Source organism: Flavobacterium sp. OHVDL-2026-0007 (genome assembly GCF_059882335.1).
On record NZ_CM187612.1, the window covers coordinates 2,364,534 to 2,825,906 of the forward strand.

At 35.6% G+C, this 461,373-nt stretch carries 418 protein-coding genes, 14 tRNA genes, 6 rRNA genes and 1 riboswitch (2 of these 439 running past the window's edge); of the genes, 209 read left to right on the forward strand and 229 right to left on the reverse strand.

The genetic code is table 11. From position 1 onward, the window contains the following. A protein-coding gene (locus AC51AA_RS09195) for an O-methyltransferase (protein ID WP_500701821.1) crosses the window boundary here: on the forward strand, window positions 1-448 show its 3' portion. Its footprint begins 284 nt before the window's first position; 448 of the gene's 732 nt are visible here — the last part of the coding sequence; its start codon lies off the left edge, out of view; its stop codon occupies window positions 446-448. Between the two features lie 51 nt (window positions 449-499). Here AC51AA_RS09195 and AC51AA_RS09200 read toward each other — a convergent pair whose 3' ends face one another. Continuing rightward, entirely contained in the window at window positions 500-1,177 is a 678-nt protein-coding gene (locus AC51AA_RS09200) for a DUF6565 domain-containing protein (RefSeq protein WP_500701822.1), read from the reverse strand. 306 nt (window positions 1,178-1,483) lie between these two features. Between AC51AA_RS09200 and AC51AA_RS09205 the strand changes: the two genes are divergently transcribed. The 7 genes from AC51AA_RS09205 to AC51AA_RS09235 all read left to right on the forward strand — a co-directional run bounded on the left by AC51AA_RS09205 (window position 1,484) and on the right by AC51AA_RS09235 (window position 11,216). After that, window positions 1,484-2,182, forward strand: a complete 699-nt coding sequence (locus AC51AA_RS09205; protein ID WP_500701823.1) for an ABC transporter ATP-binding protein — start codon at window positions 1,484-1,486, stop codon at window positions 2,180-2,182. A 57-nt stretch (window positions 2,183-2,239) separates the two neighbouring features. Next, the gene (locus tag AC51AA_RS09210) at window positions 2,240-2,809 is read left to right on the forward strand and encodes a cob(I)yrinic acid a,c-diamide adenosyltransferase (RefSeq protein WP_500701824.1); all 570 of its coding nucleotides are present in this window, start codon (window positions 2,240-2,242) and stop codon (window positions 2,807-2,809) included. Between the two features lie 239 nt (window positions 2,810-3,048). Next, complete coding sequence (locus AC51AA_RS09215; RefSeq protein ID WP_007138072.1) at window positions 3,049-3,270, forward strand: DUF2795 domain-containing protein; 222 nt, start codon at window positions 3,049-3,051, stop codon at window positions 3,268-3,270. 87 nt (window positions 3,271-3,357) lie between these two features. Next, entirely contained in the window at window positions 3,358-6,702 is a 3,345-nt protein-coding gene (secA, locus tag AC51AA_RS09220) for a preprotein translocase subunit SecA (RefSeq protein WP_500701825.1), read from the forward strand. A gap of 387 nt (window positions 6,703-7,089) precedes the next feature. Continuing rightward, window positions 7,090-7,263, forward strand: a complete 174-nt coding sequence (locus tag AC51AA_RS09225) for a hypothetical protein (RefSeq protein ID WP_500701826.1) — start codon at window positions 7,090-7,092, stop codon at window positions 7,261-7,263. A 95-nt stretch (window positions 7,264-7,358) separates the two neighbouring features. Next, entirely contained in the window at window positions 7,359-9,518 is a 2,160-nt protein-coding gene (locus AC51AA_RS09230; protein WP_500701827.1) for a TonB-dependent receptor, read from the forward strand. Window positions 9,519-9,611: 93 nt separating this feature from the next. Further along, a complete protein-coding gene (locus AC51AA_RS09235) occupies window positions 9,612-11,216 on the forward strand; it encodes a PepSY domain-containing protein (protein ID WP_500701828.1) in 1,605 nt (534 codons plus the stop codon). A 77-nt stretch (window positions 11,217-11,293) separates the two neighbouring features. Here the strand turns inward: AC51AA_RS09235 and AC51AA_RS09240 are convergent, their stop codons facing one another. After that, a complete protein-coding gene (locus AC51AA_RS09240; protein ID WP_500701829.1) occupies window positions 11,294-11,956 on the reverse strand; it encodes a TrmH family RNA methyltransferase in 663 nt (220 codons plus the stop codon). A gap of 116 nt (window positions 11,957-12,072) precedes the next feature. On the opposite strand from AC51AA_RS09240, the gene AC51AA_RS09245 reads away from it, so the two are divergent. The 4 genes from AC51AA_RS09245 (at window position 12,073) to AC51AA_RS09260 (ending at window position 17,128) form a co-directional block, all read left to right on the forward strand. Next, window positions 12,073-12,594 (forward strand): GNAT family N-acetyltransferase, encoded by a 522-nt coding sequence (locus AC51AA_RS09245; protein WP_500701830.1) that lies wholly within the window; start codon window positions 12,073-12,075, stop codon window positions 12,592-12,594. Between the two features lie 4 nt (window positions 12,595-12,598). Further along, complete coding sequence (locus AC51AA_RS09250; RefSeq protein WP_500701831.1) at window positions 12,599-13,288, forward strand: SIR2 family NAD-dependent protein deacylase; 690 nt, start codon at window positions 12,599-12,601, stop codon at window positions 13,286-13,288. 78 nt (window positions 13,289-13,366) lie between these two features. Beyond that, window positions 13,367-14,713, forward strand: a complete 1,347-nt coding sequence (gene purB / locus AC51AA_RS09255; protein WP_500701832.1) for an adenylosuccinate lyase — start codon at window positions 13,367-13,369, stop codon at window positions 14,711-14,713. A gap of 177 nt (window positions 14,714-14,890) precedes the next feature. Beyond that, complete coding sequence (locus tag AC51AA_RS09260) at window positions 14,891-17,128, forward strand: cation:proton antiporter domain-containing protein (RefSeq protein ID WP_500701833.1); 2,238 nt, start codon at window positions 14,891-14,893, stop codon at window positions 17,126-17,128. Window positions 17,129-17,183: 55 nt separating this feature from the next. Here AC51AA_RS09260 and AC51AA_RS09265 read toward each other — a convergent pair whose 3' ends face one another. The 3 genes from AC51AA_RS09265 to AC51AA_RS09275 all read right to left on the reverse strand — a co-directional run bounded on the left by AC51AA_RS09265 (window position 17,184) and on the right by AC51AA_RS09275 (window position 20,054). After that, window positions 17,184-17,822 (reverse strand): peroxiredoxin, encoded by a 639-nt coding sequence (locus AC51AA_RS09265; protein ID WP_500701834.1) that lies wholly within the window; start codon window positions 17,820-17,822, stop codon window positions 17,184-17,186. 84 nt (window positions 17,823-17,906) lie between these two features. Continuing rightward, window positions 17,907-19,127 carry an MFS transporter gene (locus AC51AA_RS09270; RefSeq protein WP_500701835.1) on the reverse strand — a complete coding sequence of 407 codons (1,221 nt, stop codon included), beginning with the start codon at window positions 19,125-19,127 and terminating at the stop codon, window positions 17,907-17,909. 15 nt (window positions 19,128-19,142) lie between these two features. Next, on the reverse strand, window positions 19,143-20,054 hold the full coding sequence (locus AC51AA_RS09275; RefSeq protein WP_500701836.1) for an AEC family transporter: 912 nt from the start codon (window positions 20,052-20,054) through the stop codon (window positions 19,143-19,145). A gap of 98 nt (window positions 20,055-20,152) precedes the next feature. Here AC51AA_RS09275 and AC51AA_RS09280 point away from each other — a divergent pair, with 98 nt between their 5' ends. From AC51AA_RS09280 to meaB, 3 genes are all read left to right on the forward strand, one after another. Then, window positions 20,153-20,560, forward strand: coding sequence for an Rrf2 family transcriptional regulator (locus AC51AA_RS09280; RefSeq protein ID WP_500701837.1), 408 nt, complete (start codon window positions 20,153-20,155; stop codon window positions 20,558-20,560). A gap of 58 nt (window positions 20,561-20,618) precedes the next feature. Continuing rightward, window positions 20,619-21,260 carry an NAD(P)-dependent oxidoreductase gene (locus AC51AA_RS09285; protein ID WP_500701838.1) on the forward strand — a complete coding sequence of 214 codons (642 nt, stop codon included), beginning with the start codon at window positions 20,619-20,621 and terminating at the stop codon, window positions 21,258-21,260. Window positions 21,261-21,362: 102 nt separating this feature from the next. Then, window positions 21,363-22,454 (forward strand): methylmalonyl Co-A mutase-associated GTPase MeaB, encoded by a 1,092-nt coding sequence (gene meaB / locus AC51AA_RS09290; protein WP_500701839.1) that lies wholly within the window; start codon window positions 21,363-21,365, stop codon window positions 22,452-22,454. Between the two features lie 67 nt (window positions 22,455-22,521). Here the strand turns inward: meaB and AC51AA_RS09295 are convergent, their stop codons facing one another. From AC51AA_RS09295 to AC51AA_RS09305, 3 genes are all read right to left on the reverse strand, one after another. Next, entirely contained in the window at window positions 22,522-24,459 is a 1,938-nt protein-coding gene (locus AC51AA_RS09295; RefSeq protein WP_500701840.1) for an LTA synthase family protein, read from the reverse strand. 38 nt (window positions 24,460-24,497) lie between these two features. Beyond that, window positions 24,498-24,725 carry a DUF8828 family protein gene (locus AC51AA_RS09300; RefSeq protein WP_035620235.1) on the reverse strand — a complete coding sequence of 76 codons (228 nt, stop codon included), beginning with the start codon at window positions 24,723-24,725 and terminating at the stop codon, window positions 24,498-24,500. A 126-nt stretch (window positions 24,726-24,851) separates the two neighbouring features. Then, entirely contained in the window at window positions 24,852-26,237 is a 1,386-nt protein-coding gene (locus tag AC51AA_RS09305; protein WP_500701841.1) for an MATE family efflux transporter, read from the reverse strand. 189 nt (window positions 26,238-26,426) lie between these two features. Between AC51AA_RS09305 and AC51AA_RS09310 the strand changes: the two genes are divergently transcribed. Next, window positions 26,427-26,963, forward strand: a complete 537-nt coding sequence (locus AC51AA_RS09310; RefSeq protein WP_500701842.1) for a hypothetical protein — start codon at window positions 26,427-26,429, stop codon at window positions 26,961-26,963. Window positions 26,964-27,046: 83 nt separating this feature from the next. Here AC51AA_RS09310 and AC51AA_RS09315 read toward each other — a convergent pair whose 3' ends face one another. The 3 genes from AC51AA_RS09315 to AC51AA_RS09325 form a co-directional block, all read right to left on the reverse strand. After that, the gene (locus AC51AA_RS09315) at window positions 27,047-28,819 is read right to left on the reverse strand and encodes a cytochrome c peroxidase (protein ID WP_500701843.1); all 1,773 of its coding nucleotides are present in this window, start codon (window positions 28,817-28,819) and stop codon (window positions 27,047-27,049) included. Window positions 28,820-28,914: 95 nt separating this feature from the next. Beyond that, on the reverse strand, window positions 28,915-30,366 hold the full coding sequence (locus AC51AA_RS09320; RefSeq protein WP_500701844.1) for a PhoX family protein: 1,452 nt from the start codon (window positions 30,364-30,366) through the stop codon (window positions 28,915-28,917). A 196-nt stretch (window positions 30,367-30,562) separates the two neighbouring features. Next, window positions 30,563-31,444 carry a PPK2 family polyphosphate kinase gene (locus tag AC51AA_RS09325; protein WP_500701845.1) on the reverse strand — a complete coding sequence of 294 codons (882 nt, stop codon included), beginning with the start codon at window positions 31,442-31,444 and terminating at the stop codon, window positions 30,563-30,565. 267 nt (window positions 31,445-31,711) lie between these two features. Between AC51AA_RS09325 and AC51AA_RS09330 the strand changes: the two genes are divergently transcribed. The 4 genes from AC51AA_RS09330 to AC51AA_RS09345 all read left to right on the forward strand — a co-directional run bounded on the left by AC51AA_RS09330 (window position 31,712) and on the right by AC51AA_RS09345 (window position 34,792). Beyond that, window positions 31,712-32,548 (forward strand): DUF6929 family protein, encoded by an 837-nt coding sequence (locus AC51AA_RS09330; RefSeq protein ID WP_500701846.1) that lies wholly within the window; start codon window positions 31,712-31,714, stop codon window positions 32,546-32,548. A gap of 302 nt (window positions 32,549-32,850) precedes the next feature. Continuing rightward, window positions 32,851-33,438: an LURP-one-related family protein gene (locus tag AC51AA_RS09335; protein ID WP_500701847.1), complete on the forward strand. Its 588-nt coding sequence runs from the start codon at window positions 32,851-32,853 to the stop codon at window positions 33,436-33,438. A 114-nt stretch (window positions 33,439-33,552) separates the two neighbouring features. Continuing rightward, entirely contained in the window at window positions 33,553-34,269 is a 717-nt protein-coding gene (locus AC51AA_RS09340; RefSeq protein WP_500701848.1) for a 3-ketoacyl-ACP reductase, read from the forward strand. Between the two features lie 10 nt (window positions 34,270-34,279). Then, on the forward strand, window positions 34,280-34,792 hold the full coding sequence (locus AC51AA_RS09345; protein WP_500701849.1) for a hypothetical protein: 513 nt from the start codon (window positions 34,280-34,282) through the stop codon (window positions 34,790-34,792). An 87-nt stretch (window positions 34,793-34,879) separates the two neighbouring features. On the opposite strand, the gene mtaB is transcribed toward AC51AA_RS09345, so the two are convergent. Beyond that, entirely contained in the window at window positions 34,880-36,214 is a 1,335-nt protein-coding gene (gene mtaB, locus AC51AA_RS09350; RefSeq protein ID WP_500701850.1) for a tRNA (N(6)-L-threonylcarbamoyladenosine(37)-C(2))-methylthiotransferase MtaB, read from the reverse strand. Window positions 36,215-36,713: 499 nt separating this feature from the next. Between mtaB and AC51AA_RS09355 the strand changes: the two genes are divergently transcribed. Then, the gene (locus AC51AA_RS09355) at window positions 36,714-37,232 is read left to right on the forward strand and encodes a hypothetical protein (RefSeq protein ID WP_500701851.1); all 519 of its coding nucleotides are present in this window, start codon (window positions 36,714-36,716) and stop codon (window positions 37,230-37,232) included. Between the two features lie 101 nt (window positions 37,233-37,333). On the opposite strand, the gene AC51AA_RS09360 is transcribed toward AC51AA_RS09355, so the two are convergent. The 10 genes from AC51AA_RS09360 to hisS form a co-directional block, all read right to left on the reverse strand. Then, window positions 37,334-37,861, reverse strand: a complete 528-nt coding sequence (locus AC51AA_RS09360) for a GNAT family N-acetyltransferase (RefSeq protein WP_500701852.1) — start codon at window positions 37,859-37,861, stop codon at window positions 37,334-37,336. A gap of 5 nt (window positions 37,862-37,866) precedes the next feature. Continuing rightward, window positions 37,867-38,670, reverse strand: a complete 804-nt coding sequence (locus AC51AA_RS09365) for a Cof-type HAD-IIB family hydrolase (protein ID WP_500701853.1) — start codon at window positions 38,668-38,670, stop codon at window positions 37,867-37,869. Window positions 38,671-38,756: 86 nt separating this feature from the next. Further along, on the reverse strand, window positions 38,757-38,975 hold the full coding sequence (locus AC51AA_RS09370; RefSeq protein WP_500701854.1) for a putative signal transducing protein: 219 nt from the start codon (window positions 38,973-38,975) through the stop codon (window positions 38,757-38,759). A 41-nt stretch (window positions 38,976-39,016) separates the two neighbouring features. After that, the gene (locus AC51AA_RS09375; protein ID WP_500701855.1) at window positions 39,017-39,676 is read right to left on the reverse strand and encodes a DEAD/DEAH box helicase; all 660 of its coding nucleotides are present in this window, start codon (window positions 39,674-39,676) and stop codon (window positions 39,017-39,019) included. Between the two features lie 45 nt (window positions 39,677-39,721). After that, a complete protein-coding gene (locus AC51AA_RS09380; RefSeq protein WP_500701856.1) occupies window positions 39,722-40,885 on the reverse strand; it encodes a sigma-54-dependent transcriptional regulator in 1,164 nt (387 codons plus the stop codon). A 90-nt stretch (window positions 40,886-40,975) separates the two neighbouring features. Then, window positions 40,976-42,292 (reverse strand): ABC transporter permease, encoded by a 1,317-nt coding sequence (locus tag AC51AA_RS09385; protein WP_500701857.1) that lies wholly within the window; start codon window positions 42,290-42,292, stop codon window positions 40,976-40,978. A 77-nt stretch (window positions 42,293-42,369) separates the two neighbouring features. Then, complete coding sequence (locus AC51AA_RS09390; protein WP_500701858.1) at window positions 42,370-43,293, reverse strand: ABC transporter ATP-binding protein; 924 nt, start codon at window positions 43,291-43,293, stop codon at window positions 42,370-42,372. Between the two features lie 160 nt (window positions 43,294-43,453). Further along, entirely contained in the window at window positions 43,454-44,569 is a 1,116-nt protein-coding gene (gene dnaJ, locus AC51AA_RS09395) for a molecular chaperone DnaJ (RefSeq protein ID WP_500701859.1), read from the reverse strand. A 76-nt stretch (window positions 44,570-44,645) separates the two neighbouring features. Then, window positions 44,646-45,224: a nucleotide exchange factor GrpE gene (locus AC51AA_RS09400; RefSeq protein ID WP_500701860.1), complete on the reverse strand. Its 579-nt coding sequence runs from the start codon at window positions 45,222-45,224 to the stop codon at window positions 44,646-44,648. A gap of 405 nt (window positions 45,225-45,629) precedes the next feature. Beyond that, window positions 45,630-47,003, reverse strand: coding sequence for a histidine--tRNA ligase (gene hisS, locus AC51AA_RS09405; RefSeq protein WP_500701861.1), 1,374 nt, complete (start codon window positions 47,001-47,003; stop codon window positions 45,630-45,632). A 148-nt stretch (window positions 47,004-47,151) separates the two neighbouring features. Here hisS and AC51AA_RS09410 point away from each other — a divergent pair, with 148 nt between their 5' ends. Then, window positions 47,152-48,396 carry an ABC transporter permease gene (locus AC51AA_RS09410; protein WP_500701862.1) on the forward strand — a complete coding sequence of 415 codons (1,245 nt, stop codon included), beginning with the start codon at window positions 47,152-47,154 and terminating at the stop codon, window positions 48,394-48,396. A 26-nt stretch (window positions 48,397-48,422) separates the two neighbouring features. Here AC51AA_RS09410 and prmC read toward each other — a convergent pair whose 3' ends face one another. Beyond that, window positions 48,423-49,271 (reverse strand): peptide chain release factor N(5)-glutamine methyltransferase, encoded by an 849-nt coding sequence (gene prmC, locus AC51AA_RS09415; protein ID WP_500701863.1) that lies wholly within the window; start codon window positions 49,269-49,271, stop codon window positions 48,423-48,425. 257 nt (window positions 49,272-49,528) lie between these two features. After that, on the reverse strand, window positions 49,529-50,014 hold the full coding sequence (locus tag AC51AA_RS09420; protein ID WP_500701864.1) for a GNAT family N-acetyltransferase: 486 nt from the start codon (window positions 50,012-50,014) through the stop codon (window positions 49,529-49,531). A gap of 95 nt (window positions 50,015-50,109) precedes the next feature. Between AC51AA_RS09420 and ribD the strand changes: the two genes are divergently transcribed. From ribD to AC51AA_RS09435, 3 genes are read left to right on the forward strand one after another with little or no spacing between them, the layout of a single operon-like run. Further along, window positions 50,110-51,159 carry a bifunctional diaminohydroxyphosphoribosylaminopyrimidine deaminase/5-amino-6-(5-phosphoribosylamino)uracil reductase RibD gene (gene ribD / locus AC51AA_RS09425; protein ID WP_500701865.1) on the forward strand — a complete coding sequence of 350 codons (1,050 nt, stop codon included), beginning with the start codon at window positions 50,110-50,112 and terminating at the stop codon, window positions 51,157-51,159. Continuing rightward, window positions 51,152-51,754: an HAD family hydrolase gene (locus AC51AA_RS09430; RefSeq protein WP_500701866.1), complete on the forward strand. Its 603-nt coding sequence runs from the start codon at window positions 51,152-51,154 to the stop codon at window positions 51,752-51,754. Before ribD ends, AC51AA_RS09430 begins: the two co-directional genes overlap by 8 nt. An 11-nt stretch (window positions 51,755-51,765) precedes the next feature. Then, the gene (locus AC51AA_RS09435; RefSeq protein WP_500701867.1) at window positions 51,766-52,398 is read left to right on the forward strand and encodes an IMPACT family protein; all 633 of its coding nucleotides are present in this window, start codon (window positions 51,766-51,768) and stop codon (window positions 52,396-52,398) included. A gap of 31 nt (window positions 52,399-52,429) precedes the next feature. Here AC51AA_RS09435 and AC51AA_RS09440 read toward each other — a convergent pair whose 3' ends face one another. After that, window positions 52,430-52,834 carry an acyl-CoA thioesterase gene (locus AC51AA_RS09440; RefSeq protein WP_500701868.1) on the reverse strand — a complete coding sequence of 135 codons (405 nt, stop codon included), beginning with the start codon at window positions 52,832-52,834 and terminating at the stop codon, window positions 52,430-52,432. A 187-nt stretch (window positions 52,835-53,021) separates the two neighbouring features. Between AC51AA_RS09440 and dnaA the strand changes: the two genes are divergently transcribed. From dnaA to scpA, 10 genes are all read left to right on the forward strand, one after another. After that, window positions 53,022-54,449, forward strand: coding sequence for a chromosomal replication initiator protein DnaA (dnaA, locus tag AC51AA_RS09445; RefSeq protein ID WP_394776194.1), 1,428 nt, complete (start codon window positions 53,022-53,024; stop codon window positions 54,447-54,449). Between the two features lie 7 nt (window positions 54,450-54,456). Continuing rightward, window positions 54,457-54,924, forward strand: coding sequence for a low molecular weight protein-tyrosine-phosphatase (locus AC51AA_RS09450; protein ID WP_500701869.1), 468 nt, complete (start codon window positions 54,457-54,459; stop codon window positions 54,922-54,924). Window positions 54,925-54,998: 74 nt separating this feature from the next. Further along, window positions 54,999-55,712: an SAM-dependent methyltransferase gene (locus tag AC51AA_RS09455; RefSeq protein ID WP_500701870.1), complete on the forward strand. Its 714-nt coding sequence runs from the start codon at window positions 54,999-55,001 to the stop codon at window positions 55,710-55,712. Window positions 55,713-56,066: 354 nt separating this feature from the next. Beyond that, window positions 56,067-56,594: a hypothetical protein gene (locus AC51AA_RS09460; protein WP_500701871.1), complete on the forward strand. Its 528-nt coding sequence runs from the start codon at window positions 56,067-56,069 to the stop codon at window positions 56,592-56,594. Window positions 56,595-56,750: 156 nt separating this feature from the next. Then, on the forward strand, window positions 56,751-57,878 hold the full coding sequence (locus AC51AA_RS09465) for a methionine aminotransferase (protein ID WP_500701872.1): 1,128 nt from the start codon (window positions 56,751-56,753) through the stop codon (window positions 57,876-57,878). Window positions 57,879-57,951: 73 nt separating this feature from the next. Continuing rightward, a complete protein-coding gene (locus tag AC51AA_RS09470) occupies window positions 57,952-58,833 on the forward strand; it encodes an SDR family oxidoreductase (protein ID WP_500701873.1) in 882 nt (293 codons plus the stop codon). A gap of 287 nt (window positions 58,834-59,120) precedes the next feature. Further along, the gene (gene udk / locus AC51AA_RS09475) at window positions 59,121-59,729 is read left to right on the forward strand and encodes a uridine kinase (protein WP_500701874.1); all 609 of its coding nucleotides are present in this window, start codon (window positions 59,121-59,123) and stop codon (window positions 59,727-59,729) included. Window positions 59,730-59,847: 118 nt separating this feature from the next. Next, window positions 59,848-60,180 (forward strand): FtsB family cell division protein, encoded by a 333-nt coding sequence (locus tag AC51AA_RS09480; RefSeq protein ID WP_500701875.1) that lies wholly within the window; start codon window positions 59,848-59,850, stop codon window positions 60,178-60,180. 17 nt (window positions 60,181-60,197) lie between these two features. Further along, window positions 60,198-61,562: a methylmalonyl-CoA mutase subunit beta gene (locus AC51AA_RS09485; protein ID WP_500701876.1), complete on the forward strand. Its 1,365-nt coding sequence runs from the start codon at window positions 60,198-60,200 to the stop codon at window positions 61,560-61,562. Between the two features lie 46 nt (window positions 61,563-61,608). Next, complete coding sequence (gene scpA / locus AC51AA_RS09490; RefSeq protein WP_500701877.1) at window positions 61,609-63,750, forward strand: methylmalonyl-CoA mutase; 2,142 nt, start codon at window positions 61,609-61,611, stop codon at window positions 63,748-63,750. A gap of 56 nt (window positions 63,751-63,806) precedes the next feature. On the opposite strand, the gene AC51AA_RS09495 is transcribed toward scpA, so the two are convergent. The 4 genes from AC51AA_RS09495 to dapF all read right to left on the reverse strand — a co-directional run bounded on the left by AC51AA_RS09495 (window position 63,807) and on the right by dapF (window position 67,593). After that, window positions 63,807-64,448, reverse strand: coding sequence for a peptidoglycan-binding protein LysM (locus AC51AA_RS09495; RefSeq protein WP_500701878.1), 642 nt, complete (start codon window positions 64,446-64,448; stop codon window positions 63,807-63,809). Window positions 64,449-65,125: 677 nt separating this feature from the next. Beyond that, window positions 65,126-66,166, reverse strand: a complete 1,041-nt coding sequence (mltG, locus tag AC51AA_RS09500) for an endolytic transglycosylase MltG (RefSeq protein ID WP_500701879.1) — start codon at window positions 66,164-66,166, stop codon at window positions 65,126-65,128. Between the two features lie 60 nt (window positions 66,167-66,226). Beyond that, the gene (locus AC51AA_RS09505; RefSeq protein ID WP_500701880.1) at window positions 66,227-66,751 is read right to left on the reverse strand and encodes a GNAT family N-acetyltransferase; all 525 of its coding nucleotides are present in this window, start codon (window positions 66,749-66,751) and stop codon (window positions 66,227-66,229) included. A 59-nt stretch (window positions 66,752-66,810) separates the two neighbouring features. After that, window positions 66,811-67,593, reverse strand: coding sequence for a diaminopimelate epimerase (dapF, locus tag AC51AA_RS09510; RefSeq protein WP_500705627.1), 783 nt, complete (start codon window positions 67,591-67,593; stop codon window positions 66,811-66,813). Between the two features lie 134 nt (window positions 67,594-67,727). Here dapF and AC51AA_RS09515 point away from each other — a divergent pair, with 134 nt between their 5' ends. Both AC51AA_RS09515 and AC51AA_RS09520 read left to right on the forward strand, forming a co-directional pair. Then, window positions 67,728-69,128, forward strand: a complete 1,401-nt coding sequence (locus AC51AA_RS09515) for a trypsin-like peptidase domain-containing protein (RefSeq protein WP_500701881.1) — start codon at window positions 67,728-67,730, stop codon at window positions 69,126-69,128. Between the two features lie 158 nt (window positions 69,129-69,286). Continuing rightward, window positions 69,287-70,735, forward strand: a complete 1,449-nt coding sequence (locus AC51AA_RS09520; RefSeq protein WP_500701882.1) for a glyceraldehyde-3-phosphate dehydrogenase — start codon at window positions 69,287-69,289, stop codon at window positions 70,733-70,735. A 59-nt stretch (window positions 70,736-70,794) separates the two neighbouring features. Here the strand turns inward: AC51AA_RS09520 and AC51AA_RS09525 are convergent, their stop codons facing one another. Continuing rightward, complete coding sequence (locus AC51AA_RS09525) at window positions 70,795-71,253, reverse strand: Lrp/AsnC family transcriptional regulator (protein ID WP_500701883.1); 459 nt, start codon at window positions 71,251-71,253, stop codon at window positions 70,795-70,797. Between the two features lie 201 nt (window positions 71,254-71,454). On the opposite strand from AC51AA_RS09525, the gene ald reads away from it, so the two are divergent. Further along, entirely contained in the window at window positions 71,455-72,573 is a 1,119-nt protein-coding gene (ald, locus tag AC51AA_RS09530) for an alanine dehydrogenase (RefSeq protein WP_500701884.1), read from the forward strand. Window positions 72,574-72,698: 125 nt separating this feature from the next. Here ald and pafA read toward each other — a convergent pair whose 3' ends face one another. The 6 genes from pafA to AC51AA_RS09560 form a co-directional block, all read right to left on the reverse strand. After that, on the reverse strand, window positions 72,699-74,315 hold the full coding sequence (pafA, locus tag AC51AA_RS09535; protein WP_500701885.1) for an alkaline phosphatase PafA: 1,617 nt from the start codon (window positions 74,313-74,315) through the stop codon (window positions 72,699-72,701). Window positions 74,316-74,609: 294 nt separating this feature from the next. Then, window positions 74,610-74,719 (reverse strand): 5S ribosomal RNA (gene rrf / locus AC51AA_RS09540). A gap of 127 nt (window positions 74,720-74,846) precedes the next feature. Continuing rightward, window positions 74,847-77,731 (reverse strand): 23S ribosomal RNA (locus AC51AA_RS09545). A 134-nt stretch (window positions 77,732-77,865) separates the two neighbouring features. After that, a tRNA-Ala gene (locus AC51AA_RS09550) sits at window positions 77,866-77,939 on the reverse strand. Between the two features lie 105 nt (window positions 77,940-78,044). After that, a tRNA-Ile gene (locus AC51AA_RS09555) sits at window positions 78,045-78,118 on the reverse strand. A gap of 126 nt (window positions 78,119-78,244) precedes the next feature. Next, a 16S ribosomal RNA gene (locus tag AC51AA_RS09560) occupies window positions 78,245-79,758 on the reverse strand. The 16S, 23S and 5S rRNA genes sit together here with 2 tRNA genes alongside, the layout of an rRNA operon. Before the next feature lie 1,045 nt (window positions 79,759-80,803). Between AC51AA_RS09560 and thrS the strand changes: the two genes are divergently transcribed. From thrS to AC51AA_RS09610, 10 genes are all read left to right on the forward strand, one after another. Continuing rightward, the gene (gene thrS, locus AC51AA_RS09565) at window positions 80,804-82,750 is read left to right on the forward strand and encodes a threonine--tRNA ligase (protein ID WP_500701886.1); all 1,947 of its coding nucleotides are present in this window, start codon (window positions 80,804-80,806) and stop codon (window positions 82,748-82,750) included. A 22-nt stretch (window positions 82,751-82,772) separates the two neighbouring features. Beyond that, on the forward strand, window positions 82,773-83,324 hold the full coding sequence (infC, locus tag AC51AA_RS09570; protein WP_500705628.1) for a translation initiation factor IF-3: 552 nt from the start codon (window positions 82,773-82,775) through the stop codon (window positions 83,322-83,324). Between the two features lie 102 nt (window positions 83,325-83,426). Next, window positions 83,427-83,624: a 50S ribosomal protein L35 gene (rpmI, locus tag AC51AA_RS09575; protein ID WP_022827375.1), complete on the forward strand. Its 198-nt coding sequence runs from the start codon at window positions 83,427-83,429 to the stop codon at window positions 83,622-83,624. A 101-nt stretch (window positions 83,625-83,725) separates the two neighbouring features. Then, a complete protein-coding gene (gene rplT, locus AC51AA_RS09580) occupies window positions 83,726-84,070 on the forward strand; it encodes a 50S ribosomal protein L20 (RefSeq protein ID WP_309641487.1) in 345 nt (114 codons plus the stop codon). 153 nt (window positions 84,071-84,223) lie between these two features. Beyond that, window positions 84,224-84,799 (forward strand): Crp/Fnr family transcriptional regulator, encoded by a 576-nt coding sequence (locus AC51AA_RS09585; protein ID WP_500701887.1) that lies wholly within the window; start codon window positions 84,224-84,226, stop codon window positions 84,797-84,799. 76 nt (window positions 84,800-84,875) lie between these two features. After that, the gene (locus AC51AA_RS09590) at window positions 84,876-85,310 is read left to right on the forward strand and encodes a carboxymuconolactone decarboxylase family protein (protein WP_500701888.1); all 435 of its coding nucleotides are present in this window, start codon (window positions 84,876-84,878) and stop codon (window positions 85,308-85,310) included. A gap of 166 nt (window positions 85,311-85,476) precedes the next feature. Further along, window positions 85,477-87,201, forward strand: coding sequence for a tetratricopeptide repeat-containing sensor histidine kinase (locus AC51AA_RS09595; protein WP_500701889.1), 1,725 nt, complete (start codon window positions 85,477-85,479; stop codon window positions 87,199-87,201). Continuing rightward, a complete protein-coding gene (locus AC51AA_RS09600; RefSeq protein ID WP_500701890.1) occupies window positions 87,201-88,970 on the forward strand; it encodes a tetratricopeptide repeat-containing sensor histidine kinase in 1,770 nt (589 codons plus the stop codon). The genes AC51AA_RS09595 and AC51AA_RS09600 overlap by 1 nt, the downstream gene beginning before the upstream one ends. A gap of 10 nt (window positions 88,971-88,980) precedes the next feature. Beyond that, entirely contained in the window at window positions 88,981-89,649 is a 669-nt protein-coding gene (locus AC51AA_RS09605; protein ID WP_500701891.1) for a response regulator, read from the forward strand. Window positions 89,650-90,226: 577 nt separating this feature from the next. After that, entirely contained in the window at window positions 90,227-91,045 is an 819-nt protein-coding gene (locus AC51AA_RS09610; RefSeq protein WP_500701892.1) for an endonuclease/exonuclease/phosphatase family protein, read from the forward strand. 1 nt (window position 91,046) lies between these two features. On the opposite strand, the gene AC51AA_RS09615 is transcribed toward AC51AA_RS09610, so the two are convergent. From AC51AA_RS09615 to tgt, 10 genes are all read right to left on the reverse strand, one after another. Further along, a complete protein-coding gene (locus AC51AA_RS09615) occupies window positions 91,047-92,306 on the reverse strand; it encodes an asparagine synthetase B (protein ID WP_500701893.1) in 1,260 nt (419 codons plus the stop codon). Window positions 92,307-92,652: 346 nt separating this feature from the next. After that, a complete protein-coding gene (locus AC51AA_RS09620) occupies window positions 92,653-93,318 on the reverse strand; it encodes a response regulator transcription factor (RefSeq protein ID WP_500701894.1) in 666 nt (221 codons plus the stop codon). 108 nt (window positions 93,319-93,426) lie between these two features. Continuing rightward, a complete protein-coding gene (locus tag AC51AA_RS09625) occupies window positions 93,427-94,218 on the reverse strand; it encodes a sensor histidine kinase (RefSeq protein WP_500701895.1) in 792 nt (263 codons plus the stop codon). A 258-nt stretch (window positions 94,219-94,476) separates the two neighbouring features. Further along, window positions 94,477-95,112: a hypothetical protein gene (locus tag AC51AA_RS09630; protein WP_500701896.1), complete on the reverse strand. Its 636-nt coding sequence runs from the start codon at window positions 95,110-95,112 to the stop codon at window positions 94,477-94,479. 3 nt (window positions 95,113-95,115) lie between these two features. Further along, window positions 95,116-95,496 (reverse strand): hypothetical protein, encoded by a 381-nt coding sequence (locus AC51AA_RS09635; protein WP_500701897.1) that lies wholly within the window; start codon window positions 95,494-95,496, stop codon window positions 95,116-95,118. Window positions 95,497-95,632: 136 nt separating this feature from the next. Beyond that, window positions 95,633-97,177: a replicative DNA helicase gene (dnaB, locus tag AC51AA_RS09640; protein ID WP_500701898.1), complete on the reverse strand. Its 1,545-nt coding sequence runs from the start codon at window positions 97,175-97,177 to the stop codon at window positions 95,633-95,635. A 140-nt stretch (window positions 97,178-97,317) separates the two neighbouring features. Then, on the reverse strand, window positions 97,318-98,271 hold the full coding sequence (locus tag AC51AA_RS09645; RefSeq protein WP_500701899.1) for an acetyl-CoA carboxylase carboxyltransferase subunit alpha: 954 nt from the start codon (window positions 98,269-98,271) through the stop codon (window positions 97,318-97,320). Window positions 98,272-98,382: 111 nt separating this feature from the next. Further along, window positions 98,383-99,270 carry a DMT family transporter gene (locus tag AC51AA_RS09650; RefSeq protein WP_500701900.1) on the reverse strand — a complete coding sequence of 296 codons (888 nt, stop codon included), beginning with the start codon at window positions 99,268-99,270 and terminating at the stop codon, window positions 98,383-98,385. Further along, entirely contained in the window at window positions 99,257-100,345 is a 1,089-nt protein-coding gene (locus AC51AA_RS09655) for an LptF/LptG family permease (RefSeq protein WP_500701901.1), read from the reverse strand. Before AC51AA_RS09655 ends, AC51AA_RS09650 begins: the two co-directional genes overlap by 14 nt. A 101-nt stretch (window positions 100,346-100,446) precedes the next feature. Then, window positions 100,447-101,577, reverse strand: coding sequence for a tRNA guanosine(34) transglycosylase Tgt (gene tgt / locus AC51AA_RS09660; RefSeq protein ID WP_500701902.1), 1,131 nt, complete (start codon window positions 101,575-101,577; stop codon window positions 100,447-100,449). A gap of 416 nt (window positions 101,578-101,993) precedes the next feature. Between tgt and AC51AA_RS09665 the strand changes: the two genes are divergently transcribed. The 3 genes from AC51AA_RS09665 to AC51AA_RS09675 all read left to right on the forward strand — a co-directional run bounded on the left by AC51AA_RS09665 (window position 101,994) and on the right by AC51AA_RS09675 (window position 104,977). Beyond that, a complete protein-coding gene (locus AC51AA_RS09665) occupies window positions 101,994-102,854 on the forward strand; it encodes a polysaccharide deacetylase family protein (protein ID WP_500701903.1) in 861 nt (286 codons plus the stop codon). Window positions 102,855-103,090: 236 nt separating this feature from the next. After that, complete coding sequence (locus AC51AA_RS09670) at window positions 103,091-103,942, forward strand: transketolase (protein WP_500701904.1); 852 nt, start codon at window positions 103,091-103,093, stop codon at window positions 103,940-103,942. A gap of 81 nt (window positions 103,943-104,023) precedes the next feature. Next, window positions 104,024-104,977, forward strand: coding sequence for a transketolase family protein (locus tag AC51AA_RS09675; RefSeq protein WP_500701905.1), 954 nt, complete (start codon window positions 104,024-104,026; stop codon window positions 104,975-104,977). 373 nt (window positions 104,978-105,350) lie between these two features. Here the strand turns inward: AC51AA_RS09675 and bamM are convergent, their stop codons facing one another. Continuing rightward, complete coding sequence (gene bamM, locus AC51AA_RS09680) at window positions 105,351-106,514, reverse strand: BamM family beta-barrel-assembly machinery protein (RefSeq protein WP_500701906.1); 1,164 nt, start codon at window positions 106,512-106,514, stop codon at window positions 105,351-105,353. Window positions 106,515-106,593: 79 nt separating this feature from the next. Between bamM and AC51AA_RS09685 the strand changes: the two genes are divergently transcribed. Continuing rightward, entirely contained in the window at window positions 106,594-106,995 is a 402-nt protein-coding gene (locus AC51AA_RS09685) for an RNA-binding S4 domain-containing protein (RefSeq protein ID WP_500701907.1), read from the forward strand. Window positions 106,996-107,168: 173 nt separating this feature from the next. Then, window positions 107,169-107,669: a phosphoribosyltransferase domain-containing protein gene (locus tag AC51AA_RS09690; RefSeq protein ID WP_500701908.1), complete on the forward strand. Its 501-nt coding sequence runs from the start codon at window positions 107,169-107,171 to the stop codon at window positions 107,667-107,669. A gap of 399 nt (window positions 107,670-108,068) precedes the next feature. Here AC51AA_RS09690 and AC51AA_RS09695 read toward each other — a convergent pair whose 3' ends face one another. Beyond that, a complete protein-coding gene (locus AC51AA_RS09695) occupies window positions 108,069-108,587 on the reverse strand; it encodes a shikimate kinase (RefSeq protein WP_500701909.1) in 519 nt (172 codons plus the stop codon). A gap of 127 nt (window positions 108,588-108,714) precedes the next feature. On the opposite strand from AC51AA_RS09695, the gene AC51AA_RS09700 reads away from it, so the two are divergent. From AC51AA_RS09700 to AC51AA_RS09720, 5 genes are all read left to right on the forward strand, one after another. Continuing rightward, window positions 108,715-108,787 (forward strand) — tRNA-Lys (locus tag AC51AA_RS09700). A gap of 37 nt (window positions 108,788-108,824) precedes the next feature. Further along, a tRNA-Lys gene (locus AC51AA_RS09705) sits at window positions 108,825-108,897 on the forward strand. 39 nt (window positions 108,898-108,936) lie between these two features. Next, window positions 108,937-109,019: transfer RNA gene (locus tag AC51AA_RS09710), tRNA-Leu, on the forward strand. A gap of 51 nt (window positions 109,020-109,070) precedes the next feature. Next, window positions 109,071-109,143, forward strand: a tRNA-Lys gene (locus AC51AA_RS09715). 171 nt (window positions 109,144-109,314) lie between these two features. After that, a tRNA-Lys gene (locus AC51AA_RS09720) sits at window positions 109,315-109,387 on the forward strand. Window positions 109,388-109,509: 122 nt separating this feature from the next. Here the strand turns inward: AC51AA_RS09720 and AC51AA_RS09725 are convergent. Genes AC51AA_RS09725 through AC51AA_RS09735 form a run of 3 tightly spaced genes read right to left on the reverse strand, consistent with a single transcriptional unit; the run spans window position 109,510 to window position 111,339 of the window. Further along, window positions 109,510-109,821 (reverse strand): hypothetical protein, encoded by a 312-nt coding sequence (locus AC51AA_RS09725; RefSeq protein WP_500701910.1) that lies wholly within the window; start codon window positions 109,819-109,821, stop codon window positions 109,510-109,512. Between the two features lies 1 nt (window position 109,822). Further along, a complete protein-coding gene (locus tag AC51AA_RS09730) occupies window positions 109,823-109,963 on the reverse strand; it encodes a hypothetical protein (protein WP_500701911.1) in 141 nt (46 codons plus the stop codon). A 50-nt stretch (window positions 109,964-110,013) separates the two neighbouring features. Then, window positions 110,014-111,339 (reverse strand): serine hydrolase domain-containing protein, encoded by a 1,326-nt coding sequence (locus AC51AA_RS09735; protein ID WP_500701912.1) that lies wholly within the window; start codon window positions 111,337-111,339, stop codon window positions 110,014-110,016. 268 nt (window positions 111,340-111,607) lie between these two features. Between AC51AA_RS09735 and AC51AA_RS09740 the strand changes: the two genes are divergently transcribed. From AC51AA_RS09740 to AC51AA_RS09770, 7 genes are all read left to right on the forward strand, one after another. Then, on the forward strand, window positions 111,608-112,108 hold the full coding sequence (locus AC51AA_RS09740; RefSeq protein WP_500701913.1) for a tetratricopeptide repeat protein: 501 nt from the start codon (window positions 111,608-111,610) through the stop codon (window positions 112,106-112,108). 127 nt (window positions 112,109-112,235) lie between these two features. Further along, window positions 112,236-113,195: an ion channel gene (locus AC51AA_RS09745; RefSeq protein WP_500701914.1), complete on the forward strand. Its 960-nt coding sequence runs from the start codon at window positions 112,236-112,238 to the stop codon at window positions 113,193-113,195. A gap of 76 nt (window positions 113,196-113,271) precedes the next feature. Continuing rightward, window positions 113,272-114,171 (forward strand): MerR family transcriptional regulator, encoded by a 900-nt coding sequence (locus AC51AA_RS09750; protein WP_500701915.1) that lies wholly within the window; start codon window positions 113,272-113,274, stop codon window positions 114,169-114,171. A 38-nt stretch (window positions 114,172-114,209) separates the two neighbouring features. Beyond that, window positions 114,210-115,676 (forward strand): bifunctional phytoene desaturase/3,4-desaturase, encoded by a 1,467-nt coding sequence (crtID, locus tag AC51AA_RS09755; RefSeq protein ID WP_500701916.1) that lies wholly within the window; start codon window positions 114,210-114,212, stop codon window positions 115,674-115,676. Window positions 115,677-115,680: 4 nt separating this feature from the next. Next, a complete protein-coding gene (locus AC51AA_RS09760; protein ID WP_500701917.1) occupies window positions 115,681-116,520 on the forward strand; it encodes a phytoene/squalene synthase family protein in 840 nt (279 codons plus the stop codon). Between the two features lie 25 nt (window positions 116,521-116,545). Next, complete coding sequence (locus AC51AA_RS09765; RefSeq protein ID WP_500701918.1) at window positions 116,546-116,986, forward strand: sterol desaturase family protein; 441 nt, start codon at window positions 116,546-116,548, stop codon at window positions 116,984-116,986. 127 nt (window positions 116,987-117,113) lie between these two features. Beyond that, entirely contained in the window at window positions 117,114-118,427 is a 1,314-nt protein-coding gene (locus tag AC51AA_RS09770) for a cryptochrome/photolyase family protein (RefSeq protein WP_500701919.1), read from the forward strand. Window positions 118,428-118,440: 13 nt separating this feature from the next. Here AC51AA_RS09770 and AC51AA_RS09775 read toward each other — a convergent pair whose 3' ends face one another. Then, window positions 118,441-119,745, reverse strand: coding sequence for an ABC1 kinase family protein (locus AC51AA_RS09775; protein WP_500701920.1), 1,305 nt, complete (start codon window positions 119,743-119,745; stop codon window positions 118,441-118,443). Further along, on the reverse strand, window positions 119,745-120,404 hold the full coding sequence (locus AC51AA_RS09780; protein ID WP_500701921.1) for a TetR family transcriptional regulator C-terminal domain-containing protein: 660 nt from the start codon (window positions 120,402-120,404) through the stop codon (window positions 119,745-119,747). The genes AC51AA_RS09775 and AC51AA_RS09780 overlap by 1 nt, the downstream gene beginning before the upstream one ends. Before the next feature lie 98 nt (window positions 120,405-120,502). Here AC51AA_RS09780 and AC51AA_RS09785 point away from each other — a divergent pair, with 98 nt between their 5' ends. Further along, a complete protein-coding gene (locus tag AC51AA_RS09785) occupies window positions 120,503-121,414 on the forward strand; it encodes a TIGR01777 family oxidoreductase (RefSeq protein WP_500701922.1) in 912 nt (303 codons plus the stop codon). A 3-nt stretch (window positions 121,415-121,417) separates the two neighbouring features. On the opposite strand, the gene AC51AA_RS09790 is transcribed toward AC51AA_RS09785, so the two are convergent. From AC51AA_RS09790 to AC51AA_RS09805, 4 genes are all read right to left on the reverse strand, one after another. Then, window positions 121,418-121,957, reverse strand: a complete 540-nt coding sequence (locus AC51AA_RS09790; RefSeq protein ID WP_500701923.1) for a YceI family protein — start codon at window positions 121,955-121,957, stop codon at window positions 121,418-121,420. A gap of 278 nt (window positions 121,958-122,235) precedes the next feature. Continuing rightward, complete coding sequence (locus AC51AA_RS09795; protein ID WP_500701924.1) at window positions 122,236-122,631, reverse strand: VOC family protein; 396 nt, start codon at window positions 122,629-122,631, stop codon at window positions 122,236-122,238. A 25-nt stretch (window positions 122,632-122,656) separates the two neighbouring features. After that, window positions 122,657-123,205, reverse strand: coding sequence for an acyl-CoA thioesterase (locus AC51AA_RS09800; protein ID WP_500701925.1), 549 nt, complete (start codon window positions 123,203-123,205; stop codon window positions 122,657-122,659). Window positions 123,206-123,251: 46 nt separating this feature from the next. Continuing rightward, window positions 123,252-124,625, reverse strand: coding sequence for a DNA recombination protein RmuC (locus AC51AA_RS09805; protein ID WP_500701926.1), 1,374 nt, complete (start codon window positions 124,623-124,625; stop codon window positions 123,252-123,254). A 211-nt stretch (window positions 124,626-124,836) separates the two neighbouring features. On the opposite strand from AC51AA_RS09805, the gene AC51AA_RS09810 reads away from it, so the two are divergent. From AC51AA_RS09810 to AC51AA_RS09845, 8 genes are all read left to right on the forward strand, one after another. Then, window positions 124,837-125,712 (forward strand): protease complex subunit PrcB family protein, encoded by an 876-nt coding sequence (locus AC51AA_RS09810; protein WP_500701927.1) that lies wholly within the window; start codon window positions 124,837-124,839, stop codon window positions 125,710-125,712. 7 nt (window positions 125,713-125,719) lie between these two features. Further along, window positions 125,720-126,118, forward strand: a complete 399-nt coding sequence (locus AC51AA_RS09815; protein WP_500701928.1) for a hypothetical protein — start codon at window positions 125,720-125,722, stop codon at window positions 126,116-126,118. 64 nt (window positions 126,119-126,182) lie between these two features. Then, window positions 126,183-126,734 carry an RNA polymerase sigma factor gene (locus tag AC51AA_RS09820; RefSeq protein WP_500701929.1) on the forward strand — a complete coding sequence of 184 codons (552 nt, stop codon included), beginning with the start codon at window positions 126,183-126,185 and terminating at the stop codon, window positions 126,732-126,734. Further along, window positions 126,731-128,245, forward strand: a complete 1,515-nt coding sequence (locus AC51AA_RS09825; RefSeq protein WP_500701930.1) for a hypothetical protein — start codon at window positions 126,731-126,733, stop codon at window positions 128,243-128,245. Before AC51AA_RS09820 ends, AC51AA_RS09825 begins: the two co-directional genes overlap by 4 nt. Continuing rightward, window positions 128,232-128,780, forward strand: a complete 549-nt coding sequence (locus tag AC51AA_RS09830; RefSeq protein WP_500701931.1) for a MepB family protein — start codon at window positions 128,232-128,234, stop codon at window positions 128,778-128,780. Before AC51AA_RS09825 ends, AC51AA_RS09830 begins: the two co-directional genes overlap by 14 nt. A gap of 73 nt (window positions 128,781-128,853) precedes the next feature. Further along, the gene (locus tag AC51AA_RS09835; protein WP_500701932.1) at window positions 128,854-129,063 is read left to right on the forward strand and encodes a hypothetical protein; all 210 of its coding nucleotides are present in this window, start codon (window positions 128,854-128,856) and stop codon (window positions 129,061-129,063) included. A 78-nt stretch (window positions 129,064-129,141) separates the two neighbouring features. Continuing rightward, window positions 129,142-129,723, forward strand: a complete 582-nt coding sequence (locus tag AC51AA_RS09840) for a pseudouridine synthase (protein ID WP_500701933.1) — start codon at window positions 129,142-129,144, stop codon at window positions 129,721-129,723. A 57-nt stretch (window positions 129,724-129,780) separates the two neighbouring features. Further along, window positions 129,781-130,236, forward strand: a complete 456-nt coding sequence (locus AC51AA_RS09845; RefSeq protein ID WP_500701934.1) for a tRNA (cytidine(34)-2'-O)-methyltransferase — start codon at window positions 129,781-129,783, stop codon at window positions 130,234-130,236. A 20-nt stretch (window positions 130,237-130,256) separates the two neighbouring features. Here AC51AA_RS09845 and AC51AA_RS09850 read toward each other — a convergent pair whose 3' ends face one another. Genes AC51AA_RS09850 through AC51AA_RS09860 form a run of 3 tightly spaced genes read right to left on the reverse strand, consistent with a single transcriptional unit; the run spans window position 130,257 to window position 133,228 of the window. After that, window positions 130,257-131,033, reverse strand: a complete 777-nt coding sequence (locus tag AC51AA_RS09850; RefSeq protein WP_500701935.1) for an ABC transporter ATP-binding protein — start codon at window positions 131,031-131,033, stop codon at window positions 130,257-130,259. Window positions 131,034-131,050: 17 nt separating this feature from the next. Further along, window positions 131,051-132,079 carry an iron chelate uptake ABC transporter family permease subunit gene (locus AC51AA_RS09855; protein WP_500701936.1) on the reverse strand — a complete coding sequence of 343 codons (1,029 nt, stop codon included), beginning with the start codon at window positions 132,077-132,079 and terminating at the stop codon, window positions 131,051-131,053. A gap of 6 nt (window positions 132,080-132,085) precedes the next feature. Further along, window positions 132,086-133,228, reverse strand: a complete 1,143-nt coding sequence (locus AC51AA_RS09860; protein WP_500701937.1) for an ABC transporter substrate-binding protein — start codon at window positions 133,226-133,228, stop codon at window positions 132,086-132,088. Window positions 133,229-133,323: 95 nt separating this feature from the next. Between AC51AA_RS09860 and AC51AA_RS09865 the strand changes: the two genes are divergently transcribed. The 7 genes from AC51AA_RS09865 (at window position 133,324) to AC51AA_RS09895 (ending at window position 140,550) form a co-directional block, all read left to right on the forward strand. Beyond that, complete coding sequence (locus AC51AA_RS09865) at window positions 133,324-133,689, forward strand: C1orf53 family protein (protein ID WP_500701938.1); 366 nt, start codon at window positions 133,324-133,326, stop codon at window positions 133,687-133,689. A gap of 64 nt (window positions 133,690-133,753) precedes the next feature. Further along, a complete protein-coding gene (gene cobU, locus AC51AA_RS09870; RefSeq protein WP_500701939.1) occupies window positions 133,754-134,278 on the forward strand; it encodes a bifunctional adenosylcobinamide kinase/adenosylcobinamide-phosphate guanylyltransferase in 525 nt (174 codons plus the stop codon). Window positions 134,279-134,306: 28 nt separating this feature from the next. Next, a complete protein-coding gene (gene cobT / locus AC51AA_RS09875; protein WP_500701940.1) occupies window positions 134,307-135,986 on the forward strand; it encodes a nicotinate-nucleotide--dimethylbenzimidazole phosphoribosyltransferase in 1,680 nt (559 codons plus the stop codon). Window positions 135,987-136,029: 43 nt separating this feature from the next. After that, window positions 136,030-136,827, forward strand: a complete 798-nt coding sequence (locus AC51AA_RS09880; RefSeq protein WP_500701941.1) for an adenosylcobinamide-GDP ribazoletransferase — start codon at window positions 136,030-136,032, stop codon at window positions 136,825-136,827. Beyond that, a complete protein-coding gene (gene cobC, locus AC51AA_RS09885) occupies window positions 136,812-137,348 on the forward strand; it encodes an alpha-ribazole phosphatase (protein ID WP_500701942.1) in 537 nt (178 codons plus the stop codon). The genes AC51AA_RS09880 and cobC overlap by 16 nt, the downstream gene beginning before the upstream one ends. A 68-nt stretch (window positions 137,349-137,416) precedes the next feature. After that, window positions 137,417-137,649: riboswitch (cobalamin riboswitch) on the forward strand. A 27-nt stretch (window positions 137,650-137,676) separates the two neighbouring features. Beyond that, window positions 137,677-139,512, forward strand: a complete 1,836-nt coding sequence (locus AC51AA_RS09890) for a TonB-dependent receptor plug domain-containing protein (RefSeq protein WP_500701943.1) — start codon at window positions 137,677-137,679, stop codon at window positions 139,510-139,512. 3 nt (window positions 139,513-139,515) lie between these two features. Beyond that, window positions 139,516-140,550, forward strand: coding sequence for a YncE family protein (locus AC51AA_RS09895; protein WP_500701944.1), 1,035 nt, complete (start codon window positions 139,516-139,518; stop codon window positions 140,548-140,550). Window positions 140,551-140,609: 59 nt separating this feature from the next. Here AC51AA_RS09895 and AC51AA_RS09900 read toward each other — a convergent pair whose 3' ends face one another. Further along, window positions 140,610-142,082, reverse strand: coding sequence for a GFO_1087 family putative carboxy terminal peptidase (locus AC51AA_RS09900; protein ID WP_500701945.1), 1,473 nt, complete (start codon window positions 142,080-142,082; stop codon window positions 140,610-140,612). Between the two features lie 160 nt (window positions 142,083-142,242). Here AC51AA_RS09900 and AC51AA_RS09905 point away from each other — a divergent pair, with 160 nt between their 5' ends. From AC51AA_RS09905 to AC51AA_RS09930, 6 genes are all read left to right on the forward strand, one after another. After that, window positions 142,243-142,752 carry a GFO_1088 family ECF-type sigma factor gene (locus AC51AA_RS09905; RefSeq protein WP_500701946.1) on the forward strand — a complete coding sequence of 170 codons (510 nt, stop codon included), beginning with the start codon at window positions 142,243-142,245 and terminating at the stop codon, window positions 142,750-142,752. Further along, window positions 142,739-143,197 carry a PG0215 family putative anti-sigma factor gene (locus tag AC51AA_RS09910; RefSeq protein ID WP_500701947.1) on the forward strand — a complete coding sequence of 153 codons (459 nt, stop codon included), beginning with the start codon at window positions 142,739-142,741 and terminating at the stop codon, window positions 143,195-143,197. Before AC51AA_RS09905 ends, AC51AA_RS09910 begins: the two co-directional genes overlap by 14 nt. Before the next feature lie 15 nt (window positions 143,198-143,212). Next, window positions 143,213-143,740: a GFO_1090 family protein gene (locus tag AC51AA_RS09915; RefSeq protein WP_500701948.1), complete on the forward strand. Its 528-nt coding sequence runs from the start codon at window positions 143,213-143,215 to the stop codon at window positions 143,738-143,740. Between the two features lie 10 nt (window positions 143,741-143,750). Further along, window positions 143,751-144,290, forward strand: a complete 540-nt coding sequence (locus tag AC51AA_RS09920; RefSeq protein WP_500701949.1) for a GFO_1091 family lipoprotein — start codon at window positions 143,751-143,753, stop codon at window positions 144,288-144,290. Window positions 144,291-144,416: 126 nt separating this feature from the next. Then, window positions 144,417-145,499: a serine hydrolase domain-containing protein gene (locus tag AC51AA_RS09925; RefSeq protein ID WP_500701950.1), complete on the forward strand. Its 1,083-nt coding sequence runs from the start codon at window positions 144,417-144,419 to the stop codon at window positions 145,497-145,499. Between the two features lie 183 nt (window positions 145,500-145,682). Next, the gene (locus AC51AA_RS09930; protein WP_500701951.1) at window positions 145,683-146,357 is read left to right on the forward strand and encodes a TIGR02117 family protein; all 675 of its coding nucleotides are present in this window, start codon (window positions 145,683-145,685) and stop codon (window positions 146,355-146,357) included. Window positions 146,358-146,482: 125 nt separating this feature from the next. Here the strand turns inward: AC51AA_RS09930 and carB are convergent, their stop codons facing one another. Next, window positions 146,483-149,338 (reverse strand): carbamoyl-phosphate synthase large subunit, encoded by a 2,856-nt coding sequence (gene carB / locus AC51AA_RS09935; protein WP_500701952.1) that lies wholly within the window; start codon window positions 149,336-149,338, stop codon window positions 146,483-146,485. Window positions 149,339-149,488: 150 nt separating this feature from the next. Continuing rightward, window positions 149,489-149,650 (reverse strand): 50S ribosomal protein L34, encoded by a 162-nt coding sequence (rpmH, locus tag AC51AA_RS09940; protein ID WP_008464848.1) that lies wholly within the window; start codon window positions 149,648-149,650, stop codon window positions 149,489-149,491. A gap of 165 nt (window positions 149,651-149,815) precedes the next feature. Here rpmH and AC51AA_RS09945 point away from each other — a divergent pair, with 165 nt between their 5' ends. Then, window positions 149,816-150,331 carry a DUF2892 domain-containing protein gene (locus AC51AA_RS09945; RefSeq protein WP_500701953.1) on the forward strand — a complete coding sequence of 172 codons (516 nt, stop codon included), beginning with the start codon at window positions 149,816-149,818 and terminating at the stop codon, window positions 150,329-150,331. A 106-nt stretch (window positions 150,332-150,437) separates the two neighbouring features. Here the strand turns inward: AC51AA_RS09945 and AC51AA_RS09950 are convergent, their stop codons facing one another. Continuing rightward, window positions 150,438-151,097 (reverse strand): alpha/beta hydrolase family protein, encoded by a 660-nt coding sequence (locus AC51AA_RS09950; RefSeq protein WP_500701954.1) that lies wholly within the window; start codon window positions 151,095-151,097, stop codon window positions 150,438-150,440. Between the two features lie 296 nt (window positions 151,098-151,393). Here AC51AA_RS09950 and AC51AA_RS09955 point away from each other — a divergent pair, with 296 nt between their 5' ends. Next, the gene (locus AC51AA_RS09955) at window positions 151,394-151,696 is read left to right on the forward strand and encodes a GNAT family N-acetyltransferase (protein ID WP_500701955.1); all 303 of its coding nucleotides are present in this window, start codon (window positions 151,394-151,396) and stop codon (window positions 151,694-151,696) included. 70 nt (window positions 151,697-151,766) lie between these two features. On the opposite strand, the gene AC51AA_RS09960 is transcribed toward AC51AA_RS09955, so the two are convergent. Both AC51AA_RS09960 and AC51AA_RS09965 read right to left on the reverse strand, forming a co-directional pair. Then, window positions 151,767-152,927, reverse strand: coding sequence for a porin (locus AC51AA_RS09960; protein WP_500701956.1), 1,161 nt, complete (start codon window positions 152,925-152,927; stop codon window positions 151,767-151,769). Between the two features lie 56 nt (window positions 152,928-152,983). Continuing rightward, window positions 152,984-154,219, reverse strand: a complete 1,236-nt coding sequence (locus tag AC51AA_RS09965; RefSeq protein ID WP_500701957.1) for a hypothetical protein — start codon at window positions 154,217-154,219, stop codon at window positions 152,984-152,986. 267 nt (window positions 154,220-154,486) lie between these two features. Here AC51AA_RS09965 and AC51AA_RS09970 point away from each other — a divergent pair, with 267 nt between their 5' ends. From AC51AA_RS09970 to AC51AA_RS09980, 3 genes are read left to right on the forward strand one after another with little or no spacing between them, the layout of a single operon-like run. Then, window positions 154,487-155,869, forward strand: coding sequence for a TolC family protein (locus tag AC51AA_RS09970; RefSeq protein WP_500701958.1), 1,383 nt, complete (start codon window positions 154,487-154,489; stop codon window positions 155,867-155,869). A gap of 12 nt (window positions 155,870-155,881) precedes the next feature. Next, the gene (locus AC51AA_RS09975; RefSeq protein WP_500701959.1) at window positions 155,882-156,835 is read left to right on the forward strand and encodes an HlyD family secretion protein; all 954 of its coding nucleotides are present in this window, start codon (window positions 155,882-155,884) and stop codon (window positions 156,833-156,835) included. A gap of 2 nt (window positions 156,836-156,837) precedes the next feature. Beyond that, complete coding sequence (locus AC51AA_RS09980) at window positions 156,838-157,995, forward strand: ABC transporter permease (RefSeq protein ID WP_500701960.1); 1,158 nt, start codon at window positions 156,838-156,840, stop codon at window positions 157,993-157,995. A gap of 76 nt (window positions 157,996-158,071) precedes the next feature. On the opposite strand, the gene AC51AA_RS09985 is transcribed toward AC51AA_RS09980, so the two are convergent. Together AC51AA_RS09985 and AC51AA_RS09990 are read right to left on the reverse strand one after the other, a co-directional pair. Beyond that, entirely contained in the window at window positions 158,072-159,706 is a 1,635-nt protein-coding gene (locus AC51AA_RS09985; RefSeq protein ID WP_500701961.1) for an ABC-F family ATP-binding cassette domain-containing protein, read from the reverse strand. 126 nt (window positions 159,707-159,832) lie between these two features. Beyond that, window positions 159,833-161,509 (reverse strand): S41 family peptidase, encoded by a 1,677-nt coding sequence (locus AC51AA_RS09990; RefSeq protein ID WP_500701962.1) that lies wholly within the window; start codon window positions 161,507-161,509, stop codon window positions 159,833-159,835. Between the two features lie 317 nt (window positions 161,510-161,826). On the opposite strand from AC51AA_RS09990, the gene AC51AA_RS09995 reads away from it, so the two are divergent. Further along, window positions 161,827-162,270, forward strand: coding sequence for a PepSY-like domain-containing protein (locus AC51AA_RS09995; RefSeq protein WP_500701963.1), 444 nt, complete (start codon window positions 161,827-161,829; stop codon window positions 162,268-162,270). Between the two features lie 61 nt (window positions 162,271-162,331). Here AC51AA_RS09995 and AC51AA_RS10000 read toward each other — a convergent pair whose 3' ends face one another. Continuing rightward, window positions 162,332-163,507 (reverse strand): GlmU family protein, encoded by a 1,176-nt coding sequence (locus tag AC51AA_RS10000; protein ID WP_500701964.1) that lies wholly within the window; start codon window positions 163,505-163,507, stop codon window positions 162,332-162,334. 175 nt (window positions 163,508-163,682) lie between these two features. Then, on the reverse strand, window positions 163,683-163,934 hold the full coding sequence (locus tag AC51AA_RS10005; protein ID WP_072958980.1) for a type B 50S ribosomal protein L31: 252 nt from the start codon (window positions 163,932-163,934) through the stop codon (window positions 163,683-163,685). A gap of 249 nt (window positions 163,935-164,183) precedes the next feature. On the opposite strand from AC51AA_RS10005, the gene AC51AA_RS10010 reads away from it, so the two are divergent. From AC51AA_RS10010 to AC51AA_RS10035, 6 genes are all read left to right on the forward strand, one after another. After that, window positions 164,184-164,717: a DUF4199 domain-containing protein gene (locus tag AC51AA_RS10010; RefSeq protein ID WP_500701965.1), complete on the forward strand. Its 534-nt coding sequence runs from the start codon at window positions 164,184-164,186 to the stop codon at window positions 164,715-164,717. An 8-nt stretch (window positions 164,718-164,725) separates the two neighbouring features. Further along, window positions 164,726-165,682 carry a glycosyltransferase family 2 protein gene (locus AC51AA_RS10015; protein WP_500701966.1) on the forward strand — a complete coding sequence of 319 codons (957 nt, stop codon included), beginning with the start codon at window positions 164,726-164,728 and terminating at the stop codon, window positions 165,680-165,682. Window positions 165,683-165,805: 123 nt separating this feature from the next. Then, window positions 165,806-167,533, forward strand: coding sequence for a phospho-sugar mutase (locus AC51AA_RS10020; protein WP_500701967.1), 1,728 nt, complete (start codon window positions 165,806-165,808; stop codon window positions 167,531-167,533). A gap of 4 nt (window positions 167,534-167,537) precedes the next feature. Then, on the forward strand, window positions 167,538-167,720 hold the full coding sequence (locus AC51AA_RS10025; protein ID WP_500701968.1) for a hypothetical protein: 183 nt from the start codon (window positions 167,538-167,540) through the stop codon (window positions 167,718-167,720). A gap of 112 nt (window positions 167,721-167,832) precedes the next feature. Further along, window positions 167,833-169,662 (forward strand): ABC transporter ATP-binding protein, encoded by a 1,830-nt coding sequence (locus tag AC51AA_RS10030; protein WP_500701969.1) that lies wholly within the window; start codon window positions 167,833-167,835, stop codon window positions 169,660-169,662. A 133-nt stretch (window positions 169,663-169,795) separates the two neighbouring features. Beyond that, the gene (locus AC51AA_RS10035; RefSeq protein ID WP_500701970.1) at window positions 169,796-170,497 is read left to right on the forward strand and encodes a DUF2971 domain-containing protein; all 702 of its coding nucleotides are present in this window, start codon (window positions 169,796-169,798) and stop codon (window positions 170,495-170,497) included. Window positions 170,498-170,646: 149 nt separating this feature from the next. Here AC51AA_RS10035 and AC51AA_RS10040 read toward each other — a convergent pair whose 3' ends face one another. The 3 genes from AC51AA_RS10040 to AC51AA_RS10050 form a co-directional block, all read right to left on the reverse strand. Next, window positions 170,647-171,369 (reverse strand): hypothetical protein, encoded by a 723-nt coding sequence (locus AC51AA_RS10040; RefSeq protein ID WP_500701971.1) that lies wholly within the window; start codon window positions 171,367-171,369, stop codon window positions 170,647-170,649. A gap of 64 nt (window positions 171,370-171,433) precedes the next feature. Then, window positions 171,434-173,896, reverse strand: a complete 2,463-nt coding sequence (locus AC51AA_RS10045) for a TonB-dependent receptor (protein WP_500701972.1) — start codon at window positions 173,894-173,896, stop codon at window positions 171,434-171,436. Window positions 173,897-173,907: 11 nt separating this feature from the next. Continuing rightward, window positions 173,908-175,602 carry a M23 family metallopeptidase gene (locus tag AC51AA_RS10050; protein ID WP_500701973.1) on the reverse strand — a complete coding sequence of 565 codons (1,695 nt, stop codon included), beginning with the start codon at window positions 175,600-175,602 and terminating at the stop codon, window positions 173,908-173,910. Between the two features lie 181 nt (window positions 175,603-175,783). Between AC51AA_RS10050 and AC51AA_RS10055 the strand changes: the two genes are divergently transcribed. The 3 genes from AC51AA_RS10055 to rny all read left to right on the forward strand — a co-directional run bounded on the left by AC51AA_RS10055 (window position 175,784) and on the right by rny (window position 178,144). Continuing rightward, on the forward strand, window positions 175,784-176,074 hold the full coding sequence (locus tag AC51AA_RS10055) for a coiled-coil domain-containing protein (protein ID WP_500701974.1): 291 nt from the start codon (window positions 175,784-175,786) through the stop codon (window positions 176,072-176,074). Window positions 176,075-176,079: 5 nt separating this feature from the next. Continuing rightward, entirely contained in the window at window positions 176,080-176,373 is a 294-nt protein-coding gene (locus AC51AA_RS10060) for a cell division protein ZapA (protein ID WP_500701975.1), read from the forward strand. A 208-nt stretch (window positions 176,374-176,581) separates the two neighbouring features. Then, window positions 176,582-178,144, forward strand: coding sequence for a ribonuclease Y (rny, locus tag AC51AA_RS10065; RefSeq protein WP_500701976.1), 1,563 nt, complete (start codon window positions 176,582-176,584; stop codon window positions 178,142-178,144). 74 nt (window positions 178,145-178,218) lie between these two features. On the opposite strand, the gene AC51AA_RS10070 is transcribed toward rny, so the two are convergent. The 4 genes from AC51AA_RS10070 to AC51AA_RS10085 form a co-directional block, all read right to left on the reverse strand. Beyond that, complete coding sequence (locus tag AC51AA_RS10070; RefSeq protein ID WP_500701977.1) at window positions 178,219-179,739, reverse strand: PAS domain-containing sensor histidine kinase; 1,521 nt, start codon at window positions 179,737-179,739, stop codon at window positions 178,219-178,221. A gap of 140 nt (window positions 179,740-179,879) precedes the next feature. Continuing rightward, window positions 179,880-180,776 (reverse strand): site-specific tyrosine recombinase XerD, encoded by an 897-nt coding sequence (xerD, locus tag AC51AA_RS10075; protein ID WP_500701978.1) that lies wholly within the window; start codon window positions 180,774-180,776, stop codon window positions 179,880-179,882. Between the two features lie 80 nt (window positions 180,777-180,856). Next, on the reverse strand, window positions 180,857-181,333 hold the full coding sequence (locus AC51AA_RS10080; RefSeq protein WP_500701979.1) for a hypothetical protein: 477 nt from the start codon (window positions 181,331-181,333) through the stop codon (window positions 180,857-180,859). 260 nt (window positions 181,334-181,593) lie between these two features. Then, window positions 181,594-182,064, reverse strand: coding sequence for a hypothetical protein (locus AC51AA_RS10085; protein WP_500701980.1), 471 nt, complete (start codon window positions 182,062-182,064; stop codon window positions 181,594-181,596). A gap of 518 nt (window positions 182,065-182,582) precedes the next feature. On the opposite strand from AC51AA_RS10085, the gene AC51AA_RS10090 reads away from it, so the two are divergent. The 3 genes from AC51AA_RS10090 (at window position 182,583) to AC51AA_RS10100 (ending at window position 186,338) form a co-directional block, all read left to right on the forward strand. Then, window positions 182,583-183,149, forward strand: a complete 567-nt coding sequence (locus tag AC51AA_RS10090) for a porin family protein (protein ID WP_500701981.1) — start codon at window positions 182,583-182,585, stop codon at window positions 183,147-183,149. A 136-nt stretch (window positions 183,150-183,285) separates the two neighbouring features. After that, window positions 183,286-183,699 (forward strand): type II 3-dehydroquinate dehydratase, encoded by a 414-nt coding sequence (gene aroQ / locus AC51AA_RS10095; protein WP_500701982.1) that lies wholly within the window; start codon window positions 183,286-183,288, stop codon window positions 183,697-183,699. A 149-nt stretch (window positions 183,700-183,848) separates the two neighbouring features. Beyond that, on the forward strand, window positions 183,849-186,338 hold the full coding sequence (locus AC51AA_RS10100; protein WP_500701983.1) for a DUF5686 and carboxypeptidase regulatory-like domain-containing protein: 2,490 nt from the start codon (window positions 183,849-183,851) through the stop codon (window positions 186,336-186,338). 160 nt (window positions 186,339-186,498) lie between these two features. Here the strand turns inward: AC51AA_RS10100 and AC51AA_RS10105 are convergent, their stop codons facing one another. The 4 genes from AC51AA_RS10105 to AC51AA_RS10120 form a co-directional block, all read right to left on the reverse strand. Then, window positions 186,499-187,374, reverse strand: a complete 876-nt coding sequence (locus AC51AA_RS10105; RefSeq protein WP_500701984.1) for a cation diffusion facilitator family transporter — start codon at window positions 187,372-187,374, stop codon at window positions 186,499-186,501. 13 nt (window positions 187,375-187,387) lie between these two features. Then, window positions 187,388-188,698 (reverse strand): UDP-N-acetylglucosamine 1-carboxyvinyltransferase, encoded by a 1,311-nt coding sequence (murA, locus tag AC51AA_RS10110; protein WP_500701985.1) that lies wholly within the window; start codon window positions 188,696-188,698, stop codon window positions 187,388-187,390. Between the two features lie 93 nt (window positions 188,699-188,791). Continuing rightward, window positions 188,792-189,520, reverse strand: coding sequence for a DUF4290 domain-containing protein (locus tag AC51AA_RS10115; protein WP_500701986.1), 729 nt, complete (start codon window positions 189,518-189,520; stop codon window positions 188,792-188,794). 3 nt (window positions 189,521-189,523) lie between these two features. After that, window positions 189,524-189,820: a DUF493 family protein gene (locus AC51AA_RS10120; protein ID WP_500701987.1), complete on the reverse strand. Its 297-nt coding sequence runs from the start codon at window positions 189,818-189,820 to the stop codon at window positions 189,524-189,526. Window positions 189,821-190,205: 385 nt separating this feature from the next. On the opposite strand from AC51AA_RS10120, the gene AC51AA_RS10125 reads away from it, so the two are divergent. From AC51AA_RS10125 to AC51AA_RS10145, 5 genes are all read left to right on the forward strand, one after another. Further along, window positions 190,206-190,739, forward strand: a complete 534-nt coding sequence (locus AC51AA_RS10125; protein WP_500701988.1) for an AAA family ATPase — start codon at window positions 190,206-190,208, stop codon at window positions 190,737-190,739. Between the two features lie 64 nt (window positions 190,740-190,803). Then, window positions 190,804-192,699 (forward strand): RecQ family ATP-dependent DNA helicase, encoded by a 1,896-nt coding sequence (locus AC51AA_RS10130; protein WP_500701989.1) that lies wholly within the window; start codon window positions 190,804-190,806, stop codon window positions 192,697-192,699. Next, a complete protein-coding gene (gene fmt, locus AC51AA_RS10135) occupies window positions 192,699-193,646 on the forward strand; it encodes a methionyl-tRNA formyltransferase (RefSeq protein WP_500701990.1) in 948 nt (315 codons plus the stop codon). The genes AC51AA_RS10130 and fmt overlap by 1 nt, the downstream gene beginning before the upstream one ends. A gap of 180 nt (window positions 193,647-193,826) precedes the next feature. Further along, on the forward strand, window positions 193,827-194,099 hold the full coding sequence (locus AC51AA_RS10140; protein WP_017498096.1) for an HU family DNA-binding protein: 273 nt from the start codon (window positions 193,827-193,829) through the stop codon (window positions 194,097-194,099). A gap of 127 nt (window positions 194,100-194,226) precedes the next feature. Further along, a complete protein-coding gene (locus tag AC51AA_RS10145) occupies window positions 194,227-194,787 on the forward strand; it encodes a YqgE/AlgH family protein (protein WP_500701991.1) in 561 nt (186 codons plus the stop codon). Here the strand turns inward: AC51AA_RS10145 and AC51AA_RS10150 are convergent. Both AC51AA_RS10150 and AC51AA_RS10155 read right to left on the reverse strand, forming a co-directional pair. After that, window positions 194,784-195,623: an aminotransferase class IV gene (locus tag AC51AA_RS10150; protein WP_500701992.1), complete on the reverse strand. Its 840-nt coding sequence runs from the start codon at window positions 195,621-195,623 to the stop codon at window positions 194,784-194,786. The two genes, AC51AA_RS10145 and AC51AA_RS10150, sit on opposite strands and share 4 nt — an antisense overlap. A gap of 54 nt (window positions 195,624-195,677) precedes the next feature. Further along, complete coding sequence (locus AC51AA_RS10155) at window positions 195,678-196,070, reverse strand: START-like domain-containing protein (RefSeq protein WP_500701993.1); 393 nt, start codon at window positions 196,068-196,070, stop codon at window positions 195,678-195,680. A 153-nt stretch (window positions 196,071-196,223) separates the two neighbouring features. Here AC51AA_RS10155 and AC51AA_RS10160 point away from each other — a divergent pair. The 4 genes from AC51AA_RS10160 to AC51AA_RS10175 all read left to right on the forward strand — a co-directional run bounded on the left by AC51AA_RS10160 (window position 196,224) and on the right by AC51AA_RS10175 (window position 198,841). Beyond that, window positions 196,224-196,297: transfer RNA gene (locus AC51AA_RS10160), tRNA-Met, on the forward strand. 572 nt (window positions 196,298-196,869) lie between these two features. Further along, window positions 196,870-197,472 carry a DUF6088 family protein gene (locus AC51AA_RS10165; RefSeq protein ID WP_500701994.1) on the forward strand — a complete coding sequence of 201 codons (603 nt, stop codon included), beginning with the start codon at window positions 196,870-196,872 and terminating at the stop codon, window positions 197,470-197,472. A 1-nt stretch (window position 197,473) separates the two neighbouring features. Continuing rightward, the gene (locus tag AC51AA_RS10170) at window positions 197,474-198,478 is read left to right on the forward strand and encodes a nucleotidyl transferase AbiEii/AbiGii toxin family protein (protein WP_500701995.1); all 1,005 of its coding nucleotides are present in this window, start codon (window positions 197,474-197,476) and stop codon (window positions 198,476-198,478) included. 192 nt (window positions 198,479-198,670) lie between these two features. Next, entirely contained in the window at window positions 198,671-198,841 is a 171-nt protein-coding gene (locus tag AC51AA_RS10175; RefSeq protein ID WP_500701996.1) for a DUF1016 N-terminal domain-containing protein, read from the forward strand. An 881-nt stretch (window positions 198,842-199,722) separates the two neighbouring features. Here AC51AA_RS10175 and AC51AA_RS10180 read toward each other — a convergent pair. Then, window positions 199,723-200,151 carry a hypothetical protein gene (locus AC51AA_RS10180; protein ID WP_500701997.1) on the reverse strand — a complete coding sequence of 143 codons (429 nt, stop codon included), beginning with the start codon at window positions 200,149-200,151 and terminating at the stop codon, window positions 199,723-199,725. An 890-nt stretch (window positions 200,152-201,041) separates the two neighbouring features. Here AC51AA_RS10180 and AC51AA_RS10185 point away from each other — a divergent pair. The 5 genes from AC51AA_RS10185 (at window position 201,042) to AC51AA_RS10205 (ending at window position 208,165) form a co-directional block, all read left to right on the forward strand. Beyond that, on the forward strand, window positions 201,042-204,101 hold the full coding sequence (locus tag AC51AA_RS10185) for a SusC/RagA family TonB-linked outer membrane protein (RefSeq protein WP_500701998.1): 3,060 nt from the start codon (window positions 201,042-201,044) through the stop codon (window positions 204,099-204,101). A gap of 21 nt (window positions 204,102-204,122) precedes the next feature. Then, a complete protein-coding gene (locus tag AC51AA_RS10190; protein ID WP_500701999.1) occupies window positions 204,123-205,688 on the forward strand; it encodes a SusD/RagB family nutrient-binding outer membrane lipoprotein in 1,566 nt (521 codons plus the stop codon). Window positions 205,689-205,810: 122 nt separating this feature from the next. Further along, entirely contained in the window at window positions 205,811-207,202 is a 1,392-nt protein-coding gene (locus AC51AA_RS10195) for an alpha-L-fucosidase (RefSeq protein WP_500702000.1), read from the forward strand. Between the two features lie 219 nt (window positions 207,203-207,421). Then, window positions 207,422-207,727: a DUF1016 N-terminal domain-containing protein gene (locus tag AC51AA_RS10200; protein ID WP_500702001.1), complete on the forward strand. Its 306-nt coding sequence runs from the start codon at window positions 207,422-207,424 to the stop codon at window positions 207,725-207,727. A 186-nt stretch (window positions 207,728-207,913) separates the two neighbouring features. Then, the gene (locus AC51AA_RS10205; RefSeq protein ID WP_500702002.1) at window positions 207,914-208,165 is read left to right on the forward strand and encodes a hypothetical protein; all 252 of its coding nucleotides are present in this window, start codon (window positions 207,914-207,916) and stop codon (window positions 208,163-208,165) included. Between the two features lie 64 nt (window positions 208,166-208,229). Here the strand turns inward: AC51AA_RS10205 and AC51AA_RS10210 are convergent, their stop codons facing one another. Then, window positions 208,230-208,793, reverse strand: a complete 564-nt coding sequence (locus AC51AA_RS10210) for a helix-turn-helix domain-containing protein (RefSeq protein WP_500702003.1) — start codon at window positions 208,791-208,793, stop codon at window positions 208,230-208,232. A 34-nt stretch (window positions 208,794-208,827) separates the two neighbouring features. Further along, complete coding sequence (locus AC51AA_RS10215) at window positions 208,828-209,166, reverse strand: type II toxin-antitoxin system HigB family toxin (RefSeq protein ID WP_500702005.1); 339 nt, start codon at window positions 209,164-209,166, stop codon at window positions 208,828-208,830. A 704-nt stretch (window positions 209,167-209,870) separates the two neighbouring features. Here AC51AA_RS10215 and AC51AA_RS10220 point away from each other — a divergent pair. From AC51AA_RS10220 to AC51AA_RS10240, 5 genes are all read left to right on the forward strand, one after another. Next, window positions 209,871-210,869 carry a hypothetical protein gene (locus AC51AA_RS10220; RefSeq protein ID WP_500702006.1) on the forward strand — a complete coding sequence of 333 codons (999 nt, stop codon included), beginning with the start codon at window positions 209,871-209,873 and terminating at the stop codon, window positions 210,867-210,869. A 280-nt stretch (window positions 210,870-211,149) separates the two neighbouring features. Then, window positions 211,150-211,713 (forward strand): DUF6642 family protein, encoded by a 564-nt coding sequence (locus AC51AA_RS10225; RefSeq protein ID WP_500702007.1) that lies wholly within the window; start codon window positions 211,150-211,152, stop codon window positions 211,711-211,713. Window positions 211,714-211,716: 3 nt separating this feature from the next. Next, entirely contained in the window at window positions 211,717-212,628 is a 912-nt protein-coding gene (locus AC51AA_RS10230) for a helix-turn-helix domain-containing protein (RefSeq protein ID WP_500702009.1), read from the forward strand. 71 nt (window positions 212,629-212,699) lie between these two features. Continuing rightward, a complete protein-coding gene (locus tag AC51AA_RS10235; protein WP_500702010.1) occupies window positions 212,700-212,900 on the forward strand; it encodes a hypothetical protein in 201 nt (66 codons plus the stop codon). 42 nt (window positions 212,901-212,942) lie between these two features. Beyond that, window positions 212,943-213,515 carry a pentapeptide repeat-containing protein gene (locus tag AC51AA_RS10240; RefSeq protein ID WP_500702011.1) on the forward strand — a complete coding sequence of 191 codons (573 nt, stop codon included), beginning with the start codon at window positions 212,943-212,945 and terminating at the stop codon, window positions 213,513-213,515. A gap of 77 nt (window positions 213,516-213,592) precedes the next feature. Here AC51AA_RS10240 and AC51AA_RS10245 read toward each other — a convergent pair whose 3' ends face one another. Then, the gene (locus AC51AA_RS10245) at window positions 213,593-214,759 is read right to left on the reverse strand and encodes an MFS transporter (RefSeq protein ID WP_500702012.1); all 1,167 of its coding nucleotides are present in this window, start codon (window positions 214,757-214,759) and stop codon (window positions 213,593-213,595) included. Between the two features lie 103 nt (window positions 214,760-214,862). On the opposite strand from AC51AA_RS10245, the gene AC51AA_RS10250 reads away from it, so the two are divergent. The 8 genes from AC51AA_RS10250 to AC51AA_RS10285 all read left to right on the forward strand — a co-directional run bounded on the left by AC51AA_RS10250 (window position 214,863) and on the right by AC51AA_RS10285 (window position 224,505). Then, complete coding sequence (locus AC51AA_RS10250) at window positions 214,863-215,702, forward strand: AraC family transcriptional regulator (RefSeq protein WP_500702013.1); 840 nt, start codon at window positions 214,863-214,865, stop codon at window positions 215,700-215,702. 609 nt (window positions 215,703-216,311) lie between these two features. Continuing rightward, window positions 216,312-216,842: a DUF3347 domain-containing protein gene (locus AC51AA_RS10255; RefSeq protein WP_500702014.1), complete on the forward strand. Its 531-nt coding sequence runs from the start codon at window positions 216,312-216,314 to the stop codon at window positions 216,840-216,842. 2 nt (window positions 216,843-216,844) lie between these two features. After that, window positions 216,845-217,405 (forward strand): helix-turn-helix domain-containing protein, encoded by a 561-nt coding sequence (locus tag AC51AA_RS10260; RefSeq protein ID WP_500702015.1) that lies wholly within the window; start codon window positions 216,845-216,847, stop codon window positions 217,403-217,405. Window positions 217,406-217,492: 87 nt separating this feature from the next. Further along, on the forward strand, window positions 217,493-220,033 hold the full coding sequence (locus AC51AA_RS10265; protein WP_500702016.1) for a heavy metal translocating P-type ATPase: 2,541 nt from the start codon (window positions 217,493-217,495) through the stop codon (window positions 220,031-220,033). 9 nt (window positions 220,034-220,042) lie between these two features. Then, window positions 220,043-222,277, forward strand: a complete 2,235-nt coding sequence (locus tag AC51AA_RS10270) for a multicopper oxidase family protein (protein WP_500702017.1) — start codon at window positions 220,043-220,045, stop codon at window positions 222,275-222,277. A gap of 249 nt (window positions 222,278-222,526) precedes the next feature. After that, complete coding sequence (locus tag AC51AA_RS10275; RefSeq protein WP_500702018.1) at window positions 222,527-222,817, forward strand: helix-turn-helix domain-containing protein; 291 nt, start codon at window positions 222,527-222,529, stop codon at window positions 222,815-222,817. Window positions 222,818-222,867: 50 nt separating this feature from the next. Continuing rightward, window positions 222,868-224,118: a type II toxin-antitoxin system HipA family toxin gene (locus tag AC51AA_RS10280; protein WP_500702019.1), complete on the forward strand. Its 1,251-nt coding sequence runs from the start codon at window positions 222,868-222,870 to the stop codon at window positions 224,116-224,118. 165 nt (window positions 224,119-224,283) lie between these two features. Then, complete coding sequence (locus AC51AA_RS10285) at window positions 224,284-224,505, forward strand: hypothetical protein (RefSeq protein ID WP_500702020.1); 222 nt, start codon at window positions 224,284-224,286, stop codon at window positions 224,503-224,505. A 126-nt stretch (window positions 224,506-224,631) separates the two neighbouring features. On the opposite strand, the gene AC51AA_RS10290 is transcribed toward AC51AA_RS10285, so the two are convergent. Continuing rightward, window positions 224,632-225,084 (reverse strand): DUF4442 domain-containing protein, encoded by a 453-nt coding sequence (locus AC51AA_RS10290; protein ID WP_500702021.1) that lies wholly within the window; start codon window positions 225,082-225,084, stop codon window positions 224,632-224,634. Between the two features lie 230 nt (window positions 225,085-225,314). Between AC51AA_RS10290 and AC51AA_RS10295 the strand changes: the two genes are divergently transcribed. From AC51AA_RS10295 to AC51AA_RS10315, 5 genes are all read left to right on the forward strand, one after another. After that, window positions 225,315-225,794, forward strand: a complete 480-nt coding sequence (locus tag AC51AA_RS10295; protein WP_500702022.1) for a DUF4870 domain-containing protein — start codon at window positions 225,315-225,317, stop codon at window positions 225,792-225,794. Window positions 225,795-225,957: 163 nt separating this feature from the next. Continuing rightward, window positions 225,958-226,290 (forward strand): PadR family transcriptional regulator, encoded by a 333-nt coding sequence (locus AC51AA_RS10300; RefSeq protein WP_428229633.1) that lies wholly within the window; start codon window positions 225,958-225,960, stop codon window positions 226,288-226,290. Window positions 226,291-226,292: 2 nt separating this feature from the next. Next, the gene (locus tag AC51AA_RS10305) at window positions 226,293-228,023 is read left to right on the forward strand and encodes a PspC domain-containing protein (protein WP_500702023.1); all 1,731 of its coding nucleotides are present in this window, start codon (window positions 226,293-226,295) and stop codon (window positions 228,021-228,023) included. A 3-nt stretch (window positions 228,024-228,026) separates the two neighbouring features. Continuing rightward, on the forward strand, window positions 228,027-228,761 hold the full coding sequence (locus AC51AA_RS10310; RefSeq protein WP_500702024.1) for a head GIN domain-containing protein: 735 nt from the start codon (window positions 228,027-228,029) through the stop codon (window positions 228,759-228,761). An 86-nt stretch (window positions 228,762-228,847) separates the two neighbouring features. Continuing rightward, window positions 228,848-229,681: a GIN domain-containing protein gene (locus AC51AA_RS10315; protein WP_500702025.1), complete on the forward strand. Its 834-nt coding sequence runs from the start codon at window positions 228,848-228,850 to the stop codon at window positions 229,679-229,681. Window positions 229,682-229,814: 133 nt separating this feature from the next. On the opposite strand, the gene trxB is transcribed toward AC51AA_RS10315, so the two are convergent. Beyond that, complete coding sequence (gene trxB, locus AC51AA_RS10320; protein ID WP_500702026.1) at window positions 229,815-230,762, reverse strand: thioredoxin-disulfide reductase; 948 nt, start codon at window positions 230,760-230,762, stop codon at window positions 229,815-229,817. A gap of 152 nt (window positions 230,763-230,914) precedes the next feature. On the opposite strand from trxB, the gene AC51AA_RS10325 reads away from it, so the two are divergent. Next, window positions 230,915-230,989 (forward strand) — tRNA-Pro (locus tag AC51AA_RS10325). 717 nt (window positions 230,990-231,706) lie between these two features. Here AC51AA_RS10325 and AC51AA_RS10330 read toward each other — a convergent pair. Further along, window positions 231,707-233,113, reverse strand: coding sequence for an OmpA family protein (locus tag AC51AA_RS10330; RefSeq protein WP_500702027.1), 1,407 nt, complete (start codon window positions 233,111-233,113; stop codon window positions 231,707-231,709). A gap of 421 nt (window positions 233,114-233,534) precedes the next feature. Here AC51AA_RS10330 and AC51AA_RS10335 point away from each other — a divergent pair, with 421 nt between their 5' ends. The 6 genes from AC51AA_RS10335 to AC51AA_RS10360 all read left to right on the forward strand — a co-directional run bounded on the left by AC51AA_RS10335 (window position 233,535) and on the right by AC51AA_RS10360 (window position 238,863). Continuing rightward, window positions 233,535-234,302, forward strand: coding sequence for a ParA family protein (locus tag AC51AA_RS10335; protein WP_500702028.1), 768 nt, complete (start codon window positions 233,535-233,537; stop codon window positions 234,300-234,302). 5 nt (window positions 234,303-234,307) lie between these two features. Continuing rightward, the gene (locus tag AC51AA_RS10340) at window positions 234,308-235,210 is read left to right on the forward strand and encodes a ParB/RepB/Spo0J family partition protein (RefSeq protein WP_500702029.1); all 903 of its coding nucleotides are present in this window, start codon (window positions 234,308-234,310) and stop codon (window positions 235,208-235,210) included. Next, entirely contained in the window at window positions 235,210-235,770 is a 561-nt protein-coding gene (locus AC51AA_RS10345; RefSeq protein WP_500702030.1) for a DUF5683 domain-containing protein, read from the forward strand. Before AC51AA_RS10340 ends, AC51AA_RS10345 begins: the two co-directional genes overlap by 1 nt. 43 nt (window positions 235,771-235,813) lie before the next feature. Further along, window positions 235,814-236,515: a 4-hydroxy-tetrahydrodipicolinate reductase gene (gene dapB, locus AC51AA_RS10350; RefSeq protein WP_500702031.1), complete on the forward strand. Its 702-nt coding sequence runs from the start codon at window positions 235,814-235,816 to the stop codon at window positions 236,513-236,515. Between the two features lie 71 nt (window positions 236,516-236,586). Beyond that, window positions 236,587-238,143 carry a signal peptidase I gene (lepB, locus tag AC51AA_RS10355; RefSeq protein WP_500702032.1) on the forward strand — a complete coding sequence of 519 codons (1,557 nt, stop codon included), beginning with the start codon at window positions 236,587-236,589 and terminating at the stop codon, window positions 238,141-238,143. Window positions 238,144-238,248: 105 nt separating this feature from the next. Continuing rightward, on the forward strand, window positions 238,249-238,863 hold the full coding sequence (locus AC51AA_RS10360) for a WbqC family protein (protein ID WP_500702033.1): 615 nt from the start codon (window positions 238,249-238,251) through the stop codon (window positions 238,861-238,863). 309 nt (window positions 238,864-239,172) lie between these two features. On the opposite strand, the gene AC51AA_RS10365 is transcribed toward AC51AA_RS10360, so the two are convergent. The 8 genes from AC51AA_RS10365 to AC51AA_RS10400 form a co-directional block, all read right to left on the reverse strand. Continuing rightward, on the reverse strand, window positions 239,173-241,335 hold the full coding sequence (locus AC51AA_RS10365; RefSeq protein ID WP_500702034.1) for a S9 family peptidase: 2,163 nt from the start codon (window positions 241,333-241,335) through the stop codon (window positions 239,173-239,175). Window positions 241,336-241,338: 3 nt separating this feature from the next. Next, the gene (locus AC51AA_RS10370; RefSeq protein WP_500702035.1) at window positions 241,339-242,634 is read right to left on the reverse strand and encodes an aminopeptidase P family protein; all 1,296 of its coding nucleotides are present in this window, start codon (window positions 242,632-242,634) and stop codon (window positions 241,339-241,341) included. Window positions 242,635-242,997: 363 nt separating this feature from the next. Beyond that, on the reverse strand, window positions 242,998-244,044 hold the full coding sequence (locus AC51AA_RS10375; protein ID WP_500702036.1) for an endonuclease/exonuclease/phosphatase family protein: 1,047 nt from the start codon (window positions 244,042-244,044) through the stop codon (window positions 242,998-243,000). Window positions 244,045-244,063: 19 nt separating this feature from the next. Continuing rightward, window positions 244,064-244,927, reverse strand: a complete 864-nt coding sequence (locus AC51AA_RS10380) for a rhomboid family intramembrane serine protease (protein ID WP_500702037.1) — start codon at window positions 244,925-244,927, stop codon at window positions 244,064-244,066. 42 nt (window positions 244,928-244,969) lie between these two features. Beyond that, window positions 244,970-245,719 carry a rhomboid family intramembrane serine protease gene (locus tag AC51AA_RS10385; protein ID WP_500702038.1) on the reverse strand — a complete coding sequence of 250 codons (750 nt, stop codon included), beginning with the start codon at window positions 245,717-245,719 and terminating at the stop codon, window positions 244,970-244,972. After that, complete coding sequence (gene mutL, locus AC51AA_RS10390) at window positions 245,716-247,638, reverse strand: DNA mismatch repair endonuclease MutL (protein WP_500702039.1); 1,923 nt, start codon at window positions 247,636-247,638, stop codon at window positions 245,716-245,718. Before mutL ends, AC51AA_RS10385 begins: the two co-directional genes overlap by 4 nt. Window positions 247,639-247,859: 221 nt before the next feature. Then, window positions 247,860-248,432: a 6,7-dimethyl-8-ribityllumazine synthase gene (gene ribH, locus AC51AA_RS10395; protein WP_500702040.1), complete on the reverse strand. Its 573-nt coding sequence runs from the start codon at window positions 248,430-248,432 to the stop codon at window positions 247,860-247,862. Between the two features lie 80 nt (window positions 248,433-248,512). Further along, the gene (locus tag AC51AA_RS10400; RefSeq protein ID WP_500702041.1) at window positions 248,513-249,292 is read right to left on the reverse strand and encodes a tetratricopeptide repeat protein; all 780 of its coding nucleotides are present in this window, start codon (window positions 249,290-249,292) and stop codon (window positions 248,513-248,515) included. A 405-nt stretch (window positions 249,293-249,697) separates the two neighbouring features. Between AC51AA_RS10400 and recF the strand changes: the two genes are divergently transcribed. From recF to AC51AA_RS10450, 10 genes are all read left to right on the forward strand, one after another. Beyond that, window positions 249,698-250,777 carry a DNA replication/repair protein RecF gene (recF, locus tag AC51AA_RS10405; RefSeq protein WP_500702042.1) on the forward strand — a complete coding sequence of 360 codons (1,080 nt, stop codon included), beginning with the start codon at window positions 249,698-249,700 and terminating at the stop codon, window positions 250,775-250,777. Between the two features lie 63 nt (window positions 250,778-250,840). Continuing rightward, the gene (locus AC51AA_RS10410; RefSeq protein ID WP_500702043.1) at window positions 250,841-251,536 is read left to right on the forward strand and encodes a thioredoxin domain-containing protein; all 696 of its coding nucleotides are present in this window, start codon (window positions 250,841-250,843) and stop codon (window positions 251,534-251,536) included. A 7-nt stretch (window positions 251,537-251,543) separates the two neighbouring features. Then, the gene (locus tag AC51AA_RS10415; RefSeq protein ID WP_500702044.1) at window positions 251,544-252,221 is read left to right on the forward strand and encodes a DUF2461 domain-containing protein; all 678 of its coding nucleotides are present in this window, start codon (window positions 251,544-251,546) and stop codon (window positions 252,219-252,221) included. A gap of 86 nt (window positions 252,222-252,307) precedes the next feature. Continuing rightward, window positions 252,308-253,408 carry a histidinol-phosphate transaminase gene (gene hisC / locus AC51AA_RS10420; RefSeq protein WP_500702045.1) on the forward strand — a complete coding sequence of 367 codons (1,101 nt, stop codon included), beginning with the start codon at window positions 252,308-252,310 and terminating at the stop codon, window positions 253,406-253,408. 137 nt (window positions 253,409-253,545) lie between these two features. Further along, window positions 253,546-254,559, forward strand: a complete 1,014-nt coding sequence (murB, locus tag AC51AA_RS10425) for a UDP-N-acetylmuramate dehydrogenase (protein WP_500705629.1) — start codon at window positions 253,546-253,548, stop codon at window positions 254,557-254,559. Window positions 254,560-254,687: 128 nt separating this feature from the next. Next, a complete protein-coding gene (locus tag AC51AA_RS10430) occupies window positions 254,688-255,302 on the forward strand; it encodes an FMN-binding negative transcriptional regulator (protein ID WP_500702047.1) in 615 nt (204 codons plus the stop codon). Window positions 255,303-255,385: 83 nt separating this feature from the next. Beyond that, window positions 255,386-256,492, forward strand: coding sequence for a glycosyltransferase (locus AC51AA_RS10435; protein ID WP_500702048.1), 1,107 nt, complete (start codon window positions 255,386-255,388; stop codon window positions 256,490-256,492). Continuing rightward, a complete protein-coding gene (locus AC51AA_RS10440; RefSeq protein WP_500702049.1) occupies window positions 256,483-257,034 on the forward strand; it encodes an RNA polymerase sigma factor in 552 nt (183 codons plus the stop codon). Before AC51AA_RS10435 ends, AC51AA_RS10440 begins: the two co-directional genes overlap by 10 nt. A gap of 163 nt (window positions 257,035-257,197) precedes the next feature. Next, window positions 257,198-258,022, forward strand: a complete 825-nt coding sequence (locus AC51AA_RS10445; RefSeq protein WP_500702051.1) for an energy transducer TonB — start codon at window positions 257,198-257,200, stop codon at window positions 258,020-258,022. A gap of 159 nt (window positions 258,023-258,181) precedes the next feature. Continuing rightward, window positions 258,182-258,562, forward strand: coding sequence for a PH domain-containing protein (locus AC51AA_RS10450; protein ID WP_500702052.1), 381 nt, complete (start codon window positions 258,182-258,184; stop codon window positions 258,560-258,562). A 63-nt stretch (window positions 258,563-258,625) separates the two neighbouring features. Here AC51AA_RS10450 and AC51AA_RS10455 read toward each other — a convergent pair whose 3' ends face one another. Continuing rightward, a complete protein-coding gene (locus AC51AA_RS10455; RefSeq protein WP_500702053.1) occupies window positions 258,626-259,489 on the reverse strand; it encodes a M48 family metalloprotease in 864 nt (287 codons plus the stop codon). A gap of 431 nt (window positions 259,490-259,920) precedes the next feature. On the opposite strand from AC51AA_RS10455, the gene lipA reads away from it, so the two are divergent. The 3 genes from lipA to AC51AA_RS10470 all read left to right on the forward strand — a co-directional run bounded on the left by lipA (window position 259,921) and on the right by AC51AA_RS10470 (window position 264,050). Further along, the gene (gene lipA / locus AC51AA_RS10460; RefSeq protein ID WP_500702054.1) at window positions 259,921-260,787 is read left to right on the forward strand and encodes a lipoyl synthase; all 867 of its coding nucleotides are present in this window, start codon (window positions 259,921-259,923) and stop codon (window positions 260,785-260,787) included. Between the two features lie 66 nt (window positions 260,788-260,853). Next, a complete protein-coding gene (gene gap, locus AC51AA_RS10465; RefSeq protein WP_500702055.1) occupies window positions 260,854-261,852 on the forward strand; it encodes a type I glyceraldehyde-3-phosphate dehydrogenase in 999 nt (332 codons plus the stop codon). A 26-nt stretch (window positions 261,853-261,878) separates the two neighbouring features. Continuing rightward, window positions 261,879-264,050 carry a tetratricopeptide repeat-containing hybrid sensor histidine kinase/response regulator gene (locus AC51AA_RS10470; protein ID WP_500702056.1) on the forward strand — a complete coding sequence of 724 codons (2,172 nt, stop codon included), beginning with the start codon at window positions 261,879-261,881 and terminating at the stop codon, window positions 264,048-264,050. 36 nt (window positions 264,051-264,086) lie between these two features. Here the strand turns inward: AC51AA_RS10470 and lpxK are convergent, their stop codons facing one another. Beyond that, complete coding sequence (gene lpxK / locus AC51AA_RS10475) at window positions 264,087-265,109, reverse strand: tetraacyldisaccharide 4'-kinase (RefSeq protein WP_500702059.1); 1,023 nt, start codon at window positions 265,107-265,109, stop codon at window positions 264,087-264,089. Between the two features lie 337 nt (window positions 265,110-265,446). On the opposite strand from lpxK, the gene AC51AA_RS10480 reads away from it, so the two are divergent. From AC51AA_RS10480 to rluF, 4 genes are all read left to right on the forward strand, one after another. Beyond that, on the forward strand, window positions 265,447-266,541 hold the full coding sequence (locus tag AC51AA_RS10480) for a Nif3-like dinuclear metal center hexameric protein (RefSeq protein WP_500702061.1): 1,095 nt from the start codon (window positions 265,447-265,449) through the stop codon (window positions 266,539-266,541). 3 nt (window positions 266,542-266,544) lie between these two features. Next, window positions 266,545-267,324 (forward strand): zinc ribbon domain-containing protein, encoded by a 780-nt coding sequence (locus AC51AA_RS10485; RefSeq protein WP_500702063.1) that lies wholly within the window; start codon window positions 266,545-266,547, stop codon window positions 267,322-267,324. 184 nt (window positions 267,325-267,508) lie between these two features. Continuing rightward, window positions 267,509-268,360 (forward strand): alpha/beta fold hydrolase, encoded by an 852-nt coding sequence (locus AC51AA_RS10490; RefSeq protein WP_500702066.1) that lies wholly within the window; start codon window positions 267,509-267,511, stop codon window positions 268,358-268,360. Window positions 268,361-268,577: 217 nt separating this feature from the next. Next, window positions 268,578-269,390: a 23S rRNA pseudouridine(2604) synthase RluF gene (gene rluF / locus AC51AA_RS10495; RefSeq protein WP_500702067.1), complete on the forward strand. Its 813-nt coding sequence runs from the start codon at window positions 268,578-268,580 to the stop codon at window positions 269,388-269,390. A gap of 74 nt (window positions 269,391-269,464) precedes the next feature. On the opposite strand, the gene AC51AA_RS10500 is transcribed toward rluF, so the two are convergent. From AC51AA_RS10500 to AC51AA_RS10555, 12 genes are all read right to left on the reverse strand, one after another. After that, window positions 269,465-271,378: an outer membrane protein assembly factor BamB family protein gene (locus AC51AA_RS10500; RefSeq protein WP_500702069.1), complete on the reverse strand. Its 1,914-nt coding sequence runs from the start codon at window positions 271,376-271,378 to the stop codon at window positions 269,465-269,467. Between the two features lie 141 nt (window positions 271,379-271,519). Continuing rightward, a complete protein-coding gene (locus AC51AA_RS10505; protein ID WP_500702071.1) occupies window positions 271,520-272,908 on the reverse strand; it encodes a DUF4153 domain-containing protein in 1,389 nt (462 codons plus the stop codon). Window positions 272,909-272,966: 58 nt separating this feature from the next. Then, the gene (locus AC51AA_RS10510; RefSeq protein ID WP_500702073.1) at window positions 272,967-273,257 is read right to left on the reverse strand and encodes a winged helix-turn-helix domain-containing protein; all 291 of its coding nucleotides are present in this window, start codon (window positions 273,255-273,257) and stop codon (window positions 272,967-272,969) included. A gap of 3 nt (window positions 273,258-273,260) precedes the next feature. Beyond that, window positions 273,261-273,875, reverse strand: a complete 615-nt coding sequence (locus AC51AA_RS10515; RefSeq protein WP_500702075.1) for a hypothetical protein — start codon at window positions 273,873-273,875, stop codon at window positions 273,261-273,263. 151 nt (window positions 273,876-274,026) lie between these two features. After that, entirely contained in the window at window positions 274,027-274,953 is a 927-nt protein-coding gene (locus tag AC51AA_RS10520) for a magnesium transporter CorA family protein (RefSeq protein WP_500702077.1), read from the reverse strand. A 224-nt stretch (window positions 274,954-275,177) separates the two neighbouring features. Next, window positions 275,178-276,062 (reverse strand): bifunctional 5,10-methylenetetrahydrofolate dehydrogenase/5,10-methenyltetrahydrofolate cyclohydrolase, encoded by an 885-nt coding sequence (locus AC51AA_RS10525; RefSeq protein WP_500702079.1) that lies wholly within the window; start codon window positions 276,060-276,062, stop codon window positions 275,178-275,180. Window positions 276,063-276,208: 146 nt separating this feature from the next. Further along, window positions 276,209-277,561 carry a signal recognition particle protein gene (gene ffh / locus AC51AA_RS10530; RefSeq protein WP_500702081.1) on the reverse strand — a complete coding sequence of 451 codons (1,353 nt, stop codon included), beginning with the start codon at window positions 277,559-277,561 and terminating at the stop codon, window positions 276,209-276,211. Between the two features lie 191 nt (window positions 277,562-277,752). Further along, a complete protein-coding gene (locus AC51AA_RS10535) occupies window positions 277,753-279,438 on the reverse strand; it encodes an MBOAT family O-acyltransferase (protein ID WP_500702083.1) in 1,686 nt (561 codons plus the stop codon). Between the two features lies 1 nt (window position 279,439). After that, window positions 279,440-280,861: a GDSL-type esterase/lipase family protein gene (locus tag AC51AA_RS10540; protein WP_500702085.1), complete on the reverse strand. Its 1,422-nt coding sequence runs from the start codon at window positions 280,859-280,861 to the stop codon at window positions 279,440-279,442. Beyond that, window positions 280,854-282,338, reverse strand: coding sequence for an SGNH/GDSL hydrolase family protein (locus AC51AA_RS10545; RefSeq protein WP_500702086.1), 1,485 nt, complete (start codon window positions 282,336-282,338; stop codon window positions 280,854-280,856). Before AC51AA_RS10545 ends, AC51AA_RS10540 begins: the two co-directional genes overlap by 8 nt. 381 nt (window positions 282,339-282,719) lie before the next feature. Further along, on the reverse strand, window positions 282,720-283,808 hold the full coding sequence (locus tag AC51AA_RS10550; protein WP_500702088.1) for an HmuY family protein: 1,089 nt from the start codon (window positions 283,806-283,808) through the stop codon (window positions 282,720-282,722). Window positions 283,809-283,826: 18 nt separating this feature from the next. After that, window positions 283,827-285,938 (reverse strand): TonB-dependent receptor plug domain-containing protein, encoded by a 2,112-nt coding sequence (locus tag AC51AA_RS10555; RefSeq protein WP_500702091.1) that lies wholly within the window; start codon window positions 285,936-285,938, stop codon window positions 283,827-283,829. Between the two features lie 106 nt (window positions 285,939-286,044). On the opposite strand from AC51AA_RS10555, the gene AC51AA_RS10560 reads away from it, so the two are divergent. Further along, the gene (locus tag AC51AA_RS10560) at window positions 286,045-286,950 is read left to right on the forward strand and encodes a DUF6607 family protein (RefSeq protein ID WP_500702093.1); all 906 of its coding nucleotides are present in this window, start codon (window positions 286,045-286,047) and stop codon (window positions 286,948-286,950) included. A 518-nt stretch (window positions 286,951-287,468) separates the two neighbouring features. Here AC51AA_RS10560 and argS read toward each other — a convergent pair. Next, a complete protein-coding gene (gene argS, locus AC51AA_RS10565) occupies window positions 287,469-289,247 on the reverse strand; it encodes an arginine--tRNA ligase (protein WP_500702095.1) in 1,779 nt (592 codons plus the stop codon). A 313-nt stretch (window positions 289,248-289,560) separates the two neighbouring features. Here argS and AC51AA_RS10570 point away from each other — a divergent pair, with 313 nt between their 5' ends. Then, a complete protein-coding gene (locus AC51AA_RS10570) occupies window positions 289,561-291,978 on the forward strand; it encodes a TonB-dependent receptor (RefSeq protein ID WP_500702097.1) in 2,418 nt (805 codons plus the stop codon). Window positions 291,979-292,106: 128 nt separating this feature from the next. Here AC51AA_RS10570 and AC51AA_RS10575 read toward each other — a convergent pair whose 3' ends face one another. Both AC51AA_RS10575 and AC51AA_RS10580 read right to left on the reverse strand, forming a co-directional pair. Beyond that, complete coding sequence (locus AC51AA_RS10575) at window positions 292,107-292,778, reverse strand: copper homeostasis protein CutC (RefSeq protein WP_500702099.1); 672 nt, start codon at window positions 292,776-292,778, stop codon at window positions 292,107-292,109. Between the two features lie 1,014 nt (window positions 292,779-293,792). After that, on the reverse strand, window positions 293,793-294,800 hold the full coding sequence (locus AC51AA_RS10580; protein ID WP_500702101.1) for a 3-oxoacyl-ACP synthase III family protein: 1,008 nt from the start codon (window positions 294,798-294,800) through the stop codon (window positions 293,793-293,795). Window positions 294,801-295,054: 254 nt separating this feature from the next. Between AC51AA_RS10580 and AC51AA_RS10585 the strand changes: the two genes are divergently transcribed. Continuing rightward, a complete protein-coding gene (locus tag AC51AA_RS10585) occupies window positions 295,055-297,466 on the forward strand; it encodes a S9 family peptidase (protein ID WP_500702103.1) in 2,412 nt (803 codons plus the stop codon). A 105-nt stretch (window positions 297,467-297,571) separates the two neighbouring features. On the opposite strand, the gene AC51AA_RS10590 is transcribed toward AC51AA_RS10585, so the two are convergent. The 3 genes from AC51AA_RS10590 to AC51AA_RS10600 form a co-directional block, all read right to left on the reverse strand. Further along, entirely contained in the window at window positions 297,572-298,522 is a 951-nt protein-coding gene (locus AC51AA_RS10590) for an ABC transporter ATP-binding protein (RefSeq protein WP_500702105.1), read from the reverse strand. Between the two features lie 104 nt (window positions 298,523-298,626). Continuing rightward, a complete protein-coding gene (locus AC51AA_RS10595; protein WP_500702106.1) occupies window positions 298,627-299,322 on the reverse strand; it encodes a YiaD family glycine zipper/OmpA-like lipoprotein in 696 nt (231 codons plus the stop codon). Between the two features lie 17 nt (window positions 299,323-299,339). Then, the gene (locus AC51AA_RS10600; protein ID WP_500702108.1) at window positions 299,340-299,843 is read right to left on the reverse strand and encodes a hypothetical protein; all 504 of its coding nucleotides are present in this window, start codon (window positions 299,841-299,843) and stop codon (window positions 299,340-299,342) included. 200 nt (window positions 299,844-300,043) lie between these two features. On the opposite strand from AC51AA_RS10600, the gene htpG reads away from it, so the two are divergent. Next, window positions 300,044-301,927 carry a molecular chaperone HtpG gene (gene htpG / locus AC51AA_RS10605; protein ID WP_500702110.1) on the forward strand — a complete coding sequence of 628 codons (1,884 nt, stop codon included), beginning with the start codon at window positions 300,044-300,046 and terminating at the stop codon, window positions 301,925-301,927. Between the two features lie 160 nt (window positions 301,928-302,087). Here htpG and AC51AA_RS10610 read toward each other — a convergent pair whose 3' ends face one another. Continuing rightward, window positions 302,088-304,133, reverse strand: a complete 2,046-nt coding sequence (locus tag AC51AA_RS10610; RefSeq protein WP_500702113.1) for a site-specific recombinase — start codon at window positions 304,131-304,133, stop codon at window positions 302,088-302,090. Window positions 304,134-304,899: 766 nt separating this feature from the next. On the opposite strand from AC51AA_RS10610, the gene AC51AA_RS10615 reads away from it, so the two are divergent. Beyond that, a complete protein-coding gene (locus AC51AA_RS10615; RefSeq protein WP_500702116.1) occupies window positions 304,900-305,277 on the forward strand; it encodes a hypothetical protein in 378 nt (125 codons plus the stop codon). A gap of 74 nt (window positions 305,278-305,351) precedes the next feature. After that, complete coding sequence (locus AC51AA_RS10620; protein WP_500702118.1) at window positions 305,352-306,620, forward strand: beta-helix domain-containing protein; 1,269 nt, start codon at window positions 305,352-305,354, stop codon at window positions 306,618-306,620. 354 nt (window positions 306,621-306,974) lie between these two features. Here AC51AA_RS10620 and AC51AA_RS10625 read toward each other — a convergent pair whose 3' ends face one another. From AC51AA_RS10625 to AC51AA_RS10635, 3 genes are all read right to left on the reverse strand, one after another. Next, window positions 306,975-308,051, reverse strand: a complete 1,077-nt coding sequence (locus tag AC51AA_RS10625; protein WP_500702120.1) for a Ppx/GppA phosphatase family protein — start codon at window positions 308,049-308,051, stop codon at window positions 306,975-306,977. A gap of 96 nt (window positions 308,052-308,147) precedes the next feature. Beyond that, a complete protein-coding gene (locus AC51AA_RS10630; RefSeq protein ID WP_500702122.1) occupies window positions 308,148-309,419 on the reverse strand; it encodes an MFS transporter in 1,272 nt (423 codons plus the stop codon). Window positions 309,420-309,742: 323 nt separating this feature from the next. Next, a complete protein-coding gene (locus AC51AA_RS10635; protein ID WP_500702125.1) occupies window positions 309,743-310,726 on the reverse strand; it encodes a BstXI family restriction endonuclease in 984 nt (327 codons plus the stop codon). Window positions 310,727-311,762: 1,036 nt separating this feature from the next. On the opposite strand from AC51AA_RS10635, the gene AC51AA_RS10640 reads away from it, so the two are divergent. Continuing rightward, on the forward strand, window positions 311,763-312,479 hold the full coding sequence (locus AC51AA_RS10640) for a DUF4369 domain-containing protein (RefSeq protein WP_500702127.1): 717 nt from the start codon (window positions 311,763-311,765) through the stop codon (window positions 312,477-312,479). Between the two features lie 133 nt (window positions 312,480-312,612). Here the strand turns inward: AC51AA_RS10640 and AC51AA_RS10645 are convergent, their stop codons facing one another. From AC51AA_RS10645 to idi, 16 genes are all read right to left on the reverse strand, one after another. Continuing rightward, complete coding sequence (locus tag AC51AA_RS10645; protein WP_500702129.1) at window positions 312,613-313,071, reverse strand: hypothetical protein; 459 nt, start codon at window positions 313,069-313,071, stop codon at window positions 312,613-312,615. A 229-nt stretch (window positions 313,072-313,300) separates the two neighbouring features. Beyond that, window positions 313,301-313,386 (reverse strand) — tRNA-Leu (locus AC51AA_RS10650). A 76-nt stretch (window positions 313,387-313,462) separates the two neighbouring features. Beyond that, window positions 313,463-313,572 (reverse strand): 5S ribosomal RNA (gene rrf, locus AC51AA_RS10655). 126 nt (window positions 313,573-313,698) lie between these two features. Beyond that, window positions 313,699-316,583: ribosomal RNA gene (locus AC51AA_RS10660) — 23S ribosomal RNA — on the reverse strand. 134 nt (window positions 316,584-316,717) lie between these two features. Further along, window positions 316,718-316,791 (reverse strand) — tRNA-Ala (locus AC51AA_RS10665). A gap of 105 nt (window positions 316,792-316,896) precedes the next feature. Then, window positions 316,897-316,970 (reverse strand) — tRNA-Ile (locus AC51AA_RS10670). 126 nt (window positions 316,971-317,096) lie between these two features. Continuing rightward, window positions 317,097-318,610: ribosomal RNA gene (locus tag AC51AA_RS10675) — 16S ribosomal RNA — on the reverse strand. 1,136 nt (window positions 318,611-319,746) lie between these two features. Then, entirely contained in the window at window positions 319,747-320,946 is a 1,200-nt protein-coding gene (gene hmpA / locus AC51AA_RS10680; protein ID WP_500702131.1) for an NO-inducible flavohemoprotein, read from the reverse strand. Between the two features lie 540 nt (window positions 320,947-321,486). Beyond that, a tRNA-Thr gene (locus AC51AA_RS10685) sits at window positions 321,487-321,560 on the reverse strand. 288 nt (window positions 321,561-321,848) lie between these two features. After that, window positions 321,849-322,244, reverse strand: coding sequence for a helix-turn-helix domain-containing protein (locus AC51AA_RS10690; protein ID WP_500702133.1), 396 nt, complete (start codon window positions 322,242-322,244; stop codon window positions 321,849-321,851). Between the two features lie 309 nt (window positions 322,245-322,553). Beyond that, window positions 322,554-322,627: transfer RNA gene (locus AC51AA_RS10695), tRNA-Thr, on the reverse strand. A gap of 67 nt (window positions 322,628-322,694) precedes the next feature. After that, window positions 322,695-322,961 carry a hypothetical protein gene (locus tag AC51AA_RS10700; protein WP_500702135.1) on the reverse strand — a complete coding sequence of 89 codons (267 nt, stop codon included), beginning with the start codon at window positions 322,959-322,961 and terminating at the stop codon, window positions 322,695-322,697. A gap of 57 nt (window positions 322,962-323,018) precedes the next feature. After that, entirely contained in the window at window positions 323,019-323,987 is a 969-nt protein-coding gene (locus AC51AA_RS10705) for a type I phosphomannose isomerase catalytic subunit (protein WP_500702137.1), read from the reverse strand. Window positions 323,988-324,033: 46 nt separating this feature from the next. After that, entirely contained in the window at window positions 324,034-324,492 is a 459-nt protein-coding gene (locus AC51AA_RS10710; RefSeq protein WP_500702139.1) for a peroxiredoxin, read from the reverse strand. Further along, on the reverse strand, window positions 324,493-324,906 hold the full coding sequence (locus AC51AA_RS10715) for a 6-carboxytetrahydropterin synthase (protein ID WP_500702141.1): 414 nt from the start codon (window positions 324,904-324,906) through the stop codon (window positions 324,493-324,495). 23 nt (window positions 324,907-324,929) lie between these two features. Further along, on the reverse strand, window positions 324,930-325,457 hold the full coding sequence (gene idi, locus AC51AA_RS10720; protein ID WP_500702143.1) for an isopentenyl-diphosphate Delta-isomerase: 528 nt from the start codon (window positions 325,455-325,457) through the stop codon (window positions 324,930-324,932). A gap of 290 nt (window positions 325,458-325,747) precedes the next feature. On the opposite strand from idi, the gene msrB reads away from it, so the two are divergent. Genes msrB through AC51AA_RS10735 form a run of 3 tightly spaced genes read left to right on the forward strand, consistent with a single transcriptional unit; the run spans window position 325,748 to window position 328,034 of the window. Beyond that, window positions 325,748-326,311 (forward strand): peptide-methionine (R)-S-oxide reductase MsrB, encoded by a 564-nt coding sequence (gene msrB / locus AC51AA_RS10725; protein ID WP_500702145.1) that lies wholly within the window; start codon window positions 325,748-325,750, stop codon window positions 326,309-326,311. A gap of 7 nt (window positions 326,312-326,318) precedes the next feature. Continuing rightward, window positions 326,319-326,936 carry a peptide-methionine (S)-S-oxide reductase MsrA gene (gene msrA, locus AC51AA_RS10730; protein ID WP_500702147.1) on the forward strand — a complete coding sequence of 206 codons (618 nt, stop codon included), beginning with the start codon at window positions 326,319-326,321 and terminating at the stop codon, window positions 326,934-326,936. 57 nt (window positions 326,937-326,993) lie between these two features. Then, window positions 326,994-328,034: a quinone oxidoreductase family protein gene (locus AC51AA_RS10735; RefSeq protein WP_500702149.1), complete on the forward strand. Its 1,041-nt coding sequence runs from the start codon at window positions 326,994-326,996 to the stop codon at window positions 328,032-328,034. Window positions 328,035-328,076: 42 nt separating this feature from the next. Here the strand turns inward: AC51AA_RS10735 and AC51AA_RS10740 are convergent, their stop codons facing one another. After that, complete coding sequence (locus AC51AA_RS10740) at window positions 328,077-329,162, reverse strand: DUF6630 family protein (protein WP_500702151.1); 1,086 nt, start codon at window positions 329,160-329,162, stop codon at window positions 328,077-328,079. Between the two features lie 9 nt (window positions 329,163-329,171). Beyond that, a complete protein-coding gene (locus AC51AA_RS10745; RefSeq protein ID WP_500702153.1) occupies window positions 329,172-330,731 on the reverse strand; it encodes an NAD(P)/FAD-dependent oxidoreductase in 1,560 nt (519 codons plus the stop codon). 147 nt (window positions 330,732-330,878) lie between these two features. On the opposite strand from AC51AA_RS10745, the gene AC51AA_RS10750 reads away from it, so the two are divergent. Continuing rightward, window positions 330,879-331,118 carry a hypothetical protein gene (locus AC51AA_RS10750; protein WP_500702156.1) on the forward strand — a complete coding sequence of 80 codons (240 nt, stop codon included), beginning with the start codon at window positions 330,879-330,881 and terminating at the stop codon, window positions 331,116-331,118. A gap of 111 nt (window positions 331,119-331,229) precedes the next feature. On the opposite strand, the gene recQ is transcribed toward AC51AA_RS10750, so the two are convergent. Further along, on the reverse strand, window positions 331,230-333,425 hold the full coding sequence (recQ, locus tag AC51AA_RS10755; RefSeq protein WP_500702158.1) for a DNA helicase RecQ: 2,196 nt from the start codon (window positions 333,423-333,425) through the stop codon (window positions 331,230-331,232). 86 nt (window positions 333,426-333,511) lie between these two features. Here recQ and AC51AA_RS10760 point away from each other — a divergent pair, with 86 nt between their 5' ends. The 5 genes from AC51AA_RS10760 to AC51AA_RS10780 all read left to right on the forward strand — a co-directional run bounded on the left by AC51AA_RS10760 (window position 333,512) and on the right by AC51AA_RS10780 (window position 336,852). Next, entirely contained in the window at window positions 333,512-334,477 is a 966-nt protein-coding gene (locus tag AC51AA_RS10760; RefSeq protein WP_500702160.1) for a KpsF/GutQ family sugar-phosphate isomerase, read from the forward strand. Beyond that, on the forward strand, window positions 334,477-335,292 hold the full coding sequence (gene tatC, locus AC51AA_RS10765) for a twin-arginine translocase subunit TatC (RefSeq protein WP_500702162.1): 816 nt from the start codon (window positions 334,477-334,479) through the stop codon (window positions 335,290-335,292). Before AC51AA_RS10760 ends, tatC begins: the two co-directional genes overlap by 1 nt. Next, window positions 335,285-335,635, forward strand: a complete 351-nt coding sequence (locus tag AC51AA_RS10770) for a carboxymuconolactone decarboxylase family protein (RefSeq protein WP_500702164.1) — start codon at window positions 335,285-335,287, stop codon at window positions 335,633-335,635. The genes tatC and AC51AA_RS10770 overlap by 8 nt, the downstream gene beginning before the upstream one ends. A 179-nt stretch (window positions 335,636-335,814) precedes the next feature. Further along, entirely contained in the window at window positions 335,815-336,555 is a 741-nt protein-coding gene (gene lptB / locus AC51AA_RS10775) for an LPS export ABC transporter ATP-binding protein (RefSeq protein ID WP_500702166.1), read from the forward strand. Between the two features lie 75 nt (window positions 336,556-336,630). Next, complete coding sequence (locus AC51AA_RS10780; protein WP_500702169.1) at window positions 336,631-336,852, forward strand: DUF5808 domain-containing protein; 222 nt, start codon at window positions 336,631-336,633, stop codon at window positions 336,850-336,852. A 49-nt stretch (window positions 336,853-336,901) separates the two neighbouring features. On the opposite strand, the gene AC51AA_RS10785 is transcribed toward AC51AA_RS10780, so the two are convergent. From AC51AA_RS10785 to AC51AA_RS10800, 4 genes are all read right to left on the reverse strand, one after another. Further along, on the reverse strand, window positions 336,902-337,762 hold the full coding sequence (locus tag AC51AA_RS10785) for a glycoside hydrolase family 25 protein (RefSeq protein WP_500702171.1): 861 nt from the start codon (window positions 337,760-337,762) through the stop codon (window positions 336,902-336,904). A gap of 10 nt (window positions 337,763-337,772) precedes the next feature. Further along, window positions 337,773-338,489: a CDP-alcohol phosphatidyltransferase family protein gene (locus AC51AA_RS10790; protein ID WP_500702173.1), complete on the reverse strand. Its 717-nt coding sequence runs from the start codon at window positions 338,487-338,489 to the stop codon at window positions 337,773-337,775. A 328-nt stretch (window positions 338,490-338,817) separates the two neighbouring features. Then, complete coding sequence (locus AC51AA_RS10795) at window positions 338,818-340,092, reverse strand: relaxase/mobilization nuclease domain-containing protein (RefSeq protein ID WP_500702175.1); 1,275 nt, start codon at window positions 340,090-340,092, stop codon at window positions 338,818-338,820. After that, window positions 340,077-340,469: a plasmid mobilization protein gene (locus tag AC51AA_RS10800; RefSeq protein ID WP_500702178.1), complete on the reverse strand. Its 393-nt coding sequence runs from the start codon at window positions 340,467-340,469 to the stop codon at window positions 340,077-340,079. Before AC51AA_RS10800 ends, AC51AA_RS10795 begins: the two co-directional genes overlap by 16 nt. A 600-nt stretch (window positions 340,470-341,069) precedes the next feature. On the opposite strand from AC51AA_RS10800, the gene AC51AA_RS10805 reads away from it, so the two are divergent. The 5 genes from AC51AA_RS10805 (at window position 341,070) to AC51AA_RS10825 (ending at window position 345,530) form a co-directional block, all read left to right on the forward strand. Beyond that, entirely contained in the window at window positions 341,070-341,849 is a 780-nt protein-coding gene (locus AC51AA_RS10805; protein ID WP_500702181.1) for a hypothetical protein, read from the forward strand. Beyond that, on the forward strand, window positions 341,850-342,923 hold the full coding sequence (locus tag AC51AA_RS10810) for a glycosyltransferase family 4 protein (protein ID WP_500702184.1): 1,074 nt from the start codon (window positions 341,850-341,852) through the stop codon (window positions 342,921-342,923). Window positions 342,924-342,970: 47 nt separating this feature from the next. Beyond that, on the forward strand, window positions 342,971-343,771 hold the full coding sequence (locus AC51AA_RS10815; protein ID WP_500702188.1) for a lipid II flippase family protein: 801 nt from the start codon (window positions 342,971-342,973) through the stop codon (window positions 343,769-343,771). 124 nt (window positions 343,772-343,895) lie between these two features. Next, window positions 343,896-344,000: an IS66 family insertion sequence element accessory protein TnpA gene (tnpA, locus tag AC51AA_RS10820; protein WP_500705630.1), complete on the forward strand. Its 105-nt coding sequence runs from the start codon at window positions 343,896-343,898 to the stop codon at window positions 343,998-344,000. Between the two features lie 390 nt (window positions 344,001-344,390). Beyond that, a complete protein-coding gene (locus AC51AA_RS10825; protein ID WP_500702191.1) occupies window positions 344,391-345,530 on the forward strand; it encodes a lipoprotein N-acyltransferase Lnb domain-containing protein in 1,140 nt (379 codons plus the stop codon). 244 nt (window positions 345,531-345,774) lie between these two features. Here AC51AA_RS10825 and AC51AA_RS10830 read toward each other — a convergent pair whose 3' ends face one another. The 32 genes from AC51AA_RS10830 to AC51AA_RS10985 form a co-directional block, all read right to left on the reverse strand. Next, window positions 345,775-346,656 (reverse strand): hypothetical protein, encoded by an 882-nt coding sequence (locus AC51AA_RS10830; protein WP_500702194.1) that lies wholly within the window; start codon window positions 346,654-346,656, stop codon window positions 345,775-345,777. After that, entirely contained in the window at window positions 346,656-348,089 is a 1,434-nt protein-coding gene (locus AC51AA_RS10835) for an MBOAT family O-acyltransferase (RefSeq protein ID WP_500702197.1), read from the reverse strand. The genes AC51AA_RS10830 and AC51AA_RS10835 overlap by 1 nt, the downstream gene beginning before the upstream one ends. Window positions 348,090-348,385: 296 nt before the next feature. Then, window positions 348,386-350,353: a polysaccharide biosynthesis protein gene (locus tag AC51AA_RS10840; RefSeq protein WP_500702199.1), complete on the reverse strand. Its 1,968-nt coding sequence runs from the start codon at window positions 350,351-350,353 to the stop codon at window positions 348,386-348,388. Between the two features lie 84 nt (window positions 350,354-350,437). Beyond that, on the reverse strand, window positions 350,438-351,322 hold the full coding sequence (gene rfbA, locus AC51AA_RS10845) for a glucose-1-phosphate thymidylyltransferase RfbA (protein ID WP_500702203.1): 885 nt from the start codon (window positions 351,320-351,322) through the stop codon (window positions 350,438-350,440). Window positions 351,323-351,398: 76 nt separating this feature from the next. Then, window positions 351,399-352,244 carry a dTDP-4-dehydrorhamnose reductase gene (gene rfbD / locus AC51AA_RS10850; RefSeq protein WP_500702205.1) on the reverse strand — a complete coding sequence of 282 codons (846 nt, stop codon included), beginning with the start codon at window positions 352,242-352,244 and terminating at the stop codon, window positions 351,399-351,401. After that, window positions 352,244-352,792, reverse strand: coding sequence for a dTDP-4-dehydrorhamnose 3,5-epimerase (rfbC, locus tag AC51AA_RS10855; protein ID WP_500702207.1), 549 nt, complete (start codon window positions 352,790-352,792; stop codon window positions 352,244-352,246). Before rfbC ends, rfbD begins: the two co-directional genes overlap by 1 nt. Window positions 352,793-352,894: 102 nt before the next feature. Then, window positions 352,895-353,314 carry a cupin domain-containing protein gene (locus tag AC51AA_RS10860; protein WP_500702209.1) on the reverse strand — a complete coding sequence of 140 codons (420 nt, stop codon included), beginning with the start codon at window positions 353,312-353,314 and terminating at the stop codon, window positions 352,895-352,897. Beyond that, the gene (locus AC51AA_RS10865) at window positions 353,311-354,276 is read right to left on the reverse strand and encodes an MraY family glycosyltransferase (protein ID WP_500702211.1); all 966 of its coding nucleotides are present in this window, start codon (window positions 354,274-354,276) and stop codon (window positions 353,311-353,313) included. The genes AC51AA_RS10860 and AC51AA_RS10865 overlap by 4 nt, the downstream gene beginning before the upstream one ends. Window positions 354,277-354,299: 23 nt before the next feature. Then, window positions 354,300-355,190 (reverse strand): NAD-dependent epimerase/dehydratase family protein, encoded by an 891-nt coding sequence (locus AC51AA_RS10870; protein WP_500702214.1) that lies wholly within the window; start codon window positions 355,188-355,190, stop codon window positions 354,300-354,302. Window positions 355,191-355,218: 28 nt separating this feature from the next. Continuing rightward, complete coding sequence (locus tag AC51AA_RS10875; RefSeq protein WP_500702216.1) at window positions 355,219-355,974, reverse strand: glycosyltransferase family 2 protein; 756 nt, start codon at window positions 355,972-355,974, stop codon at window positions 355,219-355,221. Window positions 355,975-356,034: 60 nt separating this feature from the next. After that, the gene (locus AC51AA_RS10880) at window positions 356,035-357,000 is read right to left on the reverse strand and encodes a glycosyltransferase (RefSeq protein WP_500702218.1); all 966 of its coding nucleotides are present in this window, start codon (window positions 356,998-357,000) and stop codon (window positions 356,035-356,037) included. Beyond that, window positions 356,990-358,243, reverse strand: a complete 1,254-nt coding sequence (locus AC51AA_RS10885) for an O-antigen polymerase (RefSeq protein WP_500702220.1) — start codon at window positions 358,241-358,243, stop codon at window positions 356,990-356,992. Before AC51AA_RS10885 ends, AC51AA_RS10880 begins: the two co-directional genes overlap by 11 nt. Beyond that, entirely contained in the window at window positions 358,233-359,363 is a 1,131-nt protein-coding gene (locus AC51AA_RS10890) for a glycosyltransferase family 2 protein (RefSeq protein ID WP_500702222.1), read from the reverse strand. Before AC51AA_RS10890 ends, AC51AA_RS10885 begins: the two co-directional genes overlap by 11 nt. Further along, window positions 359,350-360,837, reverse strand: a complete 1,488-nt coding sequence (locus AC51AA_RS10895; RefSeq protein ID WP_500702224.1) for an oligosaccharide flippase family protein — start codon at window positions 360,835-360,837, stop codon at window positions 359,350-359,352. The genes AC51AA_RS10890 and AC51AA_RS10895 overlap by 14 nt, the downstream gene beginning before the upstream one ends. Window positions 360,838-360,877: 40 nt before the next feature. Then, window positions 360,878-361,606 (reverse strand): SDR family NAD(P)-dependent oxidoreductase, encoded by a 729-nt coding sequence (locus AC51AA_RS10900; protein ID WP_500702226.1) that lies wholly within the window; start codon window positions 361,604-361,606, stop codon window positions 360,878-360,880. A gap of 20 nt (window positions 361,607-361,626) precedes the next feature. After that, window positions 361,627-361,857 (reverse strand): phosphopantetheine-binding protein, encoded by a 231-nt coding sequence (locus tag AC51AA_RS10905; RefSeq protein WP_500702228.1) that lies wholly within the window; start codon window positions 361,855-361,857, stop codon window positions 361,627-361,629. 13 nt (window positions 361,858-361,870) lie between these two features. Then, entirely contained in the window at window positions 361,871-362,878 is a 1,008-nt protein-coding gene (locus AC51AA_RS10910; protein WP_500702230.1) for a ketoacyl-ACP synthase III, read from the reverse strand. 40 nt (window positions 362,879-362,918) lie between these two features. Then, window positions 362,919-363,803: an LbetaH domain-containing protein gene (locus tag AC51AA_RS10915; RefSeq protein WP_500702232.1), complete on the reverse strand. Its 885-nt coding sequence runs from the start codon at window positions 363,801-363,803 to the stop codon at window positions 362,919-362,921. A gap of 14 nt (window positions 363,804-363,817) precedes the next feature. Continuing rightward, entirely contained in the window at window positions 363,818-364,882 is a 1,065-nt protein-coding gene (locus tag AC51AA_RS10920) for a DegT/DnrJ/EryC1/StrS family aminotransferase (protein WP_500702234.1), read from the reverse strand. Continuing rightward, window positions 364,882-365,970 (reverse strand): DegT/DnrJ/EryC1/StrS family aminotransferase, encoded by a 1,089-nt coding sequence (locus AC51AA_RS10925; RefSeq protein ID WP_500702235.1) that lies wholly within the window; start codon window positions 365,968-365,970, stop codon window positions 364,882-364,884. The genes AC51AA_RS10920 and AC51AA_RS10925 overlap by 1 nt, the downstream gene beginning before the upstream one ends. Window positions 365,971-365,978: 8 nt before the next feature. After that, window positions 365,979-367,001, reverse strand: a complete 1,023-nt coding sequence (locus tag AC51AA_RS10930; RefSeq protein WP_500702237.1) for a polysaccharide biosynthesis protein — start codon at window positions 366,999-367,001, stop codon at window positions 365,979-365,981. A 29-nt stretch (window positions 367,002-367,030) separates the two neighbouring features. After that, window positions 367,031-368,098 carry a Wzz/FepE/Etk N-terminal domain-containing protein gene (locus AC51AA_RS10935; protein ID WP_500702239.1) on the reverse strand — a complete coding sequence of 356 codons (1,068 nt, stop codon included), beginning with the start codon at window positions 368,096-368,098 and terminating at the stop codon, window positions 367,031-367,033. 8 nt (window positions 368,099-368,106) lie between these two features. Then, window positions 368,107-370,545 (reverse strand): SLBB domain-containing protein, encoded by a 2,439-nt coding sequence (locus AC51AA_RS10940; protein WP_500702241.1) that lies wholly within the window; start codon window positions 370,543-370,545, stop codon window positions 368,107-368,109. A 41-nt stretch (window positions 370,546-370,586) separates the two neighbouring features. After that, window positions 370,587-371,633 (reverse strand): dTDP-glucose 4,6-dehydratase, encoded by a 1,047-nt coding sequence (gene rfbB / locus AC51AA_RS10945; RefSeq protein WP_500702243.1) that lies wholly within the window; start codon window positions 371,631-371,633, stop codon window positions 370,587-370,589. A gap of 12 nt (window positions 371,634-371,645) precedes the next feature. Next, complete coding sequence (locus tag AC51AA_RS10950) at window positions 371,646-372,647, reverse strand: mannose-1-phosphate guanylyltransferase (protein WP_500702245.1); 1,002 nt, start codon at window positions 372,645-372,647, stop codon at window positions 371,646-371,648. Between the two features lie 3 nt (window positions 372,648-372,650). Further along, the gene (locus tag AC51AA_RS10955; protein ID WP_500705631.1) at window positions 372,651-373,073 is read right to left on the reverse strand and encodes an adenylyltransferase/cytidyltransferase family protein; all 423 of its coding nucleotides are present in this window, start codon (window positions 373,071-373,073) and stop codon (window positions 372,651-372,653) included. Window positions 373,074-373,094: 21 nt separating this feature from the next. Then, a complete protein-coding gene (locus tag AC51AA_RS10960) occupies window positions 373,095-374,378 on the reverse strand; it encodes a nucleotide sugar dehydrogenase (protein ID WP_500702247.1) in 1,284 nt (427 codons plus the stop codon). A gap of 309 nt (window positions 374,379-374,687) precedes the next feature. After that, window positions 374,688-375,155: a UpxY family transcription antiterminator gene (locus tag AC51AA_RS10965; RefSeq protein ID WP_500702249.1), complete on the reverse strand. Its 468-nt coding sequence runs from the start codon at window positions 375,153-375,155 to the stop codon at window positions 374,688-374,690. Between the two features lie 90 nt (window positions 375,156-375,245). Then, entirely contained in the window at window positions 375,246-376,637 is a 1,392-nt protein-coding gene (locus AC51AA_RS10970; RefSeq protein WP_500702251.1) for a UDP-glucose 6-dehydrogenase, read from the reverse strand. A 29-nt stretch (window positions 376,638-376,666) separates the two neighbouring features. Then, entirely contained in the window at window positions 376,667-377,650 is a 984-nt protein-coding gene (locus tag AC51AA_RS10975; RefSeq protein WP_500702253.1) for an SDR family oxidoreductase, read from the reverse strand. A 28-nt stretch (window positions 377,651-377,678) separates the two neighbouring features. Further along, entirely contained in the window at window positions 377,679-378,299 is a 621-nt protein-coding gene (gene recR / locus AC51AA_RS10980) for a recombination mediator RecR (RefSeq protein WP_500702255.1), read from the reverse strand. A gap of 155 nt (window positions 378,300-378,454) precedes the next feature. Then, on the reverse strand, window positions 378,455-378,820 hold the full coding sequence (locus tag AC51AA_RS10985; protein ID WP_500702257.1) for a CoA-binding protein: 366 nt from the start codon (window positions 378,818-378,820) through the stop codon (window positions 378,455-378,457). 153 nt (window positions 378,821-378,973) lie between these two features. Between AC51AA_RS10985 and AC51AA_RS10990 the strand changes: the two genes are divergently transcribed. Further along, window positions 378,974-379,609 carry a MarC family NAAT transporter gene (locus AC51AA_RS10990; protein WP_500702258.1) on the forward strand — a complete coding sequence of 212 codons (636 nt, stop codon included), beginning with the start codon at window positions 378,974-378,976 and terminating at the stop codon, window positions 379,607-379,609. Between the two features lie 103 nt (window positions 379,610-379,712). Here the strand turns inward: AC51AA_RS10990 and ctlX are convergent, their stop codons facing one another. The 37 genes from ctlX to rpsL all read right to left on the reverse strand — a co-directional run bounded on the left by ctlX (window position 379,713) and on the right by rpsL (window position 403,546). Then, window positions 379,713-380,648 (reverse strand): citrulline utilization hydrolase CtlX, encoded by a 936-nt coding sequence (ctlX, locus tag AC51AA_RS10995; protein ID WP_500702260.1) that lies wholly within the window; start codon window positions 380,646-380,648, stop codon window positions 379,713-379,715. 70 nt (window positions 380,649-380,718) lie between these two features. Next, window positions 380,719-381,633, reverse strand: coding sequence for a dimethylarginine dimethylaminohydrolase family protein (locus tag AC51AA_RS11000; RefSeq protein ID WP_500702264.1), 915 nt, complete (start codon window positions 381,631-381,633; stop codon window positions 380,719-380,721). Between the two features lie 66 nt (window positions 381,634-381,699). Then, on the reverse strand, window positions 381,700-382,977 hold the full coding sequence (locus tag AC51AA_RS11005; RefSeq protein ID WP_500702267.1) for a citrate synthase: 1,278 nt from the start codon (window positions 382,975-382,977) through the stop codon (window positions 381,700-381,702). Between the two features lie 156 nt (window positions 382,978-383,133). Continuing rightward, window positions 383,134-384,426, reverse strand: a complete 1,293-nt coding sequence (eno, locus tag AC51AA_RS11010) for a phosphopyruvate hydratase (RefSeq protein ID WP_500702269.1) — start codon at window positions 384,424-384,426, stop codon at window positions 383,134-383,136. Window positions 384,427-384,799: 373 nt separating this feature from the next. Continuing rightward, complete coding sequence (gene carA / locus AC51AA_RS11015; RefSeq protein WP_500702272.1) at window positions 384,800-385,900, reverse strand: glutamine-hydrolyzing carbamoyl-phosphate synthase small subunit; 1,101 nt, start codon at window positions 385,898-385,900, stop codon at window positions 384,800-384,802. Between the two features lie 250 nt (window positions 385,901-386,150). Beyond that, on the reverse strand, window positions 386,151-386,639 hold the full coding sequence (gene rplQ / locus AC51AA_RS11020; protein WP_395423157.1) for a 50S ribosomal protein L17: 489 nt from the start codon (window positions 386,637-386,639) through the stop codon (window positions 386,151-386,153). A gap of 36 nt (window positions 386,640-386,675) precedes the next feature. Then, window positions 386,676-387,668: a DNA-directed RNA polymerase subunit alpha gene (locus AC51AA_RS11025; protein ID WP_026109818.1), complete on the reverse strand. Its 993-nt coding sequence runs from the start codon at window positions 387,666-387,668 to the stop codon at window positions 386,676-386,678. A gap of 21 nt (window positions 387,669-387,689) precedes the next feature. Further along, on the reverse strand, window positions 387,690-388,295 hold the full coding sequence (rpsD, locus tag AC51AA_RS11030; RefSeq protein ID WP_089478373.1) for a 30S ribosomal protein S4: 606 nt from the start codon (window positions 388,293-388,295) through the stop codon (window positions 387,690-387,692). A gap of 95 nt (window positions 388,296-388,390) precedes the next feature. Continuing rightward, complete coding sequence (gene rpsK / locus AC51AA_RS11035; protein WP_007803677.1) at window positions 388,391-388,774, reverse strand: 30S ribosomal protein S11; 384 nt, start codon at window positions 388,772-388,774, stop codon at window positions 388,391-388,393. 8 nt (window positions 388,775-388,782) lie between these two features. Beyond that, window positions 388,783-389,157, reverse strand: coding sequence for a 30S ribosomal protein S13 (gene rpsM, locus AC51AA_RS11040; RefSeq protein WP_100433334.1), 375 nt, complete (start codon window positions 389,155-389,157; stop codon window positions 388,783-388,785). Between the two features lie 2 nt (window positions 389,158-389,159). Continuing rightward, the gene (gene ykgO / locus AC51AA_RS11045; RefSeq protein WP_072945378.1) at window positions 389,160-389,276 is read right to left on the reverse strand and encodes a type B 50S ribosomal protein L36; all 117 of its coding nucleotides are present in this window, start codon (window positions 389,274-389,276) and stop codon (window positions 389,160-389,162) included. A gap of 12 nt (window positions 389,277-389,288) precedes the next feature. After that, window positions 389,289-389,504 (reverse strand): translation initiation factor IF-1, encoded by a 216-nt coding sequence (gene infA / locus AC51AA_RS11050; protein WP_007136545.1) that lies wholly within the window; start codon window positions 389,502-389,504, stop codon window positions 389,289-389,291. A 7-nt stretch (window positions 389,505-389,511) separates the two neighbouring features. Beyond that, window positions 389,512-390,858: a preprotein translocase subunit SecY gene (gene secY, locus AC51AA_RS11055; RefSeq protein WP_500702282.1), complete on the reverse strand. Its 1,347-nt coding sequence runs from the start codon at window positions 390,856-390,858 to the stop codon at window positions 389,512-389,514. A gap of 13 nt (window positions 390,859-390,871) precedes the next feature. Beyond that, window positions 390,872-391,324, reverse strand: coding sequence for a 50S ribosomal protein L15 (rplO, locus tag AC51AA_RS11060; RefSeq protein WP_500702284.1), 453 nt, complete (start codon window positions 391,322-391,324; stop codon window positions 390,872-390,874). 11 nt (window positions 391,325-391,335) lie between these two features. Further along, window positions 391,336-391,518 (reverse strand): 50S ribosomal protein L30, encoded by a 183-nt coding sequence (gene rpmD / locus AC51AA_RS11065; RefSeq protein WP_017495010.1) that lies wholly within the window; start codon window positions 391,516-391,518, stop codon window positions 391,336-391,338. A gap of 12 nt (window positions 391,519-391,530) precedes the next feature. Beyond that, on the reverse strand, window positions 391,531-392,055 hold the full coding sequence (rpsE, locus tag AC51AA_RS11070; protein ID WP_085950271.1) for a 30S ribosomal protein S5: 525 nt from the start codon (window positions 392,053-392,055) through the stop codon (window positions 391,531-391,533). Window positions 392,056-392,058: 3 nt separating this feature from the next. After that, window positions 392,059-392,409, reverse strand: a complete 351-nt coding sequence (gene rplR / locus AC51AA_RS11075) for a 50S ribosomal protein L18 (RefSeq protein ID WP_042565878.1) — start codon at window positions 392,407-392,409, stop codon at window positions 392,059-392,061. 11 nt (window positions 392,410-392,420) lie between these two features. After that, entirely contained in the window at window positions 392,421-392,963 is a 543-nt protein-coding gene (gene rplF, locus AC51AA_RS11080) for a 50S ribosomal protein L6 (protein ID WP_500702292.1), read from the reverse strand. 18 nt (window positions 392,964-392,981) lie between these two features. Then, complete coding sequence (gene rpsH / locus AC51AA_RS11085) at window positions 392,982-393,380, reverse strand: 30S ribosomal protein S8 (protein ID WP_500702293.1); 399 nt, start codon at window positions 393,378-393,380, stop codon at window positions 392,982-392,984. A gap of 104 nt (window positions 393,381-393,484) precedes the next feature. After that, entirely contained in the window at window positions 393,485-393,754 is a 270-nt protein-coding gene (gene rpsN / locus AC51AA_RS11090; RefSeq protein ID WP_500702296.1) for a 30S ribosomal protein S14, read from the reverse strand. A 3-nt stretch (window positions 393,755-393,757) separates the two neighbouring features. After that, a complete protein-coding gene (gene rplE / locus AC51AA_RS11095) occupies window positions 393,758-394,309 on the reverse strand; it encodes a 50S ribosomal protein L5 (protein WP_089049756.1) in 552 nt (183 codons plus the stop codon). A 2-nt stretch (window positions 394,310-394,311) separates the two neighbouring features. Further along, window positions 394,312-394,626 carry a 50S ribosomal protein L24 gene (rplX, locus tag AC51AA_RS11100; RefSeq protein ID WP_500702298.1) on the reverse strand — a complete coding sequence of 105 codons (315 nt, stop codon included), beginning with the start codon at window positions 394,624-394,626 and terminating at the stop codon, window positions 394,312-394,314. An 11-nt stretch (window positions 394,627-394,637) separates the two neighbouring features. Further along, a complete protein-coding gene (gene rplN / locus AC51AA_RS11105; protein ID WP_007803649.1) occupies window positions 394,638-395,006 on the reverse strand; it encodes a 50S ribosomal protein L14 in 369 nt (122 codons plus the stop codon). A 2-nt stretch (window positions 395,007-395,008) separates the two neighbouring features. Further along, window positions 395,009-395,269 (reverse strand): 30S ribosomal protein S17, encoded by a 261-nt coding sequence (gene rpsQ / locus AC51AA_RS11110; RefSeq protein ID WP_129539790.1) that lies wholly within the window; start codon window positions 395,267-395,269, stop codon window positions 395,009-395,011. A gap of 17 nt (window positions 395,270-395,286) precedes the next feature. Beyond that, window positions 395,287-395,478: a 50S ribosomal protein L29 gene (rpmC, locus tag AC51AA_RS11115; RefSeq protein ID WP_007803639.1), complete on the reverse strand. Its 192-nt coding sequence runs from the start codon at window positions 395,476-395,478 to the stop codon at window positions 395,287-395,289. Window positions 395,479-395,491: 13 nt separating this feature from the next. Beyond that, window positions 395,492-395,917 (reverse strand): 50S ribosomal protein L16, encoded by a 426-nt coding sequence (rplP, locus tag AC51AA_RS11120; protein WP_007803637.1) that lies wholly within the window; start codon window positions 395,915-395,917, stop codon window positions 395,492-395,494. Window positions 395,918-395,936: 19 nt separating this feature from the next. Further along, window positions 395,937-396,695: a 30S ribosomal protein S3 gene (rpsC, locus tag AC51AA_RS11125; protein ID WP_500702302.1), complete on the reverse strand. Its 759-nt coding sequence runs from the start codon at window positions 396,693-396,695 to the stop codon at window positions 395,937-395,939. Window positions 396,696-396,700: 5 nt separating this feature from the next. Continuing rightward, window positions 396,701-397,114, reverse strand: a complete 414-nt coding sequence (gene rplV, locus AC51AA_RS11130; RefSeq protein ID WP_007803631.1) for a 50S ribosomal protein L22 — start codon at window positions 397,112-397,114, stop codon at window positions 396,701-396,703. Window positions 397,115-397,120: 6 nt separating this feature from the next. Then, window positions 397,121-397,399 carry a 30S ribosomal protein S19 gene (gene rpsS / locus AC51AA_RS11135; protein ID WP_007803626.1) on the reverse strand — a complete coding sequence of 93 codons (279 nt, stop codon included), beginning with the start codon at window positions 397,397-397,399 and terminating at the stop codon, window positions 397,121-397,123. A gap of 6 nt (window positions 397,400-397,405) precedes the next feature. Then, window positions 397,406-398,230: a 50S ribosomal protein L2 gene (rplB, locus tag AC51AA_RS11140; protein ID WP_500702305.1), complete on the reverse strand. Its 825-nt coding sequence runs from the start codon at window positions 398,228-398,230 to the stop codon at window positions 397,406-397,408. A 9-nt stretch (window positions 398,231-398,239) separates the two neighbouring features. Beyond that, complete coding sequence (gene rplW / locus AC51AA_RS11145; RefSeq protein ID WP_500702308.1) at window positions 398,240-398,530, reverse strand: 50S ribosomal protein L23; 291 nt, start codon at window positions 398,528-398,530, stop codon at window positions 398,240-398,242. A gap of 7 nt (window positions 398,531-398,537) precedes the next feature. After that, a complete protein-coding gene (rplD, locus tag AC51AA_RS11150; RefSeq protein WP_500702310.1) occupies window positions 398,538-399,167 on the reverse strand; it encodes a 50S ribosomal protein L4 in 630 nt (209 codons plus the stop codon). Further along, window positions 399,167-399,784, reverse strand: a complete 618-nt coding sequence (gene rplC / locus AC51AA_RS11155; RefSeq protein ID WP_500702313.1) for a 50S ribosomal protein L3 — start codon at window positions 399,782-399,784, stop codon at window positions 399,167-399,169. Before rplC ends, rplD begins: the two co-directional genes overlap by 1 nt. Before the next feature lie 395 nt (window positions 399,785-400,179). Further along, complete coding sequence (gene rpsJ / locus AC51AA_RS11160) at window positions 400,180-400,485, reverse strand: 30S ribosomal protein S10 (protein WP_007803605.1); 306 nt, start codon at window positions 400,483-400,485, stop codon at window positions 400,180-400,182. Between the two features lie 11 nt (window positions 400,486-400,496). Then, window positions 400,497-402,653, reverse strand: coding sequence for an elongation factor G (gene fusA, locus AC51AA_RS11165; RefSeq protein ID WP_500702315.1), 2,157 nt, complete (start codon window positions 402,651-402,653; stop codon window positions 400,497-400,499). Between the two features lie 10 nt (window positions 402,654-402,663). Continuing rightward, window positions 402,664-403,140 (reverse strand): 30S ribosomal protein S7, encoded by a 477-nt coding sequence (gene rpsG, locus AC51AA_RS11170; RefSeq protein WP_166138146.1) that lies wholly within the window; start codon window positions 403,138-403,140, stop codon window positions 402,664-402,666. A gap of 22 nt (window positions 403,141-403,162) precedes the next feature. Beyond that, entirely contained in the window at window positions 403,163-403,546 is a 384-nt protein-coding gene (gene rpsL / locus AC51AA_RS11175; RefSeq protein WP_007136570.1) for a 30S ribosomal protein S12, read from the reverse strand. Between the two features lie 977 nt (window positions 403,547-404,523). Here rpsL and AC51AA_RS11180 point away from each other — a divergent pair. The 8 genes from AC51AA_RS11180 (at window position 404,524) to AC51AA_RS11215 (ending at window position 421,456) form a co-directional block, all read left to right on the forward strand. Further along, complete coding sequence (locus tag AC51AA_RS11180; protein WP_500702321.1) at window positions 404,524-407,802, forward strand: SusC/RagA family TonB-linked outer membrane protein; 3,279 nt, start codon at window positions 404,524-404,526, stop codon at window positions 407,800-407,802. Between the two features lie 11 nt (window positions 407,803-407,813). Then, window positions 407,814-409,274: a SusD/RagB family nutrient-binding outer membrane lipoprotein gene (locus tag AC51AA_RS11185; RefSeq protein WP_500702322.1), complete on the forward strand. Its 1,461-nt coding sequence runs from the start codon at window positions 407,814-407,816 to the stop codon at window positions 409,272-409,274. Window positions 409,275-409,620: 346 nt separating this feature from the next. Beyond that, entirely contained in the window at window positions 409,621-412,785 is a 3,165-nt protein-coding gene (locus AC51AA_RS11190) for a SusC/RagA family TonB-linked outer membrane protein (protein ID WP_500702323.1), read from the forward strand. Window positions 412,786-412,795: 10 nt separating this feature from the next. Then, entirely contained in the window at window positions 412,796-414,505 is a 1,710-nt protein-coding gene (locus tag AC51AA_RS11195) for a SusD/RagB family nutrient-binding outer membrane lipoprotein (protein WP_500702324.1), read from the forward strand. Between the two features lie 18 nt (window positions 414,506-414,523). Continuing rightward, complete coding sequence (locus AC51AA_RS11200; RefSeq protein ID WP_500702325.1) at window positions 414,524-415,414, forward strand: hypothetical protein; 891 nt, start codon at window positions 414,524-414,526, stop codon at window positions 415,412-415,414. A gap of 89 nt (window positions 415,415-415,503) precedes the next feature. After that, a complete protein-coding gene (rlmB, locus tag AC51AA_RS11205; protein ID WP_500702326.1) occupies window positions 415,504-416,238 on the forward strand; it encodes a 23S rRNA (guanosine(2251)-2'-O)-methyltransferase RlmB in 735 nt (244 codons plus the stop codon). Between the two features lie 579 nt (window positions 416,239-416,817). Further along, on the forward strand, window positions 416,818-420,003 hold the full coding sequence (locus tag AC51AA_RS11210) for a SusC/RagA family TonB-linked outer membrane protein (RefSeq protein ID WP_500702327.1): 3,186 nt from the start codon (window positions 416,818-416,820) through the stop codon (window positions 420,001-420,003). A 16-nt stretch (window positions 420,004-420,019) separates the two neighbouring features. Continuing rightward, the gene (locus AC51AA_RS11215; protein ID WP_500702328.1) at window positions 420,020-421,456 is read left to right on the forward strand and encodes a SusD/RagB family nutrient-binding outer membrane lipoprotein; all 1,437 of its coding nucleotides are present in this window, start codon (window positions 420,020-420,022) and stop codon (window positions 421,454-421,456) included. A gap of 106 nt (window positions 421,457-421,562) precedes the next feature. Here AC51AA_RS11215 and AC51AA_RS11220 read toward each other — a convergent pair whose 3' ends face one another. Next, entirely contained in the window at window positions 421,563-422,351 is a 789-nt protein-coding gene (locus AC51AA_RS11220; protein ID WP_500702329.1) for a rhomboid family intramembrane serine protease, read from the reverse strand. A 242-nt stretch (window positions 422,352-422,593) separates the two neighbouring features. Between AC51AA_RS11220 and AC51AA_RS11225 the strand changes: the two genes are divergently transcribed. After that, window positions 422,594-423,871, forward strand: coding sequence for a replication-associated recombination protein A (locus AC51AA_RS11225; RefSeq protein ID WP_500702330.1), 1,278 nt, complete (start codon window positions 422,594-422,596; stop codon window positions 423,869-423,871). Between the two features lie 15 nt (window positions 423,872-423,886). Here AC51AA_RS11225 and AC51AA_RS11230 read toward each other — a convergent pair whose 3' ends face one another. The 4 genes from AC51AA_RS11230 to AC51AA_RS11245 form a co-directional block, all read right to left on the reverse strand. Then, window positions 423,887-424,651: a hypothetical protein gene (locus AC51AA_RS11230; protein ID WP_500702331.1), complete on the reverse strand. Its 765-nt coding sequence runs from the start codon at window positions 424,649-424,651 to the stop codon at window positions 423,887-423,889. Then, a complete protein-coding gene (locus tag AC51AA_RS11235) occupies window positions 424,651-425,337 on the reverse strand; it encodes a YjjG family noncanonical pyrimidine nucleotidase (RefSeq protein WP_500702332.1) in 687 nt (228 codons plus the stop codon). Before AC51AA_RS11235 ends, AC51AA_RS11230 begins: the two co-directional genes overlap by 1 nt. Before the next feature lie 3 nt (window positions 425,338-425,340). Beyond that, entirely contained in the window at window positions 425,341-426,030 is a 690-nt protein-coding gene (gene radC, locus AC51AA_RS11240) for a RadC family protein (RefSeq protein WP_500702333.1), read from the reverse strand. Window positions 426,031-426,358: 328 nt separating this feature from the next. Further along, window positions 426,359-427,714 carry a UDP-N-acetylmuramate--L-alanine ligase gene (locus AC51AA_RS11245; protein WP_500702334.1) on the reverse strand — a complete coding sequence of 452 codons (1,356 nt, stop codon included), beginning with the start codon at window positions 427,712-427,714 and terminating at the stop codon, window positions 426,359-426,361. Window positions 427,715-427,917: 203 nt separating this feature from the next. On the opposite strand from AC51AA_RS11245, the gene AC51AA_RS11250 reads away from it, so the two are divergent. Continuing rightward, on the forward strand, window positions 427,918-434,145 hold the full coding sequence (locus AC51AA_RS11250; RefSeq protein WP_500702335.1) for an alpha-2-macroglobulin family protein: 6,228 nt from the start codon (window positions 427,918-427,920) through the stop codon (window positions 434,143-434,145). A 123-nt stretch (window positions 434,146-434,268) separates the two neighbouring features. On the opposite strand, the gene AC51AA_RS11255 is transcribed toward AC51AA_RS11250, so the two are convergent. The 5 genes from AC51AA_RS11255 to AC51AA_RS11275 form a co-directional block, all read right to left on the reverse strand. Beyond that, window positions 434,269-436,413, reverse strand: a complete 2,145-nt coding sequence (locus AC51AA_RS11255) for a S46 family peptidase (RefSeq protein ID WP_500702336.1) — start codon at window positions 436,411-436,413, stop codon at window positions 434,269-434,271. A gap of 173 nt (window positions 436,414-436,586) precedes the next feature. Further along, window positions 436,587-437,588: a GTPase ObgE gene (gene obgE / locus AC51AA_RS11260; RefSeq protein ID WP_500702337.1), complete on the reverse strand. Its 1,002-nt coding sequence runs from the start codon at window positions 437,586-437,588 to the stop codon at window positions 436,587-436,589. An 80-nt stretch (window positions 437,589-437,668) separates the two neighbouring features. Further along, the gene (locus tag AC51AA_RS11265; protein ID WP_500702338.1) at window positions 437,669-438,943 is read right to left on the reverse strand and encodes a hemolysin family protein; all 1,275 of its coding nucleotides are present in this window, start codon (window positions 438,941-438,943) and stop codon (window positions 437,669-437,671) included. Between the two features lie 198 nt (window positions 438,944-439,141). After that, window positions 439,142-439,714: an adenylate kinase gene (locus tag AC51AA_RS11270; RefSeq protein WP_500702339.1), complete on the reverse strand. Its 573-nt coding sequence runs from the start codon at window positions 439,712-439,714 to the stop codon at window positions 439,142-439,144. Window positions 439,715-439,789: 75 nt separating this feature from the next. Beyond that, on the reverse strand, window positions 439,790-440,320 hold the full coding sequence (locus AC51AA_RS11275) for a phosphoribosyltransferase (RefSeq protein ID WP_500702340.1): 531 nt from the start codon (window positions 440,318-440,320) through the stop codon (window positions 439,790-439,792). A gap of 184 nt (window positions 440,321-440,504) precedes the next feature. On the opposite strand from AC51AA_RS11275, the gene AC51AA_RS11280 reads away from it, so the two are divergent. The 8 genes from AC51AA_RS11280 to AC51AA_RS11315 all read left to right on the forward strand — a co-directional run bounded on the left by AC51AA_RS11280 (window position 440,505) and on the right by AC51AA_RS11315 (window position 447,794). Further along, window positions 440,505-441,779 carry a PQQ-dependent sugar dehydrogenase gene (locus AC51AA_RS11280; protein WP_500702341.1) on the forward strand — a complete coding sequence of 425 codons (1,275 nt, stop codon included), beginning with the start codon at window positions 440,505-440,507 and terminating at the stop codon, window positions 441,777-441,779. A gap of 112 nt (window positions 441,780-441,891) precedes the next feature. Then, window positions 441,892-442,443 carry a HEAT-like fold family protein gene (locus AC51AA_RS11285; RefSeq protein ID WP_500702342.1) on the forward strand — a complete coding sequence of 184 codons (552 nt, stop codon included), beginning with the start codon at window positions 441,892-441,894 and terminating at the stop codon, window positions 442,441-442,443. Between the two features lie 54 nt (window positions 442,444-442,497). Next, window positions 442,498-443,652, forward strand: coding sequence for a 5-(carboxyamino)imidazole ribonucleotide synthase (locus tag AC51AA_RS11290; RefSeq protein ID WP_500702343.1), 1,155 nt, complete (start codon window positions 442,498-442,500; stop codon window positions 443,650-443,652). Between the two features lie 58 nt (window positions 443,653-443,710). Continuing rightward, window positions 443,711-444,196: a 5-(carboxyamino)imidazole ribonucleotide mutase gene (purE, locus tag AC51AA_RS11295; protein ID WP_500702344.1), complete on the forward strand. Its 486-nt coding sequence runs from the start codon at window positions 443,711-443,713 to the stop codon at window positions 444,194-444,196. 105 nt (window positions 444,197-444,301) lie between these two features. Then, the gene (locus AC51AA_RS11300) at window positions 444,302-446,329 is read left to right on the forward strand and encodes a M3 family metallopeptidase (protein WP_500702345.1); all 2,028 of its coding nucleotides are present in this window, start codon (window positions 444,302-444,304) and stop codon (window positions 446,327-446,329) included. Window positions 446,330-446,367: 38 nt separating this feature from the next. After that, window positions 446,368-446,529 (forward strand): DUF8506 family protein, encoded by a 162-nt coding sequence (locus tag AC51AA_RS11305; RefSeq protein WP_500702346.1) that lies wholly within the window; start codon window positions 446,368-446,370, stop codon window positions 446,527-446,529. Window positions 446,530-446,542: 13 nt separating this feature from the next. Continuing rightward, window positions 446,543-447,202 (forward strand): SanA/YdcF family protein, encoded by a 660-nt coding sequence (locus tag AC51AA_RS11310; protein WP_500702347.1) that lies wholly within the window; start codon window positions 446,543-446,545, stop codon window positions 447,200-447,202. A 76-nt stretch (window positions 447,203-447,278) separates the two neighbouring features. Beyond that, complete coding sequence (locus AC51AA_RS11315; RefSeq protein WP_500702348.1) at window positions 447,279-447,794, forward strand: SRPBCC family protein; 516 nt, start codon at window positions 447,279-447,281, stop codon at window positions 447,792-447,794. Here the strand turns inward: AC51AA_RS11315 and AC51AA_RS11320 are convergent. Continuing rightward, on the reverse strand, window positions 447,731-448,537 hold the full coding sequence (locus tag AC51AA_RS11320) for a UbiA prenyltransferase family protein (RefSeq protein WP_500702349.1): 807 nt from the start codon (window positions 448,535-448,537) through the stop codon (window positions 447,731-447,733). The genes AC51AA_RS11315 and AC51AA_RS11320 overlap by 64 nt on opposite strands. Window positions 448,538-448,759: 222 nt before the next feature. On the opposite strand from AC51AA_RS11320, the gene gcvP reads away from it, so the two are divergent. The 6 genes from gcvP (at window position 448,760) to AC51AA_RS11350 (ending at window position 456,231) form a co-directional block, all read left to right on the forward strand. Beyond that, complete coding sequence (gcvP, locus tag AC51AA_RS11325) at window positions 448,760-451,609, forward strand: aminomethyl-transferring glycine dehydrogenase (protein ID WP_500702350.1); 2,850 nt, start codon at window positions 448,760-448,762, stop codon at window positions 451,607-451,609. A gap of 275 nt (window positions 451,610-451,884) precedes the next feature. Then, the gene (locus tag AC51AA_RS11330) at window positions 451,885-452,943 is read left to right on the forward strand and encodes a 3-oxoacyl-ACP synthase III family protein (protein ID WP_500702351.1); all 1,059 of its coding nucleotides are present in this window, start codon (window positions 451,885-451,887) and stop codon (window positions 452,941-452,943) included. 235 nt (window positions 452,944-453,178) lie between these two features. Continuing rightward, complete coding sequence (locus AC51AA_RS11335) at window positions 453,179-453,700, forward strand: methyltransferase (RefSeq protein WP_500702352.1); 522 nt, start codon at window positions 453,179-453,181, stop codon at window positions 453,698-453,700. A gap of 94 nt (window positions 453,701-453,794) precedes the next feature. After that, window positions 453,795-454,643, forward strand: a complete 849-nt coding sequence (locus tag AC51AA_RS11340) for a glycosyltransferase family 2 protein (RefSeq protein ID WP_500702353.1) — start codon at window positions 453,795-453,797, stop codon at window positions 454,641-454,643. An 80-nt stretch (window positions 454,644-454,723) separates the two neighbouring features. Next, window positions 454,724-455,473: an MlaE family ABC transporter permease gene (locus tag AC51AA_RS11345; RefSeq protein ID WP_500702354.1), complete on the forward strand. Its 750-nt coding sequence runs from the start codon at window positions 454,724-454,726 to the stop codon at window positions 455,471-455,473. Beyond that, window positions 455,470-456,231 carry an ABC transporter ATP-binding protein gene (locus tag AC51AA_RS11350; protein ID WP_500702355.1) on the forward strand — a complete coding sequence of 254 codons (762 nt, stop codon included), beginning with the start codon at window positions 455,470-455,472 and terminating at the stop codon, window positions 456,229-456,231. Before AC51AA_RS11345 ends, AC51AA_RS11350 begins: the two co-directional genes overlap by 4 nt. Window positions 456,232-456,310: 79 nt before the next feature. On the opposite strand, the gene AC51AA_RS11355 is transcribed toward AC51AA_RS11350, so the two are convergent. The 4 genes from AC51AA_RS11355 to AC51AA_RS11370 form a co-directional block, all read right to left on the reverse strand. Continuing rightward, window positions 456,311-456,913: a SprT-like domain-containing protein gene (locus tag AC51AA_RS11355; protein WP_500702356.1), complete on the reverse strand. Its 603-nt coding sequence runs from the start codon at window positions 456,911-456,913 to the stop codon at window positions 456,311-456,313. A gap of 88 nt (window positions 456,914-457,001) precedes the next feature. Continuing rightward, window positions 457,002-457,679, reverse strand: coding sequence for an SDR family NAD(P)-dependent oxidoreductase (locus tag AC51AA_RS11360; protein WP_500702357.1), 678 nt, complete (start codon window positions 457,677-457,679; stop codon window positions 457,002-457,004). Between the two features lie 35 nt (window positions 457,680-457,714). Continuing rightward, window positions 457,715-458,695: a M20/M25/M40 family metallo-hydrolase gene (locus AC51AA_RS11365; RefSeq protein WP_500702358.1), complete on the reverse strand. Its 981-nt coding sequence runs from the start codon at window positions 458,693-458,695 to the stop codon at window positions 457,715-457,717. 141 nt (window positions 458,696-458,836) lie between these two features. Continuing rightward, complete coding sequence (locus AC51AA_RS11370; RefSeq protein ID WP_500702359.1) at window positions 458,837-459,979, reverse strand: acyl-CoA dehydrogenase; 1,143 nt, start codon at window positions 459,977-459,979, stop codon at window positions 458,837-458,839. Window positions 459,980-460,465: 486 nt separating this feature from the next. Between AC51AA_RS11370 and AC51AA_RS11375 the strand changes: the two genes are divergently transcribed. Together AC51AA_RS11375 and AC51AA_RS11380 are read left to right on the forward strand one after the other, a co-directional pair. After that, window positions 460,466-461,041, forward strand: coding sequence for a chalcone isomerase family protein (locus tag AC51AA_RS11375; protein ID WP_500702360.1), 576 nt, complete (start codon window positions 460,466-460,468; stop codon window positions 461,039-461,041). A 143-nt stretch (window positions 461,042-461,184) separates the two neighbouring features. Beyond that, window positions 461,185-461,373, forward strand: partial view of a Glu/Leu/Phe/Val dehydrogenase dimerization domain-containing protein gene (locus AC51AA_RS11380; protein WP_500702361.1) — the 5' portion only. 1,038 nt of this gene lie beyond the right edge of the window; 189 of the gene's 1,227 nt are visible here — the first part of the coding sequence; its start codon is at window positions 461,185-461,187; its stop codon lies off the right edge, out of view.

Here is a 461,373-nt window from a genome sequence, read left to right on the forward strand (position 1 = left end):
AGGACTAGCCACCACTGCACTGGCATTAGGAAATCCACAAGCAGAAGTAACCACCATAGAAACTTGCCTCAAAACAGCAACTATTGCCAAAACTCAATTTAAAGCTTTCCAGTGCGAAAATATCCATTTAGCGCTAAGTGATATTGAAAATCATCTTCAAAACATTACGCTAGATTCAAGCGATGAGATCGAAAAATTTGACCTCATCTATTTTAACGCTAATCATTCCAAAAAAGAGATTCTGACTTACTTTGATCTTCTATTACCTACCATCAACAATGATACTGCTTGGATCTTCAATGACATTCATTCTTCAACAGAAATAGAAGAAGCTTGGGAGTTCATAAAAAAACATCCAAAGGTGAAAGTTACTATTGACACCTTCCAATGGGGCTTTGTCTTTTTTAGATACGAACAAGAAAAAGAGCACTTTGTTATTAGGGTCTAAAAAAAAATGACAACCCTTTCGGATTGCCATCTTCTCACTAATTCACTTATTTTATTTTTTTGCTTTGGCATTCTCTTCCGATTTCGCTCCCATTCTATTTAGACTATACATAGGAGCAAATTTCATTTTTAAACCCGAAATTTTTCTATTATCCTCTTTGGACAACCCTTCTTTTTCAACTGTATTTTTTCGATTATCAAGTGCTTCATACATCAACTTAATCTCATCCCAGTCCTCACGAGAATAACGATCTTTATTGTTCTCTACCGTATGAACAAATTGCTGGTAAACACTGTGAATATTATTCGCATTTACCCACGCAAAACTCATATCATCACCAATTTTTCCTTCACCAAATAAAGCATTTCTTAATTGTTGTTTTGGACTTGCACCTGAACTTGGCTCAGGCGTTGCAGGGGTAAAAAGAGTATTCATCTCATTCTTAAATTCTTCATATCTTATTTTACCCTTATCTAATTTCTCACTCGCAGCAGCATTGTCTTTTATATCCGCTAAAGCCATCTCTGCATTTTGAGCTCTTTTTTCGTATTCCGCTTCAACATTTTTCCAGTTTTCTTTTAAGTCATTAGCTGAAACATTTTTTACAGAATCTACATATGTTACATATGAATCCACTGTTTTTAACGCATTTTCTTCTTTTGCATCTTTACACGAAACAAAAACAAAAGCAACCAATACCATTCCTGACACTATTTTCATACTTTTCATAATCTTCATTATTTAATATTAGAAAACAAATATAAGCTTAAAATCGTTTCAAAAATAAATAATTGTCAATATTTTAATAAAAACAATAAATATAATTTAAATAAAAACACAAAACATGATAATTATATAAAAACAATTTTGAATCATATAACACCTTTTTTTTCAATTCAACTCCAATTGTAGCCAAGCACCTTTTTTTCGCCAATGACTTTGATTCATACTCATTTGTAACAAAAATCAATTTTCGGCTACTGATCGTTTATTGAAAAGTGTTTTGTACTTTTAAATCCAAAATTGTAAATCAAAATGGCACATCCATTAATTAAAATAACCAATATCAAACGAGACTTTGTATTAGGGAACGAAATTGTTTATGTTTTAAAAGGTATCGATTTAGAAATAAACAAAGGCGAATATGTCGCCTTAATGGGGCCATCAGGATCTGGAAAATCCACCTTAATGAATCTATTAGGCTGCTTGGACACGCCCACTTCAGGACATTATGTATTGAATGGAAAAGATGTCAGCCAAATGAGAGATGATGAATTGGCTGGAATCCGAAACAAAGAAATTGGCTTTGTCTTCCAGACTTTTAACCTTTTACCAAGAACAACAGCACTGGACAATGTAGCTTTACCTATGATCTATGCGGGTCATCCCAAATCAGAACGCGTAGTTCGCGCTACTGAAGTACTTCATCAGGTAAATCTAGGGGATAGAATGGATCACCAACCCAATCAACTTTCCGGAGGACAAAGACAACGCGTGGCCATTGCCCGAGCTTTAGTCAACAAGCCTTCCATCATATTAGCAGATGAACCTACGGGAAATTTAGACAGTAAGACCTCTGTAGAAATTATGAAACTTTTTGGAGACATTCACGCCAATGGAAATACCGTCATATTAGTAACCCACGAGGAAGACATAGCGGCCTATGCACATCGTGTCATTCGTCTACGAGATGGCTTAATTGAAAGTGACACATACAAACAACCCACTCATTAAATTCAACACACCCAAACTTAGTTTCTCCTTAACTGAAAAACCTAGTACCACAAAACAATGAAAGTATACACCAAAACAGGAGATAAAGGAACAACAGCACTTTTTGGAGGCACACGAGTTCCTAAAGATCATATCCGAATTGACAGTTATGGTACTGTCGATGAATTAAACTCCTATATCGGACTCATTAGAGACCAAGAAATGGACGCGCATTACAAAACCATATTGATCGAAATTCAGGATCGCCTCTTTACAGTTGGAGCTATTTTAGCTACTCCTGTAGAAAAAGAGGTCATGAAAAATGGTGAACTTCGCTTGAAAAACCTTGGAATAATCGAGACTGATCTAGAATTATTAGAAAACGAAATCGACAAAATGGAAGAAAGTCTGCCACAAATGACTCATTTTGTTTTACCTGGCGGACACCCCACTGTGTCACATTGTCATATTGCACGTTGTATTTGTCGTCGTGCAGAACGATTGGCAGTACATTTAAGCCATAATGAACCCGTTCCGGAAATCACAATTCAGTACCTAAACCGACTTTCTGACTACCTTTTTGTCTTGGCACGGAAGTTGTCCTCTGACTTAAAAGCGGATGAAGTGAAATGGATTCCAAGAAAATAAACCTTCTGTAAAATCTCATTTCATCAAAATCTGAATTGCAAAGAAAATTTAAAAACTCTGCGAATTTAAATAACATAAAACAGACTTCCACTAGCGAAGAATTTACATTCCATTTTTGGAATTTGAAATCCGATCAGGGAATTTAAAAGAGACGTTCTTAAATTTTATTAAAATAATTCAAAATTTACTTGTCTTTTTCAGTAAAAAATTTATTTTTGCACAAACTAAACAGATAACAGATGTATTGGACATTAGAATTAGCATCTTATTTAAGTGATGCACCATGGCCTGCTAACAAAGACGAACTTATTGACTACGCTATTAGAGCTGGTGCTCCATTAGAAGTAGTAGAAAACCTTCAGTCAATTGAAGACGAAGGGGAGATATATGAATCAATGGAAGAAATTTGGCCTGATTATCCAACAGACGAAGATTATCTTTGGAATGAGGATGAATATTAAAAAATAAACCAAAGGAAAAAGTCTCATCACCGAGGCTTTTTTTTTGGTTCAAATACACATTTACATAAAATAGAAATACCATAAATCATGAGTTTCATAAACAGTATTATTAAAGTCTTTGTAGGTGATAAATCACAAAAGGATGTCAAAGCTTTACAGCCCTATTTAACTAAAATTAAAACATTCGAAACCAGCTTAATGGGTTTATCTCACGATGAACTAAGAGCTAGAACCGCATTTTTTAAAGAAAAAATAAAAGAAGCAAGAGCCGATAAAGATGCTAAAATTACCGCGCTTAAAGCTGAGGTAGAAAACATTGAAGACATCGATAAAAGAGAAGATCTTTATGATGCTATAGATACTCTTGAAAAAGAAGCTTATGAAATCTCAGAGAAAACTTTATTGGAAATTCTTCCAGAAGCTTTTTCTGTAGTAAAAGAAACTGCTCGTCGTTTTAAAGATAATTCTTTTATTGAAGTTACTGCAACTCCAAAAGACCGCGAGTTTTCAGCTTCAAAAACATATGTTACCATAGAAGGTGACAAAGCAACTTGGGCTAATAAATGGAATGCTGCTGGTAAAGAAATTACCTGGGACATGATTCATTATGATGTTCAGTTAATTGGAGGTATGGTTTTGCACGAAGGTAAAGTTGCCGAAATGCAAACGGGTGAAGGTAAAACTTTGGTGGCTACACTTCCACTTTACTTAAATGCTTTGACTGGAAATGGGGTACACTTAGTAACGGTGAATGACTACTTGGCAAAACGTGATAGTACATGGAAAGCGCCTTTGTTCGAATTTCATGGTTTAACTGTTGATTGTATTGACAACCACCAGCCAAGTACTGAACAAAGAAAAAAAGCATATGATGCTGATATCACTTACGGAACCAATAACGAATTCGGTTTTGATTACCTAAGAGATAATATGGCGCATTCGCCAGCTGATTTGGTTCAAAGAAAACACAATTATGCTATCGTCGATGAGGTCGATTCTGTATTGATTGATGATGCTAGAACACCACTTATTATTTCAGGACCAGTTCCTCAAGGAGATCGTCATGAATTCAATGAGTTAAAACCAAAAATTGAAAACTTAGTAGCACTTCAACGTCAACTAGCAAATGGTTTCTTAGCTGATGCTAAAAAATTAATCAAAGAAGGAAACACCAAAGAAGGTGGATTCTTATTGTTAAGAGCGTATAGAAGTTTACCTAAAAATAAAGCCTTAATTAAATTTTTGAGTGAAGAAGGAATCAAACAATTGCTTCAAAAAACCGAAAATCAATACATGCAAGACAACAATCGCGAAATGCATAAAGTGGACGAAGCTTTGTATTTTGTAATTGAAGAAAAAAACAATCAAGTAGAGTTGACTGATAATGGTATCCAATACCTATCAGGAGATACAGATGCAGACTTTTTCGTATTACCAGATATCGGAACTGAAATCGCTGCTATCGAAAAAAGAAAGTTAGATAAAGACGCAGAAGCAGAAGCTAAAGAAAGATTATTTCAAGACTTTGGTGTAAAAAGCGAGCGTATCCATACCTTAACACAACTTTTAAAAGCCTATTCTCTTTTTGAAAAAGATGTAGAATACGTTATCATGGACAACAAAATTATGATTGTCGATGAGCAAACTGGTCGTATCATGGATGGTCGTCGTTATTCTGACGGTCTACACCAAGCGATCGAAGCTAAAGAAAATGTAAAAATCGAAGCTGCTACTCAAACTTTTGCAACGGTAACTTTACAGAACTACTTCAGAATGTACAGTAAATTAGGTGGTATGACCGGTACAGCTGTTACAGAAGCTGGCGAGTTATGGCAGATTTACAAATTAGATGTAGTGGAAATTCCAACGAATCGTCCAATCTCAAGAATAGACAAAGAAGATTTCATCTACAAAACAACTAGAGAAAAATTCAATGCTGTAATCGAAGATGTAACAGAATTATCAAAAGCAGGAAGACCTGTTTTGATCGGAACAACATCTGTAGAGATCTCAGAATTATTAAGCCGTATGCTTAAAATGAGAGGTGTAGCACACAATGTATTGAATGCTAAAATGCACAAGCAAGAAGCACAAATTGTTGAAGAAGCAGGTAAAGCCGGAGTAGTAACTATTGCTACCAATATGGCGGGTCGTGGTACCGATATTAAATTAACTCCTGAAGTAAAAGCAGCTGGAGGTTTAGCAATCGTAGGTACAGAACGTCACGATTCACGTCGTGTTGACAGACAGTTACGTGGTCGTGCTGGTCGTCAAGGAGATCCAGGAAGCTCACAATTTTATGTTTCTTTGGAAGACAACTTGATGCGTTTATTTGGCTCTGAAAGAGTAGCTAAAGTAATGGACAGAATGGGACTTCAAGAAGGTGAAGTAATTCAGCATTCTATGATGACTAAATCTATCGAGCGTGCTCAGAAAAAAGTAGAAGAAAATAACTTTGGTGTTCGTAAACGTTTATTAGAATATGATGACGTTATGAACTCGCAACGTGAAGTAGTATACAAACGTCGTCGTCATGCTTTGTTTGGTGAGCGTTTGAAACTTGACATTGCCAATATGTTATATGACACTTGCGAATTAATCGTGAGCGAAACCAAACCAACAAATGATTTCAAAAATTTCGAATTTGATTTAATTCGTTATTTCTCTATCACTTCACCAATCGCTGAAGCTGATTTCATGAAATTAACGGAAGAAGAAATCACAGGAAAAATATACAAAGAAACTTTAGCGTTCTATACGGAGAAAACAGAACGTAGCGCTAGAGAAGCTTTCCCAATCATCAAAGGTGTTTACGAAGAGCCTAACAATCATTTTGAGCGTATTGTAGTTCCGTTTACTGACGGTATCAAAACCCTAAATGTAGTAACAGACTTGAAAAAAGCATACGATAGCTTAGGAGCTCAGTTAATTGCTGATTTTGAGAAAAACATTACTTTATCTATAGTGGATGAAGCTTGGAAAAAACATTTACGCAAAATGGACGAATTGAAACAATCGGTTCAATTAGCCGTTCACGAACAAAAAGATCCATTGCTTATCTATAAATTAGAAGCTTTCAATTTATTTAGAGGAATGTTAGACAACGTAAACAAAGAAGTTATTTCATTCTTATTCAAAGGTGATCTTCCTGCTCAAAACGTTCCTGAAATTCACGAAGCTAAAGAAGTTCGTCAGAAAGAAAACTTCAAATTAAGCAAAGACGAAATTGTAAACAGCGAAGATATCAATCGTGAAGCTGGAGAAACACAACAACGTCAAGTTACAGAAACCATTACCAGAGACATGCCAAAGATCAATCGTAATGATACCGTAACGGTTCAAGAAGTGGCTACAGGTAACACGGAAACAATGAAATTTAAAAAAGCTGAAACGCTAATTGCGTCAGGAGCTTGGGTTATTGTTAAAGAATAATCCCTTCCAAAATACTCCATCTAAACCCGACAACTTTCAAAGCTGTCGGGTTTTTAATTTTAACCTCAACTGTTTTACTCTCGCAATTAACCCTCCTGTATTTTTTTTCTAGAAAAAACACCAAATCATTCTTTACAAAACGAATAAAACGTATTTTTGCCCACGTAAACAACGAAACAACTCTTGAAAAAGTTTATCATCTTATTTCTTTCTTGTATGCTTCTAGTGCCTTCTTTTGGCAGTTTCTTTGTTTATAGCTCATTCAAATTAAACCAGGAAGAAATTTCAAAAACCATCTGTGTACAACGAAAAATGCTTTTTAACAGTTGTAATGGTCGATGTGAGCTTCAAAAAAGTTTAAAAAAATACGCTGACAACGAGAAAAAAATGAATAACAATCTGAAAGATAAAGCAGAAGTTATTTACATTCAAAACACCCCAACTGCTCCCTTTAAGTTAGTAGCTCCAATCGAATTAAAAGCAAATCTTTTTGCTTCTTTAGACCAGAAAACGATTTCCGTTTCCTCTTCTACTTTCCACCCTCCTGCCTATTTCATATAAATTCTAAATCCCCTTTTCAAATTCATTTGAAAGGATTGTTCTTGATCTAAAGTCAAAGAACCACGGTTACTTTTTTACAATTTATATGTTTTACAATGAAAAAAATATACTTTACCCTACTCATCATAGGGCAATGTGTCTTGGCGCAAAACAAAGTGGCGCAAGACACTACTACCACTCAAGAACTAGACAACATCTTCATCACGGCCAATCGAGTAGCTACCTCTCGCCGGGAAACACCGGTGGCCATTAGCAAAATAACTGCTAAAACAATTAACGAGACCAAGGCCACTGCAGTCTACGAACTCATTAATAAAACCCCTGGTGTTGTCATGGTCAACCTAGGCAACGAACAACATATGATGTCTATTCGCCAACCCATGACCACCAATGCGTATTATTTGTATTTAGAAGATGGATTACCTATTCGTCCTATGGGTATTTTTAATCACAATGCGCTCTTAGAAATCAATCAATTCAACCTTCAGAGCATAGAAGTCGTAAAAGGTCCCGTTTCTTCCTTATACGGACCAGAAGCAGTTGGCGGAACCATCAACTTACTTTCCGTAAAACCAACTGTTGATCCTGAATTTAAATTTGGTATTCAAGCAGACCAATTTGGCTACCGAAGATTGCAAGCAGCTGGTGGTGCCACCATTGGAAAAGTAGGCTTCCATATCAGTGGCATTTCTAGTTTACAAGAAAATGGATGGATGACCTATTCGGATTACAACAAAGACAACCTAAATGCGAGAATTGACTATACCCTCTCCCCTTCTACCCGACTGATCAGCAATACCATGTATGGTAAATATTATTCGGATATGAGTGGAACAGTAAATGAAGCTTCTTTCAACAATAGAACCTATAAAAGCACTTCCGATTTTACCTATAGAAAATCAGATGCTTTACGAACGCGACTAACCTTAGAACACGATTGGAATACACAGTCAAGTAGTTATATTACAGGCTATTATCGCGACAATAAATTAGGACAAAATCCTTCTTACGGCATCAAATGGAGTCCCACTGTAAATCCTACCACCGCCAAAGGAGAGGTCAATTCTAATAACTTTAAAAGTTACGGAGCTATCGGCCAACATACTCAAAAATTCGATTTTCTCGATACCAAAATTGTGGCAGGCGCCCTATACGATTACTCCCCTGTTACTTATTGGTCCTATGTACTTGATTTAAAAGCCAATTTAAATCCTGGGGCCGCTGGCAAACAAACCGTTGATTCTTATGAAATTATTGCCGAACATCCCGATTCAAAACTAGCCGATTATACGGCAGACATTTTCAATTCTGCTGCTTATGCTCAATTGAGTTTTAATCCAGTAGACAAATTGATTATCACCTTGGGTGGTCGTTACGACAATATGAAAGTGAATTACAACAATGCCTTAGATAAGGCTACAGGTAGTAAACTCTATGATAAACTAACTTTTAAGGCAGGTGCCAATTACAACCCATTTGAATTTATGGGACTATACGCCAATTACTCCCAAGGTTTTGCTCCTCCGGGAATTACATCCATTTTCAGAACCAAACCTGGAACAGGTGGAACAACAGGAGTTCCTGCCGATTTTTATTACAACTTAGAACCCGCTACTTTCAACAATTACGAACTCGGTGGATGGCTATCATTTATAAAGAATAAACTAAATTTTGATTATGCTTTTTATTATATGGAAGGTAAAAACGAACTTTTAAACATCAAATTGGCAGACAATTCTACTGATTATCGCTCAGCAGGCCAAACGCGTCACAAAGGAATTGAATTTGGAGCTTCATACAGGCCTTCAAAACAATTCAACCTTCGCTTAGGAGGAACCTATGCCCAACATACCTATATTGATTTCAAACTTTCCGACAAAGCATCAGATCCGATTCAAAATCTGGATGGAAAAGAAATGCCTGCTGCACCAAAATGGTCTGGAAATTCTGAGTTAAGTTACTATCCAAATTGGTTCCCCAATCTAAGAACTTCTCTCGAATGGCAACTTGTGGGAAGCTACTACCAAGATCAAATTAATACGGTAAAATATAGCGGTTACAACCTCTTCAATGCCCGAATTGGTTATCACTGGAAAAGCATAGAAGTCTACACTAACGTACTTAATATAACGGATAAGTTATATGCTTATAATGTTTCGAGAGCCAATACTACAAACGCACAACCCACCTATACAGCAGCAGCTCCGAGAACTTTTATATTTGGAATACAGTATCATTTTTCATTAAAAAAATAATTACCCCAAGTCAATCCCATTGACCGCGATATCTTTTGTGGCGCATCCCGCCACAAAAGAGTATCGTTCCTATTAGGGCTAAAAAAACTAACAATGAGCAAAGAAATAAATAGAGAAAAAAAATCTAAAAAGAAAGACTCCAAAGTGGTCAAAAAAATCAAGCAGCAGATGTACAAATGGCACCGTACCATCGGGCTAATCACCCTTATTCCGGTAATACTCTGGACGTTCTCTGGTTTAATGCACCCCTTCATGGCACATTTTTTCAAACCTGAAATTGCCCACGATAAACTGCATCAGCCCATCATTGACAAAAATCAATTGTCCCTTTCCATTGAGCAAGTGTTACAAAAGAACAACATCGCTGAATTTAAAAACTTCCGAATCGTTACCTTTAATAAAGCTACTTTTTATCAAGTTAAAACCATCACTGGCCAATTAGTATACTTTGACACCTCAAACGCCAAAAAACTAGAAAATGGAGATCAAAAATATGCCCTTTGGTTGTCACGTTATTTTTTAGATGATCAAAAAAGCACCATCAAGAATAATGAAGTCATCACCGAATTCACCTCACAATACAAATACATCAATCGCTATTTACCGGTTTACAAAGTAAGCTTTGATCGCCCTGATGCCATGCAGGTTTATGTAGAAACTTCTTCGAGTAAATTAGCCACTTTCAATCCAAGGTCCAGACAAGCTTTTATTTGGTTCTTCGACACTTTTCACAACTGGTCCTTTATCGACGTCATTTCCAATAACAGCATTCGAATTATCACGATGATCTTCTTACTGACTATCATTGGATTTTCTGCATTGAGTGGCATCTTAATTTATGGTTTACTATGGAAACAATTCAAAAAGACCGATAGCCTACAAACAAAAAAAGGACTTAGAAAATACCATCGTCAAATCGGGATTTGGGTTTCACTATTCACTTTGACGTTTGCTTTTAGCGGCGCCTATCACGCTACAACAAAATGGGCTCCCTATACCTTATCGCAAATGGTTTACGAACCCACTTTTAAAACCCAAGAAATTGCTGTGGCTAATAATGCTTTAGCTTTAGACTGGACACGTTTTCAAAATGTTAGTATCATCACTTTAAACGACAGCATTTATTATCGTTGTCAATTATGGGAAAAAGAAAATTCAACATTCAGAAAACCAACAGTGGATTCCGGTTCAAAATGGAATAAAGAAGAAGCTAAAAAATCCAAAGTGGTTTATATAAATGCCACAACCAATACCATCACTCCCAACATTGATCTCCAATACGCTCAATTCTTAGCGTATTATTTCACCGATGGAGCACCAAAAGCCTCTTGTTGTGAAATGGCAGGAAGTTCTCATGAGACTGAAACTTCAATTGAAAATGCAAAATTGCTAGAATCAAGAGTGTTGACTGATTTTGAAAGCAGAGAATATGGCTTCGTTAATAAAAGATTACCCGTGATCAAACTGGCGTATGACACCCCAGAGAAAACCACCTATTTTATTGAAACTTCTACCTCAAGATTAGCTGCTGTACTTAAAAATTCAGACAAAATTGAAGGGTATTCGTTTGCCATTTTACATAAATTTCTATTTATGGACTGGGCCGGAAAAAGCATAAGAGATCTCAGTATGGTCCTAGCTGCCTTAAGCATCCTAGTGGTTAGCATCCTAGGATTTATTTTGTTTTTAAAGAAATAAACAAGATCCAATTGAGCAGAGTCAAAACACTAATACCTTCATAATAACTTTGACCCTGCTCAATTAAACCCTTGGATTTATCTTGGATTTTCTTCAAAATAACGCGCTTCAATTCGTTTGATATCTTTAATGGAATTCTTAGCCCAAGCCAATCGTTTTTCCAGAATTTCTTCCTCTGATAATTGCCAGTTAACATCCGAATCACGCAATCGGTTGGTTAGGTTTTGTATGATGATCGCAGCCGAAACCGAGATATTCAAACTCTCTGTAAAACCGACCATCGGAATCTTAAGGAATCCATCTGCTTTTTCCAAAATTTCTTCTGACAAACCGTCTCTTTCAGTTCCGAAAAACAACGCACTTGGTTTTGTAATATCAAAATCTTCTAACAAACAATCATTTTCATGAGGAGTAGTAGCAATGATCTGATAACCTTGCTCTTTCAAAGTCGAAATACAATTGGTAACGGAATCAAATTGATTGATATCCACCCACTTCTGAGCACCCATCGCAATTTCCTTATCAATGCTTTTCCCGTAACGCTGCTCAATAACATTCAATTCCTGAATCCCGAAAACTTCACAACTTCTCATCACTGCACTAGTATTGTGCATTTGAAAAACATCTTCAACTGCGATAGTAAAATGTTTGGTGCGGTTGGCGAGTACTTTAAGGAATTTTTCTTTTCTATTATCAGTCAGTATATTTTCAAGAAAAGCGAGGTAATCTAAATCAATCATTGCTATTTTATTTGTGGCAAAAATACATTTTTTATCTTTCTTTTTTCTTCCTTTAAAGAAAGTACATTAGTTTAGATTCAGGAAAACTTTAATTAAATTCGTAAAAAAAAAATACGATGGAAACACCAGTGATCAAAAGAATAACACTTTCAGAAATCCACGAATTACAAAAAATAGGCAGAGACACATTTTATGAAACTTTTGCCGCCGACAATTCTCAGGAAGACATGACCGTTTATTTAGATCAAAAATTTGCACTTGATAAACTGACCACCGAACTAAACAATGCTGATTCTGAATTTTACGGGGCCGTTATCGATAATAAAATTCTTGGTTATTTAAAAGTCAACTTTGGCCAAGCTCAAACAGAACTTCAAGATAAAGAGGGTTTAGAGATAGAACGCATCTATGTTTTACAAGAATTTCATGGCCTTAAAGTCGGACAATTATTGTACAACAAAGCGTTACAAATAGCCAAAGACGCCAATTTAAAATACCTATGGTTAGGTGTCTGGGAAGAAAACCTAAGAGCCTTAAACTTCTATAAAAAGAATGGTTTTATACCTTTTGACAAACATATTTTTGTCTTAGGCGATCAAGAACAAACTGATTTATTGATGAAATTAACCTTAAAATAACACCATGAAAAAGAGATTGGTCGTCCTAACTGGAGCCGGAATCAGCGCCGAAAGTGGTATTAAAACATTTCGTGATAGCGATGGCTTATGGGAAGGTCATGATGTGATGGAAGTAGCCACACCTGAAGGTTGGCATAAAAATCAAGAATTAGTACTGGATTTTTACAACAAACGCCGAGCACAACTTAAAGAGGTCCACCCCAATCTAGGTCATCAAATCTTAGCCGAATTAGAACAAGATTATGATGTACATATCATTACTCAAAATGTCGACGATTTACACGAACGTGCAGGAAGCACTAAGGTTTTACACCTACATGGTGAATTATTAAAAGTAAGAAGTACTCAAAATAGCAGTGTGATTCTAGACTGGAAAGAAGATTTGTTTACGGGTGATCTCGATACAAACGGGCATCAATTGCGCCCACATATTGTATGGTTTGGCGAAGATGTTCCTGCTCTTGAACAGGCCATCGCCATTACCGAAGCCGCAGATTTTTTTGCCGTGATCGGCACCTCGCTGCAAGTATATCCCGCTGCGGGATTAATTTCCTACACTTATAGCATTACGCCGGTTTTCTATATTGATCCAAAGCCCATTGCGATTCCTAACATTCAAAACAAAGTGGAAGTTATTGCAAAAATGGCATCAGAAGGTGTAGCCGATTTAAGAGAACGATTAAAATCAATTTAAAAACACGAATTGACTATTTCATGACTCCTAATCGCCAAATTCTGTTTATATTTGTGCCTTTCGAAAAACAACATAACAATGACTACTTTAAACGAATTGAATGCTATATCACCTATTGACGGAAGATATAGAAGTAAAACCCTTTCATTAGCACCTTTTTTCTCTGAAGAAGCTTTAATCAAATACCGTGTATTGGTTGAAGTTGAATACTTTATTGCTTTATGCGAAGTACCATTACCTCAACTTGCCTCTGTAAATTCTGACCTATTTGATAGTTTACGTAACATCTATAAAAATTTCTCTACCCAAGATGCTCTTTGGATAAAAGAAACTGAAAAAGTAACCAACCACGATGTAAAAGCGGTTGAGTATTTTATTAAAGATGCTTTCGAAAAACTTGGATTATCGCAATACAAAGAGTTCATCCATTTTGGTTTGACTTCTCAAGACATTAACAACACTGCTATTCCACTTTCTACAAAAGAAGCTTTTGAGCAAGTGTATATGCCTTCTTTAATCACACTTACCTCTAAACTAAAAGAATTAAGTGTAGAATGGGCAGCTATTCCAATGTTGGCTCGTACGCATGGACAACCAGCCTCTCCTACTCGTTTAGGTAAAGAAATTGGTGTTTTTGTAGAACGTCTTGAAGAGCAAATGCGTTTGTTATTCAATATCCCTTTTGCTGCCAAATTTGGTGGAGCAACAGGAAACTACAATGCACACCATGTGGCTTATCCACAAATTGACTGGAAAAAATTTGGAGGTAGTTTTGTAGAAAACACTTTAGGATTACACCATTCGTTCCCAACGACACAAATTGAACATTATGATCATTTTGCAGCATTCTTTGATGCTTTAAAAAGAATCAACAACATCATCATTGATTTAGACAGAGACATTTGGACGTATGTCTCAATGGAATATTTCAAACAAAAAATCAAAGCAGGAGAAATTGGTTCGTCGGCTATGCCACATAAAGTGAACCCTATCGACTTTGAAAACTCTGAAGGAAATTTAGGAATAGCCAATGCGATCTTTGAACACCTTTCAGCTAAATTACCAATCTCAAGATTGCAACGTGATTTAACAGACAGTACCGTTTTAAGAAATATTGGAGTGCCTATTGGTCATACAATTATTGCTTTTGAAGCTACTTTAAAAGGATTGAATAAATTACTTTTAAATGAAAGCAAATTCCACGAAGATTTAGAGAAAAACTGGGCAGTTGTTGCTGAGGCTATCCAAACGATTTTACGTCGTGAAGCTTATCCAAATCCGTACGAAGCATTAAAAGGGTTAACCAGAACTAATGAAGCAATTGATAAAAATGCGATCCATAGTTTTATTGCAACCCTAGAAGTTTCTGAAGAAATCAGAGCTGAGCTAATGAAAATTACACCTAGCAACTTTTTAGGCATCTAAAGACTTGATTTTCAAATAAAAATCCCGTTATTTATCAGTATATTTACTATAAATAACGGGATTTTACTATTATAAAGTTATCTTAAATTTTACATTTGGAAATTCTATTACTTTCATTTTTTTTTATTTTTTTATATCTTACAACAATTCAAAAAATAAATACAAAAGTATACGCCTATGAGTCCAACTGAAACAGTAACGCATGCCACACAACATTTAGAACCCTTAATTAGCGATTTAGGTCTTATCCTAATGACAGCTGGTATAGCTGTGCTAATCTTTAAAAAACTGAAACAGCCTTTGGTTTTAGGCTATTTAATCGCTGGATTTTTAGCAGGTAATCATATTGAATTTTTTCCTTCCGTTACCGATAATAAAAGCGTAGAAGTTTGGGCCGAGATTGGTGTGATTATCTTACTATTTAGTCTAGGCCTCGAATTTAGTTTTAAAAAATTAATGAAGGTCGGCGGAACCGCCTCCATAACGGCCATTACCCAAATCATCACCATGGTGGCCGTAGGTTATTTAGCAGGTCGATGGATGGACTGGTCCCAAATGGACAGTATCTTCTTAGGGGTAATTTTATCAATCTCCTCCACCACTATTATCCTCAAGACATTTGATGAACTGGGGGTCAAGGCGCAAAAGTTTGCCGGTATTGTCATCGGCTCCTTGATTGTACAAGATATTGTGGCCATCTTAATGATGGTATTACTATCCACCATTGCGGTCAGCCAGCAATTCTCCGGAAGCGCCCTATTGTTGTCCGTATTAAAACTAGTATTTTTCCTTACTGCCTGGTTTGTTGGAGGTATTTTCTTTATTCCGACCCTATTAAAAAAAGCCAAGCACCTGTTGACCGATGAGATGTTGCTTATTATTTCATTAGCCTTGTGTTTAATGATGGTTATCTTAGCGTCAAATGTAGGTTTCTCTCCTGCTTTGGGTGCCTTTATCATGGGATCTATTATTGCTGAAACTACACAGGCCGAACATATTGAACATTTAGTAAAACCCGTTAAAGACTTATTTGGGGCTATTTTCTTTGTATCTGTGGGAATGTTGATCAATCCTGAGATGCTAGTCACACATGCCGTTCCGGTAGCTATTTTAACTCTTATTACTATTTTTGGTCAGTCGATAAGTTCAACCATTGGCGCCTTGCTCTCTGGACAGCCCCTAAAACAATCGGTACAAACCGGAATGAGTTTGTCTCAAATCGGGGAATTCTCTTTTATTATTGCCACTCTAGGGATGTCTCTTAATGTAACGAGTGCTTTCCTATATCCGATCGTTGTTGCCGTATCGGCGGTAACCACATTTACAACACCTTTTATGGTGAAATACGCCGTTCCGTTCTCAGACTACCTAGAACGAAAATTACCTCGTAAATGGATCAAAAACATCAATCGTTACAGTGTCAACGCACAGGCCATAAAATCGGTTAGCACTTGGCAAATTGTATTGCGATCTTATCTAACCCAAATCGTACTGCACACCATTATAATCACGGCAGTTATATTATTGTCTTCTAAATTTGTTGCTCCACTAGTGGAAGATACCCGATTTGGAAATACCATCGCCGCCCTGATTACCCTTATTATTATTGCTCCATTTTTATGGGCACTTTCTCTTAGACGTGTTGCGATCAAAGAGGTAGAAATGTTATGGGAAGAAAGAAAATACCGTGGTCCGATCATGATGATGATCCTGATCCGAATTGGTCTAGGCTTATTTTATGTGGGATTCCTGTTAAACATCTTCTTCTCCCCTTTAGTAGCCTTTATTGCCTTGGTGATCGCTGTGGCCGTCTACCAATTTTTCCCAAAAAGACTTAATGAACAATACCATAAAATAGAGAGTCATTTCCTTAAGAATCTTAACGATCGTGAATCGACTAAAATAGACAGAAAATATGCCAACTTGACCCCTTGGGATGGTCACATGACCCTTTTTGAAATTGCCAGAGAATCGAATCTTGCAGGTAAAACATTAGAAGAATTAAAAATCAGGGAAGAAATGGGGATCAACATCGCCTTTATAAAACGTGGTGATATTACCATACAAATCCCAACCAAAACCGAACGTTTGTTCCCTGGAGATGAAATATGCGTGATTGGTACTGATGCACAGGTAAATGATTTTAAGACCTATCTACATAAAAATGAAATCGAAGTACCTAAATCGGTTGAAGAATCAGAGATTGTTTTGAATCAATTAGAAATAAACGATGAGCAATTCATTAAAAAAAGCATTAGCGAATTCAGACGAAAAACAAATGCAATGGTCGTGGGAATTGAAAGAAACGGAAAACGAATCTTGAACCCAGAATCTCAATTAGTTTTAGAAAAAGACGACATCATTTGGGTCGCTGGTGACAAAAAACGAATGAAACAATTCATCAAAAAAGTATAAAACAAAAAAATGGCATAATTCAAATTATGCCATTTTTTTTATAAAGTATTCATACCTATTTATTAGGCTGAGGCGTCATTCTTAAATACGGTTTTATAGGCGTATGTCCCTTCGGGAATTTTGCAGGGATATCACTATCTGCAATAGCAGGCGCAATCACCACATCTTCTCCATCTTTCCAGTTGGCCGGCGTTGCAACGCTATAATTAGCCGTAAGCTGCAAACTGTCTATAACACGAAGCAACTCATCAAAATTTCTTCCTGTCGAAGCTGGATAGGTTAAGGTTAATTTTATTTTCTTATCGCTTCCAATAATAAAAACCGAACGCACCGTAAACTTATCACTTGCATTAGGATGTATCATATCGTACAAAGTAGCTACCTTTTTATCCTCATCAGCTATGATAGGAAAATTAACGGTTGTATTTTGTGTCTCGTTTATATCTTTGATCCACTCCAAATGCGAGGCTAAACCGTCTACACTTAAAGCAATTACTTTTGCATCTCTTTTCTTAAACTCTGGGTAATAATTCGCTACAGTTCCTAATTCAGTGGTACAAACTGGAGTAAAATCAGCCGGATGTGAAAACAAAACACCCCAAGAATCTCCTAACCACTCATGAAATTTAATGGGTCCTTCTGTGGTTTCTGCTTGAAAATCTGGAGCTATATCGCCTAATCTCAATGTTGACATAATTATGTGTTTTTAGTTTATCTAAAAATAGTCAAAAAAAGGAGAAAGAAAAAGTTCGTTATCACAAAAAAAGTTAAAATTACCCTAGGCTTTTTTCTTCTGAATATTAGGCAAAAAATAAGCAAATACACCAATTAAAGGCAGATACGAACTCAGTGTATAAACATACTCAATACTGGTTTGATCCGCCACATACCCTAAAATAGCAGATCCTAAACCTCCCATTCCAAAAGCAAACCCGAAAAACAAACCTGAAATCATCCCTACTTTACCAGGCTTTAATTCTTGTGCAAAAACCAAGATAGCCGAAAAGGCAGAGGCAATTATAATTCCAATGACCACCGCTAAAATTCCAGTCCAAAACAAGTTGGCGTAAGGTAAAAGCAGTGTAAAGGGTGCCGCTCCTAATATAGAGAACCAAATAATATATTTTCTTCCAAAATGATCTCCTAAAGGTCCTCCAATTAAAGTTCCTGCTGCCACTGAAGCTAGAAAAATGAATAAATAAAACTGAGAATCTTGCACGGACATCGAAAATTTACTGATCAAATAAAAAGTAAAATAGCTCGACATACTGGCCATATAAAAAAACTTCGAAAAGATTAACAACAATAACACCAGTATGGAAATGGTCACCTTTTTATTAGATAGCGGAATCACTTCTTCATCCAATTGTGTTTTTTTAGAGGCCTTCAAACTCATATGATTTTCATACCAAATCGCAATCCTAGACAAAATCAAAATCCCTAAAATTCCAGCAATTACAAACCAAATCACATAGGATTGTCCATTTGGTGCTACCACTAAAGCCACTAATAAGGGACCAATGGCACTTCCTGCGTTTCCTCCCAACTGAAAAATAGATTGTGCTAAACCACGCTTTCCACCTGAACCTAAAAAAGCCACTCTAGAGGCTTCCGGATGAAAGATAGAAGAACCAATACCTACGAACGCCACTGAAACTAAAAGCATCCAGAAAGAACTCGAGATAGACAACAATCCCAGTCCAAAAATGGTAAAAAGCATCGATACCACTAACGAATAAGGTTTTGGCTTTTTATCGGTATAAAACCCAACAAAGGGTTGTAATAAAGAAGCCGTCAGTTGAAAAACAAAAGTGATTAATCCAATTTGAGTAAAACTTAAATTAAAATTTTCTTTTAAAACGGGATAGGTAGAGGGAATTACTGCCTGCATTAAATCATTTAATAAATGTGCAAATGCTATAGAAAATAAGACCGAATAAACCGTTTTTTGAGCTAGGGCACCGCCGTCGATTGTAGCGGTTTGTGTAGATGAATTCATATTGTAATAACAAAATTATACTACAAAACTAACGATAAAATACCAGATGGCTAGGGTTACAAATGAAATTGGGATTCCAAATCCAATCATCATACTACTTAACTTTGGTTTTAAACCATAAGTTGAGGCCAGAATTGCCCCCGTAATCATCGGTGCCATAGCCATTTCGATCACCGTGATCTTGATTGCCTCGCTATGTTGGTTGAAGATAAAAACATACACTATCAAAATAATCAGTGGTGTCACGATAAGCCGGAAGAAAAGCCCAAGTCTCAAAAAGCTCCAGTGTCTACTTTTTCTATCAAAACTGAGTTGCAAACCAACTGAAAACAATGCCAGTGGTGTTACCAAACTCCCTATTTTCAATAAAACCTCTTGCACGTTCAGATCTAAATCATAGCCACAGATATTCAAAGCACAGGCCACCACAAAGGTTAAAAAAGGAGGAAACAACATCACCTTTTTCAAAATACCAAAAGTATTGGCACTTCCCCTAGAATAAAAAGCCGCCACAAAAACACCCAACGTAGAAACCACGACAAAAGTACCTGGTTGATCCACGAGCACTGCTGTTTCTAATCCTTTTTTACCAAATAAAGCTTCCACTATGGGATAACCCAAAAAAGAAGAGTTACTTAATCCCGCCGTTAAAATCAAACAGCCAATCAATTTATTAGACCAACCCCGCTTTTTTCCTAAAAAATGAAAAAACAAAACCGCCAATGCAAAACTGATCCAACCAGCTGCTATGGGAAACAACAGTTCGTTACTCCATTTAATTTTTGGAATGTGGTACAAGGTAATGGCTGGCAAACAAAAATAAATAACAATTTTGTTAATGCTCTTGTATATGTGAGTGGGGAAACGCTTTACGTTTTGCAAAGTCAAACCCAATGCTAAAAAGAAAAAAATCAGTATAAAATTCATGGTATCAGGACTGCAGACAAAAATAAGGTTTAATTTTTAGTTAAAATTATTTTTTATTAGATAAAACCAACTACATTTGTAACATATTTTATTACAGTATGATTTCAGGTAAATTTGCCATAACGACTCACATTCTTACTTTGCTTACTAAATTCCCAAATGATTATTTGTCATCGGAGTTTATCGCAGGAAGTATTAATCTAAATCCTGTTTTGGTTCGAAAAGAAATTGCCAATTTAAAAACACATCATATTGTAGAGAGCAAAGAAGGTAAAAACGGCGGAACAAAACTAGCTATTGATCCTTCAAAAATCAGCTTAAAAGCGATCTTTGAAATGACTTTTGAAAACATCAATTTGGGTTATGCAAAAAATCAGCCCAATCCGGATTGTCCTGTTGGAAAAAAGATCAACCAAAATTTAAGTGCTTTATATGCTGAAATGAATGAAAAATTGAGCTTACAATTGGAAGACATCTCCCTAGAGGATTTTGCCAACCAATTCTAATAGTCTTTTTTTACCCTAAACTGTAACAATTTTTATTACTAATTAAATTTATATTATCATGAAAATCGCCATTATTGGAGCTACAGGATTTGTAGGCTCAGCCATTTTAAACGAATTGACCAACAGAAAACATGAGCTTACAGCTATTGCCAGAAATGTAAAAGACAGCTCTACTATCAACTGGATCGCCACGGACATATTCAATGTTACTGCTTTAGCAGCTGCACTAAAAGGAAATGACATAGTGATCAACGCTTACAATCCTGGATGGACCAATCCTAATATCTACGATGATTTTATCGCGGGATCCAAGGCGATTCAAGAAGCAGTGACACAATCTGGCGTGAGCCGTTTTATTACTATCGGCGGCGGTGGAAGTTTGTTTGTAGCTCCTAATTTACAAGCAGTAGATACCCCAGACTTTCCCAAAGAATATCATGCAGGCGCCACAGCCGCAAGAGATTATCTCAATATTTTAAAAGAAGATAAAAAATTGGATTGGGCCTTTTTTAGCCCCGCTTTTGAAATGCATCCTGGCATCACAACAGGAAGAACCGCTCAATACCGCTTAGGTTTAGAAAATCCTGTTTTTGACGACAACCAAAGAAGTATTTTATCGGTAGAAGATTTGGCCGTAGTTATTGCTGATGAAGCGGAAACACCAAAACACCATCAACTGCGTTTTACCGCAGCCTATTAATGCCACTGCAGACAAACAAAATGATCCAAACAGTTTCTAAGGCCTCCTTGCTTTTGAAACTGTTTTTGTTTTGCTTACTTTTACTTAAAAAAAACAAAGCGTTTGTCTACACCTAAAAAACAACTCAGCAGTTTAAATGAAAAGCCTGGCATTTCACCTCCTGAAATTACCAGTGAAACAGCTATTGAACAAATTCAACGTTTTCGACGAATTCAACCCTCTGTCCAAGAATTGGTATCGGGTATTTTAGCTGGAAACATAACCGCTTTGAGCCGGGCGATCACCCTTATCGAAAGCACCAACCCTACTCATTTTGCAAAAGCAAATGAAGTAATCAACAGCTGCTTAGCCCACGCCAATAAATCCGTAAGAATCGGCATTACAGGAGTTCCTGGTGTTGGAAAAAGTACTTTTATTGAAGCTTTTGGTAAACAACTTACTGCACTAGGAAAAAAACTAGCTGTACTCGCTGTAGACCCAAGCAGCACCTTTTCCCACGGAAGTATACTAGGTGACAAAACAAGAATGGAAGAATTGGTCAAGGATGAAAATGCCTTTATCAGACCAAGTGCTTCAGGGGAGACTCTTGGTGGAGTAGCTCGTAAAACTAGAGAAACCATCATCCTTTGTGAGGCTGCAGGATTTGATACCATCTTAATTGAAACTGTTGGTGTCGGACAAAGTGAAACCGCTGTTCATAGTATGGTTGACTTTTTTCTACTCTTAAAAATAGCAGGCGCGGGTGATGAATTACAAGGTATTAAAAGAGGCATTATGGAAATGGCCGATGCCATTGTCATCAACAAAGCCGATGGAGATAATACAAAAAAAGCAGCACTTGCTAAAACCGAATTTACCAGAGCCCTACATTTATTCCCTGCTAAAAAATCGGGCTGGCAACCTAAGGTAACCACCTGTAGCGCCATTACCCATGAGGGACTTCCTGAAGTCTGGCAAATCCTACTGGATTATTTTCAAATGACACAAGCTAGCCATTATTTTCAAGAAAAAAGACAGGAACAAAACCAGTTTTGGATGATGGAAGCCATCAACGAACACTTAACAACCAATTTCTATAATCATCCCGATATTATTACCGAATTGGAACAAAACAAAAAAGCAGTGCAAAATGATGAAATATCACCTTTTGCAGCTGCTCAATATTTGTTGAATCTCTATTTTAAAAGAAAATAGCTTTATTTTTTAACTAACAAGTTCTGCTCTATATTTATCTCGATAGCAGAACTTATCAAAGTAAAGATTACTTCGTACTTCTTAACTTATACTTATTCTCTTTGTATAAATTACCCGCTGTAATCACATGTGCCAATGCATCTTTGGCTAAATCTTCATTTAGTTTTACCGGAATTAAAGTAGTGTCATTTTTGATTTCAAACTGCAACGGTTTTAAATTCGGTTGCATGATCACCACTTGATTCTCCACTCTAAAAGCATTGATGTCGTTAAACTGCATGATCGATCTACCTTGTACTTTGGCATCCAATTTATTCAAATTTCTACCGACCATTGGCGTTTCAAAAGACAAGCCTAAATAACTTAATAAAGTAGGTGGAATATCAATTTGACTAGCCAATTTATTGTACACAGCTCCTTTTTGAACACCAGGTCCCATAATCAAAGCTGGAATATGAAACTTATTGATCGGTACTAAATTCTTTCCGTATGTTCTAGTATTGTGATCGGCAATAACAATGAAAATAGTATTTTTGAAATAAGCTTCCTTTTTGGCCATTTCAAAAAACTTACCAATCGAGAAATCGGCATATTTCATAGCATTGTTTACCGTAGCTGCTTTCTTATCATAGGGTTTGATTCTTCCCGCAGGATACTCAAACGGCTCGTGATTAGACGTAGAAAACATCAAAGAAAAGAAAGGTTTATCTCCTTTAGCCTTAAAATAACTATTGGCTTTGGTTACCAAATCTTCATCTGAATACCCCCAAGTTCCTTTAAAGGCATATTTTTGCCCATCCGTATCAAAATCTTCTTGATCTACGATGTCTTGAAACCCATTTCCGTTAAAAAAGGACGCCATATTATCAAAATTGGCCATTCCTCCATAAATGAAACTCGTCTCATATCCTTTTCTTTTCAAGGCATCTGCCAAAGTGAAAAATCCTTGTTGGGAGTTCCCTAATTTCACCACACTTTCCGAAGGAGACGGTAAAAAACCAGTCACTACAGCCTCAATCCCTCTAACACTCCTAGTTCCTGTACAATACAAATTGGTGAACAACAAACCTTCTTTTGACAATTTATCAAATTCAGGCGTTAAAGGTTTTCCACCTAAAATGCCAACATATTCTGCTCCCAAACTTTCCTGTAGAAAGATCACCAAATTATATGGCTTCTCTAAAACAGTATCGGCTTTTTGCACATGTAGAAATGGAATTTCAGCATCCGTAAAATCAGTAGGCCCCGCAATCATGTATTTTTTAACACGAGCGATTGCTTCAGCCTCATCCATCTTTCCATACATTTTGGTGTTTCCTTCATTTTTGATTGAATAAGCAGCGAATGCTACCGTATAAAATGAATTCAAGCCCAAACAATTCGTTAATTGATCCGTTGAAAAAACGGCATTACTCGCATTAATTGGTCTTTTTGAAACCAAACTAGAACGTGCTCCGAAAAACAATAGAAAAGCAACTAAAGGAAAAATAATTACTTTAAATTTATAGTCCCCACTGGTGGTATGAAAATATTTTTTTCCTTTTTTGAAAGCAAAATAAACCACTAGTCCAAGAATTAAAAAGGTAACTATAATAGAAGTCAAATAACTCTTTAACAACATACCCACCACTTCCTTGGGATAAATCAGATAATCTAAAAATATCTTATTAGGTCGTGTATCATATTGCTTGACAAAATCTGGAGTAGCCAATTCTACAAAAAGAATAAGAAACAGAAATAAAAAACTATACACCACCAAAAAAGAATTGGTGAACTTAAGCCATTTGCTTGGCAAAAAAGTAATTAAAACGGCTGGCAAAAAGGACAAATAACACAGTAATATTAAATCCATTCGCAATCCGATTGGAAAAATATACCAGAAATTTGGCGTTTCAACAACTCTATCTTTAAACAGGAAAAATAAAAATATTCGACTTAAAGTGGTAATTAGCAATCCAATTGCTATAAAGTTAAAAACAGGTTTTAAAAAACTTAATTTTTTCATTAGAAAGGTTTAGGGCGTCAAAAAAACTTCAAAATAAATTACTCCTCGTAACGTTTTATTTCTCGGTCATAAAATTCATTCGCTAGCACAATTAACCCTTCCATTTCAGCATTTAATTCTGCCTCATCAAGATCTTCCGCTTCTTCCATAAACTCCACCTCATCATCTTTCAAATTGATAATAAACCTTGGGTAATCCAGGTGAATAATGAAGATATCTTCTGGGAAATCAGTATTGTCGCCGAGTAAAAATTTAGGTAATTCCATGTTTGTTTTTGTTTTATTTTGCTAGTAGCTGTCAAGCAGCTTATTTATATTTCCGCATCCCTTACTGATTTCTTAGCAACCTAACGAATCAATAAAATCAACAGCTTATTTTTTAATGTTCCAAATTTAAGAATTTGAAACTGAATTATCGATTAATTTTTTGGTGAGGTAGTGAAAACGAATATATAAAAATATAGCCGCTGCTGTTAATCCGGCTAACAGACCAATCCAAACCCCTGCTGCTTTTAACTCCGTATATTCCGCTAAATAATACGAAATCGGAAAGCCTATAATCCAATACGCTACAAAAGTAATATACATCGGAACTTTCACGTCTTGCAATCCTCGTAAAGCCCCTAAAACAACCACTTGTATCCCATCAGAAATTTGAAAAACGGCTGCTATTAAAAGCAATCTTGAAGCAATCGCAATCACTTCTGTATTGTCCACTAACTGTCCATCATTTTCCATATTCAAGAAGATATGAGGTAAGAAATTATGAAAGGCAACAAATAAAATAGCAAACACAGTTTCTATGATAATGGCCAGCAAAAAGATCGAACGGGCCACCACTATTAAGTTTTTAAAATCATTTAATCCTCTTTGATTACTAACTCTAATCATTGAAGTCACACTTAATCCCATGGCAAACATAAAGGTCATCGAAGCTAAACTCAATGCAATTTGATTGGCAGCCTGACTAGTTTTCCCAATATTACCACAAAGCCAAATCGATGCAGTAAACAACACCACTTCAAAAAGCATTTGCATCGCTGATGGAAATCCGATGCTCATAATTTTTTTAAGGGTTTCTTTTTTTATTTCTTCAAAGCTAAAATTCTGGAAATAGCGCTTCAAATCATTTCTTCTTGAAAGCATAATATGCATGAACATTACTAAAAATATTCTCGAAATTACAGTTCCTAGAGCGGCCCCAATAATACCCATCTTTGGAAAAATCCAGATACCGTAAATCAACACATAGTTGATTCCAACATGGAGCACGTTGGCCATAATCATAGCGTACATCGAATATTTAGTCAATGAAAGTCCATCTGCAAATTGTTTGTACCCCTGATACATGATCAGTGGAATCAACGAAAAAGCAACCCAATCCAAATAAGGTTTGGCCAGTGCAATTACATCCGCTGGTTGTTCAAGCATTTCCATTATGGGTTTAGCCAAAACAATGACCCCAAAAAGCATCAATCCTAAAATAATACACAGAAACAAACCATGATGAAATGCTGAACGGATTTTACCATCATTTTTCTCTGCATCACCCTCGGCAACTATAGGCGTAATAGCAGTGGAAAATCCAATCCCCAATGACATGGCAATAAAGATCATGCTGTTCCCTAATGAAACGGCTGCCAATTCCGTACTTCCTAACTTCCCCACCATTATATTGTCGACTATACCGATTAAGGTATGTCCCACCATACCTAATATTATAGGATACGCTAATCTTAAATTATACGAAAACTCTTTGGTGTACTGCGCTAAATTCACTCTCAATCTTTTTTAGTCGGCAAAGATAATCAGAAGCTTTGGATTCTTTCTTATTATTAAAAATATAAGTAAACATTAGCCCCTAATGTACTAACCCTTATATTATATAACACTTTTGAAGAATTATATAACAAAGCCCTAAAGCCTTGCCTTTATTTTTACACCATTATTAATTCAAAAAAAATTGTTATGAAAAATTCAAGAAACTTAAAAATGTTGTTTATAGCTGCTTTTGCGTTCTTATGTAATACGAACACTTTTGCACAAGACGTTGCTCCATCGGATAAAACTCAAAACGAGATCAAAAATTACGATCAAGGTTTCAGACTAGGATTTGGTTTGAATGGAGGTTTACCAACTGGCAACAAATACGATTGGGCTTTGGGTGGAGATGTACGTCTACAGTATGATCTATCTAAAAGAACTTCACTAACCTTAACCACTGGTTTCACAAATTTATTCGTTGGTAAAGATGCCAAAGATCTTGGATTTATTCCAGCAAAAGCAGGTTTAAAAGCCTTTGTTTGGGACGATCAATTTTATGTATTAGGTGAAGTGGGTGCCGGTTTTGCAGTGACAAATGGTTATAATCAAACTACATTTTTATGGGCTCCAGGAATTGGTTATGCTAACAAATATATCGACATAAGTGTTCGATACGAAGATTACAACAAATTCGATACCAATCAAGTGGCTTTACGTCTGGCTTATGGTTTCAAATTATAAAATAAATTAGGTTAATTTTATTTTTTGTTTTTGGGTATAAACCCGATAGCGCTAGCGCTGTCGGGTTTATTTATTTTATTTTCCTACTGTTGATACCGATCATCCGTTAAGGTCTTCATAAAAGCAATGAGTTGTTTCTTTTCTTTGGCGTTTAAGCCCAATTTATCCGCTGGTAATGTTTGATTAGCAAGATCAAATCCTAAACCAATACCACCACCTTCATTATAAAAGTCTACCACCTCTTCTAAGCTTTTGTAAACACCGTTATGCATATAAGGAGCCGTAAGTTCAATATTGCGTATGGTAGGGGTTTTAAACGAGTACTTATGAAGGTCTGCCTGTGTAGTGACAAACTTACCTAAATCCCCATCCAGTGTTTTGTGTTTATTAGGCACCCCCAATACCTCACTTTCTGATCTGTCAAAATTGGGAGGAACTGTTCCATTGGTAAGCGGGATAAAATGACAGCTTGCACATTTGGCTTTACCCGCAAATAAATTGAATCCAGCCTTTTCCTCTGCTGTAAAGTCGGTCTTATTTTGCATATAGCGATCAAATTTAGCCTCATAATGACTCAAAGACCGAATGTAAGAGGCCAAGGCATTTTTTATCGCAAAGGCATTTATTTCTCCTGTAGGAAAGGCTTCTTTAAACGCTTTCACATATTGCTTGTTTTTTTGAATCGCTAGGGCCGATTTATCCAGAGATCCATGCATTTCATTTTCATTCTTAATCACCGCAATGGCCTGATCTTCGAGATAACTCACTCTCGAATCCGAGAAAAACACGCGCTGAAAAGCAATATTAGTAAGCGTTGGCGTATTGCGTTGAATCAGCGTTTTCCCGTCTAAAGAAACAGCACGTTCCGCTCCATCGGTAAAGGCTTTATCTGCATGATGACAAGAGGCACAAGAGCGCGTATTGTTACCCGATAAAATGGGGTCGTTAAACAGTTTTTTTCCTAAAGCTATTTTTTCAGGAGTCGTTTCATAATCCGGAAAACCCGAAAATGCCTCTGCATCAAAGACATCTTTATCAAAGAGCGTTTGTGCTGTTGGTTTTAATCCTCTGACTTCCTTCATAAAAGGAATCCCTAGTTCACTTTGTGTTTGGTAAAGCCCTTTGCTTAATGGATTGGCAATTTCCCTAATAAAAAAAGCGCGATCAAATGTATTGAAATCAGTATTAGCTTTTAGATACTGCTCCCCTTTCTCTAGAATTCCGAGAACTTCTTTGGCATTGGATACTTTCTCCTTTTGGGTAAAAATTTGATAATATCGCCCTATCGTTTCCATGGACACCAGCGCCTCAGGGAGTGAATTTTGGACAATAGGGGAATCAAAGCCAGTAATTCCTAAAGTAATGATGCGATAAACCTGTAATCGCATAGCGTCAAAAACATGAGCATCAGTCAATTCATTGGTACTAGACACCTTTTCCAAACGGGTTAAATTGGCCGCAAGAACACCTAGATCTTGAACCAATTCTTTTTTACTAGCCCGGTCATATTTAGGAAATAAGGATTCTTCGATAACTTGAAAGCCCTCCGGAGGAACGGTTATTTTATCATTTTCTTCAAACTCGCTTATAGCAGGACCGTTAATCGCCTTAGAAACCGTTGGGGAGTAGTATTCGCTTATCATCTCCACTTTTTTATAGCTTTGATGCGCCTCTAGAAACTGTCGTTGAATTTGCGCCTGCGTCGAATCCGATTGCACCGAATATTTAAGCTTGGCTACTTTTTGAATCAATAAAGTAATATCTTTTTTAAACAATTCATTTACTTCCTGATGTTTGCTTTTTTTCTGACAGCCCACTAAGGCCACCAAAAACAACAAACAATATATTTTTTTCATGATCTAATACCTATTAAGAGTCGAATATTCCATAAAACAGAAGCCACTATCTCAAATAGAAATAGTGGACCACTGTTGTGTAATAATGTATAAATTTATCTCGCTAAACCTTTAATGACAACGATTTGACTTGCTTGTTTTTCATTCGGACGGTTAGTTCCGCCATCAACACCTTTGTATTTATCTCCAGTCCAAGTATGAGGTTGTACACTTAGCATAAAAGTATCTTCGATACCTACTTGATCAGACACATCGATTAAAGCACCGTATTCCCAATCTCCAAATTTAGACAGTCCACCTACATTATACTTAGCGGCATCTGTAGCGGTACGACGGTGATCTAATTCCACTACAACTTTTAAGTCTTTTGTAGCAATATTGTATTGATAGATATAGGCATCGTGAGTTTCATCTCCGTATCCGTTAGCATCTTCTTGAACATAAACATAATTTTTAGTCACACAAATGTTATCTGGATTTTGAAATTTCCCAGCTATACCACTGCGATTATCTCCGTCTAGAACCACTTCTAAAGTACCTTTTAATGGATCTACAGCATCCAGATTTAAGCGGTAAACTCTACCGTATTTTGTTCTTGAAGCATCAGCATTAGTTCCCGTTACATCTTGTCCAGTTGCATTAAAATACAATTCACGATCTGCAGCTCCTCCCCCTTTTCTATAGTCCAAATCCTCTACTCTACCAAATTTAATTGCCTTTAGCGTATTTACTGAAGCATTGATTTGAGCACCAGTAAGGGTTGTATGTTTGTCAATTTTAACAAAAGAAACAGGATAAGATTTACTCACTTCCATGTCTTTCTCTCTTTGGTTATCATCATTTCTTTTCAACATATACAAAGAACCACCTGTTAAATCACCAACGGTATTGGATACATACATAAAAACTTGACCTCCGTAAGTTCCAGAGTCATCATCTCCAATTACCACTACTGTTTTTCCTTTGTAGGCAGAAGAGCGTAAAGGCAAAGCGTTCTCTGCACTTAAACGACCAAATCCTGCAATTTCCTTAGATACAGATGCAGAACCAGCACTTCCGAATGGATCCAATGCATGTGTACGAGATTCTTCTCCTGATTCACCACAAGTCAAATAAACAGGTCCAAAACCATGCTCCTCTTGTGTCGCCATTGTTGCTCCACATAATCTCCAAGTTCCTCCACTAGAGTTTAACAAATACTCTCCTTTAGTAGGTTTAAAAGTTTTGTCTAACGTAATTCTAGAAACGGCAAAATTATCTTCGTTGTTTACTAAAAAAGTAAACGTTCCATCGCTATTTTTTAACAAACCTGAACCATCCGCAGAACCACCAAAAACATAATTTGGACTCTCAGGAAAAACATCATCCGAACCAAAAAGAGAATAAATCTTCAAGTTTTCAAAACCTGTTTTCGCTTTTAATAAACTTGGCGTTACTGATTGGTCTTTTAATACAACTGCCGTTGTTTCTTCTTGATCTTTAACGTCGTTATTACACGATGTCATCAATGAGCCTAGAACAATTAGGGGCAAAATAATTCTTTTCATTTTAATTTAAGTTGGTTTATATTTTTTGACAAAGTAACCCCTTACACTTTAACTAAAAATGATTGCAGTATTATTAAAAAATCAATAGAACATCCCCAACAGCTTTTTAAACCCTTAAAAAATTAACATTAAATTAGTAATACAAGACATTCATAAACTTACAATAACATGCAGCCAAAAAAAAAGAGTCTTATGGTTAAGACTCTTTTTCTAATTGCTGTTTGTATACTTTAATATTATCCTTGATATTCTGTTCCAATTCGGGCTCTTTAATGTCGCTATGCTTCTGCATTACTTCCCAGATGATTCTAGCCACTATAAAACGTGCTAGTTCTTTATCATCAGCAGGAACGACATACCATGGAGCTGCTGTAGTAGAGGTTTTATTGATCGCTTCTTCATAATATTGTTGATATTCATCCCAATGTTCACGCTCCTTTAAATCACCCTCCGAGAATTTCCAATTGTGTTTTTCTTCATCTAAGCGGCGCAATAACCGTTTGCGCTGCTCCTCTTTACTCAAATGCAAATAAAATTTCAACACTATAGTCCCATTTTGGGTAATGTGCTTCTCAAAATTATTAATTTGCTCAATTCTCTTGTCCCAAAAATCTTCTGGAATGTCCTCCACTTTTTCAATTCCTGGTAAATTCTCATTGAGTATAAATTCCGGATGTACACGAGTAACCAAAACATTCTCATAATGGGTTCTATTAAAAATAGCATATTTCCCCTTTTCTGGTAGGGCGAGATAATGTCTCCACAAATAATCGTGTTCCAGCTCTGTCGAATTTGGTGTTTTAAAACTGTGAACCACCATTCCTCGTGGATTAAACTCCTTAAAAACCTCTCGAATCAAACTGTCTTTGCCCGAAGTATCCATTCCTTGTAAACAAATCAAAACACCATACCGATTATGGGCATACATCACATCTTGTAGTTTGCTTAATTTGGCCTGAACCTTATCGAGTTTTACCTCTTTTTCCTTCTCTGTAGCCTCTATATCCAATAGGGTTGGGATTTTTGATAACTTTATATTATCGACAACTTTAAATTTTTTTGGATCAATTGAATTCATATCAACAAAGTTTTTTAATTAGTCCTCCTATTTATACTTCCTTTTACGAATCGATTGTATTTCCACAAACCTCTAGTTTTGGCTAATTTGATGAAGATCCATTTTTTCGTAATAGTAAATATACTATTTTTACCAAGCACATGCTGACTATTGATTACAATACTTTTTTTGCTTTTTCTCACCAAGAAACAAGTTCTTCGAACTTTATATCAAGAGAAATTTGTAAGATATAATCAGCGCTAGACTATGGGCTTCAAAACACTACTTATGGAAAAATTTACATTAGAAATATTATTTCAAATCATTGGCATCGGTTCGGCATCTGGATTATTTCTCAATAATGACTCGCTATACATCATTGGAGACAATAGTGGATTTTTATACGAATACAGTATGCAAAACCAGCAATTAAATCAGCATGCTTTAATAGATAATCCAGCGCAAAACATCGCCAAAAATCTAAAACCTGATTTTGAATCCCTAACGCATCACAACGATACTTTATATGTCTTCGGCTCTGGCTCTACCCAAAACCGAAACAGGATGATTGCCTTCGATCTCAAAAGTAAAACCATTCTACAAAAAAACAATTTAGTGGATTTATACGCTGTCATGCAAAATTTCGGCTCCATAAAACCCGAAGATTTTAATCTAGAAGGTGCTATTTTCGATGGAGACAATTGGTATTTATTTAATCGCGGCAACGGGATGTCAAACAAAAACACCATTTTCACTCTTCATGCCAAAAACTTGGGTGAGGAATTTGCACTAGTAGCCACCAATTACAAACTACCTAAAATAAAAGGGATTCGTTCCAGTTTTACCGATGCCATTCTAGTAGAGGATAAAATCTATTTTCTTTCTACTACCGAAGACACCAAATCAACTTACGATGATGGGGACATATTAGGGAGCTTTATTGGCAGAATCGATCTTAAAACAATGAAGATCGATTATACGCAAAAAATTACTTCCACCAATAAATTTGAAGGTTTGACATTCTATAAAAAATCACAGGAAAACATAGAGTTCTTGCTATGTGAGGATAACGATACCGAACTTTTAGAAACCAAGATTTTCAAATTAAGCTTACCTCTTAAATAGAAATAGACTGCCCACAGTATTCCTAACAGGAACTAGCCTTGGTTGTACAGTGGGCTCAGTGCCTCATCCCCCTTTGTCAAAATACAAAGTAACTTGCTGTTTAATGATCCTAGAACCTCTATAACCGTATAGGCATTAGAATTAAAAAAGAGATTCATCATAATCCTGACAATTGTTCTTTTATTTTGATTTAACGTCAGAATCTCACACTATTATTAACACCTATTTTATTACATTTGGTTTCCTTTTGAAAATCCTTCGAAAGAAAACCAAATCAATAATTACACTCAAAATAAAATTACATGAACCCTATTTTAAATCAGAATCTATTTCTTGTAAAAGAACACGTTGGCATGTTTAAAGCCGCTAATAACTATGACATTTATAACCCTGAAAGCAATCAGTTAACCATGAATTGTCGCGAGAACAATCTGGGCTTTTTCACTAAAGTTATGCGTTTCACGGACTATAAAAGAATGACTCCTTTTAATGTTGAAATTGCAACAGCAACAGGTGAGAAAATTATATCCGTAAAACGTGGTGTTGCCATATTTCGCTCCACGGTTGAAGTTTTCGATGATAAAGAACGTCTAGTAGGGACCTTTAAACAAAAATTCTGGTCTTTTGGAGGGAAATTTGAAATTCTGGACAAAAATGAAAAACCAGTTTGTACCCTGCAGGGAAAATGGACCGGCTGGGATTTTAAATTCTCACATGAAAACAAGCAATTGGCACAAGTAAGTAAAAAATGGGCTGGAGCCGGAAAAGAATTCTTTACCAGCGCTGACAATTATATACTAAAAATCGAGGAAACAGTGGCGCCAGACAGTCCGCAAAGACAACTAATTCTTGCAGCCGTTATGTGTATCGATATGGTTTTAAAAGAATAACTAAGTTGTTAAAGTTAAATTAAGAAACCTTTAAAAGCATCATTTTGGTTAACAAAAGCAGTATTTTTGTAAGACTTATAATGATGCTTTTTTTTGCATTCTCATATCTAAACCATGACAGACTTAAAAAATAAAAATACCTTAATTACAGGTGCTGGGAAAGGAATTGGAAAAGCAATTGCCCTTGCTTTAGCCAAAGAAGGTGTAAACGTAATTTTAGTTTCAAGAACGCAATCAGATGTAGACCAATTAGCTATAGAAACAGCTAAGTTAGGCGTACAGTCACTAGCTTTAGCTGCTGACGTATCTGATATCAACGCCATCAATAATGCGGTTGAAAAAGCACTAACTGAATTTAAAAGTATTGACATCTTAATCAACAGTGCTGGAATTGCTTCTTTTGGGAAATTTCTAGAATTAGAACCAACAGTTTGGGAAAAAATTATTCAGGTAAATTTAATGGGAACGTATTATGCTACTCGTGCCGTTATACCCAATATGATCGAAAGACAAAGTGGAGATATCATCAACATTTCATCAACAGCTGGATTAAACGGAAATGCCTTGACAAGTGCCTATAGTGCTTCAAAATTTGCTGTATTGGGATTAACCGATTCCTTAATGCAGGAAATGAGAAAACACAACATTCGCGTTACAGCCCTAACACCTAGTACCGTAGCCACAGAAATGGCAAAAGACTTGAACTTAACCGATGGTAACCCTGAAAAAGTAATGCAATCTGAAGATATCGCAGAACTGGTTATTGCCCAACTAAAATTAAATCGCAGAGTTTTTATCAAAAACAGCAGTATCTGGTCGACAAATCCTTAATCAAATCATAATGGAACAATACTTAAGACAATTAATTGCCATAGAATTTAGCGACAAGAAAGAAATTTTTACTGGATTTCTTATTGATTATTCTGACGACTGGATTTTACTAAAAAACAATCCCGCTGACTATCTAATTGATGGCTTTGTGATTCTGAAAAACAAAAACATAGAAGCAGTACATAGGGACCAAGATCTTGCATTCACAGAAAAAGTCATCCGTTTAAAAGGCTTAAAAACAAATGCAGACGACATTATCCCTATTAGAGATTTGGCTTCTATTGTTAATTATATCACTTCAAAATATGGTATTTTTCAAATTGCAAAAAAATCAGCTAAGTCTGCCTATTTAGGAAAATTGCTAACCTTAACAGCAGATGAACTTACCATTGACTTTTTAGACATCAAAGGTCAGTTTGGAGGCGAATTGAGTTTCAATCCTGAAAAAATAAGAGTGATTGAATTTGATACCGATTACATCAATTCGTTGAAATTGGTAGTGGAGGAAAATCAAAAAAAATAAGCATACTTTATAAAATCAAGAACGCCCTTCAACTGAAGGGCGTTCTTGATTTTCAACATCATTCTTTAGCAAAATAAACTGCTATCCTTATGCTTGCGCTAAGTTATTTATGAACTCTAAACGAACACTTCCGTCTTCGTCAATTTTAGTTAAATTAATTTCTTGTAATGTATTGACTAATTCAGGATTCCAAGGTGTTTTAACCTTAACGTAATTTTCCGTAAAACCGTGAATGTAGCCTTCTTTATTTTCACTTTCAAATAACACTGTTCTATTTGTTCCTAATTGGCCTTCGTAAAAAGCACGACGTTTCTTAACCGATAATCCGCGTAGCATTTTACTGCGTTTTGCTCTTACATTTGCCGCTACAATTCCGGGCATGTTGGCCGCTTCGGTATTGTCTCTTTCAGAATAAGTGAAAACGTGCAAATACGAAATATCCATTTCATTTAGAAAATGATAGGTTTCTAAAAAATGCTCATCCGTTTCACCAGGAAAACCTACAATAACATCAACACCTATACAAGCATGTGGCATCACTTCACGTATCTTATTGACACGTTCTGTATATACTTCACGTAAGTAACGACGCTTCATTAACTTCAAAATATCATTGCTTCCTGATTGCAAAGGAATATGAAAATGAGGCACAAAAGTGCGACTTTTAGACACAAACTCTATGGTCTCATTTTTTAATAAATTAGGTTCAATAGAAGAGATACGCAAACGTTCAATTCCTTCTACTTGATCTAAAGCCTGAACTAAATCTAAAAAAGTATGTTCGTGTTTTTTGTTTCCAAATTCTCCTTTACCATAATCCCCAATATTCACTCCCGTCAAAACAATTTCTTTGATATTTTGAGCTGAAATTTCTTTCGCATTTTGCAATACATTTTCCAATGCATCACTTCTAGAAATCCCCCTTGCCAACGGAATGGTACAGTAGGTGCATTTATAATCGCAACCGTCTTGAACTTTCAAAAAAGCACGAGTTCGATCACCAATGGAATAACTCCCTACGTAAAAATCTGCTTCAGCAATTTCGCATGAGTGTACCTCACCCATGTCATTTTTGCTTAAATCATTAATATAGTCGGTAATTTTAAATTTTTCTGTAGCACCCAAAACCAGATCAACTCCATCCACTGCAGCCAATTCTTCAGGTTTCAATTGCGCATAACAACCTACTGCAGCAACAAAGGCCTTATTGTTCAGTTTCATTGCTTTCTTAACCACCTGCTTAAATTGTTTATCAGCATTCTCCGTAACAGAACAGGTATTGATAACATAAATATCAGCTACTTCTTCAAAATCAACACGATCAAAACCTTCATCGGTAAAATTTCGTGCGATTGTAGAAGTTTCCGAAAAATTCAATTTGCAACCAAGCGTATAAAAAGCAACTTTTTTTCTATTTTCCATGAGAATAAACTACGTTTTAGAGTAGTCAGATATTATATTTACATCCCTTTTAAAGAGTTTGCAAATTTACGTACAATATTCTTTAAAATAAAATCAATAATAATCTATATATCAACATTTTGCAACAAATCCCTATTTAAGCCCCATCATAAAAATCAATAAAGCCCCCTTTAAAGCCCGTTACTTTATTTTCACTCTAGTGATTAGTAGTCTTATTCGATAAGAATAAAATGACAAAGCATCGACAAAAAGCAAATAAAATCGATAAAATACGTTTTATCGCTACTTAAAATCAATTTTTCTTACATTTATATTGGTTTGAATCTTTTAAAGAAGTAAATTCACACTCCAAAAAAAATCACTAAGACAAATTCCTATAAAGACGAAATAAACCGAGCAATTTTCAATTCTTATTGTGCTGTTTTTTTGTTCTTATAAAACCAAATGGGTAAGCCGAAAACCATAAAGAGTAGGCAACAATTTAAAATTACTAACTTATATGAAAGCATTTTTACCCACAATCTGCTTGATGTTCTTCACTCTTTTCAATTCACAAGCACAAACAAGTGCTTCTACTACTAATGCATTTCCCTCTATTAGTACTTTAACGAGTTGGGCGAGTTTGAACTCTCAAACAAAATTTGACATTGCTGTTCGCGCCGTTGGTTTCAAGTTTGAAGTTAAAGAGCCAAGTGAAGGTTCTACAGCCTATACGTACATCCGTAAAGTAATGGTAAACGAAATAAACTACACCGATAGAATTGTATACAGAATAGCCAATAATAACTCCGCTAGTATCATTTCATTAGTAACGGCCTCTACTGATTTAATGAGTCTTTACACACCGCAATTATCTACATTTAAAAACAACAACTGCAAAACGGAAATGTCTAAAGACAAAAACACGACTTGTACTTGTTATGAAAGTGAAAATTTTGCTATCGATCTTTGTGACGAACGCGTAAAACTTACTATGGGTGATGGGAATAAATATTTTGTTTCTGTAGCTAAAAAATAATTAAAATCTTCAACGATTTTAAATCACGAGCTGTTTTCCAAATCTTTGCAAACTCACCAATACCAGTTTACGAAGATTTGGGGCACATTTCTTACGATTCCCTATAGGTTAGGGTTTTTCAACTCGTACCAGACTTCTGATTCTCCTTCATATTCAAAAGAATTCACATAGCTCAGTCCAAGCTTTTCAAGAATTTTTCGTGAGTTTTTATTCCCTTGATCTGCATAAGCATAAAGAGCATCCACTTTCATTACACTAAAAGCATACTCTACAAAAGCTTTTCCTGCTTCTGTCGCATAACCTTTACCCCAATGTTTTTCAATCAAACGATAACCAATTTCATAAAAATTTTTATGATTATTGATCTCATGGGTGATCATTTTTATACCAGACCAACCAATAAACTCATTGGTTTCTTTTAGAATCACAGCCCAGCGACCTGTTCCGAAATCTTGGTATTGTTGCTGCACAAATTCGATATAGGCTCGACTTTGGTCAATATGCGTAATGGGTTTGTTCCCTACATAGATATGCACACTGGGATTAGATTCCAATTCAAACATCCCATCTACATCGGAAAGAAGAAATTTTCTTAATAATAAACGATCTGTTTCAATTGCCTCTTGCATGAAATTTAATTTAAAATATAGCGCTGTACTACCTCAGCCACTCCATTATCATTATTTGAAGCTACGATAACATCAGCGCGATCACGTAATTCAGGAGTAACATTATCAACCCAAACTCCCAAACCTGCATATTCAATCATGGTCAAATCATTCCCTGCATTTCCTACAGCAATAATTTCACTTTGAAGAATATTGAGTTTTTGAGCTAAACGTTTTAAACTTGCTGCTTTATCGATTCCTTCTTGAGCCGCTTCTAAGAAAAATGGCTTAGACATCGCTACACTCAAATGTGGCATTGCCTCTTTTAAGTCATCCTCTACTTCTCTTAAATAAGAAGGTTCAGCCAATAGAATACATTTCACAGCAGGCTTGCAAACAGCCTCTTTAAAACTAGCTACTTTGCGATGCGGCAAACCGGTAATTTCTTTTTCAATTTCTATATATTCTGAGTCCGTTTCACTCACAATTTCACCATCAAGATAGGTGATAATATGTGTTTTCATTTTGACACTATAGTCATACAATTCATGTATTTGATTTTGAGTCAAAGTTTGCTCAAACAAAACAACATCGTCTTTAACACTACTAATTATTGCACCATTAAAAGAAATAATAAAAGAATTATTCAAATCTAACTCCAACTCTTTAGCATAAGGGGTCATCGCAGAAGTTGGCCTACCAGAAGCCAAAACCACATAAACTCCCTTTGCCTGAGCTTCCAGTAGTACTTTTTTATTTAGGGCAGAAATTTTATGATCATCTGTCAACAAGGTATCATCCATGTCGAGCACTAGCATCTTGTATTGCATATTCTATTTAAGTTTTCATTCGCAGTCTCAATTTTCAGTTATTACTCTCCTTGAGACTGTAAATGGAGACTATTTATTGGTTATCATTAAATACTCATTCTGAAATCCTCAATCACCGGATTGGCTTTGGCAAAATCAGTTTCCTGAATAAATATCTCAACAGCTAAATCTGTTCTAGGGAAACCTCCTAAACGAGAAGATTGAATATTGTCTTTTTTTACAGTTTCTACACCTGCAGCTTCTAACTTAGCTTGCAAAGCAATCGCTAAAATTTCACTTCCTGAATACACTTTCATTAATCCCATAACCTATTCTTTTAAATTATTATTCTTTATGCTACAACCAACTATTCTTCTTCCTGAATTGAATCTTCTTCTTCATCTAACTCCTCTTCTTCCTCCATATCGAAAACATAAGGCTCCAACATCATTTTGTCTGTCAAAATCTCGATACGCTCTGTCAAGGTTTCAGCAAAAATAATACGCTGTGTTTTTGGGATACTATTAGAGATACGCATGATTTTAGTTTCATGACGTAATTTCAAAATAGGATCAGCATCATCGATAATAAACATCTTCAATCGGTTCACATTGTAACCCGCAGTGGTAAACATTTCACTCAATTTATTAGGCGTACCGATTAAAACATCAATTCCTGTCGAAATATAATTTTTATCATATTCCATATCCCCTTTGTCATGAACACCATATACTTCTAGATTGGAATGTTTTCCGTATTTCTCGAATAGCTCTTCCATCTCCAACACCTTAGCTTTGTCTTCAACAAAAATTAAAGCTCGTGGTGATTCTTCTGTATGACCTGATAATTGCTGAATCACATTCAAAACAATCGTTGTCGACTTTCCACTTCCTGCTGGAGAAAGGATAATACAATCTGCACCACTTTTAATAGTCGAAAAAGTTTCCTGCTGCAAAGCATTTGCCGCTGTCAAACCGTTTTCAATTAATGCTTCTTGTAATTTTTCGTTTATTTTTTTTAGTTTCATATTCTACTATTAGATTTATGCTTTTAGAACTTACATTCTAAATCATTATTTACTTGCAAACATTTTTACATCTGTTTCCGAAATCTCGCTTCCTCCCAGGATAATCAGCCTCTCGACCACATTCCTAAGTTCTCGAATATTTCCTGTCCAATCGTATTCTTGCAATAAGTTTATGGCTTCCGCCGAAAATATTTTAATTGCGTTCCCTTGCTCTGAAGCAATCTTCTCTGTAAAGTGAGCAACCAAAGCGGGTATATCATCACGTCTTTCATTCAAAGGCGGCACTTTAATCAAAATGACAGCCAATCGATGGTATAAATCTTCACGGAAACGACCTTCAGCAATCTCCGTTTTTAAGTCTTTATTGGTAGCTGCCACCACTCGAACATCCACTTTTATATCCTTCTCTGCTCCCACTCTAGTAATCATACTTTCTTGTAAAGCACGCAAAACTTTGGCTTGAGCTGAAAGACTCATGTCCCCAATCTCATCTAAGAAAATTGTTCCTTTATCAGCTGCTTCAAACTTTCCAGCACGATCTTTCACCGCAGAGGTAAAAGCGCCTTTAACGTGACCAAACAATTCACTTTCTATTAACTCACTCGGAATCGCAGCACAATTCACTTCAATCAAAGGAAAATTAGCGCGTTCGCTTTTTTCATGTAATTGATGTGCCACTAATTCTTTTCCAGTTCCATTGGGTCCTGTAATCAAAACCCTAGCTTCCGTTTGGGCTACTTTATCAATCATGAGTTTAATATGATTAATGGCGTCACTTTCGCCCACCATCTCATAATTCTTACTCACTTTCTTTTTTAGAATTTTATTCTCTACTACCAGTTGTTTTTTATCCAACGCATTGCGAACCGTATTCAATAAACGGTTTAAATCTGGTGGTTTAGAAATATAATCAAACGCTCCTAAACGCATCGTATGAATGGCGGTTTCCATGTCACCATGCCCAGAAATCATCACCATCGGGATCTCCGGTTTGATTTTCTTTGCCGCCTCTAAAACCTCAACACCGTCCATTTTTGGCATTTTGATATCACATAACACCAAGTCATACTCATTGTTTTTAATTTTTTCAAGACCTACTACACCGTCTTCAGCTTCATCTACCTGATAAGTATCATTTTCTTCAGATAAAATTTTAACCAAAACTCTTCTGATCGCTGCTTCGTCCTCTATAATTAATATTTTACTCATTCTTTTTTAGGTTCTGAGGTTCATAGTTGCTAAGGTGTTCCGTAAAACGACTGTTTAGTATAAACGCCTTAGAATTTTGTCCACTTCAAATTAATATTTAAGCCATCTATACAATTCTTTCCAAGTAGGTTTCTTACCATACATTAAAATACCAACGCGATAAATTTTTGCTGCAAACCAAACTACCAAGAAAAAACTAGCAAACAATAATGATACCGAAATCGCAATTTGCCACCACGGCACTCCGAAAGGAAGTCGCATTAACATCACAATTGGCGATGTTAAGGGAATCATAGAAAACACCACAGCAATGGTACCATGAGGATCGTTTACTACCGTAAAGAAACCGATATACACACTCAAAATTAGAGGCATAATGATAGGCAATAGAAATTGCTGTGAATCGGTTTGATTGTCCACTGCTGCTCCAATTGCAGCATAAAATGAACTATATAAAAAGTAGCCTCCAATAAAATAAACAATAAAACCAATTAAGATACTGGCAATAGGCAAATTCCATAATTCACTAATATACATTTGTGCTGTTCCCGAAAATTCCTGCTGTGCAGCACTCATCATCTCAGGCGAAATTCTGGCCGTTGGCCCCACATTGACGCCAAAAAATGCAGAAGCAGCAAACATCAACCCAATACCAATAATGGCCCAAATGATGAACTGTAGCAAACCTGCAAGTGAAGTCCCTACTATTTTACCAATCATTAACTGAAAAGGTTTTACCGATGAAATGATAATTTCTACAATTCGATTTGTCTTTTCTTCGATCACACTGCGCATCACCATATTGCCATAAATAACAATAAACATCATGATCAGATAACCAAATGCACCACCGATTCCTATTTTTATTTCATTTAATCCCTTTAGACTTTCTTCTCCAGAAGCTTTAATCAAATGAAGATTAACCTCTGATTGCGCTTTCTGAATGGCCAAAGTATCTAATTTGGCTTTTTCTAAATTGATCTTCGTAATTTTTGAACCAATAACATCCTGTGTTTTTTCAATAAAAACAATACTTGGACTGTTGTTGGATATAAAGGCTATATTACTTTCTAAATCTTTTAGATCAGCAGTTTTAGGAATTACAATTAAACCATCCAACTTTTCTAACGTGATACTATCCTTGAGTGCTTTTACATCAATGTCAGATAAATTCAAATATTTAAATTCCGTATCTTTTTTATTCTGTTTGACGAAATCACTGGCAAACAATCCTGTTTCATCGTGAATCGCTATTCTTTTAGTTTCGGCTTTCATTGAACTCAAATAGCCAATAAACCCAGCAATGGCAACAAACAATAACGGACTCAAAAAAGTCATGACCACAAAAGACTTATTGCGAACTTTTGCAATAAACTCTCTTTTTATAATTAAGGATACAATGCCCATAAATAGTTGATTTTCGAATTTGAAAACCCATTTTAAACTGCTGTTAAAATTTGATCTTCAAATTATTTTTTTGAGATTTAAGAATTACTTACCGTTTGAATAAAAATATCGTGTACACTTGGAATTTTCTCTACAAAATGAGTCACCTGTCCTCGTTGGGTCAGCAGATGTAATAATTCATTTGGTGTAGCAGTACCAATTTGAATCTCTAATTTTAAATCATCATTTAAAGATTTAAAATTGGCTGGTGAAACCGTAAACTTCTGCGTAATGTCATACATCAGACCTTCCACATTATCGGTCAAAATCCCCACTTCAAAACTATTGGTTTTAAACTGACGTTTTACCTCACTTAATTTCCCTTCTATTAATTTATTCGACTTATGAATCAACGCAATATCGTCACAAAGTTCTTCCACACTTTCCATACGATGCGTCGAGAAAATAATAGTAGCCCCCTGTTCTTTTAGCGCTAAAATCTCATCTTTGATCACATTGGCATTAACGGGGTCAAAACCGGAAAAAGGCTCATCAAAAATCAATAATTTCGGTTTGTGCAACACACAAACTACGAACTGAATTTTTTGTGCCATTCCTTTGGACAACTCCTGTACTTTTTTGTTCCACCAACCCTGAATACCCAATCTATCAAACCAAAAATCCAATTGCTGCTTGGCCTCTGATTTTGACAATCCTTTCATTTGAGCCAAATACAAACATTGCTCACCCACTTTCATAGAAGTATACAAACCTCTTTCTTCTGGAAGATAGCCTATCGTCTGCACATGCTTAGGTTGTAATTTTTCTCCATCTAACATTATCGTACCACTATCGGGCAAGGTAATTTGATTGATGATGCGTATCAGAGAAGTTTTCCCAGCTCCATTCGGCCCCAATAAGCCGTAAATACTACCTTTTGGCACATTTAATGAAACTTCGTTAAGCGCGACATAATCACCGTATTTTTTTACGACTTTATGTACTTCGAGTAAGTTGCTCATGCTATTTTTAAGATTTTCTGCGTCAGTTTGACCTTATTGGTCAGCGCCTGTAAAAGTAAATAATTCGCAGCGAAACTTTACTATTTAATACAAAAAACCCATCCTAAAATTACTTTAAGATGGGTTTTACTAATTTTTTACATTTCTGAAAAAGTTTCGTTTATGAAAACATATCTTTTACTTTTTCAAAAAATGATTTTTCTGATTTTTCAGGACTCGGAACAAAATGTTCGTCATTAAGCGAATTTTCAAAAAATTGCTTTTGTTCTTTGCTTAAGGTCTTAGGCGTCCAAACATTGACATGCACTAATAAATCTCCGTTTCCGTAACCGTTTATACTTGGAATACCTTTTCCTTTTAATCTTAAGATTTTCCCAGATTGAATACCTTCTTCTAATTTAATACGCACTTTTCCGTTGATCGCTTCAATATCTTTAGAAACTCCTAAGACAGCTTCCGGAAAACTGATGTACAAGTCGTAATGAATGTTTTCACCTTCACGTTTCAAAAATTCGTGCTCTAATTCTTCAATAGCCACTATTAAATCACCTGGAATGCTGTTTCCTGGAGCATCATTTCCTTTATTGGAAACTTTAAGCTGCATACCATCCACAACTCCGGCTGGAATTTTAATAGAAACCGTTTCGTCTTCTAAAACCATTCCTTGAGAATCAGCCTCAGAAGGTCTCTTATCTAAAATTTGACCAGAACCACCACAACTTGGACAAGTTGATGCAGATTGCATTCTTCCCAAAATAGTGTTGGTAACACGCATTACCTGACCTTGACCATTACAAGTAGAACACGTTTTATAAGTAACACCTTTAGCCTGAACTTTACGTTTTACTTTTACTTTTTTCTCTACTCCATTGGCAATTTCTTCTAAAGTCAGTTTTACTTTAATTCGAAGATTACTTCCTTTAGCACGACGAGGGCCTCCGCCTCCGCCTCCGCCAAATCCACCAAATCCACCACCAAAAATATCACCAAATTGGCTGAAAATGTCATCCATATTCATACCTCCGTGACCACCACCACCAAAACCACCAGAACCATCAAATGCTTGATGACCGTACTGATCGTATTTCGCTTTTTTAGTAGGATCACTTAAAATTTCATAAGCTTCTGCAGCTAATTTGAAATTTTCTTCTGCCTCTTTGTCCCCTGGATTTTTATCCGGGTGATACTTCAGCGCACTTTTTCGGTAGGCTTTTTTAATTTCGGCAGCATCAGCATTTTTTGAAATGCCTAGTATTTCGTAAAAATCTTTTTTCATAATTAGAATAAATTCCAAATCTTAAAATTTCAAAAACCTTTTTCAATTACAGCCTTTAAAACTTCCGTTTGCATTTTTAGTTTCCGATAACCACTTTAGGAAAACGAATAATTTTGTCTCCTAATTTGTATCCTTTTTCTATAACATCAACAATTTTACCTTTTAACTTATCAGACGGAGCTGGAATTTGAGTAATAGCTTCAGCAAAATCAGCATCAAAAGCATCTCCTGCTTTTAATTCAACTTGCTCTAAACCTTTAGCCACTAAAGTATTCTTCAATTTTTCGTGAATCAATTCAACACCTTTTGTCAAATTCTCATCTTCCGATTTGTTGATCTCTACAATCGCTCTATCAAAATCATCCAAAATAGGAAGCATGGCTGTCAAAACATCCTGATTTGCTGTTTTAAATAAATCGATACGCTCTTTAGAAGTTCGTTTTTTATAATTTTCAAATTCAGCAAATAATCTCAAAAACTTATCTTTTTCTTTCGCTAAGTCATGTGCTAATTGCTCTTCAACACTTAATTCCTCAACAATTAATTGTTCTCCATTCGCGTTATTTTCTAACGTTACATCATCTAATTCTTGATCGATTTCTGTATTTTCCGTAGTCATATTACTTGTATTTTTAAAAATATTCTTAAACTTCATTTTTATTCTTTCTTTTGGATTGCAAAAGTACTGCCAAATCTTTTAAAATGTCAAATTGTCACTTTATTACGCCTGAAGCTTGAAAACAGCCTGCATTATGCCTAAAAAAATTAGTATAATTTTAAGACTATTACGTTTTAGTTTATCCTACATTTGAGTAGAAATTTGGAATCAAAACCATTACCAATCAAAATTGAATTTAAGGGTTAGCCTCGGCTTTGTAAATAATTATTAATTCAAGTTTACCTTATATTAAAAAAAGCTTCGCCTATCTTAGACGAAGCTTTTTTTTATTTTATAGGAAGCAATTCCATTACAGCTTTACGCCTCTACTGATTCTGCCTCACTTCTAAAGGTCCTTTCCTTTATTTCAGTTCTAGATTTCAATAAAATCTGTGACAAAAACTAGTCTAACAAGGCTTTTTTCAAACCTTCCAAATCAACCGAAATCTGTTCACCAGTCACTAAGTTTTTAAGCGAATAAGCATTAGAAGCAATCTCTTGCTCTCCAGCAATTACAGCAAATGGAATCAAACGTTTATCAGCATACTGAAACTGTTTACCCACTTTTACATTATCGGGATAAAGCTCTACTTTTATATTTTCTTTACGCAATTCTTGAATCGCTTTCGAAGCATATAAAGCTTCTGTATCTCCATAATTAATAAACAATGCCTTAGACGTCGCTGCCACCGTATCTGGAAACAATTGCAATTCTTCTAGAACCAAATAAATTCGATCTAACCCGAAAGAAATCCCAACACCACTCATGTTCTTCAGTCCGAAAATCCCAGTTAAATCATCGTATCTTCCACCACCACCAATCGAACCCATCGAAACGGTTTTTGGTGCTGCTACTTCAAAAATAGCTCCTGTATAATAATTCAAACCACGTGCTAAAGTCACATCTAGATCTAAAGTTGCTGTTGACAATCCTAAAACAGCCACATTGTCACATATAAATTGAAGTTCCTCCACTCCTTTCATCCCTTCTTCAGAAGAAGCCAACAAAACAGAAAGTTGATTAATTTTATCTGAAATAGATCCTGTAAAACTAAAAAGCGGCTGTACCTTAACCAATGCCTCCTCAGAAATACCTTTTTCTATCATTTCTTTTTTCACTCCATCCTCACCAATTTTATCCAACTTATCCAAAGCTACTGTAAAGTCGATCAACTTATCAGATGCCCCAATTACCTCCGCGATTCCAGATAATATTTTTCTATTATTGATTTTAATGGTTACACCTTCCAGGCCTAAAGCACTAAAAACGGTATCGTACAATTGGATCAATTCTACCTCTTGCCATAGTGACTTTGAACCCACCACATCAGCATCACATTGGAAAAACTCTCTAAAACGCCCTTTTTGTGGACGATCGGCTCTCCAAACTGGTTGAATCTGATATCTTTTAAAAGGGAATTCAATTTCATTTTGATGCTGCACTACATATCGAGCAAACGGCACTGTCAAATCATAACGCAATGCTTTTTCAGAGATTTTTGGTGTTAACTTTTTCGCATCAATCGCCTGCAATTCTTCTCCTGAAATTTTATCTAAAAAATCTCCAGAGTTCAATATTTTAAAAATCAAACGATCCCCTTCTTCTCCATATTTTCCCATCAAAGTCTCTGAATTTTCAAACGAAGGTGTTTCGATCGGTTGAAATCCAAATTTTTCAAAATTGCTTTTTATGGTCTGAATAATATATTGACGTTTTGACACCTCTGCAGGTGAAAAATCTCTTGTTCCTTTTGGTATACTTGGTTTTGAAGCCATTTCTTTAGATTATTTAGATTATTGCAGTTTTAGATCCCAGATATTTAGAAATCTAAAAGCGATTGCAAATATCTTATTTTTTAAAATAAATAATGCCAGTTCGAAAACAAACTTGTAACAAAAAACGTATTTTCGTGACAAATTGGTCATGATGCTAAAATTATTCAAAGAAAATATTCGAATTGCTTTTGGTTCTATCAAAACGCAATTATTACGCACCATTCTAACTGTACTGATCATCGCGATTGGGATTACTGCTTTAGTAGGAATCCTTACCGTTGTAACGGCACTGGAGAACACCGTATCGACCAATTTCGCCTCCATGGGAGCCAACACCTTCAACATCAATCAATACGAGAACAATCTGAAAAATCGTGGAGGAAACGAACGCGAAGTAATCAACCCTATCATTTCCTATCCAGAAGCAGTCGCTTTCAAATCAAAATACAAATACCCTTTTACAGAGACCTCTCTTTCCTTTACAGCAACATCAAAAGCAGAAGTGAAATTTCAAGACCAAAAAACAGATCCTGAAATCACTATTGTAGGGGTCGATGAGCATTTCATCAACAACTCGGGCTTAGAGACCACTTTAGGGCGTAGTTTCAATCAATTCGACATCGAAAACAACACTTACTCTTGTATAGTCGGTTCTGATTTTCAAAAAGGACTCTTAAAGGACGTCAACCCCATTGACAAAATCATCTCCATTCGTGGGGCCCGTTTCAAAGTTATAGGCGTTTTAAAAGAAAAAGGATCCACCTTTGGAAACAGTCAGGACTTACGTGTTTTAATTCCTATTCAAGTAGCCCGTTCCTTGTTTACCGCCCCTAACATTAATTACACCATGAGTGTCATGGTTTCAAAAAAAGAACTCCTAGACGAAGCTATTGATAACGCCACCAGCACCATGCGACGCGTACGCAAATTAAGCCCCGTTCGCGACAATAATTTTGGTATCGGGCGAAGTGACGATCTAATTAATAGAATTCTCGGAATTACGAAGTATTTAGGTTGGGCTTCTTGGATCATCAGTATCATTACCATCTTAGGGTCTTCGATTGCGCTAATGAATATCATGATTGTTTCCGTAACAGAGCGCACTCGAGAAATAGGGGTTCGAAAAGCATTGGGCGCCACAAAATCTACCATTTCAGTTCAATTTTTCATTGAAACCTTATTGATCGGTCAAATTGGCGGATTAGTTGGAATTGTACTGGGAATTCTTGTAGGATTTGGATTTGCAAGTGCAATGAAATTCGCCTTCGTAATTCCCTGGATGGCGATCTTTGCTGCTTTTGCCACTAGTTTTGCCGTGGCTATAGTATCGGGATTATACCCTGCTATAAAAGCTTCAAAATTAGATCCAATTGAAGCTTTACGTTACGAATAATTTATTAACAGCCAGTAAATCGTAGACTAAAGAGTAGCTTTCATCATGCGTTCGTTGTCATAAATATCTTTTCGCAACACCACATTTTTAAAATTCATACTCTCTAACAGCTGCGTCATCTCTTGACCTAAATATTGATTGATTTCAAAATACAACTGCCCACTTTCAACAAGATGCTTCTGAGCTAAAGCTGCAATTTTTCGGTAAAAAATCAAGGCATCATTGTCCTCGACAAAAAGTGCCAAATGCGGTTCATGATCCAAAACATTTTTTTTAATTTCTTCCTTTTCTAAATTTCGAACATAAGGAGGATTCGATACAATAACATCAAAATCAGACTTCAACTCCTGGGTCTGCAAAATATCCTGCAACATAAAAGTCACTTCCACCTTATTCTTCGCCGCATTTCTTTTGGCGGTTTCTAAAGCTTTTCTTGACACATCAATAGCATAAACCTGAGCATTAGGAAGACTTTTAGCCAATGAAACAGCTATACACCCACTACCAGTACCAATGTCTAATATTTTTATTTTTTTAGCTTGAGTATTATGTTCTTTCACAATCCATTCCACCAATTCTTCTGTCTCTGGCCTAGGTATCAAAACATGCTCATTGACCTCAAAATCTAAACCATAAAAATTCGTTTTACCCAATAGATACTGAATAGGAATTTCTTGTTTCAATTGAGTCAAAATAGCCTCCCAAACCGAAAAATCCGTTTCTGAAAAGGTCAAATCATGATTCAGCGCCAAGTCAATCTGCCTGAGTTTATGCTTGTCCTCTAAAATCAAATAAAAGAAACTCTCCGCTTCATACGCATCGTAAAAAGGAGCTAATTCTTTAATAAATTGTGTGCGGTATTGTTTTATTTTCATATTTATTATTAATCTTAAACAAGCGGGAAATAATCAACAATCTCATTGTACCATCGTTTCAACAACCTACTCAAAAGGCCCTCTGATCCCCACTACTGCTTATCTTTTGCGAAGAAAGAACTTTTCCTTCCCCTCTCAAAATATATTTCAGCTCGTTAGAGCTCCCTGGTTGATCGTGTCTGTCTTACTCTTCATAGTCGCTTTACAAGCATCAAAAGTAAAATCAAACCACAACCCAGCTCTTCATTCATCCACCTTTACAAATTTTTCAACATCCAAACTGGACAAGAATTATGCCCCGTATTTCCTAAAGGAGTTTCTAAATAGTCAAAACCTGATTTTTTATATAATTTTTGTGCTGCAAGCATAAAAGGCATAGTCTCAATATAACATTTTTCAAAACCAAAATTTTTAGCTTCCCGCAAACACCTTTGCATCATTTCACTTCCAATGCCCAAACCTCTGGTCTGAGGCAAAAAATACATTTTTTGCAATTCGCAAATCTTTGGATCCCCGTTCTCCAAAGGGCCAATTCCAGCACAACCTACAATCTGACCTTCTTTCTCCACAACAAAATAAACAGACTGAGGTTTATCATATTGTTCAAACATCAAATCCAAACAAGGATCTTCATAAGCAGTCCCTACTTTAGGAATCTCCATTTCATCAAAAACCGATCGTATTAAGCCAGCAACTGACTGATTGTCTTGCTTTTTTATTGTTCTAATAATCCAATTTTCCATATTTCGCTATTGACCTATATAATCACAAAAGTAAAATAGTTTTTTTGATAGTTTCTTAACGAAATCCTAAACTCAAAAATAACTACTTTTGTAGCGTGAATATACATGAAAAATATATCAAACGTTGCATTGAATTAGCACAAAATGGCTTTGGAACCACTTATCCAAATCCAATGGTTGGAAGCGTAATTGTTTATGAAGGTCAAATAATTGGCGAGGGTTGGCATAAAAAAGCTGGAGAACCTCATGCCGAAGTAAATGCAATTCGATCCGTAAAAGACCGATCATTATTAAAAAAAGCAACAATATATGTTAGCTTAGAACCTTGTAGTCATTTTGGAAAAACACCTCCTTGTTGCGATTTAATTATCGCCAACCAAATTCCCAATGTGGTGGTAGGTACTGTCGATCCAAATGAAAAAGTAGCTGGAACCGGGATAAAAAAACTACTTGCTGCAGGTCTGAAGGTTACGGTGGGCGTTTTACAACAAGAATGCAACGAGCTCAACAAACGTTTTTTTACTTTTCATCAAAAAAAGAGACCCTACATTATTTTAAAATGGGCCGAAAGTCAAGATGGCTTCTTAGCTCCTGAAAAAGAAATCAACCACAAGAGAACACCCGTTTGGATCACCAATCCCTATTCTAGACAGCTGGTTCATAAATGGCGTACAGAAGAACAAGCCATATTAGTAGGAACCCAAACCGTCGTTGACGATAACCCTAAATTGAATGTCCGAGATTGGAAAGGAAACAACCCAGTACGTCTTGTTTTAGATCAAAACAACCGCATTGCTAAAGACAGTTTTATTTTTGACAATAGCGTAAAAACCATCGTATTTACCCAATCAGAAATTAACATTTCGACAGAAAACACTATCTTTGAAGTAATAGATTACCATCAAAATATAATTCCACAAATTCTTGCAGTTTTACACCACCATCAAATCCAATCTATTATTATAGAAGGAGGTTTGCAAACATTACAGTCTTTTATAGACCAAAATATTTGGGATGAAGCTCGTATCTTTATTGGAACACCTTCTTTCGGAAAAGGAACAAAAGCCCCCATACTTCTGAAGAAAAATGCAACAAAAACACAGCTCAAAACTGATGAATTAATACACCTTAGAAATCATGATTGATACTATAATTTTTGACTTTGGAGATATTTTTATCAATTTAGATAAACAAGCAACCCTTACTGGTTTACAAAAACTAGGAATGAGCCAATGGAATGCAGAGTTCGATCGTTTAAATCTATTATTTGAAACAGGAGACATCAGCCCTGAAGAATTTATTTCAGGTTTTCAGAAACAACTTCCTGCTGCATCTCAAAAAGAAATTCTAGAAGCTTGGAATGCTATTTTATTAGATTTTCCCCTATATCGATTAGAATTTCTACAAATGCTTTCCCAAAAATACCGTTTGTTTTTATTGAGCAATACCGATTCTATTCATATAGAAACCTTCGAAAACAAAACCGGCATTTCTTTTTACAGTGATTTCTATCAATGCTTCGAAAAAGTGTATTTCTCATTTGAAATCGGCATGCGTAAACCCAATGCAGATGTTTTTCAATATATGATCAATAAACACGAAATATCCCCCAAACGCACTTTATTTGTCGATGACAAAAAAGAAAACACCGATACAGCAGCATCTTTAGGTTTTCAGGTTTGGAATCTACAAGTAGGACAAGAAGACGTTGTCGATTTATTTGACAAAAAAATAATTTAGACCCTTTACTTTTGGAATACAACGATACTTATCGCACTCTTGCTTCGCAATCCGAAGAAGTCTTGTTTAAAGAAAAAGGAAGCAAATTCTTTGGCTATGCCTATCCTATCACCACTGAAGACGAGGTAAAACCCATTATAGAAACCTTAAAAAAACAGCATCCCCACGCGGTACATTACTGTTATGCTTACCAATTAGGTACTGCACCCAAAATTTCCTATCGCGCCAATGATGATGGAGAACCTAGCAATACTGCTGGAGCGCCCATTTATGGACAAATACAATCTTTTGGAATAACTAACGTTCTACTTGTAGTCGTTCGTATTTTTGGAGGAATCAAGTTAGGTGTGGGTGGATTAATTGCCGCCTATAAAACCACTGCACAACTAACACTTGAGACCGCTGAGATTATCGAAAAAACGATTGATGTACACTTTTTGATTTCTTTTGATTACAAAAACATGAACAAAGTAATGCGTGTTATTAAAGAAAAAAAGTTGGAAATTGTCTCTCAAGAAATGGAAATAGATGAAAATTCTGGACTACCCATTGGTAAAATTATTACGAAAACGCGAAAAAAAAATGCCGAATTAGTATTCGACATTTTTGATTTAATGTTCGAAATCGACATTAAAATTATATAAATTGACAGTAAAACCCGCCTCAATTTAACAATTACACCAAGGTTTTAAATAATTCCAAAATGTAATCCGGCGGAGCGGTTGGTCGACCCGATTTTAACGAAATAAATACTAAAATAAAAGCTGCAGTTGTTAATAACTCATTCGCTTCATTATAGATCGCGCAGTCAAATTCAATCTTTACCGACGAATGACTTTTGAAAGTCGTATCAATGGTCAACAACTCATCATAACGCGCGGATTTTTTATAATTAATTTGCATAGAAACAATCGGCAATCCAATACCACTTTCCTCCATGATTTTATACGAAACCCCTTTGTTTCTAAGCCATTCCACGCGTCCTATCTCAAAATACGGGACATAATTTCCGTGATAAACAACGCCCATTTGGTCTGTTTCAGAGTAACGAACACGCACTTGCGTTTGATGATTTTTCATTATTTATAAATTAAAAAAAATTAACTTCTCAAAGTTCCGGTACAACAATTTTTTATAAAATTAGATCCCAAAATATTTTTTTTTACAGAAATTTGTTCACATATTTGTTATCCCGAAATACGGAATAAAATTACTCTCTTTTTATTAGGAGATCCTTTATTAATAATAAAAAAACTTATCTGAATCTATGACTAAAACTGCTCAATCGGTATGGGAAAACTGTTTGTCCTTTATAAAAGACAACATTCAAGATCAAGCATATAAAACTTGGTTCGAACCAATCAAATCAGTTGAGCTAACCGACAACGCGTTATACATTCAAGTACCCAGTAAATTTTTCTACGAATGGCTAGAAGAACATTACGTTAAATTATTAAAAGTTGCGCTTACCAAAGAACTAGGAAAAAACGCAAAGTTACTCTATAAAATTAAAATGGAGAACACTTATGGCAATAAACAACCGTTTACTGAACAGTTACCAAGTGCCAATAGAGTTCCTATGAAACCTCAAGAGGTTGACGCTCCGTTTAAAAACTTAAACCCTGAACTTAAAAATCCATTTGTAATACCTGGTATTAGAAATTTAAAAATTGAGTCGCAATTAAATGCTAACTACAGTTTTGATAATTTCTTAGAAGGAGATTCAAACCGTTTGGCTCGTTCTGCAGGTATGGCTGTTGCCAACAAACCTGGAGGAACTTCATTCAACCCACTATTAATTTTTGGTGGAGTTGGTTTAGGAAAAACCCACTTAGCTCATGCGATAGGTGTAGAAGTAAAAGATAAATATCCAGAAAAAACGGTTTTATATATTTCAGCCGAAATTTTCACCCAACAATATATTGACTCGGTAAAAAAGAACAATCGTAATGATTTCATTCACTTTTATCAATTAATTGATGTGTTGATTATTGATGATGTTCAATTCTTATCTGGGAAATCAGGAACTCAAGACGTATTCTTTCACATTTTTAACTATTTACATCAAAACGGAAAACAGGTAATCTTGACATCTGACAAGGCTCCTGTTGACATGCAGGACATCGAACAACGTTTATTATCCCGTTTTAAATGGGGATTATCTGCTGAATTACACCAGCCTGATTATGAAACTCGTATTTCGATCTTAAAAAACATTTTATATCGTGATGGTGTTGAAATACCAGAAGATATCATCGAATATGTTGCTCGTAACATCAAAAGCAATGTAAGAGAACTTGAAGGCGCTATTATTTCCTTAATTGCTCAATCTTCTTTCAATAAAAAAGAAGTTACTCTTGAGTTAGCCAAAAGCGTTGTAGAGAAATTTGTCAAAAATGTAAAGAGAGAAATCTCTATCGATTATATCCAAAAAATTGTATCGGATTATTTCCAGTTAGATATTGAAACACTTCAATCGAAAACTCGAAAGAGGCACGTAGTACAAGCAAGGCAGTTGGCCATGTTTTTTGCAAAGAAATTCACAAAAGCTTCTTTAGCAAACATTGGCTCACAAATTGGCGATCGCGATCACGCAACGGTATTACACGCTTGCAAAACAGTCGACAATTTAGTTTCTACAGACAAACAATTCAAAAAATTTGTCGAGGATATCAACAAAAAATTAACGCTATAAACACCTCATGCCGGTAAAAATCTTAATGGTCTGTCTGGGAAACATCTGTAGATCCCCTTTAGCCGAAGGTGTTTTAGCTTCAAAATTACCCAAAAACAACTTTATCGTTGACTCCGCCGGAACTGGATCTTGGCATATTGGCCACGCTCCAGACAGACGCTCCATTGCTGTTGCCTCAAAAAATGGTGTAGACCTTACTAATCAAAAAGGCAGACAATTCCAAATTGCTGATTTTGAAACTTTTGATTACATTTACGTGATGGACAAGTCCAATTACAATGATGTAATAGCACTGGCAAAAACACAAGCACATAAAAATAAAGTTCAACTTATTTTAAACGAATTGCTTCCAGATCAAAATTCAGAAGTACCAGACCCCTACTTTGGTGAGGTCGATGGATTTGATCAAGTATATCAAATGCTCGATCAAGTAACGGATTTAATTGCAGCAAAACTTATCAAAAAACATTCGTAACGTATTTCATTTTCTATTATCTCATTAATGATGATTGAAAACAACTTGTTTTACAAACTATAAAAAAAGCACACATGAAACTTCTAGGAAAACTATATTTAATTCCAACTACAATGGGTGAAAGCGATCCGATGGATGTTTTGCCACAAACAGTAAAAAGAAGCATTGACTTTATAGATCATTATATAGTTGAAAACGAAAAAACGGCCCGAAAATCCATCAAAGCAGTTTCACCTGAAAAGAAACAAGCTGAACTTATTCTGTTCACCCTCAATAAAAGAACCGAACCAAGCGAACATTTAGAATTTATCAAACCCCTATTAGAAGGAAAAAATGTGGGACTAATGAGCGAAGCTGGTTGTCCAGGAGTAGCTGATCCTGGCGCGGTAATCGTAAAATTAGCACACGAAAAAGGAATCCAAGTCGTTCCTTTAGTGGGGCCTTCCTCTATTTTATTAGCGATGATGGCTTCAGGCATGAACGGTCAGAGTTTTACGTTCAATGGTTATTTACCCATAGACAAAGACGAAAAGAAATCGGCCTTAAAACATTTTGAAAAATTATCTCAGGATAAAAATCAATCTCAAATTTTTATTGAGACACCTTATAGAAATAATAAATTAGTGGAAGATATTTTACAAATTGTAAATCCCTCTACTCATCTTTGTATTGCCACCGATATTACTTTACCAACAGAGTTCATCAAAACCATGCGCATTTCAGAATGGAAGAAACTAAAAGTAGATCTACATAACAGACCGACCATTTTTATCATCCACAAAATGTAATCAGGAGTACTATTTAGTAGTCTCTGCTGCCACTAGTTCAACATTCCTTAATTCTATCTCTACGCTATACGACCGTTTTTTGCCTTACTAAAAACGGTGCAAAACCAAGCACCTTTTCCTCTTAAAAAGCCTCCCCTTACCGACTGTAAATTAACAATCTATAAAGAGATTTTTAACGCTTGTACTTAAGCAAAATAACTACTTTTACCAGACCTAAAAAAATTGTTCAATGCCTTGAACTTTAATGATTTAACTACAAAAAACATCAACAAAAAGGGGAAGAAAAAAAGAAACCTTCATATATTTTAAATCATTAAGATTAACCTAAACTATTAATACTTAAAATTGAATATCATGAAAACATTTCTTTTTATTTTAACTTTTTTTAGTTTAACAACGAACTCTTTTTCCCAAGGTGAAAGTATTAGTACAAAAGAGGGCGAAATTAAGATGGAAGAATTACCAGCAGTAGTAATCAAAAGTGTTGGTAAAGACTTTTCTGTTTACTTACCAGACAGAAATCCTGATAAAAACGTCAGAGCACTTCAAGAAAAGTTTATTTCTTATGATCTAGGAAAAGACTATCAAGGCTTTGATTCTTACTTAGTAGTTTTAGAATCCCCTAAAGGCTCCTTATCCGCAACCTATAATCACAATGGAAAATTGACCAGCGTGATTGAAAATTATGAAAATGTACAGCTTCCCGCCAAAGTAATTTATTCCGTCTACAAAGAATATCCAGGCTGGACCATTGTAAAAGACAAATTTCTTTATAATCAAAAAGAAGGCGATATTCAAAAAAAAGAATACAACCTGAAAATCCAAAAGGACAATACCGTCCGTAAAATCGTTATCAAACCAAATGGAGAAATTGTAAATTAAAACTAATTTTAAAAAGTAACAAAAAATAAACATTAAAAGATCGTTATAACCAGATAGCTGTTTTTTAATGTTTTTTTTTGTCCCCAAAAATCAAAACCTCTTTATTTCTTTTAAAAATAAGTACTTTTATAAATACAATTTCTCCAATCTATTATTATGAGTAAACTCCCAAACGTCGGTACTAGTATCTTTACTGTAATGTCAAAAATGGCCACCCAATATAATGCGATTAATCTTTCTCAAGGATTCCCGAATTTTCCCGTTGATGAGAGATTAACTGACATACTGACTAAATTAACAAAAGAAAATGTGCACCAATACACACCAATGGCAGGCTATCCACCATTGTTGCAGCAGATTGCTCACCTGATTCAGAACTCCTACAACAGGACCGTTAATCCAGAAACAGAAATTTTAGTTACCGCCGGAGCCACTCAAGGCATCTTTACTTCCATCGTAGCCCTGGTACAATCAGGAGATGAAGTTCTAATTTTAGATCCTAGTTATGACTCTTACGAAGCGCCGGTTTTACTTTGTAATGCAAAACCTGTAAGGGTGGCTTTAAATGATGATTATACACCTAATTGGGAGGCTATTGAAAAAGCCTGTTCTTCGAAAAGTAAAATGATCATCATCAATAACCCACACAATCCAACAGGTAAAATCCTAACCCCTTTCGATTTTGTACAATTAGCACAATTACTATCCAAATACCCTGAACTTCTTGTTTTATCTGATGAAGTATACGAATACATCACCTTTGAAGAAAAGCACATTTCTGCTCATACACAAGAGTTTCTTCTAAATCGTTGCCTAATGATTTCTTCTTTCGGAAAATCTTTTCATATTACTGGCTGGAAAATTGGTTATGTTATCGCACCGGAATACCTGATGAAAGAAATAAAAAAAGTACATCAATTTTTAGTTTTCAGCGTCAACAGTATCTCACAAGCAGCCATTAGCCAATATTTAGATGTTGTTGATGTCCAACTCTTAGGGAAATTCTATCAGGAAAAAAGAGATTATTTCCAAAAACTCCTTCAAAACAGTCGATTTGAATTGAAAGCTTGCGAAGGAACATATTTTCAAGTGGCTTCTTATGCAGCTATTTCACATGAAGATGATGTTACTTTTTGTCAAAAGCTAATTACAGCCCATGGCGTGGCAGCTATTCCCATTTCCACATTCTACTCCGATCATAAAGACCAAAAATTAATACGTTTTTGCTTTGCTAAAGACAACCTTACTTTAGAAGCAGCAGCAAAAAAACTATGCGTTATATAAAGTTTTTTGAAATTTTATAACATTATTATGCACGCATCCTATTAAATTTAATTAATATTGTAAAAACAAAAGTATGAGCTATACAGATAAAATGTTACGCGATGACGCTTTAAAAGGAAAAGTCATTGTAGTTACAGGCGGCGGAAGTGGTTTAGGAAAAGCAATGACTAAATATTTTTTAGAATTAGGCGCTCAAGTAGCAATTACTTCTAGAGATTTAGACAAACTAAAAGCTACAGCTACGGAACTAGAAACCGAAACTGGCGGAACTTGTTTACCGCTTCAATGTGACGTACGTCATTATGAAGAAGTAGAAAACATGTTACAAGAAGTTTTAAAAGCCTTTGGAAAAGTAGATGTGCTTTTGAACAACGCAGCAGGAAATTTCATATCTCCAACTGAACGTTTGTCTGCAAATGCATTTGACACTGTGATCGATATTGTACTAAAAGGATCTAAAAACTGTACATTGGCTTTTGGAAAACACTGGATCGATAGCAAGCAAAAATCGTCCACAATTTTAAATATTGTGACCACTTATGCTTGGACAGGTTCTGCTTATGTAGTACCAAGTGCTACCGCTAAAGCTGGAGTTTTAGCCATGACAAGAAGTCTTGCAGTAGAATGGGCCAAATACGGAATTCGTTCTAACGCTATCGCACCGGGGCCTTTCCCAACAAAAGGAGCTTGGGACAGATTATTACCTGGCGATCTTGCTGAAAAGTTTGATATGGCCAAAAAAGTGCCTTTGAAACGTGTAGGAGATCACCAAGAGTTAGCCAACTTGGCAGCTTATTTAGTTTCTGATTTTTCAGCTTACATAAATGGAGATGTCATCACTATTGATGGAGGAGAATGGTTAAAAGGTGCTGGACAATTTAATTTATTAGAAGCAATTCCAGAAGAACTTTGGGATCAGCTTGAAATGATGATAAAAGCAAAAAAGAATAAATAATTACACAGTGCTTACTAAGGTCAGAATATTTTAATAAAACTATACTGATTGCACGAAATCCCGATAGCCTAGCTATCGGGATTTTTTTTTCCTGTAAACAATTTTGGCTTAAAACGGCCCACTATCCTAAAAACCTGCCACTAAAAGATTTAAACAATTCGCAATTCTCACAAGCAATACAAGAGAGTATTTAATCTTTCTTTATAAATTCAATTTTAAAGTTCGGATTCCACTATCAATCCACTTAAATTATTATTTTTGCCAAACAAATATATAATATCAATTTTATGCTCATTATTGGACTTGCAGGAGGAACAGGAAGTGGAAAAACAACAGTAGTACACCAAATTATGAATGAATTACCCGATACTGAGGTAGGGGTTATCTCTCAAGATTCGTATTACAAAGAAACCACCAATTTGTCGTTTGACGAAAGGGCATTAATCAATTTTGATCATCCAAGAGCTATTGATTTTGAATTATTAGTAAAGCATCTTAAAGCACTAAAATCAGGAGAAACTATCGATCAGCCGGTATACTCCTTTATACAACACAACAGAACCGACGATACGGTAAGTACGCATCCGAGAAAAGTAATGATCGTCGAAGGTATTTTAATTTTGACCAATCCAGAATTACGTGATCTTTTTGACATTAAGGTTTTTGTACATGCTGATTCTGACGAAAGATTAATACGTCGTTTAAAACGTGATATCTCAGAACGCGGTCGTGACATCGACGAGGTTTTAACGCGTTATCAAAACACCTTAAAACCAATGCACGAACAATTCATCGAACCCTCAAAAGCTTTCGCTGACATCATTATTCCTAACGATAAATACAACACCGTAGCAATTGATGTCGTACGTGCTGTAATTAATCAACGAATTTTATAATTTTTATTGTAAATTTATTCCATAAAAACAAGGAGCTATTTCCCGCTCCCGCCTTTCTCTTTTTAGGGTAAAAAAAGCCGTAAAAAGAAAAGGGCCCCAAGGGTTTAAAAAAATGAAAATGAAAATAAAAATTCCATTTGAAAAAAAATTTTGGTTTAAACTCTTAGGCAATAAATATGTTTGGGTGTTAATTTTTTTTGTGGTCTGGATGTTATTTTTGGACAACTACTCCTATTTTGATCATCGCTTTTTAGATGAGCAAATTAACGAATTACAAGACAATAAAAAGTACTATAAAGACGAGATAAAAAAAGATCAGGAGCAAATCAAACAACTCAAAAATCCTGAACAAATAGAAAAATATGCGCGCGAAAAATACTTTATGAAAAAAGATAGCGAAGATATTTACATCATTCAATTTGAAGGAGACACTATTCCAGAAAAAGAATAACCAACAAAAAAGCACCAATGGCTACTACCCTATTCGACGATTTTAACCCGATTTCATCCAAACAATGGAAACAAAAAATTCAGTTTGAATTAGATGGGGCCGATTATAACCAAACTGTAATTTGGAATTCTCCAGAGGACATTCAGGTAAAACCCTTTTATCATGGCGATGAATTCACAAAAGCGCCAGCTGTAAATACCCACGCTTCCCAATTTAAAATTTGCCAAAACATCTTTGTACATGATATCGAAAAATCGATTCAAAGAGCAATAAGTACCATTGAAAAGGGGGCAGAAAGTTTACGTTTTACCATTGAAAATGAGAAAACGGACATCCAAAAACTACTAGAAACTCTTCCTTTAGAGAACAGAACCGTTTACTTTAATTTGAATTTTATTTCAATCGATTTCGTAAAACAATTGGACCGTATTTCCATTGAAAAAAAGGCCGTTTTTTATTGTAATCTAGATCCTATTGGTCATTTTGCCCGCGAAGGAAATTGGATTACCACTTCAGATAAAAATAATTTTGAAACGCTTGAATTGATTTCAAAAGCCACTACAAACCTATCTTTACTCAGCATAGATGCCAGTTTATATCAAAATTCAGGTGCTACAATTACGCAACAAATTGCCTATAGTTTAGCGCATGCCAACGAATATTTAAATCGTTGCCCCACTATTACAAAACCGTTTGTTTTTCAAATAGCCGTGGGTACCAATTATTTCTTTGAAATTGCCAAACTGCGTGCTTTTAGAATACTTTTTAAACTAATTGCTGAACAGTACAGTCCTGACTTAAGTTGCCATCTATTAGTAACCCCAACCAAACGCAACAAAACCATATACGATTACAATGTCAATATGCTGCGTACCACAACTGAGTGTATGTCTGCTATTTTGGGAGGGGCTGATGCTATTGCCAATTTACCTTACGATGCGCTATATCACAAAGACAATGAATTCGGGGATCGAATTGCACGAAATCAATTATTGATTTTAAAACACGAAAGCTATTTTGACAAAGTCGATAATCCTGCTGATGGTAGTTATTATATTGAAAGTCTGACGATGCAACTCGCCGAAAAAAGTTTGAGCTTGTTCAAAGACATCGAAGCAAGTGGCGGTTTTTTAAAGCTTTTAAATGAGGGAACCATCAAAAAAAAGATCCAGGAAAGTGCTACTAAAGAACAGGAACTATTCGACGCCCATAAAGAAGTTTTATTAGGGACAAATAAATACCCAAACAAGGATGACAAAATGAAACACGATTTAGAATTATTTCCTTTTGTCAAAATAAAACCTAGAAAAACATTAATTACACCTATTATAGAAAAAAGGTTGGCCGAAAAGCTAGAACAAGAACGTCTAGAATTAGAATAACATTTTTTTCAAAGTAATCAATAAAACTACTCCGTAGAGTATTTCCATGATAAGAAAAGACCTTAAACATATCAAGCTAGAAGTTAAAAGTCCCTCGCAAGAAGTTGTACCTGAAAATCAACAAGCTGCACACGACAACTTTATTACGGCTGAGGGAATTGAAATCAAAAAAACCTATAGCGAAAAAGATCTAGAGAACCTTGAATTTCTAGACTTTGGTGCAGGCTTTGCCCCCAACTTACGTGGACCCTATGCCACCATGTATGTGAGACGCCCTTGGACCATTCGCCAGTATGCTGGATTTTCTACAGCTGAAGAAAGCAATGCTTTTTACAGGAGAAATTTAGCGGCCGGACAAAAAGGTTTGTCGATCGCTTTTGATTTACCTACACATCGTGGCTACGATTCCGATCATGAAAGAGTCGTTGGTGACGTAGGAAAAGCTGGAGTAGCGATTGACTCTGTCGAAGACATGAAGGTATTGTTTGATCAAATCCCTTTAGACGAAATGTCGGTTTCCATGACCATGAATGGAGCTGTTTTGCCCATTATGGCCTTTTATATTGTGGCTGCTGAGGAACAAGGTGTTCCAGTGGTAAAACTTTCAGGTACCATCCAAAATGACATACTGAAAGAATTTATGGTCCGCAACACCTATATCTACCCGCCTACCCCTTCGATGAAAATCATTGCCGATATTTTTGAATTCACCAGCAAAAAAATGCCGAAATTCAATTCTATCTCCATCTCAGGATATCATATGCAGGAAGCTGGAGCAACCGCCGATATTGAATTGGCCTATACTTTAGCAGATGGTTTAGAATACATTAGAACAGGACTATCTACAGGCATGACCATTGATGAGTTTGCCCCACGATTGTCTTTTTTCTGGGCCATAGGAATGAATCACTTTATGGAAATCGCCAAAATGCGTGCAGGAAGGATGATTTGGGCCAAATTGATACAACAATTCAATCCTAAAAGTGATAAATCATTAGCTTTAAGAACACATTGTCAAACCAGTGGATGGAGTTTAACAGAACAAGATCCTTTTAATAATGTGGCACGTACTTGCATTGAAGCAACTGCTGCTGCTTTTGGCGGAACACAATCCTTACACACCAATGCTCTAGACGAAGCCATTGCCTTACCAACCGATTTCTCTGCTAGAATTGCACGTAACACTCAAATCTTTTTACAAGAGGAAACCAAAATAACCAAAACAGTGGACCCTTGGGGAGGTAGTTATTATGTAGAAAGCCTCACCAATGAAATTGTCACTAGCGCCTGGAAACTTATAGAAGAAGTGGAAGAATTGGGTGGAATGACTAAAGCTATTGAAGCAGGAATCCCTAAATTACGAATAGAAGAAGCTGCCGCCAGAAAACAAGCCCGAATAGACTCCGGACAAGATATTATTGTAGGGGTGAACCAATACCGATTAGAAAAAGAAGATCCCTTACAGATACTCGACGTTGACAACCAAATGGTGCGTAAGCAACAACTTGCCCAACTGGACCATATTAAAGCAACCAGAGATACTGAAAAAGTAAAGAACATACTCGATAAATTAATTCAATGTGCCAAAACCGGTGAGGGTAACTTACTGGAAATAGCTATTGATGCAGCAAGAAATCGCGCAACACTAGGCGAAATAAGCGATGCATTAGAAACTGTTTTTGGAAGATACAAAGCACAGATTAAATCCTTTAGTGGCGTGTACAGTGCAGCAATAAAAGACGACAAAAGCTTTGAAAAAGCAAAACAACTCGCCGATGCCTTTGCCAAGCAAGAAGGTCGTCGTCCGAGAATTATGATTGCCAAAATGGGCCAAGACGGTCATGACAGAGGCGCCAAAGTAGTGGCTACTGGTTATGCCGATGTAGGTTTTGATGTGGACATAGGTCCTCTTTTCCAAACTCCAGCTGAAGCTGCTAAACAAGCTGTAGAAAATGATGTACACATACTAGGGGTTTCTTCCCTGGCCGCTGGACATAAAACATTGGTTCCTCAAGTAATTGAAGAACTTAAGAAATACGGTCGTGAAGACATTATGGTTATTGTTGGTGGTGTAATACCAGCACAAGACTACCAATTCTTATTTGATGCAGGCGCCGTAGCGGTATTTGGACCTGGTACAAAAATTAGCGAAGCAGCAATCAAAATTTTAGAAATTTTAATCGATTAAGTCCACAAAAAAAGCCGCTCTCACTTGCGGCTTTATGCTGAACTCTTATCATTACATTAAATGGTATGTACTGTGGCGTTACTATCTGCTTGTATATAAGAAAGATCATAACCTCCAAATGCTTTCATGTAACTTCTTATTGAAGTACCATAAGCATCTCTAAAATACTTAGCTCCTTTATTTTTGAAGAAGCTTTTTACTGAACCCGCTCCTCCAAGATGTGCAGCAGCTAAAATTCCAGATTCTGTAATTTCTACCCCACCGATCACTTGACCTTCGTACTTGGCAATTTCATTACGTAAAATCCATTTGTTTTTAGACAATAAGGCAATAAATGCTTTTTCTTGTAAAGCTGGATCTTTTAAAAAGGCTTTACCATTGTTAACTCCTACAGCTTTCAAAGCTTGAAGTCCAAACTGATATTTCCCCATATATCCAAGTGTATTTACCGTTCGGTATTTACCTTGTGATTCTTTAAAAGCAAGTGCTTCTTTAAAACTTATAAAATAATTTCCGATGTATGGGAAGTCTAAATTAGGATAATCATCCTTTTCTTTTGATGGAAATAAGTATTCTGATCCATCTGTTTTTTCTGTTAAAAACCAAATTTTGGTCTCTTCTTTAAAGGGTTTAAATCCCAGGCTTAAAAATGTAATAATAACGATCAAACTTGAGTAAAAGTACCATTTCTTTATCATAAATTGTTTTTCTTCAAAACGCTGTCACCTTTTTGAAATTTCTACGATGCAAAGATAATAAATATTTGAGAAGCCTGAAAATCAAGGGGTTAAAGTTTTTATAAAATAAAACCTATCTCCTTTAACCCCTTTATTGACGGAGTATTAGAGCGATACGGCAAGAATTTTTACTAGGTCCAAAAACAGTAAAAACAGCACTAAAAAAAATTGATTTATCTACATTTTTCATCAAATTACTTAAAAAAACAAGAATAAACTTACGTTATTTTTCGTTTTTTTTCCAAAATTTGATCTGTCTTCTTTCTTTTACTTTTGAAATTCTCTTCATATAAAATCCAAAAATAATCTAAATCGCTCCTCATTTCTTAGCATACAAATTCTAAAAAAATGGACGTACAAATTTTTAAAATTTCCTCCAAAAAAGACAAAAAAAAGAACTCCAAAAAAATAACTTCATTATTTCACCACATCAAAAAATAACTTCCTAGTCCTCCTTAAAATCTTTTAAATTAATGATTGTATCCAATTGTACTAAATGATCCTTTTTATGTCTTTAAAACAAAAAAACCGAAGTCTAAAAATAGCTTCGGTTTCTGTTACTCTTATTTTATTTATAATCAAATCGAACAAAAAACTTTAGCTTTTTCTTGATTTGCCTTACCCTTTATGAGATCCAATTATCTCGTTACGCCTTGACTTGCGATCCAATCTGAATACTTTTTAGCATTTTTAGTATGTTCTTCATAAGTAGATGCAAATTCATGGTAACCAAAACGATCTATACTAGCACAAAAATAGATGTAATTATTCTTTTCTGGGTTCAAGACTGCTTCAAGAGCGGTAATATCGGGCATGGCTATAGGTCCAGGAGGAAGTCCAATATTCGTATACGTATTATAAGGTGACTTCATTAACAAATCATTGTACAACACTCTTTTGATTACCTGATCAAAATCATTAGACTTTAATTTCAAAGCATAAATCACCGTTGGATCCGCTTGCAAGGGCATATCCAAACGCAATCGATTCAAATACACTCCAGCAATACGAGGTCTCTCATCTTTTTTTACAGATTCCTTATGAACAATTGAAGCCAAAATTGTCACTTGAACAGGCGTTAATCCTTGTTTCTTAGCTTTCTCAATTCTCTCTTTAGTCCAAAAGTTATGGTATTCTTTGATCATCTTATCGCGAAACTTCTCTGCTGAAGTATTCCAATATATTTCATACGTATTGGGGATAAACATCGCAAAAACATTTTCTTCATTAAAACCATTTTCAGCCAAAAAAGTAGAATCTTTAATCGCTTTCATAATTGATAAACTATCCGCTTCTATTTCTGAACCCACTCTTCCTGCAAAATTCTCCAAACGTTCCTGGTTGTTAAAAGCCAACTTCACTGGAATATTAGCACGCATAGCACGTACCAAATCGATATTGTTCATGCCCTTTGTAAGCAAAAAACGACCTGACTTTACATTTTCTGGATAACTTCTCTTATTGGCCACCATTTCAAAATTTTCATAATTTTTGATATAGGGCTCCAATAATTTTTTTACATCCGTATAATTAGCTCCTGTTGGAACGTGTACATATACCTCTTGCTCTTCAAATTTAGTATTAGCACTAAAGATTTTACTAATTAAAATAAATCCGTAAATCATTAAAGCTGAAATTATAGCAACAGCACTTATGGTAATAATTTTTTTTAAGTTCATATTTGATTGCATTACTTGCCAGTACTTTTAAACTGAAAAATTTGAAAACTATTGTGAAAACTATTTGATTAATTGAAAAATGGCTTCGTCTTGATAAACCCCATTGATGAGAAGCCAATCTTTTTTTGTCCCAATTTTTTGAAAGCCAAATTTAGTAAAAAGGGCATTACTTGCTTCGTTTTTAACACCAATATTTGCATATAATTGATGTAAATTAAGATGATAGAAAGAATACTTAATAATTAACTCCAAAGCCTCAGATCCAATATTTTGATTTCTTTTCTCATTATTCTTAATTACAATTCCAACACCTGCTCTATTATTTTTAGGATCAAAATCAAATAAATCGATCAATCCTATAGCTGGAAAATCCTGATCTTGACAAATAGCCAATCGCAATTGTTTGGCCTCATAAATATCCTGCTGTGCATTTTCAAGGTACTGTCTGATTAAAAATCGACTATAAGGTGTTTGCGTGTTGCTAACCTCCCAAATACTAAGATCATTTTCCACCTCGTAAATAAACTCCAAATCATTAGGCTCTAATGCTCTTATATATATGGTATCCCCTTTTAATGTAATCATTTGTAATTTTTAAAATAGTATTGGGCAAAGCCCAAGCGAAAATATAGAAAAGACCACTATTAAATTTCTATAGTGCCTTTAAAAACAAACTTTGCAGGACCTGTTAAGAAAACATTCGTAAAATGATTTCCCACTTTATCAAAAGAAACCTTTAGTTTTCCCCCTTCCACATTCAAATTAATTTCGGTTTTATCTGTCTGTCCTATTGCATTCATGGCAATGGCAACAGCGGTCGCACCTGTTCCACAGGCTAAAGTTTCATCTTCAACACCTCTTTCATAGGTACGAAGAGAAAAAGTACTATCATCCACTTTTTTTACAAAATTGATATTACTTCCTTTCTCACCATACAATGCTCCATATCGAATGGCGGCACCGTTCTCTTTTACATTATACTGCTCTAAATCCGCAACGATTTGCACATGATGTGGCGAACCTGTATTTAAAAAAGTATGGGTGTCGTGTTTTTCTACTTGATCTACATCAATCATCTGTAAGGAAACAATCGCATCATCTCCAACTGAAGCATGATGCAAACCATCGGTAGCAATAAAGGTTGTTTTGTTTTGAACCACCCCTAGCTGATTGGCAAAAGCCACCAAACAACGTCCACCATTTCCACACATCGAACTCTGATTCCCATCTGAGTTATAGTATACCATTCTAAAATCAGTTTCAGTGTCATTCTCTAGCAAAATAAGCCCATCAGCACCTATCCCGAAACGTCTGTCACACAAACGTTCAATTAATTTTGTATCTTCCTTTGGGAAAAATTCAGAACGATTATCAATCATGACAAAATCGTTTCCTGTTCCCTGATATTTATAAAATTCTACTTGCATTTTTATTGTATTGAGTACTACAAAAGTACGAACTATTAATGAAATGTTAATCATTGTTAAAGAGCGTTAAAGCACTTTACTTCAGATTTTTTTTGCTATAAATTTACGATAGATAACTTAAATACTAATCAACTATGAAACGATTTTCAACCTTATTTTTAGTGTCTCTATTAAGTGGTGCTACTACTCTTGGTGCCTACAAGTTATTATTTGAAAACAACGGCTCATTCTTTGGCCAAAAAAATCCAATAGTAACTCTCGCTCCTAGTTCCTACGCAAAACAAGTAGGGCTAGCGGCCGAAACTGTTGACTTTACAGAAGCTGCAGATAAAACTGTGCATACAGTGGTACACGTAAAAAATGTATCTCGCAGAACGGTTACCAATCCAATGTTGGAATATTTTTATGGTTATGGAGGCCAGCAATCACAAGAACAAGTTGGTACAGGATCAGGTGTCATTATTTCTGAGGACGGTTATATCGTAACGAACAATCACGTTATAAAAGGAGCCACAGAAATCGAAATAACCTTAAACAATAAAAAATCATACAAAGCACAACTCATTGGAACTGATTCTAAAATGGATATTGCACTGTTAAAAATTAATGCTGACGAAAAATTACCTTATAGTGCCTTTGCGAATTCTGATGAAGTAAAAGTTGGGGAATGGGTGCTGGCTGTAGGAAATCCATACAACCTGACTTCTACAGTAACCGCTGGTATTGTTTCGGCCAAAGCCAGAAATTTAGACACCAACGGAATCCAGTCTTTTATTCAGACAGATGCTGCAGTAAACCCTGGAAATAGTGGTGGTGCTTTAGTAAATACAAGAGGTGAATTAATCGGAATCAATACTATGATTTCTTCCACAACGGGCTCTTATGTTGGATACTCTTTCGCAGTCCCTTCTAATCTTGCCCGAAAAATTATCGAAGACTTCATGGAATTTGGTAATGTGCAAAGAGGAATTCTAGGTGTGGAAGGTGGAGAACTTAATAATGCTGTTTCTAAAGAATTAGGTGTCTCTCAAACTCAAGGATTCTATATTACTAAAGTATCCAAAAACTCTGGTGCGGAAAAATCTGGTCTTCAAAAAGGAGACATTATCGTGAAAATTGACGAGCAAACTATAGGAACTTTTGCAGATCTTTCAGGATATATCAATACCAAAAGACCAAATGACAAAGTTCAAGTAACGTACATCCGTGACGGAAAAAACAAGGTTGCTTCTGTTGCCTTAAGTAAAAATGAATTTTTTAGCGCAGAATACAAAGGAATCGAATTAGAAAATATCGATGCTACTGATAAAAAGAGGTTCCGTATTGATTATGGTGTAAAAATAAAAGCCCTTACAAACCCGAATCTTCAACAATATAATGACGAATTACAAGGCAATATTATTTTAAGTATTGACAATGTAAAAGCAACCGATATTGAAACCGTTTCAAAGCTTTTGAGTAAAAAAGATGAAAACCAAAGTATCCGTATTGAAATGATTACTAAAAACGGAGAAGTTGTTCGAGTTATCATTTAAAGCCTTCCCATTTTAAAATTTTAAGCCAACCTAAATATTTAGGTTGGCTTTTTTATTTGAAAAAAAAATCATAAAAAAAGTTACGAAATCGATTGAAATGGGTACTTTTGCGCCAAATTTAAAAATAGTCGTCTATTTATTTTTTCAATTTTTCAATTATGAGCAAAAAATCTTTGTACCAAAAAGAAGTATCATTACAAGTCGACCGAAGAAGAGCTGGGGTCGAATTAATCAAAATCATAAGCGATTTATGGTATGACAAATCCATTGAAATGGTTTTATTCAAAAATCAATTATTGGATAAAAATGTCAGCGATATTATCAATTTGCATCAATACGCTGGTGAATTTGTAGGCAAGCCCATCACCATTTTTGATTCCGTTGAAATTGCCAGAGTGGTTTTATCATTAGATCTTCCACCTGCGAAATTAGATCTTGGTAAACTAACCTACGAATATGGTTTAGAAGAAGACAAATATCCAGATGCGAGATATTTTGTCATCGAAAAATTGAAAAAAGCCAAATCATCAGAAGAAATCCAACCCAAAGATGTGGTCTTATATGGTTTCGGTAGAATCGGTCGTCTTCTAGCAAGAGAATTAATGTCAAAAACTGGCAAAGGAAATCAATTGCGACTCAGAGCTATTGTAACTCGTGATAAGAATGATGCTTCAACTTTAGAGAAACGAGCTTCTCTATTGCGCTATGACTCTATCCACGGAGATTTTCAAGGATCAGTGACCGCCGATCCTAAAAACAATGCCTTAATTATTAACGGTACCACGGTACACATCATCACAGCAAATACTCCTGAAGAAATTGACTATACGCTATTCGGGATACATGATGCTTTAGTGATTGATAATACGGGGGCCTTTACCACTGAGGAAGCTTTAAAAAGACACTTAGTATCCAACGGTGTAAGCAAAGTATTATTGACAGCACCTGGAAAAGGAGTCCCAAATATTGTACACGGCGTAAACCATAACGAATATAATCCGGATGAAATAGACATTTTCTCGGCAGCCTCTTGTACTACAAATGCCATAACACCCGTTTTAAAAGCCATAGAAGAAACTCTTGGTGTTGTAAAAGGACACTTAGAAACCATCCATGCCTATACAAACGATCAGAATCTGGTGGACAATATGCATAAAAAATATCGTCGTGGAAGAGCTGCAGCTTTAAACATGGTGATTACAGAAACTGGCGCGGGAAGTGCAGTAGCTAAAGCTTTACCATCATTAGAAGGGAAACTAACTTCAAACGCGATTCGAGTTCCTGTTCCAAACGGCTCATTAGTCGTTTTGAATTTAGAAGTCAAAAAGAATACCTCTATTTTAGCGATCAATAAAATAATGAAAAAATACGCTCTCGAAGGAGAGTTGGTAGAACAAATAAAATATTCTTTGAATAATGAATTAGTATCATCAGACATTGTAGGAACCTCGGCTCCTTCCATTTACGATAGCAATGCTACTATTGTTTCCAAAGATGGAAAAAACATTGTACTCTATATATGGTACGACAACGAATATGGCTATAGCCACCAAGTAATCCGTTTGGCAAAATACATTGCCAAAGTAAGACGTTTTACTTATTACTAACTAAATACAACCAAAACCAATTTCTTAAAGCCATCAAGTTTTCTTGATGGTTTTTTGTTTTAGATCGGAAGCATTGTCGTGCTTTTTACCTCCGAAATCACAAAAACTGTATTGATCAAAGAGACTTCTGGCAAAACAGATAATTTTTTTTGGTGAAAATAATGATAGCTTTCCATATCCGGGATGATCACTTTAAGCATATAGTCAAAGTTTCCTGACACATAATTACACTCTACAACCTCTGGTAATTCAAGAATCGATTGATTAAACCCTTCCGAAGTATCATAGGTTTGCTTGGTAAGGGTAACTTGACAGTAGACCGTCAAATTATTACCTAACTTTTTCTTGTTCAAGATCGACACATACTTCTCAATAACGCCATCTTTTTCAAGACGCTTCACACGATCGTGAACAGGCGTTAAAGACAGATTTATTTTATTCGCGATGTCTTTTAAAGTGTAATGCGCATTCTCCTGTAAAAGACGTAGGATTTTTTTGTCAATTTCATCTAAAGCCATAACGAAAACGTTTTCTTTGATTAATAAATTTTAGTCATTTTTTCTTTTTGAGAAACTTCAAGTGACTCAAAAAAGAATATTTTTCTGTAAAATTACTAAATAAAATAATATTTTCTTATTTATCACCCAATAATCCATAATATCTTCTCTAGCTGTAGCTTTGTCAAATAAATTTAAATAAACAACTCAAAATACAATTTAATGATAATAGGTGTTCCAAAAGAAATCAAAAACAATGAAAACCGTGTGGCTTTAACTCCAGCTGGTGTTTCTGAAATGAAAAAAAACGGACATGTTGTTTATGTTCAAGCAACTGCAGGTTTAGGAAGTGGTTTTAGTGATGATGAATACACAACTGCAGGAGCTGTTGTATTAGCTACTATTGAAGAGGTATACGCCATTGCTGAGATGATTATTAAAGTAAAAGAGCCAATAGCTTCTGAATATCCTTTAATCAAAAAAGATCAATTACTTTTTACTTATTTTCACTTTGCTTCATCAGAAGCCTTAACACACGCAATGCTTGAAAAAGGAGCGGTATGTTTGGCTTACGAAACAGTTGAAAAAACAGATCGTAGTTTACCTTTATTAGTTCCTATGTCTGAAGTTGCAGGTCGTATGGCTATTCAACAAGGAGCTAAATATCTTGAAAAACCATTAAAAGGAAGAGGAATTCTTTTAGGTGGTGTTCCAGGAGTACCTCCAGCAAAAGTATTAGTACTTGGTGGTGGAATTGTAGGTACTCAAGCAGCAAAAATGGCTGCTGGTTTAGGAGCTCAAGTAACTATTATGGATTTAAGTTTGCCACGCTTACGTTATTTAGATGACGTTATGCCTGCAAACGTAAATACTCAAATGTCAAACCACTACAACATCAGCAAAGCAATCGTTGATGCGGACTTAATTGTTGGAGCCGTTTTAATTCCGGGGGCTAAAGCACCGCACTTGATCACTCGTGATATGCTTAAATTAATGCGTCCAGGTACTGTTGTTGTTGACGTTGCTGTTGACCAAGGAGGATGTATTGAAACTTGTACTCCGACAACACACGAAAATCCAACTTTCATAATTGACGATATTGTTCACTACTGTGTGGCTAATATGCCAGGAGCTGTTCCTTACACATCAACTTTAGCTTTAACTAATGCGACATTGCCTTACGCAGTGCAATTAGCAAACAAAGGATGGGAAAAAGCGTGTAATGAAAACGAAGAATTAAATAAAGGTTTAAATATTGCCAATGGAAAAATCCTTTACAAAGGAGTTGCAGAAGCATGGAACCTTCCATTCAATGAAGAAATAGTGTTAGCCAATGCTTAGTGCTAACACTAAATAAGTGCTTACTAAAACACTGCTTATGAAAGGCTTTTCTCAATGAAAAGCCTTTTTTTTGTCCATAAAAAAACCTGTCCGAAGACAGGTTTAATATAGTACACTAGAGACTATTATTTTTCATCCAAAACTTCTTGAAGTACTTTGGCTTCTGTTCCACTAGGAAACGCAACCTTAATCTTCTGAGCTAAAGTCGGAGCTATCTCCGTAATCCCTTTTTTATCATAAGACTCTCCGTGTTTGATATGCCACCCATAAAAAATAGCCGGTACATGAGTATCATAAGCATATGGTGTTCCGTGTGATGTTCCTACAGGTGAATATTCAATATCACCTGGTTTATCAATGATCACTAAATCACCATTTTGAGTTACATCATAACCTTTAGCCACAAAATTCAAGTAATAATCACTTCCTGGGTTCGCTAATATTTCCTCTTCCGTATATACTTTTTTAACCTGTGGTTGCGTTAACAAAAACCCTTTAAAAGCTTGTTTCACTTTCGACAAGTCTAATCCTTTATCCTGTACTGTTTGTCTGTTGAAGAATAAATTATAATTACCATAATCTAAAACTAGATCCACTCCAAAAGTCTTTACAGAGAAATCTTTCAAACTCTTTCTCACCTCTTTTGAAGGGTAATTATCTACATTATACTTACGGTCTTTCAAATAAATAACATTTTCCGCACCAGCATGATCTGCCGTTAAAAATAGTAAGTAATTGTCTTTCCCTACCGTTTTGTCTAAGTAATTTAAGAAATCTGCAATCGTTTCATCTAATCTTAAATACGTATCCTGAAGTTCCATAGAACGTGGCCCTAGTAAATGCCCAACATAATCTGTGGAAGAAAAACTAACCGTTAAAAAGTCCGTAATATTATCTTTTCCTAATTCTTCTTTTTCGATCGCTTTTTTAGCGAATTCAGCCAATAAGTTATTACCAAATGGAGTTGATCTTATCACTCCAGCATCATTTTTCTCATACATAGATTTCAAATCATATGGAAAAACTGGAGCAGTACTATTATATAACTTCCCTTCATAAGGATTATTATCCTCTAAGCTTTCATTATAAGTTGAAGCTGGTTTAAACAAATCCCATCCTTTGTTAATGTATGGCATATAATGTTTCTCATTATTGAATTGCGTAACCCAATCTGGCAACTTTTCACCATAAAACGTACTTGAAATAAAAGCTCCCGTTTTACTGTACCAAAAGGCCCAATTGGCAAAATGTCCCGCAGGCAAAATAGCACCACGATCCTTTAAACTCATCCCGATTACCTTTCCAGCAAAATTAGTAGCCATACGTACTTCATCCGTAATAGTAGTACTTTGCAAGTTTTTTGGAGACATAGCTCCCTCTTGAACAGTACCATCTCCCACTGTTTTCACTGAAGCATCATCCGTACAATACGTTTCTTTTCCAAGTGTTCTACTAAACCATTCATTCCCTACTATACCGTGAGTCGAAGGCGTAGTACCTGTATAAATTGAAGCATGCCCCGGAGCAGTATACGTAGGCATATAATTATAATGCATATTCTGAAAAGTAAATCCATTATTCATTAATCTTTTAAATCCATTTGGAGAAAAATCATCTGAAAACCGATACAAATACTCCATTTTCATTTGATCTACCACTATCCCCACAACTAACTTCGGACGTTGTTGAGCACTTAAATTTGAGACAACAAATAATGTTATCAATACAATAATTTTTTTCATATTTAAATCATAATTTAAAACAAAAATACTGATTCGTATTTAAAAAGGCTAGTATCCAATAATTTAAAACCTAAAAAAACCATTAATTTAACAAAAAGGAAACCCAATAATAGCCTTCCTTGTTTACAAGATTAACTGAAGAATTAAGCCTAGGCTCACCCTATTCTTCTTACTCCAACCCGAAGTATTGCTCACTAGATACGCAAGAGCAATTTCCAATGAGAAATGAAGATTTATTTCCCAAAACGGCTGAAAACAAAAAACCCCGTTTCGTTAGAAACAGGGTTTTCAAAAGAAAGGCGACGACATACTCTCCCACATAACTGCAGTACCATCTGCGCAGGCGGGCTTAACTACTCTGTTCGGGATGGGAAGAGGTGAGCCCCGCCGCAATAACCACCTTAAGGTCGTTTTGCAATGGGTGATTAACTTATTGTCAATCAACATTACACAATATCTTAACATACTGAGATAAAGAAAAAAGTATTTATTAGAAAGTTTCTCCCCCTGACCGAAGTCAGGGGAAAAGGTGTACATAAGCTTACGGATTATTAGTACTACTCGACTATGACATTACTGCCTTTACATCTATAGCCTATCAACGTGGTCATCTTCCACGATCCTTAAAAGAAATCTCATCTTGTGGTGGGTTTCGCGCTTATATGCTTTCAGCGCTTATCCCTTCCAAACGTAGCTACTCTGCGATGCTCCTGGCGGAACAACAGATACACTAGAGGTTTGTCCAATTCGGTCCTCTCGTACTAGAATCAGATCCACTCAAATTTCTTGCGCCCACAGTAGATAGAGACCGAACTGTCTCACGACGTTCTGAACCCAGCTCGCGTGCCACTTTAATGGGCGAACAGCCCAACCCTTGGGACCTTCTCCAGCCCCAGGATGTGACGAGCCGACATCGAGGTGCCAAACCCCCCCGTCGATATGAGCTCTTGGGGGAGATCAGCCTGTTATCCCCGGCGTACCTTTTATCCTTTGAGCGATGGCCCTTCCATGCGGAACCACCGGATCACTATGCTCTACTTTCGTACCTGATCGACCTGTATGTCTCTCAGTCAAGCTCCCTTATGCCATTGCACTCTACGCACGGTTACCAAGCGTACTGAGGGAACCTTTAGAAGCCTCCGTTACTCTTTTGGAGGCGACCACCCCAGTCAAACTACCCACCAAGCAATGTCCCCCGCAATCGCGGGGTTAGGCCTCAGATAAACAAAGGGTTGTATTTCAACAATGACTCCACAACGCCTAGCGACGCCACTTCACAGTCTCCAACCTATCCTACACATCATTTATCCAAGGTCAATACTAAGCTATAGTAAAGGTGCACAGGGTCTTTTCGTCCCACTGCGGGTAAACGGCATCTTCACCGTTACTACAATTTCACCGAGCTCATGGCTGAGACAGTGTCCAGATCGTTACACCATTCGTGCAGGTCGGAACTTACCCGACAAGGAATTTCGCTACCTTAGGACCGTTATAGTTACGGCCGCCGTTTACTGGGGCTTCAATTCAATGCTTCTCCGAAGATAACATCTCCTCTTAACCTTCCAGCACCGGGCAGGTGTCAGGCCCTATACTTCATCTTACGATTTTGCAGAGCCCTGTGTTTTTGATAAACAGTCGCCTGGACCTCTTCACTGCGGCCAGCTTGCGCTGGCGACCTTTCTCCCGAAGTTACAGGTCTATTTTGCCTAATTCCTTAGCCATGAATCTCTCGAGCACCTTAGGATTCTCTCCTCGACTACCTGTGTCGGTTTGCGGTACGGGTACTTATTACCTGAAGTTTAGAGGTTTTTCTTGGAAGCCCTTAGGCGCACTATCTCTTTGTCCGAAGACTCCGAGTACTATCGTATTTCCCCAAGCCGCGTGGATTTGCCTGCGCAGCTTATAGGTAGGTACTTCAACGAACTATTCCGTCAGTTCGCGGCGCTTTCATCACTCCGTCACCCCATCACAGTAATAAGTAGTACGGGAATATTAACCCGTGGTCCATCGACTGTCCCTTTCGGGTTCGCCTTAGGTCCCGACTAACCCACAGCTGATTAGCATAGCTGTGGAAACCTTAGTCTTTCGGTGTGCGGGTTTCTCGCCCGCATTATCGTTACTTATGCCTACATTTTCTTTTCTAACCGGTCCAGCAGGCCTTACGACTCACCTTCAACCCTGTTAGAATGCTCCCCTACCACTCCGTAAATAAATACGAAATCCATAGCTTCGGTAATATGTTTATGCCCGATTATTATCCATGCTCGTCCGCTCGACTAGTGAGCTGTTACGCACTCTTTAAATGAATGGCTGCTTCCAAGCCAACATCCTAGCTGTCTGGGCAGACAAACCTCGTTCTTTCAACTTAACATATATTTGGGGACCTTAGCTGATGGTCTGGGTTCTTTCCCTCTCGGACTTGGACCTTAGCACCCAAGCCCTCACTGTTGTGAAACATTATATAGCATTCGGAGTTTGTCAGGAATTGGTAGGCGGTGAAGCCCCCGCATCCAATCAGTAGCTCTACCTCTATATAACTTTATGCACAACGCTGCACCTAAATGCATTTCGGGGAGTACGAGCTATTTCCGAGTTTGATTGGCCTTTCACCCCTACCCACAGGTCATCCGAAGACTTTTCAACGTCAACCGGTTCGGTCCTCCACTGTGTGTTACCACAGCTTCAACCTGCCCATGGGTAGATCACACGGTTTCGCGTCTAACACTACTGACTAAAGCGCCCTATTCAGACTCGCTTTCGCTACGGATCCGTGGCTTAACCACTTATCCTTGCCAGCAACGTTAACTCGTAGGCTCATTATGCAAAAGGCACGCCGTCACCCCACTAAAGGGCTCCGACCGCTTGTAAGCGTATGGTTTCAGGATCTATTTCACTCCGTTATTCACGGTTCTTTTCACCTTTCCCTCACGGTACTGGTTCACTATCGGTCTCTCAGGAGTATTTAGCCTTAGCGGATGGTCCCGCCAAATTCAGACAGGATTTCTCGTGTCCCGCCCTACTCAGGATACCACTATCTATTATACTCGTTACCCATACGGGACTATCACCCTCTATGGTGTCACTTTCCAGTAACTTCCGGTTCCTTGTACATAAAATCTCGTGGTCCTACAACCCCAACATTGCCGTAACAACATTGGTTTGGGCTAATCCGCGTTCGCTCGCCACTACTTACGGAATCACTTTTGTTTTCTTCTCCTCCGCCTACTTAGATGTTTCAGTTCAGCGGGTTTGCCCACCTATCGGTGTACTATGTCTTCAACATAGTGGGTTGCCCCATTCAGGTATTTACGGATCAATTCGTGTGTGCCGATCCCCGTAACTTTTCGCAGCTTATCACGCCTTTCATCGCCTCTGAGAGCCAAGGCATCCCCCATACGCCCTTATTTTGCTTATTGTACCAATCATAAATTAATATGACCGTTTTTTTTTATTTCCTGTTACGTATAACAGAAAATGCTTTCTACTTTTTATTATTTTCTTATCTCAATATGTCAATGAACTTTTATCCAAAACTTTCGTCTCGAATCAGTGGAGAATAACGGAGTCGAACCGTTGACCTCCTGCGTGCAAGGCAGGCGCTCTAGCCAGCTGAGCTAATCCCCCATTTCAATTGTAGAAACTGAATTCAGATCTTAGATCTGTATTCCATCTAATTTCTTTTGGTGAATTCCAACTTCTAGAATTTCCTTTTTTTTCAAGTTTAAATAGTTGTCTCGGACAGACTCGAACTGTCGACCCCTACATTATCAGTGTAGTACTCTAACCAGCTGAGCTACGAGACACTCTTATTCTTAAAAATTTATTATTTGAACTAACAGCAAGAGTAAAATAGTCTTAAAATCATGACCTATAAAGCTTCTTCTTTTTTCCTCAGCGTGTTGATAAATCAACTAACACTAAGGCTCTAGAAAGGAGGTGTTCCAGCCGCACCTTCCGGTACGGCTACCTTGTTACGACTTAGCCCTAGTTACCAGTTTTACCCTAGGCAGCTCCTTGCGGTCACCGACTTCAGGCACCCCCAGCTTCCATGGCTTGACGGGCGGTGTGTACAAGGCCCGGGAACGTATTCACCGGATCATGGCTGATATCCGATTACTAGCGATTCCAGCTTCACGGAGTCGAGTTGCAGACTCCGATCCGAACTGTGACCGGTTTTATAGATTCGCTCCTGGTCGCCCAGTGGCTGCTCTCTGTACCGGCCATTGTAGCACGTGTGTAGCCCAAGGCGTAAGGGCCGTGATGATTTGACGTCATCCCCACCTTCCTCACAGTTTGCACTGGCAGTCTTGTTAGAGTTCCCGACATGACTCGCTGGCAACTAACAACAGGGGTTGCGCTCGTTATAGGACTTAACCTGACACCTCACGGCACGAGCTGACGACAACCATGCAGCACCTTGTAAATTGTCTTGCGAAAGATCTGTTTCCAAACCGGTCAATCTACATTTAAGCCTTGGTAAGGTTCCTCGCGTATCATCGAATTAAACCACATGCTCCACCGCTTGTGCGGGCCCCCGTCAATTCCTTTGAGTTTCATTCTTGCGAACGTACTCCCCAGGTGGGATACTTATCACTTTCGCTTAGCCACTGAGATTGCTCCCAACAGCTAGTATCCATCGTTTACGGCGTGGACTACCAGGGTATCTAATCCTGTTCGCTACCCACGCTTTCGTCCATCAGCGTCAATCAATTAGTAGTAACCTGCCTTCGCAATTGGTATTCCATGTAATCTCTAAGCATTTCACCGCTACACTACATATTCTAGTTACTTCCTAATAATTCAAGTTTAACAGTATCAATGGCCGTTCCACCGTTGAGCGATGGGCTTTCACCACTGACTTATTAAACCGCCTACGGACCCTTTAAACCCAATGATTCCGGATAACGCTTGGATCCTCCGTATTACCGCGGCTGCTGGCACGGAGTTAGCCGATCCTTATTCTTACAGTACCGTCAAGCTGGTTCACGAACCAGTGTTTCTTCCTGTATAAAAGCAGTTTACAATCCATAGGACCGTCATCCTGCACGCGGCATGGCTGGATCAGGCTTGCGCCCATTGTCCAATATTCCTCACTGCTGCCTCCCGTAGGAGTCTGGTCCGTGTCTCAGTACCAGTGTGGGGGATCTCCCTCTCAGGACCCCTACCCATCGTAGCCTTGGTAAGCCGTTACCTTACCAACTAGCTAATGGGACGCATGCTCATCTTTTACCGTTGTGACTTTAATTATAAAATGATGCCATTTCATAATACTATGAGGTATTAATCCAAATTTCTCTGGGCTATCCCTCTGTAAAAGGTAGATTGCATACGCGTTACGCACCCGTGCGCCGGTCTCTAGTTCCGAAGAACTATACCCCTCGACTTGCATGTGTTAAGCCTGCCGCTAGCGTTCATCCTGAGCCAGGATCAAACTCTTCATCGTATATTGTTGATCTAATAAATTAGATCGTATTGTTATTCGAATCAGTCTCTATCGGTTCATTTAATTAATCTCTCGATTATCTTACTCTTTATTATTTGTTTTAACATCTCTGTTAAAACGGCTGTCAATTCAATATGTCTACGAACGTGTCTTTTTTGTTTGTCGCTTATATCTCAAAGCGGCTGCAAAAGTAGAAAAGTTATTTACAACTGGCAAGAAAAATGTGAAGTTTTTTTTTAAGACTTTCGTCTCATTTAAACTTCTCTCTCTAACCAATCTCTCAATGAACTTTGCAATGTTTTGCGGGGTGCAAATGTAACATCCGTTTTCCAATCTCACAAGCTTTTCAAAATTTTTTTTCAGAAAAATTTTCCGATTTCCAATTTGTTTGCTTGTCAAGATTTCAGTGAACGTCTGCGTCGTTGCGGGTGCAAAACTACAACCTTTATGCGGGTAAACAAGCTTTTTGAACCACTTTCTACCATCTTTTTTGCGCTTTTTTCTTAACACACTGATAACACTAAACTTACCTTTAGCCCCGCATTCACTTCTATAAGAATTATCCTTAGTTCGGTATCAGTGCCGCAATAGCCCCACTCACAAAAGAGCCGATTTTACAGAGTTCGCAGCTCATTCGTGTCTTTCATAACAATTTTTCAATAGCCTCATTAGGGGATCTCCCCGCTTTGAACCCCATGCAATCTCTTTTCTCCACTTCTTACCCCCACCAAAACCCTTTACCCTCTTCCCTTCTTCACCACCACTACTTATTACACACCATCAAAGCAGGCTCACCTCATGAAAAACGTCTTCACACCAAACACAGACATCAAAACACAACATCACCCATACCAAAACTGCCAAGCCCCACAATAAACTAGTCCTTCCTATATATAGGTCTATTTAGAATTACACCTATATATAGGTATAACACCTCTATTGGATACAATTCATTTTCTTTACATATAATATAGTACAAACATGTATATATGTATTGTATGTATTTTAGTAATGCATTATATTTGCATTCATAAAATTATAAACAATGATTAAGATTACTTTACCCGACGGGTCGATTAGAGAGTTTGCTTCGGGCGTAACTCCGATGGAGGTTGCTAAAAGCATTAGTGAAGGATTTGCTAGAAACGTGATTTCAGCATCTTTCAATGGTACAACAATAGAAACCGAAACTCCATTGACGACCGACGGTAGTCTTATCTTATATACATGGAATGATGCAGAAGGAAAAAAAGCTTTTTGGCATTCCACTTCACACGTCATGGCACAAGTACTTGAGGAATTGTACCCAGGGATCAAACTAACCCTAGGACCTGCAATCTCAAACGGTTTTTATTATGATGTAGATTTTGAAGATCAAAAGATCACTGATGCTGATTTCAAAAAAATCGAAGATCGTGTACTTGAAATCTCTAGAGAAAAACATGAATTCAAAATGCGCCCTGTTAGCAAAGCAGAAGCATTAGAAATGTATAAAGACAACGTTTACAAGACAGAGCTAATCTCTAATCTTGAAGACGGAACGATTACTTTTTGCGATCACGCCACTTTTACCGATTTATGCCGTGGTGGACACATCCCTAATACAGGAATCATCAAAGCCATGAAAATCATGAGCGTTGCTGGAGCCTACTGGAGAGGTGATGAGAAAAACAAACAATTAACTCGTGTTTACGGAACTTCGTTCCCAAAACAAAAAGACTTAACGGAATACCTTCTTCTTTTAGAAGAAGCAAAACGTCGTGATCACCGTAAATTAGGTAAAGAATTAGAATTGTTTGCTTTCTCTCAAAAAGTAGGTGCTGGTTTACCTTTATGGCTACCTAAAGGAGCTGCTTTAAGAGATCGCTTGGAACAATTCCTAAAGAAAGCACAAAAGAAAGCAGGTTACGAGCAAGTGGTTACCCCACATATTGGTCAGAAAGAACTATACGTAACTTCAGGTCACTATGCAAAATATGGTGCTGATAGCTTTCAGCCAATCAACACACCTGCTGAAGGCGAAGAGTTCTTATTAAAACCAATGAACTGTCCTCACCACTGTGAAATATACAACGTAAGACCTTGGTCGTACAAAGATTTACCAAAGCGATATGCTGAATTTGGTACTGTATACAGATATGAGCAATCTGGTGAACTACATGGTCTAACTCGTGTTAGAGGGTTTACTCAAGATGATGCACACATTTTTTGTACTCCAGAGCAACTTGACGAAGAATTCAAGAAAGTAATCGACTTAGTACTTTACGTATTTGGTTCTTTAGGTTTTGAAAACTTTACAGCTCAAATTTCTTTACGCGATAAAGAAAACAGAGACAAATACATTGGAACAGACGAAAACTGGGAAAAGGCTGAAAATGCGATCATCAATGCAGCAGCAGATAAAGGCTTAAGCACTGTCGTTGAATATGGTGAAGCAGCTTTCTACGGTCCAAAGCTTGATTTCATGGTAAAAGATGCACTAGGAAGACAATGGCAACTAGGAACAATCCAAGTAGACTACAACCTTCCAGAGCGTTTTGACTTAACATACAAAGGCGCTGACAATGAATTACATCGCCCTGTAATGATCCACAGAGCTCCTTTTGGATCTATGGAACGTTTCATCGCGATCTTACTAGAACACACAGCAGGAAATTTCCCACTTTGGTTGATGCCAGAACAGGCTATAATCTTGTCTTTGAGCGAGAAATACGAAATATATGCTAAAAAAGTTTTAGATTTGCTAGAAAATCACGAAATTCGCGCCCTAATTGACAACCGAAGCGAGACTATTGGCAAGAAAATTAGAGATGCTGAAATGCAAAAAATACCATTTATGCTGATTGTCGGTGAGGAAGAAGAGAAAAACGGAACTATTTCAATTCGTCGCCATGGACAAGAAGGAAAAGGAAATATTACAGTTACAATTGATGAATTTGTCGCCATTGTAAACGAAGAAATAAAAAAGACATTAAAAGTATTTACAGTTTAACTTAAATTATAAAGTCATAGCAATAAGAAGCAACAGAGGTTATCAACCTCGCGTAGAAAAAAAGGATGCCCACAGAATAAATCAACATATTCGTGGTGTACAAGAAGTGAGACTAGTAGGTGAAAACATCGAACCCGGTGTATTTAAGCTTGCAGAGGCTTTAAGATTAGCTGATCAATTTGAATTAGATTTAGTTGAGATTTCACCAAACGCTGAGCCGCCAGTTTGTAAAATCATGGATTACAAGAAATTTGTTTACGAACAAAAGAAACGTGATAAGGTTTTAAAAGCAAAGTCGACACAAGTTGTTGTAAAAGAAATTCGTTTTGGTCCTCAAACAGATGAGCATGATTACGAATTTAAGAGAAAGAATGCTGAAAAATTCTTAAAAGAAGGCGCGAAGTTAAAAGCATTCGTATTCTTTAAAGGACGTTCTATCATCTATAAAGATCAAGGACAAATCTTATTGTTACGCTTGGCTACAGACCTAGAAGAACATGGTAAAGTTGAAGCTATGCCTGTTTTAGAAGGAAAGAGAATGATTATGTTCATTGCTCCTAAGAAGAAAAAATAATTCAGTTTACCGTTTCAGCATTTAGTCTAATCACTTTATAGCTGAAACCACAAAATTGAAAATGATATAAGTAAGTAAGAATAAATTAAAACACTAGGAAAAATGCCTAAAATGAAAACAAAATCTAGCGCCAAGAAACGTTTCAAAGTTACTGGTTCTGGAAAGATTAAAAGAAAGCATGCTTTTAAAAGTCACATCTTGACTAAAAAATCTAAAAAACGTAAATTAGCTTTGACTCACTCAGCTTTAGTTCACAAAACAGATATGAAAAGCATCAAACAACAATTAAGAATTATCTAATAATTCTTTAGGTTAAAAATTATTTAAAATAACCTTGGAGTATGGCTTTTAAGTTCCTTTGATTTAATTCAGGACGCCTGCTACAAAAACACATTAAAATTATGCCAAGATCGGTAAATTCAGTTGCTAAAAGAGCAAGAAGAAAAAAAATAATGAAGCAAGCCAAAGGTTTCTTTGGTAGACGTAAAAACGTTTGGACAGTTGCTAAGAATGCAGTAGAGAAAGCGATGTGCTACGCATACCGCGATAGAAAACAAAACAAAAGAAATTTCCGTGCATTATGGATTCAACGTATCAACGCTGGAGCTAGATTGGAAGGAATGTCTTATTCTCAATTCATGGGGAAAGTAAAAGCTAACGGAATCGAATTGAACCGTAAAGTTCTTGCAGATTTAGCGATGAATCACCCAGAAGCTTTCAAAGCAGTACTTAACAAAGTAAAATAAAAACGTTTTATAAACTAAATTTAGATTACTTACTTATCATAGAAAACCCATTCGTTTCGACGAATGGGTTTTTGCTTTTGTGTCAATCTTAGAAGCCCCCATTTTACAAATTGATATTATACTTATATTTGTATAGAACCATCCCCCTTCTCTATGCATACAGCCCTTTTCAAACATATTGAAAAATTCATCTCCTTAGCACCTTCAGAGATTGCTCTTTTAGACTCCTCTTTAAAACTCATTACAATAAAGAAGAAAGAACAGGTATTAGAAGAAGGTCAAATTTGTAACACCTTATACTTCATAACAAAAGGCTGTATGCGCCAATACATTATCAACTCAAAAGGCACGGAACAAACCCTGCAATTTGGAATCGAAAATTGGTGGATTACCGACTATTTGAGTTACCACAACCATACCCCCTCTCACTTTTATATTCAAGCAATTGAACAGTCAGAGGTTATTGCTATAGAACAAGCTGTATTAGAGTCCCTACTGCAACAAATACCAAAACTGGAACGTTACTTTAGAATTGTCTCGCAAAAATCTTTTGGCGCAGCACAAATGCGAATTAAATTTCTATTTACCATGTCTGCCGAAGAAAGATACCATCATTTTAACGAATTGAATCCCGACTTTGTGCAGCGTGTCCCCCAATATATGCTGGCTTCCTATCTTGATTTTTCAGCAGAATTCATGAGTAAAATCAGGGCCGGCAAAGTACAATAGCATTTTCTTGAAGTAGTTCAAGTTTTTTAAAGCAAATAGCACTGACCTTTGTATCACACTTAAAAAAATACCCACAATGAAACCAAGAATCACGATCCCAGCAGCAGCACCAAAGGCCTACGAGGCCATGATGAATTTAGAAAAATACATCGCGAGCACTTCTTTAACACCAACACATAAAGAGCTCATCAAAATTCGCGCTTCACAGATTAATGGTTGTGCCTATTGTATTAATATGCACACAGCTGAAGCCCGAAAACAAAACATCTCTGAGCAGCGTATCTACCTATTAAGCGCATGGCGCGAAGCTGATGTTTATACGGAGGAAGAAAAAGCCATTTTAGCATTAACGGAACAAGTTACCATGATTAGCAATCATGTCTCAAATGAAGCTTATCAGAATGCCGCTTTAGTATTTGATGATCAATACCTTGCCGAAATCATCATGATGATCATCACCATTAATTCATGGAATAGAATTGCCATAACAACTGGACTCAGAGCAGTTTAAATTAGAGCTCGTTTCCTATCCACATACAAAAAGAAATCAACTCATATAGGCATTTCTTTTTGTATGTCCTTGTTAATGAGAACAAGTAGTTTTGTGTTGAAAAAAAACGCATAAAATACCGTATTTATACCTATTCCCAAAGCTTATAATTCTTTATTTTTGGGGCATGATACCACAAAGAGTCTTAACATACCTCTCTATATTTCTTGTTTTATTAACTTCTTTTTCATGCCAAAAGAAAGTCATCAATAACAATAAACACCCCAACACAAAAGCTGAAGTTAAAAAGCTTCTTGCCATAGGTGATGGCTTTTATGAAAACAAACAATTCGACAGCGCCTTCTACTATTTCAACAAAGCAAAATCGATTTGTAATCCAAAAATGGATCCTGAGAATTATGTCACTAGCTTAAACAACATGGCAGACATTCAACAGAATCATGGTGATTATACAGGAAGTGAATCAATTGCTACAAAAGCAATTCCGTACTTAAAACACATCAAAAACACAAAACACCAATGGAATTCTTACGTCATTTTAGGAATCAACTACCTTAATACGTATGACTACAATAATGCCTTACTCTATTTCAATAAAGCTTTAGCGCTCAAAACAAGTCAATGGAGAAAACAGGCTGCACAAAACAATATCGCTATTGTATATATGTTCCAAAAAAGACATAAAGAGGCCCTAACTATTTTCCTCCCCTTAGTACAAAATATATCGGACATGAAATATCCTCAAGACCGCGCCAGAGCACTTGACAATATTGGAGTGTGCTACTACGAACTTGGAGATCCAAAAGCACTTTCTTATTTAATGCAAGGGCTACAACTTCGATCTGAAATAAAAAGTGATTGGGGATTAGGGACCAGCTACTTCCATCTTGCGGAATTTTATCACAAAGAGAATCCTTCTTTAGCAAAAAAATATTCCCTACAGAGCTACGAAAAATTCACCATTGTAAACAATGTAGATGATCGTTTAATCGCACTAAAATTTTTAATCCAAAATAGCCCAACCGATCAATTAAAAAAATATGCCTTACTCTACATCAAAATAAATGACAGCATAACACAAGTGAGGCAGAAAGCTAAAAACCAATTTGCTAAAATCAAATACGATTCGAAGATCGAAAAAAACGAGAATTTAAAATTAAGAACACACAAAGTAGAAAATGAACTTCAATTAGAAAGACAAAAAAACAGAAACATCATATCGTATATCATCATTGCCCTAAGTCTAGGTTTGATTCTAGTACTATATTTCTACTTGACTTCAAGGGGAAATCGTGAAAAGATAGAAGCTACCTACGAAAGCGAAACTCGAATTTCAAAAAAACTACACGATGAATTAGCAAACGATGTTTACCATACAATGGCTTTTGCCGAAAACAAAAATCTTTCTATAGCAGAAAACAAAGAGCAATTACTCAATAATCTGGACGCCATCTATTCTCGAACACGAGATATCTCGAAAGAAAATAGCCTTATCGTTACCAACGAAAACTATGTTTTCTATTTAAAAGAAATGATCTCCGGTTTCAAAACTCCAGAGGTCAACCTACTATTAAATGGTTTAGATTCGATTGCATGGGATGAAATAGGACGAAATAAGAAAATTGCCATTTATAGAGTAATTCAGGAGTTACTAGTCAACATGAAAAAACATAGTCATGCAAGCTTAGTAGGGATCACCTTTAAGAAGACCAACAAGAAAATCGTAATAAGTTATACCGACAATGGAAAAGGTATTGACACTTCCAAAATGTCTTTTAAAAATGGACTCTATAATGTTGAAAATCGAATTCAAAATAACAAAGGTGAAATCGATATCGAATCAACTCCTAATAAAGGATTTAAAGTATATTTTAACTTTCCTTTGTCCTAATGAAAAATACTTTGGATCTCATACGGAACAAAACGATCATAAGATACTTCTTGCTGACTATAGCCATAGCATTGGCCATTACGATCCCTTTGGTCTTGTTTAAAAACAATCCATTACCAAAAATCAAAGAGGCAAATCATACCGCAGAAATAAAAAGACTCACAGATATTGCCGATGTTCTTTACGACAGCAATAAAAAGGATAGCGCTTTTGTTTATTACAATAAAGCAAAATTACTTTGTGATCCTAAAACCAATACCATCGATCATGTCTATGCGCTGTCCAGTATGGCCGAAATTCGTCAAAACCAAGGCAATTATATTCTTAGCGAAGCGATAATAACAGAAGCATTACCTTATTTAAATAGCATCAAAAACCCCCGCTATGCCTGGATTGTCTATAACATTTTAGGGATAAATTACACCAACAATTACGACTTTAGCAACGCCATCTTTTATTTTAAAAAATCCATCGCATTAAAATCAAGTGTTTGGAGAAAGTCTCTGGCCATAAACAATCTAGCTGTGGTGTATATGGAAGAAGGTAGGTACAAAGAAGCCGCAGACTTGTTTATCTTATTGGCACAACAAAAAAATAGCTCCAAATTTGATGCAAAAAACAATAACGACTATGCCTTTATAATTGACAATTTAGGTTTTTGCTATTATAAATTAGGAAATCCTAAAGCTTTAGCTTGTTATTATGAAGGTCTCAAAATTAGGCTACAACCAAAAAATGGAGAAGGCCTTTGTACCAACTATCTTCATCTGTCTACCTATTTTGTAAAAAGCAATCCACCGTTAGCCAAGGAGTATGCCGTAAAGGCATACCAAAGAGCAACGAAAAATAAGTCCGTCTCAAAGCGAATCAATAGTCTGTCTAAATTAATCATAGCCAGTCAAGGAAATGATTTAAAGAAATACACTCTAAAATACATTCAACTTGTGGATAGTGTAGAGGTCTCCCAGCGAAAAGACAAAAACCAGTTTGCTAATCTAAAATACATTGCCGGACAAGAAAAGAAAGAGAACCTACAGCTTAAAGCTGAGAAAATAGAAAACGAGCTACAATTAGAAAGACAGAAACACCGCAACATCATTTCTTATATTATAATCGTCTTTACTATTGGCCTACTTAGCTTTCTTACTTACTACCTGCTCTCCAAAGGAAAAAAAGAAAAAAACACTGCTATATACAAAAGCGAAATGCGAATATCAAAAAAATTAAATGATGAGCTTTCTAATCATGTTTACCACACGCTTGCTTTTGCCCAAAACAACGATCTCGAACGCTATGAAAACAAGGAACAACTCCTGCATAATTTAGATCTCTTGTACTCCCATACCAGAAATATATCCAAAGAAAATAGTCCCATTACAACGGACCACAATTATAGTATAGCGCTTAAAGAAATGATTTCAGAATTCAAAACTAGTGATATCAATATTTTACTAAATGGTTTTGACACCATCCCATGGAATGACATCAATAAAAACAAAAAAAGAATCCTCTATAGGGTTTTACAAGAATTGTTTTTAAACATGAAAAAACATAGTAAAGCTACTTTAGTGAGTCTTACTTTTAAAACACAAAACAAAAACATTGCTGTAAACTATATCGATAACGGTATCGGATTCGATCATGAAAATATTTTTTTTAAAAACGGCTTGCAAAATGTGGAAAGCCGTATTAAAACTATAAATGGAACTGTTATTTTTGACAGTAATTCAAAAACGGGGGTTAAATTAAGTTTCTATTTTCCTCTATAAATGATACTATATGTTTAAAAAAGTTTTAGTTTCCGAAGATTTAGACAGCATCAGCATTGCTGTAATTCAAGTACTTGAAGACTTAAAAGTACCTACAATACATCATGTTAAGTATTGTGATGATGCCTTAATCAAAATAAAGAAAGGACTAATTGAAAATGAACCCTATGATTTATTGATCACTGATTTGTCCTTTAAATCGGATCATAGAGAAACAAAGCTTGCCACTGGAGAAGAACTTATCGAAGCGGCAAACCAGGTACAACCAAAACTAAAAAAGATTGTATTTTCCATTGAAGACAAATCATACCGTATAAAATCTCTTTTTAATGATCTAGGAATTAATGCTTATGTTTCCAAAGGAAGAAATAGCATTACTGAATTAAGAAAAGCCATCGAAGGAACCTATAGCAATGAAGAAAAAATACTTTCTTCAGACCTCTCTTTTAGCTTTAATGAGAAAACCTTAATTGAAATAGAATCTTATGATATTTCAATTTTAAAATTATTATCACAAGGCTATATCTTAGAGAATATCTCAAGTGAATTTAAAGCTCTGTCTATAACGCCAAACGGAACAAGTAGTATCGAAAAAAGAATCAATAAGTTAAAAATTTACTTTAAGGCCAACAATAATGTGCATTTAATTGCCATTGCAAAAGATTTTGGATTGGTATAAATTTTATTTGCTTTTACGGATTCACGTAAAGAAATCCTTTTTTATAGCTCTAAATTTGTATAGAATCTATTGATAAACTGATGAAACAAAAAGAGAAAAACCCATTCCAGAAAGTCCTCTCAAAATTTAATACAACCCAAAATATAATCCTAATGAAAACAATGTTACTATGCCTTTTTCTATCTGTAAGTTTTGCACTTATATCTGAAGGAGCAGGATGGTTGGACATCGATTGGAAAATTATATTCATCCCTGCACTACTTGTCTTGCAAATCATCATCATAGCAACTGCTTTAAAAAACAGATATAAAAAACATTAATTTTATTGTTTAATGTTTTTCATACCCCTATTTCACTCCTTAAACGGATCTACACTATCACGATAGCGACTTGATTAAAATCAAAAGCAACTTATCTAGATTAGACTTCAACTCAAAGATTAAAAAAGAGCACTCCCCTAAATACCATTCCAAAATTCAGGCTATAACAAAATTAGTCTTTGAAAATGGTGTTAAAATGAGAATAAGAAATAATAGTCGAATTTCGAAATGCGTATATTTGACCATTACCATTTTACATGAAAAAAATTCTCATCCTCGTTCTGCTTTTATTCGCTGTTTCTTCCTTTTCGCAAACCAAAATTCTATCATGGAATTTGGCCAACTTTGGAAAATCAAAATCGGAATCTGAACTTAACTTTATTGCCAATACCCTACTTCATTACGACATCATTACCATACAGGAGGTTGTAGCTGGTTACGGAGGTGCTCAAGCTGTTGCAAAATTAGCCGCAAGCTTGAATCAAAAAGGAACTAAATGGGATTATATCGTCAGTGATCCTACTAGTACTAGCCCTACTAGCAATGGTCGCCACAAAACAGAACGTTATGCTTACCTCTGGAAAACAAACAAAGCCAAATTAAAAGGAAAAGCTTGGCTAGAAAACAAATATGGTCTGGAAATTGAACGAGAACCCTATTTCGCAACTTTTGAAATCAATAAAAAAGCGATCACCTTAGTTACCTATCACGCCATTACCAAAAACAAACAGCCGGAAACCGAGATCAAGTACTTTAAGCTTTTACCTCCTTTATACCCTAATCTAAATTTAGTTTTTATCGGAGATTTTAATTGTCCTCAATCCCATTCGGTATTTACCCCCTTAAAGAAAATGGGATATGTTCCTATTTTGCAAAATCAAAAAACATCCTTAAAGCAAATGTGTAAAAACAATGTTTGTTTAGCCTCCGAATTTGACAATATCTTTTACAAAACAAATACGATACAGTATACCAATTCAGGCATAATTCCATTCTACACCAATTTCAGCACCTTAAAAGAAGCGCGAAAAATATCGGATCATGTTCCTGTTTGGTTTGAATTTTCTATGAACTAAATTAGGTCTTTAGCTTTTTCTTTTTTGCCGCTGGAAACAAAACATTGTTCAATATCAATCGATAACCCGGAGAATTGGGATGCAAATCCAATACTGTCGGAGGATCTCCAACCTGATGCTGATAATCTTCAGGGTCATGTCCCCCAAAAAACGTATACATACCTTTTCCTTTTTCACCGTGAATATATCGAGATTCGCCATTAAGCTCACAGGTCCCCATCACAAGCACATTTGATTTTATCAATGCAGAATCAAAAGAAGTCGTTTGCCCCATGAATCCCTTTACTAGTTGCGTATGATTCTGGCACAACATACTGGGAATAGGATCCCATTTGGCCGAAAACTCCATTAAAGAAAAATAGTCCTTATCAACCGGAAGATTTCGTTTGTTGGTCATATCAATATCCGAAAACTCATATACGTCGGGTTTTCTCTCCAACTTAAAATCTTTAAAAGCGAATGAATTGGCATAATTTAATTTTGATTGGTAATTAGCATCACTGGCATCACCATCAAACATCGCTTCACAAATATCCACTCCATCCGCAGCAAGCGCTATATCAAAACTATCTGTAGCCGAACACATCGCGAACATAAAACCACCGCCAATGACAAAATCTCTGATCTTTTTGGCTACAGCTCCTTTTTCCTGAGAAACTTTATCAAATCCTAATTTGGTCGCTAAAGCCTCTGAACTTTTCTTTTGTTCTATATACCAAGGTGTGTTTTTGTAAGCCGCATAAAACTTACCGTACTGTCCTGTAAAATCTTCATGATGCAAGTGTAACCAATCATATAGCAACAATTGATCACTTAACACTTCTTCGTCATAGATTGGTGTAAAAGGTATCTCTGCATAAGTCAGTACTAATGTTACAGCATCATCCCAGGGTTGTTTCCCTTTTGGCGTATATACCGCAATTTTAGGTGCTTTTTCAAGAATAACGGATTCCATATTTTGAGAAGGACTCGAAATTTCGTTTAATATAGCTCCCTCTTCAGCATCTGAAAGTATTTCAAAACTTACTCCTCTAATTTTGCATTCTTTACGGATCTCTTCCACATCTGGAAGTAAGAATGACCCACCTCGATAATTAAGCAACCAACTAGCTTTATAATCTTTGCTGAGACACCAATAGGTAATTCCGTATGCTTTTAGATGATTTTGTTGCGTGGTTTCATCCATCGGTACTAAAATAAACGATGCTTTTGTACTAAATGAAAGTAGCAATACGAAAATACAGATTAGACTCTTGTTCATTATAATATTATTTTAGTAAAGATATAAAGGAAGCAACAAAGAAAATAATAGAACCAATTGTTTTTATTGAGCAGTCGTAACATTACTTAAAAGTTAAATAATACGACGCTCCATCTTATGAAGTTAAAAACAGGTAAAAACACGCATACTGCACTAAAAAAATCTACCTAAATTTACGAACCCAAATCATCAAACTAATCTACGTAAAAATCGAAGCTATGAAGTTTAATGATAGTAACAACCAACCGAAAGGACTAAATGTGATACAAAAAATTGGTCTCTGTCTACTCGTACTGACCATTATCTTGTATTATATCCTGTCCATACAGTTCCTAACCACTTAGGTCTAAAAGGTCAGAACAGCAATTTCATTTTGAATTGCATACACGACTAAACCCGCAATATTTCTAGACTCCGTTTTTAGTAATAAATTATTGCGATGTCCTTCCACTGTTCTTGGACTTAAAAAAAGAAGCTCCGCAATTTCTGAAGTGGTCTTTTGCTGGCAAATCAGCTGAAGAATCTCTATTTCACGAGGCGAAAGAAAATTAGTTTCTAAAGTACCCCTTGACTGTTTAGACGAAACGATGGTGTCTTGAATGGTTTTCAACACATTCGTATTATAATAAAATCCCTTTTTCGCGACTTCATTAATGGTATGAATTAGTTCTTTTGGAGTGGCATTTTTTATCAGGTAAGCCACCGCTCCTATTTGAATCATATTGGCCACAAATGATTTTGAATCGTAACTCGTCAAGGCAATAATTTTAATCTCAGGAAAAGTTTTTCGAATAATCTTTGTGGCTTCAACACCATTCAAAACAGGCATTTTCAAATCCATGATAATAATATCCGGTTTTATTTCTTGCTTATCTAACAATGAAATAAGCTCATCTCCGTTGGAAGCTTCAAAAATAATTTCGATATTTTCTTCCCTTTGCAATAAAAAAGAAATTCCTTTTCGAAATAAAACTTCGTCATCAACTAAAGCAATTTTAATAGCGCTACACATTTTATTTAGATTTTCTGTTCTTAAGCCCGAAATTACAAAATATGCACTACAAAATCAGCAAATCTCTTGGCTATTTGGTGCTAAAAACGAACATATCACAAAATAAGATTAGAAAGTAAAAAGAACAGAAACCCCTTTGTTGATTTCTGAATTCATTTCAATAGTTCCTTTTAGAAAAGAAACCCTACTGTCTATGTTTTTCATTCCCAATCCTTTTTGATTTGTCTTATTTTGCATGTCAAAACCTAATCCATTGTCTTTATACTTACAGGTTTGAATACCGCCTACCTTTTCAAAAACAATCCCTATTTCGGTGGCTTTTCCATGTCGCAAAGAATTATTCATTAATTCCTGTAAAATTCGAAAAACGTGTAAATGAAGATCGATATCCCTTTGATCAAAATCAATTTTATTTTCATAGGCTACTTTGACTGCCTTACTACTTTCAAATTCATGACATAATTCTTCAACACCCGCATTGAGTCCAAACTTTTCAAAAACAGGTGGCATCAAATTATGGGCTATTTTTCTAGAATTCTCTAAGGCCTTTGCCGTTAAGCTGATAATGTTTTCGGTAATTTCGCTGGTCTCCGCTGGGGTTAAATTGGAAGAACCAAGCAGATGACTATTCAGCGATACAATATTGAGTTTTGAACTGATGTCATCATGTAAATCCTGGGCAATCCTTTTGCGTTCTTCCTCTTGGGCAATGATAATCGCATGTAACTGCTCTTTTTGGTGATGAATTTCCAGATCTCTCTTTTCTATTTCCTTTTGGATAATTTTCTTCCTAGAAAAATAAAAGAACAACACCAAAACAAGTCCCATCAATAAAAACGACACACAACTAAAAATAACAGTAGCTACTATTTCGGATTCTGGTATAACTTTCAAACTCATAGCAACCTACATTTTTAATGGTATTACATTATTGCTCTCTAAATCAAATATATCACATTTAATTTGATTACACTAAAAGTCTTACAAAAAATAAAATCTCTACCAAAACATAACGTCTGATAGAGATTTTAAGCATTTTAAATTCAATAACACTTTATTGAAGCAGTATACTAACGCTCAGCGTAAACACGAAGAATATCATCTGAACCGTACTACCTACCTGCTTTCTATAAATACCCCGTTTACTAAGGACTATTCTTAAATAGAAATTGCTTTCTTTTCAAAGAAAATTATTTTCCATTGATAAAGTATAAACAACTGATACACCACATAGAGTATCGCATTAAGCATCCAAGTGATCATATTGAAATTATCACTAAATTTTGTCGTTAGATTACCCACTAAAAATAAAATTGTACTTCCGAAGAGGTACAAGAGAATTCCCATATTGATAAAATAAAATGACTTCTTTTCATCCAACATATTATAGAAATGAAATGTCGCATAAATAATCAACAAAAATGAAGTAATAAAAATTTCGTATAAATTAAACTTAAAAAGCAAATCGGGTTTTACTCCATATTGAGTGCCTAAAGTCAATAAAACCAACACAAAGCCGATTTTGATTGCTTTTTTCTGAAATGGATCCTTTACTAAGGCTAAATAAAATAAGCTCAAGGTGATAAACTGCCCTATAAAATACAAATGAGATACTATGAGGTTACTCCCGTATCGCTGCGCACAAAAATGAGCACTTAACTGAATACCTATGATCACCAATAAATAAAGTGTAAAAATTTTATAGGCCTTAGCCTGTTTAAAAAAACCTATCCCAAATAATAAAAAGTTAATCAATAAGAGTACATATCCAGCGTTAATAAAAAATACACGCATCCTTTATATATTCATAGGACTGCTTGGATCAGGCTTCCCAGGAGGGCAAGGTTCTGTAAAATCATAAATACCCGCTGTAACTACAGACTCTTCATCTGTACAAAGATAACCTGGAATCATATCTACATAAATTCCCTTCTCTTCATCCCACTTTGTCCCTACCAACATGAGCGTTTCCTCTCCTTTTTCATTAATCCCCACATAAGCTCTTGCAGCATCAATACCTTGCGCTAAAACCAAAGCTAGATTTTGTGACGGAATCAAATAAGAATCAACTCTTTTTCTAGTTTGATCATCTTTTAAGGCTTTCCACTTTTTTACCCATTCCTGTGCCGTTTTCAAAGGAATTTTAGTATCCCCATTTTTAAGTTTGTTGTGTTTCATAATATCAATTAGTTTTTGGTTACGAGTTAATACGCAATTGATTACTTTACAATTGTTATGCTAATCTACTGAATAATATCTACAAAAATTAACATTTAAGCACAAAAAAAAGCCTTGAAAAGGCTTTTTAAATATATTAAAATGGAACATCTCCATCATCATCGTCCTCATTGAGGTTACTACCAAATGCTTCGTTAGGCGATGGCAAACTTTTGGTAATGAACGGATTTTCATCGTGGTTCATCTTAGATGGTAAATCATCATAATTACCTGAAAAATCATCCAAGTTATCAAATTTTCCAAGATGTCCAATAAATTTCAATCGGACGTTTTCGATACCACCATTACGGTGTTTAGCGATCATAATTTCCGCTTGACCAGTGGTTGGCGAAGCCTCATCATCATCCCATTCGTCAATTTTGTAATATTCTGGTCGGTACAAAAACGAAACAATATCAGCATCCTGCTCAATCGCTCCAGATTCACGAAGATCCGATAGCAAAGGACGTTTACTAGATCCACGCGTTTCAACCGCACGCGACAACTGTGAAAGTGCTATCACAGGCACGTTTAGCTCTTTTGCCAAAGCTTTTAAGTTTCGGGAAATTGTCGAGATCTCTTGCTCACGATTTCCTCCCCCTTTAGCATTACCTCCAGCGGTCATCAATTGCAAATAGTCAATAATAATAATTTTAATACCGTGTTGTGAAACCAAACGACGACATTTTGCTCTTAAATCGAAAATAGAAAGTGATGGCGTATCATCAATAAACAATGGTGCTTTCTCTAAGTTCTTCACTTTGGTACTCAACATCGTCCATTCATGAGGCTCTAACTTACCTGTACGCAATTTCTCTGATGATAGTCCTGTCTCTGACGAAATCAACCTCGTAATCAACTGAACTGATGCCATCTCTAAAGAGAACAAAGCTACTGGATGTCCAAAATCGATGGCAATATTTCTAGCCATTGAAAGTACAAAAGCCGTTTTTCCCATCGCAGGTCTCGCTGCAATGATAATTAAATCACTTGGTTGCCATCCAGAAGTCAGTTTATCTAAATTAGTAAAACCAGTTTCAACACCACTCAATCCTTCTTGCTTAGAAATCTCTTCAATACGTTTTTTAGCTTGTAAAACTAAACTCTGAGCTGTTTCAGAACTACGTTTAATATTTCCTTGTGTTACCTCGTATAATTTTGATTCGGCTTGATCAAGCAAATTAAATACATCGGTAGTCTCATCATAAGACGCTTCAATAATTTCAGAAGAAATTCGAATCAAACTTCTTTGAATAAACTTCTGAAGAATGATACGAGAGTGAAATTCAATGTGCGCCGAAGACGCGATTTTTTGCGTAAGCTGAATTAAGTAAAAATCACCACCTGCTAATTCTAATTTTCCATTTTTCTTCAACTGAGCCGAAACGGTCAGCAAGTCAATTGGCTGGGTGTCGGTAAAAAGTTGAACGATGGCTTCAAAAATATATTTGTGTGCATCTTTATAAAAAGCATCGGCTTGTAAAATATCAATTACATCATCTACCCCTTTCTTATCAATCATCATCGCTCCAAGCACAGCCTCTTCTAAATCAAGCACTTGTGGAGGGAGTTTACCTTTTTCTAAATTAATAATAGTGGTTTTATCTACCTTTATAGGGTTTACATTTTTGAAATTTTCCATATAGCGAAAGTAACAAAATTTAAAAAAAAGATTGCTATCTAGTTATAACTATTAATTGTTTATAAATAAGTTTTTTTGTTCATAACCAAAAAAAAATCCGAAACGGTAAGGCTTCGGATTGTAATTTGTTTTGTACGAATTTACTCCTTATACTCACCCATCTTACTGTATTTATCCATTCTCTGGGCAATTAAGTCAGCTGTTGATAAGTCTTTCAATTCATTGTATCCTTTGGTAATGTATTCTGCTACCGTTTTGAAAGTAGTTTCGCGATCATAGTGCGCACCACCTAACGGTTCTGGAATAACATCATCAACTAATTTTTGTCTTTTCATGTCTGAAGAAGTCAATTTTAATGCTTCTGCAGCCTTCTCTTTATATTCCCAGCTTTTCCATAAAATAGAAGAACATGATTCTGGAGATATAACAGAATACCATGTATTCTCTAGCATATATACTTTATCACCTACACCAATTCCTAAAGCTCCACCAGAGGCACCTTCACCCACAATAATGGTAATGATAGGCACTTTTAAACGAACCATTTCAAAAATATTTCTTGCAATAGCCTCACCTTGTCCGCGTTCCTCAGCTTCCAATCCTGGATAAGCACCTGGAGTATCCACTAAAGTAAGCACTGGTATCCCAAATTTCTCTGCCATTTTCATCAAACGCAAAGCTTTACGGTATCCTTCTGGATTTGCCATACCAAAGTTACGGTATTGACGAGTTTTGGTATTATACCCTTTTTGCTGACCTACAATCATAAACGATTGCCCGTTTACTTTTCCTAATCCACCCACCATTGCTTTATCATCTTTAAAACTTCTGTCTCCATGAAGTTCTAAGAATGTATCACCACAAATGGCTTTGATATAATCAAAAGTATACGGTCTATTTGGGTGTCTAGACAACTGAACACGCTGCCAAGCAGTAAGGTTTTTATATATTTCTCTTTTTGTTTGCTCTAATTTCTTGTTGATTTCCTTGCAGGTTGGCGTAACATCAACATCAGATTCCTTTCCAATTATAACACACTTTTGTAACTGTTCTTCAAGTTCTTTTATTGGAAGCTCAAAATCTAAATATTCCATGGATTTTTGAATTTTGTTTGTAAATCGAACCGCAAATATAAAAATATTATATCATTGGTACAGATAATTATTAGTAAAGTATCAAATTGTAATTTAAAAATAAGGAAACTATTACACTTCCTTCTTATTCTTGTAATGTTTAAAAACGCCATTTAAAATAACTGTAATGACAATTATTAAGGCGCCAATATAAAATTCCGTACTCATTTTTTCTTTTCCTCCTAGAATAAAATAAGCCAAAACAATTCCGTAAACAGGCTCTAAATTAGTGGTTAACATCACCGTGTAAGGGGATAGTTTTTGCATGACTTTCACTGAAGCTGTAAAGGCATATGCCGTACAAACAGAAGCTAAAACAAATAGCAGTAACCAGTTATTGGTTGACATCATAAAGAAATCAACATCGAATTTCCCTTTGATCAAAAAATAAATGGAGATAAAGAAAAAGCCTGCCACAAACTCATAAAAGGTAATTACTGAAGGATCATGATTCGAAATCAGTTTTCCATTCATTAAGGTAAACAAAACACCTAAAATAATCGAGGCCAATGCATAATACATGCCATGCAGGTATTTCACCTCCACTTGCATGATCAAGGCTAATCCAGCGATAATAATCAAGCCGAAGAATACCTCATACAACAATACTTTCCTTCCATAAAAAAGCGGTTCCAATAAAGATGCAAAAAAGGCCCCTAATGAAAATATAGAAAGGGTTATTGAAACATTAGAAATATGAATGGCAGTAAAGAAGAAAATCCAATGCAAGGCAATGAGCAATCCCACAAAAATAAATTTGGCTAATGATGCAGCTGACACTGTAAATGATTTCCTTTTAGACACTAAAAACAGCGCTATAAAAACACTCGCAAAAAGCATGCGGAACCAAACCAAATTCTCGGCATCGATGGTAATTAATGCGCCTAAAACAGCCGTAAACCCCCAGATAAAAACAATTAAATGTAGGTTTAAATAACTTTTTATACTATCGTTTCGCATTACGTAATAAGTAAATCGCCAGAATTCCGAAAGCTATATTCGGGAACCAAACGGCAAATAGAGGTGAGAAGGTAGATTTTTCCGCAAGTGTACCAAATATTTTATCAAAAAATACAAAAGAAAAGGCAATTGCAATTCCAATAGCTAAATTGGTTCCCATACCACCACGGCGTTTCATTGAAGAAACCGCTACAGCAATAATCGTTAGAATAAAAGCAGAAACAGGTACGCTATATTTTTTATAAAGCACAACCAAATAGGTGTTTATATTGCCCGACCCCCTCTTTCTTTCTTTATCAATAAAGTCAATCAATTTGCCCAACGGAAGTGTTTCCGCGATATACACTACTGGTGTTAGATCTTCGAGTTCAAACTTAAAAGCAGCTGTTTTTTCAGGAGCTTTCTCTATTACATCATCCAATTGACCTACCGTTCTTTTGGTATAATCATACAGCGTATAGGTTTTGCTTTTCGGATTCCATTTAATACGACTAGCCGTTATTTTATACTTCAACTCCTCTTGTTCAAAATGTTCTAACGAAAAATTAAAAGCCGTTTTAGACTCATCGTTAAAACTATTTACAAAGATAAAATCGTGGTCATTAATTTGCCTATACACATTGGTATTTGCGCCTCGCATTTCAGCTTTACCATTTCCTTTTAAGTACGTATACCTAAAATTATTAAAGCCCTCACTGGCTGCAGGAACAATAAAGAAGCCCATTAAAAGGACAAAAATCGAAACGATAGTAGCCCCTATAATATAAGGTCGTAAAAAACGTGAAAATGAAATACCAGAACTCAAGACAGCAATAATTTCTGTATTATTGGCCAATTTTGAGGTAAACCAAATCACCGATAAAAACAAAAATATCGGGAATAGAGAATTCGCAAAATAAATGGTAAAGTTGTAATAATAGATCGCAATTTCGGTAAACGGAATCTTGTTTTCTATCATTTTATTGACCTTCTCGGAAACATCAATTACGATTCCAATAGGAATAAACAAAAGAATCATCACCGAAAAAGTGGCCAAATATCTTTTTAATATATACTTATCTATTATCGTTAGCATAAAACTTTTAGTTTCAAGTTTAAAAGCTTCAGGTATTCAATTCCAGGTTTCAAGTTCTTCACAAAAACTTAAAACCTGAAACCCCAATAACTGGAAACTTCTTATAGTCTTTGGCTCATATTTTTAACCATCATTTCTTTCCATGGTCTAAAATCTCCAGCTAAGATATGTTTTCTAGCCTCACGAACCAACCACATATAAAAACCAAGATTATGAATCGTCGCAATTTGTTTTCCTAAATATTCATTCGCTGCAAACAAGTGACGTAAATAGGCTTTTGTATAGTCCGTATCCACCCAAGTAATCCCCATCTCATCAATCGGTGAGAAATCGGCCTCCCATTTTTTATTTTTAATATTGATGGTCCCGTTTGCTGTAAACAACATACCGTTTCTGGCATTTCGAGTTGGCATTACACAATCAAACATATCAATACCTAAAGCAATGTTTTCAAGAATATTAATTGGCGTCCCAACCCCCATTAAATAACGTGGTTTGTCTTCCGGTAATATTTCACAAACCACCTCAGTCATCGCGTACATTTCTTCTGCTGGTTCCCCAACAGACAATCCTCCAATAGCATTTCCTTGCTGACCTGAATTGGCAATATATTCCGCCGATTGACGACGTAAATCTTTATAACAACTTCCTTGAACAATTGGAAAAAAAGTTTGCTCATATCCGTACTTAAAAGGCAGTTTTTCTAAATGGGTCGTACAACGATCCAACCAACGATGCGTCATATGCATAGAGCGTTGTGCGTATCTATAGTCACAAGGATAAGGTGTACATTCATCAAAAGCCATGATAATATCGGCTCCAATGGTACGTTGAATTTCCATTACATTTTCTGGTGTAAAGACATGATAAGACCCATCAATATGCGACTTAAACTTCACCCCTTCTTCCTTAATCTTACGATTACTAGAAAGCGAGTATACTTGATATCCACCAGAATCAGTCAAAATATTACGGTCCCAGTTCATGAATTTATGCAACCCACCGGCTTTTTCAAGAATTTCGGTCTGAGGACGCAAATATAAATGGTACGTATTTCCAAGAATAATATCAGGATTGATATCCTGTTTTAGCTCTCGCTGGTGCACTCCTTTTACAGAAGCAACTGTTCCAACAGGCATAAAAATAGGCGTTTCAATTACGCCGTGATCTGTAGTAATACTCCCTGCTCTCGCTTTCGATTGAGGATCTTTTTGTAATAAATCAAACTTCATCTGTTTCTTTTTTCAGTCGGCAAAGATAGGCTAATTTGAAGAAATTTTAATTAGATAATTAGATATTTGGTCAATTAGAAAATTAGATATTGATTCTGCCAAACCTGAAACTTAAAATATTAACCTTTTGAACCTTCACAAAGCGCGGACGAACTGTTATCTCTTTTGTTCTAGAACTTTTCATTTCTAATTAAGACCTGACTTATACCACAAAACAATGCCGGTTCCATCAGAAATTCATAAATTTGAAAAAACCGACCAAAAACCATCTGTTGCGACAAAGGAAAGAATTAAATTTTATCAGGCTACACGAAGTCGAAGACCACTAAGCAAAGTCTTCACCCTAATAAAAAACCTGTTTAAATCCACGAAAACCTGCGTTCCATCAATATTACCGCAGAAAAACACAAACAAAAATGAACTTAGCCCAAAAACTAGGATACCCTAAAGACAGTAAACTATTAATCATTCATGCCGATGATGCCGGACTATCACATTCCGAAAATCAGGCCACTATAAAAGCGCTCCAAAGCGGATCCGTAAACTCTTATAGCATAATGGTACCTTGTCCGTGGTTTTATGAAATGGCTACATTTGCCAAAAACAATCCAAACTATGATTGTGGCGTTCATTTAACACTGACCTGCGAATGGGATAATTACAAATTCGGGCCTGTACTTCCTGCCTGTGAAGTGCCAAGTTTAGTAGATCAAAATGGTTATTTTTACAAAACCAGAAAAGAGTTCAAAAACAAGGCAAAACCAGAAGAAATCAAAAAAGAACTTACGGCTCAAATCGAAAGAGCCATACAGTTCGGAATTCGACCTTCACACCTTGATTCTCATATGTGTAGCGTTGGCGTAACTCCTCAAATTTTAGAAATCTACAAAGAACTTGGAAAAACTTATAATTTACCCGTTTTCATCAACAAACATTTTGTGGAATCTATCAGCCTCTCAGATGAAAAATATAATTTTGAAAACACTCTTTTAGCAGACACTCTGTTAATTGGACATTTTGACGATTTCGAAAAAGGAGATCTTGAGAAATCTTACAAAAAAGCTTTAGACAGCATTACCTCAGGATTTAACATTTTCCTGCTTCATCCCGCTTTTGACGATTCTGAAATGCAGGGCATCACTATACATCATCCAAACTTTGGTTCGGCGTGGCGCCAAATCGACTTTGATTACTTTACAAGTCCAGATTGTAAAACAAAACTAAAAGAAAACAACATTCAATTAATTACTTGGAAAGAGATTGCTGGAATTAGGTGATTTAATTAAACACACTCTAAAGCCCCCGATTGAAGCTAAAGACTTTTCTGTTTAATTCAACAAAAACAGCGTATCTCTAACATCCTATCTAAAAATTCCGAAATATTTCAGCATTTTTTTGCCAACTATAAAAAAAGATCTATAATTTAACAAATACAACAAACTAAAGCAAAAAATCATTTGTCTTACCGCAAAATAAAATTTACTTTTGCCATAGTTTAACTTTTACACATAAAATGAAGCCTAACACACAACAATTAAGCGATTTAACTATCCAAGTAAGAAGAGATATCCTTCGAATGGTACATGCTGTCAACTCAGGTCACCCAGGTGGTTCACTAGGTTGTACAGAATTTTTGGTTTGTTTATACCAAAACATTATGGACCGTAAAGAAGGTTTTGATATGGACGGAATTGGAGAAGATCTTTTCTTCCTTTCAAACGGACACATTTCCCCAGTATTTTATAGCGTTTTAGCACGTAGCGGTTATTTCCCTGTTTCAGAACTTGCTTCTTTTAGATTATTAAACTCACGTTTACAAGGGCATCCAACAACTCATGAGGGATTACCTGGAGTTCGTATTGCTTCTGGTTCATTAGGACAAGGTTTATCTGTAGGAATTGGAGCAGCTCAAGCTAAAAAATTAAATGGAGACAAACATTTAATTTACACCCTACACGGTGATGGTGAATTACAAGAAGGTCAAAACTGGGAAGCCATCATGTATGCTTCTGCTAAAAAAGTTGACAACCTTATTGCTACTATTGACCTTAACGGAAAACAAATTGACGGAACAACGGATGAAGTTCTTGCAATGGGTAGCATTCGTGCTAAATTTGAAGCTTTCGACTGGGATGTTCTAGAAATTGCTGAAGGAAATAACATCGAAGCAATCCTTGCTGGATTAGCTGATGCTAAATCAAGAACAGGAAAAGGAAAACCAGTTTGTATTTTATTACACACTGAAATGGGTAATGGTGTAGACTTTATGATGCACACACATGCTTGGCACGGAAAAGCACCAAACAATGAGCAATTAGCAAATGCCTTGGCTCAAAACTATTCTGAAGATCAAATCGACTATTAATTCTAGGATTTAATCACGGTAATCAGTTCCATTTTAGGAAGTAATAAAATTTAGATTCTTAGAATCTCAAAAAGAAGAAAAATGAAAAAATATACAAATACAGGAAGTAAAGATACTCGTTCGGGCTTTGGAGCGGGAATGACCGAATTAGGTCAGAAAAACGAAAATGTTGTTGCATTATGTGCTGATTTAATTGGTTCATTAAAATTCGACGATTTCAAGAAAAATCACCCAGAACGTTTTTTTCAAATCGGTATTGCTGAAGCAAACATGATTGGTATTGCTGCTGGATTAACTATTGGAGGAAAAATTCCATTTACAGGAACTTTCGCTAACTTTTCTACAGGAAGAGTTTACGATCAAATTCGTCAATCAGTTGCCTATTCAGATAAAAACGTAAAAATTTGTGCTTCACACGCTGGTTTAACACTTGGCGAAGATGGAGCAACACACCAAATCTTAGAAGATATTGGATTAATGAAGATGTTACCTGGAATGACAGTAATCAACACTTGTGATTACAACCAAACCAAAGCAGCAACTTTAGCATTAGCAGATCACCATGGTCCAGCTTACTTGCGTTTTGGACGTCCAGTTGTTCCTAACTTTACTCCTGCTGACGAGCCTTTCGTAATTGGAAAAGCCATTATGCTAAGCGAAGGAACTGACGTTACTATTGTAGCAACAGGACACTTAGTTTGGGAAGCGCTTATTGCTGCTGAAGCTTTAGAAGCTAAAGGAATCTCTGCTGAAGTAATCAACATCCACACAATCAAACCACTTGACGAAGAAGCAATTCTAAAATCATTGGCTAAAACAAAATGTGTAGTAACTGCAGAAGAGCACAACATCCTAGGAGGTCTTGGAGAAAGCGTTTCTAGAGTACTTGCTTTAAACACACCAGCTCCACAAGAGTTTGTAGCTGTAAACGATAGTTTCGGTGAATCTGGAACTCCTGAGCAATTAATGGACAAATACAAATTAAACAATCAAGCGATTGTTGATGCTGTTGAAAGAGTGATCAAGAGAAAATAATTCTCAAACATACCCATAAAAAAACCTCGAAATTATTCGAGGTTTTTTTATGGGCTTTTCTCAAGTAGAATTTAGCACTACCGTATCAAACAAGCCGTATCCCAATACACCTTCAATCACCTTACCGCTGAAGCTTTAAATCTAACAAAAATGCCACTAAGGTAATCACTACCAGCACCACAAGAGTTCACAGCTGTACACCATAATTTGGGTGAGCTGAAACTCCTGAGCAATTCCTATACAAATTGAACAATCAAACGATTATTAGTGCTATTGAGAGCGTAATGAAAAGAAAATAATTTCCGAATATTCGACCATAAAAAAAAGCCTCGAAAATCATTTTCGAGGCTTTTTTTTATTTATCGACTAAAATTTAATTCTGTTTAATTGGATAAGTCTTATCCAAATGAATTCTCAATCGTGGATTAGCGGTATAATCTTCGAGTATAAAAGCTTTAGGATTAGTTGCAGATTCCGGTTTAGCAGGATCTTTAAGCGCTCCTGTAGGTCTTCTAGGAATTCCTCTAGGCTCTGTTTCATCCGTGTTTGGCGTATTCGGATTATCCACTATTGGTTCCCAAGGATAGTATTTACTCAATCCAAAATTATACCCCCCAACAATACCAATCTCACCAACTGGCTTGGCAGTTTCAAATCTAGTTGTAAACCCATCTCCATCATCGTCAGCATCAATGTAATCAGCAAAACCATCTCCATCGGTATCATCAACTAAATCAGCTGGAGGATTTGGGAATTTTACTTTATCTCTGAAATCATATAAATAACCATCATTATTTAAATCTTCTAAATAATCTGGAATTCCATCTGGAGCAGCAACTGCTTGACCATTGATAATTTGAAAATCATGATCCATTCTTACTAGATCAAACAACTTAAAACTAAACACCAAAGGTGAATAAGCCGGTATTTTTCCTTTAGCAGAACCATAATACGCTAATCCAGAAGGCAAAAACATAACACCAGCTCCATAATTATCATGCATTATAGATCCATCCTCTCCAGTGACAGATGTACCGGTTTTGAATTGTGGAAAAATTTCCGACCAACCCTCGATTACAGGATCAGATGCGTACGCATACAACATAAAGTCAACTCCATAACCTTTTGACGAATCAAACTCAGTCCCATTTAACAAAGTTCCAGTATAAGAAGCATTTATATTATCGGTATTAGTAGGAGACACCCCCAAACCTTTTCTCAAGGTTAAATAATACACCTTATAGGTAACATCGTTATTATAAACATCTCTTGATTGCAAAGGATACTGCGTTTGATCATAAATCGAAGTTTGTGTTCCTCCAGCAGGAATTTTAGCAATTTTTATATCAAAATCAGCCGTTACTTCCTCAATATAATTAGTCTTTAAATATTTAATGATCGAATCATTATCTGCTTTGTATTGCTCCTTATAATCTCTTAACGGAACCACCTCTACCTCATCATCATCACTTTTATTACAAGAGACCAACGAAACACCCGCGAGCAATAGAATAAAATAATATTTAAATCTGTTCATTATTGTTAATTTTTTAGGTGCGCAATATACAATATTGATTTATTTTTGTAAAGAATTTAACTTCGATTTTAGAAAAATTATGCGAATAGACAAATACTTATGGTGCATGCGCTATTACAAAACTAGAAACATGGTAACAGAGGCCTGTAAAAAGAACCATGTCACTGTAAATGGACAAGTTGCCAAACCTTCGAAAGAGGTTTTTCCCACTGATAGAATTACCTTTAGAAAAGATCAAATCACGCAAATCATTACCGTACTCGACATCCCTGAAAGTCGCGTAGGAGCAAAACTTGTGGATATATACAGAAAAAACGAAACACCTGCTGAAGCCTATGCGCATTTAGAGCTATTAAAACTCTCTAAAGAACACTACCGCAAAAACGGAACAGGAAGACCTACCAAAAAAGACAGACGAGATATTGATGAATATGGAAATGAAATTTTCAATGAGGACGAAGAAAACGAAGCCCCTAGCTAACGGTTCCTAATTCCCAAACCATCTTAATCAAAAAAGCGCATTTAAAAACCCCAACACCCTAAGGCATATCAGCAGAACTTACAATTTACCTGCCGACCTTTCCTTTTTTATATTTGGAATTGAACACTGGAATTTCAAACATGAAATTTGTACATTAGCAAAAAAAATACATCATGAGCAAAAATATCATCTTAACCAATCAAGAAATCGAACACAAAATAAAGCGTATCGCCTATCAAATATACGAGACATTTGTTGACGAGGAGGAGATTGTCATTGCTGGTATTGCTTCTAATGGATCTGTTTTCGCTCAAAAAATTGCACTAGCACTAAGCAACATTTCTACACTTAAAGTCTCTCTGTGCGAAGTTAGAATCAACAAACAAGACCCACAACAACCGATACAAACTTCTTTGTCCAAAGATGAATACAAAAACAAAGGACTGGTACTTGTTGACGATGTATTAAACTCAGGCACCACTTTAATATATGCGGTACGTCATTTCTTAGACGTTCCTCTTAAGAAATTCAAAACAGCAGTACTGGTTGACAGAAACCACAAAAAGTATCCCGTAAAGGCCGATTTTAAAGGAATATCACTTTCTACCTCTTTACTAGAGCACGTTCAAGTCGTTTTTGATGAAAACGGAGACGATTACGCCTTCTTAAGTTAATACAACAAGCCCGTTTCTTTCATTGTTCAATCAGCACATAACACCAGAGGCTATGCATGCTTGACATCAACATGTCTATCAAGTAAACAGTTCATTGCAAACACTCCTATTTCCTACCTACCTCACATTGACACTATAAGCGTTTCCTATCACTAGGAACCAGCATAGGACACCCATAGGTACTTTCAAATAAGCCCATACCCCATCAGCTCTTATCCATAATACATGGACAAGAACACTCTACAACATTTCTTTTGAAAAATGCAAAACAGCAGTATTTATCATCGAAACAACAAAAAGCTTTCCGTACAGGTTTATTAGGAATAAATACCAGCGCACACCCATTATCAGAACACTTCTAGTTCCTAGTTACAAAAACAGAAACAATAAGCACGCTTCTTAGTCTAAAACAGCCAAAATATCCTGAACTGTCTCCTCTATCGTTTTATCATCTACAACCACCTTATATTGCGCATGGTTATAATAAAAGCTTCTATCGAACAAATGCTTCGCGATAAACTCTCTCATTTCCTCCTCATTCATATTGGCGATCAATGGACGTTTACTTTTATTATGGACCAATCTATTATATAAAGTATCAATTGACGCTTTCAGATAAATCGAAATCACATCGTCTCTTTTTAATAATTCATGGTTATTGGCATAACATGGCGTTCCGCCACCCAATCCTATTATACTGTTTTCTGAAGATTCCAGTAATTCAACAAACATTTCGTGCTCCAATTTCCTAAAATAGATCTCTCCAAATTGTTCGAAAATTTCATTTATAGACAAATTTGCTCTTTTTTCGATACATTTATCCAGATCTAGAAACGGAATATTGGTGTTTTTTGATAAGCTTTGGGCAATTGTCGACTTCCCGCAGCCCATATATCCTAATAAGATGATTTTTTTCATTTCAATAATACCCTATAAACTAAGGCGTTGTAAATTTTGTTTTAAAAAAGACAAATTTATAATAAAAATGCTTGCAAATAATAAAAATAACTCCTTATATTTGCACCCGCATTCAAGGGACGAATATGACTCGATAGCTCAGTTGGTAGAGCACATCACTTTTAATGATGGGGTCCTGGGTTCGAGCCCCAGTCGGGTCACAAGTTTGACTTATAATACACGTTTTTTGAAAGCATTGACTCGATAGCTCAGTTGGTAGAGCACATCACTTTTAATGATGGGGTCCTGGGTTCGAGCCCCAGTCGGGTCACAAAAGGTCGAGTATTCGTGTACTTGACCTTTTTTTTTCGGCCACGTGGAGAAACGGTAGACTTGCCATCTTGAGGGGGTGGTGCTCGCAAGGGCGTGTGGGTTCAAATCCCACCGTGGTCACACTAAAAAATAATTTGCTATACTTGCAACCACATTGCAAGAAACAATATAGACTCGATAGCTCAGTTGGTAGAGCACATCACTTTTAATGATGGGGTCCTGGGTTCGAGCCCCAGTCGGGTCACAAAAAGTTAATTTTTTTACAGACTTAACTTTTTCGTAACACGTGGAAAACAACAGACTTACCTACTCGTTAGGTTGGCACCCGAAAGGGATAGCGGATATTAATTCCACTAAGGTTAGAAAAACATAAATAATTTGTTATATTTGCATCCTCATTGCAAGAAACAAATAAGACTCGATAGCTCAGTTGGTAGAGCACATCACTTTTAATGATGGGGTCCTGGGTTCGAGCCCCAGTCGGGTCACAAAAAAGGTCAAGTATTCATTTACTTGACCTTTTTCATTTTAGACAAATCAAACCGTATGGTTCGTACTTTCCTTTTGGCGCCCAAACACCATAATTTAACGCATAGGTCCACTTGTCTTTTTACCATGACAACCAAATAGGCCAAATATACAGATCCCCAAAACAAATTGTTTTATTGGTAAAAACATAAGTACCCGATCCTGCTTGACTAGAATAATAATCCAATGCAATATTAGCCGTTGGACTATTGAACATAGGAATCATCATCATTCCCCAATCGGCACCAAGAATCTTCCCTTTCCCTCCGTAAATAGCCATGAGAATAAAAAAATCCGTTTTGACATTTTGTGAAATACCAAGCAAGGTCAGATTATCTGGAGCAGAATCAATCAACTGATCCGACTTTTGGCCCGAACCGTTATAATAATTCATATTAACGTAACCATACCTGTACAATCCCTCCAGGATGTGGTGCAAAATAATCATTTGGATTAAATGATGAACCGTTATAATGTCCTTGAGAAAAAACGACCGTACAAACCACCAACATTAAGAATAGTATTCTCTTTTTCATAGCGTTCTTTTTTAGCGGTTTAATTACTCCTTTTTACCCTCCATCTGTCCTTATTTACTATTCATAAGAAATTTTGCGACAGCATGATAGGCAGGCAAAGAATAAGGATCATTGGCAGCATTACCAGCCACAGGATGAGACGAGAAACGAACAATAACCATATCTGCTTTTGGATCTACATAAATAAGCTGTCCGTGAACACCACGAGCACAAAATGCACCATGCTCGTTATGGGTAATCCACCACATGTCACGATAACTCCATCCTTTTAAAAGCGAATAACCCGCTTTAGCAAATGCTTTTTTACTACCGCCTTTTCTAATATCGTCAATGGCTGCTTTAGGAATAATCTGCTCTGGACCAACTCTACCCTCATTGAGTATTAATTGACCAAAACGTGCCAAGTCCCTTAAACCTAAATTCAAGCCACCACCAGCAAAGGGTGTTCCGATAGCATCTACCGAATAATAAGCATCTTGTTCAACGCCTAGTTTTTTCCATATTTTCTCAGACAAAACCTCAGCAACCGTTTTTCCAGTAACCCTAGCAATAATCCAACCCAAAACATCTGAATTAACTGTTTTATATCCAAAAGCTTCACCATGAATCCCTTTTTTCTTTACTGTTGGCAGGTATTCATAATAGTTTTTTGGCCCATCATAATCCTTAGGTTTAGGCAACGGATTACCAGCAGCGGAAAATTTCCATATCTCAGCATTAGGATCCGCATAGTCTTCACTAAATTGCAAAGCTGTTGTCATATCCATCACTTGTCTTACAGTTGCATCTCCAAAGGCCGAATCCTTAAGTTCTGGCAAGTACTGCGAAACAATTTTTGTCGTATCAATCAACCCTTCTTTAGCCAATATAATACCTAGAGTCCCTGTGAACGATTTTGTAACCGACATAGCCCCATGCTGACCATCCACTGTCAAAGCTCCAAAATACTTCTCATACACTACCTTTCCATGATGCATCACTATGACACCATCGGCGTAGACTTTTTGTAGAGATTCCTCCCAAGTCATCGGCTGACTCTCCCCTAGAGGAATAAACTTCACTTTATCAATATCCTTTTGACTACTTGACAACACAGCTTTTGCAGCACCCAATCCCCGAGAAACATTTACTGTCGGCATGAATTCACGCATATGAGCCACACTCCATCTAAGAGCTGGAAATTGAAAAAAACTACCATCCTCAAAACGAACGATTCTATCAGGCGGCGGCGGCGTCCCCTTCATCCAGCCCATCTTTACCGGATCGCTTTGCTGTGCATCTAAGTACTTAGGCTTTTCTTGGGCCTTGACCACAGTTCCCCCTATCAACATCAAACAAAAAAAGGCAAATTGAGGATAAGAATAAGTTAGTTTCATATTATCTTAATTTAAATTAATCCATAATAAAACATCGTCAATGCGACAGTCGCGACTTCCTTCTCTTATTTTAACAGAAGAAAAACATAAGATTTTACGCTAAGTTAAGGAGTTAATTCCGAACACTTTACTAAAAATAAAACATAATTTCTTGCAAAAAGAAACACACATAAAGATTATTTCACCAAAGAGCTTCTCCCGCAAAACAAATCTTTCTTAAATTCGTTGCAGAATTACTTAACCTATTCACCTAATCCCAAATTAGTTTATGAAACATTTTTTCCTTGCATCCTTTATGATGATTACTTGCGCTACTTGGGCGCAAGCTGGAGCAGCTTATTTTGACAAAGCCATGAAAAAGGCAGAAACAGGTAATATCAAGGGCGCCATTATCGACTACACCAAAGCCATCAGCATGGATCCCAAATTCACTGAAGCTTACCAAAACAGAGGGGTGGCCAAACTCAAAAGCAACGATCTAAAAGGAGCTCTTGCTGATTTCAGCAAAACAATCGAATTAGACCATGAGAATGCTGATGCTTATACTGGAAGAGCCAACGCAAACTACAAATTATTAAACTTTAAAGAAACCATCGCAGACTGTACTTCCTCTATAGGCTTAAACCCTAATGATTACATCGCTTACAATTTAAGAGCTCTAGCCTACAACAAAATAGGAGACAAAAAGAACTGCTGTGCTGATTTCTCTAAAGCCATCCAATTGGGTAGTCAAAGCGCCATCAAAAACAAAGCTACTTTTTGTAAATAAAAAAAGCACTCCTTAATATGAAGCAATCTGCAAAATTTTACTTTTGCAGATTGCTTTTTTCATTAGCATACTTCCGTGAATTTCATACAAAAGATATCCTTATATTTGTTAGACTAATCACACCTTAATGGCGCTTCTTAAAAAAATAAACCACAAAGCTCAAACAGATAAAAACTCTGGATTCGGCACTAATGCAAACAGTTACGGAGGAAGATTTGTCAATAAAAACGGCACTCCTAATATTGAAAAAAGGGGAATGAATTTACTGCGTCGCATCAGCTGGTACCACACCATGATCGACATGCCGAATTGGAAATTCATGTTTATCTTGTTTGGCTTTTACATTGTGATCAACTTTATCTTTGCTCTTATTTACTACGCCATTGGCATCGAGCATTTGGATGGCATCGCCCAATCACAGAGCGCACTAGAACAGTTTGGACAGGCCTACTTTTTCAGCGCACAAACCTTCACTACTGTTGGTTATGGACACATCAGTCCCACAGGATTCCTAACCAGTGCCTTATCTTCAGCCGAGGCCTTAATTGGTTTACTGAGTTTTGCTATTGCAACGGGATTGTTCTTTGGAAGATTTAGCAAACCTACTGCTTTTTTAAAATTTTCACACAACGCTTTAATTTCACCCTACGGAGAACACAAAGGCTTAATGATTCGTCTAGTCCCCTTTAAAAACACTAATTTCACAGACGCCAAAGCCAAAGTAACCCTAGGAATGACTATAGAAGAAGAGGGCGTAAAAACAAATAAATTTTACAATTTAGAATTAGAATTAGACCGTATAAATGCGCTCTCACTGAGTTGGACCCTAGTACATCCCATTACCCAAAACAGCCCTTTATACAATTTCACTGAAGAAGATTTCAAAAAAACTCATGGTGAGATCCTTGTTTTCATTACTACTTTCGACGATATGTTTAGCAATACCGTTGCAGCAAGAACATCCTATACTTTTGATGAAATCATCTATAATGCCAAGTTTGAAACCATGTACAATCGCAGCAAAGACGGGTCAAAAACCATTTTACATCTGGACCAACTAAACCACTACAAATTAGTAAACCTCTAATAATCTATCATTTTACTCTAGTTTTGAAGTTAATCTCAGATTTTATTTTACTTTTGTCCCCCCTTAATAGTAAAAAATGGTAAACAATATCAAAACTGTTTTCAGCATAAAAGATTTAGAAAATTTATCTGGAATAAAAGCACACACGATTCGCATCTGGGAAAAAAGATACAACATCTTAGAACCAATGCGAACAGATACGAATATCAGACTATACAATTTACAAAACTTGCAGAAACTATTAAACATTACTTTATTACACGAGTACGGTTACAAAATATCTAAAATAGCCACTTTCCCAGAAGAAAAGATCCCAGAATTAGTTCGCGAGATCATTTCAAAGAAAAATTCTCAAAATTATGCCATTACCTCTTTTAAGATGGCTATGATGAATTTTGACCAAGAAAAATTCTTTCACACTTTTGATTGGTTGATTGCTGAAAAAACTTTTAAAGAGGTTTTTAAAGATCATTTCCTCCCTTTATTAAAAGAGTTGGGATTGTTATGGCAGTCCGACACCATAACTCCAGCAAATGAACATTTCATGAGTCATTTGATCAAGCAAAAAATTCTAATCTATACCGAGAGTCTCCAAATCTTAAAACCAACCAAAACCGATCGCGTTTTTGTACTCTCACTTCCCTTAAATGAAATTCACCAGTTAGGTTTACTATACCTTCAATATGAAATCTTATCCAAAGGATACAAAACCATTTATTTAGGAGAAAGCATGCCCATTGAAAACCTACAAGATCTTACCAAACATTTTGAAAACATCACCTTTGTATCGTTTATGACGATACAGCCAGATCGCAGTATTATTAATCAATACGTAAAATCAATGGGACAAAAACTGTTAGTAAACAACAATGAAATATGGTTAATGGGCAATATGGTCGAACACATAGACCAGCAAAATTTACCACAGCAAATACGCATCTTCGAATCTATGGAAGAAACAATTAATACGATCTAATATTTTTTGTTTAAAGTTTTTGTATATTTGTTAAACAAATGAAGAAAACAATCACCATAATAGGATCTGGCTTTGCTGCTTTAGCCGCCGCCTGTTACCTTGCACAGCAAGGTAACAAAGTCACCATTTATGAAAAAAACGACAGCATTGGTGGTCGGGCAAGACAGTTCAAAAAAGAGGGCTTTACCTTTGACATGGGGCCAAGTTGGTATTGGATGCCCGACGTCTTCGAACGTTTCTTTCATGATTTCAATAAAAAGCCGGCTGATTATTATGAGCTTATAAAGTTAAATCCTGCCTATCGCGTTTATTTTGGACAGCAAGATTTTGTCAATATTTACGACAACTTACCCGCGATAAAAGCCACTTTTGAAAACATCGAAAAAGGAAGTGGAACCAAACTACAGACCTTCATTGATCAAGCAAAAAGCAATTATGATATCGCCATCAAAGATTTGGTTTATCGCCCCGGGGTATCTGCCCTTGAATTAATTACACCCCAAACGATACTCAAACTAAATCAATTTTTTAGCACGGTAAGTACCGACATTAGAAAGCTTTTTAAAAATGAAAAGCTCATTCAAATTCTTGAGTTTCCCGTATTGTTTCTCGGTGCCAAACCATCAAACACGCCTTCTTTTTACAATTTCATGAACTATGCTGATTTTGGCTTAGGAACCTGGCATCCTAAAACAGGCATGTTTGATGTGATCAGAGGAATCGAAAAACTAGCACTAGAATTGGGTGTTACAATTACGACGGACGCTCCAATTGAAAAAATAATCATCGAAAACAAAGTCGCAACAGCCGTTCAAATTAAAGGAGAAATTATTAAATCAGATATTGTTTTAAGCGGCGCTGATTACCACCACACGGAAACCTTAATCGATAAAGAACATCGCGTCTATTCTGAAAAATATTGGGAAAGTCGGATATTTGCCCCTTCTTCTCTACTATTCTTTGTCGGTTTTAATAAAAAAATAGACAACTGTACGCATCATGCCTTATTTTTTGATGTCGATTTCGATGCGCATGCGGCTGCCATTTACGACGAACCAAAATGGCCTGAAGCCCCTTTGTTTTACGCCAATTTCCCATCAAAAACAGATATAACTGCAGCTCCAGAAGGAATGGAAAGCGGTTTTTTCCTAATACCTTTGGCTCCTGGAATAAAGGATACGCCAGCACTTCGAGACGAGTATTTCGACAAAATAATTTCTCGTTTTGAGCAGCTAACACAGCAAAACATAAAAAATAATATTATATTTAAAAGATCTTTTTGCAAAAACGATTTTGTCTCAGATTACAATGCCTACAAAGGAAATGCCTACGGCATGGCCAATACATTATGGCAAACTGCCTTTTTAAGACCGAAGCTCAAAAGCAAAAAAATCAAAAATTTATTTTTCACAGGACAATTAACGGTTCCTGGCCCAGGAGTTCCTCCCGCTTTAATTTCAGGAAAATTAGCAGCAGAATTAATTCAGCAATCCTTTAGATCGTAAAAAGATGAAATCACTCTTTGACAGCCTTTCTTTCGAATGTAGCAAAGTGGCAACCCAGCGCTATAGTACCTCATTTTCACTAGCGGTTCAAATGTTGTCCCCAAGCATTCGGGATGCCATTTACAGCATCTATGGCTTTGTACGTTTTGCCGATGAAATCGTCGATTCCTTTCATGACTATGATAAAGAAAACCTCCTCAACGATTTTGAACAAGAATATTACAAAGCAATGAAAATGGGTATTAGCTTAAATCCTATTCTCAACTCCTTTCAGCATACGGTAAAAAAATACAACATAACCGACGATTTAATTCAAGCTTTTTTAAAAAGCATGAAACTCGATCTCACCAAATCAACCTACCTCAACCAGTCCGAATACCAGGACTATATCTATGGTTCTGCTGACGTTGTGGGTTTAATGTGTCTGAAAGTTTTCGTTTCAGGAAAAGAAGCTAAATACGAGCAACTAAAACAAGAAGCCATGAGATTAGGGTCTGCTTTTCAAAAAGTCAACTTCTTGAGAGACCTAAAGGAGGATCAGCTCATTTTGAACCGAAATTATTTCCCAGGGATAAACCTTACTTCTTTTGATCAAAATACCAAAGCACTCATCATAAATGAAATTGAAGAAGATTTCAGAATCGCTTATCAAGGAATTATACAACTTCCCATTGAAGCCAAATTTGGTGTATATACCGCTTTCATTTATTACAAAAAGCTATTAAAAAAACTCAAAAACACCCCTCATTGGCAAATCGGAAATTCAAGAATCAGAGTTTCTAATTACACCAAAGCAGGACTTTTAGCGCAATCTTTCGTGACTTACAAACTAAAACTGGTCTAAACTTAATTTTTTAAACAACATCAAAATGTTTTCTTTCTTACTCTTTTTAGGCGTTTTTCTTTTCATGGAATGTGTCACATGGTTCACCCATAAATACATCATGCACGGACTTATGTGGTATTTTCACGCCGATCATCACCAACCCAAATACGAACATCATTTCGAACGCAACGATATTTTCTTTGTCATTTTTGCCACCCCCAGTATCATTCTCTTTTATTATGGCGTAGAAGGAGGATTCAATTACCTCTTTTACATTGCTTGCGGGATCACTTTATATGGCTTGTGTTATTTTTTAATTCACGATGTGTTGATTCACCAACGTTTTAAGTGGTTCAAAAACACCAAAAACAAATACCTCATCGGTTTACGAAAAGCCCACAAAGTACATCATAAACATCTAGGCAAACAAGATGGAGAGTGCTTTGGAATGTTATTCGTCCCCCTTAAATATTATAAAATTTAAAAAGGAGAGCACTCCAAATATTCTTTTCCATTAACATACTGCTCAGAGCACTCCACAAGAGCCCTACAACCACTAAAGGAAAATCACTTAAACCTCCAATTAAAAACACCTAGCTAAATCTGAAATAATGGCAAAACAAAAAGTAACTATTTTTTGGTTCCGACGTGATTTACGTTTAGAAGACAATACGGGATTATTCCATGCGTTGCAATCTGGTCTACCAGTAGTACCTCTTTTCATTTTTGATACTGATATCCTGGAACAACTTCCCAAAAATGATCCTCGTGTGAGTTTCATTTACGACAGTCTTCAACAGATCAATACTTGTCTTACTACTTTTGGCGCTTCTCTTTTAATCAAAAAGGGAAATCCCCTAGCGGTTTGGAAATCATTATTAAAAGAATATGAGATACAGCAAGTCTACTACAATAAAGATTACGAACCTCACGCCATACACCGTGATCAAGAAATTACCGCTTTATTAACACAACATAAGATACAAAGCTTTTCATTCAAGGACCATGTTATTTTCGAAGAAAAAGAAATCACCAAAGCGGACGGACTTCCCTACACTATTTACACCCCGTACAAAAACAAATGGTTGGACAAATACCTGCTTTCTGATCACAGTCAAACAAACGACAGCAAGACCCTATTAACTCACTTAACCCCTCACCTATACCCATTTCCGAGCTTAGCCGACATCGGATTTGAAACAAGCCCTATTAAGGTATTTCCTTACCAGTTAGCTCAGCTTACAAACTATCAGCAAACGAGAGATTTCCCTGCTTTAGACAGCACTTCTTATCTCTCACCACATTTGCGTTTTGGAACGGTCAGCATCCGAAAATTGGTACACTGGGCCAATAGGACAAACCAAACTTTCTTAAGCGAACTCATTTGGCGAGAATTTTTTATTCAGGCACTCTTTAACTTCCCCAAGTCAATCCAGCAAAATTTCAAGCCGGCTTATGACGGTATTCAATGGCGTAATAATGAAGTCGATTTTGAGCGATGGTGCTCAGGAACTACTGGTTATCCTCTAGTGGATGCCGGTATGCGTCAGCTTAACCAGACGGGCTATATGCACAATCGCGTACGTATGGTAGTAGCGAGTTTTTTATGCAAACATTTACTAATTAGCTGGCAGTGGGGCGAAGCCTATTTCGCCGAGAAACTACTTGATTTTGAATTGGCCTCCAATGTCGGGAACTGGCAATGGGCAGCTGGAACAGGTTGCGATGCAGCACCCTATTTCAGAGTTTTTAATCCCACAATCCAGCAACAAAAATTTGATCCAAAAGGCATCTACATCCGTAAATGGATTAAAGAATTCGATTTGGGCTATCCCCAGCCGATGGTTGATCATGCTTTTGCGCGAGATCGTGCTATTGCCACTTATAAACAAGGAATACTACCCAAACTACCCACTAAGAAATAGTAAAAATAAGGCGCTAATATTTTTGATAATTGGTCACCACTATCTTCGCTTTGAGATCAAACATCAAATTATAGAGTCCGAAAAAGGTCCTATTCATATAAATAAAATGTTTTGATCCACGATTTCCATTCATTTTTTTCAAGTTCGTATCGTTTGAAAAACGTTCTCCTAACTTGCCGATATTCTCAAAAAAAGTTTCGTCTGAAAAATCAAAAGTTTCCTCTTGAAATGGTTTGGTAAACAAGGATAATAAATCATGAAACATATCGGTAAAATAAGCTACTTCTGCGGCTAAATCATCTGGACGTAGAATCTCTAGCTCGAACAGCTTTTCATTGAAAAGGGCAGCGTCACTAATCACATTTTTGTTGATTAGCTCAAAATACGGCACATAAAAATCTTCTGGGATTTGTTTCATACATCCAAAATCTAAAGCAATCAGATGGTTTTGATCGTCCACCAAAAAATTCCCAGGATGCGGATCGGCATGTACCTTTCTCAGTACATGAATCTGATACATATAAAAATCCCACAGTGCCTGACCAATCTTATCTCCAATTTCGCGGTCTGTATTACTAGCGGTAAACTCGGATAGATGAATGCCTGTCATCCAATCCATCGTAATGATTTTCTCAGAGGAAAACTCCGGATAATACCTCGGAAATAGAATGTTTTCTATCTTACTACAGGCTGCAACCACTTCTTGACTCTGACTAAGCTCGAGTAAATAATTGGTTTCTTCAATAAGTTTATCTTCAACTTCTTTAAAATATTTGTCAGAATCTTTTCCTTGCAGATTAAACATTCGAATGGCAATGGGTTTGACCAAAGCCAAATCAGAAGAAATGCTATTGGCTACACCCGGATATTGAATTTTTACCGCTAACTTTTTACCGTTATGGACTGCTAAATGCACCTGACCGATGCTCGCTGCATTGACCGAATTGGCATTGAATTCATCAAATATTTCATAGGGCGTTTTACCAAAATTATTTTTAAACGTTTTTAAAACTAATGGGGCGGAAAGCGGCGGAACAGAAAACTGCGACAAAGAGAATTTCTCCACATAAGCCTGAGGTAAAAAATTCTTATCCATACTCAACATCTGTGCTACTTTAAGTGCACTTCCTTTGAGGCTTTTTAGACCATCATAAATATCTTCTGCATTGTTTTCATTTAGCTTATCACGAGTCAAATCCGAATTCACCATTTTCTCCGCATAATGCTTTATATAGTTCACTCCTACTTTCGCACCAGTTTGGACCAATTTACTAGCTCTTTCAATTTTTGAGGTCGGTATATAATCAATCGTTTTCATTATTTACTGTATATTTTTTCTTTAAATAGAAATTTCCCAAAGTCTAAAAGATGATTCATCGGTGCCACATTCATCAGTTCAAAAGAAGCGTTAACGGATTTTTCGATAAAAATATCGGTTTTCTCAAAAGCTGGTGAAGCATCATCTACCCAGAATTTCAGGGTCATCATCAATTGCAACCAAGCCGTTTCCTGAAGGGCTTTTTCTTGAAATTTTTGAAATTTTTCCTGTTCAAGTCTATAGTCGTCTGTCAAGATTTCAGCAACAAAATCTTTAAATGACTCACGAAGCAAACTAAGTTGCACTAGATTTTTGATTGGATTTTGATCGTATTTTAATACTTGTACAACATAACTCCTGTTGGCAGTTAACACCTCAAAGAAGGTGAAATAAAAACTCAACATTTTGTTTTTCATATCATAGTCCTGATACGCTACGTTTTTATGTAACAAATCAACAGTATTAGCAAAAAACAGTCTGAAAATTTCTTTTTCTAAACCTTCCATTGTTCCAAAAAAAGCATAGAATTCAGCTTCCATAAAATCATTTTCTTTGGCAAAATGAAAAACAGATTTTGGCTTGGTTCCCTTTTCTAAAACCTCATTCATATACATTGACACGATATCCTCTTTTGTGATATTCTTTTTTTTAGTGGTCATTTCATTAAAATTTAGAATTTGCCTTAAAGATAATCATTGTTTAATTATCTTTACTTGCCCCTAAACGGAATGCACTGTTAAATATATTATAAACTATCATGCTTAAAAATATTTTACTTACCGGGGGCACTGGATTCATTGGCAAACACCTTACCGATGTACTGCTTGCTAAAGGCTTCTCAGTATCTATTTTGAGTCGTTCAGAAAGAAAAAGCATCCCTTTGATCACGTATTACAAATGGGACTTGAAAAACAATTATATTGAAGAAGAGGCTGTTTTAAAAGCGGATTATATCATCCATTTAGCCGGGGAAGGTATTGCCGATAAAAGATGGACTGAAAAACGCAAAAAAATCATTTTAGAGAGTCGCATACAACCTATAGAACTGATTTACGACACCTTAAAAAAACACAACAAGACTCTCGAAGCTTTTATCTGTGCTTCAGCTGTAGGTATTTATGGCGCTACAACCAGCCATAAAATCTGCACTGAAAACACCCCAGCTGCCACTGATTTTCTTGGGAAAACTTGCCAAAATTGGGAAGAAGCCGTTGCAAAAATAGATTCACTAGGCATTCGGACTGTAAGACTCAGAACTGGAGTTGTCTTAGGCAAAAACGAAGGTTTTTTAAAAAAAGTAGCCCCTAGTTTTAAAGCGGGTTTTGGTGTCATCTTAGGCACTGGAAAACAATATTTACCCTGGATTCATATAGAAGATTTAGGTCAACTCTATTTAAAAGCAGTGCTTGATAAACAAGTACAAGGAGCCTATAATGCAGCCATTACCGACAACACCACAAACCTAAGATTATCTAAAATATTGGCTAATCTCTATGGCTACTCCATATGGCTTCCCAACATACCGACTTTTGTTCTTGAATTGTTTTTAGGAGAAATGAGCGCGGTAGTTTTAAAGGGGCAGAGAGTCTCTTCTGAAAAAATACAACAACAAGGTTTTGAATTTGAATTTACTGATTTAGAAAAAGCACTTCGCAATTGCTTGCAATAACGCTCATTTCATAATGCCATTCAAATCGGTCTGAACCGTTTTGGATATTTTGTTGGCTACTATAAAAGGGATCTTAATATTAAAATCGCTTACCGAAATCGGAAAATTAGAGGAGATCTGTATCCCATCAGGTACTCGTTTTATAAGCGCCTTTACATCAATTATTTTGGATTTCCCATGAAGATAAAGTTTGCCTTTTACCTCATATTCTTGGGCTTCTTCACTGATGTTTTTCATATCAAATTTTTCAATTTTACCTTTAAAAACAGCTTTTGGATAACGATGACTTTCGATATAATTGGTATTAAAATGCTCTTGCATTAAATCCATTTTAAAACGAAAATCTTTTATAACAACTGTACATATCAAGGTACTAGTCTCCGGTATCAAAACAATGATACCAGAATTATTTACCGCTTTTACTTCTTCGAATAAAGGAACTGACGCTTGAAAATTTACAATTGCCGAATTGGTTCTAAATTTTTCTTGAGCCAGTATGGAGAATGCGGTAAAAAGTAGCATAAATAAAGTAGTTCTTTTCATAATCGTCAGCTTTAAAAACAATTATGTCATTTGCTATTAGAAAACATCAAATGGCAGCAATCCGTAAAATCAGTAACCTAAGCAACATATTTAAAGTTACGAAATTTTCTGCCTTTTAGTTGACCACTATATGCTAAATATTTGTGAAAAGAAATCCCTAAATCCAAACCTTTAAACCCCACCTTAGAGAGGCAAAAAAGCACAAACTCATAACCTTAAACCGAAACTAGGAAATCCTAAAAAATAGCGGCTCCTACTAGGACTTGACTTTTCTTTATTTATCCCGCTACTGGGCTGCAAATCTCTATTAAAAAACCATCCTTGTCCCTAATATAAGCCACAACCTGACCCCAAGGCTTCTGTTTGGGAGCCGTTACCAATTTGGCCCCAAAAGAAAGGGCTTGCTGTACCACTTCAGCCACTTGGACAGTTACAAAACCCAATTCCATTGCAAAGGGTTTATCAGCAAGATCGCTTTCAATAAAACCCGCACTCAAGTTTTGCTGGGCTAATTTTTTTGTAGCGAAGGCTATCGTCGTTTCTCCTGTTGCTAATTCACCATAATCCTTCTCAGGGGTTACAAATTTTCTAGCAAAACCAAATGCATTTTCATAAAACACTATGGACTCCTCTACATTTTCAACGTATAAAATAGTATATCCAAATTTCACCATGACGCGCTTTATTTTTATTTTTTATCTATCCGATTTCCAACAATACGTTGTACTTCTCTAAACTAACCAAATCCTCAATAGAATTTACGTTGGACATCTTACTGTGCTCTTCTAATTCTTTTTTAGCTTCAATTTGCTTGATGCATTTTCTAAAGCGACGTACCTCATTTAGATTCGACAAAATAAGACCTGGAACCTTTACACTTTTCCCTTCACTATCTTTTGCAACCATAGTAAAATAAGACGAATTACAGTGTTTTATAGCTCCTGTCTGAATATTTTCTGCCTCCACACGTATACCCACCACCATGGAACTTCTACCTACATAATTCACCGAAGCTTTCATGGTAACCAATTCACCCACTTCAATAGGTTTTAAAAAATTCACCGTATCCACGGAAGCCGTTACGCAATAATGTCCTGAAAACTTTGAAGCACAGGCAAAGGCTATTTGATCCAGCAATTGGAGTACATAGCCTCCATGAATTTTGCCACTAAAATTAGTATGCGATGGCAACATTAATTCCGAAATACTTATTTTCGATGAAGCAACAGGTTTAAAATCTACAGTCATATGATATAATTTATAAGGTCTTTAAAATCTTTCAAAAAGATAAAAGTTAGTTAAGCAATTGATTTTCTTCGTTATTTGAGGCTCTGGATATAATATTTTCAGGAAGCGATTTTTTAGCCTTAGCCCCCATCTTTTTAAGTTTTTCCACACTGGAGACTAAATTACCTCTACCCTCTACCAACTTACTCATCGCACTTTCATACTCGGTTTTGGTATCTTTAATTTTGTTACCAATCTTTAGTAAATCACCAACGAAACCCTCAAACTTATCATATAAGGCACCAGCTTGTCTGGCAATCTCAAAAGCATTTTCTTGTTGCTTCTGATTGGTCCACATACTATCAATGGTACGCAACGTTGCTAACAAAGTCGTTGGGGTTACGATAACAATATTTCGATCAAATGCCTTATTATATAAAGTCGAATCTTCGTTTAATGCTATGGCAAAAGCCGGTTCAATAGGAATAAAAAGCAAGACAAAATCAGGGCTCTCCATCTGATACAAATCCTGATAACTCTTACCCCCTAGTTGCTCAACATGTCTTTTAATAGAATTGACATGCTCCTTGAGAAAACCTATTTTTTCAATTTCAGATTCCTCATTGATCCATTTTTCGTAGGCCGTTAAGGAAACTTTGGAATCTACTATCATTTTTTTACCATCAGGCAAGTTAATCACAACATCAGGCAAAACCCTACTTCCATCGTTGTTGACAAAACTTTGTTGTACTTCATATTCTCTACCTTTCTCTAGTCCTGATTTTTCTAAAACGCGTTCCAAAACCAATTCTCCCCAATTCCCTTGCATTTTACTATCGCCTTTTAAGGCTTTGGTCAAGTTTAAGGTCTCTTTGCTCATTTGCGCATTCATCTCACTTAAGCCCACAATTTGCTGACGCAAAGCAGCATGATAATCGATACTTTCTTTATGTGTTTGTTCCACCTTTTGTTCAAAACCCTGAATTTTATCTTGTAAAGGCAACAATATACTTTTCATGTTTTCACTATTTTGCTCAGTAAACTTTGCCGACTTTTCTTCTAAAATCTTGTTGGCCAAGTTCTCAAACTCTTTGGTGAATTTTTCTTGCAATTCGGTTATTTCTGTCTTTTGCTCTTTGTGGCGCTCCCATAAATTTTCAAAATCCACTTCTTTCTTAGAAAGTTGAATCGCTAAACTATCTTTCTCCGTTCGAATACTTTCTTTTTCAAGGTTCGATAAATGAAACTGTTTTTCAAAAACATTTCTATCATTTTCAAATTGTTCTTTTTGCAACTGTAATTGTGCTGTACTTGCCTTTAGTCTTTCCTCAAAACTTACTTTTTCGGATTGAAATTTAGCCGAATACAACATTTTCCCTAAGTATATACCTAAAAATAGCGCCACAACAAAAGCCAATAAAAGGGGAATTGATTCAAACATAATTCTTTTTTTAAGTAAAAGTACGTAATAATACCTAGTGTATAATTTTTTAGAAATGAAATCTCATCAATAATTTCTAATTCGACAGCTACTTTCAAAAGTAAGGATCACAGAATCAGTGAAAAGAAAAAAAAAGAAAAAAAACTATTCTTTCACGCAACCTTTTTAAACTAACTACATCTACACACTATAAACCTATTAAAATAATATCATGAAAAAATTACTGTTAAGCTTAGTTATAGCTTTTGGATTCAGTGCCTGTTCGCTTAATAATGACCAACCAAGTGTAGATTGTGGAGCCGTTACTGAACTTTCTTTTACGGGATTCCCTCTTTTATGCAATTACGCTGTTAAAACCAATCCAAACAACCCATTGGCCATTGTAGCAGGTTCAGAAGAAAATATGAACAACTATTTTACGAAACACGAAAATAGCTGTCCAAATCCAAGTAATCCCAATATTGATTTTACTCAAAATGTATTAGTTGGTATTTTTGCAGGTTTAAAACCAACTAGTGGTTATGCCATAAAAATAACTTCTATAGTGGAGAATAAATGTGAAATCTTAATCAACTATTACGAAAAAGCACCATTACCTGGTGAAGAGATATCACAAACTGCAACCTATCCTTCTGACTTCATTTTGATTCCTAAATCAAGTAAAACAATCCTTTTTAACCGCACTACAGAAACTCCTGACAATGTTGTCATCGGAAGTTTCAATAGTAAATGTGTTGGTCCTGACTGTCAAAAATTCTATCAATTAAACGATTTCAACATTCTTAAATTTCAAAATGTAGTAGCAGGTAGTTATGATTTTAGTCAATACGCCTATTCAGTAAAAACAAAAAGAAGCGAATACACTACTTTCTTGACTAAAGTTCCCGCTGAGATTTTAGCTATAAAAGGACAAACTAAAACCTATGGTACACCAGATTCTGCTGACCAAGGAGGTGTTTATTTTGAGTTACGCCAAGGGTCTACGGTTACTAAAATATACATCGACAACCACGATACTGACGATCAAAGCGCTGAAATAAAAGCATTCAAAAAAGAGATCCAAGATAAGATCAATGCTCAGCAATAACCCGATCATGAAAAAACTACTCATCCTTTTCATTGCCTTAAGCCCTATTTCATCAGCCTATTCTCAAGAATTAATGCTGAATCATTCTGGGCCTATAATCAGCACTTGGATCTGGCAAAAGTCGGTAGGCGGAACGAACAATCCCTATACGGCTACTCCAGCATCAATTGGATATAATAAAAAAGTAGTTTTTACTCCTAATGGAAAAGTGATCACGTATAAAAATAATGTAGAAATCAGAAACAGCAACTATGTCATTGAAAAAGGCATTAGCGTTTTTGATCATCAAGAGCATGATTTACTTACTTTTGAAGGAAGAACCTACGTTATTGAAAATGTTGACAATCAAAACCTAAGTCTAGTCACCAATAATGAAGATGGCGCACGCGTCCTTTTCAAAAGGTAACTTTATTAGTATATAAAAGCTATTTTTGCAAAACCAAAAAACCAAAAAACAAAACAAACCATTTTTGAAAGACGATTTAGATATATATATAAAACAATGCATTCAAAATAAACGAGAGGGACAACTGAAAATATATCAGTTGTTCTCTCCTGTTTTATATGGTATTTGCTTGAAGTATATGAAAAACGAAGACGATGCCAAAGATGTTTTTCAAGAGGCATTCATCATTGTTTTTCAGAAAATAAGTCAATACAAATTCGAGGGCAGCTTTGAAGGTTGGTTAAAACGAATTTTCATAAACAAACTCATTGAAACCTTAAATAAGAAAAAGAAAGAAAGCTTCTTTTTAGATGTTTTTGATCCTGATACCGATTTTGTCGAAGAAGAAGAACTAAATACCATTCCAATAGAACAAGAAAAGTTATTAGAATATATTCGAGACTTACCTGATCAATACCGAACGGTTTTTAACTTATTTGTTTTTGAAAAGATGAAACACAAAGAAATCTCCGAATTATTGAAAATTTCAGAAGGGACATCAAAATCAAATCTAAACAGGGCCAAGCACATTTTGCAAAAAAAAATATTGAGCATAAAAAATTTTAAAACAGCATGAAAAAACAAAATATAGAAGATCTTTTTTCATCAATGGAAAACTTTTCAAGTGTTCCACCGCCTGAACTATGGGGCATGATTGAAGAAGGATTGGACAAGCCAAAAAAGAAAAAAAGAGCTATTCTTTGGTGGTCAGCTGCGGCATGCTTATTAGTAGGCCTGTTGCTTCCTTCTGTTTTATATTTTACAACTGATACAACCATCAGTCCCCTAAACAACGTTCCCACCGAAACAGGAACTGTTGTTCTAGGTCCAAAAAGTACACCATCGAACGATTCTAAAACAAGTACACCCCAACAAAACAACAGTAATCAACCTACGGTTGATCCCATCAGTACTCAAAAAAAACCTGGTGTTATTGATCCTATTTTATCCACTAAACAACAACATCAAGAAACGGTGGTTGCTCAAGTTGATTCAAGATCAACTACTGAAAAAAAATCAAAAAATAAATTTACAAAACAAACAACAGTTGCTACTGGCCAAACAAACGGTTTTTATTCCTCTTCAAAAAATGGAGCATCAAACTCCTTATTTGAAGATAAATTTCGTTCTAATAAAGGGATCGCTCAAAACGATTCTAACAGTAGTTTGACTTCCAAAACAAACCCTACACAGCAACTAACAAACGAAAGTTTATTATCACAGCACAACAATGCTAGTGATCAAAAAGCAGATAGCAAGTTTACTACTGCATTAAGCAAAGAAGATTCCCTACAGTTGGCTGAACTTGAAAATCTGGAAAAAGGAATTCTAGCTCCAGCACACAATTCCGCTAAAGAAACCAAATCCACTTCTTCAGCTGAGAAATGGGCTCTTGAAGTTTTTGCCGGTTTATCTGGTTCTGAAAATTACAAAAACGATAAAACCCTTGGAAGTCAGAATGATTCTAAGCAGAGTAATACCTACGGACTAAAAACAAAATATAAGCTCAATAAAAAATGGGCGGTGAGTTCTGGTTTAAAGATCAATCAATTAGGTCAAAGTGTTGCCAATGTTACCTACATCAACACTAAGAACAATGGCTTTATGACATCTAATGATTATTTCAATCAAAACGCAACCACTAAAGCACCGCAAATCGCCACCAACAGCAACTATGTGTTTGTTTCTCAAAATGCGACACAGGCATTCAAAGCGAATACGGTCACAAACTCTAACTTGGAAAACGGCAACTTGGATCAAAGTCTGCGTTATATTGAAATGCCTCTGGAAGTTTCCTATGCTATTTTCAGTAAAAACAAAGCCAGTATTAGTTTGAATACAGGAGGTTTTGTAGGTAAGTTGATTTCGAATAACGTCTCTTTAAATGGCAGTTCCATTGGGGAGAATTTAAATGCGAACGAGTACGTATACGGTTCGGTATTAAGCAGTACTTTGCAATACCGTGTGTACAAAAAGACAAATGTTTTTGTAGAACCAGCTATGAATTATTATATCAATCCTTTGAATAATCAATCGTTCAATCAGTTCCAATGGGGATTGAATCTTGGAATGAATGTTTCTTTCTAATATGGCTACCCAAAACACTTGGACTGACCAAGATGCATTACCCACTGATTTGATTCTAGCCAAAGCACAGGTCTATGATTGTTGTGACTTTGTCCTTACCCAACCCTACCCTGAGAAGGAAAGTGGGGAGTATAACGCTTATCGTTTTTACCTGAACCAAAAAGCGATTTGTTACAGAAAATCCAAAATTACACCCACCAAAACGGGTCAATTCGTTACGGTGTACAAACGCCTTCAAACAGGCATTATTGCCCCATTTGATGTTACTGATTCCATTGATTTTGTTATTATTAGTGTTTTAAAAAATGGCTTATTTGGACAATTTATTTTTCCAAAAGCCGTTTTATTAGCCAAAGGCATCTTTTCAACAAGCAGCAAAGAAGGAAAACGAGCCCTAAGGGTGTATCCCCCTTGGGACCAAACAACAAGTAAACAGGCGAAACAAACACAACTATGGCAATTGGCATATTTCTATGAAATCACAGCCAACACTGATTATAGTATCGTAAAGAATTTAGTAAGTCAAGACACTTAAGCCCAAAACTGCACGCAAAAGAACAACCCGCATTTATAAACAGCCTTTAAAAACAAAACTTTAAACGCCTATTATGAATTTCTTCAGAATCAAAACAAGCTGGTCTAATGCACAATTTATCATCATAAAACTATGTGTTGCCTCGGGCTATATCCTCATTGGAACCTACTTTCATGACTTTTTCAAAGACTATTACATACCGCTGCTAATTGTCTTTGGCATCACCGCAATTTGGTTTATTTATCTTTGGTCCAAGAAAATGAAAGCAAAAAGATGGCGCTAGTTTAAAATTGGCTTTGACACCATTTTGTTCTTTAATAACTTCTCAAACAAGACTATCTTTGCATTCAAAAAACACTGCATGCATCAACATTTCATTCTTTTTAAACCTTATGGTTACCTAAGCCAATTCATCTATGAATTAAAAAGAAAAAAAAAGCTTTTAGGAGAACTGTATGACTTCCCAACTGGAACAATGGCTATCGGCCGATTAGATGAAGATTCAGAAGGATTACTATTGCTTACTACAGACGGAAAAGTCAGTGAACAAATAAGAAGTAAAAAAGTAGACAAAGAATATTATGTACAAGTAGACGGTCTGATCACCCCAGAAGCCATTACAGCTTTGCAAAAAGGGGTTGAAATAGGTTTTGACGGTGGAAAATACATGACCCGACCTTGCACTGCTTTTATCGTGACGGAACTCCCTGATTTTGGACCTAGAGCAAAAAAAATTAGAGACGAGCGCCATGGTCCTACTTCCTGGGCTTCCATAACAGTCAACGAAGGAAAGTTTCGCCAAGTTCGAAAAATGACCGCTGCTGTAGGCTTTCCTACTTTAAGACTGGTTCGTGTTCGTATAGGAAATGTATATTTGCAAAACTTAAAAGCGGGAGATGTTATAGAAGTACCCGATTTTAAAGTAGAAAATGAGTCCATTTGAGTCGTATATAACTCCTGTTGATTGTTTCCTGTTTTTTCACTCTTTAATAAATAAAAAATGCTAAACGTTGTTCTTGTTGAACCCGAAATACCAAATAATACTGGAAATATTGGACGCTTATGCGTGGGTACTGAAAGTAGATTACATTTAATTCATCCGTTTGGTTTTGTCATCAATGACAAAAACCTGAAACGTTCTGGTTTGGATTACTGGGTACATCTGGATGTTACCGAATATCAAAGTGTAAAAGAATGGATGCAACAAATTCCAGATCCATCGCGTGTATTTCTGATGAGTTCTCATGCTGAAAAATCCTATTTAGAAACTGATTTTCAAGATGGCGACTGGTTGGTTTTTGGCAAAGAAAGTGTTGGTCTCAGCCCAGAAGTTTTAGCGCTTTTTGAGCATCATTTAACCATTCCAATGTCTGGACTTATTCGAAGCTTCAATATCGCCAATTCTGTAGCTTTTGTTCTTGGAGAAGCCAAAAGACAGATTGGGTTAAAAAAATAAGCCCTCGGCTTTCTTTAGTCTTAGGTAATTACAAACTTTCCTTTTTCAGCATCAAAGGTAATATGCTCATCTTTAAACAAAGTGGCAAAACTTCCTTTTGAAATTAAATTACAAGGTTGGTCTTGCACCACTAAATCAGGAGTCATAATAATCATTTGATCACTCAATTGAATGGCCAAATCAATATCATGGGTCGAAAACAATATACACTTTTGAGTTTCTTGGGTGAGTTTTTTAAGCAATTTGAATAACGAAACCTTATGCAACAAATCAAGATGTGTTGTAGGTTCATCTAATATAATCAGAGGCGTATCCTGTGCTAATGCTCGTGCAATTAATACTTTCTGCAATTGTCCATCGCTAATTTGGTAATGCTTTTTTTTGGCCAAATGTTCGATTTGAGTCAATTGCATGGCTTCCTCCACTTTGGCGATATCTAATGGAGACAACGTACCGATCCAATTGGTGTACGGCTGTCGCCCTAAGGACACTAACTCAAAAACAGAGAGATTACTCACTGGTAATTTTTCGGTTAAGACCAGACTTAAGTTTTGAGCCAGTTCTACAGCTTTATAACTATCAATTGATTTATCATTGAGCAAAACACTTCCCTTTAAGGCTGGCTGAATACCAGTAATGGTACGCAACAAAGTTGATTTCCCTATACCATTGGCACCAATTAAAGCTACTAATTGACCTGAGTTGAAATTTAAATTCAAGCCCTCAGCAATAGGCACAGTTCCTTTCTTGGAGGTATAGCCAATACTTAAATTCGAAGTTTTTAAAATAGTATTCATTTTCTAAAGGTGCTAAATTACTGGAAATTCCTTTTTCGCATTAACAGCCAAACCACCACTGGGGCTCCAATTATAGAAGTAATAGCATTAATAGGTAAGGTCGTATCCAATCCTGGTAATTGTGAGGCAACATCACAAAACAACATGATGATCCCTCCATAAAGGAAAGTACTCCAATACAATACCGCATGGTTACTGGTCTGAAAAGTCAGCTTAGCAATATGAGGCACTGCCAAACCAATAAAAGCTATTGGTCCTGCAAAAGCAGTTATGCTTCCCGCTAGTATACTGGTAGCAAAAATGATCACCAATCGCGCTTTTTTGAAATTCAACCCCATACTCTTGGCATAATTCTCTCCTAAAAGCAAGGCATTTAATGGCTTAATACTACTGGCACTTAATAGCAATCCAATACCTACACAAACAGCCAAAACTATGATGGAATTCCAAGATAGATTACCTAAACTTCCCAAGGACCAAAACGTAAATTTTTGCAATTGCTCTGCAGAGCTAAAATAAGTCAAAACCCCCACTATAGCACTGGTGAAACTTCCAAACATTAGTCCAACAATTAGAATGGCCATGGTATTGCGCAGTCGCTGGGCCACTAACAAAACCAACAATAAAACCGAAGTACTGCCTAAGGTAGAGGCCAGCACAAGTCCGTAGGGTGACAATAAAATAGAATTTAAAAATGGCGGCAATAATCCGGCACCCAATATCACCACGGCTACGGCTAATATAGCGCCCGAACTTAATCCTAAAACATCAGGACCTGCCAGTGGATTCCTAAACAAGGTCTGCATCAATAAACCACTTACGGATAATCCTACTCCCACCAAAACTGCTGTAATGGCTTTGGGTAATCGGTAATTAATGATAATGTATTCCCAGGTAGATTTACTAGCCTGTCCTCCTGTTATACTGGTATACACCTCCTTAAACGGAATGGTGACTGATCCCAAGCTAATGTTCAAAAAAAACATGAACACTAAAGTCAAAGCCAGTACCACAAACAGTATGCTATTTCGCTTTTGATTTACCAATTGATCTTAGTTTAGTTTAGAAGCAAAAGTAAATTCATAACTCGGCAATACCTCAGGATGAAAAATCTTGATATAATCCTTTAAGACTAAATCGGGTCTACTCGGTGCCAGTTCATAATACATAGTTCCTCCTGTAGCGCCTGTTTTTCCTTCGAAAGTATAGACGTTTTTTGATTGAAAAGCATCAAACTGACTGTAATGAGGGTTAGTGTTGGTTACCTCCTTTAAGGATTTAAAAGAACCAGAAGCAATCCAAAATTGAGCTCCTTTGGCCTTGTCTAATACTTTCTCAAAGGACAAGCCTTCACTTCCTGTACCTTTTAAATCAGCCCATAAATAATGAGCATGTGCATCTTTCATGAATTGGGCCACCCAACTATTCCCTTTGGCTACATACCAAATATCTTGATACATCGAACCGTATAAAACACTTTTACTCGATGGTTTATCCGCTACTAATTTTTTAGCTTGATTGTAACTCAATACAATTTTATCAAATAACTCCTTTGCTTTTTCTTCTTTACCAAATAAAGCGCCGTAGAGCTTAATCCATTCGGCTTTTCCCAATGGAGATTGCTCCATCCAATCAGCCATAATAAAAACATTTAGTCCACTTTTTTTCAGATTATCCAACATTGGATTGTTATTGTCTACGCCGAAGGTAACGATCAAATCAGGTGACAATTCAATCAATTGCTCAATGTTTAATTTCTCATTTTGTCCCACGTTTTTAACCGCCCCTTTATCGATTAAAGCTCTGGTTTTTTCTGATGAAATATAATCTGTATGTGGAAAACCAACCAGTTTTGTTTCGACATCCAGCATTTCTAAAAAGGGAATACTTGTCGTGGAAGTCACCACCACCGATTCCAAAGGAACCTGTATGGTCGTATACGTTTGCAGGCTATCGGGGATTTTTACGCCTTTTTCTTTTAAAACATAAGTGAAGTTTTTATTTGCATCTGGCCAAGGCTCAATAACAGTTACCACCGAATATCCTTCATGTTTCACAATGGAAAGCCCCGAAGCATATTCGATACCATTCTTAGTATTCTCAGTTTGAAGTGTTGGAGTAGAATCCTTTTTTTTACATCCAATTAGGACAAAAAAAGGCAGAATAAAAATTAATTTAGAGAAAAAATGTTTCATGGTTTAGGTTTTCGATCCGCGCAAAGGTAACGCAATTTCTATTTTTTTTGTTCACTTTTAATCTTGCAAAATTAAACAAATTGTATCTTTACCTCATGAATACCACAAAAACAAAAGTCTGTTCAAGTTGCCAATCTTCGTTTGGCTGTGGCGATATTTCTGCTGAAAGCAAATGTTGGTGCAATGATTTTCCACCTATTTTTAATCTCTCAACAGCTTCAGATTGTCTTTGTCCCGTTTGTTTTAAAGAAGCTTGCTCGGATAAAATTGACGCTTATATTGAAACGCTTACCCCAAAAAAAGCACTACAGAATAAAGCCATATCTTTACCGAAAACCGAAAAGCTAATAGAAGATATTGACTATTATATAGAGAACGGCAACTATGTTTTTAAAGCTTGGTTTCATTTAAAAAGAGGAAGTTGTTGTGGAAACAACTGCAGACATTGTCCCTATAAATAGTGCTATAGTTAACGGAAGCACCAAAGGACCAATACATCAAAACTTATAATTCATACTTAAAAAAATGATATACTTAATTACTGGAGGCGAACGATCAGGAAAAAGCGGTTATGCCCAGAACTTAGCCTTGGAACTTTCCCCTAACCCCATGTATGTGGCTACGGCTAGAAAATGGGATGACGATTTCCAGAACAGAATAGACAGACACCAACAAGATCGTGACGAGCGTTGGACCAACATTGAAAAAGAAAAACACTTAAGTGAAATTGATTTTTCTGGAAAAGTGGCTTTGATCGACTGTGTAACACTTTGGTTAACCAACTTTTTTGTAGACACTAAAAATGATGTAAGCTTAAGTTTAGAACAAGCTAAGAACGAATTTCTTCAGATGGCCAATCAAAAAGATGCCACACTGATTATCGTGACCAATGAAATTGGAATGGGGGTACATGCCGATACACACATTGGTCGAAAATTCACAGAATTACAAGGTTGGATGAATCAGTTCCTAGGATCAAAAGCAGATGAAGTAGTCTTAATGGTTTCTGGTATACCCGTGAAGATAAAAGGATCAAATTCCAAATTTTAAATTAAAGAAATTGTAACTTTAAGACCTTATGAGCTATTTAGATGATATTTTAAAATCACGACGTGATACCCGACATTTTACCACAGACCAGGTTCCTGATGAAGTGATTCAAAAAGCACTACAGGCAGGACATTGGGCACCTAGTGTTGGGCTGACTGATGCTACAAAATATTATATCATAAAAGCCCCTGAAGTCAAAAGCGCTATTAAAAACTTATTTTTAGATTACCATAACAAAGCAGCATCTCTGACCGACAACCCACAGCAAAAAGAGCAGTATCAATCGCTAAAACTAGAAGCCATTGAAGAAGCCCCAATTGGACTTATTATCGCCTATGACCGCTCTGTCTTGAACCAATTTACCATTGGAACAGTCGGCAGTAATGAAGCGGTAAAATTCAGTTCGGTTTGTGCGGCACAGAATATCTGGCTATCCCTTACCGAGCAAGGTTACGGCATGGGTTGGGTTTCGATTTTAAATTATTATGAGTTTAAAAAAATAATTGATTTACCGGACAACATAGAGCCCTTGGGCTATTTTTGTATTGGAAAACCAGCGACCAATTACGACAATCAGCCTATGTTGCAACAATTGCGTTGGAAACAAAAATCAGCAATCCCGGATTGTACCGAAATCACAAAAATTAAAACAAACACCACCCTAGAACCGACCATAACTAGTGGCTCAACAGCACAGAACCATACGGGTTTTGCTCAACTTTTACAGGAAAAAATAGATTCCAAAACCAAACCTATTGGTGCTTTAGGTACTTTAGAATCCTTAGCTTTTCAGATTGCAACAGTCTTTGAAACTTTAAATCCTAAAATAAACCAAGCCCATATAGTGGTTTTTGCCGCAGATCATGGCATTGCCAATCACGGCGTTAGTGCTTATCCACAAGATGTGACGCGCCAGATGGTGAACAACTTCCTAGAGGGTGGCGCCGCAATAAATGTCTTTTGTGCTCAGCACAACATCCAATTATCCATAGTAGATGCAGGAGTCAATTATGATTTCCCTACCAACACCAAACTCATCAATGCTAAAATTGCCAAAGGAACTCAATCCTTTTTGCATATTCCAGCCATGAGCGAAACCGAATTACAATTGTGTTTTGAAAAAGGAAAATCCATAGTAGAGCAGATCGCTAAAACGGGTTCCAACTGTATTGGTTTTGGAGAAATGGGAATCGGAAATACTTCAACAGCCTCTGTTTTAATGAGTCTTTTAACCGCTATCCCTCTTGGTGATTGTATTGGAAAAGGTACGGGAGTAGCCGATCAAAAATTACTTCAAAAACACGACTTACTCCATAAAGCTATTGAGAATTACGCTGGAAAAGCCGAATTAATGGAACAACTAGCCTATTTTGGTGGATTCGAAATCATACAAATGGCCGCCGGTATGTTAGCGGCTTTTGATCAAAAAATGCTTATTTTAGTAGATGGTTTTATTTGCAGTGTCGCTTTCCTAATTGCCTCTAAGATCAATCCGAATCTTAGTCAAAATGCTGTTTTTTGTCATTGTTCTGCCGAAAAAGCACATCAAAAACTACTCGATTACCTACAAGCAAAACCCCTATTGCATTTGGACTTACGCTTGGGAGAAGGAACTGGCTGCGCTGTGGCTTTTCCTCTTTTAAAATCAGCTGAACTTTTCTTAAATGAAATGGCTAGTTTTGAAAGTGCAGGCGTTAGTCGCAAATAAAAATGCTTTACTATCACAAAATACCTTCTTAATACCTTCTTAAATGAAAAAAGAACTCCATATCTTCTTTACCTCTTTAATGTTTTACACCAGAATACCCTGTCCCAAAAACATTGACCACCATCCGGATTATTTAAATAAAGCCACACGCTATTTCCCATTGATTGGGTGGATTGTTGGCATCATCTCTTTTATAGCCTTCTATCTCAGCTCACTATTCCTTTCTACTGAAACTGCTGTTATTATAGCCCTGATCATTTCTGTACTGACAACTGGCGCTTTTCATGAAGACGGTTTTGCTGATGTATGTGATGGTTTTGGCGGTGGTTGGACCAAAGAAAAGATTTTGATCATTATGAAAGATAGTGCCATTGGTGCTTATGGTGCAATTGGTCTGGTTTTATTGTTCTTACTCAAATTCAACGTACTTTCCCAGTCCATTTCTCTTTTCAAAACCAATGAAGCTATTTCAATGCTTCAGGTCCTGCTCTTGTTCGTTTCTGCTCATGCTTTGAGCCGTTTAGCAGCCATTTCTATTATTTTTACACATGAATATTCACGAGATGATGCCACGAGTAAAAGCAAACCGATTGCCAAAAATCACAGTTGGAAAGAAATTTTGGGTTCGTATTTCTTTGGATTAGTCCCCCTCTTTGGACTTGCTTACTTTGACTCTAAAATCCTTTTGGCTTTACTTCCCGTTTTTATCACCCGTTATTTTCTGTCACGCTATTTTCAAAAATGGATTGATGGTTATACTGGAGATTGTTTGGGTGCAACACAACAAGTTTGCGAAGTTATTTATTATCTAAGCCTTCTTTTTATATGGAAATTTATTTAGTTCGTCATACCGAAACCATTTGCGAAAAAGGCATTTGTTACGGACAGTCGGATGTCGACTTGGCCCTGCCTATCGAAGCAGTTTTCGACACTATCGTTTCGCAATTACCCTCAGAAGCCCACATCGTTTCGAGCCCCTTAAAACGTTGTGTCACTTTGGCCAAGCACTTACAACAGCAACTAAACACTCTCTCTTATGAGCAGGACAAACGCTTGATGGAAATGCATTTTGGTGATTGGGAAATGAAAAATTGGAATATTATTCCAGCTGAGCAACTCAATCCTTGGATGGAGGATTTTGTCCACATCCGAGCTTCAAATGGAGAATCTTTTACAGATTTACATCAGCGAACCGAATCCTTTTTAGCTGATCTAGTGGCCAAAAAAACGACCCAACCCGTCATTATGGTCACCCATGCTGGTGTGATAAGAAGTATATTATGTCATCATACAGCATTGCCTCTAAAAGAGGCCTTTCAGAATAAGGTAGACTTTGGTCAAGTCTTTAGAATAGCCCTCTAAGCGTAGTTTTGTTTACAATTTTCGCAAAAAGATAGAACAAATTTGATAATTCCATAATTTTAACTTTATCTTTGCAAAAAAATTAAGGTTGCGTTTTTATTAAAAAATGCATTAAAAGGGAATCAAGTACCGTTATCCACTTCAATGGGGATCATCACAATCTTGAGCTGTACCCGCAACTGTAAGCTTAGTTCTGAAAAGAATGTTTGTTGTTAACTACAAAACCACTGCTCGCCTTGTCGAGTGGGAAGGTAAACAACAAAACGCAAGCCAGGAGACCTGCCTTTATAACCAATATCGAGCTCTCGGGAAAAAGAGTGTAGAAATTATGACTTTAAAAAAACGCTTTGCTTTCTGCCTACTGTTGTTGTGCCAAATTATTGGCGCACAAAATGATTCTATTACTAAACTTAAGGAAGTTATAGTCTCGGACAACAATCTTAAAAATTTCTCCAATACACAATCGATACAACGTTTAAACGATTCGATCCTGAACAAAAACCAGTCTTCGCTAACCTCTCTTTTAAATTACAATACCGTAATCTATTTTAAAGAAAATGGTCTGGGAATGACTTCATCACCTTCTTTTAGAGGAACTACCTCACAACAAACTGTAGTGGTATGGAATGGGATCAACATCAACTCTCAACTTTTAGGACAAACTGATTTTAATACGATTTCCACTAGAGGCTTTACGTCCATTGATGTAAAAGCCGGCGGCGGAAGTGTTGTTTACGGAAGCGGAGCCATTGGCGGAACCATCCATTTGAATAATGATTTGAAATTCAGCAATACTTTTAAAAACGATTTTCAGATCTATTATGGTGATTTCAATACCCTAAGCGTCCTTTATGGTATTACGGCCGCTACAAAAAAGTGGAGTTTTGACGCTAGCTTTACTAGAAACAGCTCCGATAATGACTTTAAATTTGTAGGTCAGCAGGCACGCAACAAAAATGGACAATACCACAACAATACACTCGATGTCGCTATTGGCTATAAATTAAACAGTAAAAACACGCTTAAATTTTATAGCGAAATCTACGATGGTGAACGTCACTTTTCACTAACATCACCCAATGCAACCAAAACCAAATACCAAGACTATAATACTAGAAATTTATTAAGTTGGAGTAGTTCCTTTAGCAAGTTCGAGTCTAATTTAAGACTGGCTTATATCTCCGAACACTACAATTATTTTGAAGACATCGATCTTGAGGGCTTTACTTCTGGTGGCGTAAAAAGCTTTATCGGAAAGTATGATCTTGATTACACCATCTCCTCAACCATGAAAATCAGCACTATTTTAGATTACACTAAAAATGATGGGATTGGCGATGGCATTGGCAGCAGCAATCGTCAAGTAGGTGGCGCAAGTCTTCTATGGAAACACAACCTGACCACAAAATGGAATTACGAACTCAGTGCTCGCAAAGAAGTTTCAGATGTGTATAAAAGCCCTGTTCTCTTTTCTGTTGGCTCTCGATACAATTTTTCAGATTTCTATCAGCTCAAATTCAATTTCTCGCGCAATTACAGAGTACCTACATTTAACGATTTGTACTGGATAGGAAGCGGAAATCCCAACTTAAAACCTGAGAGTTCCTTCCAAGGGGAAATCGGAAACGAATTTAACTATAAAGATTTTAGACTTACCGTTACAGCCTACGGAATGAAAATCAAAGACATGATTCGCTGGTTACCTAATAACTCCGGTAACTGGTCTCCTGTGAACACAGACAAAGTAACGATTTATGGCGCCGAAGCCCTTTTGGGTTGGAAAAAATCATTCCACAAACACACTTTTGATTTTAGTGGAACTTATGCCTACACAGTCTCATTGGATGATCAAACCAACAAACAGCTGTTCTATGTGCCGTATCACAAACTCACTGGTTCATTATCTCATCAATACAAAAAACTGTCTACCTATTATCAGGTAATGTTTACGGGAGAAATTTTTACCACATCGGACAATAATCCAAAAGACATACTCGATGCCTACAATGTTTCCAATATAGGGGTGGACTATAATTTCAGCAAAAAAAACACCTTCAAAGTAGGCGTAAAAGTAGCCAATCTTTGGAACGAAAAATATGAAGCGCTCCCTAGTCGTTATATGCCTGGGCGAAACTTAACTCTTTACTTAAACCTTAACTATTAAAACATGAAATTAAAAAATCTTTATTTAGGACTTATTGCTGCTGCATTTTTGTTCACCTCTTGTAGCAACGATGATGATAGCAAAAACGACGTTCCATTAGGAGCCTATGACAATGGTGTATTTATTTTAAATGAAGGAAATTTTGGAACACCTAACGCTTCTGTATCTTATCTTTCAAATGATTTGGTTACTTTTCAAAATGATATTTTCAGTGTTGTAAACACACCAGCTGTACTAGGTGATGTAGCACAGTCAATGAGTTTCAGTGATGACAAAGCATTTATCGTTGTGAACGCTTCCAACGAAGTAGAAGTAGTAAATCGTTACACTTTAAAAAGCCTTGGTACCATCACTGAAAACCTTAAAAACCCACGCTACAGTGTCGTTTTAAATGACAAATTGTATGTAACTAATGCTGTTTCTAAGGCCGTAACGGTTTACGACACTAAAACTTATGCTTACATAGCCACCATCGCGGTAAATAAAACATCTGAAAAAATTGTAACGGCTAATGGAAAACTTTATGTAGCCAACGCAGCTTACGGAAGTGGAAGTACCGTTACGGTAATCGATCCTGCAACCAACACGGTTACTAAAACCATCACACTTGAAAATGGGATCAACTCTATTGAAGCAAAAAATGGTTTCGTTTATGTATTATCTGGAACCGATACTAAAAGCGCTATTTCTAAAATCAACACCACTACTGACACAGCAACCTCTATAGGATCAACGGCTGTAAAAAAAGCGATAAACATGGATATTGATGGAGACAAAATCTACTACACACAAGCAACTGAAGTGTATGCAATTGATTTAAATGCCACTACTTTTTCTGACAAAGCTTTGCTTTCAGTTAAAGACAGCAGCTGGTCTACTTTCTATGGCTTTGGTGTAATAGATGGTAAAATATACTCTGCAGATGCTAATGGCTTTACTGCAGACGGAACTGTTACAGTATATTCATCAACTGGAACATTACTAAAAACATTAACCGTTGGCAAAGGACCAAATGGTTTTTACTCTAATAACAACTAGAATACGTTTTTGGATTTTTACCTAAAAAGGGGCTTTCATTGAAAGCCCCTTTTTTTATCTTATTTTAATGCTTTTAAAAGTCCTTCAGGAGCCTCTTCAATATACATTTGATTTCTGATACCACCCATGGCTTTTGAATCTGTAAAAGCCTTTAATGCCACTCCTTTATCTACCTGTACTTGTTTAGCCGTGGCACCTGTGATTTTGGAAATAGTCAGACTCAACAAGGGCTCCAACTGATCTCCTAAAACCCCCATATTACTCACTTTTTCTGCTTGCTCGTAAGTTGGTTTTAAACCATCAGTATACTCACCAAAACCGGCCGAATTTACGATTTTCAAAACTAGTGGTTGCATCGCATATTTATGATTTGGATTTCTTCCTTTTTTTCCAAAAGTAGGAGAATCATATAAAGTAACAGAACCCACATTTTTACCAACAGTAGTCTCACCAATTTGAACCACGGTGATATAGGGCGCTAAACCATTGATGACTAATTCACTCGCGGAAGCCGTACCGCTAGTGGTAATAATATATACTTTAGACAATTTTAGACTGTTGATCGCAGCACCGTTCAATTTATCTACAAACCTATTATTTAATGCTTCTGCATCTTCACTCTCATAAAAAGCATTGATTTTATCATTCCATTTTTCTTTAGCAAAGATTTCTCCTGTGAACTGTCCAGTAATCATACTAGCTAAACGAGTTGAGGACTGTATCGAACCCCCTCCGTTGTATCTAAGATCTAATACTAAATCCGTAATCCCTTGCCCTTGCAATTGAAGAAATGCTGCATTTAGTTGCGTATCATAGTTGGCATAAAATCCGTTATACATCAAATAGCCAATTTTATGACCTCCCGTAGAAATTACCGTATTAATTAAAATAGGATTTTCCTCTAAAGTTGTTTTCACTAAAGAAACCGTTTTTCCATTAGATTCGATCGAAGTCCCATTATAAACAGCCATGTTTAAACTATAACTATCTGCTGCCAAAAGCCCTTGATAGTTGGATACCGTCAATGGCGTACCGTTTACCCCGGTAAAAAGATCTCCTCTTTTAATATCTTTAGTTGACGCATCTGAATTGGGAATAATATAACGCACATAACCCACCAATTCTGTAGTGCTTCCAGGTTTATAACTCAATTTAAAATCAACCCCATCATTTTTAGTACTTCCTTGAAGTTCTCCTTCTAATACACTATAATCATCCACTATCCAACTAAAACGATCAATGGCTTGTCCCTTTGGAAATTTACTGATCGGTTTATTCAATAGGTTTTGAAATAAATCTTCTGGTGTGGAATAACCTCTTAAAAAAGAATTCAATTCTTCCTGACTGCTAAAGCGATCATCGGCTAAATTAGGTACATCCGCTTGCCATAAATAAAATTGATTCAATCCCTTCCAGACAAAATCATTTACCTGCAAACTTACCGGATAAGCAACATCATCCTGATCCTCACAAGATTGCAAAGAGAAAGCAAGTAAAAATAATAAGAGTACACTCTTTAATATTGTTTTCATATAGGGGTATCTATGTAGTACTAACGTAAAAATAGTATCTTTAGTTTTAACAATACTAAATTAACGTATTTTTTTTTATTACAAAAAAGGATACTTGATGTAACAAATGAAATACTATCTCGTCTAGACTATATAAGCTAACGAATAACCAACCGATTTTATGAATCAGAATCTGTTTATAGAGTTAACAAACCCTTTTAAGGACAAAGTTTTTCGTCTGGCAAAACGATTACTCACTAGTACTGAAGAGGCTGAAGATGCAACTCAGGAAGTAATGGTCAAGTTATGGAATAAAAAAGAAAACTTGGAAGCCTATAGTAGTGTAGAGGCACTAGCGATGACCATGACCAAAAATTATTGTCTGGATCAATTAAAATCGAAAAGAGCAGGAAATCTTAAAATTGTACATAATAATTTTACAGATCGTGAACCGCAGTTAGATAAAAAATTGGAAGATATCGATAGCTTACAATGGGTGGAAAAAATTATCCGTGGGTTGCCTGAGCAATTACAAATACTAATTCAATTACGCGATGTTGAACAATATGAGTTTGATGAAATTGCAAAAATTGTCAACATGAATGAAACCGCTATTCGAGTAGCGCTTTCGAGAGCAAGAAAAAAAATACGAGAATCAATGCTTAATACGCACCGTTATGGAATTAAATAGAATAGAAGAAATACTAGAAAAATACTTTGAGGGAGAAACCACTATTGCTGAAGAAAAGGAATTGAAAGACTACTTCTCTTCTCCACATGTTGCGCAGCATTTGGAGCAATACCAGCCACTTTTCGGCTATTTCTCACAGGTAAAAGAGCAAAAATCAACGCAAGAAATTCCACTACAAACTAAGAAACGTAATGTAGCGTGGTTATCAATTGCCGCTTCTTTTGTTGTTTTACTAGGAGTTGGGACCTATTTTTATGTGAGCCAACCAAACACTACTGCGGTGGCGACGCAATCTGAATTAGGCACCTATGACAATCCCGAAGAAGCCCTTGCTGCAACGCAAAAAGCCTTAGCACTGTTATCAAACAATGTTAATGTAGGCATCGGAAGTGTCCAATACATTAAAACATACGAACAATCAAAAAACAAAATTTTCAAACAATAATAAATTAAAACAAAAATGAAAAACTTCATCATAACACTCGTTTTCGCATTCGTTACTCATGCTTTTTACGCACAAGGCGCCTTTGACAAATTTGATGGTCAAGACGATGTAACCTCTGTAATTGTAAACAAAAAAATGTTCGATTTAATGAGCAAAGTAAAAGTTGACGCCACTGACAAGGAGACCCAACAATACATCAATCTGATTAAAAAATTGGACTATTTAAAAGTGTTTACCACTAAGAACCCTAAAATCGAAGCCGATATGAAAGCGTCTGCTGACAAATACATCAAAACAGCCGGTTTAGAAGAACTAATGCGTGTAAGCGACAGTGGGAGAAATGTAAAAATATTAGTAAAATCAGGCGCTACGGACTCACAAGTAAGAGAACTCCTGATGTTTATTGACGGTGCTAAAAACCAAGAATCGGTTTTGTTATCACTAACTGGTAATTTTGATTTGAACGAAATATCAATCCTTACCGACAAGATGCAACTTCCTGGCGGTGCTGATCTGAAAAAAGCATCTAAAGGTAAAAAATAACCCAACAAACATGAAAGCAAGCATTCTTACCTCAGCCCTTTTCCTATTACTTACTTTTACAAGTTGTAATTCGGAACCTTCCTTGCAAAAATATTTTGTAGAGAACACAGAGAATAAAGATTTCATTGCACTGGATCTTTCTCCAAGTATTTTAAACTTAGAGAAGACTAAATTGACGGCAGTACAAACCGAAGCTTTACACTCATTCGACAAAATGAATATTCTTGCCTTTAAAGCAAACAATCAAAACAAAGCACAATTTGAAACGGAAAGAGCTAAAGTTACCGCGATTTTAAAAGATCCGAAATACCAGCAATTAATGAAGTTTGGTTCAGGTAAAGAAGGAGCTTCCATCAGTTATGTCGGATCTGACGACAACATCAAAGAGTTTATCATTTTTGCTAATCGAAAAGAAAATGGATTTGCCGTTGTTCGTGTTTTAGGAGAGAACATGAATCCGAATAACATCATGACCCTTATGTCTATTTTAAAAGAATCAAAAATAGACATGGAACAATTGAAACCTTTGCAACAATTGATGAAACAATAACAAACATCTTACTTACTTTACAACGAAAGAAGCTCTTTAATTAGAGCTTTTTTTTATGCCCAACCTTTTTAATCTACAAAAAAGAAAAAATAAGATATTTCGCTATATTTGAGAAACAAAAAACCGATGTCTCAAAAATTTTTCATATTTACTTTTTTATTTTTCTCCCTCATTTCGAAATCTCAAAACTTAATAAAAATAGCCGATAGCATCAGGATTAAACATAGTATTCCTGAAATAGCATACGCTATTGTATCGAAAGACATCATTCTTGAATCGCAGGTTTTAGGATTCCATAAAATCAATTCTAAAAAAAAGATTGATAAAGCACAAAATACAGATTACTTTCATTTAGGATCAAACACAAAAGCAATTACTGGCTTTATAGCTGCTACTCTTGTAGAACAAAAAAAGCTAAACTGGAATACTTCATTTTTCAATTTATTTCCCAAATGGAAAAAAACCGCCAATAAAGATTTTATCAATATTACTTTGGAAGATTTATTATCACACAGAGCCCATATTCCAGCATATACTAGTGGCGAGAAATATCAAAAACTACCCAACTTCAAAGGATCAGCACCTGAAAAAAGAAGGCAATTTTGCGAATATGTTTTAAAAAACGAATCCATAAATAACACCGAAGCTTACCATTACTCTAATGCAGGTTACAGCATTGCGGCTCTAATGTTAGAAAAAGCAACCGGAAAAACTTGGGAACTATTAGTAGATGAACTTTTATCAAAAAAATTAAAACTAAAATACAAATTGAGTTGGCCGAATCGATACGAGTTAAATCAGCCGTGGGGACATTGGATTGAAAATAAAAATTTAGTAGCGGTGCCTCCAACAAACCCTTACCATCTATTTCTAGCTGAGCCAGCAGGAGACATTAGTATGCCGATAGCGGACTATGCAAAATTTGTTCAGATGAACTTAAATGGTTTGTTAAGAATTGATCATTATCTTACACCCGAAACATATCGCTTTCTACACTATGGAAAACCCGAATATGCAATAGGGTGGGCAAATACAAACTCTGACAAAGTACAAACATCTGAACATACTGGATCCGATGGTACCTTTTTCAGTTATACGTTAATTGATAAAAACAAAAAAACTGCCTACATCATTTTAATGAATTGCGCCACAGAGGCTGCACAAAAAGGCCTTTACGATTTCATGGAGATCATGAGAACTAAATACTAATACACACCACATTAATCCCTCCTCTTTAACCTCCAAATAGCCAAAGATTAGACTACCCTAATATTCACTCACATCAACATTGATAAGAATTGAATTTAATTATATTTACAGCCAATAAAAACAACTGCTGCAAATTCAAAACATACTACTTAACAAATCACAACAATCCAAAAACAATACGCATTGAAAAAAGCATTAAAACTCACCCTTAAAATATTCCTAGTCCTTTTTGGTTCTATATTTCTTTATGCCATAGTTGCTTTTTCACTCTCTAAGATAACCATAGAACAAGAAGCCCATACAAAACCCGAAGTCGGAATTTATATTTTGACCAATGGTGTGCACACCGACATTGTTATGCCCACAAAAAACGATCAAATAGATTGGAGCAAACAGGTCCCATTCAAAGATACTAAAGCAGCTGATTCTACCTACCGCTATGTAGCGATGGGCTGGGGCGACAAAGGTTTTTATTTAGAAACTCCACAGTGGTCTGATATAAAAGCATCAGTGGCCCTAAGAGCTGTAACTGGTTTAAGCACTACAGCTATTCACACCACCTATTACAAAAACCTAAGAGAAGGTAAGGATTGCAAAAAAATAATGATTAGTAGAGCGCAATATGCTCGTTTAATAAAATTCATTAGCGAAAGCTTTCAAAAAGACACCCAAGGGAACTTCATAAACATCATAACCAATGAAAATTACGGCAAGACAGACGCTTTTTATGAGGCCAACGGAAGTTACAGTGTGTTTCGTACTTGCAACACTTGGGCCAATAGCGCTTTAAAAGCCAGTGGTCAAAAATGTTGTTATTGGACTGCTTTAGATTCCGGTATTTTTTCGAAGTACCTCTAAATCAAAAACCAAATACAATCGGTTCATTTCAAAACAATACCTCCGATCTAAAATTAAACTAAACGCAAAAAAAAACTCCAAAAGAAAATTTCTTTTGGAGTTTTTACTATAATCGAATCTGAGTTTTATTTACTCAAATACATTTTTCTTCTAGAGTACAATTCATAGAATTGATCGTCTTTTAAGTCATCAATGAACAAGATACTTTCTCCTGTAGATTTCATTTCTGGTCCTAATGCTTTATTGACATTGTGGAACTTACTGAAAGAGAAAACGGGTTGTTTGATGGCAAATCCTTTTAATTGAGGATTAAAATCAAAATCAGTTACTTTACTATGTCCTAACATTACTTTAGTAGCGTAGTTCACATAAGGTTCTCCGTATGCTTTTGCAATAAACGGTACTGTTCTAGATGCTCTAGGATTAGCCTCGATAATATAAACTGTATCGTCTTTTATGGCAAACTGAATGTTGATCAAACCAACCGTTTTTAAAGCTTTAGCAATTTTTACCGTGTGATCTTTGATCTGTTGCATTACAAATTCTCCTAAGTTAAAAGGAGGCAAAGTAGCATTACTATCTCCAGAGTGTACTCCACAAGGTTCGATATGCTCCATAATTCCGATGATGTAAACATTACCATCAGCATCACAAATAGCATCCGCTTCCGCTTCTATTGCTCCAGCTAAATAATGATCTAAAAGCAATTTATTACCTGGAATCGTTTTCAATAAATTGATTACGTGCTCTTCCAATTCTTTTTTATTGATTACAATTTTCATTCCTTGACCTCCTAATACATAAGAAGGACGAATCAATAAAGGAAAATCCAAAGTATCTGCAAGTGCAGAAGCTTCATCTGCTGTTTCAGCAATTCCGAATTGTGGGAAAGGAATATTCAATTCTGTCAATAAATCAGAGAATCTTCCTCTGTCTTCTGCTAAATCAAGTGCATCAAAACTAGTTCCAATGATTTTCACTCCGTATTTAGACAGTTTTTCCGCTAACTTCAAAGCTGTTTGTCCACCTAACTGAACGATAACACCTTCTGGTTTTTCATGCTGAATGATATCGTAAATATGCTCCCAGAAAACTGGCTCAAAGTATAATTTATCTGCTGTATCAAAGTCAGTTGAAACCGTTTCAGGATTACAGTTAATCATGATCGTTTCGTATCCACACTCTTTTGCCGCTAAAACTCCATGCACACAAGAATAATCAAACTCGATTCCTTGTCCAATTCTGTTTGGTCCAGAACCTAAAACAATCACTTTCTTTTTGTCGGTAACAATGCTTTCGTTATCAACATAACGCTCGCCATTTGCTTTTTCAATTTCCGCTTCGAAAGTAGAGTAGTAGTAAGGTGTTTTTGCTTTAAATTCCGCCGCACAAGTATCAACCAATTTAAACACACGGTTAATATTCTTATCCATACGCAAAGCATGCACTTCACTCTCTAAACAATTCAGCATATGAGCGATCTGTCTGTCGGCAAAACCTTTTTGTTTGGCTTCAAGCAACAACTCCTTTGGAAGGTCTGTAATTTTATAGTTAGAAATTTCTTTCTCTAATGTATACAGTTCTTCGTATTGTTTCAAGAACCACATATCAATTTTTGTGATTTCATGAATACGGCTTAATGGAATTCCCATCGCAATCGCATCATAAATAACAAAAACACGATCCCAACTTGCAAAAGTTAGCTTCTCGATAATTTGCTCGTAGTTTTTATATCCTTTTCCGTCAGCACCTAAACCGTTACGTTTAATCTCTAAAGACTGAGTCGCTTTGTGTAAAGCTTCTTGGAACGAACGTCCAATTCCCATTACCTCACCTACAGACTTCATTTGTAAACCTAAAGTTCTATCAGCACCTTCGAACTTATCAAAGTTCCAACGTGGTATTTTTACAATTACATAATCCAAAGTTGGTTCAAAAAGAGCCGAAGTTGATTTTGTAATTTGATTTTGCAATTCATCTAAATTGTATCCTAAAGCTAATTTAGAAGCAATTTTAGCAATTGGGTAACCCGTTGCTTTTGAAGCTAAAGCCGATGAACGAGAAACACGAGGGTTAATCTCAATGGCTACGATATCTTCTTTTTCATCTGGAGAAACCGCAAATTGAACGTTACAACCTCCAGCAAAATTTCCGATACTACGCATCATCAAGATCGCGTAATCACGTAATTTTTGGAAAGTAGTATCTGATAAGGTCATCGCTGGTGCAACCGTAATCGAATCTCCTGTATGAATTCCCATTGGATCCATGTTTTCGATCGAACAAATAATAACAACGTTATCATTTTTATCTCTCAAAAGCTCCAATTCGTATTCTTTCCAACCCATCAAAGCTTTATCAATTAAAACTTCATGTATTGGAGAAGCTTCAAGACCGCGCGTTAACAGTTCATCAAAATCTTCTTTTTTGTACACAATTGCCGCTCCAGTTCCTCCAAGGGTAAACGAAGGACGAATTACAAGTGGAAAACCAAACTCCTGTGCAATCTCTTTTCCTTCTAAATAGGAAGTAGCTGTTTTAGCAGGTGCAGTTGGTACATTAATTTTTTCTAAAAGCTGTTTAAACTGCTCTCTATCTTCGGTAATATTAATAGCATTTACATCAACACCAATTAATTTTACTCCAAAATCCTGCCAAATTCCTTTTTCATCCGCTTCCAAACATAAATTCAAAGCCGTTTGTCCACCCATTGTAGGTAAAACAGCGTCGATTTGTGGATGTTCTTTCAGAATTTCAATAATCGATTTTGTAGTTAAAGGTTTCAAATATACATGATCGGCCATAGTTGGGTCGGTCATAATAGTCGCTGGATTGGAGTTTATCAAGATAACTTCAATTCCTTCTTCACGGATAGAACGTGCAGATTGAGAACCTGCATAATCAAATTCGCAAGCTTGACCAATAACAATAGGTCCTGAACCTATTATTAAAACGGATTTTATTGATGTGTCTTTTGGCATTTTATTTGTATTGTGTAGTTATTATATGGTATTCGTAAAAAAAACATCCGTAGTTGATTCTAAACTAGAATGTTGGCAAGATTTTAATGACAAGGTATAAAAAAAGGCGATACTAAAAAAAGTAACGCCTTATTTATGTTTATACAAACATTATTTTTTGTGTCTAGGTTCGCTAGAAACAGTTAATTTATGTCTTCCTTTAGCTCTTCTACGCGCTAGAACTTTTCTTCCATTCGCAGAAGCCATTCTGTCCATAAATCCGTGCTTATTTCTTCTTTTTCTTTTCGATGGTTGAAATGTTCTTTTGCTCATTGCTTTGTATCTTTAAAATGGTATCTAATATCTGTTTTTGTTTTGGAATAACGTTATTCTCAAACCGAGTGCAAATATACAAAGACTTTTTTTTCTCGCAAGCAGTTTTATAAAAATATTTTTAATTCCTTTTACTATCTTTGCATTTACAAATTTAAACCTATTATGTTTCACAAAAATATTAAACTTATTTTAGCCGGACTTCTCGTAGTCGCAGGCGTTTGGCAATTTACAGAGAGTAATATTGGGAATGGTATTTTTCTTATCTTATTAACTGCAATTCCTATTTTTCTTTACTTTAAAAATGAATTTATCCTGTTAGCGTTCTTAAAATTAAGAAAACAAGACTTCGAAGGCGCTAAAAAATGGCTAGCATACATCAAAAATCCCGAAACGGCTCTAGTAAAGAAACAACAAGGATACTTCAATTATTTACACGGTATCATGTTATCACAAACAAATATCAATCAAGCAGAGAAACATTTCAAAAAAGCGATTGAATTAGGTCTGTCTATGGATATGGACTTAGCAGTAGCTAAATTAAACCTTGCTGGAGTGGCAATGTCACGCAGAAGAAAACTTGAAGCGACCAATTTATTGAGCGAAGCTAAGAAATTAGACAAACAAGGTATGCTAAAAGATCAAATCAGCATGATGAAAGAGCAAATGAAGAAAATCTAAATTTTTTCTTACATTCAATATTTAAAATCCCAAATTCAAATGAGTTTGGGATTTTTTTTTGCCATTGTCCACTCGTTTGCTTTTCCAACTAAGCTTTCTGCCCATCCTAGTCTTCTAATAGTATTGAAGGCAAATTCTCATTGAGCCATTTGTATTTATTGAGAATCATAATATGAGTCCCTCCTTTTACTACAATACAGTTCTTGATATACTTTATAGGAAAAACCTCATCCTGATCTCCATGAACATGAATCACCTTTTCATCGACCTCTACCCTATCCCACAAAATCACTGCTTCAACAGCCCATTGCAGATAGCGAATGTCACGCATGGCCAGGTATTTCTCATACAAGCGAATACGTTTGTTTATTTTTTCTCCAAATGAAAACTTCGCCAGATTCTCCACACTCAAAATAAGCTTCATCGGAATGAGCTTGTAAGCCTTTGTTGTCTTACCAATCTTCATTCTTCTAGGGAATTCAACATTACTTCTAACACTCGAAATAATAACCACTTTTCGGGCTTGGATATGTCTTGCCATTTCCTGAACCAAAATTCCACCAAAAGAAACACCAATCAAAATCGGATTCTGATGTTTAATCTTTTGGGTCATTCGAAGGGCATAATCAGACAACAACTCCTTGGCTAATGGAATTTCCCATTCCAACAAAACCACTTCAAAAATAGACTCATCTAATTTGATTCTCTCGAAAATGGTTGAACTCGCGGCCAAACCAGGCATAAAATAAACAGGAATTCTCGTCATTCTTTGAAAAGGGATTATGAATTACAACTTCTAATTTCAAGTCTAAATTTACTTTTTTTACTAATATCTACAGCAAATCTCATACCTTATCTTAAACAAATATCAAAAACACACAAAACAAGCTATTCGCTTATTCTAATTCCCTCTTGAAAAATTAACTTATTATTGAAAATCAAATGATTACCTTTGTAGTGAAGCGATAGACATTTCGTAATCTGTTATGACATTTCATATAGAGCAAACCCTTTTGCTATCCTTTTCTATTACATTAAATCAAACCCAAAACACGCTTACTTATGGAACCTATCGCAACTATGGAAATCAAAGACAATACTTTTGCAAGACAATTTGAAACCATGGCCCCTGAAGGACTACTTTCTATTGAATACTCCTTTCAAGAAAAGAAAATTTTTCTAACCAAAATCAACACGCCAGATGCTTTTCAAAACGACGCTTTAATTGATGTATTACTTAAAAATATCATGGAAATCATTCTGGAAAGAAAATTCAAATTAATGCCCATCTCCCCGAGAATTGCTTTATTTATCAAAAAGAATCCAGAATACAAGGAACTACTTCCTCCTGGAATTAGAATTTAAATCCTTTTACAGCACTGAAATCCATCAAAGCGATCGATTATTCTCTTCTTACATAAAACAAAAAAAGAAACTACAGCCTACACTGAAACTGAATAAGGAATAAATTATCATCATAATTTGATGAATCGGGAATACTCCTATCGTAGCGATCAATCTCAAATCCTAATGAGATACGACCTGTATAGGCTTTTCCAAATTCAAAACTGGCCATTGGTGTATAGGTTTGCCTCACATTGGAGTCCACCTTATAACTATGATCAAAAGATTCATAACGGCAGGATAATTCAAAAGAAGTTAATTTTTTATAATTGACCATATACCTTAAATTAGGCATAATGTAATAACCCCTCATTTGATAATCAACAACATTTGGGGTTCTTGCTTCCACAGGCAAAGAAAAATACAAATTATGATTGGTCCCTTGCTTGTATTCCACTTGAAGATCAAAACTAAGCTGCTCGGATACTTTAAAATCCCCTGTAACATCAATACCTAAAGCAAAAACATCTTGATTAAAAACTTTGCCCAGCCCTCCATTGAGCCCTAAATTGATTTTATGCTCTTTTGACAATCCTAAAACCCATCTAGTAGCATATAACTTCCCATTGTCTTTATCCTTATCTATATTTCTCCCATTACCATTTAAAACAGAGAAAGCATAACCTAAAGGCAATCTTCCAATATCAACGGATCCAGTCACAGAAGCACCAATTTGAAAACTGGTCCAACCATTTTTTCCAAATTCATAATATTGATTAGAGAAATCAAATGACTTAATAACATCAGCAGGAATCAATTCTTCAATACCAAAAGCAGGACGAAATTGTCCACCGGTAACCGCTAGATATTTATTAAAGGTATATTTCGCATAGGCGTTTTCAAGGACTTTATTCTTAGGGTCTGATTTAAAATCCGCCAGGTTAACCAAAATAACCACTTCAGTCTCTTTACTTAGTTTCGTATTAAGTCCAACGCGCATCCTTCTCACATCAAAAGAAGTCTGAGTCACTTCACCCGAGGAATGATGCACGCCTAATACATCAACTTGATCCGCAAAGCTTCCTAAAAACCGTGCCTGAAAAAGTCCTTTAAATTGAAAATTTGGATATGCAACTTCCGTTTCCTTTTGTTTCGCTACCGCATTAATGGTATCAACTGTTGTTTGGGCCTTTAAAAAAAAAGGTACCCATAAAAACAAAAACGCCATTGCATTAAGACTTAATTTCCTCATAAACTTCTAAAATAAAAAAATTAAGCCTGTATAAGGCCGCGTTCAAAAACCCATACTTAACCTCTACCTCTTGCTTCTGGTCTTGGGGTAGCTGGTCTTGCTGCTGGACGAGTTGTAGCCGGTCTTGTAACGGGAGCAGCGGGACGGGTAGCTGGAGTAGTTGGACGAGTTACAGCAGGGCGGGTAGCCGGAGTGGTTGGACGCGTTACAGCAGGGCGGGTAGCTGGAGTGGTTGGACGCGTAGTCCCTCCAGGTCTAGTAGTTGGATCTGTAGGACGTGTTACTGGACGTGTAGTTCCTCCCGGTCTGGTGGTCGGATCTGTGGGACGCGTTACAGGACGTGTAGTTCCTCCAGGTCTTGTTGTTCCTGGTCGAGTTGACGGACTTGTTGGACGGGTTCCTGGTCTTGTGGTAGACGGCCTAGTTGGTCTTGTTGCTGTTACCGGTGCTGGTCTTTTATAATCCCTACCGTTGTATACCTTGTTATAGCGTCCGTTATCGCGATTAACCCTAACCGTAGCAGAGCTATTTCTTCTAGTAGAATATGTATTATAATACCTAGGATAACGTATAGAAGAAGATCTTCTATAATATCTATTATTATAATAATGCCCGTGATAACCCCAATAATCATGGTAGTAAACAGGACGCCAAGGTCTCCAGTAAGGAGGGTAATAGCCCCAATGCCAAGGAGAGCGATATACGACATAAACAGGCGAAAATAAATACAGCACTACTGGCCAAACACTTACACTTGCACTTACATAATTTTGATCATAACCCGTATTATAGTTATTGGTTGTATTATTATTGACAATTACGGTACCCCCTCCAGTATAACCCGGATTAGGTGTTCCCGAAACCGAATCAGAAGGCTCTACAATATAATTTTTACCGTATAAATCTTCATCCCCAATAATCTGAACATGTACATTATTTTTTTTGTCTTTACCTACCTCAATAACTGCTACATCCTGCGTCTCTGTACTACTCACATCAACTTGAAGCACAATAAAATGAGTATTACCATCTTTTTGACTATCTATATCTATATAATCTATTTCTCCATCATTATTTAAATCCAAATTATTAATCTTACTATCGGCATCATTTAATACTTTTTCAAAATCTTCCAAAGTTTTAGATTTTTGAAAAATATCCAATACGGCATATAAATTAAGATTATCTCCTGGCAAGCCTAAGGCTACAGGTTCATTATCCGTTTGAGAAAACACAGGAAAACCGTACAAAGTGGTCATCACTATAGCTAAAAACAAGATTCTTTTTTTCATAATAACACATCGTTTATTCATAAACATGATACTAAGATATAAAAAAACAAATAAAGTTTAACGGCAGTACCTAACTTTCTGTATTTCAACGAAAAACAAGCAACAGTCTTTTATTTATTCCCTATATTTACGTTATCACAAAACAAATACTGTAAGACTAATACACTAACTTTACCAACAACCTCATTATTACGTAGCCCGCTTAAGATGTAATGTCCTACAAAGTTTATTTGTGATGTATCCCTTAATAGAAACAACAAAACTGCAATGAGAAAACATTTACACCTTTTCTTTTTCCTCTTATGGTTCACCAGCGGATATTCTCAGATAACCGTATCCTCCACCCTTGAAGCTGCCATTGGTAAAGCTATAGAAAAAAGCAGCTCACTAAAAAACAAGGAGCTGGATATCGAGAAATTGAATCTTCAAGAAAAAGGGGTTTGGAACAAATACATCCCTACCGTGGAAGCCACTGCCCTCTACTCGTACTTTGACAATAAACTCACCGTAGATCTTCCTACAGCCACTATACCGATTGTGAATTACCCACTATTTGATGGAAAAACGACCTTCAAAAATTACGGCAATATTTTTAACGCAGGTCTAATGGCCAAAACCGTCTTATTTAGCGGCATGCAAATCCCCAACGGAGCCAAAGCCATACAGGAAAAAACAAAAGGAACGACCTTTTTAAAACAGCCCGAGAAAGATCAAATTACCAAAGAAGTCATCAACACCTTTGATCAATTAGCCCTATTAAATGAAATAGATCGTCTCATCAAAGAAAGCGAGAAACGTCTAGATACCGAAACCAAGCGCGTTACAAAAGCCATAGAACAAGGACTTGCCATTCCTTACGACCGTGATAAAATTAAACTAGCTTCCCTTGAATTAACCTCTAAAAAGATTGAACTAGAAGGAAAACGAAAATTAGTGTATAAAAAAATTCAGTACCTAACGGGATATAGCCTTGAAGAAATAAACCAAGTAGAGTATGACCTGATTCCCTACTTACTGACCGATGAAAAATTAAACACTCAAAACAAACAAGAAATAAAAGCCTTGGAGTCCTTTAAAACCGCTTATGAATACCTATTAAAGAAAGAGAAAGGTACTTATTTACCCACCTTAGGAGCCTTTGGAGGGGTCTCCTATTCCAGTTTATTCAACGCCAATGCCACCACACCAATTGTGACCGGCTTCAACCAAGCTCTATATTTAGGATTAAATGAGGCTACCATAAGCAATAATTGGGTAGTGGGCGCTGCCATGAAGTGGGAAGTATTCTCCGGTTTCGAAAGAATCCACAAAGTGCATGAGGCCAAAATCAATATTGAACAGCTGCAAAATCAAATTGATGATGCCAAAGAAAAACTTAGCTTACTATTGGAAAAGAACCTAGTTGACTATAGTGTACTCACTCAAAAGATAGACATTACCCAACAACAAGAAAAAGTAGCCACTAACAATTTAAATCTCGCCATAAAACAATACAAGGAGGGACTGATCAACATATCAGAACGTCTTGAAGCCGAAAATGATTCTTATAAAGCAGCCGTAAGCAAAACCACCACTTTAATCGAACAACGATTATCCGCTATTGAAACCCTAATGGCAACTGGGGATTTATCAAAAAAACTCTCTAAATAAAAGTTCTATTTTATGAAAAAAGCACTTATCATACTTCAGATCATTTTCATTTTCACTAGCTGTCAAAAAGAAAAAAAAGAAAAAGCAATTCAGGGAAAAGTAGAAAAAGAACAAATTGCAGTGGTCAGTAAAATCCCTGGCAAGATCTTAAAAATCTTTGTCAAAGAAGGGGATATGGTTCAAAAAGGAGACACACTTGCCCTATTAGACATCCCCGAAGTTGAGGCTAAAAAAAGTCAAGCCCAAGGCGCCCTCCTATCTGCAAAAGCCCAATATAAAATGGCCGTAAAAGGAGCCACTGAAAACCAAATCAAACAATTGGAGGCCAAAAAAATGGGAATAAAGGAACAATACGAGTTTGCACAAAAATCCATCAAGCGACTAAGCAATATGCTAAAAGATTCCTTAATCTCACAACAAACCTACGATGAAACTTTTGCCAAATACCAAGGTGCACAAGCCCAATACAATGCGGTTATTGCCGAACTGGACGATGCAAAAAAAGGCGCACGAATCGAACAACAAACCATGGCTTTAGGACAACAAGATCGAGCATTGGGCGCCTTACAAGAAGTAGAAACCGCAGACCAAGAACGCTATATTGTAGCACCTCAAAACATGAGTATTGAAACCATCACTTTAGCTGTTGGCGAACTCGCCTTACCGGGTTATACTTTGTTTAATGGCTACCTCACTAACAGTACATACTTTCGTTTCACAATAGCGGAAAGCCAATTAGCCAAATTTAAAACAGGACAGGAAGTAACCGTTTCTATTCCCTACAAAAAAGAAACTATTAAAGGAACCATCTCGACGATCAAAAATCTAGGTGCCTATGGCAATATCGCCACTGCTTACCCCGATTATGAAATGCAGGAAAGTTTATTCGAAATCAAAATAACACCTACTAATCCCGAGCAAACCAAAGATCTAATTACCAAAACCACTGTCACCTTATCGCTTTAACTATGTCAAATTTCTTTTCATTGCTTAAACAGGAATTCCAATTATTTTGGAATAACAAAGTACTTCGATTGCTTTTTATCGGTGCTCCTATACTCTATGGTGTTTTATTAGGGTATGTCTATGGCAAAGGCAAAGTAACCGACCTCCCCATATTGGTTGTCGATCAAGACCGAACTGAATTAAGCGCAAAAGCCATTGAGATGTTTCAAGACAACGAAGTTCTATCCATTGCTTCTATTTTGTATGATCAGCATAATCTTTCTCAGCTAGCCATAGAAAAAGAAGCGGCATGCGTGGTTATTATTCCAAAGGGCTTTGAAAAAATGACCCTTACCAAAAAATATCCTGAAATCACCACCATTGTCAACACCTCCAATGTCCTAACAGCCAATTATGCCTCCACAGCCATACAGGTCTGTCTTGGAACCTTAAAAGCGGGTATTCAAATCGAGACTCTCAGAAAACAAGGTGTACCGGAAAACCTACTGCTATCACAGTACGAGCCTTTCAAAACGACCTTTATCAAAAAATACAATCGAAGTACCAACTATATGTATTTTCTTTGGCCCGGTGTTTTGGCTACCGTCTTACAACAAGTCCTCCTATTAGGACTTGCCCTTTCTTTTGCTTCAGAATTCGAGAGTGGCACTTTTAAGGATTTAATAAAAAGGTGTCCTTCTACTCTAAAACTATTAGCCGTAAAAATTATCCCCTACCTGCTAATGAGCTTTGGTATATGGCTGATCTATTGGGCATTCACCTTCTGGTTCCGACTTCCTTTTTATGAGAACTTACTTCCCCTGACTTTTATAGCGGGCATATTTGTGCTCTCGGTTTCTTTCATTGGCATACTGGTGAGCATCTTGGTTCCCAACCAACTAAAAGCCACTGAAATTTTAATGGTCATCGCCACTCCTAGTTTTATTCTAAGCGGTTTTACCTGGCCTTTAAGTCAAATGCCTCAAGTGGTACAAGCCATTGCCAACGTTATTCCCTTGACTCACTTTTTAAAAGCTTTTAGGATACTGATTATCGAAGATGGTACTTTTTCACAAACCACAAAGCCCATCTGGAACATGATCATAATAGGCTTAGTTTGTTTCATTACCGCTTATATTGCCTTGTATTTCAAGAAGAAAAAAAGCCTAAAAGAAGCCTAGACTCCTTGACAGCACTCCATAAAAAAAGGCACTTCAAAATGAAGTGCCTTTTATATATTCAAAAAAGTAAAAAAAATTACTTTTCGATCTCTCTCATAGAGTCCATTTTCTTATGCGCTAAGAAACCAGCCACATCTTCAAAATGCTCTTTAACTCTTTTGTTTCCAAATTCAAAAACCTTAGTGGCTAATCCATCCAAGAAATCACGATCGTGAGAAACCAAAATTAAAGTTCCGTCAAAATCACGTAAGGCATCTTTAATAATATCTTTGGTTTTCATATCCAAGTGATTCGAAGGCTCATCCAGAATCAATAAATTCACAGGCTCCAATAATAATTTTATCATGGCCAAACGCGTTTTTTCTCCTCCTGAAAGCACTTTTACTTTCTTGGTGATATCATCCCCTTGAAACATAAAGGCCCCCAAAATATTCTTGATCTGCGTACGAACATCACCCACGGCAATAGCATCAATAGTTTCAAAAATTGTAGCATTTTCATCCAACAAAGAAGCTTGATTCTGAGCAAAGTATCCGATTTGTGAATTATGACCTATCTCAACACTTCCCTCATCAATACCAATTTCTTTCATAATGGCTTTAATCATGGTCGATTTTCCTTCTCCATTTTTACCTACGAAAGCCACTTTCTCTCCTCTTTCAATTACAATATTGGCATCTTTAAAAACAACATGATCTCCGTACGACTTAGAAAGTTCTTTTACTACAACTGGATATTGCCCTGAACGAGCAGCTGCTGGGAATTTCAATTTCAATGCTGAATTATCCACTTCATCTACTTGTACGATCACTAATTTTTCCAACATCTTAACACGAGACTGCACGGCATCCGTCTTAGAAAAGGTACCTTTAAAACGATCAATAAACGTTCTATTGTCCGCAATCATTTTCTGCTGCTCATCGTATGCTTTTTGCTGGTGAATACGACGGTCTTTACGCAACTCTAAGTAATGAGAATACTTCGCTTTGTAATCGTAGATTCTTCCCATAGTCACCTCAATGGTACGATTGGTAATATTATCTACAAAGGCTCTATCGTGTGAAATAACCACTACCGCTTTTGCTGAATTGATCAAAAAATCTTCTAACCATTGAATACTTTCAATATCCATGTGATTCGTTGGCTCATCCAGTAGGATCAAATCTGGTTTTTGCAAAAGAATTTTAGCCAATTCAATTCGCATTCTCCATCCTCCAGAAAACTCAGATGTTTGACGAGAGAAATCCTCACGATCAAACCCTAAACCAACTAGAATTTTCTCCACTTCTGCTTCGTAATTTACCTCTTCAATAGCATAATACTTCTCGCTTAAGTCTGAAACTCTTTCGATCAATTTCATGTACGCGTCACTTTCATAATCTGTACGAACGGTTAATTGCTCGTTGATTTCATCAATTTCAGCTTTCATTTGAAAGATCTCACCAAAAGCTTTCGAAGCTTCTTCCATTACAGTAGACCCATCTTTAGTCAATAAATGCTGAGGCAAATAAGCCACTACAGCATCTTTTGGAGCCGAGATACTTCCAGTAGACGGTTTACTTTGACCAGCGATTATCTTCAAAAGTGTCGATTTTCCCGCACCGTTTTTACCCATAAGGGCAATTTTATCATTTTCATTTATAGCAAAAGAAACATCGCTAAAAAGTGTAGTTCCACCAAACTGAACTGAAATATCATTAACTGTAATCATTTAGATCTTTAGATTTTAGACTGCTTAGATTTATAGATCTCTTAGCAAGTATTTTTTGAAAGCGCAAAGATAGATTAATTAGATAATTAGGCAATTAGAAAATGTGGCAATTTGAGAATTAGACCATTAATTTTGAATTACTTTAACCGCTTGCTCAATATACAATTCCTTATTGAAGTTTTTAGCCGTCTCTTTGATTACATAATCAATGCGCAATCCTTTTCCTTGTACATTTTGATCATTAGGATAGAATCCTCCCATGCCAGTAAAATCAATTTTGGTTTTATCAGTCAAAGGAACTAGATTTCGATTCATAACCGCACCAAAAGTTTGTTCTCCCATAGTGTAACAATTTGGAGCTTGCTGAACTGCCATACCAATAAATTCAGCACGACTTGCAGTTGATCGATCCACTAAAAGCACTACCTTCCCCTTGTAATAATTCTTATTATTTTCCCCACTAACAAAGGGATTTTTTAAAACTTTAAGCCTAGACTGAACATCGTACTTTCCATAGGATGGCATTAAAGGACCCAGAATTTTTATAAACAACTTTTTCTGTGGATACAAATACTTAGTCAAATCAGCCTCGGACATAGTATGGGGATAATTCCTCAAATCAATTACAATACCTTTTGTGTTTTTAAACTGATCAAAAGCTTGTTCCAAATCCTTTTCGTCAATGTAATCTAAATTCAAATATCCAATATCAGCTGTTAACATCTTCCAATTCTGTACTTTCTCTGGACTAAGCCTAGTATATCTTTCAGCATAGTATTTCAGCTTTTTCAATGGTATGGATCTAGTACAAACTTCCCCACTCTTTCTCAAAAAAGATACCGAAATAGAATCACCAATCGATGCCAACAGATAACTCTTCTCTATGGCGCGTTTTAAATAATTTTCAGTGGATACACTTATGACATCAGAAAATTTTTGAGTATAGTAATCTTTTACACTTTTCCCTTCAATTGAATAAATAACATCCCCTACAGCAATAACATCTTGCTTCACTGCTTTTTCACCATACAGATTAGTAACAACAAGAGAGTCATTTACAATTCTTCCTCCAAAATCAGGAAAATTAACCAAGGTCCCTAAGGTATAACTATAGGTATAATTGGCATGAGAATCATTTAATTTACTAAACAGCTTTTCTTTAGCTTTTTCAAACTTCACAGCATCATTCTGTATAAAATCAGGAATTGCACCTACCAATACATCACTCCAAGGCACTTTGGTTAAATAAATATTGACATTCCAATAATTCATTTTGTTCCAAAAAGAAGCCAAAAACAATAAACGATGCGATTTCTCTCTTACATTAAAAGACTCTAAAGCTTTATCCTTTTCGAAATCCACAGAATTCGTTAAAAAATCTCTGGAAGCATAGAAATCTTTATAGGCAACATTATTTTTAATTTTATTCAAAAGCTGTTGTAGCCCTCCTTCAAAATTAGCATTATCAATCCATTGAAAGTCGATATTTTTGGCAAAAAGCTGAGCAGTTTCCTGGTGATTTTCACCCCATTTAAATTTAGATTTTCCTAGGTCAAATTCATTTATCCATCTTATTATTTCCTCATTCCATTTCTCTTGAGACTTAATAGTCTCAAGCTTTTCAAATTCTTTAATAAATTCCTGATCAAAATCAAATGTTCCCTTACTAACTTCAGGATGATAATACTTTAACAATCCCCAAACCCTAATGAAGTCTTCGACTTTTTTTTCTTCAGAGATACTATTGTGCGAAAAAGAAACCTGAACTAAAAATAATGCAAACAATAAAAATTTACCTTTCATAGATTTTACTTTTTTTTAGTAAGCAATATAGGGTAATTAGGAACAAAAAAAATCCTACAAAAAAGTTAATTTTAAGCTAAAGAAAGTACCTTAAGCAACAACACTTTATGGTGCAAATAACTTCAATCTTAAATCATCAAACTCTTTATTTAGCTAATTCATCTCTTCTTCATTAAGCTTTTAACCTTATCTCTAATTCTGGCTCCAATGGTCTTAATTTTTAAACTCTAAACTTTGAAATCTAGTTTTACAATTAATCCTACATTTAATATTTTTTTTATCTTATCTTAGTGTAAGAATTTAAAAATCAGAAAACTATGAGCACAAAATTAAACTTGGGCACTTGCCTAATCGCAGGATTAATATTTGGACTTTCTGCAAATGCACAAAAACTGGTAATCACAAAAGCTGCCTTACCTGCCTCTGCGCAAACTTTTTTAAAGAACCACTTTGGATCAAAAAAACCTACTTATATACTCGAAGACAAAGACCTGTTGTCTAAAGAATACAAAGTACAGTTTGCTGACAACACAGAAATAGAATTTGACAAAAAAGGAAACTGGAAAGAAGTCGATGGAAAAAACAGTAAAATCCCCAACTCGATTATCCCCAAACCAATTGCTACTTATGTAAAAGCTAATTTTTCCAAAGAGAGAATAACTAAAATAGAAAAAGAAACTTTAGGCTATGAGGTTAAACTAAGCAACGGTTTAGAGTTAAAATTTAACTCTAAAGGAGATTTTAGAAAGATAGATAAATAATAAACAAACTTAATCAAAAAAATAAAGAGTCCGATTTTTACAAATCGGACTCTTTATTTTTTTAGTCTTTACGCCACTTTTTTGTTTCTTCAAAAATGTGTTCCAAAATGGCCGCTTCGGTTTGATCGAAATCAATGTTTCGTCGTCCCATCACCAAACGAGCCGTTTCAAAAGCTTTCTTAGTAACATAGGTAGTAAAACCGGCCGCTCCTCCCCAAGAAAAACTAGGTACAAAGTTGCGTGGAAAACCAGAACCAAAAATATTAGCACTCACCCCCACTACTGTTCCTGTATTGAACATGGTATTAATACCACATTTACTATGATCTCCCATCATTAAACCACAAAACTGAAGTCCAGTTTTAGCGAATCCTTCTGTTTCATAACTCCATAATTTCACTTCCTCATAATTGTTTTTCAGATTCGAGTTATTGGTATCTGCGCCAATATTACACCATTCTCCTAAAACAGAATCTCCTAAAAACCCTTCATGTCCTTTATTAGAGTTAGCAAAAAGCACCGAGTTTTTAACCTCTCCTCCTATTCTAGAACCCACACCTACTGTAGTGGCTCCATACACTTTGGCATTCATTTTTACTGATGCATTTTCACATAAAGCAAAAGGACCACGAATGGAAGTGCCTTCCATAATTTCGGTATTTTTACCAATATAGATGGGGCCTGTTGAAGCATTTAAAGTAACAAACTCTAGTTTGGCACCTTCCTCAATAAAGATATTCTCTGGAGCAATTACATTGACACTTTTAGGAATAGGTTGTGATTTTCTATCTTCGGTTAAGAAATTAAAATCTTCACGGATGGCAGCATCATTCTTAGAAAAAATATCCCAAGTATGCTCCACTGTTATACAGTCTCCTGTATACTGAATGATTTCATAGGTATCGAAATCAACCTCTTCTTGATTTTCAGTAGTAAAAAAAGCAATCACTTCTTCCCCTTTAAAAATCGCTTGATTATTTCTTAAATCAGAAACAAGATCCGCTAAATCAGCATTAGGTAAAAAAGAAGCATTGATCATCACGTTTTCTTCAAGCTCTACCATCGGATATTTCTCTGAAAGGTATTCTTCGGTGATCGTAGTAGTGGTTGAACCTAAATGCATTTCCCACTTTTGACGTATGGTCATGATTCCGATTAAGATATCGGCAACAGGTCGAGTAAAGGTAAAAGGTAATAAGGCATTCCGGACAGGTCCGTCAAATAAAATATAATTCATATTGTAATTTGATTTGTCAATTTGTTAAAATTTGATTTGGTTATCGGTTTCAAAGTTACAAATATTTTATTTGTAACATTAACTCCCCTGTTTTCTAAATCCCTAACAATTTAAAAAAAAGCCAAAAAAAAGCCTTCCAATTGGAAGGCTTTTGTATAAATAAAAACAGCTATTATTATTTAGCGTGTTTTGCGTATTTTGTTTTAAATTTATCAATACGTCCTGCAGTATCGATAAGTTTAGATTTACCAGTATAGAAAGGGTGAGATGTTCTAGAAATCTCCATTTTCACAACTGGATACTCAACTCCATCAACTTCAATTGTTTCTTTTGTATCTGCTGTAGATTTAGTGATAAAAACGTCATCATTTGACATGTCTTTAAATGCAACTAATCTGTAATTCTCTGGGTGGATTCCTTTTTTCATCTTTTCTTTTATTTATTGTTTAGAGCATTTTCATTTTGAAGCTTTTCCATGGTTAGAAAAAGGTGTAAACAAAGGATACTCTTTTTGTTTAAAAACTTTTAATTATTTTAAGTCTGCAAATTTACAATTCTTTTTTAATCTACAAATCTTTAACACACTTTTTTTTAGTTAATTTCACAAAGCTTTTTTATCACCGAATATATTGGGAATTGCTATATTTGTGGATTAATTTTAAAACACATAGAAAATATGATTAATGAAGTTATTAAAAAGAATGGAATTACTTATGGTATTGTATTAGGCGTTGTTTTAGCGTTAATCACTGCAACGATGTATGCAATTGACCTAAAATTATTTGTTTCAGGCTGGATTGGCGGACTAACATTTGCTCTCTATTTAGTAATTGGTATTTTATTACTTATAAAAACTAGAAAAGACATCAAAGGTATTTTCTCTTATAAAGATGCGTTCACCACTTTTTTTATAGCTAGTATAATAGGTCTTGCTATTTCAACGACCTTTAGCATCATATTGTTTAATGTGATCGATCCTGAAGCAAAAGCAACTTTAAACGATTTGCTTATCCGATATATGGCTGAAACTTTACAGAAATTTGGAACTCCATCTTCTGCCATAAACGAAGCATTAACCAAAATGAAAGAAAATAGCCCTTTTTCTACTTTAGAACAGTTGAAGGCATTAGTTTTCAGTATTGTTGGCTACTCAATTTTAGGATTAATTTTAGCTGCATTTTTCAAAAGTAAAACTACTATACAAGAATAAAAATATAAATGAATTTATCTATACTTATACCGCTTCTAAACGAGGAGGAATCACTGAAAGAACTCTACACTTGGATTATTAAAGTGATGCAATCTAACAATTACTCTTATGAAATCATTTTTGTAGATGATGGTAGTACAGATGATTCTTGGAACATTATTGAGGGATTTTCTAACGAAAATTCAAATGTAAAGGGAATTCGTTTCATGAAGAATTTCGGTAAATCACAAGCTTTACATGCTGGTTTTGCAAAAGCAAAAGGAGATGTCATCATCACCATGGATGCTGATTTACAAGACAGTCCAGACGAAATTCCAGGATTGTACGAAATGATTACAGCTCAAAAATTCGACTTGGTTTCTGGATGGAAAAAGAAACGCTACGATTCTGTTGTAGCTAAAAATCTTCCTTCAAAACTATTTAATTGGGCAGCAAGAAAGACTTCAGGAGTAGAACTCAATGATTTCAACTGTGGTTTGAAAGCCTACAAAAATACAGTGGTAAAAAACATAGAAGTGTCGGGCGAAATGCACCGTTATATTCCTGTTTTGGCCAAAAACGCTGGTTTTGGTAAAATTGGCGAAAAAGTCGTACAACACCAGGCACGTAAATACGGCGAAACTAAATTTGGAATGGAACGTTTTATCAACGGTTTCCTAGACCTAATTACAATTTGGTTTTTATCTCGCTTCGGTAAAAGACCTATGCACTTATTTGGCGCTATGGGATCCATCATGTTTATCATTGGATTTTTAGCTGCTGGGTATATAGGTGTTTCTAAATTATACCATATGTATAATGGTATGAAATATAGCTTGGTAACGAGTAACCCATGGTTTTTTATTGCCTTAACTACTATGATATTAGGGACCCAATTGTTTTTAGCTGGCTTTTTAGGAGAAATTATTCTAAGAACCAAAAACAACGAGGAGCGCTACAAAGTAGCAAGAGAAGTTAACTTTTAATCTAAAAAGACTAATCGTGGGGCCTTGGCTTTTTTTCTTTAACTAGAGAAAAACCATCGCCGACTAGGACAAGATTCCTGAGACCGATTATTATTTTGAATCAAATATAAAAAAAGACACAAAATGAATATAGCACCTAATATTTTGAATGCTGTAAACGAATGGTTGACACCTACCTTTGATAACGAGACACAAGCTGCTATTAAGGAATTAATGACCACCTCACCAAAAGAACTTGAGGAAAGCTTCTACAAAAACCTAGAATTTGGTACTGGTGGAATGCGTGGTGTTATGGGTGTTGGAAACAATAGAATCAATAAATACACATTAGGAAAAAATACACAAGGGCTATCCGATTATTTACATCAGGTTTTCCCCAACCAACCTTTAAAAGTGGTTATCGCCTATGATTGTCGTCATAACAGCAATACACTAGCCAAAGTAGTTGCCGATGTTTTTTCAGCAAACGGCATCCAAGTGTATTTATTCTCTGATTTACGTCCGACTCCAGAATTGTCATTTGCGCTTAAATATTTAAATTGTCAGTGTGGAATTGTACTTACCGCTTCTCATAATCCGCCAGAATACAATGGATATAAAGTATACTGGGAAGATGGAGGACAAATTGTACCACCAGAAGATGAAGCCATTATCAATATCATTGAAAATTTAGCTTACGATAAAATTAAGTTTAACGAAAACAAAAGCTTGATTCAGTATATCGATACTGAAGTTGACAAAGCTTTTATAAAATCGTCCATCGAAAACGCAAGTTTCAATACTCCGGCTGAAGCTAAAGAAAACTTACAAGTGGTCTTTACTTCATTACACGGAACTTCTATAAAATCAATACCAGATACTTTATCTCAAGCGGGTTACACCAATGTCCATATTGTACCTGAGCAAGCGGAACCAAACGGAGATTTCCCCACGGTTAAGTCTCCAAACCCAGAAGAACCTGAAGCCCTAACAATGGCATTGACATTGGCAGACAAAACCAATTCTGATATCGTAATAGGAACTGATCCTGATTGTGATCGTTTAGGCGTTGCCGTTCGTAACAATGAAGGCAAAATGATTTTATTAAACGGAAATCAATCCATGATTTTAATGACTTCTTTTCTATTGAAACAATGGAAAAAAGCAGGAAAACTCAATGGAAAACAATTCGTTGGTTCTACTATCGTTTCCACTCCAATGATGATGGAATTAGCCACAAGCTATGGAGTAGAATGCAAAGTAGGCTTAACTGGCTTTAAATGGATTGCCAAAATGATCAAAGACTTTCCTGAACTCGAGTTTATTGGGGGTGGTGAAGAAAGTTTTGGTTTCATGGTGGGTGATGCCGTTAGAGACAAAGATGCTGTTGCCGCTACTTTATTAATCTGTGAAGTTGCTGCGCAAGCAAAAGCAGCAGGAAGCAGCGTATACAAAGAACTATTACAACTTTATGTTGAAAATGGTCTTTACAAAGAATACTTGGTTTCCTTGACTAAAAAAGGAAAAGAAGGTTTGGAGGAAATCAATCAAATGATGATTAATTTACGTGAGAACCCTTTGAAAGAAATTAGCGGACAACGTGTGATTATGGTCGAAGACTACCAAGCATCAACTGCTTTGAATTTATTGGACGGTGAAACCACTACCATGGACATTCCAAAATCAAACGTATTGATTTATTACACAGAAGATGGTTCTAAAATTTGCGCTAGACCAAGTGGAACTGAACCAAAGATTAAATTCTACATCAGTGTCAATGCCGAATTAGATTCGGTTGAAAATTTTAACGCTGCAGAAAGTTTCTTAGACGAAAAAATACAAAAGATCATTGCTGGAATGCAATTACAATAAGAAAATGAGCGACAAAATTGACCATAACAACAAACCTGAACTCTTAAATTCAATTATTGGATTAATAGATCAGACTCGTCATTTTGTTGCCAAAACGGTCAATCAGGAATTAACACTGCTGTACTGGAAAATAGGAAAAACCATTAATAGTATTACAATTTTGCACACAGTGTGTGCAAAATTGTAACAATGAACAAATAAAAGTTTCAGCATATCTAACCCAATTACCTGAAAAAAAATTATTGCTAGAGAAACTGGACAAAGCCATTGCTATAGCAGAAAATAACATCCACAAATAAATGAGTAATTTCAAAAAAATAGTTCCTTTTATATACCCGTATAAAAAGTACGCATTGCTAAACATCTTTTTCAATGTTTTGTATGCCCTTTTCAGTACACTTTCTTTTATGGCACTGATCCCAATGCTGCAGGTTTTATTTGATAAAACCAAAAAGAACTACGTAATGCCCACCTACGAAGGAATTGCCCACCTCAAAGAATATGGTGAAAACTATTTGAGTTACTACATCACCACACATACAGATCCAAACAATCCTGGATTTGTACTCTCGGTAATGGTTGCCCTAATTATTTCCATCTTCTTACTGAAAAACTTAGCCGATTATATGGCTATGTTTTTTATCACTTTTTTACGAAATGGCGTACTGAGAGATATGCGTAATGCCCTGTATAAAAAAACACTTGAATTGCCTTTGGCTTTTTATTCTGAAAAAAGAAAAGGAGACGTTATTTCGAGAATTTCTGCCGATGTCAACGAGGTCCAAACTTCGTTTTTAGCCATCTTAGAACTTATCGTTAAAGAACCTTTAACTATTGTCTTCACCATTGTGGCCATGTTAATCATCAGTGCCAAACTGACTTTATTTGTTTTTATCTTCATTCCTATATCCGGATACATCATTTCTTTGATTGGAAAACAGCTTAAAAAACAATCCAGTAAAGCCCAACAAGAACAAGGAACTTTCTTATCCACTATTGAAGAAACCATTGGAGGTCTTAAGGTGGTTAAAGGATACAATTCCGAAAATTATTTCAATACGGTTTTCCAAAACTCTACGCAGCGTTTTTTCACTTTATCTAATTCCATAGGTAACCGTCAAAACTTAGCTTCACCAGCAAGTGAATTTATGGGGATTACCGTAATTGCCATCCTACTTTGGTATGGAGGTCAAATGGTTTTGATTGAAAAAACCCTTGACGGCCCTTCCTTTATCGCCTATATGGGATTAGCCTATAACATCCTAACTCCTGCAAAAGCAATCTCTAAGGCTTCATACGGGGTAAAGAAAGGAAATGCTGCAGCAGAACGTGTTTTAGAAATATTAGACCAAGAAAACCCGATAACAAGCAAAGTCGATGCCGTGGACAAAACCACTTTTGACCATGATATCAGCATAGAAAACATCAACTTTAAATACGAAGACGAAACAGTTTTAAAAGATTTTTCTCTTCAAATTAAAAAAGGACAAACAGTTGCCCTTGTCGGACAATCCGGAAGTGGAAAAAGTACGATCGCTAATTTACTTACTCGTTTTTACGACGTGAACGAGGGTACCATTTCAATTGACGGAACCAACATCAAAGACATCAACCTTCAATCACTTCGTGCTTTAATGGGATTGGTTACTCAAGATAGCATTTTGTTTAACGACACCATCAAAGCCAACATCGCTTTAGGAAAACTAGATGCCACTGATGAAGAAATTATTGAAGCGTTAAAAATTGCCAATGCTTACGAATTTGTAAATGATTTACCTTTGGGTATCTACACCAATATTGGAGACAGTGGAAACAAACTTTCTGGTGGACAGAAACAGCGTTTGTCAATTGCACGTGCAGTATTGAAAAACCCTCCAATTATGATCTTGGATGAAGCTACTTCTGCATTGGATACCGAAAGCGAGAAATTCGTCCAAATCGCCTTAGAAAACATGATGCAAAACAGAACATCCATTGTCATTGCACACCGTCTTTCAACCATTCAAAAAGCCGATTTGATCGTAGTGATGCAAAAAGGAAAAATAGTGGAACAAGGAAACCATGAAGAATTAATTGCACATAACGGGACCTACAACAAACTGGTAACGATGCAGTCCTTCGAATCCTAAATAACAGCTAAATTATTTAGCCACAGATTTCGTAGATAAATACTGATTATTTTTCGCCTCAACTGAATTAAAATCGTATTTTTAACTATATAATCTGTGGCTTTTTTTATTATGTAATTTTAATCCATAAAAAATGTATCTCAACAATCCGAACATCAAACTTCCAGATGACCCTGATACAATTGTTTGGAAATACTTGGACCTTTCTAAGTTTCTAGATTTACTAATGTGGAAGAAACTATTCATGTCCCGCTCTGATAAGTTCGAGGATCAATACGAAGGAACCTTCAGCGAGCCCACCTTTGAAGAGATCAAGAAACTAGCCATTGATAATCCAGACTTTTTAAAATACTACAAAACCCATCGCGAACAAGTAGCCATCAGCAGTTGGCACATCAACGAATACGAATCCTTTGCCATGTGGCAGATTTTCACTCAAAACAGTGAAGGATTAGCCATTCAATCAACCATTGGAAGACTACAAAAAGCGTTGAATCCCGAGAATAATTTTGATCAATATATTGGCGAGGTGAATTATATCGATTACAAAAAAGAATACATTCCCTTTGACGATTTATTCTTCCCCTTTTTGTTCAAGCGAAAAAGTTTTCAATACGAACGCGAAGTTCGTATCATTACCGATACCTCAAAAAGCACTATTAAATTAAATGACGGAATAAAAATCAACGTCGACCTTTCACAATTAATTGAAAAAATCTACATCCATCCCAAATCTGAAAACTGGTACAAGAAACTCGTTATTCAATTGGTCGAACGTCTGGGTTTTGGATTTGAAATTGAAAAATCAGACTTAGAAAGCGACATACTGATTTAAGTTTTTCAGCAGTACATTGTCATAACACAAAACATTTAGACCGTGTTCCCTTTACAACAAAAACTAAAAAACCGCTTTGAATATACAATTTTCAAAGCGGTTTTTCCATTTGAGCAAAGTTTAAAAAAACTTTCCATCGTGCTGAGCCCTTATATCGGCTTATAATTTTTTACCTCCCATTTCTTAGAAGCCAAATCGATATAGTTATAATGCAAGACATCGTTTTTATCAAACTGTCCATTTTGATTGGTGTCTTCAATAGTTCTAAAATACAAACGGTTTTTAGACGCTATCAAACTCCAATCTACTAACTCCTGAAGATCTTCAGAAACTTTAGTGAAATTCTCTCCACTGATATCACTTAAATACAAAGTTTTAATATCACTAGTGTCTATTTTTCCGTCTTTGTTTGTGTCTGTATCAGTTAAAGTATATACCATTACTTTATTCTGAGTTTGGTCCGCTACTGCTTTTAAATAGGTCGCCGTTAAAATTAATATAGGCTTATCGGTTAGAGGTCGAATAGAATCTGAATCTACTTTTTGAAACTTCAAATTTTGCAAATAACCCGTAATTTCATACTCTCCTAAATTAGAAATGGTAAAACTCACATCGTTTACACTTGAAGAACCATAACGTGCTTTTGTCCCTTTTTCATAAACACGCAAATCACCAACAGGATGAATCAAATAATTGGTTCCCTCCAACTGAATAGGCAAATCCGCTATTTCAATCTGCGTTGAATCCGTTTTCGCTACCGCATTTGTCTTGCCAGCACCATCATAAATCACTTTCGGCTTTTTAACTTCATCCTTACAACTCACTAAGGTTGCGATGATTACTAAGGCTATATATTTTAAGGATTTTTTCATGTATCTCATTATATTGGAATATCAAATATAGTATTTTTGATTGTATTATTTCTGCTTTAATTCATCACAAGCGCACATTAAGCTTTACATTAAAAACTCTAGAAGTCATGTAGTTCGGAATTGCGTATTGCTGTTTGGAATACACATCTCGAACCCAGGTATTGGTAATAGCATTTTGATTATCAAAAAGATTAAAAACCTCCAACCCAACGGTCAATTCTTTAAAACCTTTTAACCAATTGGCTTTGGCAATTTTCGTACGGCTATCAATAAAAACTTTAGCAAAACCGATATCCGCCCGACGGTAGTCCTTCAATCGACCTTGATAACCATAAGGATCCGAATAAGCAGGAGCCCCCCCTGGCAATCCCGTATTGTAAATCAAATTCAGATACAATTTAACACTGGGAATATTGGGCATATAATCCTCAAACAACATCGCAAATTTTAATCGTTGATCCGTTGGTCTGGCTATATATCCTTTATTTTCATAGTTTTCTTCTGTTTTTAAATACCCAACACTAATCCATGATTCTGTTCCCGGAACAAATTCACCATTGAGTCTAAAATCGATTCCTTGTGCGTATGCTTTGGCATTATTATCTGCCACATACCGAATGCGAACATTATCGATCGAATATACATTAACGTCTGAAAGCGACTTATAGTATAGCTCCGTCACCCATTTAAAAGGACGGCCCCACATTTTGAAGTTATAATCATTACTCAACACCAAATGCACGGACTCTTGTGCTTTCACATTGGGATTCACTACCCCATCCAAATCGCGAAGTTCCCTATAAAAGGGAGGCTGATGATAGAAGCCTGTTGAGAGTCTAAAAATCATATCCATATCCCAATCGGGTTTTATTGAAAATTGAGCACGTGGACTAAAAACAATTTGATTTTTCCCCTGCTCAATCCCACCTAAGACTTTCCAAGTCTGAAAACGAGCCCCCACATTATACCAAACGTCATTAGACCCTATAGCCGTTTTTTGACTCCATTGGACATATCCAGAAAATCTATTGATGGTATTGAAATTAGTGGCCCGAACATCTTGATAAGGAACCAACGGCCCAACATAAGCCTCGGAGGGTTGATTGTTTTTAGGAAAACCAATTGGAGGCCTTATAGAAAACCCAGCTGAATCTACAACTTCCCATTCTACTACCCGATCCCGAATGGATTCTCTAGTATACTTTAAACCAAATTCTAATTGACTATCACGCCATTCTTTAAACCCTTTGATTTCACCATTGGCAATTACCGCATCTAAATCATTTCGAGCGTGATTCAGCTGTGAACCGATCCCTCGTGTAAAATCGACGGTTTCCCCATTAGGCGTTTCTTCGCCACTCATACTACCGAGGCGGTATTGCGCCAAAATATCAAAATATTCTTGTTCGGTGGTATGAAAAAGAGAACCAATTAACTTCAAAGTAAAACTGGAAGAAACCTTATAGGTCGTCTTTAACGCACCAAAATAAGTATTGTATTGATCTTTTTCCTGCCCCTGATAATAGACAGCAAGCTTCATAGGCTGTGCTATGGTTCCAAAATTGGTCTCACGTGTTAAGGGCTGGTATACATATCTGTTTTGAGAGATATTCCCCAAAAAACTCATTTGCCATTTTTTAGAAATATCATAATTGATGTTGGTCTGAATATCCGCAAAAGTAGGTTTGTAATTGGTTTGAGTATCCTGACTATTAACCAATAAACTGTTATTTCGATAGCGAACACCTGTAACGGCAGACCATTTTTTATTTTTTGAAACAGCATCAACAGTCACACTTCCTCCGAGAAAACTAGCCTCAAAAGCAGCACCAAACGCAGTAGGCTTTCTATAGGTAATATCTAAAACCGATGATAACTTATCCCCAAACTTAGCCTGAAATCCTCCTGCAGAAAAATCAACATTCTGTACCAAATCACTATTGGTAAAACTCAACCCTTCTTGCTGACCCGACCGAATTAAGAACGGTCGATACACTTCAATTTCATTTACATAAACCAAATTTTCATCATAATTCCCACCACGCACTGCATATTGCGTACTGAGTTCATTATTTGAATTTACCCCCGGCAATGTCTTTAGAATATTTTCAATTCCGGCGTTTGCACCTGGAATCCTTTTCAGAGTAGTGGTTTCAATATTGATGATCCCTTGGATTCTCTTTTTGTTTTTCCCCTTAACAAAAACCTCTCCCATTTGCTCTTGAGAATCACTCATAACTGGGCTAAAAACAAAGATTTCATTGGGCAGTAAGCTAACGGTAAGGGTCATCATTTTTAAGGAAACATGCGTAAAAATCAAGGACAACTTCTTATTAGCAGGTACTTGAATTTCATAAAAACCATTTGAATTTGATTGAGAAACCACTCCTAATGCAGAAATATTCACATCGGCAACTGGATGATTTTCACCATCTAAAATAATCCCTTTAACATGAGCATTTTGAGCAAATGAAATACAGGAAATCCATAAAAAAAGAAAACCGAATATTAACTTACGACTATTCAAATGTTTTGATTTTATTTTTGTTGGCTTCTTAAAAATTGCACCTCAAAGACCGCCTTATTACCGACATTATCTACTACTTCAATTTTCAAATCATTGGCCCCTTCTACCTCATTTCCATCCTGAAAATTATAGGTGATTTTTTTGGTTTTATTATCATATTCAAACAAAACCCATTTGCCATTTAAATAACCGTTATACGATTTAATACCCGACAAAGCATCGTTTATAGTAAACTGAATTGCCTTTAAATCGGTAATCCATTTACCCGCAATAGGTTTTCCTGAACTAATAGTAGGCGCTACAGTATCCAACACTAACCCAAATTGTCCCAGTGTTTTTGATTTGGTTGTAAAAACATCATCCTTTCTTGTGGTCGCACTATAACTACTACTGCTGCCACTGATTCTTCCAATAAAGAGCTTATCTTTTTGTGCTTCTGTAAACGAATCATCTTTGATGTTTATAATGAAATTAGAATGCACGGGCACAATATCACTATGAATATAAGCGCGCTTGTTTCTCACATCAAAATTCATATCAAAATTATCGTAAAATGTTCCTGCAGGAAAAAATACTGTCACATTATCCTTTTCAAAACTGGCGTCTTTATTAGCCTGTATAAAATATTTTGAACCACTAGGGGCAGTACTTAAAATTGGACTAATGGCATCATATTCGATAGGAACGGTAATGGCCGTTAAGTTTCCAAAATAATCAGACACTTCAATTCGGTAAGTGGACAATAAATTCGATTGAACAGGAATAATCCCATGAAGTAAATCGGTCTTAATAATACTCAAGGCAAAAGGCGTTTTCATAAAGAGTTTTTGAACACGTTGACCTGATCTTTTATATTTTTCATAATCGATAAAAGCATTGATATAACGCATTTCATCGAAAGAGTAGGTATTGAATTGATACTGATAATTCTCATTACCATTAACAAAAGTAGTCACATTAAAAACGCCATTTTTATTAAAAGACACATTGTCTAAATCAACTGCAGCGATACCAAAACCAATTTTCCCATTGGTTTTTACCTTACTCGCCAAATAAGTCCCATCCTTTTGAAGCACTATAGGCAACAACAACGGCCCTACTGATTGATTTACTGTAGCATTATCCAATGGATATACATACACACTTGAAACAGTTGGTTTCTTGGTGTCTTTGATCTGCTTGTCAAATCCAAAAAACATCGGATTGATTATAAACTCCGTTCTAGTATCGCGAAATTCAAAGTGCAAATGTGGTCCTTCGGAAGAGCCTGTATTACCCGAAAGCCCGATTAACTGCCCCTTTGTAACGGGCAATTCACCAGGTTGTGGAAATATCTCGATTTCGAAAGCCTGCTCTTTGTAGTGTGTTTTCTTTACTAATTCCTCTATTTTTCCCACTGGCCTTTGCAAATGCCCATAGACCGAAGTGTACCCATTTGGATGGGTAATATAAATGCATTTGCCATTTCCGAAAGTAGAAATCTTTATTCTTGAAACATAACCATCGGCAACCGCATATACATTCAATCCTTCTCTTTGATTGGTTTTCAAATCAAAACCTGCATGAAAATGACCAGGCCTCAACTCACCAAAATTACCCGATAATTGCATCGGAATATCTAATGGAGAACGAAAATAATCTTTAGGATATTGGGTTTGGGAAAATATAAAATTACAAAACAACAAGGCAAATACAGAAACTTTCATAGGCAACATTTTTGCTAAGATAAAAAAATATGACGCAAAAACCGAAGTATAAAGCCACTAAAATACAATTGATTGAATTTCATTTATTTGTCTATTTTTAATGCAAAAAAATCGATAAAAAATTGCATTAATAAAAAGGAATACTAACTTTGTATGATTAAGTAATGAATTAGGATTTATAATGAGTGTAATTGCCGAAATAATTGATACTCTTGAATATAAAGTTGAAAAGCTTTTTGAGAAATCAAAAGCTTTAGAGAAAAATAATCAGGTTTTACGGTTAGAACTAACCAAAGCTGCACAAATTATCCAGAAACAATCTGAGGAAATTGAAGCTTTGAAGAAGCAATACGACACACTTAAAATAGCCAATTCGTTGCTCGGCAGCGACAATAACAAGAGAGAGACAAAGCTTAAAATAAATTCATTAATTCGCGAAATTGATTACTGTATAGCACAACTATCAGACTAGATAACATGGACGGAAAGCTTAGAATTAAAATATCAATTGCAGATCGAGTTTACCCCTTAACAGTGGAACCCAATCAAGAAGAAGGGCTAAGAAGTGCTTCTAAAAAAATTGATGCTATGATCAAGCAATTCGAAGAAAGTTACGCCGTTCGTGACAAGCAAGACGTGTTGGCCATGTGCGCCTTACAATTTGCATCACAAGTGGAACAAAAACAAATTGACAACGCAATCGATGGAGAGGAAACTATCGAAAGAATTAAAAGATTAAATACGCTATTAGATCAATATCTCGAAAATTAAACGTTCTTTACAGAAACTAAGATACTGCCTACATTAGTTCACAATTGGTAAACTCAACACTAACAATTTAGAATGAGCGAATCATCACTACTATAGCATGCCACGCTTTTGCGAGGAAACTTGAACAGTGAGTTAGCTCAAAACTTGTCTTTACGAGTTTATTCAAGCAATTAATGTAGGCTTTTTTATATATAAATTTTAAACAAACATGGACATAATAACGATCATTATTTCAGGTATTATAGGTATTGCAGCTGGTTTCGGGATAGCTAAAATTATCGAAAAAAGCAATATTTCTAACCTTATCAAGAATGCAAAAAAAGAAGCTTCTTCAATTTTAAAAGATGCTAATCTAGAAGCCGAAAATATCAAAAAAGATAAAATCCTTCAAGCAAAAGAGCGTTTTATTGAATTAAAATCTGAACACGAACAAGTCATTTTATCAAGAGATAAAAAAGTAGCTGAAGTTGAAAAAAGAGTACGTGATAAAGAATCTCAGATTTCTAATGAACTTTCAAAAGCAAAGAAAATAAACGACGACTTTGAAGCTAAAACACAAGAATACAATAACAAAATTGAAGTTTTAGACAAGAAGCAAACTGAAGTTGATAAATTACATAAAAGTCAATTACAGCAGTTAGAAGTGATTTCTGGACTTTCTGCAGAGGAAGCTAAAGAGCAATTGGTTGAAGGTTTAAAAGCGGAAGCCAAAAGTAAAGCCATGTCTCATATTCAAGACACTATTGAAGAGGCTAAACTTACAGCGCAACAAGAGGCTAAAAAAATCATCATCAACACCATCCAAAGAGTTGGAACTGAAGAAGCAGTTGAAAACTGTGTTTCTGTTTTCAATATTGAATCTGACGATGTAAAAGGTAGAATCATTGGTCGTGAAGGAAGAAACATTAGAGCACTTGAAGCAGCAACTGGAGTAGAGATCATTGTAGATGATACACCAGAAGCGATTATCCTTTCTTGTTTCGACCCAGTACGTAGAGAAATTGCTCGTTTGGCATTGCACAAATTAGTAACTGACGGACGTATTCACCCAGCTAGAATCGAAGAAGTTGTAGCTAAAACAGCTAAACAAATTGATGATGAAATCATTGAAGTAGGAAAACGTACCGTAATCGACTTAGGAATTCACGGCTTACACCCAGAATTAATCAAAGTAGTGGGTAGAATGAAATACCGTTCTTCTTACGGACAAAACTTATTACAACACTCTAGAGAAGTTTCTAAACTTTGTGGTATCATGGCAGCCGAATTAGGCTTAAATGTAAAATTAGCCAAAAGAGCTGGTTTACTTCACGATATTGGTAAGGTTCCAGATACTGAGAGTGACTTACCTCACGCTTTATTAGGAATGCAATGGGCGGAGAAATACGGTGAAAAAGAAGAAGTTTGTAATGCAATTGGAGCGCACCACGACGAGATTGAAATGAAATCATTATTGTCTCCGATCATCCAAGTTTGTGATGCTATTTCAGGAGCAAGACCAGGAGCAAGACGTCAAGTTTTAGATTCATACATTCAACGTTTGAAAGATCTTGAAGAAGTAGCTTACGGATTCACTGGTGTTAAAAATGCTTATGCTATTCAAGCCGGTAGAGAATTACGTGTTATTGTAGAGAGCGAAAAAGTTTCTGATGACAATGCAGCAAATTTATCTTTCGAAATCTCACAAAAGATTCAAACCGAAATGACTTATCCAGGTCAAGTTAAAGTAACTGTAATTAGAGAAACTAGAGCGGTTAATATCGCCAAGTAATACTCTTACACATAAAACAATAAAGGCTATCCATTGGATAGCCTTTATTGTTTTATGGAAGTTCCTAACTCGATTTAAAAGTCATTAAAGACAATTTTAAAGCTTGTTCCCACTCCTACTTCACTTTCTACAGAAACACTCCCTTTTAAAGCCTCTATTTGATTCCTAGTAATATACAAACCTATACCTCGGGACTCTGGATGTTTGTGAAAGGTTTTATACATCCCAAATAGCAACTCACCATATATTTTCAAATTAATCCCCAAACCGTTATCGGTAATCCTTAAAGACTTATAACCTTCGGGTTCAATAGCAAAATCAAACACGATCACTGGATCTCTATCGGGATGTCTATATTTTATGGCATTAGTGGTAAAATTAAGCAATATACTTTCCATATAGGCTGGATTAAAATTAACGGTCAAAAAATTAGGGACATTATTGACGATCCTAACATTGGTTTGTTTATCATATCCTTTAATGGTGGAACTCGTTTTTTCTATATAGTCATGAAGCTTCAAAGGAAAAACAGCAATATTAATATTGCTCTGTGTTTTCACAATCTGCGTTAAATTAGAAATAGTATCATTCAAATCATTAGAGACCGTCCTTAAATGCGTCAACATCTCCGTTACGGTATCTTTATTCCCATCAGCATCAATAAAGTCTAAAATAGATTTAATATTCCCTGCCTGCGTATTTAAATTATGGGAAACAATATGAGAAAAATTCAACAGTCGGCTATTTTGATCGCTAAACAATTTCATAGTCTTGACCAGTTCTAACTCTTTTTCCTTCTGCGAAGAAACATCTGTATGGGTCCCAATAACCCTTAAGGGTTTTCCGTTCTCATCCCGTTCAATTACTTTTCCGCGATCTAAAATCCATTTATAATTACCACTAGAAGTCATCACTCGATGGTAATTTTCATAATAAGGAACCTTATTATCAAAATGCTCATGAATATCAGCATAATATTTAGGAAGATCATCGGGATGCACAATTTTATCCCAACGCTCAGGATCATCAAAAACATCCGCAGACTCCAGCTCTAAAATTTTTAAAGACAAAGACGAATAAAAAACACTATTAGTGACCATATTCCAGTCCCAAATACCCACTGTAGAGGCATCGAGAGCAAATTGAAAACGTTCTTCAGAGATCCGTAACTTTTCCTCTTTATCTTTCAAATCGGTGATATCACTAACATGTCCAAAAAAACTAATGCTCCCCTGTGCAGACTCCTCCGTTTTAGAAGAAACCTTAAACCATCGCAACCCTTTTTTAGGCAAAACCGCCCTAAACTCAATTTCCCAAGGTTTTACTTCTTTGCGCGCCTTAATCAAAGATTGAAAAAACACTTCTCTATCCTGAGGTAGAATCCTATCCAAAATAAACGCTTTGTTTTCATTGGAAAACGTATCCATCTCCAATTCAAAAATATCATTGGACGATTTACTTACTAAAGGAAATGAGTAATTATTATCCCTATCGATAACAAACTGAAAAAGTAAATCAGGCATTTCAGCGAATAATTTTTTATAAAAATTATTCACCTCTAAGCAATCCTCATTTTCATACAAATCAAAAACCATATATTACTTTTTTATGCAAATGAAACATTAATGAAACTTTCTAAAACCAATAAAAATCCACATTTTTACTGGTTATTAACACAAAACAATAGACAAGGTATCAATTTTTCATTACAAACGACCTGCTTTATAAAAAAAAACTATTTTCTTGGATGAAAAGAATGCATCACTTCTTTTAGGAAACTTCTGTCTAAATGTACATAAATTTCCGTAGTGGTTATTGATTCGTGGCCCAGCATTAATTGAATAGATCGCAGATCTGCTCCATTCTCTAACAAATGAGTCGCAAAAGAATGCCGCAAAGTATGCGGACTAATTTTTTTAGTCAAACCAATCTTTACAGCCAACTCCTTCACTATGGTAAAGATCATTGCCCGCGTAAGCTGACTCCCTCTGCGATTTAAAAACAAGGTATCCTCACAACCTTTTTTGATGGTTAAATTTACCCGCACTTCTTTTTGATAGAGCTGCATGTATTTTTGGGTCCACTTTCCAACAGGAACAAAACGTTCTTTATTTCCTTTTCCTGTAATCTTAATGAAGCCTTCCTCGAAAAACAAATCCGATATCTTAAGCGATACCAATTCTGACACTCGCAATCCACAACCGTATAAGGTTTCCAACATCGCCCGATTTCGTTCCCCCTCTTTAGTACTTAAATCAATGGCCGCAATTAGCGCATCTATTTCGACAACGGATAAAGTGTCCGGCAACTTTCTTCCAGTTTTCGGCGTTTCAATTAATTCCAATGGATTGTCATTGCGATAATCTTCAAAAATCAAATAATTAAAGAAACTTTTTAATCCAGAAATGATTCGCGCTTGTGAACGTGGATTCACTTCTTTGGAAACAGCATAGATAAACTCTTGCACCGTTTCCTCACTAATTTTCAGCGGCGACACCTCAATCTGATTCGTCTCTAAAAAAAGGCACAATCGCTCCATATCGAAACCATAGTTTTCGATCGTGTTTTTAGACAGACCTCGTTCAATTCGTAAATACGATTGATAGTCTTTGATGTACGTAGTCCACTTCATATGCACAAAGTAAGTAATTTTTAGGCACAAAAAAACCTTCTACAATTGCAGAAGGTCTTAAACATATTCGATCAAGCGAATTAGAACTTATAATTGAAACCTAAGTTTACTGAAGCAACAGTTTCGTCACTTAAGATCCCTTTGTACCCAACATACAATTCGATTTTTTCATTTTGGTAACCCAATTTTGGTTGATACAACAATCCTCCATCAACCGTACCTCTTCCACTTTCCACACTTCCAGCATATCCTAAATCCGCCCCAGCAAATATATGATCCGCTAAACTATATTGCGCCGTTCCAGCAATGGAAATAAAAGCAAAATTACCACCATTATTTTTTTCTATATATTTTGTATAACCATTAGCGACACCCACGCTGAACTTATCGGCCACATCCCAAAGGTAAGCGGCATCCACCCCAACATTTAGTGCTGTAAAATCATTATAACCCCCTGTTGGTAAACCAACATGCGCACCTACTTTAAAGTGCCCTTCTTGAGCATTTGCAAAACCAAACGCCATAACTGCGATTGCAGATAAAATATTTTTTTTCATTTTTCTATTTATTGTTTTAAACCAAGTCCAAATATAAATATATACTTACTAAAAAACCACTTGCTTTAGAACAAAAAAGCATTAATGCAACTAAAAATCTTACCAAATGAATCATACCCGTAAAGAATATTCCATAACAAGCTCTCTGTAAACCTTATAAAAAAGAAAAACAGTAGCAAAATACTTTCGCTACTGTTTTGTAATTTAATATTTACTCCTAATCCCGATCCTTTTTTTTGAGAGACCTTATATTAGCGGTATTAGAACTTATAATTGAAACCTAAGTTTAATGAAGAAACAGTTCCATTATTTGAGATCCCTTTATATCCCAAATACAATTCCACTTTTTCATTTTGGTAACCAAATTTTGGCTGATATAAAAATCCTCCATCTCCGCCGCCACTACCAGCATAAATAGCATACCCTAAATCAGCACCTAAGAATAAATCATCAGACAAACTATATTGCGCTGTTGCAGCAACTGGAATAAAACCGAAATCATCCCAACCATCCTTGCCCAAATACGCAGTATAGCCAGTAGTAACTCCCGCACTAAATTGATCGGCTACATTCCAAAGATAAGCAGCATCTACACCTAGATTAACTGAACTAAAATCTTTATAATCACCTAAAGGTAAACCAACATGAGCACCTACTTTGAAATGTCCATCCTGAGCATTTGCAAAACCAAATGCCATAACTGCAATTGCAGACAAAATAATTTTTTTCATTTTTCTATTTTTTTGGTTAAACGACTAAGAATCAAATATAAAGATATACTCAATAGAATATTATTTGTTTTTTTATAAAAAAAGTAGTAACACAGCTAAAAATCCTATTAAAAAACAAACAACCTTCCAGAACATTTTGACTCCTAGACATCTAAACACAACACTAATTAAAGCTTCACCAAAATTAAAATAGCTCCTACCCCTCCATTTCGGCAAAAATATCAGGCAAGTAATCCAAGGTTAATTACACATTTAAAATAATACTATTCCTACATATTAAAAAAGTCTTCACCTTAACATTTAAAAAACACATCAAAATTATACTACAAAATAACCCGTTGACAGTCAAATAATTAAAAATAATAACTTCTAAAAAAACCGACAAAACCCAACAAAATCACAAACTAGTGGGAATTTTATTAATTATTTAATCTAAAATATAATAAAATAAAAAGAGGAATCTGTAGTTTTGAACTGTATATAACAATTAAACAATACCAAATTTTAAAAACAATTTTATGAAAAAAATAATTTTAGCGGCTGTACTGTTCATAGCAACATCAGCAACGATTCAAGCACAATTATTACAAATTGGAGTAAAAGCAGGGGTGAATTTTGCAAGCCAAACGGGAGATGCAAGTCTACAAGGTGTAGCATTTGATAAAGAAGGAATTACCAACTTCCACGCTGGACTTGTCGCAGAAATTAAATTATTAGAAAAATTCTCTATTCAACCTGAGCTTTTATACTCTACTCAAGGAGCTACTTATAAAAATGCAGGCGAGGAATTTAAAAACGAGCTAGGATACTTATCTATTCCAGTAATGGCTAAGATCTACTTAAATCAAAGTAATTCAGTGAGTTTAGAATTAGGTCCACAAGCTTCATTTTTGATGAGCAACAAAAAAGAATTCGATGTAGAAGATCCAAATACTTTTGACTTTGCTCTTAACGCAGGTTTAGGACTAAAATTAACGAAAAGCATTTTCATCCAAGGTCGTTATAGTTTAGGTTTAACAGATGTTTCAAAAGAAGCAGAAGTTAGAAATTCAACTATTCAACTATCTGCTGGATTCATGTTCTAAATAAAAACACATAGTTTTACAAAAACCGTTCTATTAATTAGAACGGTTTTTTTATTTTTACCAAGCTCAAAAAGGATTTTTTTACGTCATATGAAATCAATCCGAATCAACTCAAAAATAAAACCGAATTAACATTATGAAAATCTGCATCATCAACGGACCCAATTTGAATCTTTTAGGAAAGAGAGAACCTGAAGTGTACGGAAGCCAAACTTTTGAAGATTATTTTGAAACCCTACAAAAAAAATATCCGGCTATCGAACTATCCTACTATCAAAGCAACATTGAAGGTGAATTGATTGGAAAAATTCAAGAATGTGGTTTTACTTATGATGGGATCATACTCAATGCAGGAGCCTACACCCATACTTCTATTGGGCTAGGTGATGCCATGAAAGCCGTTACCACTCCCGTAATCGAAGTACATATTTCCAATACCTACGCACGTGAAAGCTTCAGACATCAGTCCTATCTTTCTGGTAATGCTAAAGGAGTAATTTTAGGTTTTGGCTTAAAGAGTTACGACCTAGCCATACAGTCTTTTTTGTAAAAACGGTACTCACTGAGTGAAGTTGATTTCCCACACCAGAAGGATTCAACTTCGATCAGTATAAGCTTAAATACTCAAAGCCAATATTTAACAGATTTTTAATAGTCTCCCTACGGACTTATTCTATTTTTGTGAAAGAAAAAACTTTCATGAAAAACTATACTTTTTGGGCCTTCTTCTTTTTTTCGATTGCAAACTTTGCACAAGTCAAAGGAACCATAACGGATGATAAAGGCAATCCTCTTCCTTTTGTTTCGGTCCTCGAAGAAAACACTTATAGCGGAACCACCTCCAATGAACAAGGCAAATACCAACTTAGTGTAAAGCAGACCGGTAAAAACAAACTCACTTTCCAGTATTTAGGCTATAAAACCCAAAAAATTCTGCTTTCCCCTGACCAGAAAACAGTCACTTTGGACATTAAAATGGAAGAAGAAAGTTTTGCATTGAACGAAGTGGTTATTGATCCCAAGAACAATCCGGCCAATGCCATCATCAAAAGCGCCATAGCCAACAAAAAAGAGAACTCCGATAAAACAGCACGCTATACAGCCGATTTTTATTCGAAAGGTCTCTTCAAAATCAAAGATCTACCAAAGAAAATAATGGGCATGAAAGTCGATATTGGCGATGATATGGCGTCCAACCTGGATTCTACCGGAACTGGAATTTTATACTTATCCGAAACGATCTCAAAAATTACTTTTGAAAAACCAGCTAACCTAAAAGAGAGAATCATTGCCTCCAAAATATCAGGAAACAACAAAGGCTATAGCTACAACACTGCGAGTTTATCGACCTACAATTTCTACGACAATACACTAAAATTTGAAGTTAATCTTATCTCACCAATAGCCGATAATGCATTCAACTACTACAAATACAAACTAGAAGGCAGCTTTTTTGACAGCAATAAGCAGCAAATCTTTAAAATCAAAGTACTCCCTAAACGCGACAAAGAGCCCGTTTTCGAAGGCTATATCTATATAGTAGACGATAGTTTTGCTATTTATGCTATAGACCTCGACATAAAGGGATACCGAATGAAAAATGAATTCACAGAAGTGATGACCATCAAACAGAGCTTTAGTTATAATACAGCCAATAAAATTTGGTCCAAAAATGCCCAAACGCTCAGCTTTAATGCTGGAGCTTTTGGTGTCAAATTCTCAGGAAATTTTAATTACGTATATTCCAATTATGAATTCCCATCCGCCTTTGCAAAGAAAACCTTTACCAATGAAATCGTTTCTTTTGACGCCAATGCCAATAAAAAAGACGATGCTTTCTGGAACCAAATCCGTCCCATTCCCTTAACGATAGAAGAAAGCACCGATTACACCAAAAAAGACAGCCTGCAAACCATTAGAAAATCACAAAAATATACGGATTCCATCGATGCAAAAAAAAACAAATTCAAAGTAGGCGCTATCCTCACAGGATATGAATACAAAAACACTTTCCAGAAACATTCCTTTCAATATAAGGGTTTACTCAACCTTTCCTCTCTAAGTTTTAACAGCGTTCAAGGTTTTAATTTAGACAGCGGTTTTTCGTTTAAAAAATGGAATGAAGATCAGGGAAAATACACCGCTATCAGTACCACTTTCAATTATGGTTTCTCAGACGACCGCTTGCGCTTTACTGCCGCATTTAGTCATCGATTCAATACCGTGAATTACGCCTCACTTTGGGTTAGCGGGGGTACAAAAGTGGCGCAGTTTAATAATGCTGAACCGATCAGTAAATTGGTCAATTCCATCAGCTCTCTCTTTTTTAAAGACAATTATATGAAGCTGTACAATTTGGAATTTGCACAGTTCAACTATTCCCAAAACGTTGCCAATGGAGTGAATTTAAATGCCAATATCGGGTATGAACAACGAAAAGCACTGTTCAATACCACGGACTACTCTTTCTTCAACACAGACGATGTATATTCCTCTAACCATCCCCTTGCTCCAAATGATTTTACGACAGCTGCTTTTAGTCCCCATCATCTGTTTAAAACGGCTATAACGGCACGAATTAACTTTGGAAACAAGTACATCACCAGACCTGATGCCCGCTACAATATGAAAGATGATCAATACCCAACAGTCTCCTTTATTTTTGAAAAGGCCTTTGCCGCTTCTGCCAAAAACTATGCATATGAACGCATTGGAACCGCTGTACAATACAATTTATCGCTGGAGAATAAAGGTAACTTGGGTATAAACTTAAAAGCGGGAACGTTTTTTAATGCAGCAGGTATTTCCTTTATAGATTACAAACATTTTAACGGAAACCAAACGCATATCGGCACCAGTGATCGTTATTTAAATGTCTTTAACTTAATGCCTTATTATGCCAACAGTACCAACAAAAGCTACTTTGAAATGCATTTAGAACACAATGACGGCGGTTTTATTACCAATAAAATCCCAGGATTGAATCTATTAAAATCAACAATGAATATTGGATTCCATTCCCTTTCCACAGCAGACAAAAAACCCTATACGGAAATCAGCCTAGGATTAGACAATTTAGGATTCGGTAAATTCAAACTCTTTAGACTCGACTATGTACATTCTACTCAAGGACGCACTGAGCAAAATGGTGTTGTATTTGGATTGAAGCTCCTGAATGTTTTGAACTAAAATCGATGGCCTAAACAAACTTGCCGTTGCGGGGTAGTTCTCCCAATACAATCCAATAAAAAAATCCGTTTACTCTACAAAAGAATAAACGGATTTCTGATTTTATATTGGTCCAAGTTCACTGCTTAAAACCGCTGCTCTGGATCGCTTCATAGTTTAATCAATGATAATCATCGGGCTCAATATGGATTAAAACATTGCCCAGTTGAGGCATTTTTTCCTTTAAAACATCTTGCAATTTATGCGATAAATCATGTCCTTCTTTGACCGATATTTTTGCCGATACTATAGCGTGAAGATCTACATGATAGCGCATCCCCGCTTTTCGAATAAAACACTTTTCAGTCCCTAAAATCCCCACTACCGTTAAAGAGGTTATTCTAATTTCTTCTACTAAATCATCATTCAAATTCTCATCCATGATTTCCCCTAGGGCTGGTCTGAAAATTTTATAGCTATTGTATAAAATAAAAAAAGCAGCAAAAAGAGCCGCCCAATCATCAGCAGATTCATATCCTTTTCCTAATACTAAGGCAATGGAAATCCCCACAAATGCCGCTACCGAAGTAATGGCGTCACTGCGATGATGCCAAGCATCAGCGGCTAATGCCGAGCTATTGGTTTGCTTGCTACGTTTCATCACTAAGCGAAAGGAATACTCCTTCCAGATAATAATAGCCCCCAAAACATATAAGGTCCACGATTTTGGTAAGTCGTGAGGCGTCCGAATATTGGCAATACTTTCATAACCAATAATGGTTGCCGAGGTAATTAAAAACCCCACCACTAAAAAGGTAATTAAAGGTTCTGCACGACCGTGTCCATAAGGGTGATTTTCATCTGCAGGTTTGTTGGAATATTTGATTCCAAATAGCACCAAAAAAGAGGAAAAAATATCTGTAGTCGACTCGATTGCATCAGCAATTAAGGCATAAGAATTGCCAAAAAAACCTGCTAGCCCTTTTAAGATGGCCAAGCAGGTGTTTCCAGCTATACTAAAATAAGTAGCTTTTATAGCTTTTTGTTCATTTGTCATTTGAGACTTTTATCTACGCTCTCACGATTTTTGCTCCAATAGCTCTCAAACGTTCGTCAATACGTTCGTATCCACGATCAATTTGCTCAATATTTTGAATTGTACTGGTTCCTTTTGCAGAAAGAGCCGCAATTAACAATGAGATTCCAGCACGAATATCTGGAGATGACATCGTCGTTGCTTTCAATTGAGATTCAAAATTATGTCCCATAACTACCGCACGGTGTGGATCACATAACATAATTTTTGCTCCCATGTCGATTAATTTATCAACGAAAAACAAACGGCTTTCGAACATTTTTTGATGAATCAAAACATCTCCTTTTGCCTGTGTAGCGACTACCAAAACAATACTCAATAAGTCAGGAGTAAATCCTGGCCAAGGTGCATCAGCAATAGTTAAAATAGAACCATCAATATCTGTTTTTACTTCATATCCATCCGTATGAGCAGGAATGAAAATATCATCACCTCGTCTTTCAATAGTAATCCCTAATTTTCTAAAAGTATTTGGAATCAATCCTAAGTTATCCCAACTTACATTTTTGATCGTGATTTCACTTTTTGTCATAGCCGCAAGACCAATCCAAGAACCAATTTCGATCATATCTGGAAGGATTCTGTGCTCACATCCTCCTAGGCTTTCCACTCCTTCGATAGTCAATAAATTTGATCCTACTCCAGAAATGTTAGCTCCCATTGAGTTTAACATTTTACACAATTGTTGCAAGTAAGGCTCACAAGCTGCATTGTAAACAGTTGTTTTTCCTTTTGCTAAAACCGCTGCCATTACTATGTTAGCCGTTCCTGTAACAGAGGCTTCATCAAGTAACATATCTGTTCCGACAAGACCTTCAGTAGCTTCTACTCCATAGAAATGATCTTCTCTATTGTATCTGAATTTTGCTCCTAGATTAATAAAACCTTCAAAGTGCGTATCTAATCTACGACGTCCAATTTTATCTCCTCCTGGTTTTGGAATATATCCTTTTCCGAAACGCGCCAAAAGTGGCCCAACAATCATAATAGACCCACGAAGTGCTCCACCTTCTTTTTTGAAAGCTTCCGTTTCTAAATAACCAATATTAACCTCATCGGCTTGAAAAGTAATCGAGCCCGGTTCATTTCTTTGAATTTTCACCCCTAAATTCCCCAACAAAGTGATTAATTTATTGATGTCTATAATATCAGGAATGTTATTAATTTTTACTTTATCTCCTGTTAGAAGAACGGCACACAAAATTTGCAATGCCTCATTTTTTGCTCCTTGCGGAGTGATTTCTCCTTTTAAAGGAATTCCTCCCTCGATTTTAAAAACTCCCATATTCTTTTTTTAAGATTCTAAGGTTCTGAGATTCTAAGGTTCTGAGCTAATTAAGTTTTAGCAACTTAGTCTCTTAGTATCCTAGCAACTTTATTAAACATTTTTTTGATTATTATTTTTCTGAAAAGGCTTTGGTTTACCAGGACCTTTATTGTTTTTGTTGCTTTGAATTTTTGGTTGACCCGCTGGCGTAATTTTATTGGACATACGTTTGTTGGTACGCAATAAGTCCGTTGTATTTAAAAGCTCTTCTGAACTTTGCAGCAAATTTATTTTCCCATCAGATATTTCAAATAAATGCTCAAAAATCACATCGTCTTTTACCGTGTCTTTATTCCAACTCAAATAGGACTTTTTCATGTGATTGGCAATCACCAATATCAATGCATTTTTCATTTCACCATCTTCCCAACCATTGGCAACATCAATCATGTATTTGATATTATTACCATAGAATCTGTATTTTGGGAAATTTTGCGGATACTGTAAAACATCCGGTTTTAACTGCAATACATCACGAGATGGAATTGGATAGGGCGATTCAACATCTAATCTAAAATCAGACATAATAAAAAGTTGATCCCATAATTTATGCTGAAAATCGGGCACATCACGCAAATGCGGATTCAAACTTCCCATTACTTGAATAATGTATTTTGCCGCTTTGTTACGGGTTTCAACATCCTCAATAATAGTGGCCTGATCAATCAATTTTTGCAAATGACGACCATATTCTGGAATAAGTAAACGCTGTCTTTCAGAATTATATTCTAAATTAAAAACAACGTCATTCGCGACTTCTTTTTTATATTTTTCGACCATAAGTTATAATGAAACTATCCCTTCTATTGTAGAAACTTCTTTGTATTTAGCAATCACATCGTCTGAGCTCTGCATCGTGACATCAACAGAAACACTAGTAAACTTACCGGTTTTAGATTTTGTTGTCTTGATAACTGCTCCCATACCATCAAATGCACCTTGTACTGTGGCGACATTATCACCTACAGATGGCATTATAAATTTATATAAATATTCTGCAGGCCAAGTATTAGTATTATCCAACTCAACCTTTAATCTCTCGTAAAATTCAGCAGTGGTTTTTTCTTTATCGTTCTCCATTCGTACATAATAATAAGGGCAAATATACGGTTTTGATTTCAGATTTCAGATTTTACATTTTAGATTTTTTATGGCAAAAAACTTTGTTTTAAACCTCCAAAAGCACAAACCCCAAAAAGGAGGTAAAAAAAAGCCCCCTATATTATTTGTCCGTAAAATTCCTTTTCCATTTGAAAACCCTTACAACAAATTTATTCTTACCTATCGATAGAAATTCTAAACAGTTTCCTACCCCAAAGAGCACGTTCTACCTCCAAAAAACACCTAAACAATACGATCAAAAGTAAGCGCTTTACCCCTAAAAAACACCAAATCATTTACAAGGGAGAAATAATCTTTTCAAATACCAATAAGTTTAGGTAAATTTGCGCTTTATTTTTAGAAAGTGCAAAAACAAATTATAGTTCTCATTGGTGGCCCAGGAACGGGAAAATCTACTCTTATTAACGAATTAGTGGCTCGTGGCTATTGCTGCTATCCTGAAATTTCAAGACAAGTTACACTCGAAGCACAGCAACGTGGTATTGATCAATTGTTCTTAGAACAACCTTTACTCTTTAGTGAAATGTTGCTAGAAGGCCGTATCAAACAATTCGAAAACGCTAAAGAAGAACCTCACAATGTGGTCTTTATAGACCGAGGTATTCCTGATGTTGTCGCTTATATGGATTATATTGGCGATCAGTATCCAGGTCACTTCACAAAGGCTTGTGAAGATTTCAAATATTCTAAAACTTTTATTTTACCACCTTGGGAAGAAATTTACGAGAGCGACACCGAACGCTACGAAAACTTCGAACAAGCACAAACCATTCAAAAACACCTTGTTGAAACCTACCAAAAATACGGTTACAACTTAATTGAAGTACCTAAAGACACGGTTGAGAACAGAATTCTTTATATCTTAGATAAAATTTAGTCGTGTTTTAAAGTTGTAAAACTAGAAACTGCTTTCTAAATTTTTTAACTTTAAAATCAGGCCAATGCCACAAGCTCAAGAAATTCTTTTAAAATATTGGAAACACGACAGCTTTAGACCGTCGCAAAAGGAGATTATTGACTCGGTTTTGGACGGTCATGATACTTTTGCCTTACTCCCCACCGGAGGAGGCAAATCCATTTGTTTTCAGATTCCGGCCATGATGCAAGAAGGTATTTGCCTGGTGATCTCTCCCTTGGTTGCTCTGATAAAAGACCAGGTGGCCAATTTACAAAAGCGAGACATCAAAGCCATTGCCCTTACTGGCGGCATTCATACCGAAGAGATCATTGACCTTTTAGACAATTGTCAATACGGAAATTACAAGTTTTTATACCTTTCACCAGAACGATTGCAATCGGACTGGATTCTAGAACGCATCAAAAGTTTACCGATCAACTTAATAGCCATTGACGAAGCGCATTGTGTTTCCCAATGGGGACATGATTTTCGTCCGGCCTATTTAAAAATTTCAGAACTAAAAAAATACTTTCTTAAAATACCGTTTTTAGCCCTAACCGCTACCGCAACCCCTAGAGTCATACAAGACATTAAAACCGAATTGGGATTAAAAGACCCTACCCTTTTTCAGCAATCGTTCGAAAGAAAAAACATTGCTTATATGGTTTTTGAAGTCGAAGACAAACTCTATCGTACTGAACAAATTTTAAAAAAGAATCCGCAACCTTCTATTATCTATGTACGAAATAGAAAATCGTGCCAGAGCATAGCCACACAATTAAAGTCATTAGGTTTTGATGCCACCTATTATCATGGTGGACTCTCCCCTAAAGAAAAAGACAAAAACATGCAATTGTGGATGTCCGAACAAACGCAAGTTATGGTAGCCACCAATGCCTTTGGAATGGGAATAGACAAAGACAATGTAAAGACCGTCATTCATATGCAATTACCTGAAAATATTGAAAACTATTATCAGGAATCAGGAAGAGCGGGACGAAATGGCGAAAAAGCTTTTTCCGTTATCCTGACTAATTCATCCGACAGCAATCAATCCGAACAGCAATTTCTAAGCATTTTTCCAGATAAAAAGTTTCTCAACCTTATGTACGTGAAACTTTGCAACTATTTTCAGATTGCCTATGGAGAAGGTTTAGATGATTCGTTCGCCTTTAAACTCAATCATTTTTGCCAAAAATATGAGTTCCCTACGCTAAAGACCTTTAATGCGCTGCAATTTTTAAATCAGCAGGGAATCATTACCATATCACAGGAATACTCCGAAAACATTACGATGCAATTTTTAATTGAATCCAAAGAAGTACTTCGTTATATGAGTTTGAATCCAAATGATGAAGAGATCATACTGGCTATTGTGAGAACTTATCCAGGTATCTATGAAGTAAAAACCCGATTTAATCTTTCGTTGATAGCTAAAAAATCAAATCGTTCCGAAGAACAAATTGCAGCTGTTTTAGAAAAGCTAAAAGAGAAAGACATTATCGAGTACAAATCAAAAAACAACGACGCTACTATATTATTTAATGAAGTTCGTGAAGATGACCGCACCATCAATAGGGTTTCAAAATACCTTGAAAGACAAAATCAACTAAAAAAAGACCAATTCTTATCGGTACTGCACTATATAAAAGACAATACTACCTGTAAAAACCGACTGATCTTAGATTATTTCGGAGAGGAAACAGACTCCAATTGTGGAGTTTGCTCCTACTGTATCACCCAAAAAGGAAAGATTACCCAAGCGGATTCAATACCCGACAAAATTCTTTCTTTACTAAAAACAACCGCTTTGACTTCACAAGAAATTCAAAGCAAAACAAACTCAGATAAACATGAAGTGACTTTGGCACTTCAGGAATTACTAGAGAACAAACACATCACCCTACTTGAAAACTATAAATACACTTTAAAATCATAATGGAAAAATTGAACATTATATTCATGGGAACTCCAGAATTTGCTGTAGGCATTTTGGATACCATTATTAAAAACAATTACAATGTTGTTGGGGTTATTACTGCAGCAGACAAACCTGCTGGACGCGGACAAAAAATAAAATACTCAGCAGTTAAAGAATACGCCCTAGCCAACAACCTTACCCTATTACAACCTACCAATCTAAAAGACGAAAGTTTCTTAGCGGAATTAAAAGCCTTAAATGCTAATTTACAAATTGTAGTAGCCTTTAGAATGTTACCTAAAGTGGTTTGGGAAATGCCAAGCTTAGGCACATTCAACCTTCACGCTTCTTTATTACCTAACTATCGTGGTGCAGCCCCTATTAATTGGGCCATCATCAATGGTGAAACCAAAACAGGAGTAACCACTTTTTTCATTGACGACAAAATTGATACTGGTGCGATGATCTTAAATTCAGAGATTACTATTGAACCAACGGAAAATGCCGGACAATTACACGACCGTCTAATGCATTTAGGAAGCCTGACCGTAATTGACACTTTAGAAATTATCGAGAAAGGAAATGTGGTCACCACTATCCAAGAAGATCATCCCGAAATTAAAACCGCCTACAAACTCAACAAAGAAAACTGTAAGATCGATTGGACAAAATCGGGGGAAGAAATCAACAATTTGATCCGTGGTTTAAGTCCATATCCTGCTTCTTGGTGTTTCTTAAAAGACAAAGATGAAGAACAAAGCATTAAAATATACGAAGCAAAACTAGTTTTGGAACCTCATTCACTTGAGATCGGAAGCTTGATTAGCAGCAAGAAAGAGATCAAAATTGCAGTCCAAGATGGCTTTCTTCAACTCTTAAGTTTGCAATTTCCTGGAAAAAAGAGAATGCAAGTGGCCGAATTACTAAATGGAATCACATTTACAGAAGCCGCAAAAGTCTATTAAACGCAGTAAAACAGGGGTTTCCACCTACTTTTAAGTAGAAAATAAGCTGTTTTATGAACAAAAAAACCAAGTTATTAACAATTTTTGCTAAAATTAAAGAAAACACTTGCAAGGAACGGATTTCCTACTAAATTTGTGTATTAACAATTTTTTTTAACCAACAATTAATAACTAATAATTATGAACAAATCAGAATTAATCGATGCTATCGCTGCTGATGCAGGAATCACAAAAGCTGCGGCAAAATTAGCTTTAGAGTCATTTTTAGGTAACGTAGGAGCTACTTTGAAAAAAGGTGGAAGAGTTTCATTGGTAGGTTTTGGATCTTGGTCAGTATCTGCTAGAGCTGCTAGAGACGGTAGAAACCCTCAAACAGGAAAAACAATTCAGATCGCTGCTAAAAATGTAGTAAAATTTAAAGCTGGAGCTGAATTAGAAGGTGCAGTGAACTAAGTAAAAAAGTTCCCTAAACTTATAATATAATCAAAACCTTCCGTATGGAGGGTTTTTTTATGCGTTTAACGATTTTATTTGGGAACTTTAAAATTTTATGATTAAATTTAATAAAAATTGCAGCCGTATGATTTCAGAAAAATTAAAAAAAGGACACCTGCTTATTGCCGAACCTTCTATAATTGGAGATTTGTCTTTTAATAGATCGGTAATTTTATTGGCAGACCATAACAAAGAAGGCTCAATAGGCTTTATCATTAATAAACCTCTAAAGTACACTATTAATGATTTAATACCAGAGATTGAGGCAACCTTCAAGATTTATAACGGAGGTCCTGTAGAGCAAGACAATCTTTATTTCATTCACAATATACCTGATTTAATCCCGAATAGTGTCGAGATCTCTAACGGTATATATTGGGGAGGTGACTTTGAATCGACCAAAGAACTTATAAACAACGGATCCATTGGTAAAAACAATATTCGTTTTTTCTTAGGTTATACCGGTTGGGACGAAAATCAGCTCGAGAATGAAATGCAAGCTAATTCTTGGATCATTGCTGATAATAATTATAAAAATAAAATAATCGGAAAATCCACCACTCATTTTTGGAAAGAGCAAATTATCGAGCTAGGTGGCGATTATCTTATTTGGTCAAATGCACCTGAAAACCCATATCTGAATTAATTTTCAGATATGGATTCATTTAGTTTTTGCACTAGTAAATGAGCCAGATTACTTGCAAACTCCTTTTTTCGATACTTTGTTATGGGCTGTACTCCTGTGATTACATTAGTCACAAATAATTCATCTGCCTTTTGAAGATCAAATGGTGAAATTACTTCTTCTACTACCTCTATTCCCTCAACTTTTTTAGCCAAAGCTAAAATTTGCTTACGCATTATTCCATTCAAACATCCTTCAGAAATTGGTGGTGTAATTAATTTTTTGCCCACTACCATAAATAAATTTCCTTGCAAGGCCTCCACTACATTTTTGGTTTCATTAATCAAAAGACAATTCGCCAATCCATTTTCATGAGCAAAAATACTTCCCGTAACATTAATCATCTTATTAGTCGTTTTAATAGACGATAATAACTGCTTCGTTACATAGAAGTCTTTATACAAATCCACTTCGTATGCTGTCGTATTAAGGGCATACAACACGTTTTCTAAGGGTGTAACATGAATCAAATAAGACACCTCATTAGTTGTAGGCAAATAAAAACCACCATCATTCCTAAAAACAGTGATTCGGGCTCTTGCCGAAGCAGACAAACCTTTTTGTTGCACCAAACTTATTACTTGTTCCTCCAGAAACTCCATAGTGAAGTTCATAGGGATCTCCATTCGAACAACACGCATCGAAGCCATTAGTCTAAAATAATGATCTTCCAAGAACAACACTTTGTTATTGACTATTTTTAGTGTTTCAAAAACACCATCTCCATACAAAAAAGCACGATTTTGAGTTAATATATTACCGTCCTGCGCTACTATGTTTCCGTTAAAATTGATCATAAAAAAACCCTGAATTTTGTTCAGGGCAAATATAAGGCATAAAATAGACTTTTACTAAACAGATCCTATAAGATGTTTTAGGTCAGAAATTTGATTCTCCCACAACTGTTTAGCCTCGCCAACTTCTTCTTTTTCAGCAAAATCGACCACCATCAAGGACACATCTTTAGTCAATTCATCGACTAAAATGTGTAATTCAAAAAAATATTCGGTATCCTTACTACTCTCATCTACCCATTTAAACTTCACTTTCTCTCCTGTTTTTTTAGAAGCTAAACGTGCTTTTTCTTGGGTATCATTCCATATAAAAGTAAAAAACTCTCCTCTTGAATTAACATTGTCCGCAAACCATTCGGATAAACCAGATGGTGTTGATATATATTGATACAATAACTGCGGCGAAGAATTGATCGGGAACTCGATTTCGTAACGTATTTTTGGATCCATGTGGTACATTTAATTTTTTGGAAATATAAGAATATATGTCCATAAACAATGCGTTTTTAAAAATATTTTTTTTTCTTCATTTTTTGCTTGCACGCTTTAATAAAAGTTTTATCTTTGCACCCGCAATGAGGAAGTGATTCTGATAGCAGTCTTGGCGAGGTAGCTCAGTTGGTTAGAGCGCAGGATTCATAACCCTGAGGTCACGGGTTCAACTCCCGTCCTCGCTACAAAAGGTAAACCCTTAAACAGCAATGTTTAAGGGTTTTTTATTGGGATTTTGTTTCGAAAATATCGACCTCAAATAGGGGATCAAACGGGATCAAACGCAATAGTTGGGGATTAACCAAAAAGATTAGATAATCTGAATAGGAAGAAATCTACTCTTCGTACTCCTCTCAATAAGGAGAAAAAGCATACTTATGAAAAGGCATGAAGCAACTGATTTTTCATAGCAATTCGAAACTCATTTTCAAGAATTGTGAATTTTTAAGAAAATATCGAACCAATCAATTCACATGACCCTATCCTTTACCCATTATCAGATCATTCACAGATCGCTAGCTGATTATTTACTCCTACCCCTAGTAATTACTTATCAACACTTCCATTATCTTCAAGGATTCCTAATAATTTAGACTCAAGTCATCACCTCAGCATAATTTAATTTTACCTACTTACATTCCGTAACATCAATTTGTTCTACAGCTTAAGTATAAAACCCTCTTATTAAAAGTTTTTATTCGCGAATTATGTCCCATTTTTTTACTAAATTTGGGACAACTTTCTAACACAAAACACCATGCACTCTATTCATAACCAAATAGAAGAACAGATAAAATCGTCAAAAAAAGGACGAATTTTATTCACATCCGATTTTACAAAATATGGCACCGCCGAAAATGTAAAAAAGGTACTTTTACGATTAGAAAAAAAAGAATTATTAATCCGTTTGGCTCACGGCATTTACCTGTATCCAAAAAAAGACAAAGAACTAGGCACATTATACCCTTCCACTGAAGAAATTGCAATTGCAATTGCCAACAGAGATAAAGCCCGGATTGTATCAACTGGAATACACGCTTTACAGCAATTAGGAATATCAAGCCAAATACCAATGAACATAGTCTATCTAACCGATGGCGCCCCCAGAAAAATAAAAGTAGGTAAAAGAACCATTACGTTCAAAAAAACAACACCGAAAAACCTAATTATAAAGGACAAAATCCTAAACAATGTTATACAGGCCTTAAAAGAATTAGGTAAAGAAAACATTGATAACAATATAAAAACCAAAATTAAAAAAGCTCTTAAAAAAGTTTCAATAGAAAATATACGTGAAGATATTAATGCAGCCCCAGTTTGGATCAGAGAACAAATTATGCAACTAATAAACGAAAATTAATATGAACGAGTGGTTAAAACTATCCCCGAATAGACGTTTAGAGATTTTAAAACAAGTCAACAATCAAACAGGTTTACCCTTGCAGGCTATTGAAAAAGACTGGTGGGTTACCATGGTGTTAAAAGCAATATTTACATCCCAATATGCACTACATTTTGTTTTCAAAGGCGGCACATCTTTAAGCAAGGCATATAACCTAATAGACCGTTTTTCAGAAGATATTGACTTAGCTATCGACAGATCTTTTTTAGGATTTGAGGGAGAACTATCTAAAACTCAAATCAAAAAATTAAGAAAAGCCTCAGGCTATTTCATCATTAATGACTTTAGAAAAGAACTCAACAAAAGATTGCAAGAACTAGATATACCAGCAGAAACATATACTTTAACAACCAATGAAAACATTGATGACACCAGTGATCCCCATACCCTCGAATTAGAATACAAGACTATTGTCGAACAAGGAGATTATCTACCACAAAGAGTTCTTATCGAAATTGGAGCAAGATCATTGATAGAGCCGTCAGAAGAAAGGAGTATCAAATCAATAATTGACGAAACCTATGATACTCAAAAGTTCGTTATGGCCCCATTCAATGTAAGTGTTGTAATTCCGACCAGAACATTTTTAGAAAAAGCTTTCCTGTTGCACGAAGAGTTTCAAAAACCAACAAAGAAAATCCGATACAATAGACTAACCAGACATCTATATGATTTAGAAAGGCTAATGGACCACCCTTTCGGCCTGGAAGCAATGAAAGACAAAGAATTATTTCAAATTATTGTCAATCATAGAACTAGATACACACCAGTCCGAGGAATATCATATGATTTTCACACGCCTAAAACTTTAAATTTCATTCCCCCACCCGAGGTAATAGACCTTTGGAAGAATGATTATCAGGCAATGCGAGTAAATATGTTTTACGGAGAAACTCTTGAATTCGAAGCTCTAATTGAAAGACTAAGGGAATTAAAATCTCGTTTTAATGGACAGCAATACTGACATCTCGAAATTTAGACGATTTAACGTTTCGTAACGTATTTTCCGCGAATCACAAATTAAGAGATTACAAACTAGACGCCATCTCACAGTGTCAGAACTTTATGCGTCATGCTTTGGGGCAGCACTAACATAAAACGATCTACAAGAACCGAATACGGTAAAGGGTGGGGCGAAAAACAATTGAGATAATGTATGCAGTTTGCAAGCGTTTTTCAAGACGAACAGATTGTCTACACACTGTGTAGAGAATTGAATTGGTCGCATCTTCGTCTTATAATGTCTATGGAACCCTCGTTAAAAAGAGAGTTTTACATTCAAATGTCTAAACTCGAATATTGGAGTTTCCGTACTTTCAGAGAGTGAACACAATCCATACTTTACGAACGTACAACCATTAGCGAAAGGCAAGTTTTACAATTCTGCCCGAAGCCACCATCCGATTCAATGTCTTTACTGCAGGCTAACTTCTTAGTTAATCAGAATAGATAAAAACATATCCTTTTTGAAATCTATCTATGGTATTTGCTATATCATCAGTAGTTTTCATTCAATACTATGTACTACAAATATACAAAATGTCCAGTTTTTTATATAAAAAACTGGACATTTTGCCTTTAGTGACTTTTCATGAAGTAATATATACCTAACAGCTGGAGTTTCGTTGAACATGAAACTCCTTTTAATTAACAATGTGTTTTTGAAAATCCTTTTTCAATATCCCCTCTTAAATGGAGTAGTTTTTTTTTTAGTAAAATACAACCGAATAAAGTTCCAGATTTCTCTGAAACTTTATACTTGTAGTGAGAATGAGACTCTAACCTATTTTAGGTATAATCCATGAAGTCTATGGAAAAGACAAACAATACTAACTATGAACATTGCTTTGTCAATTACAATTTAATTTTACCCTGTTTGCTTTTACTTCCTGTCCGAGTGAAACGTACCCCCCCCCCACAAGAAAACGAGATTCACGATGCCTTTATATTGATAGAAATTCTCAATAACCGTTCTAAATCCTCTTTAAAAAAGTTCGACATTTGTTCGGGCGGGGCTACAAAACCGGATAAATGAGAAAACAACTCATTTGTTCGTTTTTTCTACTTTGTAAGTTGTTTTTTATCAAAAAGATAACAAGTTAGGTGCGGTTTTTTTAATTAATTCATTGTGGATTCGAAGTCAGCAGACATTCACAAAGCTTTTCATAAGAGCACTTTGGAGAGCCAAAATCTTAATATTGAATTTTATTAATTCTCTATTGGCTGAATTACTTTAATTCGGATTACGGTTAGATTACCATATTTTTCAATATCTTCTTTTGTCCATTGAACTTCTTTCCCTTTTGGTCTATTATCAAAATTCCAGCTAATAGGAGCTTCTTTTACATAAACATATAATGACACACGATCTTCTTTACTTCCTTCATTTTTTTTTCTTTGCTCCAATGTTATAAATTTAAAAGTTAAATAGGAATGACCTTCTTCATTATTCCCATAACCCATTTTTATCTCAGGCTTTATTTCTTTCAAAAGATTTTTTAACGGCCTGTTAATAAATTGCCCTCCATGTTCTTTCAGTTTAAAAACATCCTTTGTTGTTTGAACCATTTCTTGGGCAATGCAACTAATATTTATAAACAAAAAGAGGATTCCGAATGATTTTAATATGTTTTTCATTTTTTCCAAGTTTTAAGTTATTTGCAAGGTGTTAAGGTACAAAAGTCAAACGCCTGTTATGTAATCCGCTTATTTATTTTTCTTTCATAATACTTCCCTACAATTACATAACTTAATAAAAATAAAGTAACTATTAAACAAAATGACAAAGATCGCCATATACTAAAAGGCGTAAAAAATGATGCTAACAAAAATATTACAGAAAACACAGACATAGTCCAAGTAAACAATTTTCTGTCAACTATTGAAGACAATATATTTTGGATCAATACAATTTCAAAAAAGATAAAAACTATATATGGGAGTATTACGTCATAAATTTGTCTGCTATTTTCTGCTGCAAACTGAACTAATTTTACAAAAATGAAATAGAGTAAAGTTTGGACTAAACTCAATACGACTCCAAGTATAAAAACCCGTTTAATCTTATTTAAATTTTTTTTGAGTTTTTTTTCTTCTCATATCGAAATAAACTACCTCGGGGCAAAGCCCCAGAACTATTCATGAAATGAACACAAATTTACATAAACCAAAAATCTGTGGTAAAAATAATAAAGCAGAGCTTCGGGGGATTAAACCAAAATAGATTAAAAAAATTTTATCAATTAGTACTCTTATAATTTAATTAAGTGTCCAAATATTCCCAAACTCCCAATAGAGAAATTTACATATAAATGTATTCCAACTTGAAGATAAAGGTCAATATAGATACAGCACATATTTGAATTTATAATATAGCGTGTTTACACAAATTCGAAAGATTTATGATAGAAATTGATAGATGATTTTCAAACTCTCGTCTAAATTCGCTTTAACTAACCTTTATTATAAACCGAATGAAAAAAGATTTAAAATTGAAATGTTCACCATTAGCATTTAAACATTTGCTAATGGGATTTCTTTTACTAATTGCTCCCGTATATGCGCAGGGTCAAAACAAAACAGTAAGTGGTGTAGTAACCGATGAACAAAGGATTTCCCTTCCGGGTGTATCCGTGATGGTAAAAGGGAGCAAAATAGGAACCCAAACTGGTCTCGATGGTCAATTTACAATTCAAGCTTCAACAGGTGACCAATTGTTATTTACCTTTATTGGTTTTGAAACCAAGACACTGACTGTTGGAAATACAGCTGTATTGAATATAGCACTGCAACCTTCGACCATCGGACTCAAAGACGTTGTTGTTACCGCCTTAGGGATCACCAAAAATAAAAGAAACCTAACCTACTCCACACAAACCGTCGAAGTTCAAGACTTAACAAAAGCCAGAGACTTAAATGTGGCAAACTCCCTTTCGGGTAAAGTTGCAGGTATTGACATCTCTCGTTCTTCTTCTGGACTTGGTGGTTCAACAAGGGTAACGCTACGAGGTGATCGTTCCATAAATGGAAATAACCAAGCATTATATGTTGTAGATGGTATTCCCATTGACAACTCAGGAGGAGGTCCGGCTCAAATTACAGGAGGACGTGACTTAGGTGATGGTATTTCAAGCATTAATCCTGACGACATCGAATCCATTAACGTATTAAAAGGAGCATCTGCTACAGCCCTTTATGGTAGTAGAGCAGCTAATGGCGCCATCATTATTACGACAAAAAAAGGATCTTCTAAAAAAGGAATCGGGGTAAATTATAATGTCGGATTTCAAATGGAGACTCCTAATTTTCTACAAAAATTACAAAATGAATATGGACAAGGGAATCTAGGTGTCTATAGTAAGTCAGCGGAACAAAGCTGGGGGCCTAAACTAGACGGAAGTCAAGTGGCCACATGGAGTGTCAATCCTGCTGATGCAGGCAAAACCTATGCCTTCAAAGCGCAACCCTACAATAATAAGCTTTTCTATGATATAGGTACTAATCTAGTGAATAGTATTGCGTTAAATGGTGGCGATGAAAAAACTCAAGCTTATTTCTCCTATACCAATACCAGTGCAAAAGGAATTATTGACAACAATAAATTAAACAGACATAATTTTAACTTACGATTGGGTAACAAATTTGGAGAAAAACTCTCTTTGGATGCTAAGATTACCTATCTCAATGAAGTAATTGACAACCGTACAAGAACTGGAGAAGCATTTGACAACATAAACCGTCATGTAATTAGACTTCCTAGAAATATTTCTTTAGAGGATACAGAAAACTATAGCTATACCAATGCTGCTGGTTTTGAACGTCAAAATTACTGGAATCCAGGATCAAACGGAGGTCAAAACCCCTTTTGGATCAAAAACAATGTAACTTCTGTTGACGAGCGAAATCGCATCATGGGATTTGCGGCATTAACCTACAAATTCCTTCCTGAATTAAGCTTAACCATTCGATCTGGTTTGGATAAATATACTGATGACGCTGAATTAAAATGGCATAACAATACCTATATTATAGCGGAAAGAGGTAATTACCGAACAGAACAAAGAGATGTTGTCGAATTAAATAACGATTTCCTTTTCAGTTTCGACAAAAAGCTAACTGATTTTAGTATCAGTGCAAATTTTGGAGGTAATATCCAAAAAAATAAAATGGTAGGCGGCAATACCGATAATGGAGGATTAGTGACTGAAAACCTCTTTATCGCAGCCAATGCCGCTGCGGGGACCTTTGCTCGAACTTTGGTGGAAAGAGAAAAACAATCTTTATACGCTACAACCGACATTAGTTACAAGAACTTAGTGACACTTACCCTTACTGGACGTAACGATTGGTCCTCTACCTTACCAAAAGGAAACAATTCTTATTTCTTTTCTTCAGCAGGTATCAATGTAATTCTTTCGGATGTTTTCAAGTTGCCTTCTTTTATCAGCTTTGCTAAAATAAGAGCCTCTATTGCGCAAACTGGTAACGATGCAGACCCCTATAATTTAACTCAGACCTACACAAGTGCTGTTGGAGGAAACGGAGTAACTATTGGACGCGATGCCCGCAAACCCATTGCTAATTTAAAACCTGAAATTACTACTTCACAAGAAGCTGGACTAGATTTACGCCTTTTAAACAACCGAATTGGTATTGAATTTACTTGGTTTAAAGGGAACTCCAAAAATCAATTGCTACCCGTAAGTTTACCTGCAGCTTCAGGTTGGACTTCAGAATACATCAATGCTGGGAATGTTCAAAATAGCGGAATTGAATTAACCGTAAACGGCAAAATCATAAAAAACAGCAACCTAAAATGGGATCTAACGGTGAATTATGCCAAAAACAACAATAAAGTAATTGAAATCACACCTACTTTAAATGAGTTTATTTTAACACAAGGCAATGATTTTATGAATACCGTAAAGATCGTAAAAGGCAAACCCTATGGCGAATTATATAGCCGTGGATACGTTCGCGATGCCTCAGGTCGAATTGTGGTAGATGCCAATGGTTTACCCACTATCACTGGCGCTCAAAGTGTGTATGTTGGTAATACCAGACCAACTTGGACTGGAAGTGTCATGAATAAAGTCTCTTATAAAGATCTGTATTTAAGTTTTGTGATTGGTGCCCGTATAGGCGGAGTGGTATCCTCATTTACCAATGCTAATATTTATGGAGATGGTGTCGCTGCCGCTACATTGGATAATCGCGGAGGCTTTGTATTTGATGGCGTTTTTGCCGACGGAACACAAAATAACAAAACCATCACTGCCGAGCAATATTGGACAAAAGTAGGAGGACGAAATACACCAGCAGGAGAAGTGTTTACCTATAGCGCCACTAATATTCGTTTACGAGAAGTGGTTATTGGTTATAATATCCCAAAATCATTTTTCCAAAAACTACCTTTCCAGAGTGCCAGTCTTGCATTTTCTGCCAGAAACTTGTTTTTCTTTAAAAACAACGCCAAAGGATTTGATCCTGAATTGGTTGTAGGAACTTCAAACCGTTCAGTAGGAATAGAAGCCTTTTCACCTCCAACAACTCGCACTTTCGGAGTTAATCTTAATTTAAGTTTCTAAATATTAAACAAAATATCCGACATGAAAAATAGAACAAAACATACTATACTCTTCGTACTTATTGCAAGCCTTCTGGTTTCCTGTACAAAGGACTATGAAGAATTAAATACCGATAAAACAAAAATCACCACTATCGATAACGCTTCGCTAGATTATGTTTTTTCGGCAGCACAATATAGAGGCGCCTTTGGTCCACAGACCCCCTTTCAGCTCTTTGAATCTCTTTATGCTGATTTGCAATGCCAATACTTTGCCACCACACAAAAAGCATTTGGATCAGACAGAAACCAAATGGTTGGGAACTGGCTAAACGGATCATGGAATCATTTCTATGGCACTGCCAGTCCACAGATGGACGTAGTGCTTGAATACACAAAACCAGGAGGAAAACTAGAAGATCCTATTAAAAATGCTATTGCCAAAATTTGGAAAGTTTATATGTTCATGCCTGTAACCGATGCCTGGGGAGCAGTACCCTATTCTCAAGCAGGCAATGGAAAAAATGAAATAGTATATGATAGCCAAGAAGACATCTATAATGATTTTTTCAAATCTTTAAAAGAAGCAACTGCCGTTTTAAATAGCTATTCAGGAACGGACAAATTTTTTGAGAAAGGAGATTTAATCTACGCAGGAAACGTAAAAAAATGGCTGAAATTTGGTAATAGCTTACGTTTGAGAGCGGCCATACGCATTTCAATGAAAAACCCAGCGCTTGCCAAAACGGAAGCTGAAGCTGCAGCCCTACCCTCTAATGGAGGTTTACTTCTTTCTAATGTAGATAATGCTTATATGGTCGTAACCGCCACCACGCCAAATCCATTGGCTGCACTTTCCTCATTTGGTGAGTTTAGAATGAGCGCCGCTATGGAAAGTGTATTAAAAGGATATAATGACCCTCGTCTGCAAAAATTCTTTGACCCCGCTTTAACTGGAGGTGCTTACAAAGGAGTCCGTAATGGAATGTCCATAGCACAAATGTCACTTCCTGCCAACGGAAACAACGTAAATTCAAATATCAATTCCTCTTTTGGATTTGACAATAGAAGTAAAACACCTTGGACGGTACTCACTGCTTCTGAAACTAACTTTTTACTAGCCGAAGGAAAATTGAACGGTTGGAATGTGGGAGCAGGAACAGCGCTAAGCTATTACAATGACGGCATAACTGCATCCCTTGACCAATGGGGAATCAAAGACGCCGTGACCATTGCTAATTACAAAAACGGTACCACTACACCTATTGCCTTAGGAGATACCTATAACACACCTGCTTTGACCAATATCCCTGTTCTATTTTCAGCAATACCAGCACAACAACGTGAGCAGATTGGAACCCAAAAATGGCTTGCTTTATACCCTTACGGTCCTGAGGCATGGTCTGAATTTAAACGCACCGGATTCCCAAAACTGTATCCTCGTTTAAATTCTGATAATTTAGATTCGCCAGCGACAGATCCAGCCAGCGTAAGAAGATTGGCCTACCCTCCAATAGAAGCCTCTGTTAATGCTGCAGGATTAGCTTCTGGTATTACAAAATTGGGAGGAGCAGACAAATCAAGCACCAAGGTTTGGTGGAACCAATAGCAGCAACATAATTGTAATGATTTTGTAAATAAAGTCCAACCCTATTAAAAACACTTGTAGTACATCCGAAAAACTTTTTCAGTTTGGACTCTACAAGTGTTTTATTTTAAACTTCTTTTATAATGAAAAAACAATCACTCTTAATTCTCCTTATTTATTGTACCTTTTTTAATAGTGTGCAACTACATTCACAAAACACCGACAAACTCAAATGGTGGAAAGAGGCTAAGTTTGGACTCTTCCTTCATTGGGGATTATATTCTATAGGCCAATGGCATGAAAAGCCCCAGAAAGGTAACGAGCACTTTATGTTTGTTGAGCGCATTCCACTAAAGGAATATTCCAAAATTGGTGAGACTTTTAATCCCAAAAATTTTAATGCCCAAACATGGGTAAAATGTGCCAAAGATGCAGGCATGAAATACATCGTTATCACAGCAAAACATCATGATGGCTTCGCTATGTTCAACTCCCCTAGCGATAATTACAATATTGTAAAAGCAACACCCTACAATCACGACCCAATGAAAGATTTGGCTGCCGCTTGTAAAAAATATGATATTAAACTCTGTTTTTATTACTCCTTAGGCCGTGATTGGGCAAGCCCAGATGCTATTTGGGTAAAAGAAGGCAGTAAAGCCGGTAATTCTTGGGATTTCCCAAATGAAACAGTCAAAGACAACAATAACTACATAGAGCATAAGGTGAAACCCCAACTGAAAGAATTGCTCACACAATATGGCGCTGTCGGTTCCATTTGGTTTGATACTCCAGAGGGTACTACTCCAGCACAAAGCAAAAATCTCAGAAAACTTATTCTTTCTATACAACCCAATTGTATTATCAACAACCGAATTGGAAATGATCAAGGCGATTATTCGATAAACGAGCAAACGATACAGGCCAATATTGAAACCAAACCTTGGGAATCCTGCATTACTATGAGCGGTAAATGGGGCTTTAACAAATTTGATAAAGCCTGGAAATCACCTGAATTATTGGTAAGGAATTTAGTAGAAGTGGTATGCAAGGGCGGTAATCTACTGTTAAATTTAGGTCCTAATGCTTTGGGCGAGTTTCCCAAGCAAAGTCAAGTCAACTTAAAAGCTATGGGCAAATGGATGAAAATAAACAACGAAGCCATTTACAGCACTAAACCCTGGAGCACCTTAAGTGAATATGCTATAAGTGTTACCGATGTAAAGAACGATGCAATGGGAGGAAAATCGGCCAACGATAACACTTCAAAAAAAATCAACCCAGATCTTTACTTTAATGAAAAAGGAAACAATATCTATGTATTTGCTCGCAGTTGGGACCAAAAAACAATCAGCAGCAAAGTTTTAGGACAACTTAAAAACATCAAACAAATAGAATTGCTAGGAAATAAGCAAAAAATAAAATGGGCTTTGCAGGGTATTAATTTAGAAATTAAAATACCCGATATGCCAAAAACCGAAATTCCGGTGTATGTATTCAAAGTCACTTTAGGAAATACTGACATCAAAATTTAAGTCCAATAGCAATAAAAACAATGCTTAATTTAACATCATACAACATCTAAACATTCTTTTACAGGGTAAATGCATGAATAAAAAAACATGATAAACTGATGTGATTTATCAAGTGAACTTAAAATCACACCTAAAAATTATCACCGCAGTCTTTGGTTAGTTATAGGTAAATAATTTTTCCTTAACTCTATTCAAAGTGAAAAATAATTGAGACAATGTATGCAGTTTACAACCGTTTTTCAAGACGAACAGATTGTCTACACACTGCGTATACAATTAAGCTGGACACATGGAAGAACCATAATTTACATGGAAGTCCCTTTAAAAAAAACCTTTTACATTGAAATGTATAAATTAGAAAATTTATTACTGGCCATTAAAATAGCTGACAGAAGTTTTCTTTTTGACAATTCTAATGAAATGGAATTAATAGCTGAAACCCTAAATGGCGAGATAATACTACATAAAGATGCTGAATTTCTTCCGAACTGGTTTATTCAATATGTTATAAATAAAATTGTATAAAAACAGTACTACCCTAATTTCTTGGACTACTCATTGAAACAGTAGACCTTTAAAACACCTTTTACCGCTTGAGAAGAAAGTTTTTCCTAAACAGTATTGTACAATCCTCAGAGAACTTATCTTTGCATCAAATTAAAGCACTATTTTTAGTGAGCAATAAGAATATCTAAAAGACAACGGAACAATATGGATATAGTCAAATTTAAAATCACACCCAAAACCATAAAAGTAGAAGTTCGCAATTCGAACAACTATGTTTTTAATTTTAATACTGCTTTAGAAATTGAGAAAGAGGACCGAGAGGTGCTATTAAGGCTCTACAATGCATTAGACCTTCTTTTTAAGAAAGAAAATACCGGTGAGGTAAAAAACTACATCGCACCCAATCAAACCAATATTCTTGATCAAATTGCCGCTGTTGGTGATTCAGAACAGTAGAAATAATCATACCCCCTATTAAAAAGCCTCTCTCTTTCTGCTATAAAAACAATAACAAAAAGATCTAAACGAAGTTTTCTTCCAAATCTATTTTGGCAAGTTTTAAATTCGGTTTATTTATTTTTAGTATTGACATTTTTATTTTACTTCTATCTTTTTGAGAGATAATTGTCGGAATTAAATACTCCAATTTAATCTTAAATAAACGATGAATAATAATTAAATCTCTATTACTAAAAGGACTAATACCATTCATTAGTTCTGAAATATATGATTTACTATGTCCCAACAATATACCCAATTCTTGCTGATTAATACCTAGTTCAGAAATCTTTCCTTTAATCAGATTCTTTCTGTTTTCTAAAAATCTTCTTTCTTGTTCCACTATAACCTCAGCAACATCACTTTCTTGCAGCTTCTCATCAGAAATGACAGCATCTTTACTCCAATGCCTATTTTCGTATTCTTTAATAATGGCTCGCAGCTGTTTTCTCTCTTGTAACAATGCAGGGTTTTCTTTTACAAGCAAACGAAGCTTCCTATCTAAAAGCATTGCTCTTTCAAGATCAATCTCATTAAAGATTTCACCTTTTTTAAGTATTTCCTTTAAATCTATTTGCGTTTTCATATTTTAATTATATCTAACTTCACTCCTAAAGATTCTATTCAATATACTCTTTATCTTTTAACCACTTCCTAATGGTATCCTTATTATTTCTAAAGGTCTTCTCATATTCAGTATGATTTCCACACCACATTACAGTCACTTCATCGTCTTGAAATTCAATTAACACAAAAGCCCTCTGAACATAAATATTAAAAAAATAAAACGTCTCATAAACACAATCTGCATCGGGCCGATCTTTAAAAACTTCAATTTTATTACTCCAATTATTTTTTTCCAAATCATTAAGTAACTTATCTATTGCATTACACAACATTGCATTTCCCTTATTCTTTCGTTTAAGTTTTTCTAAATGCTTTTTTCCAATTATTTCCATAATTAAGTACAAACATACAAAAGTTCCAATTATTTTGGAACTTTTTAGATTGATTTTAATTGTTATTTACTTGTAGCTGCTTTTAAAAATCCTCCCACACAAACTTTACTGGAAAGAAAAAATACAGCATCGAATAATTACATTGACCATGATAATTACTAGCTCTAAAAAAATCTACTGCAACTAACTTTATTCTATCTACTAACACTGGCAGTAAATCTCAGCAGTGCAGTTTCATTCATTTTGCATACTCCTATTAACCCAGTGTATTTCATTCCTTTCAAATCCTTTCTTTTACACGCAACAAGTAAGCAATAAATTAGACTGTACCGAACCACTAGCACTTGTATATTACTAAAATGGAATTCTCATCAAGCTTATTAAATATCATGGAGCCATGGTCAGCACTACAAAACCAAACATCTCGCAAAAAATAGCAGCCGAATTATAGCACTTCAGCAAACCAAGTAGGATATTATTACTTTTAGAACAAACCCACAATTAATTCTTTATCGTACAGCAAGCGAATAGGTTGAAGAAGAAAAACGACAAGCACTATCCTCATATACTGCCGATCAAGTTTTTTTCTGCTTAATATAGATTGAAAGATTTTTATTATACTTTTACTTCTGAATACAACTAAGTCTGACCCCTGTTTTTTCAGCCTTATTTTAGTATAGGACCAAAATTTAAACCTGTCTATTATGAAAAACACACTTAGAGTTTTGACACTCTTACTTTGCTGCACCGCCTCATTCTCCTGTTCTAATGACAACACCCCACCTGTGACCCCTGAACCACCAGTAGTAGTTACCCCACCAACAGACCTTTCAAAACCACCAGCTGCTTCAGCATGGAAACCCGCGGTGATTAACATCAAAAAAACGAACCCCACAGGAAAAACTTCGGTTGTCACAAAACGCCTCCTCAAGACCATTACCTTTACGGGAACATCTGCATTTGATACTCAATACAAAATCAAAATCAACGATGCAGAATACCTAAGCCTACCTACTGACAATCTATACGACCCAAGCGAGGAAGCTTTAAACGTTAATACTAAAAAGTATGATGAAAGAATATATTCTTATAACGCAGCTGGAAATTTAGAAAAAATCACCATAAACAACATTGCCTATCCCGATTACAACTCTCAACCGGCATATGCTCCTATCGTATTTAACTACAACGAAACAGGGGCAAGAACACAAATAGATCGCTACCAAAATGCTGGCGCAGTTTTGCTTTACGAATACAATTCAATAGGACAGATAACAAAAGCTAGAGAACTAAATGGTAATCTCAAATACACTTTTGAATATGATGAAAACAACAATATCAGTAATAAGTATTTTTATGCTGAAACACCCTCAGGTATAAAACCTCAAATGAGATATACCTATACTTATTTTCCTGACAATACCTATTCTAAAGATTGGATCGCAGTAGACTTAGACGGCACTGAAAAGAAAACCTCCACTGTGACCTATACCTTTAATAAAAACGTCGCGGGAGTTTACAATAACGAACCCATTTATAAAATACTAATGGATAACCGAGAGGGCTTATCGTATCTCCATATAATATCCAATAGCGCAGGCTATAAACCAAAGTATTTTTACGATGCCGATGGCTATTTAATAAAATATGACTCCTCTGGCCTGAATAACGCCACTGACATCACTTTATTTATCTATGAGTAAGATTAAGGGAAACGCGAATGCTTTTCCCTTTTTTAATACAGAAGTCTATAAAACCTTTAGACTTTTACAATTAGCCTAAGAATGTCATCTGCTGCCTATTAAACTAGATTCTTAACTACATTACCAATCTTTGGCTTAACAAAAATAAACCATCAACTATAAGTATGTCAAAAATGAGTTAAATTTCACCCTCTTATTAGGAAATTTACAGCAATAACGAATACTTTTACTCAGGCAATTGACCTTTGGTCAACTGTTAAGAATCCAGAAAACAAAAAGCATGAATTACGAGAAATTCATCTTCTGTCTCGAAGGTGTTCCAGACGTAGATAACGACATGGCTACTCAAGTGATCAAAAGCTTAGAAGAGATTGCCATTGATGACGGGGTTGCAAGCATCTATAAAGCTTGTGACACCATTGAAGGACTAGAGGAGAGTCTGAATGTATTATTATATGAAGATCATAACTTTAAAGATTATGAAATCATTTACTTAGTCATGCCTGGTGAACCTAACAACATCTGCCTTCATGATTATTTCTACAGCCTCCAAGAAATTGCCGAACTCTTTGAGGGAAAGATGAAAGGAAAAATCATCCACTTTGCCAATTTAAAGATTTTGGATTTAAATCCAGAAGAAGCCCAATATTTCTTAGACATCACTGGAGCAAGGGCTATTTCAGGATACGGATCGAGCTACAACAAAATTGCAAGTTGCTCCACGATCGACAAAGCTTTTTTTAGCTTGTACCAAGACAACGACGATCTAATAGCCGTTGTTGAAGAATTATACGAAAAACATTATGCCCTTTGCAAACTACTCGATTTTAGACTGTACTATTAAAAAATGAATACAACCGAAAAAGTAAAAACATACGGATCTAAAGGATTCCGCGAAAAATTCTTAGGCGCACAAAATCCTGTACACCAATTTTTCAAATCCAAATCAGAGCGCTTTTTTTGCCTCAAATTAGAAGAAATGACCAGGCTGCAACATCCCGTTCCAGCTTCCAAACACAACTGTAATACCATACTCTTTATTACAGAAGGCGTACACCTTATCAAAATTGGTTACGAACAGTACCAAACCAATCCCAACGAAATCATTGTGATTCCTGCCGGACAGATTTTTTCAATAGAACACATACACGACAAACATATAGGTTTTATTTGTCAATTCCATCCCGATTTTTTAATCGGGAAGTACGGCAACAGTGAAGCAATCAACGCATTTGATTTTTTAAAGATTGGAGGAACGCCTAAAATAACCGTTTTAGAAAAAAATGCCTCTTTTATCTTTAACTTATTAAATCGCCTGCAACTTGAATATGCAGAACATGGACTAAACAATCTTGACCTTATACAATCTTATGTTATGGCCCTGCTTTGTGAGATGAACAAAAACATGGAAAGAACTCCTAAAAGCGGAACGGCTGCAGCAGTTATTACCATTAAGTTCAAAGAACTCATTTATGCTAACATCACGCACCAACAGGTAAGTTACTATGCCTCTCTATTAAACGTCACCCCGAATCATTTAAACAAATCAGTAAAATTAATAACGGGCAAATCTGCCACCCAATGGATTGAAGAAACCATTATACTAGAAGCGAAGTACTTATTATATCAAACGACACTTTTAGTAAGCGAAATTGCCCTGCAAGTTGGACATGAAGATCAATCTTACTTTAGTCGTTTCTTCAAAAAACATGAAGGCATTACTCCTGTACAATACCGAAAAATGATTCATAAGTCCTAACTATTGATTATCTAATCCTACTAACTTCTCCTCTAATTTGCTCAAATTTGTCCATCAAAAAAAGCAAATTTATGGTCTATGTTTTTAAGACATCCGTGGATACCCAATCCAAACTAGCGCAAGCTTCCCTAAGACTTCGTGAATTGCTGCCCCATATGCAATGGAACTTTGATCTGGAAGATTGCGACAATATTTTACGAATCGAAACGGAAACCGAAATAACCCAATTGATTCTAAACAATGGTATTTTCAATTGTATCGAATTAGAATAAAAACCCTTTTTTGCCCCACCTTTTACCTCATAACCTACTACTATGGAAGCCGCTTTACATCAAAACAAAACATTTGACAGTATCGATTATTCAGATCAAAAATTATTAGATAACGAGTTTATTAATTGCGAGTTTATTAATTGTAACTTCTCCAAGAGTGATTTCAGCTACATTGACTTTTTAGATTGTCACTTTATAAATTGTAATTTATCTCTGGCTATTCTAAAGAACACGGGATTAAAAAATGTCAAATTCACTGGTTGTAAACAAATGGGTTTAGATTTTAGTGCCAGTAATAGCTTCTTGTTCACGGTAAGTTTTCAAGATTGCATTTTAGACTATTCCACTTTTATCTATAAAAAATTAAAGAAAACGATCTTTACCGATTGCTCTTTAAAAGAGGTCGATTTATCGAACTGCGATCTATCACAAGCTATTTTTAAAAACTGTGATTTAGCTCAGGCGACTATTAAGGATAGTATCTTAGACAAAACGGATTTCCGAACTTCAAGCAACTATGCTTTTGACCCCTCGGAAAATAAAATCAAACAAACCAAAGTTTCTGCCACTGCCCTAGCTGGATTACTTGAAAGATTTGATTTAGACATTGCCTAATATATTGCCTATAAGAAACAAGCCCGTTAAACTAAATAAAGTTTAACGGGCTTGTTTCTTGAATTATACATTCTATATTAGGCGCTTTGCAATTGCAGTACGCTTTTGTGTTTTTGCATTAGAACAAAAGTAATCCCCATTCCTATGATGGCCATTGCAACTCCAACCAAGTTGGGTGAAGCATAACTATATCCAGCTGCCAAGGGTAAACCTCCTAGAAAAGCTCCTAATGCATTACCAATATTAAAACTTCCTTGAAGCGCGGCCGATGCGATCATCTCAGCATCTTTGGCCGTACGGATCATCAACATTTGAATAGGTGCAATCATGGCAAACGAAATACTACCGGTTAAAAAAGTCAAAAACAAAGAAATCGACTGGTACGAGGATAAAAAGTACACCAAAAGCAAATCAATGGTCATGACAAATAATAGAGCTAGTACCGTTGGCGCTGGCGAATACTTATCGGCTAGTTTACCTCCCAAGAAATTTCCAACCACCATTCCAAGTCCTGCTAAAATCAAGATATACGATACATCCTCTGGGGTAAATCTAGAAACATTGGTAAGTAATGGAGCGATATAACTGATCCAGGAAAACAATCCTCCAAACCCAATAGATGTAATCCCAATCATTAACCACGCTTCAGTTTTCTTAAAAAACTGTAGTTGCGTTTTCATATTAACATTCCCACTACTGGCTAAGTTGGGCATCCATAAAAAGATAAACAAAAACGTTAGTAAACCCACTAGACCAATTAATACAAAGGTATAGCGCCATATAAAGTGATGTCCAATATAGGTACCAATAGGTACTCCAATTAAATTAGCTATGGTTAATCCTGAAAACATAATAGCAATGGCTTGCGCTTCTTTACCTTTATCAGCCAAGCGACTAGCCACCACTGCTCCTACTCCAAAAAAGGCACCGTGTGGTAAACCAGAGAGGAACCTAGAAGCCAAAAGAAAGTTATAAGTTGGGGCAATAATAGATAACGCATTAAAAACCGTTAACATCACCGCTAGAATTAAAAGCATTTTTTTTGGAGGTAAATTTCTACCTAGAATCACTAATAAAGGAGCACCAATAACTACTCCAAGAGCATATGCCGAAATTAAATAACCTGCAACGGGGATCGAAACATTCATATCAGAGGCAATATCAGGTAATAAACCCATCATAACAAATTCGGTAATTCCGATTGTCAAACCTCCTAATGAGAGTGAAATAAGACTTTTTTTCATTTTGTACAATTAAGAAAAGGTTAGCTTTTCTAGGCTGCAAATTTACATAGTCTATTGAGCAAATTAATTGTACATTTACGACATAAACTTGTAAAATTAAGTTATGCCTAAATTAAATCAATTCAAAACGCTAATGATTGATGAATTTGAAGATGAGAAATTTCACCTTCCCCCTCACACGCATACCTATTACGAAATCATTTATATTAAAAAAGGAAGCGGTGTCCATCATTTAAACCATAATCTACTCCCGTACAAAACAGGTGATTTGTTTGTCATCTCACCGGAGGACGAACACTATTTTGACATTAAAAAAAGTACCCGATTTTTCTATATTAAGTTTACCGACAATTATTTTAATTCCAATAAAAATCTCTTCTGTGACGATATGCACCTCAACACACCAGAAGATTTAATGCGTGATAAATTGCTAAAGGAGACCGTTTTAAAATTAGAAGATCCTTGTAAGACCATTTTAAAAAACACCATTGATAACATTGCTGCCTACAATTGTAAAATTGATGTTTCTACTTCGCCCATTGTTTTTTACCAGATTCTTTCCATTTTTGGACTCATCAAAGAAACCATTCGCGGTATGAATCTTCAAATGAAATCAACCCATATTGACAATGAGCAAATTGCCTCTTATATCCACCAAAACATCTACCATCCAAAATTGGTACAGATTAAAGTAATTGCCGATCATTTTAATATCGCGCAAACCTACTTCAGTGCTTATTTCAAACGCACTTTTGCCATCAGTTACCGCGATTACATTCACAACCTCAGAACCACTTTAATCGAAAAACGAATCCACAACAGCCAATTGCCACTCAAGCAAATAGCACATGAATTTGGATTCACCGATGAAAGCCACTTATCGAATTATTTTAAGAGACGTAAAAACATGAAACCAACAGCCTATAAAAAAACGGTTGTTTAGAAAATGCTAAAGAACCATACCGTCTCAAAAAAAATATTTAAATTTGTTAGTATAACCCTTTTTCCCTTGATCAAAAATAGTCACATACTGTTCTTTCTCTTTCTCCTTGGTCTTTTTTTACTACCAAGTTTGAGTTATGCCTGTGCGCTTCCTAAAGAAAAAAACGCCTGTGAAACGACCATAGACACCAAAGAAAAAAAAGAGAGTCAGCACCAAAACTGTTGCAACGACGATCCCTGCTCCAAAAAAGACCAGCACCATTGTAATGGAAAATGTGATCATTCTAATTGTACGACTTCTTCAATTCAATTTAGTTTACTAGCAAGCAATGAATTCGAACTTAACAATCATCCCTTTAATTTCTCAATAGAGAACCCTGTTCCCTACTACAAAAATCTTAGTATTTCGGATGGCTTTACCTCCATTTGGGCACCGCCCAAAATAACATAAGCTTATTTTCAATAGCCATCGCGGAATCGCATCGGCATCGAAACCAAACCTTACACTAGGTTTACAAATAAATTGAAGAATAACACATTTCATCCTTTCAAATCAGAAAGATGATCCACTTAATCAGGACCATTAAAAGTCCATCTAAAAATCAATACAATGAAAAAATCAATAGCCACCATAGCCGCAGTTATTACCCTAATAGGAACTGCCCATACCACCCAAGCCCATACAATAAAAACGGTATCCACAACAATTGAAGTGATCAACTCTAATCAGCTACAAGCTGTTTATGATGCCTACTTCACTGTGAAAGACGCTTTAATTAAAAGCGATGCCAAATTAACTTCAGCCAAAGCCAAAGATTTAGTAACGGCAATCACAGCAGTAAAAATGGATCAATTGAAAACCAATGAGCACAATGCTTGGATGAAGGTGATGAAAAAAATGACTGCAGATGCCAAAAGCATATCCACTACTACAGATCTAAAGAAACAACGTGAAACATTCAAAGCACTTTCAAAAAGCACTTACGAACTGATCAAAGTTTCAAAGTCCTCCCAAGTGGTTTACAAACAATATTGCCCTATGGCAGATGCTGATTGGTTAAGCAAAGAGAAAGCCGTTAAGAATCCTTATTATGGTTCATCGATGTTAACTTGCGGAAACGTGGTAGAAACCATCAAATAAATATGACACTATACATCAAAAACATGGTGTGTGCGCGTTGTAAAATGGTAGTGAAGACTGAGTTTGAAAAACTCGGTCTTCACACTATTTCTGTTGAACTGGGCGAAGTTGAACTACAAGAGAGCATTACGGAAAGTCAAAAAGAAGATTTACTTCAAAACCTCCAGGTTTTAGGTTTTGATATTATTGATGACAAAAAAAGTAAAACCATCGAGAAAATAAAAAATCTCATCGTCGATTTAGTACATCATAAAAATAACGAGCTCAAAGTCAACCTATCAGATTATTTAGTCGAAAACCTCAACCAAGATTATAGCACACTAAGCAATCTGTTCTCAGAAGTAGAAAACACTACCATTGAAAAATATTTTATCAGTCAGAAAATAGAAAAAGTAAAAGAGCTACTGATTTACAATGAACTTACTCTTAGTGAAATTGCCGACATGCTCAACTACAGCAATGTAGCCCATTTGAGCAATCAGTTCAAAAAAATCACTGGCTTCACCCCTACTTATTTCAAACAATTGAAAGACAAAAAGCGCATTCAAATCGAGAATTTGTAAATCTTACAAATCATTCTCAAAATTATACAACACCGACTAACGGTTAGTTCGGAAATTTGCATTGTAATACTTTAAAAAATAAAAACAATGACTCATCAATATATAATTTCAGGAATGTCGTGTGACGGTTGTCGCAAAAAAGTGGAGAAAACGTTAAACACAGTAGAAGGAATTCAAGCTGAAGTAACTTTAAATCCTCCACTGGCCACGATCACTATGGAGCAACATGTACCGACTGAAAAATTTCAAGAGGTCTTAACTGAAGCAGGAAAATATACTATTGAAATGACTACTGCTAAAAATACAGCAGACACAGCCGTTAAGTCTTGTTGTTCTAGTCCCCATAAGGATCATCACAATGCTGCTGATCCTAAAAAAAAAACAGCTGTAACACACCATCATAATGCCACTGGCGTATATTACTGTCCCATGCATTGTGAAGGGGATAAAACCTATAACAAAGCAGGAGACTGCCCCGTTTGCGGAATGGACTTGGTACCTCAAATTGCCATAAGCCATACACAATTTACCTGCCCCATGCATCCAGAGGTTGTTTCAGATGAACCAGGAGATTGTCCGATCTGCGGAATGGACTTGGTTCCGATGCAAGCGTCAGGAAACGATGAAAACAAAACCTATACGGATCTCATAAAAAAGATGAAGATCGCTGTGTTATTTACAGTTCCCATTTTTATTATTTCTATGTCAGAAATGATTCCCAATAATCCACTTTTCAACATCATGTCGATTGAAAAGTGGAATTGGGTTCAGTTTCTCTTTTCCACTCCAGTACTTTTTTATGCTGGTTGGATGTTTTTTGTCCGTGCCTATAAATCCATTATCACTTGGAATTTAAATATGTTCACCCTTATTGGGATTGGTACTAGTGTTGCTTTTATATTTAGTGTAGCGGGCATGTTTTTCCCCGATATATTTCCAGATGAATTTAAATCACATCACGGTACCATTCATCTTTATTTTGAAGCCGCAACCGTCATTATAACCTTAGTCTTACTTGGACAACTCTTAGAAGCCAAAGCACACGGACAAACCAGTGGAGCGATTAAAGCCTTATTAAAACTAGCGCCTACTGAAGCTACTTTAGTAGAAAATGGAAACGACAAAGTAATTTCTATTCACAACATAAAAAAAGGAGATTTGCTACGTGTGAAACCAGGAGAGAAAATTCCAGTAGACGGAACAATTACCACTGGAGAAAGTAGTATTGATGAGGCCATGATTACAGGGGAACCTATTCCAGTAGATAAAAAAATAGGAGATGCCGTTATCGCCGGAACCATTAACGGAACAAAGTCATTTGTGATGATCGCCGAAAAGGTAGGATCCGAAACACTGCTTTCGCAAATCATTCAAATGGTCAATGATGCAAGCCGTTCAAGAGCACCTATCCAAAAACTAGCCGATCGAGTCGCTAAATATTTTGTCCCTACAGTGGTGGCTATTTCTATTTTAACCTTTATCGCCTGGGCTAAATTCGGTCCTGAACCAGCCTATATTTATGGATTAATAAATGCCATTGCGGTATTGATAATTGCCTGTCCTTGCGCACTGGGATTAGCCACTCCAATGTCCGTAATGGTGGGTGTGGGTAAAGGAGCTCAATTTGGTATTTTAATTAAAAACGCCGAGGCCCTAGAAAACATGAACAAAATAGATGTTTTAATTACCGACAAAACGGGAACCATAACGGAAGGAAAACCAACTGTAGAAAAGATTTACGCTTCCAACGATGAGCATGATATTTTATTGCAAAACATCGCTTCCCTGAACCAATATAGCGAGCATCCCTTGGCACAAGCCGTTGTGAATTTTGCAAAAGCCAACAACCAATCTTTAGTTGAAGTACCCGATTTTGAAGCTATAGCTGGAAAAGGGGTTATCGGTACCGTTCACCACTCCAAAGTGGCTTTAGGAAACAAAAAGCTAATGACACAGATTGGTGCTCTGATCACTACAGATATAGAGGACAAAATAGTCGCCGAACAAAACTTAGGCAAGACCGTTTCCTATATTTCAGTAGACAAGGTTGTTTTAGGTTATGTAACCATTACAGATGCCATAAAATCTACAAGTGCTAAAGCCATAAAAGACTTAATCGATCAAGGTGTAGAAGTCATTATGCTAACGGGCGATAACTACAATACCGCAAAAGCAGTGGCAGACCAGCTGCATTTGAGCGGCTTTAAAGCAGATTGTTTACCTGAGGACAAACTAAAGGAGATCCAACGTTTACAAGCTCAAGGTAAAGTAGTAGCCATGGCTGGAGACGGAATAAATGACGCACCCGCTCTAGCCCAAGCAAACATAGGAATTGCGATGGGAACAGGAACCGATGTTGCTATTGAAAGTGCTAAAATTACGCTAGTAAAAGGCGACTTAAATGGAATTGTAAAAGCAAAAAAACTAAGTCATTCCGTAATGCATAACATCAAGCAAAATCTATTCTTTGCCTTTATATACAATATCTTAGGTGTACCCATTGCAGCAGGGATTTTATATCCTGTCTTTGGAATTTTACTTTCGCCTATGTTGGCGGCCTTGGCCATGAGTTTGAGTTCTGTTTCGGTAATCGTAAACGCTTTGCGATTGAGAAAGTTAAACCTTTAAAAACGTACCATGAAACTACATTCTATTCTTATCCTTTTCTTGATTGCCTTTAATGTAAAAGCACAGAAAGTGGTGCGGTATGACTTGCACGTTCGAGACACCATTGTCAATTTTTCAGGTAAAGAAAAACGAGCACTTACTGTTAACGGACAAATCCCCATGCCCACATTGACTTTTACCGAAGGGGATATTGCAGAGATTTATGTGCACAACGATCTAAAAAATGAAGACACTGCTTTGCATTGGCACGGTTTGTTTTTACCCAATAAAGAAGATGGTGTTCCCTACCTAACGCAAATGCCGATTAAACCGGGAACAATACATAAATACACCTTTCCCATTATTCAAAATGGAACTTATTGGTACCACAGCCATTCTGGACTTCAAGAACAAATAGGCCTATATGGACTCTTTATTATTAATAAAAAGAAAGAGGATCTCACTTTTAGAAAAGGGATTGATGACTTACCCACCATTCCTGTCATCTTAAGTGAATGGACCGATTTGAAACCAGAGAACGTGCAACGAATGTTGCACAATGCCAACGATTGGTTTGCCATAAAAAAAGGAACGACCCAAAGTTACACCCAGGCCATTGCCAAAGGTCATTTTTCAACAAAGATCACCAACGAATGGAAACGCATGAATGCCATGGATGTGAGTGATGTTTATTACGAGAAGTTCTTAATTAATGGAAAAAATGAAGATCAGCTCTCCCAGTTTAAAGCAGGAGACAAAGTCCGACTTAGAATTGCTAACGGCGGTGCTTCCAGTTATTTTTGGTTGACCTATGGCGGAGGAAAAATAACCGTGGTGGCCAGCGATGGAAATGATGTTGAGCCTGTAGAAGTGGATCGCCTCATCATCGCCGTTTCTGAAACCTATGATGTAGTGGTTACCATTGGTGAAGATAAAAAATCCTTTGCTTTTTTGGCGACAGCTGAAGACAGAACAGGATCTGCATCTTTATTCTTAGGGGAAGGAACCAAACAGCATGTTTCCCATCTTCCTAAATTAAAATACTTTGAAGGGATGAAAATGATGAACGATATGATGAAGATGAATGGCCAAATGAATGATATGGGCATGAAAATGTCTTTAAACAAAATGGACATGAATGCCGTGATGTATCCTGAAATCTCCGGTGAAGATCCTACTGAGAAAATGGATCATTCCATGCACAATATGGAAGACATGAAGATGTCCACTGATACAACAGCCACTGCTGAGATTACCACTTTGAATTACGGCATGCTAAAATCACCAACCAAAACAACACTACCTAAAGACGCCCCAGTAAAAGAATTGCGTTTTGAATTGTCGGGAAATATGAATCGTTATGTTTGGAGCCTGGACAATAAAGTGATTTCTGAAACCGATAAAATCTTGATCAAAAAAGGAGAAAACGTTAGAATCGTTTTGTATAATGGCTCGATGATGCGTCACCCTATGCATTTACACGGACATGATTTTAGGATTTTGAATGAGCACGGCGAATATGCTCCGCTGAAAAATGTCATTGACATTATGCCCATGGAAACCGATACTATAGAATTCCAAGCCAATGCTGACGGCGACTGGTTTTTTCATTGTCATATATTGTATCATATGATGGCCGGAATGGGGCGTATCTTCACTTATGAAAACTCAGCTCCGAATCCCCTAATTCACGATCCTAAAATGGCGGACAAAATGCTAAAAATGGACGATCGAATGTTTCATTTTATGGCTGAAAATGATTTTGCCTCCAATGGAAACGATGGAGAGGCCATGTACAGCAATACCCGTTGGAGCATTGGTACTGAATGGAGATTGGGCTACAATAACGAACATGGATTTGAAACCGAAACTCATATTGGTCGATACATCGGCAAAATGCAATGGCTGATGCCTTTTATTGGTTTTGATTGGCGTTACCGAAAAATGGGAATGGACCTGCAGGAACAAAACCTTTTTGGACAATCCAATACTAAAGACCAACGTTCGGTTTTTAGTGTCGGTGTAGAATATACACTACCCATGTTAGTAAAAGCGCAAGTTGAGGTATATACCGATGGTATTGTACGACTACAATTTGAACGTAAAGACATTCCACTATCGAGTCGTTTACGAATGAATTTGATGTGGAACACAGACAAAGAATACATGGCTGGTCTGAAATACATCGTAGGGAGAAACTTCGGAATCACGACTCATTACGACAGTGATATGGGAATTGGTTTTGGTGTGAACCTGAATTACTAGAAAAATTGTTTTTATTTATAAATACGAGACAATTATCTGTAGCAACCATAAAAATTTTAAATTATAAAATTCTCATAAATTGAACAACTCTGCCCATCTACCTCTAAAACTAACGGATAGATTATATTGAAATCACAATACCTGACTGGCCTCTTTCCCCAAGTTACCTACAAATAAAAAAATATAGATAATGTTTATTATTACGAACATAAACACTAATTTTGTACATAATAACGAACACTGTTTGAAATGAGTCAAAAAAAACAAATCCTTTTTCCTAAACACCAACTAACCTTAGAACAAATGGGAGAAAACATAAAATTAGCTAGGAAGAGAAGAAAACTAACCGCTGTTCAAGTTGCAGAAAGAGCAGATATTGCTAGGACTACTTTATACCAAATAGAAAAAGGAAATCCTAGTGTGGCTCTTGGTGCTTATTTTAATGTTCTGAGAGCACTAGGGCTTCAAGATGATTTTCTTAAACTCGCTTCAGATGATGAATTAGGAAGAAAACTGCAAGATCTTGATCTTTTAAAATAATGTAATTCTTATATCGTCTAGTAAAGATCGTAACTTAATTATACACTATAATGCCCACCAACAAAACTGACATATACGTTTACGCACACTGGCAAGAAATGTTTGAACCAAAAATCATTGGAATCCTTTCAGCACAACAAGCTAAAGGAAAAAAAGCCTTTAGCTTTCAATATGATAATGAATGGATTAAATCAGAGCAAAGATTTATACTTGATCCAGATATTCAATTATATGGTGGACCACAATACCCAAATCAAAAAGATAACTTTGGTATATTCTTGGATAGTATGCCCGACACTTGGGGACGAACATTAATGAAACGAAGAGCTGCACAAATAGCTAAAGAAAAAGGCGAAAAAACACCAACACTGTACGATATTGATTATCTCTTAGGTGTTTATGACGACAGCCGCATGGGAGCATTACGTTTTAAAGTAAATCCCGAGGGAGATTTTCTAGATAACAACAAAACAGCTTCTACTCCACCATGGTCATCTATCCGTGAGCTTCAAAACGCTGCCACTAATTTTGAAAATGACGATGATAACGATGAGGTAAAAAAATGGTTATCTGTTTTAATGGCACCGGGCTCCTCATTAGGCGGAGCACGACCAAAAGCAAATATATTAGATGCCAATAAAAGTCTTTGGATTGCTAAGTTTCCATCTAAAACAGATACAACCGATAAAGCGGCATGGGAGTTCCTAGCCTATCAATTAGCAATAAATGCTGGAATAGAAATGGCGCCATGCAAAATAGAAAAAATAATAGGGAACTACCATACTTTTTTTACCAAACGTTTTGACAGAGAAAATGAAAAAAGGATACACTTTGCTTCAGCAATGACAATGACAGCCAACAACGAAGACACAATTCGTGACAATCAAGCAAGTTACTTAGATATTGCAGAATTTATAAGCAACTATGGCTCCAACATAGAGGCTAATTTACATCAATTATGGCGTAGAATAATATTCAACATTTCCATTTCCAATACAGATGACCACTTAAGAAATCACGGCTTTATATTAACAAAAGAAGGCTGGATATTATCTCCAGCATATGATCTTAACCCATCAATTGACAAAGATGGGTTAGCTCTAAACATAGATCTCGACAACAATGATCTCGATTTCAATTTAGCCAAAAGCGTTGGAGAATATTTTCGCTTAAATAAACAACAAATGGAAACTATTATACAGGAAGTCATTCAAGTTACAAGCAACTGGAAAATTATTGCAAAAGAAATAGGAATTTCAAGAAGTGAAATAGAATTAATGAATAAAGCCTTTAATTTTTAAACAAAATCATCAAATTTAGGAAACCAACATTGACAAAATCAGCTCGTTTCTTAGTTTCTGACAATTATCAAAAAATTAACTAAATGTAAGAATCAACTCTAAAAAATGTCATTATATTTGGTGCGCTAAAACTAGCAATACAAACAAAAAACAAACCTTTTTAAAATGACAAAAATAATTACTTTTCTAACTATTACTTTGTTTTCACTTGGCGTTAATGCACAAGACGCTCAAAAAGAATCAAACAGTTCTAAAAAGACGGCTTCAGCCAAAGCAATGAGTACTGCTGATATCGCAAAATGTAAAGCAAAATGTAAAGCCGAAGGAAAAACCTGCCAGGCAGTTACCACTAAAAAAGAAAAAAAATCTTGTTGCGTTAAAGCGTAACAAAATTGATTGTAAACAAAAAGACCTCGATGAGGTCTTTTTTTATATCTTAAAACGGCAAAGCCTATTGGCTTTAGTCAAAATTCAAAAGAAAAAACGTTTGGCTAGCTATCATTACTGAATGTTCTATTTTGCTCGAACGCTCCACTCGAAATCCATTTCAGAAACCTGAACACCTTTTTCATCAGTTCCTATAGATTTCATCCAGAAAGTTTGCCCCTCACCTGTTTCGATGGTTTTCTTGATGGCATCTGCAATTAAATGTCCGTCGTTACAAACAAAAGTGATTCTTCCTGTGGCTTTTTTAGTAAAGTTCCCTTTATTGTTTGCCACTAACATGGAGATTTTTTTACCGCTTTGTTGAATTTGAGAAATAACCAGTGCACCAGTAGTCAATTCAGCTGCCATCGCCTGAACCGCAAAATACATCGAGTTAAATGGATTTTGATTAATCCAACGGTGTTTCACACTGACCACACATTTATGCTCATCAATAGCTTTTACGCGCACGCCACAAATGAAGGCCGATGGTAACTTAAACAATACAAATTTATTGAGTTTTGAAACTGAAATTGCCATGAGTTTAATTTTTTATGTAAAAATACAAAAAAACTATGCACGCACAATAAATTGTTTTTACTTTCCATTAAGTCCAATAAAATCGGCTACTCACACTGATTTTCAACTTATTTCAATCACTGATCAATTCAAAATTTTGTTAAAATTTTGTTAACATTTGGTACTATGCAAAACAAGATACTGTCTTTTAGCCATATATTTGTATAAGAAATTACTATATACTTTTAATCATGGAAACATCAACACCACTCATCATGGAAAACACCTCAGACAAGAACATTGCAACGTTCACTCATTTAAGTACATTAAGTCAGTATATTATTCCTTTTGGGAATTATATTTTCCCGATACTTATCTGGACTAGTTACAAAGACAAATCAGATTTTGTAAATCATCATGGAAAGCAGACCTTGAATTTTCAATTGAGTTTATTGCTTTACACCTTGATTTTAGCTTTAATTGCTATCCCTATTTTTTTCATTGTATTTCTACAGAACTTACCCCTTAATGCGGTATTTAACGATGAAAATTTCATTATAAGAAATTTTGATTTTTCAGGAAACATTGGACTGATCAGTATTGGACTAACAGCACTCTTACTTTTTGGATTATTAAAAGTTGCGGAGTTTTTTCTAGTAATTTATGCTTCCATAAAAGCTTCAAACGGAGAATTCTATAAATATCCCCTAACGATTCCTTTTATAAAGTAATCCCTATAATAGCAAGTATTTCGATCTAGGTCGGTGCAACACTAAAGATTAAAAGTTAGGTTCAAAAACATTGATATCATCAGTAAAAGACCGAAATCAATCATCAATCATCATCATCAATCAAAAAACGAATTGTTCAATCAAAAAAAAACAAAATGAAATTATGAACATTGAAAACACAAAAGCACAGATGCGCAAAGGTGTTCTTGAGTTTTGCATCTTATCTGTATTAAAAGAAAAAGACGCTTACACATCAGAAATATTAGACACTTTAAAAAACGCAAAATTACTAGTAGTTGAAGGTACCGTTTATCCATTACTCACTAGGCTTAAAAACGACGGCTTACTAAATTATCGTTGGGAAGAATCAACTTCAGGACCACCACGAAAATATTACGGATTAACCGAAATAGGACAAACATTTTTAAACGAACTTAGCGGCACTTGGACAGAATTGTCTGACGCCGTAAATCTAATCACCAATCAAAAACAATAGTCATGAACAAAACAGTAAATATAAACTTAGGAGGTATGTTTTTTCACATCGATGAAGATGCATACTTAAAAATGACGCGCTACTTTGACGCTATAAAACGATCACTAAATAACTCATCTGGACAAGATGAAATCATTAAAGATATCGAAATGCGTGTTTCTGAATTATTGACAGAAAAACAAAAAAGCGAAAAACATGTTGTAGGATTGAAAGATGTTGACGAAGTGATTGCCGTTATGGGACAACCTGAAGATTACATCCTAGAAGATGAAGCAAAATCGAACCAGTCTTATCATGACAATGGAAGCAGAAGAACCAAAAAATTATACCGTGATAAAGAAAAAGGTATGATTGGTGGAGTAGCCACTGGACTGGGTCACTATTTTGGAATTGACGCTGTTTGGTTAAGAATCATGTTCTTGATATTTGTTTTCGCAGGATTTGGAACGGGTATTTTAGCCTACATTGTATTATGGATTGTAACTCCAGAAGCCATTACTACTTCTGAGAAATTAGAAATGACAGGTGAGCCCGTAACAATCTCGAACATCGAAAAGAAAGTTCGTGAAGAAATTGACTCCTTATCTGACAAATTTAAAAATGCGGATTATGATAAAATGGGAAACCAAGTAAAGTCGGGAGCTGAGAGAATAAGTAGTTCATTTGGAGACTTTGTGATGACGGTTTTTAAAATATTTGCTAAATTCTTAGGTGTTATCTTAATCATATCTGGAATTAGCGTTTTAATCATGTTATTAATTGGCGTTTTTACCTTAGGGACTAACATCTTCATTGATTTCCCTTGGCAGAACTTCGTTGAAGCTGGAAACTTTACTGACTATCCAATCTGGTCTTTCGGTTTATTGATGTTTTTTGCTATCGGAATTCCATTCTTTTTCATGACACTTTTAGGCTTTAAATTGTTATCTCCGAACTTAAAATCTATTGGAAACATTACTAAATATACGCTGTTAGCCATTTGGATTATAGCGGTAGCCATTGCCATTAGTATCGGAATCAAACAAGCCACTGAGATTTCTTATGACAACAAGACTATTGAGAAAAAAGTAATCAGCATTACACCAAAAGATACCTTATATGTAAAGTTCAGGTACAGTGATTACTTCGCCAAAAGTTTGGACCAGCACAGCGATTTCGAATTCGTTCAAGATTCAGTCAACAACCAATTGATCTATTCTAATAATGTTCGTCTACATGTTCTACATACCGATAACACTACACCGTATTTACAAATAGAGAGAAGCGCCAGAGGCAATTCATTCAGCAACGCAAAACAAAGAGCAGAGAAAATCAACTACAAAGTTCAAATCAACGGAAATCACTTAGTACTTGACAATTACTTCCTAACGGATGTAAAAAATAAATTTAGAGATCAAGAAGTTGATGTATATTTGTACTTACCTGAGGGTCAGTTATTCAAGCCAGATACTTCCATACAAGGTTACGATGACTCTGAGGATGTTTTTTTTAACATGCACTTTAGTGGAAATTACAACTACAAAGTAGAAGGCTCAAAAATTAAATGTTTGAATTGCCCAGCAGAAGAAAACAACAATGAAGACGTAGACCAAGAAGAAGATAGTATTGCTAATGCTAATGACACTATAAAAGAAGTTTCTATTAAAATCAATGGAAAAGAAGTTATAAACGGAAAGAAAACCAACGGAAGACTAAGCACAGACAAAGACGGAGTTATCATCAAAATCAACTAAGCCATGACCAAAATAATTATCCATATTACGAAATTCATTATTGCCACCATCACTGCATTATTGTTTGCCTCATGTAACTTTAACGTCAACACTATCGAAGGTAGTGGAAATGTTACCACTGAGAAAAGAATCGTTCAAGGAGATTTTACAAATGTCTCTGTTAGCAATGCAATTGATTTGGTTATCGAACAAGGAGAAACTACAGAAATTGTGGTAGAAGCGGATGATAATCTACAAAAAGAAATCATCACCAAAGTGGAAAACGGCACCCTATTCATTAGCTGTAAATTTGGTTCCTTCCGAGATATTACGATGAAAAAAGTGACTGTGAAAATGCCGGTCATTGCAAAACTAAAAGCCTCTAGTGCTTCCTCAGTAACAAGTAAAAACATGCTTCAAGGTCAAGAACTGACTGTAGAATCATCAAGCGCATCCACGATGAATCTTGAGCTAGAGTTTGACACCATTTCTTTAGATTCTAGTAGCGGCAGCACCATTAATGCAGAAGGAAAAGCACTAACGATCACCACTACTTCATCAAGCGGATCTTCTATTAATGCTCAAAAATTGTTCGCCAATGAAGTTCAAGCAAAAGCCTCAAGTGGAGCTAGTATTAATGTACATCCCATCTTGAGTTTAAATGCAAAAGCCAGTAGTGGCTCCAGCATTAACTATGACATTGTTCCTAAAGAAATCCAAAAAACAGTAAGTTCAGGAGCCGATGTTTCACAGGGTTAAACCTAATTTAACTGTTAATATAAAAGAAATCATTCATCATAAGTGGATGATTTTTTTTATGTTTGTCTAAATCAAATCTAGAATTAATGAAAAAGAATACTGCCTTACTTCTATTACTATTAGTAACTACACTAACTTTTGCACAAAAAAGAGAAAAAATAAAAGGATCTAAAGTCGTAACCACTTCACAAAAAGAAGTAGGCGATTTTGATGCCTTCGAAGCCGATGACAACCTTGAAGTTTATATGGAGCGTGGCGAGAAAAATGAGATCAAAATTGAAGCCGATGACAACCTACACGATATTATTGGCATGGACCTCAGAGAGAAAACACTTCGTTTATACACCTCAAAAGAAACTACTATTTACAAAAAATTAGCAGTTCACATTACCTATACAGGTACTCTGAATAAAGTTATCGCTAAAAACGACGCTGTAATTTACGCCATTCAAGAAGTACAATTAGATGATATCACCTTTAATGCTTTCGATTTTTCTAAATTATTTTTGAATGTAAATTCGAAAAAATTCAGTTTAATTACCGATGATAAATCTAAAACGGAATTAAATTTAAAATCTGAAGAAGCTAGCTTCCAACTCAGTAAATATGCTAGCGTAAAATCCCTAGTGTCTACCATCAAATTTAAATGTGATTTGTATCAAAAAGCCACTGCGACCATTGAAGGGATTGCAGAAAAAGCGGCCCTTCGTCTAGACAACAATTCTCTATTCACAGGACCAAAATTCACTTTGAAAGAGGCAAGTATTACTGCTGAAAATGCCGCTAAGGGAACTGTTTTTGCGGAAACGAGCATTGATGTTGCCATTGGGAATAATTCAGAACTTACCCTATTAGGCACTCCAGTTGTGACACTCACTCGTTTTTCTGAGGATGCTAAACTGATCAAGAGACAAAAATAAAGAATTACACACTTTAGAAAAATCAAAAAACCCATTCGAAAAAAATCAACGAATGGGTTTTTTACTATATTTAAATCTCAATCTCGTATTTCCTAATTTTAAAAACTAGGAATTGGAAAGAGAAAAGAGTTTCTTACTCTTTTGCAGCCAAGTATCTTTCTGCATCTAGTGCAGCCATACAACCTGTACCTGCAGCCGTAATAGCTTGACGGTATACATGATCAGCAGCATCTCCTGCTACAAAAACACCATCCACATTTGTTTTTGATGTTCCTGGTACATTCACGATATATCCTGTTTCATCAAGTGTAATATAGTCTTTGAAGATATCCGTATTGGGTTTGTGACCAATGGCTACGAAAAATCCTGTTGCAGGAATATCGAATTCTTCACCAGTAGTTTTATTTTTTGCTTTAATAGCCGTTACCACTTGCTCATCACCAATCACTTCAACTGTATCATGGTTCATTAAGATCTCAATATTTTCAGTTTTACGAACGCGCTCTTCCATAATTTTAGAAGCTCTGAATTTTTCGCTTCTTACCAACATCGTTACTTTTTTACAAAGTTTAGACAAGTAATGTGCTTCTTCACAAGCTGAATCCCCTGCTCCAACAATCACCACTTCTTGGTTGCGGTAGAAAAATCCATCACATACTGCACAAGCAGAAACTCCTCCACCCATTTGTAAATAATGTTGCTCTGATGGTAATCCTAAATATTTAGCCGACGCTCCAGTAGAAATAATAACCGTTTCACAGTGTAATTCAATAGTATCATTAATCCATACTTTATGAATATCTCCTGAAAAATCAACCTTAGTAGCCCAACCATCACGAATATCAGAACCAAAACGTTTTGCTTGATCTTGTAATTGAATCATCATCTCAGGTCCTGTAACACCGTCAACATAACCTGGGAAATTTTCCACTTCGTTAGTAGTAGTCAACTGACCACCTGGTTGCATTCCTTGATATAAAACAGGATTCATATTAGCCCTAGCAGCATAAATAGCAGCAGTATAACCTGCTGGACCTGAACCAATAATTAGGCATTTAATTTTTTCAATTGTATCTGACATAGTATCTATAATTTTAAGAGCAGCAAAGGTAAACTTTATTACAAAAAAACGCACCCAAAATAAATCCTAAATAACTATATCAAAATAAGTTTTATTTATTTTCCCTTTTTTCTTTTGTAAATGAAATTTATTACTATCTTTGCATCCGCTTACGGGGTGTAGCGTAGCCCGGTTATCGCGCCTGCTTTGGGAGCAGGAGGCCGCAGGTTCGAATCCTGCCACCCCGACTAAAGAGCCTTTCGAAGGCCGCAAAAACCTCTTAAATCGTATGATTTAAGAGGTTTTTCTTTTTTTTGATATAACTCATCCAATCTCCAACTCGCCCCTACTTTGCCTTTCCTCTTCTTCATCTCTGACTCAAGCAAAGGTGTAAACTTATAAACCAAACGCTGAATCATAGTATGATCCACAAGCACTCCTCTAATTTTCATTATTTCTTCAACATCGCGGTAACTAAGTGCAAATTTTAATTTGAATTATACGGCCTGAAGAATGATATATTTTGGATAACAATGACCTTTAGTATCCATTTTTTGATCGGTTTAAAATTCTAAAGATAAAATTATTCCCAGATGCGACAGAACCAGATAAAACTGTAAGGCAGCAAATTTCTTTGTAAATGTTTTTTTGGAATATAATCACCGCGTTTTTTTGCAGTGATTAATTAGTACTTTCATTTTTTACCTATTCAAATATTATTTCTAAATCAATTGTTATCAACAATATTATGTAACAAATTTTTACAATATTTGTTACAATATTTAGTTTATTGACAATGCAAAGTATCCACGAAAAAATAAAAGAGACCGTTTTAAAAACACAAGGATTATTACTTATTGCATTGGAAAGTAATTCCTTTTAAATTACTATTTAATTAAAAAGCTGTCTGAAAATTACTTTTCAGACAGCCTCTTATCTAACTATAAAACCATATTTTATTGCCTTTAGTAGCTTATTTTCAACTCTACTCTTCTGTTTTTCGCACGGCCTAAAGCGGTTTTGTTGCTGGCTATTGGTTTACTTTCACCATAACCAATTGCTGTCAATCTTGAGGCAGCAATACCTTTTTCTATTAAATATTTTTTTACGGATTCCGTACGTTTTTGAGATAATTCTAAATTGAATGCATCGCTACCATTGCTGTCTGCATGTCCTTCGATAACCAATTTAGAAGATTGGTATTTATTAATTAAACTTGCCAGTTCGTCCAACTGAACTAAAGATGCAACTTTTAATTTTTCACTATTATTTTCGAAGAAAATTTTACTTCCTAAATACGTAATTCTCTGTATGTCTTGTTTTGCAATTTCAGGACAACCTTTATTTTCGATAGTTCCTTTAACAGCAGGACAATGGTCATTCATATCAGCTACACCATCGCCATCAGAATCTGGACAACCATTTAAACTTAATGGACCCGCAACATCTGGACAACGGTCTAAATCATTTGAAATGCCATCATTGTCATTATCCATAGGACAACCCCTTTCGTCAACTTTGGTTCCCTTTTTAGTATCTGGACATTTATCGTTAATATCACCCACACCATCATGATCAGAATCCGGACAACCTTTTAAAGCAACAGTTCCTGCAATATCAGGACACATATCTAAAGAATCAGCTACCCCATCTTTGTCTCTGTCTAAAGGACACCCATTGGCATCTACTGATACGCCAGCTGGAGTTCCAGGACAAGTATCATTACGATCCGAAATACCATCATTATCAGCATCCTTTTTGTCTCCAATATTGAAAGTCAAACCAGCCATATGTGACAAGTAAGCATCTTTTTTACCTGCAATGACACCATCTCTTCTGTCTTTATTGGAATAGCTAAAGGTTTCTTGTAGGTTAAGCATAATTCCAGGACTCAATCTAAAATTTAATCCACCCCCAGCAGTAGGTAAAGCATAGTCAATCCTATCTTGATCAAAGTTCAAATCATTGTCAAACAACATAGCACCAACACCTACAAATAGATAAGGCCTTATTAAGGATTCTGGTGCGGTTATATTAAATCTTAAATTTAATGCTACCGAAGTAAAATCACTCTTGAAACTTCTCGACGGACCAATATTACCTATTATTCCTGTCGACGAACTATTGTAACCAATTGTTCCTTTTGAAGCAAGAAAATTTAAATCAAAATAACGATTTAAATAGCGCGATACAGATATACCTCCAAAACCATAAAATGCTTTATCGGTTTTGTAGAAATTATTACCAAGATCCCCTTGATACTGTGTGATACCACTGTGAAGACCTATGTTCCATTTTTTATCTTCAGTTTGTGCTTTTGAGGCTATTGTAAATGCTAAGCAGATACAAAGCAGTAAGTTTTTCTTCATCATGATTTAAATTTTATAATGGATAACACAAAGATCCCTCAGATAAAATCATTTAATGTTATAAAACTTTATGAATAAATTGTATCATTCCTACATTTTGATTATTATACCATATAAAAAAGAACGAAACACTTGATTCAAAGTATAAGCAACCCAATTTCCTTTACTCATTAGGCTAAAAGTACAATCAAAACTTTTACAACAATTTATTTTCCAAACCCGAAGGAAAAAACACGGCAATTCTACTCCTAATACTTAATTTAAATAGAGAGAAATTTCTTAACTGTTTTTCCACATCACCAAAATAAAAATCCACCAAACACGCGCGAATCAACGCTAAACCAAAGTTTAGCAAATGTTAACAAAATAGATTTTCAGAAACCATAAATAATTGTATTTTTACGGTTCAAAATTCAGAAAATAAATGGGCAAAATCATTGCGATTGCTAATCAAAAAGGAGGCGTTGGAAAGACTACTACATCAGTAAACCTTGCAGCCTCATTAGGTGTTTTAGAAAAAAAAGTATTATTGATTGATGCTGATCCTCAAGCAAATGCCACATCTGGCCTTGGGATCGACGTTGAATCTGTTGAAATAGGGACATATCAGATACTTGAACATAGTGCCACTCCTAGAGAATCTATTGTTAAATGTTCAGCTCCAAATGTAGATGTGATTCCTGCACACATTGACCTTGTTGCCATCGAAATCGAATTGGTTGATAAAGAAAATAGAGAATACATGCTTAAAAAAGCATTGGAAAGTGTAAAAGACGACTATGATTTCATCATTATCGACTGTGCACCTTCCTTAGGTTTATTAACCTTGAATGCTTTGACTGCAGCAGATTCTGTAGTTATTCCAATTCAATGCGAGTATTTTGCTCTTGAAGGACTAGGAAAACTATTGAACACTATAAAAAGTATTCAAAAAATACACAACCCAGATCTTGATATCGAAGGATTGTTACTTACGATGTACGATTCTAGATTACGTTTATCCAATCAGGTTGTAGAAGAGGTTCAAAAACACTTTAACGATATGGTTTTTGATACCGTAATTCAGCGAAATGTGAAATTAAGCGAAGCTCCAAGTTTTGGTGAAAGCATCATTAACTATGACGCAACTAGCAAAGGAGCCGTTAATTACATCAATTTAGCTCAAGAAATTATAAAGAAAAACAGCAAATAGTTTTTATGACAAAAGCAATTAAAAAACAAGCCTTAGGAAGAGGATTATCAGCATTATTAAAAGATCCGGAAAACGACATTACCTCAGTAGAAGATAAAAATGCTGATAAGGTTGTTGGAAATATTATAGAGCTTGAAATAAGTGCTATCGAAATAAATCCATTTCAACCTAGAAGTAATTTTAATGAAGAGTCGTTACGCGAATTAGCCACTTCCATCAAGGAACTTGGTGTGATTCAACCTATTACTGTTCGAAAACTAGACTTCAATAAATACCAATTAATATCAGGAGAACGTCGTTTACGTGCTTCAACATTAGTAGGCTTGACACATGTTCCTGCCTACATCCGTATTGCTAATGATAATGAATCATTGGTTATGGCTTTGGTTGAAAACATTCAACGTCATGACTTAGACCCAATTGAGATTGCACTTTCTTACCAACGTTTGATTGATGAAATTCAATTAACTCAAGAGCAAATGAGCGAACGAGTGGGTAAAAAACGTTCTACTATTGCCAATTACCTACGTCTTTTAAAACTAGATCCGATTATCCAAACGGGTATTCGCGATGGTTTCATTAGCATGGGACACGGAAGAGCAATTATCAACATCGAAGATTTAGACATTCAAACTGATATTTACCAAAAAATAGTAAGCCAAAATTTATCGGTTCGAGAAACAGAAACTTTGGTAAAAAACTACCACGAAAGTCTAAAACCAAAAGCCGAAGGAAAAGCAAAATCAGCCTCTTCTTTTGAAATCGAAGAAGAGAAAAAAAGCACTTTCACAAATTATTTTGGCGCGAAAGTTGATATAAAAGTAGCCAATAATGGAAAAGGAAAAATCACCATTCCCTTTACTTCTGAAGAAGACTTTAATCGAATAATACAATTAATAAACGGATAGTGAATAAAATTGTCCCCATAGGTCTATTGTTCTTTCTCATAGGAACCGTTTCTATTTTTGCTCAGGTAAAAAAAGATACGGTTTTAGTCGTAAAAGACACTACTAAACTACAAGAAATAGACCCACTTACACCAGCAAAAGCCGCCTTCTATTCGGCAATTCTACCTGGTTTAGGTCAAGCATACAACAAAAAATATTGGAAAATACCCTTAGTTTACGGAGCCATCGGTACTAGTTTGTACTTTTATCTCGATAACAATAAAAAATACCACACTTATCGCGACGAATACAAACGAAGACTAGAAGGCTACACCGGTGAGGATCTTAAATTCCTCGACGACAGTAGACTTATTGCTGGTCAAAAATTCTATCAAAGAAACAGGGATTTATCTGCTTTATTTGTTGTCGGATTCTATGCCTTACAAATAATCGATGCCAATGTTGACGCGGCTTTGATTCAATTCAACGTAAACGAAAGATTGTCACTACGTCCAGAAATCTACCCCGACGATGTAACATTTAAGCCAAATGTCGGACTAACTTTTAACTACCACTTTTAGATAGCTTTTAATACTATTTAAAATTCACAAAAAAACATACAAAATGAAAATTGCGCTTTTAGGATACGGAAAAATGGGTAAAGTAATTGAACGAATTGCTTTAGAAAGAGGTCATGAAATTGTTTTAAAGAAAGACGAATTCAATACTTACGACGGACTTTCAACGGCTGATGTTGCTATCGATTTTAGCGTTCCAACGGCTGCAGTAGATAACATTTCAAACTGTTTTAACACTGGTGTACCTGTAGTTTCAGGAACAACTGGCTGGCTAGAGCATTTCGACCAAATGGTTGCTCTTTGCAATGAAAAACAAGGTGCCTTTATTTCAAGCTCTAACTTTAGCTTAGGGGTAAATGTCTTCTTCGAATTAAACGAATATTTAGCCAAAATAATGGCTCAGTTTGATTCATACAAAGTGACTATGGAAGAAATTCACCATACTCAAAAATTAGATGCTCCAAGTGGAACCGCTATTTCTTTAGCAAAAGGGGTTATTGAAAACAGTAATTACGCCAATTGGACTTTAGACCAAGCAAAAAATAATGAGATTCACATAGAAGCCAAAAGAATTGGTGACGTCCCAGGAACACATACAGTAACCTATAATTCTGTTGTCGATAGTATTGAACTAATACATACTGCACACAATCGCGAAGGTTTTGCTCTTGGAGCTGTTATTGCCGCGGAATGGTTAGCAGGCAAAAAAGGCATCTACACGATGAAAGATGTTTTAAACTTAAAATAAACCGCTTCGTTTTTAAGGCCTAGCTTTCCAAAAGGCGACACCCTAAATTTCAAATTCTAAACAACATATTTATGACACTATATCTTTGGTTTGTATTTTTCTTAGCTGTACAAGTGATTCATTTCCTAGGAACTTGGAGAATGTATGAAGCAGCTGGACGAAAAAAATGGGAAGCAGCAATTCCTGTATACAATTCGATCATCTTAATGAAAATGATAAGCCGACCAACTTGGTGGACTATATTGCTTTTTATCCCGATTATCAACTTGATTATGTTTCCCGTTATTTGGATTGAAACCCTAAGAACTTTTGGAAAAAAATCAACCTTAGATACTGTTTTAGGAATCTTTACCCTAGGTTTCTACATTTACTATGTGAGTTATACACAAAAATTAGTGTACAATGCCGATCGAAATCTAACACCAGATAGCAAAGCTGCAGACACAGTAAGTTCTTTACTTTTTGCGATCATCGTAGCGACCTTAGTACATACTTACGTTGTTCAACCATACACCATTCCTACTTCATCATTAGAAAAATCCTTATTAATAGGTGACTTTTTGTTTGTGAGCAAAGTAAGCTATGGTCCTCGTGTTCCAATGACCACTATAGCCCTACCAATGGTTCATGACACTATTCCATTTTTAAAAAGAAAATCATACCTAAGCTGGCCGCAATTGCCATACTTTAGACTTCCAGCTTTAGAAAAAATAAAACGGTCTGACATCGTTGTTTTTAACTGGCCAGTAGACACTGTACATTATTTCTACGAACCAAAAGGAAGACCAGGAGTTATCAAACCGATTGACAAAAAATCAAATTATGTAAAAAGATGTGTAGGTATCCCTGGAGATAGCTTATCCATTAGAGACGGCTTTGTTTTCATTAACGGTAAAAAACTAGTTTTACCAGAAAGAGCAAAACCTCAATACTCTTATGCTGTAGCCTTAGACGGAAAAACATCCATCGATTTTGAATCCTTAATGAAAGAGTTGGACATCACCGATGGCGCTTACATTAAAGATCAAGAAAAAAGAGACACCATCTTTTTCAGAGCATTAACAGAGGCTAGTGCAGAACGTTTGAGAAGTACACCTGGAATTACCGCAGTAAAAAGAGAAATTGCCACAGGTAATGACAATGCTATTTTTCCACATATCAACAAATGGAACCAAGACAATTTTGGTCCAATTTACATCCCACAAGCTGGAAAGACTGTAGCATTAAACAATGAATCACTACCTTTTTATAAAGAAATCATCACCAAATACGAAGGAAACACTTTAGCGTTAGACGGTTCTCATTTTCTAATTAACGGAAAACAAGCAACCACCTATACCTTCAAGCAAGATTACTACTGGATGATGGGAGATAACCGACACAACTCTGAAGACAGCCGTTATTGGGGATATGTTCCTGAAAATCATATCGTAGGAAAACCTGTTTTCATTTGGATGAGCTGGGATACAAACGGAAAAGGAATTAATAAAATTCGTTGGAACAGAGTCTTCACCACGGTGGATGGCGAAGGACAACCGCAATCTTATTTCAAATATTTCCTAATCCTTCTAGCCGTTTATTTTGTTGGTGAGTATTTCTGGAGAAAAAGAAAAGAAAACAAAGCATAAATAAAAACTATTTAGTTCCCGTTTCATGTTTTATCTCTGAAAAGAAATAAAACATGAAATAAGACTATAAGTCGAACTGTAGAAGAAAAACTGAAACTAAACAACATGAACTCTCTATTACTTCCTACTTATTTTCCATCGATAAGCCACTTCGCAGTAATGGCTCAATCTGAAAATATTACTTTTGAAATGGAAGATAATTTTCAGAAACAAACCAACAGAAATCGTACTTATATCTACAGTCCAAACGGAATTCAGTTACTGAACATCCCCGTTAAACACGCTAAGACCCTACATCAAAAAACGAAAGATGTTCTTATCGAGAATGAATTCGACTGGCAAAAACAACACTTTAAATCCTTAGAAGCATCTTACAGAAGTTCTCCTTTCTTTGAGTTTTTCGAAGACGACCTTCGACCTATATTTGAGAAACAACATACTTTCTTAATGGATTTAAACCTAGAGGTTCTAGCCATCACTACTAAGTGTCTACGTATGAAATTAGCCTTTGACAAAACCACCGAATACTTTCATGAAGCAACAGACGTTGCTGATTTTAGGCATTTGGCTAACGGAAAAAAAGACCTCAATTCATTCGAAAAATATACCCAGGTATTTGATGACAAACATGGTTTCATCAACAACTTAAGTGTTTTGGATTTACTTTTTAATGAAGGTAAATTTGCCATGGATTACTTAAAGACCCAAAAAATACTATAACTCCTTTAAGGTAAAACCCAAAACGAGTACAGCACTTACTTTTCCTACCTAGTTTTCGTAGGTAAAAATCAAACAGCATAAGCATTTTTTATTGGTGTCCAACATCTGGCAATTCAACTACAGTTTTCTCTAAGAAGCAACAGTTAAAAATCCACATTGCTTAGAGTCCTATCGTCCAGCACTCCCGAAGCGCTCAAAAAATCTTTCTAACGCCCCAATTAAAAAGCTGACAATACCCTTATCCCCGTAAACAAAAAGAGAGCATTTCCTTTTAAGAAATACTCCCTTTTTATTAAAACTCATGCTATTTTACTTGGCACCTGCTGGGCATTTCTCTCGAATAAATTGCATAAATGTATCCGACAAATGTTTCCTTGTCCCTTCCCCTTCATAAATACTATGTGCGCGATTTGGGTAGATCATCAAATTAAATACTTTATCATACTTAACCAATTCATTTATCAAAACTTCTGCATTTTTATAATGTACGTTATCATCGCCTGTCCCATGAATATACAGCAAGTTCCCTTTTAAGTTCTTAGCATATGTTACCGGTGAGGCTTGAATATAGGCCGCTTCGTTTTCGTCTGGCAATCCCATATAACGCTCGGTATAAATATTATCATAAAAATGTTGATCCACAACAGCAGCAACCGCTACTCCTGTTTTGTAAATCTCAGGATATTGAAACATTAAATTTAAGGTAACAGCGCCACCTCCACTCCAACCATGGACTGCAACTCTATCGGCATCGATAAACTTCCATTTTACAATCTCTTTGGCAGCCATAGCCTGATCGCGTGTATTGATAATTCCTATATTTTTATAGATAGACTTTCTCCATTTTGTCCCCTTCAATACCGGAGTCCCTCTATTATCTAAAGCAATTCCAATATATCCCTGTGGAATCAATTGATCGATAAACCCATTGAAGTAAGGCGTATCATTGGCCACAGAGCCCGCTGGCTCCCCATACACATAAAAAAACAAAGGATATTTTTTACTAGAATCAAAATTGAGAGGCTTTGCCATGATTCCATCCAGCTCCACACCATCAACGGTAGTCACTTTGAACTTTTCCAAAGAAAAATTACGCTTGGGAGCTTTAAAATCATCTGACTGCTGTGGTAGTACTTTTTTATGATCTCCCACCGAAACCAATCGTATATTACGCTCACGATTGATATTCATATTGGTATGTTTAGCATAGGATCCATCCGTAGAAAATTCATACTGATTGGTTCCCTCAAATTCTGCTGGAGTCAATCTTTTTGTTTTACCCGAATTTAAATTCGTTTCATATAAATAACGTTGTGTGGCATCTTTAGGACTCGCTATATAATAAATGGACTTTGTTTTCTCATTATAAGCTCTAAAATAAGCATCAAACGCTCCAGTAGTCACCAACTGCTTCTTTTTTCCATCACTGCTAATCTTATACACCTGCATCCAGCCACCAGCATCTGAACTCCATAAAAAAGCTTTCCCATTGTCCACGAACTGACAAGGAAAAGCGTCATATACTCCCGAGGTCATATCAAAAACATCAATCCACTCCGCTGACTTTTCTTGGTATATCAAATTGGCTTTCCCGGTCTGCGTATTGCAATTATATACAGAAGCTTGATTTTGTTTTCTATTGAGTTGCACCACCTTTACTGCATCCTTAGCCACCCACTGCATACGAACCAAATAATTATTATCTGCTTCACCTGGAATATCCAGCCATTTTGTTTGCAGACTTGTAATATCAACCACTCCAATTTTCACAGAAGAAGGTTTTTCACCTGCCTTCGGATATTCCACAGGAACAACAAAAGGATACAAAGCATCCGTATTATTAATCATCAAATGAAATTTAGTCTGAGAAGCGTCTACACGCCAAAAAGCAATACTTTTTCCATCTGGACTCCAACGAAATCCATCACGAGCAGCCAGTTCTTCTTCATAGACCCAATCAAACGTTCCATTGATCACCTTATCTGTTCCATCAGTGGTTAATGCTGTTATTTTCCCTGAATTTAGATTTTCCACATAAATATTATGCTTGGACACATAAGCCACATTTTCATTATCATTGGAGAATTTAGCAAACATCAAAGAGGACTCTTCTAAATTTGCCCCAAGTTTCTTCCCTTTTCCGGTTGTCAGATCAAAAAACCAATAATCTCCTTTGGTATTGGCTCTCCATACTTTTTTCGAATTGGTATAAACCAATACTTTTGTTTTGTTCTGATTCCAAACCAAATCTTCTACAGCCCCCTTGAATCCCGCTTCTTTTAATTGTTGATCCGTTAACACAACCGTGTTTTGATCCAGTTTGTCCACATCATAAACTGAAATATTCCCTTGTGAATTGACCCAGAATGAATGCGAATTAGGCAGCCATTGTAAGGCATTAATATTGATCTCCTTCTGCGCCCAGATTCCAGAGCAAACAAAAAAGAGTAGAAAAAAGTACTTTTTAATCATGGTTTATTGGTTTTGTATTAATAGTTCTATTGCTTCAATTTCAATGGGTATTTCCTCAGATAAATTAATATTGCCATCCTCTGTCAATACATAATCATTTTCCAAGCGACAACCAATTCCTTCTTCTCTAATGTAAATTCCAGGTTCGCAGGTAAGCACCATTCCTTTTTCGAACGGTCTACTATACAAGCCCACATCGTGAACATCCAATCCTAAATGATGTGCAGTTCCATGCATGAAGTATTTTTTATAAGCGGGATTATTAGGATCCTGACTCGCTATTTCCTCTTGAGTAATTAAACCCAACTTCACCAATTCTGCTTCCACTAGACTTGCCATTTGCAGTTCGTAATCTTTGGACAGCACACCTGGTTTTAGAAGTTTAGCCCCTTCTTTTAAACAATGTAAAACGGATTGATACACCTCTTTCTGTCGAGGCGAAAAGGTTCCACTCACAGGAAGACAACGGGTGATGTCTGAATTATAATTGGCGTAACAAACGCCGAAATCTACCAAAATCATCTCCCCTTCTTTACAAACTGAATCGTTGGTATTATAATGCAGCGCACAGGCATTTTTACCAGAAGCTATAATCGGTTTAAAAGCATGACGATTTCCACCATTCTTTACATATTCATAGGCTAATTCAGCTTCCAACTCGTACTCTTTCACATTAGGCTTCAGCGCTTTTGACAAGGCTTTAAATCCCTTGACACTTATAGCAACAGCCTTTTGAATAAGTTCAATTTCTTCCTCCGATTTGATAGGCCGTAACTCTCGGGTAATTTTAGCCACACGCTCGTATTGATGTAATGGGTATTTTTGTTTACACCATTGAATCATTCGATCTTGACGGGTGTTCATCTCTGAAGTAATTCTCTTGATATGTTCGTTGTGTCCCAAATAAAATGTATCCGCTTCAAAGGCAAAAAGTTGTATTGCCTTTTCAAATTCATGAATCCACTTCACATTCTTGATTCCAGAAATAGCCGACACTTTTTCTTTGGTTAAAAAATCACCATCCCAAATTAACGTATGCTCACTGACTTCCTTCACAAATAAAACAGCTCGGTTTTCTTCTTTAAAAGCATCAGGATAAAGTACTAATATGGTTTCGTCCTGCTCAATTCCACTCAAATAAAACAAATCATTGTTTTGCGCAAAGCCCATCACATCATCAGCATTATTAGGCATGACATCATTTGAAGTTAGAATAGCCACACTGTTACTTTTCATCTTTGCCACAAACTGTTTGCGGTTGTTTTCGAACAAAGAAACCGGAATTGAATCGTATCTCATTTTTTTTTATTAAAACATTTTAGCATTTAAAGAAATGGTTTTACCCAAAATAATTTTACCTCTCATTTTGGCCTTTGGAAGACTCAATACTCACACCTCTTCACACAAAACCAAATTTACACATTTTTTTGTACCGTTGACATAGACCTCCCAAAGCCTTTGAAAAACCAAAACAAGTACCTTATTATTCAAAGATCGCCCCTTTACTTCTAGCTAGAAGGAGGGAACTATTTACCCCTAAAAAAGAAAAAACAAATGGTATAATCAAGAGAAAACAAAAATCAGTGTAGACGCTACTTAAGAATGCCGACACTTTAGGGAAACAATATATAACATGGAAATAAACACTATCGCTTATACCTATTATTCCATTGAAAGTATGGTCATAATAGGATAATGATCGGAGTTCTCAAAATCAGGAAAACTTTCGAATTTCTTCACCTTCATTTTACTATCAGCAAAAATGTAATCAATTCTCGCTGGATAGTAACGGAACTTATAAGTCGCTCCAAATCCTTCGCCAGCCTCTTCGAAACTGTCTTTTAGTTTTCCTTTGATATTGCGATAAACGTATGAAAACGGGCTATTGTTCATATCCCCACAAATAATGATAGGATAGGTACATTGCTTCATATTTTCTTTAAAAATCTGCGCTTGCTCTTGTTGCTGTCTAAATCCTTTGCTTATCCTAGTGTAAATCAGTTGTGATTTTTGTTGATTCACATTGTCAATATTCTTGGAAATATCGCTCACATCTGGAGAAATTTTAATCGATTGCAAGTGCATATTGTATACTCGAATAACGTCCTTTCCACGCTTGATATCGGCGTAAATGACATTGTTATCGGAATTAGGAAAAATCATTTTCCCTTGGAATATAATAGGAAATTTAGAAAAAATAGCCTGACCTGTTTTAATCTGATTGCCCTCTATAAAGATGTAACGATGCGGATATACTTTTAAATCCAGATGAGCTGAATTTGAATATTCTTGAATACACAGGATGTCCGGATCTTTTTCGTCTATAAACGCTTTTATATTCGAAGGAATATCATCACGGTCCAACCATTTAAATACATTAAAAAGACGCACATTGTAACTCATTACGGAGAAATCCTTATCACTTTTAACATACTCTGTGGCCGAGAACTTATAGAACTTACTAATAAAAGTAATTCCCGTTAACAAAACCAAACCAGATAAAATAAGACGCTTTTTAAACTGAATTGCCCAGTACACAAAGAACAAACCATTGAGCACAAAAAACACAGGCATAAACAGTGTTAATACCGATAAAAGTGGAAAACTCTTAGGAGCCAGAAAAGGTAAAACATAGATACTAAAAGTCAATACAGTTAATACTATATTCAAAAAGAACATCATTTTATTAAACCAAGAAAGGTTCTTCATATTCTTTTATTAGAAAGGATTATTTTCCAGCTTTAAACAAAAATTCTTTTTCTTCCTTAGTCAAACAATCATAACCAGATTGGCTAATTTTATCCAAGATCTCATCAATTTGCTGTTGGGTTTTGTCCTTGGTCACAATTCTTGAAGTCGTTTTCTCTACAGGCTTTTGGTACGTCTTATGTACTTTGGTAAAAGGAGTCGAAGGCGACTTCTTAAATAAGTTCGCAAAGAAACCTACTGTACCAGAAACTACTTTACTTAGGTCGGTGCCATTCTGAAGCAATTTAATGAAAATAAAGCCAAAAACGGCTCCAGCTAAATGCGAAATATGACCACCCATATTGCCTGTACGAAATTGCATCAAATCCAAAACCAAAATCACCCCGGTAATATGCCACAGCTTTACATTCCCCACGAGCATCAAACGTACACTCATCAAAGGTTGATAAGTCGTTGCCGCCACCAAAATAGCCATAATTGCGGCAGAAGCCCCCACTATAGAAGCAGACAAGCCTAAAAAATAAAAACACCCAACAAAGACCATCCCCGAAAAAATAGCACTTAAGATATACAATCCCAAATATTGCTTTTGAGTGAAATAAGTCAAAAATAAGGTGCTCGCAAAATTCAACACCATCATATTAAACAACAGATGCAAAAAGCCATCATGAAAAAAAGCGTAAGTCAAAAAGGTCCAAGGTCTAAATGCAAAAACTTCTGGATCCGACGATAAGGCGATCCAACTTGGAAAAGCAAATTGTCCGGTGGTAAATTGATAAAAGAATATCAGAGAAATTAAAAAGCAAGCAATGTTCCAATAAATAACACGCATGGCAATGCCTCCTAATTTATACTGTAATTTCAAATCGTCCAGAATATTCATAAAGCTTTTTTTAGGTTTTATATTCGATCTTAAAATTAAAAATTAATTCCAACGATTACTATTAAACTGATTCTTTTTCCAGTACCACATGATTAAAAAACCAGTAATAGCTCCTCCAACATGAGCAAAATGAGCTATACCAGTACCTCCGCTTCCAAACAAAGAGCTTCCTCTAAAACCTAAAAACAAATCGACTGCTAAAATTCCTGGCACAAAGTATTTGGCCTTAATAGGCACAGGAATAAACATAAGCGCTAATTCAGCATTAGGAAACATAAAAGCAAAAGCCGTTAATAAACCATAAATAGCCCCTGAAGCTCCTACTACCGTACCTAAATACGCATCTGTAAAACTTCTAAATTCCGAAACAGAAACTATGTCCTGCCATCTTGTATCGATTTTACCTTCACTTAAAAGTTTCAAGATATCCTCTTTATGATAGCCATTGGCCATCAAAACATTCAACGTATCCTGAAAAGAATAATAATTTACAGCCGTATGCAAAAGGGCTGCACCTAAACCACATGAAACATAAAAAAACAAAAACTTTTTACCACCCCAGAAATGCTCCAAGGCAGATCCAAAAGATACCATGGCAATCATATTAAAAGCAATATGCATAATACCGCCATGCATAAACATATGAGTAAGCAGTTGCCAACCTTTAAAATTTGGATTTTCTGGAAAAAACATCGCCAAATACTCGTACGAAACGGGTACTAACTGTGAGCCCAGAAAAAAGATAACATTGATAATCAATAACTGTTTTACTACGGGAGTCATATTCATCATAAGGCAAACTTTTTATCTATATCTTCCACACGCATGGTGATGAAAGTAGGTTTCTGAAAAGGTGAAATATTAGGATCTTTACAAGCAAACAATCCGTTTACTAAATTATCTTGTTCTTTTTCGGTTAAATAAGATCCTGTTTTAACCGCTAAACTTTTGGCCATCGATTTGGCTATCGTATCATTCTGGCTATAACTACTAGCTGGAATTCCATCCTGTAAATCACTCAACAACTGTTCGATTACTAATGAAACTTCACTCTCGGTTATATTAACTGGAATACCCGAAATCACGATATGATCGTTTTTTGACTCATCAAAAACAAAACCAGTAGTCGCTAAGGAAGGTTTTAGCTCTTCGATCAATTCCATCTCCCCTGAGGAATAAAACAAATCCAAAGGAAACAGCAATTGCTGACTCAATGCTTGATTTACGGTCATGTTAAGCAAAAACTGTTCGTACAAAATACGCTGATGCGCACGCTGCTGATCCACAATGACCATTCCTGACTTGATAGGCGAAACAATATATTTTTTATGAATCTGATAGGTTTTATGAACCGCTTGTTCTACATCTTCTTCATTGAATAAAGACGAAGTCACCTCTTCATTTTCAAACACAAAAGGCGAACTTTCTATCGTATCAGTTTCCAAACCTACATACAAACTTTCCCAGCTTGCAGTCGGTTCTACTCTTTTAGAATAACTTCCGTAAGAATTTGATCCCGAACTAAAACTAGCACTAGCACTGGAATTAGATCCAGAGTTTGATCCGAAACTTGATTTGGTATAATGTTGATTGGTTTTATCGTCTGTAAAGGGATTAAAGGTTCCGTCCACTTGAATCGTAGGCGTTTCAGCCTCTACATCTTTATAATGATAGGGTGTGTCTAAATTGGCATCTCGGTCAAAATCAAGCACCGGTGCCACATTAAACTGTCCCAAACTATGTTTTATCGATGCGCGTAAAATAGCATACAAGGCTTGCTCATCATCGAATTTAATTTCCGTTTTAGTTGGATGAATATTAATATCAATGGTATTGGGAGGTACTTGCAGATACAAGAAATAACTCGGTTGAGAACCGTCTTTTAAAAGACCGTCGTATGCCGCCATAACAGCATGATGTAAATAACCACTTTTAATAAAACGATCGTTTACAAAAAAGAATTGCTCCCCTCTATTTTTCTTCGCAAATTCGGGCTTGCAAACAAATCCTTGTACATTAATGATCTCTGTATCTTCACTAACTGGAACTAATTTCTCATTGGTTTTACCTGAAAAAATCCCCACCACTCTTTGACGATGACCTGCTGCAGGCAAATTGTACATTTCACTTCCATTATGGTAAAAAGTAAAATGAATATTAGGATGTGCTAAAGCCACACGCTGAAATTCATCCATAACATGTCGAAATTCAACAGTGTCCGACTTTAAGAAATTACGCCTAGCAGGAATATTGAAAAACAAATTTTTAACTGCAAAGGAGGTTCCTTTGGGTAAAACCGCCTCTTCTTCCGACACAAACTTACTTCCCTCAATCACAATGTGTGTACCCAACTCATCTTGATCTTGCTTGGTTTTCATTTCCATATGAGCAATAGCGGCAATAGACGCCAATGCTTCTCCACGAAAACCTTTAGTAGCCAAGGCAAACAAATCTTCTGCCTGACGAATTTTTGAGGTGGCATGGCGTGCAAAACACAAACGTGCATCCGTTACGCTCATTCCTAAACCATTATCAATAACCTGAACTAAAGTTTTTCCGGCATCTTTAATAATCAATTTAATGTCGGTCGCTTTGGCATCAACTGCGTTTTCCAACAGCTCTTTTACAACTGAAGCAGGTCTTTGAACCACCTCTCCAGCGGCAATTTGATTAGCAACATGATCAGGAAGTAATTGGATAATACTCGACATTAAAAAATTGGGGTTAAAGTTTGTCCTTCGATTTCAAACAGACATGGTCCGAAAAAAACCTCAGGCTAATATTATTAATTCATTTCTGGTTTTTTAAACCAAGGTGTACAAATTTAAGGAATTTCTGTGGGGTTTTAGAATATCCATGGTCATAAAAAAAACAAAAAACCTATACTATTTTTACACAGTATAGGTTTTAGTATTTTTAAAACAAACGTGTTTTACTCTTTCTCAATCTTATATGGTTGTTCTTCAAGTTGAATCGCACCTGAAGACAACAATGGTTGATTAAATGGATGAGACATTGAAGCTTGTTGACGAATATACGCCATCTTTATAGCGGCAATCGCAGCTTCAGTTCCTTTATTTCCGTGAACTCCCCCACTTCTGTCAATAGATTGTTGCATGTTGTTATCGGTCAAAACACAGAAAATAACAGGAATATCGGTTTGAACATTCAAGTCTTTAATTCCTTGTGTAACCCCTTCACATACAAAATCAAAATGTTTGGTTTGCCCCTGGATGACACACCCAATAACAATAACCGCATCAACATTTTGCGTTTGTAGCATTTTTTTCGCACCATAAATCAATTCAAAACTCCCTGGTACATTCCAGCGAATAATTTGTTGAGCAGGAACTTCATTATCAATTAGCGCTTCAAAAGCTCCATTATAAAGTCCTTCAGTTATGGTTTCGTTCCATTCAGAAACAACAATCCCAAATCGAAAATTTTTCGCATTTGGGATCGTGTTTTTATCGTAGTCTGATAAATTTTTATTTTCGGTAGCCATCTTTATATTTAAGATTAGTGTTTAGACTTCAGATTGCTAAAATACAAATCTTAATCCTAAAATCTCAACTCTACTCGTATTTATTGTGCTAAACCAATCAATACATCAACAGCATTTGCTTCTGGAGTTGTATCGTAGTTTTCTTTGATATCTGTCAAGTATTTTAAAGCATCTTCTTTTTGACCTAAAGCCAAAGCTGTTTTACCTGCTTTTAATAAGAAACGAGGCGTTGTAAAATCGTTTTTATTCGATTCAGCTGCTTTTACATAAAACTCTAAAGCTTCTTTTTGTTGATTCTTTTGAGCATGAGCATCTCCAATTGCACCGATTGCTAAAGCATTAATAATAGCTTCTTCTGATTTGAATTTACTTAAATAAGTAATCGCTTCATCAAATTTACCCGTATTCAAATAGGCCATACCAGCATAATAGTTCGCTAAATTTCCAGCATCAGTTCCTGAATATTCATCAGCAATTTTCAAGAAACCGAATTTACCTTCAGCACCATTCAAAGCTAATTTATATAAAGAATCACTTGCCACACCTTCAGTAGCTTTTTTGAAGTTTTCTTGTGCAACAAACATTTCATTTGCAGCTTCGTCTTGCTTAGGTGCTTCAATGAATTTTTGGTAAGCCAAATAACCAATAGTAGCCACGGCAATACCAGCCACTAAACCAATAATGATTTTTTGATTTTTAGCAACCCAATCCTCAGTTTTTGAAGCCGTTTCATCTAATTTTGAAAAAACACCAGCTGTAGTGCTGTCTTTCTCATCAATGATCACTTGTTGTTCCTCATTTACTTCTTTAACTTCCTTCTCCTTTGGTGCTTTATATCCTCTTTTATTGTAAGTAGCCATTTAAAATTAATTTAGTGAACGGCAAAAATAAAATTTTTATTGAAACCAACGTAAAAAAAATCAACTTTCTATCTATTTTAAAAAAATAATTCATTAAACCACAACTTCCTTGCTAAATTGCCACAAAATAATTCATTGCCAAAAGCTCTAAAAAGCCTTTTATATCGATAATTTTCGATAATTTGCAGCCTCAAATTTTGATGTTCAACAGATATAACTTGGCCCAGCTACTACCGCAATTTTAGCCCCCGATTACACCAACCAACACCGTTTACAAAAAGCACAAACCAAATTTAGCGTCTAAACCCACTAAATCTAGAGTGTAAAAGGTGTCTACAAGGCTAAAATCAGCTACCAAAAAGTTATCCTAGAACATTATATTGTATTATATAGCGTCTTTAAAAAATGTATTTAAACAAAATTTCCTTATTCAATTATAAAAATTTCTCCGAAGTCAGCTTTGATTTTGATCACAAGATCAATTGTTTTGTGGGAAAAAACGGAATTGGAAAAACCAATGTGCTGGATGCCATTTATCATTTGGCCTATGGGAAAAGTTATTTTAATCCCCTAGCGGTTCAAAACATCAAACATGGCGAAGAATTTTTTGTCATCGATGCCGAATTAGAAAAAAACGAAAGAAAAGAACAGATCGTTTGTAGTTTAAAAAAAGGACAGAAAAAAATCTTAAAAAGAAACGGTAAAGCCTATGATAAATTTTCAGATCATATTGGTTTTATCCCTTTGGTCATTATTTCTCCTGCCGATCGTGATTTGATTATAGAAGGAAGTGAAACGCGTCGCAAATTTATGGATAGTGTCATTTCGCAATTAGACGCCACTTATTTGCACCAACTCATTCAATACCAAAAGATCATTGTGCAGCGAAATGCTTTACTCAAATATTTTGCACTCAATCACGTTTTTGACAACGACACCTTATCCATATATAATGAACAGCTGAATGTCATTGGCCAATCCATTTTTGAAAAACGAAAAGAATTCTTGGCCGAATTCATCCCTATCTTTAAAGTACATCATCATGCGATAACAGGATCTGAAGAAACCGTTCAACTGGTGTATGAAAGCCATTTATTCGAAAAAGACTTACTCACACTTTTACAGGAAAACATCAATAAAGATCGTGCGCTGCACTACACTAGCGTCGGCACCCATAAAGACGACCTATCCTTCGAGATCGATGGACATCCAATCAAAAAATTCGGATCTCAAGGTCAGCAAAAGTCATTTTTAATTGCTTTGAAACTAGCTCAATTTGAATTTCTAAAAAAACAGAGCGGTGTAAAACCCCTACTGCTTTTTGATGATATTTTTGACAAACTAGACGAAAATCGCGTCGCCAAAATCGTAGAAATGGTCAATAGTGACACTTTTGGACAACTTTTCATCTCTGATACTCATCCTGAGCGCACAGAAGCCATCGTTAAATCAACACATCAGAGCTACAAAATATTTAATTTATGATTTCTTTCAGAACTCAAAAATGAAAAATCATTAATTTAGCGCCATTATTACAAAATTTACATCATGAAATTATTTCACACACTATTATTAGTTTCCTCCTTTATATTCCTTTCTTGTGCCAAACAAAATGCTACTGCCCAAGAAATTAAACCCAAAGATTTTGCTGAAAAAATAAAAACTACTGAGAATCCACAAATTTTGGATGTACGAACTCCTGACGAATTCGCATCGGAACATATTGACAATGCCAAAAACGTCAACTGGAATGGCGAGAATTTTGAAACAAAAGTAGCCGCATATGATAAATCGAAACCTGTTTTTGTCTATTGTTTGAGTGGAGGAAGAAGTAAAAAAGCAGCCGCAAAATTAAACGCATTAGGTTTTACCACCGTTTATGAATTAGAAGGCGGAATGATGAATTGGAAAGCAGAAGGCATGACACAACCCTCAGCAGCTCATGTAGGCATGACCATGGAGGATTTCAATAAATTACTCAATACCGATAAAAAAGTATTGGTTGATTTTTATGCACAGTGGTGCGGACCTTGTAAAAAAATGGAGCCTTATCTGATAAAGATGCAAAAAGAAATGGCAGACCAAGTAACCATTATTCGTATTGATGTGGATAAAAACAAATCATTAGCCGAAGAAATGAAAATCAATCAACTTCCTCTTGTGGTTCTCTATGAGAACAAAAAGGAAATATGGAAAAACCCTGGTTACATCAGTGAACAAGATTTGAAAAAACAACTTCAATAAAGCCGTTATGCTCACCAAAGAATCACTTCAATTTTTAGACGATCTAAAAACCAACAACAATAGAGATTGGTTTTTAGAAAATAAAAAACGATACGAGATTTTTAAAAAAGATTACCACCAATTGGTGAGTGACTTTCTAGATGCCCTAAAACCACTTGATGCTTCTTTAGAATTATTGGAGGTTAAAAACTGCACCTTTAGAATCAATCGCGACATCCGTTTCTCTAAGGACAAATCACCTTACAAAGCGCATTTAGGGGTTTGGATTTCCCCAGGGACCAAAGGGGTAAATCGCGCTGGATATTATATCCATATTGAAAAAGGAGCCAGTTTCATCGCAGGCGGATTCTACTCCCCCGAATCCGATGATCTAAAAAAAATACGCAAAGAAATTGCTTTTTTTCATGATGATTTAGAAGCTATCCTATCCGATAAAAACTTCAAAAAAGAATTCAAAAATTTAGATGTAACAGAGACCAACTCTCTAAAAAATCCACCTAGAGGTTACGAAAAAGAACATCCTGCGATCGAGTTTTTAAAACTAAAAAGCTTTACTGCTACCCAAAAATATGACATCTCTGACGTAACTCAAAAAGATTTTGTTGCTAAAATGAGTCAAAAACTAATCATACTAAAGCCTCTAAACGATTTCTTTAATCGTGCTTTAGATACGGATGAGTTTTAAAACCCTTCATTTTTTCTCATACCCTGTAACTTTTTCCACACCTTAACGACCTACTCTTTAAACAGTTAATCAAATCTAAAAGAGGCATGAGTGATCGCAGAAAATGGCTAAAACAACTTAGCTTAGGTACCATAGGATTAGGGCTTTGTCAATTTGAGACCTTTGCCTCTACCCCATCAGAGGTTTTTTATTCTGATTTTGATCAATCTCCGATCACATTACGATCAAACGAAAATCCATATGGTCCATCCCCACTAGCTAGACAAGCCATGGTCAAAAGCATCAATAGCAGCAATCGGTACGGCTGGGATCTAACCTCAAAACTGATAACAGCTATTGCCCAAAAGAACAAGGTCGCAGACCAAAATATTTTACTTGGGGCAGGCTCAACAGAAATTCTAGATTTAGTATTACAACTCACTGCTTTAAAAAAAGGCAATTTTATACTGGCTGAGAACACCTTTGATTATTGGACCTACCCTTGCGAGAAATTGGGTCTAAAAAAAATTACTGTTCCTTTAACTCAAGACAAAAAACACGATTTGAAAGCGATGTTACAGGCTATCGACTCCGATACCAAAATGATTTACATCTGCAATCCTAACAATCCAACGGGCACCCTATGCGATAGAGAAGAACTACTATCCTTTATCAGAGCCGCCACAAAAAAAGTGATCGTATTTGTCGATGAAGCCTATATCGACTTCACCAAAGAACAATCCCTAAGTGATCTAGTGCTCACCAATGAAAATCTCATCATCACCAAAACATTTTCCAAAATGTACGCATTAGCAGGAGCACGTATCGGTTATGCCGTTGCCGCCTCCTCTATCATTGAACAACTTTCTGCTTTACAATCAGCTCCTAACTTATCGATAAGTGTCGTATCGGCCGCAGCTGCACTAGCCTCTTTAGAGGACGAACAATTCGTCAAACAAGTATATACGGCCAATGAAGCGGTAAAAAGATACACTCTGGACCAACTTAACCAACTCGGTCTAAGTTGTATTGCTTCCCATGCCAATTTTATCTATTTCTCTTTGGAGCATTATAAAAAGGATTTCTTCAAACAACTAGAAGACCACCACATAATGGGCACCAAAATCTATGAAGAAAAAGGACAATGGACTAGAATTACCATCGGTACCCAAAAAGAAATGCAGCAATTCATAAATGCCATACAGTAATCTATATTAAAACAGCTGCATAGCCACCGTGCCTTATTTTTGAACCCTTATATTGTTTGTCACAGAAATTCAGTGCAAATAAATTATAATCCTTACTTTTGAAGTCAGAATTAATTCTTCAAAAAAGCCCTTTGTTTATGGAAATCCAGTCCAATTTTTCTTTAAAAAACTACAATACATTTGGTATCGAAGCCAAAGCAAAACAATTTGTTGCCGTACACTCTATAGCCGAATTAATAACCATTTTAGAAGAAAACAACAATCAGAAAAAATTCATTCTAGGTGGTGGAAGTAATATGTTACTAACCAAAGACATCGACGCCTTAGTGATACACATCGATTTAAAAGGCAAAAAAGTTATCAAAGAAGACAACGATTTTGTTTGGGTTGAGAGTCAGGCTGGAGAAACCTGGCATGACTTTGTACTTTGGACCATCGAGAACGATTTTGGTGGCTTAGAAAATATGTCCCTAATTCCAGGGAATGTGGGTACGACTCCGGTTCAAAATATCGGCGCCTACGGAACCGAAATCAAAGACACTTTTGTCTCTTGTGAAGCACTAAACATTGCCACAAAGCAAATCAAAACCTTCACCAATGCAGACTGTCGTTTTGGATACAGAGAAAGCATCTTTAAAAACGAAGTCAAAGATCAATACATCATCACTTCGGTAGTATATAAACTCAGTAAACGCAATCACAAAATCAATGTTTCCTATGGTGATATTATGGCTGAATTGGCTAAAAACAACATTACAAGCCCCACTTTAAAAGAGGTTAGTAATGCTGTAATTACTATTCGACAAAGCAAACTACCTGATCCTAAAGTACTAGGTAACAGTGGAAGTTTCTTTAAAAACCCTATTTTACTAAAAACGGATTTCGAAAAAATCCACCAGAAGTTCCCTGAAATGAAATTCTATGAAATTTCAGCAACAGAAGTAAAAGTACCTGCTGGCTGGTTAATCGAACAAGCAGGCTTCAAAGGAAAACGTTTTGGCGATGCTGGAGTCCATAAAAACCAAGCCTTGGTATTAGTGAATTACGGAAATGCTACTGGTCAAGAAATCTTAGCGGTTTCTAAAGAAGTGCAGCAAACGGTTTTCAATACTTTCGGCATTCACATTGAAGCAGAAGTAAACATCATTTAAATACCATTTTTCACTAACTTTCAATGGAAAGAATTCCAAGGAAAAAAGAAAAAAAATAACATTCTAGTTTACAATTAAGAACAAACATCTCGAGTTCGCTCGATTGGTCCCACTGATAAAAAAGTAAAATGTACACACCAGATCTATACAAAAATGAAGATCCAGAAGCCATCAGAGCTTTTCTAAAAGAAAACAGTTTTGGTCTTTTGATCAATCAGACTAATGGAAAATTATGCGCTACTCATATTCCAATAGAACTCGAAGTAGATGCTAATGGTAAAGAGATCCTGCAAGGGCATCTTTCCAAACTAAACCCACAAGCGGAAGGCTTTAGTCAAAACGATCAGGTTTTAGCGGTATTCACAGGCCCACATAGTTACATCTCTTCTTCATGGTACGATCATGAAAATGTACCCACTTGGAATTACATAGCCGTACATGTTTACGGTCGCATTAAAATTGTAGATGAGGCCACAACGATAGCACAGCTTAAAAAACTAGTCGATAAATACGAAGCAAATTCAGAAAACCCTGTTCGTGTGGAGGATTTATCTACCAAAACCATGCGTGAAGCCAGAGGTATTTTTGGATTTGAAATCGAAATCGACGAAATTCAAGCCACCAAAAAACTCTCTCAAAATAGAGACGATCACAATTATAAAAACATAATTTCGGAATTAGAAAAAACCGAAAACCCTCAGTCTATTGCCATTGCAAAAGAAATGTCAAAATGCCGAAAGTAAATCGGTTTTAACCATTGAAAATTAGGATTTCATAAGTACATTTGCACGCGCAAGATTCGAAAATTAAAAGACATTAAAATCAGATGCTTATATACATATTTTACTTTTTTATTGCTATTGTTATTGTTCAACTTACTTATTATCTAGGCGTTTTTGGAAAATTTGCTTTTAGCAAACCACAAAACATTACACCTAAAAGAATTCCAGTTTCTGTCATTGTTTGCGCTAAAAACCACGAAGAAAACGTAAAAAACTTCATTCCGTTATTGGCCGAGCAAAATTATCCCGATTTCGAAATTGTGTTAATTGATGATGCGTCAAGCGACGAAACCTTAGAAATCTTCGAACAATTCGAAAGCCAGTATCCCAACATTCGCTTGGTAAAAGTAAAAAACAATGAAGCCTTTTGGGGCAACAAAAAATATGCCTTAACCTTAGGTATCAAAGCTTCCAAAAAAGAATATTTATTATTCACTGACGCGGATTGTTACCCAACTTCAAAAGAATGGATAACAGCCATGACCTCACAATTCACAATGAACAAAACCATCGTTTTAGGATATAGTGGTTATGAAAAAGTGGAGCGCTCTTTATTAAACAAAATCATCCGATTCGAAACCGTTCTAACGGCCGTGCAATACTTCTCTTGGGCAAAAGTAGGACATCCCTATATGGGAGTGGGTCGTAACCTGGCTTACAAAAAAGACGAATTCTTTAAAGTTAATGGCTTCATTGGACACATTCAAGTACGCTCAGGCGATGATGATTTATTTATCAATCAAGCTGCCAATAAAACCAATGTTACCATAGCGTATACCCCTGAAAGTTTTACCTATTCAAAACCGAAACAGTCCTATAAAGAATGGTACACTCAAAAAAGAAGACATATAGCCACAGCAAGTTATTATAAAAGTTTTGACAAAATTCAACTGGGGATTTTTCATGCCTCACAATTATTTTTCTTTTTATTAGTTATCCTTTTATTGGCATTCCAATTTCAATGGATTGCAGTATTGGCTTTATTGGCGACACGTTATACCGTTGCCTGGATTGTAATGGGATTTTCAGCAGGTAAATTAAAAGAAAATGATCTGAAAATTTGGTTTCCCATTACAGAGATGGTGCTTATATTCACACAAATCAATATCTTTATAACTAATATCTTTTCAAAACCGGTACATTGGAAATAAATTCTAAAATAGAAAAAGCAAAAAAAGGCGATCAAATCGCCTTTACTTTTTTATTAGATTTTTACTGGAATGAAGTCTATGGCTTCATGCTAAAACGTACTGAAAACGAAACGATTGCTGAAGACATCACCATTGAGACCTTCTCAAAGGCCTTTGACAAAATCGCTACCTACAACCCTGAATTTCAATTCAACACTTGGTTAATTGCGATTGCCAAAAACGTGTATATTGATTTATTGCGTAAAAAGAAAAGTAATCTTTTTATCGAAATTACCGATGCAGAGGATCAACAAGCTTATAACATTCCTGACACCACCCTATCTGCTGAAGATGCTTTAATTAATGAACAAAACCTTTCCCGTTTATTACAATGCATCAAAGAATTAAAACCTCATTATCAAGAAGTAATCCATCTACGTTATTTTCAAGAAATGACCTATCAAGAGATTGCGATCAAAATCAATGAGCCGTTAAGCAACGTAAAAGTGAAATTACTCCGCGCTAAAAAATTATTAGCTGAAATTATCGAACGCAATAGATAATTGATTACCTTTAAGTAAAGTTTAACAATTCCTATTTATTATAAATAAGAATAAGTACCCCGCATCCTAGAAGTTTTTTTTGTTTTCGTTCTTAGTTAAAGTTAAAAATTTAACCCTGCCAGCTTATGATTTAATGTTACTTAACCTTTTAAATCTATTCACTATGTCTCATTCCAGCATCTACGAAAGCAATTGGACCAATCTTGTTTTCGAAAACAAAAACAAAGAGTACGGCGCATATCAATTACGCCATGACAATGCCAAAACAACCATTAGAGCCCTATTGTTAGCTTTATTACTGATTGCTGCTTTTGGAAGCCTAACGGTATTGATCAACCAACTGAGGAAACCTACGCCAGTAGAAAACAGCCCTACATTGACGATCGATGAAAAAATCATCACCGTAGACTTAGTCCAAAAAAAGGTGACCCCACCCGCTGCTGAAACTGAACCAATACCCCAACAAAGTACAGCACCAGCAACAGACATGAGCCAATTAACCCATCCGATTGTCGTCGCTACTGATCAGGCCGTGGACATCATCGCTCCAAACACGGTAAACGCACCTGTTGTTGACAATACGTCCACTGGAACAGGAACTGCAGTTAATGCCATACCTAGTTCTGGAGGAGGTGATTCAGCAGCCCCACCAGCCATTGACAATGGCAATACTATAGTGAATACTACTGCTCTTGACAAACTCCCAGAGTTTCCAGGAGGAATTAATAAGTTTTACACCTACGTAGCCAATAATTTCGACAGACCAGAATTGGATGCAGAAAGAGTGTTAAAAGTATACGTTTCCTTTGTCATTGAAAAAGACGGATCAATAACCGACATTGCCGTAAGACATGATCCTGGTTATGGAATGGGAAAAGAAGCGATCCGAGTTTTGAAATCTTTAAAAACAAAATGGACCCCAGGGATCTTAAACGGAAAACCGGTACGTACGGCTTACAATCTCCCTATAACGATCCAAACAGAATAGCCTAAAAAACACAAGTGAAATACATAAAATACCCCCAAACTGTTCGTCACAATTTGGGGGTATTTTAATAAGCAGAAAACAACATTCTTTTTTATTTTAAATTACATTTACCCCTGCATATAGAGGCACAACAATTCAATTCAAATAAAAAACGAACAAATGGGAATATTTTCAGCTATTCTAGGTAACGCTGGCTCAGTAAGCCAAGAAGATTTACTTAAAAAATATGGTCAACTCTTAACGGACAATGAAGAAATTGAAATGGGTTTTAAATTAATCCGTGACACTTTTATTTTCACTAGCAAAAGACTAATATTGGTAGATGTCCAAGGAATAACAGGCAGCAAAACAGAATACAAATCCATTGCCTACAAAAGCATTACTCGATTTAGTGTAGAAACTGCTGGTCCTTTTGACTTGGACGCCGAATTAAAAATTTGGGTATCCAGTGAATTACAACCTAGTATTGTAAAACAATTTAACAAATCGGTCAATGTGTATGATGTTCAAAAAGTTTTAGCACATCACGTTTTAGGTTAGTTTTTAAAAATAAGAAACCCGATACATTTCAAAACGTATCGGGCTTATTTTTGGTAAGAGTTTCTATTTCTTTTTTACTGTAGTTTTCTTTGCCACAGGCTTTTTAGCGGTTACTGGGGCAGTATTGACAATTTTCTGCTGAACATAGGCTTTATACACACCATCTTTCTCTGCTCTTTTTTTCGCATCATCGGCTCTTTTCTTTGAATCAGGATGTGAACTCATCATTTGATCAATGAACGAAGCTTCACTACCTTCACTCATTTTTGCCAGAATTCTAAAGGCCGATTCTTCAGCATTGACATTGTACCCATTTTTCTTTAGAAAATCATAGGCAAATAAATCCGCTTCTGACTCTTGTTTACGACTGTGTTTACTATCAATTAATGCACTTCCAATTTTACCTAATTGACTATCGGTAAGAGTCGCTAATTTTGCAGATTGTGAAGTAACACCATCGATTACTGCCTCTTTTTGATAAGCAGCACGCATAGCATCCCTTGAATCATTATTGGCAACGTGACCTATTTCGTGACCTATTACCGCAAGCAACTCATTATCATCCATAATATCCATCAAACCGGAATAGACACGAACACTTCCATCTGCCGTGGCGAACGCATTGACTTCTTTTACCTTGTACACTTTATAGTTCAACGTATACCCTTCACCAGCAGTATATTTTCCGAAAACCCTATTTAATCTTAAAGTATAAGGATCTGTTGGTCCAGCCACTTCATTGGTAGCATCCAATTTAACCACTGCTTCTTTAGACAAGGCAGCAGCGTCAGCATTAGTTAAAGTAAGCGCTGTCACTCCTTTTTGAACTGCGCCAAGGGCCTTTTCTCCAAAATTAATCTGTGCATTCATTTTGGTACAACTCATAGAAGCCAGCAAAACGCCTAGTACAATAAATTTCTTATTCATTTTCTTTATGATTACAATTTTTTATTTCTACAATTTAACAGCAAATATAGCACATTTTAAAAAGATCTTCACCCTCTTTATAGGCACAAAAATAAGTCGTTCTTACAACCAAAACTACCTATACCTAAACCTCTATAACGCTGTTCACTACTATTCATTGTTCACGTTTGTGTGAACACGGGCAAAAAGTGAACAAAAAGGAAAGTGCAAAAAATAAGGACTACCTTAATTCTCCGTCTTAAAAATAAATATAATGCGCTACAAAAGGCAGCAGCAGTTCACGATTTGTCTGAACATAACCTAAATTATAGCACAAAACTTCATTCAAAATCAAGAATCTAAAGATAATTCGGCAATAAATTCAGAAAGATCCAAATTCAACTTCCCAAATAAACTACATTGCTTATCTTTGCACTATTGAATTTTGATATATGGAAACAGTCACTGAAAATATACCAACGGGAAAACCTAAATGGTTAAAAGTAAAACTCCCAATTGGACAAAAATATACTGAACTACGTGGTTTAGTTGATAAATACAGCTTAAATACAATTTGTACCTCAGGAAGTTGCCCGAATATGGGGGAATGCTGGGGAGAAGGAACTGCAACCTTTATGATTTTAGGAAACGTTTGTACCCGTTCTTGTGGTTTTTGTGGTGTAAAAACCGGCAGACCAGAAACAGTGGATTGGGATGAACCTGAAAAAGTAGCGCGTTCTATTAAAATCATGAACATCAAACATGCGGTAATTACCAGTGTGGATAGAGATGATTTAAAAGATGGTGGTTCTATTATTTGGATTGAAACAGTTAAGGCTATCCGTCGTATGAACCCCAACACGACTCTTGAGACTTTAATTCCAGACTTTCAAGGAATCGAAAGAAACATTGATCGTATCGTAGAGGCCAATCCTGAAGTAGTTTCTCATAATGTAGAAACGGTTCGTCGTTTGACTCGCGAAGTGCGTATTCAAGCAAAATACGATCGTAGCCTTGAAGTATTGCGTTACTTAAAAGAAAAAGGCATCAACAGAACCAAATCCGGCATTATGTTAGGTCTTGGAGAAACGGAAGAAGAAGTTTTTCAAACCATGACTGATTTACGTGCTGCCAATGTTGATGTAGTTACTATTGGACAATACTTACAGCCGAGTAAAAAACATTTACCCGTAAAAGAATTTATCACCCCAGATCAATTTGCTAAGTATGAAAAATTCGGTCTTGAATTAGGCTTCCGTCATGTGGAGAGTGGACCTTTGGTTCGTTCATCATACAAAGCACAAAAACATATTTTATAAAAAGTCAAACCTTTTATTCGTCTAATTCGTAAATAGATTAAACGTCTAAATGAACAAATAAAGCATTTGAAAACAAGAATTGCTATTAATGGTTTTGGAAGAATTGGAAGGAATTTATTCCGTCTACTTTTAAATCATCCTGAAATTGAAGTCGTAGCTATTAACGACATCGCCGATAATAAAACGATGTCGCATTTGATAAAATACGACAGTATTCACGGTGTTTTACCGTTTAAAGTTGATCATGATGACAAAGGCATCATAGTCAATGAAAAGCATTATTTGTTTTTTCACGAAAAGAACATTTCTAATTTAGATTGGAAAACGCAGCAGATCGATTTTGTAATTGAATCCACTGGAAAGTATAAAACCCATGAAGAATTAAATGCACATTTAGAAGCTGGGGCAAAAAAAGTAATCCTTTCGGCCCCATCAGAAGTAGATACGATAAAAACGGTTGTTCTAGGAGTAAATGAGCGTATTTTGGAAGGGAATGAGACTATTGTTTCCAATGCAAGTTGCACCACCAATAATGCAGCACCGATGATCAAAATCATCGATGAATTATGTGGAATCGAGCAAGCATACATTACCACAATACACTCTTACACCACAGACCAAAGTCTTCACGACCAACCACATAAGGATTTACGCCGTGCAAGAGGCGCAACGCAATCAATTGTCCCAACAACTACAGGTGCAGCTAAGGCATTAACAAAAATTTTCCCTACATTGCATCAAAAAATAGGAGGTTGTGGCATTCGAGTTCCGGTTCCTGATGGCTCATTGACCGATATAACGTTTAATGTAAAACGTGCCGTGACCATTGAAGAAATTAACAACGCATTTGAACAAGCGTCGAAAACAAATTTAAAAGGAATTTTAGATTATACTGAAGATCCCATTGTTTCAGTTGATGTAATTGGCAATACGCATTCATGTCTCTTTGACGCACAGCTCACTTCTGTAATTGACAAAATGGTGAAAGTTGTGGGTTGGTATGATAACGAAATTGGCTATTCATCTAGATTGATCGATTTGATTTTACTGATAAGGAAAACATAGCATTCATCGTAAAAGCAGTGCCATACATGAAAAAGTACCTTTTTATTGCGGTTTGTTTTTTAAATTCATTTTTGTATTCTCAAACTAAGCAGAATACGGATAGCATTTCCTATTACAATAAGCTAGCCAACGCCAACATTAACAATAAAAAATACGATCAGGCCATTTGGTATACTAAAAAATCAATTGATTTTTGCTCGATCAATCATAAAGTCGAAAGCCTAGCCAATCAGATTTTTAAACTTGGGAAAATATACTACAACCAAGGCAAATACGAAGAAGCTTTAAAAAACTTCCACAAAAGCATCTCCTTATTTAAAGGCATAAAACCAAGCTACACCAAAGCTTTGGCGCTGCATTATATCGGAATCACCAATACGGCAAAAGGACACTATGGAACTGCTGAAGTCTATTACAAAAAAGCGGACAGCCTTTTAAAAGACCTCAATGTTATCGATCATGCGCAGGTTTTAAATTACCACAAAGCAATGGCTTATAAAACCAATAAAAACTTTGTACTAGCAGCAGAACTCTTTAAAAAAATAATCAAAACACCAGACAACGCTGCTATTTTAAAAACAAAAATAGATTCCTATTACCAGCTTGGCATCATCGAGACACAACTCAAAAGAAATGATTCTGCCAAAATATACTTTGACACAGCCTTAGATCTTACCGAAAAAAACAATGATTTAGCTCAGAAATCAAAAATTGTCTTGGCCATCAGCCAATATTACAAAGCCAATAAAAACTACGATCTGGCCTATTCCTATTTGGACGAACATTATCAAATAGAGAATTACATTTTAAAATTAAAAAATGCCAAACTAGGCTTTAATGAATTTGAAAAGTTCAAGAAAAACCAATCTTTAAACAACACCCTTAAGCGTGAAAGCGAAGAAAAAATACAACTAAAAACATATCGCTATTCCAAATTGGTCAGCATTTTGGCTATTGCCTTAATTTCCATCTTATCCCTTCTAAGTTTAGCCTTATACAAAAACAATATCATTCGAAATCAGAACAATTTGCTTTTGAGAGAAAAAAACAAAGAACTGATCATCGCCAAAAACAAAGCAGAAGAAGCATCAAAAGCCAGATCTGAATTCTTATCCACCGTAAGTCACGAGCTTCGAACCCCTCTCAACGCCATTAACGGAATCACCCATTTACTACTAGAAGACAATCCAAAGAAAAAACAACTCAAATATTTAGAATCCCTAAAATTCTCCGGAAATTATCTGACTACTTTTATTAATGAGATTCTTGAAATTAATAAAATTGACTCCACGAAAAATGAAGTAGAAAAAATCAACTTCAATGTAAAAAAACTACTCGCCAACATTCAAAGCTCCCTAAAAGAGCTAGCTACAGCCAATAAAAACTATTTCAACCTCGAAATAGACGAATCGATTCCAGATAACTTAATTGGTGACCCTACCAAATTATCTCAAATCATCTTAAATCTAATCAATAACGCTTTAAAATTCACCCAAAACGGCCATGTGAATGTCATCGCAAAATTATTTGCTGAAGACAAAGACAGTGCAACTGTTTATTTTGAAATCGTCGATACCGGAATCGGAATCCCTGAAGATAAATTACAAACCGTTTTTGAAAGTTTTTCCCAAGCCTCAATAGAAGTAAATCGCAAATACGGAGGAACTGGGCTAGGACTCACTATTGTAAAAAAATTAATTGAACTCTTAGGAGGAGAAATAAAATTAAAAAGTGAAGTAGGTAAAGGTTCTACTTTTACTTTTAAATTGAATTTTAAGGTCAATAAAGAACAACAGGAACTAGTTGAAGAAGCAAAAGCCTACCATGACAAACAATTCCAAAACAAATCGATTCTATTGATTGAAGACAATAAAATCAATCAAATGATTACGCGAAAAATGCTGGAAAACAAAGCGATTTCTTGTGAGGTTATTGACAATGGTGAAGAGGCAGTAGCCCTTTTAAAGGTCAAACGATTTGATATGATTTTAATGGATGTTCACTTGCCGGGCATTAACGGTACGACAGCCACAAAACTCATTAGAGAATTTGATCAAACAACACCTATCATTGCCTTAACAGCCATTTCTCTTGATGAAAACAGAGATATGCTATTATCCTTCGGCATGAACGACGTGATCACAAAACCATTTGTTCCAGAGGAATTCTATAGCACCATCGCTAAATTCTTTGATTAAAAAAACACCAAACAACCCCAGCCTCAAGACGAAAGACTAAACCCTTGAAGCAGCCTTAACATAAGCTAGAACAGTTGTATCAAAATCCTCCTGACCATTGAGAAAAGTACTTTTTATGGGCAGATAATACAATTGTGAGGACAGCTCAGCCTCTTTCAACCGTACATAATCCTTTTCTGTTGTCACGATCTTACGACTCTGTGCTTTATGTTGAATGTTGTCTAAATCACTTTGAGAAAAATGATGATGATCAGGAAAAGTCAAACATTCATCGGTTTGATTCTTTAGAAAATCAAAAAAAGGTGTTGGCTTAGCAATTCCCGCCAATAGTAATTTCGATTCTATTTTAATTTCGCTTACGGCTATTTTCTCTTCTTTACCATAGACAATCTGGTCATAATCGATAAAACTAAAATACAATCTCTGCGTAGCGTTTAATTTTAATTTCAACCGAATTTCATCCTGTTGAGCAACCGATAAATCCTTCGGGCATTTGGTCACAACAACTATATTAGCCCTAGAGGCTCCACTTCTACTCTCACGTAAGTTTCCAGTTGGCAGCATAAAATCATCTGCATACAAATCATCGTAAGCACTTAGTAGAATATAAAATCCCGCTTTTACTTTTCGGTGCTGATAAGCATCATCAAGCAAAATGAGCTGGGGTTTTTCCCTTTGAGAAAGCAACTGTGTAATTCCATTTATTCTATTGGCATCAACAGCTACTTGGATGTTTGGGAATTTTTGATAAAACTGAAATGGCTCATCTCCTAAGATTTCAGCATTCGAAGTCGCATCGGCCAAAACAAAACCTTTCGACTGACGTTTGTAACCACGGCTTAAAGTCGCAATTTTATACTGACCCGACAATAATCGAATCAAGTATTCGATTTGAGGTGTTTTACCCGTTCCACCTACACTCAAATTGCCCACCGCAATCACCGGAAGATCAAAGGAAGTCGATTTCAATATTCCTTTATCAAAAAGAAAATTTCTAATAGTAGTAATCAATCCGTATAAAATGGCAAACGGAAAAAGTATTTTTCGAAGTACGTTCATAAATTATTAATCAGAATAATGTCCCCATATCTCTTTTTGAGTCCTGAGGTAAAAATCTACAATATACCTCCCCATCCATCTTTTGGATTTAATCTTGCAGTTTTTCCTGCCTTACTGCCTTTGTTACTTTTATCACTAGAGCAGTTCCAGTTATTAATTGCGCTTACAAATATACGAAAATAGCTCCAGTAGCACCAATGACATACACAAACACTACTCTGTGCAAAATAACGCACTTACCAAAAAACACTGGTTTAAAAAATTATCTAATATTTTTCGTTAATTTGTTTCGAGTTTCATTGTAAAACTTGAAACCTAAAACTCAATACAAAAGAAGATGAAAATCAAAGAAATAATAGCAGTACTCGAAGAAATGGCTCCTTTAGCCTATGCAGAAGATTTTGACAATGTTGGACTTTTAGTCGGCGATTCCCAGAGTGAAAGCTCAGGGGTTATAGTTTGTCACGATGCTCTAGAGTATGTAATAGACGAAGCCATTGCTAAAAACTGCAATTTGGTGGTTTGCTTTCATCCGATTCTATTCTCAGGGATTAAAAAAATAACGGGTAAAAACTATGTAGAACGTGCCATTTTGAAAGCCATTAAAAATGATATTGCCATTTACGCCGTTCATACTGCACTTGACAATCATTCAGCAGGCGTCAATAAAATATTCTGTGATGCTTTAGGTCTAGCCAATACTAAAGTTTTGATTCCCAAACAAAACTTCATTCAGAAATTAGTCACCTTCACCACTGTCGACAATGCTGAAGAAGTCCGATCTGCCCTATTCCAAGCTGGTGCTGGTACCATTGGCAACTATGACCACTGCAGCTTTAACAGCGAAGGTTTTTTTACTTTTAAAGGAAATGAAAACAGTAATCCGGTCATTGGAGAAAAAGGAAAACTACATACTGGATCCGAAATAAAAATTGAAGTTGTTTTTGAAAAGCACCTACAATCTAAAATTGTCAAGGCACTTTTGACGCATCATATCTATGAAGAAGTCGCCTACGAAATCTATGATTTGCAAAATGCACATCAAAACATTGGTCTGGGAATGATTGGTGAATTGGAAACTGAAATGGACGAAAAGGACTTTTTATATTTTGTAAAAGACAAAATGATCGCCGATGGGATCAGGCATTCTGCCTTCAGGGATAAAAAAATAAAAAAAGTAGCTGTTTTGGGAGGCTCCGGAAGTTTTGCCATAAAAAATGCCATTCAGGCTGGAGCTGACGCTTTTTTAACAGCAGATTTAAAGTACCACCAATTCTATGAGGCAGAAAATAGTTTACTTTTAGCCGATATTGGTCATTTTGAGAGCGAACGCTATACAAAAAACTATATTGTTGATTATCTTAGAAAAAAAATCCTTAATTTTGCCATCATTTTATCAGAAGAAAATACAAATCCAGTTAAGTACTTATAGAATATGGCGAATACGAAAGAATTAAGTGTTGAGGACAAGTTAAGAGCAATATACGATTTACAGCTTATTGACTCTAGAATTGACGAAATCAGAAACGTGAGAGGTGAGCTTCCTTTAGAAGTGGAAGACTTAGAAGATGAAGTTGCAGGTTTAAGCACGCGTTCAGAGAAACTGAAAAGTGAACTTGAAGTGATTGAAGATCTTATCAAGACTAGAAAAAACGGGATTGATGATCATAAAGAGGTTATTAAAAAATACACAAAACAACAAGAATCAGTTCGTAATAACAGAGAATTTAATTCTTTGACTAAAGAGGTTGAATTTCAAGAATTAGAAATTCAATTAGCTGAAAAGCAAATCAAAGAAATGAAAGCTTCTATCGAACATAAGAAAGAAGTGATCTCTAACTTAAAAGAGAAACTTGACGCTAAAAGTTCGCACTTAAAACATAAGAAATCTGAATTGGACGCTATCATGTCAGAAACTCAAAAAGAAGAAATCTTCTTAACTGAGAAATCTGCTGAATACTCAGGACAGATTGAAGAAAGATTATTAGCTGCCTATACTAGAATCAGAACTAGTGTTCGTAATGGACTTGCTGTTGTATCTATCGAAAGAGGAGCATCTGCTGGATCATTCTTCACTATTCCACCACAGACTCAAGTAGAGATTGCTTCTAGAAAGAAAATCATTACTGATGAGCACTCTGGAAGAATTTTAGTTGACAGCGCATTAGCTGAAGAAGAAAAAGAAAAAATGGAACAATTGTTCTCTAAATTCTAAATAATAGAGTCCCGATTTAATCGGGACTTTTTTTTTGCAATTAACTTTTTTTTAGAACCGCTTAAAGATCTTTAAAGGATTTTATTTTTTACTTTTATACGATCAACTGTAAAACTTCTTTATAGTTGTGGCTCACTTTTTCAAGAAGTAGATCAGCCTATTTTTTACTTTTAAAAATATCATTTTGGGACTTAAAAAAGGAATTCGTTTTATTACATTAAAATCGGCCGGACAATATATCAACTTCCTAAGTTATGTACGTCCCCAAAAAGCCGTAGCTCTTTCTTACGCCCTTTTTAGCCAGCCTCGAATTGGGCGCTTGCAAAAAGACAGCTTACCAAAAATTCTGCAAAATACAGAAACAGAAACCTTTCATCATAACGAACATCATTTCCAGACCTATATATGGAAAGGAAACCAAACCAAAATCTTACTGGTTCACGGATGGGAAAGTAATGCATCTCGTTGGAAAAAGACATTGCCTCATCTTCAAAAATCAGGCAGTACTATCATTGCTCTTGATGCACCCGCTCACGGACAAAGTAGCGGTAAAGAATTTAATGTACCCCTTTACGCTGAGTTCATCAATAAAGCAGTTGAAAAATACCAGCCTACCATTATCATCGGACATTCAATTGGAGGCGCTGCTTGCGTATATCATCAATACCTATTCCCCAATACCAGCATCAACAAAATGGTCATTTTAGGAGCCCCTTCTGACTTAAAAACACTGATTGATAACTATATTTCGATGTTGAGTTTGAATACTAGAATGTTTTCGATGTTGGAAAGCCGTTTCAAAAGCCGATTCAACTTTAAACTAGAGGATTTTTCAGGTCAAAAATTTGCTTCAGAATTTAGCATTCCAGGACTAGTAGCCCACGACACCAAAGACAAAATAGTTGCTTTTGAAGAAGGAAAAAAAATCGCCAGTAACTGGAAAAACAGTCAATTCATCGAAACCAAAGGTTTAGGTCATGGCATGCACGATGACGAGCTGTACCAAAAAGTAATGGATTTTTTGTTTGCTAAATAAGCAGAAATCAAAAAAACTACTAAACTCTTACTACGAACCTATCACCTTACCAAACAACTTAGTTATAACAAATAACTCATTAGTAATTCGCATCTAGAGACACCCAAAGCGAGTAGCAATATTCATAAATAGCTGAATCCTATCCTTCATTTCAAAAATCAAAAAAGTCCAGCCATCTAAAAATATAAGAAGTCTAAATTTTGCTTACTTTTGCAGTATGGAAGAAAATCTAAAACGTCTTAATAAATTTATTGGAGAAACCGGCTATTGTTCTCGTCGTGAAGCCGATAAACTTATTGAAGAAGGACGCGTAACAATAAATGGTGTTGTACCTGAAATGGGAACCAAAGTTTCGCCAAATGATGAAGTACGTATAGACGGAAAATTAATTGTAGAGAAACACGAAAAATTAGTATACTTAGCCTTTAACAAACCCGTTGGCATTGAATGCACGACCAACTTAGAGGTACGCAATAACATTGTGGACTATATTAATTATCCCAAACGAATTTTCCCAATCGGAAGATTGGATAAAGCCAGTGAAGGACTAATATTCATGACCAACGATGGCGACATCGTCAATAAGATTTTGCGTGCTAGAAACAACCACGAAAAAGAATATACGGTAACCGTTAACAGACCTATCACAGAACGTTTCATACAACGTATGGGAAATGGGGTTCCGATCTTAGATACGGTTACTAGAAAATGTAAAGTAGAGCAAATTAGCCAATACACCTTCAAGATCATTTTGACTCAGGGTTTAAACCGTCAGATTCGTAGAATGACAGAATATTTAGGTTATGATGTCACCGCTTTAAAACGCATCAGAATCATCAATATCTCCCTTGATATTCCAGTGGGTCGTTACCGTGATTTAAGCGATGATGAGATCAAAGAATTGATTCAATTAATTGAACCATCTAGTAAAACTGAAGAGGCCAGCTTACCCAAAGAAGAAAGCCCGAGACGTAGAACACAATTCATCTCAAGAGATGATCCTCGATTTAAGAAAAAAGGAGATTACTAGTCTCCTCTTCTATAAAAATAACAAAGGCGTATTGAAATCTCAATACGCCTTTTGTCTTTTACCACCTTAGTGGATTATATCTTCTTATTGAAAATTCTCAATTCATTTTCGTAGATATAGTAAATCGATTGTGTCGCTGGGTCAATTTCATAAATTGGACGCATATTTTCAAAGATAATCTTATCCAATTCTGTACCGTCTTCTTTTTTCACTTTAACCAACACCTTTTTACTTGTAGCTTCGTCCTTAGCAAAGATATAAGAGAAATCACGATTTTGTTTCATCGCTTGGTAACGCTGTCCTAATCTTTTAGAGATATCACCTAAAACTGCCGAAGCGGCCGCTTGATTACCCGCTCTTTTCAACCTTGCTTTACTCGCCTCTTTTACAACAGACGTTGATTCTTTTCCTGTTGCAGGATCAATAGTAGTCATAGTCCATTCGCTACCCATCACCGCATTACCAAAAGCAGACACACCTAAACCAATAGATCCAGCCGTAGCCAATGCTGATCCCCAAGCTCTACCACCGTCACCTGGCTGCGTGTAAATCCTTTGATACAACACTTTACCCTCTTTATCAACACCCATCACTTCTGTTGGTCCTGAAAGCGCAACTCCCCAAGAAAATAACTCAATAGAATTAAGTTCTTTTTCTTTCTTAATATTCACCTTAGCAAAAGCAGCTGGTTTGTCTGATCCTTTAGAATCAAATTTAAAAAGTTTCTCGTCGTTGTATACTAAAAACTGATTGTTTTCTTCATCAAAAACACTCAATAATGGACGGCTTTCATTGAATTTTAAATTCCCTCTCCATAATTTTTTACCGCTTTTATAATCTACTAAGTTTCCGTAGGTAGCCGTTAGGTATAAAACTTTATCATCTACTTTTCCTAAGTAATTAATAGCGTCCTCTTTGTTGTCAGAGATCTCAATAAAGTTTTTCCATTTTTTCTGTCCGTCTTTATCAATCAGCATCATTTCATTTTCAGCCACGTATAAATAATCCCCATCAAGTGAAATTACTTTTTTCAATCCATCTCCACGGGCGTCCTTTTTCCAAACTTTAGACCCATCATTTAAATTATAAAAATTGAAACCGCTATTGTGCGCCACTAGAATTTTAGTTCCCCAATCTTCTAAATACACGATGTATTTGGTCTTAATCGCATCTTCCCAAATTGCTTTTCCTGTTTCGGAATCCAATACATTTAAATATTGCTTAGACGACAATAATCCTTTGCTGTTAATTACCACTAAATTTTTTCCGTTTTGAGTTGGAAAAACCTTAGTATATTCGATTTCTCCTACCCATTTCAAAGCACCATTGTTTCTATCAATAGCAGATAATTTTCCAAAATACAAAGAGTAAATAGTATTATTGCTTACTTCAGCCTCATTAGACATATTGGCTTTAAATGTAAACATCGAAGCAAACATACTTTTAGCTTCCCCTTGATCCGTTTTCCACTTTACTTCTCCGTTATTCAAATCAATCAAAGAAGCGATCACTCTACCATCTTCAACTCCTTTTACCAAATACTCATTATCTTCATACAAAAACTGGCTATTAAAAACCGTGTATTTATAGTTCGCTGAGTTGTAAATTATCTTACCATCTTCAGAATTGATTAAAATGGTTTTATATTTTACCAAAGCCTCTATATAAGGAGTTCCATCAATTGATTTTAAGATACGTTTACTTGCAAATAAGGTATTGGCATCCGCATTAAGATCCACATTATTAAATGTTTCAAGAGCAGTTGTTTTCCCAAGTTCTTTATCAGCATCAAAACTCCAAAGTTCCTTTTTTGTCTCAGGGCTAATTCCTTTGACTACATTTCCTTCTTTAACGACAATGATACCGGTAATTGAATTTTGAGTTAGATCCTCAATCTTCGAGTTCATTTTTAAAACCTCGTCAGCAACACGCTGGGCAAAACCAGTGCAGCCTAAGGTCAAAAATAGCATAATCATAATTTTCTTCATGATAATTTGTTTTTGGGGGTTTAATTTTAAGTTTTGTTAAATTTGGAACAAATATCCCACATTGGCACTTAATACACAAGGCATTTAATAAAAAAAATCTGTACAAAAAATGCTTAATTTTTCCGTACAGATTTTTTGATTTTATCGGGCACTTCCTAGAAAATCATAATAGAACGCCTTAGATAAAAACGACCTTTTTTGATAGACCGCAATCTCCTTCTCTCGCTGCGTTTCAAGTTTTCCACCCTCTAGTTTATTTTCCATAAAATAATCCCTGCGCCTCTGGTCATTATAATTCAACTCACTTAAGAAAGTTGGCTCTACTCCCTTATTCACCGAAATATTATAGCTGGTAATAAAATCACCCCAATTGAAGAAACTACATAAAAGGATGGTTCCATAAAAACACCAAACCATTTGATTAAAAAGATAGGCATTTGTTTTTTGCTTGGTGATTTTCAAGAACGTAAAAACCAGTCCTATTAGGGCTACAAGCAGAAAAACAAAAACACCTAGTCGTTTATAGGTCAACCCATAAAAAGACACATATTCTGCATTTTTAAGCAGGGTACTTAGAATTAAAACTCCATTTAATAGAATCCAAATTTTAGCCAGTTTTTTAAGACCACTCGCCTTTTGATCAAAATTGAATCCTCCCTTAAAATAAAACAAGATTACACCAACAGCCATCACTATAGAAAAAACAACAGCATTTACCCTTTCATGTGTTGCAGCACTCAATTTAGAAGTGTCCACCGATTGGAAAAACTGCTCATAGTTATAAGTAACGATGAAAGCCAAAAGCATCATATTTAAAAGCAATAAGCTAATCACTCCACTTTTTCTTTCAAAATCAAGATCTAGAAAAGAAAAAGTATTTTTGTTTACTACTTCACTTACAACGGTAAAGTCGTTCTCTAAGATGGCCTTATTCTCATACACAAAATCTGGAACCCAATAATTCCAGAAACTAAAGGAGATATAAAAACCCAATGCCCCAATAACCACCAATGTTCCGAAATCAAAATCCCAAGTATAATCAGTGAGCAAAGCTGAGAAATGATCACTTCCCAAGCAATACGCTCCAAAGAACACCCCCACAAATACCATAGGAATAACAAAATACGCAATAAGCTTTTTAGCCCAGTTCTGCTGAATTTTTCCCTCTGGCAGCCACTGCCTGAACATAAAAATGCGCCCAATAGAGGTGATTCCGTTTAAAAATACCAAGGGAAAAACCAGTACCATTTTAAGCTTTGAATCCTGCGTTTTAAATTGCAAGAAGAGAACTGATAACGCCAGGGCCAAAAAAGAAGCAAAATCTCCGTACCAAGCAAATGCCAAACAAGACAAAACCGATGTTACAACGAGAATCAAATGTGTTCTTTCAGTGAAGCGCTCCTGAAAAAAATAGCAAATACATCCCGTTAAAACCAATCCAAAAATTGAAAGGTTAACCCCTAAGGACTCGTTGTAAAAAAGCAGTAAAAAAATCAAACTGCAGCCTAAAATAATGTGGTGTTTTTTCATGATTACAAATTTAAAAGTACTTTGCATTTCAAAGTAATTAGACAAAAAAATAGTGTTTTTACGATTTCATTAATTTTTCCAAGCTCGCCAAATGCTCCTTAAAGGCAGCACGTCCTCTTGGGGTAACTTGATAAGAAGTTTTTGGTTTTTTACCCACAAACTCCTTTTTCACTTCAATATATTCTGCTTTTTCAAGCGCTGAAGAATGACTCGCTAAATTACCGTCGGTGATGTTCAAAAGGGCTTTCATTTCCGTAAAGTCCACCCATTCATTGACCATTAGTACAGACATAATCCCAAGCCTAACACGGCTTTCAAAATTCTTATTTAACTTATCAATGATTCCCATTGCTTAGTTGTATTTTTTAAACATCAGCAATCCATATACGATGTGCAAAACACCAAATCCAATGATCCAAAAAATCAAACCATATCCGATATAAAAAAGAGAAACAGCCCCTAAAATCAGTTCACAAAACCCTAAATATTTAATATCCGAAAACGTATACTTTTCAGCATTTATCAGCGCTAAACCATAAAAAATTAACGTAGTCGGAGCAATTAGTCCATAAAATCCGTGAGCCAAAAGAGCCAAACAAAACACAGCTCCCGCCGCCAGTGGAATAGCCAAATTCCATAACATTTTCTTGGTGGCTGAGGTCCAAATAGGCAGATCATACTTTCTACTTTTCCTAATGGTAAAGAATACTCCAAAAGCAAAAGCAAAGACCAAAATCACTAACCCTATAAGCAGCAACTCCCCCACAAAATCAATAGACAAGTTTAAATCCTCGCCTTCAAAATACTCAATTCCTTTTACTTTGAATAGTTGATACACAAACAACCCTCCAATCAATGCCGATAAACCCGCAAAAACTCCTGAGAGTCCGCTTAATGATATAAATCTTGAAGAACGCTCCATCATGGAACGTATATGTGCTAAATCTTCTTGTTGTTTCTGATTCATATATAAAGTACTTTGAGATACAAAGTTATAACTTATTTTGAATAAATGATCATAAAGGCAATAAAAAAAATGCTTCTATAGAAACCTGTTCTATAGTAGCATTTTGCTTTGAAACCGAAGTTAAAATTTTATGCGTTTAAGATCCTATCGATCAGAACCATCTTCTTCTTTTAAACAAAAACACCCCGAGCACTGATAAGACAACCGAAACAACAAGCAAAATCCAAATACCATATTGATTTTCCTCCAAACCATTTGGCACATTCATCCCATACAAACTGGCTATCAAGGTAGGGATCATCAAAATGATCGAAACAGAAGTCAGCTGCTTCATAATATTATTCATATTATTAGAAATCACCGACGCATAAGCATCCATCATGCCAGTCAAGATATTGCTATAAATATTAGCTGTATCCTGTGCTTGACTCAATTCAATTTCTACATCTTCCAACAATTCTAAATCATAGCTTAGCTTTTGGTTTTTTAAGTTTCTAATCCGATGAAACAAAACATCATTTCCTTTTAAGGAGGTAATAAAAAACACTAAACATTTTTCTATTTGAAGTAAGGCCTGCAATTCTTCATTCTTAATCGACTTTTCTAAATTGTCCTCTGCTAATTTAATTTTCTGATTGATCTGTTTCAGGTATTTTAGATACCAAACACTAGAAGACAAAAGCAATCGTAAAGCCAAATCGAAGCTGTCTTTAATGATAATATTTTTGCGTTGTGTATACGATACAAAATCAGCAACAATCTCCGTGGGATAAAAACTAAGAGTAAGACGTATATCGTCTTTAAAAATCAAACCCACCGGAATGGTTTGGAAGGGTAATTTTATGTCATCACTTTTAATGGGAACACGCATGATGATCAACATCCATCCATCTTCTGTTTCAATACGTGGTCTTTCATCAACATCCTCAATATCATTATAAAATGCCTCAGGAATCAAAAGTTCCTCTAACAAATATTGCTTTTCTGCCGAGCTTGGCGCTTCAATACTGATCCAGCAATCAGATGCCCACACTGGCGTCTCTATTAATCCGTTATTGTTTTTGTAAAATACTTTCATTTCAAAATTCTAGGTTTTAGCATAGTCTTTTGAAAAGTTCAAAAGCTATCTTTAATTAAATACTAACGAATGATAATCGTCCATTGGAGAAGTTTTCTTTTTTTTAAGTGCTGCAAAAGTATCTATTATTTTCACAACCTGAAACTTATATTGCCAATTATATAAAAACAACAAAGCCTGCTCCAACTAGAACAGGCTTTGTTTATAAAATCAATTAGATCAATTTATTTTTTAGTACTTCTCATTTTACGCGCTAAAAGCGTATTTTGAAGCAACATGGCAATCGTCATCGGTCCTACTCCACCAGGAACTGGTGTGATAAAAGAAGATTTTTTACTTACACCATCAAAATCAACATCCCCTGTAATTACGTATCCTTTTGGGTTTGAAGCATCTTCAACTCTAGTAATACCCACATCAATAACCACTACACCCTCTTTTACCATATCCGCTTTCAAGTAGTTTGGAACTCCTAAAGCCGTAATAATAATGTCTGCATTTTTAGTAAACTCTTCGATGTTTTTAGTTCTACTGTGTGTCAAAGTAACGGTTGAATCTCCAGGATTTCCTTTACGACTCATTAGAATACTCATTGGTCGACCCACGATATGACTTCTTCCAATTACTACTGTATGTTTTCCTGCAGTTTCTACTTTGTAACGCTCTAACAATTGCATGATTCCAAAAGGAGTCGCTGGAATAAAGCTTTCCATCTCTAAAGCCATTTTTCCAAAGTTCGTTGGGTGAAAACCATCCACATCTTTATCAGGATCCACTGCCATTAAGATCTTTTGCTCATCGATATGTTTAGGCAAAGGCAACTGCACGATAAAACCATCAAGATCATCATCCTCATTCAATTCTTTAATTTTTGCTAACAACTCTTCTTCAGTAATGGTCTCAGGTAAACTCACCAAAGTGGATTCAAAGCCAATTTGCTGGCAAGATCTTACTTTACTTCCTACGTAAGTTAAACTTGCTCCGTTGGTTCCTACGATTACTGCTGCCAAATGAGGTACTTTTCCTCCAGCATCTTTTATCGATTGAACTTCGGCTGCAATTTCGTTTTTAATGTCTTCAGCTGTTTTTTTACCGTCTAGTAGTTGCATTGTTTTAAAGTTAAATGTTTCAAGTTTAGAGTTTCCAGTTAAAAAAACCGAAACTCGAATTATATATTAGTAATCTATTTTATGTAAAAAATTTAAGGTCTAAAATTCCAATCTTCTTGAAATTTTAAACCTTAAAATATATTGTATTATTTCGGCATCCCGCCTGGCATTCCTTTCATGCCTCCCATCATTTTCATCAAGTTTTTTCCGCCTGGACCTTGCATCATTTTCATCATTTTGCTCATTTGGTCGAATTGCTTCATTAACTGATTTACTTGCTCGACTTTCGTTCCGGAACCTTTAGCGATTCTGGCTTTTCTTTTTACGTCGATAAGGGCAGGTTTACTTCTTTCGATTGGTGTCATCGAATGAATGATCGCCTCTATATGTTTAAAAGCATCGTCTTCTATTTCTACATCTTTCATGGCTTTTGAAGCACCCGGTATCATTCCTACCAAGTCTTTCATATTACCCATTTTCTTTACTTGTTGAATTTGAGTTAAGAAATCATCAAAACCAAATTCGTTTTTAGCAATCTTCTTTTGAAGTTTTCTCGCTTCTTCTTCATCAAATTGCTCTTGCGCTCTTTCGACAAGGGACACAACATCACCCATCCCTAAGATACGCTCCGCCATACGATCTGGATAGAAAACATCAATAGCTTCCATCTTCTCACCAGTACCGACAAACTTAATTGGTTTGTTCACTACCGATTTAATCGAAATAGCAGCCCCACCACGAGTATCTCCATCTAATTTCGTTAAAATAACTCCATCAAAATTCAAGATATCATTAAAAGCTTTTGCTGTATTTACCGCATCTTGCCCCGTCATTGCATCGACAACAAACAAGGTTTCTTGAGGCTCAATAGCTTTATGAACACGAGCAATCTCGTCCATCATCTCTTTATCCACAGCCAAACGACCAGCGGTATCGACAATCACGACATTGAAACCATTCGCTTTAGCGTGTTTGATTGCATTTTGAGCAATCTCAACAGGATTTTTATTCTCTGGTTCCGAGTATACCTCAACACCTATTTGATCCCCTACTACATGAAGCTGATTAATCGCCGCAGGACGGTAGATATCACAAGCTACTAAAAGAGGCTTTTTATTTTTCTTTGTTTTTAAGAAGTTGGCTAATTTTCCAGAGAAAGTCGTTTTACCAGAACCCTGTAAACCAGACATCAAAATTACAGTAGGCGCTCCAGAAAGATTGATTCCTGCTACATCACCACCCATTAATTCCGTTAGTTCATCTTTGACCAACTTCACCAATAATTGTCCTGGTTGTAGTGTAGTTAAAACGTCTTGACCAATTGCTTTTTCTTTTACTTTAGTGGTAAAATCTTTGGCAATCTTAAAGTTAACATCGGCATCAAGTAAGGCACGACGAACTTCTTTTAAGGTTTCGGCAACGTTTACTTCAGTAATTTTACCGTGCCCTTTTAATATATGGAAGGCTTTATCTAACTTATCACTTAAATTATCAAACATACTATTTTCTTTATTTGAAGTGCAAAGATAATCTAATTAGACATTTCAGGCAATTCTTTTTCACGCAGAGATTTAGATATATTACCAAAACAAAAAAATCTCGTAAAGTCACTACGCCGCACCTTTGAATATTCATTCTTTGCGAGCGTAGGTCTTTGCGAGAAAATTAGTTATAGTCTACACTACTTAGGTTAGAATTGGAAATAAATAAAGGGTTGTGAACCTGCCACTGCCGTAGCATATACGATCCAATAAACAAATCCCAAAACGATAGCCTTTCCTATAAGTGGCGTATTATCGAAAACAAATTTCAACTTGGTGGTAAAACCTTCTGGTAAGAAGTGCCACACATAACCAAAGAGCATCAATAGAAATACGTTTTTATACCCCATTACAATGGTCTGCCAATGTTCTGGTTCAAAGGATAACTGACCAATATTATTAATTACCTGCAAGGCCGTTTCAAAATCTCTGGCGCGGAAAAAGATCCAGCAAAACACCACAAAATGGAAGGTGATCACTATAGAAAAGAATCGCCATACAAAGTTTGGTCCTGTACTGTCTTTTTTAGCAGGGAAAAGTTCCATCACAATTTTATGAACCGCCAAAGCCAATCCATGCAAAGCACCCCAAATAATAAACTGTGCCCCTGCTCCATGCCATAAACCTCCTAAGAGCATGGTCGTAAACAAATTGAAATTAGTCACTAAGGTTTGATTTCTTTTGCTGGAAAGCAAAAAGGTCAAACAAAAAACAACTATAGCCCCCAAGGCAATAGCCAAAGGAATAATACTACTATTGAAGTTGGAAATCCCCCAGAGCAATAGTCCAAAGAAAAACAAACTCGGAAACAAAAATCCTGCAAAGCTCCCTTGCCTATTTCCTCCTATAGAAATATACAAGAAGTCCTTTAACCAAGTAGACAATGAAATATGCCATCTTCTCCAGAAATCCGTAATGGAAACGGATTTATAAGGTGTTCTAAAGTTGGCTGGCAATTTAAATCCTAACAATAAAGCGATTCCAATGGCCATGTCTGAATAACCTGAGAAATCACAATAGATCTGAATCGCATAACCATAAGACGCCATTAAATTCTCAAATGCCGTATAGGTCATTGGCGTATCAAAAACACGATCCACAAAATTGATCGAAATATAATTCGAGATCACCGTTTTCTTAATCAATCCGCCTATGATCAAAAACAAAGCATTGTTTACGTCTTGTTTGCTCAGGTTTAATTTCTGATAAATCTGTGGCAAGAAATCTTTGGCTCTTACAATTGGTCCGGCCACCAACTGAGGGAAGAAGGAAACGAAAAATAAATATTCGATATAATTCTTGGTTGGCTTAATTTCTTCACGGTAAATCTCGATAATATAACTCATCGACTGAAAGGTATAAAACGATATCCCCACAGGAAGAAAGACATCATGAAGCTCAAAATTACCTCCAAAGACATCATTGAACGTTACAATCATAAAGTTCATATACTTAAAGTAGCCCAATAGTCCCAAATTCAGGATCACACTAAATACGAGGTACGCTTTCTTACGGCTTTGCACCGCTTCTTTGTAGATGACCTGACTCAGGTAATAATCCACTACCGAAGAAAGCAGCAAGAGTAAAAAGTAAATTCCACTTGACTTATAATAAAAGAAAAGCGAGAAGAGAATCACGTAGGTTAATCGCAAATAAAAGGTTTTGCGTAAAAAGGCATACACAAAATAAAAGACTAGAAATAGCCCTAAGAATAAACCTGTATTAAATAATAATTTTTCGTCTGGATTGTAAACAAACCAACCTTTAACCTGTTCTACTGTAAGTGCGCCAAAGTTTTTAATAAACCAGTCATTGACACTATCAATTGTTATCAACTTATTTTTTCAATTTAAAATTATCGTATGCTTTTAAAAATGCCTGTGAGAACAAGTCGCCTTGTTTTTCGTATCCCTTCTTGGAATAATGAACCCAATCCGGACCTATGAGACCTGTAGTCTTTAAATTTTGAATACCTTCAAGTCCTCCAAATTCCTGATAGAGATCCCAAACCGCAAAATCCTCTGATTTTGAAATTTCGATTATACTCTTGGCATAATCCTGGACATATACATTGGGTTTTCTGTTTTTTAATAAAGAAGGAGGAGGTGTCATCACTAGTATAGGAACCGTGATATGCTGTGCTCTGATGTGACCAATAAATGCTCGTAATTCCGTTAAATAGGCCGCCGCTTCCATATGGTCATAACTTTCATTGGTTCCCATTGAGAAAACCAACATATCGGGCTGCAAAGCCTTTAGTTGCTCAAAGAACAAAGGATACTTATTGTAATCCGAAAACTTCGCTCCATTTACGCCTATCCCACTATAAACTACTCCTGGCATGTCTTTCTCTAAAACCACACCGTTTAGTTCGTAGCCAGAAGCGGCTGTATTGGGAATCAGATAGATTTTATCCAATTCCTTATCGGAATGATAATAATGAGAAAAGGCATCCGCTTGCAGCGCTAAAGGAACAAATTCTGAACTACTTACATTCTTAGGTCTTGTTTCGTTCGTTTGAATTTTCAAGGTTCTCCCAGCACGAATGTTCGTAGATTTTAATCCATTATCTCTTTTGATATCGGCTACAGACACCTGGTATTTATCGGCTATGGTCGAGATTGCCTCTCCTTTTTTGATCTTATGCTGAATTACTTTTCTCTGGGTAGTTTGAATGATTTTAGTTTGAGCACTAAGGGCCAAATCAAACATCGACTGGTTCGCAGGTGTAATCAGACGAATCGAATTGAATTTATAGGCCACGTCTTTTATCGTAAGCTCCATCACAAAATCCCCTTTATCCCTCCAAAGTGCTATTCCACTTAAACCAACAGGAACATTTTTAACCGGGTGAATATTGCGGTAACTTTGCCAAGCTCTATTGGACTGAAACCGCTCATTAAAAGAACCATTTGTTTGGGCCAACTGATACGGAAAAACCAAACCTCGTCCCGCATTACCAAATTTTTGTTGCAGATTTTTTCGAATCTGATTGGTCATCATATCCCCTTGAATATGAGAATCCCCTATATGTACTATATTTATTTTCTGAAAATTATGCTTTTCATTTTCCTTCAATTTCAGAAAAACGCGGTCTAATACTTGAGCATTATAAATGTGTTCGGCAGCAAAAGAATCAATGGTGGTCGTGTCAACTTTACTCATCGGCAGTTGGGTTATGGGGAATAAATCTATCTTTTGTGTTTTATCATTGGCCGCCATGAAAAGACAGCAAAAGAGCATCATCAGTTTATTCATTTACACTATCTTTTTTTACAGCCACAGAGTCTGCCTTGGTTTTCCGAGTCGCTTGCGGTTTAGTGTTTGTAAAATTACGGTTTTCGCGTAAAACCTTATACTGTTCATATCCCCTATTCAATTGATCATACAACAACTTACCAATGGCTTTGGCTCCGCGTTGATTAAAATGCGTATAATCTTTGTTGGCTTTAGCAGGAGCTTCATCCACCCATTTGATCATGGATCCGTCTCCTCCCATTAGTGTATACAAATTCACAAATCCAGAATGCGTTTCAAGAGCATATCTTTTTTGCGCTTTTACCAACGGCACTACTGCTGAATCCGTTTTCATTTCCAGCTCGTATTTGGTCGACTTATCCGCCGTTGAAATAATCAAAATAGAAACCCCTGGAAAAGATTGTTTGATTTTATTGACCGCTTTGGTCATTCCTCTTTGGTACCAAGAATAATTTTTGGTCCCATAGTTCAAAACGTTGGTACCATAATGCAAAATAACCAAATCGTATTTCAAATTAGCATTGAATCGCTGCATGACATTAGCATCAAATATAGAAAGAGGCAATCCGGAATTTCCTCTTTGCGAAAAATTATCCACGTGCACCCCAATTCCATTATCAAAATTAAACCCATAAATCGGAATCGAATCCGCATTTACGAAATTCGCTTTGAAGCCCTTTAGACTCCCTGAGGCCACCTTTAGTGTATTAATTAAATTAGTAGGCACTAATTTTTTTCTCAAAGTATCTCTACCGACTATAAAATTCACATTTCCTCTTTTAGTGGATTGACCATAAAACAAGGTAGGACTATCTAAGGTCGTGGCATATTTATTGGAGCCCACTTCGTATTGTACCCAAGTAGCATTGGCTTTTTCATTGGCAAAAAACACATGCCCGTTAACACCAAAAGGACAAATAGGTCTTTTAACATTGAGATAGGACTGCATTTTCCAGTTTTTGGAATAGAGTGATTTTACAGAACCTCTTGAGGCTGAAGATTCTGAGGTAATCGACACAAAACCGACACCACTTCCTCCAAAACGCCCTTGATAATTGGCACGAACATCTTGTACAATTAAATCACCATCGGTCATCGAATCGCCATAATACGCAATCCTTACTTTGGCCTGAGGATTTTTTTCCAGTTGGTATAATTTCTCATAGAATGAAACCAGATACTGATACCCTTTATAATTTTCAAAGGTTTCAGAAGGGAACTCAATGCCTTCGGTAGCATCAAAAGTAATTTCCTCTGCCGCTTCGAGTTTTTCAATAGCTGCAATACTATCGTTTCTATCGACTAAAGAATCATTGGCCACCGACTCTAAAAGCAAACTATCGATAAGTACGTTTTTAGTATCTATTTTGCTATCCGAAAAAATTTTATCCGGTAAGATTTGTTTGAATCCAATAAAAGCAACGACTGCTAATAATACAATGGCAAAAGACTGAAAAAAATAAGATTTTGTGTTCACTAGTAATAATAAATTTTAGGAAAGGATTCATTGGGATTTACTCAAAAATCCTATTAATTCCTTATAAAAAAGTAAGCGCAAAGATAGAATAAACATTAATTTATTATCTTTTTTTTAACATTAAAAAAGCACAAAAAAAGAGGCTAGAAAATTCTAACCTCTTTATCAAAAAAAAATAAAAAAAACAAAGTAAATTACAAACCCAACTTAACTGTAATCACAGCTTAAACAATTGGTTTTCAAACAAAAAACCATTCGTTATTTTATTCCATTGCAAGCAAAAAGACCTACTATAATAGAGTGTACCTAACACCCGTATTGAACCTTACATACCCTTGGGCGGCATGCTGATCCTATTATAGCGATTCTTTCTTCTTCACATTATTTTAAGATTGCATACTCTAGGGTAACAAATCCTCTTTCTCCTACATCATTTGTCATGGCAAGGAATTTCAATTTATAGTAATTTCCAGTAGCATCTTTCACCACATAAAAACGATCTGTTTTAATACTTGGTAAGGAACCGTTTTGTCCTCCACCATTTCTCCAATTCGCCCCTACAATTCTTTGATCTGTGGCTGAAGCAGCAAAATTAGCCTCTACAATATTCGCTTTTGTAAAAGCGGCATAAGTGAGATCAGCAGTCACCACAACTTGATAGACCTGCGTCCCTCCTTTCATGTTGGAAACAATAAAATCTGAATAACCGTAAGTTACCTCAGTACCAAAATTCACATAATTAGTAAAATAGGTAAAGTTTAAATCCCATTTTGCTTTTTCTGGTTCTACTGCAACTGTATTGGCTGAAGTCAAACTAAAAAATGTAAAATTGAAAGCCGCATCCTTAGCAATTGTTTTTTCAGTGAAAGTAGTAGACTCCAAATCCGCATACTGAATCTTATAACCAGTTCCGCTTCTTAGAATCCTTACTTTTTTCCATCCCCTTGCAGCACCGTCTATTTCAACGTTACCTACACCCGGTTTAGCAGTACCCACAGCGAATCCTAGGTTCACCAAATACACTTTATTATCTGCATCAGTGGCAGAAACCTCAGCAATGGCAGTACCAATTCCAGCACCACTACCAGCTAAAACCCCCGTTGGGTTATCTACAAATCCGTTAGAAGAAGCCGTTGTTCCAGCTCCTACTGTAACAGCAGCATCTATTTTCTGAACCAAAGTAATATCAGAAGTTTCTAATTTCTTTACCGCCATTTTCAAAGCCCCATTGATCACGACTCTAAAATCTGTTGCGCTAGAGAATCCAAAATCCCAAGAAGCTCTATTGATCGACGAAGAAGTGCCTGTACTCAAATCTAAATACAATTGATTCGGTTGGTTTGCTCCTCCAACTGATGCGGCTAAAGTGGCCCCTATTGAAGGTACTTCCACCGTAGGAGCACTATCATCACTAGAACAAGACACAAGAGTCAATAAGGAAAAGGATAAGAGTAATAATGATTTTTTCATGGTATTGAGTATTTATATTTAAAGATTAAGGTTATAAGTCAATTTGATAAAATACGAACGTCCGTAAGCCAACATCAGCGATGAAGAAGTGGCATGAGCCGTTTGATTGCTATTGCTTTGATTCACATTGGTGACATTACAGAGATTTCTGGCTCCAATGGTGGTTTCCAATTGATTGTTAAAAAAAGATTTCCTAATGGAAGCATCCAGCCAATGGCTAGGATCTATGTCTGATATGAGATATTCTGAAGTGGTTTCGATAAATTGTTGCGACTTACCATTATACTTATAATAGGCCGAGAATGTGGTACCCCATTTAGGAATCAAATACGCAATACTACTGTTCAAATTAAAGCTGTACAGAAATTGATCCTCTGAAGAAAAAACCTGATTGGTTATCTTACGGGAAACCCCTACTATAGCCGCACCAAGATTAAAAGTCAAATCGGCTATCTTGAATTGATTCATCGTAGAGAAATTCCACATCTTATATTTACTGATGTTAATATATTGGTATTCCGGATTTCCGGTATCGGGATTAAAACGCGACAAAGCCATATCAATTCGATCGTTCACATCTAGAAAACTTCCCGATAGGGTGTTGGACATTAATAATCCTGAATCCCATGTCGTTGCTTTTTTAAGACTGGCTTCATAAGACGTACTTGTTTCGGGAATAAGATTTTCATTTCCTGTAAAAAAGTGTCCATCAAAGATTAGCTTGGAATACATTTCTTCAAAAGTGGGCGTCCTAAAAGAGGTTCCATAAGAACCTCTAAGTTCAATCCCTTGATCCAATAAGTACCGTAATCCTAGTGATGAAGCATATTGATCTTTAAATTTAGACTGAGCCGAAAAGCGCAATCCTGGACGAAGGGAAAACCTTTTATCCACCTTGATTTCTGATGAGGCAAAAAAGTCATAGTTCTCAAGGGTTTTGGCTATAGGCGTAAAGGTATTACTGGCTTCCTGCACCAAGGCATAGCCTTTATTATGGACAAACTCATAGCCTAGCTGCAAATCCACTTTTTTGTCTGAGAAAAAGTTACTTAGCGTTCCAGTAGAATAGAGTACCTCCATAGACTGATCCTTTACGCTAACGGTATTCGCTTCCTGTTTCGTGGACAAATAATACCTAAAATCGGCTACGTTTCTTTCTTGTTTTTGATGCGAAAGAGAAACATTATAATTCCATTTAGACAAAAGCTTCCCTGTGGCATTTACATTATGAAAATACCTATTGCTAGCATATCTTTTATCTTCAGCGTACCGATAAGAACCCAATTGTGTATTGAAACCCGATTGTACGGTCGCATTATAGTACTGCACGTCTTCGTCTAAATATTCAAATTTGTAAAAAACTCTAAAATCTCCTTTATGATAGGCAATTAGCGCCGTACCGTTTAATTGTTCTTTTGGAAGCCATCTGTAGCCACGACTCTGATCATTCTCCGGGTAATCCTTTCCTTTTTTGTCGTCAAGAAAACCCTTGAAATCGTTTCTACTAGCCCCAATACTGACAAACCAATTATCTTCAAAAGAATGGGATGCTCGTAAGGATTGTATATGACGTCCCTGATTAAAAAGTGCATACTCGTCTTTCACGGTCTCCTCTTGTACCGAAGCGGTAACACTGTATTTGTATTGGGACGATTTTTTGGTAATGATATTCAAAACCCCACTAACGGCGTTCGCTCCATAAACCACGCCCATAGAACCCTCCACGATTTCGATTTGCTCCACATCATTTAAATTAATTTGAGACAGATCACTATTATTTCCAAAACCCCCTTCATTGACCAGTGGTACATTGTCAACTAAAATTTTAAAATATTGTGCATCTAAACCAAATAGAGAAACGGTAGAGCGACCCGTAGTTCCACTAGGTCGTACGCTAATATTCAAATATTGATTCAGTACATCGGCTAAATTGGTAGCGGCTAAATTTTTAATATCGGCACTGCTGATCACACGAACATTGAACACCGATTTTTTGATCGATTGTGGTTCGAATTGTCCCGTGACGACCACTGCTGATAATTCATTGACAGTACTGTTTTCTTTTTGTTGTTGAGCAGCAAGTGTTTCGCAAAACAGTAGGGCAATAAATAGGCTGATTTTGATTTTCATTCTTTATAATTGGTCTTAATCGTGGGGCAAATATATAACTATTTTTATTTATTCTAAATAAAGTTTATATATTTGCAAAAAGATTTTAAAACCTTAATCACCAATTATGAGTACAAAAAGCCTCTATTTTTCGGCCGCAATGGCTTTGGCATGTAGCCTTGGATTTAGTCAAGAAGCTAAAAAACAACAAGACATTAAATCGATCAAGTCGATGTGTGGTTGTTATGAAGTAAAATTTAATTTTGCTGAAACCTTTCAATACCCAAAAGATTCTCTTACTTACAAACCATCCAAAACAAAGCATGATTATGGTTTAGAGTGGGTAGAATTAGTGGAAGACACGCCCAATAAAATAGTGATGCAACACTTACTAATTGTTAGTGATAAGATGATCATCAAACACTGGAGACAAGATTGGCTATATGAAAACACCGATTTGTACTCCTTTGATAAAAACACGACTTGGAAATACAACAAACTCAATAAGAAAGAGGTAAAAGGCCAATGGACACAAAAAGTTTTTCAAGTTGATGATTCTCCGAGATACGAAGGAACATCTTCTTGGGTTCATGCAGATGGAAAAGACTATTGGGTTAATGTGGCCGATGCTCCCCTACCGAGAAGAGAACATACCAAACGTGATGATTACAATGTTTTAAAAAGAAGAAACATACATGAAATCACCAAAACAGGATGGAATCACGAGCAAGATAACGAAAAACTGATCCGAGACGATAGTGGTAAAGATGTAGTACTTGCACAAGAAAAAGGAATGGATCATTATATCAAAGTTCCAGACATTAAATGTATTGCCGCTCAAAATTGGTGGAAAGAAAACAACGCTGTTTGGAAAAATGTGCGCGATAAATGGCAAACTCTTTTTGAAAGAAATAAAGATTTGAACTTAAACGAGACGGTTGACAAAAAACCTTTGTATTCGTTTTTGTTTGGGGTAAAGCCGGATGCTAAAAAAGCAGAAACCGATGCTATCATCGACAAGTTCGTTAAATAACCCCCCTCCCTACTTCCTAAAAAAGGCCATTCGTTCCAACGGAATTAATGGCCTTTGCTGTATCCAAAAACAAAAAAACCGCCTAAAAACTTAGACGGTTGTATATCCTTTATTCTTTTTTTGTGCTACAAGTGTACTAATTCAAAATAGTTAAAAATAAATATAAGGAAATCTCTTAAACATTACGATATCATCAACAAGTTATTCGTGTGATTTTCAACACTATACCTGTTCTATAACCCTAATTTAAGAAAAAAATTGTGTCATAGCGCAGATTTATGCACGAAAACAAAATTTCCTAACAAAATGTTAATTTAGATTAATTTTTAAATTATCACAGAATAACACTATAATATAGTGCGAATAATTAGCAAAAACACACTATTAGCCCTAAAAAAACCCTATTTACACTTTTTAACCTTCTTCACCAGTAAAAGCATAAACATAGAAATAAAACAAAAAAGGCCGATAGTTTTATAAAACTAACGGCCTTTTGCTTTTTCGTTATATTAAGATTCTTACATTCTTTCTGGAACTTCTATCCCTAATAAGGTAAAAGCGGACTTAATTACTTCGGCTACTTTTTGAGAAAGCTGTACTCGGAAAATTTTCTTAGTCAAATCTAATTCACCTAAGATATGCACCGATTGATAAAATGAATTGTATTCTTTTACCAAATCATACGTATAATTGGCAATAAGCGCTGGACTGTGATGTTGAGCAGCATTTTGAATCACTTCTGGAAAAAGTTCGATTTGTTTCACCAATTCTTTTTCTTTCTCGTGTAAGGCTACGGTATCGGTTGTCGCTGCAAAATCAAATTCAGCCTTACGGATAATCGATTGGATTCTCGCATAAGTATATTGAATAAACGGACCCGTGTTTCCTGCGAAATCAACTGATTCTTCTGGATTAAACAAGATACGTTTTTTAGGATCTACCTTTAGGATATAATACTTTAAAGCACCTAATCCAATGGTTTTATACAATTTGGCTTTTTCCTCAGTAGAATAACTGTCTAGTTTGCCTAAGTCTTCTGAAATTTGTTGCGCTGTATCGGTCATATCCTGCATCAAATCATCTGCATCTACAACTGTACCCTCACGGCTTTTCATTTTACCAGAAGGTAAATCTACCATACCATAAGATAAGTGATACAAACTTGAAGCCCAATCAAAACCTAACTTTTTCAGAATCAAAAACAACACTTTAAAGTGGTAGTCCTGTTCGTTTCCAACCGTGTACACCATCCCACCAACATCGGGCATGTCTTTTACACGTTGAATCGCAGTTCCGATATCCTGTGTCATATAAACAGCAGTTCCGTCTGAACGTAAAACAATTTTACGATCCAAACCTTCCTCTGTCAAATCAATCCAAACTGAACCGTCAGGATCTTTTTCGAATACCCCTTTATCTAATCCCACTTGAACAACATCTTTTCCTAATAGGTACGTATTGCTCTCGTAGTAATATTTATCAAAATTAACCCCTAAATTACTGTAGGTCTTTTCAAAACCTGCATAAACCCATTGGTTCATCATCTTCCATAAGGCAATTACTTCCTGATCACCCGCTTCCCATTTTTTCAGCATTTCTTGTGCTTCCACAATAATGGGCGCTTGTTTCTTGGCTTCGTCTTCAGTTTTACCCGCTTCCATTAAAGCCGAGATCTCTACTTTATAGGCTTTATCAAAAGCCACATAATAGTTCCCTACTAATTTATCGCCTTTTAATCCTGTACTCTCTGGAGTTTCTCCATTTCCAAATTTCTGCCAAGCCAGCATCGATTTACAAATATGGATTCCACGATCGTTAATGATTTGTGTTTTATATACTTTTTTACCAGAAGCTTTAATGATTTCCGCCACGGAATATCCTAACAAATTGTTACGAACGTGACCTAAGTGCAAAGGTTTATTGGTATTCGGCGAAGAGTATTCCACCATGATGGCTTTCTCTTGGGGATTTGGTGTTACAAATCCAAAGCTTGCTTGGTCTTTAATTCCATTAAAGAAATTCAAATAATAACTATCGGCTATAACAATATTTAAAAATCCAGAAACCACATTAAAACGTGCTACTTCGGTAACATGCTCCACGAGATAATTTCCAATTTTATTTCCTAATTCAGCTGGATTGCTTTTAATCACTTTCAATAAAGGAAAGATGACCATTGTAATATCGCCTTCAAACTCTTTTCGAGTCGTTTGATATTCGATTTTATCAACAGTAACATCAAATAAGGCTTGTATGGCTTTTTGTATAGAAGGAGTAAGAATTTGTGATAATGACATGTAAACTTATTTTTAAAGACTGCAAAGATACTGCTTATTCGTCAATTACAGAAAACGAAAAACAGATAAAATACAACAAAACACTCCGAATTGATCAAAAATAAAACAAGAATACCACCACTAATTATCAAAAACACAAAAACCTAATCTACTACAACTCAGCACATCCAAAAAAAATTAAGATTTTTTTATAAAATCCCTGTAACATATCGTACGCAAAAGAGTCTTACTAAGAAATTCGAGCTGTTTCAGAACAACGAAATATTCGAGTTTAGCTAGCATCGACCAATCAAAACAATCTATTTATAACATCATGAAATTAAAACTCCTTCTGTTGGCATTATTCAGCATAATGACCACAGCACAAGCCCAAAATTCCGGAACCATTACCGGGAAAATCATTGAAAAATCGAACAGTGCTCCTATTTCATATGCGACCGTTTCCATCAAAGAAAACGGAAAAGTAATTTCTGGTGTTAACACAGATGACACTGGAGTCTACACCATTAAAAACTTAGCCCTAAAAAGCTACACCATCGAAATTCAATACATTGGATTTAGAAAACACATAAGTGCTGTTGTCTTAAGTGATACCAAAAAGGCCGCTACGCTTAATGTTTCCCTTGAAGAAGAAGCTACTCAATTAAAAGGGGTTAATATTGTTAATGAGCGCTCGACTATCGAGCAAAAAATTGACCGAAAAGTCATTACCGTAGGAAAAGATTTAACCACTGCAGGAGCTTCTGCCTCTGATATCATGACCAACATTCCTTCTGTAAACGTAGACCAAGATGGAAAATTATCCCTTCGTGGAAATGACAATGTTCGTGTCTTAATTGACGGTAGACCCTCTACTATTGATCCTGCCCAATTGCTAAAGCAGATTCCTTCGACTTCGATCAAAAAAATAGAATTGATCACCAATCCAAGTGCGAAGTACAACCCAGAGGGAATGTCTGGGATCATCAATATTATTTTACACAAGAATAGCAACACGGGTTTCAACGGAAGCTATAGTGGTGGTATTACTTTTGGAGAAACAGCCAAACACAATCAATCACTAGATTTGAACTATAAAACTGGTAAAGTGAATTTCTTCGGAAATGCGGGACAAAATTTTGGACTTAATGCCAACGATGGATATATTTCCAGAAAAGACATGAGTATTGTGCAAAACTTAGACGTCACTAACGACAATGATTCTTACTTATATAAAGTAGGTATGGATTATTTAATCGATGATCACAATACATTATCAGTTTACACCAATCAAAACAAAGCAACAGGTACTTTTAGTGTCAATACAGATATAGACTATAATAATTCTTCTGAGGGTATTCGCAATATGTTTCAAAAATCAAGATACCAAGGACCTAACCAAACAGGAACTTATAATCTAGCTTTCAAACATATCTTTAAAAAGGAAGGTCATACTTTAGATTTTGAAGGAAACTACTCTGACACCAAACAGAGCCAAAATGCCAATTTTGACACAAAGACAACCCATCTAGACAATACTGAAAACAACATTGTCTATGCTGATTACATTAATGGAACTAGAAAATTAAGCACTTTTAATGTGGATTATGTCAATCCATTAAACGACAAAACGACATTGGAAGCAGGTGCCGAAGCACGTTTAACTAAAACAGGAAACACCTTTATCACCGGAAACCCTTTGGTTCCTGTGGCAGATCAAGCTTCTGATTATACCTACGACACCAATATCTATTCTGCCTATGTTACTTTTGGTCAGAAATATAAAAAATTCTCTTACCAATTAGGAGCTCGTTTTGAAAGCTATAAAGTAGCAGCTAATTTAAATCATGGCCAGACTAAATTTGATGATGACTATATTACCTTATATCCATCGGCTTATTTAACCTACAACTTAAATGATAAAAACACGCTTCAATTGAGCTACTCTAGACGTGTGGACCGCCCTAGCTTAGAACAAACAAAACCAATTCGTGAGTTCTCTACTCCATTGGTAACTGCTTTAGGAAACCCAGAATTACGCCCTCAGTTTACCAATTCTGTTGAAGCAAACTATACCAAAACTTTAACAAAAGGAAGTTTCACAGCGGGTGTATTCGTAAGAAGCATCAATGATCCAATTAGTAGAATCATCTACCCTGATGATGCTGACCCTAATGGTAACAAACAAATTATGACCTTCACCAACTATGATCATAATACCTCATATGGTTTTGAAGTTTCATTCAATTACAAAATCACTAAATGGTGGGATATCTCCCCATCTATTGATTTCTCAAGCATCAACCAACAAGGAGTGGTATTTGTATATGATGAAGTAACCAAAACAAGTAGCCCACTAGAAAGAAAAGTGACTGCAGCAGCTTTTAATGGTCGTATGAACTCAAACTTTAAAGCAACAAAACGTTTAAGCTTTTTATTGTTTGGTTTCTACAGAGGATCAGTAGATGGTCTTCAAAATAACAGCCACGAAATGTACAAAATGGACATGGGATCACGTTATACTTTATTGAATAACAAAATGAACATTAGCGTACGTTTTAATGATGTATTCAACACTATGAAATATGCTTTTGATGCCGATTATCCTTATCCACAGGTGGGTCAGTTTACTTGGGAAAGCCAAACCGTTTACTTAGGATTAACCTATAACTTTGGAGGAGCTAAAATCAAAAACTTACAACGTAAACAAAGAGAAGATAACACTAATAAAGGTGGTGGCGGAATGTTTTAGTCCCCCCCTCATTAGTACATATTACAATTTTTTAAATAATTTTTTGAATAATTTCTTGTAGCAAAAAGGCCTGAAGTATGCCAACTTCAGGCCTTTGCTATTTTTAGACCATTGTGTACTACTTGAATTTAAAAAGTAGCGATCAATGCTTTTATTTCAACAGCACTAGCCATCTCCGTACCATCTGTAATGGCCGATGAATGATAAAAAGTTGGCGCCAATTTTTCTTGCAACAAAGCAATATTCGAAGAGCGTAATCCTCCGCCTGGCATAATCACAATTCTATCTTGAGCTAATTGTTGGATCTGTTCTAAATCCAAAAGTCCTTCCACCACATTTTGACCTCTACCTGAAGTTAAAATAGAATGAAAACCACACGCAATTACATCTTCAAGACCTTGTTCTATATCTTTAACCACATCAAAGGCACGATGAAAAGTACAAGAACATCCACTAGCCAAATGAACCAATTCCTGATTTTGCTTTTTGTTCACACTTCCATCTGGATTCAATATTCCAAAAACAAAACCATCCACTCCTAACTTCTTAAGCAATTTGATGTCTTGTTTCATTTCCATGAACTCATCATCAGTATACACAAAATCCCCACCACGAGGTCTAATGATCACATGCATTTTAATCGATACTTCTTCTCTAACCTTTAGCGCTACAACTGCATTAGGTGTTGTTCCACCCAACTGCATATTCTCGCACAATTCAATTCTATCCGCTCCATTTTCTTGAGCTATTAATGCCGATTCGTAATTGAAACAAGCAATTTCAAGTTGATTTTTTTTCATTATAATTTTAGACATTGATATATTTATGTAACCCGTAATTGGTTATCTATTTAATTTTAAAACGATAAACTCCATCGGTAAAACGGTGCTTAAAACTACTCTCAAAGAGATCTGTTTTTTTAACGTTGACATGAAAACCAAAAATTCAATGGTTTTTATTTTCTTTTCATTATTTCCACAAATATAACGAATACCAACACTTGAAGAGATAGTTAGATTTAAAAACTACAAAATCATCAAGACACTATCCATAACGTTGCAGTGCTAGGAAAAGAGAAATCACCTTACTATGTGCGAATCGCTGCGATCAGTTTTATAACTTAACTTAGACACTAATTTCTAACTTACGTTCAGCTAAATGCGCAAGTTTAATTGTAGTTTTATGAGATTTTTTTACAAAAAACACCAACTAAACCTTTTAAAGTCCTAAAATTAACATGCGTCGTAGAACTAAATAGTGTTTCTATTGAAACAATTTGGAATAGATACTGCAGCTGTATTTCCATATTTCTGAATATTAAGACATGCCTAATCGTCTTTCATTTTTGAATTTAATTCCCAGACTTCTTTACAAAAATATCAATTCCTGATGACACATTGATTTACCTATTAAGCCATTTTTACACAAATTTTTAATCCTAAATTTAGCCAAATTACAACACTGACACAAATTTTTGCTGCTAAAACGCATTTTTGCACAAATTTTTACAGCTAATTTAGGCAAATGATCTTTTATGATTTATTGTTAAATGAAGCATCGTAAAATTTACTTATGAGGATATACTTACCATATCTTCTATTATTGCTGTTGGTTAGAATGTTTTTTTAAGATTTTCCCATACGGAAGAGATCCTCTAACCAAAATAAGCGATTGAGAATAGAATTACCTCTATCCAACAATCGCTTCTCTTTTAAATCTTCGAACTATCTTGCATCTACTTTTTATCCCATAAATTCATAAAAAAACCTACTCCGAATGAAGTAGGTTCCTAATATAATGTAAGATGAATTAATTTACCATTTAATAATAACACTTCCCCAAGTGAATCCACTTCCGAAAGCTGCTAAAACTACAGTATCCCCTGATTTAATTTTCCCTTTCTCCCATGCTTCAGTCAAAGCAATTGGAATAGAGGCTGCTGTGGTATTTCCATATTTCTGAATATTGTTATACACCTGATCGTCTGACAATTTGAATTTATTTTGAATAAATTGAGAGATTCTCAAATTGGCTTGATGCGGAATCAACATATCAATATCTGATACCTGCAATCCATTTGCTGCCAAACCTTCGTTGATTACTTCCGCAAAACGCACTACTGCATTTTTAAAAACAAACTGACCGTTCATGTATGGATAATAACTCTCATCGTTTGGATCATTGTCAGCTAAAATATCAGTTACCCAACGAGCTCCCATACCAGGTGCTTGCAAAGCAAGTTCTTCAGCATGTTGTCCTTCTGAATGTAAGTGTGTCGATAAAATTCCTTTTGTCAAATCTTCCTCACGAGATAAAACGGCAGCTCCTGCTCCATCACCAAATATAACCGAAACGCCTCTTCCTCGAGTAGTCATATCCAATCCTGTAGAATGCACTTCAGAACCAATAACTAAAATGTTTTTATACATTCCGGTTTTAATATATTGATCGGCAACTGAAATGGCATACACAAAACCAGAACATTGATTTCTTACATCTAAGGCTCCAACGGTTCTCAATCCTAAATCACGTTGCACTAAAACTCCAGGACCAGGAAAATAGTAATCTGGACTTAAGGTAGCAAAAACGACAAAATCGATATCCTCTTTAGCAACACCTGAACGCTCTATAGCAATTTTAGCTGCCTTTACTCCCATTGAAGTTGTCGTATCTTCTCCACGAATTATATGTCTACGCTCTTGAATTCCCGTGCGCTCTTGAATCCATTCGTCATTGGTATCAATAATCTTGGACAAATCATCGTTAGTCACAACATTTGAAGGAACATAATATCCTAAGCCCGCTATTTTTGAATGATACATATTCTTTTATTATTTGTTAAAAAATTGGATTGCAAATTTAAGTATACTTTAAAACATTAGTGTCCAAATTACTATTTTTTTCGGTATTAGCAATTATTATCTTAAAATTCCTTTCCCATCTCAAAATCTAACAATTAATCAAAAAAACCATTTTTCTTTAAAAAACAGAAGAAAAAACATTTAAACTGTAACAATATTGGAGTACTTTAGACCAACTTTATGAATTCTTTATTTAAACCCCTAAAATTCAAATTATGAAATTAAAGGTTACCTTACTTCTATTCTTAAACATTGGCTTTATCGCCTTTGCTCAAGAAAATTTAAACTATCAAAAACCTTCTAAATCTATATTAGATTTAGCTGATTACCAGAGAGCTCCCAATGTATCACTCGACACCAAAAACGAGTATATGTTATTAATGTATAGACCCACATACAAAACCTTAGACGATTTAAATCAAGAAGAACTTCGTTTGGGTGGTCTTAGAATCAATCCCATTACTAATATATCGAGTTCTGCCACCTATACTAACAATCTTAAAATAAGAAAAGTAAACAAAACCGATGAAGTACAAGTTTCTGGTTTGCCTAACAATCCTAAAATAAGCAATATCTCTTGGTCTCCGAATGACAAGAAAATTTTATTTTCACATACTACTGCCACTGGTGTTGAGCTTTGGGTTTTAGATGTAGCTACAGCACAAGCTACAAAGCTAACTGAAGCAACTGTAAACGCCAACCTTGGAAATCCTTTTACTTGGTTTTCAGACAACGAAACCATCTTAGTGAAGATGCTTCCTAAAAACAGACCTGCTTTGTTAGATTCCAAAAAGGACTTACCAACAGGACCAATTGTATCGAATACTTCTGGAGAGAAATCTCAAAACAGAACCTATCCTGATATGTTGAAAAACAAAAATGACGAAGTTAATTTTGAAAACATTACTACTTCTGAATTATATAAGGTGAACCTTAACGGTACAGCTACTTTATTCAAAGAAGCAGCCATGTATGCTGGTGAGCGAATTTCTCCAGATGGTAACTACATCATGTTAACTACTATTCAAAAGCCATTTTCTTATGTGGTTCCACTAAGTAGATTCCCTTCCAAAACAATCGTTTATGACGCAAGAGGAAAAGAAATTAAAACCGTTAATGAGGTTCCATTAAACGAAGTAATCCCTAAAGGGTTTATGGCCGTGAGAAAAGGAAAAAGAGAAATGAGCTGGAGAAACGACAAACCTGCTACTCTTTCTTATGTGGTCGCTTTAGATGAAGGAAACCCGGCCAACAAAGTGGACTTTAGAGATGAAGTTTTCCTTTGGGAAGCCCCCTTTACTAATGATGCCACTTCACTGGTAAAAACACCACAACGTTTTAATGACATTGTTTGGGGTAACGATAACGTCGCTGTTCTTTCTGACGAATGGTACGATACACGTAACACCAAAACCTATTTGATCAACCCTTCCAATCCAAAAGAGCAACCCAAACTAATCACGGACAGAAATCAACAAGACGTCTATTCAGATCCGGGTCATTTTGGAACCAAAAAGAACCAGTACAATAAATACGTCTTAGACTTAGAAAAAGATAATGCCTATCGTATTGGTGAAGGGTATACTAAAAATGGTCAATTCCCTTTTATTGATCAGTTCAACGTAAAAACATTACAAACCAAACGTCTTTATACTTCTAAATACACAGATAAAAAAGAAGATATCGTAGAAGTTGAAAATCTAAAATCAGGTAGAGTATTAGTTCAAATTCAATCTAAGAGTGACTATCCGAACTATTATTTCAGAAACATTACTAAACAAAACAGCTTAACGCCAATTACTTCTTTTAAAAACCCATTTGAGAGTATTAAAGACGTAAGTAAAGAAGTCATTAAATACAAACGTAAAGATGGAGTAGAACTTTCTGGTACTTTGTATTTACCTGCAGGGTATGACAAAGCCAAGAAAGAAAAATTACCATTGTTAATCTGGGCTTATCCAGCAGAATACAAAGACAAAAACAGCGCGGGACAATCCACTCAAAATCCAAACGAATTTACGTTCCCTTATTATGGATCATTCGTTTACTGGGTCACTAAAGGATATGTTGTTTTAGACGATGCTGCATTTCCAATCATTGGAGAAGGTACTACAGAGCCAAATGACAACTTTATCTCACAGTTGGTAGATAATGCTGCAGCAGCAATTGATGCTGTTGATGCTCTAGGTTATATTAACCGCAAAAAAGTAGCTGTTGGTGGACACTCTTACGGAGCTTTTATGACAGCCAACTTATTGACACATTCCAACCTTTTCGCTTGTGGAATTGCTAGAAGTGGGGCTTACAACAGAACCCTTACGCCTTTTGGATTTCAAACAGAACAACGTAACTACTGGGAAGTTCCAGAAGTATACAATACAATGTCTCCTTTTATGAATGCAGACAAAATGAAAACACCACTTTTATTAGTTCACGGTGAAGCCGATAATAATCCTGGAACTTTCACTTTGCAAACCGAGCGTTACTTTCAAGCATTAAAAGGTTTGGGAGCTCCAGCAAGAATGGTGATCTTACCTAAAGAAGCGCACAGCTATGTAGCCAAAGAAAACATCCTACACTTACTTTGGGAACAAGATCAATTTTTAGAAAAAAATCTAAAAAATTAGATCCATCCCTAAATATCAAACCCGACTAGCTTCAATGAAGAGTCGTCGGGTTCCTTAAAAGAAAAAGCGATAAACACATCTATTTATGTTTATCGTTTTTTTATTTTATAAGTAATTCAAGCCTAAAAATATTTCTTGTTCCAAAGGCAAATCGATTTCACTTTCGAAAAACACCAATTGTCTTTTATATACGGTTTCGATCAAATAATGATTTCCTCTAAAATAGGTTCTCCTGATTTTTACTGGTAAGTTAGATTCGGTAACCATTTTAAATTGATGCGGATACACCAAGGTTTTATGCATTTGATCTTCATAAGGAACCAGCACATGGGTTGGCACTTCATTGACTTCACCAAATAAAGACGCTACATATTTTGTCTCAGGATCCTCATAGATTTTATTCGGATTATCTTTAGCAATCACTTCTCCATTTCTCATGACGATAGCTTGATCAGCAAAAGATAAAGCATCGGTACTATCATGGGTAGCAATAATACACGTAATGCCTTTTTGCTTTAAATAACGAAACAAGTTTCTTCGTAACGCATTTTTTCTAAAAGCATCGATTTGACTAAAAGGCTCATCGAGTAAAATCACTTCTGGTTCGAGCGCTAACACGCGTACCAAAGCTACTCGCTGTTGTTGCCCTCCACTTAAAAATTTAGTTTTTACATTTGAGAACTGTTCCATCTCTACCATTTCTAGTAGCTCCTGAACGCGTAGTCTTTTCATATTCGCAAAACCATTGGAAAGAAACTTACCCACATTCTCTGCTACCGTTTCAAAAGGTGACAAATCAAAATCCTGAGCCAAATATTTCATATAAGGCATTCCCGGAATCAAATTGTATTTAGGTCCTAGAATAGGTTTTTCGTCATAGAACATCTTCCCTTCATCTAAATTGTACAAACCGTACATTAGTTTCAGCAGTGTACTTTTACCACAACCGCTCTCCCCGATAATGGCAATATTCTCGCCTTTATTTATAGTAAAGGAAACGTCCTTGATAACAGGTTTATCAGTATATGAAAAAGAGATATTTTGAATGTCGAGCATGGTTTGTATTTGAGAGTGCAAATTTACAATGATTAATTTCTAAAGTCAAAAAAAAAGCTGCTTCAATTTGAAACAGCTTTTAAGAAATTTTATTGTGTATGAAACTATTTTGCAGCTTCCGCTTTAGCATCATTTATCATTTTGTCATTTGCAGTAATAGCAAATTCAACACGACGGTTTTGCGCTTTTCCTGCAACAGTAGAATTATCTGCAATTGGATCAGCAATTCCTAAACCAGTTGTTTTAAAACGACTTGCTTGCAATCCTTTTGAAACTAAATAGTTTTTCACAGCTGCAGCTCTTTGTCCTGATAATGTTAAGTTGTATTCTGGTTTACCAGTATTATCTGTATATCCAAAAATATCAATATCCGTATCTCCGTATTCTTGAAACACAGGAACTAATTTATCTAAATTTGCTTTTGCTTGAGCTGTCAAAGTTGATTTATTAGTATCAAAACGAACGGAATTTTCATTCAAAGTTAATTTAATTCCTTCTCCTACTCTTTCTACAGTAGCCCCTGGTAAAGCTTGATCGATTTCACGCTTTTGCTTATCCATTTTATTTCCAATAAGCGCACCAGTTCCACCACCTACAGCAGCACCAATAGCAGCACCTAAAGCAGTGTTTCCACCTTTACCTAAGTTATTTCCTAAAATACCACCGATAATACCACCGGCCACAACACCAATTCCAGCACCTTTTTGTGTGTTATTTGCATTTTTAACTGAATCGCAACTTACAAAAAAGCTACTCAACATAAGTAAACTACTTAAACCTAAAACTGTTATTTTTCTCATCTTTATATCTTTTAATATTAATTAGCTCTTTGAAATTGGTATACTACATCCTTAGTTTGTCCACCAACATTAATGTTATCGATCAACTGAAAAGAAGATTCAGTTAAACCAGCTACTTTAAGTAAATAGCCCTCTCTTACTTTTTTGGCTTTTATTCCTGCATCTAGAATTTTAAGCACAAACATCCCTTGATTATTGATACTCCAAACAATTGGAGACGCAAAACCCGTACAACTTGGCGCTGTTAATGCCATGTTACCACTATTGTTATTCGAAACAAATTTCCAAGTACTACCAATAAAACATTTAGAATCTGCAAGATCAAATGAGTTTACTTTGATATACTCAGAACCTGGATAAGATACATTAGTCAATACCCAATTTCCTTTAATGGCTACCTGAGTTGGTCTGTCCAATTTTTTTGAAAGCGTAGTTTCTCCTGAAGAACCTGTTGTAGACGAAGCTGATTTACACGCAAAAAACATCGTGGCCATCATGCAGATAAGAATGATTTTCTTCATTTTTTTCATTTTTAGATTAATACTCATGCATTTAACAATCATAATACTGCAAATATACAATTCGTACAAATATCTTTTGTTCTAAAACTTGATTATTTTCTTTCACAATTAACACTCCCGACATTTTGTCATTTGAAATACAATTGGTATTCTATTTGAAGAAACGTAGAGACATCACATTAAACTAAAAATTATAAAATATGACAACAGGTAAAATTAATGTTTCGGTTGAAAACATCTTTCCCTTAATCAAAAAGTTCTTGTACAGCGATCACGAAATTTTCTTACGTGAGTTGATTTCAAATGGAACGGATGCTACTTTAAAACTAAAACACTTAATTAGTATTGGAGAAGCCAAAGTAGAATATGGCAATCCAACTATTGAAATTAAAGTAGACAAAGAGGGAAAAAAAATTCACATCATTGACCAAGGTCTTGGGATGACTGCTGATGAAGTAGAAAAATACATCAATCAAGTAGCCTTCTCGGGAGCAGAAGAATTCTTAGACAAATACAAAGACTCTGCTAAAGACTCTGGAATTATTGGTCACTTTGGTCTTGGTTTTTACTCTGCCTTTATGGTAGCGGAAAAAGTAGAGATCATTACTAAATCGTATAAAGATGAACCAGCTGCACATTGGACCTGTGACGGAAGTCCAGAATTCACTTTAGAGCCAGCTGACAAAACTTCACGTGGTACAGAAATTATACTACATGTGGCGGAAGATTCTCTTGAATTTTTAGAAGATTCAAAAATCAGTGGTTTATTGAATAAGTATAATAAATTTATGCCTATTCCAATTAAATTCGGAACCAAAACAGAAACACTTCCTAAACCGGAAGATGCTCCTGAGGATTTCATAAACGAAACTGTTGAGACAGACAATATCATCAACAACCCAAATCCAGCTTGGACCAAACAACCAACTGAATTAGCGGACGAAGATTATAAAAGCTTTTACAGAGAATTGTATCCAATGCAATTCGAAGATCCGTTGTTCCACATTCATTTAAATGTAGACTATCCATTTAACTTAACTGGAATTCTATATTTCCCAAAATTGGGTTCTGATATGCAAATTCAGAAAGACAAAATTCAATTGTATCAAAACCAAGTTTACGTTACAGATAACGTAGAAGGAATTGTACCTGAATTTTTGACCATGTTAAAAGGAGTTATCGATTCACCAGACATTCCGTTGAACGTTTCTCGTTCTGGTTTACAAGCGGACGGTGCAGTGAAGAAAATCTCTAACTACATCACACGTAAAGTAGCCGATAAGCTTAAAGCTTTATTCAACGAAAACCGTGCTGACTTTGAGCAAAAATGGAACGACATTAAAATCGTTTTAGAATACGGTATGCTTTCTGAAGACAAGTTCTACGAAAAAGCGGGTGCTTTTGTATTGTACCCAACAGTAGATGATACTTACTTTACGCTAGAAGAGTTAAAAGAAAAAATAAAAGACAACCAAACTGATAAAGACGGAAAATTAGTTGTTTTATACGCTGGAAACAAAGACGCTCAACACTCTTACATTGAAACTGCAAAAGAAAAAGGATACGAAGTATTGCTTTTGGATTCACCAATCATCTCACACTTAATTCAAAAAATTGAAAGTGATAATAGTGGATTAACTTTTGTACGTGTCGACTCAGATCATATTGATAACTTAATCAAAAAAGACGAAAACACGATTTCTAAATTATCTGATGAAGAGAAAGAAGCATTAAAAACTTCACTAGAAGCTTACATTCCTAAAGCGTACAGTGTACAATTGGAAGCTATGGACAGTCAAGCGGCACCTTTTATCATCACGCAACCAGAATTCATGCGTAGAATGAAAGAAATGAGTCAATCAGGTGGCGGTGGAATGTTCGGAATGGGCAATATGCCAGAGATGTACAATTTGGTAGTGAATACCAATTCTGACCTAGCAACAAACATCTTGAACACTGAAGATAAAACACACCAAGAACATTTGGTAAAACAAGCTTTAGATTTAGCTAAATTATCGCAAAACCTTTTAAAAGGAGAAGCTTTAACTGCTTTTGTAAAAAGAAGTTTTGAAATGATCAAATAAGATTTTTAACTTAAAATCTACTTATATGAGGATGTCTGAAAAGGCATCCTCATTTTTTTTACACCTCTATTTTTATCGGACAAAAATGCCTATTTAGTATAAAACATTGGCAAACCTGAATTAGGTTGTCCCTGTTTTTATCTACAAGAAATTGCCAATACTATTGGGATGCGGCACTGTTTTTTGGCGGAAAAAAGAAATGCGAAGGCTTACTTCTAAAATAGCTAAAGACTGCTCCTGACACTTGTTTTAATTCTGAAATTGGAATGTTTCGCGAACGAAATGCCAGCCCAAGTGACAAACTAAAACTAACCATAAAATTAACCAAACCAATAAGTCCGATGCCTAAAAATGACCAGAAAAACATCCATTGGTCTACATAAAAGTTAGCTCCATATAAACCCATTGCGAAGTTTCCACTGGCAAAAGTAATGTGTCTGATGTCAATATTTAATCCAAAGAAAATCCCGATAAAAACGGTGCTTCCCATAAAAACACCAAACCAAAAATTAGAAATAATTCCAGCCCATTTTTTTTCATACAATGAGGCTAATTTTTTAGTCCATTTTTTTCCTAAACTTATTTTAAGTAATGGATGTTCCTCAATACGGTAGTAAATACGGTTATGTTTATCACGATTCTCAATACTACCTGCAATAATCCCGGATAAAAAGAGAAAAACACCTGCTATAGCCGCGTGAAAAATTGCTGGAGAATAAAGCGGGTTTAAATCATTAAGTAACGTGGGCCATTTTTGCTGTGCAATATTATAATGGAATATTTGGTCGATACCCCAAATCCCTATTAATGAAACCGGAAAAGCAATAATAACATTACCTACAAAGGCAATAAACTGCGAGCGGAATACCCGTGCAAAAAATACAGCAAACTCTTTGTACTTGTAGTCTTTTTTGTCCTGCCCTTTTTGTTTAAATCCTTTCTGCAAAGCCCTTACTAATGCAGAAGCTGTCATTGCGGGTTGCTTTGTTGCCAATGTAAAGCCAAGTATGTAAATAATGATGAATCCAATAGAATAATTCATGCTGTATAAGAACATATGACCAAAACCACTCGTATCTACTTTACCTAATAAAAGCTTGATGATACACAATATCCCGACGATAAAACCACCACCGGCTGCTGAGTAAAGCATTTTAAAATACTCTTTACGGCTGTTTGTTATATAATGTTCTCCAGTATTGGCGGTATGTTGTGTTATTTCATAGGATAAAAGCTGTGTACTCTCATTGACTAATTTTTGAATATTGTTTTTATTACAATTGTATTTAATGAGTTCATAGCAGAGATAAATGGTATTTCTTCTGGCATCTTCTTGGTTATCTTGTACTAAAAGAGGTAATAACGATCCTAAGCGCTCGAGTTGCTGGCGAATGCGTAACAGACTTTGGTTTACATGCAGCGAAATGCCAAAATTCTTACTGTTTTTAAACGCAGTTTTGATATAATCTGTGCATTGTTTTTGTAAAATAATCAATTGTTTATAGTCCAGATCATCTGCCGTAATACTATTATCAGGAGATTCAAGCAGTTTTTCACTCATTGCCAATAATTCGCGTTGAAAGGCAATAAACGGACTTTCCAGATTTTCATATTCTGGCACCATACGGATTACATCTCTTTCCATTGCAGCTCCGCAAATACGATACGTAATAACCTCCATGGCAAAAACCAGTTCCTTAAACGACGAATTTTCGTCACCGGAGCCATAAATTGAACGAAATTTTAAAAGCGAAAATAATTGCAGAATTTGCTCCTGAGGTATTTTTCTAATCCAGATCAAATCTGTATTGACAAAAAATACTTGAGTCAGGATAAACTGCAAGGAGTCTTTTTCTGGCTGTTCGGGAATTAATTTAGCAAAAAGTCTCTTGCGCACTTCAAAAAAGAAATTGGCATCTTGAAGAATCCCGGCATCCGAAAGAATTTTATTGAACTTTTTATTTTCTAAATTAGTACCAATACAATCCAGCAGACCATCACGATAGTTTGGATTTTCCTGAAGTAGATTCATTAGCTGAGACAGATCGACTACTGATACTTTTTTAGGTTTTTTAGGTCGAATTAAATTAACCAATTCTACTAGCAAATCTATATTTCCTATTTTAGAATTCCATACCTGTTCGCTATTAAAGTTTTTTTCGAAAAAGTATTTTAATGTCATTTTTGGTTTTCTACTCCATTTCATTCTATCTGGTTTAATAATTGCCGTTTTTACAAATAAACACATTCTTTTGATTATTCTCCGATAAAAAAGAAGTAATATGAAGGATCTCTTACTAAATCTAAATGCCTTATAGGTTTTATGCCTCGGTGATGAACTTTACCTAAATCCCCACAGGTATGAAATTCGAATTTTCAACCTCTCTGCTAGTCGATATACACATCAATTACTTGAGTACCCTGTTAAAAATCTATCTTTTTTAAAACCTATAGAAGACGTAACTCCTCATAAAATCCCTAACCCGTCTGATTCCATTCCTAAAATTAATAAGTCTCTTTACTTTCCACTAATTTGAGCGAAGATCCAACGTTTTTTAGTTCAAATAAAACCACGTTAAGGATAAAAAAACAGCCAACAAACAGTAATTACCTGTAAACAAGTTACTTAAGTAAAATAAAATGTTTAAAAACAGCATTTAAACACCATCTAATGGTAAAATACAAATAACTAAAAGTCCCTGACTAACAATAACTTAAGAACAAAACGCAAGAATGCCAAGTATTTAAAAAATTAACCACTAAATGGTTACAAAAAATAAACTCACAATTACCTCATTGTCAGTATTTTTAGAAAAAACATTCTAAAAAAAAGCCATAAGTCTTAAAAAAACATAAAGAAAACAGAAAATCATTCTAAACATAAAAGAACGCAATGAAGTTTTAAAAATATATTTGCAAAACCAACCATGTAGTTGAAAACAAATAGTAAATAATTAACACCCAAAAAAATTATGTCAGACTTTTTAAAACAATTTGGACAAGATCTAGAAAAAAATGTACCTGGTTTCATCGCAGTTTCAATTGCAGAAATTCAAAGTGGAATGTCATACTATTCACTTTCTGCAGTATCAGAATTTGATCCTGAATTAGCCTCTGCTTTCAACCTTGAGGTTGTAAAAGCAAAAATGAACGCAATTAGTGCTTTAGGATTAAAAAATCAGGCTGTTTCAGACATTATGATTACCCTAACGTCTCAAATACATATCATTGATATTTCTGAAGACAATTTATATATGATCTATTTAGCAGTTGACTCAAGCAAAGCAAACTTAGGAATGACCAAATCAATTCTTAACAAGTATAAGAAAGAAGTTGCTGCCAAACTATAACTGATTTAGATTTGTAAAATGGTTAACTAGTAATGGTTAGCCATTTTTTTTTAATAATTTTAAAAAAATAAGTCATGAAAAAGAAATTACTATTACTTGTATTTTTAACTTTTACCACACTCATTAAAGCACAAACTACTAAAGGGATTATTGGCGACCACAATTGGCTCAATATTTGGACTAATTTTAATCCCACAACTACCAACTATAATGACGCCTCTATAATCATCAACGGTATCATTAAAACAAACATGACATTAAAAAAAGAAAATGTTTATGTATTAGTCGGAACAGTTTATGTAGACCCAAATGTAACCTTAACCATTGAGCCAGGCACATTAATAAGATGTGATACCGATGCTTTGTCTGCATTAGTAATTACAAAAGGCGCTAAAATCATTGCTGAAGGCACCGAAACCGATCCGATAGTATTTACCTCTAACAAAAGTTCAGGAGACAGAAAACCTGGAGATTGGGGAGGGATTATCCTCCTGGGAGATGCGCCAATAAATAAGGTTGGAGGAATCGCTTCTTTAGATTTCAATCTTGACTCCCAAAGATCCATTTATGGAGGAGATAACAAAGAAAGTGATTCGGGGATACTAAAATATGTAAGAATTGAATTTTCCGGAAAAAGAACCCTTACCAATAAACCCATAAATGGATTATCATTAGCTGGGATTGGGACAAAAACAAAAGTAGAATACATACAAGTTACATCATCGGATGAAGATTCCTTTCAGTTCTACGGAGGATATGTAAACACCAACAATTTAATATCATTGCGATCAGCTGATGATGATTTTGATTTTACTCAAGGTGTTCAATGTAACATCTCGAACAGTCTTGCAATTAGAAGCCCTTACTTATCTGACAGCTATGGATCCCGATGTTTTGAAATGGAAACTGTCGACACCCGAAAAGGAGAAGTTTTAGACAGCAAAAAAGAAATGACCCGAGTCAATGCAACAAATTTGACCATGATGCATACACAAGATATTGGAGCTGAAATTGGAGGACTTAAACACGAGGCCATATTACTTCGAGAAAACACCTTTTTAACCCTAACTAACTCCGTAATATCAGGTTACAGTCACCTCATTGTATTTGCAGATCTCATTCCCATTTCCGAACCATATTTAGAGACCATTATTTTAAAAGATCTTCTTATTAATGATACCAAGATCATTGGAATAACTCAAAATATAGGCTTTAATACCCTTATCAATAACTATTACAAGGATAAAGCATTCGCAATAGAGTATATCGATCTTAACAACAATGTATTATTCAAAAATCCATCCATGAGAAAAAAACCAGATTTTAGAATTGAAAGAAACTAAAATAGCCACACCAAACAAGATACCTTCAAGAAACCTTCTTAAAAACAGTTATAGTAATGCCAAAAGCATGTCTCTCACACTGCAACTATTTCAATATAAAGCTGTTACCTGTATGCCAATTTTATCTTCCGGCTTATATAAAAATAAGCAGGACTCTTGTTAAAATTAGCTGCACTATTCTTTCAAAAAGTCCCTATAAAAAAAAACAGTAATCGCCAAGACTACTGTTTTTTTTTGTGCACTTATTTATTTTTTCTACAGAATTACAAGCTGTAAACGTTGACAATTAAAGCCCTTCATTTTCCTAGAATTACAGCAACTGCTGAACAAACTACTCGTATAAAATAAATTATATTACTGTATGTTCTTAGCCCTTTTAGCAGCATCGGCAATATAAGAAAGCAACCATGCCATTTGTCCCTGTTTTGTGAAATAGATGCTTTTAGATTTCACATCAGGAATTTTCTCTAATAGCGTTAGCAATATTGAATTTGCCGCAATTAAGTGTTTTTGCGAATAGGTTTTCAACACCTTATCAATCTCCTTGTTTTGCAAAGCTAACGCCTCAAATTTGGCATAATCTGTTTTTATCATGTTATTGTAGGCTGCAACTTCCTTCATTTCAAATGGACTAAAATTTTCAATTGCGGTTTTTCCCTTGTATAGGGTGTAGAATGCCCATACTGCGCCTCCGGACATGTAGATGTTTTCTTTGTTGAAAATTTTTGGACTTTGCCCATACAAACGATCTGTGAGTTCTCTTAATTCACGTAATTCAGTAACCAGTAATTCATTAAATTCATCAATTGAATTGTTTATCGCTTTTTTATTTATCTTCTCAGTAAAAGTTACTGTTCCTAAATCTAAAGTCACGGGATAAAACACTAAGATCGCATCGTTGTTGAATTCCTCCACATAGCCTCCCTTGGTATTTCCACCACCAATATCAAGGATCAAAGAATCAGCATACTCTTTTGGTGGAATACATCCTTTTAACAATAATTTCCCTTCTGTTTCAGAAGAAATTACGGCCACATTAATATCGGTAAAACCGTATAATTTTTGGAGCAATAAATCAATATTTTTAGCCATTCCAACTCCAGAGGATACCACTATAAAGATCTTCTTTTCTTCAATTTTATATTCGTTACGTAGTTTTGCGTAATTTTTCACCACTACATCAAAGGCCGTCTCAATATCCTTTGTTGCTAATTTACCATCCACAGCTATCCCTTTGGCGATCGCAACGTTTTCTGTCCAAAACTCCACTACTTCATATTTACCTTTTTTAATGTTTCGGACATCTACTACCGACATCTTTACGCCCTTACTACCTATTTCAATTCCAGCATAGAGTTCCTGTGAAATTAAAATCGAAGGAATTAAAAAAATAAATATAATTATGGCTTTCAATACAATATTTTTTCTCATCTTAAATGTGTGTTTGTGTGTACTTTAACAATATAACCAGCTCCTTTTTATTCATCATTGAAAAGGAATTAGATGTTCCCTTTCGTATCAAAGAGCTTATTGATTCTTGTTTTTATCTATAAAAATAGATTGCACTATTTTTATTTTAGTTTCCATGGTTTCTTTTTTAACCATTTTCATCAACAAATAACAAAGCGAAATAGCAAATAAACCGATTAAGCTCATAAATATGAAGTCTGCTTTATAGCTTGCGTAGGCAACAATTTCCATACCTGTCTTAGCACTTAGTACATGTGCAAGACTGAAACTCATTGTGAAAACGGACATATACTTCCCCTCTTGATTATTATGTGATCTGGTCATGGCAAATGAATTTGCAAAAGGAAACGTTAACATTACCCCAAGAGTCATAAAAAACATCATTAAATACAATATCCCAGACCACTGATCATTCAATAGCAATAGTACATAACTAAACACCATAGATGACAAACCAACCATGATAACATTCAGCTTATTAATTTTCTTTTTTTCAACGTAATTAACAATGGGTAATTCAAACAGTAATGTTAATATCCCGCTAAAACTCAAAAGCAATCCACTGCTCACTTCTGATAAATTAAATTGCTCTTTGTGATACAAAGTCAAGGTAGTAAATACTTGAAAGTACATAATCCCTGTTATCATCGAAATGAACATATGCGTTAAAAAAGCTTTATCTTTTAAAATAGCATATTTGTCTACTCCCATATTGTTTTTTTTGAGTTTAAAAGGTAATTTTCTTTCTTTAACTAAAACGACAAAAATGAGAACTGCTAGAACACAAGTAGCAGCATCTACATAAAAAAGATATTTATAACCAATTAGTACAATTATAAGACCACCTAAGGGAGGACCAAATAAAAACCCCATGCTTGTTGCTGCCCTTACTAGAGCCAGTGCTCTGGTTTTGTTATCTTTTCGAGTATACGTATTTAAGGACACAAGCATTGCGGGCCTGAACATATCTGCTATACTAGTTAATAACAGTATTGAAATACAAAACCCTTCAAATGATGTTGTAAATTGTAATATAAAGAAGATTAGTCCACTTCCCAAAAGGCTACCAATCATTACTTTATAGAATCCGAATTTATCAGATAGTATGCCACTTAGCCAAGTACCTATAAAAGAACCGACACCAAAACAAACCATAACCCAGCCAATCTGATTATATTCAAAATGCAAGTTCTCCCTCATATATTTTGAAAGAAACGGAATTACCATTGTTCCGGTTCTGTTTATAAAAGTGACCAACGCCAAAACCCAAATTTCTTTAGGAAAACCACTATAGTTTTTTATGTATTTTCTTCTTAAGCTACCTATCATTTTTTTTTGATTACGTTTTCTTTTTTATTTAATTTTCACACCACTTTTGAATAAATCAAAGGGAGCGCTTTTACTTTAAAATTATTATTCGAGTTTTACTTTATAATTCTCTACTAATTGCTGCTCAAAGAGGAATTAGTACAGCATATAAATAAGGCTACTAATACGGAACTTCTATGTCTGGTAAAATTTATTTTTTAACACCAATACCATTTTAAAATTGTTGCCTTACTACTTCATAGCTATACCCTATATTTAGAATGTTCTTTTTTTATTCAAAACATCCCTCTAGGCATATCCTAAACCCGTTTTATTATTTGAATTTAATTAGAGGCATCTTTATTGAAAATAATGGTATTAACCACCACTTCTTTCATCCATTTAATGGTTTCGATTACACCTATGTCTTTACAAATCATATTACAGTTTTGATGTCCCCAAGCCAAATTATAAGGGGAATGATTGAATTCTCCTATTTTCAACTGATTGATATAAAAAAGGTTTATTGGGCTAATATCTTTAGCGGCATCTGACCGCTCAGAGGATTCAAAGAAGTTAAGCAGAAATGCCTCCGCACTTATTTTTTTTAAACAAAGGGGACAAATCGTATTTTCAACATTATCAATAATTCTCGTCTTGTACAGTCGTTCCGTGTCCGCTAATTTTTGATTATTACAGGCCGTAATTATAGCCGTACTTCGATTTTCGATTTCACTTTGGGTCATACCTGCGCTAAGAGCAACTTCCTTGGAATCATAACAGAGCCAGAATAAATATTCTACTTGTAAGTAACAGGATTTTATCGTTAAAAGAGAGGCGTACTCTGCTACTCTGATGCCGGCACCTTTGCAAGAACTGGTAGTAAACCCTAGGGTAATTTTTTCTTCATCTTTTGAAGTTGATGGTAGTATTCTTGCAACAAAATGACCCTCTATAGGACTTGTTCTCTTTTCAGCTACTGTGAGCTTATTTTTATAAGGATTAAACTCGTTCCATTGCGCCCTTGTCTCGTAAAGTAAGATAGCATTGACACCAAGTTTTAATTTCTTAGCCTTCAATATAACTAATGCCTCTGGATTTGTGTAATAATCTTCAGGGCTAAGCACCACAATAAATCCTCTCTCAAATCTGTTAGAACTAAGAACTGAAATATCGAATAAATGAATGGATTCAAAAGGGATCAAAACAGTACCATTTCTATTGGCTCTGTTTTGAAAAATCACATCATCATTTGCACTTCTGGTTTGTCCGGTTTTGTTAATTTTACTTTGCAGTATGGTAGGTAGTTTGGGTAGTCTTTTCGCCATAGACGTTTTTAAAGTTTGTGTTAAATTTTAAAATAAGCTATTATAATTTTCATTAAATGCTATCAAATGTACAATTAAAATCATAATAAAAAAACTACAAAAAAAACTCCTCTACAACTAAATATCAAAATCATTTTTTTTTATATGATTAGCCCATTGAAAAAAAGCAAGTAAAAAAAGCACATTAAGCCGGTCATTTTAATCATAGAAAAAATATTTTATTTTTTTTTCTATCCACCAACCTCTTCTTTACGTACAGTACGCTAATTCTAAATATCTGCACGAAAAGTGTTTAACGTTTATTTTTCAACCATTTTTAATTAATCCATTTTACATCTCTACTTTTTCCCAAAATAAGACGCATCTTTATTTTGCTAAAACTCATAAAATACAGCACCTAACAAGACAAATACCCTGCCTTTTTGTTTAAAAAAAAACTAACTTTTTTAACCTAAATAGTTAAATTAAAACACCTCTAAAGATTAAACATTTCTTAATATAAATCGATTTTTGGTATTGCAAGCGATTTTATTGTGCCAATACGACTTTATTACATATCGTTTTTCTGGGACTAAAATATTTCTCTGATGGTAAAAAGACCCCGTTAGCAAGCCTAAAGAAAATCGTTTTTGCGTCCGTTGTGCTTCTACTACATCTGTTTTCGTTTGAGCTTTTTCCCTCCTTTGTGCTCACAACCAAAAGAACCTCAAAACCTCTTAACTGGAGTAGCCTAAATAACAATTGCCCATAGCTTCTAGTAGATGCTATAGCGACACTTTGGGTTTTATTAATTTGAAGATAATACGCTGCCAAATAATGTAATCCCATTGATAAAGATAAAATCTTTGATCTGATTTTCTACTTCCACACTGCCATAAAGCGAGAACAGGAACCGACATAGATCCCTACCGAGTTAGGATCCTACTACTTGCCTTTTTTCAAAATTTTCGATATCCATTAATTTTAATTAAAAATCAAACACTACCTCCTCACATTCAAACTATTTTCTTTATTTTGCAGCAAAATCTATAAAACAATGAAAAAATCAATTATTGCCTTTGTTACTATTGCCCTATTAGCAGCTTGTAGCAAAAAAGAATCAACCGAAGGTTTACACATTACAGGAAACATAAAAGGATTAAAAAAAGGAACCCTATATATTCAGAGAGTTGTAGATACCGCTCTTGTTGTTATTGACAGCATCAAATTTGATGGAAGTTCTGCTTTCGAAAGCGATATCAAATTAGAATCTCCAGAAATGCTTTATTTGTTTCTAGACCGAGGCGTTACTAATTCATTAGACAACAACATTACTTTCTTCGCAGAACCAGGTAACATCAATATCGACACTAACTTAGATAACTTTATCAATGGTGCTAAAATTACAGGATCTAGAAATCAAGAATTATACGAAGAGTACAAAAAAATAAACGCTCGTTTCACAGATGAAAACTTAAGCATGCTTGAATCAAAATTCAAAGCCATGAAAAATAAAAACCAACAAGCAGTGGATAGCATTAGTGCCAAACAAGACGCTAATGTTAAAAGAAAATATTTGTACGCTACGAACTTCGCCATCAATCATCATGATCAAGAAATAGCCCCTTATATTGCTTTAGCTGAGATCTACGACATCAATGTTAAATTCTTAGATACCATTCAAAAATCGATGACGCCAAAAGTAGCACAATCGTTATACGGTAAAAAACTAACTAAGTTTGTTAATGATGTAAAAAAGCAAGAGCAAAAATAAGTACCCGTTATCACAACGAACCTATCCAAAAAAAAGAAAAAACGTCCGAGGACGTTTTTTTTTGTGTCAATTTCAATCCCTTAGCCCTAACAACCAAAGATTGAATTCATCGCATCAAAGTAGTTCGTTGTCATTATCTTGCAAACAAAGCACCTACAATGGCAAATACAAAGATTAATGCATACAAGACAAAGATGGAGACCATCATAATCCCAATAAACTTATAGTGCGATTTTAAATAACCCAAAGAAGCAGTCAATACCTCTGAATCATTATCTCTAAAAGCTCTTTTCGCATTAGTAGAAAACTTATTTAAATAATACACCGGGAAGAAGTAAAGCGCAGCCATAACAAGGTAAAAAGCGCTCATCATTACCTTAAATGATCCTCCTAAACCTCCCATACCTGCCATTGCATTTCCCATAGAAGAGAAAATAACACTGGCAAAGAGTCCGAATAAGACCATAATTCCAATTCCCACGTATCCAAGAATGGATAAAAAGTAGGCCCACTTAGCCGTTTCTTTTAAAAAGTCTTTTGCAGTTTCATTGAGATGCAACTCAAATTTTTCAAAAATCGAATTTTCTTCCATTGGTATATTTATTATTTCTGGTTAGAAAACAAACATATGAAAAATATTACATCTTTTTCAACAAATCAAGCCTACTAAAAACAAAACTTTATTTATTTCAAAAATCCCTTATTTATATTCCTTCGACAATAACAGAAACACCATTATTGATTTCCAATCTCCCATTTTAAATTTCGAAACATTTTAAAACAAAAAAAATCCTAATGAACTAAATCATTAGGATTTTTTGTACTCAGAGCGGGACTTGAACCCGCACGAACATTGCTGTTCACTGGATTTTAAGTCCAGCGTGTCTACCAATTTCACCATCCGAGCAGGATGTATTACGTAATTAAACGATCAACAAAAGTAAGAATAAAAAACCCTGTTCCAAAGAACAGGGTTTTCAAAAGAAAGGCGACGACATACTCTCCCACATAACTGCAGTACCATCTGCGCAGGCGGGCTTAACTACTCTGTTCGGGATGGGAAGAGGTGAGCCCCGCCGCAATAACCACCTTAAGGTCGTTTTGCAATGGGTGATTAACTTGAGCTAATCAACATTACACAATATCTTAACATACTGAGATAAAGAAAAAAGTATTTATTAGAAAGTTTCTCCCCCTGACCGAAGTCAGGGGAAAAGGTGTACATAAGCTTACGGATTATTAGTACTACTCGACTATGACATTACTGCCTTTACATCTATAGCCTATCAACGTGGTCATCTTCCACGATCCTTAAAAGAAATCTCATCTTGTGGTGGGTTTCGCGCTTATATGCTTTCAGCGCTTATCCCTTCCAAACGTAGCTACTCTGCGATGCTCCTGGCGGAACAACAGATACACTAGAGGTTTGTCCAATTCGGTCCTCTCGTACTAGAATCAGATCCACTCAAATTTCTTGCGCCCACAGTAGATAGAGACCGAACTGTCTCACGACGTTCTGAACCCAGCTCGCGTGCCACTTTAATGGGCGAACAGCCCAACCCTTGGGACCTTCTCCAGCCCCAGGATGTGACGAGCCGACATCGAGGTGCCAAACCCCCCCGTCGATATGAGCTCTTGGGGGAGATCAGCCTGTTATCCCCGGCGTACCTTTTATCCTTTGAGCGATGGCCCTTCCATGCGGAACCACCGGATCACTATGCTCTACTTTCGTACCTGATCGACCTGTATGTCTCTCAGTCAAGCTCCCTTATGCCATTGCACTCTACGCACGGTTACCAAGCGTACTGAGGGAACCTTTAGAAGCCTCCGTTACTCTTTTGGAGGCGACCACCCCAGTCAAACTACCCACCAAGCAATGTCCCCCGCAATCGCGGGGTTAGGCCTCAGATAAACAAAGGGTTGTATTTCAACAATGACTCCACAACGCCTAGCGACGCCACTTCACAGTCTCCAACCTATCCTACACATCATTTATCCAAGGTCAATACTAAGCTATAGTAAAGGTGCACAGGGTCTTTTCGTCCCACTGCGGGTAAACGGCATCTTCACCGTTACTACAATTTCACCGAGCTCATGGCTGAGACAGTGTCCAGATCGTTACACCATTCGTGCAGGTCGGAACTTACCCGACAAGGAATTTCGCTACCTTAGGACCGTTATAGTTACGGCCGCCGTTTACTGGGGCTTCAATTCAATGCTTCTCCGAAGATAACATCTCCTCTTAACCTTCCAGCACCGGGCAGGTGTCAGGCCCTATACTTCATCTTACGATTTTGCAGAGCCCTGTGTTTTTGATAAACAGTCGCCTGGACCTCTTCACTGCGGCCAGCTTGCGCTGGCGACCTTTCTCCCGAAGTTACAGGTCTATTTTGCCTAATTCCTTAGCCATGAATCTCTCGAGCACCTTAGGATTCTCTCCTCGACTACCTGTGTCGGTTTGCGGTACGGGTACTTATTACCTGAAGTTTAGAGGTTTTTCTTGGAAGCCCTTAGGCGCACTATCTCTTTGTCCGAAGACTCCGAGTACTATCGTATTTCCCCAAGCCGCGTGGATTTGCCTGCGCAGCTTATAGGTAGGTACTTCAACGAACTATTCCGTCAGTTCGCGGCGCTTTCATCACTCCGTCACCCCATCACAGTAATAAGTAGTACGGGAATATTAACCCGTGGTCCATCGACTGTCCCTTTCGGGTTCGCCTTAGGTCCCGACTAACCCACAGCTGATTAGCATAGCTGTGGAAACCTTAGTCTTTCGGTGTGCGGGTTTCTCGCCCGCATTATCGTTACTTATGCCTACATTTTCTTTTCTAACCGGTCCAGCAGGCCTTACGACTCACCTTCAACCCTGTTAGAATGCTCCCCTACCACTCCGTAAATAAATACGAAATCCATAGCTTCGGTAATATGTTTATGCCCGATTATTATCCATGCTCGTCCGCTCGACTAGTGAGCTGTTACGCACTCTTTAAATGAATGGCTGCTTCCAAGCCAACATCCTAGCTGTCTGGGCAGACAAACCTCGTTCTTTCAACTTAACATATATTTGGGGACCTTAGCTGATGGTCTGGGTTCTTTCCCTCTCGGACTTGGACCTTAGCACCCAAGCCCTCACTGTTGTGAAACATTATATAGCATTCGGAGTTTGTCAGGAATTGGTAGGCGGTGAAGCCCCCGCATCCAATCAGTAGCTCTACCTCTATATAACTTTATGCACAACGCTGCACCTAAATGCATTTCGGGGAGTACGAGCTATTTCCGAGTTTGATTGGCCTTTCACCCCTACCCACAGGTCATCCGAAGACTTTTCAACGTCAACCGGTTCGGTCCTCCACTGTGTGTTACCACAGCTTCAACCTGCCCATGGGTAGATCACACGGTTTCGCGTCTAACACTACTGACTAAAGCGCCCTATTCAGACTCGCTTTCGCTACGGATCCGTGGCTTAACCACTTATCCTTGCCAGCAACGTTAACTCGTAGGCTCATTATGCAAAAGGCACGCCGTCACCCCACTAAAGGGCTCCGACCGCTTGTAAGCGTATGGTTTCAGGATCTATTTCACTCCGTTATTCACGGTTCTTTTCACCTTTCCCTCACGGTACTGGTTCACTATCGGTCTCTCAGGAGTATTTAGCCTTAGCGGATGGTCCCGCCAAATTCAGACAGGATTTCTCGTGTCCCGCCCTACTCAGGATACCACTATCTATTATACTCGTTACCCATACGGGACTATCACCCTCTATGGTGTCACTTTCCAGTAACTTCCGGTTCCTTGTACATAAAATGTCGTGGTCCTACAACCCCAACATTGCCGTAACAACATTGGTTTGGGCTAATCCGCGTTCGCTCGCCACTACTTACGGAATCACTTTTGTTTTCTTCTCCTCCGCCTACTTAGATGTTTCAGTTCAGCGGGTTTGCCCACCTATCGGTGTACTATGTCTTCAACATAGTGGGTTGCCCCATTCAGGTATTTACGGATCAATTCGTGTGTGCCGATCCCCGTAACTTTTCGCAGCTTATCACGCCTTTCATCGCCTCTGAGAGCCAAGGCATCCCCCATACGCCCTTATTTTGCTTATTGTACCAATCATAAATTAATATGACCGTTTTTTTTTATTCCCTGTTACGTATAACAGAAAATGCTTTCTACTTTTTATTATTTTCTTATCTCAATATGTCAATGAACTTTTATCCAAAACTTTCGTCTCGAATCAGTGGAGAATAACGGAGTCGAACCGTTGACCTCCTGCGTGCAAGGCAGGCGCTCTAGCCAGCTGAGCTAATCCCCCATTTCAATTGTAGAAACTGAATTCAGATCTTAGACCTGTATTCCATCTAATCTCTTTTGGTGAATTCCAACTTCTAGAATTTCCTTTTTTTTTAAGTTTAAATAGTTGTCTCGGACAGACTCGAACTGTCGACCCCTACATTATCAGTGTAGTACTCTAACCAGCTGAGCTACGAGACACTCTTATTCTTAAAAATTTATTATTTGAACTAACAGCAAGAGTAAAATAGTCTTAAAATCATGACCTATAAAGCTTCTTCTTTTTTCCTCAGCGTGTTGATAAATCAACTAACACTAAGGCTCTAGAAAGGAGGTGTTCCAGCCGCACCTTCCGGTACGGCTACCTTGTTACGACTTAGCCCTAGTTACCAGTTTTACCCTAGGCAGCTCCTTGCGGTCACCGACTTCAGGCACCCCCAGCTTCCATGGCTTGACGGGCGGTGTGTACAAGGCCCGGGAACGTATTCACCGGATCATGGCTGATATCCGATTACTAGCGATTCCAGCTTCACGGAGTCGAGTTGCAGACTCCGATCCGAACTGTGACCGGTTTTATAGATTCGCTCCTGGTCGCCCAGTGGCTGCTCTCTGTACCGGCCATTGTAGCACGTGTGTAGCCCAAGGCGTAAGGGCCGTGATGATTTGACGTCATCCCCACCTTCCTCACAGTTTGCACTGGCAGTCTTGTTAGAGTTCCCGACATGACTCGCTGGCAACTAACAACAGGGGTTGCGCTCGTTATAGGACTTAACCTGACACCTCACGGCACGAGCTGACGACAACCATGCAGCACCTTGTAAATTGTCTTGCGAAAGATCTGTTTCCAAACCGGTCAATCTACATTTAAGCCTTGGTAAGGTTCCTCGCGTATCATCGAATTAAACCACATGCTCCACCGCTTGTGCGGGCCCCCGTCAATTCCTTTGAGTTTCATTCTTGCGAACGTACTCCCCAGGTGGGATACTTATCACTTTCGCTTAGCCACTGAGATTGCTCCCAACAGCTAGTATCCATCGTTTACGGCGTGGACTACCAGGGTATCTAATCCTGTTCGCTACCCACGCTTTCGTCCATCAGCGTCAATCAATTAGTAGTAACCTGCCTTCGCAATTGGTATTCCATGTAATCTCTAAGCATTTCACCGCTACACTACATATTCTAGTTACTTCCTAATAATTCAAGTTTAACAGTATCAATGGCCGTTCCACCGTTGAGCGATGGGCTTTCACCACTGACTTATTAAACCGCCTACGGACCCTTTAAACCCAATGATTCCGGATAACGCTTGGATCCTCCGTATTACCGCGGCTGCTGGCACGGAGTTAGCCGATCCTTATTCTTACAGTACCGTCAAGCTGGTTCACGAACCAGTGTTTCTTCCTGTATAAAAGCAGTTTACAATCCATAGGACCGTCATCCTGCACGCGGCATGGCTGGATCAGGCTTGCGCCCATTGTCCAATATTCCTCACTGCTGCCTCCCGTAGGAGTCTGGTCCGTGTCTCAGTACCAGTGTGGGGGATCTCCCTCTCAGGACCCCTACCCATCGTAGCCTTGGTAAGCCGTTACCTTACCAACTAGCTAATGGGACGCATGCTCATCTTTTACCGTTGTGACTTTAATTATAAAATGATGCCATTTCATAATACTATGAGGTATTAATCCAAATTTCTCTGGGCTATCCCTCTGTAAAAGGTAGATTGCATACGCGTTACGCACCCGTGCGCCGGTCTCTAATTCCGAAGAACTATACCCCTCGACTTGCATGTGTTAAGCCTGCCGCTAGCGTTCATCCTGAGCCAGGATCAAACTCTTCATCGTATATTGTTGATCTAATAAATTAGATCGTATTGTTATTCGAATCAGTCTCTATCGGTTCATTTAATCAATCTCTCGATTATCTTACTCTTTATTCTTTTGTTTTAACATCTCTGTTAAAACGGCTGTCAATTCAATATGTCTACGAACGTGTCTTTTTTGTTTGTCGCTTATATCTCAAAGCGGCTGCAAAAGTAGAAAAGTTATTTACAACTGGCAAGAAAAATGTGAAGTTTTTTTTTGAAGACTTTCGTCTCGTTTAAACTTCTCTCTCTAACCAATCTTTCAATGAACTTTGCAATGTTTTGCGGGGTGCAAATGTAACATCCGTTTTCCAATCTCACAAGCTTTTCAAAATCTTTTTTCAGAAAAATTTTCCGATTTTCAATTTGTTTGCTTGTCAAGATTTCAGTGAACGTCTGCGTCGTTGCGGGTGCAAAACTACAACCTTTATGCGGGTAAACAAGCTTTTTAAATCACTTTCTACTTTCTTTTTTACACTTTTTTCTTAACGCACTGATAACACTAAACTTACCTTTAACCCTGCTTTTAGTTTTATAGGAATTTTCTTTAGACTATTATGATTACTACAATAACTACACGTAGAGAATAGCCATTTTTATGGAATTCTAAATAAACTCATACCCTCTTCTTCCCTTTCTCACTCTTCAAAAGCACTTCCTCCTCTCTTTTTCCTACTCCTCCTCCTTCAATCTACAACATCAAACCTTCTTATCAGATTAAAAACAGCCCCATCACAGGTTTGACACCATATCACTCCAAAGAATCACTCCTATATATAAGAGTACATAAAAACATCCCTACCTATATAGACCCAAACAAGAAATGGGACATCTTTTAAAAACTATCCGATACCAACAACAAACATTAACCACATACCCCAAACTCATTTACCACCTCAACACCCTAAATACACCATCGAGCTCTTTTAAATATTCTTCATGAATCAGATCCTCAAGATCTATTCAGAATTCACAAAAAAAACTTCCAACACTAACACTAAATCGGCATACCCGAAATCATTCCAGGAAGTCCATTAGCATCCATACTACACACCTAACTTCTCTTAGAAAAAGACATTTATTAAAAAACCCCGCATTTGCAGGGCCTAAGCCAAACTAGTTCAAATTAACCGTCTGTGGTCCAAATTCCTCGTAGAAGATATTTGACTTACTAACATTGAACTCAATAAGCGAATCATAATGAGTTTTAATAAAAATTTCGGGTCCGCAGATGTAGTAATGTGCATTCTCTAATAAAATATCGGCCTTACATATATTTAGATCCACCCTACCTTTAATAATGTTGTCGTCTTCATTCCCATCAACATCCTCATTGAACAAATAAGTATCCAACCAATCCCCCTCTTCTTGAATTTTACCAACCTCATCTTTAAAAGCATGCACCGCAGCACTCCTGCACCCATGTACCCATACTGTCTTATTCCTCAACGTATCTCTATTAGCCTGCAACATACTCAACATCGGAGTTACCCCAACCCCTCCGCTGATCAAAACAATTGGAGTTCCCGCTTCCCTTAAAGAAAAGACACCTGCCGGAGCTGATAGCGACATACTATTACCTACTTCCATCTTATGCAAAGTATTAGAAACCATCCCCATGGGACTATTCATAATTGCACTTTCTTTTTTTACAGATATCCTGTAACACTCTCCATTAAAAACACTCGAAAGACTATACTGTCTAGGCTGCAAAAGCCCAATCTCCTCAACATAAACACGAACACTTATATATTGACCAGCCTTATAATCAGTGATTTTTCCACCATCCACTGGATACAGATAAAATGATTTAATTTCTTCAGACTCTTCTATAATCTTTCCTATAACAAAATCTCTCCAACCATTCCAGCTTCCCTCTTTTTCTTCATTGACTAAATACATCCCTTTTTCAATATCTATCATAATAGACGCCAGTTGATTATAAGCCATAGTCCAAGCTTCGAGTAACTCCGCACTAGCAGCATCACCCAACACTTCTCGAATCGAAGCAATTAAATGCGTCCCTACAATAGCATATTGCTCAGGTTGAATATTCAAACTAACGTGCTTGTTTCCAATCCCTTTTAAAACGTTTAACAATACAGCAGGATCCTCTATATTTGCAGCATAGGCTAAAACTGCGCCAGCCAATGCATCCTTTTGTCTCCCGTTAGCTTGGTTTCCCATATTAAAAACTTCTTTCAACTCAGGATGCTGCCCTAGCATTCGTTTATAGAAATGCTCTGCAAGAATTGTACCAGCTGCTTGTAAAACGGGAACCGTTCCTTTTATTAACTCTTTCTGTCTAGCGTTCATTTTGATATAATTTAAAATTTATTGATAAATGAATGTCACTTCGCAGTAAGACGATTTACAATACAGCCTATCACGTGACACCCTTGGATTAACTCACAGTAAATACTAATAGCTACGCTGTTATTCACAAGACCAAACCCATTTAAAAATAAAACAAGAGAGAATTAGTACTTATCAAAGCAGCTCTTTATCATACAAGGCATATTAACCTTTAGATTTAATTAGCCCTGCAAAAGTAAAGACAGACTGGAAGTAGATTTTATGATCTCAATCATAAAAGTGGTAGCAATAGAAAAACAATCCTTGACAACAATAAGATTCTTCCGATCCGCTATCCGTATAGCACTTATCACTGAAAATCGGTAATCAACTGAGAATCGTAAATACCAGAACCATTTAAAAGCTCTTAGCAGAACCCAAATTACACAAACCACACAATACCCTCAGGTTTTCGTATTGATCCTTTTCGTGTTGATCCATTTTTACCCCGAAAGTTTGGAGCAAAAAAAAACCATCACTAAAAGTGATGGTTTTATGTTGAGCCGGCGGAGGGACTCGAACCCACGACCTGCTGATTACAAATCAGCTGCTCTAGCCAACTGAGCTACGCTGGCGACTCATTACGGGTGCAAATATAAGTCGGTTTTTCGTTTTTCCAAAATAAATTACAACTAAAATTTCAATAAATTTATTCAATACTAAAACACAAGTATTTACGCAAAAAACTAGACGCCCATTATTTAATAATCTCTCATATTCCCACTTCTAAAACACGAAAGTCCTTGGCATTTTTAAAAGATTCAAGCTACAAAATCATCGAATCGATGAACTGAGACACAAACTAAAACAACAAAGAGGCTCACGAGAGCCTCTTTGTTGGAATTAATATATCTTTTAAATCTTTACTTTCCTTTTAATAATTTTTCCAAATATTCAACCTTATCTTTTTCTGCTTGCACTAATCGCTCATAGAGTTCAACCACTTTATCAAGCGGATTAAATGTACAATTATGATTTACCGTAGGCCCACCATGAATAACTGATCCTTCGTAATTGTTTTGAATATTATTTAGAACCACCTCATCACTATAGTTTTTAATAGCCTCAGCAGACACACCTAAAGCTTCAGCTATAGTATTCAATTTCTCATCATCAACAATTTCACTTGCTTCAATATTAGAAACAGATTGTTGACTCAGCCCAATAGCAACAGCAAGGGCTTCTTGTTTCATTCCTTTAAGTTCTCTTATTCGGCTTATATTCCTACCGATATGCTTTGGTTTTGTTACTGTCTCCATAAGTTCAAAGGTATTTATTTATTATTGAAAAATTTCTTCTTTAGTAAAGTACAAGCTTACTTTGGTAAGATACCATTTTGACTTGTAAAGGATAATAAAAATCCATTGCTAACTTCTATCTACGTTTATCAAAATTACAATTTTTTTACATATGCAACAATTCCATAAAGTAAAATATACAAAAGGCATCTCGATAACAGAACTGGATTAGTGCATTCTGTACAAACAAAATTCACAACTTTCGCGACAGCTAATTTTTCATTTTTGAGCAAAAAAAAACACCACTTAAAAAGTGATGTTTTTATGCTGAGCCGGCGGAGGGACTCGAACCCACGACCTGCTGATTACAAATCAGCTGCTCTAGCCAACTGAGCTACGCTGGCGACTCATTACGGGTGCAAATATAAGTTGGATTTTCGTTTTTCCAAAATAAATTTGCACTTTTTTTTACTACAATTCGTTGATTTTAGTAATCAATTGATTAGCAGTTTCTTCTAAGTCAATATTTATTTGTTTGAAGTGTGCTTTTTTGTTTTCAACGTTCTTAGCGTTCACTTTTGTAATCAAAGTGTCAAATGCAGCAATAGCCTCATCGATCAAAGCATTAGTCTCTGGAGTAGGATTTCCTGTAGTTGACATTTCGAACAAGTAAATTGCTTCAATGATATCTCCTAATACAAAGTTTATGTCTTTCTTTAAATTCTTAACGTTTGCCATTTTATTTTTTATTTTAATTTGCGTCTGCAAAAGTACATATAATCTTTTTATTTCGTGCTATGAAATGTAAATTTCTAAAATTGAAGCTTTTCCATCCAAAACAAATGCATTTACCGCAGCTGGAATTAAGACTGTATCACCTTTCTTGTATTCTTGCTTAAAACCATCGCACTCAATTTCGAAGCTTCCTTCAATACACATATAAACTGTGAATGATTCACCCATTTTATCCACCTTTATTTTATTTTCTAACGGAATAAAATTAGTCGTGAAATATGGACAATCCACAACAACATTCGATGTATCTACCTTAGAATCGTATTTCTTATGTGTTTGCACCTTATTATAATTGATCGCATCAAGAGCTAGATCTACATGAAGCTCTCTAGTATTACCTTGCGCATCTTTACGATCAAAGTCATACAAACGGTAAGTAATATCAGATGTTTGCTGAATTTCAGCTACCACTAGTCCTGCTCCAATAGCATGTACCGTTCCCGTTTCTAAAAAGAAAACATCTCCTGCTTTTGCCTTTACGTCATCCAAAATAGACACCAAAGTCTTATCGTTTAAATGCTTCAAATACTCTTCTTTACTTGAATCCTCTTTAAAACCAACAATAATTCTAGCATCAGCATCGGCTTGCATCACGTACCACATTTCAGTTTTACCAAATGAATTATGACGTTCTTTAGCCAATTTATCATTAGGGTGTACTTGAATTGAAAGATCCTCACGAGCATCTAAATATTTAAAAAGCAAAGGAAATTGGTTTCCAAAACGCTTATAAACTTGAGTCCCTAAAATTTCATTTGGCATTTCATCGATAAGATCCATCAATGATTTCCCTTTCAAATAACCATTTGCAACGATACTAACATCTCCTTCTACAGTTGACAATTCCCAACTTTCTCCCGTTATTTTAGAAACAATAGGCTTATTCAGAACTGTTTTCAGTTTTTCTCCTCCCCAGATTCTTTCTTTTAAGATTGGCTCAAATTGTAAAGGATATACTTTTGTACTCATATTTCTTCGGATTATTATCTTTAAATGCTACTAATTATTCTCTTTTCTACAATACTAATTCTTTGATGGTATCTAATGCCTTGGGGATGTGTTTCGCGGCATTCATACTATCAAAAATCAAAATGACCACCCCATTTCTATCGATGACATAAGTAACCCTTCCTGGCAAAAGACCAAACAGGTTATCTTTAACACCAAAAAGATGTCTTATTTTTTTATCCTTATCCGATAACAGAATAAAAGGCAGTTGATATTTGTCCGCAAATTTATGGTGAGATTTCACGCTATCACTACTTATACCAATAACCTCAGCACCTAAGTCTTTAAAATCTTCATATTGATCCCTAAAACTACAAGCTTCAGTCGTACAACCCGGCGTATCGTCTTTCGGGTAGAAATAAACCACCAGAGGCTTTCGCCCTAGAACGCTTTGACTTTCAAAAACTTCGCCCTGGTTATCCTTCGCTGTAAAATTCGGAACTATATCTCCTATTTTCAATGCCATTTATTGTTCTCCTTTATAAGTTACAAAATTGCGATCCGTTTCATTCAACACGATTTCTAAATCAAATTCGGGTTGAATTCTTTTTCTAATCTTATTCCATATCACAACAGCAATATTCTCAGCTGTTGGATTTAAATCTTGAAATTCTGGCACATCCAGATTCAGATTTTTGTGATCAAACGGTATTTCTACTTCTTCGTATATAATATCCGCCAACACTTTCACATCTAAAACAAAACCAGTTTCTGGGTCAATTTTTCCTGTAACACTAACGGTTAAACCATAATTATGACCATGAAAATTAGGATTATTACATTTTCCAAAAACAGCGTCGTTTTTTTCAAATGTCCAATCTTTTCTGTACAATCGATGTGCAGCATTAAAATGTGCTTTTCTTGATATGGTAACTTTCATTTGGGCTATCGGTTAATTTGGGTTTAAATCTTATGATCCTCTAAATAATGATCGAATTCATCAAAAATTATCTTGAACCAAACGGTATAAATCTCTGGTCGCTTTTCAATATCTGTTTTTACATCTTCAATTTTCATCCATTTCCAATCTTCCACTTCTTCTCTATTGATAGCTGGCTCTTCATTATAGTACCCAATCATAACATGATCGAGCTCGTGTTCTGTAAGACCATTGTCAAAAGGCGCCTTGTATATAAAATGGAACAACTCCTTTAACTCCGTTTTAAACCCCATCTCCTCAAATAGTCTTCGACTACCTGCCTCAATATTGGTTTCACCATCGCGCTGATGACTACAACAAGTATTTGTCCAAAGTAAAGGGGAGTGATATTTTTGATGGGCACGCTGCTGCAACATGATTTCATTTTTACTATTTAAAATAAAAACTGAAAAAGCGCGGTGCAAAACAGCTTTTTCGTGAGCTTCTAACTTTGGCATAAGACCAATTTGCTCATCATTTTGATTAACTAATATTACGTTTTCTTCTATCATAGGGCATATTGTACTAAACAAAAATACGAAAAAAGAAATGGCTTGAAAATCCTAGAGGACATTGTGAAAAGTTTAACGAGCTACTTATTTTATAAAAATTTGATTTACAACAAACTAAAACCTACAAAACAAGCAAAAAACCTTTACAAATAAGATCTTAAAAACTATATGCTCTTATTTTACGTACATTAAGAAACGTTAAAACATACTTAAAAATTCACCAATTCTAAATCATACAACAGATCAAAACAAACTCTAGTTGTATCTTTGATAGACCAAATTAGGGCACCATGAAAAATTCAAAAACTATAAACCAACTTTACACCCTTTGCTTCTTACTCCCTCTTTTTATTTTACAAGCTTGCGGACAAAACAAGCAATATCAGGACACTAAAACATTGGTCATGGAAAACAAAATAGACAAATCTGGTAATCCTTATTACTCTAATACAGATACCACCAAACTCAATATCAGTAATGCCCAGTGGAAAAAAGTACTCCCTGAGGATGTCTATGATGTAATGCGTAATGCAGACACGGAAAGACCTTTTACTGGAAAATACTGGAACACTGACCAAAAAGGCACCTACTATTGCGCCTCTTGTGGCAACAAACTTTTTAGATCTGGAGCTAAATTTTCGAGCAGTTGCGGCTGGCCAAGCTTTTTTGAGCAAGACAACAAAAAAAGCGTGGTGTATAAAAACGATGACTCCCTTGGAATGGAAAGAATCGAAGCCCTCTGCGGTAGATGTGGTGGTCACTTAGGCCATTTATTTGATGATGGCCCACCACCCACTGGCAAACGTTACTGTATGAATTCAATCGCACTAGACTTTGTTCCCGATAAAAAATAAAACAACTATGAAAAATACAATCTTAATTTTCTTTGCTGCACTATCCCTTAGCGGCTTTGCACAAAGCAACAAAACAAAGAGTAGCAAAAATTTAGAAACCATTACCTTAGGTGGAGGTTGTTACTGGTGCGTGGAGGCCGTTTACCAAAACCTAGACGGAGTACAAGCTGTAGTATCAGGTTTCTCTGGAGGACATGTAACCGACCCAACTTACGAACAAGTTTGCACTGGAAGTACCGGTCATGCCGAAGTAGTTCAAATTACTTTTGACAAAAACGTAACCAACATCAACGAAATCTTCAAAATTTTCTTTACTGTGCACGATCCAACCACCTATAACAGACAAGGAGCTGATGTCGGAACTCAATATCGTTCCATCATATTTTATAGAAATGAAGAGCAGAAAAAAGCAGCCCAAAGCATTATTGCCGAATTAAACAAAGCAAAAGTCTACAATAGCCCAATTGTTACAAAAGTAGAACCGTTTAAAGTCTTCTATAAAGCCGAAGATGATCACCAGAACTATTATGCAAACAACAAAAACCAACCCTATTGCAAAATGGTTATTCAGCCCAAAATAGAAAAGTTCGAAAAAGTCTTCAAAGACAAACTTAAAAAGAAATAAAAGTTCGCAATAATTTCATAATAATAAGGTTAATACGCAGTTGCCGTTCATTTAAAAATGAACGGCTTTTTTTTGGCCGAATTTTTCTTTACCATTAAAACGAATTTTACCGTACTTTGTATGATCAAAACAATTCAAATGAAAGCACTCACCTTCTCATCTTTCGGAGACTCCTCTGTTTTAGAATACTTAGAAATTCCAAATCCATTATTAAAACAGGATGAAATTCTGGTAGAAATGAAAGCCATTGGATTGAATTTCGCAGATGTTTACCGACGAAAAGGAAACTACCACCTCAAAGGAAACCCGCCTTTTATTGCTGGTTACGAAGGTGCCGGAATTGTTATTGAAGCCAATAATCACGCTGAGTTTAAAGTTGGAGATCGTGTAGCTTTCGCAGATGTTCCCTTTGCTAATGCAGAACTGGTCGCTGTTAATGTAAATCACGTGCTCCCTCTTCCCGAAGGTATTTCTTTTGAAACCGCAGCCGCTATATTGCTCCAAGGATTAACGGCGCATTATTTAGCTACCGACAGTCATAAAACTAAAAAAGGAGAAACGGTATTGATTCATGCTGTTGCTGGTGGAGTCGGTCAACTCCTAACACAAATTAGCAAATTACTGGGCGCTACTATAATTGGATTAACCTCATCCTCTGAAAAAGCAAAAGCAGCTATCGATCAAGGTGCAGATCATGTCTTTTTATACGAAGAAGATTGGAAATCGGATGTTTTGAAAACCATCCCTAATGGAGTCGATGTCGTATACGACAGTGTTGGAAGCACCTTAATGGACAGTTTTGAAGTAACCAAAGAATGTGGTCAAGTCGTTTTTTTCGGAATGGCTGGTGGTGATCCCGATTTCATCAATCCGAGAATGCTCATGGATACCTCAAAAACTTTAACTGGCGGTGATTTATGGAGTTATCTAAACTCAAAAGAAGAAAGAATCAAAAGAGCCAATCAATTATTCACTTGGATTATGGAAGGAAAAATTAGGCTTTCATCACCCAGTATCTTCAAATTATCCGAAGGAAAACTGGCTCATGATTATCTAGAAAGCCGAAAAAGTACGGGTAAAATAATTTTGATTCCTTAATCCAGCATTAAACAAAATCATTTGGAACCTGTTTTACGGATATCAATTTAACCGATCAATTCCGATTTCCGTAATCTCAGCCAATTCCAAAATTCTGTTTACGTCCTTTTTATTGGCAAGAAAAAACAAATAATTATCCCCCTTGGTATCGTAACTCATCATTTCTAAATCTTGTTTAGCCAATGCCTCTTGAATGTAGGGAAACAAATTATGACTATAGGTCTCTTCAGGATAATCAAAACTGAACTCATCTCCCATCATTTCAGATAAAAAATATTCCACATCTTCGGGATCAAATTTCCAATCACTGTTCCAGGAATTGATACGCTCAAAAAAATCAAATTCAACATCGTAATCCTCATCTTCCTCATCTTCATCTACCACCTTGTCAAAAAGTATCCTAGCTTGCTCTTCCAATGATTCCTTATTCAAACTCCCTCTTGACAGCAACTCCACAAATTCTTGGAAATGCATTAAAGAAACTGCATCAGGCAATAGACTATGAGAAGAAGGACGTATAACTTTTGCCGGTATTTCTATTTCCAAATATTCACATATACCTTGTAAAACCATTTCAAAATCCCTCACTCCAATTTGTTCCCCTTCATTCTTTGGCGTTTTCACATCAATAGCTACCGACTCTAAAAGGCCTTTTATATAATTAGGAAAATAACTATTGGTATATAGTATTTTAAAATCATTAGCCTCCGAGCTATGGGTACAACAAAAGAAAATAATAAAATTTTGCAAAATAGCTTTCTGGTCTTTTTGCACATCAGGTGTTAAGTCTGAATAAAATTGAATATGAATATAATCATACGACAATTCCTCACTCATCTCTTCATCAGAAAGCCCATCAATCGCGAGCTTTTTATACAATTCATTGAGAACTTCATAAGGATTTTTAAATCCTGAATTCTCTATTTCTTTCCTTCCTCCCTCATGATCAAAAGAACCAGGAAAAGAATACAAGGTTACAGAAACACTCTCGCGAATTCCTTTCATTTTAAAACTCAGCTGTTTTGATTCCGTAAATAAATAAGCATAAATGGAATCCAACACCTCAAAAGAAATAATGGATTTTGATTCTTTATTCCAACTAAAGAATCTAGAGATGAACTTTTTCATTAAACACGGTTATTTCAAAGCCTCAGCAATCATTAAAGCACATTTTTCACCATCAATGGCAGCAGATATAATTCCTCCAGCATAACCTGCTCCTTCTCCACATGGATAGAGGCCTTTTATTTGCAAATGCTCATAGGTGTCGGTATTTCTTGGAATTCGAACTGGTGAAGACGTTCTGCTTTCTGGCGCATGAAGTATCGCCTCATTAGTTAAATAGCCACGCATGGATTTACCAAATTCCGTAAATCCCTCACGCAATATTTGCGATAGAAAACCTGGAAAAACCTGTCCCATTTCTACAGAAGTTGTTCCTGGAACATAGGATGTTTTCGGAATATCCGAAGACACTTTATTTTGTGTAAAATCGATCATTCGTTGTGCAGGTACTCTTTGAGTCTCTCCTGCTAAATGCCATGCTTTTTGTTCGATACTTTTTTGAAACTCCATTCCTGCCAAAGCACCAAATTGAGCAAAGGGTTTGAAGTCTTCTAGTTTCAACTCAATAACAATCCCTGAATTCGCAGTTGCCTGATCCCTTTTAGAAGGAGACCATCCATTGGTTACCACTTCACCAGGGCTAGTGGCACAAGGTGCAATTACACCACCTGGACACATACAAAAAGAATACATCCCACGACCGTTCACTTGTTTCACTATAGAATAAGGCGCAGGCGGTAAATGCTCTCCACGATAATCACAGCTGTACTGAATACTATCAATTAATGATTGAGGATGTTCTGCTCTTACCCCCAAAGCAAAAGGCTTGGCTTCGATAAAAATCTTCTTTTTATCTAATAACTCAAAAATATCACGAGCAGAGTGTCCTGTAGCCAATATTAATTTATTCGCTTCAATGGTATCTCCGTTTTGAGTCACCACTCCGTGCACTTCATTATTTTTAACGACTATATCGGTCACTCTCGTATCAAACAAAACTTGACCTCCGAATTCGATGATTTTATTTCTAATATCTTCGATGATCTTAGGCAATTTATTAGTTCCGATATGAGGATGTGCTTCTACCAAAATATCTTCAGAAGCTCCAAAAGCTACTAATAGTTCTAATATTCGGGTAACATCGCCACGTTTTTTAGAACGGGTATATAACTTTCCATCAGAATAGGTACCTGCTCCACCTTCTCCAAAACAATAGTTAGAATCTTCGTTGACTACATGATCCACATTAATTGCTTTTAAGTCACGTCTACGTCCACGAACATCTTTTCCTCGTTCGAGAACAATCGGTTTTAACCCCAACTCAATTAATTGCAAAGCAGCAAAAAGTCCAGCTGGACCCGCTCCTACTACAATTACTTCTTGAGCCGAAGAAACATCTTTATATATAGGTAGGGTAATTTTTGTTTCAACAAAGGCTTCGCCCTGCATATAAATCAATACTTTCAAATTGAATTTGATCGCTTTTTGTCGAGCATCAATGGATCGTTTTAAAACAGTAATATGTTGTATTTCTTTTGGAGAAACTTTGATGTGTTTAGACAAATAGTCTTTTAGCAGCAATTCGTTTGCAGCTATTTCCGGCGTTACTTGAAGCAAAAGTTCTCTTGGCATCGTATCTTTTTTATTCTATTAGCTTTTCTATTTATGAAAAGAACATGCAAAAATACTACTTTGAACTGAAATTAGTTGTCTAATATAAAATCCATTTTCAAAATAGACTTTGTACCTTTGTCTTCTTCAAACTTTGCACCTATCAAAATGTCTAGAAAAATAAAACTAATTTGGGATTTTCGTGGTCCTGCTTCAGAGAAAACAGCCCAACACCATGAAATTCATTTAAAGGAATTTATTGCGATCGAAAAGCTACCTATAAATATCACTGGATTTACCGTACTCAACGATATGTATGCTATTGCCTATATGGTAGTCACGGATGAAAACATGATCCAGGTACGCGATGCGTTAAAGCCACACCGAGGAGAGCTCTATACCGAGTAAAACTTCGATATTGTAGATTCGAAGCTAGCGACGCTATTGAAAACAAAAAATTCCAAATTCCCAACTATTACTAGTTTTTGGAATTTGGAATTTCTTTTATGTATTACTGAATTAGTTGGCTACTTCACTGATAAATTTGATTCGCATTAAGCGCAATTCATCAATATCGTAATCACCATCAAACTCTTTTAAAGCATCTTCTATTTTATCTGATTCCGACTCCATGAAATAATCATGAATTTCTTCTTGCTGATCTTCATCAAGCATATCGTCCACCCAATACTTAATATTCAACTTGGTTCCAGCGTAAACAATCTGTTCCATTTCTTTAATCAACGCATCCATCGAAAGCCCTTTTGCAGAGGCGATATCGCTTAGAGGCAATTTTCGATCGATATTTTGAATAATGTATAGTTTATTAACGGAGTTTACTCCAGTAGATTTTACCACTAAATCGTCAGGACGAATGATATCATTCTCTTCCACATAACGACTAATCAAGGCTACAAAATCATTACCGTATTTTTTAGCCTTTCCTTCACCCACACCATGAATGTTGTATAATTCCGTTAAGGTTATCGGATACTTCAAGGCCATGTCTTCTAGCGAAGGATCTTGAAAAACCACAAAAGGAGGTACTCCAAGTTTTTTAGCTACTTTTTTACGTAGTTCACGCAACATCCCCATTAGTACTTCATCTGCAGTTCCAGATGTTTTAGACGCGGTAACGATAGCTTCATCTTCAGATTCGTTGTATTCATGATCTTCAGACATCAGAAACGAAACTGGCTTTTTAATAAAATTCAAACCTTCTTTAGTGATTTTCACCACCCCATAGGTTTCAATATCTTTAGACAGATAACCTGCTACTAAAACTTGTCTCAGTAAAGCCATCCAATATTTCTCATCATGATCAGCACCTGATCCAAAATAAGCTTGTGTATCGGTTTTGTGTGCTTTAATCACCGCATTGACGCGTCCAATTAAAGTAAACACAATTTCTTTTGACTTATAAATATGTTTGGTATCGCGAACGATTTCCAATAATTTTACTACTTGCTCTTTGGCTTCGACTTTCTTTTTCGGATTACGGACGTTATCATCCATATCGGCCCCTTCTCCAGTCTCGCCATCGAACTCTTCACCAAAATAATGAAGTAAAAACTTTCTTCTAGACATGGAAGTTTCAGCGTAAGCCACTACTTCTTGTAATAAAGCAAAACCTATTTCTTGTTCCGCCACTGGTTTGCCTGACATGAATTTCTCTAACTTCTCTACATCTTTATACGAGTAGTAAGCTAAACAATGTCCTTCACCGCCGTCACGTCCTGCGCGTCCGGTTTCTTGATAATAACTTTCCAATGATTTTGGAATATCATGGTGAATTACAAAACGAACATCCGGCTTGTCAATTCCCATTCCAAATGCAATAGTCGCTACCACTACATCTACGTCTTCCATCAAAAACATATCCTGATGCTTGGCTCTGGTCTTCGCATCCAATCCTGCGTGATACGGAACAGCACTAATCCCATTAACTTGTAACACCTCAGCAATAGCCTCTACTTTTTTACGGCTTAAGCAATAAATAATTCCTGACTTGCCTTTGTGTTGTTTGATAAATCGAATAATATCCGATTCTATATTTTTTGTTTTCGTACGAACTTCGTAGTATAAATTAGGCCTGTTAAAAGATGCCTTGAAAGTATTCGCATCGGGCATCTCAAGATTTTTTAAGATATCTTCCTGCACTTTTGGAGTTGCAGTTGCCGTAAGCCCAATAATAGGCACCTTACCTAATTGTTTGATAATATTTTTCAGATTGCGGTATTCGGGCCTAAAGTCGTGCCCCCACTCTGAGATACAATGTGCTTCATCGATAGCCACAAACGAAATAGGAACACTTTGCAAAAAAGCGACATACTCTTCTTTGGTTAGTGATTCCGGAGCCACATACAGTAATTTAGTCAAACCAGAAGTAATATCTTTTTTAACCTGCGTAATTTCTGTTTTGGTAAGAGACGAATTGAGCACATGCGCAATTCCGTTTTCTGAAGAAAGACTCCTAATAGCATCAACTTGATTTTTCATCAAAGCAATCAGAGGAGAAACAACTATCGCTGTTCCATCTTGAATTAAAGCGGGTAACTGATAACAAAGAGACTTTCCACCACCGGTAGGCATAATTACGAAAGTATTCTTCTTATCTAAGATACTCGTAATGACTTGCTCCTGCAAGCCCTTAAATTGGCTAAAGCCGAAATACTTCTTTAATTCCTTGTGTATTTCAATTTCGTTTGAATTCATTCTTTATATTAATGGTATTTTGTATAAATTTGCAACACATAAAGATACAACTTTCTTTTATACATACAAATTTTAAATATTCTGATTTGATCACAAAAGAAAATATATTGGCTATCGCCAAAAAAACAATACTCTCTGAGAGTGAAGCAATTACAAAGTTAATTGATTTTCTTGATGAAAATTTCTACCAAGCAACCCAACGCATATACGAAACTAAAGGTCGTCTGATCGTTACAGGGATCGGAAAAAGCGCCATCATTGCTCAGAAAATGGTCGCTACTTTTAACTCAACAGGGACTCCTTCTATGTTCCTACATGCCTCAGAAGCCATTCATGGTGACTTAGGGATGGTCCAAAAAGAAGACATCATAATCTGCATTTCCAAAAGCGGAAATAGCCCTGAAATAAAAGTTTTAGTTCCCTTATTGAAACGTTTTGGAAACATTTTAATTGGAATGACAGGAAATATTACTTCCTTTTTAGCCAAAGGTTCAGACTATGTCTTGAACACTACAGTAGAAATGGAAGCCTGCCCAATTAATCTAGCACCAACTAATAGCACCACTGCTCAATTGGTGATGGGTGATGCATTAGCGGTTTGTCTAATGGAAATGCGCGACTTCAAACCAGAAGACTTTGCCGTTTATCATCCAGGTGGAGCCTTAGGAAAAAAACTATTGCTTCGTGTGAAAGACATGATCGAACACTCGCTAAAACCTATGGTTACTCCAGAGGCCTCAGTTAAAAAAGCAATTTTTGAAATCTCTGAAAAAAGATTAGGCGTAACCGCTGTTATCGAAGAAGGCAAAATTATCGGAATTATTACCGATGGTGACATTAGAAGAATGTTGAACGACAGAGATTCTATCGCCGACTTGACTGCAAGAGATATTATGACTAAAAACCCAAAACTAGTCTCTTCTGAAACCATGGCTGTAGATGCCTTGAATATTTTAGAAGACTTTTCAATCACACAATTAATCGTTTCTGACCATGGTGAGTATAGAGGCGTTTTACATTTACATGACATTTTAAAAGAAGGAATCGTATAATGGCAAAAAAAAATTTAAACGAAATGTCGTTTTTAGATCATCTCGAAGAATTGAGATGGTTATTAGTTAGAAGTACAGTGGCCATTATGATCATGGCTTTTATCACTTATTTTATTAGCGACTACTTATTTGATGATGTAATCTTAGGCCCAACAAGACCTACTTTTTTCACCTATCAATGGTTTTGCTCACTATCACACCAATTAGGGTTTGCCGATAGCATTTGCATTACCGAACTGAATTTCATTATTCAAAATACCCAAATGGAAGGCCAGGTAAACATTTTTGTTTGGATGTGTCTTTTAGCTGGTTTCATCTTAAGCTTCCCGTATATTTTATGGGAGATCTGGAAATTCATTAGCCCTGCCTTATACGAGAAAGAGAAGAAAAATGCGAAATTTTTTATTTTCACTTCATCCTTACTTTTCTTCCTAGGGGTTCTATTTGGTTACTTTGTCGTAATTCCAATGTCTGTCAATTTCCTAGCCACTTTCTCAGTAAGTGATGTGGTTAAAAATCAATTTACTTTGGAATCTTATATGAGTATGGTCAAAACCAGCATCCTAGCTAGCGGATTGTTCTTTGAACTACCCATTGTCATTTATTTCATGACCAAATTAGGATTAGTCACTCCTGACTTCTTAAGAAAATACTGGAAATACGCCGTGATCATTATTTTGATTGTAGCGGCAATTGTAACGCCTCCAGATGTAGTGAGCCAAACTATTGTAGCGATCCCTATGTTGATTATCTATGAAGTGAGTATCTTGATTTCAAGAGTAGTGTATAAAAATAAATTGAAAGAAAATGTCTGATATCATTCAAGAATTCAATGATTACCGTTCTAAAATGAACGAAAAATTACTCGCTGACAACAACAAAATTGTAAAGCGAATTTTTAATCTTGACACCAATGCTTACGCAGCTGGTGCACTAGATGTAAAAACAAAAGAGCTTCTTGGATTAGTGGCTTCAGCAGTGTTGCGTTGTGATGATTGTGTAAAATACCATCTGGAAACCAGTCACAAAGAAGGCGTTACTAAAGAAGAAATGATGGAAGCTATGGGCATTGCTACCTTAGTTGGTGGTACCATTGTCGTTCCTCACTTAAGAAGAGCTTACGAGTTCTGGGAAGCATTAGAAGAACAAGCAAAATAAGCCAACAAGGGTAAAAAAGAATCCATTAGGTTAAATTGAAAAACGCAATAATTTGTTAATTCATTTAACTGGTTGATTATTTTACTTTTAATTTGTGCCGTCAATCCATACAATAATTTGAAATGATTTAGTTTTTCAACTATCTCATTTTCTAATTTTCACATTATTCAATTAAACAAATGAAGCTAAGAGCCGATAATTTAATCAAAACCTACAAAGGACGTAGCGTTGTAAAAGGAATTTCCGTTGAAGTAAATCAAGGTGAAATTGTAGGTCTTTTAGGCCCGAATGGAGCTGGAAAAACCACTTCGTTTTACATGATTGTAGGATTGGTAAAGCCTAATTTTGGAAATATTTATTTGGATGATTTGAACATTACGGATTACCCAATGTACAAACGTGCACAACAAGGAATTGGGTATCTAGCGCAGGAAGCTTCTGTATTTAGAAAACTGAGTATCGAAGACAACATCTTAAGCGTACTTCAGTTAACTAAACTTTCAAAGGAAGAGCAAATCGCCAAGATGGAAAGTTTGATCGAAGAATTCTCCTTAGAGCACATTCGTACCAACCGTGGAGATTTATTATCAGGAGGAGAACGTCGTCGTACAGAGATCGCACGCGCCTTAGCAACAGACCCAAAATTCATTTTATTAGATGAACCTTTTGCTGGAGTTGACCCTGTTGCCGTTGAAGACATTCAACGAATTGTAGCACAATTAAAAAACAAAAATATCGGGATTTTGATTACCGATCACAACGTTCAAGAAACATTAGCCATTACCGATAAAACATACTTGATGTTCGAAGGAGGGATCCTAAAAGCAGGTATTCCTGAAGAATTGGTAGAAGATGAAATGGTGCGTCGTGTTTATTTGGGACAAAATTTCGAACTGCGTAAAAAGAAACTTGAATTCTAAGAAAACCTACAGCTGCAGTTATCCTTTTTTCACTGCTTTATGAAGAGCAAAAATGGAAATTAGCCACTAAATAAGATGATTCCACAGAAACCTACTCAGCAAGACTACAACAATTGGCATAACGATCCCAAAAACTGGTATTTAGGGATATTCTATTTCAACAAAGCTGACCAAAGAATGTTTGTACCTCAGCGATTGAAATGGGTCGGTTTCACCCCCAATTTCGGCAATAAATTAGCGGCTATGATCACCATTGCTTTTCTGTTTTTCATGTATACCCTTACGCAACTAAAATAAGCTCACAAACCAGAATTCCCTGTTTAAACAAAAACACTAATTCTCACTATTAATCTACTGTAATAAACTGCAATTGCTGTAAATCGCCATTGTAAATATTCACATCAACACGGCCTTTTATACCTGATAAGTAGGCTTTTTCGGTGAACTGCCAGAAAAGCCAATCGTCTTCCATTTTTTCTCTATAAAAATTATAGTTGGCAATCCAAAAGAGGTACTCACTGAATTCTTCCTTCAGGAAATCATCGTAGTAACGCTCACCACTATAAATGATCGGACGCACTTGATAATGTCTTTCCACTTTACTTAGCCAACGTTTTAGGCCTACCTTCAAACTATCCAAAGATTGATTTTTAGGTAATCTTTCGATATCTAAAACAGGAGGTAAATCCCCTTTTTGCAATCGTACCGTTTTAATAAACAGATCGGCTTGTTCGATAGAGTTTTCATTCGGGCGATAATAATGATAGGCACCACGTATAATCTTGTGTTTTTTAGCTCCTAGCCAATTGTGCATAAATTGACGATCCACTCTGTTATTTCCAGCGGTCGCCCTTATAAAAACAAACTGTACGGGATACTTTTCTTCTAGAACTTCTACCTCACCCCAACGAACCGTTCCTTGAAATTCAGACACATCAATACCAACTACCTTGCCTTTATGATTTTCTAATACCTGAATATTACGAACATCAGAAAGGTGTTTAGCAACCTCGTCTTCCTCTAAAACTTTATTGGATTTAAAACCTAAATAATAAGCCAGTCCATCACGATAGTGATACACAGTCCCTATAAATAACAATCCTAAAAAAGCAAAAGTGACAAACCTAACCACTTTACTAAAAAGTGATTGTTTCGGTTTCGATTTACGTGTATAAGTCGTTCTTCTAGTCGTTGTTTTTCTTTTCATTCAATTCAAACTACTTTTTCAAAAAGACATTATTCACTACCGATAACAACACATAAAGAATGATGATCAAAGGAATAGCGATATACTGAACCAATAGTAACAAAACAAAAGAAATCAGTAAAAACACCATTTGCAAGGCATTATCCTTAAGATTGATTTTTTTGATTTTCAATGAAAACAAAGGAATTTCAGCATTTAGTACATAAGCACTACACAAACTAATAGCCAATAAAACCCACTGATTACTTAAAATTTCAAATACCATAAAAGAACCTGAGAATTTAAGTACCAAAGGCAAACTTAAAATAAAAAGTGCATTGGCTGGAGTTGGCAAACCAATAAACGAATCTGTTTGACGTGTATCCACATTAAAGTTGGCCAAGCGATAACAAGACCCTAAAGTAACTATAAAGCCTAAAAACGGCATAAAATCAGTTCCAAATGCATCTTGTGGGTTAGCACTACTCAAAAACATACTGTACATCACATAACCCGGCACTACACCACTGGTTACCATATCTGCCAAAGAATCTAATTGCAGTCCAAGAGGACTAGACACCTTAAACAAACGAGCAAAAAAACCATCAAAAAAATCAAAAAAGATCCCCAAGCAAACCATATAAAACGCCATTTCATAATTAGCTTTAGAAACAAAAATAATAGCGATACAACCACAGAAAAGATTGATTAATGTGATCAAATTAGGAATGTGCTTTTTAATATTCATCGTTTGTATATTTGAAAATGATAAGCAACAAATTTAGTACAATAACCGCAGCTAAATAAGCTTTAGGCAAGAGTTTTTTTATTGATTTCATTTTTGACTTCAGTCGTATTACGCAATAGTGATCAAGAGCCGCAATAAAATGGCACCTTTTAAGAAGAGCAAGGCAAATCACGGTATATAGCAGCGTTTAGGACTCAATTTAGCGTACGAAAATAAACTCACTTATCGTCTTCTCAAAACAAGCCACATCATTCAAAAATCAAATCTACTATAGTAAAGGGGCCCCAGTCAGAATAGTATTTATTCGAATATTGAGTCCTACTATCTATTACAAACCATTTTTTAATCGGTTCTTCCTTTTACTTTTTTCTTGATCAGGCCGGTATCCAATAGATTCTTCGGCTTCCCTTACTCGATTTATGATATATTCACCTTGAGGATAGATCTGAACTGGTTCTATTTCCCTCCCAATGTCTCTAGTTGTTTCTAAATCGGAACTAGAGTGGATATCTAATTTGTACGCTTGTGACGCTGTTTTAGCTACATTTAGTAGCAAACCACATCGTTCCTGAATACCTAAACCACTGTATTGTTCACCCAAACTGCTACCACTAAATACATTTTTTGTTTTATAATCTACATAGACAATATCATTAATGAAACCGTTCGCACTTGTTCTCAAAACAACATTAATCCCCTCCTTGCTTAACACTTTTATGAAATCTTTAATTGACAATCCCTTTTTAAACAATGTCCTGTCAATGGTGTTTTTAACTCGTGACTTATCTGATAGACTTCGAATTTCATTCTCCTTAAATTTTTGCTCTAAAAAGTTCAAAGTGGGTTTAAAATAAAAACTACTGGCTTTAATCGGAACACCAATTGGTTTACCCATTTTATCTAAAATATGATAGAGCAAGCCTTTGGTTTGAAAAATTTTGGACCCTTCTTTTCCTGGATCCGCTACTACATTATATTGTTTTAGTACGGCATTGAGTTCAGAAAGACTTGAAAATTTATATTCCTTTACTACCTTACTTAGTACATTATTGATGGCTTTTTTTGATCCCATTTTTCCGTATTGGATTCTACCTACCGACATGGGTTCTAAAGATAAATCTTCTTTATTTTTTACTCTTTGAGCTTTCACCAATGCAAATTGCTCTTCTATTTCTTTTCGTGCAGGTTCTGATTTTCGAGGGGCTAAAAGATGCAAAGCAATCGGAGTACCATCCCGTTGAATAGTAATGGACACTAAATGCAAGTGAGGATGCCCCGCATCGTAGTGCTGATACACCAAATAGGGTTGTTTACCAAAACCTATTTTTTCCATATAAGTTTGGGCTATGTCGTTTAGCTTTTCTCTAGAGTGATTTTCTGACGAATGAAAATTCAAAGAAATATGAACACTATTCCGTTTGGCATTCTCATTAAGTTTGGCTAGGTTCAAAAAACGGTTTAGCTTTGAAGCAAAGCTCAATTTCTCTAACGCTAGAGGGTAATTAACTGCATTTACACATTCAGCACCGCCCTCCTTAATTTTGTTCTCGTTGTAACTCAAGACATCCTGTATCAAACTACTAGTTTTTATAATTGCAACCATTGCTCTGCTATTTTTTGAGTATGACTGCTAATTTCCTCCATTTTTTCAAAAAACTTTGTTTTATCCTTTTCAAGCAAATACAGTTGTTGCTTCAATTCCGGAAGGTCATTCAGTGAATCCATCTTCCTAGCAATTTGATGGATATTCTTTCCAATGGCACTAAGCTCTCCTGACAAAACAATATTTTCTTCCATTAAATCATCCAAAGATTGATTGCGATACAAGGTAACAATGGGTTTATTGAATATTAGTTTACGAATGTACTCGCCTCGATTTCGACATGTACTTGCCTCCCATCTCCTATCTATTTGCTCATATTCTTGTTCTGTCAGACGCAGGTGAATACTGCGTGTTCTGTTTGAATTTTCTCTTTTCATTCTCTTTCATTTTTCTCATTAATTCAAATTGTTTTTACTCCTATTAAAAAATTTATTAGGCATTTATAGTAGTTCAAAGCCTTCTTTTTTAAGTGTCCCATCACCAAGTTCTAGAGGTTATAGGTAGCAATATTAGCGGTTGTCAGATCACTTATTTCTCTTACTAATCATCAGTAAGTCACATCTCATACTCTATTGGTCTTCAAAAAAAGTAGGAGCTAATTTAGAAGTAAAACACACAAAAAACAATCCTCATTGAATTTTGATGGTCAATTGTAAAATGCAAAGTCTGGAAACCCAAATAAAAATAAGGCACTAGCCCCTATTTATATTATTGTTTTTTCTTTAAAAATAAGAAAATTACAAATAAAAGATCTCTGCTTGAAGGTTTTACAAAGCTACACTTCTCCATATCAGATAAAAAATTATTAAAAAAAAAGGAGTATACTCTCCAGAAGATACCATTTTTAAAATCCATCAAGTGCTCGGGCGTTTACAAAAGAAGTTATTCTGGTATTTTGTTAAAAATCTTAAAATTATTCTATAATTATTATCTTGCACTAAAAATTAAATCATTGATTTAAGAATTTGCAAAAGAAAATGAAAACAAAGACAGCATTAATAATTGGTCATCCTGGGCATGAACTCCGAGCATATACCTATATAAGAAAATACAAACCAGATGTATTTATTTTAACTGATGGCTCTGGCTCAAGTAATTCATCAAGAATTCATCAATCTATAAAATTACTAGATTCGATAGGTGCGAAATTTCAAGATTCTATAAAAGTATTTACAGATAAAGAACTTTATAATATAGTTTTAGAACAAGATTTATCTAAAATCTCGTTTTATATGAATAGTCTTAAGGATATCATCATTACAAAAAATTATGACGTAATTGTAGGAGATGCTTTGGAAGGATTTAATCCAACACATGATATTTGCAGGTATTTGATCAATGGAATTCTTTCTGCTATATCTTCTGATAATAGTTCAAAAGCAATCTTAAATTATGATTTCGTATTAGATTCCGCACCAAATAACATTTCAAATGATGATAATGCAGGAGGGTTATCCTTGAAGCTTTCTGACGAAGATTTTTATATAAAAATGGAAGCAGCAATGAATTATCCGGAGTTAAAGTATGAAGTTGAAACAGCTGTTAAGAAATATGGGAAAGAAGTCTTTTTGTGGGAATCATTTGGAAAGGTGTCAGATCTTAACCAAATTTCAAATTGGAATACTTCAAAGCCTTACTATGAGGAGTTTGGAGAGAAAAGAGTGAAAGAGGGTTCATATTCGACTGTTATAACTTTTGAAAAACACATTAAGCCTATTGCTGAATTGTGTCTGGCTGTTAATAATAATTTAGTATAAATGAATGTATTAATTACAAACATTGTCATTGCTGAGTACACCGGGACAGAAACATATGTAAAAGAATTAGCAATTGAGCTTATCAACAGAGGTAACTTCGTGGAAATTTTCACATTGAGAATGGGTGATTTATCACAAGAGTTGATTGAAAAAGGAATTAACGTTACATCTAATTTAAAAAAATTAAAACTAATCCCTGATGTTATTCATGCACATCACAATATTACTTCACTTAAAGCAATAAGTTTTTTTAAATTTACTCCTGTAGTTTATTTTATTCATGATAGAACATCTAAATTCGATCATCCATATCACCATAAAAACATTCTTAGGTATGTCGCTGTTGATTATAATTGCAAAGAACGATATTGTTTAGAGAATAATTTTAAAGAAGAAGATGTAGAAATTGTTTATAATTGGGTGAATACAGATCGATTTCGTTTGAAAGAACAAATTAATAAACACCCAAAAAAAGCATTAGTTTTCTCTAATTATTTGAATGAGAATAATATTTATCCTCAAATAAAAGAGGCTTGTAAAGAGCTTGGAGTTGAAGTTGAAATAATAGGTTATTCAAGTGGTAATATTTGCCTGCAGCCTGAAAAAATACTTCATAAATATGATTTGGTGTTTGCAAAAGCGAAAGCTGCAATAGAAGCTATAGCAACAGGTGCATCTGTAATTGTTTGTGATTATAGAGGATTAGGAGGTATGGTTACGAGCTCTAATATGAAACATTTTAGAGATTTTAATTTTGGCATGAAACTTATGACAAATGTCCCGACAAAAAATAACCTCATTGCAGAGATTAATAAATATGATTCTTGCGATACAATTAAAATTTCTGAATATATTATTAAAGAGTCTGATTTTCTTTTAGCTGTTTCTCAATTGGAAAAAACATATTCAACTGTGATAATAGATTTTAAAAACCAAATAAGAGGGAAATATAATTCTTCATTTTTGCAACACATATTTATATATAAGTCTACAATAGTAATATTAACTATATTTCGTTTAAAATCAAGGTGTCCCAAACTGTATACTCTTCTAAAATATTGTTTTAAAAAGTAATACCAAACTTCTTTTGATAATATAAAATAATAATTACAAAAAATAATATGACTGTCAATATTTTAATAGTTTGCATACTTACTTTGATAATTCATTTTATAGGCATTGTTAGTTTATCAGCCAAGATCGTTGGAACAAGGACTAGAAGAATTGCTTCTTCTGCTTCTATTTTTAATATAATAATAATAGTATCGCAATTTTCAAATACAATACAAGCTCCCTTATTAACAAAAACGATCGAAAATAATATCAATCTTGGAGGTTCACCAGATCTTTCAATCTTTAGATATATTATATTTTCTGCCACAATCGGAAGTGTTTTGGGAGGTTTATTTATTCCAACAATTCACAGATTTATGGAAAAAGGCGTAAATGCATTATATAATAATCGCTCCGTTTTTGTTGTAGTAATAAAATCTTTTAGTTTATCTACAGTTATTCATTTTAAAAATAGTTGTACAATACCAAAGAGATCTAATTTTGATCGATTAAATAAATTTAAAGATATATACATAGAATTAGTATTACTAAATGTAGTGGTCTACTCTTTTATCACTATAAGTGTATTGTCATGCTTATATGCTGGCTATCTAAATCCAGATTTAAGAACTACATCATTGTCAATGAGTGGCGTTGCAGTTAGTTTAGGTTCGATAGGTATGATGTTATTCATTGAACCATATCATGCTACATTAACCGATAGAGTGATCGATGGTTCTGTAACTGAATCTTTTTTTAGAAGACACCTAACTTTTGTTGTAATTGCACGTGTTTTTGGGACTATTTTGGGACAATTTGTTTTTATTCCTTTGGGCTGGTTAATTGTGAAATTAGCTGAAATGTTATAAACATAAAGACTCGAAAATTTGATTACTAAAAAAAAGTATCCACCTAAGCTAGCACATATTTCATAAGCTGATGTAAGATAGTGGTTTTGTCCAAAAGAATAATAAGATCGCCAAAAAAGAATATCTGTTGTCTCAAGTAGAAGCTTGGAAACAAATAGGTATTAGTCAACAAACATTTTATGATAAAGCCAGAATCAAATTAGTCACTTTTAGCTATTGGCGTGCATAAGTAAAAACTAAGAGGATTTGAGTTAGAAGATTTATTGAGTTTACCAATCCAAGTATTGATCTGAAGAGATAGCATGAAATAGTCTATCTCAGGTGTTATACTGAAAGTTCAGAACACCGATCTGAAAAAAATCCTCTACTTAGTAAACCTGCATTAATGTTTAGCCTGAGCAATTCTCATACTTTCTTGCTTTATCCCCAGATTCATCCGAATATCTTCTTTACTCACCATCAATTTGAATTCCCCAACGCAGACCATAAATAGAGTAGTCAAAAACAGATTTAAGTCATCATAATACTACTTTATAAGCAAATATTTTCTCTTTCAAAGTAGATTTAGGTATCTTTAACTCCGCATTCATAAACCATTAAACTTCTTAAATTTTTAAATATGAAAAATGTCAATTTCAAAAAAACACTTTTTAATTTACTATTACTACTAAGTTTACATATTGGTTTTGCACAGAGTATTCCTTTATCCAAAGATGCCAAAGTAAGCATCATCACCTGCGGTCTTGGTAATGAGACCTATTCCTATTTTGGTCATACCGCTATTCGGGTTGCAGATCCTGCTAACAGTATTGACCTAGTATATAATTATGGCGCTTTTGATTTTACAACCCCTAATTTTGTTGCGAAGTTTGCAAAAGGAGATTTACAGTATTTTGTAGTTGCACACCCATACACTAATTTCATTAGTGATTATTCTTATGAAAAAAGAAGTGTATTTGAACAAGAATTAATTGTTCCACAGGAAGTCAAACAAAAACTTTTTGACAACCTAAACCATACCTTACTATCAGAAGATCGTTATTACACCTATAAATTCATAGACAAGAACTGTACTTCGATGGTCGTTGACATCATCAATAAAAGTCTTAATGGAGAGGTGATTGTAAAAAAAGGAGACACAGACCAAACATACCGTGCCGTTTTGTTCCCTTATTTTAATGGGCATTTTTACGAACAGTTAGGTACCAGTATTATATTCGGAACAAAGGTCGATCAATTGGCTACTAAAATATTCTTGCCTTTTGAATTAAAGAATAGTGTAGAGAAAACTAGCTTTCAAAATAAGCCTTTAGTGGCCAAAAGCAAAATACTCCTAAACTTTAAAAAAGAGACACCAACCTCGTGGTGGAACAATTGCTATACGTATATTGCCTTACTGCTATTGATCATCTTATTAAGTAAACGAGCCATAGACAAAACATATCTACTAATACTTTCCTTAATGGGGATCTTTTTTGTTACTGTAGGTTTTTATTCTTCCCACCTTGAACTGGCCATGAACTACAATGTACTTTTATTCAGTCCGCTATTACTGATACTAGTTCTTTTATCTCTAGCAAAAAACAAAGTATGGACCTATAGATTAGCCGTAATACATTTACTGTTTTTAGTAGTGTATTCGCTCTTCATGATCAACAAAGCGCATTTCCTTATTGTCTTACCAATGATCCTTACAACTGGCGTTGTTTTAGTTCGAGTGGCTATTCGTAATAAAAAACCAATCCCAATTATTATCTAACGCTATTGTTGATCAACTAACACAGCAACAATCTATTTAAACGCAGTAACACCTTATATTCGATTTTTTAATTCACCGCTCTTCACTGCACGTACAAGACAGAGGAGATATAGACTAACGAAAAAAAGCCATCTGATTATAAATATACAAAGCCCTACTACAGAAATGTAACGAGATTTTGCCTTGCTTATAATCAAATGGCTTTTGTGATACTATTATATCGCAACCAATTTCAATTGTGCTCTTATTTATTAAAAAAGTCTTTTAATATTCGAGCGGTAAAAATTCTTGCACCAGCATCATTCATGTGACCACAAGAGGCAAAATAGTTATTTTCAATCACTACGTTTTCGTAGTTATGAATTTCTGGATACGCTTTTTTTACTTTATCAAAATAATTCATACCTACTACATTTTCACACATAGGCGTCATTACCGCGATAAAATTAATATTATTGGCTTTACAGATACTTTTAATTTCCTCGTAATACTTATTGTGAGACAATGGATTAAGATTGACAATATTGTTTTTCATATTGCCATTTTTATGTTTCACCAGTGGATAGTAGCCTAAATTATCCAGGGCATTGGTTTTCTCTCCCAGTGCCACTTTATACACCTCCCTAAAACCAATCTTAGTCTCATATTTGATGTATCTGTAAAACGGAATATAGTACAAGGCAGTAAAATTGTCTTCATGAGAGAAATGTTCTTTGATCACTTCTGAATTATAGATGTAAGGCAGAAACTTGGCTGAGATACCTTCTGCTTCCTGATCATTAGAAAGATTCAAATCTGCTTCCAGAATTACATTCTTGATTACATACTTTCTTTCTACCATTAATTTAAGCATTAAAGAGGCCTCAAATAAATGTCCTCCACTCATACCATAGTTAAATGTTTTCAAGCCTTTATCCTCGAACATCTGAGACACAAAATGGTTATTCGCTCTAGACGAGCCCAATATCACCACATCCAACTTCTGTGGCTTAGCATTAACTACTGTCTCTATCTTCCCTCTATTCTTAGATTGCATAAAAACCATCGTATACAGTCCATCTAATGCAATAGCGATTAACACCAATACAACGATAATCTTGGCTGTATAAATTAAAAAATTCTTCATTAAAACTGAAAATATATAAATTCTTTATAATCTGAAAAGGTTCCGAAAGCCAATATCGCCATTACAGCAAGACCCAAGCGCAATAGATTTTGTTTTCCGGATAGTGGCTCTACTTTAGTACGATTATTCCATTCGATCACTACAAAGACGCCAATCAAAAGTAATAACTCATAGTTATAACGTTCGTTATCTAAATACTGCCAAGCAAAATTACGATCCGTAATTACACGCTTTAAATAGGCTACAGCGTCTGCTATGGTTCTGGCTCTAAAAAACACCCAAGCCACACAAGTCAATAAGAAAGTATACAGTATACTCATCATTACCTTAACAGAGCCTAAGTCCCATCTTAAAACAATCGCATCCATATTATTTCGGTTGCTACTTTTTAAAAGCAACGGCAGAAAGTACACCGCATTAATAAATCCCCAGACGACATAAGTCCAATTGGCACCATGCCAAAAACCACTTACAACAAAGATGATAAAGGTGTTTCTGATTTTCATCCCAAGACCTCCCTTACTTCCCCCTAATGGAATGTATAAGTAATCCCTAAACCACGAAGAAAGTGAAATATGCCAACGACGCCAAAACTCAGCGATGTCTCTTGAGAAATAAGGATAATTGAAGTTGCGTAACAAGTCTAAACCAAACAACTTCGAAACCCCCAATGCGATATCGGAATATCCTGAAAAGTCCCCATAAATCTGAAACGCAAAATACACTGCTCCCAATATAAGAGAGAACGAATTCATCGAAGTATAATTATCAAAAATAGCATTGGCATAAGTAGCACAAGTATCTGCGATAACCACTTTTTTGACCAGTCCCCAAATGATTTGACACACCCCTTCTTTGGCCATCTGAAAGTTGAACTCACGCTTTACTTTTACTTGTGGCAATAAATGAGTAGCTCTCTCGATAGGACCCGCTACTAAAAGTGGAAAATAGCTCACAAATAACGAATAATCCACAAAGTTATATTCTGCTTTGATTCGTTTATAGTAAATATCAATCACATAAGATAATCCATGAAAAGTATAAAAAGAGATACCTACAGGAAGAATGACATTAAGTAAAATTGGACTTGCTTTAAGTCCAACTGATGTCAGTAATTCAGCGAACGAAGCAGCAAAAAAGTTATAATACTTAAAAATCCCTAAGAAACCTAAATTCACTAATATACTCAGCCAAAACCAAAACTTACGACTTTTTTCTGATTTACTTTTTTCAATTTGAATACCCGTATAATAATCTAGAAAAGTAGAGAACACTAATAAAAATAGAAATCTCCAATCCCAACAAGAATAAAAGTAATAACTGGCAATAATTAACAAAGCATTCTGCGTGCTTTTGTTTTTATTAAAGACAAACCAATACAAAAAGAAAACAATTGGTAAAAAAATAGCAAACGCTAAAGAATTAAAAAACATACTTATTTTATTATTTTAAATATTGCAACAAGTTGCATTCTTATAATCTTTCAACCTCTAGTAAACACCAATACAACTCCTAAAAGCAATCAGTAACACTCAAGACTTGAATAAACATCTACGCAGCCCAAGATCTCATTTCGCTATTTAACACCATCAAATCTACTCAAATCCTCAAATTAACAGGATTTTTTCACTTATGCTAATTATATAAAATGCAAAAAAGGCGTTTTAAAAAAAACACCTTTTTGAATATCTATTATGAATTAAAATTCACCTTATTTACTAGTAAAACATTACTTATCCAGAACTTCAAAAGTAGAATTCATACTTTTAAACTCGGGAACAATTTTTTTCATTTTGGTCACTATATCTTCGTTGTCATAAAAATCAGCAATACCAATAAGCTCCTCTACATCTGTATGCAAATTTTCGTACTCATCCTGTATCTCTTGAGCGATCATGATTTTTTCATGATAGGTCGGCAACGTTTTAGAAGTATCGTTTAATAATTCTTCGTATAATTTCTCACCAGGCCTTAACCCAACAATTTTTATCATGATCTCCTTATCCGGAATAAAACCAGCAAGCTTGATCATTTTTCTAGCCAAATCAATAATTTTAACTGGCTTACCCATATCAAAGATATAAATCTCACCTCCATTACCCATTGCTCCAGCTTCCAAAACCAACTGGCAAGCCTCAGGAATCGTCATAAAATAACGAATAATATCTGGATGCGTAATCGTAAGTGGTCCACCTTCAGCAATTTGTTTAGTAAACAAAGGCACTACTGATCCGTTAGATCCTAAGACATTTCCAAAACGTGTGGTAATAAACTTAGTAACACCAGGAATATTTTCACTTTTATTTTTCAAAAATAAAGACTGTACATATTTCTCAGCAATACGTTTGCTGGCTCCCATGACATTACTCGGATTAACGGCTTTGTCCGTTGAAACCATCACAAATTTCTTTACATGATACTTACACGCTAAATCAGCTAAATTTTTAGTCCCTTTAATATTGGTCTGAATGGCCTGAGAAGGATTTTCTTCCATCAAAGGAACGTGCTTATAAGCCGCAGCATGAAAAACAACATGCGGATTGTAATTTTTAAACGTTTTCTCTAAAGCTTTCTTACTCCTTACATCAGCAACCACTGCAACAATTTTTGTTTGCGAATCCATAGCTGCAGTTTCCAAACATAAGTTATGAAGAGGAGTCTCCGCATGATCTAAAATAATCACCATTTTGGGTTTAAACCCAAGTACCTGACGCACGATTTCGCTACCTATAGATCCGGCAGCACCTGTAATTAGAATCGTTTTATCTTTTAATTGTTTCGAAATAGATTTGCTATCTAATACTATCGGTTTCCTTTCTAATAAATCCTCAATCTGAATATTCTTTACTTTTTGAGAAATTTCTTTTTGATTTTCCCAATCCGAAATTAGCGGAACTGTATAGACTCTATAATTGAATTCTAAACATTGATCCACTATAATCAATTGTTCTTCTTTAGACAAACTCTTATCGGCTATAATTACACCTTCTGCCGCAACAGAACGCATCAAAGCAGGTAATTTTTTTCTTAAAATCAAAATTGGCAAATCTAACATTCGCTTAGACGCATTTTGATTGTTCTTATCTACAAACCCAACAATTTTAAAGCGAGAAGGAGTTTCAAATTTCAATGCGTTAGCTACAGAAATAGCATTGGCATCTGTCCCATAAATCACTGTTCGAATTAACTTTGTATTTGTTTTCTCTGCAAAATACAATTCAAAGGTTTGCTTTACAATTACACGATATAAAAACAAACCACAAAATGACAATACTAAATTAATAAAAAGTGCCGTATTCAAGAATGCCTTATGTCCAGTATACAATTCAAAAACTAAATTGAAAAATAAAAAAAACACCAAAACAGACATTTGAGAAAACAAGAGCTTAATTGCATCAATATACGATGAATGTCGAATAATCCCCGAATAGGTTCTAAACAACCAAAAGAAAAAGATGTTGGCTATAATTAAACTAGCAACAAAATAAAAGTCATGTGAAGTAATAATATAGCCTAATGCAGTTCCTTCAAATAACATATAGGTAAATGAAAACGAAAAAATGAGGACCAGTATATCTATGGCAATAATGATCCATCTCGGCAAATAGCTAAGATTATTAATGCTTGCCTTCAAATTCCTTGGTGAAAAAGAATTAAGCAATAAAGAGGTTATTTTGGTTTGTTTGTCTGTATTCAATTTTGTTCAGTTTAATTTTTGTAAGCTTTATATGCCTCACAAAAATACAAATTAAAGGTTTAATAAATTATTTAAAGCTATAAATTAAATTTTAACACCTTTTCTTTTTTGTTTTAAAAATTCTATCAAATAGGATCCATATCCGGATTTCACTAATGGTAATGCAAGTTCTTCGAGTTGAACGTCATTTATAAATCCTTGTCTCCACGCTATCTCCTCGATACAACCAACCTTTAAACCTTGCCTTTCTTCCAGCACCTGAACAAATTGACCTGCCTGCATCAGACTATTAAATGTTCCTGTATCTAACCAAGCTGTTCCTCTACTTAAAATACCAACTTTTAGAGCTTTTTTTTCTAAATACACCTTATTAACATCCGTAATTTCGTACTCTCCACGTGCACTTGGTTTAATATTTTTTGCTATCTCGACAACCGAATTATCATAAAAATACAATCCTGGTACTGCATAATTTGATTTTGGCTCCTCTGGTTTTTCCTCAATAGAAATCGCTTTTAAATTCTCATCAAATTCAACCACGCCATATCGTTGAGGATCGGAAACATGGTAAGCAAAAACAATACCTCCTTCAGGTTTTGTATTTGATTTTAAAAGCTCTTGCATATTAGATCCGAAAAATATGTTATCTCCCAATATTAAAGCCACATCGTCATTTCCAATAAATTCCTCCCCAATTACAAAAGCTTGTGCCAATCCATTGGGAATGGCCTGTTCCGCATAACTGAATTTACAACCTAACTTAGTGCCATCACCGAAAAGCTTTTTAAAATTTGGTAAGTCATGAGGTGTTGAAATAATGAGTATTTCATTTATCCCAGCCATCATCAATGTAGACAATGGATAATAAATCATTGGCTTATCATAAACTGGCATCATTTGTTTACTCATGGCCAGAGTTAAGGGATGTAAACGGGTACCGGAACCTCCTGCTAAAATTATTCCTTTCATTTATTTTAATATTAGGACTTATAATCCGAACTATTATTGAAACTTCTGTACTTCAAACTTAAAATTATCAAAAATTTCACAAAAACATCTCTTTTAAACTTTCTTTATAATTGCGAATATCTAAACTGTAATTTTTTTTAATTTTTCTTTTATCCAACAATGAAAACTCTGGACGTTTGGCAACCGTTGGATACGAAATCGAAGGAATTCCTACCACATTACAGTCGTACGATCCATATTCTTTTATAGCCAATGCAAATTCGTACCAACTTATTTCACCTTCGTTTGAATAATTATAAATCCCAGGGATCCAATCGGAAGATTCTAAGATTTCAATCATTGCATGGGCTAGGTCAGCGGCATACGTTGGAGAACCTACTTGATCATTTACAACATTGATCTCATCTCTTTCCTGCATCAAGCGTTGCATAGTTTTAACAAAATTATTCCCGAACTTACTATAAACCCAAGAAGTTCTTATAATTATTGAATTTGGATTTTTCTTTAAACAGGCTACTTCACCCGCCCTTTTACTGGCTCCATATACATTAATCGGATTGGTTTCAGCATCTTCTTTCAAAGCTTTTGATGAAGCCCCGTCAAAAACATAATCCGTAGATATATGAATTAATTTTACTCTTTTTTTTGCTGTATATTTTGCGATTGCTTCAACAGCCAAATGATTTACAGTAAAAGCGACTTCCTTTTCAGTTTCAGCTTTATCAACCGCCGTGTAAGCAGCACAATTTAATACAACATCTGGATCAATTGATCTTAATTGATCTTGAAGCAATTCTAAATCATTCAGAGTAACCATACTTCTATCTGCGAAAATCCAATCATATTGAGGATATACAGAAGATAAAACGGAAAGTTCTGATCCTAATTGTCCGTTTGCGCCTGTTACTAATATTTTTTTCATTAAAACAAGCTATTACAATTATCTATAAAAGGAAGTATTTGATCTTTTTCAGAAACTATTGCTTCTTTTAAATCCAGTCCCCAATCAATATTCAACGAAGGATCATCATATTTAATTCCACCTTCAGAATCCTTATTATAAAATTGATCACATTTATACATCACGGATGCCGTTTCGCTAATAACAGAAAAACCATGAGCAAAACCCTGCGGTACTAATAATTGCTTTTTATTTTGTCCAGATAATAAAACACTGAATACATTACCAAATGTAGGTGAATTTCTTCTTAAATCAACTGCTACATCAATAATTTCACCCTCTAAGACGCGCACCAGTTTTGTTTGTGCAAATGGTGGATTTTGATAATGCAAACCTCTTAAAGTTCCTTTCTTAGAAAAAGACTGATTGTCTTGAACAAACTCAATATCAATTCCTAAATCTTCAAATTTAGTTTTACTATAGGCCTCAAAAAAATAACCTCTTTCGTCCCCAAAAACTATTGGTTCAATAATTATCAAATCTTTTATAGACGTTTCTTTAACTTTCATCTTTTTATTTTACTCTCAAATATTTAAATCTCCCTTGTTAATCTAATACTCTTACACTCAAATCTAAAATTTTGTGATTACTTAAAAAATATTTATCTATATTTAAATCTTCCAATAATCAAAGTCATACCGTACATCATCATCAGCAACATGTATTAATGGTAACGTTGAAAACGAAATTAATTTTGAATTACTTTCTAAAGACTCGATGGCATTAGCGTAACCTGCTGGAATATGAACAACTTTACTATCAAACTCAGATACTAATACTGATTCAACACTTAAATCTCTTGAAGGACTTTCCCAATTATCAATTTTCACAAAATGAATCTTAAAAGATCCACTTAAACAATAAAAATTTTTCGCATCTAATTTATGTCCTTGCCATGCACGAACAGGATTTTCATCAGAATTACTAATGACGTAAAATCTCTCGATATTGGCAAAGCTAAAATCATTGACATATGAAATTGTTCCTCGATGATCTGAAAAATCCCCTCCTTGAATTATTTTAGGAATCATGTATTTAATTTTAAATTGCTTTTGTTCAACAAATAAAATTTCAAACTATAGACAATAAGTAAAGGTATAATAACAATTGCAAACAATACTGAATCTACTATTTTTTGATATAATATAATCACTATAATGCAAATTAGTATTTGCGTAATAGCATAAAACAAAGAAACTAATCTGTGCTCTATTTTATATTCATTACTCAAAACTTGGTATAAATGTAGCCTGTGAGCCTCAAAAATGTTTTCTTTTAAATATAATCGATGCATAATAGTACAAATGGCATCAACTCCGTAAACAGATAAAAATAAAAGCCATATAAGAGAATTTGTCATCAAAACAAGCTTTAACACCAAATAAATTATCCAAAATGCTATAGCAATACTTCCGATATCTCCTGCAAAACATTTGGCCTTTTTTCTAAAATTAAAAAATAGAAAAATCAAACTTGCCATCATTGCATATTTAATTAGACCACTATCTGTAAATAATTGGACAAATGTATTTACATATAACAACGCTCCCATAACTACTAAGGTATATAATCCTGTAATACCATTAATACCATCCATAAAATTATAGGCATTAATTAATCCAATGGCCAGAATGTATGCAATTATAATTTGCCAAAACGGAACTAAAGTAAACAATCCCAAATCATAAAACATCAATGTAATAGCAATAAAATGAATTGAAACTCTGATTTTATTCGATAAATTTTGGATATCATCCCAAAAACTTATTACACTTACCAAAGTTATTCCTGTAAAGAAAAAATAATAATTTTGATGATGTAATATAAAATAAAGCAAAGAAGAAACCCAAAAAATTATTCCCCCTCCCCTTAATGTTATTTCGCTATGCGAGCTTCTTTGATTTGGCTTATCAATAATATTATAACGATCTGCTACTTTAAAATAAAGCACCATAATAATCGTAAGAAGAGTGCCAAGTATGATATATTCCATATTTTAAATTTAATTATGTTTACTTAAGATATTTTTTCCTTCCTAAGATAACTTAAAACTGCCTCTGATTTCCATCTTACAATAGCTCTTGCTTTAGAATCATCAAAAGTTAAATCAGATGTTATTTTTTTAAATTTACTCGAATTAAGAGGTGCCTTAGAGCCTAAATAATCACCAACTATACTAATATATTTACCAAGTTTTAAAGGTAAGCTAAAAAATTTCTTTTCTAAAATCGCCACACTTAATTCAGCAAAGCTGGGATGTATTCCATCAGTAAGATTATAAATACCCCCTATTTTATAACTTAATGAGATAAAAGAAGCTACATCTTTAGCCAAAATCATACTTTTTCTTGCTTTACCACCATCAATATTAAAATAATAACCTTTCTCAATAGCTTTTAACATTGCTCCTAAGTTGCCTGGGGGGTTCTTACCTACCAGTAATGGTAATCTTAAAATTGTACATACTACTTTATTTTCCATGCACCACTCCATTACAACTTTTTCAGCTTTAATTTTACTCAATCCATAAGGATCACTAGCATTTAAAGGATAATCCTCATTTATCTTTGTACCGGTATCTTGTCCATATACAGAAACAGAACTAATAAAAACAAATTGCTTAGGTGTCTCTATTCTTTCTAGACTTTTTAGTAAGTTTTCTGTGCCAACAACATTTACATCATAAAAAACTTTCTTTTCACTTTCTTTTTTAGGAGAAAAATGTGCTTTTCCCGCAGAATGAATTACAATATCAAAAGATTCACTAAAATCAACTGTTTCTTTATCTAGTGAGACATTATAATCTACCGATTTCCTAGACAACTTGATGATTTCATGCTCCCTGCTAAGTTCATCAGAAATAATTTTCCCAAGAAATCCAGTAGCACCTGTAAGTAAAATTTTCACTTTTATTTTATTTTATATATATTCTTAATTATTTAACATATTTAAAAAATGATCTAAATAATGCAATACTTACATAATAGAAAGATAACCATACAGATAACCCTTCGTTTTGTCTATAAATCTTATAATACCATTTTATTACTTTAAACTTATTTGACGAGACTGAGGATTTTCGAACACGGTATTTAGCTAAAAAAAAATTTACATTTTTTGCAATAAATCCTCTTTTTAGAATGCTCAACCAAAAAGCATAATCCTCATGTCCTTGTTTTGTAAAATACACTTTGTTCAATTTTGTACTATCAAAAACTGCCGTTAAACAAGCAATCACATTGCCTTTCAGTAAGTTTCTATAATTAACTTGATTTGGTGCGACAATAAATCTTTCATTAGATTCTCCATCTTCATTTATTTTTTCATAATTTGAATAAACAATACCTACCTTTTCATCATCAAATAATGGTATTTGCAATTGGAGTTTATCTGAATTCCATAAATCGTCACTATCCAAAAAAGCAATAAATCTTCCGGTAGCCTTCTCTATACCAATATTTCTAGGAATAGTTGGTGAACCTGATGGAGAATTTGTCGTAAAATATTTTATTCTATCATCTAGTTTAAGAAATCCTTCTATTATAGATTTAGAATTATCTGTTGAGCAGTCATCAACAATTAACATTTCCCAGTTAGTATACGTCTGGGCTATTACTGATTGAATTGTTTCCGCAATAAAATTTTCGGAATTATACAATGGAGTAATAATTGAAACTTTGGAACTATCCATATTACAATTTATTTTAAAAAAACTTAATTAAAAATTCAATGCATTGAGATAAATACATAATTAAGAAGTTATCTCCTTAATCCAAGTTCCTAAATTATTGTCTGAAATTTCTTTTAATTTCTTTAGCTTAGTTTTACTAGGTTTAAAACAAATTCCTTCATTTATAATCATTTGACTTAACTCCTCAATTGTATATGATGATTTTCCATTTGCTAATTCTAACAATTCCCCCATTCCTCCTTTACCAGAACCCGCAATAGGTATATCTAATAATGCTGCTTCGTGTAAAATTCTACACCATCCTTCGTTAAATTGAGAATTCGCAATTACAATATCACAGCAACTAATAAATGATAGATAATCGACAGATTCAATCCATCTAACTACAGAAAGCTTATTTTCTTCATTTAAATTAGAACCAGTCTGTATTATTTGAATATTTTGCAAATTATCTGAAAATGTTTCCTCCAAATGTTTAATTAGTAAAGTGCCTCCTTTTTTAGGCTGATTACCACCTAAAAAAATCCATTTTTTCGAAAAATCAAATTTATATTTATCAGCCAAATATTTCTTATCTCTTATAATATCTAAATTTAACTCTACATCATTATAAATTATAAAAGATTGCTTCTTAAAATTTTCTTTTACCCAAATTGACCAATGTTTTGAGACAGTAATAAATTTAATGTTTAAAATTTTAGATAGTAACTTCAAACAAAGTTTATCAGTATATTCTAATATTTTTGTGTAATAAGGAGACCCACTTTGATCGTAATGATGTAAAATGACTGTCATATTTTGTCGGAAAATAGGAGTTCCGAACGGTCTCACGATCCTACCTTTACAAGTTTGTCCAAAAAATAATAATTTCACAAGACCGGGGACACTTCGAATTCCTCCTTTTCTTTTTACAGTTTTCCTTGTAAAATCGATGTAAGGAAAATTAATTAATATTTTTTCACACAAAACCTTTTCATACTCATCCCCTCCGTAATGACCATCAAACCCAATATATTTATATTCCATTTTTAAACGAATAATATTTACCATGCAATAGAACAGAAAAAAAATAACATAAAAATGCAAAAGTCAAAAGCTGAAGTATCCACCCTGCTATTGACGCTTCCTGAAAAAAACAAAGTGTTGTAAATGCAATTGGAAAATAATAAACTTTTTTCCATGCACTAGCTCGAGACGAATAACATTTAGATATATGTCTCATGATAAAAAACACACTAACAACATAAAAAAGCAGCGAAAAATAACCAAAATTCGCAAACAATTCACCAATCCAAGTTGGCGCCGCCGATATACCTGTAGACCAAAATTCACTTCCTAAATATTCATCTGACACAACTTTACCAAAAGAAATTATAGGCTTATTCTCCCATAGTGCCCTCGGAATAATAAAAAAAACTAGGCCCAATAATGAACTTCCGAAGAGATAAGGCCTATCTAAAGATTGATGATAGTAAATTATAGAGTATAATATATCTGTTCCATAAAATCTATTAGTAGCAACTAAAAGAACATTATCTAATTGAAAACTATCATTTTTACTAGAAAAAAAACTTGTCAAACCCATCAGCCCTTCATGCCTAACCAACTCTAAACTTGCAAAAAGAGGTATACCAATTATCATTATCACAAATAAGGGCACAAGAGGCAACCCTTTATTCTTTGCCGAATATCGTAATAATATTAGAAATAAAGGATTCAAAACTAAGCTTTTAGACCCTGAGATAATACCTATTGGTAAGGCGAAAATTATTAAACAAATAATGGTAATTAATTTCAGTTTTTTTTTAATGTCAATAGAAAAAGCCGCTATTATAAATATGGGATATATTCCTGTTAAACTATTTGAAATAAAAGTACTATTTGATTGAATAAAATCAACTTGAGGCTGAAACATTAATTCAAACAATCCTAGTTTTAATCTATCTAAATTGAAAGCTACATAAAATACAAACCATAATAAAAAAACTAGTAAAAAACGATTAAATTTAATTAGTGAAACACTAACATAAAAACTGCTACCCTGGCCTTCACTTTTAGTATTCAAAACAGTAATCAGCATTATTAGAAATGCTACTATACCAATAACAAAAGAAATAAAATAAACACTATCATTTATCATTCCAGTGATAACATTAGCTCCGTTCTTATATGTCAAATAAGGCCTTAATAAGAAGAGTAAGATACCATGCATAACAATATATAGTCTAATGTCATGCAAAGGAATTTTATATTTTTTTTTAGAAATCATATTTTATTATCTCATTTGGCTCTAAAGCATAAAAAACGTCTCTATTTCTTTTCTTTTTAATTCTTCTGATAATCACTCCTCCTATTTTTCTAACACATGTAAAAGGAAATTTTATTAAAAAGTTAAATACTTCTTTTGATTTTAGCAACTTAAATGAACGCAAAATTTCATTAAAATATTGAATCTCATAAAACAAACACGATATGTATATCGCTGCATGATTTAATTTAACCGGAAGTTTTAACTTATATTCATCAATCACATATAAGATGGAAGCAGGAAATACTGTATATTCAGACCAATATTTAGGAACAGTTTCATTCCATTTAATTTTAAAGCTTTTAGACAAAAATGAAGCTTTGTCTAAAGTTTGGACATGAGTTTTAGACGTAGTCATTCCTCCACCGCTGCCTTCGGATGCTCCATAAATTGTTGGACTGCCAGATATACTTAAAACTGAAATATTAGAACAAGATAATATTGTTGCCATAGAAATATCCGGTGAACCTAATAACATCTCATCCGAGGCTGCTAAACAAGATTTCTTCATCACAGATCGCTTAATTATCCCATGATATGCTCTTGGCATTTTTTCAATGGTAAGTCCTCCATTTTTTAAAGATTTGCTTAATTCTTCTTTCGGATTGATTTTTCTTAGATCCCATGAATCAGTTAACACCAAAGTCCCTGGACCGCCTGCTACGTTTTTATTTGCAAATATGCAGTTTTTCCAGTAATACTTATTAGGATTATATATAATACAATCTGCATCTGAAGTTTCATTGGTTTTTATAGCTTGAATTATTGAAGGCATAAAAAAATCATCATCCCCAATAAAAACAATCCATTTTCCTTTACTTATCTTTAAACCGTTAGTAAAGTTATCTGAAATAGTTAAAAAATCTTCACTATTCTGATAATGAACGTTTGGAAATATATTTTTTATTTCTTCCAATAAATTTAATTCTATTGAAGAATCTGAATTATCAGAAATAACGATTTCAATTTGTTTTTTTAAATTTTCAGGCCAAAATTCATGAGCCCTTAAAGTGTCTAATAATTGATTATGACGATTTTTAGTCGGTATTATAATAGAAAGCAATAAATTATAATCTTCCATCACGAAATGCTTTTTTTAAATTAATTTTATAATCTGGGTTAAGTTTGTTAAAAACTATTAAATTTATTACTAATGAAATTAATCCTATAATAATTGAATACAGAATTACCCAATATCCTTTTTGCAAATTAATTGTCAAAAAATAACTGATTAAACCAATTAAAATTGTAATAAATAATGGTGTCAACGTTCCGTTTATTAGCCATCTTTTAAATTCTCCTTTCAAAAATTTTGAAATTATAAAATAACCTAAATAAAAATATGCAATCAAATTCATAATTAACCATGTATATGTAGCTCCAATCAATCCGTATTTTGTCACAAAAAAAATTAGAGCTGGAATTATACAAACTATTGCAACTAGTCCCAAATTAACATTTGTTCTTGTATGCCCATTTGCAATAGCTAAATAATAAGGCATATATTGGAAAGCTAAAAATACTCCGCCAAGTAAAAGAACTTTTGTAACACTTTCTATTTTTTGAACTATTAAAATATCATGAGTCCAAATGAAAATAAAGTCTTTTGTAAAAATAAATAAAATCATCGCTCCAGTAGTTGCTAAGGAAGACAATATAAAAGAATTAACATGAAATAATTTTGTGATTTTGTCTCTTTCTGCGCTCTCGGAATATTTAACCATTCTTGGCAATATGGCAACTGCAATTGGAATTATTATAAGTTCTGGAACTTGAGAAAAAATTCCCGCTAATGCATAATAGCCAAACTCTTTCAAAGATAAAAGTTTACTTATCACTAGCTTATCAATTTGTGTATTTAAAGATGATATGATTGACATCAACATCATACCTCCTGCAAATTTACCAACGGTTTTTAAGACTTGTTTATCAAATTTATAAGATATGTTCGTTTTTACAAATTTCCATAGATTATATCTTGTAATAAAAAAGAAAACTATATTGACAGATGCTTGCCAGATAAAAAAAGTCAAAAGAGTAGGGTAAAAATAAAGAGGTATTAGAACAACTGCAGAACGACATACACTACTTGAAACTTGAATTCCGTTCGACAGAACTTGCTTTTCAAGCCCCAATAAACCACTACTTTGCAAAGTTGTAAACAGTTGAAAGGCAACACTAATCCCCATTAAACTGATGTATAACGATAGGTCATCTGTAGAAATAGAACTTGAATTCAACCAATTACCCGCGATTAACCTTGAAAAGGAGAAAACAACAAGCATTATGAATAAACAAATTGCTAAATATACTTTTTCTATTGTAAAAAGCATATTTCCAATATACTGCTTATCAGTACTTCTCGCAATTTCTCTATTAAGAGTAGCCGATAATCCTCCGTCGGCAAAATACATAATAGTCAAAATAACAGTATAGAAATTTATTACAGCATAAGATTCAATACCTAATATTTTTATATAAAAAGGAACAAAAACAAATACAGAAATAATCCCCCAAATTTTACCAACGTAATTGGCGATTATATTTTTAAACATATTTTAAATTATAAACATACTTTTAATTCTGTAAACAAGATTATTGAATGGAGTATCCACCATCTATTATGAAATTTTGTCCAGTAATCCATCTTGCCTTACTTGATATAAGAAATAGTATTGTTGGTACTACATCTTGAACTTCGCCAAAACCCAACGGATGCATATTTTTTATTTGATCAACTTGACTTTCGTTCATCTGTCCAAATAGAGTTTGAGTCATTGGGGTATTAATAATACCTGGCAAAACTGCATTTACTCTAATTTTTCTTTTTGCAAATTCTAATGCACTCGCCTTAACCATACCTAACACTGCTGCTTTTGTAGCACAATATCCTATTTTACCAGGCTGCCCCAATCCTCCCATTACTGATGATATAAACACAACACTTGAACCGTCATTACAATATTTCTTTTTTGTAAATTGCCTTAACAACTCAATTCCCGAGAATACATTTATGTCAAATATATTTTGAATTTTACTCGGGGAGTATAATGTCAAAGGAATTGTTTCTTCAATTCCAGCGCAATGGATTAAGCTATCAAACTTTAACCCATCCAGATTAAATCTCGAGAATAAATCATCTATTTGATCTACTTTATTAAAATCAAAATTATATGTTAAGACTTGGTCTTTATTAATTTGTATAAACGAATCAATTTTAGAAAAATCTCTGCCAATCGCATACACTAAATGCCCTCCCTCAACCAATTGTTTCAAAGTCTCGAAACCAATACCAGAAGTTGCACCTGTTAAAAGTATATTCATTTTATCTATTTAAATATTCTTTAATTAAACTTATCTACTCCTATTCTTAGAATTATAGAATCTACTGTTGTTATATTTTCAATATCATCAGAATTAAAGGTTATCGAAAATTCCTCATTAATTAAACCAATTAATACCATCGCTGCCATAGAATCCCATTCATCCAGATCTTTCACCTTTGTATCACCATTAACTTCGATTTCAAGTTCTAAATCTTCTTGTAGTCTTAAAAAAAAATCTGCTTTCTTCATCTTTAAAAATATTTTATAAATTATTTTTTATTGTTACTAATCCACCAGCCCAAGATAGTCCAACCCCAAAACCAACAATAACAATTTCTTGGTTTTCAAACTCCTTGTTTTCTGAGTAATTTTTAAGCGCAATTGGTATTGTACAAGAGACCGTATTGCCTCCATCTTTTAAATCTATATAAAAATCAGCTATTTCAATTTTAAGTCTCTTACGCATAAAATTCAACATAAATGAATTAGCTTGGTGAAAAATAAATTGATTTACATCGCTAATGTTTTTTTTGTTTTTTTCCAAAACTTCTTTTGTGAAATTGGGAATTACATCACTTGTAAAATTAAAAACCTCTGGACCGTTCATATATAAATGATTATCTGTGTAGACATTATTTGAACCATAATTGCTTTCTATAGCTTCAGCATCAAATGGTGATTTACTACATCCGTTTTTAACAATTAATTTATCATAACCACTACCATCGGTACCAAATAAAAATTCTCCAATACATTCTTCATCAGAAAAAGAAATTAATGTTGCAGTAGCAGCATCACCAAAAATAGCTCTATTTGAACGATCATTTGGATGCAAATACTTTGAATAAGTTTCTGCCGTGACTAGTAAAATGTTTTTTGCCTGTCCTGAATTAATTAATCCTTTTGCCAAACCAACTCCATAGACATAACCTGAACATCCTAAATTAAAATCTAGCGCCCCAATATCTTTTCTCAACCCTAAATGATTTTGTAACAAACAAGCTGTAGATGGCAAAAAATACTCTGGACTTTGCGTACAGTATAAAATATAGTCAATTTCCTGTTTATCAATTTTCTTTAACAACTTATCACAAGCTCCCTTTGCTAAATCAAATGCAGTTTCATTTTCTGCAACCCAATACCTATTTACTATTCCAACTTTTTCTTCAAATTTTCCAAAATCATAATCTGGAAATCGTTTAGCCAAATCAATATTACTGACCTTATTTTTAGGAAAGACATATTCTATATTCTTAATAACTGCTCCCATTTTTTTTTGACAATTAACTTTGTAATTTAATATTAAGTTCTCACTTTAAACAATTTTTCGTTTGAGGAATAAATCTTGCTTTGTTATTGTATAAAAATTTATAAACCATTCTTTCGGAGGTAATATTGGTTTTATTAAAGCTTTTATCAAACAAATAAAATATACTTTCCGATGAATCTTTAGATTTTACTTCTGATTTAGTAAAAATCACACTTTCTTTTTCTACTAAATTATAAAGAATCAATTCATTTTCATTGGTATGTAATATAAAAACATCTTTATTAGTTATAACAAACTCCTCGATCCACAGCTTTAGCATGTCAAATTTTTCATCTAAAGTTTTAGGAAGATAAAACTTAACATGTTCCATAATTTTTGCTGGACTTCCTGAATAAGCTTTGTCTGGTAAAGTATCTTTTGTTACGACTGAATTAATCAAAGCTGTGCTTCTCTTTCCAAGAACAATTCCAGACCCTACAACGCAACTTCCAACCAACCAAACATCGTCATTTATTACTGTCTTACGTTTAGCATACAATATACATCCTTCTATTTGCTCTCCACTTGCCACATGGGTCCAAATTTGCGAATACATCCCAACACGAACACCATTCCCAATTTCCAGTCCACCAGCACCATCAAGAATAGTATTTTGTCCGAACCAGCAATTATGTCCAATTTTTACTGAAATTTCAGGCATTATCAGCATATCGTTATGAAAAACATTCCAATCTCCAACAATAAACTCACCATGAATAAAAATTCTAGTATTGGCATTGATAATATTATTATCCCCAATAATTACGATTACATTCGGATTATTACCTATTATATCAATTACAACATTCTCCCCAATTCTATTGTAATCGCCCAAAACAACGTTTGGATGAATTTTTGCCGAACTATGAATTTGATTTTTACTCATTTCAAATTTTATTTTTATTTATTTTCGAACCACCAACCGCAAGGTATTGCAACAAAATGATTCATAAATTCTTCTACCCCTTTTAAACGAAATTTATTATCAAAAACTGAATAAACATTGTTATTTATATGTACACCAGTAGCATAAAATCCCTTTTCTTTAAAATCTATTATTGTTTGGGTTTTATTCTTACATAAAGTACCATAAACCCAATAATTCGGCATTGAATTTAACGTCACTTTCAACGTATCTATACCATAAACATGTGTTAGTTTATCACCCCAAGTGTTTGCATTCTTTTTTTGCAGCAGTAGAAGATCTTCTATCTCTTTCATTTGCATAGTACCTATATAAGAATTTACTTCACTCATTAATCCAGCATAACCCTCTAATACTATATCACAATCTGGATTTATTTCTCCACTTCCAGTCCTAAAGATACTTCTGTCTATTCCATAATCTCTTATTAATAACGCTTTTTCGAAAAGTGATTTGTCTTTAAAAACAATAGCACCTCCATCTATAGTATTTGGTAATCTTACAGTTTGAAATGAAAACACTGTAATATCTGTCCCAACATTACCTAACCTTTTCCCATTATATTCTGAACCGAACGCTTCAATGCCATCATCTACTACCGGAATATCATACAATTGTCCTATGGCATTTATCTCTTCAATATTACCCAAATAGCCACAAAAATGGTTATGAAAAATTGCTTTGGTTTTTTTTGTAATTTTTGATCTTAAATCATCTGGACACATACTACCTGTCTCAGGATTTATATCTGCCCAAACAACTTTTAAACCTTTAACTGCAAATGGTTGATTAGATGCCAAACAACTTACTGGGCTAGCAATAATTTCATCGCCAGCTTTTAACCCCAATGTTGAAAGTGTGATAAGCATTGCAATATTATACGAACTTACAGAAAGTACATAATCGCAACCTATAAAATTTTGCAATTGACTTTCAAAAATCCTTCCATATTCTCCATAACCTAATTGTCCAGAATAAAGTATTTCACTTAATTTTGAATTAATGTTTTCGGGCATATAAGGTTTATAAATCGGAATCATTACCAACCTTGTTTAATTAAATTTACAATTCTTTCTCTATCCGTATTTGTAACCCACCATCCGCATGGAATATGCACCATCTTACTGTAAAACAAATCTAAATTTGGCAATTCTGAAGGAAAGTCATTCAAATAGTTGTGCATATCATTTCTTTTATGAAGTTCAGATGCCATTATTCCATTTCTAGATAACAGTTCAATAAACCCATCTCGATTTTCAACTTTTAAAGTATATAACCAATATGAAGGCTCCGTATTGGGATAATACTTTATTAGTTCTACCCCTTTTAAGTCTCTTAAATGCTCATCAAAAAACTTTCCATTATCAATATATTTCTGGATTAAACTTTCAATATTCTCCAACTGAATTAAACCTATAGTCGCATTCACATTGTTCATATGATACTTATATCCCTGAAAAGTGATATTATTATCCATACGAGTCAACTTCTTATCAAGACCAAACCATCTTATTAATTTGCCCTTCTCATACAATTCTTTATCTAATATTTGCAGAGCTCCACCATCAATAGTCGTCAGATGTTTAATCGCTTGAAAAGAATATACTGTAAAAGGGAAGTGATTACCTGTTCTTTTACCTTTATATTTAGCACCAAGTGCGTGAGCGGCATCTTCAATAACAGGAATGTTATACTTTTTAGACAATGCCTGTATTGCTTCCACATCAACTGGAATCCCAGCATAGTCCACTACGATAATAGCTTTTGTTTTTAAGCTAATTACTTTCTCAATTCCTTCCGCAGAGATATTTCCCGTGTTAAAATCTACATCCGCCCATCTCACTTTAGCACCAACCATTTTAATTGCAACATTTGTTGGCTCAGCAGTTAAAGCTGTACTGATGACTTCGTCCCCTTCTTTTACTCCTGCCAAAATTAAAGCTATATGCAAAGCAGCAGTTCCTGAATTTAAAGATAGTGTGTGACCACCCCCAATGTACTCCTCAAATTTCCTTTCAAACTCATCAACGACATCACCTTGGGCCACATAACCGCTATACAAAACATCTTCTAGTCTTGGCATTAAAATCTCACGAGCTGGTATACTTGTTTTTACTAATGGTAGCATAAATAAAATTATTGATTATATGACGCTAATTCTTCTTGAACGTAATCTAAAGTAAGTAGCAACTTTTTTAACTCCTCGACACTTAATCTGGTGGTATTGTCTGAATTGTACTCATTATCTACAAGTTTCGGTCCATCTTCTTGAACGTACTTTGTATAATTTAAATCTCTAAAGTCTGCAGGAATTCTATAGAAATCACCTAAATCATCAGCCTTTGCCATTTCTTCTTTCGCACAAAGAGTTTCATACATTTTTTCCGAGTGGCGCTCACCTATAATTTTTATATCATTATCTGCATTAAACAATTCTTTTAGAGCTTGCGCTAAGTCTTCAATAGTTGAAGCCGGTGATTTTTGCACAAAAATATCTCCTGGATTACCGTGCAAAAAGGCAAACATTACCAAATCGACAGAATCATCCAATGACATCATAAAACGAGTCATTTTTGGATTTGTAATTGTCAACGATTTACCTTCCTTTATCTGTTTGACGAATAAAGGGATTATAGAACCACGAGAACACATTACGTTACCATAACGAGTTGCAGTATATATTGCGTTCACATTTTTAACTCTAGAATCTCTCGCTTTAGAAACAGCTAATTTTTCCATAAAAGCTTTAGAAATCCCCATTGCATTTATAGGATATACTGCTTTATCAGTACTTAATACAACTACCCGTTCAACATTATTTCTTGCTGCTGCTTCTAATACGTTTTCAGCACCTAATATATTAGTTTGCACAGCTTGCATGGGATAAAACTCGCAAGAAGGTACTTGTTTCAATGCTGCTGCGTGAAAAACAAAATTAACTCCGTTCATTGCCGCATTAATACTGTCAAAATCACGAATATCACCAATAACAAAATTTAATTTGTCATTTTTGTATTGTATACGCATATCCTCCTGTTTTTTCTCATCACGAGAAAAAATTCTAATTTCTTTCAAATCGGAATTTAAAAAACCTTTTAACATGGCATTCCCAAAAGAACCTGTGCCTCCTGTTATTAATAAAATTTTATCTGTAAACATTCTTTCTATTTTAAAATCTATGGATATTATTAAATGTATCTTCTATATAATCTTTTTACAACTAGAAACCCAATTAAGAAAAAGCACCCTAAAAAAGCCCCAAAACCAATTCCATTTGCTTTTCCAACCCTTTCGACTTTCAAAGGCAAAATTGGTCCATCTATTACTTGAATTAATGGTGTCTCTTTTCTTAAAGTTACTTTCGCTAACTCTGATTGTTTTACCAATTCTGTTAGTATTGCCGTATTTGCTTGCACGTCTACCTGCCTGCGTACTGAAGGTGCACGACGAACATTAAGAGCAGGATTTAAGTTAAAAGTATTATCATTTGCAACTGCAACACCAGTAATTGCACTATTTAGTTGGCCACGAATGGAATCCGTTTGCCTTTCTAAAATTTCCATATTCATACGAGCCTTTTTACTCTTGGTATCGACATAAAATTTACCAACTTCTTGAGCAAGTGCTTCACAAAAATACAATGAGAACATTTCGTTTGTTGAGGAAACATCCATATTGATAATCGCAACTTTTTTATCCTTTTGACCAACAGATAGAGATGATTTAGATAAATTATCATAAATCACACCTAAAATACTATCTTGAGATCTACTAAATAATTTACGGTTTTCATTTGGCAAAAAATGAATTTCACTAAGTTTAGTTTTTTTCTTCCACTTATCTCTCCATTTATTATTCTGAATATACATCTCGGCTAAAGAAATAATTTTGCCATTAAATTTAACAGGAGACATTAAAGTTTTTTCAACCATTGATCTTGATTTAAACAATTCTGTTAAATTCGAACCTGCAAAAATACTTCCTCCTCCTCCTCCCAGATCTAAACCTAGAGAACTTGCTAATCCAAGGGCACTACCTAAACCTCCTCCACTTTTCTCATCCTCAATAGCGAATGATAATGTCGCAGTATAAATTGGCTTTTTAACGATGGTATAAGTAAACCCCAAACCACCTCCAATAATTGCAGCTAATACAATAATTTTCCATTTAGAAATCAAATAAGAATACCACTCTTTTCCCACTTCTATAATTTCTTTTAACGAAATCTCTTCGTTTTTAACCTCTTTAATATCCATCAAAAAAATTATTTAAATGCAGTTATAATTAACAACGCCAAACTAGAAAACACACTACCAATTCCAACCCATTCTCCTGTAGACATTTTTTTAGTCTCAGGCTTTTCGGGAACAACAATTTGAGAATCTGGCATTACCTTCGGATATGACTTAAAAAACAAAAATGAACTTGTCACAGACGCTCTGCCGTTTGGATAAATTATATAAGCCTTTTTCTTCCAACCCTTCTTATCTGTCCCTCCAACTGCATTAATATAATACCCAAACCCTTTTCCATTTCTATAAGGGATTTCAGAAGTTAATAATACATTACCTGTTACTTTTACTCCTTCATTATAAACAGCAACTTCAATTTCGTCACCAGGAAATAATGTTACATTGGAATAATGGTCCTTATCTTTTACAATTTTCTCCCAATCAATCGGAATTGTCGCAAATTTTAAGTCTTCTTTTAACTTTTTAGTTAACTTCTCTTTTAAAGTATCATTTTTTGAGAGATTTAAATCAATACTTTCAATTTTATCTATTTGCTCTTGCTTAATAGGTCTTTTAATTTTCATTCCATCTAAATTAGCAATAGATGTTAAGCCGCCAGCTCTCATAACTACATTATAAACTGTTTCTTTCTTATTAGCTAGTACATATTTACCAGGATAACTAACAGCACCACTAACGACTATAGATTGTGGTTTTTCATAAACAGCCATCTTACGAACAGTAATCACATCAAAAGGTTTCAATACGAAATTTTTAATCTGTTCATTATTATCCGCCGTAATTTCAAGCTCAACTAATTCAATACGCTTCGGATCTGCATCGTCTATCATATCAGATTTTATCATCCTTGCAATTTCAACTCTTTTTGAAGCAGAACCCGTCAACCCTCCCACCTGAACTACTAAATCATTTAAAGTTAAATTCTCAAAGTATTCATATTCTCCAGGATTTTTAACTTCTCCATCAATAGTAACCTTATACTCTTCCCTAAAATCTAAAACAGAATAAACAGTTACAATGTCCTCTCGTTTTAATTCAATATCAGCATTTAAGTCACCAGATAAAGCACCTGCCAAGTCAACATTTACAATTTCTGTAGTTAAATCTGTTTTCAAACGGATGATTCTTGCACGTTTAGTATAGGCATCTTCTTTCAATCCTTCTGCCCTAGTAATAAGATCAGAAATGCGCATTCCCTCATTGAATGAGTAATAGTCCGGTCTAAAAACAGCTCCTTCGATCTTAATACGATTCTCAAAACGATTTAGAATCTTTGTCACTTTAAATACATCACCTGATTGTGGAGCATATGATCCATACTCACTTTCATTAATATCATGAACTTTGAACTCTTTACCTGTTTTTTGCAACACATTTACAGATGCGGTATAAGCAAATTCATTAAATCCCGATGCAAAATTTAATAAATCCGAAAACTTTTCGCCTTTTTTCATCTCAAAAATACCCGGACGTTTTACTTCACCTTCAACAACAACTCTTTGGCTATAAGCTGGAATTCTAATAACATCATTATCTTTCAGACTAACATTATCAGATTGATCTCCTTTTACCAAAAATCTGTAAATATCAATATTTTTATAAACTTTATTATTTCTAATTAATTCAATATTTCTATAACTTCCATTTTTACCAGGTCCACCCGCTAAATGCAACGCATTGTACACAGTAGCTAATGATGAAATGGAATAATTCCCTGGCTGTTTTCCTCCAACAATGGTTACTTTGATCGTACGAATCCTTCCCAAACTAACACTCACTTGAGACTGTCCAGATCGGACGGTACTATAAACTTTAGCAATAGCTGCTTTTATTTTTTGAGTTGCAGCGTCAATCGACATACCAGAAACAGCTATTTGTCCTACATAATCAATTGCTATCTTCCCTTCAACACTAACTGGTATACTCGCATTATACTCTTGAACCCCGTAAACACTAACTTGCAATTCATCTCCTGGTCCTAAAATATAATTCATAGGAGTTGCTAACTTTAAATCGGGCTCAAAATTCAAGGTTGGATTATCAAAAAGTTCAGATCCAAAAATTAAAGCGTTTGCGGAATCTTTTACCTTTTCATTTTTGATTTTTTCTTGCTTCCTTCCAAACTCAGAATCTTTTTCTTCTATTTTTGGTTTGCCATTTGTATCATTTATCGAGTTTTTTCCATTTTTCTTCTCATATGCATTAAGCTTGACCTTGAGTTTATTGAATTCACTCTGACTCATTCCTTTTGCTATAACCATTGGCTCAACTTGATCTATAGTTGTATTATTACTTTTTAATTGAGTACTAATTTTAGCTAAGTCATCATCTGAAAGATAGTCCGCCTGTATGGTACTTAAATCCTTTGCTTTCATTATATCTTGAGCATTTACGCTGACAGACATTAATAAAACAAAGAGTAAAGTAATAACGTAGATTGTTTTTTTCATATTGGATTAAAAATTAAGTCTTAAATTTTATTTACGAAATATTATGAGTATTGTTTTTGATAATAATTTTGGTAAGTTCCCGAAGTAACATTTTGCAACCACTGCTCATTACTTAAATACCAATTAATGGTTTTTTCCAGACCTTCCTCGAAGGTTACAGAAGGTTTCCATCCCAATTCTTTATTGATTTTTGAAGCATCTATAGCATATCTCAAATCATGTCCAGGTCTGTCCTTCACATGCGTAATTAACTTTTGAGAAGAACCTTCTGGGCGTCCAAGTTTTTGATCCATAATTTTACACAGCAACTTCACTAAATCAATATTTTTCCATTCATTAAATCCACCAATATTGTAAGTTTCATGATTTCTCCCCTTATGGAAAACTAAATCTATGGCTATAACATGATCTTCTACAAACAACCAATCGCGTGTATATTTTCCATCTCCATATACTGGTAACGACTTATTATTAATAATGTTATTTATAAAAAGTGGAATTAATTTTTCTGGAAAATGATAAGATCCATAGTTGTTAGAACAATTGGTCAGAACATACGGCAGACCATAGGTTTCTCCATAAGCTCTTACAAAATGATCTGAACTTGCTTTTGAAGCAGAATATGGCGAATTAGGATTGTATGCTGTATCTTCTGTAAAAAGTCCTTTAGCACCTAAAGACCCATAAACTTCGTCTGTGCTTATATGATAAAATCTTTTGCCCTCAAAGTTATCTTTCCATTGATTTTTAACAGCATTTAGTAAATTCATTGTTCCAATGACATTTGTTTTAACAAAGGCTAACGGATCTTCAATGGAGCGATCTACATGAGACTCTGCCGCTAAATGCAGAACTCCATCAAAATTATATACTGAGAAAAATTGATTTATAAAACTCTCATCCACAATATCACCTTTTACAAAGGTATAATTTGGTTCATTTTGGATATCTTTAATATTTTCTAAGTTTCCAGCGTATGTTAAAGCATCTAAATTAACAATGTTATACTCTGGATATTCATTCACAAAACGTCTTACTACATGCGAACCAATAAAACCTGCCCCTCCTGTTATAAGTATATTTTTCACTTTAAGCTTCAATTAATTTAATAATTCTGAATTTTGTTTTTCCAATTCACTATATATATCTTTAACGTCTTGCGAATTTTCTTTTTGCAATATTAAATTGGCCGTTTTTGTATATACAAAGATCGTGTTTTTTAAACCTAGAAAGGTCGTATGTTTATCACATCCAATAACCATATTTCCGCTTTTATCAATTGGATGTCCCTTTGAAACTAAATAATCATAAACAGACTCGAATGACCCCAAATCTGACCAAGAAAAAGAAGCAGGAACTACTTTAATTTTCTTGCTTCTTTCCATTACTGCGTAATCTATACTGATAGACGGAATCGCCATTGACATAGATAAATCTAAAAAACCATCTTTACTTGATTCCCATACTATTTTAGATTTATCGTATACATCCGGTTGAAATTGTTTTAATTCTTCCAGTAAAACGCCAGCTTTAAAACAAAACATACCGCTATTCCATAAAAAATTACCTTTCGCAATAAACTCTTTCGCAGTGGTTGCGTTCGGTTTTTCTCTAAAGGAGATCACTTTATCTCCATTCGATTCTATATAGCCATAGCCCGTTTCTGGCTTAGTTGGGATAATACCAAAAGTTACTATAAATCCATCTTTTGCCTTTAATACCGCTTCGTTTATAGCATTATTATAGTCCTCCATACGATCAATAATATGATCAGAGGGGGTTACAATTAATATATCTTCTGGGTTCGATGCGAATGCTGCAAAAGCAATAGCGGCGGCTGTATTTCGAGGAGTTGTCTCCACAATATCAATATAGGCAGTTTTAGTTTTATCCATCACTTTACCACTTAAGTGATGATTATCAACATTCCCAACAACCATTACTTTGTTCGCTAAATGACTGTTACGATCCACCGTCATTTCAAATAAAGATTTACCTTCAAATATCTCAAGATATTGCTTAGGTTGACTTTTACGAGAAAGGGGCCAAAGCCTACTACCTACCCCACCAGTTAAAATTACGTGAGTTATTGACACTCCCATATGCTATATTTTTTTTAATTGCTTTTCAGCAACCTCTTTCCTAAGATTACTACTTGAAAATCGGTGATCCCTAACATTAAAATACAATACTATTCCTTTTTCTTCACAATAGGCACGTCCTGTAAAATTTTTATCTCGATATTCATCTCCAATAATACGTACATTTATTCTAAAGGAACGCAAAATATCCTCTAAATCTTGTTCCGTAGCATACGGAACAATTTCGTCAACAAACTTACAGCCTTTTAGCTGTATATATCTTTCTACTACAGTTTGTGAAGGACTGTTTTTTTCAGGACGATCAAGTGTTGGATCTGTTTGTAAACCCACTATTAGATAATCACATTCTCTTTTTGCCTCTTCCAACATCTTAATATGCCCAGCGTGCAATAAATCAAAAGCACTAAATGTTATTCCTACTTTCATCATTTAATTTTAATCTAGAAATTACAGTCTATTATCAGCTTTAGTCCCTAAAACTCCTTTTACATCGTATATTAAACTATTTGCTTTTTGTAATTCTGAAAAGTTTAATTTCAAAAACTCGGCATGTGCCACTCCCAAAACAATAGCATCAAATTTATCCTTTGGAACTGAATTAACTGTCGTTAATCCGTATTCCATTTCAACCTCACCTATATTAGCTAAAGGATCAAATATAGTAACGGCTATTCCATATTCTGACAATGCTTTGATTACATCAACAATTTTTGTATTGCGAACATCAGGACAATTCTCTTTGAAAGTAATTCCTAACATTAATAGATTAGCTCCATTAACCGAGATTCCTTTTTTAATCATCAACTTTACCACTTGAGAAGCAATATATTCACCCATGCTATCATTCAAACGTCGTCCTGCCAAAATTATTTCAGGATGATATCCAAACTCTTGAGCTCTTTGTGCTAAATAGTAAGGATCCACTCCTATGCAATGTCCACCTACTAATCCTGGCTTGAACGGCAAAAAATTCCATTTTGTTGCAGCAGCGGCCAGTACTTCCTGAGTATCAATATTCATTAAGTTGAATATCTTGGCCAACTCATTGACAAAAGCAATATTGATATCACGCTGTGAATTTTCAATAACCTTAGCAGCTTCCGCTACTTTTATGGTAGGCGCTAAATAGGTGCCAGCTGTAATAACCGATTTATAAACCGCATCTACTTTTAAACCTATTTCAGGAGTTGACCCTGAAGTTACTTTCAAAATCTTCTCAACAGTATGCTCTTTATCTCCTGGGTTTATACGCTCTGGAGAATATCCAGCAAAAAAGTCCACATTAAATTTTAATCCAGATACTCTTTCTAAAACAGGCACACATTGTTCTTCTGTTACACCAGGGTAAACAGTAGATTCATAAATAACTATATCGCCTTTTTTTAGTACTTTCCCAACCGATTCACTCGATTTATACAAAGGTGTTAAATCTGGCCTATTATTTTTATCGACTGGGGTTGGAACGGTTACTATGAAGTAATTACAATCCGCTATATCGTCTAAAGAGGTCGTACAATATAAGCCCTTTTCAGCCTTAACATTATCTATCAATACTTTCTGCAAGGTGACATCATCTACTTCTAATGTAGAGTCAATACCCGACTTTAAACCTGCTACTCTTAATTCATTTATATCAAAGCCAACCACTGAATATTTTGTAGCAAATAATCTAGCCAATGGCAAGCCGACATAACCTAAACCTACAACAGCTATTTTTATGTTTTCATCCATAATCCATTCTTTTTTATCCACTTCAATCATTTCAATTCACGGCTTCGCCTTCCTGAGTCACAAAAACCGGACACAGTTACTCTAAATTCATTTTCGGCAAATATAACATTTTAACTCAATTTATTCAATACGGTTTCCCGTAAAGCAATACAAACATACCAAAAAACATGCTATCAATATCACCAACCTTCTAGCAACCCACTACCAATCAGCGTGTAAAAAATATCTGATAATAAAAAAACAGAAGAAAAAATCACAAATTAGGTGAAATTCATCTTCTGTTTTAACTTTAACGGCTCTTTACAGCCATTATTGTTTATATTTTATCTTTAAAACACAACCTAACGATTCTAACATTAGTGTATAATAAGTTTTCGTTATTTCTTGCACGACCGCATCTTGATTCGTAAAAGCACCTGATTCCAGTTTTATACGATCTCCTACTTGAATACAGCTCACCGAAATATCACTCAAATTTGGATCACTAAGACTCACTTTAATAATATTAATTTCAGCATCTTTAACAATAGCCGGTTTTCCTAACCAAAACAAATACCGAATGACACCCGGCACTTCAAAAACAGCATTTCGATTGGCATCTGGTAATTGTACAAATACATAGGAATTAAAAAGAGGCACCTCTATCATCTTCTTTCTATCGGACCACTGTTTGAGCTGAGTGATTACGGGACAGTAACACTCAATCCCAATTTGATTCAGCTTCTCTGCTACTTTTTTCTCCCACTTGGGCTTTGTATACACTACATACCAATTCATACTTTTCTCTATTGAAATAAAACTTTTAAAACCTTCTCCATCTTTTCGCCCTCATTAAACTTCACTTCAACATTAAGGACCGAGCATTAATTAAGCTCCAATCCCTTTATATATAAATCCGATTGATTCTAACGCTTTTGCGTCCAAAATATTTCTTCCATCAAAAACAAATGCTGGCTTATGCATACCATCATATATTTTTTGCCAGTCGTAAGTCGTAAATTCATCCCATTCGGTTAAAATAGCCACCGCATGAGCTCCTTTACAAGCTTCGTAAGCATTATCAAATATAGCTAAGGCATTGCTATTTTCTTCTACAGCTCTGGTCTCTAAATAATCCAAATCAGCTAACATTTTATTTCTAGAAACCTTCGGATCATACACCGAAATCTTGGCCTGTTCATTGATTAAATCATCGGCCACATAAATCGCTGCCGATTCTCGGGTATCGTTAGTGTCTTTTTTGAAAGCCCAGCCTAAAAAAGCAATTTTTTTATCTGCAACTGTATTATATAATGTCTGAACTATTTTAGTTGAAAATCTTCTTTTTTGATGATCATTCATGATGATCACTTGCTCCCAATAATCAGCCACTTCATTAAGTCCGTATGATTTTGCGATATACACTAGATTCAAAATATCCTTTTGAAAACAAGAACCTCCAAAACCAACTGATGCTTTTAAAAACTTCGGCCCAATTCTACTATCCATTCCAATGGCTCTGGCTACTTCATTGACATCTGCTCCCGTTTTCTCACACAATTCTGACATGGCGTTAATAGAAGAGATACGTTGCGCTAGAAAAGCATTAGCCGTAAGTTTTGATAATTCTGAAGACCAAACATTAGTGGTTAAAATTTTATCTTTATCCACCCAATTGGCATATACTTCTACTAAAGCATTAATAGCCTCTTCTCCTTCAGGAGTAGTATCACCCCCAATTAAGATTCTATCAGGATTCAACAAATCAGTAACTGCTGTTCCTTCTGCTAAAAACTCTGGATTGGATAAGATCTGAAACTGAACTCCATTTCCGGTGTTATCTAAAATACTTTTTATGGCTTCAGCAGTTCTAACAGGTAAAGTCGATTTCTCAACTACAATTTTATTTTGCTTGGCTACTTTTGCGATTTGTCTTGCACATAGTTCAATGTACTTTAAATCAGCAGCCATTCCCTTCCCTTTTCCGTAGGTCTTGGTTGGCGTATTTACTGAAATAAAAATCACTTGAGCTTCGTCAATAGCTTTTTCTACTTCTGTTGAGAAGAAAAGATTTCTTCCTCTAGCTTCAGCCACTATAGCGGAAAGCCCTGGTTCGTAAATCGGAATATTTTCTGTATTGGGATCATTCCAATCTTTAATCCTTTGCTCATTCAAATCCACCACAGTCACCTGAATATGTGGACATTTTTGAGCAATCACTGCCATTGTTGGACCTCCAACATAACCTGCACCAATACAACAAATTTTTGTAATCTTCATTTAATTTCCTATTACCTTAAACTTTAGTTTTATTTTAAATTATTCCAGTACCAGCTTACCGCCTCTTTTAATCCTTCTTGTAAGGAATATTTCGGATCATAACCCAACAGGTTTTTTGCTTTATCAATACTGGCTAATGAATGCGGAATATCTCCCGCTCTATTGGCTCCGTAAACAATTTCTACATCAGCAATTTTGGAATCGAACTCAGCCAAGTATTTTTTCAAATACCCTACTAAATCATTCAATGTATTGCGATCACCAAAAGCTGTATTATAGACCGTATTGATTGCTTCTGAATTATCAGTGGTTATCGCCAATTCATTCATCTGAACGACATTATCGATATAGGTAAAATCACGAGAATAGTTTCCATCTCCATTAATCACTGGACTCTCATGATTCATTAATTGGGTAACAAATTTTGGAATCACCGCGGCATAAGCTCCGTTAGGATCTTGTTTTCTTCCAAAAACATTAAAATAACGTAATCCTATGGTCTCTAATCCGTATGTTTTACTAAAAATCTCAGCGTATAATTCGTTAACATATTTGGTAATGGCATAAGGAGACAATGGTTTTCCAATAACCTCTTCTACTTTTGGCAAGCCTTCAGAATCCCCATAAGTAGACGAACTGGCTGCATATATAAATCGCTTCACTTTGGCATCACGAGCAGCAACCAACATATTCAAAAATCCCGATACGTTCACATCATTGGTAGTGATCGGATCATTGATCGATCTCGGAACCGAACCTAGAGCTGCTTGATGCAACACATAATCCACTCCTTCTACCGCTGAAACACAATCCGCAATCTTTCGAATATCACCCTCAATTAATTTAAAATTGGGATGTTCTATAACCGCTTTGAGATTATGACGATGTCCAGTAGAAAAATTATCTAGGCACACTACTTTATAACCTAATCCTATAAAATGCTCACACAAATTAGAGCCTATAAAACCAGCTCCACCGGTAATTAAAACTGAACTTGAAGTTGCTGTTTTCATTTATCTAAAATTGTTTTTAAACCTTTTCTTAATTGTTCTTGAAAGTCTTTTCAAAAGGCACTCGATGCAAAATACTACGTCCAAGTGTCACTTCATCAGCATATTCCAACTCATCACCAACCGAAATTCCTCTTGCGATAGTTGAGATGATAATCTCTACATCCGCAATTTGTTTGTAGATGTAAAAATTCGTGGTATCCCCTTCCATAGTGGAACTTAATGCAAAAATAATCTCTACTACAGTTCCTGACTTTACTTTTTCTACCAAAGTGCCAATATGCAACTGACTAGGACCAACACCTTCTATAGGAGAAATCTTCCCCCCTAGAACATGATAAATCCCTTTGTACTGACCCGTATTTTCAATAGCCATTACATCGCGTATGTCTTCTACTACACAAATCGTTTGATGATTTCTGGCAGTATTGGCACAGATTTCACAAACCTTGGTATCGCATATATTATGGCAACTTTCACAAAACTTAATATCCTCACGCATGCTCAACAAAGCTTGAGACAAAAAGCCGGTTTGTTCTTTGGGCTGTTTCAACAAATGCAAAACCAATCGCAATGCCGTACGTTTACCAATACCTGGCAACTGAGACATTTCGTTGACTGCTTTCTCTATTAACTTTGATGAAAATTCCATGACGACAAAAGTAATGCTTTTATGATACTTTTTATTCCTATTCCTCCGTTCTTCATTTAGCTGAATCAGTAATTAAGGGGAGGAGTTCACACTCCAAGCCTCATTTTTTTTTCTTAGAAAAAAGCACTGCTAAACAAAACTAAGTTTACTGGGATTTAATATTGATTGGTAGCCAACAACACTAAAGTACAAGCTACTTCTGCTTTGATATTATTCAATTCTAACAACTGAGAGAATTCAGGATTTTCAGCACCAGGATTAAATACTACTCTTTTTGGTTTTGCTTCTATGATGTAATTGTAGTAATCACGTTGACGAGCAGGATTCAAATACAAAGTAACCGTATCGATATTTTTTACTGGAATCATCTTCGTATGAATTTTTATTCCAGCTACTTCTCCTGCTGATTGTCCAATGGCTAAAACAGAATGTCCTTTTTCAACCAAACTATTGATTGCTTGAAAAGCGTAGCGCTCTGGTCTTGTAGTAGCTCCTAGAACTAAAGTTTTTTTATTTTTCATTATTTTCAAAATATGCTACAAAAGTAATCAAAAAGATTGAGCTTCTTTCGCTAATCCCTTTTGAAATAGCAGCATTAAAAACAATAAGCTAATGGGATAATTCTACCAAATAGTATAAAATCATTACTTTTACCACACTAACCCAAATAACATATGGATTTATTCATCTACCTATTCGCCGCTTTGTTCTCCGTATTAAACCCAATTGGTACCGTACCTATCTTTGTTGGACTTACCCAACATGATTCACAGAAGGAACGTTCTCGTATTTCCTTATGGACCGCCATCAACGTCTTTCTAATTTTGATGGTCTCTTTTTTCATAGGTCAATATGTGCTGACCTTTTTTGGAATCAGCATTGATGCGCTTCGAATTGCAGGTGGACTTATCATTGTAAGTTCCGGTTTTTCATTGCTATCAGGGAAATTCAACAAAAAAAGAGGAATCAATAAAAAGATCGAAAACGATGCTCAAAAAAGAAATGATATTGCCTTAACACCTTTAGCGATTCCAATGCTCGCAGGTCCTGGATCCATTTCCTTATTGATTGCTTTTCATCAAGAACACAATCAACTCAACGAACTAATCATTTCATCACTGGCCATTCTAGCTATCGCTGTCGCCATATTCGTTACACTTAAAAGCGCCCACTACCTAGCCCGAATACTAGGCGCCTCAGGAATTGTAGCGATCTCAAGAATCGTAGGTTTTATTGTTATCTCTATTGGCATACAATACATAGTAAGCGCCATTGTCAACATTGTAAATGGAAATTTCATGCAACCATAGTTGCATTTTTATATAACGAAAAAGGGATAGCACAATTCATTTGTGCTATCCCTTTCTTATTTTAATTCAATATATAGTAAACTATATACCTAACATAACGTCTCTAATTCCTTGGCAAGAATACTTCAGCCATCATGCATCTAGCACTTCCTCCACCACAAGCTTCGATGGTATCTAAACTAGAACTTAAGATCTCCCCATGATTTTCTAATTGTGCAATTTGTTTCGGAGTCAAACTCTGATGAGCCGCAGCACTCATAACGATATATTTCTTATCATCGGCACCACGCACTTCCAACATATTCCCCGCGAAATTATTTACCTGAGCTTCCGTGATTAAAATCACTTCTTTTTTATCAGCCTTCAAATTGTCCAATACCATTTTGCGTTCTTTTTTGTCGTCAATACAGTCCGAACAGATCACTGCAAAAGTCTCACCTAAACACATCATCACATTGGTATGGTAAATCAATTTACGCTCACCATCCACGGTCTGAAACGCTTCAAAAATAACTGGCGCATAATCAAAGTCTTCGCAGAATTCAATAAACAACTCTTCATCAGCACGAGGTGACAATGCGCAATACGCCTTCGCATTCGCACGATCCAATAGCAAACTTCCAGTTCCTTCTAAGAAAAAACCATCTTCTTCTGCTGAAGTATAATCCATGATATTGCTAATCTCAAATCCTTTATCTTCTAAGGTATCTAAGATATCTTCACGACGTTCTGCGCGACGATTCTCCGCAAACATAGGATACAAAGCTACATCACCATTCTCATGAAAAGACACCCAGTTATTTGGAAAAATACTATCTGGTGTATCGGTCTCTAAAGTATCCTCAATTACCGTTACATCTACTCCTACCGCTCTTAGCTTCTCTACAAAAACATCAAACTCTTGTTGCGCTTTTGCATTTACCGAACTAGGTAAAAGACCATCTAAAACTTTTTGGTAGTAATTATTAACTGCAGTCTGCTCATTCATTCTAAAAGCCACCGGACGAATCATCACAATAGCATTTGTCGTTTGTTTCATATCAATATATTTTTTTCAACTTAACGCTTTTCGGATTATGAGAATCCAAAACCACTAACTTGAAGTTTATTTAGTCTCTTATTAAAGGCAATGTAGAACATCTCAGTAGCCCTTCTTGTTTAGCGATCTCTGCATACGGAATTTCTTCCACAGTAAATCCCTTTGCACGTAACCAGTTGTTTAGTCTCGTGAAGTTTTTCTCTGACACCACTACATTTTCATCGATAGAGAAGACATTCGAGAACATATTGTACATTTCATTTCTCTCGATATGAAACAAGTTCTCTTTTCCAAAAAGCTTTACCAAAAAGCGATAATCCGCTTCTTCCCTAAAACCTCTTTTGTAAATGATACCTTTGTCTTTACCCACAGGTTGAAAACAGCAGTCCAAATGCAAAGCATTATCTCTGGCTTCAATCTTAGACTTAACCAAATCGAACTCTTTCACAATTTTATTTGGGAACAATTCTTTAATGAACTTCACCCCTTCCATATTGGTTCTCGCGGTGATATAATCTTTATAGTCACTTCCTTTGTAGGTACCGATGAAGATGTAGTCATTCCATAACATTACATCACCACCTTCGATGTGTACTTCTTCTGGTGGACGCACTACTTTTAGCGGATCCATTTGATCAATGATGTATTGGATAGCATCTAACTCACGTTCTCTATCGGGTAAGATATTCGATTTAACAAAAGTATCATCAATCACAAAACCAATATCTCTGGTAAAAATCTGATTGTAATTTTCAATCATTTCTGGACGATAGACCGTCACATTGTATTTTTGAAATACCGCATTAAACGCTTCCATTTCCACCACCATATCTTTTTCTAATGGATACGTTCCTGCCTTAATATGTTCCAATGATTTAGGATCATAAGCTTCATCCAAAGTTGGAGTAGGCCCATTATGAACAGCCGAGCCTAAAACTACAGCACGTAATCTTGACGTTTCGTTCTTTATATTTAATTGCAACATAATTGTAATAGATTTTGAACAAATATAAAAAAAGCTTCACAGTTAAGTGAAGCTTTAAAGTTATTTTTACTTAGCAGACTTAAAGTCTCTCAGTGGATGTCCAGTGTAAATTTGTCTTGGTCTTCCGATTGGCTCTTTGTTTTCACGCATTTCTTTCCATTGTGCAATCCAACCCGGTAGCCTTCCAATAGCAAACATTACGGTAAACATATCAGTAGGAATTCCTAAGGCTCTGTAAATAATTCCAGAATAGAAATCTACGTTTGGATACAAACTTCTTGATTTGAAATACTCATCTTCTAAAGCTGCTGCTTCCAATTTTTTAGCAATCGCTAAAATTGGATCATCAACTCCTAAAGTACTCAATACTTCATCCGCCGCTTTTTTAATGATTCTAGCTCTTGGATCAAAGTTTTTGTATACTCTATGACCAAATCCCATTAAACGGAAAGGATCATTTTTGTCTTTGGCTTTAGCCATAAACTTATCCGTATCCCCACCATCTCTATTGATTTCTTCCAACATCTCAAGCACTGCTTGATTCGCTCCACCGTGAAGTGGTCCCCAAAGTGCAGAAACTCCTGCAGAGATAGAAGCAAATAAACCTGCATGAGAAGAACCTACCATTCTTACTGTTGAAGTAGAACAGTTTTGCTCGTGATCACCATGCAAAATAAATAATTTATCTAGGGCATTCACCACAACTGGGTTAGCTGCATAAGGTCCTGTAGGCAATCTAAACATCAATTGCATGAAGTTCTCTACATAACCTTGAGTATTGTCATAATAGTTCAATGGGTAGCCCATTGATTTTCTATATGTCCAAGTTGCTATTACTAAAAACTTCGCTATCGTTTTACAAATAGCCTCGTACATTTCTTTTTCATTTTCTACATTAACCGCCTTTGGATTAAAAGCTGTCAAAGCACTTGTCAAAGCTGACAACACGCCCATTGGATGTGCTGTTTTTGGAAAACCGTCAATGATGTTTTTCATCTCTTCGTTTACCAAAGTATGCTTTTTAATATCAGCATCAAATTGTGCCAATTGTTCTGCTGTAGGTAATTCTCCAAAAATCAAAAGATAAGACACCTCAGGGAAACTAGCTTTTTCAGCTAAATCTTCGATGGAATATCCTCTGTAACGTAAAATTCCTAATTCTCCATCCAAGAAAGTAATTTCACTAGTGCAAGACCCTGAATTTTTATAACCTGGATCAAGTGTAATATAACCAGTTAAATCACGTAATTTGTTAATATCGACAGCAGATTCATTTTCACTTCCCGTAATTACTGGAAGTTCAATTTTCTTACCATCTACTTCTAATGTAGCTGTTTTTGACATAATATATCGGAAATAAATCTTTTAAAATAATAATTAATCAAATCTAAGGAATTTAAGACTAATTAAAAAAAGAATACTACTATGAATTTGTTAAAACTCCAAAAAAAAACCATCCGTAAAAACGGATGGTCTTAAATTTACCTATAACTCTTACAATTATTTGATCTTGAAAGCGTTTAATCCAGGGAAATACGCAGTAGCTCCTAGTTCTTCTTCGATTCTTAATAATTGGTTGTATTTTGCCATACGATCAGAACGAGATGCTGATCCTGTTTTGATTTGACCACAGTTTAAAGCAACTGCTAAATCAGCAATAGTATTATCTTCAGTCTCTCCTGAACGGTGAGACATTACAGAAGTATAACCAGCATTTTTAGCCATGTTCACTGCAGCAATCGTTTCTGTTAAAGTTCCAATTTGGTTTACTTTAATCAAGATAGAGTTAGCAATACCTTTTTCAATACCAGTTGACAAACGCTCAACGTTAGTAACGAATAAATCATCACCTACTAATTGTACTTTATCACCGATTTTCTCAGTAAGCAATTTCCATCCATCCCAGTCATTTTCGTCCATTCCATCTTCGATAGAAATGATTGGGTATTTAGCTGCTAATTCAGCTAAGTAGTCCACTTGTTCAGCAGAAGTTCTTACTTTACCAGTTGCTCCTTCAAATTTAGAGTAATCGTATTTTCCGTCCACATAAAATTCAGCAGCAGCACAGTCTAAAGCAATCATAATTTCGTCTCCGAAAGTATATCCTGCGTTTTCAACCGCTTTTTTGATAGTATCTAAAGCATCTTCAGTACCACCTGGCAAGTTTGGTGCAAAACCTCCCTCATCACCAACAGCTGTACTTAAACCTCTATCGTGTAATACTTTTTTCAAAGAGTGGAAAATTTCAGTTCCCATTTGCATAGAGTGAGAGAATGAAGTTGCCTTTACAGGGAAAATCATAAACTCTTGAAATGCGATAGGTGCATCAGAGTGAGAACCTCCATTGATGATGTTCATCATTGGTACAGGTAATGTATTAGCAGAAACTCCACCTACATATCTGTATAAAGGCAATCCTAATTCATTAGCAGCCGCTTTTGCAGCAGCCAAAGAAACTCCTAAAATAGCATTAGCTCCTAATTTAGATTTGTTTGGTGTTCCGTCTAAATCAATCATAGTTTGATCGATTAGGTTTTGTTCGAAAACAGAAATACCAACTAACTCTTCAGCAATAACAGTATTTACATTGTTCACTGCATTTAAAACTCCTTTTCCTAGGAATGCTTTTCCTCCGTCACGTAGTTCAACAGCTTCATGCTCTCCAGTTGAAGCTCCAGATGGAACAGCAGCTCTTCCTAAAACTCCGTTTTCAGTAATAACATCAACCTCAATAGTAGGATTACCTCTAGAATCAAAAATTTGTCTTGCGTGAACTTTAATTATAATACTCATTACTTTTGTTTTTTAGTTTTTAACATAGCAAATATATTCTAACTTTTTAATACTAAATCATAAAATAATAAATTTTATTAACGATAACGATGTAATTCCTCCTAAATTTATTATCATATAGCCTTTCTCTGTCCATAATGATAGTACTTCAGAAAAAAAACTACCTAAGCTTAATTCCTAAAATTCGAATATCACTTCTAATCCATATACCGACCTTACTGAGTCTTTCATTAAATCAAGGGAAGTACTATTGAGAAAAAGCCGCAACTTTTACCAAAATAAAAAAACAAAGTAACTATGAGACTTTCCTATAAATAAAAAATCCGATTAAAACTATACAGTTCAATCGGATTTCTCATATTATGAATTTCTTTTATTTTTTCAAATTCTCTACAAATTGATCAAATAAATACGATGAATCGTGAGGTCCTGGACTTGCTTCTGGGTGGTATTGTACAGAGAAACAGTTTTTGTTTTTCATACGCATACCCGCAACAGTTCCATCATTTAAATGTAAATGGGTAATCTCTAAATCAGGGTGGTTTTCTAATGCTTCTTTGTTCACAGCAAAACCGTGATTCTGAGAAGTGATTTCCCCTTTTCCTGTTACAAGATTTTTAACTGGGTGATTAATCCCTCTGTGTCCATTAAACATTTTGTAAGTCTGAACACCATTTGCTAAAGCAATTACTTGATGTCCTAAACAGATTCCAAACAATGGCTTATCATCGGCTAAGATTTCTTTGGCTACTTCAATAGCGCTGAAAAGTGGATCTGGATCCCCAGGTCCGTTAGACAAGAAATAACCGTCTGGATTAAAATCTGATAAATCTTTATACGTTGAATTATAAGGATATACTTTTATGTAACAATCTCTTTTGGCAAGGTTTCTTAAGATGTTCTTTTTGATTCCAAGATCCAAAGCGGAGATCTTATAAGTAGCATTTTCATCTCCGAAGAAGTAAGGTTCTGTAGTAGATACTTTTGAAGCCAACTCCAATCCTTCCATATTCGGCACATTAGCCAATTCTTTCTTTAGGTCTTCTACTGATGTTCCATCTGTACAAATAACCGCATTCATTGCACCGTTATCACGAATATAACTTACTAGTGCTCTTGTATCCACATCTGAAATACAGATCAAATTTTCCTTGATAAAATAATCTTCTAAACTTCCTGAAGCATCTTCTCTTGAAAAATTAAAACTGAAGTTTTTACAAACTAAACCAGCAATTTTGATGCTATCCGATTCAATTTCTAAATCGTTAACACCGTAATTTCCAATATGTGTATTGGTAGCAACCATAATTTGCCCAAAATAAGAAGGATCTGTAAAGATCTCTTGGTATCCAGTCATCCCAGTATTAAAACAAACCTCACCGAAAGTTTTACCGCTGATTCCGATAGATTTTCCATGAAAAATTGTTCCATCACTTAGTAATAAAATGGCGCTTTGTCGTGTAGTGTATTTCATTATTTAATTTGTATTGTTTTTAATCGTCGTATGAAAACCGCTAGGCGCTCTTCATTTGTAATTAGATATTTTGCAAATTTACTTCTTTAAAAGAGTGCTTCCAAGATTTTTTAAAAAATTCCTTCATAAAAATAAAACCTACTGCTTCAAATAAGTTAAATAGTGGAATTGCTTTTAAAAAAAATCAAAAAAAAAGGATAAACTAAAAAAATAGTTTATCCTTGATTTTATAGAATCATTACTTTCATAATTATTCAGAAGCTTCAGTAGTCGATTCTGACTCAGCAGCTGGAGCTTCGGTTGTATCCTCAGCTTTTTTTGCTTTACCACCACGACGGCTTTTTGCTTTTTTAACTTCTTTTTTACCACCATTGTAAAGTTCATTGAAATCTACAAGTTCGATCATTGCCATATCAGCATTATCTCCTAAACGATTTCCAACTTTAATGATACGAGTGTATCCACCTGGACGGTCACCAACTTTAGCAGCTACGTCTCTGAACAAGTCAGTTACCGCATATTTACTACGTAGGTAAGCAAAAACAATACGACGGTTGTGAGTCGTATCTTCTTTTGATTTTGTGATTAAAGGCTCAACGAATTGTTTAAGCGCTTTAGCTTTGGCAACAGTAGTGTTAATACGTTTGTGCTCAATAAGAGAACAAGCCATATTAGCCAACATAGCTTTTCTATGTCCAGTCTGTCTGCTTAAGTGATTGAATTTTTTTCCGTGTCTCATTGCTATTTTAAATTTAATCCGCCGTAGCGGATTGAATTATTCTTTATCTAATTTGTATTTAGCTAAGTCCATTCCGAAAGTTAAATTTTTAACTGCTACAAGTTCATCTAGCTCTGTTAAAGATTTTTTACCAAAATTACGGAATTTCATTAAGTCATTTTTATTGAACGATACTAAATCACCAAGTGTATCAACTTCAGCCGCTTTCAAGCAATTTAATGCTCTCACAGATAAATCCATATCAACAAGCTTAGTTTTAAGCAATTGTCTCATATGCAATGACTCTTCATCATACGATTCTGTTTGTGCAATTTCGTCAGCCTCGAGTGTAATTCTTTCGTCAGAAAATAACATGAAGTGGTGAATTAAAACTTTTGCAGCTTCAGTAAGGGCATCTTTTGGATTGATAGAACCATCAGTTTTAATTTCAAAAACTAATTTTTCGTAATCCGTTTTTTGCTCTACACGGAAGTTTTCAATTGCGTATTTTACATTCTTTACCGGAGTAAAGATAGAATCTGTAAAAATAGTCCCAATTGCCGCATTTTGTTTTTTGTTCTCCTCAGCAGGAACGTATCCTCTACCTTTTTCGATTGTTAAATCGAAGTTCAATTTGATCTTAGAATCTAAATTACAGATAACAAGGTCTGGGTTCAGAACTTGGAAACCTGAGATAAATTTCTGAAAATCACCTGCTGTTAATTGATCTTTACCAGAAACAGAAATTGTAACTGCTTCATTATCGATATCTTCAATTTGACGTTTGAAACGTACTTGTTTTAGATTAAGGATAATTTCGGTAACATCTTCAACAACACCTGAAATAGTAGAAAACTCATGATCTACACCTTCGATACGAACAGATGTAATTGCATAACCTTCTAATGCTGAAAGCAAAACTCTTCTAAGTGCATTACCAACTGTCAATCCATAACCAGGTTCTAAAGGTCTAAATTCGAATTTACCTTCAAAATCGGTTGAATCGATCATGATAACTTTATCGGGCTTTTGAAAATTAAATATTGCCATAAATTTCGACTAAGTCAATTATTATTTGTTGTACAACTCTACGATTAATTGTTCTTTAATGTTTTCTGGAATTTGAAGTCTCGCAGGTACAGAAACGAAAGTTCCTTCTTTAAGATCTTGGTTCCAAGTAATCCATTCGTAAACATGACTTGAATTTGATAAAGAACGTTCGATAGCTTCTAAAGACTTAGATTTTTCACGAACTGCTACTTTATCACCAGGCTTAAGGTGGTAAGAAGCAATATTTACAACTTCACCGTTAACAGTAACGTGTCTGTGAGAAACTAATTGTCTAGCACCTCTTCTAGAAGGAGCGATACCCATTCTAAAAACAACGTTATCTAATCTAGCTTCACATAATTGTAAAAGAACTTCACCAGTAACACCTTTAGTAGCTGATGCTTTTTTGAATAAGTTTCTGAATTGTTTTTCTAAAATTCCGTAAGAATATTTAGCTTTTTGCTTTTCCATTAACTGAACAGCGTACTCAGACTTTTTTCCTCTTTTTTTAGCCATCCCGTGTTGTCCAGGTGGGTAATTTCTTTTTTCGAAAGATTTATCATCTCCGAAGATTGCTTCGCCAAATTTACGAGCAATTCTAGTTTTTGGACCAGTATATCTTGCCATTTCTAAAAAAAATTTATTTAAGGTAGAGATTATGAATTCAGGTCAAATCCTTCGATAATCGTTTGCTCTACCTTGTTTATACTATAATAATAAAATTAAACTCTACGTCTTTTCGGAGGACGACATCCGTTGTGTGGCATTGGAGTTACATCGATAATCTCTGTTACTTCAATTCCACCGTTATGAATAGAACGGATAGCAGACTCACGTCCGTTTCCTGGTCCTTTTACATAAACTTTTACTTTTTTAAGTCCAGCCTCAAGAGCTACTTTACTACAATCTTCTGCTGCCATTTGGGCTGCGTATGGAGTGTTCTTTTTAGAACCTCTAAAACCCATTTTACCAGCTGAAGACCAAGAAATAACTTCACCTTTTTTGTTTGTCAAAGAAATGATGATGTTATTGAAGGTAGCAGAAATATGAGCCTCTCCCGTTGATTCAACGATAACTTTACGTTTTTTTGCAGTTGCTTTAGCCATATTACTTATTATTTAGTTGCTTTTTTCTTGTTAGCAACAGTTTTTCTTTTACCTTTTCTTGTTCTAGAGTTGTTTTTAGTTCTTTGTCCTCTTAATGGAAGACCAGATCTATGACGGATACCTCTATAACAACCAATATCCATTAAACGTTTGATGTTTAAAGAAACTTCAGAACGTAATTCTCCTTCAATTTTGAATGTTCCAACAGCTTCACGAATTGCTCCGATCTCGTCATCATTCCAATCTTGAACTTTCTTGTCTTGGCTTACTTGAGCTTTTTCTAAAATCTCAATAGCTCTACTTCTTCCTAATCCGAAGATATAGGTAAGTGCTATAACACCTCTTTTATTTTTTGGGATATCTACCCCTGCTATTCTTGCCATAATTATCCTTGTCTTTGTTTAAATCTAGGATTCTTTTTGTTTATTACGTACAATCTCCCTTTTCTACGCACAATGATGCACTCGGGACTTCTCTTTTTTACTGATGCTCTAACTTTCATAGTGAATATCCTTTAATATCGATAAGTAATTCTTGCTTTTGACAAATCATAAGGACTCATTTCTAGTTTCACTTTATCACCAGGTAATAACTTGATGTAATGCATACGCATTTTACCAGAAATATGAGCAATTACGATATGTCCATTTTCTAACTCCACACGGAACATCGCATTTGATAATGCTTCGATGATTGATCCGTCTTGTTCTATTGCTGATTGTTTTGCCATATAAAAATTAAGCTACTGCTTTTCTATTTTTACCAGTCTTCATTAAACCATCATAATGTTTGTTTAACAAGTACGAGTTGATTTGTTGTATCGTGTCGATAGCAACACCAACCATAATTATTAACGAGGTACCTCCAAAAAACATTGCCCAAGATTGTTGTACATCCATAATACTTACAACAATGGCTGGGAACACAGCAATCAAAGCAAGGAATAAAGATCCTGGGAAAGTTATTAAAGACATCACTTTATCAAGGAAGTCTGAAGTTTCAGCCCCTGGACGAATCCCTGGAATAAAACCACCACTCCTTTTCAAATCATCGGCCATCTTGTTCGTAGGAACGGTAATAGCAGTATAGAAGAATGTAAATACAATAATTAAAGTTGCAAATACAAAATTATACCAAAAACCGAACATATCACTAAATGTACCAACGATTGATTGTGATGTTTCTGATTTAGACAACCCTGCTACTGCAGCAGGAATAAACATAATTGCTTGCGCAAAGATGATCGGCATAACCCCAGAAGCATTAAGCTTTAAAGGAATCCATTGTCTATTACCACCTGCCAAATCTTGTTCGTAATCTCCTGTAGTTGTACGACGAGCGTATTGTACTGGGATTCTACGTACTGCCATTGTAAGCAATACACAAGAAATGATAACCAATAACCACACTATGATCTCAATAACTAGTAACATTGGTCCACCATTGTTATTTGTTACTCTGGTTGTGAATTCTTGTATAAAAGCTTGCGGTAAGCGCGCCAAAATACCAACCATAATCAATAATGAAATTCCATTTCCAATACCTTTATCTGTAATCTTTTCCCCTAACCACATGGCAAAAATTGTACCAGTAACTAAGATAATAACAGACGAAAACAAAAACTCAGGAGAGTTAAAGCCCAGTAAGAATGCACTTCCTGGTAACGTTCTGTATAAATTATAAATATAAGTAGGACCTTGAACCAGTGTAATAGCTATAGTCAACCAACGAGTGATTTGATTAATCTTTTTTCTACCACTCTCTCCATCACTCTGAAGTTTTTGCAAATAAGGAATCGCAATTCCCATTAACTGAACAACAATAGATGCAGAAATATAAGGCATAATACCTAAAGCAAAAACTGAAGCTTTAGAGAAAGCACCCCCTGTAAACATATCCAGGATAGATCCTAGACCATTTTTAGTTTGTCCCGCTAAACCTGTTAATTGAGTTGCGTCAATCCCAGGAAGCGTAACGTGTGCACCAAAACGATATACCAAAAGTAATCCTAATGTAATTAAGATTCTATTTTTCAGTTCTTCGATTTTCCAAACATTACTTATTGATTCAATAAATTTCTTCATCTTAGTAGATAAGTTATATAGTTACAGCCTCTCCACCAGCAGCTTCAATAGCCGCTTTTGCAGTAGCAGTAAATTTGTGGGCAGTTACTTTTAATTTTGCTTTCAATTCTCCTCTACCTAAAATCTTAACGATCTCATTTTTGGTAGCTAGACGATTTGCTACGTAATCTGTCATTGTAACAGAATCAGTAATCACACCATTGTCTACTAATAATTGAAGCGTATCTAAATTAACACCTTCGTATTCTTTACGATTGATGTTCGTGAAACCAAACTTAGGTACACGTCTTTGAAGTGGCATTTGCCCTCCCTCAAAACCAATCTTTTTAGAATATCCAGAACGAGATTTTGCTCCTTTGTGACCTCTTGCAGAAGTACCACCTTTTCCAGAACCTTCTCCTCTACCTAATCTTTTATTTTGATTGTGCGTTGACCCTTCAGCTGGTTGTAAGTTACTTAAATTCATAACAGTATTTGTTATTTAGCTTCTTCGACAGAAACTAAGTGTTTAACTTTGTTTATCATCCCAAGGATAGCAGGATTTGAATCATGCTCTACAACTTGTCCCATTTTACGTAGACCTAAAGCTTCCAAACCTCTCTTTTGAGAAAGAGGACAGTTGATTTTGCTTCTTACTTGTTTTACTAATAATTTAGCCATAATTTCCTTGAATTAACCTTTAAAAACTTTTTCTAAAGAAACACCTCTTTGTTTTGCAACAGTGTAAGCGCTTCTCATTTGTAATAAAGCATCAAAAGTTGCTTTAACTACGTTATGAGGATTTGATGATCCTTGAGATTTAGATAATACATCGTGAATACCTACTGACTCCAAAACTGAACGAACAGCTCCACCAGCAATAACTCCTGTACCATGAGAAGCAGGAATTAAGAATACACGTGCACCACCAAATTTTCCTTTTTGTTCGTGAGGAACAGATTGTCCGTTCAAAGGAATTTTTACTAAATTTTTCTTAGCATCTTCTACTGCTTTCGCAATTGCTTCAGAAACATCTTTAGATTTTCCTAATCCATGACCAACTACTCCGTTTTCATCACCTACAACTACAATAGCAGAAAAACCGAAAGCTCTACCACCTTTTGTAACTTTAGTAACACGATTAACACTTACCAGACGATCTTTAAGTTCAAGACCACTTGGTTTTACCAATTCTACATTTTTGTATTTAGACATAATATATTAGAATTTAAGTCCAGCCGCTCTTGCGCCTTCTGCTAATGATTTAATACGACCGTGATATAAATATCCACCTCTATCAAAAGTGATGGTATCAATCCCAGCTTTTAACGCTTTCTCTGCAACTAATTTTCCAACAGCAGCAGCGATTTCAACGTTAGTACCTTTTCCTATTTCTTTTTCTCTTGAAGAGGCAGCAAGTAAAGTAACACCGTTTACGTCATCAATAAGTTGAGCATAAATTTCTTTGTTACTTCTAAATACAGATAGTCTAGGGTTAGTAGCAGTACCACTAATCGATTTTCTAATTCTGAATCTAATTCTCTGTCTTCTATCAGATTTTGTTAATGACATAATCTTATTTTTTAAGCTGATTTACCTGCTTTTCTTCTTAATACTTCACCCACAAATTTAACACCTTTTCCTTTGTACGGCTCAGGCTTACGGAAACCTCTGATTTTCGCAGCAACCTGTCCTAAAAGTTGTTTGTCAAATGATGTTAATTTTACGATAGGGTTTTTACCTTTTTCAGATATTGTTTCTAAAGCTACTTCTGGAGCAATTTCTAAAACAATATTGTGAGAATATCCAAGAGCTAAATCTAACTTTTGACCTTGGTTTGAAGCTCTATAACCAACTCCAACTAATTCAAGTTCTTTTGTAAAACCTTGGCTTACACCCATAATCATGTTATTGATTAATGATCTGTACAATCCGTGTTTTGCTCTATGGTCTTTATGATCAGACGATCTTTCTACTTGTACTAGATCGCCTTCAACTGTTACAGTTACGTCCGAAAACTCCTGTGTAAGTTGACCTTTTTTTCCTTTTACTGTAATGATACCGTCTTTAACTTCAACAGTTACTTCAGCAGGGATTACAACTGGGCTTTTACCTATTCTTGACATCTTATTTAGTCTTTAAAATTAGTATACGTAACAAATTACTTCACCACCTACATTTAATTGCTTAGCTTGTTTTCCAGTCATCAAACCTTTAGATGTAGAAACAATAGCAATTCCTAATCCATTAAGGATTCTAGGTAATTTGGCAGCACCTGCATATTTACGTAAACCAGGTTTACTAATTCTTTGGATATCTTTAATCACAGGCTCTTTAGTATCTTTATCATACTTCAAAGCGATTTTGATTGAACCCTGAACAGCGTTGTCCTCAAATTTGTAACTCAAGATATAACCTTGATCAAATAAGATCTTAGTTATTTCTTTTTTTAGATTAGAAGCTGGAATTTCAACAACTTTGTGGTTTGCAGCCACAGCGTTACGAACTCTAGTCAAATAATCTGCAATAGGATCTGTATACATATGTATTTGATTGCGATTATGGTTTTCGGGAGACAGACGTCCCCCGAACCTTTAATCAATTAAAATTATTTTTTGGTTTGCAAAAGTACTAACTTATTGCGAGATTACCAAGACGCTTTTTTAACACCAGGAATTAACCCATTATTAGCCATCTCACGGAAAGTTACACGTGAAACACCAAATTGACGGATATAACCTCTTGGTCTACCTGTTAATTTACAACGGTTGTGTAAACGAACTGGTGAAGCATTTTTAGGTAATTTTTGTAAACCTTCGAAATCTCCAGCTTCTTTCAAAGCTTTTCTTTTCTCAGCATACTTAGCTACCGTTTTCTCTCTTTTAACCTCACGGGCTTTCATTGATTCTTTAGCCATGTCTTAATTCTTTTTAAAAGGTAATCCTAATTCAGCCAATAATGACTTTGCTTCCTTGTCTGTTTGAGCAGTAGTAACAAATGTAATATCCATTCCTGAAATTTTGTTTACTTTGTCAATATCAATTTCTGGGAAAATGATTTGCTCTAAAACTCCAAGGTTGTAATTACCTCTTCCGTCGAAACCAGTAGCTTTGATACCACCAAAATCTCTAACGCGTGGTAAAGCAGAAGTAATAAGTCTATCTAAAAACTCATACATTCTTTCTCCACGTAAAGTAACTTTTGCTCCAATAGGCATCCCTTTTCTCAATTTAAAAGACGCAACGTCTTTCTTTGAAATTGTAGATACTGCTTTTTGTCCAGTGATCTTTGTCAACTCATCAACTGCATAGTCAATAAGTTTTTTATCAGATACAGCTGCACCAACTCCACGGCTCAAAACGATTTTTTCCAATTTTGGAACTTGCATTACGTTTGTATATCCGAATTCCTCTTTAAGAGCAGAGATTACTCTACTCTTATATTCTTCTTTTAGTCTAGGTGTATATGCCATTACTATAGTACTTGATTAGATTTTTTTGAAAATCTTACTTTCTTATCTCCTTCTACTCTAATACCAACTCTAGTTGTTTCCTTAGTTTTAGGATCAATTAGTGAAATGTTAGATATTTGTATAGAAGCTTCTTTCTTAACGATACCACCTTGAGGGTTTTTAGCACTTGGTTTTGTATGTTTCGAAACCATGTTTACACCTTCAACTATCGCTTTATTTGTCTCACGGTAAACACGTACAACTTTACCTTCAGCACCTTTATGGTCTCCAGCAATTACTCTTACGATGTCTCCTGATTTAATTTTTAGCTTTATCATCTTAAAACGAATTAAAGCACTTCTGGTGCTAATGATACAATTTTCATGAATTGTTTTTCACGAAGTTCTCTTGCTACCGGACCAAAAACACGAGTTCCTCTCATTTCCCCTGCAGCGTTCAAAAGAACACATGCATTGTCATCGAAACGGATATAAGAACCATCAGCTCTTCTCACTTCTTTTTTGGTACGTACAACCACTGCAGTTGAAACAGCTCCTTTTTTAACGTTACCGTTAGGAGTTGCATCTTTAATAGATACTACAATCTTGTCACCAACAGAGGCATACCTTCTTTTGGTACCTCCTAAAACACGGATAGTTAAAACTTCTTTTGCTCCCGTGTTATCTGCTACTTTTAGTCTTGATTCCTGTTGTACCATAATTATTTAGCTCTTTCTAAGATTTCAACTAATCTCCAACATTTTGATTTACTTAAAGGACGCGTTTCGCTAATTCTTACAGTATCTCCAATGTTACAGTCGTTTGTTTCGTCGTGTGCAACGTATTTCTTTGTTTTCAACACGAACTTACCGTATAATGGGTGTTTTACTTTTCTTACTTCAGCAATAACAATAGACTTATCCATTTTATTTGAAGTAACAACACCAATTCTTTCTTTTCTTAAATTTCTTTTTTCTTCCATCTTTCAGCAGAATACAATTATTGTAACTCTCTTTTAGTTAGCTCTGTAGCCAATCTTGCAACTGTTCTTCTTACACTTCTAATTTGAAGTGGGTTCTCAATTGGAGAAATAGCGTGGGCCATTTTTAGGTCAGCATATATCTTCTTAGTTTGACTAAGTTTTTCTTGCAACTCCGCTGCAGAAAGATCTTTTATTTCTGATTGTTTCATAATATAATATAAATTATGCTTCGAAATCTCTAGCAACGACGAATTTAGTTTTTACTGGTAGTTTTTGAGCTGCAAGACGTAACGCCTCTTTTGCAACTGACAAAGGAACTCCACCAACTTCAAACATAATTCTTCCGGGTTTAACAACGGCAGCCCAATATTCAACGGCACCTTTACCTTTACCCATACGTACCTCAAGAGGCTTCTTAGTAATTGGTTTGTCTGGAAATATTTTGATCCATAATTGTCCCTCTCTCTTCATGAAACGAGTTGCAGCAATACGCGCAGCTTCGATTTGACGAGACGTTAAGAACATTCCATCTTCATGTACAGATTTAATACCAAACATTCCATTAGAAAGTTCATGCCCTCTTTGAGAGTTACCTTTCATTTTACCTTTTTGTACCTTACGGTATTTTGTTCTTTTAGGCTGTAACATTTTTCTTTAGTTTAAAAATTTACTTTCTTTTACGAGCGTCTGGTTTAGCACCTTTATTAAAGTTAGATTTACCTCTAGGGGCATCTCCACCTTTACCACCACCAGTTCCAGATTGTTTTTTATCCATTCCTGCAAGCGGAGAAAGATCTCTCTTTCCATAAACTTCACCTTTCATGATCCATACTTTGATCCCCATTCTACCATAAGTAGTATGAGCTTCAGCCAAAGCATAATCAATATCAGCTCTGAAAGTTGATAGAGGAATTCTACCTTCTTTGAAACCCTCTGAACGAGCCATCTCTGCACCATTCAAACGACCAGAAATCAAAACTTTGATACCTTCAGCGTTCATACGCATAGAAGCAGCAATAGCCATTTTGATTGCACGTCTGTAAGAAATACGGCTTTCGATTTGACGACAGATGCTTGTAGCAACTAGATACGCGTCAAGTTCAGGTCTTTTAATTTCAAAGATGTTGATTTGAACCTCTTTGTCAGTAACTTTCTTAAGTTCTTCTTTTAACTTGTCTACCTCTTGTCCACCTTTTCCGATAATAATACCAGGTCTAGCAGTAGTGATAGTAACGGTTACAAGTTTCAAAGTTCTCTCGATGATTACTTTTGATACACTAGCTTTTGATAAACGAGCGTGGATGTACTTTCTGATTTTGTGATCTTCGGCAAGTTTATCACCGTAATCATTTCCACCATACCAGTTTGAGTCCCACCCTCTGATGATACCAAGTCTATTTCCAATTGGATTTGTCTTTTGTCCCATGCTGCTTAAGAATTGCTTTGTGTGTTATTGATAGCTCCCAACACGATTGTTACGTGATTTGAACGTTTTCTGATTCTGTGTGCGCGACCTTGAGGAGCTGGACGAAGTCTTTTCAACATCATTCCACCATCAACTCTAATCTCTTTAACAAATAATCCAGCCTCTTCTAAATTACCTTCACTATTTTTTTGCTCCCAGTTGTTGATTGCAGATAATAATAGTTTTTCTAGTTTTCTTGAAGCTTCTTTCGAACTGAATCTTAAGATGTTAAGTGCTCTTTCTACCTTCTGACCTCTTACCAAGTCCGCTACTAAGCGCATTTTTCTAGGTGAAGTAGGGCAGTTATTCAATTTTGCGAAAGCAATAGACTTATTAGCCTCTTTTCTCGCATCTGCTGTTTCTCTTTTACGAACTCCCATTGCTTCTTATTTTTTACCTTTATTTTTTGCTCCAGCATGACCTCTAAAAGATCTAGTTGGTGAAAACTCTCCTAATTTGTGACCTACCATGTTTTCAGTTACGTAAACTGGTACAAATTGACGACCGTTATGAACTGCGATAGTCTGTCCAACAAAGTCTGGAGTAATCATAGAAGCTCTAGACCAAGTCTTTACCACTCCTTTGTTTCCATTTTCAATGTTTTCTTGAACTTTCTTGTCTAACTTATAATGAACGAAAGGTCCTTTTTTTAATGAACGTGCCATATCTTATTATTTCTTTCTACGTTCTACGATATACTTGTTACTCGGGTTTTTCTTAGAACGAGTTCTATAACCTTTTGCTGGTATTCCATTTCTTGAACGTGGATGTCCACCAGAAGAACGTCCTTCTCCACCACCCATTGGGTGATCAACAGGGTTCATTGCAACAGGTCTTGTTCTAGGTCTTCTTCCTAACCATCTTGTTCTACCTGCTTTACCAGATACAACTAATTGGTGGTCTGAATTAGAAACAGCTCCAATAGTAGCCGAACAAGTTAACAAGATCAATCTTGTTTCACCAGATGGCATTTTGATTGTAGCATATTTTCCATCTCTTGCCATTAATTGAGCAAATGTACCAGCTGAACGAGCGATTACCGCCCCTTGACCTGGACGTAACTCAATACAAGAGATTACAGTTCCCAAAGGAATTTTACTTAAAGGCATTGTATTACCAATTTCAGGTTGAGATTCTGGACCAGAAACTAATTTCTGACCAACTTTCAATCCGTTTTGAGCAATAACGTATGTTTTCTCTCCATCAGCGTAAGCTAATAAAGCGATAAATGCAGTACGATTTGGATCATATTCAATTGATTTCACAGTAGCCGGAATTCCGTCTTTAGTTCTTTTGAAATCAATGATACGATATCTCTGCTTGTGACCACCACCCGTATAACGCATGGTCATCTTTCCTTGACTATTTCTACCTCCAGAGTTTTTTATCGGCGCTATCAAAGAGCGTTCCGGCTTATCAGTTGTAATGGCGTCATAACCATTCACAACTCTAAATCGCTGACCTGGGGTAATAGGTTTTAATTTTCTTACTGACATTTTTCTATCTTAGATATTGTTGTAAAAATCAATTGTTTCTCCTTCTTGTACTTGAACAATCGCTTTCTTAATTGCATTTGTCTTTCCACTGATCAAACCACTTTTAGTGTATTTTGTAGTTCTATCCGGTCTTACGTTCATCGTGTTAACTGACAAAATAGTTACTCCGTAAGCAGCTTCAATAGCTTTCTTAATTTGTACTTTGTTTGCTTTTTTGTCAACAACGAATCCGAAGCGGTTTAAAACTTCACTTTCTTTGGTTACTTTTTCTGTTACTATAGGTCTAATTATGATACTCATATTCCTATTATTTGCTTAAATTTTCTTCAATTACCTCTAAAGAACCTTCCAAAAGCACTAAACTATTAGTGTTTAAGATATTGTAAGTGCTTAATTCTGAGCTACTTATAACACTTGAAGCCTTTAAATTGCGTGAGGACAAATATACATTTTTATTCGACTCTCCTACCACAAATAGAGATTTTTTATTTTCTAACCCTAAAGCTTTCAAAACGTTAATGAAATTTTTAGTGTTTGGAGTTTCAAAATTAAAGTCCTCAAGAACGATAATATTTGACTCTTTAGCTTTGATAGAGAAAGCTGATTTTCTCGCCAATCTTTTCAAGCTTTTATTCAATTTGAATGAATAACTTCTTGGTCTTGGTCCAAAAATTGTTCCACCACCTTTAAACAATGGATTCTTGATACTTCCCGCACGAGCTGTACCAGTTCCTTTTTGTTTTTTAATCTTACGTGTACTTCCTGTCACTTCAGCTCTTTCTTTAGCTTTGTGAGTACCTTGTCTTTGATTAGCTAAATATTGCTTAACATCAAGGTATACAGCGTGATTATTTGGTTCAATTGCGAATACTGAATCAGAAAGTTGAACTTTTCTTCCAGTATCTTTTCCGTTGAAATCTAATACTTTTACTTCCATTACTTCTGAATGATTACATAAGAGTTTTTATGTCCAGGAACACATCCTTTAATAACAAGTAGGTTCTTTTCAGCCACTACTTTTAAAACTCTAAGGTTTTGAACTTTTACATTGTCTCCTCCCATTCTTCCAGCCATACGCATTCCTTTGAATACTCTAGATGGATAAGAAGAAGCTCCTACAGAACCTGGCGCTCTTAAACGGTTGTGTTGACCGTGAGTTGCCTGTCCAACACCACCAAATCCGTGACGTTTAACAACCCCTTGAAAACCTTTACCTTTAGATACACCTTGTACATCTACAAATTCCCCTTCAGCAAAAATAGAAACATCAATAAGATCTCCTAATTTTTGTTCAGTTGCAAAATCTTGAAATTCAACGACTTTTTTCTTAGCTACAGTTCCAGCTTTCTTAAAGTGACCTACAGCCGCTTTAGTGGAATGTTTCTCGTTCTTGTCATCGAAACCAAGTTGCAACGCTTCGTACCCGTCAACACCTTTGGTTCTGACTTGGGTAACAACGCATGGACCAGCTTCGATTACTGTACAAGGAATGTTTTTCCCGTTTTCGTCGAAAATACTAGTCATGCCGATTTTTCTACCAATTAACCCAGACATAAATATTAATTATTAATTACTAAAATTCCCTTCAATTTGAAAATAACAGAAATTTCCAAACAGGGAGTGCAAAAGTAGACATTAATATTCAATTTACCAAACCCTTAGAAAAATTAAATCGCTCATTATCACAATTCAAGCCTCAAAAACCTAAAATCAGCTTTAATTTTATACAAAAAAAATAATTTCCAATCACCAATTTTACATTTAAATTTTCTTTACTTTTTCATAATTTATCCCTGCTAAAAGAGCGGCAACAGCCTAAATGAAAGACATTTCACTATAAACAACACCACATTTCCAAAAAACAAAAACAACAAAAACACAGGTCGATATCAACGCAAAAAAGCGAGACATTACTGTCTCGCTTTTTTTTATAATATAGTATAAAAAAATTATACTTTTATCTCTACTTCAACACCACTTGGCAATTCAAGTTTCATTAAAGCATCAATAGTTTTAGATGAAGATGAATAAATATCAATCAATCTCTTGTATGACATTACTTCAAATTGCTCTCTCGCTTTTTTGTTAACGTGCGGAGAACGTAGTACAGTGAAAAGTTTTTTGTGAGTTGGTAACGGAATTGGACCTGTTACAACTGCTCCAGTAGTTTTTACTGTTTTTACGATCTTTTCAGCAGATTTATCCACCAACATGTGATCGTAAGATTTTAGTTTTATTCTGATTTTTTGACTCATTTTCTTAAGAATTAAGCGTTACCTTTTGCTTTTTTAATTACAGCTTCTGAAATATTAGAAGGTGTTTCTGCATAGTGAGAAAACTCCATTGTTGAAGTAGCTCTACCAGAAGATAATGTTCTTAATGTTGTTACATATCCAAACATCTCTGACAAAGGCACATCAGCCTTGATCGTTTTAGCTCCATTTCTGTCACCCATGTCATTAACCTGACCTCTACGACGGTTGATATCACCTACGATATCTCCCATGTTTTCTTCAGGAGTAATAACTTCCATTTTCATGATAGGCTCAAGAATTACTGCTCCAGCAGCTTTAGCTACTTCTCTATACCCCATTCTAGCAGCTAACTCAAAAGAAAGTGCATCTGAATCGACAGGGTGGAAAGATCCGTCAGTTAAAGTTACTTTCAAACTATCCACTTGGTATCCTGCTAAAGGACCAGTTTTCATAGCTTCACGGAAACCTTTTTCTACAGATGGAATATATTCCTTAGGAACGTTACCACCTTTAACTGCATTAACAAACTGTAATCCTACAGGAACTTTACCGTCAACTTCGTCAGCTGGCTCAAGTGTAAATACGATATCACCGAATTTACCACGACCTCCTGATTGTTTCTTGTAAGTCTCTCTGTGTGTAGCAGTTCTTGTAAACGCTTCTTTATATTCAACTTGAGGCTCCCCTTGGTTCACTTCAACTTTAAATTCACGTTTCATACGATCTACTAAGATATCTAAGTGAAGCTCACCCATACCAGAGATAATAGTTTGCCCTGAAGCCTCATCTGTTCTAACAGTAAACGTTGGATCCTCTTCTGCTAATTTAGCTAAAGCCATACCCATTTTATCTACGTCAGCCTTAGTTTTAGGCTCAATTGCAATACCAATTACCGGTGCAGGGAATTTCATTGACTCAAGAATAATTGGGTGTTTTTCATCACACATTGTATCTCCAGTCTTGATATCTTTAAATCCAACTGCCGCTCCAATATCCCCAGCTTCGATATAATCAATAGGATTTTGTTTATTAGCGTGCATTTGGTAGATACGAGAAATTCTTTCTTTGTTTCCAGAACGCGTGTTCAAAATATATGAACCTGCATCCAAACGACCTGAATAAGCACGGAAGAAAGCTAAACGACCTACGAATGGGTCAGTAGCAATTTTAAATGCTAAAGCAGCGAATGGCTCTTTTACGTCTGGACGACGAAGAATTTTTGTTTGATCTTCTTCTAACAATTCAACATCGTCAGGATGAATCCCTTCGATACCTTCTTTGTCCATTGGAGATGGTAAATACTTACAAACAGCATCTAACATAAATTGAACTCCTTTGTTTTTGAAAGAAGAACCAGCAAGCATAGGAATGATTGCCATGTCGATGGTAGCCGCTCTTAAAGCATTGTTGATTTCGTCCTCTGTAATAGAGTTCTCATCTTCCATGAATTTCTCTAAAAGATTCTCATCGTAATCAGCAACTGCTTCAATAAGGATAGATCTGTATTCTTTTACCTCTGCAAGCATATCCTCAGGGATAGGCACAATATCAAAAGTAGCTCCTAAAGTTTCATCATGCCATATAATAGCTTGATTTCTAACTAAATCAACCACACCCTTGAAATCATTCTCTTCACCAATTGGCAAAGTGATCGCAACTGCATTAGATTTTAACATATCTCTAACTTGTTGACATACGTTCAAAAAGTTAGATCCTTGTCTGTCCATTTTATTAACGAATCCCATACGTGGAACTCTGTATTGATCAGCAAGTCTCCAGTTAGTTTCTGACTGAGGCTCAACACCATCAACAGCACTAAACAAGAAAACTAAACCATCAAGTACACGTAATGAACGGTTTACCTCTACGGTAAAGTCAACGTGTCCAGGAGTATCAATAATATTAAAGTGGTAAGGAATTGTTTCAGGTAAAACTTTTCCTTGTTGAGTTGGAAAATTCCACTCACAAGTAGTCGCTGCTGAAGTAATTGTAATACCTCTTTCTGCTTCCTGCTCCATCCAGTCCATTGTAGAAGCACCATTGTGTACTTCTCCAATTTTGTGTGTTTTACCAGTATAAAAAAGGATACGCTCAGTTGTTGTTGTTTTACCAGCATCAATGTGAGCAGCAATTCCAATATTTCTTGTATATTTTAAATCTCTAGCCATTTCTTATGAATTAAAATCTAAAGTGAGAGAATGCTTTGTTTGCTTCAGCCATTTTATGAGTATCCATTCTCTTTTTAACAGCAGCTCCTTCTTCTTTAGCCGCAGCTAAACATTCTGAAGCTAACCTTTGAGCCATAGACTTTTCATTTCTTCTTCTAGAATAAAGTATTAACCACTTCATTGCCATAGAAATCTTACGGTCTGGTCTAATTTGCATTGGAATTTGGAATGTAGCTCCACCAACTCTACGACTACGTACTTCTACGTGAGGCATAACGTTTGTTAAAGCATCTTTCCAGATCTCTAATGATGATTTTTCTGCATCTTGCTTTTTAGACTCAATGATGTCAATTGCATCATAAAATACTTTGAAAGCTGTAGATTTTTTACCGTCCCACATTAAGTTGTTCACAAAACGTGTTACCAGTTGGTCGTTAAACCTCGGATCTGGTAAAAGTGGTCTTTTCTTTGCCGCTCTTTTTCTCATGTCTTTTTCTTAAAAGTTTAAATTACTTTTTTGCTTCTTTTGGGCGTTTAGCACCGTACTTAGATCTTCTTTGCGTTCTTCCTGCAACTCCTGACGTGTCAAGCGCTCCACGAACGATATGATATCTAACACCTGGTAAATCTTTTACCCTTCCGCCTCTAACTAATACTATCGAGTGCTCTTGTAAATTGTGTCCTTCTCCAGGGATGTAAGCATTTACCTCATTACCATTTGTCAAACGTACACGCGCAACTTTACGCATTGCAGAGTTTGGTTTTTTTGGTGTAGTAGTGTAAACACGCGTACAAACCCCTCTTCTTTGAGGACAAGAATCTAAAGCAACCGATTTACTCTTCTTAGTTATCTGAGTTCTTCCTGTTCTTACTAATTGTTGAATTGTTGGCATAATTAATACTAAAAATTTATTATGTATATTAAATTCCCGCTTTTTACGGGGTTGCAAATGTATAAAATATTTTTCACTATCCAAACCATAATCCATTAATTTTCAACATCCTTATTTAACCTTAACACTAAAGTCACAAACCACACGCCCTCACCTACCATTTGCAGAACCCACAACAGATCAACCGCTTACCCTAAAAAAAGCCACCTCACCTACTTTTACCCACAAAACTCAAACAACTTCACTTAAAACTTTTACTCAAAAATAAACCTTGCCAACTTGAACAAACTAAAAGCATTTATTTTTTTCACCTCTCTTAAAAGCCCCACCCTAAACCATTGTCCTCTCAAAAAACCAAAGACCTATATATAGGTACAAATCCCATTGCATTAAACACACCTCCAATTCAAAAAAACACCATTTCATAGCCCGCAGCAAAAACCCAACAACAAACACCTTCCAATACTACTTCAAAACACCTTCCACTGTCTGATCCTTTTTTTTTGATCATCACAAAGAACAGCTTCCTCCCCTAATAATACTTTTAACCCCCAAACAAAAAACACCCCAAACAAATCACCCAAGCCCTAGCTCAACCTTTTTATCCCCAACCCTACAATCACCACTATATACGCACCCCCACTCCAACATCAATCACTCTTCAAACCAAACCTACTACAAATCCACAATCCAAAATACCTACTTCATCCCGATTTCTCAACAGCATCACCCCTACAAAACCGCACTACTTAACAATTAAATAAGTAAGAATAGACTCACAATATCTAAAAATAACAACCAAATCCACCACGTCTTACGGAAGCACCAATAAAGCCTAAATAAATTTTCATAACAGTATTAATTAAATATGTTATAATGTTAAATTTTCAATTCAAATCAAAAATTATTAACAGAATATTAGGATTGTTAACAAATAATTATGAATATTGTATTACTAATTCAAAATATTTGACAATATGAAACCAAAGTTCAACAGATTCTTAGTGCTTCTATTAGCATTAATCACGCAACTAACCTTTGCGCAAGAAAGAGCTGTTTCAGGTACTGTTACCGATGACGCAGGTATGCCTCTACCAGGCGTCAGTGTACTAGTCAAAGGAACAAAAGCTGGAACACAAACCGATTTTGATGGTAAATACACCATCAAAGCCACACCTACTCAAGTTTTAGTTTTTAGTTACATCGGAATGAGAACTAAAGAAATGACCGCAAGCTCCTCTCCATTAAATGTGAAGTTACTTGGAGACGCCATGCAACTAGAAGGCGTTGTTGTTACCGCCTTAGGATTATCAAGAGAAAAAAAATCACTTGGTTATGCCACCCAAGAAGTTAAAGGAGAAAGCCTATCAGCAGTGAAAAGCGACAACTTTGTCAACGCTATCTCGGGTAAAGTTTCTGGAGTACAAGTAAAGAGAACAACCAATTTTGGAGGTTCTACCAACATTGTAATTCGTGGAAACGCCTCCTTAACAGGAAACAATCAAGCTTTATTTGTAATAGACGGGGTACCTGTCAGCAATAACAACTCCAACTCTAGAGACCAAGAACAATCTGGAGCAGGTTACGATTATGGAAGCGCAGCATCCGATATCAACCCTGAAGACATCGAATCGATCAACGTACTTAAAGGATCTGCAGCAAGTGCCCTTTATGGATCGAGAGCCGCCAATGGAGTTGTGGTTATCACCACAAAAAAAGGAAACAAAAAAGGAAAAGGATACTCCGTTACCATCAATACTGGTGTAAGTGTTGGTTCTGTTGATAAAACCACTTTTATCAAATACCAAAAACAATACGGAGCAGGTTATGGACCTTACTATGGTCCAGGCGAAGATTCTTATCTAGATCATAAAGACATTGATGGAGACGGAATACTAGACAATGTAACCCCATTAACAGAAGACGCCTCTTACGGACAAGCATTCGACCCGAACTTATTAGTTTACCAATGGGATGCCTTCTATCCAGAATCTCCAAACTATATGAAAGCCACACCTTGGGTTGCTGGAAAAAACGGTCCTCTAACTTTTTTCCAAAAACCAATAGCGCTAACCAATTCGATTTCTATCGACAAAGGTTTAGAAAATGGTTATTTAAGATTAGGCTTCAACAATCTTGATCAGAAAGGTCTTCTTCCTAACAGTACCTTAAAAAGAAACACCCTTACCCTAGCTGCCTCCACATTGATCAATGATCGACTAACTGTAACTGGATATGGAAACTTTACCAAAACAAATACCATTGGTAGAAACAATACCGGATACAATGATAACATCGCAGGTAACTTTAGACAATGGTGGCAAACCAACGTTGATTTAAAAGGATTAAAACAAGCGTACGACCTAACCGGAAGAAACGTATCCTGGAATCCTAATTCCACCACCAATCCAACGCCTATCTTTTGGGACAACCCTTACTTTCAACGTTATGAAAACTATGAATCAGACACCCGAAACAGATTCATCGGTAACGCCTCTTTGAACTACAAAATCGCAAGTTGGTTAGATGCTTTCGGAAGAGTATCGGTAGATACCTATGATGAATTACAAGAAGAAAGAAGAGCTGTAGGTAGTGTACCTGGAAACTTTGGTATTGGAACTGGAGGAGGAGACGGAAGTACAAACCGAAATCCAGCTCCATCTGGATATTCTAGAAAAAATATCGGTTTTAGCGAATTCAATTACGACTTCATGTTAAATTACAACGTTGATATCACAGAGAAACTAAACCTTAAAGGAGTAGTGGGAACAAACATTAGAAGAAGCAACTTTACTTCAATATGGGCCGCAACCAATGGAGGATTAAGTATCGCCAAATTATATGCTTTACAAAATACCGCTAGCCCCTTATTAGCACCTATCGAAAGAGACGAAACCATTGGAGTAGACGGTATTTACGGAAGCGCTTCTTTCGGATACGATGATTTCCTATTCCTTGAGGGAACCATCAGAAGAGATCACTCCTCTACACTCCCATCAGCCAACAGTACGTATTACTACCCATCGGTATCTTCAAGTTTTGTATTTTCAAAATTTGTACAAGCAGACTGGTTGTCTTTTGGAAAACTTCGTTTGAATTATGCTGAAGTTGGAAACTCACCAGGATTTGATAGAATCTTAGACAGCTATGCCGTTAACACTGCATTTGGAGCAGCCTCTGCTTCGGTAAAAGACACTAAAAACAATCCTAACTTAAAACCAGAACGTACTAAAAGTTACGAAGCCGGTATCGAGCTTTCCTTCTTCAAAAAGAGATTAGGTCTTGATTTCTCTTATTACAAATCCAACTCCATTGACCAAATCATCCCATTGAGACTTACTTCTTCAACAGGATATTTATACGAACTAATCAATGCTGGAGAAATTGAAAACAAAGGTATCGAGGTTTCCTTAAATGGTTCCCCTATAAAAACAACCAACTTTTCTTGGGATGTTAATTTAAACTGGGCCAGAAACAGAAACAAAGTACTCAACCTATTGGACGGAATTGACAACTTACAATTGGGTTCATTCCAAGGAGGAGTTACCATAAACGCAGCCGTAGGACAACCATACGGTGTGATTTACGGAACACAATACACTTATTTAGACGGACAAAGAGTAGTAGATCCTGCCAATGGCCAATATATCAAAACTGATACATCGGACAATGCCATCGGAAATGCCAATCCAGAATGGACAGGTGGTCTAAACAACCGATTCACTTACAAAAATTTCTCTTTGGAATTCTTGATCGACATGCAAAAAGGGGGTCAAATATTCTCACTAGACCGTTACTACGGCTTAGCGACTGGTTTACCAGATGACACAGCCTTTACCAATGACCTAGGGAATCCTGTTAGAAACCCGATCACTTCAGGAAGCGACAGTGGTGGATTTATCAATCCAGGAGTAAACCCTGATGGATCACCAAATGTTACTCGCATCAACGCCAGTAGATTTGGAGCCCAAGGATACAGAAGAGGCTTACCGGATGAAGCTTTCGTTTACGACGCCAGTTACATCAAACTAAGACAAACAGCTATTTCTTATTCTTTACCTGAAAAAATACTAAAAGACACTTTCATAAATGGCATGACTTTCAGCATTATTGGAACCAACCTTTGGATTATACACAAAAACTTACCAGATGCAGATCCAGAATCAGGATTAGGAGCTGGTAACTTACAAGGCTACTCAACAGGATCTTTGCCATCTACTAGAGACATTAGCTGCAATATTAAAATCCAATTCTAAAACACGAAATCATGAAAAAAATATTCATACTACTCTTCACTGTAGCACTACTAGGGTCTTGCTCCGAAGATATAGAAAACTTGAACGTTAATATAAAAGACCCCTCTAATGTACCTGGAGAGGCTCTATTCACGAGCGCTCAAAAAAGTCTAGTGGATCAAATGATGAGCACTAACGTAAATGACAACATCTTCCGTTTGATTAATCAATATTGGACAGAAACAGTCTACACGGACGAAAGTAACTATGACTTAGTTACCCGAACCATTCCGGAGCAACACTGGCAATATCTTTACAAAGATGTATTAAAAGATCTAGACCAAAGCGCCATTAACATCGCTAGCGCAACAGTTCCTGTAACAGAAAACCCGTTGGACAAACCAAACAAATTGGCGATTATAGAGATACTAAATGTATACACTTATGCCATACTTGTAGAAACTTTTGGGAATGTTCCGTATACAGAAGCATTAGACTTAAGTCACAAAACACCTAAATACGATGATGGACTAACGATATACAAAGATTTACTTAAAAGATTAAACCTAGCCATTGGCCAATTAAACCCAGCAGGTAAAAGTTTTGGTGACAATGATAGAATTTACAAGGGAGATGTAGCCAAATGGATTAAATTCGCTAATACGCTAAAACTAAGAATGGGAATCACTATTTCTGACATTTCATCAGAAAGCGCCTTAGCCCAAGCCACAGTTTCAAGCGCCGCACCCTTTGTGTTTACCTCCAACGCGGACAATGCATCTCTAATGTACCTAACAGCCACACCCAATACCAATCCGCTTTATGTAGACTTAGTTGCCAGTGGCCGTTCTGATTTTGTTCCAGCCAATACTTTGGTTGACGCCATGAACACCTTACAAGACCCGAGACGTGCAAAATATTTTGACAACAACATGGACAACCCTTTAACTCCGCAGGTGGAATACATCGGTGGAGAAAACGGTACTGCCAATTCCTTTGACAACACCACTCACATTACACCAACCATCCAAGCCCCAGACTTTCCAGGAACCATCCTAGATTATGCACAAACAGAATTTTTGTTAGCAGAAGCCGCTGAACGTTCTTTATTTGGTACTCCTGCAAATGCAGCTACCCATTATAACAATGCCATCACAGCCTCTATCTTGGACTGGGGCGGAACTACTGCCGAAGCCATCACTTATCTAGCTCAACCTGCAGTAGCTTATGCTACCGCTACTGGATCTTGGAAGCAAAAAATCGGTACTCAAAGCTGGATCGCCCTTTATAACAATTCATTTGAAGGCTATTCCTCTTACCGAAGATTAGATTTTCCAGTACTTGTAGCACCTGCTGATGCTGTATCCGGTATACCAGTACGTTACACGTATCCGATTATCGAACAGTCTCTAAACAAAGCAAGTTATACAGCAGCAAGTGCCGCTATTGGCGGTGACGCAGTAGAAACAAAGCTATTCTGGGATAAATTCTAAAGAATATCAATACAAATTAACAAAAAGCCACCCCTAAAAGGTGGCTTTTCAAATAGTTAGAAAAATTTAAAAAAATTGGCAAAATATTAACTATTCAATAATCAACTTCGACAAACAACAATTCAAATTACATTATTATTAACAATTAAACAAAAAGACAACTTATTTCCAAATTATTGATACTTTACAAAATAAACACAATTTAAGAAATAAAACACACTAGTTTAACAATAAACATAGGACATCACGTCCGAAAACTATAATTTAACACAAAAAAAAGCTTTAGTTATTAGGTATATTAACAAATTATTAAGATTTTTGTCTCACTAATTCAAAATATTTAAAAATGAAACTAAAGTTCAATGGATTGTTAGTACTACTGTTAGTACTAGTAGCGCAATTAACCTTTGCGCAGGAAAGAGCTGTTTCCGGAACAGTTTCCGACAATGCAGGAATGCCTTTACCAGGTGTCAGCATATTAGTCAAAGGAACCAAATCTGGGACACAAACAGATTTTGATGGAAAATTCACCATCAAAGCAACACCATCTCAAGTATTAGTATTTAGCTACATTGGGATGAAAACACAAGAAGTACAAGCTGGTGCTTCTAAAATCAATGTAAAACTATTAGATTCAGGCGCACAAGAACTAGAAGCCGTTGTAGTAACTACTGCCTTTGGAATTAAAAGAAATCCTAAAAAATTAGGATATTCTGTAAGTTCTGTAAAAGCGGAAGAAATCACTCAAAACTCGGAGCCAGATTTATCAAGAGCACTTGCAGGAAAAGTGGCTGGGGTAAACATCAACACTTCAACAGGTGTAGCTGGAGCTGCCAACCAAATTACCATTAGAGGGGTGAACTCCTTAACTGGAAACACAGATCCTTTAATTGTTGTTGATGGTATTGCTTATAGCAACGTATCGGTAACCAGTACAAGCCAAATTACAGGTGGTGGTGGTTATGAATCCGCACTTTCTTCATTAGATCCAAATGATATTGCCAGCATCAACGTACTTAAAAGTACCGCTGCTGCTGCACTTTACGGATCTAGAGCGATGAATGGGGTTATTGTAGTTACCACTAAGTCTGGTAATTCAAAATCTTCTCAATCTGAAAAACTAAGCATCAATGTAGGTGCAGGAACTTATTTCGAAACTATTGCTAATTTACCTGATTACCAAAACAGTTATGGAGCAGGATCAAACTTCCAGTACGCTAACGCAAACGGTTCTTGGGGACCAAGTTTTGCCTCTTTAAAAGAGGTACCTACTTCTATCTATTTATTAGCGGCTTTCCCTGATAAATTTGGACCAACTGTTCCTTATACAGCAAAGCCAAACAACGTAAAGGACCTTTTCAGAACTGGTACTGTATTGGATAAAACTATAGGTTTCAATTACGCAGGTCCAGACGGTACATTTAATGCTACTGTTTCAGATTTACGTCAAGACGGTTATATTCCTTACAACAGCTACGACAGAACATCTATGTCTGCTGGAGGAAATTTCAAATTGAGCAAAAAATTCACTGTAGGAGCTAACTTATCTTACTCCAAAACAAAACAAATTGGTGGATTCTTTGGAGAAAATCAATTCTCTGGAGCGTCATCTTCATTTGCTAGAACATTATTCTTAGCGAGAGATTGGGATTTAAACTTACCATACGTGCACCCAGTTACAGGTGCTTCGGTTACACCAAACGGACCTCAATTTGACCACCCTCTTTGGTCTTGGGAACATGATCAAATCATCACTAATACAGAAAGAATTGTTACAGGTATTAACTTAAACTACGCTTTCGACGATCACATTTCGGCTTCTTACAGAGCAGGTTTAAACAAATACTCTTTAAACAGATTACAAATCCGTGACCTTGGTTCAAGATCAGATAATGGACTAGGTAATTTATTAGGAGACAACGTTACCAACCAAGACATCGAATCTACGTTTCTATTGACTTTCAATTATGATCTAAGCAAAGATTTTAATGTAACGGCAATTGTAGGTAACAACGTTTTACAAAATGAGTATACAAGACTTCGTAACGAAGGAAAAGAATTTATCAATCCAGATATCTTTACTTTCCACAATGTTAAAAGCATTCTAAATCTAAATGACTATAGAGAAATGAAAAGAAACGTTGGAGTTTTTGCCGATGTGACTTTATCTTATAGAGATTATTTATTTTTGAACGCAACAGCTAGAAATGACTGGAGTTCTTCTTTACCAAAAAACAACAACTCTTATTTCTATCCATCTGTGAGTGCCTCGGCAATTATTACTGAAGCTTTTGGAATCAAAAGCGACGTATTAACATTTGCTAAATTAAGAGCGAGTTTTGCTAAAGTAGGTAGAGATGTACCAGCAGAATTTTTAAAAATATCTTTCGCACAAGGCCAAGCTTACAATGGTCTTCCACAATTAGGAAACAATACCGATTTAGGTGATCAAAACGTAAAACCTGAATTCTCTGAAGAATTTGAGGTAGGTACTGATTTAGAATTCTTCAACAAGCGTATTGTTGTTGACTTAAGTTTATACCAAAAAACAACTAAAGATTTGATCACGCCAGTTAATGTTCCTTCTACTTCTGGTTTTACAGAATTTAACACCAACGCAGGATCTATCAGAAATAAAGGTATCGAACTTGGACTTACATTAGTTCCAGTAAAATCAAACAATTTCAAATGGACTTTAACAACTCAGTTCACCAAAAATGATAATGAGGTATTATCTTTAAATGCCGGTCAAGACAGACTTCAATTAGATCCAAACTCAGTAGCTTTTGCTATTCCAGGACAACCATTTGGAGTATTCTACGGAACAAGATTTGCACGTGATGCTAACGGAAACTTCTTAATTAACAAACCAAACGGTGCAGTAATTATTGATCCAACACCAGGTGTTATTGGAGATCCAAACGCTAAGTTCAAAATGAGTTTCGCCAATACTTTCGTTTACAAAGCATGGAGCTTAAGAACTCAATTTGATTGGAAACAAGGTGGAGACGTTTCTTCTTCTACGATCTCAACATTATTGGGTAGAGGGGTAACAAGAGACACGGAAGACAGAGAACATACTTATATCATTCCTGGATTTTACGGAGACAATGCTACTGGTACACCTCTTTTAGATGCTAGTGGAAACCAAATACCAAACATCACTCAGTTATCTTTATTCGAAATGTATTTTTCTCCATCAGGAGCAGGAAGTACTTTTGGTATCAACGCAGTTGATGAAGCTGAAGTTTATGACGGTACTACCTTCAGATTAAGAGAAGTAAATTTAACCTATGACGTTCCTTCTAAATTCTTAGACAAAACGCCATTTGGAAAAGTGAGTTTTAGTGTACTAGGAAGTAACTTATGGTATTTTGCTCCAAACGTTCCTAAATACACGAATTTTGACCCAGAAACAACCAGCTACGGAAAATCAACCCTGCAAGGTATCGAAACATCTGCTGCACCTACAGCAAAAAGATGGGGATTCAAGATCAATTTAACATTTTAATACAAAAGACATGAAATTATATAACCATATAAAAAATAATAAAACGGCATTCGTTTTATTATCTCTCACAACCATTTTTAGCAGTTGTAGCAATTATTTGGATGTTGACAAAGATACTGACGACCCTACTGTTGCCCCATTGAACTACTTATTAACCAATATCGAAACGAGCATCGCATCTATCGGTGATTATGACAACGGTACAGGTACCATATATGCGACTTACATGCACCAATCTACTGCACGTGAAGAACAAGATCAATATGGCGTAAAAGTGGACAATATCGCGTTAAACAATGACTGGCAAGGTATTTATTTAGCCTTAACAGACATCGAAACCTTAATCAGACAAGGAAAAGAAAGCGGCGACTTAACTTATGTTGGAATCGGCCAAATGCAAAAAGCCTACGTAATGGCCTATGCTGTTGATATGTGGGGTGATGTTCCTTTCACAGAAGCGACTCAACTAACAGGAGGAATAATCTCTCCAAAATTTGACAATCAAAAAGAAATTTACGCTAGTATTTTCAAATTGATTGATGAAGCAAAAGTAAATTTAAAAAGCAATGCCGGAACAAAGAAACCAGGATTAGACGATCTAATTTACAAAGGTGATCTTGCGAAATGGGTACGTTTTGCTAATACCTTCAAATTAAAATTGTACAACCAAACAAGATTGGTTTCTGATTTTGACCAAGCAGGTTTTAACGCTTTAGTTGCAGAGAATAATTTTTTCCAAGGAATTGGTGATGATTTTCAACTCGAAAGATTCAACGTTATCTCCCCTACAAATGAAAGAAACAAGTTTTTCATCGAATCTTACGAGGGAACACAATTCTCGACTTATCAAAGTCCTTGGTTGTATGAAATCTTAAAAGGAGTCAACCCTAATATTCACAATGGAAATCCTGATCCAAGAATGCGTTTCTATTTCTTCAATCAATTAAAAGCTGGTGAATTCCCAAAAGAGGGTGACAAAGTAACCGGAAATCCAAAAGCGGATTATTGGGATAAAACTACTGGATTTTTCAGTATTAGATTTGGAACTATTGGGCCAGACCGAGATAGAAGTGCAGAAGCCTCTTCAACTTATCCTGGAATTTTCCCAGCGGGAGGACGTTATGATGATGGAAAAGGAGGAAGTATGGCTACTTTGACTGCTGCCTCTGGTACAGGTATTGCGCCAAAAAGAATACTTACTTACGATGAATTTTTATACATTCAAGCAGAGTTAATTCAAGTAGGAAAATTAACAGGAAGCGCTGCTACTACGCTACAAGCTGCCATGGCTGCGAGTTTTGCGAAAGTAGACAAAGTGGTTGCAGACAATAAATCACTTCAAGTAGGAATACCTAAATTAGTAGGACTAGCGGCTGTAACTACATTCACTACAAATGTAATGGCAGAATTCGCCACTGCTTCTCCTGACAAAAAAATGGAAATCATTATGACCCAAAAATGGGTAGCTACTTTTGGAGATCCAGCTGATCAGTATACTGATTACAGAAGAACAGGGTACCCAGTCTTAGCCAATCCAAATAGCACCACTAAAGAATATCAACTAGACAATGGTGATGCCTTTCCTTTAAATGATTCTCAAACGGTATTAAGTAATCCGTTCCAAGTATCGATGTTCTGGCCACAGGTAGAATTAAACTCTAATTCAAATGCACCAGCACAGAAAAACCCAGCGACTTATAAAATCTTTTGGGATAATTAATCATTAAAAACTGATAAAATGAAAAACATAAAAATATTATTCATGTCACTGCTATTTGTATTTATAGCAGTGTCATGTGAGAACGACGGAGGTGATTCAGTTCGCGTTTTTACTGAAAGCGTTACTCCTAACTTGGATAAAGAACCTGGGAAGGACCTAGGGATAAATATCGTTGCGCTTGGAAATGGCCTAGATATTAATTTAGGATTAAACTTGGATAAAGGTACTGGTCCAATAGCTTCTATGGACGTTATTGCTTTTTTTACCAAAAATGGCGTACTTAAAAGAGCCGTATTAAATACTGGTATCACTACATTCCCAACAAAATTAAACTATAAGAAAGCAGATCTAATCAAAGTATTTCCAGACTTTGCAAGTTTTGGTCTTAACGACAAACTTCTTATTACTACTGAAATTACTCAAAAAGACGGTACGATCACAAAAATGTATGCGGATAATGGAACTGCAAATTTCGGTCCAGATATTGCCAATTCACTTTTGTGGACACCTTCTCAAACCTACACTGCACTTTGCCCATTATCAGATGCGTCTTTATTCAATGGTAACTACAGAGTTACTGCTGACGCATGGCAAGATTACGCAGTAGGAACTATAATTCCAGTAGAGTATCACGCAGCGGATGGAACATTTACTTTTAGAGTATTAGCAAATAAAAATCCATATCTTGTAAATGCGGCTACGGCTTATTTACTTGTAACAGTAAATCCTGCAAACAACTCTGTAACCGTTAAATCTAATGAAAACTTTAATTATGGTGGTGGAGACGTAACAGCAGTAACAGGAACCGGAACAGTTGGTTCATGTACTGGAAACGTTGACCTAAGTTTAAATTTCCCTGGTTTTGGTGCATCGGCTAGAGCTTTAACTCTTGTTAAAGTTGTACCTTAAGTAAAAACCGTTAGAATCAATATACACTAAACCATCCCACTTAATTGGGATGGTTTTTTTTTTAAACACATTATAACTATATTTGTGCCATGGAAAAAGAACATCAAATATTCGGGATCAGGGCAATTATTGAAGCCATCCAAGCAGGTGCAACTGTTGACAAAGTCTATATTCAAAAGGAAGCTAGTAGCGAGCTAATGAAAGACTTAATGAAAGTTATGAAACGTGGTAACATCAACTTTTCATATGTTCCCGTTGAAAAACTAAACAGATTAACACCCAACAACCACCAAGGAGCTGTAGCTACTATATCCCCTATTTCTTTTTTTGATTTAGAAACTCTAATCGATTCTGTTATTGAAAATGGAAAAAAACCATTATTCTTAATATTAGATCAAATATCAGATGCTCGTAATTTTGGTGCTATCATACGAACTGCAGAGTGTACTGGTGTCAATGGAATCATCGTTCAAAAAGCAGGTTCAGCACCAGTAAATGGTGATACTGTAAAAACATCAGCTGGAGCAGTATTCAACATTCCAATCTGTAAAGTAGAGCACATCAAAGATGCTATTTTTCTTTTGCAAGCTAGCGGAATCAAAACTGTTGCTGCTACTGAGAAAACAGATCAAAACATTTATGACATTTCTTTAAACGAACCTGTTGCTATTATCATGGGTTCAGAAGATAGAGGAGTAAATCCATCGGTTTTAAAAATTGTAGACGAAAAAGCAAAACTTCCAATGTTTGGAACAATCGGTTCACTTAATGTTTCGGTTGCTTGCGGTGCTTTTTTATACGAAGCGGTAAGACAACGAAGCTAATAATCCATCTAAATCATCTGATTTAAAAATATAGAAATGAATCAAGACTTCGGTTTTGATTCATTTTTTTTTGGATTACAAAAATTCACACTATTACGCTACATAAAATTGCAACATCCAGTCAAAATTGAACTCAAACCCAATTATATTACGAAATCGATATTGTTGCCTATCGTCCAAATCACTTCTCACAAACCTATCTCCTACTTTAACATCTACTTTTGTTAAAATCACTGCATAATCGATAATTTTTCAATAATTAACATTTATTGCGTCAAATGTTATATTTCTTAAATTTAACATAAATTACACTCTATTCACCCTCCTTCTATTTCGCTAAAAATACATATTCATTTCGACTATTAATTCTCTTAGATTCAAAAACTTAAAGTCTAAAAAAAAGTAGGCAAGCATACTAAAATAACGCCAAAAATACGCCAACTTTTAGAAAATTATCCCACTAAGATTCTTTCGCAAAATATGTTAAAGTTTAAAGTATCATCAAAAAACTGCCCGAAGTCATTAGGAAAGTTAACGAATTATTAAGAGTTTTGCCTTACTAATTCAAAATATTTAAAAATGAAACTAAAGTTCAATGGAGTTTTAGTACTACTTTTAGTACTAATTGCGCAGCTTACTTTTGCGCAAGAAAGAGCGGTTTCAGGATCTGTTTCTGACAATACAGGAATGCCTTTACCAGGTGTTAGTGTATTAGTAAAAGGAACAAAAACTGCAACGCAAACAGATTTTGATGGAAAATATTCTATCAAAGCAACACCAAGTCAAATCCTGGTTTTCAGCTATATCGGAATGAAAGCTCAAGAAATTTCAGCTAGCTCTACAACAGTTAATGCTAAATTAAAAGACGATTCAGTAGAACTGGAAAGTGTTGTAATTACAGCATTAGGAGTTAAGAAAAGCTCACGTGCAGTTGGATACGCAGTACAAGAAGTAAAAGCTGCAGACTTAAACAAAGCAAGTAACAATAGCCTTTCAGGTGCTTTACAAGGAAAATTAGCAGGTGTACAAATCACACCTTCTAGTGGTGCTCCTGGAGCTTCTTCTCAAATCGTAATTCGTGGTGCTCGTTCTTTTACAGGAAACAACACACCATTATACGTTATTGATGGAATGCCTATTGCATCTACACCAGATTTCAGTACAGGTCAAGGAGTTACTGGATCAGACATCGCTAATAGAGCTGTGGATATTGATCCTAACGATATCGAGTCTATCTCTGTTTTAAAAGGTCAAGCTGCATCTGCATTATACGGTATTAGAGCTTCTAATGGTGTTATTGTAATCACCACTAAAAGCGGAAAAAATCTTGCTCAAAGCGGTAAGCCAGTGATCAGTTTCAATACTTCTACAAGTTTTGAAACAATTTCTAAAAAGCCAGAAACTCAAAACGAGTACGCACAAGGTACAGCTGGAGTATTCAATCCAACATCTTCACTTAGCTGGGGACCAAAGATCTCTGAATTACCAAATGATCCTAAATACGGAGGAAACGTTCCTAATGCTGCAAACGGTGGGATTCTACAACCTGGTAAATACTATGTACCACAAAGAGCTAAAGCTGGTTTAGACCCATGGGTTTCTCCAAAATCTTACAACAATATTAATGACTTTTTCAAGATTGGATATACAATCAATAACTCATTCAATATTGGTCAAGCTACAGAAAAAACAAACTATTCCTTTGGAATGGGATCTGCAAACCAAGAGGGTATGATTCCTGGAACTGGAATGAAGAGATATACTGTAAAAGCGCTTGTAGATACTAAATTAAACAATGAATGGAAAACTGGTTTCTCTGTAAACTATGTACAAACCAAAATTGACAAAAGTACTGCTGCAAATGACGGTGCCTTAACAGGTGTATTTGCTGCTCCAAGAAGTTACGACTTAAAAGGAAATGGAGTTTCTTCTTCAATTGATCCTTATGACCAAGTATTCTTCAGAGGAAATGTTTTTAACAATCCTTACTGGGCTGCTAAATACAATGAATTCAGCGAAAAAACCAACCGTGTTTACGGAAATGGTTACATCCAATATGCTCCTATCATCAGTGAAGACGGAAGCAAAAAATTAACGTTCAAATACCAAGCTGGAGTTGATTCATACTCAACTAATTACAGAGATATTTTTGAATTCGGAAGCAAACATGATTTAACAGGAAATAGTAGCCGTGTGAATCTTTACGGTATTACTTCTGATGTAATCAACTCTTTATTCACTGCTAATTACAACATGAATATTGGTGAGAATTTCAACTTAAATGTTTTAGTTGGAAATGAGTACAATCATCAAAATAGCAAAAGCTATGATGAAGTTGGAAGTGGTTTAAACTTTGGTGGATGGGCAACTATTGCAAATGCTAGAACGGTAACTGCAACAGAAAGTCGTATTCAAAGCCGTACTATGGGATTCTTCGGAAATGCTGAATTATCATACAAAAACATGCTATTCTTAGGAGCAACTATCCGTAAAGATATCGTTTCTGGAATGCCAAGAGGAAATAGAGATTTCGTTTACCCATCTGCCTCTTTAGGTTTTGTTGTATCAGAAATCGAAGGATTAAAAGGAAATTCTACACTTTCTTTTGCTAAACTTAGAGCATCTATTGCTGAAGTTGGACAAGGAGGACGTTACCTAAGAGATTTCTATACTACACCAGCTTACGGTGGTGGATTCTGGTCTGGAGACCCACTTCAATATCCTTTAGGAGGAGTTGGTGCTTTTATCCCAAACAATGTATTATACGATCCAAACTTAAGACCACAAAACACAAGATCTTACGAGTTTGGTGCTGACCTTAAATTCTTCAATAACAGAATTGGTATTGATTATACCTACTCTAAACAAAGTGTAAAAGATCAAATTTTCTCAGTTCCTTTAGCAGGTTCTACAGGAGCAAGTTCTTATGTAACTAATGGTGGAAAAATCAGTACAGACGTTCATGAAGTTGTTTTCTTCGTAAACCCAATCCGTACTAAAGATTTCAACTGGACATTTAATGTGAATTTCTCTAAAATTGATTCATTCGTAGATGCATTAGCACCAGGAGTAGACAATATCTTCCTTGGAGGATTTGTTACACCACAAGTTAGAGCAAGTGTAGGAGATCGTTTCCCGGTTCTTTACGGTACTAGTTTTGTTAGAGATGACAAAAACAACGTTGTGGTAGATGCAGATGGTGTACCATTAATCGGAGAAGAAAAAGCAATTGGTGAAGTTGCTCCTAAATTTAACTTAGGAGGTTCTACTAATTTTACATACAAAAGAGTTTCTATCGGAGCTACTGTTGATTGGAAAAATGGTGGAAAAATGTACAGCGGATCTAATAACTTAATGAGCTATTATGGTGTAGATGCCAGAACAGCTGATAGAGCGTCTGAGTATGTTTATCCAGGTGTTAAAGAAGACGGAAGTGCAAATAATATCGTTTTAGGAGGTGCTGCAGATCCAACTGGTCACCAATACTTACAATCAACTTTAAACAGTATTGCAGAGGCTAGTATTTACGATGCAAGTTTTGTAAAATTGAGAGAAGTTACTTTAGGTTACGCTTTCCCTAAATTAATGAACAACACACTAGATCTTAGAGCATCTGTTTTCGCAAGAAACATTTTATTATGGTCTAAAATGCCTAACCTTGATCCAGAAGCATCACAAGGAAACAACAATATGTCAGGTGGATTCGAACAATGGTCAATGCCACAAGCAAAAAGCATTGGTTTTGCTCTAAACTTTACCTTTTAATTAAAAAACAAATCAAATGAAGAATATAAAAATATCGATAGCAGCATTTATGGCTATCTTTCTTTTCCAATCTTGTTCTGAGGACACGATGGATAAGATTAATGACAATAAAGATAATCCACAGAATGTACCTACTAAATTCGCCATTACAGATGTAATGACTGCTTCAGCATTTACTATAACTGGTTCTGACTATTCTTTCTATGCTGGTGTATACTCTGAATTAAACGCAGGTAATCACAACCAAATGTACAGTGCACAAATTAGAAGAGGTGAGCCTCAACTAGCTGCAACGTATAACAATACTTGGGGAGAAAGCTATGCTCAACTAAGAACATTGAAGATTATCATCGAAAAATGTACTACTGGTGAAGAAAAAGGAAATTACAAAAATTTAGGTATAGCACAAATTTTATACGCTTACAACTTAGCGATCTTAACAGATCTTTTTGGTGACATTCCACTTTCTGAAGCTTTACAGCCAGGTGTGATTTTCCAACCAAAATTAGACAAACAAGAAGCTATCTATGGCGTTGTTTTTCAAATGTTAAATGACGGTATTGCTAATCTAAACAAAACAACAACTTTTCCAAGTTTAGCAAAGCAAGATTTAATTTACGGAGGAGACTCTGCTAAATGGGTAAAAGCTGCTAACGGATTATTGGCAAGATACACGATGAGATTGTCTCTTAAAAAAGCAGATTATCAAGCAGTAATTAACTACGTAAATGCTTCTTTTACTAATGCAAAGGAAGAATTAAAATACGTAAACCCTGGTGTACCGAACCCATACGCTCGTTTTGAATTAGACAGAGGCGCTATCTCTGTAGCGAAAAGCTTCTACGACACTATGGTAGCTAATGGACCTGCAGATGCACGTACTGAGGCTTTCTTTACAAAAGTAGATGGTGCAGTTAATCCTTTTGATAACTCACAATTAAATCCTTTAGAATTACAAGATGAGTATTCTATCTCAGCTATTATCGATGAGAGCAACCCAATCTACTTGTTGAGCTACCACGAACTATTGTTCTTGAAAGCTGAGGCACAAGCGAGATTAGGTTTACCTGAAGCGCAAGCTACAATGAACGATGCAATTACTGCAGCTTTCACTAAGGACCAAGTAGTAAAATTCACAGCTGCACAAGCCGATACTTATATTGCTTCAATTGGAACCTTAACAGGTAACGCTTTATTGAAAAAAATCATGGTAGAGAAACATATCTCTTTCTATGAGAATGAAGGTATTGAATCTTACAATGATATTAGACGTTTAAAAGCAATGGGTAATGGAGATTTCATTCCTATGGTAAATCCAAGAACAAACCTATTCCCATTAAGATTCGGATATGGTCAATCTGATGTTGCTGCTAACAACAACATTAAAGCAGCATTTGGAGATGGTACTTACGTATACTCTGAAAATGTTTGGTGGGCTGGAGGAACTAGATAATAGTACTTCTTAAACCAAAATAAATAAGAAAGGGCACTCATTTTAAAAATGAGTGCCCTTTTTACATTTAGACCCTTACTACTATTTAGAACCATGTAAAGATGAATTATAACTCTAGTTTTGATTCATCTTTTTTATTTTCATCGTTTTTACTTTTCACATAATCATAGACCACATTGGTATCTGAAGTAAAAAAAGATTCCTCTTCAATGACCTCTTCTTCCGGCTGAGGCAAATTGACAAAATTACCGTCTGCATCAAATCGTTGCATGAATTTATCCTGTAGCGGATCATAATCTGCACGCTCCCAATCGTATTTAATGAGCCTCTTATACTCTGGTGTTTTATAAGCTAAAGAAAGCACAAAACCCGTGAGAAAACCCGATAAATGCCCCTCCCAAGAAATGGTAGCATCCACATCTGGAAACACATACCAAATCATTCCTCCATAGAGCAAAATAACCGACAGTGACAATGCCACTAGTCGATAATACCCTGTTTGAATTCCCTTAAAGAAAATAAAACTGACCAATACGTAGATCAATCCACTAGCCCCTATATGGTAATTTTCACGACCAATAATCCAAGTGATCATACCCGAAAACAAGATCCCATACCCCATTACTGCCAGACTTTGTTTGGGATAAAAAAATTGTATGGCCGCTAGCAAAACCAACAGTGGAATGGAGTTGTTGTATAAATGATCCAAGTTCTCATGAATAAAAGGACTAAACAATACTCCTTTTAATCCCGCTAAATCTCTGGGATAAATTCCGTATTGATAAAAGTCAAAGTCAAAGCGAATTTGCACCCAATACACGATCCACAAAAAAAGGACAAAGAACAAAGGAAGTCCAATAACTGCATTCGAGAATTTAAAATGATTGTCGTTCATAGGTATATAGTCATTTCTTAGAGACTCATCAAAAAACTATCCAATTGTAATTTACTGATATTTTGTCAGCTAAACCAAAACATTCTTAGTTTCGTTTTTTACCACTATACCACAGAGATCGTTTTTAGACCATTATCTCATGCCTATACACGATCAACCACCAAGCACGATCAGAAGGAATCATCAAAGTTAAACCCTTTATAAAACTATTAAATTAGAATTGAAAATAGTAATTTTACAAAATGGAAGCACCTTTAGCCGAGCGTATTCGCCCACAAAATCTAGAAGACTATATCAGCCAATTACACTTGGTTGGACCCAACGGTTCTTTGACGCAACAAATCGCCCGAGGCATTATCCCGTCCTTGATCTTATGGGGCCCTCCAGGTACCGGAAAAACTACTTTGGCACAGATTATTGCACAGGAGTCAAAACGTCCGTTTTACATCCTCTCTGCTATAAATTCAGGGGTAAAAGACATCCGTGATGTCATTGAAAAAGCCAAACAAAGTGGTGGTTTGTTTACTGCTAAGAATCCAATACTCTTTATTGATGAGATACACCGCTTTAGTAAATCACAACAAGACTCGCTTTTAGCTGCTGTTGAAAAAGGGTGGATCACCCTTATTGGTGCTACAACGGAAAATCCTAGTTTTGAAGTGATACCCGCACTATTATCGCGCTGCCAAGTATATATTTTAAATGCATTTACTAAAGCCGATTTAGAGTCCCTTCTGCATCGCGCCATGAAAACAGATGTAGTTTTGGCGACAAAAAACATCATCCTTAAAGAAACCGAGGCTTTACTGAGACTCTCAGGAGGAGATGGTAGAAAATTATTAAACATCTTTGAACTGGTGGTCAATGCTGCTGCTGGTGATGAAATCATCATTACCAACGATCGCGTTTTTGAACTGGTTCAACAAAACACTGTTTTATATGACAAAAGTGGTGAACAGCATTACGACATTGTCTCAGCTTTTATTAAATCCATTCGTGGTAGTGATCCTAATGGTGCTGTTTATTGGTTAGCCCGTATGATTGAAGGTGGCGAAGATGTCAAATTCATTGCCCGACGAATGCTGATTTTATCTAGTGAAGATATCGGTAATGCCAATCCTACTGCTTTTATCATGGCCAATAATACCTTTCAGGCGGTAGCTACCATTGGTTATCCTGAAAGCCGCATTATACTGAGTCAATGCGCCATTTATTTAGCGACCTCTCCCAAAAGTAATGCCTCGTATATGGCTATTGGAAATGCACAACAACTCGTCAAACAAACTGGTGATTTACCCGTACCCATTCATTTGCGAAATGCCCCAACCAAACTAATGAAAGAATTGGGTTATGGCGATGAATATAAGTATTCACATGACTATGCTAATAATTTTGCCGATCAGGAATTTTTACCTGAGGCCATAAAAAAAACGGTTCTTTATAATCCAGGAAACAATTCTAGAGAGAACAGTAACCGTGAATTTTTAAAGAACCGTTGGAAAGATAAATACGGGTATTAAGCCCCTATTGCTATTTTAGAATTTTACGACTACTTTTTCAGACACCAATTGGTCATTTTTATAGTATTCGAAAAACCATTGATTGTCTTTGGCATTTAAAGATCCTTGAATACCATCTTTTATCGCAATAAACGAATCCGGACGAGAGGTCTTTAACAATTTCATAACCACTTTAGGAGTCTTATCAATTAACTGATATCCATTTTCAGTTGGTTGAGCGTATAATAAATTTGGATCCGTAACATCGGCTACCGGAGTAGACACTGCTGGAGTAGAAGCTACTGGATTTGCTACCGCTGTAGCAGGACGAAGTGGTGTAGCCGGAATTGATGCCGCTGTAGATACAGCCGCTTTTCCATTGTATTTGTACTGCAATCCATTTATAGATACAAAGGCTAAATCAAGACACTCTCTATAGGCTGTCTCATATTCTTTCTCTTTGCTTTTACCGATCCCTGAAGTATAAATTACGGTACCGTAACAATCTTTAAACTCTACAAAAAGTTTCGTAATTAAAAAACCACCTTCTTTTTTTACATCAATATACAAAAGATCACAACGCTCACTATATCCAGCTGGAAGCTGCTCATTGGCGTAAAAAGCTTGAAAACCAGCTTTGGTTAAATTGGCTTTGGTCATCGTAGCCATTCTGTATTGATTATCTGTTTTAAGAAACTCGTACTTTAGCGGAATGATTACCGCTTTGTAATCGTTAATCGATTGTGAAATCCCCATGAAAGAGGTAAAAAGGGCAAGCAACAGAAGTTTTATTCTCATCATTATAAATATTTTTTAAGTTCTAATAAATGGTTAATTTGTTTGATATTCTCAGGCGCCTGGATTTTCTTCTCATTAAAAAAGATGGCATCTAAACCTGCGTTTAAAGCGCCGCCAATATCGGCTTCTAGACAATCCCCGATCATCATACTATTTTCTTTCGAAGCCTGTGCTAGATCGAGCGCATAATCAAAGATAATACTATTTGGCTTCTTCACTCCTGCTAATTCAGAATTAGTGATCGTGTTAAAATATCCAGACAATGCCGCATTGGTGATTTTTTTATCTTGAACAGTAGCAAATCCATTGGTGATGATATGCAATTTATATTTAGGCTTCAAATAATCCAAAACCTCAATTGCACCATCAAAGAGATGATTGTTATCCGGTAACAAATCGATATAATCATGGGCAATTTGACTAATGTCTTCATCTGAAATCTCCACGTTCAAAGCATCAAAAGAAAACTTCAATCGATTGTAACGCAGTTCTTGATGGGTGATTTCGTCATTTTGATACAATTTCCAGCAGGCCTGATTGATTGGAATGTATTTTTCAATAAAATCCTGAGTTTGTATCTGTGGGTAATTCGTCTTGAAAATACGATCAAAAGCCATTTCTGAATTTTTATCAAAATCCCAAAGTGTATGATCTAAGTCAAAGAATATGTCGGTAATGTGTGTATGCATAGATTAAAAAATTCCTTCATCTACAAAACTATAATATTTTGTTTCAGTAATAATCAAATGATCCAAAACTTTAACATCTAAACTTTCTCCCGCTATTTTTATTTTTCTGGTAATTTCTTTGTCTGCCTCACTGGGCTGCAAACCTCCAGAGGGATGGTTGTGACACAATATCAAGCTAGTAGCTCCTTTTTCAAGGGTCATCTTAAAAATCAAACGCACATCCACTACCGTACCGGTGATTCCTCCTTTACTAAGCTGTGCTTTACCAATTACTTTGTTGGAATTGTTAAGAAAGAGTATCCAAAACTCTTCATGTGGTAACTCGCCAATTAAAGGCTGCATAAGTTCGAAAACCAATTTACTCGAGGTAATCTTCACCAGCTCTACTGTATCTTCTGCTCTTCGGCGGCGCCCTAATTCTAGGGCAGCTATAATCGCGATCGCTTTGGCCTCCCCTATTCCTTTAAAGTGCATCAACTGGTCCATCGACATTTTCCCTAAGGCATTGAGATTATCCACACTGGCTAAAATTCGTTTGCTCAATGCTACTGCCGATTCCTCGCGACTACCTATCCTAATCAAAATCGCCATTAATTCAGCATCACTCAGAGCGCTTTTGCCCTTTGACATTAATTTTTCACGAGGCCTATCGTCCTTAGACCAATGTGTGATTGGAAAATGATTTTGTTCCATGTTATATACTATTAGACCGACAATTTGCTACCCTACATACCCTTAGAAAACCTTACACACCATCACAAAGATTTAGATTCTCTTGATCCGTTTATATTCATAGCATTGAAAATGAGGGCTATAAATTTAAGAAAAATCATTCATGAAAATCATTTTCCTACCAAAAAGTTCCTGTTACTCAGCGAAGAACGCCATCTTAAAACACTAAACATCAATACATAACCGCCTATTCACTCCCCCATTGCACTCAAAAACAAAACCTTTACAGTATAAAAAATGCCCATCACAAAATTTGCAATGGGCACATTTACTATAAAATCTGAACTCCTTACTCGATCAATCCTTTAACATCATCAAAGTTCAATCCACCGTAGTTTCCAGAACTCATCAGTAATAACGCAGAATTATCTAAATTCAGATGAAACAAATACTCTTTGAATTCTGTTGGATTGGTATAAATAATTAAATCCTTTCTATTGAATGCAGTGGCAATCTGCTCGTAAGTTACCTCTTCTAATTGTTTGATTTTTACAGCATCTGGCGAATAGAACACCACCGCTACATCAGCATATTCAAGTGCTCCTTCGTATTCCTTTAGGAATTCAGCATTCAAGCTACTATAGGTATGCAATTCTAAACAAGCCACTAGGGTTCTGTTTGGATATTGCTCTTTCACGGCTTTGGTTGTCGCCGCCACCTTACTTGGTGAATGAGCAAAATCTTTATAAGCTACTTTCCCTTTTCCTTCTGCTATTTTTTCTAATCGTTTTGATGCCCCTTTAAAACTGGCAATCGCCTGATAAAAATCAGCCTCATCAACCCCCATGTTTTGACAGATCCATTTGGCTCCGGCTAGGTTGTTTAAATTGTGCGCTCCAAAAACTTCAATTGGCATAGCCCCTTCTGGAGTTTCTAACAAGGTTACTCCATCACTTACGGTATAAGCTGGCGTATTATAGGCTAATTTACGAATTGGATTCGTAGCCGCTTCAGCAACACGTTTTACTTCAGCGTCATCTTCATTGTATACCAAAATACCACCATTGGTGATTTTTTTAATAAAAATCTCAAATTGCTCTACATAGTTTTCGTAGGTTGGAAACACATTAATATGATCCCAAGCAATACCTGAAATCAAAGCAATATTGGGTTGATACAAATGAAACTTTGGTCTTCTATCAATTGGAGAAGATAAATACTCATCGCCTTCCAACACCATAAAATCATTTTCCTCAGTCAAATGTACCATGGTATCAAAACCTTCCAATTGGGCACCTACCATATAATCCACTTCGATATTGTGATAATGCATCACATGCAAAATCATCGAAGTGATGGTGGTTTTCCCATGAGAACCTCCAATAACTACGCGTGTTTTATTTTTAGATTGTTCGTATAAAAATTCTGGATAGGAATAAATTTTTAAGCCTAATTCTTGCGCTTTTAACAATTCTGGATTATCCGCTTTGGCATGCATTCCTAAAATAATGGCATCAACATCAGCAGTAATCTTCTCAGGAAACCAACCCAGTTCAACTGGCAAAATTCCTTTTTTCTCCAATCTAGATTTTGATGGCTCGAAAATAGCGTCATCACTACCACTTACCTGATATCCTTTATTATGTAATGCCAATGCTAAGTTATGCATAGCACTTCCGCCTATGGCGATGAAATGTGTTCTCATTTAAAATGTTTAATCGTTAAACTGTTTAATCGGTTAATCGAAGTCGCAAATAACTAATAAAACCTGCTAATTATTTTTCAAAAATAAGGAATTATAAAATGTATCATTTGCTTTTGGTAATAAATTAGTAATTTGTACGAAATTTATTTTATTAATAGATCGATCTTTATTCTAAAATACGCTCTGCACACTAAAACTGCCTTATGAAAAATATCTTATTTGTTTTCTTATTGATTTCAACGGTGTTATTTGCACAACAAACAGACAAAAGATGGAACAAAGTTCTCGCCTATGAAAACGAAGGCAAAGTAAAATCAGCCAATGAACTTGTTACTAAAATCTACAAAAAAGCCTCCGCAAATAAAGAGGAAGCCCAAATGATAAAATGCTTCTTTTATCAATCTAAATATTTACAAGTGGTTGATGAAAATGCAAAAACTAAAATCCTAAAAAATCTTAAGACAGAAATTACTCGTGTTTCTATACCCTCAAAAGCACTTTTAAATTTGGTTTACGCAAAATGTTTGAGTCAGGTGACCCCTTACGAATATGCAACCACTTTAATAGATGTAGCCGCCGCGACTATAGACACAGTAGAAGTTGACAGCATCGCTATTCCCTCTAATGAGGCAAGTACTGATTTCACCACGGAGACAGAATTATTAGCTACTTATGAAAAAACCTTAGAAAATGAAGCCATTTTAAAAGCCACTCCTTTGTCTAATTACAAGGCAATCTTTGATTTTTTGACTCTAGAAAAGCTACAAACCCAAAACGTATACCAATACCTACTTAAAGAAAATATTGCATTTTTCAGTCAAAAAGTGCAACGATGGGAAGTTCAAAACAGTGAAAACACACTTTATAAAAACGAGCTTTTAGGCCATTCCGAAGCTTTTTTGAAACTGGATTTGGATGTTATCAAAGAAGAAAAATTAAGAAAAGTACTTTCGCTCTATCAAAAACAAGAGTTAGATTATCCTTCGTTAGAAAACCAATTTGATCGCATTCAATACTGCCGTCCTTTCATGATCAATGCTGATGACCTATGGACAAAATCTTTAAATAGACTTCAACAAGGCTCTAAGGACATCCTGCTTACTCAAAAAATTCAATTAGAAAAAGCAGACCTACTGATTCAGCAGGCTTCAAAAGAAACACATCCTGATTATAATATTGAAGCACTAAAAATACTAGACAGTATTATAAAAGCGGACGATCAATCCAACGCCGGTAAAACAGCTATAGCTAAAAAGTATCAGTTAAGCTCGAAATCATTGACGGTTCAGCTTCAAAAATACATTTATAACAATGAGAACACCAGGGCTTTCCTTTCGTACAAGAATGTAGACCGTGTAAGGATTTCTTTCTTTAAAATGAATCAAAAGCAGCTATCGACTTTTATAAAATCGGACAATAAAAGAGATAGTATAGCCCAAAGCATTATTAAAAACCAAACTAACATTGCCACCAAAGAATATCCACTTCAAAATAAAAAAGATTATTTTGCGTACACTACAGAAGTGCTATTACCTCAATTAACAACAGGAAGCTATTTGGTTTATTTCGAAAGTGATTCAGACGCAGCAGATAAAAAAGCTTATACTTTTGAAACGATCACAGTATCCAACATCAGTGTTTTAGCTTCTCAACAAAACAAAAAACAAACCTTCCAGGTTCTGGATCGAAAAACAGGCAAACCCTTAGAAAATGTAAACATCAAGTCTACTAATTTTAGCCTCAAAACAAATTCAAACGGCACAGCTATTTACAATGGAGAAAAAAACAATCGTTATAATAACCCCATTGAATTTTCACTAGCCAACGATACCATTTTAATCAATCAAAACTTCATTCGTCCAAATCAGGAATACGTTAATAAAAATAACGACTTGAATGCAAAAGTGGAATTCTACTTAGACAGAGCTATTTATCGTCCAGGTCAAACTGTTTATTATAAAGGAATTGCCATTCAAAAACAAAACAGCCAAACAAGTATTGTTGCCCATACTACATTCAAAATCACCATTAGAAACGCCAATTATCAAATTTTCAAAGAATTTGAAGTCACCTCGAATGAATTTGGCTCTTTTTCTGGTGAATTTGCTTTACCCACCACTGGTCTAACAGGCGCATTCAAAATTAGTTCTATTCAACCTCAAGACACTACCAAAGATGATGTTAATAGCAAAAACATACCAAATACGGCATTTTGGAAAAATGTCAAATTTGAACAATCCGAGACTACCTTTAGAGTAGAAGAATACAAACGTCCCAAATTTGAAATACGCTTCGAACCAAAAAAAGAAAGCTTTCAAATCAATCAGTCCATTAAAGTAAACGCAGTTGCCAAAGCATTTGCTGGAAGCAGTATTTCAGATGCAACAGTGAGTTATACCGTAACTAGATTTACCAGTTATTTTAGGAATTATTATGGACAGGAGCAAACTGAAATTATAGCCACGGGCGAAACTAAAACGGATGCCTCTGGAAAATTTGTAGTTGACTTTATTGCTTTGCCTTCTAAAAATGCAGTTAAAGAACAATTACCTGTTTTTAACTATCGAATAAATGCTACAGTCACCGATAGTAATGGTGAAACACACAGCTCTGAAACGATCGTAAAAGTAGGCTACCACGATTTAATCATCAACGCCTCTATCCCACACCACATTGAAACCAAAGACAACAATAAAATCACGCTTACAAGCACCAATTTAAATGGAGAATTTCTTGCCACCAAAGGCGAAATCAAAATCTATTTTGTAAGCCCATTTTCAACCAAATTCAAAGCTTCCCTTTGGTCTAAACCAGAAATTGAGACCATAACGGTTGAAGATTTTGAAAGATTATTCCCTTACGAGATTCGGGCTATTCAAACAAAGGACAAATCCAATGAAACTCTTGTATTCACTAAAAAAATAGATACACAAAAGGACAAAGAAATAGCACTTGATTTTATTTCAAACTATACATCTGGAAAGTACAAGATTGTTTTTTCAGCCAAAGACACTTTTAACAATCCAATAGAAGCTGTTTCAAACTTTGAAATCAAACAAAGCAAGGACAAATTCAATCCTAGTGAGTTATTTACCGCACAGCAACTTAACATTGACCCTAAAAAAGATGGTTTTGTGGAAATTAAAATAACGTCCGTAATTCCCGAATTATATATTACATCAAGTGGAAACTACGAAAATCAAAAGTTTTTTGAAAATACAGATCATTTGCAAAACAATGAACTAATAGTAAAATTTCCATTAAAAAAGGAGTTCGAAAAATCAGTGCGTATCGCTTTTGAAAGTATTTTTGAAAATGCGACTTTTACTCAAGACATCGTTGTTATCCTAAAAGCTGAAGCTGTACAATTAGATTGGACGGTTACTAGTTTCAGAAGTAAAATTGAGCCCGGATCTACTGAAAAGTGGTCTTTTAAATTAAAAGCATCTAATGCTAAAAACGAAGCAGAAGTATTAGCTTCTATGTACGATAGTTCACTAGACCAATTCGCTAAAAATGACTGGGACGCTCTCCATTTTAATCAATATACTTATAATACAGCCAACTTTAGATCTCGACTTGGTTTTGAAGAAACCTATTCTTCTTTAGCCCATCTAAATAAAGAGCTAACACCCATTTTTTTTCGCAATGAGGAAACAAAATTAAAATGGTTTGGATTTGATTTTAGCGGTAGTAATTACGGTGATGCTCAACAACCCAAAATTACATATCTAAAAGACAAAAAGGTGGGCTATGAAACCATTAAAGGAGATCCCGATGCCGTTCAAACACTTAGCGAATCTGTAGTAACTTACGCAGACAACAATGTTTACAGTACCGCAGGAGCAGTGCAAATGAGGGCTCCAGGAATTCAGATAAAAGGAATAGCAAATCTCAATGGAGAAAATCCATTGTATATTGTCGATGGAGAAATAGTCTCCGACATCAAAAACATTAATCCAGCTGACCTACTTTCAGTGGAAGTGTTAAAAAATGAGAAAGCCACTGCTCTTTATGGAAGTAAAGGAAAAAATGGCGTTTTAATCATCACCACCAAAAGAGCCCTAGAAGCCCTAACCCAAGTAAAAGCGAGAAAAAATCTATCTGAAACCGCTTTCTTTTTACCCAATTTAAGAACGGATTCAAAAGGAAATGTAAGTTTCAACTTTACTTCACCGGAAGCTTTAACAGCATGGAAACTTAGATTATTGGCACATAATAAGGATGCCATTTCTGGTTATTTAGAAAAAACCGTTATCACTCAAAAAGAGTTAATGGTTTTGCCAAATTTCCCACGTTTCTTGAGAGAAAAAGACACCATCGTGATCAGCGCTAAAATTTCGAATATTACTGATAAAGCCAAAACAGGAATAGCTATTCTACAATTCTTTGATGCTATAACTATGCAACCCATAGATGCCAAAATGGGCAATGTAAAAAACACAAGAAACTTTACTGTAGGAGCATTGGGCAATACAACGGCAAGTTGGACTGTTTCAATTCCAGAAGGATTGCAAGGTGTCCAATATAAAATCCTAGCAAAATCAGGCAATTTCTCTGATGGAGAAGAAAACATTCTTCCGGTACTGACTAACAATATGTTTGTTACAGAAAGCATCCCGATTTGGGTTCGTGAGAATTCAACGAAAGACTATACGCTTGAGAATTTAAAAAAGAATGCTTCTTCGACTTTAAAAAATCATCAGCTTACTTTAGAATACACCTCCAATCCTTCATGGATCGCCATTCAATCTCTACCTTATTTAATGGAATATGAGCACGAATGCGCCGAACAGACTTTTGCGCGTTTTTATGCCAACGCTTTGGCCTCCAAAATCATTTCAAGTAATCCAAAAATTGCCACTGTATTTGAAACCTGGAGAAACAGTGGGAAGTTAACTTCTAAGTTAGAAGAAAATGAAGAATTAAAATCAATTATCCTAGCAGAAACACCTTGGCTAAAGGATGCACAAACGGAAGATGAAAAGAAAAAGAATCTGGCCCTTTTATTCGATTTGGAGAAAATGAAAACTTCGCAAGGGGTTACTTTTGAAAAATTAAAACAAAAGCAAAACCCTTCAGGTGCCTTCTCCTGGTTTGACGGAAGCGGTGAAAATGAATATATAACCAGACATATTTTGGCAGGTTTAGGACACTTATCCAAGTTAAACGAAACTCAAGACATTGAAGCCAAAATTGAAGAAATCAGCAAAACGGGAATACCTTTCTTAGATGGCAAATTTTTAGAAAATTATAAAAACAGCACCCAAAACTTAAAACCAACAGAGAAACTTATTTGGCATAATCCTTATTCTGAATTACACTATCTCTATACTAGAAGTTTTTATTTAGATCAATATCCGCTATCGGCTAGCTTAAAAAAAGCCACTAAATTATATCTCGATACCACCAAAAAAGATTGGCTTTCGTATTCCCTTTACGAAAAAGGTTTAGCTGCTTTGACTTTACATCGCTTTGGGGAAAGTGCTGCTGCACAGAAAATATTGGAAAGCCTTAAAGAAACGTCATCAAACAACGAAGATTGGGGTATGTACTGGATTGCCAACAAAGCAGGTTGGTACTGGTATCAGGCGCCTATTGAAACTCAAGCTTTATTAATTGAGGCTTTTGCCGAAGTGAATCACGATACGAAATCTGTAGATGCCATGAAAGTTTGGTTGTTAAAGAACAAACAAACCAAAAACTGGCCCACAACAAAAGCCACAACCGAAGCCATTTATGCATTACTGATGCAAGGAAATGATTGGTTATCTGTCAAAGACAATACGATTATCAAAATTGGAAATGAAAAAATCCTGACCAAAAAATTATCCCAAAGCAAAAAAGAAGCCGAAACAGGATATATCAAACTCAACTGGAATGAAGAGGAAGTTACAAAAGACATGGCTGTGATCAGCATCCAGAACAAATCCAAAGTTCCTGGATTTGGTGGCGTGTACTGGCAATATTTTGAAGATCTGGATAAAATTAAAACGAACTCTGGAGCCGTTTTATCGGTTTCCAAAGAATTATATCTGAAGAAAAATTCACTTAAAGGAGATCAATTAGAGCGCATCACCTCTAAGAATCCTTTAAAAACAGGAGACTTAGTTACAGTACGATTAATTATAAAGTCCAAAGAAGACATGGAGTTCGTCCACCTCAAAGATATGAGAGCTTCTTGTTTTGAACCTGTAAACGTTCTTTCCCAATATCAATATAAAGATGGATTGGGTTATTATATGAGCAGCAAAGATGCTGCAACACATTTGTTTTTTGATCAAATCAATAAGGGCACTTATATCATCGAATATGATGTTCGAGTAAACAATAGCGGCGAATTCTCTAATGGAATTACAACAATTCAAAGCATGTATGCCCCAGAGTTCGCAAGTCACACCAAAGGAATCCGAGTAAAAGTGAAGTCTTAAAACAACAAACCCGACAACTTTTTAGTTGCCGGGTATATTCTTTACATCGATGAAATCATTTTACATAAAAAAGACCTAACAGGTTTAACACCCGTTAGGTCTGCTTTAGCCATAAAAATCAGATTATTTGATAATCGTCATTTCATCAATAATATTTTTAGCTCCTGCGTATTTGTCAATAATCCAAAGTACATAACGAATATCTACGTTAATGGTTCTTTGTAATTTAGGATCAAAAATAACATCTCCCGCCATAGCTTCGATGTTACCATCAAATGCAATACCGATTAATTCTCCTTTACCGTTTAATACTGGTGAACCAGAGTTTCCTCCTGTAATATCATTATCCGTTAAGAAGTTTACTGGCATATATCCTGCTTTATCAGCATACTGCCCATAATCTTTTGCTTTGTTTAATTCCAACAAACGAGCTGGTAAATCAAATTCTTGATCTCCTGCTTTATACTTTTTCACCATGCTCTCCATAGTGGTATAATTGTTTACTTTCGCATCGTTGCGCTTGTCAGCTGGCAAAGCACGAACTTTTCCGTAACTCAATCTCAAAGTAGAGTTAGCATCAGGGTATTTTATCGCGTTTAATTTAGACTCTCTCAAACCTTCCACTAATTCACGGAAAGCAACAGCAAAACTATCATCTAATTTTAATTGCTCTTCTGATTTAGCTCTAATTTTAGTCATCAAATCACTTGAGATCACATACAAAGGATCTGCTGCTACTGTTTCTGCTTTTGGATCCTTAATAAAGGCCATTACAGCTTCTTTATTGGTAAAAATACTCTTCGCTACGGCATTGTTTACATCATTTGTAAAATCACCGTTATTAGCCGCTTTCATCTTAGCTACTTCAGGAGCTAATCCATAAGCGGTACCTTTTGCTGCATACAAATTCAATTGAGCTGTAAAAATATCTTTTTCAGCTGGAGCATAAAACTCTTCGTATGTATTATCAATTACAGCGGTAAGTTTAGGAAGGATCTCTGCTCTCTTAGCTGCATTGGCATTGGCGTAAGCCATTAATCCATTTCCGATATTCGCTGGCGCTGTACCGTAACTTGCTGTACGCAATAATTGCGTCAAGTAATTATCATGACTCGATTTTAAATTCGTTTGTGCATAATACTCGTTAATCGTCGAAATTACGTTTCCGTATTTGGCTTTGTTTTCTGCTTTATTAGCCCAAGCATTGAATTTAGCTTCTTGTCCTGCTTTTGTTTTTGCAGTTCCCGCTTTTGTCAAAGCATCGATCATCCCTTGACGGTTTTTCCAGTAATTGGCTGTTGAAGCATATTTAGAGGCATATTGCAATCGAACTGTTGCATCTTTATCCATATACTTTTTCATCTGGTCCATTCCAGTTTTAGCACCTTCAACCCAAGCAGGATAAGCAAACTTCACGTTTTGCTCAATTCCACCAGCTGGCATCCAACGGTTTGTTCTACCTGGATATCCTAAAATCATAGCGAAATCATTCTCTTTTACTCCTTTAATACTTATTGGTAGGTAATGTTTCGGTTTCAAAGGCACATTCTCAGTAGAGTAAGTGGCAGGATTTCCGTCTTTATCTGCATACACTCTGAACATAGAGAAATCTCCTGTTTGACGTGGCCATTCCCAGTTATCCGTATCTCCACCAAATTTACCTACACTCTCAGGAGGCGTACCTACTAAACGAACATCGGTATAATCTTGGTAAACGAAATAGTAGTATTCATTTCCTTGAAAGAAAGGACGAACTGAAACCGTATATTTTCCACCTTCGTTATTCTCTTTTTCGATCAAATTGATTTCTTGTTGAATCACTTTGTTTCTTTCTGTCTCGGTCATTTTATCATTTACTTTAGATAAAATTCGCTTTGACACATCATCCATACGAACAAAGAAACGAACGTATAATGATTTTGGTTTCATCTCAGCCGTTCTTTCTTTTGCCCAAAAACCATCTTTCAAATAATTTTGTTCTGCTGAAGAAAGTTCAGCAATGGCATCATATCCACAGTGGTGATTGGTTAAAACTAATCCTTCTTTAGATACAATTTCAGCAGTACAACCTCCGTTGAATTGAACAACAGCATCTTTCAAACTATGATGATTGATACTGTAAATTTCTTCGGCTGTCAATTGCAAGCCCATTTTTTCCATATCTCTATGGTTCAATCTTTCGATAAACATCAAAAACCACATTCCTTCGTCAGCTCTTACCGGAAAAGCCATCAGACACATGGTTAAGAATAAAACTATTTTTTTCATGTTAATTTGTTTAAGTTCTGCGAATATAACTCATTTTCGCAATTCTATAAGACTCTTAGTCCTGCAAATTACATATCGTCCTGTATTTTTAGCTTTATATTACGAATTTAACAGCTATAAAGCAAAAAGGTGTCCTATTTCTAGAACACCTTTTTAACCACTTATTACTTTGATTAGTCGTTAAGCATTTTCCAAAGTTTATCTTTTAACTCTGTAAGTCCTTGTTGGGCTACAGATGAAATAAACATATAAGGAATATCTTTAAAAGCAACATCTAATTCTACTTTCAATTCCGCTTTTAGTTCGTCATCTAGCATATCGCATTTTGAGATCACTAAAAGACGTTCTTTGTCTAACATCTCAGGATTGTATTTGGTCAATTCATTTACCAAAATATCGTATTCTGCTTTAATATCTGGCGTATCTACTGGTACTAAAAATAGCAAAGTAGAGTTACGCTCAATATGACGCAAGAAATAATGTCCTAAACCTTTTCCTTCAGCAGCACCTTCAATAATACCTGGAATATCTGCAATTACAAAAGATTGAAAATCTCTATAGGCTACAATTCCTAAGTTTGGCTTTAAGGTTGTAAAAGGGTAATCTGCAATTTTTGGTTTTGCCGAAGTCAACACCGATAATAAAGTTGATTTTCCAGCATTTGGAAAACCTACTAAACCAACATCTGCTAAAACTTTAAGCTCCAAAATCACATCCATTTCTACTCCTGGTAAACCAGGTTGTGCATAGCGGGGTGTTTGATTGGTTGAACTTCTAAAGTGCCAGTTTCCTAAACCACCTTTTCCTCCTTTTGAAAGAATTCTTTTTTCACCATCTTCGGTGATCTCGAATAAAGTTTCTCCTGTCTCTTTGTCTTTTACCACCGTACCTAATGGCACTTCGATAAATTTATCATCTCCATCAGCACCTGTACTACGATCTCCTCCACCATCACCACCGTGACCTGCTTTAATATGACGAGCGAACTTTAAATGAAACAATGTCCACAGTCCTTTATTCCCAACTAAGTATACGTGTCCACCACGACCACCATCACCACCATCTGGGCCACCTTTTTCAATAAATTTCTCTCTATGTAAATGCGTAGATCCTTTTCCTCCCTTTCCGGAAGAAACATATATCTTAACATAATCTACAAAATTTCCTTCTGTCATTTTTGCTTGTTTATAATAGTATCTGCTTAGTGTTTACTGTTGATTAAACCTCAACCTATCCTAAGCTTTAAACCAATTTTCTATTCTTTGAGTGCTTTTACTAACACCTTATCAATCTTTACGCCATCCATGTCGATGACTTCTAATACAAATTTCTGCCAGATCAATTTCTCCCCTTCTTTCGGAATATGAGAAAGCTCGGTCATAATCATTCCGCTTACGGTATTGACCTCGTAATCGTTTGTTAACTCATCTAATTCAAAATAGGTCAAAAAGTCATGTAGCGAGTAGTGTCCATCCACTAACCAAGAACCATCTTCTCTTTCTACTAATTTGAATTCATCCTTATAAAAATCAGAGGCATCACCTACTAAAGCTTCTAGTATATCATTTAAGGTAATAATACCTTGAAAAACGCCATACTCATCTGAAACTAGTGCATAATGTATTCCTGTTTTCTTAAAATTCTCTAAGGCTTTATAGGCTGTTGTTTGCTCCATTAGATAGGGAGCTTCTATCATGATCGATGCCAAATCAAAATGATCTTTTTCAATATTGGCAAATATATTTTTAAGGGTTACAATTCCCACTATATCATCATAATTATCACTAAATACGGGATAAACGGTGTGTAGGTCCTGTAAAACCAACTCTTTAATCTTATCTTTATCGGCAGTAAGCGGTAACATATCAACCGATTTACGGTGGGTCATTAAAGAGTTTACCTTTCTGTCCCCAATATGAAACACACGTTCCACGATATCTTGTTCAATTTCTTGTACTTCACCACCCTCAGTACCTTCTTTGATGATGGCTTTGATTTCTTCCTCAGTTACTTTACCATCAGCAGATGGTTTGATCTGTAACACATTCAATAAAAAATCAGTTGAAGTGGTCAACAACCAAATAAAGGGCGCTGTCACTATGGAAACAATTTTCATCGGTAGCGCTACCATTTTGGCTATCGCCTCAGGGTAATTTAGTCCAATTCGTTTGGGTAATAATTCTCCTAAAACCAAAGAGAAAAAAGTCAACACCACCACTACTATACCCACGGCCAAAGAATGACCATATGGTTTCAGAGCCTCAAAACTGTTGACAAAAGCCTCCACATCCATGGTGATTTTATCCCCACTATAAATACCAGTCAAAATTCCGATTAACGTGATTCCGATCTGTACGGTTGATAAAAACTTGTTCGGAGAATTGGATAAATCAAGCGCAATTTTAGCACTCTTATTTCCTTTTTTCGCTGCAGTTTCTAGTCTATTTTTTCTGGCCGATATCAGGGCAATCTCTGACATAGAGAAAACTCCATTTAATAGTATTAGAAAAAATATGATTAGTATTTCCAATTTTTAAGTGATTCGTTATTTTTTTTGTTTCCTAAGTAAGTAGGGTACTTTAATCGTATTATGAACTTCTATTCCGTGTAAAAATCAAAGCAAAAAACCAATTTTTCATCCTAGAAAACCGCCCTATTAAAAGCGTTTTTTAAGATATAGAAAAATAGTTTTTTGCATTAAGATCTCAGCCCTCTGACGGCTTTATTATTACAAATTATCAATTACTGACGTTAAACGCTCTGTAATTTCTTCAATGTTTCCAATACCATTCACGGCATGAAATTTATTTTGTGCTTTATAATATCCGATTAGTGGAGCTGTTTTTTCGTTGTACTCTTGGTATCTCACACGAATTTTCTCTTCATCTTGATCATCCACTCTTCCACTTGTTTTTCCTCTTTCTAACAAACGCGCTACTAGAATTTCATCGTCAGCTTCTAATGCGATCGTTGCAGTAACACTTGATCCAATAGTTGGCAAGAATTGATCTAAAGCTTCTGCTTGATTGATCGTTCTTGGATAACCATCAAATAAAAACCCTTCAGTATCTGGATGTTTGTTAACCTCATCTATTAACATTGCAGTGGTAAGCTCACAAGGAACTAATTCTCCATTGTCCATGTATGTTCTTGCTTTTTTCCCTAAATCAGTATCATTTTTTAAATTAAAACGAAAAATATCTCCTGTTGAAAGATGTGTTAATTTGTATTTCTCTTTTAAAAATTCCGCCTGAGTTCCTTTTCCTGCCCCTGGCTTTCCAAATAAAACAATGTTAATCATAATATGAGTGAGTGTTGTTACTTCTTAATTTCACATAAGAAGTTTAAATGAATATTATTCTTGTGTTGTGTAAATTTACTCTGCTAACTTATATACTTCGGCTAAATTTCTTCCTAAACCATCATAGTCCAAACCGTAGCCTACAATGAATTTGTTCGGAATTCGAATACCGATATAATCTATTTTAATATCTTTTTTATACGTATCAGGTTTAAAAAACAGCGTCGCTATTTTAAAATGTTTTACATTTTGTTCTTTAAACATACGCTTCAATTCCTCGATAGTATTTCCCGTATCAATAATGTCTTCAATAAGAATTACGGATCTACCGGTTAGATCCTGATTGATCCCAATTAATTCTTTTACTGAATTGCTACTTTCCATTCCTTCGTAAGAGGCCATCTTGATAAAAGAAACTTCACAATGCTTTTTATACTTTTTCAAGAAATCAGCAACCACCATGAAAGCACCATTTAAAACTCCAATAAAAATTGGTATTTCATCACCAAAATCATCTTCCACTTGTTGCACTATTTTGGTTAAAGCAAAATCAATTTCTTTAGCTGAAATAAACGGAACAAATTGTTTATCGTGAAGTTGTATCATTATTTTTATGTTTAAAATAATGCGCAAAGATACAGAATTACAACCAAATTGTCAGTATCAAAAACAGACTGTCTCTACATTTTTTTGCGAATCTAAAATATCAGCCCCCTTTTATAAAAGTTTTCTAAAAAATACTTTATATTTCAGTAATTAATTGTTTGTTAATCTTTTAACACCAAACCTTATGAAAACGACAGCCCTTTTATTTTCATTATTCCTATTCTTATCCCTCAGCAGTTGTATCGGGCAGGTGAAACAAGAAGAGAAAGAAGCTTTGGCAAAACGAGCTGGAACGACGGTAAAAACCGCGATTGGTCCTATTACCTTACCGCCTCCATACGCTACTGAATCCAAATCAAACAGCAGTAAAGTGCTTCACTGGCCAGAGGGTAAAACCCCAAAAGCTCCTCAGGGTTTTACCGTTACCAAATTTGCAGATGGCTTTGAAAATCCGAGATGGACCTATATCGGACCCAATCATGATATTTTTATTGTAGAGAGCGGCACTAGAACCAGTAAAAACCAAATCATTGTATTGCGTGATCAGGACAAAGACGGTCAATACGAAACTCGCGAAGTATTCATCAAAGGCTTAAACAGGCCTTTTGGAATGCTAATCCTTAATGACTTTTTCTATATTGCTAACACTGATGGTTTATACCGATACCCGTATAAAAACAATCCTCTGAAACTAGAAACCCAAGGCAGCAAAATTCTAGAACTTCCTGCTGGAGGCTACAACAATCACTGGACAAGAAACATAGTTGCCAATCCACAGGGTACAAAAATTTACATTTCCGTTGGTTCGGGTAGCAATGTTGGAGAAAACGGAATGGATAAAGAAGTGCGCCGCGCTGCTATTTTAGAGATTAACCCCGATGGAACAGCTGAAAAAATTTACGCAGACGGACTCCGGAACCCCGTTGGTATGGATTGGAACCCTATAACCCATGAACTTTGGGCAGCGATCAATGAACGCGATGAACTAGGTGACGATTTAGTTCCCGACTATACCACAAGTGTAAAACGAAACGGTTTTTATGGCTGGCCTTATTCTTACTTCGGCGCTATACTAGATCCGAGAATGAAAGGTGCACGAAAAGATCTTGCTAAAAAAGCGATCATCCCCGATGTTCCCCTTGGAGCGCACACTGCTTCATTAGGTTTAGCCTTTTACAACAAAGACCTCTTTCCTGCCAAATACAAAAATGGTATTTTCATCGGTCAACACGGCTCGTGGAATCGTGCCAAAATATCAGGCTACAAGGTCGTATTTATTCCTTTTGCTAATGGAAAACCCTCTGGCAAACCGCAAGACTTCTTAACTGGTTTTGTCGCTAATGAAGATAAAGCAGAAGTGTATGGAAGACCCGTTGCCGTAACGGTGATGCCAGACGGATCCCTTCTGGTCAATGACGACAGCGGAAATACCATCTGGAAAGTCACTACTACTCCTTAAAACCCAATCCCATCACTTTAGCCATTAAGATCGTACACCCTATACTTGAAAGGCATTATTTTAAAATTGTCTACAAAATTAGTTATTTTAGTCCTCTCTTAAACTCAAGAAAATGCCTTCCCCCTTACAAGCCAAACTCGATTACGTACAAGCCTACAGAGAGCACCGTCTTCAGATAGCACAATATGTACTAGACAATCAGTCCGTATTTAATGAATTGGTTTTGATTTGTTTTTCCCCCGAGGATAAAAACCATCATAAGGCCTGTTGGGTTCTTGAATTCGTCGCTTATGAAGAACTCATTTGGTTACAACCTCATCTTGATTTCTTTTGTTCTAATCTGAAAGTCTTACTGGACGATAGCGCTATACGTCCAATAGCCAAAGTAATGCAGCTCTTGGTAAAAGCACACTATAGCAAAACCCCTACGGGCATTTCTCTTGCTGAAAACCATTTACAAGATTGCATCGACACTTCTTTTGACTGGCTCATCAATGACATCAAAGTAGCCACAAAAGCGTATTCTATACGAACTTTATACCTACTGGGAAACCATTACTCCTGGATCCATCCCGAATTGCAAAACATTTTAAACAAAGATTACGCAGGGCATTCGGCCGCTTACAAAGCGGTCGCCAGAGAAATTCTCAAGAAAATAAAATAGGATTTCCCTATTCAATCATTATCAAGTATCTTTGCGCATCACAAACACACAACAATGAATTATTTTTCTTCTGATTTCAAACTAGGAATATTAGGTGGCGGACAATTAGGTAAAATGCTTTTGTTTGACACACGCAAATTTGATATACAAACCTATGTTTTAGATCCAAGCGACGAGGCACCTAGTAAATTTGCCTGTAATAAATTCTTTCAAGGTGACTTAATGGACTTTGAAACGGTTTATAATTTCGGAAAGCAAGTAGATGTTTTAACTTTCGAAATCGAATTGGTTAACCTAGAGGCACTAGAAAAACTAGAAAGTGAAGACATCAAAGTATATCCTTCACCGAAAACCTTAAGAGGAATTCAGAATAAAGGAACTCAAAAAGATTTTTATACTGCAGAAAATATCCCAACAGCGGCTTATTCTAGATTTGATAATCCTGCTGCATTAAAAACAGCAGTCGAAAGCAATTCCATTACACTTCCGTTTGTATGGAAATGCACCGAATTTGGATACGATGGCAATGGTGTAAAAGTGATTCGTCAGCTTTCTGATTTGGATCAATTGCCCCAAGTAGAATGTATTGCAGAAACTATGGTTCCCTTTAAAAACGAACTTGCTGTAATTGTTTGTCGCAATCCATCTGGAGAAATAAAAACATACCCGGTTGTTGAAATGGAGTTTCATCCAGAAGCCAACCAAGTGGAATACGTAATTTGTCCTGCCCGTATCGATGAAAAGGTGGCTGAAAAAGCGAGAGCTATTGCCTTGAATGTTTCGGAGAAATTCAATCATGTAGGTCTTTTAGCAGTGGAGATGTTCCAAACCCAAGAGGATGACATCTTAGTTAATGAAGTAGCGCCTCGTCCACACAATTCAGGACATTATTCTATAGAAGCGAGTTACACCTCACAATTTGAGAATCATTTACGCGCTATACTAGATCTTCCTTTAGGAAACACCGATAGTAAAGTAGCCGGAGTTATGGTGAACCTAGTAGGTGCCGAAGGTTTTTCTGGAGATGTGGTTTACCAAAACATCGAAACTATCTTAGGATGGGATGGTGTTACACCACATATCTACGGTAAAAAACAAACTCGTCCTTTTAGAAAAATGGGACATGTTACCATCGTCAATGAAGACATGAACCAAGCCAGACGAATAGCAGAGGATGTTAAGAACACAATTAAAGTAATTAGTATATAGTTTCCTTTTTTAGTTGGCATTCCAACTTCAAACTTGAAACCAAACAAATAAAAAAACTATGAGCAAAGTAGCCATCATAATGGGAAGTATCTCTGACATGCCAGTCATGCAAGATGCCATCGACATATTAAAACAATTCAACATTGAAGTTGAAGTAGATATTGTTTCTGCACACCGAACACCAGAGAAATTATTCGACTTTAGTAAAAACGCACACACTCGTGGCATCTCGGTAGTTATTGCTGGAGCTGGAGGAGCAGCACATTTACCTGGTATGGTCGCTTCCATGTCACCACTTCCTGTAATTGGGGTTCCTGTAAAATCAAGTAATTCTATCGATGGATGGGATTCCGTTTTATCGATTCTACAAATGCCAGGAGGAGTTCCTGTAGCCACTGTAGCTTTAAATGGAGCAAAAAATGCAGGGATTTTGGCAGCACAAATCATCGGAAGTCACGATAAAAAAGTTCTGGACACCATTATTGCCTACAAAGAAGAATTGAAAGTAGCTGTTAATAAAGCAGCTGAAGGTTTAAATAAGTAAAAATTCCTCAGGGAGATTTATAAAAGAAACAGACGGCTTCTCCCATTTTTTTGTGAGTCTCCGTCTTTTTTTTTGTAAATACTTTCATAACACAACCATTCCACTATGAGCATCTTAACACAACATTTCAATACCAAACACAATACAGCTCCTTTTTCACAAATTAAAATTGAAGAATACCTTCCTGCTTTTCAAGAAGGAATTGCTATGGCTAAGACTGAAATCGATGCCATTGTAGACAATACAGCAGCTCCTACTTTTGAAAACACAGTTGTGGCAATGGATTTCTCAGGTGATGTTTTAGATCGCCTCTCTAGTATTTTTTTCAATTTGAATTCTGCGGAGACTAGTGACGAAATGCAAAAAATCGCACAGGAAGTTTCTCCATTACTGGCTGAGTTCGGAAATGACATTACTTTAAACGCCCCATTATTTGCCAAAATAAAAGCGGTTTACAATCAAAAAGAGAGCCTGAATCTAACACCAGAGCAAACGACACTTTTAGATAAAAAATACAAAAGCTTCTCCAGAAACGGCGCTAATTTAGCGGACGATAAAAAAGATCAATTACGTGAGATCGACAAAGAATTATCCAAACTAAGTTTACAATTTGGCGAAAATGTTTTGGCTGAAACCAATGCTTTCGAATTACACCTTACCGATGAAAAAGATTTAGCGGGATTACCAGAAGGTACCATTGAAGCGGCAAGATCATTGGCTAAGAGTCAAGAAAAAGAAGGCTGGATCTTTACTTTAGACCATCCAAGTTATGTGCCTTTTTTGACTTATGCAGACAATCGTGAATTGCGTAAAAAAATGGCCATTGCTTTTGGCGCTCGATCATTTCAGAATAACGAATTTGACAATCAAGACAATGTTTTAAAAATTGCCAAATTGCGTTTTGAAAGAGCCAACTTATTAGGCTATTCAACACATGCACATTTTGTTCTAGAAGAAAGAATGGCCCAAAGTCCAGAAAAAGTTTTCTCTTTCTTAAACGATTTGTTAGCCAAAGCCAAACCTGCGGCTCAAAAAGAATTTACTGAATTGACTGCTTTTGCAAAAGAGTTAGACGGAATCGAACAATTAGAGAAATGGGACGGCGCATATTATTCTGAAAAGTTAAAACAACAACTCTTCAATTTAGATGATGAAAAACTAAAACCTTATTTTCAGCTAGAAAAAGTTTTAGAGGGAGCTTTTACCGTTGCTAAAAAATTATTCGACTTAAACTTCACAGAGGTTTTTGACATTGATAAATACCATGAAGAAGTTATCACTTACGAAGTAACCGATGCCAACAACCAATTAGTTTCTATTTTCTATGCCGACTTTTTCCCAAGAAAAGGAAAACGCAATGGCGCCTGGATGACTTCATTCAAATCACAATACAGAAAAGACGGCGTTAACGAAAGACCACATATCTCCAACGTATGTAATTTCACCAAACCAACAGAAACCAAACCATCTTTATTAACCTTTAATGAAGTAACCACTTTGTTTCATGAATTTGGACATGGATTACACGGCATGTTAGCCGATACTACTTACCCAAGTTTATCTGGGACATCAGTATACTGGGATTTCGTAGAACTACCAAGTCAGGTAATGGAAAACTGGTGTTACGAACCAGAAGCTTTGGCTTTGTTTGCCAATCATTACCAAACTGGAGAAATCATTCCTATTGAGTACGTCCAAAAAATCAAAGAGAGCGCTAGTTTCCAAGAAGGAATGGCCACTTTACGTCAATTGAGCTTTGGTTTATTAGATATGGCTTGGCATGGACAAGACCCAACAAACATTACCGATTTAAAAGCATTCGAAACGGAGCAATTTGCCAACACACAATTGTTTCCAGAGGTAAAAGAAAATGCCATGAGCACCGCATTCTCTCATATTTTTCAAGGAGGATATTCTTCAGGATACTACAGTTACAAATGGGCTGAAGTTCTAGATGCCGATGCTTTTGAATACTTTCATGAAAACGGAATTTTCAATCATGAAATAGCAACAAAATTCAAAGAAAATGTACTTTCAAAAGGAGGAACAGAACATCCAATGATTTTATACAAACGCTTTAGAGGTCAAGAACCAAAACCAGAAGCCTTGTTAAAAAGAGCGGGATTGCTTTAAACCTTCGATCTTTTTTGACAAACTAAACACCATACAGTATGACAAAAGATGAAATTAAAGAATTGCTAAATAAAATCATTGAAGGTCTTAAAGTTGCTTCAAAAAAAATGATAGAGGACAAAAAGAAGATCAATGGAAAACTCGTAGTTTATAAAGATGGAAGAATCCAGACGATTAACGCAAGAGACATTAAAGATTAATACAAAATCCACCTTGAAAAAATATTTTAAAATAATCCTTATATTTTCCCTTCTTGGGCTAATAACACTTGTATCGGTAAATCTATATGTAAAGTCAAGCACTAAGAAGGACATTCATTACACGCTTGAACAGTTACCTAAAAATGATATCGGAATTATTTTTGGAGCCGGTATCAATGGCGATCAACCTAGTAAATATTTGAAGGATCGACTAGATGCTGGAATTCTATTGTACAAGTCGAATCGCATCAATAAAATTTTACTTTCTGGAGATAACGGAAGAGAAGGCTATGACGAACTCACTGTAATGAAAACGTATTGCTTTAAACATGGGGTTGACACCACTAAAATCTTCATTGATTACGCTGGTTTCGACACCTACTCTACCCTATTCAGAGCTAAGTCTATTTTCAAAGTAAAAAGTGCCACCTTAGTTTCTCAAGAATACCATTTGAACAGAGCCATCTATATCGGACAAAAGCTCGGTGTACACTCGGTTGGGTATTCTGCTAATTCAGGTACCTATCTAGGTTACAAATATGTCAACTTTAGAGAGTACCTCTCTATTTTCAAATCCTTTTGGGATGTTTTAAGAAATAGAGAACCTCATTTTTTAGGTAATCCAATTGACATTAATGGATTTTCCAATTACACTAAAGACGATAAACGATAATAATGCAAAGCCGAAATTCACCTTTCGGCTTTATTACTTGTACTATTCTGGCCCTAATACTTAACACTCCACCTCTATGACCATTATTGATCTTACCACTACAATAAAAGCAACTAAACAAATTGTTTTTGATGTTTCAAGAGATATAAGCATCCATCAGCAGTCAGCCAGCAAAACAAGTGAAGTAGCCATTGCCGGTGTGACCTCTGGATTAATTAACTTTAATGAAACGGTAACCTGGAGAGGCAAACATTTTGGATTCTACCTCACACATAAAAGTAGAATGACTGCCATGAACCTTTACGATTATTTTGTAGACGAAATGGAAGAAGGAAAATTCAAAAGCTTCAAACACGAACATTTCTTTGAAGAAGAAAATGGTTTGATACTCATGAAAGATCATTTGCAATATGAAACTCCCTATGGAATTTTCGGAAAAGTATTCGATGTTTTATTTTTGAAAAAACATCTTACCCAGTTCCTTTTAGAAAGAAACAAGGTCTTAAAAGAAATAGCGGAGAACAGTCACTACGTAAACATGACCATCAACCACCAAAAGATGGGCACACTTTCCACCCAGAAAGCAGTGTAATACTTAGACCGAGTACTGTTGGCAAATAAGATGAACAACATCAACATCACCACCATAATAAGATTGATCACGAGATCATGAAAGCTGAACGACAATATTCCCACAATCCAAAAAGGAACCAAAAGGGACAATCCTAAAATTTTAGTTCGTTTGACTCCAATGGTTTGTGGAACCGTTTTTAAATGTGGATCGTCATTGGCCAAATCAATAATCTCGAAAACCAGAATCAATACAAAAACCAAAACAAAACGCTGAATACATCGTATAAAAAAATCACCTGTAAAGGCAATCTCAGCATTAATTACAGGTAAAACCAATGTCGCTCCTACCCAACAAAGCGCTACAATATAGATTTTGACTCCAGCCCAGTTTCGCGCATTTTTCCTATTGGGAAAAAAGGGCAGTGTATAGAGTGCTGTTATGGCAAAAATGCAGAAAGAAACAATTTGGGTAATTCGTTTTAATTGAAAAAAATAATAGCCCACCAAAATCACCGAAATAAAACTTAAAACAGCAATAATTTTCAACTGATTTCCCACCGGCTTTCTATTTACGCGGACCAATGCATCGTATTTAACAAAATTATACCCCACAATTGTTCCAAAAAAAACAAACAAGGCCATAGGCTCATCATACTCTATATCAAACACATGAAACGTAATTCTTACCAGTGCATAACAAGATAAAGCCACATGAATACTGCTATTGAGGTAAAAATCGAATAGTCGTTTTACTAGTTTCATTTTTTTTGTTCTAATCAATTATTAACAAATCAACTCTTTAGTTATAAATTTCACAAAAATTGAAGTTAAAAATACCTATTAAATTATTAATAATACTTAATTTTGCGCCACAAAAAAACAACACATTTACTATAAAATGTATTAACCGCTGTAAAACATTCTATTAAATTAGGAAATATACAAGGTAAATCACATTGACTTTTAAAAAATAGATAGCTACAAATGAGAACAGATGCTTTTGCTTTAAGACACATTGGCCCAAGAGAAACAGATCTTCAACACATGTTACAAACCATTGGAGTTGAATCGATCGAACAACTTGTTTACGAAACCCTTCCGGATGACATTCGTTTAAAAGCAGATTTAAACTTAGATCCAGCAATGACAGAATATGAGTTTGCTAACCATATTATGCAATTGGGAAATAAAAATAAAATTTTCAAAACGTATATCGGTTTAGGTTACAATCAAGCCATTGTTCCTGCTGTTATTCAAAGAAATGTTTTCGAGAACCCAGGATGGTACACTGCTTACACACCATACCAAGCTGAAATTGCACAAGGTCGTTTAGAAGCGATTTTGAATTTCCAAACTACCGTTATTGAATTAACTGGAATGGAAATCGCCAATGCATCATTATTAGATGAAGCAACTGCTGCTGCTGAAGCGATGGCTTTGTTATTAGACGTACGTTCTCGTGACCAAAAGAAAAACAACGTAAACAAATTCTTCGTTTCTGAAGAAATTTTACCACAAACCCTTTCTGTGTTACAAACTCGTGCAACTCCAATTGGCGTTGAACTAGTAATTGGAAACCACGAAACATTTGATTTCTCTACTGAATTCTTCGGAGCTATTTTACAATACCCTGGGAAATACGGACAAGTGAATGACTATACTGCTTTTATTGAAAAAGCAGCTGCAAATGAAATTAAAGTAGCGGTTGCTGCTGATATTTTAAGTTTGACTAAATTAACGCCTCCAGGAGAAATGGGTGCTGCTGTAGTGGTTGGAACTACACAACGTTTCGGAATTCCTCTAGGATACGGTGGACCGCACGCTGCTTACTTTGCCACTAAAGAAGATTACAAGCGAAGCATGCCAGGACGTATCATTGGTGTTACTATTGACACGAACGGAAACCGTGCTTTACGTATGGCTTTACAAACTCGTGAACAACATATCAAACGTGATAAAGCGACTTCAAACATCTGTACTGCTCAAGTATTATTGTCAGTAATGGCTGGAATGTATGCTGTTTATCACGGACCAAAAGGTTTACAATACATCGCTAATAAAGTACATGCTGCTGCTGCCACTTTAGCAAATGAATTGCAAAAATTAGGTGTACAACAAATCAACTCGGCTTTCTTTGATACTATCTTAGTAAAAGCAGATGCTCAAAAAGTAAAAGCTGTTGCTGAAGCCAACGAAGTAAACTTCTATTATGTAGACGAGAATACGATTTCAATCTCATTAAACGAAACTACTAGTGTTTCTGACGTGAATGACATCATCGGTATATTTGCTGAAGCACTTTCAGTACAAGCAACTACTGTTTCTGAATTAACAGAAACAAATCATTTCCCAGAAACTTTAAACAGAACTTCTGCTTTCTTAGAGCATGATGTTTTCAACAAATACCACTCAGAAACAGCTTTGATGCGTTACATCAAAATGTTAGAGCGTAAAGATTTAGCCTTGAACCACTCGATGATCTCATTAGGTTCTTGTACTATGAAATTGAACGCTGCGTCAGAAATGCTTCCATTGAGTAACCCAAACTGGAATAACATTCACCCTTTTGCTCCACTAGATCAAGCACAAGGATACCAAGAAATGTTGAAAAAACTAGAAGAGCAATTAAATGTAATTACTGGTTTTGCTGGAACTACTTTGCAACCAAACTCTGGTGCACAAGGAGAATACGCAGGACTTATGGTTATCCGTGCGTACCACCAATCTCGTGGAGACGATCACAGAAACATTGCTTTAATTCCTTCATCTGCTCACGGAACCAATCCTGCTTCTGCTGCAATGGCTGGAATGAAAGTTATTGTAACGAAAACATTAGAGAACGGAAATATCGATGTGGATGATTTACGTGAAAAAGCGATTCTTCATAAAGACAACCTTTCTTGCTTAATGGTAACTTACCCATCTACTCACGGAGTTTATGAAAGTGCTATTAAAGAAATCACACAATTGATCCACGAAAACGGTGGACAAGTATATATGGATGGTGCCAACATGAACGCTCAAGTTGGATTAACAAATCCAGCTACTATTGGAGCTGACGTTTGTCACTTAAACTTACATAAAACATTCGCAATTCCTCACGGTGGTGGAGGTCCTGGTGTTGGTCCTATTTGTGTAGCACCACAATTGGTTCCTTTCTTACCTGGAAATCCAGTAATTCCAACAGGAGGAGAAACCGCTATTACGGCTATTTCAGCTGCTCCTTGGGGATCTGCTCTAGTTTGTTTGATTTCTTACGGATACATCTCTATGTTAGGTGCCGAAGGTTTAAAAAGCGCTACTGAGCATGCTATTTTAAATGCGAACTACATCAAAGAAAAATTAAACGGACATTACGATACTTTATATTCTGGAGAAATGGGTCGTGCAGCGCACGAAATGATCTTGGAATGTCGTCCTTTTAAACAAAAAGGAATCGAAGTAACTGATATCGCAAAACGTCTAATGGATTACGGTTTCCACGCACCAACAGTATCTTTCCCAGTTGCTGGAACGTTAATGATCGAACCAACAGAGAGTGAAAACTTAGAAGAATTAGACCGTTTTTGTGAGGCTATGATTTCCATCAGAAAAGAAATCGAAGCAGCTACGATCGAAGACAGTAACAATGTATTGAAAAATTCTCCTCATACTTTAGCCATGCTAACTACTGAGACTTGGGATTTCCCTTACACTAGAGAACAAGCTGCATTCCCTTTAGAATATATCGCTGAAAACAAATTCTGGCCTTCTGTTCGAAGAGCAGATGATGCCTTTGGAGATAGAAATTTAATTTGTAGCTGTGCTCCTATTGAAGCCTATATGGAAAACTAATAAATAAGGTTTTCTTTCCCTTAATACCCCGATCCAAAAGCTTTGGAATCGGGGTATTTTTTGATTTATACTCAAATTTTTTATAAAAAAATTTGATTCGGTTTTCAACTAAAACGTTTGAATTCGTTATTAGGTTAAGAATTTATCAAAAAACAACCTGTTTTATCCCAAAAAAAACATTATTTCATAATTATATGCATGCATAGTAATTTTTATGAGAGTTATCATGAATTTATTTCTATTTTAGCAATAAATTTATCGGATAATAAGGAATAATGAAAATAAAGATAATTGGCATAGGAAGCTACATTCCTAATAAAGAAATAAGCAATACTGACTTTGACAAACACGTTTTTTTAAATGAGGATGGAACTCCTTTTGCTTATCCAAATGAAGTTGTAATTAAAAAATTCAAAGGCATTACCGGAATCGAAAATCGTCGTTATGCTGAAAATCATCACACCTCGTCGGATTTGGCTTATTTTGCTGCTGAAAAAGCAATTGCCAATGCTGGTATCGATCGTGAAACTTTAGATTATATCATATTCGCACACAATTTTGGCGATGTGAAAGCTGGTACCAATCAATCCGATATCTTACCTAGTTTAGCTACCCGCGTAAAAAACAAATTACAAATCAACAATCCAAAATGTGTGGCTTATGACATTCTTTTTGGTTGTCCTGGTTGGATCGAAGGTGTTTTACAAGCCAATGCCTTTATCAAATCTGGTATGGCCCAACGTGTTTTGGTGATCGGAGCTGAAACCCTATCGAGAGTTGTAGACGATCATGACCGCGATTCGATGATTTATTCAGATGGTGCTGGCGCATCTATTTTAGAAGCTTCCACTGATGACGCTGGATTATTATCTTATGAAAGTGCCACTTTTGCCAATGATGAAGCCAACTACTTATACTTCGGAAAATCATACAATCCAGACTTGGATCCCGATATCAAGTACATCAAAATGTACGGTCGTAAAATTTACGAATTTGCTTTGAGTCAAGTGCCTTGTGCAATGAAAAGCTGTTTGGACAAAAGTGGAATTGAAATTGATCAGGTGAAGAAAATATTGATCCACCAAGCCAATGAAAAAATGGATGAAGCGATCATTGCCCGTTTTTATAAACTATACGACAAAACACCTCCAAAAGACATCATGCCAATGAGCATACACGATTTAGGAAACAGTAGTGTAGCCACTGTCCCTACTTTATATGATCTTTTAATTCAAGGAAAGATAGAAAACCACGAAATCAACAAAGGCGACGTTGTGATTTTTGCTTCAGTTGGAGCAGGAATGAATGTCAATGCCTTCGTATATCGATATTAAAAATCTCCCCCAAGATTTTTATTTGTACTGGATGAAATTCATACCAACGCATAAAGTCACAAAGAAAGCTAGCGCCTACTTTGTGACTTTTTTAGTTTTTCACGGCTTCTTTTGTCCATCTCAACTCCGCTGTTTTCCCCTAAATTAAAAAACGCAGAAAAGAAGATATCTTTGTATATTTGCGACCTAATTATAAAATCAAGAACGAGGGCTTGCCTTGTTCCTTTCAATAACTATGTACGAAAAAACGTTTCCAAATAAAAGATTTAAGCTTACGCTAGAATTTTTACAAAAACACATCAAGACATCAGAATCTATTTTGGATTTAGGAGTGGAAAATCCGTTTTCTAAAATCATGAAAGAAGCTGGTTATTCAGTAAAAAACACCACTGGCGAAGATTTAGATTTAGATCAAAATGTATTAAAAAATGACAACCAAGATGTAGTCACTGCTTTCGAGATATTTGAGCATTTATTAAATCCATTTACAATCTTAAACGAAATCAAATCCGACAAACTTCTTATTTCTATTCCAATGCGTCTGTGGTTTTCTCCAGCGTATCGCAGTAAAACAGATATGTGGGACAGACATTACCACGAATTTGAAGATTGGCAACTAGATTGGCTTTTGGAAAAAACAGGCTGGAAAATCATCGACAGACAAAAATGGACTAATCCAGTAAAGAAATTCGGTTTAAGACCTTTATTGCGTAGCTTCACCAACAGATACTATATCGTTTATGCTGAAAGAGCTTAAATAAAGCACAGCACTCAAATACCGAATTCCAATTTGAACTCGCTTTAAATTGGAATTCGGTCCTTATAAAAAATTGGAATTTTATTTATCCACTATGAAATACTACATTGTTATTCCCGCCCATAACGAGCAAGAACTTATTGGTTTAACTTTAAATTCTTTGATCTCGCAAACTGTTTTACCTACAAAAGTGGTGGTTGTAAATGACAATTCAACGGACAAAACAGAAGAAATTGTCTTAGGTTTTGCCAAAGAAAACCCCTTTATTTCTGTAGTAAATAAAACTTCAGATGCGATTCATATGCCAGGAAGCAAAGTAATCCAAGCTTTCCAGAAAGGTTTTGAAACATTAGATGTTCAGTACGATATCATTGTAAAAATAGATGGGGATTTAATTTTTCCAACCAACTACTTTGAAACGATCATCAAACATTTTCAATCCGATCCTAAAATCGGAATGGTAGGTGGATTTTGTTATATTGAAAAAAACGGTGAGTGGATTTTAGAAAACCTGACCGATAAAGATCATATACGAGGTGCACTCAAAGCCTACCGCAAAGAATGCTTCCAACAAATTGGAGGTTTAAAACCAGCCATGGGTTGGGACACGGTTGACGAATTGCTTTGTAAATATTACGATTGGAAAATCGTCACAGATGCTTCTTTACACGTAAAACACCTTAAGCCTACTGGCGCTAATTACAACAAAACAGCTCGTTATAAACAAGGCGAAGCTTTTTATACCTTAGGATATGGTTTCTGCATTACCGCCATCGCTTCGGCAAAACTGGCGATGATGAAGAAAAAACCATTGCTCTTTTTTGATTATATCAGAGGCTTTTGGAAAGCCAAAAAAGCCAAAACCCCTTTATTAGTTACCCCTGAACAAGCTAAATTTATTAGAAATTATCGTTTTCAAAAAATGAAACAAAAGTTAATTTGATTTAGAAATCAATCGAAATTACTTCACTCATAACCCAAAACTCATAAGTTCTTTTTACCTTAGCCAATATTTGTAAAACTATGATGCTCATTCGTTATTTATCTCAAATAGGAAGATATTTTTTAATGCTGAAAGAAATTTTCAACAAACAGACCAAATGGTCTGTGATGAAAAAATTAATTTTTAAAGAAATCGACGATTTAATTATCGACTCTCTTGGCATCGTTTGCTTTATTTCTTTCTTCGTTGGAGGAGTTGTAGCCATTCAAACGGCCTTAAACTTAACCAATCCTTTAATTCCAAAATATTTAATTGGTTTTGCCACGCGTCAATCCGTTATTCTAGAATTTGCCCCAACCTTTATCTCCGTTATTATGGCTGGTAAAATGGGATCATTCATTACCTCTAGTATTGGAACCATGCGTGTTACCGAACAAATTGATGCGCTAGAAGTGATGGGTGTAAACTCGCTTAACTATTTAGTTTTTCCTAAAATCATTGCCTTACTATTGTATCCGTTTGTTATCGGAATCAGTATGTTTCTAGGGATCTTTGGAGGATGGCTAGCTGGCGTTTACGGAGGTTTTACTACCAGTACCGACTTTATAGCAGGAGCACAAATGGAATTTATTCCATTCCATATTACCTACGCTTTTATTAAGACCTTAATCTTTGCTATGTTATTGGCAACGATACCATCGTTTCACGGTTATTATATGAAAGGTGGTGCTTTAGAAGTAGGAAAAGCCAGTACGGTATCGTTTGTTTGGACATCAGTTTCCATCATTCTTTTTAATTATATATTAACACAATTGTTACTAGGGTCATGATAGAAGTAAAAAACGTAGAAAAATCATTTGGTGATAGCAAAGTCCTAAAAGGAGTTTCGACAGTTTTTGAAACTGGAAAAACAAACCTTATCATTGGACAAAGTGGATCTGGAAAAACGGTATTATTAAAATCTTTACTTGGTATCCATACCCCAGAGGTAGGTACCATTGAGTTTGATGGTCGTGTTTATTCGGAACTAAATCCAGATGAGAAAAGAGAACTTAGAACCGAAATTGGTATGGTTTTTCAAGGAAGTGCTTTATTTGACTCCATGACTGTGGAAGAAAATGTAGCTTTCCCATTAAAAATGTTCACCAACGACAACAGGGCTAAAATTAAAGAACGCGTTGATTTTGTTCTAGAAAGAGTGAACCTAGTGGATGCGCACAAAAAATTACCTTCTGAAATTTCTGGAGGTATGCAAAAGCGTGTGGCCATTGCTCGTGCTATTGTGAACAATCCAAAATACTTGTTTTGTGATGAGCCCAATTCAGGTTTAGATCCTAATACGTCTACTTTGATTGATAATTTGATTAAAGAAATCACAGAAGAATATAATATTACTACCGTAATCAATACGCACGATATGAACTCGGTGATGGAAATTGGCGAGAACATTTTATTCTTAAAAAAGGGAATAAAAGCTTGGCAAGGAACCAAAGAAGAAATTTTCAAAACAGACAATGAAGCTATCGTAAAATTTGTTTACTCTTCTAATTTGTTTAAAAAGGTTAGAGAAGCTTATTTAAAAGGTTAAGTTTTTAAGAACTTATAAAAAAGTCCAAATCCCATTTTAAAACTGGAATTTGGACTTTTTTATTGCTTTTATTTTTAATTTAACTTGACATCATCAATTCGACCTCGGCATTGGGATTAAAAAGATAGGTTTTACCCGAACTGAGTTCGATACATTCGAAGCGTTTGGTTCGTACAGCCAACTTCTTAAATACTTTGCCATTTTGAATTCTAAATACACTACCATAAGGGATCTCAAAAACATAGTTTTTGTCATTGTCCTGATCGTATTGCTTCAAAGCCAAGGAAAGAGTAGTATCCGTATCACTACTGGCTGAAGGGTTCTTAAAATGCCTCGCTAGCAAGGGCAATAACTGACCAGGGAAAATCTCTGGACGAATGAAAGGAATCATCATCCGCTGAAAGGTATGCTTCCATTCATTTCCATGAGGTTTTATATTGCGACCGTACTTTTCAAACGCCACCAAATGAGAAATCTCATGAATTAGCGTCATCAAGAAACGATATTTATTTAGACTTGCATTAACCGTAATTTCATGTTTACCACTAGGACCTCTACGATAATCACCATGACGTGTTTGACGCTCATTGACGATTTTAAGATGAACCTCATTGGCCACAATCAAATCAAAAACTGGTTTTACAGCATTCTCGGGTATGTATCTTGCTAAAGTGTCAATCAAGGCAATTAGAGTTATGAATTAAATTTTGAATCAAAAAAGCAATCAAAGGGTCTGCACAAGGTCACACCTCCATGATTGATGGCAGGTTTTAGGGGTTTGTTGACGAAACCTCTAAAACCTTCCCGTTAAAATATTTATTTCCGTTAAGGGTAAAATCATAAATATAAGTGGCCATTCCTTCTGCCGAAATAGGTGCTTGATATCCTGGAAAAGCTTCATTCAACATTTCGGTCTGAACAGAACCTAAAGCCAAAACATTAAACGAAATCCCTTGCTCTTTATATTCTTCCGCTAATAATTCACTCAAGGTAATAACAGCACCTTTACTTGAACTATAGGCCGCTAAACCTGCAAATTTTAAACTTCCTCTTACGCCACCAATTGAACTGATCGTCACTACATGACTTCCTTTTTGAAGATAGGGCAAACAAATTCTAGTAAGATTTGCTACGCCAAAAACATTTACTTTATAAATGCTTTCAAAATCTTCTTGAGTGGTTTCAGCAAAAGGTTTTAATAACAAGGCTCCCGCATTATGTACAACGGCATCCACTTTTTTCCATGTTGAAGACAGAAAGCTATTGACTTCTTGCAAAGCTGCTTCGTTGGCCAAATCAACAGAAAGGCATGTAATATTTTGATGCGCTAAAAGCGTTTGCGGTATTTTTCTAGAAATAGCCAACACTTGATGGCCTGCATTGGCAAACTGTAAAGCCAGCTCGTAGCCAATTCCTCTACTGGTTCCGGTAACAATAATATTTTTCATGAGGCAAAAATAAGCAAATCCAATAAAAACAACTCCTATTTGTTCATGGTAATTTCTTGCGTAGGTGAAATAGCGATTCGGGTTACCGCTGGCAATAATTCCTGTATAAAAGAAGTCATATGTCCAATATCCATCACTTTAAACTCATCTGAAACATGGTGATAGTATTCAAAATTTTCAAAATCAAAAGTACTGATCGATTGACACGGTTTTTTAAAAACGTCATAAAACGAATAGTTATCGGATCGGTAAAACAACTCATACTCGGCTTCCTTTGGCAAAAACCCAATTGTTTTCCTTCCGGTATATTCATTAATTTTCGCTGCCATGTTTGATTTATCAAAACCCGTAACATAGGCCAAATAATCTCTCTTCATCGGCACACCAATCATCTCTATGTTCAATTGGGTATACAGATTAAAGTCTTGCTTTTTTAATTTTTGAACTAAACTTTTAGATCCTAATAACCCCTTCTCTTCACCAGCAAAAAACACAAAAAGAATACTTCTCTTATTTGCTTTTGTTTCACTAAAATATTTTGCCATTTGCGCAACAGCAGTTACCCCAGATGCATCATCGTTAGCTCCATTATTAATTACATCAGCCTGTTTCTTTTTCTCTACACCGATATGATCATAATGCGCACTTAAGACCACAAACTCTTTTTTAAGAACAGGATCACTTCCTTCTAGTACTCCTACTATATTATAAGCGGGTACTTTAAAATTAGTCAGTGTATCACGGTAGGTTTTAAAATAAGGCTTGATGTTATTTTCCTTAAAGAAATCCTCTAAAAATACAGCGGCTTTTTCGATACCCCTAGTCCCGGTTTCACGTCCTTCTAACTCATCCGAAGAAAGATACTTTAAAAAATCAGCAACTTGTCCCTGCTCTACTTTGTACGTAATTTTCAAAGACTCTGAAGTTACTTTTGAGGCTTTTCCATCTGCTGATGAAGGATTAGATTTACAACCCAATAAGGCAAGTGGAAGAATAAAATAGTACAGTTTTTTCATAAGGTGATACTGAGTTAAGTAAGTGAATAGCTAAGTTATTGGTTTAAAAGAACAAACTACTGAAAAGTAAAAAAAAAATCACAAAAAAACCCTTTCGAAGCCAAAAAAGCTGAAAGGGTTTACTCCTAAAATCAAATTTATTTATCCTGCAATAACAGATCTCGAGATGACAATCTTCTGAATTTCTGATGTCCCTTCATAAATCTGTGTAATTTTCGCATCACGCATAAAACGCTCTACATGATATTCCTTTACATACCCATTTCCACCGTGAATTTGAACGGCTTCCACAGCAGTATCCATGGCTACTTGCGAAGCAAATAATTTAGCCATCGCACCACTAATATCATAATTTTTATGTTGATCCTTATCCCAAGCAGCCTTCATACACAAATGACGTGCTGCTTCTATATTCACAGCCATATCAGCTAATTTAAAAGCAATGGCCTGATGATTACAAATTTCAGTTCCAAACGCTTTGCGTTCTCTGGAATATTTCAAAGCCAACTCGTAGGCACCTGAGGCAATTCCCAAGGCTTGAGAAGCAATACCAATACGCCCTCCTGCTAGTGTTTTCATGGCAAATTTGAATCCGAAACCATCTTCTCCAATTCTGTTTTCCTTAGGTACTTTAACATCACTAAACATTAGAGAATGTGTATCAGAACCACGAATACCCATTTTTTGCTCTTTTGGTCCTATAGAAAAACCAGGCATATCTTTGGTCATGATCAAAGCATTGATCCCTTTATGTTTTAGCTCCGGATGTGTTTGTGCAATCACTAAATAAACAGATGCTGTATTTCCATTGGTAATCCAGTTTTTGGTACCATTAACCAAATAATGATCCCCCATATCTATTGCAGTGGTTTTTTGAGAAGTCGCATCGCTCCCTGCTTCTGGTTCACTTAAACAAAAAGCACCGTGAATTTCACCAGAGGCCAAACCAGGTAAGTATTTTTGCTTTTGCTCTTCACTACCAAATTCTTGTAATCCCCAGCAAACTAAAGAATTGTTTACCGACATGACCACTGATGCGGACGCATCCACTTTTGATATCTCTTCCATGGCGATTACATACGATATCGCATCTAAACCGCTTCCTCCATATTTAGGATCGACCATCATTCCCATGAATCCTAATTGACCCATTTTTTTAATTTGCTCTGTCGGAAAAATTTGTTTTTCGTCACGCTCAATAACACCTGGCAGCAATTCGTTTTGAGCAAAATCTCTAGCGGCTTGTTGAATCATTAAATGTTCTTCGGTAAGATTGAAATCCATAGTTCTTTATTTTATTGTTTTCACTAAACCAAATTTCAAAAACATTTCGCTTAGTACGGTTTATTTTTTTTTGACTAATTGCTATTTCTACTAAAAAAAAGGCATTCAAAGATAATTTTTATATACCAAATTAACAATGCATGCATAACATTTTAAGAGATCAGCAACAATTACGATAACGTTTTCGTAATAATCTTGTATTTCTTCTCTACAGACATCAATCTTGCAATGTTTTCTTTAAAATTTAAGATTATAATTCTGAATTAAAACCTAAAAACCACAAAATATTCATACAATTTCTAACCCTAAAAGATCAGAATAAAACCTACATCAGACAAACCCACATAAAACAACTCCTACTAATTTGATTACTAAACCACTATGCTACAAAAAGTCAAAATAAAGCGCAAAAAAACATTCCTCATAACGTGATGAATTTGAGAAATTAGCTTTATTTTTGACCAAAATAAATAAATTTGATACCCTATGAAAAAGATTTTACTATTACTTACACTGCTTTTAAGCTTATCATCTTCTACTATTTCTGCCCAAACTCAATTAGAGGTTAATGGTGTTAGTGTACCTAGAAAAATAGACATTCAAGGCAAACCGTTACAACTTAATGGTGCTGGCGGAAGATCAAAAATGTTTCTAGAAGTATATGTCCAAGCATTGTATTTATCTCAACTAAGCCAAGACCCTAATTTTATCATTGATAGTGATACGGAAATGGCTATTCGTATCGAGATTACATCTTCTATGGTTTCATCAAACAAATTAACTAAAGCCATGAATACTGGTTTTGAAAAATCTGCAGCAAAAAACCTGGAAGAGTTAAGACCTAGAATCGAACAATTCAAAAGTTTTTTAAGTGATGCTATAACGGAAAAAGATGTTTTTATTTTGGCATATAACCCTCTTGACCAAACGATCAACGTATACAAGAATGAAGTTTTAAAAGGAAAAGTTCCTGGTTTTGACTTCAAAAAAGCATTATTTGGAATCTGGCTTTCTGATAAACCAGTTGATGAAACCTTAAAAAAATATTTATTAGGAAAATAACACCCTACTAATTCAAATCATTTAAAGCCGAAAACTGCCTGTTTTCGGCTTTTTGTTTATAACTCAAAAAAAATGACTTAAAAATACATTATTCGCATTATTCTATTTCATACTTTTACACAAACCAAACATATCTCAACAAAATGAAAGATTTATTACAGCAATTTGAAAATAAAGCACCTGAAATTGTTTTTAACTGGAAAGATTCTGAAACAGAAGCCGAAGGATGGACCGTGATTAATTCACTTCGCGGTGGAGCCGCTGGTGGAGGAACCAGAATGAGAAAAGGATTAGATATGAATGAAGTTTTGTCTTTAGCCAAAACTATGGAA

Excerpts from the sequence above, each read along its gene's own strand:
- eno (WP_500702269.1), bottom strand. The coding sequence starts at position 384,426 with ATGAGTATTATAATTAAAGTTCACGCAAGACAAATTTTTGATTCTAGA.
- AC51AA_RS10115 (WP_500701986.1), bottom strand. The coding sequence starts at position 189,520 with ATGGTCGAAAAATATAAAAAAGAAGTCGCGAATGACGTTGTTTTTAAT.
- rpmC (WP_007803639.1), bottom strand. The coding sequence starts at position 395,478 with ATGAAACAATCAGAAATAAAAGATCTTTCTGCAGCGGAGTTGCAAGAA.
- rluF (WP_500702067.1), top strand. The coding sequence starts at position 268,578 with ATGGAAGAAAATCTAAAACGTCTTAATAAATTTATTGGAGAAACCGGC.
- AC51AA_RS11330 (WP_500702351.1), top strand. The coding sequence starts at position 451,885 with ATGAAAATAAAGATAATTGGCATAGGAAGCTACATTCCTAATAAAGAA.
- AC51AA_RS09975 (WP_500701959.1), top strand. The coding sequence starts at position 155,882 with ATGAAAAAAGCACTTATCATACTTCAGATCATTTTCATTTTCACTAGC.
- rplF (WP_500702292.1), bottom strand. The coding sequence starts at position 392,963 with ATGTCAAGAATAGGTAAAAGCCCAGTTGTAATCCCTGCTGAAGTAACT.
- AC51AA_RS09440 (WP_500701868.1), bottom strand. The coding sequence starts at position 52,834 with ATGAAAAATCATCAAACGCAAGTGCGTGTTCGTTACTCTGAAACAGAC.
- AC51AA_RS09285 (WP_500701838.1), top strand. The coding sequence starts at position 20,619 with ATGAAAATCGCCATTATTGGAGCTACAGGATTTGTAGGCTCAGCCATT.
- AC51AA_RS10445 (WP_500702051.1), top strand. The coding sequence starts at position 257,198 with ATGTCTCATTCCAGCATCTACGAAAGCAATTGGACCAATCTTGTTTTC.
- AC51AA_RS11285 (WP_500702342.1), top strand. The coding sequence starts at position 441,892 with ATGCCTTCCCCCTTACAAGCCAAACTCGATTACGTACAAGCCTACAGA.
- dapF (WP_500705627.1), bottom strand. The coding sequence starts at position 67,593 with ATGCAAGTAGAATTTTATAAATATCAGGGAACAGGAAACGATTTTGTC.
- AC51AA_RS10860 (WP_500702209.1), bottom strand. The coding sequence starts at position 353,314 with ATGATTCCTAAAATAATTCAAGGAGGGGATTTTTCAGATCATCGAGGA.
- rplO (WP_500702284.1), bottom strand. The coding sequence starts at position 391,324 with ATGAATTTAAGTAACTTACAACCAGCTGAAGGGTCAACGCACAATCAA.
- AC51AA_RS09485 (WP_500701876.1), top strand. The coding sequence starts at position 60,198 with ATGGCTACTACCCTATTCGACGATTTTAACCCGATTTCATCCAAACAA.
- AC51AA_RS10015 (WP_500701966.1), top strand. The coding sequence starts at position 164,726 with ATGAATTTATCTATACTTATACCGCTTCTAAACGAGGAGGAATCACTG.
- murA (WP_500701985.1), bottom strand. The coding sequence starts at position 188,698 with ATGGGAGTTTTTAAAATCGAGGGAGGAATTCCTTTAAAAGGAGAAATC.
- secA (WP_500701825.1), top strand. The coding sequence starts at position 3,358 with ATGAGTTTCATAAACAGTATTATTAAAGTCTTTGTAGGTGATAAATCA.
- AC51AA_RS10910 (WP_500702230.1), bottom strand. The coding sequence starts at position 362,878 with ATGGGAGCAGTTATTAAGAATATAGAATATGTCTTTCCTAAAAATAAG.
- AC51AA_RS09420 (WP_500701864.1), bottom strand. The coding sequence starts at position 50,014 with ATGGAAAATTGGATTATTAGAACAATAAAAAAGCAAGACAATCAGTCA.
- rpsG (WP_166138146.1), bottom strand. The coding sequence starts at position 403,140 with ATGAGAAAAAGAGCGGCAAAGAAAAGACCACTTTTACCAGATCCGAGG.
- AC51AA_RS10200 (WP_500702001.1), top strand. The coding sequence starts at position 207,422 with ATGCAGTTTACAACCGTTTTTCAAGACGAACAGATTGTCTACACACTG.
- AC51AA_RS09840 (WP_500701933.1), top strand. The coding sequence starts at position 129,142 with ATGCATCAACATTTCATTCTTTTTAAACCTTATGGTTACCTAAGCCAA.
- AC51AA_RS09955 (WP_500701955.1), top strand. The coding sequence starts at position 151,394 with ATGGAACCTATCGCAACTATGGAAATCAAAGACAATACTTTTGCAAGA.
- pafA (WP_500701885.1), bottom strand. The coding sequence starts at position 74,315 with ATGAAAAAAATTATTGTATTGATAACATTATTTGTTGTCTCAAATTTA.
- AC51AA_RS10645 (WP_500702129.1), bottom strand. The coding sequence starts at position 313,071 with ATGGAAGAAAATTCGATTTTTGAAAAATTTGAGTTGCATCTCAATGAA.
- AC51AA_RS10415 (WP_500702044.1), top strand. The coding sequence starts at position 251,544 with ATGCTCACCAAAGAATCACTTCAATTTTTAGACGATCTAAAAACCAAC.
- AC51AA_RS09365 (WP_500701853.1), bottom strand. The coding sequence starts at position 38,670 with ATGCAATACAAGATGCTAGTGCTCGACATGGATGATACCTTGTTGACA.
- AC51AA_RS10745 (WP_500702153.1), bottom strand. The coding sequence starts at position 330,731 with ATGCCAAGAGAACTTTTGCTTCAAGTAACGCCGGAAATAGCTGCAAAC.
- AC51AA_RS11290 (WP_500702343.1), top strand. The coding sequence starts at position 442,498 with ATGAATTATTTTTCTTCTGATTTCAAACTAGGAATATTAGGTGGCGGA.
- AC51AA_RS09900 (WP_500701945.1), bottom strand. The coding sequence starts at position 142,082 with ATGAAAACAATATTAAAGAGTGTACTCTTATTATTTTTACTTGCTTTC.
- AC51AA_RS09980 (WP_500701960.1), top strand. The coding sequence starts at position 156,838 with ATGTCAAATTTCTTTTCATTGCTTAAACAGGAATTCCAATTATTTTGG.
- lpxK (WP_500702059.1), bottom strand. The coding sequence starts at position 265,109 with ATGAACGTACTTCGAAAAATACTTTTTCCGTTTGCCATTTTATACGGA.
- rfbD (WP_500702205.1), bottom strand. The coding sequence starts at position 352,244 with ATGAAAAAAATATTAGTAACAGGCGCAAACGGACAATTAGGATCAGAA.
- AC51AA_RS10220 (WP_500702006.1), top strand. The coding sequence starts at position 209,871 with ATGAAAAACACACTTAGAGTTTTGACACTCTTACTTTGCTGCACCGCC.
- rpmI (WP_022827375.1), top strand. The coding sequence starts at position 83,427 with ATGCCTAAAATGAAAACAAAATCTAGCGCCAAGAAACGTTTCAAAGTT.
- AC51AA_RS10620 (WP_500702118.1), top strand. The coding sequence starts at position 305,352 with ATGAAAAAGAAATTACTATTACTTGTATTTTTAACTTTTACCACACTC.
- AC51AA_RS09295 (WP_500701840.1), bottom strand. The coding sequence starts at position 24,459 with ATGAAAAAATTAAGTTTTTTAAAACCTGTTTTTAACTTTATAGCAATT.
- obgE (WP_500702337.1), bottom strand. The coding sequence starts at position 437,588 with ATGACAGAAGGAAATTTTGTAGATTATGTTAAGATATATGTTTCTTCC.
- AC51AA_RS09495 (WP_500701878.1), bottom strand. The coding sequence starts at position 64,448 with ATGATAAAGAAATGGTACTTTTACTCAAGTTTGATCGTTATTATTACA.
- AC51AA_RS09780 (WP_500701921.1), bottom strand. The coding sequence starts at position 120,404 with ATGACCACTAAAAAAAAGAATATCACAAAAGAGGATATCGTGTCAATG.
- recQ (WP_500702158.1), bottom strand. The coding sequence starts at position 333,425 with ATGAATTCAAACGAAATTGAAATACACAAGGAATTAAAGAAGTATTTC.
- rpsM (WP_100433334.1), bottom strand. The coding sequence starts at position 389,157 with ATGGCAAGAATAGCAGGGGTAGATATCCCAAAAAATAAAAGAGGTGTT.
- AC51AA_RS11235 (WP_500702332.1), bottom strand. The coding sequence starts at position 425,337 with ATGCATACACACATTACCGACATATTCTTTGACTTAGATCATACACTT.
- AC51AA_RS09805 (WP_500701926.1), bottom strand. The coding sequence starts at position 124,625 with ATGTTTGAATCAATTCCCCTTTTATTGGCTTTTGTTGTGGCGCTATTT.
- AC51AA_RS10570 (WP_500702097.1), top strand. The coding sequence starts at position 289,561 with ATGAAATTAAAACTCCTTCTGTTGGCATTATTCAGCATAATGACCACA.
- AC51AA_RS09390 (WP_500701858.1), bottom strand. The coding sequence starts at position 43,293 with ATGAGCAACTTACTCGAAGTACATAAAGTCGTAAAAAAATACGGTGAT.
- AC51AA_RS10635 (WP_500702125.1), bottom strand. The coding sequence starts at position 310,726 with ATGGCGAAAAGACTACCCAAACTACCTACCATACTGCAAAGTAAAATT.
- AC51AA_RS09300 (WP_035620235.1), bottom strand. The coding sequence starts at position 24,725 with ATGGAATTACCTAAATTTTTACTCGGCGACAATACTGATTTCCCAGAA.
- AC51AA_RS10790 (WP_500702173.1), bottom strand. The coding sequence starts at position 338,489 with ATGAATATTAAAAAGCACATTCCTAATTTGATCACATTAATCAATCTT.
- lipA (WP_500702054.1), top strand. The coding sequence starts at position 259,921 with ATGGAAACAGTCACTGAAAATATACCAACGGGAAAACCTAAATGGTTA.
- AC51AA_RS09200 (WP_500701822.1), bottom strand. The coding sequence starts at position 1,177 with ATGAAAAGTATGAAAATAGTGTCAGGAATGGTATTGGTTGCTTTTGTT.
- AC51AA_RS09670 (WP_500701904.1), top strand. The coding sequence starts at position 103,091 with ATGAAGCCTAACACACAACAATTAAGCGATTTAACTATCCAAGTAAGA.
- AC51AA_RS09345 (WP_500701849.1), top strand. The coding sequence starts at position 34,280 with ATGGAACAATACTTAAGACAATTAATTGCCATAGAATTTAGCGACAAG.
- AC51AA_RS11305 (WP_500702346.1), top strand. The coding sequence starts at position 446,368 with ATGACAAAAGATGAAATTAAAGAATTGCTAAATAAAATCATTGAAGGT.
- rpsJ (WP_007803605.1), bottom strand. The coding sequence starts at position 400,485 with ATGAGTCAAAAAATCAGAATAAAACTAAAATCTTACGATCACATGTTG.
- mutL (WP_500702039.1), bottom strand. The coding sequence starts at position 247,638 with ATGTCGAGTATTATCCAATTACTTCCTGATCATGTTGCTAATCAAATT.
- scpA (WP_500701877.1), top strand. The coding sequence starts at position 61,609 with ATGATAAGAAAAGACCTTAAACATATCAAGCTAGAAGTTAAAAGTCCC.
- gcvP (WP_500702350.1), top strand. The coding sequence starts at position 448,760 with ATGAGAACAGATGCTTTTGCTTTAAGACACATTGGCCCAAGAGAAACA.
- AC51AA_RS09460 (WP_500701871.1), top strand. The coding sequence starts at position 56,067 with ATGAAAACATTTCTTTTTATTTTAACTTTTTTTAGTTTAACAACGAAC.
- secY (WP_500702282.1), bottom strand. The coding sequence starts at position 390,858 with ATGAAGAAATTTATTGAATCAATAAGTAATGTTTGGAAAATCGAAGAA.
- rplQ (WP_395423157.1), bottom strand. The coding sequence starts at position 386,639 with ATGAGACACGGAAAAAAATTCAATCACTTAAGCAGACAGACTGGACAT.
- rpmH (WP_008464848.1), bottom strand. The coding sequence starts at position 149,650 with ATGAGCAAAAGAACATTTCAACCATCGAAAAGAAAAAGAAGAAATAAG.
- cobT (WP_500701940.1), top strand. The coding sequence starts at position 134,307 with ATGAGCTATTTAGATGATATTTTAAAATCACGACGTGATACCCGACAT.
- hisS (WP_500701861.1), bottom strand. The coding sequence starts at position 47,003 with ATGGCTTCAAAACCAAGTATACCAAAAGGAACAAGAGATTTTTCACCT.
- idi (WP_500702143.1), bottom strand. The coding sequence starts at position 325,457 with ATGATAGAAGAAAACGTAATATTAGTTAATCAAAATGATGAGCAAATT.
- AC51AA_RS09880 (WP_500701941.1), top strand. The coding sequence starts at position 136,030 with ATGAAAAAAGAACTCCATATCTTCTTTACCTCTTTAATGTTTTACACC.
- AC51AA_RS10540 (WP_500702085.1), bottom strand. The coding sequence starts at position 280,861 with ATGAATAAACTGATGATGCTCTTTTGCTGTCTTTTCATGGCGGCCAAT.
- AC51AA_RS09990 (WP_500701962.1), bottom strand. The coding sequence starts at position 161,509 with ATGAAAGGTAAATTTTTATTGTTTGCATTATTTTTAGTTCAGGTTTCT.
- rplE (WP_089049756.1), bottom strand. The coding sequence starts at position 394,309 with ATGGCATATACACCTAGACTAAAAGAAGAATATAAGAGTAGAGTAATC.
- lptB (WP_500702166.1), top strand. The coding sequence starts at position 335,815 with ATGAAGCTAAGAGCCGATAATTTAATCAAAACCTACAAAGGACGTAGC.
- AC51AA_RS10310 (WP_500702024.1), top strand. The coding sequence starts at position 228,027 with ATGACCAAAATAATTATCCATATTACGAAATTCATTATTGCCACCATC.
- rfbC (WP_500702207.1), bottom strand. The coding sequence starts at position 352,792 with ATGAAAGTTAAAGAAACGTCTATAAAAGATTTGATAATTATTGAACCA.
- thrS (WP_500701886.1), top strand. The coding sequence starts at position 80,804 with ATGATTAAGATTACTTTACCCGACGGGTCGATTAGAGAGTTTGCTTCG.
- AC51AA_RS10085 (WP_500701980.1), bottom strand. The coding sequence starts at position 182,064 with ATGAAAAAAATTATTTTGTCTGCAATTGCAGTTATGGCATTTGGTTTT.
- AC51AA_RS10275 (WP_500702018.1), top strand. The coding sequence starts at position 222,527 with ATGAGTCAAAAAAAACAAATCCTTTTTCCTAAACACCAACTAACCTTA.
- AC51AA_RS10240 (WP_500702011.1), top strand. The coding sequence starts at position 212,943 with ATGGAAGCCGCTTTACATCAAAACAAAACATTTGACAGTATCGATTAT.
- AC51AA_RS10955 (WP_500705631.1), bottom strand. The coding sequence starts at position 373,073 with ATGAAAGTAGGAATAACATTTAGTGCTTTTGATTTATTGCACGCTGGG.
- purB (WP_500701832.1), top strand. The coding sequence starts at position 13,367 with ATGACTACTTTAAACGAATTGAATGCTATATCACCTATTGACGGAAGA.
- AC51AA_RS10610 (WP_500702113.1), bottom strand. The coding sequence starts at position 304,133 with ATGAAATGGAGTAGAAAACCAAAAATGACATTAAAATACTTTTTCGAA.
- AC51AA_RS10365 (WP_500702034.1), bottom strand. The coding sequence starts at position 241,335 with ATGATTAAAAAGTACTTTTTTCTACTCTTTTTTGTTTGCTCTGGAATC.
- dnaA (WP_394776194.1), top strand. The coding sequence starts at position 53,022 with ATGACTAAAACTGCTCAATCGGTATGGGAAAACTGTTTGTCCTTTATA.
- rfbA (WP_500702203.1), bottom strand. The coding sequence starts at position 351,322 with ATGAAAGGAATAATTTTAGCAGGAGGTTCCGGTACCCGTTTACATCCC.
- AC51AA_RS10520 (WP_500702077.1), bottom strand. The coding sequence starts at position 274,953 with ATGAAAGTATTTTACAAAAACAATAACGGATTAATAGAGACGCCAGTG.
- murB (WP_500705629.1), top strand. The coding sequence starts at position 253,546 with ATGGAAATCCAGTCCAATTTTTCTTTAAAAAACTACAATACATTTGGT.
- AC51AA_RS09275 (WP_500701836.1), bottom strand. The coding sequence starts at position 20,054 with ATGAATTTTATACTGATTTTTTTCTTTTTAGCATTGGGTTTGACTTTG.
- AC51AA_RS09620 (WP_500701894.1), bottom strand. The coding sequence starts at position 93,318 with ATGTGTAGCGCTATTAAAATTGCTTTAGTTGATGACGAAGTTTTATTT.
- AC51AA_RS10835 (WP_500702197.1), bottom strand. The coding sequence starts at position 348,089 with ATGTTTTTTAATTCTTTAGCGTTTGCTATTTTTTTACCAATTGTTTTC.
- AC51AA_RS09320 (WP_500701844.1), bottom strand. The coding sequence starts at position 30,366 with ATGAAAAGAATTATTTTGCCCCTAATTGTTCTAGGCTCATTGATGACA.
- AC51AA_RS10750 (WP_500702156.1), top strand. The coding sequence starts at position 330,879 with ATGTCTAGAAAAATAAAACTAATTTGGGATTTTCGTGGTCCTGCTTCA.
- AC51AA_RS09455 (WP_500701870.1), top strand. The coding sequence starts at position 54,999 with ATGAAACTTCTAGGAAAACTATATTTAATTCCAACTACAATGGGTGAA.
- AC51AA_RS10400 (WP_500702041.1), bottom strand. The coding sequence starts at position 249,292 with ATGGCTACTTACAATAAAAGAGGATATAAAGCACCAAAGGAGAAGGAA.
- AC51AA_RS09970 (WP_500701958.1), top strand. The coding sequence starts at position 154,487 with ATGAGAAAACATTTACACCTTTTCTTTTTCCTCTTATGGTTCACCAGC.
- AC51AA_RS09895 (WP_500701944.1), top strand. The coding sequence starts at position 139,516 with ATGAAATTAAAAAATCTTTATTTAGGACTTATTGCTGCTGCATTTTTG.
- AC51AA_RS10235 (WP_500702010.1), top strand. The coding sequence starts at position 212,700 with ATGGTCTATGTTTTTAAGACATCCGTGGATACCCAATCCAAACTAGCG.
- AC51AA_RS09210 (WP_500701824.1), top strand. The coding sequence starts at position 2,240 with ATGAAAGTATACACCAAAACAGGAGATAAAGGAACAACAGCACTTTTT.
- AC51AA_RS10155 (WP_500701993.1), bottom strand. The coding sequence starts at position 196,070 with ATGGATCCAAAAATACGTTACGAAATCGAGTTCCCGATCAATTCTTCG.
- AC51AA_RS10885 (WP_500702220.1), bottom strand. The coding sequence starts at position 358,243 with ATGATTTCTAAAAAAAAATATAAAATTCCTTTGCATGACATTAGACTA.
- AC51AA_RS10525 (WP_500702079.1), bottom strand. The coding sequence starts at position 276,062 with ATGCAACTACTAGACGGTAAAAAAACAGCTGAAGACATTAAAAACGAA.
- AC51AA_RS09785 (WP_500701922.1), top strand. The coding sequence starts at position 120,503 with ATGCTTAAAAATATTTTACTTACCGGGGGCACTGGATTCATTGGCAAA.
- AC51AA_RS09410 (WP_500701862.1), top strand. The coding sequence starts at position 47,152 with ATGATGCTAAAATTATTCAAAGAAAATATTCGAATTGCTTTTGGTTCT.
- AC51AA_RS11315 (WP_500702348.1), top strand. The coding sequence starts at position 447,279 with ATGACCATTATTGATCTTACCACTACAATAAAAGCAACTAAACAAATT.
- AC51AA_RS09740 (WP_500701913.1), top strand. The coding sequence starts at position 111,608 with ATGAAACATTTTTTCCTTGCATCCTTTATGATGATTACTTGCGCTACT.
- hisC (WP_500702045.1), top strand. The coding sequence starts at position 252,308 with ATGAGTGATCGCAGAAAATGGCTAAAACAACTTAGCTTAGGTACCATA.
- AC51AA_RS10175 (WP_500701996.1), top strand. The coding sequence starts at position 198,671 with ATGCAGTTTGCAAGCGTTTTTCAAGACGAACAGATTGTCTACACACTG.
- carB (WP_500701952.1), bottom strand. The coding sequence starts at position 149,338 with ATGCCAAAAGACACATCAATAAAATCCGTTTTAATAATAGGTTCAGGA.
- AC51AA_RS09815 (WP_500701928.1), top strand. The coding sequence starts at position 125,720 with ATGAAAAAACTACTCATCCTTTTCATTGCCTTAAGCCCTATTTCATCA.
- AC51AA_RS09730 (WP_500701911.1), bottom strand. The coding sequence starts at position 109,963 with ATGAAAAAGAGAATACTATTCTTAATGTTGGTGGTTTGTACGGTCGTT.
- AC51AA_RS10630 (WP_500702122.1), bottom strand. The coding sequence starts at position 309,419 with ATGATAGGTAGCTTAAGAAGAAAATACATAAAAAACTATAGTGGTTTT.
- AC51AA_RS10410 (WP_500702043.1), top strand. The coding sequence starts at position 250,841 with ATGAAATTATTTCACACACTATTATTAGTTTCCTCCTTTATATTCCTT.
- AC51AA_RS09945 (WP_500701953.1), top strand. The coding sequence starts at position 149,816 with ATGTTTCACAAAAATATTAAACTTATTTTAGCCGGACTTCTCGTAGTC.
- AC51AA_RS11195 (WP_500702324.1), top strand. The coding sequence starts at position 412,796 with ATGAAATTATATAACCATATAAAAAATAATAAAACGGCATTCGTTTTA.
- AC51AA_RS10485 (WP_500702063.1), top strand. The coding sequence starts at position 266,545 with ATGGCGAATACGAAAGAATTAAGTGTTGAGGACAAGTTAAGAGCAATA.
- AC51AA_RS09205 (WP_500701823.1), top strand. The coding sequence starts at position 1,484 with ATGGCACATCCATTAATTAAAATAACCAATATCAAACGAGACTTTGTA.
- AC51AA_RS10060 (WP_500701975.1), top strand. The coding sequence starts at position 176,080 with ATGGACGGAAAGCTTAGAATTAAAATATCAATTGCAGATCGAGTTTAC.
- AC51AA_RS09360 (WP_500701852.1), bottom strand. The coding sequence starts at position 37,861 with ATGCAAGAGGCAATTGAAACAGATCGTTTATTATTAAGAAAATTTCTT.
- bamM (WP_500701906.1), bottom strand. The coding sequence starts at position 106,514 with ATGAACAGATTTAAATATTATTTTATTCTATTGCTCGCGGGTGTTTCG.
- AC51AA_RS09630 (WP_500701896.1), bottom strand. The coding sequence starts at position 95,112 with ATGCGTGTATTTTTTATTAACGCTGGATATGTACTCTTATTGATTAAC.
- AC51AA_RS09480 (WP_500701875.1), top strand. The coding sequence starts at position 59,848 with ATGAAAATAAAAATTCCATTTGAAAAAAAATTTTGGTTTAAACTCTTA.
- rplB (WP_500702305.1), bottom strand. The coding sequence starts at position 398,230 with ATGTCAGTAAGAAAATTAAAACCTATTACCCCAGGTCAGCGATTTAGA.
- AC51AA_RS09770 (WP_500701919.1), top strand. The coding sequence starts at position 117,114 with ATGGCAAAACAAAAAGTAACTATTTTTTGGTTCCGACGTGATTTACGT.
- AC51AA_RS09675 (WP_500701905.1), top strand. The coding sequence starts at position 104,024 with ATGAAAAAATATACAAATACAGGAAGTAAAGATACTCGTTCGGGCTTT.
- AC51AA_RS09830 (WP_500701931.1), top strand. The coding sequence starts at position 128,232 with ATGTTTCTTTCTAATATGGCTACCCAAAACACTTGGACTGACCAAGAT.
- AC51AA_RS10905 (WP_500702228.1), bottom strand. The coding sequence starts at position 361,857 with ATGAAGAAAGCAGATTTTTTTTTAAGACTACAAGAAGATTTAGAACTT.
- AC51AA_RS09375 (WP_500701855.1), bottom strand. The coding sequence starts at position 39,676 with ATGAAACTAAAAAAAATAAACGAAAAATTACAAGAAGCATTAATTGAA.
- AC51AA_RS10705 (WP_500702137.1), bottom strand. The coding sequence starts at position 323,987 with ATGAGTACAAAAGTATATCCTTTACAATTTGAGCCAATCTTAAAAGAA.
- AC51AA_RS11005 (WP_500702267.1), bottom strand. The coding sequence starts at position 382,977 with ATGTCAAAAACAGCTACATTAGAAGTAGATGGTAAGAAAATTGAACTT.
- AC51AA_RS10455 (WP_500702053.1), bottom strand. The coding sequence starts at position 259,489 with ATGAATAAGAAATTTATTGTACTAGGCGTTTTGCTGGCTTCTATGAGT.
- AC51AA_RS09370 (WP_500701854.1), bottom strand. The coding sequence starts at position 38,975 with ATGGGATTAATGAAAGTGTATTCAGGAAGTGAAATTTTAGCGATTGCT.
- AC51AA_RS09800 (WP_500701925.1), bottom strand. The coding sequence starts at position 123,205 with ATGACTGTAGATTTTAAACCTGTTGCTTCATCGAAAATAAGTATTTCG.
- AC51AA_RS11255 (WP_500702336.1), bottom strand. The coding sequence starts at position 436,413 with ATGAAAAAAATAGTTTTATTCTTAACCATGTGTCTGATGGCTTTTCCG.
- rpsK (WP_007803677.1), bottom strand. The coding sequence starts at position 388,774 with ATGGCTAAAGCAACTGCAAAAAAACGTAAAGTTATCGTTGAATCAACG.
- AC51AA_RS11335 (WP_500702352.1), top strand. The coding sequence starts at position 453,179 with ATGTACGAAAAAACGTTTCCAAATAAAAGATTTAAGCTTACGCTAGAA.
- AC51AA_RS10935 (WP_500702239.1), bottom strand. The coding sequence starts at position 368,098 with ATGGATATTAAAGAGGTTAAAAACGAAGAGATTTCGTTAAAAGAAATT.
- AC51AA_RS10040 (WP_500701971.1), bottom strand. The coding sequence starts at position 171,369 with ATGAAAAAATCCTTAAAATATATAGCCTTAGTAATCATCGCAACCTTA.
- AC51AA_RS10505 (WP_500702071.1), bottom strand. The coding sequence starts at position 272,908 with ATGAAAAAACACCACATTATTTTAGGCTGCAGTTTGATTTTTTTACTG.
- AC51AA_RS10515 (WP_500702075.1), bottom strand. The coding sequence starts at position 273,875 with ATGAATCAGAAACAACAAGAAGATTTAGCACATATACGTTCCATGATG.
- dapB (WP_500702031.1), top strand. The coding sequence starts at position 235,814 with ATGAAAATTGCGCTTTTAGGATACGGAAAAATGGGTAAAGTAATTGAA.
- AC51AA_RS10270 (WP_500702017.1), top strand. The coding sequence starts at position 220,043 with ATGAAACTACATTCTATTCTTATCCTTTTCTTGATTGCCTTTAATGTA.
- AC51AA_RS09520 (WP_500701882.1), top strand. The coding sequence starts at position 69,287 with ATGAGCAAAAAATCTTTGTACCAAAAAGAAGTATCATTACAAGTCGAC.
- AC51AA_RS09240 (WP_500701829.1), bottom strand. The coding sequence starts at position 11,956 with ATGATTGATTTAGATTACCTCGCTTTTCTTGAAAATATACTGACTGAT.
- AC51AA_RS10380 (WP_500702037.1), bottom strand. The coding sequence starts at position 244,927 with ATGAATATTCTGGACGATTTGAAATTACAGTATAAATTAGGAGGCATT.
- AC51AA_RS10450 (WP_500702052.1), top strand. The coding sequence starts at position 258,182 with ATGGGAATATTTTCAGCTATTCTAGGTAACGCTGGCTCAGTAAGCCAA.
- AC51AA_RS10600 (WP_500702108.1), bottom strand. The coding sequence starts at position 299,843 with ATGAAGAAAATCATTCTTATCTGCATGATGGCCACGATGTTTTTTGCG.
- AC51AA_RS09260 (WP_500701833.1), top strand. The coding sequence starts at position 14,891 with ATGAGTCCAACTGAAACAGTAACGCATGCCACACAACATTTAGAACCC.
- rplC (WP_500702313.1), bottom strand. The coding sequence starts at position 399,784 with ATGTCTGGGTTAATTGGTAGAAAAATCGGCATGACTAGTATTTTCGAC.
- AC51AA_RS09335 (WP_500701847.1), top strand. The coding sequence starts at position 32,851 with ATGAACCCTATTTTAAATCAGAATCTATTTCTTGTAAAAGAACACGTT.
- AC51AA_RS10555 (WP_500702091.1), bottom strand. The coding sequence starts at position 285,938 with ATGAAAATCAAAATCAGCCTATTTATTGCCCTACTGTTTTGCGAAACA.
- tatC (WP_500702162.1), top strand. The coding sequence starts at position 334,477 with ATGGCAAAAAAAAATTTAAACGAAATGTCGTTTTTAGATCATCTCGAA.
- AC51AA_RS09890 (WP_500701943.1), top strand. The coding sequence starts at position 137,677 with ATGACTTTAAAAAAACGCTTTGCTTTCTGCCTACTGTTGTTGTGCCAA.
- AC51AA_RS09765 (WP_500701918.1), top strand. The coding sequence starts at position 116,546 with ATGTTTTCTTTCTTACTCTTTTTAGGCGTTTTTCTTTTCATGGAATGT.
- AC51AA_RS09760 (WP_500701917.1), top strand. The coding sequence starts at position 115,681 with ATGAAATCACTCTTTGACAGCCTTTCTTTCGAATGTAGCAAAGTGGCA.
- hmpA (WP_500702131.1), bottom strand. The coding sequence starts at position 320,946 with ATGAACGCTAGACAGAAAGAGTTAATAAAAGGAACGGTTCCCGTTTTA.
- rpsQ (WP_129539790.1), bottom strand. The coding sequence starts at position 395,269 with ATGGAAGAAAAAAGAAATTTAAGAAAAGAAAGAATTGGTGTTGTTACT.
- rplD (WP_500702310.1), bottom strand. The coding sequence starts at position 399,167 with ATGGAAGTAAAAGTATTAGATTTCAACGGAAAAGATACTGGAAGAAAA.
- AC51AA_RS11210 (WP_500702327.1), top strand. The coding sequence starts at position 416,818 with ATGAAACTAAAGTTCAATGGAGTTTTAGTACTACTTTTAGTACTAATT.
- rpmD (WP_017495010.1), bottom strand. The coding sequence starts at position 391,518 with ATGGCTAAATTATTAGTAAAACAAGTAAGAAGCAAAATCAACTGTCCT.
- crtID (WP_500701916.1), top strand. The coding sequence starts at position 114,210 with ATGAAGAAAACAATCACCATAATAGGATCTGGCTTTGCTGCTTTAGCC.
- AC51AA_RS10205 (WP_500702002.1), top strand. The coding sequence starts at position 207,914 with ATGGATATAGTCAAATTTAAAATCACACCCAAAACCATAAAAGTAGAA.
- AC51AA_RS10010 (WP_500701965.1), top strand. The coding sequence starts at position 164,184 with ATGATTAATGAAGTTATTAAAAAGAATGGAATTACTTATGGTATTGTA.
- AC51AA_RS09665 (WP_500701903.1), top strand. The coding sequence starts at position 101,994 with ATGAACTTAGCCCAAAAACTAGGATACCCTAAAGACAGTAAACTATTA.
- AC51AA_RS09985 (WP_500701961.1), bottom strand. The coding sequence starts at position 159,706 with ATGATTACAGTTAATGATATTTCAGTTCAGTTTGGTGGAACTACACTT.
- carA (WP_500702272.1), bottom strand. The coding sequence starts at position 385,900 with ATGAAATACACTACACGACAAAGCGCCATTTTATTACTAAGTGATGGA.
- AC51AA_RS10975 (WP_500702253.1), bottom strand. The coding sequence starts at position 377,650 with ATGAAAACAGCAACTTCAAGTTCAGTTTTAATTACCGGTGGAGCTGGT.
- AC51AA_RS10100 (WP_500701983.1), top strand. The coding sequence starts at position 183,849 with ATGAAAAACTATACTTTTTGGGCCTTCTTCTTTTTTTCGATTGCAAAC.
- AC51AA_RS10225 (WP_500702007.1), top strand. The coding sequence starts at position 211,150 with ATGAATTACGAGAAATTCATCTTCTGTCTCGAAGGTGTTCCAGACGTA.
- AC51AA_RS09235 (WP_500701828.1), top strand. The coding sequence starts at position 9,612 with ATGAGCAAAGAAATAAATAGAGAAAAAAAATCTAAAAAGAAAGACTCC.
- AC51AA_RS11370 (WP_500702359.1), bottom strand. The coding sequence starts at position 459,979 with ATGGATTTCAATCTTACCGAAGAACATTTAATGATTCAACAAGCCGCT.
- msrA (WP_500702147.1), top strand. The coding sequence starts at position 326,319 with ATGAAAAATACAATCTTAATTTTCTTTGCTGCACTATCCCTTAGCGGC.
- AC51AA_RS10900 (WP_500702226.1), bottom strand. The coding sequence starts at position 361,606 with ATGAATATACTTTTAACAGGTGCAACTTCTGGTATTGGTTTCGAGACT.
- AC51AA_RS10810 (WP_500702184.1), top strand. The coding sequence starts at position 341,850 with ATGAATGTATTAATTACAAACATTGTCATTGCTGAGTACACCGGGACA.
- AC51AA_RS11000 (WP_500702264.1), bottom strand. The coding sequence starts at position 381,633 with ATGTTGCAATTAAATATAAAGAACGAAACGTCAAGATTACGTGCTGTA.
- aroQ (WP_500701982.1), top strand. The coding sequence starts at position 183,286 with ATGAAAATCTGCATCATCAACGGACCCAATTTGAATCTTTTAGGAAAG.
- AC51AA_RS09385 (WP_500701857.1), bottom strand. The coding sequence starts at position 42,292 with ATGGGCATTGTATCCTTAATTATAAAAAGAGAGTTTATTGCAAAAGTT.
- AC51AA_RS10560 (WP_500702093.1), top strand. The coding sequence starts at position 286,045 with ATGAGTACAAAAAGCCTCTATTTTTCGGCCGCAATGGCTTTGGCATGT.
- AC51AA_RS10785 (WP_500702171.1), bottom strand. The coding sequence starts at position 337,762 with ATGAAAAGAAAAACAACGACTAGAAGAACGACTTATACACGTAAATCG.
- AC51AA_RS09950 (WP_500701954.1), bottom strand. The coding sequence starts at position 151,097 with ATGACGAGAATTCCTGTTTATTTTATGCCTGGTTTGGCCGCGAGTTCA.
- AC51AA_RS11225 (WP_500702330.1), top strand. The coding sequence starts at position 422,594 with ATGGAAGCACCTTTAGCCGAGCGTATTCGCCCACAAAATCTAGAAGAC.
- AC51AA_RS09380 (WP_500701856.1), bottom strand. The coding sequence starts at position 40,885 with ATGAGTAAAATATTAATTATAGAGGACGAAGCAGCGATCAGAAGAGTT.
- AC51AA_RS11280 (WP_500702341.1), top strand. The coding sequence starts at position 440,505 with ATGAAAACGACAGCCCTTTTATTTTCATTATTCCTATTCTTATCCCTC.
- xerD (WP_500701978.1), bottom strand. The coding sequence starts at position 180,776 with ATGAAGTGGACTACGTACATCAAAGACTATCAATCGTATTTACGAATT.
- AC51AA_RS09795 (WP_500701924.1), bottom strand. The coding sequence starts at position 122,631 with ATGGTGAAATTTGGATATACTATTTTATACGTTGAAAATGTAGAGGAG.
- AC51AA_RS10140 (WP_017498096.1), top strand. The coding sequence starts at position 193,827 with ATGAACAAATCAGAATTAATCGATGCTATCGCTGCTGATGCAGGAATC.
- AC51AA_RS09775 (WP_500701920.1), bottom strand. The coding sequence starts at position 119,745 with ATGAAAACGATTGATTATATACCGACCTCAAAAATTGAAAGAGCTAGT.
- AC51AA_RS10180 (WP_500701997.1), bottom strand. The coding sequence starts at position 200,151 with ATGAAAAACATATTAAAATCATTCGGAATCCTCTTTTTGTTTATAAAT.
- ffh (WP_500702081.1), bottom strand. The coding sequence starts at position 277,561 with ATGTTTGATAATTTAAGTGATAAGTTAGATAAAGCCTTCCATATATTA.
- AC51AA_RS11365 (WP_500702358.1), bottom strand. The coding sequence starts at position 458,695 with ATGAAAAAACTGTACTATTTTATTCTTCCACTTGCCTTATTGGGTTGT.
- AC51AA_RS11300 (WP_500702345.1), top strand. The coding sequence starts at position 444,302 with ATGAGCATCTTAACACAACATTTCAATACCAAACACAATACAGCTCCT.
- AC51AA_RS10710 (WP_500702139.1), bottom strand. The coding sequence starts at position 324,492 with ATGGCATTGAAAATAGGAGATATAGTTCCGAATTTTACAGCGAAGGAT.
- rpsN (WP_500702296.1), bottom strand. The coding sequence starts at position 393,754 with ATGGCTAAAGAATCAATGAAAGCCCGTGAGGTTAAAAGAGAGAAAACG.
- infA (WP_007136545.1), bottom strand. The coding sequence starts at position 389,504 with ATGGCAAAACAATCAGCAATAGAACAAGACGGATCAATCATCGAAGCA.
- AC51AA_RS10800 (WP_500702178.1), bottom strand. The coding sequence starts at position 340,469 with ATGAAAAGAGAAAATTCAAACAGAACACGCAGTATTCACCTGCGTCTG.
- AC51AA_RS09585 (WP_500701887.1), top strand. The coding sequence starts at position 84,224 with ATGCATACAGCCCTTTTCAAACATATTGAAAAATTCATCTCCTTAGCA.
- AC51AA_RS10285 (WP_500702020.1), top strand. The coding sequence starts at position 224,284 with ATGACAAAAATAATTACTTTTCTAACTATTACTTTGTTTTCACTTGGC.
- AC51AA_RS09310 (WP_500701842.1), top strand. The coding sequence starts at position 26,427 with ATGAAAAATTCAAGAAACTTAAAAATGTTGTTTATAGCTGCTTTTGCG.
- AC51AA_RS09745 (WP_500701914.1), top strand. The coding sequence starts at position 112,236 with ATGGCGCTTCTTAAAAAAATAAACCACAAAGCTCAAACAGATAAAAAC.
- purE (WP_500702344.1), top strand. The coding sequence starts at position 443,711 with ATGAGCAAAGTAGCCATCATAATGGGAAGTATCTCTGACATGCCAGTC.
- AC51AA_RS10965 (WP_500702249.1), bottom strand. The coding sequence starts at position 375,155 with ATGAATTGGTATGTAGTGTATACAAAGCCCAAGTGGGAGAAAAAAGTA.
- htpG (WP_500702110.1), top strand. The coding sequence starts at position 300,044 with ATGACAACAGGTAAAATTAATGTTTCGGTTGAAAACATCTTTCCCTTA.
- AC51AA_RS10290 (WP_500702021.1), bottom strand. The coding sequence starts at position 225,084 with ATGGCAATTTCAGTTTCAAAACTCAATAAATTTGTATTGTTTAAGTTA.
- AC51AA_RS09340 (WP_500701848.1), top strand. The coding sequence starts at position 33,553 with ATGACAGACTTAAAAAATAAAAATACCTTAATTACAGGTGCTGGGAAA.
- AC51AA_RS09690 (WP_500701908.1), top strand. The coding sequence starts at position 107,169 with ATGAGCAAAAATATCATCTTAACCAATCAAGAAATCGAACACAAAATA.
- rplP (WP_007803637.1), bottom strand. The coding sequence starts at position 395,917 with ATGTTACAGCCTAAAAGAACAAAATACCGTAAGGTACAAAAAGGTAAA.
- rplN (WP_007803649.1), bottom strand. The coding sequence starts at position 395,006 with ATGGTACAACAGGAATCAAGACTAAAAGTAGCAGATAACACGGGAGCA.
- AC51AA_RS10715 (WP_500702141.1), bottom strand. The coding sequence starts at position 324,906 with ATGAAAGTTACCATATCAAGAAAAGCACATTTTAATGCTGCACATCGA.
- AC51AA_RS10575 (WP_500702099.1), bottom strand. The coding sequence starts at position 292,778 with ATGAAAAAAAATCAACTTGAAATTGCTTGTTTCAATTACGAATCGGCA.
- AC51AA_RS10230 (WP_500702009.1), top strand. The coding sequence starts at position 211,717 with ATGAATACAACCGAAAAAGTAAAAACATACGGATCTAAAGGATTCCGC.
- AC51AA_RS10430 (WP_500702047.1), top strand. The coding sequence starts at position 254,688 with ATGTACACACCAGATCTATACAAAAATGAAGATCCAGAAGCCATCAGA.
- AC51AA_RS09280 (WP_500701837.1), top strand. The coding sequence starts at position 20,153 with ATGATTTCAGGTAAATTTGCCATAACGACTCACATTCTTACTTTGCTT.
- mltG (WP_500701879.1), bottom strand. The coding sequence starts at position 66,166 with ATGAACTTAAAAAAAATTATTACCATAAGTGCTGTTGCTATAATTTCA.
- rny (WP_500701976.1), top strand. The coding sequence starts at position 176,582 with ATGGACATAATAACGATCATTATTTCAGGTATTATAGGTATTGCAGCT.
- recR (WP_500702255.1), bottom strand. The coding sequence starts at position 378,299 with ATGGAATTTTCATCAAAGTTAATAGAGAAAGCAGTCAACGAAATGTCT.
- AC51AA_RS10500 (WP_500702069.1), bottom strand. The coding sequence starts at position 271,378 with ATGAAGAAAATTATGATTATGCTATTTTTGACCTTAGGCTGCACTGGT.
- AC51AA_RS09650 (WP_500701900.1), bottom strand. The coding sequence starts at position 99,270 with ATGCGAAACGATAGTATAAAAAGTTATTTAAACCTACATTTAATTGTT.
- AC51AA_RS10990 (WP_500702258.1), top strand. The coding sequence starts at position 378,974 with ATGGATTTATTCATCTACCTATTCGCCGCTTTGTTCTCCGTATTAAAC.
- AC51AA_RS11345 (WP_500702354.1), top strand. The coding sequence starts at position 454,724 with ATGATGCTCATTCGTTATTTATCTCAAATAGGAAGATATTTTTTAATG.
- AC51AA_RS09595 (WP_500701889.1), top strand. The coding sequence starts at position 85,477 with ATGATACCACAAAGAGTCTTAACATACCTCTCTATATTTCTTGTTTTA.
- AC51AA_RS09685 (WP_500701907.1), top strand. The coding sequence starts at position 106,594 with ATGCGAATAGACAAATACTTATGGTGCATGCGCTATTACAAAACTAGA.
- AC51AA_RS10865 (WP_500702211.1), bottom strand. The coding sequence starts at position 354,276 with ATGGAATATATCATACTTGGCACTCTTCTTACGATTATTATGGTGCTT.
- AC51AA_RS09245 (WP_500701830.1), top strand. The coding sequence starts at position 12,073 with ATGGAAACACCAGTGATCAAAAGAATAACACTTTCAGAAATCCACGAA.
- AC51AA_RS10590 (WP_500702105.1), bottom strand. The coding sequence starts at position 298,522 with ATGCTCGACATTCAAAATATCTCTTTTTCATATACTGATAAACCTGTT.
- AC51AA_RS10920 (WP_500702234.1), bottom strand. The coding sequence starts at position 364,882 with ATGATTCCGATTTATAAACCTTATATGCCCGAAAACATTAATTCAAAA.
- AC51AA_RS11025 (WP_026109818.1), bottom strand. The coding sequence starts at position 387,668 with ATGGCAATATTTAATTTTCAAAAGCCCGATAAAGTTATCATGATCGAT.
- AC51AA_RS10640 (WP_500702127.1), top strand. The coding sequence starts at position 311,763 with ATGAAAAAATCAATTATTGCCTTTGTTACTATTGCCCTATTAGCAGCT.
- AC51AA_RS09835 (WP_500701932.1), top strand. The coding sequence starts at position 128,854 with ATGAATTTCTTCAGAATCAAAACAAGCTGGTCTAATGCACAATTTATC.
- AC51AA_RS10260 (WP_500702015.1), top strand. The coding sequence starts at position 216,845 with ATGACACTATACATCAAAAACATGGTGTGTGCGCGTTGTAAAATGGTA.
- AC51AA_RS09355 (WP_500701851.1), top strand. The coding sequence starts at position 36,714 with ATGAAAGCATTTTTACCCACAATCTGCTTGATGTTCTTCACTCTTTTC.
- AC51AA_RS09695 (WP_500701909.1), bottom strand. The coding sequence starts at position 108,587 with ATGAAAAAAATCATCTTATTAGGATATATGGGCTGCGGGAAGTCGACA.
- AC51AA_RS10150 (WP_500701992.1), bottom strand. The coding sequence starts at position 195,623 with ATGATCAATTTTAACGGAAACATAGTAGCGCAGGACGGTAATATATTA.
- AC51AA_RS10170 (WP_500701995.1), top strand. The coding sequence starts at position 197,474 with ATGAACGAGTGGTTAAAACTATCCCCGAATAGACGTTTAGAGATTTTA.
- AC51AA_RS10510 (WP_500702073.1), bottom strand. The coding sequence starts at position 273,257 with ATGGGAATCATTGATAAGTTAAATAAGAATTTTGAAAGCCGTGTTAGG.
- AC51AA_RS10890 (WP_500702222.1), bottom strand. The coding sequence starts at position 359,363 with ATGGAAGATTATAATTTATTGCTTTCTATTATAATACCGACTAAAAAT.
- AC51AA_RS10385 (WP_500702038.1), bottom strand. The coding sequence starts at position 245,719 with ATGATGAATATGACTCCCGTAGTAAAACAGTTATTGATTATCAATGTT.
- AC51AA_RS09215 (WP_007138072.1), top strand. The coding sequence starts at position 3,049 with ATGTATTGGACATTAGAATTAGCATCTTATTTAAGTGATGCACCATGG.
- AC51AA_RS11275 (WP_500702340.1), bottom strand. The coding sequence starts at position 440,320 with ATGATACAACTTCACGATAAACAATTTGTTCCGTTTATTTCAGCTAAA.
- AC51AA_RS10255 (WP_500702014.1), top strand. The coding sequence starts at position 216,312 with ATGAAAAAATCAATAGCCACCATAGCCGCAGTTATTACCCTAATAGGA.
- AC51AA_RS09920 (WP_500701949.1), top strand. The coding sequence starts at position 143,751 with ATGAAAGCAAGCATTCTTACCTCAGCCCTTTTCCTATTACTTACTTTT.
- AC51AA_RS10000 (WP_500701964.1), bottom strand. The coding sequence starts at position 163,507 with ATGAATTATATTTTATTTGACGGACCTGTCCGGAATGCCTTATTACCT.
- AC51AA_RS10770 (WP_500702164.1), top strand. The coding sequence starts at position 335,285 with ATGTCTGATATCATTCAAGAATTCAATGATTACCGTTCTAAAATGAAC.
- AC51AA_RS10585 (WP_500702103.1), top strand. The coding sequence starts at position 295,055 with ATGAAATTAAAGGTTACCTTACTTCTATTCTTAAACATTGGCTTTATC.
- AC51AA_RS11350 (WP_500702355.1), top strand. The coding sequence starts at position 455,470 with ATGATAGAAGTAAAAAACGTAGAAAAATCATTTGGTGATAGCAAAGTC.
- AC51AA_RS10215 (WP_500702005.1), bottom strand. The coding sequence starts at position 209,166 with ATGGAAATAATTGGAAAAAAGCATTTAGAAAAACTTAAACGAAAGAAT.
- AC51AA_RS10295 (WP_500702022.1), top strand. The coding sequence starts at position 225,315 with ATGGAAACATCAACACCACTCATCATGGAAAACACCTCAGACAAGAAC.
- AC51AA_RS11340 (WP_500702353.1), top strand. The coding sequence starts at position 453,795 with ATGAAATACTACATTGTTATTCCCGCCCATAACGAGCAAGAACTTATT.
- AC51AA_RS10825 (WP_500702191.1), top strand. The coding sequence starts at position 344,391 with ATGAAAAATGTCAATTTCAAAAAAACACTTTTTAATTTACTATTACTA.
- AC51AA_RS10050 (WP_500701973.1), bottom strand. The coding sequence starts at position 175,602 with ATGAAAGTTTCTGTATTTGCCTTGTTGTTTTGTAATTTTATATTTTCC.
- trxB (WP_500702026.1), bottom strand. The coding sequence starts at position 230,762 with ATGTCAGATACAATTGAAAAAATTAAATGCCTAATTATTGGTTCAGGT.
- AC51AA_RS11185 (WP_500702322.1), top strand. The coding sequence starts at position 407,814 with ATGAAAAAAATATTCATACTACTCTTCACTGTAGCACTACTAGGGTCT.
- AC51AA_RS10480 (WP_500702061.1), top strand. The coding sequence starts at position 265,447 with ATGAAAATCAAAGAAATAATAGCAGTACTCGAAGAAATGGCTCCTTTA.
- rpsC (WP_500702302.1), bottom strand. The coding sequence starts at position 396,695 with ATGGGACAAAAGACAAATCCAATTGGAAATAGACTTGGTATCATCAGA.
- AC51AA_RS10435 (WP_500702048.1), top strand. The coding sequence starts at position 255,386 with ATGCTTATATACATATTTTACTTTTTTATTGCTATTGTTATTGTTCAA.
- AC51AA_RS09965 (WP_500701957.1), bottom strand. The coding sequence starts at position 154,219 with ATGAAAAAAAGAATCTTGTTTTTAGCTATAGTGATGACCACTTTGTAC.
- AC51AA_RS09645 (WP_500701899.1), bottom strand. The coding sequence starts at position 98,271 with ATGGAATATTTAGATTTTGAGCTTCCAATAAAAGAACTTGAAGAACAG.
- AC51AA_RS09265 (WP_500701834.1), bottom strand. The coding sequence starts at position 17,822 with ATGTCAACATTGAGATTAGGCGATATAGCTCCAGATTTTCAAGCAGAA.
- AC51AA_RS10625 (WP_500702120.1), bottom strand. The coding sequence starts at position 308,051 with ATGAGAAAAAATATTGTATTGAAAGCCATAATTATATTTATTTTTTTA.
- AC51AA_RS09860 (WP_500701937.1), bottom strand. The coding sequence starts at position 133,228 with ATGAAACATTTTTTCTCTAAATTAATTTTTATTCTGCCTTTTTTTGTC.
- AC51AA_RS09315 (WP_500701843.1), bottom strand. The coding sequence starts at position 28,819 with ATGAAAAAAATATATTGTTTGTTGTTTTTGGTGGCCTTAGTGGGCTGT.
- AC51AA_RS10340 (WP_500702029.1), top strand. The coding sequence starts at position 234,308 with ATGACAAAAGCAATTAAAAAACAAGCCTTAGGAAGAGGATTATCAGCA.
- AC51AA_RS10780 (WP_500702169.1), top strand. The coding sequence starts at position 336,631 with ATGATTCCACAGAAACCTACTCAGCAAGACTACAACAATTGGCATAAC.
- rlmB (WP_500702326.1), top strand. The coding sequence starts at position 415,504 with ATGGAAAAAGAACATCAAATATTCGGGATCAGGGCAATTATTGAAGCC.
- AC51AA_RS10740 (WP_500702151.1), bottom strand. The coding sequence starts at position 329,162 with ATGAAAAAGTTCATCTCTAGATTCTTTAGTTGGAATAAAGAATCAAAA.
- AC51AA_RS10580 (WP_500702101.1), bottom strand. The coding sequence starts at position 294,800 with ATGTATCATTCAAAAATAGCGGGCTTAGGATATTATGTTCCTTCAAAT.
- AC51AA_RS09725 (WP_500701910.1), bottom strand. The coding sequence starts at position 109,821 with ATGAATTATTATAACGGTTCGGGCCAAAAGTCGGATCAGTTGATTGAT.
- argS (WP_500702095.1), bottom strand. The coding sequence starts at position 289,247 with ATGTCATTATCACAAATTCTTACTCCTTCTATACAAAAAGCCATACAA.
- rpsL (WP_007136570.1), bottom strand. The coding sequence starts at position 403,546 with ATGCCAACAATTCAACAATTAGTAAGAACAGGAAGAACTCAGATAACT.
- ribH (WP_500702040.1), bottom strand. The coding sequence starts at position 248,432 with ATGGCTACCGAAAATAAAAATTTATCAGACTACGATAAAAACACGATC.
- AC51AA_RS10300 (WP_428229633.1), top strand. The coding sequence starts at position 225,958 with ATGAACATTGAAAACACAAAAGCACAGATGCGCAAAGGTGTTCTTGAG.
- prmC (WP_500701863.1), bottom strand. The coding sequence starts at position 49,271 with ATGAAAATAAAACAATACCGCACACAATTTATTAAAGAATTAGCTCCT.
- rpsD (WP_089478373.1), bottom strand. The coding sequence starts at position 388,295 with ATGGCAAGATATACTGGTCCAAAAACTAGAATTGCTCGTAAATTTGGC.
- AC51AA_RS10550 (WP_500702088.1), bottom strand. The coding sequence starts at position 283,808 with ATGAAAAAATCATTATTACTCTTATCCTTTTCCTTATTGACTCTTGTG.
- AC51AA_RS10330 (WP_500702027.1), bottom strand. The coding sequence starts at position 233,113 with ATGATGAAGAAAAACTTACTGCTTTGTATCTGCTTAGCATTTACAATA.
- AC51AA_RS10280 (WP_500702019.1), top strand. The coding sequence starts at position 222,868 with ATGCCCACCAACAAAACTGACATATACGTTTACGCACACTGGCAAGAA.
- AC51AA_RS10795 (WP_500702175.1), bottom strand. The coding sequence starts at position 340,092 with ATGGTTGCAATTATAAAAACTAGTAGTTTGATACAGGATGTCTTGAGT.
- AC51AA_RS09230 (WP_500701827.1), top strand. The coding sequence starts at position 7,359 with ATGAAAAAAATATACTTTACCCTACTCATCATAGGGCAATGTGTCTTG.
- AC51AA_RS10035 (WP_500701970.1), top strand. The coding sequence starts at position 169,796 with ATGTATCTCAACAATCCGAACATCAAACTTCCAGATGACCCTGATACA.
- AC51AA_RS09450 (WP_500701869.1), top strand. The coding sequence starts at position 54,457 with ATGCCGGTAAAAATCTTAATGGTCTGTCTGGGAAACATCTGTAGATCC.
- AC51AA_RS10245 (WP_500702012.1), bottom strand. The coding sequence starts at position 214,759 with ATGAAAAAAAGTCTTATTTCACTCTCATTAGGAGGTTTGACAATCGGA.
- dnaJ (WP_500701859.1), bottom strand. The coding sequence starts at position 44,569 with ATGAAAAAAGATTTTTACGAAATACTAGGCATTTCAAAAAATGCTGAT.
- AC51AA_RS11360 (WP_500702357.1), bottom strand. The coding sequence starts at position 457,679 with ATGAAAAATATTATTGTTACCGGAACCAGTAGAGGAATTGGCTACGAG.
- AC51AA_RS11375 (WP_500702360.1), top strand. The coding sequence starts at position 460,466 with ATGAAAAAGATTTTACTATTACTTACACTGCTTTTAAGCTTATCATCT.
- AC51AA_RS10055 (WP_500701974.1), top strand. The coding sequence starts at position 175,784 with ATGAGTGTAATTGCCGAAATAATTGATACTCTTGAATATAAAGTTGAA.
- AC51AA_RS09430 (WP_500701866.1), top strand. The coding sequence starts at position 51,152 with ATGATTGATACTATAATTTTTGACTTTGGAGATATTTTTATCAATTTA.
- AC51AA_RS09465 (WP_500701872.1), top strand. The coding sequence starts at position 56,751 with ATGAGTAAACTCCCAAACGTCGGTACTAGTATCTTTACTGTAATGTCA.
- msrB (WP_500702145.1), top strand. The coding sequence starts at position 325,748 with ATGAAAAATTCAAAAACTATAAACCAACTTTACACCCTTTGCTTCTTA.
- AC51AA_RS10805 (WP_500702181.1), top strand. The coding sequence starts at position 341,070 with ATGAAAACAAAGACAGCATTAATAATTGGTCATCCTGGGCATGAACTC.
- AC51AA_RS10985 (WP_500702257.1), bottom strand. The coding sequence starts at position 378,820 with ATGAAAAATAAAAAAACTTTAGTTCTAGGAGCTACTACAAGACCAGAG.
- AC51AA_RS09615 (WP_500701893.1), bottom strand. The coding sequence starts at position 92,306 with ATGAACAAGAGTCTAATCTGTATTTTCGTATTGCTACTTTCATTTAGT.
- AC51AA_RS09635 (WP_500701897.1), bottom strand. The coding sequence starts at position 95,496 with ATGAAACACAACAAACTTAAAAATGGGGATACTAAAATTCCTTTGAAA.
- recF (WP_500702042.1), top strand. The coding sequence starts at position 249,698 with ATGTATTTAAACAAAATTTCCTTATTCAATTATAAAAATTTCTCCGAA.
- AC51AA_RS10105 (WP_500701984.1), bottom strand. The coding sequence starts at position 187,374 with ATGACAAATGAACAAAAAGCTATAAAAGCTACTTATTTTAGTATAGCT.
- AC51AA_RS09750 (WP_500701915.1), top strand. The coding sequence starts at position 113,272 with ATGGTAAACAATATCAAAACTGTTTTCAGCATAAAAGATTTAGAAAAT.
- AC51AA_RS10005 (WP_072958980.1), bottom strand. The coding sequence starts at position 163,934 with ATGAAAAAAGGAATCCACCCAGAGAATTACAGATTAGTTGCATTTAAA.
- AC51AA_RS09250 (WP_500701831.1), top strand. The coding sequence starts at position 12,599 with ATGAAAAAGAGATTGGTCGTCCTAACTGGAGCCGGAATCAGCGCCGAA.
- AC51AA_RS10915 (WP_500702232.1), bottom strand. The coding sequence starts at position 363,803 with ATGAGTAAAAATCAAATTCATAGTTCGGCAAAAATTCATCCAAACGTT.
- AC51AA_RS09810 (WP_500701927.1), top strand. The coding sequence starts at position 124,837 with ATGAAAAAATTACTGTTAAGCTTAGTTATAGCTTTTGGATTCAGTGCC.
- AC51AA_RS10925 (WP_500702235.1), bottom strand. The coding sequence starts at position 365,970 with ATGCTACCATTAGTAAAAACAAGTATACCAGCTCGTGAGATTTTAATG.
- AC51AA_RS09655 (WP_500701901.1), bottom strand. The coding sequence starts at position 100,345 with ATGCTAACGATAATAGATAAGTATATATTAAAAAGATATTTGGCCACT.
- rpsH (WP_500702293.1), bottom strand. The coding sequence starts at position 393,380 with ATGTATACAGATCCTATTGCAGATTATTTGACTAGAGTTCGTAACGCT.
- AC51AA_RS09400 (WP_500701860.1), bottom strand. The coding sequence starts at position 45,224 with ATGAAGTTTAAGAATATTTTTAAAAATACAAGTAATATGACTACGGAA.
- AC51AA_RS10940 (WP_500702241.1), bottom strand. The coding sequence starts at position 370,545 with ATGAAAAAAACAATCTACGTTATTACTTTACTCTTTGTTTTATTAATG.
- AC51AA_RS10930 (WP_500702237.1), bottom strand. The coding sequence starts at position 367,001 with ATGTTTACAGATAAAATTTTATTAATAACAGGAGGCACAGGTTCTTTT.
- rplX (WP_500702298.1), bottom strand. The coding sequence starts at position 394,626 with ATGATAAAGCTAAAAATTAAATCAGGAGACATCGTAAGAGTAATTGCT.
- AC51AA_RS09995 (WP_500701963.1), top strand. The coding sequence starts at position 161,827 with ATGAGCACAAAATTAAACTTGGGCACTTGCCTAATCGCAGGATTAATA.
- AC51AA_RS11320 (WP_500702349.1), bottom strand. The coding sequence starts at position 448,537 with ATGAAACTAGTAAAACGACTATTCGATTTTTACCTCAATAGCAGTATT.
- AC51AA_RS10250 (WP_500702013.1), top strand. The coding sequence starts at position 214,863 with ATGCCTAAATTAAATCAATTCAAAACGCTAATGATTGATGAATTTGAA.
- AC51AA_RS10120 (WP_500701987.1), bottom strand. The coding sequence starts at position 189,820 with ATGGAGAACGATAAAGAAAAAACCACTGCTGAATTTTACGAGAGATTA.
- AC51AA_RS09605 (WP_500701891.1), top strand. The coding sequence starts at position 88,981 with ATGTTTAAAAAAGTTTTAGTTTCCGAAGATTTAGACAGCATCAGCATT.
- AC51AA_RS09515 (WP_500701881.1), top strand. The coding sequence starts at position 67,728 with ATGAAACGATTTTCAACCTTATTTTTAGTGTCTCTATTAAGTGGTGCT.
- AC51AA_RS09850 (WP_500701935.1), bottom strand. The coding sequence starts at position 131,033 with ATGAATACTATTTTAAAAACTTCGAATTTAAGTATTGGCTATACCTCC.
- AC51AA_RS09845 (WP_500701934.1), top strand. The coding sequence starts at position 129,781 with ATGCTAAACGTTGTTCTTGTTGAACCCGAAATACCAAATAATACTGGA.
- AC51AA_RS09925 (WP_500701950.1), top strand. The coding sequence starts at position 144,417 with ATGTCTCAAAAATTTTTCATATTTACTTTTTTATTTTTCTCCCTCATT.
- AC51AA_RS09600 (WP_500701890.1), top strand. The coding sequence starts at position 87,201 with ATGAAAAATACTTTGGATCTCATACGGAACAAAACGATCATAAGATAC.
- AC51AA_RS09505 (WP_500701880.1), bottom strand. The coding sequence starts at position 66,751 with ATGATTACATTAAAAGGGGATACCATATATATAAGAGCATTAGAGCCT.
- AC51AA_RS09625 (WP_500701895.1), bottom strand. The coding sequence starts at position 94,218 with ATGAGTTTGAAAGTTATACCAGAATCCGAAATAGTAGCTACTGTTATT.
- AC51AA_RS10700 (WP_500702135.1), bottom strand. The coding sequence starts at position 322,961 with ATGGCAAACGTTAAGAATTTAAAGAAAGACATAAACTTTGTATTAGGA.
- AC51AA_RS10030 (WP_500701969.1), top strand. The coding sequence starts at position 167,833 with ATGAGTAATTTCAAAAAAATAGTTCCTTTTATATACCCGTATAAAAAG.
- AC51AA_RS10315 (WP_500702025.1), top strand. The coding sequence starts at position 228,848 with ATGAAAAAGAATACTGCCTTACTTCTATTACTATTAGTAACTACACTA.
- AC51AA_RS09960 (WP_500701956.1), bottom strand. The coding sequence starts at position 152,927 with ATGAGGAAATTAAGTCTTAATGCAATGGCGTTTTTGTTTTTATGGGTA.
- AC51AA_RS11250 (WP_500702335.1), top strand. The coding sequence starts at position 427,918 with ATGAAAAATATCTTATTTGTTTTCTTATTGATTTCAACGGTGTTATTT.
- radC (WP_500702333.1), bottom strand. The coding sequence starts at position 426,030 with ATGGAACAAAATCATTTTCCAATCACACATTGGTCTAAGGACGATAGG.
- AC51AA_RS10090 (WP_500701981.1), top strand. The coding sequence starts at position 182,583 with ATGAAAAAAATAATTTTAGCGGCTGTACTGTTCATAGCAACATCAGCA.
- AC51AA_RS09905 (WP_500701946.1), top strand. The coding sequence starts at position 142,243 with ATGAATCAGAATCTGTTTATAGAGTTAACAAACCCTTTTAAGGACAAA.
- AC51AA_RS10190 (WP_500701999.1), top strand. The coding sequence starts at position 204,123 with ATGAAAAATAGAACAAAACATACTATACTCTTCGTACTTATTGCAAGC.
- AC51AA_RS10880 (WP_500702218.1), bottom strand. The coding sequence starts at position 357,000 with ATGGAATATAAATATATTGGGTTTGATGGTCATTACGGAGGGGATGAG.
- AC51AA_RS09790 (WP_500701923.1), bottom strand. The coding sequence starts at position 121,957 with ATGAAAAGAACTACTTTATTTATGCTACTTTTTACCGCATTCTCCATA.
- AC51AA_RS09910 (WP_500701947.1), top strand. The coding sequence starts at position 142,739 with ATGGAATTAAATAGAATAGAAGAAATACTAGAAAAATACTTTGAGGGA.
- AC51AA_RS10690 (WP_500702133.1), bottom strand. The coding sequence starts at position 322,244 with ATGGAGACAGTAACAAAACCAAAGCATATCGGTAGGAATATAAGCCGA.
- AC51AA_RS10335 (WP_500702028.1), top strand. The coding sequence starts at position 233,535 with ATGGGCAAAATCATTGCGATTGCTAATCAAAAAGGAGGCGTTGGAAAG.
- AC51AA_RS10370 (WP_500702035.1), bottom strand. The coding sequence starts at position 242,634 with ATGAGATACGATTCAATTCCGGTTTCTTTGTTCGAAAACAACCGCAAA.
- AC51AA_RS10960 (WP_500702247.1), bottom strand. The coding sequence starts at position 374,378 with ATGGATGAAAACATAAAAATAGCTGTTGTAGGTTTAGGTTATGTCGGC.
- AC51AA_RS10735 (WP_500702149.1), top strand. The coding sequence starts at position 326,994 with ATGAACGGCTTTTTTTTGGCCGAATTTTTCTTTACCATTAAAACGAAT.
- fusA (WP_500702315.1), bottom strand. The coding sequence starts at position 402,653 with ATGGCTAGAGATTTAAAATATACAAGAAATATTGGAATTGCTGCTCAC.
- ctlX (WP_500702260.1), bottom strand. The coding sequence starts at position 380,648 with ATGAAACAAACGACAAATGCTATTGTGATGATTCGTCCGGTGGCTTTT.
- AC51AA_RS09325 (WP_500701845.1), bottom strand. The coding sequence starts at position 31,444 with ATGAATTCAATTGATCCAAAAAAATTTAAAGTTGTCGATAATATAAAG.
- udk (WP_500701874.1), top strand. The coding sequence starts at position 59,121 with ATGCTCATTATTGGACTTGCAGGAGGAACAGGAAGTGGAAAAACAACA.
- AC51AA_RS10070 (WP_500701977.1), bottom strand. The coding sequence starts at position 179,739 with ATGGTTTTTGATTTGTATGAAAATGAGGATTGCTTAGAGGTGAATAAT.
- AC51AA_RS10020 (WP_500701967.1), top strand. The coding sequence starts at position 165,806 with ATGAATATAGCACCTAATATTTTGAATGCTGTAAACGAATGGTTGACA.
- rpsS (WP_007803626.1), bottom strand. The coding sequence starts at position 397,399 with ATGGCACGTTCATTAAAAAAAGGACCTTTCGTTCATTATAAGTTAGAC.
- AC51AA_RS09865 (WP_500701938.1), top strand. The coding sequence starts at position 133,324 with ATGAATACCACAAAAACAAAAGTCTGTTCAAGTTGCCAATCTTCGTTT.
- AC51AA_RS10970 (WP_500702251.1), bottom strand. The coding sequence starts at position 376,637 with ATGAAGATTACAAAAATTTGTTGTATTGGTGCAGGTTATGTTGGAGGT.
- AC51AA_RS09330 (WP_500701846.1), top strand. The coding sequence starts at position 31,712 with ATGGAAAAATTTACATTAGAAATATTATTTCAAATCATTGGCATCGGT.
- AC51AA_RS09590 (WP_500701888.1), top strand. The coding sequence starts at position 84,876 with ATGAAACCAAGAATCACGATCCCAGCAGCAGCACCAAAGGCCTACGAG.
- AC51AA_RS10595 (WP_500702106.1), bottom strand. The coding sequence starts at position 299,322 with ATGAGAAAAATAACAGTTTTAGGTTTAAGTAGTTTACTTATGTTGAGT.
- AC51AA_RS11190 (WP_500702323.1), top strand. The coding sequence starts at position 409,621 with ATGAAACTAAAGTTCAATGGATTGTTAGTACTACTGTTAGTACTAGTA.
- rplR (WP_042565878.1), bottom strand. The coding sequence starts at position 392,409 with ATGTCATTAACAAAATCTGATAGAAGACAGAGAATTAGATTCAGAATT.
- AC51AA_RS09525 (WP_500701883.1), bottom strand. The coding sequence starts at position 71,253 with ATGGCTTTAGATGAAATTGACAAAAAAATCCTACGTCTTTTACAGGAG.
- AC51AA_RS10195 (WP_500702000.1), top strand. The coding sequence starts at position 205,811 with ATGAAAAAACAATCACTCTTAATTCTCCTTATTTATTGTACCTTTTTT.
- dnaB (WP_500701898.1), bottom strand. The coding sequence starts at position 97,177 with ATGGAAAATTTCAAAAATGTAAACCCTATAAAGGTAGATAAAACCACT.
- AC51AA_RS10265 (WP_500702016.1), top strand. The coding sequence starts at position 217,493 with ATGACTCATCAATATATAATTTCAGGAATGTCGTGTGACGGTTGTCGC.
- AC51AA_RS11180 (WP_500702321.1), top strand. The coding sequence starts at position 404,524 with ATGAAACCAAAGTTCAACAGATTCTTAGTGCTTCTATTAGCATTAATC.
- AC51AA_RS10305 (WP_500702023.1), top strand. The coding sequence starts at position 226,293 with ATGAACAAAACAGTAAATATAAACTTAGGAGGTATGTTTTTTCACATC.
- AC51AA_RS11270 (WP_500702339.1), bottom strand. The coding sequence starts at position 439,714 with ATGATTAACATTGTTTTATTTGGAAAGCCAGGGGCAGGAAAAGGAACT.
- AC51AA_RS10360 (WP_500702033.1), top strand. The coding sequence starts at position 238,249 with ATGAACTCTCTATTACTTCCTACTTATTTTCCATCGATAAGCCACTTC.
- ykgO (WP_072945378.1), bottom strand. The coding sequence starts at position 389,276 with ATGAAAGTTAGAGCATCAGTAAAAAAGAGAAGTCCCGAGTGCATCATT.
- AC51AA_RS10895 (WP_500702224.1), bottom strand. The coding sequence starts at position 360,837 with ATGTTTAAAAATATAATCGCCAATTACGTTGGTAAAATTTGGGGGATT.
- AC51AA_RS10375 (WP_500702036.1), bottom strand. The coding sequence starts at position 244,044 with ATGAAGAACCTTTCTTGGTTTAATAAAATGATGTTCTTTTTGAATATA.
- cobC (WP_500701942.1), top strand. The coding sequence starts at position 136,812 with ATGGAAATTTATTTAGTTCGTCATACCGAAACCATTTGCGAAAAAGGC.
- AC51AA_RS10875 (WP_500702216.1), bottom strand. The coding sequence starts at position 355,974 with ATGGATAGTTCCAAAGTTTCAATTATTACTCCATTGTATAATTCCGAA.
- AC51AA_RS09825 (WP_500701930.1), top strand. The coding sequence starts at position 126,731 with ATGAAAAAACAAAATATAGAAGATCTTTTTTCATCAATGGAAAACTTT.
- AC51AA_RS09225 (WP_500701826.1), top strand. The coding sequence starts at position 7,090 with ATGAATAACAATCTGAAAGATAAAGCAGAAGTTATTTACATTCAAAAC.
- tgt (WP_500701902.1), bottom strand. The coding sequence starts at position 101,577 with ATGAAGTTTGATTTATTACAAAAAGATCCTCAATCGAAAGCGAGAGCA.
- fmt (WP_500701990.1), top strand. The coding sequence starts at position 192,699 with ATGGAAAAATTGAACATTATATTCATGGGAACTCCAGAATTTGCTGTA.
- AC51AA_RS10025 (WP_500701968.1), top strand. The coding sequence starts at position 167,538 with ATGAGCGACAAAATTGACCATAACAACAAACCTGAACTCTTAAATTCA.
- lepB (WP_500702032.1), top strand. The coding sequence starts at position 236,587 with ATGACACTATATCTTTGGTTTGTATTTTTCTTAGCTGTACAAGTGATT.
- rplT (WP_309641487.1), top strand. The coding sequence starts at position 83,726 with ATGCCAAGATCGGTAAATTCAGTTGCTAAAAGAGCAAGAAGAAAAAAA.
- AC51AA_RS11220 (WP_500702329.1), bottom strand. The coding sequence starts at position 422,351 with ATGAACGACAATCATTTTAAATTCTCGAATGCAGTTATTGGACTTCCT.
- AC51AA_RS10615 (WP_500702116.1), top strand. The coding sequence starts at position 304,900 with ATGTCAGACTTTTTAAAACAATTTGGACAAGATCTAGAAAAAAATGTA.
- AC51AA_RS10185 (WP_500701998.1), top strand. The coding sequence starts at position 201,042 with ATGGGATTTCTTTTACTAATTGCTCCCGTATATGCGCAGGGTCAAAAC.
- AC51AA_RS11200 (WP_500702325.1), top strand. The coding sequence starts at position 414,524 with ATGAAAAACATAAAAATATTATTCATGTCACTGCTATTTGTATTTATA.
- AC51AA_RS09270 (WP_500701835.1), bottom strand. The coding sequence starts at position 19,127 with ATGAATTCATCTACACAAACCGCTACAATCGACGGCGGTGCCCTAGCT.
- ald (WP_500701884.1), top strand. The coding sequence starts at position 71,455 with ATGATAATAGGTGTTCCAAAAGAAATCAAAAACAATGAAAACCGTGTG.
- AC51AA_RS10130 (WP_500701989.1), top strand. The coding sequence starts at position 190,804 with ATGCCACAAGCTCAAGAAATTCTTTTAAAATATTGGAAACACGACAGC.
- rplW (WP_500702308.1), bottom strand. The coding sequence starts at position 398,530 with ATGAGTATCATAATTAGACCTATAGTAACAGAAAAAGTAACCAAAGAA.
- AC51AA_RS11245 (WP_500702334.1), bottom strand. The coding sequence starts at position 427,714 with ATGAGAACACATTTCATCGCCATAGGCGGAAGTGCTATGCATAACTTA.
- AC51AA_RS10145 (WP_500701991.1), top strand. The coding sequence starts at position 194,227 with ATGATTTCAGAAAAATTAAAAAAAGGACACCTGCTTATTGCCGAACCT.
- AC51AA_RS10815 (WP_500702188.1), top strand. The coding sequence starts at position 342,971 with ATGACTGTCAATATTTTAATAGTTTGCATACTTACTTTGATAATTCAT.
- mtaB (WP_500701850.1), bottom strand. The coding sequence starts at position 36,214 with ATGGAAAATAGAAAAAAAGTTGCTTTTTATACGCTTGGTTGCAAATTG.
- AC51AA_RS11215 (WP_500702328.1), top strand. The coding sequence starts at position 420,020 with ATGAAGAATATAAAAATATCGATAGCAGCATTTATGGCTATCTTTCTT.
- AC51AA_RS10830 (WP_500702194.1), bottom strand. The coding sequence starts at position 346,656 with ATGAAGAATTTTTTAATTTATACAGCCAAGATTATCGTTGTATTGGTG.
- AC51AA_RS10470 (WP_500702056.1), top strand. The coding sequence starts at position 261,879 with ATGAAAAAGTACCTTTTTATTGCGGTTTGTTTTTTAAATTCATTTTTG.
- AC51AA_RS10165 (WP_500701994.1), top strand. The coding sequence starts at position 196,870 with ATGCACTCTATTCATAACCAAATAGAAGAACAGATAAAATCGTCAAAA.
- rplV (WP_007803631.1), bottom strand. The coding sequence starts at position 397,114 with ATGGGAGTTCGTAAAAGAGAAACAGCAGATGCGAGAAAAGAGGCTAAT.
- AC51AA_RS10210 (WP_500702003.1), bottom strand. The coding sequence starts at position 208,793 with ATGAAAACGCAAATAGATTTAAAGGAAATACTTAAAAAAGGTGAAATC.
- AC51AA_RS09915 (WP_500701948.1), top strand. The coding sequence starts at position 143,213 with ATGAAAAACTTCATCATAACACTCGTTTTCGCATTCGTTACTCATGCT.
- cobU (WP_500701939.1), top strand. The coding sequence starts at position 133,754 with ATGATATACTTAATTACTGGAGGCGAACGATCAGGAAAAAGCGGTTAT.
- AC51AA_RS09735 (WP_500701912.1), bottom strand. The coding sequence starts at position 111,339 with ATGAAACTAACTTATTCTTATCCTCAATTTGCCTTTTTTTGTTTGATG.
- AC51AA_RS09610 (WP_500701892.1), top strand. The coding sequence starts at position 90,227 with ATGAAAAAAATTCTCATCCTCGTTCTGCTTTTATTCGCTGTTTCTTCC.
- AC51AA_RS10950 (WP_500702245.1), bottom strand. The coding sequence starts at position 372,647 with ATGGGAGTGTCAATAACTCACGTAATTTTAACTGGTGGGGTAGGTAGT.
- AC51AA_RS09470 (WP_500701873.1), top strand. The coding sequence starts at position 57,952 with ATGAGCTATACAGATAAAATGTTACGCGATGACGCTTTAAAAGGAAAA.
- AC51AA_RS11230 (WP_500702331.1), bottom strand. The coding sequence starts at position 424,651 with ATGATGAGAATAAAACTTCTGTTGCTTGCCCTTTTTACCTCTTTCATG.
- AC51AA_RS10080 (WP_500701979.1), bottom strand. The coding sequence starts at position 181,333 with ATGAAAAAAAATATTTTATCTGCAATCGCAGTTATGGCGTTTGGTTTT.